At 69.9% G+C, this 450,391-nt stretch carries 433 protein-coding genes, 9 tRNA genes, 1 other RNA gene and 1 pseudogene (2 of these 444 running past the window's edge); 264 read left to right on the top strand and 180 right to left on the bottom strand.

Annotated elements, in window-relative coordinates; genetic code table 11:
* The 12 genes in view from ACEXQC_RS04030 to ACEXQC_RS03975 are tightly spaced (at most 55 nt apart) and all read left to right on the top strand, a layout consistent with a single transcriptional unit that may run on beyond the window.
* Window positions 1-584 carry the 3' portion of a nucleoside/nucleotide kinase family protein gene (locus tag ACEXQC_RS04030; RefSeq protein WP_374818654.1) on the top strand. Its footprint begins 31 nt before the window's first position, so the window shows 584 of its 615 coding nt (coding positions 32-615); its start codon lies beyond the left edge, outside the window; its stop codon occupies window positions 582-584.
* Window positions 585-621: 37 nt separating this feature from the next.
* On the top strand, window positions 622-1,605 hold the full coding sequence (gene truB / locus ACEXQC_RS04025) for a tRNA pseudouridine(55) synthase TruB (RefSeq protein ID WP_374818652.1): 984 nt from the start codon (window positions 622-624) through the stop codon (window positions 1,603-1,605).
* Complete coding sequence (locus ACEXQC_RS04020) at window positions 1,602-1,970, top strand: hypothetical protein (protein ID WP_374818649.1); 369 nt, start codon at window positions 1,602-1,604, stop codon at window positions 1,968-1,970. Before truB ends, ACEXQC_RS04020 begins: the two co-directional genes overlap by 4 nt.
* Before the next feature lie 50 nt (window positions 1,971-2,020).
* Complete coding sequence (locus ACEXQC_RS04015) at window positions 2,021-2,431, top strand: hypothetical protein (RefSeq protein ID WP_374818646.1); 411 nt, start codon at window positions 2,021-2,023, stop codon at window positions 2,429-2,431.
* Window positions 2,428-3,363, top strand: coding sequence for a bifunctional riboflavin kinase/FAD synthetase (locus ACEXQC_RS04010; protein ID WP_374818643.1), 936 nt, complete (start codon window positions 2,428-2,430; stop codon window positions 3,361-3,363). The genes ACEXQC_RS04015 and ACEXQC_RS04010 overlap by 4 nt, the downstream gene beginning before the upstream one ends.
* Before the next feature lie 24 nt (window positions 3,364-3,387).
* Window positions 3,388-4,608 (top strand): MFS transporter, encoded by a 1,221-nt coding sequence (locus tag ACEXQC_RS04005; protein ID WP_374818640.1) that lies wholly within the window; start codon window positions 3,388-3,390, stop codon window positions 4,606-4,608.
* Between the two features lie 3 nt (window positions 4,609-4,611).
* Window positions 4,612-5,628: a deoxyribose-phosphate aldolase gene (deoC, locus tag ACEXQC_RS04000; RefSeq protein WP_374818637.1), complete on the top strand. Its 1,017-nt coding sequence runs from the start codon at window positions 4,612-4,614 to the stop codon at window positions 5,626-5,628.
* A 15-nt stretch (window positions 5,629-5,643) separates the two neighbouring features.
* Window positions 5,644-7,083 carry an aldehyde dehydrogenase family protein gene (locus tag ACEXQC_RS03995; protein WP_374818634.1) on the top strand — a complete coding sequence of 480 codons (1,440 nt, stop codon included), beginning with the start codon at window positions 5,644-5,646 and terminating at the stop codon, window positions 7,081-7,083.
* Window positions 7,080-7,940, top strand: a complete 861-nt coding sequence (locus tag ACEXQC_RS03990; protein ID WP_374818631.1) for an aldehyde dehydrogenase family protein — start codon at window positions 7,080-7,082, stop codon at window positions 7,938-7,940. The genes ACEXQC_RS03995 and ACEXQC_RS03990 overlap by 4 nt, the downstream gene beginning before the upstream one ends.
* A gap of 55 nt (window positions 7,941-7,995) precedes the next feature.
* Window positions 7,996-9,516: an SDR family oxidoreductase gene (locus ACEXQC_RS03985; RefSeq protein WP_374818628.1), complete on the top strand. Its 1,521-nt coding sequence runs from the start codon at window positions 7,996-7,998 to the stop codon at window positions 9,514-9,516.
* Between the two features lie 28 nt (window positions 9,517-9,544).
* A complete protein-coding gene (locus ACEXQC_RS03980; protein ID WP_374818625.1) occupies window positions 9,545-10,129 on the top strand; it encodes a GDSL-type esterase/lipase family protein in 585 nt (194 codons plus the stop codon).
* 39 nt (window positions 10,130-10,168) lie between these two features.
* Complete coding sequence (locus tag ACEXQC_RS03975; protein ID WP_374818622.1) at window positions 10,169-11,059, top strand: dioxygenase family protein; 891 nt, start codon at window positions 10,169-10,171, stop codon at window positions 11,057-11,059.
* Here the strand turns inward: ACEXQC_RS03975 and ACEXQC_RS03970 are convergent.
* From ACEXQC_RS03970 to ACEXQC_RS03960, 3 genes are read right to left on the bottom strand one after another with little or no spacing between them, the layout of a single operon-like run.
* Window positions 11,056-12,426 carry a M20/M25/M40 family metallo-hydrolase gene (locus ACEXQC_RS03970; protein WP_374818619.1) on the bottom strand — a complete coding sequence of 457 codons (1,371 nt, stop codon included), beginning with the start codon at window positions 12,424-12,426 and terminating at the stop codon, window positions 11,056-11,058. The genes ACEXQC_RS03975 and ACEXQC_RS03970 overlap by 4 nt on opposite strands.
* 1 nt (window position 12,427) lies before the next feature.
* Window positions 12,428-13,396, bottom strand: a complete 969-nt coding sequence (locus ACEXQC_RS03965; protein ID WP_374818616.1) for a carbohydrate kinase family protein — start codon at window positions 13,394-13,396, stop codon at window positions 12,428-12,430.
* An 11-nt stretch (window positions 13,397-13,407) separates the two neighbouring features.
* On the bottom strand, window positions 13,408-13,806 hold the full coding sequence (locus tag ACEXQC_RS03960; protein ID WP_374818613.1) for a hypothetical protein: 399 nt from the start codon (window positions 13,804-13,806) through the stop codon (window positions 13,408-13,410).
* Window positions 13,807-13,845: 39 nt separating this feature from the next.
* On the opposite strand from ACEXQC_RS03960, the gene ACEXQC_RS03955 reads away from it, so the two are divergent.
* Window positions 13,846-14,181: a DUF6804 family protein gene (locus tag ACEXQC_RS03955; RefSeq protein ID WP_374818610.1), complete on the top strand. Its 336-nt coding sequence runs from the start codon at window positions 13,846-13,848 to the stop codon at window positions 14,179-14,181.
* A gap of 111 nt (window positions 14,182-14,292) precedes the next feature.
* Window positions 14,293-16,407: a DEAD/DEAH box helicase gene (locus tag ACEXQC_RS03950; RefSeq protein WP_374818608.1), complete on the top strand. Its 2,115-nt coding sequence runs from the start codon at window positions 14,293-14,295 to the stop codon at window positions 16,405-16,407.
* Window positions 16,408-16,409: 2 nt separating this feature from the next.
* On the opposite strand, the gene ACEXQC_RS03945 is transcribed toward ACEXQC_RS03950, so the two are convergent.
* A complete protein-coding gene (locus ACEXQC_RS03945) occupies window positions 16,410-18,527 on the bottom strand; it encodes a S9 family peptidase (RefSeq protein WP_374818606.1) in 2,118 nt (705 codons plus the stop codon).
* Window positions 18,528-18,549: 22 nt separating this feature from the next.
* Between ACEXQC_RS03945 and ACEXQC_RS03940 the strand changes: the two genes are divergently transcribed.
* The 6 genes from ACEXQC_RS03940 to ACEXQC_RS03915 all read left to right on the top strand — a co-directional run bounded on the left by ACEXQC_RS03940 (window position 18,550) and on the right by ACEXQC_RS03915 (window position 26,958).
* Complete coding sequence (locus ACEXQC_RS03940; RefSeq protein WP_374818603.1) at window positions 18,550-19,953, top strand: aldehyde dehydrogenase family protein; 1,404 nt, start codon at window positions 18,550-18,552, stop codon at window positions 19,951-19,953.
* 8 nt (window positions 19,954-19,961) lie between these two features.
* Window positions 19,962-21,449, top strand: a complete 1,488-nt coding sequence (locus ACEXQC_RS03935) for an aspartate ammonia-lyase (RefSeq protein ID WP_374818601.1) — start codon at window positions 19,962-19,964, stop codon at window positions 21,447-21,449.
* On the top strand, window positions 21,446-22,810 hold the full coding sequence (locus ACEXQC_RS03930) for an FAD-binding oxidoreductase (protein ID WP_374818598.1): 1,365 nt from the start codon (window positions 21,446-21,448) through the stop codon (window positions 22,808-22,810). Before ACEXQC_RS03935 ends, ACEXQC_RS03930 begins: the two co-directional genes overlap by 4 nt.
* Before the next feature lie 49 nt (window positions 22,811-22,859).
* A complete protein-coding gene (locus tag ACEXQC_RS03925) occupies window positions 22,860-24,164 on the top strand; it encodes a PrsW family glutamic-type intramembrane protease (protein ID WP_374818595.1) in 1,305 nt (434 codons plus the stop codon).
* Between the two features lie 55 nt (window positions 24,165-24,219).
* Window positions 24,220-24,594 (top strand): FKBP-type peptidyl-prolyl cis-trans isomerase, encoded by a 375-nt coding sequence (locus tag ACEXQC_RS03920; RefSeq protein ID WP_291045616.1) that lies wholly within the window; start codon window positions 24,220-24,222, stop codon window positions 24,592-24,594.
* A 114-nt stretch (window positions 24,595-24,708) separates the two neighbouring features.
* Window positions 24,709-26,958 (top strand): HelD family protein, encoded by a 2,250-nt coding sequence (locus ACEXQC_RS03915; RefSeq protein ID WP_374818591.1) that lies wholly within the window; start codon window positions 24,709-24,711, stop codon window positions 26,956-26,958.
* 28 nt (window positions 26,959-26,986) lie between these two features.
* Here ACEXQC_RS03915 and ACEXQC_RS03910 read toward each other — a convergent pair whose 3' ends face one another.
* The 3 genes from ACEXQC_RS03910 to ACEXQC_RS03900 all read right to left on the bottom strand — a co-directional run bounded on the left by ACEXQC_RS03910 (window position 26,987) and on the right by ACEXQC_RS03900 (window position 31,783).
* A complete protein-coding gene (locus ACEXQC_RS03910; RefSeq protein WP_374818588.1) occupies window positions 26,987-28,363 on the bottom strand; it encodes an MFS transporter in 1,377 nt (458 codons plus the stop codon).
* Window positions 28,360-29,430 carry an isopenicillin N synthase family dioxygenase gene (locus tag ACEXQC_RS03905; RefSeq protein WP_374818585.1) on the bottom strand — a complete coding sequence of 357 codons (1,071 nt, stop codon included), beginning with the start codon at window positions 29,428-29,430 and terminating at the stop codon, window positions 28,360-28,362. The genes ACEXQC_RS03910 and ACEXQC_RS03905 overlap by 4 nt, the downstream gene beginning before the upstream one ends.
* 139 nt (window positions 29,431-29,569) lie before the next feature.
* Window positions 29,570-31,783 (bottom strand): cell wall-binding repeat-containing protein, encoded by a 2,214-nt coding sequence (locus tag ACEXQC_RS03900; protein ID WP_374818582.1) that lies wholly within the window; start codon window positions 31,781-31,783, stop codon window positions 29,570-29,572.
* 179 nt (window positions 31,784-31,962) lie between these two features.
* Here ACEXQC_RS03900 and rpsO point away from each other — a divergent pair, with 179 nt between their 5' ends.
* The 9 genes from rpsO to ACEXQC_RS03855 all read left to right on the top strand — a co-directional run bounded on the left by rpsO (window position 31,963) and on the right by ACEXQC_RS03855 (window position 41,690).
* Window positions 31,963-32,232 (top strand): 30S ribosomal protein S15, encoded by a 270-nt coding sequence (gene rpsO / locus ACEXQC_RS03895; protein WP_374818579.1) that lies wholly within the window; start codon window positions 31,963-31,965, stop codon window positions 32,230-32,232.
* Between the two features lie 115 nt (window positions 32,233-32,347).
* Window positions 32,348-33,505, top strand: a complete 1,158-nt coding sequence (locus tag ACEXQC_RS03890) for an LLM class flavin-dependent oxidoreductase (RefSeq protein ID WP_374818576.1) — start codon at window positions 32,348-32,350, stop codon at window positions 33,503-33,505.
* Window positions 33,506-33,528: 23 nt separating this feature from the next.
* Window positions 33,529-34,161 (top strand): FMN reductase, encoded by a 633-nt coding sequence (locus tag ACEXQC_RS03885; RefSeq protein ID WP_374818573.1) that lies wholly within the window; start codon window positions 33,529-33,531, stop codon window positions 34,159-34,161.
* 26 nt (window positions 34,162-34,187) lie between these two features.
* The gene (locus tag ACEXQC_RS03880) at window positions 34,188-35,435 is read left to right on the top strand and encodes a type III polyketide synthase (protein ID WP_374818570.1); all 1,248 of its coding nucleotides are present in this window, start codon (window positions 34,188-34,190) and stop codon (window positions 35,433-35,435) included.
* Window positions 35,436-36,146 carry a methyltransferase domain-containing protein gene (locus ACEXQC_RS03875; RefSeq protein ID WP_374818568.1) on the top strand — a complete coding sequence of 237 codons (711 nt, stop codon included), beginning with the start codon at window positions 35,436-35,438 and terminating at the stop codon, window positions 36,144-36,146.
* A gap of 12 nt (window positions 36,147-36,158) precedes the next feature.
* Window positions 36,159-36,767 (top strand): hypothetical protein, encoded by a 609-nt coding sequence (locus tag ACEXQC_RS03870; RefSeq protein ID WP_374818565.1) that lies wholly within the window; start codon window positions 36,159-36,161, stop codon window positions 36,765-36,767.
* Between the two features lie 256 nt (window positions 36,768-37,023).
* Complete coding sequence (locus ACEXQC_RS03865) at window positions 37,024-39,315, top strand: polyribonucleotide nucleotidyltransferase (protein ID WP_374818562.1); 2,292 nt, start codon at window positions 37,024-37,026, stop codon at window positions 39,313-39,315.
* Between the two features lie 348 nt (window positions 39,316-39,663).
* Entirely contained in the window at window positions 39,664-41,088 is a 1,425-nt protein-coding gene (locus ACEXQC_RS03860) for a M16 family metallopeptidase (RefSeq protein WP_374818559.1), read from the top strand.
* Window positions 41,088-41,690 carry a histidine phosphatase family protein gene (locus ACEXQC_RS03855; RefSeq protein ID WP_374818557.1) on the top strand — a complete coding sequence of 201 codons (603 nt, stop codon included), beginning with the start codon at window positions 41,088-41,090 and terminating at the stop codon, window positions 41,688-41,690. The genes ACEXQC_RS03860 and ACEXQC_RS03855 overlap by 1 nt, the downstream gene beginning before the upstream one ends.
* A gap of 22 nt (window positions 41,691-41,712) precedes the next feature.
* On the opposite strand, the gene ACEXQC_RS03850 is transcribed toward ACEXQC_RS03855, so the two are convergent.
* On the bottom strand, window positions 41,713-42,192 hold the full coding sequence (locus ACEXQC_RS03850; protein ID WP_374818554.1) for a GNAT family N-acetyltransferase: 480 nt from the start codon (window positions 42,190-42,192) through the stop codon (window positions 41,713-41,715).
* Between the two features lie 76 nt (window positions 42,193-42,268).
* On the opposite strand from ACEXQC_RS03850, the gene dapB reads away from it, so the two are divergent.
* A complete protein-coding gene (gene dapB / locus ACEXQC_RS03845) occupies window positions 42,269-43,102 on the top strand; it encodes a 4-hydroxy-tetrahydrodipicolinate reductase (RefSeq protein WP_374818551.1) in 834 nt (277 codons plus the stop codon).
* Window positions 43,099-43,575 (top strand): hypothetical protein, encoded by a 477-nt coding sequence (locus ACEXQC_RS03840; RefSeq protein WP_374818548.1) that lies wholly within the window; start codon window positions 43,099-43,101, stop codon window positions 43,573-43,575. The genes dapB and ACEXQC_RS03840 overlap by 4 nt, the downstream gene beginning before the upstream one ends.
* A 3-nt stretch (window positions 43,576-43,578) precedes the next feature.
* Here ACEXQC_RS03840 and ACEXQC_RS03835 read toward each other — a convergent pair whose 3' ends face one another.
* Both ACEXQC_RS03835 and ACEXQC_RS03830 read right to left on the bottom strand, forming a co-directional pair.
* Window positions 43,579-44,466 (bottom strand): TIGR01777 family oxidoreductase, encoded by an 888-nt coding sequence (locus ACEXQC_RS03835; RefSeq protein WP_374818545.1) that lies wholly within the window; start codon window positions 44,464-44,466, stop codon window positions 43,579-43,581.
* Window positions 44,463-44,897: an OsmC family peroxiredoxin gene (locus ACEXQC_RS03830; protein WP_374818543.1), complete on the bottom strand. Its 435-nt coding sequence runs from the start codon at window positions 44,895-44,897 to the stop codon at window positions 44,463-44,465. The genes ACEXQC_RS03835 and ACEXQC_RS03830 overlap by 4 nt, the downstream gene beginning before the upstream one ends.
* Before the next feature lie 201 nt (window positions 44,898-45,098).
* Between ACEXQC_RS03830 and leuA the strand changes: the two genes are divergently transcribed.
* The 4 genes from leuA to ACEXQC_RS03810 all read left to right on the top strand — a co-directional run bounded on the left by leuA (window position 45,099) and on the right by ACEXQC_RS03810 (window position 49,295).
* A complete protein-coding gene (gene leuA / locus ACEXQC_RS03825; RefSeq protein WP_374818541.1) occupies window positions 45,099-46,865 on the top strand; it encodes a 2-isopropylmalate synthase in 1,767 nt (588 codons plus the stop codon).
* A gap of 67 nt (window positions 46,866-46,932) precedes the next feature.
* On the top strand, window positions 46,933-47,730 hold the full coding sequence (recO, locus tag ACEXQC_RS03820; protein ID WP_374818538.1) for a DNA repair protein RecO: 798 nt from the start codon (window positions 46,933-46,935) through the stop codon (window positions 47,728-47,730).
* 28 nt (window positions 47,731-47,758) lie between these two features.
* Window positions 47,759-48,595: an isoprenyl transferase gene (locus tag ACEXQC_RS03815; RefSeq protein WP_374818535.1), complete on the top strand. Its 837-nt coding sequence runs from the start codon at window positions 47,759-47,761 to the stop codon at window positions 48,593-48,595.
* Window positions 48,596-48,623: 28 nt separating this feature from the next.
* On the top strand, window positions 48,624-49,295 hold the full coding sequence (locus tag ACEXQC_RS03810; RefSeq protein WP_374818532.1) for a DsbA family oxidoreductase: 672 nt from the start codon (window positions 48,624-48,626) through the stop codon (window positions 49,293-49,295).
* 159 nt (window positions 49,296-49,454) lie between these two features.
* Here ACEXQC_RS03810 and ACEXQC_RS03805 read toward each other — a convergent pair whose 3' ends face one another.
* Window positions 49,455-49,946, bottom strand: coding sequence for an aminoacyl-tRNA deacylase (locus ACEXQC_RS03805; protein ID WP_374818529.1), 492 nt, complete (start codon window positions 49,944-49,946; stop codon window positions 49,455-49,457).
* 75 nt (window positions 49,947-50,021) lie between these two features.
* Here ACEXQC_RS03805 and dusB point away from each other — a divergent pair, with 75 nt between their 5' ends.
* The 8 genes from dusB to ACEXQC_RS03765 all read left to right on the top strand — a co-directional run bounded on the left by dusB (window position 50,022) and on the right by ACEXQC_RS03765 (window position 57,823).
* A complete protein-coding gene (gene dusB / locus ACEXQC_RS03800) occupies window positions 50,022-51,206 on the top strand; it encodes a tRNA dihydrouridine synthase DusB (protein WP_374818526.1) in 1,185 nt (394 codons plus the stop codon).
* Window positions 51,199-52,521, top strand: coding sequence for a deoxyguanosinetriphosphate triphosphohydrolase (locus ACEXQC_RS03795; RefSeq protein WP_374818523.1), 1,323 nt, complete (start codon window positions 51,199-51,201; stop codon window positions 52,519-52,521). Before dusB ends, ACEXQC_RS03795 begins: the two co-directional genes overlap by 8 nt.
* Before the next feature lie 4 nt (window positions 52,522-52,525).
* Window positions 52,526-54,532, top strand: a complete 2,007-nt coding sequence (gene dnaG / locus ACEXQC_RS03790) for a DNA primase (RefSeq protein WP_374818520.1) — start codon at window positions 52,526-52,528, stop codon at window positions 54,530-54,532.
* Between the two features lie 24 nt (window positions 54,533-54,556).
* Window positions 54,557-55,549: an ATP-binding cassette domain-containing protein gene (locus ACEXQC_RS03785; protein ID WP_374818517.1), complete on the top strand. Its 993-nt coding sequence runs from the start codon at window positions 54,557-54,559 to the stop codon at window positions 55,547-55,549.
* On the top strand, window positions 55,546-56,556 hold the full coding sequence (locus ACEXQC_RS03780; protein ID WP_374818514.1) for a D-isomer specific 2-hydroxyacid dehydrogenase family protein: 1,011 nt from the start codon (window positions 55,546-55,548) through the stop codon (window positions 56,554-56,556). The genes ACEXQC_RS03785 and ACEXQC_RS03780 overlap by 4 nt, the downstream gene beginning before the upstream one ends.
* Window positions 56,557-56,643: 87 nt before the next feature.
* Window positions 56,644-56,716 (top strand) — tRNA-Asn (locus tag ACEXQC_RS03775).
* A gap of 106 nt (window positions 56,717-56,822) precedes the next feature.
* Window positions 56,823-57,521 (top strand): AzlC family ABC transporter permease, encoded by a 699-nt coding sequence (locus ACEXQC_RS03770; RefSeq protein WP_374818511.1) that lies wholly within the window; start codon window positions 56,823-56,825, stop codon window positions 57,519-57,521.
* On the top strand, window positions 57,518-57,823 hold the full coding sequence (locus ACEXQC_RS03765) for an AzlD domain-containing protein (RefSeq protein ID WP_374818508.1): 306 nt from the start codon (window positions 57,518-57,520) through the stop codon (window positions 57,821-57,823). Before ACEXQC_RS03770 ends, ACEXQC_RS03765 begins: the two co-directional genes overlap by 4 nt.
* On the opposite strand, the gene def is transcribed toward ACEXQC_RS03765, so the two are convergent.
* Window positions 57,820-58,413, bottom strand: coding sequence for a peptide deformylase (gene def, locus ACEXQC_RS03760; protein ID WP_374818506.1), 594 nt, complete (start codon window positions 58,411-58,413; stop codon window positions 57,820-57,822). The two genes, ACEXQC_RS03765 and def, sit on opposite strands and share 4 nt — an antisense overlap.
* Window positions 58,414-58,455: 42 nt before the next feature.
* Between def and ACEXQC_RS03755 the strand changes: the two genes are divergently transcribed.
* The 3 genes from ACEXQC_RS03755 (at window position 58,456) to ACEXQC_RS03745 (ending at window position 60,815) form a co-directional block, all read left to right on the top strand.
* Window positions 58,456-59,370: a DMT family transporter gene (locus ACEXQC_RS03755; protein WP_374818504.1), complete on the top strand. Its 915-nt coding sequence runs from the start codon at window positions 58,456-58,458 to the stop codon at window positions 59,368-59,370.
* 50 nt (window positions 59,371-59,420) lie between these two features.
* Window positions 59,421-60,686 carry a glycosyltransferase gene (locus tag ACEXQC_RS03750; RefSeq protein WP_374818501.1) on the top strand — a complete coding sequence of 422 codons (1,266 nt, stop codon included), beginning with the start codon at window positions 59,421-59,423 and terminating at the stop codon, window positions 60,684-60,686.
* Between the two features lie 55 nt (window positions 60,687-60,741).
* Window positions 60,742-60,815: transfer RNA gene (locus ACEXQC_RS03745), tRNA-Ile, on the top strand.
* Here ACEXQC_RS03745 and ACEXQC_RS03740 read toward each other — a convergent pair.
* The gene (locus ACEXQC_RS03740) at window positions 60,797-61,855 is read right to left on the bottom strand and encodes an NAD(P)-dependent alcohol dehydrogenase (RefSeq protein WP_374818498.1); all 1,059 of its coding nucleotides are present in this window, start codon (window positions 61,853-61,855) and stop codon (window positions 60,797-60,799) included. The two genes, ACEXQC_RS03745 and ACEXQC_RS03740, sit on opposite strands and share 19 nt — an antisense overlap.
* A 111-nt stretch (window positions 61,856-61,966) precedes the next feature.
* Here ACEXQC_RS03740 and ACEXQC_RS03735 point away from each other — a divergent pair, with 111 nt between their 5' ends.
* Genes ACEXQC_RS03735 through ACEXQC_RS03705 form a run of 7 tightly spaced genes read left to right on the top strand, consistent with a single transcriptional unit; the run spans window position 61,967 to window position 68,518 of the window.
* Entirely contained in the window at window positions 61,967-62,554 is a 588-nt protein-coding gene (locus ACEXQC_RS03735; RefSeq protein WP_374818495.1) for a TetR/AcrR family transcriptional regulator, read from the top strand.
* Window positions 62,551-62,922: a hypothetical protein gene (locus ACEXQC_RS03730; protein WP_374818492.1), complete on the top strand. Its 372-nt coding sequence runs from the start codon at window positions 62,551-62,553 to the stop codon at window positions 62,920-62,922. The genes ACEXQC_RS03735 and ACEXQC_RS03730 overlap by 4 nt, the downstream gene beginning before the upstream one ends.
* A 5-nt stretch (window positions 62,923-62,927) precedes the next feature.
* Window positions 62,928-63,224 (top strand): DUF7882 family protein, encoded by a 297-nt coding sequence (locus ACEXQC_RS03725; protein WP_374818489.1) that lies wholly within the window; start codon window positions 62,928-62,930, stop codon window positions 63,222-63,224.
* Entirely contained in the window at window positions 63,221-63,616 is a 396-nt protein-coding gene (locus ACEXQC_RS03720) for a hypothetical protein (RefSeq protein WP_374818486.1), read from the top strand. The genes ACEXQC_RS03725 and ACEXQC_RS03720 overlap by 4 nt, the downstream gene beginning before the upstream one ends.
* Window positions 63,613-64,656, top strand: a complete 1,044-nt coding sequence (locus tag ACEXQC_RS03715) for an AAA family ATPase (RefSeq protein ID WP_374818483.1) — start codon at window positions 63,613-63,615, stop codon at window positions 64,654-64,656. The genes ACEXQC_RS03720 and ACEXQC_RS03715 overlap by 4 nt, the downstream gene beginning before the upstream one ends.
* A 29-nt stretch (window positions 64,657-64,685) precedes the next feature.
* Window positions 64,686-66,161, top strand: coding sequence for a DUF58 domain-containing protein (locus ACEXQC_RS03710; protein WP_374818481.1), 1,476 nt, complete (start codon window positions 64,686-64,688; stop codon window positions 66,159-66,161).
* Entirely contained in the window at window positions 66,158-68,518 is a 2,361-nt protein-coding gene (locus tag ACEXQC_RS03705; protein ID WP_374818479.1) for a transglutaminase TgpA family protein, read from the top strand. The genes ACEXQC_RS03710 and ACEXQC_RS03705 overlap by 4 nt, the downstream gene beginning before the upstream one ends.
* On the opposite strand, the gene ACEXQC_RS03700 is transcribed toward ACEXQC_RS03705, so the two are convergent.
* A complete protein-coding gene (locus tag ACEXQC_RS03700; protein ID WP_374818476.1) occupies window positions 68,453-69,040 on the bottom strand; it encodes a PadR family transcriptional regulator in 588 nt (195 codons plus the stop codon). The two genes, ACEXQC_RS03705 and ACEXQC_RS03700, sit on opposite strands and share 66 nt — an antisense overlap.
* A gap of 197 nt (window positions 69,041-69,237) precedes the next feature.
* On the opposite strand from ACEXQC_RS03700, the gene ACEXQC_RS03695 reads away from it, so the two are divergent.
* Window positions 69,238-69,744 carry a DUF3145 domain-containing protein gene (locus ACEXQC_RS03695; RefSeq protein WP_374818474.1) on the top strand — a complete coding sequence of 169 codons (507 nt, stop codon included), beginning with the start codon at window positions 69,238-69,240 and terminating at the stop codon, window positions 69,742-69,744.
* Window positions 69,745-69,913: 169 nt separating this feature from the next.
* Here the strand turns inward: ACEXQC_RS03695 and ACEXQC_RS03690 are convergent, their stop codons facing one another.
* From ACEXQC_RS03690 to aceE, 6 genes are all read right to left on the bottom strand, one after another.
* Window positions 69,914-71,155, bottom strand: a complete 1,242-nt coding sequence (locus ACEXQC_RS03690) for a beta-ketoacyl-[acyl-carrier-protein] synthase family protein (protein WP_374818471.1) — start codon at window positions 71,153-71,155, stop codon at window positions 69,914-69,916.
* 121 nt (window positions 71,156-71,276) lie between these two features.
* Window positions 71,277-71,525 (bottom strand): acyl carrier protein, encoded by a 249-nt coding sequence (locus ACEXQC_RS03685; RefSeq protein WP_259526901.1) that lies wholly within the window; start codon window positions 71,523-71,525, stop codon window positions 71,277-71,279.
* Between the two features lie 52 nt (window positions 71,526-71,577).
* Window positions 71,578-72,582, bottom strand: coding sequence for a beta-ketoacyl-ACP synthase III (locus tag ACEXQC_RS03680; protein ID WP_374818860.1), 1,005 nt, complete (start codon window positions 72,580-72,582; stop codon window positions 71,578-71,580).
* Window positions 72,583-72,629: 47 nt separating this feature from the next.
* Complete coding sequence (locus ACEXQC_RS03675; protein WP_374818468.1) at window positions 72,630-73,565, bottom strand: ACP S-malonyltransferase; 936 nt, start codon at window positions 73,563-73,565, stop codon at window positions 72,630-72,632.
* A gap of 94 nt (window positions 73,566-73,659) precedes the next feature.
* On the bottom strand, window positions 73,660-74,880 hold the full coding sequence (locus tag ACEXQC_RS03670) for a PucR family transcriptional regulator (protein ID WP_374818465.1): 1,221 nt from the start codon (window positions 74,878-74,880) through the stop codon (window positions 73,660-73,662).
* A gap of 42 nt (window positions 74,881-74,922) precedes the next feature.
* The gene (aceE, locus tag ACEXQC_RS03665; RefSeq protein ID WP_374818463.1) at window positions 74,923-77,649 is read right to left on the bottom strand and encodes a pyruvate dehydrogenase (acetyl-transferring), homodimeric type; all 2,727 of its coding nucleotides are present in this window, start codon (window positions 77,647-77,649) and stop codon (window positions 74,923-74,925) included.
* A 208-nt stretch (window positions 77,650-77,857) separates the two neighbouring features.
* On the opposite strand from aceE, the gene ACEXQC_RS03660 reads away from it, so the two are divergent.
* The 3 genes from ACEXQC_RS03660 to ACEXQC_RS03650 are packed head-to-tail and all read left to right on the top strand — an operon-like array spanning window position 77,858 to window position 79,915.
* Entirely contained in the window at window positions 77,858-78,331 is a 474-nt protein-coding gene (locus tag ACEXQC_RS03660; protein ID WP_374818461.1) for a peroxiredoxin, read from the top strand.
* A 52-nt stretch (window positions 78,332-78,383) separates the two neighbouring features.
* Window positions 78,384-79,022 carry a SatD family protein gene (locus tag ACEXQC_RS03655; protein WP_374818459.1) on the top strand — a complete coding sequence of 213 codons (639 nt, stop codon included), beginning with the start codon at window positions 78,384-78,386 and terminating at the stop codon, window positions 79,020-79,022.
* Window positions 79,019-79,915: a hypothetical protein gene (locus ACEXQC_RS03650; RefSeq protein WP_374818457.1), complete on the top strand. Its 897-nt coding sequence runs from the start codon at window positions 79,019-79,021 to the stop codon at window positions 79,913-79,915. Before ACEXQC_RS03655 ends, ACEXQC_RS03650 begins: the two co-directional genes overlap by 4 nt.
* A gap of 61 nt (window positions 79,916-79,976) precedes the next feature.
* Here the strand turns inward: ACEXQC_RS03650 and ACEXQC_RS03645 are convergent, their stop codons facing one another.
* Window positions 79,977-80,669, bottom strand: a complete 693-nt coding sequence (locus ACEXQC_RS03645; protein ID WP_374818455.1) for a hypothetical protein — start codon at window positions 80,667-80,669, stop codon at window positions 79,977-79,979.
* Window positions 80,670-80,715: 46 nt separating this feature from the next.
* Between ACEXQC_RS03645 and ACEXQC_RS03640 the strand changes: the two genes are divergently transcribed.
* A tRNA-Val gene (locus ACEXQC_RS03640) sits at window positions 80,716-80,788 on the top strand.
* Between the two features lie 10 nt (window positions 80,789-80,798).
* On the opposite strand, the gene ACEXQC_RS03635 is transcribed toward ACEXQC_RS03640, so the two are convergent.
* Together ACEXQC_RS03635 and ACEXQC_RS03630 are read right to left on the bottom strand one after the other, a co-directional pair.
* Window positions 80,799-81,911: a hypothetical protein gene (locus ACEXQC_RS03635; RefSeq protein WP_374818453.1), complete on the bottom strand. Its 1,113-nt coding sequence runs from the start codon at window positions 81,909-81,911 to the stop codon at window positions 80,799-80,801.
* A 68-nt stretch (window positions 81,912-81,979) separates the two neighbouring features.
* Window positions 81,980-82,270: a hypothetical protein gene (locus ACEXQC_RS03630; protein ID WP_374818451.1), complete on the bottom strand. Its 291-nt coding sequence runs from the start codon at window positions 82,268-82,270 to the stop codon at window positions 81,980-81,982.
* A gap of 202 nt (window positions 82,271-82,472) precedes the next feature.
* Between ACEXQC_RS03630 and ACEXQC_RS03625 the strand changes: the two genes are divergently transcribed.
* From ACEXQC_RS03625 to ACEXQC_RS03610, 4 genes are read left to right on the top strand one after another with little or no spacing between them, the layout of a single operon-like run.
* Entirely contained in the window at window positions 82,473-83,675 is a 1,203-nt protein-coding gene (locus tag ACEXQC_RS03625; RefSeq protein WP_374818449.1) for a glycosyltransferase family 1 protein, read from the top strand.
* Window positions 83,672-84,736 carry a glycosyltransferase gene (locus tag ACEXQC_RS03620; protein ID WP_374818447.1) on the top strand — a complete coding sequence of 355 codons (1,065 nt, stop codon included), beginning with the start codon at window positions 83,672-83,674 and terminating at the stop codon, window positions 84,734-84,736. Before ACEXQC_RS03625 ends, ACEXQC_RS03620 begins: the two co-directional genes overlap by 4 nt.
* Window positions 84,737-84,783: 47 nt before the next feature.
* The gene (locus ACEXQC_RS03615; protein WP_374818445.1) at window positions 84,784-85,842 is read left to right on the top strand and encodes a hypothetical protein; all 1,059 of its coding nucleotides are present in this window, start codon (window positions 84,784-84,786) and stop codon (window positions 85,840-85,842) included.
* The gene (locus ACEXQC_RS03610; protein ID WP_374818443.1) at window positions 85,839-86,672 is read left to right on the top strand and encodes a glycosyltransferase family 2 protein; all 834 of its coding nucleotides are present in this window, start codon (window positions 85,839-85,841) and stop codon (window positions 86,670-86,672) included. The genes ACEXQC_RS03615 and ACEXQC_RS03610 overlap by 4 nt, the downstream gene beginning before the upstream one ends.
* Window positions 86,673-86,693: 21 nt before the next feature.
* Here ACEXQC_RS03610 and ACEXQC_RS03605 read toward each other — a convergent pair whose 3' ends face one another.
* Both ACEXQC_RS03605 and ACEXQC_RS03600 read right to left on the bottom strand, forming a co-directional pair.
* Window positions 86,694-87,347, bottom strand: a complete 654-nt coding sequence (locus ACEXQC_RS03605; RefSeq protein WP_374818441.1) for a class F sortase — start codon at window positions 87,345-87,347, stop codon at window positions 86,694-86,696.
* A gap of 55 nt (window positions 87,348-87,402) precedes the next feature.
* Window positions 87,403-88,152: a CHRD domain-containing protein gene (locus tag ACEXQC_RS03600; RefSeq protein WP_374818439.1), complete on the bottom strand. Its 750-nt coding sequence runs from the start codon at window positions 88,150-88,152 to the stop codon at window positions 87,403-87,405.
* Between the two features lie 212 nt (window positions 88,153-88,364).
* Here ACEXQC_RS03600 and ACEXQC_RS03595 point away from each other — a divergent pair, with 212 nt between their 5' ends.
* Genes ACEXQC_RS03595 through ACEXQC_RS03575 form a run of 5 tightly spaced genes read left to right on the top strand, consistent with a single transcriptional unit; the run spans window position 88,365 to window position 92,241 of the window.
* Window positions 88,365-88,916, top strand: a complete 552-nt coding sequence (locus ACEXQC_RS03595; RefSeq protein WP_374818437.1) for a sigma-70 family RNA polymerase sigma factor — start codon at window positions 88,365-88,367, stop codon at window positions 88,914-88,916.
* The gene (locus ACEXQC_RS03590) at window positions 88,913-89,686 is read left to right on the top strand and encodes a hypothetical protein (RefSeq protein ID WP_374818435.1); all 774 of its coding nucleotides are present in this window, start codon (window positions 88,913-88,915) and stop codon (window positions 89,684-89,686) included. The genes ACEXQC_RS03595 and ACEXQC_RS03590 overlap by 4 nt, the downstream gene beginning before the upstream one ends.
* Window positions 89,687-89,742: 56 nt before the next feature.
* Window positions 89,743-90,618 carry an SDR family NAD(P)-dependent oxidoreductase gene (locus ACEXQC_RS03585; protein ID WP_374818433.1) on the top strand — a complete coding sequence of 292 codons (876 nt, stop codon included), beginning with the start codon at window positions 89,743-89,745 and terminating at the stop codon, window positions 90,616-90,618.
* 29 nt (window positions 90,619-90,647) lie between these two features.
* Window positions 90,648-91,463, top strand: coding sequence for a Nif3-like dinuclear metal center hexameric protein (locus tag ACEXQC_RS03580; protein WP_374818431.1), 816 nt, complete (start codon window positions 90,648-90,650; stop codon window positions 91,461-91,463).
* 40 nt (window positions 91,464-91,503) lie between these two features.
* Complete coding sequence (locus ACEXQC_RS03575; RefSeq protein ID WP_374818429.1) at window positions 91,504-92,241, top strand: zinc ribbon domain-containing protein; 738 nt, start codon at window positions 91,504-91,506, stop codon at window positions 92,239-92,241.
* A 33-nt stretch (window positions 92,242-92,274) separates the two neighbouring features.
* Here ACEXQC_RS03575 and rnpB read toward each other — a convergent pair.
* The 4 genes from rnpB to panB form a co-directional block, all read right to left on the bottom strand.
* Window positions 92,275-92,642: RNase P RNA component class A (rnpB, locus tag ACEXQC_RS03570), an RNA gene on the bottom strand.
* A 14-nt stretch (window positions 92,643-92,656) separates the two neighbouring features.
* A complete protein-coding gene (gene ppgK, locus ACEXQC_RS03565) occupies window positions 92,657-93,478 on the bottom strand; it encodes a polyphosphate--glucose phosphotransferase (RefSeq protein WP_374818427.1) in 822 nt (273 codons plus the stop codon).
* On the bottom strand, window positions 93,475-93,666 hold the full coding sequence (locus ACEXQC_RS03560; RefSeq protein ID WP_374818425.1) for an SPOR domain-containing protein: 192 nt from the start codon (window positions 93,664-93,666) through the stop codon (window positions 93,475-93,477). The genes ppgK and ACEXQC_RS03560 overlap by 4 nt, the downstream gene beginning before the upstream one ends.
* Window positions 93,667-93,706: 40 nt before the next feature.
* A complete protein-coding gene (panB, locus tag ACEXQC_RS03555) occupies window positions 93,707-94,540 on the bottom strand; it encodes a 3-methyl-2-oxobutanoate hydroxymethyltransferase (protein WP_374818423.1) in 834 nt (277 codons plus the stop codon).
* A gap of 98 nt (window positions 94,541-94,638) precedes the next feature.
* On the opposite strand from panB, the gene ACEXQC_RS03550 reads away from it, so the two are divergent.
* Window positions 94,639-96,570: an alpha/beta hydrolase gene (locus ACEXQC_RS03550; RefSeq protein ID WP_374818421.1), complete on the top strand. Its 1,932-nt coding sequence runs from the start codon at window positions 94,639-94,641 to the stop codon at window positions 96,568-96,570.
* Between the two features lie 385 nt (window positions 96,571-96,955).
* Here ACEXQC_RS03550 and ACEXQC_RS03545 read toward each other — a convergent pair whose 3' ends face one another.
* A complete protein-coding gene (locus tag ACEXQC_RS03545) occupies window positions 96,956-98,692 on the bottom strand; it encodes an NAD+ synthase (RefSeq protein WP_374818419.1) in 1,737 nt (578 codons plus the stop codon).
* 56 nt (window positions 98,693-98,748) lie between these two features.
* Between ACEXQC_RS03545 and ACEXQC_RS03540 the strand changes: the two genes are divergently transcribed.
* Both ACEXQC_RS03540 and ACEXQC_RS03535 read left to right on the top strand, forming a co-directional pair.
* Window positions 98,749-100,086: a glutamine synthetase family protein gene (locus tag ACEXQC_RS03540; protein ID WP_374818417.1), complete on the top strand. Its 1,338-nt coding sequence runs from the start codon at window positions 98,749-98,751 to the stop codon at window positions 100,084-100,086.
* Window positions 100,087-100,154: 68 nt separating this feature from the next.
* Window positions 100,155-103,148, top strand: coding sequence for a bifunctional [glutamine synthetase] adenylyltransferase/[glutamine synthetase]-adenylyl-L-tyrosine phosphorylase (locus tag ACEXQC_RS03535; protein WP_374818415.1), 2,994 nt, complete (start codon window positions 100,155-100,157; stop codon window positions 103,146-103,148).
* A 15-nt stretch (window positions 103,149-103,163) separates the two neighbouring features.
* Here the strand turns inward: ACEXQC_RS03535 and ACEXQC_RS03530 are convergent, their stop codons facing one another.
* The 4 genes from ACEXQC_RS03530 to ACEXQC_RS03515 all read right to left on the bottom strand — a co-directional run bounded on the left by ACEXQC_RS03530 (window position 103,164) and on the right by ACEXQC_RS03515 (window position 106,957).
* Window positions 103,164-103,709, bottom strand: coding sequence for a flavin reductase family protein (locus ACEXQC_RS03530; RefSeq protein ID WP_374818413.1), 546 nt, complete (start codon window positions 103,707-103,709; stop codon window positions 103,164-103,166).
* Entirely contained in the window at window positions 103,706-104,965 is a 1,260-nt protein-coding gene (locus ACEXQC_RS03525; RefSeq protein WP_374818411.1) for a styrene monooxygenase/indole monooxygenase family protein, read from the bottom strand. The genes ACEXQC_RS03530 and ACEXQC_RS03525 overlap by 4 nt, the downstream gene beginning before the upstream one ends.
* Before the next feature lie 48 nt (window positions 104,966-105,013).
* The gene (locus tag ACEXQC_RS03520) at window positions 105,014-105,790 is read right to left on the bottom strand and encodes an SDR family oxidoreductase (RefSeq protein ID WP_374818409.1); all 777 of its coding nucleotides are present in this window, start codon (window positions 105,788-105,790) and stop codon (window positions 105,014-105,016) included.
* A gap of 186 nt (window positions 105,791-105,976) precedes the next feature.
* Entirely contained in the window at window positions 105,977-106,957 is a 981-nt protein-coding gene (locus ACEXQC_RS03515; protein ID WP_374818407.1) for an AraC family transcriptional regulator, read from the bottom strand.
* A gap of 74 nt (window positions 106,958-107,031) precedes the next feature.
* Here ACEXQC_RS03515 and ACEXQC_RS03510 point away from each other — a divergent pair, with 74 nt between their 5' ends.
* Window positions 107,032-107,319, top strand: a complete 288-nt coding sequence (locus tag ACEXQC_RS03510) for a hypothetical protein (RefSeq protein ID WP_374818405.1) — start codon at window positions 107,032-107,034, stop codon at window positions 107,317-107,319.
* A gap of 35 nt (window positions 107,320-107,354) precedes the next feature.
* Here the strand turns inward: ACEXQC_RS03510 and glnA are convergent, their stop codons facing one another.
* The 3 genes from glnA to ACEXQC_RS03495 form a co-directional block, all read right to left on the bottom strand.
* A complete protein-coding gene (gene glnA / locus ACEXQC_RS03505) occupies window positions 107,355-108,779 on the bottom strand; it encodes a type I glutamate--ammonia ligase (protein ID WP_374818402.1) in 1,425 nt (474 codons plus the stop codon).
* Between the two features lie 113 nt (window positions 108,780-108,892).
* Window positions 108,893-109,303 carry an RDD family protein gene (locus ACEXQC_RS03500; RefSeq protein ID WP_374818399.1) on the bottom strand — a complete coding sequence of 137 codons (411 nt, stop codon included), beginning with the start codon at window positions 109,301-109,303 and terminating at the stop codon, window positions 108,893-108,895.
* A 10-nt stretch (window positions 109,304-109,313) separates the two neighbouring features.
* Window positions 109,314-110,027, bottom strand: a complete 714-nt coding sequence (locus tag ACEXQC_RS03495) for a DUF4191 domain-containing protein (RefSeq protein WP_374818398.1) — start codon at window positions 110,025-110,027, stop codon at window positions 109,314-109,316.
* A gap of 154 nt (window positions 110,028-110,181) precedes the next feature.
* Between ACEXQC_RS03495 and ACEXQC_RS03490 the strand changes: the two genes are divergently transcribed.
* Window positions 110,182-111,576: a hypothetical protein gene (locus ACEXQC_RS03490; protein ID WP_374818396.1), complete on the top strand. Its 1,395-nt coding sequence runs from the start codon at window positions 110,182-110,184 to the stop codon at window positions 111,574-111,576.
* Between the two features lie 26 nt (window positions 111,577-111,602).
* On the opposite strand, the gene sucB is transcribed toward ACEXQC_RS03490, so the two are convergent.
* The 3 genes from sucB to ACEXQC_RS03475 all read right to left on the bottom strand — a co-directional run bounded on the left by sucB (window position 111,603) and on the right by ACEXQC_RS03475 (window position 116,273).
* A complete protein-coding gene (sucB, locus tag ACEXQC_RS03485; protein ID WP_374818395.1) occupies window positions 111,603-113,123 on the bottom strand; it encodes a 2-oxoglutarate dehydrogenase, E2 component, dihydrolipoamide succinyltransferase in 1,521 nt (506 codons plus the stop codon).
* Window positions 113,124-113,234: 111 nt separating this feature from the next.
* A complete protein-coding gene (gene lpdA / locus ACEXQC_RS03480; RefSeq protein WP_374818392.1) occupies window positions 113,235-114,608 on the bottom strand; it encodes a dihydrolipoyl dehydrogenase in 1,374 nt (457 codons plus the stop codon).
* Between the two features lie 93 nt (window positions 114,609-114,701).
* On the bottom strand, window positions 114,702-116,273 hold the full coding sequence (locus ACEXQC_RS03475; protein WP_374818390.1) for a leucyl aminopeptidase: 1,572 nt from the start codon (window positions 116,271-116,273) through the stop codon (window positions 114,702-114,704).
* A gap of 85 nt (window positions 116,274-116,358) precedes the next feature.
* On the opposite strand from ACEXQC_RS03475, the gene ACEXQC_RS03470 reads away from it, so the two are divergent.
* From ACEXQC_RS03470 to ACEXQC_RS03445, 6 genes are all read left to right on the top strand, one after another.
* Window positions 116,359-117,294, top strand: a complete 936-nt coding sequence (locus ACEXQC_RS03470; RefSeq protein WP_374818388.1) for a proteasome assembly chaperone family protein — start codon at window positions 116,359-116,361, stop codon at window positions 117,292-117,294.
* 51 nt (window positions 117,295-117,345) lie between these two features.
* A complete protein-coding gene (locus ACEXQC_RS03465; protein WP_374818386.1) occupies window positions 117,346-118,659 on the top strand; it encodes an MFS transporter in 1,314 nt (437 codons plus the stop codon).
* Between the two features lie 201 nt (window positions 118,660-118,860).
* A complete protein-coding gene (locus ACEXQC_RS03460; protein WP_374818384.1) occupies window positions 118,861-120,180 on the top strand; it encodes an RNA polymerase sigma factor in 1,320 nt (439 codons plus the stop codon).
* A 4-nt stretch (window positions 120,181-120,184) separates the two neighbouring features.
* Entirely contained in the window at window positions 120,185-121,519 is a 1,335-nt protein-coding gene (locus tag ACEXQC_RS03455) for a MurT ligase domain-containing protein (protein ID WP_374818382.1), read from the top strand.
* Window positions 121,516-122,256 carry a type 1 glutamine amidotransferase gene (locus tag ACEXQC_RS03450; protein ID WP_374818381.1) on the top strand — a complete coding sequence of 247 codons (741 nt, stop codon included), beginning with the start codon at window positions 121,516-121,518 and terminating at the stop codon, window positions 122,254-122,256. Before ACEXQC_RS03455 ends, ACEXQC_RS03450 begins: the two co-directional genes overlap by 4 nt.
* A gap of 390 nt (window positions 122,257-122,646) precedes the next feature.
* A complete protein-coding gene (locus tag ACEXQC_RS03445) occupies window positions 122,647-122,982 on the top strand; it encodes a hypothetical protein (protein WP_374818380.1) in 336 nt (111 codons plus the stop codon).
* Between the two features lie 94 nt (window positions 122,983-123,076).
* On the opposite strand, the gene ACEXQC_RS03440 is transcribed toward ACEXQC_RS03445, so the two are convergent.
* Window positions 123,077-125,164 carry a DNA gyrase/topoisomerase IV subunit B gene (locus ACEXQC_RS03440; RefSeq protein ID WP_374818378.1) on the bottom strand — a complete coding sequence of 696 codons (2,088 nt, stop codon included), beginning with the start codon at window positions 125,162-125,164 and terminating at the stop codon, window positions 123,077-123,079.
* A 212-nt stretch (window positions 125,165-125,376) separates the two neighbouring features.
* Here ACEXQC_RS03440 and ACEXQC_RS03435 point away from each other — a divergent pair, with 212 nt between their 5' ends.
* Entirely contained in the window at window positions 125,377-125,604 is a 228-nt protein-coding gene (locus ACEXQC_RS03435; protein ID WP_374818376.1) for a DUF7455 domain-containing protein, read from the top strand.
* Window positions 125,605-125,646: 42 nt separating this feature from the next.
* On the opposite strand, the gene ACEXQC_RS03430 is transcribed toward ACEXQC_RS03435, so the two are convergent.
* Window positions 125,647-128,127: a DNA gyrase/topoisomerase IV subunit A gene (locus ACEXQC_RS03430; RefSeq protein WP_374818374.1), complete on the bottom strand. Its 2,481-nt coding sequence runs from the start codon at window positions 128,125-128,127 to the stop codon at window positions 125,647-125,649.
* A gap of 81 nt (window positions 128,128-128,208) precedes the next feature.
* Here ACEXQC_RS03430 and ACEXQC_RS03425 point away from each other — a divergent pair, with 81 nt between their 5' ends.
* Window positions 128,209-129,378 (top strand): alkaline phosphatase family protein, encoded by a 1,170-nt coding sequence (locus ACEXQC_RS03425; protein WP_374818372.1) that lies wholly within the window; start codon window positions 128,209-128,211, stop codon window positions 129,376-129,378.
* Window positions 129,379-129,432: 54 nt separating this feature from the next.
* Here the strand turns inward: ACEXQC_RS03425 and sepH are convergent, their stop codons facing one another.
* Window positions 129,433-130,596 (bottom strand): septation protein SepH, encoded by a 1,164-nt coding sequence (gene sepH / locus ACEXQC_RS03420; RefSeq protein ID WP_374818370.1) that lies wholly within the window; start codon window positions 130,594-130,596, stop codon window positions 129,433-129,435.
* A gap of 200 nt (window positions 130,597-130,796) precedes the next feature.
* On the opposite strand from sepH, the gene ACEXQC_RS03415 reads away from it, so the two are divergent.
* Window positions 130,797-131,090, top strand: a complete 294-nt coding sequence (locus ACEXQC_RS03415; protein ID WP_066038695.1) for a DUF4193 domain-containing protein — start codon at window positions 130,797-130,799, stop codon at window positions 131,088-131,090.
* 9 nt (window positions 131,091-131,099) lie between these two features.
* Here the strand turns inward: ACEXQC_RS03415 and ACEXQC_RS03410 are convergent, their stop codons facing one another.
* A complete protein-coding gene (locus tag ACEXQC_RS03410) occupies window positions 131,100-131,546 on the bottom strand; it encodes a DUF3093 domain-containing protein (RefSeq protein ID WP_374818367.1) in 447 nt (148 codons plus the stop codon).
* 39 nt (window positions 131,547-131,585) lie between these two features.
* On the opposite strand from ACEXQC_RS03410, the gene dut reads away from it, so the two are divergent.
* The 6 genes from dut to dxs all read left to right on the top strand — a co-directional run bounded on the left by dut (window position 131,586) and on the right by dxs (window position 141,073).
* Window positions 131,586-132,044 carry a dUTP diphosphatase gene (dut, locus tag ACEXQC_RS03405; protein ID WP_374818365.1) on the top strand — a complete coding sequence of 153 codons (459 nt, stop codon included), beginning with the start codon at window positions 131,586-131,588 and terminating at the stop codon, window positions 132,042-132,044.
* Complete coding sequence (locus ACEXQC_RS03400; protein WP_374818363.1) at window positions 132,041-132,790, top strand: DUF3710 domain-containing protein; 750 nt, start codon at window positions 132,041-132,043, stop codon at window positions 132,788-132,790. Before dut ends, ACEXQC_RS03400 begins: the two co-directional genes overlap by 4 nt.
* Window positions 132,790-133,539, top strand: coding sequence for a DUF3159 domain-containing protein (locus ACEXQC_RS03395; protein ID WP_374818362.1), 750 nt, complete (start codon window positions 132,790-132,792; stop codon window positions 133,537-133,539). Before ACEXQC_RS03400 ends, ACEXQC_RS03395 begins: the two co-directional genes overlap by 1 nt.
* Before the next feature lie 3 nt (window positions 133,540-133,542).
* Window positions 133,543-136,014 carry an HAD-IC family P-type ATPase gene (locus ACEXQC_RS03390; RefSeq protein ID WP_374818360.1) on the top strand — a complete coding sequence of 824 codons (2,472 nt, stop codon included), beginning with the start codon at window positions 133,543-133,545 and terminating at the stop codon, window positions 136,012-136,014.
* 141 nt (window positions 136,015-136,155) lie between these two features.
* Window positions 136,156-138,993 (top strand): aconitate hydratase, encoded by a 2,838-nt coding sequence (locus tag ACEXQC_RS03385; RefSeq protein WP_374818358.1) that lies wholly within the window; start codon window positions 136,156-136,158, stop codon window positions 138,991-138,993.
* Window positions 138,994-139,105: 112 nt separating this feature from the next.
* Window positions 139,106-141,073: a 1-deoxy-D-xylulose-5-phosphate synthase gene (gene dxs, locus ACEXQC_RS03380; protein ID WP_374818356.1), complete on the top strand. Its 1,968-nt coding sequence runs from the start codon at window positions 139,106-139,108 to the stop codon at window positions 141,071-141,073.
* Here dxs and ACEXQC_RS03375 read toward each other — a convergent pair.
* The 5 genes from ACEXQC_RS03375 to ACEXQC_RS03355 form a co-directional block, all read right to left on the bottom strand.
* Window positions 141,055-141,594, bottom strand: coding sequence for a dihydrofolate reductase family protein (locus ACEXQC_RS03375; protein ID WP_374818354.1), 540 nt, complete (start codon window positions 141,592-141,594; stop codon window positions 141,055-141,057). The two genes, dxs and ACEXQC_RS03375, sit on opposite strands and share 19 nt — an antisense overlap.
* A 65-nt stretch (window positions 141,595-141,659) precedes the next feature.
* Window positions 141,660-143,795 (bottom strand): 3-hydroxyacyl-CoA dehydrogenase NAD-binding domain-containing protein, encoded by a 2,136-nt coding sequence (locus tag ACEXQC_RS03370; protein WP_374818352.1) that lies wholly within the window; start codon window positions 143,793-143,795, stop codon window positions 141,660-141,662.
* Window positions 143,792-145,006 carry a thiolase family protein gene (locus ACEXQC_RS03365; RefSeq protein WP_374818350.1) on the bottom strand — a complete coding sequence of 405 codons (1,215 nt, stop codon included), beginning with the start codon at window positions 145,004-145,006 and terminating at the stop codon, window positions 143,792-143,794. The genes ACEXQC_RS03370 and ACEXQC_RS03365 overlap by 4 nt, the downstream gene beginning before the upstream one ends.
* Before the next feature lie 72 nt (window positions 145,007-145,078).
* Window positions 145,079-146,326 carry a ribonuclease D gene (locus tag ACEXQC_RS03360; protein ID WP_374818348.1) on the bottom strand — a complete coding sequence of 416 codons (1,248 nt, stop codon included), beginning with the start codon at window positions 146,324-146,326 and terminating at the stop codon, window positions 145,079-145,081.
* Window positions 146,319-146,915: a DUF3000 domain-containing protein gene (locus tag ACEXQC_RS03355; protein ID WP_374818347.1), complete on the bottom strand. Its 597-nt coding sequence runs from the start codon at window positions 146,913-146,915 to the stop codon at window positions 146,319-146,321. Before ACEXQC_RS03355 ends, ACEXQC_RS03360 begins: the two co-directional genes overlap by 8 nt.
* 71 nt (window positions 146,916-146,986) lie before the next feature.
* Here ACEXQC_RS03355 and ACEXQC_RS03350 point away from each other — a divergent pair, with 71 nt between their 5' ends.
* Window positions 146,987-148,171, top strand: coding sequence for an alpha/beta hydrolase family protein (locus ACEXQC_RS03350; RefSeq protein WP_374818344.1), 1,185 nt, complete (start codon window positions 146,987-146,989; stop codon window positions 148,169-148,171).
* A gap of 19 nt (window positions 148,172-148,190) precedes the next feature.
* Here the strand turns inward: ACEXQC_RS03350 and ACEXQC_RS03345 are convergent, their stop codons facing one another.
* Window positions 148,191-148,634: a SufE family protein gene (locus ACEXQC_RS03345; protein WP_374818342.1), complete on the bottom strand. Its 444-nt coding sequence runs from the start codon at window positions 148,632-148,634 to the stop codon at window positions 148,191-148,193.
* A gap of 16 nt (window positions 148,635-148,650) precedes the next feature.
* Window positions 148,651-149,550, bottom strand: coding sequence for a sulfurtransferase (locus tag ACEXQC_RS03340; protein ID WP_374818340.1), 900 nt, complete (start codon window positions 149,548-149,550; stop codon window positions 148,651-148,653).
* A gap of 104 nt (window positions 149,551-149,654) precedes the next feature.
* Here ACEXQC_RS03340 and zapE point away from each other — a divergent pair, with 104 nt between their 5' ends.
* The gene (zapE, locus tag ACEXQC_RS03335; RefSeq protein ID WP_374818338.1) at window positions 149,655-150,689 is read left to right on the top strand and encodes a cell division protein ZapE; all 1,035 of its coding nucleotides are present in this window, start codon (window positions 149,655-149,657) and stop codon (window positions 150,687-150,689) included.
* A 235-nt stretch (window positions 150,690-150,924) separates the two neighbouring features.
* Window positions 150,925-152,163 carry an ammonium transporter gene (locus ACEXQC_RS03330; protein ID WP_374818336.1) on the top strand — a complete coding sequence of 413 codons (1,239 nt, stop codon included), beginning with the start codon at window positions 150,925-150,927 and terminating at the stop codon, window positions 152,161-152,163.
* A gap of 28 nt (window positions 152,164-152,191) precedes the next feature.
* On the opposite strand, the gene ACEXQC_RS03325 is transcribed toward ACEXQC_RS03330, so the two are convergent.
* Window positions 152,192-152,980 (bottom strand): EI24 domain-containing protein, encoded by a 789-nt coding sequence (locus tag ACEXQC_RS03325; RefSeq protein WP_374818334.1) that lies wholly within the window; start codon window positions 152,978-152,980, stop codon window positions 152,192-152,194.
* Window positions 152,981-153,420: 440 nt separating this feature from the next.
* Between ACEXQC_RS03325 and ACEXQC_RS03320 the strand changes: the two genes are divergently transcribed.
* The gene (locus tag ACEXQC_RS03320; protein ID WP_374818332.1) at window positions 153,421-153,993 is read left to right on the top strand and encodes a hypothetical protein; all 573 of its coding nucleotides are present in this window, start codon (window positions 153,421-153,423) and stop codon (window positions 153,991-153,993) included.
* 65 nt (window positions 153,994-154,058) lie between these two features.
* Here ACEXQC_RS03320 and ACEXQC_RS03315 read toward each other — a convergent pair whose 3' ends face one another.
* Entirely contained in the window at window positions 154,059-155,207 is a 1,149-nt protein-coding gene (locus ACEXQC_RS03315; protein WP_374818330.1) for a hypothetical protein, read from the bottom strand.
* Window positions 155,208-155,423: 216 nt separating this feature from the next.
* Here ACEXQC_RS03315 and ACEXQC_RS03310 point away from each other — a divergent pair, with 216 nt between their 5' ends.
* A complete protein-coding gene (locus ACEXQC_RS03310; protein ID WP_374818327.1) occupies window positions 155,424-155,987 on the top strand; it encodes an Imm61 family immunity protein in 564 nt (187 codons plus the stop codon).
* Between the two features lie 143 nt (window positions 155,988-156,130).
* Here ACEXQC_RS03310 and ACEXQC_RS03305 read toward each other — a convergent pair.
* Window positions 156,131-156,203: transfer RNA gene (locus ACEXQC_RS03305), tRNA-Val, on the bottom strand.
* Between the two features lie 140 nt (window positions 156,204-156,343).
* Here ACEXQC_RS03305 and ACEXQC_RS03300 point away from each other — a divergent pair.
* The 16 genes from ACEXQC_RS03300 (at window position 156,344) to ACEXQC_RS03225 (ending at window position 169,984) form a co-directional block, all read left to right on the top strand.
* Window positions 156,344-156,415, top strand: a tRNA-Gly gene (locus ACEXQC_RS03300).
* 54 nt (window positions 156,416-156,469) lie between these two features.
* A tRNA-Cys gene (locus tag ACEXQC_RS03295) sits at window positions 156,470-156,543 on the top strand.
* 16 nt (window positions 156,544-156,559) lie between these two features.
* Window positions 156,560-156,631, top strand: a tRNA-Val gene (locus ACEXQC_RS03290).
* Window positions 156,632-156,704: 73 nt separating this feature from the next.
* Entirely contained in the window at window positions 156,705-157,202 is a 498-nt protein-coding gene (locus ACEXQC_RS03285; protein WP_374818325.1) for an alpha/beta hydrolase, read from the top strand.
* 73 nt (window positions 157,203-157,275) lie between these two features.
* A complete protein-coding gene (thrS, locus tag ACEXQC_RS03280) occupies window positions 157,276-159,258 on the top strand; it encodes a threonine--tRNA ligase (protein ID WP_374818322.1) in 1,983 nt (660 codons plus the stop codon).
* Window positions 159,258-159,812, top strand: coding sequence for an HIT family protein (locus ACEXQC_RS03275; protein ID WP_374818319.1), 555 nt, complete (start codon window positions 159,258-159,260; stop codon window positions 159,810-159,812). The genes thrS and ACEXQC_RS03275 overlap by 1 nt, the downstream gene beginning before the upstream one ends.
* A gap of 27 nt (window positions 159,813-159,839) precedes the next feature.
* On the top strand, window positions 159,840-160,739 hold the full coding sequence (gene pdxS / locus ACEXQC_RS03270) for a pyridoxal 5'-phosphate synthase lyase subunit PdxS (RefSeq protein ID WP_374818317.1): 900 nt from the start codon (window positions 159,840-159,842) through the stop codon (window positions 160,737-160,739).
* Entirely contained in the window at window positions 160,729-161,361 is a 633-nt protein-coding gene (gene pdxT, locus ACEXQC_RS03265) for a pyridoxal 5'-phosphate synthase glutaminase subunit PdxT (protein ID WP_374818315.1), read from the top strand. Before pdxS ends, pdxT begins: the two co-directional genes overlap by 11 nt.
* Window positions 161,362-161,407: 46 nt before the next feature.
* Entirely contained in the window at window positions 161,408-162,166 is a 759-nt protein-coding gene (locus tag ACEXQC_RS03260) for a YebC/PmpR family DNA-binding transcriptional regulator (protein ID WP_374818313.1), read from the top strand.
* A gap of 14 nt (window positions 162,167-162,180) precedes the next feature.
* Complete coding sequence (gene ruvC, locus ACEXQC_RS03255) at window positions 162,181-162,789, top strand: crossover junction endodeoxyribonuclease RuvC (RefSeq protein WP_374818311.1); 609 nt, start codon at window positions 162,181-162,183, stop codon at window positions 162,787-162,789.
* Window positions 162,786-163,415 (top strand): Holliday junction branch migration protein RuvA, encoded by a 630-nt coding sequence (ruvA, locus tag ACEXQC_RS03250; protein ID WP_374818308.1) that lies wholly within the window; start codon window positions 162,786-162,788, stop codon window positions 163,413-163,415. Before ruvC ends, ruvA begins: the two co-directional genes overlap by 4 nt.
* Window positions 163,412-164,449 carry a Holliday junction branch migration DNA helicase RuvB gene (gene ruvB, locus ACEXQC_RS03245; RefSeq protein ID WP_374818306.1) on the top strand — a complete coding sequence of 346 codons (1,038 nt, stop codon included), beginning with the start codon at window positions 163,412-163,414 and terminating at the stop codon, window positions 164,447-164,449. The genes ruvA and ruvB overlap by 4 nt, the downstream gene beginning before the upstream one ends.
* Window positions 164,450-164,554: 105 nt before the next feature.
* On the top strand, window positions 164,555-164,899 hold the full coding sequence (gene yajC, locus ACEXQC_RS03240) for a preprotein translocase subunit YajC (RefSeq protein ID WP_374818304.1): 345 nt from the start codon (window positions 164,555-164,557) through the stop codon (window positions 164,897-164,899).
* A 71-nt stretch (window positions 164,900-164,970) separates the two neighbouring features.
* Entirely contained in the window at window positions 164,971-166,692 is a 1,722-nt protein-coding gene (secD, locus tag ACEXQC_RS03235) for a protein translocase subunit SecD (protein ID WP_374818302.1), read from the top strand.
* Window positions 166,692-167,693, top strand: coding sequence for a protein translocase subunit SecF (secF, locus tag ACEXQC_RS03230; RefSeq protein WP_374818300.1), 1,002 nt, complete (start codon window positions 166,692-166,694; stop codon window positions 167,691-167,693). The genes secD and secF overlap by 1 nt, the downstream gene beginning before the upstream one ends.
* Before the next feature lie 35 nt (window positions 167,694-167,728).
* Complete coding sequence (locus ACEXQC_RS03225; protein ID WP_374818299.1) at window positions 167,729-169,984, top strand: RelA/SpoT family protein; 2,256 nt, start codon at window positions 167,729-167,731, stop codon at window positions 169,982-169,984.
* Here ACEXQC_RS03225 and ACEXQC_RS03220 read toward each other — a convergent pair.
* The 3 genes from ACEXQC_RS03220 to ACEXQC_RS03210 form a co-directional block, all read right to left on the bottom strand.
* A complete protein-coding gene (locus ACEXQC_RS03220; protein ID WP_374818297.1) occupies window positions 169,971-170,570 on the bottom strand; it encodes a type IV toxin-antitoxin system AbiEi family antitoxin in 600 nt (199 codons plus the stop codon). The two genes, ACEXQC_RS03225 and ACEXQC_RS03220, sit on opposite strands and share 14 nt — an antisense overlap.
* A 104-nt stretch (window positions 170,571-170,674) precedes the next feature.
* Complete coding sequence (locus tag ACEXQC_RS03215; protein WP_374818295.1) at window positions 170,675-171,904, bottom strand: DUF349 domain-containing protein; 1,230 nt, start codon at window positions 171,902-171,904, stop codon at window positions 170,675-170,677.
* A gap of 83 nt (window positions 171,905-171,987) precedes the next feature.
* Window positions 171,988-172,782: a peptidylprolyl isomerase gene (locus tag ACEXQC_RS03210; RefSeq protein ID WP_374818293.1), complete on the bottom strand. Its 795-nt coding sequence runs from the start codon at window positions 172,780-172,782 to the stop codon at window positions 171,988-171,990.
* A 72-nt stretch (window positions 172,783-172,854) separates the two neighbouring features.
* Between ACEXQC_RS03210 and ACEXQC_RS03205 the strand changes: the two genes are divergently transcribed.
* The 14 genes from ACEXQC_RS03205 to nusB all read left to right on the top strand — a co-directional run bounded on the left by ACEXQC_RS03205 (window position 172,855) and on the right by nusB (window position 185,452).
* Window positions 172,855-174,204, top strand: a complete 1,350-nt coding sequence (locus ACEXQC_RS03205; protein WP_374818291.1) for a replication-associated recombination protein A — start codon at window positions 172,855-172,857, stop codon at window positions 174,202-174,204.
* Window positions 174,205-174,397: 193 nt separating this feature from the next.
* Entirely contained in the window at window positions 174,398-175,027 is a 630-nt protein-coding gene (rpsD, locus tag ACEXQC_RS03200; RefSeq protein WP_374818289.1) for a 30S ribosomal protein S4, read from the top strand.
* A gap of 96 nt (window positions 175,028-175,123) precedes the next feature.
* On the top strand, window positions 175,124-175,480 hold the full coding sequence (locus ACEXQC_RS03195; protein ID WP_374818287.1) for a DUF948 domain-containing protein: 357 nt from the start codon (window positions 175,124-175,126) through the stop codon (window positions 175,478-175,480).
* Window positions 175,481-175,543: 63 nt separating this feature from the next.
* Window positions 175,544-175,738, top strand: coding sequence for a hypothetical protein (locus ACEXQC_RS03190; protein ID WP_374818285.1), 195 nt, complete (start codon window positions 175,544-175,546; stop codon window positions 175,736-175,738).
* 15 nt (window positions 175,739-175,753) lie between these two features.
* The gene (gene alaS / locus ACEXQC_RS03185; RefSeq protein ID WP_374818283.1) at window positions 175,754-178,435 is read left to right on the top strand and encodes an alanine--tRNA ligase; all 2,682 of its coding nucleotides are present in this window, start codon (window positions 175,754-175,756) and stop codon (window positions 178,433-178,435) included.
* A 3-nt stretch (window positions 178,436-178,438) separates the two neighbouring features.
* Complete coding sequence (gene ruvX / locus ACEXQC_RS03180) at window positions 178,439-178,933, top strand: Holliday junction resolvase RuvX (RefSeq protein WP_374818281.1); 495 nt, start codon at window positions 178,439-178,441, stop codon at window positions 178,931-178,933.
* 91 nt (window positions 178,934-179,024) lie between these two features.
* On the top strand, window positions 179,025-180,173 hold the full coding sequence (gene mltG, locus ACEXQC_RS03175) for an endolytic transglycosylase MltG (protein ID WP_374818279.1): 1,149 nt from the start codon (window positions 179,025-179,027) through the stop codon (window positions 180,171-180,173).
* An 8-nt stretch (window positions 180,174-180,181) separates the two neighbouring features.
* Window positions 180,182-181,075, top strand: coding sequence for a shikimate dehydrogenase (locus tag ACEXQC_RS03170; protein WP_374818277.1), 894 nt, complete (start codon window positions 180,182-180,184; stop codon window positions 181,073-181,075).
* Window positions 181,076-181,111: 36 nt separating this feature from the next.
* Window positions 181,112-182,311, top strand: a complete 1,200-nt coding sequence (gene aroC / locus ACEXQC_RS03165) for a chorismate synthase (protein WP_374818275.1) — start codon at window positions 181,112-181,114, stop codon at window positions 182,309-182,311.
* Window positions 182,308-182,874: a shikimate kinase gene (locus ACEXQC_RS03160; protein ID WP_374818273.1), complete on the top strand. Its 567-nt coding sequence runs from the start codon at window positions 182,308-182,310 to the stop codon at window positions 182,872-182,874. Before aroC ends, ACEXQC_RS03160 begins: the two co-directional genes overlap by 4 nt.
* Entirely contained in the window at window positions 182,871-183,953 is a 1,083-nt protein-coding gene (gene aroB, locus ACEXQC_RS03155; RefSeq protein ID WP_374818271.1) for a 3-dehydroquinate synthase, read from the top strand. Before ACEXQC_RS03160 ends, aroB begins: the two co-directional genes overlap by 4 nt.
* Window positions 183,954-183,963: 10 nt before the next feature.
* Complete coding sequence (locus ACEXQC_RS03150; RefSeq protein WP_374818269.1) at window positions 183,964-184,404, top strand: type II 3-dehydroquinate dehydratase; 441 nt, start codon at window positions 183,964-183,966, stop codon at window positions 184,402-184,404.
* A gap of 67 nt (window positions 184,405-184,471) precedes the next feature.
* Complete coding sequence (gene efp / locus ACEXQC_RS03145) at window positions 184,472-185,032, top strand: elongation factor P (protein ID WP_374818266.1); 561 nt, start codon at window positions 184,472-184,474, stop codon at window positions 185,030-185,032.
* A 9-nt stretch (window positions 185,033-185,041) separates the two neighbouring features.
* Window positions 185,042-185,452: a transcription antitermination factor NusB gene (nusB, locus tag ACEXQC_RS03140; protein ID WP_374818264.1), complete on the top strand. Its 411-nt coding sequence runs from the start codon at window positions 185,042-185,044 to the stop codon at window positions 185,450-185,452.
* A gap of 78 nt (window positions 185,453-185,530) precedes the next feature.
* On the opposite strand, the gene ACEXQC_RS03135 is transcribed toward nusB, so the two are convergent.
* The gene (locus ACEXQC_RS03135; protein WP_374818262.1) at window positions 185,531-187,492 is read right to left on the bottom strand and encodes a choice-of-anchor I family protein; all 1,962 of its coding nucleotides are present in this window, start codon (window positions 187,490-187,492) and stop codon (window positions 185,531-185,533) included.
* 221 nt (window positions 187,493-187,713) lie between these two features.
* Between ACEXQC_RS03135 and pyrR the strand changes: the two genes are divergently transcribed.
* Genes pyrR through ACEXQC_RS03065 form a run of 14 tightly spaced genes read left to right on the top strand, consistent with a single transcriptional unit; the run spans window position 187,714 to window position 204,610 of the window.
* Window positions 187,714-188,265 (top strand): bifunctional pyr operon transcriptional regulator/uracil phosphoribosyltransferase PyrR, encoded by a 552-nt coding sequence (pyrR, locus tag ACEXQC_RS03130; protein ID WP_374818260.1) that lies wholly within the window; start codon window positions 187,714-187,716, stop codon window positions 188,263-188,265.
* On the top strand, window positions 188,262-189,218 hold the full coding sequence (locus tag ACEXQC_RS03125; protein WP_374818258.1) for an aspartate carbamoyltransferase catalytic subunit: 957 nt from the start codon (window positions 188,262-188,264) through the stop codon (window positions 189,216-189,218). The genes pyrR and ACEXQC_RS03125 overlap by 4 nt, the downstream gene beginning before the upstream one ends.
* Complete coding sequence (locus ACEXQC_RS03120; protein ID WP_374818256.1) at window positions 189,215-190,552, top strand: dihydroorotase; 1,338 nt, start codon at window positions 189,215-189,217, stop codon at window positions 190,550-190,552. Before ACEXQC_RS03125 ends, ACEXQC_RS03120 begins: the two co-directional genes overlap by 4 nt.
* Complete coding sequence (locus tag ACEXQC_RS03115; RefSeq protein WP_374818254.1) at window positions 190,552-191,076, top strand: PH-like domain-containing protein; 525 nt, start codon at window positions 190,552-190,554, stop codon at window positions 191,074-191,076. The genes ACEXQC_RS03120 and ACEXQC_RS03115 overlap by 1 nt, the downstream gene beginning before the upstream one ends.
* The gene (gene carA, locus ACEXQC_RS03110) at window positions 191,076-192,242 is read left to right on the top strand and encodes a glutamine-hydrolyzing carbamoyl-phosphate synthase small subunit (RefSeq protein WP_374818857.1); all 1,167 of its coding nucleotides are present in this window, start codon (window positions 191,076-191,078) and stop codon (window positions 192,240-192,242) included. Before ACEXQC_RS03115 ends, carA begins: the two co-directional genes overlap by 1 nt.
* Window positions 192,242-195,529 carry a carbamoyl-phosphate synthase large subunit gene (gene carB / locus ACEXQC_RS03105; RefSeq protein WP_374818251.1) on the top strand — a complete coding sequence of 1,096 codons (3,288 nt, stop codon included), beginning with the start codon at window positions 192,242-192,244 and terminating at the stop codon, window positions 195,527-195,529. The genes carA and carB overlap by 1 nt, the downstream gene beginning before the upstream one ends.
* Window positions 195,526-196,374, top strand: a complete 849-nt coding sequence (pyrF, locus tag ACEXQC_RS03100) for an orotidine-5'-phosphate decarboxylase (RefSeq protein WP_374818248.1) — start codon at window positions 195,526-195,528, stop codon at window positions 196,372-196,374. Before carB ends, pyrF begins: the two co-directional genes overlap by 4 nt.
* Window positions 196,371-197,285, top strand: coding sequence for a guanylate kinase (gmk, locus tag ACEXQC_RS03095; RefSeq protein ID WP_374818245.1), 915 nt, complete (start codon window positions 196,371-196,373; stop codon window positions 197,283-197,285). Before pyrF ends, gmk begins: the two co-directional genes overlap by 4 nt.
* A gap of 5 nt (window positions 197,286-197,290) precedes the next feature.
* Window positions 197,291-197,557: a DNA-directed RNA polymerase subunit omega gene (gene rpoZ, locus ACEXQC_RS03090; RefSeq protein ID WP_374818243.1), complete on the top strand. Its 267-nt coding sequence runs from the start codon at window positions 197,291-197,293 to the stop codon at window positions 197,555-197,557.
* A 55-nt stretch (window positions 197,558-197,612) separates the two neighbouring features.
* A complete protein-coding gene (coaBC, locus tag ACEXQC_RS03085; RefSeq protein ID WP_374818241.1) occupies window positions 197,613-198,821 on the top strand; it encodes a bifunctional phosphopantothenoylcysteine decarboxylase/phosphopantothenate--cysteine ligase CoaBC in 1,209 nt (402 codons plus the stop codon).
* Window positions 198,818-200,026, top strand: coding sequence for a methionine adenosyltransferase (metK, locus tag ACEXQC_RS03080; protein ID WP_374818239.1), 1,209 nt, complete (start codon window positions 198,818-198,820; stop codon window positions 200,024-200,026). The genes coaBC and metK overlap by 4 nt, the downstream gene beginning before the upstream one ends.
* A 2-nt stretch (window positions 200,027-200,028) precedes the next feature.
* Window positions 200,029-202,113, top strand: a complete 2,085-nt coding sequence (locus ACEXQC_RS03075; protein ID WP_374818236.1) for a primosomal protein N' family DNA-binding protein — start codon at window positions 200,029-200,031, stop codon at window positions 202,111-202,113.
* Window positions 202,110-203,039 carry a methionyl-tRNA formyltransferase gene (fmt, locus tag ACEXQC_RS03070; protein WP_374818234.1) on the top strand — a complete coding sequence of 310 codons (930 nt, stop codon included), beginning with the start codon at window positions 202,110-202,112 and terminating at the stop codon, window positions 203,037-203,039. The genes ACEXQC_RS03075 and fmt overlap by 4 nt, the downstream gene beginning before the upstream one ends.
* On the top strand, window positions 203,036-204,610 hold the full coding sequence (locus tag ACEXQC_RS03065; RefSeq protein ID WP_374818232.1) for an RsmB/NOP family class I SAM-dependent RNA methyltransferase: 1,575 nt from the start codon (window positions 203,036-203,038) through the stop codon (window positions 204,608-204,610). Before fmt ends, ACEXQC_RS03065 begins: the two co-directional genes overlap by 4 nt.
* Before the next feature lie 43 nt (window positions 204,611-204,653).
* Here the strand turns inward: ACEXQC_RS03065 and ACEXQC_RS03060 are convergent, their stop codons facing one another.
* Window positions 204,654-205,112, bottom strand: a complete 459-nt coding sequence (locus ACEXQC_RS03060) for a hypothetical protein (protein WP_374818230.1) — start codon at window positions 205,110-205,112, stop codon at window positions 204,654-204,656.
* Between the two features lie 158 nt (window positions 205,113-205,270).
* Between ACEXQC_RS03060 and vapB the strand changes: the two genes are divergently transcribed.
* The 16 genes from vapB to ACEXQC_RS02980 all read left to right on the top strand — a co-directional run bounded on the left by vapB (window position 205,271) and on the right by ACEXQC_RS02980 (window position 222,372).
* Complete coding sequence (vapB, locus tag ACEXQC_RS03055; protein WP_374818228.1) at window positions 205,271-205,492, top strand: type II toxin-antitoxin system VapB family antitoxin; 222 nt, start codon at window positions 205,271-205,273, stop codon at window positions 205,490-205,492.
* Window positions 205,489-205,935, top strand: coding sequence for a PIN domain nuclease (locus ACEXQC_RS03050; protein ID WP_374818225.1), 447 nt, complete (start codon window positions 205,489-205,491; stop codon window positions 205,933-205,935). Before vapB ends, ACEXQC_RS03050 begins: the two co-directional genes overlap by 4 nt.
* Before the next feature lie 12 nt (window positions 205,936-205,947).
* Entirely contained in the window at window positions 205,948-206,211 is a 264-nt protein-coding gene (locus ACEXQC_RS03045) for a phosphoribosyl-ATP diphosphatase (protein WP_374818223.1), read from the top strand.
* A gap of 50 nt (window positions 206,212-206,261) precedes the next feature.
* Window positions 206,262-207,104 carry an ATP phosphoribosyltransferase gene (gene hisG, locus ACEXQC_RS03040; RefSeq protein WP_374818220.1) on the top strand — a complete coding sequence of 281 codons (843 nt, stop codon included), beginning with the start codon at window positions 206,262-206,264 and terminating at the stop codon, window positions 207,102-207,104.
* Window positions 207,104-207,874: an imidazole glycerol phosphate synthase subunit HisF gene (hisF, locus tag ACEXQC_RS03035; protein ID WP_374818219.1), complete on the top strand. Its 771-nt coding sequence runs from the start codon at window positions 207,104-207,106 to the stop codon at window positions 207,872-207,874. The genes hisG and hisF overlap by 1 nt, the downstream gene beginning before the upstream one ends.
* The gene (gene hisI / locus ACEXQC_RS03030) at window positions 207,871-208,236 is read left to right on the top strand and encodes a phosphoribosyl-AMP cyclohydrolase (RefSeq protein WP_374818217.1); all 366 of its coding nucleotides are present in this window, start codon (window positions 207,871-207,873) and stop codon (window positions 208,234-208,236) included. The genes hisF and hisI overlap by 4 nt, the downstream gene beginning before the upstream one ends.
* The gene (locus ACEXQC_RS03025) at window positions 208,233-209,765 is read left to right on the top strand and encodes an anthranilate synthase component I (RefSeq protein WP_374818215.1); all 1,533 of its coding nucleotides are present in this window, start codon (window positions 208,233-208,235) and stop codon (window positions 209,763-209,765) included. Before hisI ends, ACEXQC_RS03025 begins: the two co-directional genes overlap by 4 nt.
* On the top strand, window positions 209,765-210,541 hold the full coding sequence (locus ACEXQC_RS03020) for a Trp biosynthesis-associated membrane protein (protein WP_374818212.1): 777 nt from the start codon (window positions 209,765-209,767) through the stop codon (window positions 210,539-210,541). Before ACEXQC_RS03025 ends, ACEXQC_RS03020 begins: the two co-directional genes overlap by 1 nt.
* On the top strand, window positions 210,538-210,768 hold the full coding sequence (locus ACEXQC_RS03015; protein WP_374818210.1) for a DUF6704 family protein: 231 nt from the start codon (window positions 210,538-210,540) through the stop codon (window positions 210,766-210,768). The genes ACEXQC_RS03020 and ACEXQC_RS03015 overlap by 4 nt, the downstream gene beginning before the upstream one ends.
* Window positions 210,769-210,773: 5 nt before the next feature.
* Complete coding sequence (trpC, locus tag ACEXQC_RS03010; RefSeq protein WP_374818208.1) at window positions 210,774-211,547, top strand: indole-3-glycerol phosphate synthase TrpC; 774 nt, start codon at window positions 210,774-210,776, stop codon at window positions 211,545-211,547.
* Window positions 211,544-212,857, top strand: a complete 1,314-nt coding sequence (gene trpB / locus ACEXQC_RS03005) for a tryptophan synthase subunit beta (protein WP_374818206.1) — start codon at window positions 211,544-211,546, stop codon at window positions 212,855-212,857. Before trpC ends, trpB begins: the two co-directional genes overlap by 4 nt.
* Window positions 212,854-213,681, top strand: coding sequence for a tryptophan synthase subunit alpha (trpA, locus tag ACEXQC_RS03000; protein ID WP_374818204.1), 828 nt, complete (start codon window positions 212,854-212,856; stop codon window positions 213,679-213,681). Before trpB ends, trpA begins: the two co-directional genes overlap by 4 nt.
* Window positions 213,682-213,851: 170 nt before the next feature.
* Entirely contained in the window at window positions 213,852-218,429 is a 4,578-nt protein-coding gene (gene gltB / locus ACEXQC_RS02995; RefSeq protein ID WP_374818202.1) for a glutamate synthase large subunit, read from the top strand.
* Window positions 218,422-219,879, top strand: coding sequence for a glutamate synthase subunit beta (locus tag ACEXQC_RS02990; protein ID WP_374818200.1), 1,458 nt, complete (start codon window positions 218,422-218,424; stop codon window positions 219,877-219,879). The genes gltB and ACEXQC_RS02990 overlap by 8 nt, the downstream gene beginning before the upstream one ends.
* A gap of 76 nt (window positions 219,880-219,955) precedes the next feature.
* Window positions 219,956-221,398, top strand: coding sequence for a pyruvate kinase (gene pyk / locus ACEXQC_RS02985; RefSeq protein ID WP_374818198.1), 1,443 nt, complete (start codon window positions 219,956-219,958; stop codon window positions 221,396-221,398).
* A gap of 194 nt (window positions 221,399-221,592) precedes the next feature.
* Window positions 221,593-222,372, top strand: coding sequence for a hypothetical protein (locus ACEXQC_RS02980; protein ID WP_374818197.1), 780 nt, complete (start codon window positions 221,593-221,595; stop codon window positions 222,370-222,372).
* Window positions 222,373-222,381: 9 nt separating this feature from the next.
* Here ACEXQC_RS02980 and ACEXQC_RS02975 read toward each other — a convergent pair.
* Window positions 222,382-222,464: transfer RNA gene (locus ACEXQC_RS02975), tRNA-Leu, on the bottom strand.
* Between the two features lie 39 nt (window positions 222,465-222,503).
* On the opposite strand from ACEXQC_RS02975, the gene ACEXQC_RS02970 reads away from it, so the two are divergent.
* Window positions 222,504-223,109, top strand: a complete 606-nt coding sequence (locus ACEXQC_RS02970; RefSeq protein ID WP_374818195.1) for an ANTAR domain-containing response regulator — start codon at window positions 222,504-222,506, stop codon at window positions 223,107-223,109.
* 41 nt (window positions 223,110-223,150) lie between these two features.
* Here the strand turns inward: ACEXQC_RS02970 and ACEXQC_RS02965 are convergent, their stop codons facing one another.
* Entirely contained in the window at window positions 223,151-223,567 is a 417-nt protein-coding gene (locus tag ACEXQC_RS02965; protein WP_374818854.1) for a PaaI family thioesterase, read from the bottom strand.
* A gap of 99 nt (window positions 223,568-223,666) precedes the next feature.
* Here ACEXQC_RS02965 and polA point away from each other — a divergent pair, with 99 nt between their 5' ends.
* Window positions 223,667-226,336 carry a DNA polymerase I gene (gene polA / locus ACEXQC_RS02960; RefSeq protein WP_374818193.1) on the top strand — a complete coding sequence of 890 codons (2,670 nt, stop codon included), beginning with the start codon at window positions 223,667-223,669 and terminating at the stop codon, window positions 226,334-226,336.
* 56 nt (window positions 226,337-226,392) lie between these two features.
* Here polA and ACEXQC_RS02955 read toward each other — a convergent pair whose 3' ends face one another.
* From ACEXQC_RS02955 to imuA', 3 genes are read right to left on the bottom strand one after another with little or no spacing between them, the layout of a single operon-like run.
* Window positions 226,393-229,821, bottom strand: coding sequence for an error-prone DNA polymerase (locus ACEXQC_RS02955; protein ID WP_374818191.1), 3,429 nt, complete (start codon window positions 229,819-229,821; stop codon window positions 226,393-226,395).
* 42 nt (window positions 229,822-229,863) lie between these two features.
* On the bottom strand, window positions 229,864-231,492 hold the full coding sequence (locus ACEXQC_RS02950; RefSeq protein WP_374818189.1) for a DNA polymerase Y family protein: 1,629 nt from the start codon (window positions 231,490-231,492) through the stop codon (window positions 229,864-229,866).
* Window positions 231,492-232,301, bottom strand: a complete 810-nt coding sequence (gene imuA', locus ACEXQC_RS02945) for a DnaE2-dependent mutagenesis accessory factor ImuA' (protein WP_374818187.1) — start codon at window positions 232,299-232,301, stop codon at window positions 231,492-231,494. The genes ACEXQC_RS02950 and imuA' overlap by 1 nt, the downstream gene beginning before the upstream one ends.
* Before the next feature lie 178 nt (window positions 232,302-232,479).
* Between imuA' and ACEXQC_RS02940 the strand changes: the two genes are divergently transcribed.
* The 8 genes from ACEXQC_RS02940 (at window position 232,480) to ACEXQC_RS02905 (ending at window position 240,905) form a co-directional block, all read left to right on the top strand.
* Complete coding sequence (locus ACEXQC_RS02940; RefSeq protein ID WP_374818185.1) at window positions 232,480-234,165, top strand: DUF885 domain-containing protein; 1,686 nt, start codon at window positions 232,480-232,482, stop codon at window positions 234,163-234,165.
* Between the two features lie 3 nt (window positions 234,166-234,168).
* Window positions 234,169-234,900 carry a DUF4166 domain-containing protein gene (locus tag ACEXQC_RS02935; RefSeq protein WP_374818183.1) on the top strand — a complete coding sequence of 244 codons (732 nt, stop codon included), beginning with the start codon at window positions 234,169-234,171 and terminating at the stop codon, window positions 234,898-234,900.
* Complete coding sequence (locus tag ACEXQC_RS02930; protein ID WP_374818181.1) at window positions 234,897-235,907, top strand: epimerase; 1,011 nt, start codon at window positions 234,897-234,899, stop codon at window positions 235,905-235,907. The genes ACEXQC_RS02935 and ACEXQC_RS02930 overlap by 4 nt, the downstream gene beginning before the upstream one ends.
* A gap of 108 nt (window positions 235,908-236,015) precedes the next feature.
* Window positions 236,016-237,467 (top strand): 30S ribosomal protein S1, encoded by a 1,452-nt coding sequence (rpsA, locus tag ACEXQC_RS02925; RefSeq protein WP_374818179.1) that lies wholly within the window; start codon window positions 236,016-236,018, stop codon window positions 237,465-237,467.
* A gap of 115 nt (window positions 237,468-237,582) precedes the next feature.
* The gene (gene coaE / locus ACEXQC_RS02920; protein ID WP_374818177.1) at window positions 237,583-238,314 is read left to right on the top strand and encodes a dephospho-CoA kinase; all 732 of its coding nucleotides are present in this window, start codon (window positions 237,583-237,585) and stop codon (window positions 238,312-238,314) included.
* On the top strand, window positions 238,311-239,075 hold the full coding sequence (locus tag ACEXQC_RS02915; RefSeq protein ID WP_374818175.1) for a LamB/YcsF family protein: 765 nt from the start codon (window positions 238,311-238,313) through the stop codon (window positions 239,073-239,075). Before coaE ends, ACEXQC_RS02915 begins: the two co-directional genes overlap by 4 nt.
* A gap of 74 nt (window positions 239,076-239,149) precedes the next feature.
* On the top strand, window positions 239,150-239,920 hold the full coding sequence (locus tag ACEXQC_RS02910; protein ID WP_374818173.1) for a 5-oxoprolinase subunit B family protein: 771 nt from the start codon (window positions 239,150-239,152) through the stop codon (window positions 239,918-239,920).
* Window positions 239,913-240,905: a 5-oxoprolinase subunit C family protein gene (locus ACEXQC_RS02905; RefSeq protein WP_374818171.1), complete on the top strand. Its 993-nt coding sequence runs from the start codon at window positions 239,913-239,915 to the stop codon at window positions 240,903-240,905. Before ACEXQC_RS02910 ends, ACEXQC_RS02905 begins: the two co-directional genes overlap by 8 nt.
* A gap of 72 nt (window positions 240,906-240,977) precedes the next feature.
* Here the strand turns inward: ACEXQC_RS02905 and ACEXQC_RS02900 are convergent, their stop codons facing one another.
* Window positions 240,978-242,003 carry a 6-phosphofructokinase gene (locus ACEXQC_RS02900; RefSeq protein WP_374818169.1) on the bottom strand — a complete coding sequence of 342 codons (1,026 nt, stop codon included), beginning with the start codon at window positions 242,001-242,003 and terminating at the stop codon, window positions 240,978-240,980.
* Window positions 242,004-242,104: 101 nt separating this feature from the next.
* On the opposite strand from ACEXQC_RS02900, the gene uvrB reads away from it, so the two are divergent.
* A complete protein-coding gene (uvrB, locus tag ACEXQC_RS02895) occupies window positions 242,105-244,174 on the top strand; it encodes an excinuclease ABC subunit UvrB (protein ID WP_374818167.1) in 2,070 nt (689 codons plus the stop codon).
* 124 nt (window positions 244,175-244,298) lie between these two features.
* On the opposite strand, the gene ACEXQC_RS02890 is transcribed toward uvrB, so the two are convergent.
* Together ACEXQC_RS02890 and ACEXQC_RS02885 are read right to left on the bottom strand one after the other, a co-directional pair.
* The gene (locus tag ACEXQC_RS02890) at window positions 244,299-244,670 is read right to left on the bottom strand and encodes a hypothetical protein (RefSeq protein WP_374818165.1); all 372 of its coding nucleotides are present in this window, start codon (window positions 244,668-244,670) and stop codon (window positions 244,299-244,301) included.
* Between the two features lie 59 nt (window positions 244,671-244,729).
* Entirely contained in the window at window positions 244,730-245,101 is a 372-nt protein-coding gene (locus ACEXQC_RS02885; protein WP_374818163.1) for a hypothetical protein, read from the bottom strand.
* A gap of 243 nt (window positions 245,102-245,344) precedes the next feature.
* On the opposite strand from ACEXQC_RS02885, the gene uvrA reads away from it, so the two are divergent.
* Window positions 245,345-248,248, top strand: coding sequence for an excinuclease ABC subunit UvrA (gene uvrA / locus ACEXQC_RS02880; protein ID WP_374818851.1), 2,904 nt, complete (start codon window positions 245,345-245,347; stop codon window positions 248,246-248,248).
* A 54-nt stretch (window positions 248,249-248,302) separates the two neighbouring features.
* Here uvrA and ACEXQC_RS02875 read toward each other — a convergent pair whose 3' ends face one another.
* Window positions 248,303-249,547 carry an IS1096 element passenger TnpR family protein gene (locus ACEXQC_RS02875; RefSeq protein WP_374818161.1) on the bottom strand — a complete coding sequence of 415 codons (1,245 nt, stop codon included), beginning with the start codon at window positions 249,545-249,547 and terminating at the stop codon, window positions 248,303-248,305.
* Window positions 249,548-249,653: 106 nt separating this feature from the next.
* On the opposite strand from ACEXQC_RS02875, the gene uvrC reads away from it, so the two are divergent.
* From uvrC to ACEXQC_RS02825, 10 genes are all read left to right on the top strand, one after another.
* Entirely contained in the window at window positions 249,654-251,564 is a 1,911-nt protein-coding gene (gene uvrC, locus ACEXQC_RS02870) for an excinuclease ABC subunit UvrC (RefSeq protein WP_374818159.1), read from the top strand.
* Window positions 251,565-251,602: 38 nt separating this feature from the next.
* Window positions 251,603-252,481 carry an RNase adapter RapZ gene (gene rapZ / locus ACEXQC_RS02865; protein ID WP_374818157.1) on the top strand — a complete coding sequence of 293 codons (879 nt, stop codon included), beginning with the start codon at window positions 251,603-251,605 and terminating at the stop codon, window positions 252,479-252,481.
* An 80-nt stretch (window positions 252,482-252,561) separates the two neighbouring features.
* A complete protein-coding gene (gene whiA, locus ACEXQC_RS02860; protein WP_374818155.1) occupies window positions 252,562-253,539 on the top strand; it encodes a DNA-binding protein WhiA in 978 nt (325 codons plus the stop codon).
* A 133-nt stretch (window positions 253,540-253,672) separates the two neighbouring features.
* Entirely contained in the window at window positions 253,673-256,210 is a 2,538-nt protein-coding gene (locus ACEXQC_RS02855) for a helix-turn-helix domain-containing protein (RefSeq protein ID WP_374818153.1), read from the top strand.
* A 58-nt stretch (window positions 256,211-256,268) separates the two neighbouring features.
* Entirely contained in the window at window positions 256,269-256,892 is a 624-nt protein-coding gene (locus ACEXQC_RS02850) for a superoxide dismutase (RefSeq protein ID WP_374818151.1), read from the top strand.
* A 105-nt stretch (window positions 256,893-256,997) separates the two neighbouring features.
* Window positions 256,998-258,005 carry a type I glyceraldehyde-3-phosphate dehydrogenase gene (gap, locus tag ACEXQC_RS02845; protein WP_374818149.1) on the top strand — a complete coding sequence of 336 codons (1,008 nt, stop codon included), beginning with the start codon at window positions 256,998-257,000 and terminating at the stop codon, window positions 258,003-258,005.
* 142 nt (window positions 258,006-258,147) lie between these two features.
* On the top strand, window positions 258,148-259,362 hold the full coding sequence (locus ACEXQC_RS02840; protein ID WP_374818848.1) for a phosphoglycerate kinase: 1,215 nt from the start codon (window positions 258,148-258,150) through the stop codon (window positions 259,360-259,362).
* Complete coding sequence (gene tpiA / locus ACEXQC_RS02835) at window positions 259,353-260,141, top strand: triose-phosphate isomerase (protein ID WP_374818147.1); 789 nt, start codon at window positions 259,353-259,355, stop codon at window positions 260,139-260,141. Before ACEXQC_RS02840 ends, tpiA begins: the two co-directional genes overlap by 10 nt.
* Window positions 260,142-260,197: 56 nt before the next feature.
* Window positions 260,198-260,449 carry a preprotein translocase subunit SecG gene (gene secG, locus ACEXQC_RS02830; protein ID WP_374818144.1) on the top strand — a complete coding sequence of 84 codons (252 nt, stop codon included), beginning with the start codon at window positions 260,198-260,200 and terminating at the stop codon, window positions 260,447-260,449.
* Window positions 260,450-260,458: 9 nt separating this feature from the next.
* Window positions 260,459-260,821 carry an RNA polymerase-binding protein RbpA gene (locus ACEXQC_RS02825; RefSeq protein ID WP_374818142.1) on the top strand — a complete coding sequence of 121 codons (363 nt, stop codon included), beginning with the start codon at window positions 260,459-260,461 and terminating at the stop codon, window positions 260,819-260,821.
* Between the two features lie 82 nt (window positions 260,822-260,903).
* Here ACEXQC_RS02825 and pgl read toward each other — a convergent pair whose 3' ends face one another.
* Genes pgl through tkt form a run of 6 tightly spaced genes read right to left on the bottom strand, consistent with a single transcriptional unit; the run spans window position 260,904 to window position 269,038 of the window.
* Window positions 260,904-261,674 (bottom strand): 6-phosphogluconolactonase, encoded by a 771-nt coding sequence (pgl, locus tag ACEXQC_RS02820; RefSeq protein ID WP_374818140.1) that lies wholly within the window; start codon window positions 261,672-261,674, stop codon window positions 260,904-260,906.
* Window positions 261,671-262,627, bottom strand: coding sequence for a glucose-6-phosphate dehydrogenase assembly protein OpcA (locus tag ACEXQC_RS02815; protein WP_374818138.1), 957 nt, complete (start codon window positions 262,625-262,627; stop codon window positions 261,671-261,673). The genes pgl and ACEXQC_RS02815 overlap by 4 nt, the downstream gene beginning before the upstream one ends.
* Window positions 262,624-264,165, bottom strand: a complete 1,542-nt coding sequence (zwf, locus tag ACEXQC_RS02810; RefSeq protein WP_374818136.1) for a glucose-6-phosphate dehydrogenase — start codon at window positions 264,163-264,165, stop codon at window positions 262,624-262,626. The genes ACEXQC_RS02815 and zwf overlap by 4 nt, the downstream gene beginning before the upstream one ends.
* A 34-nt stretch (window positions 264,166-264,199) precedes the next feature.
* A complete protein-coding gene (locus ACEXQC_RS02805) occupies window positions 264,200-265,804 on the bottom strand; it encodes a glucose-6-phosphate isomerase (protein ID WP_374818133.1) in 1,605 nt (534 codons plus the stop codon).
* On the bottom strand, window positions 265,801-266,907 hold the full coding sequence (gene tal / locus ACEXQC_RS02800; RefSeq protein WP_374818131.1) for a transaldolase: 1,107 nt from the start codon (window positions 266,905-266,907) through the stop codon (window positions 265,801-265,803). Before tal ends, ACEXQC_RS02805 begins: the two co-directional genes overlap by 4 nt.
* A gap of 37 nt (window positions 266,908-266,944) precedes the next feature.
* Entirely contained in the window at window positions 266,945-269,038 is a 2,094-nt protein-coding gene (gene tkt, locus ACEXQC_RS02795; RefSeq protein WP_374818129.1) for a transketolase, read from the bottom strand.
* A gap of 139 nt (window positions 269,039-269,177) precedes the next feature.
* On the opposite strand from tkt, the gene ACEXQC_RS02790 reads away from it, so the two are divergent.
* The 7 genes from ACEXQC_RS02790 to ACEXQC_RS02760 all read left to right on the top strand — a co-directional run bounded on the left by ACEXQC_RS02790 (window position 269,178) and on the right by ACEXQC_RS02760 (window position 275,192).
* Window positions 269,178-270,098, top strand: a complete 921-nt coding sequence (locus ACEXQC_RS02790) for a heme o synthase (protein WP_374818127.1) — start codon at window positions 269,178-269,180, stop codon at window positions 270,096-270,098.
* An 8-nt stretch (window positions 270,099-270,106) separates the two neighbouring features.
* The gene (locus tag ACEXQC_RS02785) at window positions 270,107-271,072 is read left to right on the top strand and encodes a COX15/CtaA family protein (RefSeq protein WP_374818125.1); all 966 of its coding nucleotides are present in this window, start codon (window positions 270,107-270,109) and stop codon (window positions 271,070-271,072) included.
* Window positions 271,073-271,201: 129 nt separating this feature from the next.
* Complete coding sequence (sufB, locus tag ACEXQC_RS02780) at window positions 271,202-272,620, top strand: Fe-S cluster assembly protein SufB (protein WP_374818123.1); 1,419 nt, start codon at window positions 271,202-271,204, stop codon at window positions 272,618-272,620.
* Between the two features lie 2 nt (window positions 272,621-272,622).
* Entirely contained in the window at window positions 272,623-273,762 is a 1,140-nt protein-coding gene (gene sufD / locus ACEXQC_RS02775) for a Fe-S cluster assembly protein SufD (RefSeq protein WP_374818121.1), read from the top strand.
* Between the two features lie 3 nt (window positions 273,763-273,765).
* Entirely contained in the window at window positions 273,766-274,092 is a 327-nt protein-coding gene (locus tag ACEXQC_RS02770) for a non-heme iron oxygenase ferredoxin subunit (protein WP_374818119.1), read from the top strand.
* Between the two features lies 1 nt (window position 274,093).
* The gene (gene sufC / locus ACEXQC_RS02765) at window positions 274,094-274,858 is read left to right on the top strand and encodes a Fe-S cluster assembly ATPase SufC (protein ID WP_374818117.1); all 765 of its coding nucleotides are present in this window, start codon (window positions 274,094-274,096) and stop codon (window positions 274,856-274,858) included.
* Window positions 274,859-274,862: 4 nt separating this feature from the next.
* Window positions 274,863-275,192 (top strand): metal-sulfur cluster assembly factor, encoded by a 330-nt coding sequence (locus ACEXQC_RS02760; RefSeq protein WP_374818116.1) that lies wholly within the window; start codon window positions 274,863-274,865, stop codon window positions 275,190-275,192.
* 373 nt (window positions 275,193-275,565) lie between these two features.
* On the opposite strand, the gene ACEXQC_RS02755 is transcribed toward ACEXQC_RS02760, so the two are convergent.
* Entirely contained in the window at window positions 275,566-276,156 is a 591-nt protein-coding gene (locus tag ACEXQC_RS02755; RefSeq protein ID WP_374818114.1) for a biotin transporter BioY, read from the bottom strand.
* 125 nt (window positions 276,157-276,281) lie between these two features.
* Here ACEXQC_RS02755 and ACEXQC_RS02750 point away from each other — a divergent pair, with 125 nt between their 5' ends.
* The gene (locus ACEXQC_RS02750) at window positions 276,282-277,880 is read left to right on the top strand and encodes an ABC-F family ATP-binding cassette domain-containing protein (RefSeq protein WP_374818112.1); all 1,599 of its coding nucleotides are present in this window, start codon (window positions 276,282-276,284) and stop codon (window positions 277,878-277,880) included.
* Between the two features lie 30 nt (window positions 277,881-277,910).
* Here the strand turns inward: ACEXQC_RS02750 and ACEXQC_RS02745 are convergent, their stop codons facing one another.
* Genes ACEXQC_RS02745 through ACEXQC_RS02735 form a run of 3 tightly spaced genes read right to left on the bottom strand, consistent with a single transcriptional unit; the run spans window position 277,911 to window position 279,237 of the window.
* The gene (locus tag ACEXQC_RS02745) at window positions 277,911-278,750 is read right to left on the bottom strand and encodes an SURF1 family cytochrome oxidase biogenesis protein (RefSeq protein WP_374818110.1); all 840 of its coding nucleotides are present in this window, start codon (window positions 278,748-278,750) and stop codon (window positions 277,911-277,913) included.
* Window positions 278,747-278,953: a hypothetical protein gene (locus ACEXQC_RS02740; RefSeq protein WP_374818108.1), complete on the bottom strand. Its 207-nt coding sequence runs from the start codon at window positions 278,951-278,953 to the stop codon at window positions 278,747-278,749. Before ACEXQC_RS02740 ends, ACEXQC_RS02745 begins: the two co-directional genes overlap by 4 nt.
* A complete protein-coding gene (locus ACEXQC_RS02735) occupies window positions 278,950-279,237 on the bottom strand; it encodes a DUF3099 domain-containing protein (protein ID WP_374818106.1) in 288 nt (95 codons plus the stop codon). The genes ACEXQC_RS02740 and ACEXQC_RS02735 overlap by 4 nt, the downstream gene beginning before the upstream one ends.
* An 84-nt stretch (window positions 279,238-279,321) precedes the next feature.
* Here ACEXQC_RS02735 and fabG point away from each other — a divergent pair, with 84 nt between their 5' ends.
* On the top strand, window positions 279,322-280,041 hold the full coding sequence (gene fabG, locus ACEXQC_RS02730; RefSeq protein WP_374818104.1) for a 3-oxoacyl-ACP reductase FabG: 720 nt from the start codon (window positions 279,322-279,324) through the stop codon (window positions 280,039-280,041).
* Window positions 280,042-280,057: 16 nt separating this feature from the next.
* Here fabG and serB read toward each other — a convergent pair whose 3' ends face one another.
* Entirely contained in the window at window positions 280,058-280,693 is a 636-nt protein-coding gene (gene serB / locus ACEXQC_RS02725) for a phosphoserine phosphatase SerB (RefSeq protein ID WP_374818102.1), read from the bottom strand.
* A complete protein-coding gene (locus ACEXQC_RS02720) occupies window positions 280,690-281,934 on the bottom strand; it encodes a glucose-1-phosphate adenylyltransferase (RefSeq protein ID WP_374818100.1) in 1,245 nt (414 codons plus the stop codon). Before ACEXQC_RS02720 ends, serB begins: the two co-directional genes overlap by 4 nt.
* Before the next feature lie 47 nt (window positions 281,935-281,981).
* Between ACEXQC_RS02720 and glgA the strand changes: the two genes are divergently transcribed.
* From glgA to ACEXQC_RS02705, 3 genes are all read left to right on the top strand, one after another.
* Complete coding sequence (gene glgA / locus ACEXQC_RS02715; protein WP_374818098.1) at window positions 281,982-283,163, top strand: glycogen synthase; 1,182 nt, start codon at window positions 281,982-281,984, stop codon at window positions 283,161-283,163.
* A 172-nt stretch (window positions 283,164-283,335) separates the two neighbouring features.
* Window positions 283,336-284,118 carry an ABC transporter ATP-binding protein gene (locus ACEXQC_RS02710; protein ID WP_374818096.1) on the top strand — a complete coding sequence of 261 codons (783 nt, stop codon included), beginning with the start codon at window positions 283,336-283,338 and terminating at the stop codon, window positions 284,116-284,118.
* A gap of 75 nt (window positions 284,119-284,193) precedes the next feature.
* The gene (locus tag ACEXQC_RS02705; protein WP_374818094.1) at window positions 284,194-284,451 is read left to right on the top strand and encodes a type B 50S ribosomal protein L31; all 258 of its coding nucleotides are present in this window, start codon (window positions 284,194-284,196) and stop codon (window positions 284,449-284,451) included.
* A gap of 121 nt (window positions 284,452-284,572) precedes the next feature.
* Here ACEXQC_RS02705 and ACEXQC_RS02700 read toward each other — a convergent pair whose 3' ends face one another.
* Both ACEXQC_RS02700 and treS read right to left on the bottom strand, forming a co-directional pair.
* Window positions 284,573-285,472: an exonuclease domain-containing protein gene (locus ACEXQC_RS02700; RefSeq protein ID WP_374818092.1), complete on the bottom strand. Its 900-nt coding sequence runs from the start codon at window positions 285,470-285,472 to the stop codon at window positions 284,573-284,575.
* A gap of 3 nt (window positions 285,473-285,475) precedes the next feature.
* Window positions 285,476-287,200 carry a maltose alpha-D-glucosyltransferase gene (gene treS / locus ACEXQC_RS02695; protein WP_374818090.1) on the bottom strand — a complete coding sequence of 575 codons (1,725 nt, stop codon included), beginning with the start codon at window positions 287,198-287,200 and terminating at the stop codon, window positions 285,476-285,478.
* Between the two features lie 97 nt (window positions 287,201-287,297).
* Between treS and ACEXQC_RS02690 the strand changes: the two genes are divergently transcribed.
* Both ACEXQC_RS02690 and ACEXQC_RS02685 read left to right on the top strand, forming a co-directional pair.
* Window positions 287,298-288,239, top strand: coding sequence for an alpha/beta fold hydrolase (locus ACEXQC_RS02690; RefSeq protein WP_374818088.1), 942 nt, complete (start codon window positions 287,298-287,300; stop codon window positions 288,237-288,239).
* 10 nt (window positions 288,240-288,249) lie between these two features.
* Window positions 288,250-289,383 carry a glycosyltransferase family 4 protein gene (locus ACEXQC_RS02685; RefSeq protein WP_374818086.1) on the top strand — a complete coding sequence of 378 codons (1,134 nt, stop codon included), beginning with the start codon at window positions 288,250-288,252 and terminating at the stop codon, window positions 289,381-289,383.
* Here ACEXQC_RS02685 and ACEXQC_RS02680 read toward each other — a convergent pair.
* Window positions 289,310-289,936 (bottom strand): histidine phosphatase family protein, encoded by a 627-nt coding sequence (locus ACEXQC_RS02680; RefSeq protein WP_374818084.1) that lies wholly within the window; start codon window positions 289,934-289,936, stop codon window positions 289,310-289,312. The genes ACEXQC_RS02685 and ACEXQC_RS02680 overlap by 74 nt on opposite strands.
* Window positions 289,937-290,008: 72 nt before the next feature.
* Window positions 290,009-290,878, bottom strand: coding sequence for an NAD-dependent protein deacetylase (locus ACEXQC_RS02675; RefSeq protein ID WP_374818082.1), 870 nt, complete (start codon window positions 290,876-290,878; stop codon window positions 290,009-290,011).
* Between the two features lie 132 nt (window positions 290,879-291,010).
* On the opposite strand from ACEXQC_RS02675, the gene ACEXQC_RS02670 reads away from it, so the two are divergent.
* The 3 genes from ACEXQC_RS02670 (at window position 291,011) to ACEXQC_RS02660 (ending at window position 294,765) form a co-directional block, all read left to right on the top strand.
* Entirely contained in the window at window positions 291,011-291,823 is an 813-nt protein-coding gene (locus ACEXQC_RS02670) for a TrmH family RNA methyltransferase (RefSeq protein WP_374818080.1), read from the top strand.
* Between the two features lie 81 nt (window positions 291,824-291,904).
* Window positions 291,905-293,464 (top strand): APC family permease, encoded by a 1,560-nt coding sequence (locus tag ACEXQC_RS02665; RefSeq protein ID WP_374818078.1) that lies wholly within the window; start codon window positions 291,905-291,907, stop codon window positions 293,462-293,464.
* A gap of 50 nt (window positions 293,465-293,514) precedes the next feature.
* Window positions 293,515-294,765, top strand: a complete 1,251-nt coding sequence (locus tag ACEXQC_RS02660; RefSeq protein ID WP_374818075.1) for a D-alanyl-D-alanine carboxypeptidase family protein — start codon at window positions 293,515-293,517, stop codon at window positions 294,763-294,765.
* 10 nt (window positions 294,766-294,775) lie between these two features.
* Here the strand turns inward: ACEXQC_RS02660 and ACEXQC_RS02655 are convergent, their stop codons facing one another.
* Complete coding sequence (locus ACEXQC_RS02655) at window positions 294,776-295,564, bottom strand: SGNH/GDSL hydrolase family protein (protein WP_374818074.1); 789 nt, start codon at window positions 295,562-295,564, stop codon at window positions 294,776-294,778.
* A gap of 71 nt (window positions 295,565-295,635) precedes the next feature.
* Between ACEXQC_RS02655 and ACEXQC_RS02650 the strand changes: the two genes are divergently transcribed.
* Both ACEXQC_RS02650 and ACEXQC_RS02645 read left to right on the top strand, forming a co-directional pair.
* Entirely contained in the window at window positions 295,636-297,465 is a 1,830-nt protein-coding gene (locus ACEXQC_RS02650; RefSeq protein WP_374818072.1) for a DEAD/DEAH box helicase, read from the top strand.
* A 61-nt stretch (window positions 297,466-297,526) separates the two neighbouring features.
* Window positions 297,527-298,978, top strand: a complete 1,452-nt coding sequence (locus ACEXQC_RS02645) for a peptide MFS transporter (RefSeq protein WP_374818070.1) — start codon at window positions 297,527-297,529, stop codon at window positions 298,976-298,978.
* On the opposite strand, the gene ACEXQC_RS02640 is transcribed toward ACEXQC_RS02645, so the two are convergent.
* The 4 genes from ACEXQC_RS02640 to ACEXQC_RS02625 form a co-directional block, all read right to left on the bottom strand.
* Entirely contained in the window at window positions 298,975-299,688 is a 714-nt protein-coding gene (locus ACEXQC_RS02640) for an FAD-binding oxidoreductase (RefSeq protein ID WP_374818068.1), read from the bottom strand. The two genes, ACEXQC_RS02645 and ACEXQC_RS02640, sit on opposite strands and share 4 nt — an antisense overlap.
* A 24-nt stretch (window positions 299,689-299,712) precedes the next feature.
* On the bottom strand, window positions 299,713-300,312 hold the full coding sequence (locus tag ACEXQC_RS02635; RefSeq protein WP_374818066.1) for a sulfite oxidase-like oxidoreductase: 600 nt from the start codon (window positions 300,310-300,312) through the stop codon (window positions 299,713-299,715).
* 44 nt (window positions 300,313-300,356) lie between these two features.
* Window positions 300,357-300,857: a DUF1269 domain-containing protein gene (locus tag ACEXQC_RS02630; protein ID WP_374818064.1), complete on the bottom strand. Its 501-nt coding sequence runs from the start codon at window positions 300,855-300,857 to the stop codon at window positions 300,357-300,359.
* A gap of 100 nt (window positions 300,858-300,957) precedes the next feature.
* Window positions 300,958-301,042, bottom strand: a tRNA-Leu gene (locus ACEXQC_RS02625).
* 106 nt (window positions 301,043-301,148) lie between these two features.
* Here ACEXQC_RS02625 and ACEXQC_RS02620 point away from each other — a divergent pair.
* Genes ACEXQC_RS02620 through mshC form a run of 3 tightly spaced genes read left to right on the top strand, consistent with a single transcriptional unit; the run spans window position 301,149 to window position 304,676 of the window.
* Complete coding sequence (locus tag ACEXQC_RS02620; protein ID WP_374818062.1) at window positions 301,149-302,462, top strand: M20/M25/M40 family metallo-hydrolase; 1,314 nt, start codon at window positions 301,149-301,151, stop codon at window positions 302,460-302,462.
* Window positions 302,463-302,498: 36 nt separating this feature from the next.
* On the top strand, window positions 302,499-303,323 hold the full coding sequence (locus ACEXQC_RS02615; protein WP_374818060.1) for an undecaprenyl-diphosphate phosphatase: 825 nt from the start codon (window positions 302,499-302,501) through the stop codon (window positions 303,321-303,323).
* A gap of 57 nt (window positions 303,324-303,380) precedes the next feature.
* Window positions 303,381-304,676: a cysteine--1-D-myo-inosityl 2-amino-2-deoxy-alpha-D-glucopyranoside ligase gene (mshC, locus tag ACEXQC_RS02610; protein WP_374818058.1), complete on the top strand. Its 1,296-nt coding sequence runs from the start codon at window positions 303,381-303,383 to the stop codon at window positions 304,674-304,676.
* A 54-nt stretch (window positions 304,677-304,730) separates the two neighbouring features.
* On the opposite strand, the gene ACEXQC_RS02605 is transcribed toward mshC, so the two are convergent.
* Complete coding sequence (locus ACEXQC_RS02605) at window positions 304,731-305,684, bottom strand: PAC2 family protein (protein WP_374818056.1); 954 nt, start codon at window positions 305,682-305,684, stop codon at window positions 304,731-304,733.
* Window positions 305,685-305,774: 90 nt separating this feature from the next.
* On the opposite strand from ACEXQC_RS02605, the gene ACEXQC_RS02600 reads away from it, so the two are divergent.
* From ACEXQC_RS02600 to lnt, 10 genes are read left to right on the top strand one after another with little or no spacing between them, the layout of a single operon-like run.
* Window positions 305,775-306,476, top strand: coding sequence for an HAD family hydrolase (locus ACEXQC_RS02600; protein ID WP_374818054.1), 702 nt, complete (start codon window positions 305,775-305,777; stop codon window positions 306,474-306,476).
* Entirely contained in the window at window positions 306,473-307,498 is a 1,026-nt protein-coding gene (locus ACEXQC_RS02595; protein ID WP_374818052.1) for a tRNA (adenine-N1)-methyltransferase, read from the top strand. The genes ACEXQC_RS02600 and ACEXQC_RS02595 overlap by 4 nt, the downstream gene beginning before the upstream one ends.
* A 44-nt stretch (window positions 307,499-307,542) precedes the next feature.
* Entirely contained in the window at window positions 307,543-308,445 is a 903-nt protein-coding gene (locus ACEXQC_RS02590) for an FKBP-type peptidyl-prolyl cis-trans isomerase (RefSeq protein ID WP_374818050.1), read from the top strand.
* Window positions 308,446-308,468: 23 nt separating this feature from the next.
* Window positions 308,469-309,485: a helix-turn-helix transcriptional regulator gene (locus tag ACEXQC_RS02585; protein ID WP_374818048.1), complete on the top strand. Its 1,017-nt coding sequence runs from the start codon at window positions 308,469-308,471 to the stop codon at window positions 309,483-309,485.
* Complete coding sequence (locus ACEXQC_RS02580; RefSeq protein WP_374818046.1) at window positions 309,475-310,500, top strand: helix-turn-helix transcriptional regulator; 1,026 nt, start codon at window positions 309,475-309,477, stop codon at window positions 310,498-310,500. Before ACEXQC_RS02585 ends, ACEXQC_RS02580 begins: the two co-directional genes overlap by 11 nt.
* 9 nt (window positions 310,501-310,509) lie before the next feature.
* The gene (locus ACEXQC_RS02575; protein WP_374818044.1) at window positions 310,510-310,848 is read left to right on the top strand and encodes a hypothetical protein; all 339 of its coding nucleotides are present in this window, start codon (window positions 310,510-310,512) and stop codon (window positions 310,846-310,848) included.
* A 7-nt stretch (window positions 310,849-310,855) separates the two neighbouring features.
* Window positions 310,856-311,158 (top strand): Sec-independent protein translocase subunit TatA, encoded by a 303-nt coding sequence (gene tatA / locus ACEXQC_RS02570; RefSeq protein WP_374818042.1) that lies wholly within the window; start codon window positions 310,856-310,858, stop codon window positions 311,156-311,158.
* A gap of 6 nt (window positions 311,159-311,164) precedes the next feature.
* Window positions 311,165-311,962 (top strand): twin-arginine translocase subunit TatC, encoded by a 798-nt coding sequence (gene tatC, locus ACEXQC_RS02565; protein WP_374818040.1) that lies wholly within the window; start codon window positions 311,165-311,167, stop codon window positions 311,960-311,962.
* Window positions 311,962-314,475 (top strand): DEAD/DEAH box helicase, encoded by a 2,514-nt coding sequence (locus tag ACEXQC_RS02560; protein WP_374818038.1) that lies wholly within the window; start codon window positions 311,962-311,964, stop codon window positions 314,473-314,475. Before tatC ends, ACEXQC_RS02560 begins: the two co-directional genes overlap by 1 nt.
* Entirely contained in the window at window positions 314,472-316,121 is a 1,650-nt protein-coding gene (lnt, locus tag ACEXQC_RS02555; protein ID WP_374818036.1) for an apolipoprotein N-acyltransferase, read from the top strand. The genes ACEXQC_RS02560 and lnt overlap by 4 nt, the downstream gene beginning before the upstream one ends.
* Window positions 316,122-316,169: 48 nt before the next feature.
* Here the strand turns inward: lnt and ACEXQC_RS02550 are convergent, their stop codons facing one another.
* The 4 genes from ACEXQC_RS02550 to ACEXQC_RS02535 form a co-directional block, all read right to left on the bottom strand.
* Window positions 316,170-316,535 (bottom strand): RNA polymerase-binding protein RbpA, encoded by a 366-nt coding sequence (locus ACEXQC_RS02550; protein WP_374818034.1) that lies wholly within the window; start codon window positions 316,533-316,535, stop codon window positions 316,170-316,172.
* Window positions 316,536-316,648: 113 nt separating this feature from the next.
* Complete coding sequence (locus tag ACEXQC_RS02545; protein ID WP_374818032.1) at window positions 316,649-317,431, bottom strand: glycerophosphodiester phosphodiesterase family protein; 783 nt, start codon at window positions 317,429-317,431, stop codon at window positions 316,649-316,651.
* Window positions 317,409-318,338, bottom strand: a complete 930-nt coding sequence (locus ACEXQC_RS02540; RefSeq protein WP_374818030.1) for an SPFH domain-containing protein — start codon at window positions 318,336-318,338, stop codon at window positions 317,409-317,411. Before ACEXQC_RS02540 ends, ACEXQC_RS02545 begins: the two co-directional genes overlap by 23 nt.
* The gene (locus tag ACEXQC_RS02535) at window positions 318,335-318,835 is read right to left on the bottom strand and encodes an NfeD family protein (RefSeq protein ID WP_374818027.1); all 501 of its coding nucleotides are present in this window, start codon (window positions 318,833-318,835) and stop codon (window positions 318,335-318,337) included. Before ACEXQC_RS02535 ends, ACEXQC_RS02540 begins: the two co-directional genes overlap by 4 nt.
* Window positions 318,836-318,953: 118 nt before the next feature.
* Here ACEXQC_RS02535 and ACEXQC_RS02530 point away from each other — a divergent pair, with 118 nt between their 5' ends.
* Together ACEXQC_RS02530 and ACEXQC_RS02525 are read left to right on the top strand one after the other, a co-directional pair.
* Complete coding sequence (locus ACEXQC_RS02530; RefSeq protein ID WP_374818025.1) at window positions 318,954-319,742, top strand: SDR family oxidoreductase; 789 nt, start codon at window positions 318,954-318,956, stop codon at window positions 319,740-319,742.
* A 12-nt stretch (window positions 319,743-319,754) separates the two neighbouring features.
* The gene (locus ACEXQC_RS02525) at window positions 319,755-320,231 is read left to right on the top strand and encodes an NUDIX hydrolase (protein WP_374818022.1); all 477 of its coding nucleotides are present in this window, start codon (window positions 319,755-319,757) and stop codon (window positions 320,229-320,231) included.
* On the opposite strand, the gene ACEXQC_RS02520 is transcribed toward ACEXQC_RS02525, so the two are convergent.
* Window positions 320,228-320,833, bottom strand: coding sequence for an HdeD family acid-resistance protein (locus ACEXQC_RS02520; RefSeq protein WP_374818020.1), 606 nt, complete (start codon window positions 320,831-320,833; stop codon window positions 320,228-320,230). The genes ACEXQC_RS02525 and ACEXQC_RS02520 overlap by 4 nt on opposite strands.
* A 177-nt stretch (window positions 320,834-321,010) precedes the next feature.
* On the opposite strand from ACEXQC_RS02520, the gene ACEXQC_RS02515 reads away from it, so the two are divergent.
* The 4 genes from ACEXQC_RS02515 (at window position 321,011) to ACEXQC_RS02500 (ending at window position 325,645) form a co-directional block, all read left to right on the top strand.
* Complete coding sequence (locus ACEXQC_RS02515; RefSeq protein WP_374818018.1) at window positions 321,011-322,006, top strand: hypothetical protein; 996 nt, start codon at window positions 321,011-321,013, stop codon at window positions 322,004-322,006.
* Window positions 322,003-323,682 (top strand): hypothetical protein, encoded by a 1,680-nt coding sequence (locus ACEXQC_RS02510; RefSeq protein WP_374818016.1) that lies wholly within the window; start codon window positions 322,003-322,005, stop codon window positions 323,680-323,682. The genes ACEXQC_RS02515 and ACEXQC_RS02510 overlap by 4 nt, the downstream gene beginning before the upstream one ends.
* A 101-nt stretch (window positions 323,683-323,783) precedes the next feature.
* Window positions 323,784-324,422, top strand: coding sequence for an ABC transporter ATP-binding protein (locus ACEXQC_RS02505; RefSeq protein WP_374818014.1), 639 nt, complete (start codon window positions 323,784-323,786; stop codon window positions 324,420-324,422).
* A complete protein-coding gene (locus tag ACEXQC_RS02500) occupies window positions 324,419-325,645 on the top strand; it encodes an ABC transporter permease (RefSeq protein WP_374818012.1) in 1,227 nt (408 codons plus the stop codon). The genes ACEXQC_RS02505 and ACEXQC_RS02500 overlap by 4 nt, the downstream gene beginning before the upstream one ends.
* A 133-nt stretch (window positions 325,646-325,778) precedes the next feature.
* Here ACEXQC_RS02500 and ACEXQC_RS02495 read toward each other — a convergent pair whose 3' ends face one another.
* Window positions 325,779-326,441, bottom strand: coding sequence for a dihydrofolate reductase family protein (locus ACEXQC_RS02495; RefSeq protein ID WP_374818010.1), 663 nt, complete (start codon window positions 326,439-326,441; stop codon window positions 325,779-325,781).
* Between the two features lie 44 nt (window positions 326,442-326,485).
* Window positions 326,486-327,247 carry an SDR family NAD(P)-dependent oxidoreductase gene (locus ACEXQC_RS02490; RefSeq protein ID WP_374818008.1) on the bottom strand — a complete coding sequence of 254 codons (762 nt, stop codon included), beginning with the start codon at window positions 327,245-327,247 and terminating at the stop codon, window positions 326,486-326,488.
* A 191-nt stretch (window positions 327,248-327,438) separates the two neighbouring features.
* Here ACEXQC_RS02490 and ACEXQC_RS02485 point away from each other — a divergent pair, with 191 nt between their 5' ends.
* Genes ACEXQC_RS02485 through ACEXQC_RS02475 form a run of 3 tightly spaced genes read left to right on the top strand, consistent with a single transcriptional unit; the run spans window position 327,439 to window position 331,360 of the window.
* On the top strand, window positions 327,439-328,962 hold the full coding sequence (locus ACEXQC_RS02485; RefSeq protein WP_374818006.1) for an ATP-binding cassette domain-containing protein: 1,524 nt from the start codon (window positions 327,439-327,441) through the stop codon (window positions 328,960-328,962).
* A complete protein-coding gene (gene mmsB / locus ACEXQC_RS02480; protein ID WP_374818004.1) occupies window positions 328,949-330,178 on the top strand; it encodes a multiple monosaccharide ABC transporter permease in 1,230 nt (409 codons plus the stop codon). Before ACEXQC_RS02485 ends, mmsB begins: the two co-directional genes overlap by 14 nt.
* Before the next feature lie 51 nt (window positions 330,179-330,229).
* The gene (locus tag ACEXQC_RS02475) at window positions 330,230-331,360 is read left to right on the top strand and encodes a substrate-binding domain-containing protein (protein WP_374818002.1); all 1,131 of its coding nucleotides are present in this window, start codon (window positions 330,230-330,232) and stop codon (window positions 331,358-331,360) included.
* A 93-nt stretch (window positions 331,361-331,453) separates the two neighbouring features.
* Here the strand turns inward: ACEXQC_RS02475 and ACEXQC_RS02470 are convergent, their stop codons facing one another.
* Genes ACEXQC_RS02470 through ACEXQC_RS02455 form a run of 4 tightly spaced genes read right to left on the bottom strand, consistent with a single transcriptional unit; the run spans window position 331,454 to window position 334,084 of the window.
* Complete coding sequence (locus ACEXQC_RS02470) at window positions 331,454-331,942, bottom strand: SRPBCC family protein (RefSeq protein WP_374818000.1); 489 nt, start codon at window positions 331,940-331,942, stop codon at window positions 331,454-331,456.
* A 15-nt stretch (window positions 331,943-331,957) separates the two neighbouring features.
* Entirely contained in the window at window positions 331,958-332,479 is a 522-nt protein-coding gene (locus ACEXQC_RS02465; protein WP_374817998.1) for a hypothetical protein, read from the bottom strand.
* Window positions 332,476-333,789 carry a serine/threonine-protein kinase gene (locus ACEXQC_RS02460; protein WP_374817996.1) on the bottom strand — a complete coding sequence of 438 codons (1,314 nt, stop codon included), beginning with the start codon at window positions 333,787-333,789 and terminating at the stop codon, window positions 332,476-332,478. Before ACEXQC_RS02460 ends, ACEXQC_RS02465 begins: the two co-directional genes overlap by 4 nt.
* Window positions 333,790-333,823: 34 nt before the next feature.
* Entirely contained in the window at window positions 333,824-334,084 is a 261-nt protein-coding gene (locus ACEXQC_RS02455; RefSeq protein ID WP_374817994.1) for a DUF6458 family protein, read from the bottom strand.
* 100 nt (window positions 334,085-334,184) lie between these two features.
* Here ACEXQC_RS02455 and ACEXQC_RS02450 point away from each other — a divergent pair, with 100 nt between their 5' ends.
* Window positions 334,185-334,850: an arsenate reductase/protein-tyrosine-phosphatase family protein gene (locus ACEXQC_RS02450; protein WP_374817993.1), complete on the top strand. Its 666-nt coding sequence runs from the start codon at window positions 334,185-334,187 to the stop codon at window positions 334,848-334,850.
* A 12-nt stretch (window positions 334,851-334,862) separates the two neighbouring features.
* The gene (locus ACEXQC_RS02445; protein WP_374817991.1) at window positions 334,863-335,777 is read left to right on the top strand and encodes an FMN-binding negative transcriptional regulator; all 915 of its coding nucleotides are present in this window, start codon (window positions 334,863-334,865) and stop codon (window positions 335,775-335,777) included.
* Window positions 335,778-335,814: 37 nt separating this feature from the next.
* Here the strand turns inward: ACEXQC_RS02445 and ACEXQC_RS02440 are convergent, their stop codons facing one another.
* The 7 genes from ACEXQC_RS02440 to dhaK form a co-directional block, all read right to left on the bottom strand.
* Window positions 335,815-336,393 (bottom strand): GNAT family N-acetyltransferase, encoded by a 579-nt coding sequence (locus ACEXQC_RS02440; RefSeq protein WP_374817989.1) that lies wholly within the window; start codon window positions 336,391-336,393, stop codon window positions 335,815-335,817.
* A gap of 51 nt (window positions 336,394-336,444) precedes the next feature.
* Window positions 336,445-337,266: a DNA adenine methylase gene (locus ACEXQC_RS02435; RefSeq protein ID WP_374817987.1), complete on the bottom strand. Its 822-nt coding sequence runs from the start codon at window positions 337,264-337,266 to the stop codon at window positions 336,445-336,447.
* A complete protein-coding gene (locus ACEXQC_RS02430; protein WP_374817985.1) occupies window positions 337,263-337,634 on the bottom strand; it encodes an iron chaperone in 372 nt (123 codons plus the stop codon). The genes ACEXQC_RS02435 and ACEXQC_RS02430 overlap by 4 nt, the downstream gene beginning before the upstream one ends.
* Before the next feature lie 54 nt (window positions 337,635-337,688).
* Entirely contained in the window at window positions 337,689-338,054 is a 366-nt protein-coding gene (locus ACEXQC_RS02425) for a hypothetical protein (RefSeq protein ID WP_374817983.1), read from the bottom strand.
* Between the two features lie 78 nt (window positions 338,055-338,132).
* On the bottom strand, window positions 338,133-338,882 hold the full coding sequence (dhaM, locus tag ACEXQC_RS02420) for a dihydroxyacetone kinase phosphoryl donor subunit DhaM (RefSeq protein ID WP_374817980.1): 750 nt from the start codon (window positions 338,880-338,882) through the stop codon (window positions 338,133-338,135).
* A 2-nt stretch (window positions 338,883-338,884) separates the two neighbouring features.
* A complete protein-coding gene (gene dhaL, locus ACEXQC_RS02415; RefSeq protein WP_374817978.1) occupies window positions 338,885-339,532 on the bottom strand; it encodes a dihydroxyacetone kinase subunit DhaL in 648 nt (215 codons plus the stop codon).
* 10 nt (window positions 339,533-339,542) lie between these two features.
* Window positions 339,543-340,544: a dihydroxyacetone kinase subunit DhaK gene (gene dhaK / locus ACEXQC_RS02410; RefSeq protein ID WP_374817977.1), complete on the bottom strand. Its 1,002-nt coding sequence runs from the start codon at window positions 340,542-340,544 to the stop codon at window positions 339,543-339,545.
* Window positions 340,545-340,766: 222 nt separating this feature from the next.
* On the opposite strand from dhaK, the gene ACEXQC_RS02405 reads away from it, so the two are divergent.
* Window positions 340,767-341,486, top strand: a complete 720-nt coding sequence (locus tag ACEXQC_RS02405; protein ID WP_374818845.1) for an MIP/aquaporin family protein — start codon at window positions 340,767-340,769, stop codon at window positions 341,484-341,486.
* A 3-nt stretch (window positions 341,487-341,489) separates the two neighbouring features.
* Entirely contained in the window at window positions 341,490-343,004 is a 1,515-nt protein-coding gene (gene glpK / locus ACEXQC_RS02400; RefSeq protein WP_374817976.1) for a glycerol kinase GlpK, read from the top strand.
* Here glpK and trpD read toward each other — a convergent pair whose 3' ends face one another.
* Window positions 343,005-344,057 carry an anthranilate phosphoribosyltransferase gene (gene trpD, locus ACEXQC_RS02395; protein WP_374817974.1) on the bottom strand — a complete coding sequence of 351 codons (1,053 nt, stop codon included), beginning with the start codon at window positions 344,055-344,057 and terminating at the stop codon, window positions 343,005-343,007.
* A 142-nt stretch (window positions 344,058-344,199) separates the two neighbouring features.
* Between trpD and ctaE the strand changes: the two genes are divergently transcribed.
* From ctaE to ACEXQC_RS02370, 5 genes are all read left to right on the top strand, one after another.
* Window positions 344,200-344,790 (top strand): aa3-type cytochrome oxidase subunit III, encoded by a 591-nt coding sequence (ctaE, locus tag ACEXQC_RS02390; RefSeq protein WP_374817972.1) that lies wholly within the window; start codon window positions 344,200-344,202, stop codon window positions 344,788-344,790.
* Window positions 344,791-344,837: 47 nt separating this feature from the next.
* Window positions 344,838-345,632 (top strand): cytochrome bc1 complex diheme cytochrome c subunit, encoded by a 795-nt coding sequence (gene qcrC, locus ACEXQC_RS02385; RefSeq protein WP_374817970.1) that lies wholly within the window; start codon window positions 344,838-344,840, stop codon window positions 345,630-345,632.
* A 57-nt stretch (window positions 345,633-345,689) separates the two neighbouring features.
* Window positions 345,690-346,760 carry a cytochrome bc1 complex Rieske iron-sulfur subunit gene (qcrA, locus tag ACEXQC_RS02380; RefSeq protein WP_374817968.1) on the top strand — a complete coding sequence of 357 codons (1,071 nt, stop codon included), beginning with the start codon at window positions 345,690-345,692 and terminating at the stop codon, window positions 346,758-346,760.
* The gene (qcrB, locus tag ACEXQC_RS02375) at window positions 346,757-348,439 is read left to right on the top strand and encodes a cytochrome bc1 complex cytochrome b subunit (RefSeq protein WP_374817966.1); all 1,683 of its coding nucleotides are present in this window, start codon (window positions 346,757-346,759) and stop codon (window positions 348,437-348,439) included. The genes qcrA and qcrB overlap by 4 nt, the downstream gene beginning before the upstream one ends.
* 322 nt (window positions 348,440-348,761) lie before the next feature.
* Complete coding sequence (locus tag ACEXQC_RS02370; protein ID WP_374817964.1) at window positions 348,762-349,904, top strand: cell wall-binding repeat-containing protein; 1,143 nt, start codon at window positions 348,762-348,764, stop codon at window positions 349,902-349,904.
* A 91-nt stretch (window positions 349,905-349,995) separates the two neighbouring features.
* On the opposite strand, the gene ACEXQC_RS02365 is transcribed toward ACEXQC_RS02370, so the two are convergent.
* From ACEXQC_RS02365 to ACEXQC_RS02345, 5 genes are all read right to left on the bottom strand, one after another.
* Entirely contained in the window at window positions 349,996-350,415 is a 420-nt protein-coding gene (locus ACEXQC_RS02365; protein ID WP_374817962.1) for a cytochrome c oxidase subunit 4, read from the bottom strand.
* A 2-nt stretch (window positions 350,416-350,417) separates the two neighbouring features.
* On the bottom strand, window positions 350,418-352,157 hold the full coding sequence (gene ctaD / locus ACEXQC_RS02360) for an aa3-type cytochrome oxidase subunit I (RefSeq protein ID WP_374817961.1): 1,740 nt from the start codon (window positions 352,155-352,157) through the stop codon (window positions 350,418-350,420).
* A gap of 9 nt (window positions 352,158-352,166) precedes the next feature.
* Window positions 352,167-353,045 (bottom strand): aa3-type cytochrome oxidase subunit II, encoded by an 879-nt coding sequence (gene ctaC / locus ACEXQC_RS02355; protein ID WP_374817959.1) that lies wholly within the window; start codon window positions 353,043-353,045, stop codon window positions 352,167-352,169.
* Between the two features lie 159 nt (window positions 353,046-353,204).
* Complete coding sequence (locus tag ACEXQC_RS02350; protein WP_374817957.1) at window positions 353,205-353,585, bottom strand: HesB/IscA family protein; 381 nt, start codon at window positions 353,583-353,585, stop codon at window positions 353,205-353,207.
* Window positions 353,586-353,646: 61 nt separating this feature from the next.
* Window positions 353,647-355,104 carry a dipeptidase gene (locus tag ACEXQC_RS02345; protein WP_374817955.1) on the bottom strand — a complete coding sequence of 486 codons (1,458 nt, stop codon included), beginning with the start codon at window positions 355,102-355,104 and terminating at the stop codon, window positions 353,647-353,649.
* Between the two features lie 36 nt (window positions 355,105-355,140).
* On the opposite strand from ACEXQC_RS02345, the gene ACEXQC_RS02340 reads away from it, so the two are divergent.
* Both ACEXQC_RS02340 and ACEXQC_RS02335 read left to right on the top strand, forming a co-directional pair.
* Window positions 355,141-355,719: a DUF3043 domain-containing protein gene (locus tag ACEXQC_RS02340; protein WP_374817953.1), complete on the top strand. Its 579-nt coding sequence runs from the start codon at window positions 355,141-355,143 to the stop codon at window positions 355,717-355,719.
* Between the two features lie 78 nt (window positions 355,720-355,797).
* Entirely contained in the window at window positions 355,798-356,298 is a 501-nt protein-coding gene (locus ACEXQC_RS02335; RefSeq protein ID WP_374817951.1) for a MarR family winged helix-turn-helix transcriptional regulator, read from the top strand.
* Between the two features lie 41 nt (window positions 356,299-356,339).
* Here ACEXQC_RS02335 and ACEXQC_RS02330 read toward each other — a convergent pair whose 3' ends face one another.
* The 6 genes from ACEXQC_RS02330 to hisD all read right to left on the bottom strand — a co-directional run bounded on the left by ACEXQC_RS02330 (window position 356,340) and on the right by hisD (window position 360,563).
* Complete coding sequence (locus ACEXQC_RS02330; RefSeq protein WP_374817949.1) at window positions 356,340-356,717, bottom strand: hypothetical protein; 378 nt, start codon at window positions 356,715-356,717, stop codon at window positions 356,340-356,342.
* 138 nt (window positions 356,718-356,855) lie between these two features.
* Window positions 356,856-357,104, bottom strand: coding sequence for a hypothetical protein (locus tag ACEXQC_RS02325; protein ID WP_374817947.1), 249 nt, complete (start codon window positions 357,102-357,104; stop codon window positions 356,856-356,858).
* 129 nt (window positions 357,105-357,233) lie between these two features.
* A complete protein-coding gene (locus tag ACEXQC_RS02320; RefSeq protein WP_374817945.1) occupies window positions 357,234-358,298 on the bottom strand; it encodes a quinone-dependent dihydroorotate dehydrogenase in 1,065 nt (354 codons plus the stop codon).
* Window positions 358,295-358,771 carry a transcriptional regulator NrdR gene (gene nrdR / locus ACEXQC_RS02315; RefSeq protein ID WP_374817943.1) on the bottom strand — a complete coding sequence of 159 codons (477 nt, stop codon included), beginning with the start codon at window positions 358,769-358,771 and terminating at the stop codon, window positions 358,295-358,297. The genes ACEXQC_RS02320 and nrdR overlap by 4 nt, the downstream gene beginning before the upstream one ends.
* Window positions 358,772-358,791: 20 nt before the next feature.
* The gene (locus tag ACEXQC_RS02310) at window positions 358,792-359,214 is read right to left on the bottom strand and encodes a DUF1801 domain-containing protein (protein ID WP_374817942.1); all 423 of its coding nucleotides are present in this window, start codon (window positions 359,212-359,214) and stop codon (window positions 358,792-358,794) included.
* A gap of 32 nt (window positions 359,215-359,246) precedes the next feature.
* Window positions 359,247-360,563, bottom strand: coding sequence for a histidinol dehydrogenase (gene hisD / locus ACEXQC_RS02305; protein WP_374817940.1), 1,317 nt, complete (start codon window positions 360,561-360,563; stop codon window positions 359,247-359,249).
* Between the two features lie 97 nt (window positions 360,564-360,660).
* Here hisD and ACEXQC_RS02300 point away from each other — a divergent pair, with 97 nt between their 5' ends.
* On the top strand, window positions 360,661-361,236 hold the full coding sequence (locus ACEXQC_RS02300) for a hypothetical protein (protein WP_374817938.1): 576 nt from the start codon (window positions 360,661-360,663) through the stop codon (window positions 361,234-361,236).
* Window positions 361,237-361,241: 5 nt separating this feature from the next.
* On the opposite strand, the gene ACEXQC_RS02295 is transcribed toward ACEXQC_RS02300, so the two are convergent.
* Complete coding sequence (locus tag ACEXQC_RS02295; protein ID WP_374817936.1) at window positions 361,242-361,925, bottom strand: class I SAM-dependent DNA methyltransferase; 684 nt, start codon at window positions 361,923-361,925, stop codon at window positions 361,242-361,244.
* Complete coding sequence (gene dnaE / locus ACEXQC_RS02290; RefSeq protein ID WP_374818842.1) at window positions 361,922-365,383, bottom strand: DNA polymerase III subunit alpha; 3,462 nt, start codon at window positions 365,381-365,383, stop codon at window positions 361,922-361,924. The genes ACEXQC_RS02295 and dnaE overlap by 4 nt, the downstream gene beginning before the upstream one ends.
* 192 nt (window positions 365,384-365,575) lie before the next feature.
* Here dnaE and ACEXQC_RS02285 point away from each other — a divergent pair, with 192 nt between their 5' ends.
* The 3 genes from ACEXQC_RS02285 to ACEXQC_RS02275 are packed head-to-tail and all read left to right on the top strand — an operon-like array spanning window position 365,576 to window position 367,589.
* A complete protein-coding gene (locus ACEXQC_RS02285) occupies window positions 365,576-365,968 on the top strand; it encodes a PadR family transcriptional regulator (RefSeq protein ID WP_374817935.1) in 393 nt (130 codons plus the stop codon).
* Complete coding sequence (locus tag ACEXQC_RS02280; protein ID WP_374817933.1) at window positions 365,965-366,681, top strand: hypothetical protein; 717 nt, start codon at window positions 365,965-365,967, stop codon at window positions 366,679-366,681. Before ACEXQC_RS02285 ends, ACEXQC_RS02280 begins: the two co-directional genes overlap by 4 nt.
* Window positions 366,681-367,589: a hypothetical protein gene (locus ACEXQC_RS02275; protein ID WP_374817931.1), complete on the top strand. Its 909-nt coding sequence runs from the start codon at window positions 366,681-366,683 to the stop codon at window positions 367,587-367,589. The genes ACEXQC_RS02280 and ACEXQC_RS02275 overlap by 1 nt, the downstream gene beginning before the upstream one ends.
* Window positions 367,590-367,636: 47 nt before the next feature.
* On the opposite strand, the gene ACEXQC_RS02270 is transcribed toward ACEXQC_RS02275, so the two are convergent.
* From ACEXQC_RS02270 to ACEXQC_RS02260, 3 genes are all read right to left on the bottom strand, one after another.
* A complete protein-coding gene (locus tag ACEXQC_RS02270) occupies window positions 367,637-368,449 on the bottom strand; it encodes a DUF1206 domain-containing protein (protein WP_374817928.1) in 813 nt (270 codons plus the stop codon).
* A 15-nt stretch (window positions 368,450-368,464) separates the two neighbouring features.
* Window positions 368,465-369,199, bottom strand: a complete 735-nt coding sequence (locus ACEXQC_RS02265; RefSeq protein WP_374817926.1) for a phosphatase PAP2 family protein — start codon at window positions 369,197-369,199, stop codon at window positions 368,465-368,467.
* Between the two features lie 122 nt (window positions 369,200-369,321).
* Complete coding sequence (locus tag ACEXQC_RS02260; protein ID WP_374817924.1) at window positions 369,322-370,266, bottom strand: SDR family oxidoreductase; 945 nt, start codon at window positions 370,264-370,266, stop codon at window positions 369,322-369,324.
* Between the two features lie 109 nt (window positions 370,267-370,375).
* On the opposite strand from ACEXQC_RS02260, the gene ACEXQC_RS02255 reads away from it, so the two are divergent.
* Window positions 370,376-371,224, top strand: a complete 849-nt coding sequence (locus tag ACEXQC_RS02255) for a helix-turn-helix transcriptional regulator (protein WP_374817922.1) — start codon at window positions 370,376-370,378, stop codon at window positions 371,222-371,224.
* A 15-nt stretch (window positions 371,225-371,239) separates the two neighbouring features.
* Here ACEXQC_RS02255 and ACEXQC_RS02250 read toward each other — a convergent pair whose 3' ends face one another.
* The 6 genes from ACEXQC_RS02250 to ACEXQC_RS02225 are packed head-to-tail and all read right to left on the bottom strand — an operon-like array spanning window position 371,240 to window position 374,616.
* Complete coding sequence (locus ACEXQC_RS02250; RefSeq protein WP_374817919.1) at window positions 371,240-371,860, bottom strand: hypothetical protein; 621 nt, start codon at window positions 371,858-371,860, stop codon at window positions 371,240-371,242.
* Window positions 371,857-372,438 (bottom strand): helix-turn-helix domain-containing protein, encoded by a 582-nt coding sequence (locus ACEXQC_RS02245; protein ID WP_374817917.1) that lies wholly within the window; start codon window positions 372,436-372,438, stop codon window positions 371,857-371,859. The genes ACEXQC_RS02250 and ACEXQC_RS02245 overlap by 4 nt, the downstream gene beginning before the upstream one ends.
* Window positions 372,439-372,494: 56 nt before the next feature.
* A complete protein-coding gene (locus tag ACEXQC_RS02240) occupies window positions 372,495-372,965 on the bottom strand; it encodes a hypothetical protein (protein ID WP_374817915.1) in 471 nt (156 codons plus the stop codon).
* Window positions 372,962-373,402, bottom strand: coding sequence for a hypothetical protein (locus ACEXQC_RS02235; RefSeq protein ID WP_374817913.1), 441 nt, complete (start codon window positions 373,400-373,402; stop codon window positions 372,962-372,964). Before ACEXQC_RS02235 ends, ACEXQC_RS02240 begins: the two co-directional genes overlap by 4 nt.
* Window positions 373,399-373,929: a putative immunity protein gene (locus tag ACEXQC_RS02230; protein ID WP_374817911.1), complete on the bottom strand. Its 531-nt coding sequence runs from the start codon at window positions 373,927-373,929 to the stop codon at window positions 373,399-373,401. The genes ACEXQC_RS02235 and ACEXQC_RS02230 overlap by 4 nt, the downstream gene beginning before the upstream one ends.
* A 45-nt stretch (window positions 373,930-373,974) precedes the next feature.
* Window positions 373,975-374,616 carry a TetR/AcrR family transcriptional regulator gene (locus tag ACEXQC_RS02225; protein WP_374817909.1) on the bottom strand — a complete coding sequence of 214 codons (642 nt, stop codon included), beginning with the start codon at window positions 374,614-374,616 and terminating at the stop codon, window positions 373,975-373,977.
* Window positions 374,617-374,735: 119 nt separating this feature from the next.
* On the opposite strand from ACEXQC_RS02225, the gene ACEXQC_RS02220 reads away from it, so the two are divergent.
* On the top strand, window positions 374,736-376,241 hold the full coding sequence (locus tag ACEXQC_RS02220; protein WP_374817907.1) for an MFS transporter: 1,506 nt from the start codon (window positions 374,736-374,738) through the stop codon (window positions 376,239-376,241).
* Between the two features lie 10 nt (window positions 376,242-376,251).
* Here the strand turns inward: ACEXQC_RS02220 and ACEXQC_RS02215 are convergent, their stop codons facing one another.
* A complete protein-coding gene (locus ACEXQC_RS02215) occupies window positions 376,252-376,971 on the bottom strand; it encodes an enhanced serine sensitivity protein SseB C-terminal domain-containing protein (RefSeq protein ID WP_374817905.1) in 720 nt (239 codons plus the stop codon).
* A gap of 121 nt (window positions 376,972-377,092) precedes the next feature.
* Between ACEXQC_RS02215 and ACEXQC_RS02210 the strand changes: the two genes are divergently transcribed.
* The 4 genes from ACEXQC_RS02210 to dacB all read left to right on the top strand — a co-directional run bounded on the left by ACEXQC_RS02210 (window position 377,093) and on the right by dacB (window position 381,810).
* Entirely contained in the window at window positions 377,093-378,187 is a 1,095-nt protein-coding gene (locus ACEXQC_RS02210) for an S-(hydroxymethyl)mycothiol dehydrogenase (protein ID WP_374817903.1), read from the top strand.
* Complete coding sequence (locus ACEXQC_RS02205) at window positions 378,187-378,816, top strand: MBL fold metallo-hydrolase (RefSeq protein WP_374817901.1); 630 nt, start codon at window positions 378,187-378,189, stop codon at window positions 378,814-378,816. The genes ACEXQC_RS02210 and ACEXQC_RS02205 overlap by 1 nt, the downstream gene beginning before the upstream one ends.
* 115 nt (window positions 378,817-378,931) lie before the next feature.
* Entirely contained in the window at window positions 378,932-380,164 is a 1,233-nt protein-coding gene (locus ACEXQC_RS02200; protein WP_374817899.1) for a serine hydrolase domain-containing protein, read from the top strand.
* Window positions 380,161-381,810 carry a D-alanyl-D-alanine carboxypeptidase/D-alanyl-D-alanine endopeptidase gene (gene dacB / locus ACEXQC_RS02195; protein WP_374817897.1) on the top strand — a complete coding sequence of 550 codons (1,650 nt, stop codon included), beginning with the start codon at window positions 380,161-380,163 and terminating at the stop codon, window positions 381,808-381,810. Before ACEXQC_RS02200 ends, dacB begins: the two co-directional genes overlap by 4 nt.
* Before the next feature lie 34 nt (window positions 381,811-381,844).
* Here the strand turns inward: dacB and ACEXQC_RS02190 are convergent, their stop codons facing one another.
* Genes ACEXQC_RS02190 through ACEXQC_RS02175 form a run of 4 tightly spaced genes read right to left on the bottom strand, consistent with a single transcriptional unit; the run spans window position 381,845 to window position 386,339 of the window.
* Window positions 381,845-382,519, bottom strand: coding sequence for a response regulator transcription factor (locus tag ACEXQC_RS02190; protein WP_374817895.1), 675 nt, complete (start codon window positions 382,517-382,519; stop codon window positions 381,845-381,847).
* A complete protein-coding gene (locus ACEXQC_RS02185) occupies window positions 382,507-384,264 on the bottom strand; it encodes a sensor histidine kinase (protein WP_374817894.1) in 1,758 nt (585 codons plus the stop codon). Before ACEXQC_RS02185 ends, ACEXQC_RS02190 begins: the two co-directional genes overlap by 13 nt.
* A 48-nt stretch (window positions 384,265-384,312) precedes the next feature.
* Window positions 384,313-384,612 carry a circadian clock KaiB family protein gene (locus tag ACEXQC_RS02180; RefSeq protein ID WP_374817892.1) on the bottom strand — a complete coding sequence of 100 codons (300 nt, stop codon included), beginning with the start codon at window positions 384,610-384,612 and terminating at the stop codon, window positions 384,313-384,315.
* On the bottom strand, window positions 384,609-386,339 hold the full coding sequence (locus ACEXQC_RS02175) for a DUF7125 family protein (RefSeq protein WP_374817890.1): 1,731 nt from the start codon (window positions 386,337-386,339) through the stop codon (window positions 384,609-384,611). Before ACEXQC_RS02175 ends, ACEXQC_RS02180 begins: the two co-directional genes overlap by 4 nt.
* Before the next feature lie 224 nt (window positions 386,340-386,563).
* Here ACEXQC_RS02175 and ACEXQC_RS02170 point away from each other — a divergent pair, with 224 nt between their 5' ends.
* The gene (locus ACEXQC_RS02170; protein ID WP_374818866.1) at window positions 386,564-386,779 is read left to right on the top strand and encodes a hypothetical protein; all 216 of its coding nucleotides are present in this window, start codon (window positions 386,564-386,566) and stop codon (window positions 386,777-386,779) included.
* 137 nt (window positions 386,780-386,916) lie between these two features.
* Here the strand turns inward: ACEXQC_RS02170 and ACEXQC_RS02160 are convergent, their stop codons facing one another.
* Window positions 386,917-387,195 (bottom strand): GlsB/YeaQ/YmgE family stress response membrane protein, encoded by a 279-nt coding sequence (locus ACEXQC_RS02160; RefSeq protein WP_374817888.1) that lies wholly within the window; start codon window positions 387,193-387,195, stop codon window positions 386,917-386,919.
* A 148-nt stretch (window positions 387,196-387,343) separates the two neighbouring features.
* On the opposite strand from ACEXQC_RS02160, the gene ACEXQC_RS02155 reads away from it, so the two are divergent.
* Window positions 387,344-388,018, top strand: coding sequence for a response regulator transcription factor (locus ACEXQC_RS02155; protein WP_374817886.1), 675 nt, complete (start codon window positions 387,344-387,346; stop codon window positions 388,016-388,018).
* A gap of 25 nt (window positions 388,019-388,043) precedes the next feature.
* Here ACEXQC_RS02155 and ACEXQC_RS02150 read toward each other — a convergent pair whose 3' ends face one another.
* The 3 genes from ACEXQC_RS02150 to ACEXQC_RS02140 are packed head-to-tail and all read right to left on the bottom strand — an operon-like array spanning window position 388,044 to window position 391,462.
* Window positions 388,044-389,081 carry an LLM class flavin-dependent oxidoreductase gene (locus ACEXQC_RS02150; RefSeq protein WP_374817884.1) on the bottom strand — a complete coding sequence of 346 codons (1,038 nt, stop codon included), beginning with the start codon at window positions 389,079-389,081 and terminating at the stop codon, window positions 388,044-388,046.
* A gap of 57 nt (window positions 389,082-389,138) precedes the next feature.
* Window positions 389,139-389,462, bottom strand: coding sequence for a hypothetical protein (locus ACEXQC_RS02145; RefSeq protein WP_374817882.1), 324 nt, complete (start codon window positions 389,460-389,462; stop codon window positions 389,139-389,141).
* A gap of 41 nt (window positions 389,463-389,503) precedes the next feature.
* The gene (locus ACEXQC_RS02140) at window positions 389,504-391,462 is read right to left on the bottom strand and encodes a cell wall-binding repeat-containing protein (protein WP_374817880.1); all 1,959 of its coding nucleotides are present in this window, start codon (window positions 391,460-391,462) and stop codon (window positions 389,504-389,506) included.
* Window positions 391,463-391,664: 202 nt separating this feature from the next.
* On the opposite strand from ACEXQC_RS02140, the gene ACEXQC_RS02135 reads away from it, so the two are divergent.
* Together ACEXQC_RS02135 and ACEXQC_RS02130 are read left to right on the top strand one after the other, a co-directional pair.
* Entirely contained in the window at window positions 391,665-392,366 is a 702-nt protein-coding gene (locus ACEXQC_RS02135) for an SGNH/GDSL hydrolase family protein (RefSeq protein ID WP_374817878.1), read from the top strand.
* Between the two features lie 270 nt (window positions 392,367-392,636).
* Window positions 392,637-392,936: a hypothetical protein gene (locus ACEXQC_RS02130; protein WP_374817876.1), complete on the top strand. Its 300-nt coding sequence runs from the start codon at window positions 392,637-392,639 to the stop codon at window positions 392,934-392,936.
* Between the two features lie 13 nt (window positions 392,937-392,949).
* Here ACEXQC_RS02130 and ACEXQC_RS02125 read toward each other — a convergent pair whose 3' ends face one another.
* Window positions 392,950-393,804, bottom strand: a complete 855-nt coding sequence (locus ACEXQC_RS02125; RefSeq protein WP_374817874.1) for a helix-turn-helix domain-containing protein — start codon at window positions 393,802-393,804, stop codon at window positions 392,950-392,952.
* Between the two features lie 156 nt (window positions 393,805-393,960).
* Here ACEXQC_RS02125 and ACEXQC_RS02120 point away from each other — a divergent pair, with 156 nt between their 5' ends.
* Window positions 393,961-394,221, top strand: a complete 261-nt coding sequence (locus tag ACEXQC_RS02120; protein WP_374817871.1) for a hypothetical protein — start codon at window positions 393,961-393,963, stop codon at window positions 394,219-394,221.
* A gap of 17 nt (window positions 394,222-394,238) precedes the next feature.
* Here the strand turns inward: ACEXQC_RS02120 and ACEXQC_RS02115 are convergent, their stop codons facing one another.
* The 3 genes from ACEXQC_RS02115 to ACEXQC_RS02105 form a co-directional block, all read right to left on the bottom strand.
* Window positions 394,239-395,018, bottom strand: coding sequence for a hypothetical protein (locus tag ACEXQC_RS02115; RefSeq protein WP_374817869.1), 780 nt, complete (start codon window positions 395,016-395,018; stop codon window positions 394,239-394,241).
* 32 nt (window positions 395,019-395,050) lie between these two features.
* The gene (locus tag ACEXQC_RS02110) at window positions 395,051-395,557 is read right to left on the bottom strand and encodes a hypothetical protein (protein ID WP_374817867.1); all 507 of its coding nucleotides are present in this window, start codon (window positions 395,555-395,557) and stop codon (window positions 395,051-395,053) included.
* A gap of 61 nt (window positions 395,558-395,618) precedes the next feature.
* Window positions 395,619-396,605: a helix-turn-helix transcriptional regulator gene (locus ACEXQC_RS02105; RefSeq protein ID WP_374817865.1), complete on the bottom strand. Its 987-nt coding sequence runs from the start codon at window positions 396,603-396,605 to the stop codon at window positions 395,619-395,621.
* Window positions 396,606-396,702: 97 nt separating this feature from the next.
* Here ACEXQC_RS02105 and ACEXQC_RS02100 point away from each other — a divergent pair, with 97 nt between their 5' ends.
* Window positions 396,703-397,167, top strand: a complete 465-nt coding sequence (locus ACEXQC_RS02100) for a VOC family protein (RefSeq protein ID WP_374817863.1) — start codon at window positions 396,703-396,705, stop codon at window positions 397,165-397,167.
* Between the two features lie 36 nt (window positions 397,168-397,203).
* Here the strand turns inward: ACEXQC_RS02100 and ACEXQC_RS02095 are convergent, their stop codons facing one another.
* Both ACEXQC_RS02095 and ACEXQC_RS02090 read right to left on the bottom strand, forming a co-directional pair.
* Window positions 397,204-397,422 (bottom strand): hypothetical protein, encoded by a 219-nt coding sequence (locus ACEXQC_RS02095; RefSeq protein WP_374817861.1) that lies wholly within the window; start codon window positions 397,420-397,422, stop codon window positions 397,204-397,206.
* Entirely contained in the window at window positions 397,419-397,742 is a 324-nt protein-coding gene (locus ACEXQC_RS02090) for a DUF7882 family protein (protein ID WP_374817859.1), read from the bottom strand. Before ACEXQC_RS02090 ends, ACEXQC_RS02095 begins: the two co-directional genes overlap by 4 nt.
* 169 nt (window positions 397,743-397,911) lie before the next feature.
* Here ACEXQC_RS02090 and ACEXQC_RS02085 point away from each other — a divergent pair, with 169 nt between their 5' ends.
* The 7 genes from ACEXQC_RS02085 (at window position 397,912) to ACEXQC_RS02055 (ending at window position 402,504) form a co-directional block, all read left to right on the top strand.
* A complete protein-coding gene (locus ACEXQC_RS02085; RefSeq protein WP_374817857.1) occupies window positions 397,912-399,282 on the top strand; it encodes an APC family permease in 1,371 nt (456 codons plus the stop codon).
* A 78-nt stretch (window positions 399,283-399,360) separates the two neighbouring features.
* On the top strand, window positions 399,361-399,906 hold the full coding sequence (locus tag ACEXQC_RS02080; RefSeq protein WP_374817855.1) for a hypothetical protein: 546 nt from the start codon (window positions 399,361-399,363) through the stop codon (window positions 399,904-399,906).
* Between the two features lie 5 nt (window positions 399,907-399,911).
* Complete coding sequence (locus tag ACEXQC_RS02075; RefSeq protein WP_374817853.1) at window positions 399,912-401,060, top strand: zinc-dependent alcohol dehydrogenase; 1,149 nt, start codon at window positions 399,912-399,914, stop codon at window positions 401,058-401,060.
* An 8-nt stretch (window positions 401,061-401,068) separates the two neighbouring features.
* Window positions 401,069-401,551, top strand: a complete 483-nt coding sequence (locus ACEXQC_RS02070; protein WP_374817851.1) for a hypothetical protein — start codon at window positions 401,069-401,071, stop codon at window positions 401,549-401,551.
* A complete protein-coding gene (locus ACEXQC_RS02065) occupies window positions 401,548-401,904 on the top strand; it encodes a hypothetical protein (protein WP_374817848.1) in 357 nt (118 codons plus the stop codon). Before ACEXQC_RS02070 ends, ACEXQC_RS02065 begins: the two co-directional genes overlap by 4 nt.
* Before the next feature lie 2 nt (window positions 401,905-401,906).
* A complete protein-coding gene (locus tag ACEXQC_RS02060) occupies window positions 401,907-402,215 on the top strand; it encodes a DUF7882 family protein (RefSeq protein ID WP_374817846.1) in 309 nt (102 codons plus the stop codon).
* A gap of 10 nt (window positions 402,216-402,225) precedes the next feature.
* Entirely contained in the window at window positions 402,226-402,504 is a 279-nt protein-coding gene (locus ACEXQC_RS02055) for a hypothetical protein (RefSeq protein ID WP_374817844.1), read from the top strand.
* 30 nt (window positions 402,505-402,534) lie between these two features.
* On the opposite strand, the gene ACEXQC_RS02050 is transcribed toward ACEXQC_RS02055, so the two are convergent.
* The 5 genes and pseudogenes from ACEXQC_RS02050 to ACEXQC_RS02030 form a co-directional block, all read right to left on the bottom strand.
* Entirely contained in the window at window positions 402,535-403,350 is an 816-nt protein-coding gene (locus tag ACEXQC_RS02050) for a DUF2510 domain-containing protein (RefSeq protein WP_374817842.1), read from the bottom strand.
* Window positions 403,351-403,809: 459 nt separating this feature from the next.
* Window positions 403,810-405,510: pseudogene (locus ACEXQC_RS02045) on the bottom strand (amidase); the annotation flags it as partial.
* Window positions 405,507-406,562: an agmatine deiminase family protein gene (locus ACEXQC_RS02040; protein WP_374817840.1), complete on the bottom strand. Its 1,056-nt coding sequence runs from the start codon at window positions 406,560-406,562 to the stop codon at window positions 405,507-405,509. The pseudogene ACEXQC_RS02045 and the gene ACEXQC_RS02040, both read right to left, overlap by 4 nt.
* Window positions 406,559-407,968 carry a pyridoxal phosphate-dependent decarboxylase family protein gene (locus ACEXQC_RS02035; RefSeq protein ID WP_374817838.1) on the bottom strand — a complete coding sequence of 470 codons (1,410 nt, stop codon included), beginning with the start codon at window positions 407,966-407,968 and terminating at the stop codon, window positions 406,559-406,561. The genes ACEXQC_RS02040 and ACEXQC_RS02035 overlap by 4 nt, the downstream gene beginning before the upstream one ends.
* Window positions 407,969-408,013: 45 nt before the next feature.
* A complete protein-coding gene (locus tag ACEXQC_RS02030; protein ID WP_374817836.1) occupies window positions 408,014-409,627 on the bottom strand; it encodes an MFS transporter in 1,614 nt (537 codons plus the stop codon).
* Between the two features lie 149 nt (window positions 409,628-409,776).
* On the opposite strand from ACEXQC_RS02030, the gene ACEXQC_RS02025 reads away from it, so the two are divergent.
* Both ACEXQC_RS02025 and ACEXQC_RS02020 read left to right on the top strand, forming a co-directional pair.
* Complete coding sequence (locus ACEXQC_RS02025; RefSeq protein WP_374817834.1) at window positions 409,777-412,200, top strand: glycosyltransferase family 2 protein; 2,424 nt, start codon at window positions 409,777-409,779, stop codon at window positions 412,198-412,200.
* A complete protein-coding gene (locus ACEXQC_RS02020) occupies window positions 412,197-413,741 on the top strand; it encodes a chitinase (RefSeq protein ID WP_374817832.1) in 1,545 nt (514 codons plus the stop codon). Before ACEXQC_RS02025 ends, ACEXQC_RS02020 begins: the two co-directional genes overlap by 4 nt.
* Here ACEXQC_RS02020 and ACEXQC_RS02015 read toward each other — a convergent pair.
* The 3 genes from ACEXQC_RS02015 to ACEXQC_RS02005 all read right to left on the bottom strand — a co-directional run bounded on the left by ACEXQC_RS02015 (window position 413,708) and on the right by ACEXQC_RS02005 (window position 416,961).
* Window positions 413,708-415,909 (bottom strand): sensor histidine kinase, encoded by a 2,202-nt coding sequence (locus tag ACEXQC_RS02015; protein WP_374817830.1) that lies wholly within the window; start codon window positions 415,907-415,909, stop codon window positions 413,708-413,710. The genes ACEXQC_RS02020 and ACEXQC_RS02015 overlap by 34 nt on opposite strands.
* Window positions 415,902-416,549: a LuxR C-terminal-related transcriptional regulator gene (locus ACEXQC_RS02010; protein WP_374817828.1), complete on the bottom strand. Its 648-nt coding sequence runs from the start codon at window positions 416,547-416,549 to the stop codon at window positions 415,902-415,904. The genes ACEXQC_RS02015 and ACEXQC_RS02010 overlap by 8 nt, the downstream gene beginning before the upstream one ends.
* 127 nt (window positions 416,550-416,676) lie before the next feature.
* Window positions 416,677-416,961: a hypothetical protein gene (locus tag ACEXQC_RS02005; protein WP_374817826.1), complete on the bottom strand. Its 285-nt coding sequence runs from the start codon at window positions 416,959-416,961 to the stop codon at window positions 416,677-416,679.
* 276 nt (window positions 416,962-417,237) lie between these two features.
* Between ACEXQC_RS02005 and pgi the strand changes: the two genes are divergently transcribed.
* Window positions 417,238-418,962: a glucose-6-phosphate isomerase gene (gene pgi, locus ACEXQC_RS02000; RefSeq protein ID WP_374817824.1), complete on the top strand. Its 1,725-nt coding sequence runs from the start codon at window positions 417,238-417,240 to the stop codon at window positions 418,960-418,962.
* Window positions 418,963-418,965: 3 nt separating this feature from the next.
* Here pgi and ACEXQC_RS01995 read toward each other — a convergent pair whose 3' ends face one another.
* Both ACEXQC_RS01995 and map read right to left on the bottom strand, forming a co-directional pair.
* The gene (locus ACEXQC_RS01995) at window positions 418,966-419,988 is read right to left on the bottom strand and encodes a hypothetical protein (protein ID WP_374817822.1); all 1,023 of its coding nucleotides are present in this window, start codon (window positions 419,986-419,988) and stop codon (window positions 418,966-418,968) included.
* 97 nt (window positions 419,989-420,085) lie between these two features.
* Window positions 420,086-420,847 carry a type I methionyl aminopeptidase gene (gene map, locus ACEXQC_RS01990; RefSeq protein WP_374817821.1) on the bottom strand — a complete coding sequence of 254 codons (762 nt, stop codon included), beginning with the start codon at window positions 420,845-420,847 and terminating at the stop codon, window positions 420,086-420,088.
* A gap of 76 nt (window positions 420,848-420,923) precedes the next feature.
* Between map and ACEXQC_RS01985 the strand changes: the two genes are divergently transcribed.
* On the top strand, window positions 420,924-421,211 hold the full coding sequence (locus ACEXQC_RS01985) for a helix-turn-helix domain-containing protein (protein ID WP_445451965.1): 288 nt from the start codon (window positions 420,924-420,926) through the stop codon (window positions 421,209-421,211).
* A gap of 62 nt (window positions 421,212-421,273) precedes the next feature.
* Window positions 421,274-422,299: an NADPH:quinone reductase gene (locus ACEXQC_RS01980; protein WP_374817819.1), complete on the top strand. Its 1,026-nt coding sequence runs from the start codon at window positions 421,274-421,276 to the stop codon at window positions 422,297-422,299.
* Here the strand turns inward: ACEXQC_RS01980 and ACEXQC_RS01975 are convergent.
* The 6 genes from ACEXQC_RS01975 to ACEXQC_RS01950 all read right to left on the bottom strand — a co-directional run bounded on the left by ACEXQC_RS01975 (window position 422,286) and on the right by ACEXQC_RS01950 (window position 426,194).
* A complete protein-coding gene (locus ACEXQC_RS01975) occupies window positions 422,286-423,233 on the bottom strand; it encodes a methyltransferase (RefSeq protein WP_374817817.1) in 948 nt (315 codons plus the stop codon). The genes ACEXQC_RS01980 and ACEXQC_RS01975 overlap by 14 nt on opposite strands.
* Complete coding sequence (locus ACEXQC_RS01970) at window positions 423,230-424,273, bottom strand: alpha/beta hydrolase (RefSeq protein WP_374817815.1); 1,044 nt, start codon at window positions 424,271-424,273, stop codon at window positions 423,230-423,232. The genes ACEXQC_RS01975 and ACEXQC_RS01970 overlap by 4 nt, the downstream gene beginning before the upstream one ends.
* Before the next feature lie 22 nt (window positions 424,274-424,295).
* Window positions 424,296-424,640, bottom strand: coding sequence for a hypothetical protein (locus ACEXQC_RS01965; protein WP_374817813.1), 345 nt, complete (start codon window positions 424,638-424,640; stop codon window positions 424,296-424,298).
* A 78-nt stretch (window positions 424,641-424,718) separates the two neighbouring features.
* Window positions 424,719-425,066: a hypothetical protein gene (locus ACEXQC_RS01960; RefSeq protein WP_374817810.1), complete on the bottom strand. Its 348-nt coding sequence runs from the start codon at window positions 425,064-425,066 to the stop codon at window positions 424,719-424,721.
* Window positions 425,059-425,685, bottom strand: a complete 627-nt coding sequence (locus ACEXQC_RS01955) for an Asp23/Gls24 family envelope stress response protein (RefSeq protein ID WP_374817808.1) — start codon at window positions 425,683-425,685, stop codon at window positions 425,059-425,061. The genes ACEXQC_RS01960 and ACEXQC_RS01955 overlap by 8 nt, the downstream gene beginning before the upstream one ends.
* Window positions 425,682-426,194, bottom strand: coding sequence for an RNA polymerase sigma factor (locus ACEXQC_RS01950; protein WP_374817806.1), 513 nt, complete (start codon window positions 426,192-426,194; stop codon window positions 425,682-425,684). Before ACEXQC_RS01950 ends, ACEXQC_RS01955 begins: the two co-directional genes overlap by 4 nt.
* A gap of 267 nt (window positions 426,195-426,461) precedes the next feature.
* On the opposite strand from ACEXQC_RS01950, the gene ACEXQC_RS01945 reads away from it, so the two are divergent.
* The 4 genes from ACEXQC_RS01945 (at window position 426,462) to ACEXQC_RS01930 (ending at window position 428,658) form a co-directional block, all read left to right on the top strand.
* Entirely contained in the window at window positions 426,462-427,445 is a 984-nt protein-coding gene (locus tag ACEXQC_RS01945; RefSeq protein ID WP_374817803.1) for a helix-turn-helix transcriptional regulator, read from the top strand.
* Window positions 427,446-427,574: 129 nt separating this feature from the next.
* A complete protein-coding gene (locus ACEXQC_RS01940; protein WP_374817801.1) occupies window positions 427,575-427,991 on the top strand; it encodes an Asp23/Gls24 family envelope stress response protein in 417 nt (138 codons plus the stop codon).
* A complete protein-coding gene (locus ACEXQC_RS01935) occupies window positions 427,988-428,407 on the top strand; it encodes a hypothetical protein (protein WP_374817799.1) in 420 nt (139 codons plus the stop codon). The genes ACEXQC_RS01940 and ACEXQC_RS01935 overlap by 4 nt, the downstream gene beginning before the upstream one ends.
* A 65-nt stretch (window positions 428,408-428,472) precedes the next feature.
* Window positions 428,473-428,658, top strand: a complete 186-nt coding sequence (locus tag ACEXQC_RS01930) for a hypothetical protein (protein ID WP_374817797.1) — start codon at window positions 428,473-428,475, stop codon at window positions 428,656-428,658.
* A gap of 22 nt (window positions 428,659-428,680) precedes the next feature.
* Here the strand turns inward: ACEXQC_RS01930 and ACEXQC_RS01925 are convergent, their stop codons facing one another.
* From ACEXQC_RS01925 to ACEXQC_RS01900, 6 genes are all read right to left on the bottom strand, one after another.
* Window positions 428,681-429,163 (bottom strand): SRPBCC family protein, encoded by a 483-nt coding sequence (locus ACEXQC_RS01925; protein WP_374817795.1) that lies wholly within the window; start codon window positions 429,161-429,163, stop codon window positions 428,681-428,683.
* Between the two features lie 10 nt (window positions 429,164-429,173).
* Window positions 429,174-430,025: a pyridoxal kinase PdxY gene (pdxY, locus tag ACEXQC_RS01920; protein WP_374817793.1), complete on the bottom strand. Its 852-nt coding sequence runs from the start codon at window positions 430,023-430,025 to the stop codon at window positions 429,174-429,176.
* Window positions 430,026-430,039: 14 nt separating this feature from the next.
* Entirely contained in the window at window positions 430,040-430,390 is a 351-nt protein-coding gene (locus ACEXQC_RS01915; protein WP_374817791.1) for a DUF2200 domain-containing protein, read from the bottom strand.
* A gap of 118 nt (window positions 430,391-430,508) precedes the next feature.
* Complete coding sequence (locus ACEXQC_RS01910) at window positions 430,509-431,324, bottom strand: 2'-5' RNA ligase family protein (RefSeq protein WP_374817789.1); 816 nt, start codon at window positions 431,322-431,324, stop codon at window positions 430,509-430,511.
* Window positions 431,321-432,748, bottom strand: a complete 1,428-nt coding sequence (locus ACEXQC_RS01905; RefSeq protein WP_374817787.1) for a hypothetical protein — start codon at window positions 432,746-432,748, stop codon at window positions 431,321-431,323. Before ACEXQC_RS01905 ends, ACEXQC_RS01910 begins: the two co-directional genes overlap by 4 nt.
* Window positions 432,749-432,802: 54 nt before the next feature.
* The gene (locus ACEXQC_RS01900) at window positions 432,803-434,113 is read right to left on the bottom strand and encodes a hypothetical protein (protein ID WP_374817785.1); all 1,311 of its coding nucleotides are present in this window, start codon (window positions 434,111-434,113) and stop codon (window positions 432,803-432,805) included.
* 249 nt (window positions 434,114-434,362) lie between these two features.
* On the opposite strand from ACEXQC_RS01900, the gene ACEXQC_RS01895 reads away from it, so the two are divergent.
* Complete coding sequence (locus ACEXQC_RS01895; RefSeq protein ID WP_374817783.1) at window positions 434,363-435,007, top strand: 3'-5' exonuclease; 645 nt, start codon at window positions 434,363-434,365, stop codon at window positions 435,005-435,007.
* Window positions 435,008-435,274: 267 nt separating this feature from the next.
* Here ACEXQC_RS01895 and ACEXQC_RS01890 read toward each other — a convergent pair whose 3' ends face one another.
* Window positions 435,275-436,117: a helix-turn-helix domain-containing protein gene (locus ACEXQC_RS01890; RefSeq protein WP_374817781.1), complete on the bottom strand. Its 843-nt coding sequence runs from the start codon at window positions 436,115-436,117 to the stop codon at window positions 435,275-435,277.
* A 101-nt stretch (window positions 436,118-436,218) separates the two neighbouring features.
* On the opposite strand from ACEXQC_RS01890, the gene ACEXQC_RS01885 reads away from it, so the two are divergent.
* Entirely contained in the window at window positions 436,219-436,899 is a 681-nt protein-coding gene (locus ACEXQC_RS01885; protein ID WP_374817779.1) for an SDR family NAD(P)-dependent oxidoreductase, read from the top strand.
* A 19-nt stretch (window positions 436,900-436,918) separates the two neighbouring features.
* On the opposite strand, the gene ACEXQC_RS01880 is transcribed toward ACEXQC_RS01885, so the two are convergent.
* Window positions 436,919-438,469 (bottom strand): cryptochrome/photolyase family protein, encoded by a 1,551-nt coding sequence (locus ACEXQC_RS01880; protein WP_374817777.1) that lies wholly within the window; start codon window positions 438,467-438,469, stop codon window positions 436,919-436,921.
* A gap of 79 nt (window positions 438,470-438,548) precedes the next feature.
* On the opposite strand from ACEXQC_RS01880, the gene ACEXQC_RS01875 reads away from it, so the two are divergent.
* Window positions 438,549-439,661, top strand: a complete 1,113-nt coding sequence (locus ACEXQC_RS01875; RefSeq protein ID WP_374817775.1) for an NAD(P)/FAD-dependent oxidoreductase — start codon at window positions 438,549-438,551, stop codon at window positions 439,659-439,661.
* A 2-nt stretch (window positions 439,662-439,663) separates the two neighbouring features.
* Here the strand turns inward: ACEXQC_RS01875 and ACEXQC_RS01870 are convergent, their stop codons facing one another.
* The gene (locus ACEXQC_RS01870) at window positions 439,664-442,213 is read right to left on the bottom strand and encodes a beta-glucosidase (protein WP_374817773.1); all 2,550 of its coding nucleotides are present in this window, start codon (window positions 442,211-442,213) and stop codon (window positions 439,664-439,666) included.
* A 112-nt stretch (window positions 442,214-442,325) separates the two neighbouring features.
* Here ACEXQC_RS01870 and ACEXQC_RS01865 point away from each other — a divergent pair, with 112 nt between their 5' ends.
* Window positions 442,326-443,216 (top strand): glycosyltransferase family 2 protein, encoded by an 891-nt coding sequence (locus tag ACEXQC_RS01865; protein ID WP_374817772.1) that lies wholly within the window; start codon window positions 442,326-442,328, stop codon window positions 443,214-443,216.
* A 24-nt stretch (window positions 443,217-443,240) separates the two neighbouring features.
* On the opposite strand, the gene ACEXQC_RS01860 is transcribed toward ACEXQC_RS01865, so the two are convergent.
* Window positions 443,241-443,909: a hypothetical protein gene (locus ACEXQC_RS01860; RefSeq protein ID WP_374817770.1), complete on the bottom strand. Its 669-nt coding sequence runs from the start codon at window positions 443,907-443,909 to the stop codon at window positions 443,241-443,243.
* Window positions 443,910-443,964: 55 nt separating this feature from the next.
* Here ACEXQC_RS01860 and ACEXQC_RS01855 point away from each other — a divergent pair, with 55 nt between their 5' ends.
* Window positions 443,965-444,432, top strand: a complete 468-nt coding sequence (locus ACEXQC_RS01855) for a fluoride efflux transporter FluC (RefSeq protein WP_374817768.1) — start codon at window positions 443,965-443,967, stop codon at window positions 444,430-444,432.
* Window positions 444,429-444,809, top strand: coding sequence for a fluoride efflux transporter FluC (locus ACEXQC_RS01850; protein WP_374817766.1), 381 nt, complete (start codon window positions 444,429-444,431; stop codon window positions 444,807-444,809). Before ACEXQC_RS01855 ends, ACEXQC_RS01850 begins: the two co-directional genes overlap by 4 nt.
* An 11-nt stretch (window positions 444,810-444,820) precedes the next feature.
* Here the strand turns inward: ACEXQC_RS01850 and ACEXQC_RS01845 are convergent, their stop codons facing one another.
* From ACEXQC_RS01845 to ACEXQC_RS01810, 8 genes are all read right to left on the bottom strand, one after another.
* A complete protein-coding gene (locus ACEXQC_RS01845; protein ID WP_374817764.1) occupies window positions 444,821-445,741 on the bottom strand; it encodes an RluA family pseudouridine synthase in 921 nt (306 codons plus the stop codon).
* Window positions 445,741-446,340, bottom strand: a complete 600-nt coding sequence (gene lspA / locus ACEXQC_RS01840) for a signal peptidase II (RefSeq protein WP_374817762.1) — start codon at window positions 446,338-446,340, stop codon at window positions 445,741-445,743. The genes ACEXQC_RS01845 and lspA overlap by 1 nt, the downstream gene beginning before the upstream one ends.
* Window positions 446,330-446,986 (bottom strand): DivIVA domain-containing protein, encoded by a 657-nt coding sequence (locus ACEXQC_RS01835; RefSeq protein WP_374817759.1) that lies wholly within the window; start codon window positions 446,984-446,986, stop codon window positions 446,330-446,332. The genes lspA and ACEXQC_RS01835 overlap by 11 nt, the downstream gene beginning before the upstream one ends.
* A gap of 102 nt (window positions 446,987-447,088) precedes the next feature.
* Window positions 447,089-447,394 carry a YggT family protein gene (locus ACEXQC_RS01830; RefSeq protein ID WP_374817757.1) on the bottom strand — a complete coding sequence of 102 codons (306 nt, stop codon included), beginning with the start codon at window positions 447,392-447,394 and terminating at the stop codon, window positions 447,089-447,091.
* Window positions 447,395-447,401: 7 nt separating this feature from the next.
* Window positions 447,402-447,917 (bottom strand): cell division protein SepF, encoded by a 516-nt coding sequence (locus ACEXQC_RS01825; RefSeq protein WP_374817755.1) that lies wholly within the window; start codon window positions 447,915-447,917, stop codon window positions 447,402-447,404.
* A 39-nt stretch (window positions 447,918-447,956) separates the two neighbouring features.
* Window positions 447,957-448,628, bottom strand: a complete 672-nt coding sequence (locus ACEXQC_RS01820; RefSeq protein ID WP_374817753.1) for a YggS family pyridoxal phosphate-dependent enzyme — start codon at window positions 448,626-448,628, stop codon at window positions 447,957-447,959.
* Window positions 448,625-449,851 carry a cell division protein FtsZ gene (gene ftsZ / locus ACEXQC_RS01815; protein WP_374817750.1) on the bottom strand — a complete coding sequence of 409 codons (1,227 nt, stop codon included), beginning with the start codon at window positions 449,849-449,851 and terminating at the stop codon, window positions 448,625-448,627. Before ftsZ ends, ACEXQC_RS01820 begins: the two co-directional genes overlap by 4 nt.
* 124 nt (window positions 449,852-449,975) lie before the next feature.
* On the bottom strand, window positions 449,976-450,391 hold the 3' portion of the coding sequence (locus ACEXQC_RS01810) for a cell division protein FtsQ/DivIB (protein ID WP_374817747.1). The gene runs 745 nt beyond the window's last position; only the last 416 of its 1,161 coding nucleotides appear in the window; its start codon lies off the right edge, out of view; the stop codon is at window positions 449,976-449,978.

The following is a 450,391-nucleotide window of genomic DNA, read 5'->3' as shown; positions in this document are numbered from 1 at the left end:
TCACCGACGCTCTGACCGCAGAGATCCGCCACAACTACCGCCTCGGGCGGGTGATCGTGGCCGTCGACGGGATCGACGGCACGCGGTCGTTCGCCGACGAGCTCGGCGAGTCGTTCGTGCGGTCGGGCGTCGACACCGTGCGCGCCTCGCTCGACGACTTCCAGCGCCCGCGGGCTGCCCGGGAGGTGCGCGGAGCAGACTCGGGCGCCGGCCGCTACTTCGACCGCTTCGACACCGACACGCTCAAGCGCGTGCTGATCGAGCCGTTCCGCCTCGGCGGCAGCGCGGGGTTCCAGACCGCGGCCTTCGACGCCGAGCGCGACGCGCCGCTCGAGTCGCGCTGGCTCACCGCACCCGCCGACGCCGTGCTCGTGCTCGACGGCGCGTTCCTGCAGCGCCCTGGGCTCCGCGGCCTCTTCAACTTCACGGTCTACGTCGAGAGCCGCTGGTTCGCGCAGGGCGAGGAGGTGCGCGAGGCCGATCGGCTCTACGAGGCCGAGGCCGGGCCGCGCTTCGGCGCCCAGGCGATCATCGATCTCGCGGATCCCGAGCGTCCTCGACGGGTGTTCGCGGATTCCTGCTGAGAGTGAAGACGGCCGCACGGCTGTTAGCGTGGCAGGCGTGAAATCCCCGTCCTCCACCGCCAGCGGAATCGTGCTCGTCGACAAGCCGCAGGGGCTCACGAGCCACGACGTCGTGGCTCGCACCCGCCGCCTGGCCGGCACGCGCAAGGTCGGGCACGCGGGAACCCTCGATCCGATGGCCACGGGGCTGCTCGTGCTCGGCGTCAACAGCTCCACCCGGCTGCTCACCTACGTGGTGGGGCTCGACAAGGAGTACCTCGCCACCGTGCGACTCGGTGCGGGCACCACCACCGACGACGCCGAGGGCGAGCTGCTGCCGGCCGAGGGCGGGAGCGACACGGGCGCCATCGGCCTCGAATCCCTGACCCCCGAGGCGATCGCGGCCGCCTTCGCCACCCAGCAGGGCACGATCGTGCAGGTGCCGAGCTCCGTGAGCGCCATCAAGGTGAACGGCCAGCGCGCCTACGCGCGCGTGCGGGCCGGTGAGGACGTGGTGCTCGAGGGCCGCACGGTCACGATCTCCGAGGTCGAGCTGCTGGGTGAGGCCACACGCACCTCCGTCGACGGCCGCGACTACGTGGACGTCGACGTGCGGGTGGTCTGCTCCTCCGGCACCTACATCCGGGCCATCGCCCGCGACGTGGGAGCTCTGCTCGGTGTGGGCGGCCACCTCACGGCGTTGAAACGCACACGCATCGGCCCCTTCGCGGTGTCGGATGCCCCCACCCTGGCGGAGCTGCAGACCCGCGCCGAAGCGGGCGAGCCGCTCGAGATGCTCGACCCCGCCGCCGTGGCGAGACAGCTGTTCACCGTGCTCGACGTCGACGAGGCCGAGGCCGCCGCGCTCGGGCACGGTCAGCGGATCGAGCTGCCGGCCGCGACCCTCGAGAACGACCCCACCGGTCTGCTCGCCGCCATCACCCCGGCCGGTCGCCTGCTCGGCCTCGTGGAGGCGCGCGGCACGAGCGGCAAGAGCGTGGTCAACTTCCCGCCCGACGAGTACCAGGAGGCGACGCCGTGATCGAGTGGTTCACGATCGTGCAGGTCGTCATCGCCACCGCGGGCGGCTCGCTCGCGGTCATCCTGGGGCTCGCTGGCCGCAAGCCGAACGACCTCGTGATGGGCATCGCCGCCCTCGTGGAGCTGCTGCTCATCGTGCAGCTCGTGGTGGCCATCGCCTCTCCCGCCTTCGGCAACACCGCCTCGGGCGACGTGCTCGAGTTCTACATCTACCTCATCTCGGCGGTGCTGCTGCCGGTGGCAGGCGGCTTCTGGGCGCTCATCGAGCGCAGCAGGTGGAGCACCGTCATCCTCGGCGCGCTCTGCCTCGCCGTGGCCGTGATGGTCTACCGCATGAACGTGATCTGGTTCGTGCAGGGGGCCTGATCCCGAGCCGGGAGCCCGACCCCGCGCCGGTGCCATAAACTCGAAGAGAAATGGCCCACGACACCCTCGCTCCCGCCCAGAAGACCCGTGCCAGCGGCATCGGCCGGGTGCTCATCATCGTCTACGGCATCCTGGCCCTCGCCGCCACGGGCCGCTCGGTCTACGAGTTCATCGCCAAGTTCGACGAGGCGCCCTTCGCCTACTCGCTCTCGGCGGTGGCGGCGGTCGTCTACATCGTGGCGACGGTGGCCCTCATCGCCCCCGGCCAGGTCTGGTACCGCGTGGCCTGGATCACCATCACCTTCGAGCTCGTGGGTGTGCTCACCGTCGGCACCCTGAGCCTCTTCCTGCCCGAGCTCTTCGCGGAGGCCTCGGTGTGGTCGTGGTACGGCATGGGCTACCTGTTCGTGCCGCTCCTGCTGCCCGTGCTCGGCATGCTGTGGTTGAGGCGGTCACGATGAAGACCTACTTCGGTGTCACCGACGTCGAGGGCGACCTCGGCCCCTCGGCCGTGACGATCGGCAAGTTCGACGGCGTGCATGCCGGCCACCGCGCGGTGATCGGCGAGCTGCTGCGGGTGGCGGGCGAACGCGACCTGCGATCGGTCGTGATCACCTTCGACCGGCATCCGCTGGCCCAGCTCGACCCCGCGGCGAGGCCGAATCCGCTCGTCTCCAATGCTCAGCGACTCGAGCTGCTGGCTGCCACGGGCGTCGACGTCACGCTCTTCCTGCCCTTCGACGAGGCGCTCGCCTCCAAGACCCCGCGCGAGTTCGCCACCGAGGTGCTCCGCGACGTGTGCGGAGCCCGCGTGGTGATGGTGGGGGAGGACTTCCGCTTCGGCGCCAAGGGCGAGGGCGACATCCACATGCTGCGCGAGCTCGGCGGCGAGCTCGGCTTCGACGTCGACCTCATCCCCGACGTGCGGCCGGGCGAGGTGCGCAAGGTCTCGTCGTCGTGGATCCGCGAGCTGCTCGCCGACGGCGACGTGGAGCGAGCGGGCGAGATGCTCGGTCGCACGCCATCGGTACGCGGCGAAGTGGTGCACGGTGCCGCCCGCGGCCGCGAGCTCGGCTACCCCACGGCCAACCTCTCACCGGAGTCCGAGGGGCTCATCCCCGCCGACGGCGTCTACGCCGGCTGGCTCACCGACGGCGACACCCGCTACCCCGCCGCCATCTCGGTGGGCAGCAACCCCACCTTCGCGGGCGTGCCGCCGAAGCAGGTGGAGGCCTACGTGCTCGACGAGGAGCTCGATCTCTACGACCACATCGTCGACATCGCGTTCGTGGCCCGCATCAGGGGCCAGGTGGCGTTCGCGGGCATCGAGCCGCTCATCGCGCAGATGGACGACGACGTCGCGAAGGCGCGTGTCATCCTCGCGCAGCACTGAGCGCCCGGTGATCTCGAGGCCGCGGTGAGCGGCTCGGACGAGGGAAGCCCTCCGGCACGCCCGCTCTGGCGGGGGCGCGCCCTCGCGCTGATCGCCATCGTGATGGTGGGGCTCAACCTGCGCACCGCCGTGGCCGCGCTCTCGCCGATCTTCGACGAGATCAGCACCGACATCTCTCTCGACTCGGTGGGCATCGGGCTGCTCGGCATGCTGCCGCTCGTGTGCTTCGCCGCCGTGGGGCCCTTCGCGCCCGCCCTGCATCGGAGGTTCGGGCTCGAGCGAGTGCTCGCGGGGGCCCTCGCCGTGATGGTCGCGGGCCACCTGCTGCGCTCGGTCGGCGACTCCTTCGCCGTGCTGGCCGTGGCCAGCGCCGTGACCTTCGCGGGTATGGGCACGGCGAACGTGCTGCTGCCCCCGCTCGTCAAGACGTACTTCCCCGACCGCATCGGGCTCGTGACCTCGGTGTACGCCACGACCATGGCCATCGGCGCCACCCTGCCGCCGCTCGTGGCCGTGCAGGTCACGGACACCGCGGGCTGGCGCATCGCGGTGGGCATGTGGGCGGCGCTCGCGCTCCTCGCCCTCATCCCGATGCTCACCCTGGCGGCGCGCCCGAGGGCTGCCGCCCCCGAGGTCGAGCCGAGGACGGGTCGGCGCGGGCGGGTGTGGCGGAGCCCGTTGGCGTGGTCGCTCATGATCGTGTTCGGGCTCACGGGGTTCAACTCCTACGCGATGTTCTCGTGGCTGCCGTCGATCCTCGTGGACGTGGCCGGCGTGACCGACGTGCAGGCCGGAGCCCTGCTCTCGCTCTACTCGGTCATGGGGCTGCCGGCCTCGCTGCTCGTGCCCGTGCTGACCGTGCGGCTCAAGAGCGTGGGCGGGCTCATCGCGGCCGGAGTGCTGTGCTACCTGGGCGGAAGTCTCGGGCTGCTGCTCGCCCCCGGCACGCTCGTCTGGCTGTGGGTGGCCCTCGCGGGCGGCGGCGCGCTGTTCTTCCCGCTCGTGCTCGTGCTCATCAACCTGCGCACCCGCAGCCACGAGGGAGCCGTGGCGCTGAGCTCGTTCGTGCAGAGCTTCGGCTACGCCCTCGGCGCCACAGGGCCCCTGCTCGTGGGTGTGCTGCACGAGCTCACGGGGGAGTGGACGGCCTCTCTGCTGCTGCTCTTCGGCAGCGCCGTGGCTGTGGGGTTCGCGGGCATCGTGGTGGCCAGGCCACGGATGCTCGAGGACCAGTGGCAGAATTGATGGATGACCATTGACAGAGCGGTCAGTCCTGCCCAGCGTGCGCTGGCGGTCCTGGGCGAAGACCTCACCGAATCCACTCTCAAGCGCTACCTCGACGGCATCCCCGGTGTCGACGCCGTGGGCCTCGAGCAGCGCGCCGCCGGCCTCGGCACCCGATCCATCAAGACGACCTCGAAGGTGTGGGCGCTCGACAAGATCATCGAGCTGATCGACCTCACCACGCTCGAGGGCGCCGACACGCCCGGCAAGGTGCGGTCGCTCGTGGCGAAGGCACTGGTTCCGGATGCCTCGGACACCTCGACCCCGCGCGTGGCCGCCGTGTGCGTCTACGGCGACATGGTGCCGTACGCCGTCGAGGCCCTCGGATCGTCCCACGCCGCCGGGCGCGACTCCGGCGAGGGCCTCATCTCCGTGGCCGCCGTGGCCACGGCGTTCCCCTCGGGCCGGGCCTCGCTCGCGGTCAAGCTCGCCGACACCGCGGATGCGGTGGCCGCCGGTGCCGACGAGATCGACATGGTGATCGACCGCGGAGCCTTCCTCTCGGGCCGCTACGGTCAGGTCTTCGACGAGATCGTGGCCGTCAAGGAGGCCTGCCGGCGTGCGGATGGATCGTTCGCGCACCTCAAGGTCATCCTCGAGACGGGTGAGCTGAACACCTACGACAACGTGCGCCGCGCCTCGTGGCTCGCGATCCTCGCGGGTGGCGACTTCATCAAGACCTCCACGGGCAAGGTCGCCCCCGCGGCCACCCTCCCGGTGACGCTGCTCATGCTCGAGGTCGTGCGCGACTGGAACCGCCTCACCGGCGAGAAGATCGGCGTCAAGCCCGCGGGCGGCATCCGCTCGTCGAAAGACGCTATCAAGTACCTCGTGACGGTCGCCGAGACCGTGGGCGAGGAGTGGCTGCAGCCGCACCTGTTCCGCTTCGGAGCGTCGAGCCTGCTCAACGACGTGCTGCTGCAGCGCCAGAAGCTCTCGACCGGACACTACTCCGGCGCCGACTACGTGACGATCGACTAGGACACAGGACACCTCATGTCATTCCTCGAATACGCCCCAGCCCCCGAGTCGACGGCCATCCTCGACCTCAAGCCCGAGTACGGCCTCTTCATCGGCGGCGAGTTCACGCCGGGCAACGGCGAGACCTTCGCCACCATCTCGCCCGCCACCGAGAAGCACATCGCCCAGATCGCGCACGCCGACGCCTCCGACGTCGACCGCGCGGTCGCCGCAGCGCGCCGCGCCTACGAGAAGACCTGGTCGCGCCTGTCGGGCCGGGATCGCGGCAAGTACCTCTTCCGCATCGCCCGCCTCGTGCAGGAGCGTGCCCGCGAGCTCGCCGTGGCCGAGTCGCTCGACAACGGCAAGCCCATCAAGGAGAGCCGCGACTTCGACATCCCCACCGCGGCCGCCTGGTTCTTCTACTACGCCGGTTGGGCCGACAAGCTCGACCACGCGGGGCTCGGCGCCAACCCGCGCGCGCTCGGAGTGGCCGCTCAGGTCATCCCGTGGAACTTCCCGCTCATGATGCTCGCGTGGAAGATCGCCCCCGCGCTGGCCGCCGGTAACACCGTGGTGCTCAAGCCCGCCGAGACGACGCCGCTCACGGCGCTGCTCTTCGCCGAGATCCTGCAGCAGGCGGATCTGCCGGCCGGTGTGGTCAACATCGTCACCGGTGCGGGTGAGACGGGCCGGGCGCTCGTGAACCACCCGGACGTCAACAAGGTCGCCTTCACCGGGTCGACCGGCGTGGGCCGCGAGATCGCGCGCTCGACCGCGGGCAGCGGCAAGAAGCTCACCCTCGAGCTCGGCGGCAAAGCCGCGAACATCGTGTTCGACGACGCTCCCATCGACCAGGCGGTCGAGGGCATCGTGAACGGCATCTTCTTCAACCAGGGGCACGTGTGCTGCGCAGGTTCCCGCCTGCTCGTGCAGGAGAACGTGCACGACGACGTGGTGGAGCGGCTCAAGCAGAGGCTGTCGACGCTCCGGGTGGGCGATCCGCTCGACAAGAACACCGACGTGGGCGCCATCAACTCGGCCGCCCAGCTCGCCCGCATCCGCGAGCTCTCGCAGGTGGGGGAGGACGAGGGCGCCGAGCGCTGGAGCCCCGAGTGCGAGCTGCCCGAGAACGGCTTCTGGTTCGCGCCGACGATCTTCACGAACGTCTCGACCTCGCACCGCATCGCACGCGAGGAGATCTTCGGACCGGTGCTCTCGGTGCTGTCGTTCCGCACGCCCGCCGAGGCCATCGCCAAGGCGAACAACACCCCCTACGGCCTCTCGGCCGGCATCTGGAGCGACAAGGGCTCCCGCATCCTCGCCGTGGCCGACAAGCTGCGCGCCGGAGTGGTGTGGGCCAACACGTTCAACAAGTTCGACCCCGCCTCGCCGTTCGGCGGGTACAAGGAGTCGGGCTACGGCCGCGAGGGCGGCCGGCACGGACTCGCCGCTTACCTGAAGGGATCGAAATGACGCACATCGAGGTCGCGAAGACCTACAAGCTCTACGTCAACGGTGCGTTCCCGCGCAGCGAGTCCGGGCGGGTCTACGAGGTGACGAGCCCCAAGGGCGTGTTCCTCGCGAACGCCGCCAAGGCCTCGCGCAAGGATGCTCGCGACGCCGTCGTGGCTGCCCGGGCCGCCGTGAGCGGCTGGGCGGGCGCCACCGCCTACAACCGCGGTCAGGTGCTCTACCGCGTGGCAGAGGTGCTCGAGGGCCGACGGGCGCAGTTCGAGGACGAGATCGTGCGCCAGCAGGGTGTGTCGTCGTCGGCGGCGCGCGCCCAGGTGGAGGAGGCGATCGACCGCTGGGTCTGGTACGCCGGGTGGACCGACAAGTACCAGCAGGTCACCGGCAACGCCAACCCCGTGGCGGGGCCGTACTTCAACCTCTCGGTGCCGGAGCCCACGGGCGTCGTGGCGATCGTGGCGCCGCAGGACTCCTCGCTGCTCGGTCTCGTGAGCGTGGTGGCGCCGGCCCTCGTGGCCGGCAACACCGTGGTGGTCGTGGCGAGCGAGGCCTATCCGCTCTCGGCCATCACCCTCGGCGAGGTGCTCGCCACGAGCGACCTGCCGAAGGGTGTCGTGAACGTGCTCACCGGGTCGCCGGCCGAGATCGCGCCGTGGCTCGCGAGCCACGCCGACGTGAACGCGCTCGACCTCACGGGCGCCTCGGCGCTCGAGTGGATCGACCTCGAGATCGCGGCCGCCGAGACGCTCAAGCGCGTCGTCCACCCTGAGGACGGCCCGGATGCGGCGGCCCCCTCCCTCGACCGCATCACAGCGTTCACAGAACTCAAAACGGTCTGGCACACGAAGTCGCTGATCTGAGGCGTCGGCTGGGAGTTGAGGGCGGGAATCCTGTCTCGCTTGTAGCGTGAGTCGTATGAGTGATGGTGCGCGACTGGCGTTGGTGACGGGGGCTACGGGGTACATCGGAGGGCGGCTCGTTCCGCGCCTGCTGGAGGCCGGGTTCCGCGTGCGTGTGCTCGTGCGGAGCCCCCTCAAGCTCGACGAGGTGCCGTGGGCCGGCGACGTCGAGGTGGTCGAGGGCGACCTCGGCGACCCGGCCTCGCTCGCCGAGGCGTGCGCGGGAGTGGACGTGTTCTACTACCTCGTGCACTCGATGGGCGGTGCCAAGCACGACTTCGAGACGGTCGAACGCGAATCGGCCGAGAACGTCGCCCAGGCCGTGGCTGCGGCCGGGGTCGAGCGCATCGTCTACCTCGGCGGTCTGCACCCCGAGTCGTCCGGCTCCGACGAGCCCGTCGACGACCTCTCGCCCCACCTGCGCTCGCGCGTGGAGGTGGGCCGCATCCTCCTCGCCTCCGGGGTGCCCACCGCGGCCCTGCAGGCGGGCGTCGTGATCGGCTCCGGCTCCACCTCGTTCGAGATGATCCGGCACCTCACCGACGTGCTGCCCTACATGCCCGCCCCCAAGTGGGTGCGCAACCACATCCAGCCGATCGCCGTGCGCGACGTGCTCTACTACCTCGTCAAGTCGGCCGACCTCCCCGAGGATCTCAACCGCACCTTCGACATCGGCGGTCCCGACGTGCTGCGCTACGGCCAGATGATGAACGGCTACGCGCTCGAAGCCGGCCTCAAGCAGCGCGCCATCGCAGCCCTCCCCGTGCTCACCCCGTGGCTGGCCTCGCAGTGGGTCAACCTCGTGACCCCCATCCCGCGCGCCCTCGCCATGCCCATCATCGCGTCGCTGCAGTTCGACTGCGTCACGCACGAGCACGACATCCGCAGCTACATCCCCGACCCCGAGGGCGGGCTCACGCCCTACCGCCGCGCCGTGCGGCTCGCGCTGCAGAAGATGCAGGCCGGCGAGGTCGAGACGAGCTGGCAGGACTCGCTCGTCGACGGCGCGGTGAGCGATCCGCTGCCGAGCGACCCCGAGTGGGCGGGCCACACCGTGTTCCTCGACGTCAAGAGCCGGAGGACCAAGGCGGATCAGGCCCACCTGTGGACCGTGATCGAGGGCATCGGCGGCGAGAACGGCTGGTACTCCTTCCCGCTCGCCTGGGCCGTGCGCGGCTGGATGGACAAGATCGTGGGCGGTGTCGGCCTCCGCCGGGGACGCCGCAACGCCAACCGCCTCAACACGGGCGATGCGCTCGACTTCTGGCGGGTGGAGCAGATCGACCGCGGCGAGTTCCTGCGGCTGCGCGCCGAGATGAAGGTGCCTGGGCGCGCGTGGCTCGAGATGCGCGCACGGCCCGCCGACGACGGCTCGCCCGGCTCGATCTACGATCAGCGCGCCATCTTCTTCCCCCGCGGGCTAGGCGGTCGGCTCTACTGGTTCGCGATTCTTCCCTTCCATGGCGTGATCTTCAACGGCATGGCCAACCGCATCACCGAGACCGCCCTTGCGGCGGGCCGCGAGCAGGCCGCGTAGACTGGCCCGCACGCAGCTGGAGGTTCTGATGACCGTAGTTTCCAAGACCGTCTTCGTCGGCGACAGCCTCACCGAGGGTGGCCGCTGGCAGGAATGGTTCCCCGAGTTCGAAGCCATCAACCTGGGCAGGGGTGCCGACACCACCGAGGCGCTCCTCGAGCGCCTCGACGAGGTGGCCGAGGTGGAGCCCGACACCGTGGTGCTGCTCATCGGCACCAACGACGTGGCCAACCGCCGTGCCGTGGAGCAGGTGGTGCGCAACATCGAGACGATCCTCGTGAATCTGAGGGCCGCTCTGCCCGATGCGCGCATCCTGTTGCAGTCGGTGATGCCGCGCGGCCGGGAGTACGCCGAGTTCGTGAAGGAGATCAACCGCCACACGTGGCAGTTCGCCGCCACGGTGCGGGCGCACTACCTCGACCTGTGGCCCGCCATGGCGAAGGCCGACGGCGAGCTCAACCCGGAGTACACCGAGGATCGCCTGCACCTCAACGAGGCAGGGTACGAGGCCTGGCTCTCCGAGCTGCGGCCCGCGATCGAGCGAGTGCAGGGCCTGCCGCCCGCGAGCCGGCCCATCCGCCTGCCCGATCTCAGCGAACTGGGCAACTCGTAGCACCACCTTGGTGAGGCATCCGGACGAAGGGGTCCAACCATGGCGGGAGACCGCGATGAGGCACGGGAGAACGCGCTCCGCGAACGCCTGCTGATCGAGCAGGTGGTGCGGAGCTTCGCGGGCGCCGGCGACGAGCGGTTCCGCGTGGTGATGGAGAGCCTCGTGCGGCACCTGCTCGGCTTCGTGCGCGACGTGCGGCTGAGCCAGGCGGAGTGGGACACGGCCATCGACTTCCTCACCCGCGCCGGCCACATCACCGACGACACGCGGCAGGAGTTCATCCTGCTCTCCGACGTGCTGGGTGCCTCGATGATGACCGTGGGCGTCAACGCCCCCGCGCGCACCGACGCCACCGAGTCCACGGTGTTCGGGCCGTTCTTCGTGCAGGATGCGCCGCTCATCGAGAACGGCGACGACATCGGCACCGGCATGCCCGGCCGGCCGTGCTACGTGCGCGGCAGCGTGCGCTCCACCGACGGCTCGGCGCTGGCGGGCGCGCGCGTGGAGGTGTGGGCCGCCGACGACGACGGCTTCTACGACGTGCAGTACGAACGGGGCGAGCTGGCCGGCAGGGCCCACCTCTTCACGGACGCTTCAGGGCATTACGACTTCTGGACCGTGCAGCCCGCCGCGTACCCCATTCCGCACGACGGACCCGTCGGCGAGCTCCTGAGGGCCGCCGGTCGCGGCAACATGCGGCCGGCGCACGTGCACTTCATGGTGTCGGCACCGGGACACGAGACCCTCATCACGCACGTGTTCGTGGCCGGCGACGAGTGGCTCCTCGACGACGCGGTGTTCGGGGTGAAGCAGTCGCTCATCGTGCCGTTCGAGGAGCGTGCGCCGGGTGCGGCGCCGCGCAAGCCCGACGGCGTGGCCGTGGTGTGGAGCGAGGCGGTCTTCGACATCGTGCTCGCCTCGGCCGACTAGAGCCGCCCCAGCAGCCCCTCGAAGAAGCGGATGCCCGTGAACCAGGTGGCCACGTGCATCCTCTCGTTCTTCGCGTGCAGCGTGGCGCGCTCCTCCGCCGACATCTCGAACGGGCTGAACCGGTACACCGTGCAGCTGTGCGGGGCGAAGCGGCGCGCATCCGTCGCACCCGTCTGCACGTAGGGCGTGACGATCGCGGTGGGGTAGGCCGCCGTGATGGCGTCGGAGAGCAGCTGCCAGACCGGGCCCTCGCTCCGCGAGACCGGCGACGGCTCGTTGGCGTCCTCCACCTCGACCCGCACGAGCGGATCGCCGATGGCCCGCTCGATGTGCCGCCTCGTCGCATCCACCGAGGAACCGATGGCGATGCGCACGTTCACCACGGCCTCCGCACGTTCCGCGAGGGCGTTCGCCGCGAGCGATCCCGAGAGCTGGGTGACCGCCATGGTGGTGCGCACGATCGCGGCCGTCTCGTCGCTCAAGCGCTCGAAGGCCGCCGTGAGCAGGGGGCGGAAGAGGTGGGCTCTCGTGAACACGTAGCGCAGCGGACCGCGACCGTGCGGGCCGAGGGTGCGGATCATCTGCACCGTGACGTCGTTCATCCTGGCCCGCGCCGGGCGCGCCGAGAGCCGGGTGATGGCGCGAGCGAGCCGCGCCGTGGCGGTGACGGGCGGGGGAGTCGAGGCGTGGCCGCCGTGCTGCTCCACCGTGAGCCGGAAGTTGGTGGTGCCCTTCTCGCTCACGCCCACCACCGCGATCGGGTCGTCGACCGTGGGGAAGAGCTTCTCGACCACGGCGCCGCCCTCGTCGAGCACGAGGCCGATCCGCACCCCGCGCTGCACGAGCAGCGCCGCGGCGGCTTCGGCACCCGTGCCGTGGGTCTCCTCGTCGTGCCCGAAGAGCAGGTAGACGTCGTGCTCGGGCACCCAGCCCTCGGCGAGCCGGCGCTCCACCGCCTCGAGCACGGCCACCACGGAGCCCTTGTCGTCGAGTGTGCCGCGGCCCCAGAGCTCGCGCTCGTCTCCGTGGCCGGTCAGCACGCCGTCGAAGGGCGGATGCGTCCAGCCCTCGGCGTCGGCCGCCACCACGTCGTAGTGCGCCATGAGCACGGTCGCCGGTCCTGGGCGGCGACCGGGGAGGCGGTGGAGCAGCGTGCCGCCGGCGACGAGCTCGCGCTCGGAGGCGCCGTGCACAGCGGGGTACAGCTCCTCGACCATCGCCCGGAAGCGCTCGAAGGCCTCCTCATCGACGGTCTCGACGTCGAGCCGCGACATGGTGGGCACAGCGAGCAGGGTGCGGAAGCGGGCGAGAGCGGCCTCGTCTGAGCTGTCGGTCTTGTCGGCGCTGGCGGCCTCCTGCGGCACCACGCTACGACGCCGCCGCGACGGCCGAGGGGCGGGAGAGCTCCGGTTCGGGTCTGGCCCCCACCTTGCCCACGGCAGAGGCGGCGCTGCGCACCCCCGCCTCGGCGGCGGCGAGGAGGTCGCCCGCCGCCACCCCGCCCGTCGCGCGGAGCCCGGACACGAATCCCGCGCTGAAGGCGTCGCCCGCTCCCGTGGTGTCGACCGGAGTCAGCAGCATCGCGGGGACCCGCACGCGTTCACCCGCGCGCCGCGCGGCGAGCACGCCGTCGTGCCCGAGGGTGAGGGCCACGAGGTCGTGCTCGGTGAGCAGCGCGTCCACGATCTCGTCGGGTTCGTGGAGCCCCGTGAGCGCGCGCCCCTCGTCGAGGTTCGGGATGAGGATGTCGGCACCGGCCATGGCCGCACGAAGGCGGCCCGCACCGTGATCTTCGATGAAGCCCGCCGATCCGGGGTTCACCGACACGGTCGCGCCCGCCGCCCTGGCCTCGCGGATGAGCTCGGCGTAGCGCTCGGTGGCGCTCCCCTCGGTGTCGCTGAACACGGAGTATCCGGTGAAGTGGAGGTGGGCGCCGGGGCCGAGGAGCGCACGGTCGACGTCGTCACCGCTCGTGAGGGCGTTGGCCCCGCGCTCGGTGAGCATGGTGCGCGTGCGGTCGGCCTGCAGGATCACGACGATCGTGCCGGTGGGCCGATCCTCGTCGCCGATCAGGTGGGCGGTGACGCCGTTGCGGGCGAGGAGCGCCGTGTGGTGCTCCACATCCGCAGCCCCCACCCGGCCGAAGAAGTCGGTGGGCTCGCCCAGGTGGGCGAACCAGGCGGCCGCATTGGCGGCCGAGCCGCCCGGGCGGCGCTCGATGGTGGCGGCGGTATCGGTGTCGGGCCGGATCTCGTGCGCGGGCGTGACGATGACGTCGTCGATCACGTCACCGAACACGACCACTCCGAACCGCTCTCGGGCGAGGGGCGGGGTCATGGCTGCGGCGCTCAGTGCAGCCGTGCCTTCAGAGCCGCCACGGGGTCGGAGGCCTGCAGCACAGCGGGGCCGAATCGGAGCATCGTGATGGTGTGGGCGACCTGGTTGGCGCCCGCCGAGAGACGGGTCGCGACCGTGGCGCGCTCCCAGATGAGGATGCACTCCTGCGCGAGCTGCACGGTGAGACCGAGGGGCTGCGTGTTGCCCGACCGCACGTCGGGCAGCGAGTAGCCGCCGAGACCGGCGAGGGAGGCGTACACGTCGGCCACGTCCTTCTGAGGCAGCGGCACCGCTCCCTGACCCGCGAACACGGTGGTGAAGAGGCGCGCGGCGAGCTCCTCGGGGTCGGCGGTCCAGAGGCCCTCGGGGCCGGCGAACGGAGGATTCGAGGACGCCAAGGGATTGGTCATGCACTCAACATATCGCCCGCCGCGTAGGATTGGCGAGACATGAGCTCGCGACAGACCGCCCCGGATTTCACCCGCCCCGCCCTGGCCCCCGGCATCCTCGGCGCCATCGCGCTCGTGGCCTTCCTGGCGGTCGTCGACAGCGACTGGTTCACCATCGCGCGCTTCGTGGTGGCCATCCTCGCGCTCATCATGTGCGTGTTCGCCGGGCAGGCCAGGCAGTGGTGGTGGATCCCACCGCTCGTGGCGATCGCCGTGCTCTGGAACCCCGTGCTGCCGATCGACCTGCCGCTCGTGGGCTGGCAGATCGCCCACGTGGTCGGCGCGATCGTGTTCGTGGCCAGTGGTCTGCTCATCAAGGTGCATCGCGTAGACTGAGGCAACGACGGGCCAGCCCGCATCTCTCGCACCGACCGAGGCTCTCAGCCTTGTTGCTCCGGTGCAAAGGTCGCTCCGGGCTCCGTCTCCGCCTCACTCCCCGGGAGAACGATGTCAAGGTCCGGCAATCGCCGTACACGCAGTGCAGACAACACTGGTCTCATTCCGATCCTCGCGCGCAAGGTGCGCGAGGTCGAAGCCGCCGCCCAGCGCGGCAAGGTCGCACCCTCGAACCGCACCAAGTTCCTCGTGGTGGCGCTGCTCATGCGCGAGGAGCGCGCCGGCATCAAGGGCGACACCTCGCTGAGCGATTCCGAGCGCGCCGAGCAGCTCAAGCGACTCGACGGCATCGCGTCGATCCTCGCCCGCACCGCCGCGCGCGACACCTCGCTCATCGCCCTGCTCGAGAACGACGTGGCCGTCTCGCCCGCCGCCAGGAGCATGCGCCGGGAGTACCTCGAAGACGCCGGTTACGACGTGCCGGAGGAGGAGCCCGAGGTCATCACGCCCAAGGCCACCGTGGTGCCGCCCGAGCTCGCCGAACGCCAGGTCGTGCCGACCTCGGTGCTCTCGCGCCAGCTCGCCAACCCGTTCATGGCGCCCGACCTCACGCCCGCCCGCCCGCAGGGCGTGGGCAGGCTCAGCAACTGGGAGCTGCTCGGCCCGCTCTACCGTGCCTTCGAGTACGGAGCCGGCGGCAACGCGGCGAGCATGGAGCTGCCCGAGGCACCGACCATCGACAGGCTGTCGCCCAAGGGCCGCGAGCTCATGGTGCACCAGTCCCGCTTCCTGCAGAGCGTTCAGGCGGGGCATCGCACCTTCCTGCTCGCCGATGAGCCCGGTCTCGGCAAGACGGCGCAGTCGCTGCTCGCCGCCTCCGTGGCCGATGCGTATCCGCTGCTCGCCGTGGTGCCCAACGTCGTCAAGATGAACTGGGCCCGCGAGGTCGAGATCTGGACCCCGCACCGCCGCGCCACCGTGGTGAACGGCGACGGCGAGAACCTCGACGCGTTCGCCGACATCGTGGTGGTCAACTACGAGGTGCTCGACCGGCACCTCTCCTGGCTCGGCACCATGGGCTTCCGCGGCATGGTGGTCGACGAGGCGCACTTCATCAAGAACATGTCGTCGCTGCGCTCGCGCAACGTGCTCGCGCTGGCCGACCGCATCCGCCACACCGCTCCCGGCGGCAATCCGCTCATGATGGCGCTCACGGGCACGCCGCTCATCAACGACGTCGACGACTTCCGGGCCATCTGGCAGTTCCTCGGGTGGATCGACGGCGCCAAGCCCACACCCGTGCTCATGGAGCGGCTCGAGGAGGTGGGCCTCACGCCCGCCGACACGGGCTTCTTCGCCGAGGCGCGTGAGGCCGTGATCGACATGGGCATCGTGCGTCGGCGCAAGATCGACGTGGCCGCCGACCTTCCCGCCAAGCGTGTTGTCGACCTGCCGGTGGAGCTCGACGACGACCTCGGCCGCTCCATCCGCGAGGCCGAGCGCGAGCTCGGAGCCCGACTCGTCACGCGCTACCGGCGTCTGGTCGCCGCGCGCGCCAACGCGAGGGGCGACGAGATCGACGAGCTGCCCGACGACGACCTCATGCGCCTCGTGGCCCGCCAGGAGCTCGAGGACACGAAGGCCACGGAGGACGGCCTCAACGTCTTCACCATGGTGCGCCGCATCGGCACCGCGAAGGCCGGCCTCGCCGCCGACTACGCCGCCCAGCTGGCGCGCTCGGTGGGCAAGGTGGTGTTCTTCGCCAAGCACATCGACGTGATGGATGCGGCGGAGGAGCTGTTCGCTAAGCGCGACCTCAAGACCGTCTCCATCCGCGGAGACCAGTCGGCCACGCTGCGGCAGCGCGAGATCGACGCGTTCAACACGGATCCGGATGTCTCGGTGGCGGTGTGCTCGCTCACCGCGGCCGGCGTGGGGCTCAACCTGCAGGTGGCCTCGAACGTAGTGCTCGCCGAGCTGTCGTGGACGGCGGCGGAGCAGACCCAGGCCATCGACCGCGTGCACCGCATCGGTCAGGAGGAGCCGGTGACGGCGTGGCGGATCATCGCGGCGCAGACCATCGACACCCGCATCGCCGAGCTCATCGACTCGAAGCAGGGCCTCGCGGCCCGCGCCCTCGACGGCTCCGACGCCGAGATCGGCTCCACCGACAGCGTCCAACTAGACGCACTGGTGTCCCTCCTCCGGTCCGCCCTGGAGGGTTAGGCCTAAGCCCGACCGAGGACGTCGAGGAGCCACGCGTACTCCTCGGCTACCTCGTGCCAGCGGGCGTAGCGGCCTGAGACGCCGCCGTGGCCCGCCGTCATCTCGGTCTTGAGGAGCACGGGGGCGCCGACCTCGCGGAGGCGCGCCGTCCACTTGGCCGGCTCCACGTAGAGCACGCGGGTGTCGTTGAGGCTCGTGACCGCGAGGATGCGCGGATAGGTCCTCTCGGTGACGTTCTCGTAGGGCGAGTACGACTTCATGTAGGCGTAGACCTCTGCATCGTGCAGCGGATCGCCCCACTCGTCCCACTCGATCACCGTGAGCGGCAGCGACGGGTCGAGGATCGACGTGAGCGCATCCACGAACGGCACCTGGGCGAGGATGCCCGCGAACAGCTGCGGTGCGATGTTGGCGACCGCGCCCATGAGGAGCCCACCGGCGCTCCCACCCTGCGCCACCAGTCGATCCGGAGCCGTCAGCCCGGCGCCGATGAGGTGCTCGGCACACGCCACGAAGTCGGTGAACGTGTTGCGCTTGGTGAGCGTCTTGCCGTTCTCGTACCAGTGCCGACCGAGCTCGCCCCCGCCGCGCACGTGGGCGATGGCGAACACCACGCCGCGGTCGAGCAGCGAGAGCCTCGGCACCGAGAAGCTCGGGTCGATCGAGGCCTCGTAGGAGCCGTAGCCGTAGAGCACGAGCGGCTGCGGCTCGCCGGAGTCGAGCAGGCCCGTGCGGGCCACGATCGAGATCGGCACGCGCGTGCCGTCGGCGGCGGTGGCCCACTCGCGGCGCTGCTCGTACTCGGCGGGGTCGTAACCGCCCTGCACGGGCTGCTGCTTGAGCAGCGTGGAGACCCCCGTGGCCACGTCGTAGTCGAAGAGCGACGAGGGGGTCACGAACGAGGTGTAGCCGTAGCGGATGGTCGGCTGCTGCCACTCGGGGTTGCCCGAGGTGCCCACCGAGAAGAGCGGCTCGTCGAACTCGAGCTCGCGGAAGCCCGCGCCGTCGATGTGCTGCGCGTCGGCCGCGAGCGGCAGCACGGCCACTCGGGTGAGCCCGTCGCGGCGGTAGTCCACGGTGAGGTGGTGGGCGAAGGCGTCGACGTCCTCGAGCCGCACCTCGGGGTCATGGGCGAGCACGGTGCGCCAGCCGGCGGCATCCGATGGGCGTTCGGGGTCGACCTCGAGCAGCTCGAAGTTGAGCGCCTCGCGATTGTGCAGCACGAGCAGCCGGTCGCGGCCGCCCACCACGGCGTGCTCGACCGAGTACTCCACACCCTCCTCGCGCGGCCAGACGACCGTGAACTCGGCGTGCGGATCCGTGGTGTCGAGCAGGCGCACCTCGCTCGTGATCTTCGAGCCGACCGCGATCTCGAGGTACTTCTTGCTGCGGGTGAGACCCACCCCCACCCAGTACCGCTCGTCGGGCTCGGTGAAGACCTTCTCGTCGGCCGAGGCGTCGGAGCCGAGCTCGTGCCGCCAGATGGTGTCCGGCCGCCACGAGTGGTCGACCGTGGGGTAGTAGACGCTGGCGCCGTCGCCCGCGAAGACCGCGCCCGGGAAGGTGTCCGCCACCTCGTCGGGCAGGTCCTCACCCGTGGTGAGGTCGCGGATGCGCAGCGTGTAGCGCTCGTCTCCCACGGTGTCGACGGCGTACGCGAGCAGCCGCCCGTCGGGGCTCACGTCGAACGAGCCGAGGGAGTAGAACTCGTGGCCCTCCGACTGGGCGTTGTCGTCGAGCACGACCTCCTCGCCGGGGAGGGTCTCGCCCGGCGCCACGCGCGGGGGAGTCCAGTCGCCCTCGCCCGCGATGGGGGCGCGGCAGTGCACACCGTACTGGCTGCCCTCCGACGTGCGGGTGAAGTACCAGTGCGCGCCGTCGCGGACGGGCACCGACAGGTCGGTCTCCTGGGTGCGCGCCTTGATCTCGTCGAAGACCGACTGGCGGAGGCCGGCGAGGTGCGCCGTGGCCTGCTCCGTGTAGGCGTTCTCGGCCTCGAGGTAGGCGATGACCTCGGGGTTCTCCTTGTCGCGCAGCCACTCGAACGCGTCGATCACGGTGTCGCCGTGGTGGCTGCGTTCGAAGGGGATCCGGCGGGCTTTGGGAGCAGATTCGCGCATCCGTTCAGTTTACGATGGGGTCATGACTCTGGAGTCGATGGTCGTTCCTGGAACACCGGTGGTGCCCGTGCTGCGCGAGGGCTTCGAGCGGGGGGTCACGAGACCGCTCGCCTGGCGGCTGGCCCAGCTGAGAGCGCTCGAGCGCCTGCTCGAGGAGAACACGTCGGCCCTCGAGGACGCCCTCTTCCACGACCTCGGCAAGAACCCCACCGAGGCCAGGCTCACCGAGATCAACATCGTGCTCGGCGAGATCGCCCACACCGTGCGCCACCTGCGCACCTGGCTGCGCCCGAAGCGTGTGCCCGTGCCGCTCGCCATAGCCCCGGCATCCGCCTCGACCCTGCTCGAGCCTCTCGGTGTCGTGCTCGTGATCGCACCGTGGAACTACCCGCTGCAGCTGCTGCTCGGCCCCGTGGTGGGGGCCCTCGCCGCAGGCAACGCGGTGCTCATGAAGCCGAGCGAGCTCGCTCCCGCCACCTCGTCGCTCATCGCCGAGCTCGTGCCGCTCTACCTCGATTCCCGCGGCGTGGCCGTGGTCGAGGGCGGCGTGGAGGCCACCACCGAGCTGCTCGCCGAGCGCTTCGACCACATCTTCTACACGGGCAACGGCACCGTGGGCCGCATCGTCATGACCGCGGCGGCCAAGCACCTCACGCCCGTGACCCTCGAGCTCGGTGGCAAGTCGCCCGTCTACGTGGACGACACGGTCGACCTCGCCGCCACGGCCAGGCGCATCGCGTGGGGCAAGTTCATGAACGCCGGGCAGACCTGCGTGGCACCCGACTACCTGCTTGCCACGCGCGAGGTGGCCGAGCAGCTCACGCCCCACGTTGTCGAGGCGATCGGAGAGCTCTACGACGGCGATCCGCGCACCTCGTCGAGCTACGGCCGCATCGTGAACGACAAGCAGTTCGATCGCCTCACGGGTCTCCTGCAGGGCGAGACCGTGGTCACCGGTGGCCGGAGCGACAAGCGCACGCGCTACCTCGCGCCCACCGTGCTGAGCGGCGTCTCCCGCGACGCCCCCGTGATGCAGCAGGAGATCTTCGGCCCCGTGCTGCCGATCGTGGAGGTCGAGGGGCTCGACGACGCGATCCGGTTCATCCGCGCGGGTGAGAAGCCGCTCGGCCTCTACGCGTTCACGAACTCGAAGCAGGCCGTCAAGCGCATCCTCACCGAGACGTCCTCGGGCGCGGTGGGCATCGGAGTGCCCGTCGCGCATCTGACCGTGCCCGGCCTGCCGTTCGGTGGCGTGGGGGAGAGCGGCATGGGCAGCTACCACGGCCGCCGCAGCGTGGAGACCTTCAGCCATGAGAAGGCGGTGCTGCACAAGCGCCTCGCGCCCGACACCCTCAAGCTCGTCTACCCGCCGTTCACCGAGAAGAAGGACGGCTTCATCCGGGGTCTCCTACGCCGCCTGAGCTGAGGAGCACCATGACCGCCCCCAACACCAGCACAGCCACTCGCACCGAGATCGACAGCCTCGGATCGGCCGAGATCCCCGCCGATGCGCTCTGGGGCATCCACACCTACCGGGCGCTCGAGAACTTCCCCATCTCCCGCCGCCCCATCTCGGTCTACCCCGACCTCGTCAACGCCCTCGCCATCGTCAAGCAGGCCGCCGCGCGCGCCAACCTCGAGATCGGGGTGCTGGATGCCGAGAAGGCCGGCTGGATCGACGCCGCGTGCACCCGCATCCGCGCGGGCGAGTTCCACGACCAGTTCGTGGTGGGCGTCATCCAGGGCGGGGCGGGCACCTCCACCAACATGAACGCCAACGAGGTCATCGCCAACGTGGCCCTCGAGGCCAACGGCTACGCGCCCGGCCGCTACGACGTGCTGCATCCGCTCGACGACGTCAACCGCAGCCAGAGCACGAACGACGTGTACCCCACCGCCGTGAAGCTCGCGATGGTGTTCTCGCTCGAGCGGCTCATGGTGGAGCAGGAGCTGCTGCGCGACTCGTTCGGGCAGAAGGGCCAGGAGTTCGCCCACGTGCTCAAGGTCGGCCGCACCCAGCTGCAGGATGCCGTGCCCATGACACTCGGCCAGGAGTTCCACGGCTTCGCCACGACCCTCACCGAAGACCTCGAGCGCTTGCGCCACACCGTGCCGCTGCTCACCGAGATCAACCTCGGCGCCACGGCCATCGGCACGGGCATCACGGCCGATCCGAACTACGCCGCCACCGTGTGCAGGCACCTCCGCGACCTCACGGGCTTCGAGCACGTCACGGCCGCCGACCTCGTGGAGGCCACGAGCGACACGGGCGTGTTCATGACGCTCTCGGGCGTGCTCAAGCGCACGGCCATCAAGCTCTCGAAGATCTGCAACGACCTGCGGCTGCTCTCGAGCGGCCCGCAGGCGGGGCTCGGCGAGATCACGCTGCCGCCGCGGCAGGCGGGCTCGAGCATCATGCCGGGCAAGGTCAATCCCGTCATCCCCGAGGTGGTCAACCAGGTCGCGTTCTCGGTGGCGGGGGCGGATGTGACGGTGACCATGGCGGCCGAGGGCGGGCAGCTGCAGCTCAACGCGTTCGAGCCCGTCATCGCGCACTCGCTGCTGCAGAGCCTCGCCTGGATGACGGGCGGCTGGCGCACCCTGCGGGTCAACTGCGTCGACGGCATCACGGCCAACCTCGACCGGCTCGACACCATGGTGTCGACCTCGGTGGGCGTCGTCACGGCGCTCACGCCCTACATCGGGTACGCCGCTGCCTCGGCACTCGCCAAGACGGCGCTGCTCACGCATCGCAACATCGCCGATCTCGTGGTGGAGGCCGACCTCATGACGCGGGAGCGCGTGATGAAGCTCATCTCGCCGGCGCGGCTCTCGGGACTCGAGGCCATCACCTCGGCCATCCCGGTGATCGACGTCGAGTCCCACCCCCCTCGCGACGACGATCCTGGCTCCTCGCGGTGAGCGCTGTCGTCGACGCCCTCGTGGGGGCGCTCGGGGAGCGGGTCGTCACCGATCCCGAGACGCTGCGGCTGCTCGCGACCGACAAGTCCGGCTGGTGGTCGGAGGGCGGTGCGGTGGCGCTCGTGGAGCCCACGACCCTCGACGAGGTGCAGCAGGCCCTGCGGATCGCGCACGAGCACGGCGCCCCCGTGGTGCCGCGCGGCGCGGGCACGGGCCTCGCCGCCGGCGCGACGTCGAGCACCGGCGCCGTGGTGCTCGGTCTCGGCCGCATGGACCGCATCCTCGAGATCTCGCTCGAGGACGAGCTCGCCGTGGTCGAGGCCGGCGTGATCAACCAGCACCTCAGCGATGCCCTCGCGCCCTTCGGCTACGTCTACTCGCCCGACCCGGCCAGCAAGGCCATCTCCACGATCGGCGGCAACATCGCCACCAACGCGGGAGGGCTGCTGTGCGCGAAGTACGGTGTCACCCGCGAGGCGGTGCTCGGGCTCACGGTCGTGCTCGCCGACGGGAGCGTGCTGCGCACCGGCCGACGCACGGTCAAGGGTGTGGCCGGCTACGACCTCACGGCGCTGCTCACCGGATCCGAGGGCACGCTCGCGGTGATCGTGGAGGCGACCGTGCGCATCCGGCCGATCCCCTCCGGCATCCCCCTGACGGTGTCGGCGTTCTTCGCCGACGTCACCACGGCCGCGGCCGCGTGTGCGGCGATCACCGCGGCGAGGATCCGGCCCGCCGCCATGGAGCTCATGGATGCCGAAGCGGTGGCCGCCGTCTCGGAGTACCTCGGCCGGGCGCCGGCGCATCCGGGAGCCGCGTACGTGCTCGTGCAGACCGACGGCGCGGGGGCCTCGGCGGAGGCCGACGCCGTGCGCGCCGTGCTCTCGGAGGGCGGGGGAGAGGGGATCGAGGTCTCGCACGACGCCGCGTCGGGAGAGGCGCTGCTGGCCTTCCGGCGCAGCTTCCACCCCGCGCTCGAAGCGCGTGGAGAGGTGCTCGTCGAAGACGTGTGCGTGCCGCGCTCGGCCCTGGCCGCCATGTTCGCCGAGATCGAGCGGATCTCCCGCGAGCACGGCATCGCCATCCCCACCGTCTCGCACGCGGGCGACGGCAACCTGCACCCCAACTTCGTGCTGCCCGCGGGCTCCGTGGGTGTGCCCGACTCCGTGTGGGCCGCCGCCGACGAGCTGTTCGAGTCGTGCGTGCGGCTCGGCGGCACGCTCACAGGCGAGCACGGCGTCGGCCTGCTCAAGAAGCGGTGGCTCGAGGGGGAGCTCGGTGCGGAGGAGCTCGAGCTGCAGCGGCGCCTCAAGGCGGTCTTCGACCCTCGCGGCCTGCTCAACCCTGGCAAGGTGTACTGAGAAGTCGCCCTGCGGTACGCTGGCGCTCGACCGACAGTGAGGATTGCTCGTGACGCTCTTCGACCCGCGAACGCCGGCGCCCGGATCGGGGCAGCCCGGATCGGCACAGTCCGGATGGGGGCAGCCCGCCACCCAGGCCTCGCCTGCGGCCCGCCCGCTCCCCGAGGCGCCCGCCGGTTCCCTGCCCGCTGCTCCCGTGCTGCCCGCGCAGGGGCCCGCTCGCCGCTCCGACACCGCCACCGTGGTGCTCGCGATCATCGGGTTCATCGTGCTCGGCTTCGTGTTCCTCGCCGTGGCGGCGTACCTCGTGCTCGGGCTGGGGCCCGTGGCGTTCGTGATCTGCGGGCTGCTGGCGCTCATCCCGCTCGCCGTCGTGATCGGGGCCATCACGCTCATCGACCGGTGGGAGCCCGAGCCTCGGCCCGCCCTGTGGTTCGCGTTCCTCTGGGGTGCGGCCGCATCGGTGGCGATCGCCCTCATCGTGGACCTGGGGGTGCAGGTGGCCGTGCTCGTGGCGAGCGACGGCACCGCCACCACGAGCGAGCTGTGGGGCTCGGTCATCCAGGCCCCCGTGGTGGAGGAGGGGGCGAAGGCCGCGGGCATCCTCATCCTGCTGCTGGTCTTCCGGCGGCAGTTCGACGGTCCCGTCGACGGCCTCGTCTACGGCGCCACTGTGGCGGCCGGGTTCGCCTTCACCGAGAACATCCTCTACTTCGGGCAGTCGCTCATCGAGTCCGGCGGGGTGGGCCTCGGCTTCACGTTCGTGCTGCGCGGCATCATGTCGCCGTTCGCGCACGTCATGTTCACCGCCTGCACCGGGGTGGCCCTCGGGTTCGCGGTGCGTGGGCGCGGGTTCTGGCGGGGGGCCGTGATCTTCGTGGTCGGGCTCGTGCTCGCCATCGGGCTGCACGCGCTCTGGAACGGCTCCACGTTCCTCGTGGAGGGCATCGAGGGGTTCTTCCTGCTCTACCTCGTGGTGCAGGTGCCGCTCTTCATCATCGCGATCGTGCTCGTGGTGCAGCTGCGGAAGGCAGAGGCGAGGCTCACCAGGGCGCGATTGGCGGAGTACGCCGAGGCGGGGTGGTTCAGCGCCGCCGAGGTCGAGATGCTCGCGACCGGCGCGGGGCGGGCGCAGGCCATGCGGTTCGCGAAGAGCTTCCCCGGCGGGCAGGGGGGAGCGGCCATGAAGTCGTTCATCCGCACCGCCACGCGGCTCGCGTTCGCCCGTCAGCGCCTGCTCGCGGGGCGCGGCGGCATCGGCCACGGCTCCGTGCGGCAGGATGAGGCGCACCTGCTCGAGACGCTCCTCGCCGACCGCCGGTCGCTCGCGAGTGCGCTCCCCGCGAACGGCTGAGGCGCATCCGCCCGCCTCTTTTGCACTCGGCACCGGGGTGGGCTTGGATGGTGACATGACTGATTCCAACCTCCAGAAGCCCGAGCTCGACGCCCCAGAGGGTCCGGCCCCCACCACCCTCGAGATCGTCGACATCGTCGAGGGCGATGGCGCCGAGGCCGTTCCCGGCGGCACCGTCGAGGTGCACTACCTCGGTGTCGAGTACGACACCGGCGAGGAGTTCGACTCCTCCTGGGGCCGCGGCGAGACCATCTCGTTCCCCCTCAACGGCCTCATCGCGGGCTGGCAGGACGGCATCCCCGGCATGAAGGCCGGCGGTCGCCGCAAGCTCACCATCCCGCCGCACCTCGCCTACGGCCCCGCGGGCAGCGGCCACTTCCTGGCCGGCAAGACGCTCATCTTCGTGATCGACCTGATCTCGGTCCCGTAGCGTCCGGTTCACACCCATGCAGTTCGTCTGAACACTGGGCGTCCGTGACGCTCGACTGCGACATCCACCCGGGATCCGGCCGGTAGAATCGATAGCCGGATTCCGGGAGGTGCCGTGGCGGAGACAGAGCTCGATCGTGAGCGCGACTACGTGGCTGGGCTCTACGCCCGTCTCGATCGCCTGAAGGCGGAGGCGGAGGCGGAGCTCACGCAGGTGCGCCGCGAGAGCGTGGGCGGCAACCACCAGTCCCGCTCGGAGCGCGACGCGTTCGCGCGCGTCTACGAAGACAGGATCGCGCAGCTCCGCGAGGTCGGGGAGCGGCTCGCCTTCGGGCGGCTCGAACTGCTCGAGCCCGATCCCGGCCCCGGCGAGAGCCCCTCCACCCTGCGCTACATCGGCCGCCTCGGCCTGCGCGACGAGAACCTCGAGCCGCTGCTGCTCGACTGGCGCGCACCGCAGGCCCGTGCCTTCTACCAGGCCACGGCCGCCACCCCGCTCGGGGCCAGGGCCCGGCGCCACCTCACCACGCGCGGCCGCGACGTGGTGCGCATCGAGGACGAGGTCTTCGACAGCTCCCTGCTCGACGACGACACCACCCAGCTGCAGGGCGAGGGAGCGCTGCTCGCGGCGCTCTCCGCGCAGCGCACCGGGCAGATGCACGACATCGTCTCGACCATCCAGGCGGAGCAGGACCGTGTCATCCGCTCCGAGCTCTCGGGAGTGCTCGTGGTGCAGGGCGGGCCCGGCACCGGCAAGACCGCCGTGGCGCTGCATCGCGCCGCCTACCTGCTCTACACGCACCGCGAGCGGCTCGGCTCGAGCGGTGTGCTCGTGGTGGGCCCCAGCCGGGCCTTCCTGCAGTACATCAACGCCGTGCTGCCGAGCCTCGGTGAGACCGGCGTGGTGCTCTCGAGTCTCGGACAGCTCTACCCGGGGCACGACGTCACGGCCGAGGATCCGCCCGCCGTGGCGGCGCTCAAGGGCTCGTCCGAGATGGCGGCGCTGATCCGTCGGGCCGTGCGGTCGCGGCAGCGTGTGCCCGCGGAGTCGGTGACCCTCGAGGTCAACGGTGAGAAGCTCGAGCTGCAGCCGCAGGTCATCGCCGAGGCGATCGCCAAGGCCCGCGAATCCGGCAAGCCGTACAACGAGGGCCGGGTGGCGTTCGTGAAGTCGGTGCTCAACCAGCTCACCAAGCAGCTCGCCGACCAGCTGCGCCGGCGGGGGAGCACGGTCGACGAGGCCGACCAGGCCTACCTGCGGGAGGATCTGCGCACCGCCTACGACGTGCGGGTCGCCCTCAACACCGCGTGGATCCCGCTCACCCCCGAGAAGCTCATCGAGGATCTGTTCGCCCGCCCGCAGTGGCTCGCGTCGCTCACCGGGCACTGGTCGAAGGCCAAGCGCGACCTGCTGCGACGGGAGCGCGGTGCCGCGTTCACCCTCGCCGACATGCCGCTGCTCGACGAGGCCGCCGAGCTGCTCGGCGAGTACGACGTGGCCGACACGGCGGCCAAGCGCGCCGCCAAGGCGCAGCACAAGCGCGACCTCGAGAACGCCAAGCGCGCCATCAGCAACATGGACGTCTCGGGGCTCGTCTCGGCGGAGGACGTGGTGGCGGGCTTCGCCGAGAGCGCGGCCTCGCTCACCACGGCCGAGCGCGCCGCCTCCGACCGCAGCTGGACCTACGGGCACATCGTGGTCGACGAGGCGCAGGAGCTCTCGCCCATGCAGTGGCGCGTGCTGCTGCGCAAGTCGCCGCTGCGCTCGTTCACGATCGTGGGCGACGTGGCGCAGGCCTCCTCTGCGGCCTCCTCCACGAGCTGGGAGGCCACGCTGTCGCCACTCGTGGGTGACGCCTGGCGGCTCGAGGAGCTCACCGTCAACTACCGCACGCCGTCGCAGATCGTGGATGCGGCCGAGCGCGTGGCGCACGCCAACGGGCTCACCGTCACGAGGTCGCAGTCGGTGCGCACCACGGAGTGGCCCGTGCTGGCGCTCTCGCCGTCGACCGACGCCGAGTCGGATGAGCTGCTGCTCTCCCAGCTCTCGTCGATGAGGGCCTCGGGCGGCACCACGGCGGTCATCGCCCCCGCGGCGCTGTTCGACCACCTCTCGACGTTCCTGACGTCGTCGCTGGGGTCGACCCTCGGGGTCGGCGTGGCGGGTCTCTCGCGCCCGGTCGCACTGCTCACACCGGCCGACGCGAAGGGCCTCGAGTTCGACTCGGTGCTCGTGGTCTCGCCAGCCGGCCTGCTCGCGGAGTCGACGCGCGGCGCCTCCGCCCTCTACGTCGCGATGACGCGCCCCACCCAGCGCCTCACCCTCCTCCTGGCCCCGGGCGAGCAGCCCCCCGCCGCCCTCTGACCCGCGCCGCCCTCTGCCGCCGCCCGCCTCAGGGGCGGGGGGCCAGGGCGTCGTAGGCGCGGAAGGTGGGGACGAGGCGGAGGATGAGGGCGGCTAGGGCCACGATCACGAGGCCACCCAGGAGCGGTGGGAACCAGAGGGCCGCGAACACCGAGAGCACGCCGACGTAGAGGTCGCCCACGCGCGGGCCGCCCGCCACCACCACCGTGAAGACGCCCTGCAGGCGACCGCGCATGTTGTCGGGCACGGCCGTCTGCATCATGGTGGTGCGGAAGATGGCGCTGATCTCGTCCGCCGCGCCCGTGCCCACGAGGGCGAGCGAGGCCAGGAGGAGCGCAGGCAGGTTCGCGTCGGCGAAGTCGAGGCTCACGGGGGACGCGGATCCGGAGACCGTCGCCACGAGGATCACGACGCCGAACAGCACCACGAACACCCCGTACGCCTGCACGGCGCGGGCGATGGCCCTGCCCTGCCAGCGCACGCCGCCGAGTCGCCCCGAGAAGATGCTCGCGAGCATCGTGCCCACCGCCGACGCGGCGGTGAGGATGCCCACCGTGATGGGCCCGCCGCCCAGGATGAGCGCACCGATGGCCGGGAAGAGCACGCGCGGCTGTCCGAAGGTCATGGCCGCGATGTCGACCAGGAACTGCGCGCGGATGTTGGGGGCCTGGCGCAGGAAGGCGAAGCCCTGCTTGAGCGACGCGAGCCCCGGCCGGTGCACCTGCCCCTCGGGCAGGATCTTCGGCAGGCTCGCGATGCCCAGGAAGGCGGCCGCGAAGAGCACGACGTCGATGGAGTAGGTCCAGCCGAAGCCCACCGTGGCCACGAGCACGCCCGCGAGTGCGGGGCCGAGCGTCACCATGAGACCGATCGTGATGCCGTTGAGCGCCGCGGCGGCGGGCAGCAGCTCGCGGGGCAGGATGCGCGGGTAGATCGCGGACCGGGTGGCCTGGATGACGGTGGCGGCCACCGCATTCACCGTGGCCAGCGTGTACAGCGCCGGCACGCTGTCGGCGCCCGACCAGGCGAGAGCGGCGAGGGTGCCCGTGGAGATCCAGGCCACGATGGCCGCGAGGAGCGCGACCTTGCGGCGGTCGAACGCATCCGCGAGCATGCCGCCGTAGAGACCGGCGATGATCATGGGGAGCAGCGCGAAGAGGGCGACGCCCGAGACGGCGAGTGTGGAGTCGGTGAGGCGGTAGACGTCGAGGCCCACAGCCACGATGGTCATCTGGCTGCCGATGCCGGAGATGGCCTGGCCGGCCCAGAGGCGCGCGAAGGCGGGGCTGGCCTTGAGCGGGGTGAGGTCGGCGAAGTGGTTGCGGCGCTTCACCGGCGCCGGAGCGCCGCCGGTCGTGCCCGATCCGCCCGGCGACGTCGGTTCACCGCCATCTCCCGCGCTCACGCTCGGGAGTTCTGGGCGGCTGCGGCGGCGTTCTGCTCCACCAGGTCCGAGTGGTGGATGGCCGCCACGTCGGGGTGCGCGCGCAGGCGGCTCTTGAGCGAGTTCTCGCCGTAGGTGGTGAAGATCGGGTTGCTCGGATCGACCGTGATGCCGCGCGCATCGGCCTGCAGCTCGGCCGGCAGCGTGATGAGCGGAACCGTGGAGTCGAGCGCGGGGGCGTAGAAGAACGGGATCGAGATGCGGTCGTCACCGATCCGCGGAGAGATCACGCGGTGCACGGTGGCCTTGAGGTAGCCGTCGGTCGCCACCTCGAGCAGCTCGCCGATGTTCACCACGAAGGCGCCGTCGAGCGGGGGAGCGTCGATCCACTCGCCGTCCTTCTCCACCTGCAGGCCCGCCTTGCCCGGCTCCACGAGCAGCAGGGTGAGCACGCCGGAATCCTTGTGGGCGCCCACGCCCTGCTTGGGCTCCGGGTCGCTCTTGCCGGGGTAGCGCACGATCTTGATGAGGGTGGAGGGGCGCTCGGCGAAGGCCTCGTCGAACACGTCCTCTGCAGCGCCGAGCGAGATCGCCCAGGCGCGCAGCAGGGTGAGGGCCACACGGTTGAGCTCGTCGTACCACTCGGCCACGGTCTGCTGGAGCTCGGGGAGCGCGGCCGGCCACTGGTTCGGGCCGTCGAGCCGCATGTAGTCAGGGGTCTCGGCGGTGAGCTCCACGGGCTCGCGCTCCACGCCGATGTCGATCTGCTCGCGCCAGTCGACCTTGCCCTGGGTGAGCTCGCCGCCCACGCGGGTGTAACCGCGGAAGTGCGGGCTCTTGAGGTTCTCGATGGCGAGCTTGTCGGCCTCGGGGAGGTCGAAGAAGCGGCGAGCGGTGCCCACGACGCGCTCGATCAGCTCGTCGGGCACGCCGTGACCCACGAGGTAGAAGAAGCCGTACTCGTGTGTGGCCTCGCGCAGCTCACGGCGGAACGCGTCCGCCTCCGCGCCGCCGCGACCGAGCCGCGACAGGTCGAGCACGGGGAGGGTGTCTGCACTGAGGGTGCCGAGAGGGGTGGTGTTCGTCATGGTTCCTGGTTCCGTTCCGCGTCGTCGTACCGCGTTCCCAACGCATCACCATGATCCTCTCTTCCCGATCTCCCTCCGAATCGGTGACCCGGATGTTACGGAGGTGTCCGCGCCAGCGCCCGCGACCTCCGCCCACTCGTCATGGCGTGACGTATGCCTCGAGAGCCGTCACTGTGGCCTCGGAGACGGTGTCCGGCCCTCCGAGCACCACGATCCGGTGCGGATCGAGACGGTCGAGCTGGGCGGCGACCGCGGCGGGGATCTCGTCGCGTCGCACCAGGAGCACGGGGGAGCCGTTCACCACGGCGGCGGCGGATCCGGAGAGCGCATCGGGGAACACTGCTCCCGACGCCACGAAGACCGTGTGCACGGGTGGTGCGGAGGTGCCCGCCGTGAGCGCGGCCGACACCTCGTAGCGGTCGGCGCCCCCGATGCGGGCGCCTCCCACGGTGGCGACCACGGCATCCGAGACCGAGGCGGGCCCGCCGAGCACCACGACCTTCGCGGGAGCGAGCCGTGCCAGTTCGGCTTGCACCGCCGGGGGAACGCCATCGCGAGTCACGAGCAGCACGGGCCCGCCCTGCCTGCCCGCCACCGCCGACCCGGAGAGCGCATCGGGGAAGACCTGACCCGACGCGATGTAGGCCACGGGTGACCCTGTGGCGAAGGTCTCCCGCGACACCGCTGCCGACACCTCGTACCTGTCAGCTCCACCCAGCCGGGTCACGGTCGGCGAGAACGCTCCGAGAGCCCGTTCCACCGAGTCGTCGACGGATGCCGTTCCACCCAGGATCACGATCCGTGCGGGCTCGAGGCGTGTCAGCTCGGCCTGCACCGCGGCGGGGATGTCACCTCGACGCACAAGCAGCACGGGAGCATCCTCGACACCGGCCGCCGCGCCTCCCGAGAGCGCATCGGCGTAGGTGGCTCCCGTCGCCACGTAAGCGACATCGACGCCCGGAGGGAAGGTGCGGGCGGAGACGCTCGCCGACACCTCGAAGCGGTCGGCTCCGCCCAGTCGCTCGACACCCGGCCCCGGTACGGGGCGCTGGTAGACCCGTGGCGAGGAGTCGGGCACCTCGATGGAGGACAGACCCGCCGCTCGCGAGACGAACGTCACGGACCGGCCGGACGCCGAGATCACCGCATCCTGGCTCGGAAGCCCTCCGCCGTCCAGCGGGTCAGCGGAGACGCCGCTCACCAGTTGCGTGCGCGCGAGCATCAGGTCTCGCACGTACACCTGCGTCGAGCCCGAGCGCACGAGAGCGAGATCGGACGCCGACGACTCGAACGCCACGAACCGACCGTCACTCGACAGAGACGGACTCCCCGAGGCCCCATCACCACCAGCGCCAGTGCGCCGAGCCGCGCTCGCCAGCACAGCACCCACCCGATCGAGCCGACGCACGAGGATCTGGTACGCGTTCGCCGCGTTGGTTATGGGAATGGACGTCACATTGGTCGCGGCCGACGAGAAGGCCACGGTCGAGCCGTCCGCCGAGATCGTCGACCCCACCGAATTCCCATCCCCGCCGCCCGAACCGGACCGGTCCTGGCTCACCAGCCGCGTGCTGCCATCCGCTCGCGAGTGCACGAAGACCTGCTGGCGACCGGCGGGAAGGCGGTCCGCTACCAGGTTCTCGGCGACGGAGGTGAACGAGATCCGCTGCCCGTCCGCCGAGATCGACGGGTCGAACGACGCACCGTTGGCCAGTTCGGGTGTGGGGTAGCGCAGATAGTCCTGCAGACTCACGACAGCCGTGGACGTGCCTGGCGTAGCCGAGACGTCGGCGACGTAGACCTGAACCTCCGACGGCAGCACGCGATCCACGAGGTCGGTCGAGGTGGAGTGGAACGCCACACTCCGACCGTCCGCCGAGATCGCGGGGCTCTCGGAGCGACCGTTGCCGCTCGTCGTGCCCGTGTGATCGGCACTGAGCATCTTGGTCGTTCCGCCGCTCGCGAGGTCCCGCACATAGATCTGGGGCCGATACCCGACGACGGCCACGGTCGGATCGAGATCGGTGGCGAACGACGTGAACGCCACGAACCGACCGTCGGCGGAGATCGACGGATCGAGCGACGACCCGGATCCGGCGAGCCACGGATCGCCCGCGCGCGTGGAGACGAGGGTGACCGCGCCGGTCACGGTGTCCTTCACGTACACCTGAGGCGCGTTCCGGGGCGAGATCGGGGTGAGGCCGTAGGAGTCGGAGGAGAACGCCACGAACCGACCGTCGGCCGACACCGACGGGTCTGAGAACAACCCGTCGGCCGGCACACCTTCGGCCGAGGTACCCACGAGCTGGGTAGCGATGAGGAGAGCCGAGACGATGACAGAGAGCACGCGCATGACCGGATGATAGATGAGGCAAGCTCAGATAGCCAATGCGTACACACCGTCTCGCGGGGCATCGTTACGGGGGTGTTTCTGGTAGAGTCGTCAGGTTGCCGTGAGAACGGCCGCGGATAAAGAGAGCCGCAGCATCAGGCTGACCGGCACCGCGCAACGAGAGAAAGGGGATCCCATCTATGGCACTCGAATCAGACGTCAAGAAGGCGATCATCGACGAGTACGCTACCCACCCCGGTGACACCGGATCCCCCGAAGTGCAGGTCGCCATGCTGACCCGTCGCATCAAGGATCTCACCGAGCACCTCAAGGAGCACAAGCACGACCACCACTCGCGTCGTGGTCTGCTGCTGCTCGTGGGCCAGCGCCGCCGCCTCCTGGGCTACCTCCAGGACATCGACATCGACCGCTACCGCTCGCTCATCGAGCGCCTCGGTCTGCGTCGCTAGTTCTCAGACGTCAGGAAAGGCCGTCATCCTTCGGGATGGCGGCCTTTTCGCATCCCGGGAATAGACTGCGACGCACGGCGTTATCTATGCAAACGCATTGATCTAAGGAGTCGAGATGCAGTTCGGAATCTTCAGCGTCGGGGACATCACCACGGACCCCACGAACAACACCACCCCCACCGAGAACGAGCGCATCAAGGCCATCCTGACCATCGCGCAGAAGGCCGAGGAGGTTGGCCTCGACGTGTTCGCGCTCGGCGAGCACCACAACGAGCCCTTCGTTCCCTCCAGCCCCACCACGATGCTCGGCTACATCGCCGCCAAGACCGAGAAGCTGCTGCTCAGCACCGCGGTCACGCTCATCACCACGAACGACCCGGTGAAGATCGCCGAGGACTTCGCCATGCTCCAGCACGTCGCCGACGGCCGAGTCGACCTCACGATGGGCCGCGGCAACACCGGCCCCGTCTACCCGTGGTTCGGCAAGGACATCCGCCAGGGCATCCCGCTCGCGATCGAGAACTACGCCCTGCTCCGCCGCCTCTGGGACGAGGACGTCGTGGACTGGGAGGGTCAGTTCCGCACCCCGCTGCAGGGCTTCACGAGCACACCGCGCCCGCTCGATGGCGTCGCCCCCTTCGTGTGGCACGGCTCCATCCGCAGCCCCGAGATCGCCGAGCAGGCCGCCTACTACGGCGACGGCTTCTTCGCGAACCACATCTTCTGGCCCAAGGAGCACTTCCAGCGCCTCATCTCGTTCTACCGTCAGCGCTTCGAGCACTACGGCCACGGCACCGCCGACCAGGCCTTCGTGGGCCTCGGCGGCCAGGTCTTCATGGCCAAGAACTCGCAGGACGCGGTGAAGCAGTTCCGCCCGTACTTCGACAACGCGCCCGTCTACGGCCACGGCCCGAGCCTCGAGGACTTCACCGAGCAGACCCCGCTCACGGTGGGCAGCCCGCAGCAGGTGATCGACCGCACCCTCACGTTCCGCGAGCACTTCGGCGACTACCAGCGCCAGCTGTTCCTCATGGACCACGCCGGCCTGCCGCTCAAGACCGTGCTCGAGCAGCTCGACATGCTCGGCGAGCTCGTGGTGCCCGTGCTCCGCAAGGAGCTCGACGCCAAGCGCCCCGCCCATGTGCCGGACGGCCCCACGCACCAGTCCGAGATCGAGCGGATGGCGGCCCGCGAGGCCGCAAAGATCGTGCAGGACGCCGGCGCCCAGTCGTCGGTCGCCGCCGAAGCCGCCCGCGTGCGCCAGGGGGTCTGACCGTGGAGTCCCTGAACACTGCGGTGTCCATCAAGAGGGTCGTCGCCCTCAGCGCCGGCCTCAGCCAGCCCTCCTCCACCAGGCTGCTCGCCGACCGCCTCACCGAGGCGGCGGTGGGCGACCTGGCCGGCCGCGGCATCGAGGTCGAGGTGACCGTGATCGAGCTGCGCGACCTCGCGCACGACATCACGAACAACCTCCTCACCGGCTTCCCGAGCGCGAAGCTGCAGCAGGCCGTCGACGCCGTCACCCAGGCCGACGGGCTCATCGCCGTGACGCCGATCTTCACTGCGAGCTACAGCGGCCTGTTCAAGTCGTTCTTCGACGTGGTCGACAAGACGGCGCTGACCGGCCTCCCCGTGCTGATCGCGGCGACCGGCGGCACGCCCCGCCACTCGCTCGCGCTCGACCACGCCGTGCGTCCGCTCTTCAGCTACCTGCGAGCACCCGTGCTGCCCACGAGCGTCTTCGCCGCGTCGGAGGACTGGGGATTGGGCACCGCCGGAGACGGCTTGGCGACCCTGCCCGACCGCATCCGCCGGGCCGCCACGGAGCTCGCCGACGCCGTCGCGGTGTCGACGCGCTCGAGCGAGGTGCACGACCCGTTCGCTCTCGCCGCCGGCTTCAGCCCCGCCGGAGGCTACACAGCGCGGTAGCCATCGATCGTGCCTACAGTGGGCCTATGGCTGTGAGCGTGCGAACCATCAGGACCGCCGTTCCCCCCACGGTCATCCGGCAGCAGCGTGTGCGCGACTTGTTCGCCGCCCAGCCCGGCCTCGGCCGGCTGGGCGAGCGGCTCGTCGCCACCTCGTTCGACGCCTCCGGCATCGAGACCAGGCACACCGTCGTCACGGACTTCGCCGCGGCCACGGCCGAGCCCGACGACGCAAGCGAGCACGACAGCAACGACAGCAACGGCAGCAACGGCGAGCAGGATCACCGGTCGGAGGGCGGGGCGCCCGGCATCGGGTTCATCGACCCCGCATCCCGGGTCCTGCTGCACCCCAGCACCCGCCACCGCAACGAGCTGTACACCGTCGAGGCCGCAGCGCTCTCGGTCGAGGCGGCCCGCGCCGCCCTCGATGCTTCACCCGAGTTCGGTGCGGCCGACGTGACGCACGTCATCACCGTCTCGTGCACGGGATTCTTCTCGCCCGGCCCCGACTACGTGCTCGTGCGCCAGCTGGGCCTCGACCCCGGGGTGCAGCGCTTCCACGTGGGCTTCATGGGCTGCTACGCGGCGTTCCCGGCCCTCAAGATGGCGAAGGCCTTCTGCGAGGCGGATGCCGAGGCCGTGGTGCTCGTGGTGAGTGTCGAGCTGTGCACCCTGCACGTGCGCTCGTCGAGCGACCCCGATCAGATCGTGGCGTCATCCGTGTTCGCCGACGGCGCGGCGGCCGCGATCGTGTCGGGGCGCGAGGCACGGCCCGGAGTCGACGTCCCCGGAGCCGACCGCACCCGTGCCGTGCTCGAGCTCGACGCGTTCGCCACCACCCTCACCCCGACGGGCGAGGAGGCCATGGCCTGGACGATCGGCGACCACGGCTTCGAGATGATCCTCAGCACCTACGTGCCGAAGATCATAGACGAGCACATCACCGGCGCCCTCGAACCCCTCCTCCAGGGCACCCCCACGAGCGCCGTCGAGCGCTGGGCCATCCACCCGGGCGGGCGCAGCATCCTCGACCGCGTGCAGTCGAAGCTCGCCCTGAGCGACACCCAGCTCGAGCCCTCCCGCCAGGTGCTGCGGCAGTACGGCAACATGTCGAGCGCCACCATCCTCTTCGTGCTCGAGCGCATCCTGGCCGATGCCTCTGCCGAGCAAGGCGCGGAGGGCAGCGCCGCCCGCCGTGAGCGCGTCTGCGCCATGGCCTTCGGCCCGGGTCTCACCGTCGAGACCGGCCTCTTCACGGTGGCGGAGGCGGTCTGAGTGGTCGGCGTCCCCGATCTCAGCCGTCGCGCGGTCGACCTGCGCGAACGCATGGACGACCCCGCCGCCGATCCGGCCCTCCTGACCCGCACCTACGAGCAGTTCGCCACCGTCAACCGGCTCATCTCCGGCTGGCGCGACACCTACCGGCAGCGCATCCGCCCCCAGCTGTCGCGCGACACGCTCTCGACGCTCCTCGACGTGGGCTGCGGCGGAGGCGACATCGCCAGGGCGCTCGCGCGGTGGGCGGCCGCCGACGGCCTCCAGTTGCAGGTGGCGGCGATCGACCCGGATCCTCGTGCGCTCGACTTCGCCGAGACCGTGCCCAATCCCCACGGCGTCATCTTCCTCCGCGCCCTCAGCAGTCAGCTCGTGGAGCGGGCCCAGCGCTTCGACTTCGTGATCTCCAACCACGTGCTGCACCACCTCACGGCGCTCGAGCTCACCGACCTGCTGATCGACTGCGAGCTGCTCAGCCGCCGGCTCTCGATCCACAGCGACATCCGCCGCAGTCCGGGCGCGTACCTCGCGTTCGAGGCGCTCACGGTGGCGTTCTTCCGCGGCTCGTTCATCCGCGAGGACGGGCTCATCTCCATCCGCCGCAGCTACACCACCGCCGAGCTCGGCATCGCGGCGCGCCGGGAGTGGCAGGTGGAGTCGCAGTCGCCCTACCGCACCCTGCTCACGTACGCGGGGCCCGTCACCGACTGATTGACTGGGGGCATGAACTCCTCGCCCCGCCGCAAGCCCCTCTGGCGCTGGGAGGCGTTCCTCTTCGGCCTCGTGCTGCTGCTCGCGATCGTCGCCGGCTCGATCGTGCGGGCCGGGTGGGGCCTCATCGGGGCGTTGGTCGTGGGTGCGCTGCTCGTGGTGGCGGTCGCGGCGGCCGCACTGCTGATCGTGCCGCTCGTGCGGCCCGGCGGGCGGGACAGCGAGAACACCCTGCGATCCGTCGAGGGCGTCGAGCTCGTGCCGCTGACCTCGGGTGAGGCCGAGCAGCGCACGGTGCGGGTGCTGCAGTCCGAGCGGCGGCAGTCGGCCATCGAGGCGGCGAGGGCGAAGTCGGCCGGCGAACCGCGGGGCGTGCTGACTCCGGATGCGAGCGTCTGGCTGGGCAGGCGACTCCAGGTGGCCGTGGACCTCGTCTCCGACGGAGGCACCGTCTACCGGGTCGGCTTCGTGCCGCCCGAGCTCGAGGCGGACCTCGAAAGGCGGCTGCGGCCGCTCGCCGAGCGCGGTGCAGCGGCGCTCGTGCCCGTGCGGATCGTGGGGGAGTCGAGGCCGTTCCGGGTGGAGATCCTGCTGCCTCCCCAGATGGACACGTCCGCTTAGCGCGAGCGTTCCTCGGGTATCCGCCCTGCGGCTGGTAGGGTGAGAGGGTTGAGAGCAGGCTGGCAGGTAGCTGGTCCTCGGTGGTGGGTTTCCGGCGCACGTGGTGCACCCGGAGTTCTTCTACTGGTGGCCAGCACATACGCCCTTCGACACACACGTTCAGGGAACGGATAAATCCCTGCTATTCCGCCTGCTCCCACGCGAGGAGTCGCATGCCCACACGGGGCCGCGACGCTAAACAAAGGAGAAAGACCTCTTGGAAGGTCCTGAAATCAAATTCGCCGAAGCCGTTCTCGACAACGGCAAGTACGGCACCCGCACCGTCCGCTTCGAGACCGGCCGCCTTGCGCAGCAGGCTCAGGGCGCCGTCGCCGCGTACCTCGACGAAGACACCATGCTTCTGTCCGCCACGAGCGTGTCGAAGCACCCGAAAGACAACTTCGACTTCTTCCCGCTGACGATCGATGTCGAGGAGCGCTCCTACGCTGCCGGCAAGATCCCCGGATCGTTCTTCCGCCGCGAGGGCCGCCCCTCCACCGAGGCGATCCTGGTCTGCCGTCTGATCGACCGGCCGCTGCGCCCGTCGTTCGTCAACGGCCTCCGCAACGAGGTCCAGGTCGTCATCACCGTGCTGTCGATCGCCCCCGACGAGTTCTACGACTCGCTCGCCATCAACGCCGCCTCCGCGTCGTCGCAGATCTCCGGCATCCCGTTCTCGGGCCCGATCGGTGCGGTGCGCCTCGCGCTCATGCCCGGTTACGGCACCGAGGCCGACCAGTGGATCGCGTTCCCGAAGCACTCGCAGCTCGAGGAGGCCGTCTTCGACATCGTCGTCGCCGGTCGCGTCGTGACCGCAGCGGACGGATCGCAGGACGTCGCGATCATGATGGTCGAGGCCGAAGCCACCGAAGGTTCCTGGAACCTCATCAAGGCCGGCGCCACGAAGCCCAACGAGGCCGTCGTGGCCGAGGGCCTCGAGGCATCGAAGCCCTTCATCAAGCAGCTCGTCGAGGCTCAGGCCTCGATGGCCCAGCAGGCCAACAAGGCGGTGCGCGAGTACCCCGTGTTCCTGCCCTACACCCAGGCCGCCTACGACGCCGTCGCCGAGCTCGCCTACGACGAGCTGGTGGGCATCTACCAGGTCGCCGACAAGATCGAGCGCCAGAACGCCGACGATGCCCTCAAGGACCGCGTCAAGGCCGCCATCGCCGCGAAGGTCGACGCGGGCGAGCTCGACGCCGACATCCTGCCGACGGTCTCGGCCGCCTACAAGTCGGTCACCAAGGCCGTCGTGCGTGGTCGCATCCTCAAGGACGGCGTGCGCATCGACGGTCGTGGACTGGCCGACATCCGGCCGCTCGACGCCGAGGTCGCTGTCATCCCGCGCGTGCACGGCTCCGCCATCTTCCAGCGCGGTGAGACCCAGATCCTGGGCGTCACCACGCTGAACATGCTCAAGATGGAGCAGCAGATCGACTCGCTGAGCCCGATCACGCACAAGCGCTACCTGCACCACTACAACTTCCCGCCCTACTCGACCGGTGAGACCGGCCGTGTGGGCACCCCGAAGCGTCGCGAGATCGGGCACGGCTTCCTCGCCGAGCGCGCCCTCGTGCCGGTGCTGCCCGCGCGCGACGAGTTCCCCTACGCCATCCGTCAGGTGTCCGAGGCCCTCGGGTCGAACGGCTCCACCTCGATGGGCTCCGTCTGCGCCTCGACCCTGTCGCTGCTCAACGCCGGAGTGCCGCTGCGCGCCCCGGTCGCCGGCATCGCCATGGGCCTGGTCTCGGACGAGGTCGACGGCGAGACCCGCTACGCGGCGCTCACCGACATCCTCGGTGCAGAAGACGCGCTCGGCGACATGGACTTCAAGGTCGCAGGTACCGCCGAGTTCATCACCGCGATCCAGCTCGACACCAAGCTCGACGGCATCCCGACGTCTGTTCTGGATGGCGCCCTGAAGCAGGCGAAGGCCGCGCGCGACGCGATCCTCGCCGTGCTGAACTCGGCGATCGACGCTCCCGACGAGATGGCCCCGACCGCGCCCCGCGTCATCTCGGTGCAGATCCCCGTTGACAAGATCGGCGAGCTGATCGGCCCGAAGGGCAAGACGATCAACGCGATCCAGGACGAGACCGGCGCCGACATCTCCATCGAGGAGGACGGCACCGTGTACATCGGCGCCGTCGACGGCCCCTCGGCCGAGGCCGCGCGTGCGCAGGTCAACGCCATCGCGAACCCGCAGAACCCGGAGATCGGCGAGCAGTTCCTCGGAACCGTCGTGAAGATCGCCACGTTCGGCGCGTTCGTGTCGCTGCTCCCCGGCAAGGACGGCCTGCTGCACATCTCCGAGGTGCGCAAGCTCGCCGGTGGCAAGCGTGTTGAGAACGTCGAAGACGTGCTCGCCGTGGGCCAGAAGATCCTCGTCGAGATCACCAAGACCGACGACCGCGGCAAGCTGTCGCTGGCCCCGGTGCTGGCGGAGACGGGCGACACCGATGGCTCCAGCGCCGCCAGTGAGGGCCCGGAAGCCCCCGCAGAGGGCTAGTCACGCTGTGTTAGCTGCCGGGGGCGACGTGCTTCGCGCGCCGTCCCCGGACGGCGCCGGTCCCTGCCCGGCGCCGCGCGACATGTGAAGGGGTGGTCGCTTCGCGGCCGCCCCTTCACCTTGGGTCGTCGAGAAAGGCCTGTTGCGTGGTTCGATCCTCTGCGGCCTCTGGGTAAGGCGGATTCACATCCACTACCCAGGGAGCCGCAGTGCGGACCACGCGACAGGCCTTTTTCCTGTACCCAGGGCGGTACCGGTGCCGGGCGACGCCGCGCAGCGACGTCGAACGACACCGGCACCGCATGTCGCCCGCGCCGCAGAGGCGGCGGCGCGGTTAAACTGACACAGATGTCTAACGGTGCCGTACCTCTTCCTCTTGATGTTCCGGAACTCTCGATCGGCAGTGCTGCCGAGGGGGTGGTGAGGCGAACCGTTCTGCCGAGCGGGGTGCGGGTGCTCACGGAGCACATCCCCGGCAGCCGGAGTGCGACCATCGGGTACTGGATCGGTGCCGGATCGCGCGACGAGCTCGGTGCGGTCGACGGCATGCCTTCTCGGCACGGATCGACGCACTTCCTCGAGCACCTGCTCTTCAAGGGCACTCCCTCTCGCACGGCCCTCGACATCGCGATCGCCTTCGACTCCGTGGGTGGCGAGCACAACGCCGTCACGAGCAAGGAGTACACCTGCTACTACGCCAAGGTGCGCGACGCCGACCTCCCGATGGCCATCGACGTGCTCTCCGACATGGTGACCTCCTCCCTCCTCGATCCCGTCGAGTTCGAGAACGAGCGCGGCGTGATCCTCGAGGAGCTCGCCATGGCCGAGGACGACGCCGGCGACCTCGTGGGCGAGACGCTCTTCGAGGCCGTGCTCGCCGGGCATCCGCTCGGCCGGCCCGTGGGCGGCACCCCCGCCGCCATCCGCGCCGTGACCCGCGACGCCGTGTGGCAGCACTACGTGGCCGGCTACCGGCCGAACGACCTCATCGTCTCGGCCGCGGGCGCCGTGGACCACGATGAGATCGTGCGCTCGGTCGAAGCCTCGCTGCGTCTCTCCGGCTGGGACCTCGACATCCCCGCCGCACCGCGCCCCCGCCGATCCGTCACCCCGTGGACGGCCACGTCCGTCGCCCCCGTCACCGTGGTCACGAAGCCCACCGAGCAGGCCAGCGTGATGATCGGCATGCCCGGCATCGTGGCCGGCGACGACCGCCGCACCACCATGGCCGTGCTCAACTCCGTCTTCGGCGGCGGCATGTCGTCGCGACTGTTCCAGGAGATCCGGGAGAAGCGCGGCCTCGCCTACTCGGTCTACTCCTACGCGGCCAGCTACTCGGATGCGGGACTGTTCACGATGTACGCGGGCTGCACTCCGGGCCGCGAGGGCACCGTGGCCGAGCTCATGACCGCCGAGCTGCACCGGCTCGCCGACCACGGCATCACCGCCGACGAGCTCGCCAGGGCGCACGGCCAGCTCTCCGGCTCCGCCGCTCTCGCCCTCGAGGACAGCGACACCCGCATGTCGCGCCTCGGCCGGGCGGAGCTCACCCTCGGCGAGTTCGTGGACCTCGACGAGAGCGTGCGCCGCCTCACCGCCGTCACGCGCGACGATGTGCAGCAGCTCGCCCGCGAGCTCGTCTCCGGCCCCTCCGGCATCGCCGCGGTCGGCCCGATCGACGCGGATGCGTTCGCGCAGCTCGCCGCCGCGCACGCATCCCGAACCACCGCGCCCGGAGCCCAGGCACCCGAAGCCCAGCCGGCGGCCGTCTGATGGCCCACACCCTCTACCTCGTGCGCCACGGCGAGCAGCTCGACGCCGAGCACGGCGTGGCCGACGGCCCGCTCTCGCCGCGCGGCCAGCGCCAGGCCCGCCTCGTGGCCGACCGGCTCGGCGGAGTGCCGTTCGACAACGTGTGGCACTCCCCGCTGCAGCGCGCCGAGCAGACCGCGCACATCATGTCCGAGCACCTGCCGGCCCTCGATCCGCAGCCCAGCGCGCTGCTCTTCGACTGCGTGCCCTCCGGCTACTCGCCGCAGATGCCGCATGCCTTCGAGGCCTACTTCAACTCGGTCACCGAGGCCGAGCTCGAGGCGGGCCAGGCCCAGATGTCGGATGCGGTGGCCGAGTTCCTCACACCGGCCCGCGACACCACCCACGACCTCCTGATCACGCACAACTTCGTGATCGCGTGGTTCGTGCGCGAGGCCATGGATGCGCCAGAGTGGCGGTGGGCCGGACTCAACCAGGCCCACTGCGGTCTCACCATCATCCGCTTCAAGTCGGGGCGACAGCCCGAGCTCGTGGCCTACAACGACCTCGGGCACCTGCCCGTGGAGCTCCGCACGGGCATGAACGACCCGCAGCCCTACTGAGCGCAGCTCGCAGGGCCGCCGGTCACGCGCTCAGCGCCTTGCGGTACCACCGGGTGGCGTTGGGGTTGTCGTTGTACGGCGGCACGCTCTCGTAGCCGAGCCGGTCGTAGAGCCTGGCGGCGCCCTCGAGCGTGTGGTGGGTGTCGAGCACGAGTTCCGTGGCGCCGAATTCCCGCGCCCGACGTTCGAACTCCAGCATGAGTTCGCGTGCCCAGCCGTGGCCGCGCGCCTCGGGGGTCAGCCACACGTGCTTCACCTCGTAGCGCACCACGCTCTCACCGGGGGAGGGCAGCAGTCGCAGCCCGCCGCATCCCACGGCCGCACCCTCGTCGTCGTCCACCACGAGGAAGAGACCGTTCGTGCCCGAGTAGCCCTCGGCCGGCGGATAGCTCACCGTGTAGTCCCCGAACTCGAGCGGGAAGGCGGCGGCCCGGAACGCGAAGTAGTCGTCGAGCAGGCGGCGCTCGGTGGGGGCGGTGACGTCGCCGGGGTGGATCTGCATGCCTCAAGCCTAGAACGCCCCAGGAACAGCCCCGTGCGGGCGACCCGGCCCACGATATCGCCGGTAGATTGGGCTCATGACTACCAAGGTGGCCGTGGTCGGCGCAACGGGCAAGATGGGCCGGCTGATCTCCGGCATCGTGGAGGAGTCGCCGGAGTTCGAGCTTGTGGCCTCGCTCGACTCGCGGAGCCCGCTCGAGGAGATGCTCGCCGCCGATCTCGTGGTCGACGTGACGGTGCCGGGGGTGAGCCAGAAGGTCGTGGAGTTCGCCGTGGCGAACGGCCGTCAGGTGCTCGTGGGCACCTCGGGCTGGTCGGCGGATCGCATCCAGAGCCTCCGTCGGGCGCTCGGCGAGACGCCCCAGAGCGGTGTGCTCGTGGTGCCGAACTTCTCGCTCGGGTCGGTGCTCGCCACCATGTTCTCCTCGATGGCCGCGCGCTTCTACGACTCGATCGAGATCGTGGAGGCCCACGCCGCCACGAAGGTCGACTCGCCCTCGGGCACCGCCGTGCGCACCGCCGAGCTCATGGGCGCGGCCCGCAAGGCTCTCGGGCCGGTCTCGGCCCCGCACACCGACCAGCGAGCACGCGGCCAGCAGGTCTCGAGCATCCCCATCCACAGCCTGCGCCTCACGGGCGTGGTGGCGAAGCAGGACGTGGTGTTCGGCGGCACGGGCGAGGTGCTCACGATCTCGCACGAGACGATCGCGCCCACGGCCTACGCCGCGGGAATCGGAGTGGCGCTCAAGGCCGCCTCCGTGATGCGCGGGGTGACGGTGGGCCTCGACTCGCTGCTCGACCTCGACGGCAGTCGGGCCCGTGCGGCGGAGAGCGATGCCGTGGTGGCGGCTCCCGTGGTGCCGGAGAACGTCTCCGGCCAGGCGGCGACCGCCACGAGCGTGACCCCGTGAAGGGTCGCGTCGCCGCCCTCGTGATGGCCGTGCTGCTCGCGGTCTACATCGTGCTCGTGGGGCAGCGGGCCGTCATGTTCGTGCTCACGGGGGAGCCGATCGCCATCGTGATCGGCATCGCGCTCATCGTGCTGCCCGCCGTGGGCGCGTGGGCACTGGCTCGCGAGCTGATGTTCGGCGTGCGCACCCAGAAGCTCGTGGAGCAGCTCGATCGCGAGGGCGAACTGCCCGTGGACGACCTGCCCAAGCGAGCGAGCGGTCGCCCGCTCCGCGAGGCCGCCGACGAGGAGTTCGGCACCTACCGCGACGAGGTGGAGCGCGACGAGACGAACTGGCGCGCGTGGTTCAGGCTCGGCCTCGCCTACGACGCGTCCGGTGACCGCCGGAGGGCCAGACGCGCCCTCGTGACGGCCATGGCCCTCGAGCGCGACACGCGCAGGCTCGGCGGCGAGCCGCCCGCACCGCGCACCTGAGCTCTAGATGCGGGCGAGCGCGTCGTCGATCGTCTGGTCGGCGAACGTGAAGCCGTCCATCATGAGCTTCTGGCTCGACACGTCCTGATCCGCGAGCAGCAGATCGCGACCCGCGTCGGCCAGGGCGGCCTTGAGCGCCCACGCGGGTGCCGGCAGCCAGAACGGCCGATGCAGCTCCTCGGCCAGCTCGCGCCCCACCACGGAGGCGGCCACGGGCTCGGGCCCCACGAGGTTGACGGGACCCGCGAGCGTCGACGTGAGCAGATGACGGATGGCGGCCGCCTCGTCGCGCAGGCTCACCCAGGGCCAGATCTGCTCGCCGGAGCCCAGCGGCCCCGCGAGGCCGAGCTTGGCGAGCAGGGCGAGGGGCTTGAGCGCGCCTCCGCCCGTGCCGATCACGAGACCGGTGCGGAGGGTCACGAGCCGGGTGGCCTCGGCGGCAGGAGCCGCCGCCTTCTCCCAGGCGTCGGTGACCTTCGCCAGGAAGCCGGTGCCCACGGGCGAGGACTCGGTGAGCTTCTCGCCGGGTCGGTCGCCGTAGAAGCCCACGGCGGAACCGCTCAGGAACACCTCGGGAGGCGAGTCGGCGCGGAGGATCGCCTCGGTGAGGGTGGAGGTGGCCTGCAGCCTCGACTGCAGGATCTCCTTCTTGTACGGCAGAGTCCACGGAAGGCGCGAGATGGAGGCGCCCGAGAGGTTGATGACGGCGTCGACGCCGTCGAGGATCGAGGTCTTGAGCCAGCGCGCCTCGGGATCCCAGCTGCGTTCGGTGGCGCTCCGGGCCGGCCGCCGCACGAGGATGAGCACGGTGTGCCCCTCCGCCCGCAGCTGCGACGCGAGCTCGGTGCCGATGAAGCCGGATCCGCCGGCGATGAGGACGGTCTTGGTCATGCCAGGCTCGCTTCCAGAGTGATGGGGATGCCGGCCAGCGCGCGGGAGACCGGGCAGTCGGCCTTCGCCTCCTCGGCGATGCGCTGGAAGTCGGCCTCGTCGATGCCGGGCACGATGGCGCTCACCAGCAGGTGGCTGCCCGTGATGCCCTCGGCGGGGTCGAAGGTGACAGCGGCTGTGGTCTGCAACGACTCCGGGGGAGTGCCCGCCTTCGCGAGGGCGTTCGAGAAGGCCATCGAGAAGCACGCGGAGTGGGCGGCGCCCAGCAGCTCCTCGGGCGTCGAGACGGCTCCCGCCCCCGAGGTGCCCTCCGCACGGGCCTTCCAGTTGACGGCCATGCTCGCGGCCCCGGAGCTGTCGAGCGTCACGGTGCCCGCTCCGCTCACCAGGTCGCCGTGCCAGACGGTGGTCGATTCGCTCGTCGCAGCCATGTCGTGCCTCCTGTAGGTGGCTCAAGACTAGGGGGCTTCCCTGGATTCATCCTCGACTGCCGCGGTGCGTGGGCTAGGCTGATCCCGTGCTGTTCGGTCTGCTTCTTCTTAGCTGCCGCGACGAGTCCTAGTTCCAGGCCTCCCTCGTCGCGGAGTTCGCTGTCGGCTGACCACCACCAATTCTCACGAGGGAACGCACCGATGAAGAACAATCAGGCAGCTTCTGCCATGCCGATCCACAAGTACCGGCCCTACCACGAGCAGATCGCCGTCGATCTGCCCGACCGCACCTGGCCCACGAAGCGCATCACCGAGGCACCGCGCTGGTGCGCCGTCGACCTGCGCGACGGCAACCAGGCGCTCATCGATCCGATGAGCCCCGAGCGCAAGCGCATCATGTTCGACCTGCTCGTGCGCATGGGCTACAAGGAGATCGAGGTCGGCTTCCCGAGCGCCTCGCAGACCGACTTCGACTTCGTGCGGTCCCTCATCGAGGAGGGCGCCATTCCGGATGACGTCACCATCCAGGTGCTCACCCAGGCGCGCGAGCACCTGATCAACCGCACCTACGAGTCGATCAAGGGCGCGAAGCAGGCGATCGTGCACCTGTACAACTCCACGAGCATCCTGCAGCGCGACGTCGTGTTCCGCACCGACAAGCAGGGCATCATCGACATCGCCCTCGAGGGCGCGCGCCTGTGCCGTGCCGCCGAGAAGACCATCCCCGAGACCGACGTCTACTACGAGTACTCGCCCGAGAGCTACACGGGCACCGAGCTCGAGTTCGCGGTCGACATCGTGAACCAGGTGCTCGAGGTCTTCGAGCCGACCCCCGACCGCAAGGTCATCGTCAACCTGCCCTCGACCGTCGAGATGGCCACCCCCAACGTCTACGCCGACTCGATCGAGTGGATGGGCCGGCACATCCAGAACCGCGAGAACGTGATCATCTCGCTGCACCCGCACAACGACCGGGGCACCGCGGTGGCCGCCGCCGAGCTCGGCTACCTGGCCGGTGCCGACCGCATCGAGGGATGCCTGTTCGGCAACGGTGAGCGCACCGGCAACGTCGACCTGGTGGCGCTCGGCATCAACCTGTTCACGCAGGGCATCGACCCGCAGATCGACTTCAGCGACCTCGACGAGGTGCGCCGCACGGCCGAGTACTGCAACCAGCTCAAGGTGCACGAGCGGAGCCCCTGGGCCGGCGACCTCGTCTACACCGCGTTCAGCGGATCGCACCAGGATGCGATCAAGAAGGGCTTCGAGGCCATGGCGGCCGATGCGGCCGCTCAGGGCAAGCACGTCGACGACCTGGTCTGGGCCGTTCCCTACCTGCCGATCGATCCGAAGGATCTGGGGCGCTCCTACGAGGCCGTCATCCGCGTCAACTCGCAGTCCGGCAAGGGCGGCGTGGCCTACCTGCTGAAGACCGACCACGCGCTCGACCTGCCGCGCAAGCTGCAGATCGAGTTCTCGGGCGTCGTGCAGGCCAAGACGGATGCCGAGGGCGGCGAGGTCACGAGCGAGCAGATCTGGACCGTGTTCCAGGACGAGTACCTGCCGGCCCCTGCCGACCGCGCCGAGGAGAAGTGGGGCCGCTTCGAGCTCACCCGCACCCGCACCGCGAGCGACCTGTCGGGCTCCGTCTCGCTCGAGGTCGAGCTGCGGATCGGCGAGGAGGTCATCGAGACCGCCGCCACGGGCAACGGCCCGATCGCCGCGTTCCTCAACGTCATGAGCGCACAGGGGGTCGACGTCAAGCTCTACGACTACGTGGAGCACACGCTGAGCGCCTCGGGCGACGCGCAGGCCGCGGCCTACGTGGAGCTGCAGGTCGACGGCAACCGGCTGTGGGGAGTGGGCATCGACGGCGACATCTCGACGGCCTCGCTCAAGGCCGTGGTCTCGGCCGTCAACCGCGCCATCCGCGTGCGCGACGCCGACCGCGAGCTCGCCTCCGTCTGAGTCGTTCCGCGCTCCCGGGTGCCGCGTCGCGCGGCGCGGTGCCCGAGGGGCGGGGGATACTGGTGGGGTGCCCGTATACCGAGATGAAGCCGTCGTGCTGCGCACCCACAAGCTGGGTGAGGCCGACAGGATCGTCACGCTGCTGACCCGCCAGCACGGCAAGGTACGGGCCGTCGCGCGCGGGGTGCGGCGCACGGCCTCGAAGTTCGGCGCGCGGCTCGAGCCGTTCATGGTGGCCGACGTGCAGTTCTACGAGGGGCGCTCGCTCGACAGCATCACCCAGGCCGTGACGCTCGGCTCGTACGGGGCCGAGATCACCGCCGACTACGCGAGCTACACGGCCGCGAGCGCGATGGTGGAGACGGCGGACAAGGTCACCGAGCACGAGCCGTCGCTGCAGCAGTACCTGCTGCTCGTGGGCGCGCTGCGGTCGCTCGCCAGGCGGGAGCACGCCGTCACGGCGACCCTCGACTCCTATCTGCTGCGCTCGCTCTCGATGGCCGGCTGGTCTCCGAGCTTCCACGACTGCGCGGTCACGGGCGAAGCCGGCCCGCACTCCGCCTTCGTGGTGCAGCTCGGCGGTGTGGTGAGCGACGAGGTGGCTCCTCCCGGCACCCCCCGCCTCGATCCGGTGACCCTCGAGCTGCTCTCGGCACTCCTCACGGGTGACTGGGCGGTGGTCGACGGGGCCGCTCCCGGCGCCCGCGCACGAGCGAGCGGTATCGTGTCGGCGTACACTCAGTGGCACCTCGAACGCGGGCTGCGCTCCCTCGAGCACGTGGAGCGCACGGAGGGGCCGCCGGCGCAGCGCCTCGCTGCACACCGGCCCTCTGCACACCGTCCGCCCGCGCACCGCCCCGCCTAGAGCTGCCCCGCATCCTGAGAGAGCACCCGTGAGTCGAAGCCGCACGTCACCTCCGCCCGCCGAGCCGTTCCGGCCGCTGGACTGGACGGGGCTGCAGCCGCCCGACGTGCCCGCCGCCTCGGTGCCGAAGCACGTGGCGATCGTGATGGACGGCAACGGCCGCTGGGCGAACCAGCGCGGACTCACCCGCATCGAGGGCCACCGGGCCGGCGAGGCCGCCCTGCTCGACGTGGTGGCGGGCGCCATCCAGATCGGGGTGCAGCACGTGAGCGTCTACGCGTTCTCCACCGAGAACTGGAAGCGCTCACCGGAGGAGGTGCGCTTCCTGATGGGCTTCAACCGGGAGGTGCTGCATCGCCGTCGCGACCAGCTCAACGAGTGGGGTGTGCGCATCCGCTGGGCCGGTCGCAAGCCGCGGCTGTGGGCGAGCGTCATCACCGAACTGCAGTACGCCGAGGCCATGACCGCGCACAATCGCACCCTCACCCTCACGATGTGCGTCAACTACGGCGGGCGCACCGAGATCGCGGATGCCGTGCGCTCGATCGCGGACGACGTGGCGGCCGGCCGGCTGCGCGCCTCGGCGGTCTCGGAGAAGCTCATCCAGAAGCGCCTGTACGTGCCCGAGCTGCCCGATGTCGATCTCTTCGTGCGGAGCTCGGGGGAGCAGCGCACCTCCAACTTCCTGCCCTGGCAGTCGGCGTACGCCGAGATGGTGTTCCTCGACCGCCTGTGGCCCGACTTCAGCCGGGTGGACCTGTGGCAGGCCATCGAGCACTACGCGGGGCGCAACCGCCGCTTCGGCGGGGCGATCGACGCGCCGACGGCCGAGTCGCAGGCGGCGTCGGAGTCGGCTTCGGAATGACCGCAGGGCCTCTGGGGTTGACGTCTTCGTGAGTGATTCCATCAAGATCGACATCTGGTCAGACATCGCGTGCCCGTGGTGCTACATCGGCAAGCGCAAGCTCGAGTACGCGCTCGAGGAGTACGCGGGCACCGACGACGCGCTCGACGTGGAGGTCGAGTACCACAGCTTCGAGCTCTCGCCCGATACGCCGGTGGAGTTCGAGGGATCCACCACCGACTACCTGGCGAAGCGCAAGGGCATGCCCGTGGAGCAGGTGACCCAGATGCTCGAGCGCGTCACCGGCATCGCGTCGTCGGTGGGGCTCGACTACGACTTCGCCAAGGTGAAACACACCAACACCGTCAAGGCGCACCAGCTCATCCAGTACGCCAAGGCGCACGGCGTGCAGCTCGCCGCCAAGGAGCGACTGCTGAAGGCGTACTTCGTCGACGGCCGGCACGTGGGCCATGTCTCGGACCTCGCCGACCTCGCCGCCGAGATCGGTCTCGACCGCGACGACGTGGTGCGATCGCTCGAGGCCGACGAGTACCTCGAGGCCGTGCACGAGGACCAGCGCCAGGCGCAGGCCTACGGCATCCAGGGTGTGCCGTTCTTCGTGATCGACGGGCGCTACGGCATCTCGGGTGCCCAGGATCCGGCCGCGTTCCTGCAGGTGCTCGGCCAGGTGGCCGACGAGCGCACCGAGGTGGGCGCGTGACCGCCGAGGGCACGAGCGGGGCGGATGCCGCCCCGTTCGCGTTCACGATGGTGGGCGACGCGGGCATGAGCTGCGAGGGCGACAGCTGCACGATTCCCGCCGCGGCTGTTGTGCCAGCGGCTGTTGTGCCTGCGGCGGTCGCGGCGCCTGCGGCAGGCGTCAGCGCGGAGTGATCGGCTCCGAGATGTCGGCGACGGTGGCGCCGAGCGCCTCGGCGAGGGCATCGGCCTGCACGAACGCGCTGTGGCCGTGCGCGCCAGCGCCCATCGCCACCCGGCGGCCCGTGAAGGTCTCGTCGAGGTAGACCGGCCACGCGGTCGTGCTGCCGAGGGGCGTGATGGTGCCGCGCTCGTAGCCCGTGGCCTCGAGCGCCACATCCTGATGCGGCATCGACAGCCTGTTGACGCCCACGACGGCACGGAGCTTCGGCCAGCTGATCTGCCGATCACCCGGAATGAGGGCGAAGAGGAACTCGCCATCGTGCCGCTTCACCACGAGGCTCTTGAGCACGGCGGCGGGCTCGAGCCCGAGCAGGGCAGCGGCCTCCTCGAGCGAGTCGGCCGTCGGGCGCTCCACGATCTCCACCTCCAGCCCCAGCTGCTCGGCGTGGTGCTCTACCCGTGCGGTTCCTGTCTTGTCGCTCACAGTCATGCCCAACGCGCTCTGCATGCACAGGATTCCCGGATGCGTCCGGAGCGTCGTCCCCATCTGGGAGAATCGGTACCGATGTCCACTCCAACCCTCACCGACCAGAAGCTCGCGATCGGGCCCATCACGCTCGACGTGCCGGTGGTGCTCGCGCCCATGGCCGGCATCACCAACACCGCCTTCCGTCGGCTGTGCCGCGAGTTCGGCGCCGGCCTCTACGTGAGCGAGATGATCACGAGCCGTGCCCTCGTGGAACGCAACGAGGCCACGCTGCGCCTCATCACGCACCACCCCTCCGAGACACCGCGGTCCATCCAGCTCTACGGGGTCGACCCCGCCACCATGGCCGAGGCCGCCCGCATCCTGGTGGAGGAGGACCGCACCGACCACATCGACATGAACTTCGGCTGCCCCGTTCCCAAGGTCACGCGGAAGGGCGGTGGAGCAGCCCTGCCCTGGAAGACGGGGCTCTTCCGCGAGATCGTGGAGCGCGTCGTCGCCGCGGCGGGCGACATCCCCGTGACCGTCAAGATGCGCAAGGGAATCGACTCCGATCACCTCACCTACATCGAGGCCGCGAAGGCCGCCGAGGGGGCGGGGGTGGCCGCCATCGCGCTGCACGCCCGCACCGCGGCCGACTTCTACAGCGGCACGGCCGACTGGTCGGCCATCGCCCGGCTCAAGGAGGCCATCACGAGCGTGCCGGTGCTCGGCAACGGTGACATCTGGTCGGGAGAAGACGCACTGCGCATGGTCGACGAGACCGGGTGCGACGGAGTGGTGGTGGGCAGAGGCTGCCTCGGCCGGCCGTGGCTCTTCGGCGACCTCGCCGCCGCCTTCCGCGTGCGGGCGGGCGAGCTCTCCGAGGCCGAGGCCGCCGAGCTGCGCGCCGCCCCCTCGCTGGGAGACGCCGTGCAGACCCTTCGCCGGCACACCGAGCTGCTCGTGGAGTTCTTCGACGACGAGGGGCGCGCCTGCCGAGACATCCGCAAGCACGTGGCCTGGTACCTCAAGGGCTACCCCGCGGGGCACGAGGTGCGCGCCTCGCTCAGCACCGTGCGCTCGCTCGACGAGATGGATGAGATCCTCGCCACCCTCGACTGGTCGGAGCCCTACCCGGGGCGCGACGCCGAGGGCCCTCGCGGCCGCGCCGGCAGCCCCAAGAAGCCCGCCCTGCCCGAGAACTGGCTCGCCTCGCGCGAGCTCGAAGGGGCCGGTCGGGCCGACCTCGCCGCGGCAGAACTGGAACACAGCGGTGGCTGACGCCCTCGACCTCACCACCTACGCCCCCACCAAGGGCTACGCCGACGCCGATGCCGAGCGGCTGCTGCCCGAAGAGCACTACACCCGCCGCAGCGACTTCGCGCGCGACCGTGCGCGCATCCTGCACTCCTCGTCGCTCCGCCGGCTCGCGGCCAAGACGCAGGTGCTGAGCCCCGCTGTCGTGGCCGACTTCGCGCGCAACCGCCTCACGCACTCGCTCGAGGTGGCCCAGGTGGGGCGCGAGCTCGCCTCGAGTCTCGACCTCGATCCGGATGTGGTGGATTCGGCCTGCCTCGCGCACGATCTCGGCCACCCGCCGTTCGGGCACAACGGCGAACGCGCGCTCAACGAGTGGGCCCGCTCCATCGGCGGCTTCGAGGGCAACGCGCAGAGTCTGCGCATCCTGAGCCGGCTCGAGCCGAAGGTGCTCGGCGAGGAGGGTCGGAGCTACGGGCTCAACCTCACGCGTGCGAGCCTCGACGCGAGCTGCAAGTACCCGTGGACGGCGTCGAGCCCCGTGGAGGATCCGAGCGGCCGGCTCAAGTACGGCGTCTACGACGACGACGTGGAGGTGTTCGAGTGGCTCCGCCAGGGAGCCCCCGAGCGCACGCTGTGCGTGGAGGCGCAGGTGATGGATCTGTCGGACGACATCGCCTACTCCGTGCACGACTTCGAAGACGCCGTGCTGAACGGCTACATCGACGTGGCGAGGCTGGGTGCCCGCGTCGACCACGAGTCGCTCGTGCGGAGTGTCCATGCCTGGGCGGGCGGCGGCTTCACGCTCGACGAGCTCTCGCAGGCCTTCGAGCGCCTCGACTCGCTGCAGGTCTGGCTCTCGGAGTGGGACGACACGCGCCAGGACCACGCCCGGCTGAAGAACCTCACGAGCCAGCTCATCGGCCGCTTCGCCGGTGCAGCCACCCGCGCCACCCGCGAGGCCTACCCCACGCCGAGCATCACGCGCTTCAAGGCGAACGTGGTGGTGCCCGAGTGGGTGGCCGCCGAGATCGCCACGCTCAAGGGCATCGTCTCGGTGTTCGTGATGTCGAACGACGCCAGGCAGCCGCTCTACCAGGAGCAGCGCACCCTTCTCCTGGAACTCGCCGACGCGCTGTGGGAGTCGGGCGGCACCGGCCTCGACACGGCGTTCGCCGCCGACTGGCGGAGCGCCGACGACGACACGGCGAGGCGGCGCGTGGTGGTCGACCAGGTGGCGAGCCTCACCGACCAGACCGCGGTGCTCTGGCACGAGCGCCTGCGAGGTCCGGCGAATCCGCCGCCACTGACAGAGCCCGCCGGCCGGAACGTATCCTAGAGAGATGGCAGGTCTGATCCGCCGCAGCGACATCGACGAGGTGCGTTCGCGCATCAACATCGCCGACGTGGTGGGCGATTTCGTCACCCTCAAGAGCGCCGGCGTGGGCTCCATGAAGGGTCTCTGCCCGTTCCACGACGAGCGCTCCCCGAGCTTCCATGTGCGCCCCCAGGTGGGCTTCTACCACTGCTTCGGCTGCGGCGAGGGCGGCGACGTGTTCACCTTCCTGCAGAAGATGGACCACGTCACGTTCTCCGAGGCGGTCGAGCGCCTGGCCGGCACGATCGGCTACCAGCTGCACTACGAAGACGGCAGCGGCCCGAGCGACCAGGGCAACCGCGCGCGGCTGCTCGCCGCCAACGAGGCCGCTCGCGAGTACTTCGCCGAGCAGCTCACGGCGCCGGGGGCGGATGCGGGGCGCGCCTTTTTGGGCGAGCGCGGCTTCGACGCCCAGGCCGCCGCCCGCTTCGGTGTGGGCTATGCACCGCAGGGGTGGGACAACCTGGGCAAGCACCTCAAGGGCCGCGGCTTCACCGAGGCGGAGCTCAGCGCCGCCGGGCTGCTCAGCGCGGGCGACCGGGGGAGCTACGACCGGTTCCGCGGCCGGTTGATCTGGCCCATCCGCGACCAGACCGGCCAGACCGTGGGCTTCGGCGCCCGCCGCCTGTTCGACGACGACAAGGGCCCCAAGTACCTCAACACCCCCGAGACGCCGGTCTACCACAAGGCCCAGGTGCTCTACGGGCTCGACCTCGCCAAGCGCGACATCTCGCGCAGCCGCCAGGTCGTGGTGGTCGAGGGCTACACGGATGTGATGGCGTGTCACCTGGCCGGGGTCACCACGGCCGTCGCCACGTGCGGCACCTCGTTCGGCGTCGACCACATCAAGATCATGCGCCGTGTGCTGGCCGACGACTCGGCGGGGCTCGGCGAGGTGGTCTTCACCTTCGATCCGGATGCGGCCGGACAGAAGGCCGCCATGCGCGCCTTCAGCGAGGAGCAGCGTTTCGCGGCGCAGACCTACGTGGCCGTGGCCTCCGACGGTCTCGACCCGTGCGACCTGCGGCTCGCGAAGGGCGACGACGCCGTGCGTCGGCTCATCAAGGGCAAGCGGCCGATGTTCGAGTTCGTGATCAAGCAGAAGCTCGCGGCCTACGACCTCGAGTCGGTGGAGGGGCGGGTGGCGGCGCTCCGCGACGCGGCACCCATCGTGGCCGAGATCCGCGACCCCGCCGTGCGCCCCGGGTACGCGCGGCAGCTCGCCAAGATGCTGGGCATGGAGCTCGACGAGGTGAACGCCGCGGTCGCGCGCGGTCGCGCCCAGCAGGGTGACCGCAACGACCGTTCCGAGCGCGGCGGGCGGGGCGATCCGCGCGATCGGGCTGCGCTCCCCGTCGGCGGGCAGTCCGGCTACAGCGCGCAGGCGGGCACCGCCGGCCAGGGCGGGCAGGGCTCGCAGCAGTCCTCCCTCTCGCCGGCCTCCGATCCGCTCGTGCCGTCGCTCACGAGCCTCGCGCCGATCGAGCAGCGCCCCAGCGTCTCGCTCACCCAGCTCCCCTCCACCACGGCGGTGCGCACCGAGCGCGACGCCCTCATGGCGATGCTGCAGGCACCCGTCGCCGTCGGGCGCGATCTGCTCGTGCAAGCGAGCGTGTGCGGCTTCAGCCACCCCGCCCTCGCCGCCGTGCGCGACTCGGTGGGCCGCAACGTCGACTCCTTCGAGCGCCCCGACTGGATGACCGTCGTGCAGAACGACGTGCCAGAGGAGTACCGCTCTCTCGTGGAGCAGCTCGCGGTGGCACCCATCCCCGAGCGCCCCGAGCGCCAGGTGGAGGTCTACCTGCGCCGTATCACGACCTCGCTCATCGAACGCGACATCCTGCGCCGCAAGGAGCTGCTGCTCGGTCGCCTGCAGCGCACCGACGCGGTCGCCGAGCCAGAGGCCTACCGCGAGGTGCAGGTGCAGCTCGTGCAACTCGAGGCCGACCGACGCGCCTTCCTGGCGGAATAGAGCGAACAGCCTAGGCTCGGTCCAATGGCCGACCGATACATCCTCCACGCCTCCGATGTGACCATCGAGTACCCCGCTCACAGCGTGAGCGCGGCTCACACGGCCGTGAGGGGGGTCACGCTCACCATCGAACCGGGGGAGATCGTGGGCCTCGTGGGGTCGAGCGGATCGGGCAAGTCCACCCTCGCCCAGGTCGCCTCGGGCCAGGCCGCCGTGCGGGCGGGCAACGACGGCTCGCCGCGCATCATCGGCGGCAGCCTCGAGGTGCTCGGCTACGAGATGCGCGGGCTCAAGCGCCGCAAGCTCACCGAGTTCACGCTCGGCGTGGGGTACGTGGCGCAGGACGCCGGCTCGCGGCTCACCTCCAACATGACGGTGGCCGAGATCGTGGCCGAGCCGCTGTTCCTGCGCGACAAGCGCTTCGACCGCAAGGAGGCCGGTCTCAGGGCCGCCACCCTCGTCGACGCGCTCCTGCTGCCCGTCGGCACCATGCTCAAGCAGCCGCACGAGCTCTCGAGCGGCCAGCGCCAGCGCGTGGCCGTGGCCCGCGGGCTCATCCTCGACCCCGTGCTTCTGATCGCCGACGAGCCCACGGCGGGCGTCGACGTGTCGGTGCGCGGCGCGGTGGCGGACGTGATCGCGGGCCTGCAGCGGTCGCGCGGTGCGAGCGCGCTCATCGTGAGCCACGACCTCGAGGCGCTGCGGCGCACGGTCGATCGCATCGCGGTCATCCACGAGGGGGTCGTGGTGGGCATCGGCACCATGGACGAGGTGTTCGACGATCCGCGTCACCCCTACGTGGCGAGCCTCGCGGACGAGCTGCACGCGCACGACGAGCGGAACCCGGTCGAGGAGTACGACGAGTACGACGACGACGAGGATGATCTCGCCGACGCCGACGCCGACGCCGACGCCGACGCCGACGCCGACGCCGGTGCCGACGTCGATCACGAGGCCCGAGGCGAGGACGCCGACGGGCCCCACGACGGCCGCGAGGTCGACGGGGCACCTCGATGACCGCGCGCCCCGGTCAGCACCGCGCGGTGCTGGCCGCCGAGACCCCCGTCATCCCCGAGTCCGATCGCCCGACGCCCGGCCCCATCGCCATCCTCCCGCGGCCCGAGCCCCTCTTCGAGGAGGCCGTGCAGGCCGCCGGGGGCACCGTGGCCCCGCTCTCGCCCGAGACCCGCGGCATCGTGTGGCTCGACCAGTCCGGTGTCGAGGAGTTCACCCGCGTGCTCGATGCGCACCCGGCCGTGCAGTGGGTGCAGCTGCCGTGGGCGGGGGTCGACGCGTTCGCCGAGGTGCTCGCCCGCGACGCCGCCGCACCGCGTGAGCGACTCGTGTGGACGAGCGCCAAGGGCGCCTACGCCCAGCCCGTGGCCGAGCACGCCCTCACCCTCGTGCTGGCGCTCCTCCGCGACCTCCCCACCCGGGTGCGGGCGGGCGGCTGGGGCGCGAAGTCGGGGACCTCGCTCTACGGGCTCGACGTGGTGATCGTGGGGGCCGGAGGCATCGCCCTGGAGCTCCTGCGCCTGCTCGCACCGTTCGGCGTGCGCACCACCGTGGTGCGGCGGTCGTCCGATCCCGTGCTCGGCGCCGATCGCACCGTCACGAGCGACCGCGTGCACGAGGTGCTGCCGGGGGCCGACGTGGTCGTGGTCGCGGCGGCGCTCACCGCGGGCGGAACGCGCCGGATGTTCTCGCACCCCGAGTTCGACCTCATGCGCGAGACCGCCGTGCTCGTCAACATCGCGCGCGGCGGGCTCGTCGACACCGATGCCCTCGTCGCCGCCCTCGAGCGGGGCGACATCGCCGGTGCGGGGCTCGACGTGACCGATCCCGAACCGCTGCCCGACGGGCATCCGCTCTGGACCGCCCCCGGCGTCATCGTGACCCCCCACACCGCCGACACGCCGGAGATGACCTCCCTGCTGCTCGCCGACCGCCTTCGCCACAACGTGCGCGCCTTCCTCGTGTCGGGCGACTTCGAGGGGCGGGTCGACCCGGCCGCGGGCTACTGACACACCCCCTCCGACACCCTCGGCCGAGGCGGTGTTCGAGACGGGTCGCCGGAGGTGGTAATGTTATCGACGCTTCTTCGGCAGCATTCCTCGATAGCTCAATTGGCAGAGCAGCCGGCTGTTAACCGGCAGGTTCTTGGTTCGAGTCCAAGTCGGGGAGCGAAGGCCCCGCGGCTCCACCCGCGGGGTCTTTTTCTTTGTCCAGGCGCGTTCTCGGGCGTCCTCCGGCGTTCTGAGGGCGCGGCGATCTCTGCCATCATCGACGGATGGGCAGGCGCACGGCGGAGCAGACCACAGCCCTCCGAGCCGCTCTCAGCGTGGGCCTCGCCACCGCCGCCTACGGCATCTCGTTCGGCGCCCTGGCCACCCTCTCCGGGCTCGACGTCTGGCAGACCTGCTTCCTCAGCCTCGTCATGTTCACGGGCGGATCGCAGTTCGCCCTCATCGGCGTGCTGGCCTCGGGCGGGTTGGCCGCAGGGGGAGCGGCCATCTCGAGCGCAGCACTGCTCGGCACACGCAACGTCTTCTACTCCATCCGGATGGCGCCGATCATCGGGCCCGGCTTCTGGCGTCGCGCCGCCGCGGCCCAGCTCACGATCGACGAATCCGTCGCGGTCTCGACGGCTCAGCCGACCCTCCAGGGGCAGCGCTACGGCTTCTGGGCCACGGGCCTGCTCATCTACATCGGCTGGAACCTCACCACGCTCCTCGGCGCCCTCATCGGCGACCTGCTCGGTGACGTGAGCGCCTACGGCCTCGACGCCGCCGCGGCTGCGGCCTTCCTGGGCCTGCTGTGGCCCCGGCTCAAGGAGCGGCAGACCCAGGCCGTCGCCGTCGGTGCCGCCGTGGTGGCGACCCTGCTGACGCCCTGGCTCCTGCCCGGCCTGCCCGTGCTCGTCGCGGCCGCCGTGGCGATCGTGGTGGGCGTCACCAACCTCTTCGCGCGCAGGGAGGCGACGCCGTGACCGCGTGGCAGATCGTCATCCTCGCCTCGATCGTGTGCCTCGGTCTCAAGGCGGCCGGCTATCTCGTGCCGTCGAAGGCGTTCGAGCACCCGACTGTCGCGCGCACGGCCAACCTGCTCACGGTGGCGCTGCTGTCGGCGCTCATCGCCGTGCAGACGCTCGGCGCCGGCCAGGGCATCCAGGTGGATGCGCGAGTGCCCGCGGTCATCGTGGCGGCGGGCCTCTACGCGCTCAAGGTGCCGTTCGTGCTCGTGGTGATCGCGGCGGCCGCCACCGCCGCCCTCATCCGCGCCGTCACCTAGGCGTCGAGGTCGTCGACTCCCGGCAGCCAGGAGTTGCCCGGCTCGCCCCAGCCGCGCTTGCGCTCGATCTTCGCGGCGATCCGCTCGTACGGGCGCTCGAGGCGGTCCACGTAGAGCCGACCCTCGAGGTGGTCGAACTCGTGCTGGAAGATGCGGGCGAGCCAGCCGTGCGCCTCGATCTCGAACGGCACTCCGTCGAGGTCGGTGGCGCGGAGGATCGCCGCCTCGCCGCGCACGAGCGGGAACCGCTCGCCGGGGAACGACAGGCAGCCCTCGGAGTCGGTGTCGGGATCCGCCGGCTCGGTCGACGTGGGGGTGATGAAGAGCTGCGGGTTGATCGCCACGCCACGGTGCAGCACACCGGGGGAGAGCTCGTCCTCGTCGTCATCGGCGTACTCGGTGTAGCTGAAGACGAAGAGCCGCAGCGGCACGCCCACCTGGGGGCCGGCGAGGCCCACGCCGGGAGCGGCATCCATGGTCTCGTACATGTCGGCCACGAGGGTGCGGAGGGAGTCGTCGATCTCGAGCACGGGTTCGGCGGGGGAGTGCAGAACCGGCTCGCCGGAGATCCGAATCGGGAGAACGGCCATTCGCTAAGCCTATCCGCGACAGGTGCAGGGTACTGTCGTCGAGTGCATTCCGAACTGCTCGCCCTGAGCGACCCGATCGCTCTCGATCCGAAGCAGTTCGTGGGCATCCCGATCGCCCTCGTGGGGGCGATCTTCCTCAGTCTGGGGGCCCAGTTCCAGCACCGCGGCGTGGCCAAGGTCGAGGCCAGGACGGGCGAATCCGACAAGGGTCTCAGCGGCCGTCAGATGATGGCGCTGCTCTCGAGGCCCTCCTGGGTGCTGGGCACGCTCATGCTCGGGCTCGCCGTGGTCTTCCAGCTCACGAGCCTCGGTTTCGCCCCCATCATCGTGGTGCAGCCGCTCGGTGCCGTGGCCCTCGTGATGACGGCGGTGCTCAACTCGCGGCTCAGCAAGATGAGGCTCAATCGCAGCTCGGTCATCTCGATCGTGCTGTGCGTGGGAGGCGTGGGCCTGTTCGTGCTCGTGGCCGCGTTCACCGCGGTCGACAAGCCCGTCACCGCGGGCAACCTCATCACCATCCTCATCATCCTGGCCGTCGTGCTCGCGGTGTTCGCCACCGCGTACCTGGTGCTCGGCAAGGGCTTCAAGGCCATCGCCTACATCGTGGGCGCCGGGGTGCTCTACGGCTTCGTGGCCACGCTCGCCAAGGTGCTCATCAGCCGCCTCTTCCAGGGGCAGTTCGACGGGCTCACCGTGCTCGCCTTCCTCGGGCTGCTCGCGGCCTTCGCACTCGGCGGCTACTTCGTGCAGAACGCCTACTCGTCCGGCCCGCCGGATCTCGTGATCGCGGGGCTCACGGTCATCGATCCGCTCGTCGCCGTGGGTATCGGCATCCTCGTGCTCGGCGAGGCCTCGCAGGCGCCGTTCTGGGCCCTCATCGCGTTCCTCGCCTTCGGCGCCGTGGCCATCCTGGGCGTGTTCGGGCTCGCGCGCTACCACCCGCAGGCCAAGCGCTAAGGTAAGTTCTTCTTCGGACGACCGAATCACCCAGCAAGAGAGACGACGGTTTGACAGACTCCCACGTTCCGCATCCCCAGCCCGGCACCGATCAGGCGCCGGGAGCCACGGATCGGCCCCTGCGGATCCTCATCGGCGGAGACACCTTCTCGCCCGACGTCAACGGCTCCGCCCGTTTCGCCGAGCACCTCGCCTCCGGTCTCGCCGGTCGCGGCCACGACGTGCACGTCATCGCCCCCGCCGCCAAGCTGCCCACGGGCGCCCACGTCGAGATCTACGACGGCCAGAAGGTCACCGTGCACCGGCTCTACAGCTGGCGCTGGTACCCGCACGACTGGCTCACCTTCGCCCTGCCGTGGCGCATCAAGCAGAACAGTGCGCGCATCATCGACGAGATCAAGCCGGACGTCGTGCACTTCCAGTCGCACATCATCGTCGGCCGAGGCATGTCGACCGAAGCCGAGAAGCGCGGCATCCGCATCGTGGGCACCAACCACGTCATGCCCGAGAACATGCTGGCCTTCACGGGCATCCCCAAGTTCCTGCAGAACTGGGCCATCGGCCTGGCCTGGGCGGCCGCGCGCCGGTCGTTCAGCCGAGCGGATGCGGTGACCGCCCCCACGAGGCGCGCCGCCGACTTCTTCGAGAAGGCCACGGGCATCGGCAACGTCTACGCCATCTCGTGCGGCATCAACGTCGACAACTACGTGCCCGACTTCACGCCGCGCACCGAGAACCGGGTGCTGTTCGTGGGCCGTGTGGCCGGCGAGAAGCACATCGATGTGCTGCTGCGCGCCATCCAGCTCATGCCGGCCGACCTCGACGTGAAGCTCGAGATCGTGGGCGGCGGCGACCAGCTCAAGAACCTGCAGGCCATGGCGCAGCAGCTCGGCATCGGCGACCGCACCACGTTCACCGGCTACGTCACCGAGGAGGAGCTGCGTCGCGCGTACACACGCTCGACCGTCTTCGCCATGCCCTCGATCGCGGAACTGCAGTCGATCGCCACCATGGAGGCGCTCGCGAGCGGGCTCCCGGTGGTGGCGGCGAACGCCATGGCGCTCCCGCACCTCGTGCACGACGACGAGAACGGCTACCTCTTCGCCCCCGGCGACGCCCAGGATCTGGCCGACAAGCTCGAGCGCGTGCTGCGGCTGCCGCAGGACGAGCTCGAGGCCTACAAGCGGGAGTCGCTCTCGATCGTGGCGGCCCACGACATCCAGCGCACCCTCACCACGTTCGAGCACCTCTACCGCGGCGAGCCCGTCACCGACCCGGCGGCGCTGCCACCCGCCTCGACCACCCCGAAGCACTGACCCGCGCGCCCAGCGGGTATCGTGGTGTGCGGTCGCGCCCCGGCGCGGCCGTTTCGGGGCGGTAGCTCAGCTGGTTAGAGCAGCGGACTCATAATCCGTCGGTCATGGGTTCAAGTCCCATCCGCCCTACGCACTGCCTGCAGCTGCTGCATGTCGAGGGCGAAGCGGTAGCGGACGTCGTTCTGCTCCAGGCGGGCCAGGGCCACGTCGATGTCGCGGGCGGGGAGCACCTCGACGTCGGCCACGATGCCGTGCTCGTTGCAGAAGTCGAGCATGGACTGCGTGCCCGTGGTGCCTCCGCTGCCGGCCGAGGCGAGGCTCTTGCGTCCGACGAGGAGCGACAGCGGGTCGAACTCCAGGGAGCCGAGCGCACCGAGGGCGCACAGCGTGCCGTCGAGAGCGAGAGCCCGGATGTAGGGCGTGAGGTCGTGCGGGGCCGAGGCGGTGTCGAGGATGAGGTCGAAGCGGTTGGCCTGGGCGCTCATCGCGGCGGGGTCCTTCGACACGACCACCTCGTCGGCGCCGAGCGCCTTCGCTCCCGCCGCCTTCTCCTCCGACGTGGTGAAGAGCACGACGTGCGCGCCGAGGGCGTGGGCGAATTTGACGGCCAGGTGGCCGAGGCCCCCGAGTCCCACGACCCCGACGGCCTTCCCCGGCCCGGTGTTCCACCGCACGAGGGGCTCCCACACGGTCACACCCGCGCACATGAGGGGGGCGACTCCGGCGGGGTCCAGCTTGTCGGGCAGCGGGTAGACGAACTTCTCGTGGGCGACGTACTCACTCGCGTACGCACCCTGCGTGGTGGTGCCGTCGATGCGGTCCGTGCCGCCGTAGGTGAGGGTGGGGAACTCCTCGCAGTAGTTCTCCTGCCCCGCCCGGCACATCGAGCAGCGACCGCACGAGTCGACGATGTTGCCGACGGCCACGGGGTCCCCGATCCGGAACCGGGTCACGTCGCCGCCGATCGCGGTGACGGTGCCCACGAACTCGTGACCGGCCACGAGCGGCGTGTCGCCGGAGTGGCGGATCTCGTGCAGGTCGGAGTGGCAGACCCCGCAGAACGTCACGTCGATGGCGACGTCCGACGGCCTCAGGTCGCGGCGGGTGATCGTCTGCAGCTCCAGAGGGCCGGTGGGGTCGACGGCGACGTAGGCGGTGGTCTCGCGCATGGGGTCCTCTTCCGTGCATTCTGCTGAAACAAACCAGTTGGTTTCACTCACGGGTGACGCTACAGCCGTCGGCCAGGGGAGTCAAACCAACTGGTTTGTTACCCTGGGACGATGAAGCCAGGAGAAGCCACGCGGGAGCGCATCCTCACCGCTGCGACAGCGGAGTTCGCCGAGTTCGGGATCGCCGGCGCACGGGTCGACAGGATCGCGGCGAACGCCCGGGCGAACAAGGCCCAGCTCTACGCGTTCTTCGGCAGCAAGGAGTCGCTCTTCGAGACCGTCTTCGCCGCCTCGCTCGACGGGATCGTGAACGCGGTGCCGATCGACGCGAGCGACCTCCCGGGATACGCGGTGAGACTCTACGACGAGTACCTCGAGAACCCCTCCCTCGTGCGTCTCGCGACCTGGTCACGACTCGAACGGCGCCCCACCGGGCACCTCACGCCCGACGCCGACCGACTCGACGCCGCCAAGCTCGCCGACATCGAGAGTGCGCAGCGCGCAGGGCTAGTCGACGGGTGGTTCACCCCGTTCGAGGTGCTCACGACGGTCATCGCCATCTCGATGACCTGGTCGCCCGCGAGCACCACATTCACCGCAGCCTCGACCGACGACGAGGCCGATCACGATCGCCGCCGCGAGGTGATCAGGCGGATCGTCTCCCGGTCCTTCCCCGCGGGGGGCAGACTGGGGTCATGAGATCCGTGAAGTACGGGACGGAGACGTTCCTGACGTCCGATGCTGTGGCCGATGCGCTGCTCACCTTCGCTGCGACGCTGCGCGGGCTCGATCACGGGCATCTGCTGACGGTGCCGACGGTCGAGGCCGACGGGCACGCGGGATCGATCTCGATCGTCGTGGCCCCCGGCATCCCGATGCTCTCGCGGCCGAGCGTCTCCGAGATCGCCGATCCCGAGGCCGCCGAGCTCATCGAGCAGATGATGCAGATGACCGTCACCAAGACCGGCACGCTCCGCGCCGTTCCCGGCGGCATGGTGCCGACCACCGGGCACAACGAGCACGCCGAGCACGTCGAGCAGGCCGAGCACCCCGAACAGGACGGGTAGAGACGATGGGACGACTCCTCTACGGCCCGCAGGAGCGCGAGGTCGAGATCGACGACCGCGCTCTGGCGCACGTGCAGATCGTGATCGTGGGCAAGCTCAGGCGGGCCGAGAGCTTCACCTTCACCTGGACGGCTCCCGACGGCGAGGGCCGAGTGGCCATCTGGCTGCACCCCGCGATCCCCGTGCAGTTCCAGTTCGACCGCACGGCCACCGAGCGGATCGACGCGGCCTGGCTCAAGGCGCTCTCCGATTCGGCCGCGCGCGGCGACCTCCAGCTCAGCCAGGAGCCGAAGGCCACGTGAGCGGCGACGGCTCACCGAGGTACGACTCGCGCTTCGACCGGGCGTTCCAGCCGGGCTTCGTGGAGGCCGAACCGGCTGCGACCGGCCTCGAGGGGCTCGGCCTGGGGCAGGAGAACAGGGTGCCGGACGTGGCGGCTCCCGCACGTCGGCGACGTCTCGTCGACCGCTTCGTGGTGATCCTGTGGCTCGTCGGGGCCGCCGTGCTGGGGCTCGGTGTGGCCGGGATGCTGAGCCTCGTGCTGGGATTCGATCGCCAGTCCAGCGAAATCACACCCGACTACCTGATCCTGGTCATCATGACCCAGGTGTCGCCGTGGCTCATCGCCATCGGCCTCTCCACTCTCATCGGAACCCTGTTCCTGATCGCCTCACGCTGGGAGCGCCGTCCATGACCCCCGAACAAGCCCATTCCCCTGCCACCTCCGAGCTGCGCGAGCGGCCCCGCGGTGCTGCTCCACTGAGCCTCGAGGAGTTCCGCGAGCACACGGGGGCCATCCTCGCCAACCTCGAGCGCGTGATCGACGGCAAGACGGAGGCCGCCACCCTCGCCCTCATCGTGCTCATCGCCGAGGGCCACCTGCTCGTGGAGGATGTGCCCGGCGTCGGCAAGACCACCCTCGCCAAGGCGCTCGCCACGAGTGTGGGCTGCTCGGTGAGCCGCATCCAGTTCACCCCCGACCTGCTGCCCTCCGACGTGACGGGTGTCTCGATCTACAACCAGAGCGACCGCGCCTTCGAGTTCAAGCGCGGTGCGGTGTTCGCGAACATCGTGATCGCCGACGAGATCAACCGCGCCTCGCCGAAGACCCAGTCCGCGCTGCTCGAGTGCATGGAGGAGGGTCAGGTCTCGGTCGACGGCACCACGCATCCGCTCGAGCCGCCCTTCATCGTGGTGGCCACGCAGAACCCCATCGAGATGGAGGGCACCTACGCACTCCCCGAGGCCCAGCGCGACCGCTTCATGGCGAAGCTCTCGATGGGGTATCCGGATGCTGCCGCGGAGCTCTCGATGCTGCACCACCGCGAGACGCAGAGCCCGCTCGACAGCCTCACCGCCGTGGTCGACAAGCAGAGGCTCGCCGAGCTCATCGCCACGGCCCGCGCCATCTACGTGAGCCGCGCCGTGGAGTCGTACGTGGTGTCGATCGTGCAGGCCACGCGCACCCACCCCGAGTTCCGCCTCGGCGCGAGCCCCAGGGGCACCCTGCACCTCGTGCGCGCCGCCAAGGTGCTGGCCGCCCTGAGCGGTCGCGAGTTCGTGGTGCCCGACGACGTGAACGAACTCGTGGTGCCCGTGCTCGCCCACCGCATCGTGGCCACGCGCCGCGCGGCGGGTGATGCTCGTGGTGGTGGCAGCCAGGCCATAGCCGAGGCACTCCGAGGCATCGTGGCCGCCACGCCGGTGCCGCTCAGCCGCGCCCGCCCGGTATGAGCGGTCGGCAAGGCAGCATAGGCCAGCGAGTGACGGGCGGTCGCCCTGGCGCGAACGGTCGTCAAGGCGCGAGCGGTCGGCGGGGCGCGAGCGGTCGGCGGGGCTTCGGCAGCGTCGCCAGACCCACCGCCCGCGGCTGGGGCCTGATCGTCGCGGCGATTCTGGTCTTCGCGCTCACCCAGGTGGTGCGCCGCCAGGAGCTCGCCTACCTCGCCTGCTTCCTGCTCGCGGTGCCGCTCTTCGCTCTCGCCTGGGTCGCCTTCCGGCGTCTCTCGATCTCGGTGACCCGCCGCTTCGAACCCGAGTCTGGTGTGGTCGACCAGCGGATCACCGCAGGGCTCTACCTGCAGAACTGGGGCAGGGTGCGCACCCCGTCCGGTGTCTGGATCGAGCACGCCGAAGCACCGCTCCGCTCGTCGCGGCCCCTCGTGCTGCCCTCGCTCCCCGGCTACGCGTCGAGCACGCTCGATGCCCCGGAGCTCCACCGCGTGCAGTACCCCCTCGACACCCGCTTCCGCGGCGCGCACCGCATCGGGCCCTTCGAGGTCACCCTCACCGACCCGTTCGGGTGCGCGATGCGCCGCATGGTCTTCGGCGGATCGGATGTGGTGCTCGTCACCCCCGCCGTCTTCGAGCTCGCCAGGATCGACCTGCGGCTCGCCTCCGGTGACGGCGCCGAGCAGCTCTCGAGGCGGCTGTACGGAGCGGGGGAGCAGGACGTCATCGCGCGCAAGTACCTCGCGGGCGACTCGATCCGCCGCGTGCACTGGCCCGCCACGGCGAAGCACGGTGAGCTCATGGTGCGTCAGGACGACCAGCGCAACGACCAGGACGCCGTGATCCTGCTCGACTCCGCCTCGTTCGCAGAGGAGTCCTCGTCTGTCGGGAGCGGCGGCGCACCGTCGTCGGCCGGCGTGCGCACCGGCTCTCGCCGCAGCCGTCGGCGCGACGCTCCGGATGCGGGGTTCGAGTGGGCGGTGAGCGCCGTCGCGTCGATCGCCCTGCACCTCATGAACGAGGGCTTCGGTGTGCGGATGATCGGTGCCGGGCGAGGTTCGACCGAGGGATCGCCCACCGGACGGTCAGGGAGCTCCTCGAGTCGGGTCGCCGGCTCGAACTCGGGTCCCGCGCCGGACACGGACGAGTCGACCGTGCACACGGCCCCGTTCGGATCGCGCAGCGTGGTGCAGGCACTCGCCTGGTCACGGCCGGGCGCCCACCTCGACCCGGTGGAGTTCCGTCTCGCCGTGGAGGAGGCCGCCCTCACCTCACCGGACGCCCCGCCCGTCTTCGCGGTCGTCTCCGGTGCATCCGGGTCTGCAACGCGCATCCGCGACCTGGCGGCCATGTCCTCCCACGCCGTGGCCTTCGTGGTCGGCGACCGCCGCGATCCCGCCGTCGCCGCCGACCTGCGACGCGCAGGCTGGACCGTGGTGGAGAGCGGCCCGGACGACTCGCTGACCTCGCTGTGGAAGGCGCTCGGCGACGCGCGGGGGATCGGATGAGCGGCCTGGGCACGCTGACCACCGGCGGCACAAGCGGCACCGGCAGCCAGGCGACAGGCATCAGGGCGCGCTTCGGCCGCCGTGCCGCCGAGCGCCGGGGCGCCTGGCAGAGCACGCTCGCCGTGGCCCTCTGCCTCGGCATCGCGCTCAGCGGGCTCTCCCCGCTGCTGCAGGGCATCACCTGGTGGTTCGCGGCCATGGCCATGATCGTGGCCGTTCTCGCCGTCGCCGCCGTGCTGCGCGACCGCGGGGCCCCCGAGATCACGGTCGTGGCGGTCTCGGCCATCACCTGGGGCGCGCTCGTGATCGTGTTCTACGCCGCCGACAGCCTCTGGTTCGTGGTGCCCACCCTCGACACGCTCCGCGACATCGCGGGCGACCTGGCCGACGCCCGATTCGCGATCGCCGAGCAGGAGACCCCGGCGATCGCCGAGGGCGCCATCACCCAGCTGCTCGTCATGTCGGTGGGCCTCATCGCCATCATCACCGACGAGCTCGCGAGCGGGCTGCGCACCCCGGTGCTGGCCGGGGCCGGGCCCCTCGCCCTGCTCGTCGTGACCCCCGTGATCTACCGCGACGACCCCGACCTCGTGCTCTACCTGCTCACGGGGGCCTCGTTCCTGCTCGTCGTGTGGTGCAGCTCGCGGATCGGGCGCATCCCCCGAGGCGGTCGTGGGGGCCGCAATCCGGGGCTGGCCCTCGGCGTGGGCGCCGCGGCCCTCGCCGTCATGGTCGCCGTGCCCGCCGTGACTCCCGGCCTCACCGCGGACTCCTTCGCGAGCGGATCGGGCGACAGCTTCGCCTCCGTCTACTCCGCGGGTGTCGACCCCACCATCCAGCTCGGGCGCGATCTCCGCCGGAGCGATCCGGTGCTCTCGCTCACCTACTCCACCGATGCGGGGGAGGGCCTCTACCTCAAGATGGTCAACCTCGGCGACTTCTCCACCGACATCTGGCAGCCCGAGCGGCCTTACGAGGCCGAGCGCTACCGGTCGGGGCCGTTCGGTACCCCGCAGGGTCTCGCCGCCGAGGTGCCGATCACGCAGCAGTCCACGACGGTCTCCATCGCGGGGCTGCGCAGCGACTGGCTGCCCCTGCCCTACCCGACCGAGGAGGTGGACGACCTGCTCGGCAACTGGCTCCTGACCCCTGACACCTTCACGGTCACGAACCTCAGCGGCGACACGCGCGGCCAGAACTACCAGGTGGTGGGCCTCGACATCCAGCCCACGGCCCAGCAGCTCGCCGACGCGGGCGGCATCGTGCCCGACGGCCTCGAGTCGTTCACCGAGCTCCCGCCGGGGCTCGACCCCGTGGTGGCACAGACCGCGGCCGCGGTGACCGCTGGTGCCGCCACGAACTACGACCAGGCGGTCGCCCTGCAGGAGTACTTCCGCTCCGACCAGTTCTCCTATTCGCTCAACGCCCCGGATGCCACGGCGTACGAGGGCGGCAACGCCCAGATGATCCCGGCCTTCCTCGCCGAGAAGTCGGGCTACTGCGTGCACTTCGCCGGTGCCATGGCCGTGATGGCGCGCACCCTCGGCATCCCCTCGCGGATCGCCGTGGGCTACGCACCCGGTCAGTCCGCCGACAGCACCTCGGAGGGCGGTCGGGCCCTCTACGAGGTGTACACCGACCAGCTGCACTCGTGGCCCGAGCTCTACTTCGAGGGTGTAGGCTGGCTGCCGTTCGAGCCCACACCCGGACTCGACATCACGCCCCCCGACTACAGCCTCCCCGACTACGCGCAGTCGGATGCCGGCAACCCGGATGCGGCGGCCGACACCCCGCAGGTCGAGGCCACCGACCCGGCCGAGCAGCCCGACGCCGTGCAGGACACAGTGCCCGTGCCCACGGCCCAGCAGGCCGTGCTGAGTCAGGTGCGCAGCTGGGGCACCTTCCTCGCCGTGCTGGGCGCGCTGGCGGCCGTGGTGCTCGCCCCGCTGGCCTTCCGCCGGTGGAGGCGCCGCCGGCGCATCCGAGAGCTGGCGTCGACGGATCTGCCCGCGACGCTCGCCTGGATCGAGCTCGAGGACACCCTCGACGACCACCGCGTCGACCGCTCGGCGGGAGACACGCTCGTGGATCTGTCCGAGCGGCTCGTGGCGGACCATCTGCTGCCCGCGGAACCGCTCGAGCGGCTGCGGCGCGGCGTCGAGTGGGAGCAGTACGCGCGCCCGGGGTCGGCCGACACGGCCACCCGGTCGGGCATCGCCGACGACCTCATACAGCTCGTGGCCGCGATCGAGGCCGAGGCCACGGGGCGTGACCGCACGCTGGCGAGACTGCTACCGGTCTCGCTGCTCCGACGTCGACACCGGTCGGCGGCCCCGTCGGGGTCTCTCGTTCCGTAGCGGGCGGCGGAGGCCCTCGAGGCCACCCGGCAGCGCTCCGACCTCGTCGATCCAGCGGATGGCCGCCTCGGCCTGCAGGCGTCGGGCGAGGGCGGCGGCGGGGCCGGAGTCGTCGCCGGCATCGACGGAGTCGACCTCAGGGGATGCAGCCGTGCTCGCGTCCCACGACTCCCGGTAGCCGGCCAGCAGGGGAGCAGCGCCGTCGCCCTCCAGGCTCGTGGCGAGCAGCACCTTGAACACCATGTCGCTCCAGGCCGAGACCCCGGTGAGCGCAGGGTCCCGCAGCCAGGAGTCGGCCTCGGCCGTGCCCACGGGGGTGAGCCCGTAGAGGGGGAGTCCGTCGTCTGTCGTTCCCACGGCCTCCACGAGGCCTGCCGCGCAGAGTCGTTCGAGGGTGGAGTAGATCTGCCCCACGTTGATGACACCCACCCGATCGGTGCGTATCTCGAGCTCGGTGTGCAGCTGCAGACCGTAGGCCTCGGAGGCGGTGAGCACGGCGAGGATCCCCGCTCGAACCGACATCCGCACCGCCTTCTCCGATCGCCATCGGGGCGATCTGCAATTACTCACTGAGTATATGTCTGGGAGTTCGGGAAACGCGGGATGACACGGTTGTGATTCGCCGAGGGGCTCTGACAAGATGTGACCACAACCGCATAGCCACATCCATCCCGTTCACAGGTCGTTGGGGAAGACGTACCTCACGAATGGAGATGAAAATGGTGGCAACCAGTGCCCGCGGGGTGGTTTACGTCCACTCCGCTCCACGCGCGCTCTGCCCCCACGTTGAGTGGGCTGCAGGTCGCGCTATCGGTCGTGCGGTCAACTTCGACTGGATCGAGCAGCCCGTGCTGCGCGGTTCCCAGCGCGCCGACTTCTACTGGGAGGGCGCGCCCGGCACCGGTGCTGCCATCGCCTCCGCCCTGCGCGGCTGGGAGCACCTCCGCTACGAGGTCACCGAAGACCCGAGCGAGGGCCACGACGGCGGCCGCTGGATGCACACGCCCGACCTCGGCATCTATTACGCCCAGGTCGACTCCTCGGGCAACACCGTCATCCCCGAGGACCGCATCCGCAACGCCATGGAGCTCGCAGGCACCAACGCCCTCGACCTCCACCGCGAACTCCGCCTGGCCCTGGGCCAGGCCTGGGACGACGAACTAGAGCCCTTCCGCTACGCCTCCGACATGAGCCCCGTCGTCTACCTCCACAGAGGCGTGGGGTAGGGACGGAACGCAACAGGCCGTACTCGGTGACCCGAGGCGATACCGGTGCCGGAGGGCGCGGCGCAGCCACGTCATCCGACACCGGCATCGCATGCCGCCTGCGCCGCACAGGGGGCGGCGCAGCACAAACACAGCCACACGCCACCCTCAAGACGCAGAGGGCTGAAGCCTAAGCAGTCTTGAACGCCACCACAGCGTTGTGCCCCCCGAACCCGAACGAGTTCGAGATCGCCAGCAGGTCGCCCTCCGCCGGCAGAGCCCGCGGCTCGCGCACGACGTCGAGGGGGATGTCGGGATCCTGCTCGGTGAGGTTGATGGTGGGGGGAGCGATGCGCTCGTGCAGCGCGAGCACCGTGAAGATGGCCTCGATGGCACCCGCTCCGCCGAGGAGGTGACCGGTGGCGGCCTTCGTGGCCGACACGGGGATCTCGTGCAGGCGGTCGCCGAACACGCGCAGCAGCGCCTTGTACTCCGCGATGTCGCCCACGGGTGTGGAGGTGGCGTGCGCGTTGATGTGCGCCACATCGTCGAGCGCGTAACCGGCCGTGGCCACGGCGGCCAGCATGGCGCGCGCGGCGGCCGAGCCCTCGGGGTCGGGTGCGGTGATGTGGAACGCGTCCGAGGTGACGGCGCCGCCGAGCAGCTCGGCGTAGATCTTCGCGCCGCGGGCGAGCGCGTGCTCCTCGGTCTCGAGCACGAGGGCTGCGGCGCCCTCTCCGAGCACGAAGCCGTCACGCGTGAGGTCGTAGGGGCGGGAGGCGGTGGCCGGGTCGTCGTTGCGCTTCGAGAGCGCCTGCATCGAGGCGAAGGCGGCGATCGGCAGCGGGTGGATGGCGGCCTCGGACCCACCGGCGATGATGATGTCGGCGTAGCCGGCCTGCAGGTGCTCGTAGGCGTTGACGATCGACTCGGTGCTCGAGGCGCAGGCCGAGACCACGGTGCGCGCACCGGCGCGGGCGCCGAGCGACATCTCGATGGCGGCGGCGGGGCCGTTGGGCATGAGCATCGGCACCGTCATGGGCAGCACCCGTCGGGGGCCCTTCTCGCGCAGCGTGTCCCATGCGTCGAGCAGGGTCCACACGCCGCCGATGCCGGTGGCCCAGTCCACGCCGAAGCGCTCGGGCACCACGTCGGGGGCGCCGGCATCCTGCCAGGCCTCACGGGCGGCGATGAGCGCGAACTGGCTGCCGGGGTCGAGGCGCTTCGTCTCGATGCGCTCGAGGGCCTCTGAGGCGGGAACACGGGCCTGAGCGGCGAAGGTGACGGGGAGCTCGCGCTCCGCGACCCAGTCCTGGGTGAGCGTCGTGGCGCCGGACTCCCCTGCGAGGAGGTTCTTCCACGTCTCGGAGGCGGTGCCGCCGAGGGGGGAGGTCGTGCCGATGCCGGTGACGACGATCTTCTTGGTGCTCATGGTGAAACTTTCTGTGGGTGGTCAGTCCAGGTGCCGGATGGCGCGGTGCTCGGGGCAGTGCGGTCGGCAGGATCGGAGCTCGGGTCGCAATCCTGCCGACCCATCGCGGTGAGGGCTGGAGTCAGCCCTGGGCGGCGACGATGAAGGTGACGGCGTCGCCGACGGTCTTGAGGTTCTTGACCTCTTCGTCGGGGATCTTCACGTCGAACTTCTCCTCGGCGTTGACCACGATGGTCATCATCGAGATCGAGTCGATGTCGAGGTCGTCGGTGAAAGACTTGTCCAGCTCGACGGTGTCGGTCGCGATGCCGGTCTCGTCGTTGATGAGCTCGGCCAGTCCGGCCAGTACTTCTTCGTTGGACAATGCCATGGTTTCTCCTTGAGGGGTGTCGTGTGACCGAGACTTAGTTTAGTCAGGCGTTTCAGGGCAGAACGACGACCTGCGCGCCGAACACGAGACCGGCTCCGAAGCCGATCTGCAGGGCCAGACCACCGGACAGCTCCGGCTGCTCGGTGAGCAGACGGTGGGTGGCGAGGGGGATCGAGGCCGCCGAGGTGTTGCCCGTGGTCTCGATGTCGCGGCCGATGGCCACGGTCTCCGGCAGCTTGAGCTGCTTCGCGAACTCGTCGATGATGCGCATGTTGGCCTGGTGGGGGATGAACGCGGCGAGGTCCTCGACGGTCACGCCCGCGGCCTCGAGCGCCTGCTTCGCGACCTTCACCATCTCCCAGACGGCCCAGCGGAACACGGCCTGGCCGTTCTGCCTGAGCGTGGGCCACTCGGTCTCCTGGTCGCGGAAGCCGATGCTCGTGCCCGTCATGAAGATCTCGTCGCGCTTGGTCGCATCCGAGCCCCAGATGGTGGGGCCGATGCCCACGGAGTCGCTCGGGCCCACCACCGCGGCGCCCGCGCCGTCGCCCAGCAGGAACGAGATGGAGCGGTCGGTGGGGTCGACGTACTCGGAGAGCTTCTCGGCCCCGATCACGAGCACGTACTCGGCGAGGCCGGCGCGGATGAGCGAGTCGGCCTGGCCGATGCCGTAGGCGTAGCCGGCGCAGGCCGCGCTGATGTCGTAGGCGGCGGCCAGGGGAGCGCCGATCCGCTCGGCCACGTGCGTGGCGAGGGAGGGCGTGATGACCGGGTTGCTGATGGTGGAGACGAGGATGGCACCGATCTGGGAGGGCAGGATGCCCGCACCCTCGATGGCCTCCTTGGCGGCGGCCTCGGCGAGGTCGACGGCGAACACGTCGTGGGAGGCGCGCTTGCGCTCGGCGATGCCGGTGCGCTGCTTGATCCACTCGTCGGAGGAGTCGATGGGGCCGACGAGCTCGTCGTTGACCATCGAGATGTCGCCGCGGGCCGCGCCGATGGCGTGGATGCGGGTGAACTGGGGGCCGGTCTTCTGCTTCAGGGTGGGCTTGGTCATGGCGTGCTCCGCGAGGTCTTCCGGTGGGGTGGGGATGTCGGTGTCGCTCACGCGGCCTGGTCGATCAGGTCGAAGGCGGCGGCGAGGTCGTCTGGGGTCTTGACGGCCACGGCGGGCACGCCCTTGAGGCCGCGCTTGGCGAGACCCGTGAGCGCTCCGGCGGGTGCGACCTCGATGAGGCCCGTCACGCCTGCGGCGGCGAAGGCCTCCATGTCGAGGTCCCAGCGCACGGGGGAGGAGACCTGGCCCACGAGCAGCTCCACGAAGCGGGCGCCCGAGTCGACGAGCGAGCCGTCGCGGTTGGTCCAGATGGGGAGCGTGGGGTCGGCGGGATGCACCGAGGCGGCGACAGCCGCGAGCCGCTCGACGGCGGGGGCCATGAAGTGGGTGTGGAACGCGCCGGCCACCTGCAGCGGCACCACGCGCACTCCGCGCGGCACGCTCTCGGCGAGGCGGGCGAGGGCCTCGGGGGCGCCGGCGACCACGATCTGGCCGCCGCCGTTGTAGTTGGCGGGCAGCACACCCACCTCGTCGAACAGGGCGAGCAGCTCGGCCTGGTCTCCGCCCACCACGGCGCTCATGCCGGTGGAGGTGACGGCCGCCGCATCCGCCATGGCGCGACCGCGCTCACCGACGATGCGCATGGCGTCGCCCTTCGTGAGGATGCCGGCGCCCGCCGCCGCGGTGATCTCGCCCACCGAGTGCCCGGCGATCCCGCCCACGCGGCTGCGCCTGCCCTCCGTGCTGGAGAGGCCGCCGAAGAGCGCGTCGAGGGTGAGGATGCCGGCGGCCACGATGAGCGGCTGGGCCACCGCGGTGTCGCGGATGGTGTCGGCGTCGCTCTCGGTGCCGTGCATCACGAGGTCGACGCCCGCGAAGTCGCCGAGCTCCTCCAGCGTGTCGCGGAAGGCGGGCTCCTCGATCCAGGGGGCGAGGAAGCCGGGGGTCTGCGAGCCTTGGCCCGGGCACACGACGACGATCATTGATTCAGTCTCCCAAGAGTTCGTTCATTGCTGCTGTCGATCATGACCAAGAGATCACAGATTACATTGTCGAAAGGGCATACATCGATGCCGGTCACCGCCGCGAGCCGGGGGATTCGTGGTCGTTCATCGACCCGAGGATGAGGGCCGACTGCAGGATGAGCGCCTCGCGCGCCCCCGTGGCGTCCCAGCCGATCACCTGGGTCACGCGCTTCAGGCGGTAGCGCACGGTGTTGGGGTGCACGAAGAGCTCGCGGGCGGTTGCCTCGAGCGAGCGGCCGTTGTCGAGGTAGCACCACAGCGTGGTCATGAGCTCGGGGGACTGGTCCTGCAGCGGGCGGTAGACCCGGTTGACGAGGGTCGAGCGGGCGAGCGGATCGCCGGCGAGGGCGCGCTCGGGCAGCAGGTCGTCGGCGAGCATGGGCCTCGGCGCTCCCCGCCAGGCCTTGGCCACCGCGAAGCCCGCGAGGGCGGCCTTGGCGCTCCGAGAGGCCTCCACGAGGCTCGGCACCTCGTGGCCGAGCACGAGGTGGCCGGGGCCGAAGCCCGGCTCGAGCTTGGTGGCGATGTCGAGGAACGAGAGGGCGTCCTCCTGGGCCTCGCCCTCCTCCTCGGCACCTGTGCCGTCGAGGGGGCCGCCCGAGCCCGCGGGCTGGGCGCGCCCGATCACGAGCACGAGGCGACCGCCCTGCACCCCGATGAGCAGGTCGGCGTTCAGGTGGCGGGCGGTGCGGCGCAGCTGGTCGACGTCGAGCTGACGCGGGGTGGTGCCCACGAGCACGCTGACCTCGCCGTGCCCGTGCCAGCCGAGAGCGGCGATGCGGCTCGGCAGCTCGTCGTCGTACTCGCCCGAGAGGATCGAGTCGACCACGAGCGCCTCGAGCCGCGCATCCCAGAGGCCGCGTGCCTCCGCCGCCCTGGCGTACACGTCTGCGGCGGCGAAGGCGATCTCGCGCGAGTAGAGCAGCATCGCCTCACGGAGCGACGGATCGGCCCCCGCGACCCGTTCCTCCACGACCTCCACCACCACGCGGATGAGCTGGAGCGTCTGCTGCAGGCTCACCGAGCGGAGCAGCTCCCGCGGGGCGGAGCCGAACACGTCGGCCGCGATCCACGTGGTCGTGGTGGGGTCGTCGTACCACTGGATGAACGACTTGATGCCCGCTTGCGCCACGAGCCCGACGGCCGAACGCCGCCCTGGTGGCATGTCGCCGTACCAGGGCAGCGTGGCGTCGAGCTTCTTGATCGTGGCGGTCGACAGCTCGCCCGAGATGGTGCGCAGCCACGCGAGTGTCTGCTCCTTGGTCTTAGGCATCGATCTCAGGCATCCGCAGCCCCGCCGTCATGACGGAAGGGATCAGGCCTCTCCGCCCGCCGAACCGGAGGTGCCGGCCGTCACGTCGTACAGGCGGTACTTCTCGATCGCCCACGAGGGGGCGTTCTGGTCGACCTCGCCGCGGGCCGCGAGCTGCTCGAGCACGCGCACCACCACGGAGGGGCCGTCGATCTTGAAGTAGCGACGGGCCGCGGGGCGGGTGTCGGAGAAGCCGAAGTCGTCGGCACCGAGCGTGGCGTACTCACCGGGCACGAACTGACGGATCTGGTCCGACACCGCGTGCATGTAGTCGGTCACGGCCACGAACGGCCCTGGGGCGTCCTGCAGCTTGGTGGTGACGTACGGCACGTGGCGGTCGTCGTTCGGGTACAGGAAGTTGTGCTCCTCGGCACGGAGGCCGTCGCGGCGGAGCTCCGTCCACGAGGTGACCGACCAGACGTCGGCCGACACACCCCAGTCCTGCGCGAGCAGGTGCTGGGCCTCGAGAGCCCACGGCACCGCCACACCGGAGGAGAGGATCTGGGCCTTGGGGCCCTCGATCTCGCCCGACTTGAGCTTGTAGATGCCGCGCACGAGGCCGTCGACGTCGAGACCCTCCGGCTCAGCGGGCTGCACGTGCGGCTCGTTGTAGACCGTGAGGTAGTACATGACGTTCGGGTCGTCGTGCTCGCCGCCGTACATGCGCTCGAGACCGGCGCGCACGATGTGGTTCATCTCGTAGCCGTACGCGGGGTCGTAGGTCACGACCGCCGGGTTCGTGGCCGCGAGGAGCAGCGAGTGGCCGTCGGCGTGCTGCAGGCCCTCACCCGTGAGGGTGGTGCGGCCCGCGGTGGCTCCGATGATGAAGCCGCGCGCCATCTGGTCGCCCGCCGCCCACAGGGCATCGCCTGTGCGCTGGAAGCCGAACATCGAGTAGAACACGTAGATCGGGATGAGGGGCTCGCCCTGGGTCGAGTAGCTCGTGCCCACCGCGGTGAACGCCGCGAGGGCGCCCGCCTCGTTGATGCCCACGTGGATGATCTGGCCCTGCGGGCTCTCCTTGTAGGCCAGGAGCAGCTCCCGGTCGACGGAGGTGTAGGTCTGGCCCTTGGGGTTGTAGATCTTGTTCGACGGGAAGAAGGCGTCCATGCCGAAGGTGCGCGCCTCGTCCGGGATGATCGGCACGACGCGGTTGCCGAAGTCCTTCGCCCGGGTCAGATCCTTGAGCAGACGCACGAAGGCCATCGTGGTGGCGATCTCCTGCGTGCCCGACCCCTTCTTCAGGGTCTGGTACGACGAGTCGTCGGGCAGCGAGAACGCCGTGTGCTTCGTGCGGCGCTCGGGCAGGTACCCGCCGAGTGCGCGACGGCGCTCGTGCATGTACTGGATGGCCTCGTCGTTCTCGCCCGGGTGGTAGTAGGGCGGGAGGTAGGGGTTCTCCTCGAGCTGCGCATCCGTGACCGGGATGTGCATCTGGTCGCGGAAGGTCTTGAGGTTGTCGAGCGTCATCTTCTTCATCTGGTGGGTCGCGTTGCGGCCCTCGAACGCCGGACCGAGGCCGTAGCCCTTGACCGTGTGCGCCAGGATGACGGTGGGCTGGCCCTTGTGCTCGGTGGCGGCCTTGAACGCCGCGTACACCTTGCGGTAGTCGTGGCCACCGCGCTTGAGGTTCCAGATCTGGTCGTCGGTGTAGTCCTTGACCAGCTCGAGAGCGCGCGGGTCGCGACCGAAGAAGTTCTCGCGCACGTAGGCGCCGGACTCGGCCTTGTAGGTCTGGAAGTCGCCGTCCGGAACCGTGTTCATGAGGTTGAGCAGGGCGCCCTCGGTGTCGCGCTTGAGCAGGTCGTCCCACTCGCGGCCCCAGACGACCTTGATGACGTTCCAGCCGGCACCGCGGAAGAAGCTCTCGAGCTCCTGCACGATCTTGCCGTTGCCGCGCACGGGGCCGTCGAGACGCTGCAGGTTGCAGTTGATCACGAAGTTGAGGTTGTCGAGGCCGTCGTTGGCGGCGACCTGCAGCTGACCGCGGCTCTCCACCTCGTCCATCTCGCCGTCGCCGAGGAAGGCCCAGACCTGCTGGTCCGACGCATCCTTGATGCCGCGGTTGGTGATGTACTTGTTGAGCTGCGCCTGGTAGATCGCGTTGATCGGGCCGAGGCCCATCGAGACCGTGGGGAACTGCCAGAAGTGCGGCATGAGGCGCGGGTGCGGGTACGAGCTCAGCCCGCCGCCTGCGTGCGACTTCTCCTGGCGGAAGCCGTCGAGCTGGTGGGTGTCGAGCCGGCCCTCGAGGAAGGCGCGGGCGTAGGTGCCGGGGGAGGCGTGGCCCTGGATGAAGATCTGGTCGCCGCCGCCCGGGTGGTCCTGGCCGCGGAAGAAGTGGTTGAAGCCCACCTCGTAGAGCGCTGCGCTCGAGGCGTAGGTCGAGATGTGGCCGCCGACCGCGATGCCGGGCCGCTGCGCCCTGTGCACCGTCATGGCCGCGTTCCAGCGGATCCAGGCGCGGTACTTGCGCTCGAGCGACTCGTCGCCCGGGAACTCCGGCTCGTTCTCGGGAGCGATGGTGTTGATGTAGTCGGTCGTCGGCACCATGGGGACGTTCAGGTGCAGCTCTTTGGACCGCTTCAGCAGACTCAGCATGATGTCGCGCGCGCGGCCGTGGCCCCGGGCTTCGACGAGCGCGTCGAGGGATTCGTTCCACTCGCTGGTCTCGTCGGGATCCGAATCAGTGTGTCCGGCCGAGTAAGGGTCCTGGTCGTTGACAGTCACCGGCGACCTCTTTCTGTTGTGTACAGATCGTTACGTGGCGGGCATCCGCGCCGGGATAGTGGAGCGGAACGCCACAGACCAGCCTAGTGACTTTCTCCGGGCCCTCGGCCCTGTGCGCCACCCGTGCGGCGCTTGGAGTATCGCCCGGGCGGGTCTAGTATCGGGGACGCGTTTGCCGGAACGACGACCGGCAGTGAAAGGAAGCCTCATGGCTTTGGAGAACGACACTCTGGCCCCCGACTTCGAGCTCCCCAACCAATTCGGGGAGCGCGTTCGCCTGAGTCAGTTCCAGGGCAAGAAGCCCGTGGCCCTGGTCTTCTTCCCTCTCGCCTTCTCGGGAGTGTGCACGAGCGAGCTGTGCGCGCTCGAGGAGAACCTCTCGATGTTCAAGAACGCCAACGTCGAGCTCATCGGCATCTCGGTCGATTCCAAGGCCACGCTGCGGGCCTGGGCCGAGAAGGAGGGCTACGACTTCACGCTCGTGGCCGACTTCTGGCCGCACGGCGACGTCGCCAAGGACTACGGGGTCTTCCTCGAGGAGAAGGGCTTCGCCAATCGCGCGACCTTCCTCATCGACACCCACCGCATCATCCGCGCGAGCTTCATCACCGCTCCCGGCGAGGCCCGCTCGATCGAGGCCTATCGCGCCGCGGTCGAGGACCTCGCACCCGCCCGCGTCTGAGATATCAGCCCACAGCTAATATTCCGTCTTTATAAGCGCTAGGCTTATATTCATGGACTTACTCCAGACCGCCGTGATCGTCGACATCGTCGGATCCCGCAAGCTCGTGGACAGGCCGACCGTGCAGGCCGGCATCCTGGGCGGCTTCGACGAGGTGAACGAGCTCATCGGGCACGGCGAGCCGCTCAGGGCCACCGTGGGAGACGAGTTCCAGGCGGTGTATCCGAGCCTCGGCAGCGCGCTCGAGGCCACGCTCGCCGCGAGGCTCTCCCTGCCCGACGGGGTGGACTGCCGCTTCGGACTCGGCCTCGGTGAGGTGCAGGCCGTCGGCGAGGGCGCCACGGGTGTGATCCAGGACGGATCGGGGTGGTGGCGTGCCCGCGAGGCCATCGACGAGGCGCACGAGCGGGAGGACTCCCGCACACCGAGCCTTCGCGGCTGGCTGCGCGGCGGCCCGGACGACACCGTGCTGGAGGCCACTGTGAACGCGTACCTGCTCGCCCGCGACCACGTCGTGGGGTCGATGAACGAGAGGGCGAGGCGGCTGACCTTCGGCACGATGTGCGGTCGGCTGCAGAGCGAGCTGGCCGAGCTGGAGGGCATCTCGCAGGGTGCTGTGTCGCAGGCGCTGCGGAGATCCGGGGGCATGAACCTGCTCGCGGCGGTCGCTCAGCTCAAGGGGGCGCTGTGATCGTCGGAGCGCTGCTGCTGGTGCTGATCGGTGCGGCCGACATCGCACGGTCGACCCTCGGGCCCGGCCCTCGGCGCGGCCCGGTGGCGCTCGTCGCCGCGGTCGTGGCCGTGGTGTGGGCCGCCGTGCCGGTGCTCGCGGCGACGGGACTCGGGGTGCCGCTCGGGTGGCTGGCCGTGCCGCTCGTGCTCGCGCTGGGGTGGCTCCTCACCACGAGCGCGTCGGCCGGCCCTGGCTCCGGCCCGCGGTCGCGGTTCTCGCGGGCGAGGGCGCTGCCGGCCGTCGCGGTCGTCGTGGCCCTCGTGGCGTCGCTGTTCTGGGATCCGCTGCCCGGCGGGCCCTCGGGGTATCTGGTCGACGCGCTGGCGGCCGTGCCGATCCGGGCGCTGGCCTCCCTGCCCGTCGTCACGGTGGTGCTGGCCGTGGGGCTCGCGCTCTTCCTCGTGGAGAGCGCCAACATCGTCGTGCGGTCGGCGCTGCGGCCGGCCATGGAGGAGGTGCGGGGTGTCGACGGCGATGCGCCGCTGACGTCGGTGGGGTCGGAGGCCGGTGCAACGGCGACGGCTGCTGTTCCGGCTGCGGCGGCGCCCGTGCGCTGGTGGTCCCGTCGTCGGCGCACGGAGGCCGTCGTGTCGACGCCCGTGGTGGAGGATCTGCGAGGAGGCCGCATCATCGGGCCGCTCGAGCGGCTGCTCATCGTGGCGCTCTCGCTCGCCGGTGCGCTGCCGATCGTGGCGGGGATCCTGGCCGCCAAGGGGATCGTGCGGTTCCCCGAGATCTCGCACGACGGCCCGGGAGGGTCGAAGGCCGAGTACTTCCTGGTGGGCAGTCTCGTGAGCTGGTCGCTCGCCATCCTCTCCGCCGGGGCCCTCTGGATCTCGACCCAGAGCTGATCCGCACCGGATATAAGCGCAGGGCTGATATCCGCGCTTTATAAGCGCTGGGCTTATGTCGTCAGCCCAGCAGGCTGACGCCTCTGGCGATCACGAGGGCGAGCAGCACGAAGCCCGCCAGGGCCTCGAGGCCCATGAGCATTTTGGCGCGGTGGGTGAGCGGCATGGTGTCGGTGGGGCTGAACGCCATGGAGTTCGACAGCGAGAAGTAGAAGTAGTCCACGAAGCCCGGCAGCCAGTTGCTGCCCTTCGACGAATGGGCGGCGACCTCGGGGGAGGCGTCGTGGTCCTCGTCCTGGGGAAAGCGGAAGTCGGCGGGCGGCAGGTCGCCCCTGGGCCGCTGGGTGCGCACCACGGGGCCGCCGCGGTCGAGCTCCCAGAACAGCAGGCCGAAGCCGAGCACGTTCGTGATCCAGATCTGCAGGGCCGAGAGCAGCAGAGTCGGGCCGTCCTGCGTGTTCTGCACCAGAAGGTCGATGAGGAGCACCAGCAGCACCTGGTTGGTGGCCCCGATCAGCAGCACCAGCACGAGCCCGAGCCGTCTCGACCACGCAGTCTGCTTCACCAGGCGGTGCGGGTTGATCACGATCACGGCGCCGAGCAGCGCCACGCACACGATGATGACCCCGTACCTCACCGGCCCGAACAGGTCGTCGCGCAGCACGGCGTAGCTCACGATGATGGCGATGACCCCCACGGCGGCGGGCCACCGGTGCTCGGCCTGGGCGCGCTCGTGGCTCATGGACGTCGACACCCCCGCAGTCTAGGCCTGTATGCTTCTGGGGCGCCTCGGCGCGAGGGGGCCTTTAGCTCAGTTGGTAGAGCGCCACGTTTACACCGTGGATGTCATCGGTTCGAGCCCGGTAGGGCCCACTCATCCCGCTCAGGGGGACGACGCGATGTCGGCGACCAGGTTGACGAGGCCCAGGGCTGCGAGGCCCACGAAGATGACGAGCCAGATCCAGTGGGTCGTCTGCCGCAGGCGCTGGCCCGAGCGATGCACGCCCCGGGGTGGGCGGATGATCGCTGGCGCGGGGGCGGTGGACGGCAGCGGGCCCGCAGTCGTGGTGCCTAGGCGCTCGTCGCGCCAGCGCTGCCACTGGGCGAGCTTCTCGGTGAGCGCGGCCAGGGTTCCCCACAGCCAGGTCCAGGTGGCCGGATCCAGGGTCGCGAGTTCGCCGCGCGTGTACAGGAAGAGCCGGTCGTCGACGATCTCGATGTCGAACTCGGCCGCGCGGTCGATGAAGCGGGCCATGATGTCGGGGGTGAACAGGTAGAGGGCGTCGCTCTCGTACCCGGCCGGGCAGTACAGGGTGAAGTGCTTGTCGAAGTCTCCCTCCAGACCGAGCCGCTGCGAACGATCGAACGGAACGGGCAGGTTCGAGGCGCCGAAGAGGGAGTTGTTGCTCGTCGCATCGAGCACGATGTGCGGCAGCGTCGTGTCGAGCGCCAGCGACGCGAAGCCCCAGCGGTGCGTGGAGCGGTTCTTGCCCGACCCCGTGACGAAACGGTGGTTGCCCACCACGAGTCCGTCGTCACCGATCACCAGATCGCGACCCGAGGCATTCGAACCCACCCCGAAGATCATGCCGGGCAGCGTGACCGGCTCGACGACCGGCTCGTAGCGCAGACCGTTGGCGTGGGCGAAGCGGGCGAGTGCGAACTGGCGACGTCCGCTCCGCGCCGAGAGGGCGCCGATGGCGAAGAACACGAGGAGGAGGGGGATGCCGATGGAGGGGAGCAGCACCAGCAGCAGTCCCCTCCACCCACCCGGCCCGGGGTCGGAGACGAGATCGCCGAACCCGATGAGCGACGACCAGGTCCCGAGGAACAGGGCGCACGCCACCATCACGGCGAGCGCCGGCACCACGATCCCCGCGTAGGAGGGCCGCACCGACGCGGGCAGTCCGGCGCGGAACGCCCGCAGTTCTGCCCGATCCGCCCTCGCTGTGAGCGGTGATGTGTCGAGCGGTGTGCTCACGGGACGGCCACTCATCCGTTCAGGCTAGCGGTACGGGGTAGGGGGGTAGGGAGTACGCGGTGGGCCGTCGGCCGGGCACGGCGTTACTGCGAGGCGCCGGACTCTCCCGTGGTGGGTGCGGCGATCTCGGGGTCGACGTCGTTGAGGTACGCCTTGACGATCTGCTCCCAGTCGGTGCCGAAGACGTTGCCCTCGCCGCCGTCGAGCGTGCGCGTCGTGTAGACGGGCTCGCCCTCCTCACCCGCGGGCGACTTGATGACGAGGTGGCCGAGCAGAGTGCCGCCACGGGTGATCGCCCATTCCGGGGCACCGCCGGCGAGACGGTAGGTGCTGCCGCGGTGGGGGAGGTCGAGCTCGTCGAGTTCGAGTGCCATGGGGGTCTCCTTCGATAGTGGTGCCGGTGCTGCCCACCGTAGGCCTGTACGAGGCAGGTGGTTACCCCTCGACGGTTCCCGCTGCCGGAGCTCGACGTCTCGCGTTTCGCTGGGCGAAGTAAGGTGTGGCCCGAGCGGCCTGTCAACCCGCTTGCGCGGAATCCTTCTCGCCGTTGACTGGTTCGGGGACGAGAGGATGCCGATGAGAACAGCTGTGCCGGATCATGTCGTCGTAGGGGTCGAGTCGATACGGGTGGCGACGGTTCCGTCGTCGCACGTCTACGTGCGTCATCTCGCTCCGGCGGAGGGGTCGGACCCGGCCATCGTGCGACTGGCCGATCCGCATCCCGACGACCCGACCCGCTCCGCGGTGGAGCGCTGGTGGCCCCCGGTCATGCTCGATCCCGAGTGGGTGCGCGCGCACGCCGACGAGTTCGATGTGTTCCACCTGCAGTTCGGGTTCGACGCCCGCACCGTCGAGCAGCTGACCGAGCTCGTGGAGGCCCTCCGCGAGCACGGCAAGCCCTTCGTCTACACGGTGCACGACCTGCGCAACCCGCACCACGCGAGCCGGGAGGCGCACGACGCGCAGCTCGACGTGCTCATCCCCGCCGCCGACGCGCTGATCACCCTCACACCGGGTGCCGCCGCCGAGATCCTCGACCGCTGGGGTCGCACGGCCACCGTGCTGCCGCACCCCCACGTGGTGGACGCTCCCACGATGGAGCGCATCCGGGCCGAGCGAGCCGAACGTGCCGAGCGGGCCCAGCACGCCGAGCTGAGCAGCGAGCAGAGCACAGAGCCGAGCAACGCGCAGACGGCCGGCGGATCCGCGGTGTTCCGCGTCGGCGTGCACGTCAAGAGCCTGCGCGCGAGCGTCGATCCGCTGCCCGCCATCCAGGCCCTCGTGCGCGGTGCCGAGAGCCTCCCGGGCGCCGTGATCCAGGTCGACGGCCACACCGACGTCTTCGACACGGCGGGGCCGCGGCACGATCCCGAGCTCGCCGCGTACCTGCTCGCCGCCTCGGAGCGCGGAGACATCGAGCTGCACGTCCACGACTTCTTCACCGACGACGAGCTGTGGCGCTACCTGGCGTCGCTCGACGTCTCGGTGCTCCCGTACCGCTTCGGCACCCACTCCGGCTGGCTCGAGGCGTGCCGCGATCTCGGCACCGACGTGATCGCCCCCGACTGCGGCTACTACGCCGAGCAGGGGCCCGTGCACTCCTACCACCGCGGTGACGACGGGCTCGACGCCGAGTCGCTCATCCGCGCCCTGCACGAGGCCGCGCACCACGTCGGGGAGTCGCACGCCGCGTCGATCACCGACCGCATGTCCCAGCGCGAGCAGATCACGACAGCCCACCTCGAGCTCTACCGTGCGCTCCTGGCGGGGCGCGCATGAGGATCTGCATCATCGCGTCGAGCCGCTTCCCCGTGGCCGAGCCGTTCGCGGGCGGCCTCGAGGCCCACACCCACACCCTCGCGCGCTCTCTGCAGGCGCGCGGTCACACAGTCTCGCTGTTCGCCGCTCCCGGATCCGACCCGTCCCTCATGACGGAGGCTCTCGACGTGGAACGGTTCGAGTCGAGCGCCGAGGCCCGCGCCGACGTGGGGGCACCTCCCGAGGGCTGGATGCGCGAGCATCACGCCTATCTCGGCCTCATGATGGAGCTCGCGCGCACCGGCGCCGACCGCTTCGACGTGGTGCACAACAACAGCCTGCACCACCTGCCCGTGGCCATGGCCGAGCTGCTCGACGTGCCCATGGTCACGACGCTGCACACCCCGCCGACCGTGTGGCTCGAGTCGGCCGTGCGGTTCGCCCCCAGCACCACCTTCGCCGCCGTGAGCCGCGACACGGCCGCGCGCTGGGACGGCGTGGCGCACCCCCGCGTCATCCTCAACGGCGTCGACACCGAGCAGTGGAGCTTCGGGCCAGGTGGCTCCGACGCCGTGTGGTTCGGGCGGATCGTGCCGGAGAAGGCTCCGCACGTGGCCATCGACGCCGCGAGGCTCGCGGGGATGCGGCTGCAGCTGGCGGGCCCCGTGCACGACCCCGGCTACTTCGCGCGCGAGATCGAGCCGCGCCTCGGCGACGACATCCGCTACGTCGGCCACCTCGCCACCGAGGAGCTCGCCGCGCTCGTGGGGCGCTCGGCCGTGGCCGTGGTGACCCCGGCGTGGCCCGAGCCCTACGGGCTCGTGGCCGCCGAGGCGATGGCGTGCGGCACACCCATCGCCGCTGTGGCCGTGGGGGCTCTGCCCGAGCTCGTGACTCCTGCGAGCGGACGGCTCGCGCCGCTCGGCGATCTCGCCGCCCTCGCTGTGGCCATGCAGGAGGCGGCGCGGCTCTCCCGGCGCGAGACCCGCCGGCATGCGCTCGAGCACTGCTCGGTGGACACGATGGTGGACTCGTACGAGCGGCTCTACAGCGAGCTCTCGCTCGAGGTGTGCGCCGCGTGATCGGGTGCACAGCGTGATCGGGTGCGCTGCATGATCGGGTACACGGCGTGATCGGGTACTACGTGCACCATGTGGGGCACGGGCATCTGTCGAGGGCGCGGTCGATCGCGCACGCGCTCGGCGAGCCGGTGACGGTGCTGTCGTCGCTCCGCCGGCCCGCCGCGTGGCAGGGGGAGTGGATCGAGCTGCCGAGCGACGAGCCCGTGGCCAGTGAGACCGTCCTGGAGCCGGATGCCGGCGGCCGGTTGCACTGGGTACCGCTCGGGTACGACGGACTCCGCGGGCGGATGGCCGCGATCTCGGCGTGGATCGATCGAGCGCGGCCGGGGGCTCTCGTGTCAGACGTCTCGGTGGAGGTGACTCTCTTGGCACGGCTGCATGGCGTGCCCGTGGTGGGGGTCGTGCTCCCTGGCGACCGGGACGACGAGGCGCACCGGCTGGGCTTCGCCGTCTGCAGCGCGCTCATCGCGGCGTGGCCGCCGTCAGCCACCGGAATGGTGGAGGGCTTCGGCGCAGCCGACCTCGCCCGGCTCGAGCCCGTGGGCGCCATCTCGCAGCACGCCCCGGTCGCGGTCGATGCCGATGCCGAGCACCGGATGCGCGCCGAGTCGGAATCGCCGCCGACGAGCGGTGCGGGTCGGCGGCGGGTGGTGGTGCTCGCGGGCGGCGGGGGAGATGTGTTCGACGATGGCATGCTCGAGCGCGCTCGAGCGGAGACTCCGGGGTGGGAATGGGAGCTCATCGGCGGGCGGCACGGGCGCTGGGTCGAGGATCCGTGGCCGCTGCTGCTCGAGGCCGATGTGGTGGTGACGGCCGCGGGCCAGAACTCCCTCGCCGAGGTGGCCGCCGCACGACGGCCCGCGGTCGTCCTGCCGCAGGACCGCCCTCACGACGAACAGCGCACCACCGGGCACGTGCTCGCCTCGGCCGCCTGGCCGGCGGTCGTGCTCGACGCACTTCCCACGCAAGGATGGGCCGCCATCCTCGACGACGCCCTGGCCCAGGACACGGGCCTCTGGGCCGACTGGAACGACGGGCGCGGCGCCGAGCGGGCGGCCTCCGTCATCCGCCGTGTCGCCGGCTCACCGTCGGGAGCTCAGGAGTGACCCGCACCGCCCTCATCACGATCGTGCACGGTCGGCGCGAGCACCTGCTGCAGCAGCGCCGCGCGGTGCTGCGCTCCGTCGAGCAGCCCGACCACCACGTGATCGTCGCGATGGATGACGAGGAGCTCAGCCGCAGCGCCCTCCTGGAGCTGGAGGGTGTGCACCTCGTGCACCTCCGCAGCGCTCCCACCGAGCACGGACTCCCGCTGGCCAGGGCACGCAACCTCGGTGCCGCCACCGCACGCGCGCTCGGGGCGGAGGTGCTCGTCTTCCTCGACGTCGACTGCCTGCCGGGCGAGGCGCTCGTCGGTGCCTACCGGGAGGCGGCGGCCGCGCACGGCGGTCGCCTGCTGAGTGGGCCCGTGACCTACCTCGATCCGCCTCCGACCGGCGGCTACGACCTCACCGCACTCGCCGAGCTGGATGCACCCCACGCCGCCCGACCGGCACCAGCGGCCGGCCAGATCGAGCTGGGCGGCCCGCACGAGCTCTTCTGGTCGCTCTCGTTCGCGGTGGCCACCGCCACTTGGCTGCGTATCGGCGGCTTCTCCGAGGAGTACTCGGGCTACGGCGGAGAGGACACCGACTTCGCCTTCTGCGCGCGAGCCCGCGGGGTGGAGCTGGCGTGGATCGGATCGGCCCGCGCCTACCACCAGCACCATCCGGTGGAGCGCCCGCCGGTGTCGCACCTCGACGACATCGTGCGGAACGGCGCGGTCTTCGCGCGCCACTGGGGCAGCTGGCCCATGCTGGGCTGGCTCGAGGAGTTCGAGCGCCGCGGCCTCGTGGTGCGCACGGCGGATGGCGGGTTCGAGCGCACCAGCGCGTGATGCCCCTCGGGGTCGGACGGCTCAGACGCGGGCCGCGAAGACCACGCGGTTGTCCTCGTAATGCCCTGTCGAGTCGTCGAACAGGCCCGTGCAGGTGATGAGGCGCACCTCGTCGGCGAGCAGGGCGCCGAACACCTCGGCGGTGGGGAAGTCGTTCTTCGCGAAGTCCTCCGCGCGGTAGACCTCGTAGTCGAACACCGTGCCCGACGCATCCGTCACAGAGAAGCGATCCCCCGGCACGAGCGCTCCGAGTTCGAAGAAGACCGCCGGGCCCACCGCCGAATCCACGTGCCCCGCCAGCACGGTGGGCCCGATGCCGCCCGGCCTGCCGCCGCCCGTGAACCATCCCACGCGGGAGAAGTCGGTGGGCACCTCCATCGAGCCGTCCTCACCGATCCCGAGGTCGATGAGCTCCTCGTCGAGCCCGAGCGCGGGCACGGTGAGCCGCGCCGGAGGCTCACCCCGAGCGGGCGGCAGCGGCGCCTCCGTTGCCGCGGGGGAGCCCGCCCCGGTGGGCGGTTCGGACGGTGAGGACGTGGGAGCCGGATCGAAGGGGCGAGGACTGGACGACGTCGCGCCCGCTTCGTCGCGAGCGGATGACGCACCGTCGCTCGCGCCGGACGCCCCCGGCCCGGCGCATGCGCTCAGCAGCAGCGCACCGGCGAGCGCCGCCACCCCCGCGGCACCCCATCGGTCACGCAGGGTTCGACGCCCTTCGATCCGGCGCATCTCAGCTCTCGGTGAGGGTGCGGCGGCGACGCAGCACGCCGACGGCCACGGCCGTTCCCGCGGCGGCGAGGCCGAGCGATCCCGCGATGGCCATCAGGCCCATCGAGTCCGCGGCGCCGGTCGAGGCGGCCGTTGCACCTCCGCCGGTCTGGACGCCGCCGATCGGCACCTGGGTGAGCTGGCCGCGCACGGCACCGGCGGGGTTGGCCGCGGTGTGGGTGTCGGCGGCGAACGCCGCGGCGTCGGCCTCGAGCTGGGCGAGGGTGAAGCCCGTTCCGGTGTCGACCCCGTCCACGAGCACACCCGTGGTGAACGGCCCCTGCAGGCAGCCGGAGCTCGTGCGCGGCCCGTCGCCGATCGGTGCGGGGTTCGGGAACGCGATCCGCGGGGGGCCTGCCTTGCCCGCGGCAGCCTGGTGGATGTGCGTGGCGGTCTTCGCGGGGCTCATGTAGTCGCCCGAGATGCCGCTCACGGTGATGTCGTAGCAGATGATGTCGAGCTCGGAGTTGACCCTGAAGTCGAACGTGCCCGAGGCGCCCGCGGGTCCGGGGGTCGCGACCCCGTCGGCGTTGAGCACCTGGTCGGGCGTGGCCATCACGGTGAAGGCGCTCGTGAAGCTGCTCGGCTCCGCCACCTCGGTCTCGGCGGAGGCGGGTGCCGCGGCACCGAAGACGAGTGCTCCGCCGGCGAGGGCTGCACCCCCCAGCGCGATGAATCCGGTGCGGCGTCGAGCGGTTCTCTGAATGGACATGGCGACCTCCCTCTCGAGCGGGCCCTGTTGCCCGTTCCGAGGGGTGTACTGCGGGAGACCGCCACGCGTTCAATCGCATCCGAGAAAGTTTTCCGAGGGATAGACGCGGATCCGGCCTCCCCGCTGAACGGGGAGGCCCCCGCCGTCGTATCCCTTGGTGCCAGGGCGTCTGGCTAGGCTGAGGAGGTTCCGTGACCGCGCAGGGGAGTGTGATGACCGCCTCACCGCCGCCGTCCGACGCATCCGGGCCGCCTGATACCTCCAGCCGCTCCGCAGGGTTCGACCTCGCCGCGGAGTACGACGCCCACGGCGCAGCCCTCTTCGGTTACGCCATCAACGCCCTCCGCGACCGCCCCCTCGCGGAGGACTGCGTGCAGGAGACCTTCCTCCGTGCCTGGCGGGCGCGCGAGAGCTTCGACCCCGACCGCGGTGGCGCGCGCACCTGGCTGTTCGCCATCCAGCGCAACGTCATCCTCGACGTGCAGCGCGCCCAGCAGCGGGTGCCGCGCCTCGTGCCAGGCGATGAGGTCGAGGATGCTCCCGCCGAGACGGTCGACACCCTCGACCGCCTGGTCATCGTGGAGGCTCTCGCGAAGCTCAGCCACGAGCACCGCAGCGCCTTCGTGGCCATCCACATCGACGGCAGCACCTACGCCGAGGCCTCCGCCAGGAGCGGTGTGCCCGTCGGCACCCTCAGATCCCGCGTGTTCTACGCTCTGCGCGCCCTGCGCAGCCACATCGATGGAGAGGAGAGTCGCGCATGAACCCGACTCCCGAGCGGCGCGACGAACTCATCGCCGCGGCCGCCGCGAACGCCCTGACCGACGAGGAGCGGCGAGAACTCGACGCCGCTCGCCTCGTCGACCCGTCGATCGACCCCGAGATCGAGGAGCTCCGCGCCCTCATCGCCTCGCTCGCCGAGACCGTGCCGACGTGGGACGACTCCCTGCCCTCGGCCGCCCTCCGCGACCGGGTCACCGGCATCGCCGCCCCGCACGAGACCGCCCCGCACGAGCCTCAGCGCGAGGCCCCGCACAAGAACGCACCGCACGAGGCCCCGCACGAGGCCGCCCCTGTGGCGACCGTCACCCCCCTCCGCCGCCGCGTGCCGCTCATCGCCGCCGCGGCCGCCGCGTGTCTCGCGCTCGGCCTCGGTGTGGGCATCGGCGCCCTCGCCTCACCGGGGGAGGAGCGGATGGCCTCCGGCGCCCCCGGAGAGCTCGGAGCCCTCGAATCCGTCGACTTCCTGGGCGAACCCGATGGCGTGCGGGTCGACGGAGGCGTCGTGGCGCACACCTGGGGCACCGAGACGATCCTCGAGGTCGAGGGTCTCCCCGTGGGTGCGAGCTACTCGGTGGTCGTCGTCGACGGCGCCGGCGAGGAGCACGCCTCCGGCTCGTTCGCCGGCAGCGAGGCGGTGATCGACTGCCGCATGAACGTCTCCACGCTCCGCGGAGACGCCGCTCGCGTCGAGATCGTCGACTCCCAGGGAGCCACCGTCGCCTCCGCCGAGCTGCCAGGCGTCGAGTCCTGACCCGCCGGTGCCCGGGACGGGCGGGCGCCCAGCCGTGACCGCCTAGGGTCGAGAGCATGAGCGAGAAGCGCACGATCGTCATCACCGGAGCCAGCTCCGGCATCGGAGCCGTCACCGCGCGGCACTTCGCCGCCGAGGGCGACAGGGTCATCGTGGTGGGCCGCAACCCCGAGCGCACCCGCGAGGTCGCCGAGGGCATCGGCGCCGAGCACCTGCTCGCCGACTTCGCCTCCTTCGCCGAGGTGCGCGGTCTCGCGGCAGCCCTCCAGGAGCGCTGCGGCACGATCGACGTGCTGCTCAACAATGCCGGCGGGCTCATCTCGGAGCGCACCCGCACCGTCGACGGCCACGACGCCACCATCCAGACCAACCTGTACTCGCACTACCTCCTCACCCGCCTGCTCCTCCCCGAGCTGCACCGCGCCGCCGCCGGCACAGGCCCAGGCGCCGGGCCCGCCACACCGGGCCGCGGTCGCGTGATCACCACGTCGAGCGTCGCCAACCGGGTCGGCAAGATCGACCTCGACGATCTCGACCGCGCACACCACGCCTGGCAGGGCGGCTGGCGCGCCTACGGCACCGCCAAGCTCGCCGTCATCCTCTTCACCAAGGAGCTCGCGCGGCGCGAGGGCCCCTCGGGCATCGAGGCCTACTCGGTGCACCCGGGGGCCGTGAACACGAGCTTCGGCGCCACCTCGCGGCTCATCAGGATCGGCAACGCCCTCACCGGCAGCCGCTGGGGCATCACCGCCGAGGTGGGCGCCGCCCCCCTCATCGCCCTCGCAGCCCCCTCCGCCGTGCCCGCCGACAACGGCGCCTACTTCGACCGACTGCACGCCGACGGCCCCGTGGCGAAGCAGGCGACGGATGCGACGCTCCAGCGGGCCCTCTGGGAGCGCTCCGCCGACGCCGTCGGACTCCCCGCCGAGTAGCCCGCTGCGGTGCCGACTAGTCTGGAGGAGTGACCACGCTCTCCGAGTTCAACGCCGCCGTCGAACGGCTCTGGCCCACCGAGTTCGCGGAGTCGTGGGATGCGCCCGGTCTCGTGAGCGGTGCCCCGACCGATCCCGTGCGCCGAGTGCTCCTCGCGGTCGATGCCGTCGCCGCCACCGTCGAGCAGGCCGTGGCCGAGGAGGCCGATGTGCTGCTCGTGCACCATCCGCTGCTCCTCCGCGGTGTCACCACGATCGCCGAGACGGGCTACAAGGGCGCTCTGCTCGCCTCCCTCATCCGGGCCAGGTGCGCCCTCATCGCCGCGCACACGAACGCCGACATCGTCGACGACGGCACGTCCTCCGCCCTCGCCAAGCGCCTCGGGCTCGTGGAGCAGTCCGCGATCGAGCCGGGCGACCGTGACGGCACGGGGCTCGGCCGCGTGGGCACGTTGCCGGCGCCGACCACCCTCGGCCGCCTCGCGCTCGCCCTCGGCGAGATCCTGCCCGCCACCGCCGCGGGCGTGCGGGTCTCCGGCGACTACGACCAGGAGGTCTCCACCGTGGCGCTCTGCGGCGGCGCGGGCGACTCGCTGCTCGGCCACCCCGCCGTGCGTGCCGCCGACGTCTACATCACCTCCGACCTGCGCCACCACCCCGCCTCGGAGTCGCGCGAGCAGAGCCTGCACGCGGGCGGCCCCGCCCTCGTCGACGTCTCGCACTGGGCGAGCGAGTGGCTGTGGCTCGACGAGGCCGCCGCGGCGCTTCGCCGCGAGCTGCCCGAGGTCGAGTTCGTGGTGAGCGACCTCCGCACCGATCCCTGGGATTTCGCGGTCACGCAGTGACTGCTCTCCCCGTACGCCCCTCAGACACGAAGGACCACCGATGAAGGCTCCCGCCTCCGAGCAGCGCAAGCTGCTCGACCTCCAGGCCGCCGATAACCGCGTCGCGCAGCTGCAGCACGCCCTCCGCACCCTCCCGCAGGAGGCGCGACTGGTCGAGCTGCAGCGCGATGCGGCGGCCGCCCGCCAGGAGTGGGCCGGGGTGAACGGCGAGCTCGAGGATGCGAAGGCCGAGATCGCGAGGGTCGAGTCCGACGTCGAGACGGTCGCCGCCCGCGTCAAGCGCGACCAGGAGCGGCTGCAGGTGTCGAGCTCCGGCAAGGACATCCAGGGTCTCGAGCACGAGATCGCCTCGCTCGCCGTGCGCCGGTCGAACCTCGAGGACATCCAGCTCGCCGTGATGGAGCGCATGGAGGAGATCGAGGAGCGGCTCGCGGTGGTCGTGGCCCGTCGCGACGACATCGCCACCGAGGAGCGACTGCTCGCGGGGGCCAGGGACGAGCAGAAGACGCGGCTCGCGAACCAGCTCGCCGTGGCCGTCTCGGAGCGGTCCGCCGTGGCGGGCGGCATCCAGGATCCGGAGCTGCTGAAGCTGTACGAGCGCCAGCGCGAGCGCTACGGCGTGGGGGCGGCGCTCCTTACCCGTGGGGTGTCGCTCGGCAGCAACATGGCGCTCACCGAGTCGGATCTCGCCGCGATCCGCTCAGCGCCGGAGGACGAGGTCGTGTTCGACCCCGAGAGCAACTGCATCCTCGTGCGCACGGAGGAGTCCGGGCTCTGAGCTGCACGGACTCTGAGCTGCACCGGCTCAGAGGTGAATGGGCCGGCGATACGCCGGGTTCTGTCCGGGGCACGAGGCCCCGTGACGGCCATCTATCTAGGAGCTGCGTCGCCGCAGCCCTCGAGCGGTCTACCCGGATGCTGAGCGAGCAGCGTTAGCACATCCTGTTGACCTTGCTCCGGGCGAGGTTTACCGAGCCGACCGCGTCACCGCGGCCTCTGGTGGTCTCTTACACCACCGTTTCACCCTTACCCCGGGCCTGAGCCCGTGGCGGTCTGTTCTCTGTGGCACTGTCTCGCGGGTTGCCCCGGGTGGGTGTTACCCACCGCCCTGCTCTGTGGAGCCCGGACGTTCCTCGGCGCCGGGCCGGAGCCCGACGACGCGACCGTCTGCCGGCCCATTCACATCCGCGAGCCTACTGCAGGAACTCCGCACGCATCGTCGAGAGGCAGGCTGCGCCGAGGATGCCGGCGTTGTTGCGCAGGGTCGCGGGCACGATCTCGGTCTGCAGCTCGAGCAGGGGGAGGAAGTCCTCGAAGTGCTTCGAGACGCCGCCGCCCACGATGAAGAGGTCGGGCGAGAGCAGCATCTCCACGGTCGTGTAGTACTTCTGCAGGCGGGCGGCCCACTTCTTCCAGCTCAGGTCCTCGCGCTCCTTGGCGGAGTACGCGGCCTTGGTCTCGTAGTCGACGCCCTCGATCTCGAGGTGGCCGAGCTCCGCGTTGGGGATGAGCACACCGTCGTAGATGAGCGCCGTGCCGATGCCGGTGCCGAGCGTCGTGACGATCACGAGGCCGCCCCGCCCCTTGGCGGCGCCGTAGCGCACCTCGCCGAAGCCCGCGGCATCCGCATCGTTCACGAAGGTGATGTCGCGGCCGAGCGTCTTCTCGAAGAGCTTCTCGGCCTCGAAGCCGATCCACTTCTTCGAGACGTTCGCGGCCGACATGGTCACACCGCTCCGCACCACGGCGGGGAAGCACACGCCCACCGAGGCGTTCGCCGGGATCTCGCCGAGCGAGGCCACGAGGTCGAGCACGGTCTTGGCGATGTCGTCGGGCTCGCCGCCCTCGGGGGTGGGGATCTTCTTGCGGTCGGTGAGCAGCTCGCCCGTCGTCACGTCGACGATCGCGCCCTTGATGCCGGTGCCGCCGATGTCGATGCCGACGGCGACCGTGTGCGGCCCCGCTGCGACGTCGGAGGCGTCAGCGGCGGTCGAGGGCGTCGAGGAATCGCTCATCGACGGTCGTCCGATGCGTCGTCCTCGGCCCACTTGGCGCTGTTGGCGCGCAGTTTCTCGAGGGCGTGCCCCGCCTCCTCGGCGGTGGCGAACGGGCCGACGCGGTCGACGACGGAGGACTGGTAGCCCTTCTCGACCTCTCCGGTCGTCATGTTGTACCAGTACTGGGTCGACGGGTCGTCGCTCATCATTCCTCCGTGGATGGGGTGGTTCAAGGTCGGCGGTCGGTCAGTCGTAGCTGTGCTCGGGGCCGGGGTAGCTGCGCGCGGCGACGTCGGCGCGGAAGGCCGTGACCGCCTCGGTGAGAGAGCCGCGGAGATCCGCGTACTGCTTCACGAACTTGGGGATGCGCCCGGTCGAGAACCCGGCGAAGTCGGTCCAGACGAGCAGCTGACCGTCGACCTGCGGTCCCGCGCCCACTCCGATGCTCGGGATGCGCAGGGCGGCCGTGACACGCCCGGCCACGTCGGCGGGCACCATCTCGAGCACGACCGCGAAGGCACCGGCCTCCTCGACCGCGAGAGCGTCGGCCAGCAGGGCGGCTTCGCCCTCGCCTCGCCCCTGGATGATGTGACCGCCGAGACCGTGCTCGCTCTGCGGGGTGAAGCCGATGTGCGCCATCACGGGGATGCCGGCGTCGACGATGCGGCGGATCTTGTCGGCGCTCCGCACACCGCCCTCGAGCTTGACCGCGTGGGCCCTCGACTCCTTCATGAAGCGCACGGCCGTGTGCAGGGCCTCCTCGGCGCTGTTCTCGTAGGAGCCGAACGGCATGTCGGCCACCACGAACGCGCGCTTCACGGCCCCCGCGACACCGCGAGCGAGCGGGATGAGCTCGTCGACCGTCACGGGCACCGTGGTGTCGTAGCCGAGCACGTTGTTGCCGGCGGAATCGCCCACGAGCAGGAAGTCGATGCCCGCCTCGTCGAAGATCTGCGCCGAGAGCATGTCGTAGCTCGTGAGGCCCGTGATCAGGATCCCGTCGTCCTTCGCGGTCTGGAAGTGGCGGGTCCTGACCCGCTTGGGGGCGGGTTTCTCGGACGACGTCGTCGGCTCAGGCATGTCGACAGTCTAGTTCCGCGGTCGGGCGCGGGTTTGCGTTAGGTTGGGGGGCGCGTACCCCGAATGCGTGAATTCCAGTCCCGGATCGAGAGGGAGACGTGGGCCGTCGATCTATTGCGCAGTTCGTACTGGGCGCCACCGCAGCCGCTCTGGTGCTGGCGGGCGGTGCGACCATCGCGCCCGCTCCCGCCGCCCAGGCCGCCACGGTCGCCGAGCAGACCTGTGCCTCCGAGCTTCCCGAGAGGGCCGTCTGCGGCCTCCTCACCGTCAGCGAGAACCGCTCCGACCCGGCGTCGCGCACCATCGACCTGCCGTACGTGGTCTTCCCGGCGTCGTCGGGCACGCCGACCGCCGCGCCGCTCGTCACGATGGCCGGTGGGCCGGGGCGCTCGAGCACGGCCGTGGCCGAGACCCTGGCCGCCGACGAGCGGATCGGGGGCACGCGCGACGTCGTGGTGCTCTCCCAGCGCGGCAGCCTCGAGTCGAGCGATCCGCTGGACTGCCCGGCCGCCTCGGCCGCCTACGTCAACACCTTCACGACCGACGACCTGCCCTCGGGCGAGATGGGCGACGTCATCCTCGCCCTCAAGGACTGCGTGGCGGCGTTCGGCGAGACCGGTGCGATCAACTCGTACACGAAGGTCGCTCACGCCGACGACCTCATCGACCTGCGCCAGGCTCTCGGCTACACCGTGTGGTCGCTCTACGGCGACTCCTGGTCCACGAAGGTCATGCAGCTCGCGGCCACCCGCGACGGTGCCGCCGTCGACGCCGTCGTGCTCGACGCCTACAGCCCCATCGACCGCGATGTGAAGGGCGACGCGTACCTCGCGCTCTCCGACACCCTCACGGCGCTCTCGGCGCGCTCCGACGGCGAGTACCCGGATCTCAACGCCGATCTCACCGCGGCGGCCACGCTGTTCAGCGACGACCCCGTCGGCGGTCTCATGACCAACCCGTTCTCGGGCAGGCAGCGCTACTACTCGCTCACCGGGTCGGATGTCATCACGATCGTGCAGCAGGCGCTCTACGACCCGGGCACCGCGGCCGCCGTGCCGTACCTGCTGCAGCGGCTCGCGGCCGGCGAGCGCGATGCCATCAACCCGTTCGTGGCGCGCGTGCTCGTGCAGATGGCCGACACGAGCCTCGGCCAGTACTGGATCGAGCAGTGCAGGGACGAGCAGCCGTTCTGGTCGGTCGACCCCACCGTTCCCGCCACCGAGGAGGGTGCGGAGCCGACCGCTCTGCCCGTGCTCACCTACTTCACGGCCGCCGACGAGATCTGCGCCGCCCTCGGCCTGCCCGCGAGCCCTCCCGAGGAGCGTGCCGTCTCGGCGGTGGGTCAGCCCACGCTGATCCTCGCGAGCGACACGGATCCGCTCATCTCGGTCGGGGCCGCCCAGTCGGGCCTCGCCGCGTTCCCCAACAACCAGCTCGTGATCGTGCAGTCGAACGGTCGCGCGGGAGCCACCACCGATGCGTGCGCGCTCGACCAGCTCGGCACCTGGCTGGCCGCCCCCGGTTCGCCGGTCGAGACCACATGCACCACCTCCGTGGAGGAGTACCCGATCGTCGCGGCCGACGACGTGCACCCGACCTCGCGCTTCGACTCCGTGGTGCGGGCCATTGAGGACCGCAATGCCTTCGAGCTCACCGTGCCGCTGATCTTCGCGGTCTTCTCGGGCCTCTGGCTGCTCGGCTGGATCATCGCCCTCCTGGTGCAGGGCCTCCGCCGCGAGCCGATCGGGCTTCTCATCGCGAGCGGCATCGCGCCGGTCACGGGTGTGGCGTTCCTCGCCGCTGTGTGGCTCACCGTCACGGGCGCCCTCGGGAGCTCGCCGGGGCTCACGCTCATCGGCGTGCCGACCATCCTCCCGTGGCTCGGCATCCTGCTCGCGGTCGGCTTCCTCGGCCTCATCCCGGTCTGGCGCCTCGGCAACCGCCCCACAGCGGCCCTGGCAGCAGCCGCCACCCTGGTGTGGCTGGGGATGGGGGTCTGGTACGTGTGGATTGTGGTTTTGACTAGTTAGGCCCATTCGCAGTGCTGGATGGGTGGCATGTGCGGCTGTGTTTGTTGCCGCGCCGCCCCCTGTGCGGCGCGGGCGGCATGTTCGCGTGCGGTCGTGCGGCGCGGCCTTCGGTCGTGCCTCCCGGCCGCGCGCTCACCTTGGGTCATCGAGCACGGCCTGTTGCGTTCGCATCGCCATATGCAGCCGCAGTGCCTTTCGCGGGTTCCGTAGGCCTCATCCCCGGTCGCGGTAAGCCACACACCCATCACCACGGGTGCCGAAGTGCCCCTAGCCGCTGGCCGCGCTCACTGTACCCAAGGCGATACCGTCGCCGAGGGGCGCCGCGAAGCGACGTCACTCGACGGCGGCATCGCATGCCGCCTGCGCCGCACAGGGGGCGGCGCAGCTAAATAGCAGTAGGCCGATAGGTAATGGGCAGCCTTCTATCCCGCCCAAAAGCCGTCCGCGAGATCTTCGGTCCGATCGCGCTCTGGCGGCGCTTCCATTCGGCGCGGTCCACGAGGCCCGTGATGCGGAGCACCGTGTCGTGGTCGAAGCCGTCGGCGACGATCTCGGCGGCGCTGCGGCCACCGTTTATGTAGGCCTCGAGGATGGCGTCGAGCACGTCGTAGTCGGGCAGCGAGTCCTGATCGGTCTGGTCGGGGCGCAGCTCGGCCGAGGGCGGCTTCGAGATGGAGTTCTCGGGGATGGGCGGCACCTCGCCACGCTCGGCCGCCGCGCGGTTGCGCCACCGCGCGAGCTCCCACACGAGCATCTTCGGCACGTCCTTGAGCGGTCCGAATCCCCCCACCGCGTCGCCGTAGATGGTGGAGTAGCCCACCGCGAGCTCGCTCTTGTTGCCTGTCGTGAGCACGAGGTGCCCCTCCTGGTTCGAGAGGCCCATGAGGATCACGCCGCGCGCCCTGGCCTGCAGGTTCTCGGCGGCCACGTCGGTGAGGCCCAGCTGCGTCTCGAAGGGCAGCACGAGGTCGGCGATCGCCTCGGTGCGGTAGTGCAGCCCGATGCGCTCGGCGAGGTCGTCCGCATCCGACCGTGAGTGGTCGGAGGACCAGCGAGACGGCATCGAGACGCCGTAGACGCGGTCGGCGCCGATCGCATCCGCCGAGAGAGCGGCGCACACCGCGGAGTCGATGCCGCCGGAGAGTCCGAGCACGACCGAGCGGAAGCGGTTCTTCTCCACGTAGTCGCGGAGGGCCAGCACGAGTGCGCCCCAGATCTGCTCGAGGTCGTCGGGCAGCTCGGCGATCCCGGTGCTGAGCGAGGGCTTCTCCGCCTCCACCGGCGCATCCAGCTCCACCCGCGACACGTCGTCGGGCAGCGGAGTGTCGGTGGCCGCCTCGGGCTCGAGGTCCACCACGAGCAGGTTCTCCACGAACTGGGGCGCCCGGGCCAGGATCGCGCCGTCGGTGCCCACCACCACGCTGTCCCCGTCGAACACGAGGTCGTCCTGCCCGCCCACGAGGTTGACGTAGCCCACGATCGTGTCGGTCTCCACGGCGCGCCGGGTCACCAATGGCAGCCGAACCTCGTCCTTGTCGCGCTCGTACGGCGATCCGTTGATCACCACGAGCAGCCCGGCATCCGCGTGCAGCACCCGCCCCACGGGGCCGCCGTCTCGCCACAGGTCCTCGCAGATGATGAGCGCCACATCCACGCCCTTCAAGCGCAGCACGAGCAGCTCGTCGCCGGGGATGAAGATGCGGTACTCGTCGAACACCGAGTAGTTCGGCAGGTGGTGCTTGGCGTAGCGCGCCACCACCCTGCCGTGCTGCAGCACGCTCGCGGCGTTCTGCGCGATGGCCGTCGGGGCGTTGCTCGTGCCGATGAGGCGGGGCTCGAAGGGGCCGTCGGGATGACCGACGATCACGGGCACCTCACCGAGCCCGGCGGCCTCGAGTTCGGCCGCGAGCGAGTCGACTCGAGCGTGCGAGGCCGCGAGGAAGCTCGGCCGCAGCGCCAGATCCTCGATGGGGTAGCCCGAGAGCGCCATCTCGCCGAACGCCACCAGATCCGCGCCCTGCTCCACGGCATCACGGGTGAGGCGGAGCACGGTCGCGGCGTTGCCGTCGAGGTCTCCCAGAACGGGGTTGGTCTGGGCCAACGCTAAGCGAAGTCTCGGCATAGCCACTAGCCTAATAGGGGCATGATCCGGTGCCGGAGAGAGGGTTTGTCGCGTCGATGGATAAGCAAAGGGACTTCGTTCTCCGCACGATCGAGGAGCGGGGCATCAAGTTCGTGCGGCTGTGGTTCACAGACGTGGTGGGCACCCTGAAGTCCGTCGCCATAGCGCCCGCCGAGGTGGAGGGCGCGTTCGCCGAGGGGCTCGGCTTCGACGGCTCCGCCATCGAGGGCCTCACCCGCTCGTTCGAGGCAGACGTGCTGGCCCACCCCGACCCCACGACGTTCCAGATCCTCCCGTGGCGGGGCGAGATCGACCCCACGGCGCGCATGTTCTGCGACATCACGACGCCTGACGGCCAGCCCGCCGTCGCCGATCCGCGCAACGTGCTCAAGCGCACCCTCGCCAAGGCGGCCGACCGCGGGTTCACGTTCTACACGCACCCCGAGATCGAGTTCTACCTGCTCAAGTCGTCGCAGTACGGCCCGGAGGGCCCTGAGCCCGTCGACTCGGCCGGCTACTTCGACAACGTGCCAGGTGGCACCGCCCACGACTTCCGGCGCCGCTCGGTGCGCATGCTCGAGGATCTCGGCATCTCGGTGGAGTTCAGCCACCACGAGGCCGGCCCCGGCCAGAACGAGATCGACCTGCGCTACGCCGATGCGCTCACGACGGCCGACAACATCATGACCTTCCGCACGGTCATCAAGGAGGTCGCCATCGAGCAGGGCGTGTACGCCACGTTCATGCCGAAGCCCCTCTCCGGCCACCCCGGATCCGGTATGCACACGCACCTCTCGCTCTTCGAGGGCGACGCCAACGCGTTCTACGAGGCCGGCGCCGAGTACCAGCTGTCGAAGATCGGCCGCAACTTCATCGCGGGTCTGCTGCGCCACGCCCCCGAGATCACGGCCGTCACCAACCAGTTCGTCAACTCGTACAAGCGGCTCTGGGGCGGCGACGAGGCCCCGAGCTTCGTGTGCTGGGGCCACAACAACCGCTCGGCGCTCGTGCGCGTGCCGCTGTACAAGCCCAACAAGGGCCAGTCCTCGCGCATCGAGTACCGCGCCATCGACTCGGCGGCCAACCCGTACCTCTCGTACTCGCTGCTGCTGGCCGCGGGCCTCAAGGGCATCGAGGAGGACTACGAGCTCCCGCCCGAGGCGGAGGACAACGTGTGGAGCCTCACCGACTCCGAGCGCAAGGCGCTGGGCTACAACGCCCTGCCCGCCTCGCTCGATCGCGCGATCGGCCTCATGGAGGAGTCGGAGCTCGTGGCCGAGACCCTCGGCGAGCAGGTCTTCAACTACGTGCTGCTCAACAAGCGGCAGGAGTGGAAGGCCTACCGCGCCCAGGTCACGCCCTACGAGCTGAAGTCCAACCTCGAGATCCTCTGAGTCCTGAGCGCTCGGCCCCGCCGAGACAGCGCCCAGCGCTCGAGAGCCCACCGGCTCAGAAGGCGACGATGCCCCGCTCCACCACCACCCTCACCGATCTCGCCCGCGCCGGCTTCGCCGACCTGGGCGGGTCGGGGGAACAGTTGCGCGCTCTCGCCGAACGCGCAGGGCTCGCGCTCGACGAGCTCCTGCCGTCGTTCTCCCACGCGGCCGATCCGGATCTCGCCCTCACGGGTGTGCTGCGGATCGAGCAGCGCGCTCCCGAGATCATGCGGGCGGCCCTCGCCGAGCCGATGCTCCGGGATCGTGTCATCCGCGTCTTCGGCGCCTCCGCGGGCCTCGCCGACTTCTTCCTGCGCCATCCGGGCGAGCTGACCGCCCTCGCCGAGCCGGCCCTGCGGCTCCCGGATGCGGAGACGGCGAAACGGGTGCTGCTCGAGTCGGTCGGGGCGAGCGACGGGTTCTCCTCGCTCGTGGGGGAGGACGCCTGGATCGCCCTGCGCATCCGCTATCGCGTGCTGCTCGCGCAGGTCACCGCCTACGACCTCGAGCAGCCCAACCCCGTGGCCGGTCTCGGGCTCGTGGCGCGCAGTCTGGCGGATCTCGCGGCGGGTGCCCTCGAGGGTGCACTGGCCGTGGCGCGCAGCCAGCTCACCACGAAGGGCAACGGGCTCTGGCAGTTCCCGAGAGAGCAGGTGCAGGCCACCCGGCTCGCGATCATCGGCATGGGCAAGGCCGGAGCGGGCGAGCTCAACTACGTGAGCGACGTCGACGTGATCTTCGTGGGCGAGCCGGACGACTCGGGCGTCGTGGCCGCCAGCACGGCCATGGAGATCGCCACCCGGCTCGCGATGGTCACCATGCGCGGCATCGAAGAGGCGGGGATCGAGCCCGGCCTCTGGGAGGTCGACCCGAACCTGAGGCCGGAGGGCAAGGCGGGTGCCCTCGTGCGCTCGCTCGAGTCGCACGCCGCGTACTACGACAGGTGGGCGAAGAACTGGGAGTTCCAGGCCCTGCTCAAGGCGCGCCCGCTCGCCGGCGATCTGGCCCTCGGCGACGACTACGCCCGCATCGTGGCTCCGCAGGTGTGGTCGAGCGCCTCGCGCGAGAACTTCGTGGAGTCGGTGCAGCGCATGCGCGAGCGCGTGACGCAGCACATCAAGTCGGAGGATGTGGAGTACCAGCTCAAGCTCGGCCCCGGAGGCCTCCGCGACATCGAGTTCACCGTGCAGCTGCTGCAGCTCGTGCACGGGCAGGGCGACGAGAGCGTGCGCCAGCGGGGCACCCTCGACGCGCTCGACGCCCTCGCCGACGGCGGCTACATCGGGCGCGTGGAGGCCGTGGAGTTCAGTCAGGACTACCGCATCCTGCGCCTGCTCGAGCACCGGCTGCAGCTGCGCCAGCTGAGCCGCACGCACCTCATGCCGCGCGACGAGCCCGAGCAGCGCGTGCTGGCTCGCGGCAGCGGTCTCGCCGCGAGCGCCACGGAGCTCGTGCTGCGGTGGGACGCCATCAAGGTGCGCGTGCGCACGCTGCACGAGCGGTTGTTCTACCGGCCGCTGCTCGCGGCGGTGGCGGCGCTCTCGCACGACGAGCTCGCGCTCACGAGCTCTCAGGCCGAGGCGCGCCTCGCGGCGATCGGGTTCACCAACCCCTCTGGGGCGCTCGGCCACATCGCGGCGATGACCGCGGGAGTGTCGAGGAGGGCCTCGATCCAGCGCACCCTGCTGCCGGTCATGCTGCAGTGGTTCGCGAACGGCGCCGATCCCGACTACGGACTGCTCGCCTTCCGACGGCTCTCCGACACGCTCGGCGAGACCTACTGGTACCTGCGCATGCTGCGGGACTCCTCGGGTGCCGCTGCCCGCCTCACCCAGGTGCTCTCGGGCTCGCGGTTCGTGGGGGAGCTGCTCGAGCGCATCCCCGAGGCCGCGGCCTGGCTCGAGAACGACCACGAGCTGCGGCCCCGCTCCCGGGCGGAGCTCGACGAGGAGACGCGCGCCATCGTGGCGCGGCACGACACACCGGATGCGGCGGCCCAGGCGCTCCGCACCGTGCGTCGGCGCGAGGTGCTGCGGTTGGCGATCTCGTCGATCCTGGGGCTCTGCACGGTCGAGGAGCTCGGCACGGCCCTCACCGACATCACGACCGCCCATCTGCAGAGCACGCTCTCGAGCATCAGGCAGTGGGCGGCGCCCGCCTCGGGCGACGGGATCGAGTTCGCGGTCATCGGCATGGGTCGCTACGGCGGCGGCGAGCTCGGCTTCGGCTCGGACGCCGATGTGCTCTACGTCTACCGCCCCGTGCGGGTGGATGCGCAGACGGCCCAGTCGGTGGCGCAGTTCATCGTGAACGAGCTCAAGCGCCTCACCGAGGACCACCGGTTGCCGCTCGATCTCGACATCGACCTGCGACCCGAGGGCAAGAACGGGCCGTCTGTGCGCTCGCTCGACTCGTACGCCACCTACTACGAGCGCTGGTCGCTCACGTGGGAGGCGCAGGCGCTGCTGCGGGCGAACGGCGTGGCGGGCGACAGGGCGCTCATCGAGAGCTTCCACGCCCTCGCCGACACCGTGCGCTACCCGGCCGCGATCTCCGAGACCGAGGTGCGCGAGGTGAAGCGCATCAAGGCCAGGGTGGAGAAGGAGCGCCTGCCCCAGGGGGCCGACCCGGCGAGGCACCTCAAGCTCGGCCGCGGGTCGCTGAGCGACGTCGAGTGGTACGTGCAGCTGCTGCAGCTGCAGCACGCGGCGGCGCAGCCCGCTCTGCGCACCACGTCGACCCTCGAGGCCCTGGAGGCCGAGGAAGCCGCGGGGCTCATTGGGCACGAGGATGCCCGAAAGCTCCGGGAGGCGTGGAGGTTCGCCTCGCGCGCCCGCTCGGCGATGACCCTGTGGACCAACAAGACCTCCGACGTGCTTCCCACCGATCGCCGCCAGCTCGAGGGCGTGGCGCGCCTTCTCGAGTACCCGCCCGGCTCGGCCTCGGAGCTCGAAGACGACTACCTCGGCAAGACCCGCCGCTCCCGAGCCGTCTTCGAGCGCCTGTTCTATGGAACCTGAGCTCCGTCTGCCCCGCTAGCCGGCCGCGGCCATCGTGCCGAAGAGGCGGCGGTGGTAGAGGAGGGGGTCGGCGCTGTGCTCGGGCACGCGGGTCTCGGTGATGAGGCCGAAGGCCACGAGGTGCGTCGAGCGCTCCACGAGCTGGTCGAGGGTGCAGTCGAACGAGGCGAGCGAGTGCTCGAGCAGCGGACTGCCGTTGATGCCGTCCGTCCACGAGCCCACCAGGAACTTGTCCGATCCCTTGTGGTCAGGGTCCATGCCGGCGAACACCTGCGCCACGCGCACCTGCTCGTGCGAGAGGATGTTGACCCCGAACGCACCGCTCCTCTGGAGCACGGCGCCGAGCCAGGTGGAGCGGTTGATGCTCGCGAGGAGCGACGGCGGTTCGGCCGTGAGGCTGCAGACCGCGGTGGCGGTGATGCCCACCGGGTTGCCCTCGGCATCCCGTGTCGTGAGCACCGTGACGTGACCGGCGAGGGTCTGCATGCCGCGCTTGAACGCGTCGACGTCGATGGGGCCGGCGCCGCCTCCCCGCGCAGCCGGGCCGTGCTCGGTGCTCATGCTGCGGCCCCCGCGCGCTCGGCGACCTCGCGCACGTACCGCTCCGAGCCCTCGGGGTCGAGGAACCAGGTGGCGTAGTCGCGCGGGTCGTCGAAGCCGTTGGCGAAGCGGTGGGCGATCTCGGGGAACTGGCCGGCGGCTCCGAGCACGTTGAGCACGAAGGGGGGCGGCGGGGCCAGCAGCGCGTTCGTCCACTGCGTCACGTGCTGGGCGCCCTCCCAGTAGCGGTCGAAGGCCTCCTGCTTGAACGCGTCGTCGAACGCGCCCTCGGTGGCGGCCTCCTCGCGGATGCTCGTGAGGTAGCTCTCGGCGCACTTGCTCGCGTTGTTCGAGCCCTGGCCCGTGATGGGGTCGTTGAGCACCACCACGTCGGCGAGCCCGAGCACCGTGGCCCCGGAGGGGAGCGTGGCGATGGGCTTGCGCACGGTGGGGGCGAAACGGCCGGCGAGCACACCGTTGTCGTCGGTGAGGGTGACGTTCCGAGCGCGCTCGGCCTCCCACGGCACGAAGGTCTCGAGCACGTGCAGCGAGGTGGCCAGGTGCTCCTCGGGGGTCATGCCGGGCGTCCACAGATCCATGGGGCCACCGGGGACGGCTTCGAAGACCATGATGTCGCACCGCCCGGTCGTCGTGAGCGCGGGGAACACGAAGTACTCGCCCACACCCGGGATGAGGTTGAACGACACCGCGGAGTGCTCGGGTCGGGGTGCGAGGCCGTTGACGTAGGTGAGGGCGAGGGCGCGCTGGGGGGCCGCGTAGGGCGACTTCTCCTCGTCGCGCTCGAACAGACGGGCGATCTCGCCTTTGCCCGCGGCGATGAGCACGAGGTCGCTCTCAGCGGCGTACCGCTCGAGGTCGTCGACACCGGCGTCGTGGATCTCGAAGTGCCCGCCGCGGGCGATGAACTCGTCGATCCAGCGCGGCATCTTCACCCGCTGATCCACCGAGCGGGCCACCGCGTCGAGCCGGCCCGCCCAGTCGAGCGCCTTCGTGCCGTCGCCGGCGGGGGAGGGCACCGCGAATCCGATGCCCTCGACGGGCGGGGTGATCTCGTCCCAGAACGCGAGCCCCAGCTCGCGCTCGTACGACTGGGCGGTGTCGAACATGCACTGGCTCGACGTCACCCTGCCCTCGGCGATCTCGACGGGGGTGCGGTTGGAGACGATCGTGACGTCGTGCCCGTCGCCGAGCAGGGCGATGCCGAGCTGCAGGCCGGCCTGGCCCGCGCCGACGATGGTGAAGGTCCTGGTGCTCATGGGGTGCCTTTCGTGGAGGTGGAGAGGTGGGAGGAGCGGGAAGAGAGTTCAGGTGGCCAGGCGAGGGATGGCGGGCACGGACTGCTCCGGCCCCATGGCGGAGTACCCGCCGTCGACGGCCCAGTCGGCGCCGGTCACGAAGCCGGCCTTGGGCGAAGCCAGGAAGGCCACGACGGCCGCCACCTCGCCGGGGTCGCCGACGCGTCGGAGCAGGTGGAAGTCGGCGGCCACCGCATCCGTCTTCGCCCGATCGCCGCCGGAGAGGCGGTCCATCACGGCCGACCAGGTCCATCCGGGCGAGACGCTGTTCACGCGGATGCCGTCGGCGGCGTAGTCCATCGCCATCGAACGCGTGAGCTGCACCACCGCGGCCTTGCTCACGGGGTAGAGCCAGCGACCGGTCTGGGCGACCTTGGACGAGATGCTGCCGAAGTTCACGATGCTCCCGCCCGAGGCGGCGAGGTGGGGGCGGGCGATGCCGCCGAGGATCGCCGCACTCACGACGTTGACGTTCAGCGTGTCGAGCCAGGTGGCGCGGTCGCTCTCGGCGCCGTCGTCGCCGTAGCTGCACGCGAGGTTCACCACGGTGTCGAGGGTGCCCGTGGCCGTGAGCGCTTCGCCGACGAGAGCCTCGAGCTGCGCGTCGTCGCGGATGTCGGTCTCCACGAACCGCACGGCGTCGTGCTGAGCCGCCACCGCCTCGCCGCCGGCGCGGTCGATGTCGGCGGCCACCACGTGCGCGCCCGCCTCGGCGAACTCGGCCACCACAGCGGCGCCGATGATGGTGGCGGCACCGGTGACGATCACGGTCTTGCCTTCGAACACGGGGATCCTCTCGACGAGCGGGCCGCGGATGATGCGGTTGACCCATGGTCGTCAGGATGCGCGCCCGTGACTATCCGGAGCGGGCGCCGGCTATCCGCTTTGCGATTAAGACCGTGTGTCGGATGCGGATGCGGATGCGCATGCTGCTTTCGCGACCGCATCGCCCAGCCCGGCGCATCCGCTGCCTCAGCGCGCGAGCGAGTGCGACGGCGACTCGCCGAAGGTCTCGCGGTAGAGCACCGAGAAGCGGCCGAGGTGGAAGAACCCCCAGCGGGTGGCGATCTGCGACACCGTGGTGCGTGCGGGATCGGAGTCGAGCAGCTCGCGTCTGGCGCGCTCGAGCCGCGTGCGGCGCAGCAGCTCCATGGGGCTGATGCCGCGCTCGCGCTGGAACGCCTCCTGCAGCTGGCGCACCGAGACACCTGTCTCGTCGGCGAGCTCGGCCACCCGCCAGGCGCGTTCGGGATGGGCCTCGATGAGATCGGTGGCGCGCCGGAGGGCCCTCGTGGCCGAGGCGGGCCGCCACCCGGGGGATGCCGGCTGGTCGAGGGCGCTGTTGGCCTGGGCCGCGAGGAGCCCGCCGATGAGGAGCTGCTCGAAGTGGGCGTGGGCGAGAGGTGAGGTGAGCACGGTGTCGCCTGCCTCGATCTCGTCGCGCATGAGGTGCACGATGCGCAGCCAGCTGCGCACGGCGGGGGAGTCGAGATCGACAGAGGGGGCGAAGACCAGGGGTCGCGCCCCGTCGCGCGTGCCCGCCAGCCGTTCGACGGCCGCGCGGTCGAGATAGACGATGAGCTGCTCGCAGCCGTCCGACCAGACCATGTCGACGGCTTCGGTCGGCGAGATGAGCGAGGCGTGCCGCCGATCCGACATCACGGTGCGGTCGCCGACCTTCACGGCGGCCCGACCGGCGAGGGGGATCTGCACGAGGTAGAAGTCGTCGAGCCGCCCGGGTGTGATGCGCACCTCGTCGCCGTACCGCAGGTAGTTGAGCCCCACGTCGCCCACCCTGGCGCCGTTCAGCACGGTGTCGAGCCGACCCCTGGGGTTGCTCACGGTGAGGGTGTGCGGGCAGAACACGCGCGCCACCTCGTCCCGGGCCTCGGCGAGATCCGGGGTCTGGAAGAGATTGTGGTGCTTCAGCGGCGTGTTCATCGTTGACGCCATGCATACACGATGGAGGCCACATGCTTCAAGCGAAAATCAGGCGAGTGTCGGTTGCGAGGCGTAGCGTTGTATACATGATCATGACCCCGACCGAGCGACTGCTCGCCATCCAGCGCATGCAGCGCGCGGGCACGGCGCTGCTCGTGGCCGGCGGGCTCGTGCTGCTCGGCGGTCTGTGGCTCCTCACCACGACGCCTGCAGGGCCGCTCGGCGGCATCGCCCTAGCTGTCGCCCTCATCGGCGCGGGGGTCGACCGTCGGCTCACCGCCCGCACGCGGCGCCAGCGCTTCGACATCGAGCTCGAGTACGAGCTGCTGTCGCGGCCCTCGACCTCCACCAACGAAAGATCCGCACGAGCCTGAGCCCGTGCGGATCCGTCGTGTTCAGCGGTTCGTGACTACACGCCGTAGTAGAGCTCGAACTCGAAGGGGTGCGGTCGCTGGGCGATCGGCTTGATCTCGTTCTCGCGCTTGTACGAGATCCAGGTCTCGATCAGGTCGGGAGTGAAGACGTTGCCCTTGAGCAGGAACTCGTGGTCGGCCTCGAGCGCCTCGAGTGCGGCGTCGAGCGTGGCGGGGACCTGGGGGATGTTCTTGGCCTCCTCGGGGGGAAGCTCGTACAGGTCCTTGTCCACGGGCTCGTGCGGCTCGATGCGGTTCTGGATGCCGTCGAGGCCCGCCATGAGCTGGGCGGCGAACGCGAGGTACGGGTTGCCCGAGGCGTCGGGCGCACGGAACTCGATGCGCTTGGCCTTGGGGTTCGTGCCCGTGATCGGGATACGGATCGACGCCGAGCGGTTTCCGGCCGAGTAGACCAGGTTGACGGGAGCCTCGAAGCCGGGCACCAGACGGTGGTACGAGTTCACCGTGGGGTTGGTGAACGCGAGCACGGCGGGAGCGTGCTTGAGCAGGCCACCGATGTACCACCGAGCGAGGTCGCTGAGTCCGCCGTAGCCGGCCTCGTCGTAGAAGAGCGGCTTGCCGTCGCTCCAGAGCGACTGGTGGGTGTGCATGCCCGAGCCGTTGTCGCCGAAGAGGGGCTTCGGCATGAACGTGGCGGTCTTGCCCCACAGGTTGGCGGTGTTCTTGACGATGTACTTGAACTTCAGGATGTCGTCGGCCGCGTGCACCATGGTGTCGAAGCGGTAGTTGATCTCGCCCTGGCCTGCGGTGCCGACCTCGTGGTGGGCGCGCTCGAGGATGAGACCGGAGTCGATGAGCTTGAGCGAGATGTCGTCGCGCAGATCGGCGTGCTGGTCGACCGGGCTGACGGGGAAGTAGCCGCCCTTGTACGGGGTCTTGTTGCCGAGGTTGCCGCCCTCTTCGACGCGGCCGGTGTTCCAGGCCGCCTCGTCGGAGTCGACGGAGTAGAAGCTGGAGTTCTGCTTCACCTCGTAGCGCACGTCGTCGAAGATGTAGAACTCGGCCTCGGGGGCGAAGAACGCGGTGTCGGCGATGCCGGTCGACGCGAGGTACTTCTCGGCCTTCTTGGCCACCTGGCGCGGGTCGCGGGAGTAGATCTCGCCGTTGCGCGGGTTGTAGATGTCGAACACCAGGATGAGGGTGCGCTCGACCCGGAAGGGATCGACGTAAGCCGTGGAGACATCGGGGATGAGCTGCATGTCCGACTCGTGGATCGAGGCGAAGCCGCGGATCGACGAGCCATCGAAGAGCTGCCCGACGGCGAAGAACTCTTCGTCGACCGTGGACGCGGGAATGTTGAAGTGCTGCTGCACACCGGGGAGGTCGGTGAAGCGGATATCAAGGAACTTGACGTCGGTGTCCTTGATGAACTTGAGCACCTCGGAAGAATCACTGAACATGTGAAGGATCTCCAATGGCTTGGAACTGGAAAAAACTACAAAGATGTAGCCACAGGCAAGGGTATCGGTAGGCCATTACCCTGCGGTGTCGTCGTTGTTTCGGGCGTGTTACGTCAGCGCCTGACGAGCACCGTGCCGGAGAAGACGTCGTGCAGGCCGCGCTGATCGGAATCCCAGATCACCGCGGGGATGACGAGCATGAGCAGGAGGGTGCGCACGATCGGTCGCCACCAGCCCGCATAGCCGCCGTCCAGTCTCACGACACGCAGTCCGAGCAGCAGATGACCGAGCCCGCCGCCGAGGGTCACCATGAGCACGACCTGCTCGATGAAGAAGATCGCGGTGGAGGCCCAGGTGCTCTCGTAGAAGAACGCGAAGTAGATCACGTAGCAGAAGGCGAAGTCGATCAGCAGGGCGAGGATGCGGCGCCCGGGGCGGGCGATCGAGCCGTGGCCCTCGCGCTTCAGCCCGAGACGCTCGCCCGGCCACTCGCTCGGGGCGGCGCCGCCTGAGGTGGTGGTCACTCCGCGGTGCTCAGCGGCCGCGCTGCGGGCGCATGCGCATCGGGTCGATGCCCTTGGGGATGGGCAGCGGCGACGAGGAGAGCGAGGTGAGCCGGTTCGAGACCGCGAGCACCTCGGGCTTGGTGAGGGAGGGCTTGAGGCGGGCCATCTTGGCCGCGACCCGGTGGAGCGGAACGGCGTCGGGGTCGGGGCCGACGTGGAGGAAGGTCACGGGCACGTTCGGGAGGATGCGGAGCACCTTGCGACGCTCGTCTTCGAGCATCTTGGTGGTGCGGGAGCGCGGGCCCTCGCCGATGAGCACGACACCGCCGCGGCCCACGGCACGGTAGACCGCGTCCTGCGACTTGCCGTTGACGGCGATGGGCATCTCGCTGCCCGTCCAGCTGCGCTTGAGCGAGCTGCGGAGCACGGCGCCGACGGCACCCGGCTGGCCCTCGATCTGCTTGTAGGCGGCGCGTTCGGCGCGGCGGCCGAGGATGATGAGCGCGGCGAGCAGGCCGGCGAGCACGCCCGCGAGGATCCACATCACGAGAGCGAAGACGTTGTCGCGCGAGAAGATCAGCGCGAGCGCGACTCCCGCCAGCACGGGGAGGGCGAAGCCCAGTGCCATGATCCAGACCGCGTTCTTGTCGTAGCGGCGGGTCATCTTGAAGACCTGCCACATCTGCTTGATGCGGCCCGGTTCTTTGGGCTTCTTCGGAGTGGAGTCGGTCTTGCGTGCCATGAGTCCAAGGATACTTCGTCGACTCCCCGTGTGATGCCACGTGTTCGCGGCGGGCGTGAGTGGCCTCTCCTGCACAGCGGTGCTTCGGTGCGAGGTTCTCCCCGGTTCCCGGCCGCGTGCTGCGGTGACGGATGGGGGCAGGGAAGGTTGTGGCATGTTCCGTGCCCGCCCTGCTCTCTCCGCCGGCGTGGCCGGCTATCGATTCACCGAGGTGCTGTCGGTGGGGGAGCGCGCGAACGTGTTCGTCGCGGTGGCTGCGTCCGGGGACGTGCCCGGCGACGGCTACGGCCACAGTCACGGCGGAGCTCAGCACGGCAGCGACCGCGTCGTGGTGAAGGTGCGGATCGGTGCGCCCGTGTCGTCGCCGGTCGCTCGCCATCCGGTGTTCGAGTCGGCCGACCACCTGCCGGAGGCCGAGGTGCTGGCCGCGCGGCCCATCTCGGCCATGCCGCGGCTGATCGGCGTCGTGCACGACGACACGGGTGGGGCGGCCATCGTGATGAGCCGGTGCCCGGGCCGGCCTCTCGGGGCATCGGATGGCGTCGAGTCGGAGTCCTCGGAAGGGCGCGTCCTGCGCGAGGTGGAGGCGGCGATCGGTCAGCTGCACGCGGCCGGGTACGCCCACGGCGGCCTCGACCCCGGTGCCGTGCTGGTGGAGGGCGGCCGCCTCAGCGCGCTCGTCGGCTTCAGCCGCGCGTCCGCAGAAGGCGCCCCCACCTTCGACGATGCCCGTGCCGCCGACCTCCGTTGGCTCGCCCACCTGGTGTCCTCCGATGGGCACGCGTTCTCGGATGGGGAGGAACGTGTGGGCGTCGGGAGTGTCTGGCAGACGGAATGGGAGTGGAGGGAGCCGACAGCGGTGACGAGCGGCTCGGGCGAGGAGCCGCGGGTCGCGGAGACGGTGGAGCCTGCGCTGGCCGCGGTCGCCGAGATGGTCCGGGCGTTGAGGGGGTATCCCGTTCGAGGATGGTCGCGCGTGTCACCCCGACGCCGCCGGCTCTTCCTCCTGGGAGGCGTCCTGGCGGTTCTGCTCGCAGTGCTCGGAGCGATCGCACTCGCCCCCGCCGGTGTCCCCGTAGACAGTGCATCGGAAGGCACCACTGCGCCCACCCATCTCAGCGACCCCGCCGAGGAGCCCCTTAATGCACAGAGCACTCCCGTCCCTCGTGCTTCCGGCCATGCGGGGGCTGTGCGGGGGGACGATCCTGTTGCCGCGACTCTGGCTCTTCTGCGGCTGAGGGAGGGGTGCTTCGCCGGGGACGATCCTGGGTGCTTCGACGGGGTGGACCAGTGGGGATCGGCTGCCATGGAGGCGGATCTGGCGGAGTTCCGGGCCGCCGATGGGGAACGACGGGGCAGGGACGCGTATTCGGGCGCATCCTCCGTTGTTGTCGTGCAGCGCGTGGGAGATTTCGCTCTGATGGAGGTGGCGGGTGGTCTCGCCGAACCAGGGTCATCCGGGGCGGGGGAGACGGCAGCGGCCCCGCTCCTCGTGGTGAGGGGCGGGGCCGGCTGGAGAGTGCGGTCGTACGGGGTGGTGGGCCCGTGAGACCGTCGCTGAGGGCGGAAGGGGACCTAGATGCCCAGGTCGCCCTCGAAGTCGCCGTCTTCGAGGCGGTTCTTCACGGCGGAGAGGAAGCGCGCGGCATCCGCCCCGTCGACGATGCGGTGGTCGTAGCTGAGCGCCAGGTAGACGATCGAGCGCACGGCGATCGCGTCGGCGCCGTCGACGGTCACGACCGTGGGCTCCTTCGTGACGATTCCGGTGCCGAGGATGGCGACCTGCGGCAGGAACACCAGCGGGGTGTCGAACAGCGCGCCGCGCGACCCCGTGTTGGTGAGCGTGAAGGTGCCGCCGGACAGCTCGTCGGGCTTCAGCTTGTTGTCGCGCGTGCGGGCGGCGAGGTCGGCGATCTGGGCCGCGAAGCCCGCGATGTCGAGGTCGCCGGCGTTCTTCACCACGGGGGTGAGGAGGCCGCGCTCGGTGTCGACCGCGATGCTGATGCCCTCGTGGTCGGGGTAGACGATCGACTCGCCGTCGACCGTGGCGTTGATGACCGGGTAGGCCTTCAGCGCCTCGGTGGCCGCCAGCGCGAAGAACGGCAGGAACGAGAGCTTCGTGCCGGTCTTCTCGAGGAAGCGGTCCTTCACGGCGGTGCGGAACGAGGCGACCTTCGTGACGTCGACCTTCACCACGGTCGTCAGCTGAGCCGACGCCTGCATGGAGGCCACGGCACGCTCGGCCACGACCTTGCGGAGACGCGACATCGGCTGCGTGGTGCCGCGGAGCTCGGAGACCTCGAGCGGTGCCCGCTTGGCGGGGGCTGCTGCCGACGCTGCCGGCGCGGACGCCTCGGCGGCCTTGTCGGCGGCGGCGAGCACGTCTTCCTTGCGGATGCGGCCCCCCACACCGGAGCCGGTGACGGTCGAGAGGTCGATGCCTCGGTCGTGGGCGAGCTTGCGCACGAGCGGGGTGACGTAGCCGGCGTTCGAACCGGAAGCGGCGGCCGCGGGAGCAGCAGCAGCGGGTGCCGGGGCGGCTGCAGCAGGAGCGGCGGCGGCCGGAGCCGGAGCAGCAGGTGCCGGAGCAGCGGCGGGCGCGGCAGCCGGAGGTGCGGCGGCAGGCACCGGAGCGGCAGCGGGAGCCGGAGCAGCGGCGGCGGGCGCCTCCTGCACGGGCTCGGGAGCCTCGGCCGGCGTCTCCTCGGCGGGGGCTGGCGCCTCCACCGACGGGATCACGGCCTCCTCGGGCTTCTCCTCGGACGGAGCCTCGGGTGCGGCCTCGGCGGCGGGGGCCGGAGCCTCAGCAGCGGGGGCCTCCTCGGCCGGCGCCTCGGGAGCAGCGGAGCCACCGCCCGATCCGTCGCCGATCTTCACCAGTGCGGTGCCGACCTCGACCGTCTCGTCCTCCTGCACGAGGATCTCCTCGATCACACCCGCCACAGGCGAGGGGATCTCGGTGTCGACCTTGTCGGTGGACACCTCGAGCAGGGGCTCGTCGACCTCGACACGATCGCCGACGTTCTTGAGCCACCGGGTGACCGTTCCTTCGGTGACACTCTCTCCGAGTGCGGGAAGGTTGACGGATTCGCTCATGACCTTTGTCTCCTTTTGGAACCGTTCGAATTCAAGCCTAGTGGGCCGGACCTTGTGCTGCTCGGTCCGCCCGGGAGCACGTTGTGCGAGTTCCCGGGCGGAGGTGTCCGATCAGATGGCGTGCAGCGGCTTCCCGGCCAGGGCCAGGTGAGCTTCGCCGAGTGCTTCGTTCTGCGTGGGGTGGGCGTGCACGAGCGAGGCCACGTCTTCGGGGTAGGCCTCCCAGTTCACGATCAGCTGGCCCTCGCCGATCAGTTCGCCCACGCGGGCGCCGATCATGTGGATGCCGATGACGGGGCCGTCGTTCACACGCACGACCTTCACCGATCCGGAGGTGCCGATGATGTGGCTCTTGCCGTTGCCGGCGAGGTTGTAGTCGTACGACGAGATCTTGTCGGCGCCGTACTTCTCCGCGGCCTTGGCCTCGGTGAGGCCCACGGAGGCTACCTCTGGGTCGGAGTAGGTGACCTTCGGGATGTTGACGTCCTCGACGACCTGCGGCTTGAGGCCCGCGATCTCCTCGGCCACGAAGATGCCCTGCTGGAAGCCGCGGTGCGCGAGCTGCAGGCCGGGAACGATGTCGCCGACGGCGTAGACGCCGGGAACGCTCGTCTGCAGACGGTCGTCGGTGATCACGAAGCCGCGGTCGATGGTGACGCCCGCCTCCTCGAAGCCGAGCCCCTGGGTGGCCGGGCCGCGGCCGACGGCCACGAGCAGCAGCTCGCCCTCGAAGGTCTTGCCGTCTTCGAGCGAGACCACCACGCCGTCGTCGTTCTGGGTGACGCCCGAGAAGCGGGTGCCGAGGTTGAAGGCGATGCCGCGCTTGCGGAACGCACGCTCGAACTGCTTCGAGATGGACTCCTCCTCGTTGGGCACGAGGTGGGGGAGCGCTTCGATGATGGTGACCTCGGAGCCGAACGACTTCCACACGCTCGCGAACTCGACGCCGATGACGCCGCCGCCGAGGATGATGACCTTCTTGGGGATGAAGTCGAGCGCGAGGGCCTGCTCGGAGGTGATGACGCGCCCGCCGATCTCGAGGCCGGGGAGGGTGCGCGAGTACGAGCCCGTGGCGAGCACGATGTTCTTGCCCGTGATGGTGTCGTCGCCGACCTGCACGGTCGTGGGCGAGGTGAGTCGACCCTCACCGGCGATGGTGGTGATCTTGCGCGCCTTCACGAGCCCCTCGAGGCCCTTGTACTTGGAGGCGACGATGCTCTCGCGGTAGGCCGTGACCGCCGCGATGTCGACGCCCTCGAACGTGGTCTTCACGCCGTACTTCTCGGATTCGCGCGACACGTCGGCCACCTCTGCGGAGTGCAGGAGGGCCTTGGTCGGGATGCAGCCACGGTGGAGGCACGTGCCGCCGACCTTGTCCTTCTCGATCATCGCCACGGAGAATCCCAGCTGGCTTGCGCGCAGTGCGGCTGCGTAACCGCCGCTGCCACCGCCGAGAACAACAAGGTCAAAGTTCTGGTCCGACACCTATGCAACTCCCTCGTGCGTCCGGATCCGTGCAGCGTCAGTGCGACGTGCACCGGAGTTCGGGCGAGATATTTTTTCGCCCCTGTGAGCTTACTACGCGCGAGTGAAGGACTCGGCAAGCCTGAGCAGAGTGCGCACGGTCACACCGGTCGGGCCCTTGACGGTGTAGCCGTAGCCGCCGTCCTTGTTCTGGGCGGGGCCGGCGATGTCGAGGTGCACCCACGGGATCCGCTCTCCGTCGGGGCGGGTGCCCACGAACTCCTGCAGGAAGACGCCGGCCACGAGCATGCCGCCCGCCGGGTTGCCCGGCTTGACGTTGGCGATGTCGGCGATGTCGGAGGCGAGCATCGACCGCATCTCGGCGGGCAGCGGCATGGGCCAGACCGACTCGTCGGCCTCCCCGGCGGCGGCGAGCACCTGCTGCACGAGGTCGTCGTCGCCCATGGCGGCGACGTAGCGGTTGCCGAGCGCCACGACCGCGGCGCCCGTGAGGGTCGCCACGTCGACGATCGCGTCGGGCTGGTCGGCGCTCGCGGCCACGAGGCCGTCGGCCATCACGAGCCGACCCTCCGCATCCGTGTTGAGCACCTCGACGGTGCGCCCGCCCTTGATGGTGAGCACGTCACCGGGGCGGATGGCGTCTCCGGAGGGCATGTTCTCGGCGAGGCACAGCCACGCGGTCACGCGCACGGGCAGCGCGAGGCGGGCGGCGGCGAGCAGCGCGGCGAGCACGGTCGCGGCCCCGGCCATGTCGTACTTCATGCCGATCATCGAGACCGGGGGCTTGAGCGAGAGCCCGCCCGTGTCGAAGGTGATGCCCTTGCCCACGAGGGCGAGGTGCTTGGCGGCGCCGGCGGGGGAGTAGTCCACCTTCACGAGGCGGGGAGGCCGCGTCGATCCCTGGCCGACCCCGGCGATGCCGCCGAAGCCCTCCGCCACGAGCTGCTGCTCGTTCCAGACGGTCACCTCGATGGGCTGCCCGGCGGTGAGCTCCTCCACCCGGTCGGCGAAGACGGAGGGGTAGAGGTCGAGCGCGGGGATGTTGACGAGGTCGCGCACGAGCGCCACGGCGTCGACGGAGGCGAGGGCCCGCTCGAGCGACTCCGCGGCCTCCGCGGGGTCGAGGTCGGCGAGGATCGCGATCGATCGCGCACCGGGAGCGTCCTGCTCGGCAACGGCAACGGCAGCGGCGTCGGTGTCGGTGGTGCCGGCGGCGTCGCCGGCCTCGGCCTTGTCCGCGGCGGTCCCCACCCCGCGGTAGTCCGTGTAGTCGTAGGAGCCGATCCCCGCACCCTCGGCCACCGCCACGAGGTCGGCGGCGGTCGCGATGCCGAACGACAGCACCACGTCGTCCTTGGCCGAGGTGCGTCGCCCGGCCACTCCGCCCGCGTACCGCAGAACGGCCTCGTCAGGCGTGTCGGTGCCGAGGCCCACCACGGCGATGCTCGCGGCAGGGAGACCGGCAGGCGCGGGCAGCCGCACGAACTCGTCCTTCTTGCCCGTGAAGCCGATCGCCGTCAGCGAGGCGGCGACGGTCGACGCCACCTCGTCCGACGCACCGCGCACCACGAGGCCGTCGGGCCCCTTCGCCGCCGCGAGCACCACCACCTCGGTGTCGGTGGTGGGCTGGGAGGAGGAGCGGGTCGAGAGGGAGGCCGAAGTCATCCCGCCATCGTATTCCCGCTCGCTGTTCGCTCTCGGCATGCCGGAGCGGCCGGGGGCCAGGAGGTGCCCGGTTTAGACTCGAGGCATGGAGCAACCGAGCGGGCTGTACGACATCGTCGCCGAGAGCGGCCTCGTTCCCGAGGGCCTCGATCTCGTCGCCGCCCTCACCGGTTTCACGGATGCCGGCGGTGCCGTCTCCCAGTTCGGCGAGTACCTCCTCGACACGCTCGACAACCGCGTGGTGGCCGAGTTCGATGCCGACGTGCTGCTCGACTACCGTGCCCGCCGCCCCATCATCACCTTCGACCACGACCACCTGAGCGACTACGAGCCGCAGACGCTTCGCCTCTACCTCATGAGCGACGAGCTCGGCAACCGCTTCCTCTTCCTCAACGGCTTCGAGCCCGACTTCCAGTGGGAGCGCTTCACCCGCGCGGTGATCGAGCTCGTGCAGGCCTTCAAGGTCAAGACCACCACGTGGGTGCACGCCATCCCCATGCCCGTGCCGCACACCCGCCCGCTCAACGTCACGGTGAGCGGCAACCGCATCGAGCTCATCGACGCCCTCTCGGTGTGGCGCCCCACCACCCAGGCGCCGGCCAACGCCCTGCACCTCGTGGAGTACCGCCTGCAGGAGATCGGTCACCCCGTGACGGGCTTCGTCATCCTGGTGCCGCACTACCTGGCCGACACCGAGTACCCGGCCACCGCCCTCGTGGCCGTCGAGAGCGTGAGCGCCGCCACGGGCCTCATCTTCCCCACCGACCAGTTGCGCGAAGAGGGGCGGGTGTTCGTCTCGAAGATCGACGAGCAGGTCGACTCCAACGCCGAGCTGGCCCGCCTGGTCACGACGCTCGAGGAGCGCCACGACACCTACATGGAGGGCACGAGCCTCCGCTCGCCCCTCACCGACGTCGACGGCGAGCTGCCCTCGGCCGACGAGATCGCCGACGAGCTGCAGCGCTTCCTCGCGGGCAACCGCTCGGGCGACGACCTCGGCCCGTCGTCACCCGGCCGCTAGCGCACTCCCCGCGCACGAGCGGCCGCGTGGAGCGGGCGTAGACTCCCAGCGATGAACTCGCGACGCGCCTGGCTGGTCTTCGCCGTGGGCGTCTTCGCCTACATGGCGGGCGTGCTCCAGCGCTCCACGCTGGGCGTCGCAGGGGTCTCCGCCGCCGAGCGGTTCGACACCACGGCCGCCCTGCTCTCGGCCCTCGCCGTGCTGCAGCTCGCGGTCTACGCGGCTCTGCAGATCCCGTTCGGCCTGCTCATCGACCGCGTGGGCCCGAAGCTCCTCATCTGCACGGGATCGGCCGTCATGGTCGCCGGCCAGCTCGTGGTGGCCTTCGCCCCCTCCATCGAGCCCGCCATCCTCGGCCGCATGCTCGTGGGCGCGGGCGACGCGGCCATCTTCATCTCCCTCATCCGGCTCATCAACTCGTGGTTCGACGGCCGCACCGTGCCCCTGCTGTCGCAGTGGACCGGCAACGTGGGCGCGATCGGCCAGATCCTCTCGGCGGTGCCGTTCGCGTGGCTGCTGCACGAGCAGGGCTGGACCCCGGCGTTCGCGGCGGCCGCCTCGGTCTCGTTCGTGGGCTTCGTGCTCACCGTGGCCCTGCTCGCCGACCGCCCGGCCGGAGCGCCCGAGATGCGGGCGGCCTCCATCCGGGATGCGCTGCGGGGTCTCGGTCAGACGGTGCGCCGGCCGGGCACCCAGCTCGGCTTCTGGTCGCACTACGTCACGCAGTCCTCCGGCACCGTGTTCGCGCTCTTCTGGGGCTTCCCCTTCATGGTGTCGGCCCTCGGCATCCCGGAGACGACCGCGTCGATCCTGCTCGTGACCATCGTGGTGACGGGCCTCATCGCGGGCCCCATCCTCGGCATCCTCACCGCGCGCTACCCGTTCCGCCGCTCCAACCTCGTGCTCGGCGTCACGGCACTGCTCGGGCTCGTCTGGGCAGCTGTGCTGCTCTGGCCGGGCGTGCCGCCCACCTGGCTCATCGTGGTGCTCGTCATCACCATGGGCGCGGGCGGTCCGGGATCGCTCATCGGCTTCGACTTCGCCCGCTCGTTCAACCCGATCCGCTCGCTGGGCTCGGCGAACGGCATCGTGAACGTCGGCGGGTTCCTCGCGAGCTTCGTGACCATGTTCCTCGTGGGGGTCATCCTCGACGCCCAGCTCTCGGCGGGGTGGAGCGACTCCCTCTACGACCTCGACTCGTTCCGGCTGGCCTTCTCGGTGCAGTACCTCGTGATCGGCTTCGGAGTGGTCATGCTGCTCGCGGCCCGCCGCCGTACGAGGCGCAAACTCGAGGAGGACGAGGGAATATCCGTGGGCCCCATCTGGGTTGCACTGTATCGAGCGTGGAGGCGCCGGGGGGCGTGATCGGCGGAAGGGCTGTTCTTTCCGTGCAATAATTGGTATTGAAGACCCGTTCCTGTGTACGGATGCAGTCGTTGTTCAGGCTGCAGCTCTCCGGCACTTGACATGGGTCTTAGTACTGTCCAAAAACATCTTCACGCGGTCGGCGCTCACGCTCGGAGACATCGTCTCCGCTACCGCCCTCGTGGCATGAAAGGTGAACTAATGGCCACCCCCAAGACCGCAGACACCCTCGATCAGGCAACGGCGCCCGACGAGGTCGAGTCGCCCGCCGCCCGCCCCGCCGCCAAGCGCGCTCCCGCCAAGAAGGCGGCCGCGAAGGCACCTGCGAAGGCCGCTCCCAAGGCGAAGGCCGCTCCCAAGCGCGCCACCAAGGCGAAGTCGGATGACGAGGAAGACGCCGAGCCCGGCGACGAGGTCGAGGTCGAGGTCGTCGCAGACGACGTGGAGACCCCGACCGACGACACGGTCGCTGATGGCGACGCCGCCGAGGAGGGTGAAGACGGCACCACCAAGGCGCCGGCCGCCGCCGTGGCCCTGCCCACCGGCGCCCTCGTGCTCTCGCTCGTCGACGACGAGGATGACGTGCCCGTCTACTCGAGCACCATCACCGGCGCGACCGCCGACCCCGTCAAGGACTACCTGAAGCAGATCGGTAAGGTCGCCCTGCTGAACGCGGCCGAAGAGGTCGAGCTCGCCATGCGCATCGAGGCCGGTCTCTTCGCCGAGGACAAGCTGGCGAACACCGACAACCTGAGCCCCTCCGCCAAGCGCGAGCTGCAGTGGGTCGCCAAGGACGGCCAGCGCGCCAAGAGCCACCTGCTCGGCGCCAACCTGCGTCTCGTCGTCTCGCTCGCCAAGCGCTACACCGGTCGAGGCATGCAGTTCCTCGACCTCATCCAGGAGGGCAACCTGGGCCTCATCCGTGCGGTCGAGAAGTTCGACTACACCAAGGGCTTCAAGTTCTCCACCTACGCCACCTGGTGGATCCGTCAGGCCATCACGCGTGCCATGGCCGACCAGGCGCGCACCATCCGCATCCCGGTGCACATGGTCGAGGTCATCAACAAGCTCGCCCGCGTGCAGCGCCAGATGCTGCAGGATCTCGGTCGCGAGCCCACGCCTGAGGAGCTCTCGCGCGAGCTCGACATGACGCCCGAGAAGGTCGTCGAGGTGCAGAAGTACGGCCGCGAGCCCATCTCGCTGCACACGCCCCTCGGTGAGGACGGCGACAGCGAGTTCGGTGACCTGATCGAGGACACCGAGGCCGTCGTCCCCGCCGACGCCGTGGGCTTCACGATGCTGCAGAAGCAGCTGGAGTCGCTGCTCGACTCGCTCTCCGAGCGCGAGGCGGGTGTCATCCGCATGCGCTTCGGCCTCGGCGACGGCATGCCGAAGACGCTCGACCAAATCGGCGACACCTTCGGGGTCACGCGCGAGCGCATCCGTCAGATCGAGTCGAAGACCATGGCGAAGCTCCGCCACCCCTCCCGATCGCAGTCGCTGCGCGACTACCTCGAGTAGGCCGATGTCTCTCCGCACCCCGGCGGCCGTGCTCGTAGGGCGCGCCGTCCGTGTGGCCGCGCGCCTCCGTGGCGGCGGCTCGGCCATTCCGGGCAACATCGCCCTCAAGATCGACCCCGGGTTCCTCGAGCGCACGATCGCCCGCATCCCGCACGGGGTCGTGGCGGTCTCGGGATCGAACGGCAAGTCGACCACCACCAACATGCTCTCGGCCATCATCCGGGCGCACGGCCTCAAGGTCTTCACGAACCCCTCTGGCGGCAACCTGCCGCAGGGCATCGCCTCGGCGCTGCTCTCCGGGGTCTCGGTCGGCGGCCGGGTGGATTCGGACATCGCGATCCTCGAGATCGACGAGGGCTACGGCACGCGCCTCGCCGAGCTGCTGAAGCCGCGCACGGTGCTGCTGCTCAACATCCAGATCGACCAGCTCAACCGCTACCACGAGCCCGACCGGGTGGCGACGATGCTCGGCCGCGTGGCCGCCGCGTCGACCGACGGGCTCATCCTCAACCGCGAGGACAACTTCCTCGTCGACATGGATGCGCGGATCCCTGCCCGCTCCGGTCGCGCCGTGAGCTTCTTCGGCGGGGTGCCGAGCCTCGTGGACGACGCGAGCCACGGTGTGGCCTCGGCCGATCGCTTCGACGAGGCCACCTCGGCGCCCGGGTCCAGAGCCGCCGCCGTGGAGGTCGTGGCCCTCAACGGTGCCAGGGCCACCCTCGCGATCGCTCCGTGGGACGCCGATCCGCTCACCGAGGGCGGCTCGCCCGTCACCCGGACCGAGATCGAGGTGCGACTCCCCGCCCGCGGCATGCACTACGCACTCGATGCAGCGGGTGCCGCGGCCACCGCGCGCAGCGTGCTCGGCGACCGTTTCCGCCCCGAGCTCGTCTCGCAGGCGCTCGACACGCTCGAGACCGTCTACGGTCGCGGCGAACTGCTCGAGGTCGACGGTGAGCAGATCGAGATCATCATGATGAAGAACCCGGCGAGCCTGCAGCTCAACCTCGACTCGCTCGAGGCGGCCCCCGAGCAGGTCTTCCTCGCGGTCGACGAGGGCACGCCCGACCCGTCGTGGATCTACGACATCGACTTCTCCGCACTCGACCACGTCGACGGCATCACCGGATCGAAGGCGTGGCAGTTCGCCGTGCGCTTCGGCTACCTCGGCATCCCCGTGGGAGAGGTCGACCTCGATGTGCGCCGGGCGCTCAAGGCGTTCCTGGCCCGTCCGAAGCCCGCCACCGGACACAAGGTGATGATCCTGAACTACGAGCAGATGATGCTGATCCGCAAGATCCTCGGCTTCAAGGAGCTCGAGGGCGGGGGAGCGGCATGAGCGGCTCGCTGAAGATCCTGCACCTGTTCCCCCGGCTGCTCGGCCTCAACGGCGAGAGCGGCAACGTCGACATCCTGCGGCTGCGGTCGGAGTGGCGCGGACTTCCCGTCGAGGTCACTCGCTACGACGGAGGCAGCACGAGCGCGTTCGGCGACGCCGACCTCGTGTTCATCGGCAGCGGACCGACCTCGGCGCAGCTCATCGCGCATCCGCTCGTGCTCGAGGTGGCGTCGGAGCTCCGTGAGCTCGCCACTGACGGCCGACCGTTCCTCGCCATCGGAGCGGGCTTCCAGCTGCTCGGGCAGACCATCGCGCTCGAGGGCGGCGAGGTGCTCGAGGGCGCCGGCGTCTTCCCCGTGGCCACGCGTCACGGCGGCACGCGCGTGGTGGGCGACTTCGTGGTGGAATCGCCGCGGCTCGGCACGGTCGTGGGCTTCGAGAACCGCGGATCGTTCGTCGACGTGGGCCCGCACGGCACACTCGGCCGCGTGGTCTACGGCCGCGGCAACACCGAGACGCCCTTCGAGGAGGGCTTCTGGGAGGACAACCTCCTCGGCACCCACATGCACGGCCCCATCCTCGCCAACAACCCGGGCCTCGCCGACTCCCTCCTCGACACGGCCCGCACCCGCCGAGGCCTCAACTACACAGACCCGGCCCCAGAAGCCCTCCGCACAATCGACGACCGAGCCCGAGAAGCCCGCGGCACCATAGCCGCAACCCCCCTCTCCGAATAGCAACGGGGGTCCCTCCGCCGCCTCCGCCCGCTATCTCTGGTCACGAGGCATCTTGGTCGACCCAGAAGCACCTCGGTGCTCGCTACGGGCTTTAGTACGGCATCGGTCTCCACCAGGTGAGGACAAAGTACTCACGGAACATCCGGCTGGAACGCATCTATGTTCCTTGGTATGTCACAAACCAGAAATCGGTCCACGAGGCCAGCGAGGCGTTCACTGCTCACAGCTTTGGCGATCATGACAGTCGCTTCGGCTTGGATACCTGCCACGACCGCTGCGGTCGCGGCACCGAACTGCACGGTGCCCGAGCCACCCCCGGCTTGCACTGGCCCGCACTCGCCGTCTCCTATCCCACCGCCGGCGCCCCTCACTGCACCTGCAATAACACCGTTGCCCGATGCTGTCAACAACTTTTACGTCAAGGTGAAGGGCGTCGATCCGGAACTGCTGAGTAAATATGCCGACGATGCGCTTACGCCGTACCGTGCTTCGATCAGTTGCACAAACGGGTACTTCGTGACACGGCAGATGAAGGCGTCCGCATGGCGCAACTCCTCTGATCCGAGATTTCGCGCTTCCCTGGAAGTGACTTTCGTCAGCTCCCCGGGAGCCGCAGCTGGCCGGTGCTTCGTGACCACGTGGGACAACACGGCGTTGCGGCTCACCCGCGCTGAAGTGGGTGACCCCGGCTCTGTCATCAATTCGTTCTGGGTCAGCTTCTCGTGACGCCGCGTAAGGTGGCGCATTGCGGGATGTTCGCGTCCGGACGCTGACCAGGCCGCGAATTCAACCTGGTTCGATTGTGGACGAACCAGACTCCTTACACGTCTATGCGTTCGCGGGAGAGGTTGTCGGAGCCCGCGATGATGAACTCCTTGCGGGGGGCCACCTCGTCGCCCATGAGGAGCTCGAACATGCGCTCGGCCGCAGCCGCGTCGGAGACATTGACGCGGCGCAGGGTTCGGTAGCGCTTGTCCATCGTGGTGGAGGCCAGCTGGTCGGCATCCATCTCGCCGAGGCCCTTGTAGCGCTGGATCGGATCCTTGTAGCGCCGGTTCGACTTCTTGAGCGCGGCCAGCACCGCCGTGAGTTCCGCCTCGGAGTAGGTGTACATCGTCTCGTTCGGCTTCGAGCCCGCGTTGATCGCCACCACACGATGCAGCGGCGGCACCGCGGCGTAGACCCGCCCATCTTCGATCAGCGGGCGCATGTAGCGGAAGAAGAGCGTGAGCAGCAGGGTGCGGATGTGCGCCCCGTCGACGTCGGCGTCGCTCATGAGGATGATCTTGCCGTAGCGGGCCGAGGGCAGATCGAACGAGCGGCCCGAGCCGGCACCGATCACCTGGATGATCGACGCGCACTCGGTGTTCGAGAGCATGTCGGCGATCGACGCCTTCTGCACGTTGAGGATCTTGCCGCGGATGGGCAGGAGCGCCTGGAACTCGCTGTTGCGCGCCAGCTTCGCCGTGCCGAGGGCCGAGTCGCCCTCCACGATGAAGAGCTCGCTGTTGGCCACGTCGGATGAGCGGCAGTCCACGAGCTTCGCCGGCAGCGACGACGACTCGAGCGCGTTCTTGCGCCGCTGCGTCTCCTTGTGGGCGCGCGCGGAGATGCGCGACTTCATCTCGGCCACGACCTTGTCGAGCACGAGCGCCGATTGCGTCTTGTCATCGCGCTTCGGCGAGGCGAAGCGCTCCTTGAGGCCCTTCGTGACCACCTGGGAGACGATGTTCCGCACCGCGGGGGTGCCGAGCACCTCCTTGGTCTGCCCCTCGAACTGCGGCTCGGGGATGCGCACGGTGAGCACCGCGGTGAGCCCGGCGAGCACGTCGTCCTTCTCGAGCTTGTCGTTGCCCACCTTGAGCCGCCTGGCGTTCGCCTCGACGGTCTGCCGCAGGAACTTGAGCAGGCCGGCCTCGAAGCCCGCCTGATGCGTTCCTCCCTTGGGGGTGGAGATGATGTTCACGAAGCTGCGGAACGTGGTGTCGTAGCCGATGCCCCAGCGCAGCGCCAGATCGACCGCGCACTCGCGGGTGAGCTCGGTGGGGATCATGGCCCCCGCGTCGGTGAGCACGGGAACCGTCTCGGTGAACGTGCCCGTGCCCTCGATGCGCCAGACGTCGGTGACGGCGCCGTCGGCCGCGAGGTGCTCGACGAACTCCGAGATGCCGCCGTCGAAGCGGAACGAGTCGGAGCGGGGCTCCTCCCCGCGCTCGTCGTCGATCGAGATCGTGAGGCCGGGCACGAGGAACGCGGTCTGCCGCGCTCGCACCAGCAGGTCGTCGGTCTGGAACTCGGCACCGCGGGTGAAGATCTGCCGATCGGCCCAGTACCGCACGCGCGTGCCGGTGACGTTCCTGCCGACCTTGCCGACCACACGCAGCTCGCTCTGCTTCTCGAACGGCGTGAACGGCGCATCCGGGCTCGGCTCGCCGCCCTTGTCGTCGAAGATGCCCGGCTCGCCGCGGTGGAACGACATCGCCCAGGTCTTGCCGCCGCGGTCGACCTCCACATCGAGCCGCTCCGAGAGCGCGTTGACCACGGAGGCGCCCACACCGTGCAGACCACCGGAGGCCGCGTACGACCCGGAACCGAACTTGCCGCCCGCGTGGAGCTTGGTGAAGACCACCTCGACACCGGAGAGCCCCGTCTTCGGCTCGATGTCGACGGGGATGCCTCGAGCCGTGTCGCGCACGGCCACGCTGCCGTCGGCGTGCAGCACGATGCCGATCTCGGTGCCGTGGCCGCCGAGCGCCTCGTCGACGGAGTTGTCGATGATCTCCCACAGGCAGTGCATGAGACCGCGCGAGTCGGTCGAGCCGATGTACATGCCCGGCCGCTTGCGAACCGCCTCGAGTCCCTCGAGCACCGAGAGGTGCCTGGCAGAGTAGTCGGACGGTGAGGCCACCGGTTCTCCTTAGAAGATCGTGCAGGGGCAGGATGCCGCGCCCCAGTCCACAAGGCTAACCGCTGGTGCCGACACCCCAGGTGCGCGACACCCTCGCCCCGCCTCCACTACGCGCAGAGCGAAACACTGCCGTTTGTGGATCGACGTGCAGGGAACAGTGCTTGGATGGCACTACCAATCAGTGAATGCCCGAGTCGCTAGAGGAGCAGACCATGCAGTCAGTCGCCGCAGAGACCACCGCTTCCGATCACGAGAATGCCTACCAGCTCTCCGCAGCCGACCGCTGCGACAGCTGCGGCGCCCAGGCCTACGTGCGAGTCGACATGCCCTCCGGAGGAGAGCTGCTGTTCTGCGCCCACCACGGTCGCAAGTACCAGGAGAAGCTCTCCCAGATCGCCACCGGCTGGCACGACGAGTCGGCCAAGCTGCTCAAGGACTAGCCTCCCGAGCACAGCTGCTCCGACCGTCGCACCGCAGCCGGGCTACACCGCCCGGCGAGCCGCTCCTACGGACGCCACGACGCCGCTCAGACCCACCCCGGACGCATCGCGCCGGGCTGCCGCTTCGGGAAGGGTCCGGGCGGCGCCGTCGTTTCCGACAGCGAGGGCGGGAGCAGGGCCGGCCCAGGCCACCGAGAGCACGTCTTCGCCCTTGAGGAAGCGGTGGGCCCGCACGCCGCTCGTGGCGCGCCCCTTGGGCGGGAACTCGGTGAAGTCCGAGACCTTGCCGGTGCCGAGATCCGTTCCCGCGAGGGCTGTGGTGCTCGCGGCGATCGTGACCACCACGGCGTCGCCCGTGTCGGGCACCGAGCCGAACCAGATCACCGAGGCGCCCGCGGCCAGGTTGATGCCCGACATGCCGCCAGCGGCCACACCCTGGGGCCGCACACTCGCCTGGAAAAAGCGCAGCAGCTGCGCATCCGAGGTGATGAACACGAGCTCGTCGTCGTCGGAGTGCTGGGCCACGCCCACCACGGAGTCGCCCGGCTTGAGGGCGATGACCTCGAAGTCGGGCCGCGCCGGATAGGCGCCGGGCGCCACGCGCTTCACGATGCCCTGCGCGGTGCCGATCGAGATCGGCACGGGGGAGTCGAGCGACACGAGGCCCACGACCTTCTCGCGCTTGCCGTCGAGGGCCAGGTACTCGCCCGCCCTGACTCCCGCGCCGAGCTGCACGGAGTTCGCGGGCACGGCGGGGAGATCGAGCACGGGCATGCGGATGAGGCGACCGGTGTCGGTGATGGCCCCGATCTCGGAGCGCCGGGTGGTGGCCACCTCGCTGCGGATCGCGTCGTGCTTGCTGCGGCGGGTGACCGCCACGGGCGCCGTGAGGCCATCGGCACGCGGCTCGTCGCTCTCCTCGCGATCGACCCGCACGACCCGCCCTGTGGTGCTGAGGTAGACGGTGCAGGGCGCGTCCGCGACCTCGAGCACGGGCTGAGCCCGCTTCGAGGCCCCCGCCACGGAGGGCTTGGCCTCGGTGAGCAGGGTGCGGCGAGGCGTGCCGTACTTCTCGGCCACCTCGTCGAGCTCGTCGGAGACGGCCTTGCGGATGAGGGCCGGATTACCGAGCAGAGCCTCGAGCTGGGCGATCTCCTCGCGCAGCTTGTCGCGCTCGGCCTCGAGCTCGATGCGGGAGAACCGCGTGAGCCGGCGCAGTCGCAGCTCGAGGATGTAGTCGGCCTGCAGCACACTCAGCTCGAACACGTCGATGAGTCTCACGCGGGCCTGCTCGGTGTCGTCGCTCGCCCGGATGACCTGGATGACCTCGTCGATGTCGAGGATCGCGATGAGCAGGCCCTCGACCAGGTGCAGCCGCTCACGGCGCCGCGCCAGACGGAAGGCCGTGCGCCTCGTGACCACCTCGATGCGGTGGTTGACGTAGACCACGAGCAGGTCGCGGAGGCCGAGGGTGTGCGGGCCGCCGTCGACGAGGGCGACGTTGTTGATGCTGAAGCCGTCTTCGAGGGGTGTGAGCTTGTAGAGCTGCTCGAGCACGGCCTCGGGATCGAATCCCGTCTTGATGCCGATCACGAGCCGCAGGCCGTGGGTGCGGTCGGTGAGGTCGGTGACGTCGCTGATGCCCTGGATCTTCTTGGCGTTGACGCCGTCCTTGATCTTGGCGATCACCTTCTCCGGGCCCACTAGGTAGGGGAGCTCGGTCACCACGAGGCCGGTCTTGCGCGGGCCGAGCGTCTCGACCGACACCCTGGCGCGCGTCTTGAACGCGCCGCGGCCCGTCTCGTAGGCGTCGCGGATGCCGGCGAGCCCCACGATGGTGCCGCCGCCCGGCAGGTCGGGCCCGGGGATGAAGGTCATCAGGTCGTCGAGCGAGGCATCCGGATGCTCGATGAGGTAGCGGGCGCCCGCCACGACCTCGATGAGGTTGTGCGGGGCCATGTTGGTGGCCATGCCCACGGCGATGCCGCTCGCACCGTTGACGAGCAGGTTGGGGATGGCGGAGGGCAGCACGTCGGGCTGCGTGAGCTGGTTGTCGTAGTTCGGCACGAAGTCGACGACGTCCTCGTCGAGCTGGTCGACCATGAGCAGGGCCACCGCGTCGAGTCGCGCCTCGGTGTACCTGGCCGCGGCGGGGCCGTCGTCCGGGGAGCCGAAGTTGCCGTGGCCGTCGATGAGGGGGATGCGCATCGTCCACGACTGGGCGAGCCGCACGAGGGCGTCGTAGATCGCGGTGTCGCCGTGCGGGTGCAGCTTGCCCATCACCTCGCCCACCACGCGGGCGCTCTTGACGTGGCCCTTGTCGGGCCGGAGCCCCATGTCGCTCATCATGTACAGGATGCGTCGCTGCACGGGCTTGAGGCCGTCGCGGGCGTCGGGCAGGGCCCTGGAGTAGATGACCGAGTAGGCGTACTCGAGGAACGAGTCCTGCATCTCCGTCGAGACGTCGACATCGAGGATCTTCTCGACGCTCGTTCCGGGGGGATCGTTCGCTGCTCTCGTCATTCCTGCATTTCTCGTGGAGCGCCTCGCGCACCCGTGGTGAGAGGGGTGGCGGGCAGGGGGTCGTGTGCCAGAATTGGCCGAATGTCCACCATGCTACCGACGCGGCAGGCCACGGAGACGACGCTCGCCGACGTGTTGCCCAGTTGCGTGCGGTCGCTCGAGGGCGGCGACGACGTGCTGGGGCTCCCGGCGGCCGACCGCATCGTGGTGGTGCTCGTCGACGGACTCGGATCCGCGGCCCTCCGCGCCAGGGCCGGCCACGCGCGCGCCATGGCATCCGGACTCTCCAAGCGCACCACGATCGTGAGCGGATTCCCCACCACCACAGCGGCGGCCCTCGCGTCGCTCACGACCGGTGCGAGGCCGGGGCAGCACGGCATCGTGGGTTACACGGCCCTCGTGCCCGGGGCGGGCGCAGGGGAGGGGGCGGAGGCCGATGCCGTGCTCAACCAGCTCTCCGGGTGGTCGGATGCCATGCCGCCCGCCACCTGGCAGCGCCTCCCCACCATCTTCGAGCAGCTCGGGGCCTCCGGCATCCCGAGCAGCACCATCGGGCCGGCGAAGTACGCCGACTCCGGCCTCACCCACGCCATCCTGCGCGGCGCCGACTACGTGGCGGCCGGCAGCATCGCCGAGCGCTTCGCCGCCGCCCGTGAGCTCTTCGACCGCGGCGGCCGACGGCTCGTCTACCTCTACGTCCCCGAGCTCGACCAGCTCGCCCACGCCCGCGGGTGGGAGTCCGACCGGTGGCTCGCCACGCTCGAGGCGCTCGACGCCGAGTACTCCCGGTTCGTCTCGCGCCTCGGCCGCCGGGAGGGCCTGCTGCTCACCGCCGACCACGGGATCGTCGACGTGCCCGCCACGGGCCACGTGCTCTTCGGAGAGGTGCCAGAGCTCGTGCAGGGGGTGCGCCACGTCGCGGGGGATCCGCGGTGCGTGCAGCTGCACCTCGCTGCCGACGCGACGCCGGAGGAGCGCACACGGCTCGCCGAGGCCTGGCGCGCCCGCGAGGGCACCAGGGCGTGGATCGCCACGCGCGAGGAGGCGATCGAGGCGGGCTGGTTCGGCGAGGTCGACCCCGAGGTGCTGCCGAGGATCGGCGACGTGATCGTGGCCGCACGCAAGCTCGTGGCCTACTACGACGGTCGTGACGGGGATGTCACAGGCCGGTCGATGATCGGCCAGCACGGCTCGCTCACGAGCGAGGAGACGCTCGTGCCGCTGCTCCGCGCGGGAGCCTTCGCGCTCTAGGCGGGCCCGGCGCAGGAACGCGCGGCCCGACGGGTCAGCCGGCGAGCGGCTCGATCAGGCGGGGTCGTCCTCGCTGCGGGCTCCGAAGACGATCTCGTCCCAGCTCGGCATCGAGGCGCGCTGGCGCCTCGACGACGCCGACTTCTGGGCGGGCGCGGCTGTCGGCTCGTCCGAGGTGAACCCGAGTTCGGCCTCGAGCCCCTCGAGCGGGGTGTCCGGCACGTCCACGACGGCTCTCGGCCCCCCGAAGGCCGGGTGCACGCCGGCGGCGGACTGCCGCTCGTCGTGCTCGCGGGCCTGCTCGATCTCCGGAGCCTCGGGCTCGAACACGGCCGACTCGCGCTCGCCACGGCGGCGACGGAGAGCCTCGAGCAGATCGGCGGTCTGGTTGTGGTCGGTCGCCTCACCGGTCTCTGGAGCGCGCTTGATGGCGAAGCCGTCGTAGGGGCGGCCCTGATCCTTGCGCGCACCCGGCGATGCCGCGGGCGCGGAGTGCAGGGGAGAAGCGGATGCCTCGGAGGTGGGCTCCTCCTCCGTGGAGGGGGCGGCCACGCGCTCGAGCGGCGCGAACGCTCCGCTGTCGAAGCGGCCGTCGGAGGTGTCTCCCGCTTCGCCCGTGGTCGACACGGCACGGAGGCGGGGGATGAGACCCTCGCTCAATTCACCGTGACGCGAGAGCGTGGTGGCCTCGTTGTTGAGAGGAGTCAGCACGTGGCGCTTGGGATCGAACTGCCAGCGCGCGTCGTGCTCGATCTCGCGGGAGCTGAAGGTGAGCTTGACGATCCAGCCGGACTCGTCCTTCCAGCTCGCCCACCGCACGTCCTGGGCGGCGAGGCCCTCGAGGCGCTCGTCGAGGGCGTCGCCGAAGGTCGACAGCGGCTCCTCACCGAGCGGGTCGGCGGGGGAGGTGGGCTGCACGGGTACGCGCAGAGCGGAATCCACCATGAACTGGCGCTCCGCGAGCACGGGGCCCTCGAAGCGCTCGATGTACTCCACAGACGCTCCCGTGAGCTCGGCCACCTCGAAGGCGGAGAGCCCGGCCCGCACGTGGGTCTGGATCTCGCGCGGCGAGACCTTCTTCCCGCCCTCCACGGCGGCGATGCCCTGACGGATGCGCGACTGCAGCACCTCGTCGATGGCGATCCGATACCGCTCACCGCCGTCGCTCGAGACGATCAGCGCCCCGTTCTCGACTCCGACAACCGTCAAATCCTGCATGGTGAAAGGCCTCCAAGGGTCGCGTTCGCTGTCAGGATGCCACGGACGACGGGCTGGAACGGGGAATGTTCCGGGCGTGCCGCAAGTTGAAGGCGGCGTGAGTAGTCAATGCTCACTCGACGGTTTGCTATTCGAGCCCGATTGATGCAAACTAACGCCGCCGATTTGGTTATTGGGCTGTTTTTAAGAAGTGGATGGGCATGGCGACTGATTACGACGCACCGCGCAAGACCGATGACGACTCGGATTCGATCGAAGCGCTGAAGGAGCGGGTGCCGGACAAGATGTCCGGCGTCGTAGACGTCGATGACGCCGACAACCCCGGTGGCTTCGAGCTGCCGGGAGCCGACCTCTCCGACCTCGACCTCGATGTCGTCGTCCTGCCCCCGCAGGCCGACGAGTTCACGTGTGTGAGCTGCTTCCTGGTGAAGCACCGCTCGCAGATCGACCACGAGGAGAAGCTCGGGGCCATCTGCGTGGAGTGCGCCTCCTAGCGCCTCCCGCTACAGCTGCTTGAGCGCCTCGATGAGATCGCCGGGCCGCCGGGTCGACACCAACCAGTACGGTGTCGGATCCTGCGGGTCGGCGATTCCCATTTTCACGACCGGCCCCACCCATCCCCTGATGCACAGGAACGCCCTCGCATCGAGCCTCGGACCCCGCTCGGCGGTGGCCTCCTCGCCGGTGAACGCCCGGCACTCGCCCACGAGCGCCTTCGGGATCGACGCCCGCCCCACCCGCACGCCGCTGCCGGCCACCTCGATCACGGGGGCGAGGCCCACGAGCAGAGCGAGCACTCCCGCGTAGAGCACGAGGCCCACCACGAGGCCCACGAGCAGCCCGGGGACATCGGGCAGGGGGGCGAAGACGATCATGCTCGCCGGCACCACGAGGGCGGTGGAGGCGAGGACCCAGAGCGAGGGAGTGAGTCTCTCCCGATAGTGCGACATGCCTCTATTCGATCATCCTTTCTGCACTAGCCTCGACTGGTGACTTCTCCCATCGAGATCCTGATCTCCGCCGAGAACGTGCCCGTCTACGCGCATCCGGGCGATGCGGGAGCCGATCTGCGCTCCGCCGAAGCCCTCACGCTCGCCCCGGGCGAGCGGCGCCTCGTGGGCACGGGCGTGGCGATCGCTCTGCCCGACGGCCACGCCGGCTTCGTGGTGCCGCGCAGCGGTCTGGCCGCCAAGCACGGCATCACCGTGGTCAATTCGCCCGGCACCATCGACGCAGGCTACCGCGGCGAGATCAAGGTGATCCTTCTCAACACCGACAGCAAGGTGCCGTACGATATCGCCGTCGGCGACAGAATCGCGCAACTGATCGTGATGCCGGTCACCCGAGCCGTGTTCGTGCCGGTCCAGACGCTCCCCGGGAGCGACAGGGGCGAAGGCGGATTCGGATCCACCGGATACTCGTCGCCCACGAACGGAAACAAGTCATGACCGACAACGAGCCCGACGCCCCCCAGCCCGACTCCACCGAGCCCGACGCGTCCACGCCCGACGCGAACGAGGACGACGCCGCATCCTCCGACCTCGAGGTCGAGACCGCTCAGGCCGACGACCTCGCCCTCGGCGGCGATGTCGAGGTCGAGGACCGCGACGCGAAGAGCGCTCCCGCCGACCGCGCCACCGACGGCCCCTTCGACGCAGCCGAGGCCAACCCGGCCCGCCCGTACGTCGACCTCGGCGGCCTCAAGATCCTGCCCCGCGAGGGTCTCCACCTCCGCCTCGAGGTGGAGGAGGGCACCAACCGCGTCGTGGCGGTCGGTCTCGACTACGCGAAGTCGACCCTGCAGGTGCAGGCCTTCGCAGCCCCGCGCACCACGGGCCTCTGGCACGAGATCCGCGAGCAGATCGGCGACCAGATCCTCAAGCAGGGCGGCCAGAGCACCATGCAGAACGGGCCCTTCGGCCCCGAGCTCGTGGCCGGCGTGCCCGCCACCGCACCCGACGGCACCCAGGGCCTCAGGGTCGCCCGCTTCATCGGGGTCGACGGCCCCCGCTGGCTGCTGCGCGGGGTCATCGCCGGCGAGGCCATCCAGAACCCCGCCGCCCGCACCGCCGTGGAGGAGCTGTTCCGCAGCGTGGTGGTCGTGCGCGGCTCGCAGCCCATGCCGCCCCGCGACCTCATCCCGCTCACCATCCCCAAGACCGCCGCAGGCGGAGCGCAGGCCGCCACGACCTGATGTCCAGTCACGACGACGACCAGGCGCCCGACGTCTCCACGCAGAAGCCGCAGAGCTTCCACGACGCCTTCGCCCAGGCCGCCCGCAACGCCGGCATCGGCGAGGTCGCCCCGGGGGAGACCCCCACGGGCGCCTCGCTGCTGCGGGCCATCGGCGGGGTGCGCGGTCTCGTGGAGTCGATCCTGCCCGGCCTCGGCTTCCTCGTGCTCTACACGTTCACGAAGAACCTGACCCTCGCGGTCATCGCGCCGATCGCCGTCTCGGTGGTGTTCGTGGTGGCACGACTGATCGGGCGGAGCGCCGTGATGCCCGCCATCGCCGGGCTGCTCGGCGTGGGCATCTCGGCCGCGCTAGCCCTCTTCACCGGTCGCGCCGAGGACAACTTCCTGCTCGGCATCGGCATCAACGTCGTGTGCCTGGCGGTGATGCTGATCTCGATCATCGCGCGGCGACCGCTCATCGGCGTGATCGTGAGCCTCCTGGCCAACGATCCGGGTGGCTACCGTCGCGATCGCGCGAAGGGCCGCGTGGTGCTCGTGGCCACCTGGTGCTGGGTGGGGCTGTTCTCCATCCGCCTCCTCGCCGAGCTGCCGCTCTACTTCGCCGGGCAGACTGAGCTCCTCGGCTCCGTCAAGCTCATCCTCGGTGTGCCGTTCTACGCCGTGGTGCTCTGGGTGACCTGGCTGCTCGTGCGCACGGCGTACTCGAAGCCCGCAGCAGCCGCCACCACCCCTCCCGCGGCCGGCTGAGAGGTGGGCGACGCGGGGCTGACGGACGACGAGGTCGCCCAGCGCATCGCAGCAGGTCAGGTCAACACCGCCGACCGCTCCACCTCGCGCTCCGTCGGCAGCATCCTGCGCGAGAACATCGTCACCTTCTTCAACGGCATCCTCACGGTGTGCTTCGTGGCCGTGCTCCTGCTCGGCGACCTGGGTGACGGGCTGTTCTTCGGCATCGTGGTGGCCAACGCGGCCATCGGCATCGTGCAGGAGCTCCGCGCCAAGGCGAGCCTCGAGCGCCTGGCCCTGCTCGCCGCCCCCGAGACCGCCGTGCGCCGAGCCGGCCGCACGGTCGTGCTGGCACCCGAGCGCGTGGTGCTCGGCGACCTCATGCTGCTGCGACCCGGCGACCAGATCACGGCCGACGCCAGGCTCGGCCCCGTGGCCGACCTGCTCATCGACGAGTCGATGCTCACGGGGGAGTCCGAGCCCGTCGCCAAGAGCGCGGGGGACGCGGTGCTCTCCGGATCGTTCGTGGTCTCGGGCACCGCCGAGGCGACCGTGACGGCGGTGGGGGCCGACTCCTACGCGAACACCCTCACCCGGGAGATCCGCAAGCACAGCCTCGTGCACTCCGAGCTGCGCGCCGCCACCACGCGCATCCTCGTCTACCTCACCTGGCTGCTGCTGCCGGTGATCGTGATCGTGCTGATCGGCCGCGTGTTCACCTACGGGGCCGACGACCTGGGCGACCTGGCGGCCGTACCCGTGGAGACCTGGAAGCAGGCGGGGCTCGACGCCGTGGCGAGCGTGGTGGGCATGATCCCCGAGGGGCTCGTGCTGCTCACGAGTCTCGCGTTCGGGGTGGCGGTCATCCAGCTCGGGCGGCAGAAGGTGCTCGTGCAGGAGCTCGCGGCCGTGGAGGTGCTGGCCCGCGTCGACGTGCTGTGCCTCGACAAGACGGGCACGCTCACCACGGGCGAGATAGGTTTCGAGCGCCTCGTGACCCTCGACGAGTCGCTGCCGAGCGGCGCGGTCGACGACGTGCTCGGGGCGGTGGCGCACGATGTGGCGGCCAACCAGACCGCTCTCGCCCTGCGGCCGCACTTCGCCGAACCCGGGGGAGCTGGCGCAGCAGGAGGTGCAGCTTCGGCCGGACCGGCGGCGGCCCGACCGGCGGCAGAAGGCACGGCGACGGTGCTCGAACGCCTGCCCTTCAGCTCGCGGCGGGCGTTCAGCGCCCTCACCGTGCGCCGACAGACCACCGCGGATGCGGCGCCACTCGATCAGACCTGGCTGCTCGGAGCCCCCGAGCGCATCCTGGCCGCCCACCCCGACGCCCTCGCCGAGGCTCAGCGCATCGCGCAGCTCGGCCGCCGCACCCTCGCCCTGGCCCGCGCCGAGGGATCCCTCGCCGACTACGCCGACCTGCCTCCCGGCACAGCCCTCGGAGCGGGCGTGAGCCCCGCGGCCATCGCCGTCTTCCACGAGGCCGTGCGCCCCGATGCCAGGCCCACACTCGACTTCTTCGCCGAGCAGGACGTGCGCGTGGTGGTGCTCTCGGGCGACAACCCGGTGACCGTCGGCAGGATCGCGGGGGAGCTGGGGCTCGATCCGCGGGCCGTCGACGCCGGCACCCTGGAGACCGACGACGCCCTCGGCGCAGCCCTCCGCGGCACGAGCGTGTTCGGGAGGGTCGCGCCCGAGCAGAAGCGCCGCGTGGTGCACGCCCTGCAGGCCGAGGGCCGCACGGTCGCGATGACGGGCGACGGCGTCAACGATGCGATGGCCATCAAGGATGCCGACCTCGGCATCGCGATGGGCAACGCGACCCCCGCCACGAGAGCCGTCTCCCGCATCGTGCTGCTCGAGGGCCGCTTCGACCGCCTGCCGACCGTGCTCTCGTACGCGAGGCGCGTGATCGCCAACGTCGAGCGGGTCTCGAACCTCTTCCTCGCCAAGACCGTCTACGGCATCGTGCTCGCCCTCGTCTCGGCCGTGCTGCTCTGGAAGTTCCCGTTCCTCCCTCGGCAGATGACGCTCGTCTCGACGCTCGCCATCGGCATCCCCTCGTTCTTCCTCGCCCTTGCACCCAACAGCCGGCGCTACCGGCCCGGCGTGCTCAAGCGCGTGCTCGCCTTCTCCGTGCCCACGGGCCTCATCGCCTCCGTCGCCGTGGTGGCCGCCTTCGCCGTGCTGCAGCAGCGGGTGCCGCTCGCCGAGGCGAGGAGCCTTACCACCATCGCGCTCTTCATCGTCTCGCTCTGGGTGGTCTCCGTGCTCGCCCGCCCGCTCACGTCGTGGCGGCTCGTGCTCGTCGTCGCGGCCGCCGTGGTGTTCGCGCTCTCGTTCGTGGTGCCGCCCGCGCGCGACTTCTTCCAGCTCGAGCTCGGCGATCCGGTTGGGCTCGCCATCGCGGTCGCCGCCGGTGCCCTCGGAGCCGTGGGGGTGGAGCTCTGGTACCGCATCGCGCGTCGTCGCCAGCTGGTGTTCGATCGGGAGTGATGGTGCTATATTTATCTTGACGTCAAGATAAATTCAAACAGGCGTGAACGGCGGCGACGGGGCGGTCTTAGGTTGCCCTTGCTAGCCATTCACCCCACTCGCGACCCAAGATTGTCGTGAGTCAGCGAAGGTGAGGTCGACGTGTCGGCAGTCAACAGTTTCGGATCGAAAGACACTCTGAACGTCGGAGACAAGTCTTACGAAGTCTTCAGGATCGACAAGGTCCCCGGCCACGAGAAGCTCCCGTTCAGCCTCAAGGTGCTGCTCGAGAACCTGCTCCGCACCGAAGACGGTGCGAACATCACGAGCGAGCACATCAACGCCCTCGGCACCTGGGTGCCCACGGCGGAGCCCGACACCGAGATCCAGTTCACCCCCGCGCGTGTGGTGATGCAGGACTTCACCGGTGTGCCCTGCATCGTCGACCTCGCCACCATGCGCGAGGCCGTCTCCACCCTGGGTGGCGACCCCACCAAGATCAACCCGCTCGCCCCCGCCGAGCTCGTGATCGACCACTCGGTCATCGCCGACCTGTTCGGCACCGAGAACGCGCTCGAGCGCAACGTCGAGATCGAGTACGAGCGCAACGGTGAGCGCTACCAGTTCCTGCGCTGGGGCCAGACGGCCTTCGACGACTTCAAGGTCGTGCCGCCGGGAACCGGCATCGTGCACCAGGTCAACATCGAGTACCTGGCCCGCGTCACCTACACCCGTGAGGTGAAGGACTCGTTCGGCAACGTCGTCAACCGCGCCTACCCCGACACGTGTGTGGGCACCGACTCGCACACCACCATGGTCAACGGCCTCGGCGTGCTCGGCTGGGGCGTCGGTGGCATCGAGGCCGAGGCGGCCATGCTCGGCCAGCCCGTCTCCATGCTCATCCCCAAGGTCGTCGGCTTCAAGCTCAACGGCTCCATCCCCGCCGGTGTCACGGCGACGGATGTGGTGCTCACCATCACCGAGATGGTGCGCAAGCACGGAGTGGTCGGCAAGTTCGTGGAGTTCTACGGAGAGGGCGTCGGCCAGGTGCCGCTCGCCAACCGCGCCACCATCGGCAACATGAGCCCCGAGTTCGGCTCCACCGCCGCCATGTTCCCCATCGACGACGTGACCCTCGACTACCTGCGCCTCACGGGCCGCAGCGACGAGCAGGTCGCCCTCGTGGAGGCCTACTCGAAGCTGCAGAAGCTCTGGCACAACCCGGATGAGGAGCCCGCCTTCAGCGAGTACCTCGAGCTCGACCTCTCCACCGTGGTGCCCTCGATCTCGGGCCCCAAGCGTCCTCAGGACCGCGTGGAGCTGTCGGTCGCCAAGCCGACGTTCATCCGCGACCTCGAGAACTACGCCAACAGCGACCACGACATCTCGAAGGTCGACGCCTCGCTCGAGGGCACCTTCCCGGCCTCCGACCCCATCGGCTTCACCGCCGAAGACGACGGAGACGACCACGAGTACTCGCACACCCACGTGAGCCACGCCCCCGAGGCGTACTCGAAGCCCACGAAGGTGACCACCGCATCCGGTGACAAGTACACCCTCGACCACGGGGCCGTCGCGGTCGCCGCGATCACGTCGTGCACCAACACCTCCAACCCGAGCGTCATGCTCGCGGCGGGGCTCCTGGCGCGCAACGCCAACAAGCTCGGGCTCAAGGCCAAGCCGTGGGTCAAGACCACGCTGGCTCCCGGCTCCAAGGTCGTCACCGACTACTACGAGAAGGCCGGCCTCACGGGCGACCTCGAGGCCCTCGGCTTCTACACCGTGGGCTACGGCTGCACGGTCTGCATCGGCAACACCGGCCCCCTCATCGAGGAGGTCAGCGCCGCCATCAACGACAACGACCTCGCCGTGACCGCCGTGCTCTCGGGCAACCGCAACTTCGAGGGTCGCATCTCGCCCGACGTCAAGATGAACTACCTCGCGTCGCCGCCGCTCGTCATCGCCTACGCGCTTGCCGGGTCGATGAACTTCGACTTCGAGACGGATGCGCTGGGGCAGGACACCGAGGGCAACGACGTGTTCCTCCGCGACATCTGGCCCGACTCCGCCGAGGTGCAGTCGACGATCGACACCTCGATCAACACGGGCATGTTCACCCACCAGTACTCGAGCGTCTTCGAGGGCGACGAGCGCTGGCGTTCGCTTCCCACGCCGACCGGCCCCACCTTCGAGTGGGACGCCGAGTCCACCTACGTGCGCAAGCCCCCGTACTTCGACGGCATGACGATCGAGACCACCCCGGTCTCCGACATCGCCGGCGCCCGGGTGCTCGCCAAGCTCGGCGACTCGGTCACCACCGACCACATCTCGCCCGCCGGCAACATCAAGGCCGACAGCCCCGCAGGCAAGTACCTCGACGAGCACGGCGTGGCCCGCAAGGACTACAACTCCTACGGATCGCGCCGCGGCAACCACGAGATCATGATCCGCGGCACCTTCGCCAACATCCGTCTGAAGAACCAGCTGCTCGACGGCGTGGAGGGCGGGTACACCCGCGACTTCACCAAGCCCGACGCGCCGCAGTCGTTCATCTACGACGCTAGCGAGAACTACCAGGCCGCCGGCACCCCGCTCGTGATCTTCGGGGGCAAGGAGTACGGCTCCGGCTCGTCGCGCGACTGGGCTGCCAAGGGCACCTCGCTGCTCGGTGTGAAGGCCGTGATCGTGGAGAGCTTCGAGCGCATCCACCGCTCGAACCTCATCGGCATGGGCGTCGTGCCCCTGCAGTTCCCGGCCGGTGAGAGCTGGGCGTCGCTCGGGCTCGACGGCACCGAGGTCGTGTCGATCTCGGGCATCGAGGAGCTCAACGAGGGCCGTACGCCCAAGACCGTGCACGTCGTCGCCGCGCCGAGCGAGCACTCGCCCGCCGGCAAGGAGACGGTCGAGTTCGACGCCGTGGTGCGCATCGACACCCCTGGCGAGGCGGACTACTACCGCAACGGCGGCATTCTGCAGTACGTGCTGCGCAGCCTGGTCTGACGCACCCGATCGACACTCACCCCGAACGGTGGGGGCGCATCGCGCCCTCACCGTTCGCTCATTCTGCACGGCGTAGACTGCGACGACAGCACGTCATGGGAAGGTGGAACATATGAGTCTGCTCCAAGGGATCAATGGACCCCGTGACCTCGATGCCCTCTCCGCTGAGGAGCTCGAAGTCCTCGCCGCCGAGGTGCGTGCCTTCCTCGTGGCCGAGGTCTCGAAGACCGGCGGCCACCTCGGCCCCAACCTGGGTGTCGTCGAGACCACGATCGCCATCCACCGGGTGTTCGACTCCCCGCGCGACGCGATCGTGTTCGACACCGGGCACCAGTCCTACGTGCACAAGCTCCTGACGGGGCGTCAGGACTTCTCCCGGCTCCGGCAGTCCGGAGGGCTGGCCGGCTACCCGCAGCGCTCCGAGAGCCCGCACGACGTCGTGGAGTCCTCGCACGCCTCGAGCTCGCTCTCGTGGGCCGACGGCATCTCCCGCGCCTTCGAGATGACGGGCCAGAACGATCGGCACGTCGTGGCGGTGGTGGGCGACGGCGCCCTCACGGGCGGCATGACGTGGGAGGCGCTCAACAACATCAGCGACGACAACTCCCGCAACCTCGTGATCGTCGTCAACGACAACGGCCGCTCCTATGCGCCCACGATCGGCGGCATGGCCCGCTACCTCAACACCGTGCGCACCAAGAAGGGCTACCACGACCTGCATCAGTCGAGCCGCAAGCTCTTCGATCGCCTCGGTGCTCCCGCTCGCGCCCTGTACCGCGGTGCCCGCGGAGGTCTTCACGGCTTCCTGAGCCGCATGACCAACAACACCTCGCTCTACGCGAACCTCGACATCAAGTACCTCGGCCCCATCGACGGTCACGACCTCGTGGCCATGGAGGAGACCCTCCGGCAGGCCAAGGAGTACGCAGCTCCCGTGATCGTGCACGCGATCACCGAGAAGGGTCGCGGCTACGGGCCCGCCCTCACCGACATCGCCGACCAGTTCCACGCCGTCGGCCAGATCGACCCCGAGACGGGCGAGTCGCTCTCGGCACCCTCCGGAGCGCCGTCGTGGACGAGCGTCTTCGCCGACGAGATCGTGAAGCAGGCCGAGAACGACCACACGATCGTGGGCATCACGGCGGCCATGCTGCGCCCCACCGGGCTGCACAAGTTCGCCGAGCGCTTCCCGCAGCGCGTCTTCGACGTGGGGATCGCCGAGCAGCACGCGGTCACGAGCGCCGCCGGCCTCGCCTTCGGTGGCCTCCACCCCGTCGTGGCGCTCTACGCCACCTTCGTGAACCGTGCCTTCGACCAGGTGCTCATGGATGTGGCCCTGCACCAGGCCGGGGTCACGTTCGTGCTCGATCGCGCCGGTGTCACCGGGCCCGACGGGCCGAGCCACCACGGCATGTGGGATCTGGCGCTGCTGCAGATCGTCCCGCGCATCCGCCTCGCCGCCCCGCGCGACGCTGAGCGCCTCCGCGAGGAGCTCGCCGAGGCCGTGCGGGTGAACGACGCCCCCACCGTCATCCGGTTCCCCAAGGGCACCGTGAGCGACGAGATCCCGGCCCTCCGCCGCACGGGCGACGGCGTCGACGTGCTGTGGGAGCGAGCGGGAGACGACGAGCGCGGAGACGTGCTCATCGTGGCCGTCGGCACCATGGCCACGATCGCCCTCGAGGTGGCGGCTCTGCTCGACGAGCAGGGGATCGGCGTCACCGTGGTCGACCCGCGCTGGGTCGTGCCCGTGCCGTTCTCCGTGGTCGAGCTCGCGGATGCGCACCGGCTCGTCATCACCATCGAGGACGGCGTGCGCGTGGCCGGCATCGGCACGCGCGTGCGGCAGGATCTGCGCGACGCCGGGGTCGACACCGCGGTGACCGAGCTGGGGCTGCCCGACGAGTTCCTCGACCACGCGAGCCGCGACGAGATCCTGCGCAAGGTGGGGCTCACGCCGGCGCACATCGCCGACGACATCGTGGCCCAGGTGCGCGGCGTCAAGATCCCGATCGCCCGCCCGCTCGACCAGAAGCCCGCCTCCACCGACACGGGCCCCTTTCAGCGCGTGATGCGGTAGACCGAGGTCACAGCTCCGCTCGGCAGCGCCTCGCTGCTCACGAGCTCGAGCGCCTGGGCACCGTTCTTCACCGGCACCAGCGGGGTACCTCCACCGAGCACCACAGGCATCGTGGTGAGCACCATCTCGTCGAGCAGGCCGGCGTCGGCGACCTGCGCGGCCACTTCTCCTCCGCCCACGATCCAGATGTTGCGCCCACCGGCCGCCCGCACCCACTCCGCGTGCAGGTCGCGCACGTCGCCCTGGGCGAAGCGGATGTCCCCGCCCTCGATCACCGGCAGGCTCCGCCGCGTGAGCACCCAGGCCGTCTGCTCCGAGTAGGCCCACTCGTGCCCCTCGGCCAGCACGAACTCGTACGTGGCCGACCCCATCACCACCACGCCCACCTGGGCGATGAACGCCTCGTACGCCTCGGTGAACTCCTCGAACCCGAAGGCGAGCAGCCACTCGAGCCCGCCCTCCCTGTCGGCGATGAACCCATCCACACTGGCGGCCACGTAGTACTGCGTCTTCGTCGTCATGCCCCGAGCATACGAATGCCCGCCGACACCGGTCGACGGGCACTCGCTCGAGCTCTATCAGGGGGTCAGTCGACGCCCTTGATCTCGGGGGTGTGGAAGGTGCCGCCGAAGGCGCGCTCGGAGGCTCCCACACGGTCGAGGTAGGGGGTGAGGCCGCCCATCTGGAACGGGTAGCCGGCGCCGAGGATGAGGCAGAGGTCGATGTCCTCCGCCGCGTGCACCACGTCGTCCTCCAGCATGCGGTGCACCTCGTCGGCCAGGCCGTCCTCGACCCGGCGGCGGATCTCCTCCTCCGTCATGGGAGAGGTGCCACCGGCGACGATCTTCACGGCCTTCTTGTCGAAGCCCTTGATCTTGCCCTTGTCGTCGCGATCGAAGATCCTGCCGTGTTCCGCGAGAGCGTGCAGGTTGGCACTCTCGAAGAAGCGGTCGGGGAACGCGGCGTGGTGCGTGTCGAGCACGTGCGCGCCGACCTTGAGCCCCACGAGCTCGAGCAGCTCGAACGGCGTCATCGGCAGGCCGAACGTGTCGAGCGCGCGGTTCATGACCTCGAACGGCGTTCCGGTGTCGACAGCGTGCATGGCCTCGCCGAGCACCTTGGCGAGGATGCGGTTGACCACGAACCCGGGGGTGTCGCGCGTGATGACGGCGTTCTTCTTGAGGTTCTTCGCCACGACCATCGCGGTCGAGAGGGTCGCCTCGTCGGTCGCCGGTGTGTTGACGACCTCGATGAGCGGCATGACGGCCACCGGGTTGAAGAAGTGGAACCCCACGAGCCGCTCGGGGTGGGCGAGCTTCGCACCGATCTGCTCGACCGAGAGCGACGACGTGTTCGTGGCGAGCACCGCGGTCTCGGAGACGTGCTTCTCGATCTCGGCGAAGACGTCCTGCTTCACACCGAGCTCCTCGAAGACCGCCTCGATGACCCAGTCGGCGTCGGCGAAGTCGGCCTTGTCCGTGGTGCCCGAGATGAGCGCGTTGAGGCGGTTCGACTCGTCGTGCGAGACGCGGCCCTTCGAGACCAGCGTGGCGATCTCGCCGCGGATGTACTCGAGGCCCTTGTCGACGCGCGCCTGATCGAGGTCGGTGATGACCACGGGCACCTGCAGTCGGCGCACGAACAGCAGGGCGAACTGCGAGGCCATGAGCCCGGCACCGATGATGCCGACCTTCGTGACCGGCTTGGCGAGCGCCTTGTCGGGAGCACCGGCGGGCTTCTTGGCCCGCTTCTGCACGAGGTCGAAGGCGTAGATGCTGGCGCGGAACTGGTCGCCGGCGATGAGGTCGGCGAGAGCCTCGTCCTCGCGGGCGAAGCCCTCCTCCGGCGTGCCCGACTTGGCGGCCTTCAGCAGGTCGAGAGCGCGGTACGGCGACTTGGCGACCGTGCCGATGCGGCTCTCGAGCATCTTGCGGGCGATGCCGACGGCGGCATCCCACTTGACCAGTCGCTCGACCTTGCCCGGCTCGTTCGGCCGCTTGACCTTGATGGTGCCGGAGAGCACCCCGTCGGCCCACTTGAGCGAATCCTCGAGGTAGCTCGCGGAGGAGAACAGGGCGTCGGCCATGCCGAGCTCGAGCACCTCGTTCGCCTTGAGCGTGCGGTTGTTCTTGAGCGGGTTCTCGATGACCACCTTGAGGGCGTTCTCGATGCCGATGAGGTTCGGCAGCAGGTACGCGCCACCCCAGCCGGGGATGATGCCGAGGAAGACCTCGGGCAGCGCCACGGCCGCGGCCGACGCGTCGATGGTGCGGTAGTCGGCGGCCAGGGCCACCTCCACACCGCCGCCGAGCGCGAGCCCGTTGATGAAGGCGAAGGTCGGCACGCCGATCTGCTTCATGGTGCCGAAGGCGTAGTGCCCGAGCTGGCCCATCTTCTTGGCGGCGTCGCGGCTCGGCACGTCGCCCACGCGACTGAGATCCGCACCGGCGGCCAGGATGTACGGCTTGCCCGTGACGGCCACGGCGTGGATCTCACCGGCGGCCGCGCGGGCCTTGAGACCCTCGAGCGTCTTCTGGTACTCGAGCAGGCTGAGCGGCCCGAGCGTGGACGGCCTCGTGTGGTCGCGGCCGTTGTCGAGCGTGATGAGCGCGAGCGTCTTGCCGCTCGCGAGCGGCACGTCGCGCACGTAGGAGTGCGTCACCACCTCGTCGGCGGAGAGCGCCTCGAGGTCGGAGAAGTCGATCTGGGAGTAGTCGGTCATCGCGCAGCCTTCCGGGTCGCCTTCTTGTTCCAGTGCGGGTTCTCCCAGATGACGGTTCCGCCCTGGCCGAGACCCACGCACATGGCGGTGAGGCCGTAGCGCACCTCGGGGTGCTCCTCGAACTGGCGGGCGAGCTGGATCATGAGCCGCACGCCGGAGGAGGCGAGCGGGTGACCGATGGCGATGGCGCCGCCGTACTCGTTGACCCTCGCGTCGTCGTCGTCGATGCCGAAGTGGTCGAGGAACGAGAGCACCTGCACCGCGAACGCCTCGTTGAGCTCGAACAGCCCGATGTCGTCGATCGAGAGGCCCGCCTTGCGGAGCGCCTTCTCGGTGGAGGGCACAGGTCCGATGCCCATGATCTCGGGCTCGACGCCCGCGAAGGCGAACGAGACGAGCTTCATCTTGACCGAGAGGCCGAGCTCCTTGGCCGTGTCGGCACTGGCGAGCAGCGACACGGTGGCGCCGTCGTTGAGACCGGAGGAGTTGCCCGCCGTCACGCGGCCGTGCGGCCGGAACGGGGTGCGGAGGCCCGCGAGGCCCTCCATCGTGGTCTCGGGTCGGGGCGCCTCGTCACGCGTGGCGAGCCCCCAGCCGCCTGCACTCCGCACCGCGACGGGCACGAGGTCGGGCTGGATCTTGCCCGCTTCGTAGGCGGCGGCGACCTTCTGCTGGCTGCGCAGGGCGTAGCGGTCGGAGCGCTCCTTCGTGAGCTGCGGGAAGCGGTCGTGGATGCGCTCGGCCGTGTTGCCCATGTTGAGCGCTTCACCGCTCACCAGCCGCTCCGCGAGGAAGCGGGGGTTGGGGTCGGCGTTGAACCCCATGGGGTGACGCCCCATGTGCTCGACCCCGCCCGCGATCACGAGGTCGTAGGCGCCGAACGCGATGCCCCCGGCGAGCGTAGTGACGCTCGTCATGGCGCCCGCGCACATGCGGTCGATGGCGAAGCCGGGAACCGACTGCGGCAGCCCGGCGAGCAGCGCCGTGGTGCGGCCGAGGGTGAGACCCTGATCGCCCTGCTGCGTGGTCGCGGCGATCGCCACGTCGTCGATGCGGTCCTTCGGCACGGCGGGATTGCGCTCGAGCAGCCCCGTCATGGCCTTCACGACCAGGTCGTCGGCTCTCGTCTGCCAGTACATGCCCTTCTCGCCCGCGCGCCCGAACGGGGTGCGCATTCCATCGACGAAAACGACTTCAGATCTTTCGGCCACTATGCCTCCTGGGATTGGATCGGATTCGATCCTAGAAGAGGCCCCTGACCGCAAGGAATCGTTTGATTCTTCCTACGACTCGTCGATCGGCGGTGTCTCGCCGCTTTGGTGGGCTTCTACAAAGGCTTGCAGGATCGGCTGTGCAGTCAGGTCAATCTGCCACGGCCTGGCGCCCAGCTCCGCCAGCTCGGCGGAGACCGCCTCGAGGGTCAGCGGATCGAGCTCCCTCCACGCCAGCCGGCGCAGGAAGTCGGGGGTCAGCAGGTTCTCGAGGGGGATGGACCGCTCCTCGGAGACGGCCGTGAGGGCGGCTCGCGCGTTCTTGAGGCGCACGTCGGCCTCGGGATTGCGATCGGCCCAGCTGCGCGGGGGAGGCAGCGTGTCGGTCGCACGGCGGTGAACGGGGATCTCGGTGGTCGTGAGGGCACGCTCGATGGCCGCCCACCAGCGGTCGATCTCGCTGCGGCTCGCCCGCCCCGAGAACTGCTTGAGGGCGGCGAGCTCGCGACGGGAGCTGGGGAGCGCCCTGGCGGCGACCATGAGCGAGGCATCCGGAACCAGGCGCCCCGGTGCCGTGTCGGTGGCCCGCGCGAGCTCGTCGCGGGCGAGCCACAGCTCGCGGGCCGCGGCGAGATGCCGATCGGGGCGCAGGGCGCTGATGCCCGTGAGCCGGCGCCACGGCTCGGCGAGCGGCGCCTTCTCCTCCTTCGCCACCACGGCGGCGAACTCCTGCTCGGCGATCTCGAGCTTGCCCTGCTCCTCGAGGAGCTTCACCATGGCGTCCCGCAGGTCGATGAGCAGTTCGACGTCGAGGGCCGCGTACTCGAGCCAGGAGGGCGGAAGGGGCCTCGTGGACCAGTCGGCCGCCGAGTGCTCCTTGGCGAGGTGGATGCCGAGCAGATCCTCCACCACCGAGCCGAGGCCCACGCGCGGGATGCCGAGCAGGCGGGCGCCCAGCTCGGTGTCGAACACGCGCACCGGATCGAGGCCCACCTCGCGGAGACAGGCCAGATCCTGGCTCGCCGCGTGCAGCACCCACTCCACGTCGCCGATGACCGACTGCAGGGGAGCGAACTCGCCGATGGCCGGCGGGTCGAACAGGAAGCTGCCCGCACCGCGGCGGTAGAGCTGGATGAGGTAGGCGCGCTGCGAGTAGCGGAAACCGCTGGCCCGCTCGGCGTCGACCGCCACGGGGCCCTCGCCCGCCGCGATGGCCTCGACGGCCTCGTGGAACTCGTCGACCGTCGTGATGACGGTGCGCGCGGTGGGCGCTGCAGGGATCGATGCCTCTGGGGTGGTGCTCTCGTCTTCTTCAGTCACGTCGCGCTCGCCTGGTCTGCAGCATCGTCACGCCATCGACGACGGGTGGCAGACCGGCCAGCATGCAGAGGAGTTCACTCCAGCCCTCGACGTGGGACTGGAGGTTGTGGTCTGTGGGGGTCCAGGAGGCGCGGAGCTCGATCTGAGCCCCGTCGCCCTGACTGGACAGCTCGCCGAAACCGGTGGAGATGATCTTCGTGGCGGTGCCGGATGCGTTCGTGTAATTGGCGCCACGCGCATCCAGCGCATCGACGAGCCAAGACCATGCTACGTCGGCCAGGAACGGATCGAGCCCGATCTCGGTCTCGAGCGGCGCCTGGGCGAAGCACACCACCCGGAACTCGCCGCCCCAGGCCTCCGGTCGCTCCGCGTCGTGGAGCAGGATGAACCGGCCCGTGCCGAGCTCGGAGTCCGCGCCGTGCCGAGCCGGATTCACATCGGCCGCGAGGGCCACCGAGTGCGGCGCCAGCTTGGCCGGGGCCGGTATCTCGTGCACCACGAGCTCCTCGCGCGTGTCGGCTCGCCGCAGCGAGTCGAGAGCCGCACCGAATGCCGCTGGAACATCCGTGGTGAAGGGGGAATCGGACACGTCTGCAGACTAGAGTTCTTTACGTTCCGCGCGCCGAAGGCACGCCGGATGCACCGCGAAGGATGGTCGCCGTGAAGCCACAGCATGCCGGGTCAGCCCACGTGCCCGTCTGGGCCGTCGTGGCGATCGCCTCGGGCACCGCGGCAGCCCTCACCGCTCTCGCCGGAGCCGTGGCCACCGCCCGCATGTCGAAGGCCATCGTGACCCCCTCGGTCCCCGTCGACGACGTGACCGTGCTGGGCTACGACGAGCGGGCAGGTGAGGTCTCGCTCTCCGTGACCGCCGACTCCATCCTCCCGGGCTCCTACAGCCTGCGGTTCTCGGGCGACTCGGGGCACGCGAGGCTCGGCGAGGTGCTCTCGGTCTCGGACGGCGTGGTGCGGCGCACGGTCACGTCGGTCGACTACGGGGATCTCGGGCGCGCCAGGGCGGGCAGGATCAGCGGGTGGTTCTTCATCCATCCGCGTGAGCTCGACGTGCCGGTCGAGGAGGTGGAGGTGTTCACGCCCGTGGGGCCCGCTCCCGCCTGGTTCGTGCCGGCCGAGCTCTCATCCCAGCCGACCCGTTCGCGCTGGGTCATCCAAGTGCACGGCAGGGGAGTGCGCCGCGGCGAGACCATCCGCGCCATCCCCGTCTTCCGGGCCGCGGGCTACAGTTCGCTGCACATCTCGTACCGCAACGACGGAGAGGCCCCGCGCTCGCGCGACGGCAAGTACGCGCTCGGCGACACCGAGTGGCAGGATCTCGACGCGGCCATCACCTACGCCGTCGACCACGGCGCGGAGGACATCGTGCTCATGGGCTGGTCGATGGGAGGTGCCATCGCGCTCCAGGCCATGGGCCGTGCGGTGCACCGCGACCGCGTGCGGGCGATCGTGCTCGAATCCCCGGCCGTCGACTGGCAGGACGTGCTGCGCTACCACGGCAAGGCCAGGCACGTGCCCGAGCTCATCGGCGACGCGGCCTTCGCCACCATCACGCACCGCTGGGGAGGTGTGGTGACGGGGCAGGACGAGCCCCTCGACCTCGATCGTCTCGACTTCGTGAAGCGCTCGGACGAGGTGCAGGTGCCCGTGCTCATCCTGCACAGCGACGACGACGGCTACGTGCCCTCCACGGGCTCGCGTCGCCTCGCCGAGGCACGGCCCGACCTCGTGACCCTCGTGCCGTTCTCGGTGGCGCGGCACACCAAGCTCTGGAACTACGACCGTCGCACCTGGAACACGGCGATCGCCGCCTTCCTCGAGCGGCTCTGATCCCGAGCGGATCCAGCCGTCAGATCCTCGCGCGCACCTGCCGCTTGGTGCGGCCGAGCAGCGCCGTCATGCCCCGGATGCGCAGCGGCGACACCGCGGCGGTGAGGCCCAGCGTGTTCGGGAAGTCGTCCGGGATGCCGAGCACCTCGTCGACGGTGAGGCCGTCGATGCCCTGCACGAGGATCGACGCGAAGCCGCGCGTCGTGGGCGCCTCCTTGGGTGCCGTGGCGAACAGGTGCACGTGGCCGTCGTCGACCTCCACGAAGATGAAGACGGGCGACTGGCACTCCTCGACCCGTTCGAAGAGGTCGGGATGCTCCGCGTAGCGCGCGGGCAGCTCGGGCAGCTCGTTCGCGAACTCCAGGAGCATCTCGAGCCGCTCGCGCTGCTCGAGGGCGAGGAAGTCGTCTCGGATGCCGGAGAGGGACTCGGGCAGGGTCTCGGTGGGGTTCGACTCGGTCATCCCCTCCAGTATCGCCCTACTTAGACGGGGCGGTGCCAGGCTCGGTGCCCGTGGCGATCGGTACGCGCACGGCGCTGCCCCACTCGGTCCACGATCCGTCGTAGTTCTTGACGTCGTCGAAGCCGAGCAGGTGGGTGAGCACGAACCAGGTGTGGCTCGACCGCTCGCCGATGCGGCAGTACGCGATCACGGGCTCACCCTCGGTGAGTCCCGCACCCTCCCGGTAGACCGCGTCGAGCTCGGCGACCGGTCGGAACGTGCCGTCCTCGGCCGCGGCCTTGGCCCACGGCACGTTGGCGGCGGTGGGGATGTGGCCGGCCCGCAGCGCACCCTCCTCGGGGTAGGCGGGTGCCGTGGTGCGCTCACCGCTGTACTCCTCGGGCGAGCGCACGTCGACGAGCGGGCGGCCGAGGTGCGCGAGCACGTCGTCCTTGAACGCGCGGATCTCCTCGTCGTGCCGCTCGACCACGGGGTACTCGACGGCAGCGGGTGCCGGGCGGGCGGTCGTGATCGGGCGCCCCTCGGCGATCCACTTGTCGCGCCCGCCATCGAGCAGCCGCACGTCCTCGTGACCGAAGAGCGTGAAGACCCAGAGCGCGTAGGCGGCCCACCAGTTGCTCTTGTCGCCGTAGATCACCACGGTCGAGTCGCGCGAGATGCCCTTGCCGCCCAGGAGGGCCGCGAAGGCCGCGCCGTCGATGTAGTCGCGCTGCACCGGGTCGTTGAGGTCGGTGTGCCAGTCGATCTTGACGGAGCCGGGGATGTGGCCGGTCTCGTAGAGCAGCACGTCCTCATCCGACTCCACCACCACGAGGCCCTCGGTGCCGAGGTGGGCCTCGAGCCAGTCGCCGCTCACGAGCCGCTCGGGGTGGGCGTAACCGGCGAACTTCTCCGCGGGATCGATCTCGACTGTCATCTCTCTACCTCCAGTTAGGGTGGAACCACCCCAGACGAATCTAAGTCTTCCCGGCGGCCCCTCGCACACGGCGGGTCGCACTCCGACACACAGGATGCCCCCAGATGACCGATGAGCGGCAGGCCGTCGCCCCGCGCCTCACAGAGCGCACCCCTTCGATGTCGGGGGAGGAGCTCGCCAAGACCCTCACGCCGCCGCGCCAGTTCGACACCGCGTCGTTCGACAGCTACCGCCCCGACCGCGACTACCCGTCCCAGGGCGAGACGCTGGCCAAGATCCGCGCGTTCGCCGAGGGCTGGAAGCCCGCCAAGGCCGGTGGCTTCTTCAGCCGGGGCAAGAAGACGCCCGCGGCGAAGCCCGGCATCTACCTCGACGGCGGCTTCGGCGTGGGCAAGACCCACCTCCTGGCCGCGCTCTGGCACGCGGCCCCCGGCCCCAAGTACTTCGGCACGTTCATCGAGTACACCGCGCTCATCGGCGCGCTCGGCTACGCCAACGCCGTGCAGCTCTTCGCGGGAGCCGCGTTCATCGCCATCGACGAGTTCGAACTCGACGACCCGGGCGACACCATGCTCATGACCCGCTTCCTGGGCGAGCTCGTGGCCAAGGGCACGCGTCTCGCGGCCACCTCGAACACCCCGCCGAACGCCCTGGGCGAGGGCCGGTTCGCGGCCGCCGACTTCCTGCGCGAGATCCAGGCCATCGCCGACCGCTTCGACATCGTGCGGATCGACGGCCTCGACTTCCGGCGCCGCGACCTCGAGGGCCACGCCGTGGCGTTCGAGAGCGATGCCGCGCTCGAGGCGGCCGTCGAGTCGCGGCTCGCGGCGGGGGAGTCGATCACCTCCGACGACTTCCGAACTCTCGTGGAGCACCTCGGCAGCATCCACCCCTCGCGCTACGTCAAGCTCATCGAGGGTGTCGACGTGATCGCACTGGCCGACGTCGCGCCCTTCGGCAACCAGACGGATGCGCTGCGCTTCGTGGCCTTCGTCGACCGCGTCTACGACGCCCAGATCCGCGTGCTCGCCTCCGGAACGCCGCTCGACGGCGTGTTCGTGGGCGACATGATGGAGGGGGGCTACCGCAAGAAGTACCTGCGCGCCGTCTCCCGCCTCATCGCATCCGCCTCGCTCTGACGATCGGCAACACCCGGGGGTCATCTCCCGTCGGATTCTCCGCGCCACGAAACACGATGTTTACATAGGCCCCGAGTGCGTAACACGGCGTACACACAGCACGTCGCCCCGCGAAACCTCCCTTCGGCAGACTTCCCTTGCCTGTAATTGCGCCATCGGTCTCGTGCCAGCCGTCAGCAGCAGAGCAATTCCGGAAGCACCCGCCGGCACGATAGAGAGAGGTAACCGTTTCAACATGGAAGAAGTAACCACCAACCTGAACTCGCTGTGGCTCATGGTCGCAGCGGCACTGGTTCTCGTGATGACACCCGGCGTCGCCTTCTTCTACGGGGGCATGGTCAAGGCGAAGAGCGTCGTCAGCATGATGATGATGAGCTTCGGTGCCATGGGCCTCGTCGGCGTGCTCTGGGTGATCTACGGCTACGGGATGGTCTTCGGCACCCCGGCCATCCCCGGCATCGTGGGCAACCCCTTCGACGGCTCGATCGGCCTCGGCAGCCTCCTCGGCATCGGTGAGGGCGGCGCCATGGAGCCCGATCTCGCCGGCCTCTCGTTCGCGGGCTTCCAGGCCACGTTCGCCATCATCACCGTGGCCCTCATCTCCGGCGCCATCGCCGACCGCGCCAAGTTCGGGGCGTGGATGATCTTCGCGGCCGTCTGGGTCACCGTGGTCTACTTCCCCGTCGCCTTCATGGTCTTCAACCTCGCCGAGGGCTGGGCTCCCGTCTGGGGCGTCAACGACTTCGCCGGTGGAACCGCGGTGCACATCAACGCCGGTGCCGCCGCTCTCGCCCTGGCGCTCGTGCTCGGCAAGCGCGTCGGCTTCCAGAAGGGCATCCAGAAGCCCCACAACGTTCCGCTGACGCTGCTCGGCGCCTCGCTGCTGTGGTTCGGCTGGTTCGGCTTCAACGCCGGTTCCGAGGCCGCCGTCGACGGTGTCGCCGCGATCGCCTGGATCAACACCCTCGCCGCTCCCGCCGCCGCCATCCTCGGCTGGCTCATCGTCGAGAAGATCAAGGACGGCAAGCCCACGTCGATCGGTGCCGCCTCCGGTGCCGTGGCCGGCCTCGTGGCCATCACCCCCGCCTGCAACATCCTGACCCCGGGGTGGGCCATCGTGCTCGGCATCCTCGCCGGCGCCGTCTGCGCCCTGGCGATCGAGCTCAAGTTCAAGCTCGGCTTCGACGACTCGCTCGACGTGGTGGGCATCCACCTCGTGGGCGGCCTGCTCGGAACGCTCTACATCGGCATCTTCGGCGCCGGCATCGGCCTGCTCGACACCGGTTCGTTCGAGCAGCTCTGGAAGCAGTTCGCCGCCGCCTTCGTGGTCCTCATCTACTCGTTCGTGATGGCCTTCGTGATCGGCTGGATCATCCAGAAGACCATCGGCTTCCGCATCAAGAACGAGGACGAGGTCGCGGGCGTCGACACGGTCGTGCACGGCGAAGAGGGCTACGCCATCGTCAACGACTGACCCTCTGCACCACAGCGTCGGCGGGGCGTCATCCTTCGGGGTGGCGCCCCGCTGTCGTGCTCCCGGGGAGCATCTGCCTTGCGGCCAGGCTCTCCCTAGCGAGCATCGTGGCGCCCACCACGGCGGCGGGCATCACGAAGACGGCGCCGAGGGGCACGAGGAAGAGCAGGTAGACCGCCACGCCGAAGCCGAGGGTGCGCACGCGGCGGTCGCCGAGGGCGCGCCGCCTGTCGCGCAGCGACTGCGCTCGGGCGTCGAAGGCGAACCCCGTGAGCTCGAGCGAGAGCACCCAGCCACCGAAGAGGGCGGCGAGCACGGCGGAGAGCACGGTGCCCACCACGGGCACGAGGCCCACCACGAACAGTCCGAGGGCGATCAGAAGGCTCAGCGCGATGAGGCGCACGGCCGTGCCGATGCCCTTGAGCAGCAGCCGCCAGAAGCCACCGGAGGGGTCGTCGGGTGCGTCGCCGAGCCGCTGCTCGGTGTGCCGCCAGATGCGCTCGTAGAACGCGTCTCCCACCGCGAGGGTGATGGCGGTGAAGGTGAACACCACGAGGAGCACTCCGGCCGCCACGAGGGCGAGAGCAGCCGACACCCGGGTCGCGGAGCGCCACGGCTCCTCCCAGTCGTCGGCGAACGGGGTGGCCCAGTCGGCGATGGCGGGGGAGTTGATCGCGAGCACCACGAGGCCGGCCGTGTAGACGGCCGCCACGATGAGGGCGGGGATGGCCCCCAGCAGCATGAGGCGCGGATCGGTCAACCAGGATCGCAGGCCCCGACCGAGAAGGCCCACGCCGCCGAAGAACTCTCGGATCATGACGTGAGCGTAACGTCATCTGATGGGCGATACCGGACTCGAACCGATGACCTCTTCCGTGTGAACTCCAGGCACGCGCATGTGCGGGGAGCGTGCAGGTCGTAGGAAGCCCGCAATTGCTCGCATCGCGTCGATCCTGGTCGGAGTGAATCCACTGCACGTCACTGGATTTCTCCACGCCTCGGGGGTTTTTCGTGGGTGCGTGCGTTCACTGGGTCACCGGAAAACTTCCTGCTGCCCACTCTCCAGCATTGCTTCGCTGATACCGAAGTCAGTGGCGATCTGTGTGATGGTGACGCCGCCCCGGCGACGTCTTGCGACTGGAATCGGCGACACCGACATCGCCTTCGTTGCCATCTGCTGTGCGCTTCATCGCGCGCGTGAGCCGCCTCGCACCGCCTGACACCCTCCGCATACTCTCGACCTCCCGATAATGTCGAATGATGATCGTATTCGGAGAGAATCCATCCCCGGAGCAACTCGGGCGACTCGAGGCATTCCTCACACACCTCGACGAGCCCCAGTCGACAGTCGCCCGCGGCATGGTGCACGCCGGTGCCGAGATCGTCATCTTCTGGGGTCCCGAGCAGATGGATGTCTGGCGCCTGGAGCTCGCGCACGGACCGGTCATTGTGAGGTTCGGAATCGAGCGCGGGTTCTCGTACGGGATCGAGATGGATCATCCGGGGCTGCGCGATCGTCTGCCGAGCAACGGGCTCACGCCTTTCATCGTCGTCTGGATGGTGTGGGCCTCACGGACAGGCACGCTGGCGCGCCAGTTCGACCCTGCTGCCCCAGGCATCGAAGCGGACTTCGACGCCTGGCCGCTCGTTGTCGAGTGGCTGCGAAACGTCGCGCGCGGACCTGACTTCACGGCGATCGACGACCTGCGAGATCTGATGAATGATCTCCGCGGTGGTGGGTACCGGATGTCCCACCCCATCCCGGAAGCTCAACGAACCGCCGCGGTGGTGAAGATCCTCAAGAAGGGACGTGGCGGCGCGTTGGGCTAATGGGACTCGGTGGCTGACCTTCGGGATCGAGGATTTCCCGGCGTGACAGCAAACCCGACGCCAACCTAGCGTCGACGCACTCCGAGCGCCGTGTTCGTCGCATCCTGATAGTCGCCGAGCTGGGTCGTGATGGTCACGGGGATGTCGCGTGCCCGCGCCTGCGCGGCCAGAATCTTCACCAGTCGAACGGTCTCGGTGAGCGGCAGCACCGAATCGGGGGTGAGTGTGATCGCTTCCGGACGCCGACCCGCATCTGGCGGACCGGGCATCGCATCTCGCGTGGCCCCGCGCGAAGTGGTCGCAGCATCCCCCGCCGCAACGACGATGCACAACCAGATCACGCCGATGCCCGTTCCGCGACTGAAGCGGTGTGCTACCGCTTCGCCCCAATCCCAAGCCGGACGATTGTACGTGGTGCCGATCTCCATCCGCCGATCCAATACGGCAACGGTCACGATCTGCGACCAGCGCACCGTGGGCCGCGACTCGAGCGATACTCCATCATCCGAAACCACGACCAGGCATCCGGTGAGCGCGCCGAATGTCGCACGGGCCTTCGACGACGACCAGCGCGCGGTGATCGCGAAGACCGTCCCCACGACAGCAGCGACGACTCCCGGCACGATGAAGCCCAGATCTATGGCTCGAGTCAGACCCACGACGCCCAACACGACACCAAGCATCGCGACGACGAGAGAGAGCCCGAAGCGTCGCCGTGCCCGACCGATCAACGCTGTGGCGTAGTCGACGTCGTAGCGGAACTCGGCGGCGGCAGTCGTGTCGGCGATTCGGTCGTCGAGTTCCGACACCTCCTCGGGGAGTTGCAGCCGACCCTGCTCGTGAGCCCGAATGAGCCCTTCGTACGCCTCACCCGCGAGAACGTGAACCGGTTGCCGGGCCCAAGTGCTGCTCGCGGTCGTTGGCGCGACGATCGCGTAGGCGACTCGGTCGGCGGGAACGACCCAGACGTCGATCGCCACATTCCCTCGCCCGCGCGTGGGCGGAAGTGGAAGGAACTCTTCGGGCCGTTGCGACTCGAACCGGCGGCGCAGATCGTCGACCACCGAGTCATCCGCTAGGAGGAAGCTGGTCGCGAACGGCCGAATCGCGCTTCCCGTTTCGGTCCGGGTGAACCGTTCGTTCTTGCCCTTCCAGGGACGATGGCGGAACTCCGTCGGGCGAGCCTTCATCGCGGTCACGAGTGGGGATGCCACGGGCTCATTGTCTCCTCGATGTAAAGCCATGTATCGCTCGCTAAGTGCGTGGTGTTAGCGTACCCGCGTCGCCATACCGAGTCCGATATGGCTAATGGCACACCGATTCGGGGGGCGCTTTTGGCGAGACAGCGTGTCGCTCCTGCGACCAGCGGGTGCGACTGGTGCCGCGCATGGGGCACCGAGCCCAAGTCGGTCGGATCGAGTGTGCGGCTGATGAACACCATCTACCGCTGCGGCAAGTGCGGCAGCTACTGGCTGGCGGGCACAAACCAGCCGCGCCTCTTGACCGAGGGCGAACTCATTGCGTGGCTCGACGAACCTCAGGTCCCGACCGCATCGCACGTCGCGATCGCTGCCCACCCACTCCTCACGTCGCAGGGTTGGCATTCACTGAGTCACTACGGCAAAGGCGGCCTCTACATCGTCGACGCCGGAGGCGGCATTCGCTTTTTGATCACGAGAAAGCTCGAGCGCTTCGAGCTTCGAGCGGCCGACGAGAGGATTCTGGCCTATTGGATGCCTGCACCGGCCGCGAAGCGGTTTGTCATCATGCGAGTGGGCGAAGCTCTCCGTGACCTGCGCGGTGTGGATCCTCTCCCGCAACCCGAACGTCTTGCCGAGGGGTTTCGCACCTCGGTCATGGATGACGGGGTCACGCTCTCGTCCCCCGAAAAGCTGATTGTCGTCGTCCCGGAAGCGGATGCGGGCTCGCTCGTTCTCTTCTCGCACTTCGTCGATCTGCCGATCGACGAAGTGATCGCGAGATACCTCGCCTGACCCGGATAGGCCTGACCCGGATAGGCCTGACCCGGATAGGCCTGACCCGGATAGCGGCGTGGGCGCACCGGCGTCGCGTCGAAGAACGGGCCGGGGCGCTCTCATGGCCCGGGGAATCCGTGACTCTTGGAGGCACTAATAGGTGGGCGATACCGGACTCGAACCGATGACCTCTTCCGTGTGAAGGAAGCGCGCTACCAACTGCGCCAATCGCCCGTGGACAGTTACCGATAGTAGCGGATGATCGGAGCCCGCTCGTACACAGAGGGCCGCGACACGCCTCGACCGGCAGGATTTGGCAATCGCCGGAAGTGTCGGCTAATGTCTAATCCGCACGCAGAAATGCGGGTGGAAATGCGGATGTGGCGCAGTGGTAGCGCACAACCTTGCCAAGGTTGGGGTCGCGAGTTCGAATCTCGTCATCCGCTCGAGTGAAGTTACTCGTTCGAAAGAGCCCGTGCGGTTCGATCGAGCACTATCTGGGTGGCGTGGCCGAGAGGCGAGGCAGCGGCCTGCAAAGCCGTCCACACGGGTTCAAATCCCGTCGCCACCTCCACTCGCAGTCACGACCTGGGCGATTGGCGCAGCGGTAGCGCGCTTCCCTGACACGGAAGAGGTCACTGGTTCGATCCCAGTATCGCCCACAGGTGAAGAAGGCCCCCGAGAATGATTCGGGGGCCTTTTTCGGTCCCGCCCGCACGAGGAAGGTGTTCAGTGATGGTTGCTTCTGCCGAAGAGGGGAACGGACCCGCCGTCGTGCTGGTCGCCGAGCGCGGCGAGGGCATCGGCCCGCTCGCCGCTCTCGCGCACTCGGTCGCCCAGGAGGACTTCCGTGTGGTGCGGATCGCCGCCGAGACCGTGCAGGAGGTCGTGGAGGTGCTCGACGAGCTCCAGGTGGCCGACGCGTGGATCGGCGGTCACGGCTTCGGCGGCACGATCGCCCGCGGTGTGGCGCTCGAGCACCACGACCGAGTGAACGGCGTGATCCTGCTCGGAGTCGAATCGGCGGCGACCGAGCTCGCCGAGGGCATCCCCGTGCTCGTCATCCAGGCGAGCCTCGACGAGGTGAACCCGCCCGCCCGTGGTGACGCACTGCAGGCGGCCGCTCCCGGTCTCGTGAGCGTGGTCGCGGTCGAGGGCGCCGACCACCGGTTCCCCACGACGCACGCGGGCGAGACCTCGTGGGCCATCGAGGACTACCTCGACTGGGACTGACCTCGACTGGGACTGACCTAAACCGCCGGTAGGATCGAGGGGTTCTCTTCGACGTAGGCAGGAGCCCTCACCCGTGGCAACAGGATTCGATCTCTTCACCGACCGGGCCATCGTGGCCATGCGGGTCAACGGCGAACTGAAAGACCTCGCGGCCACGGTGACCGACTCCGACACCGTCGAAGCGGTCGAGATCTCGAGCCCGGACGGCCTCGCCATCCTGCGCCACTCCGCGGCCCACGTGGCCGCCCAGGCCGTGCAGTCGATCAACCCCGAGGCCAAGCTCGGCATCGGCCCGCCCGTCACCGACGGCTTCTACTACGACTTCGACGTGGCCGAGCCGTTCACGCCGGAGGATCTGAAGGCCATCGAGAAGGCCATGGAGCGCATCGTCCGCCAGGGCCAGCGCTTCGTGCGCCGCGTCGTCACCGAAGACGAGGCGCGCACCGAGCTCGCCGACGAGCCGTACAAGCTCGAGCTCATCGGCCTCAAGGGCGGCTCGGCCGAGGGCGACGACGCCATGGGTGCTGACAACGAGTCCGTGGAGGTCGGCGGCGCCGAGCTCACCATCTACGACAACGTCGATCCGAAGACCGGCGAGACCGTGTGGAAAGACCTCTGCCGAGGCCCGCACCTGCCGAGCACCCGCCAGATCGGCAACGGCTTCGCGCTCACCCGCCTCGCCGCCGCCTACTGGCGCGGATCCGAGAAGAACAAGCAGCTGCAGCGCGTCTACGGCACCGCCTGGCCCACGAAAGACGAGCTGCGCGCCTACCAGTCGCGCCTCGAGGAGGCCGCGAAGCGCGACCACCGCAAGCTCGGCAACGAGCTCGACCTGTTCTCGTTCCCGGACGAGATCGGATCGGGACTTGCGGTCTTCCACCCGAAGGGCGGCATCATCCGCTCCGAAATCGAGGACTACCTGCGCCGGCAGCTCATCGCCAACGAGTACGAGCTCGTCAACACCCCGCACATCACCAAGAAGCACCTCTTCGAGACCAGCCAGCACCTCACCTGGTACAAGGACGGCATGTTCCCGCCCATGCACCTCGACGAGGAGACCGACGCCGAGGGCAACATCACGCGTCAGGGCCAGGACTACTACCTGAAGCCCATGAACTGCCCCATGCACAACCTGATCTTCCGGGCCAGGGGCCGCAGCTACCGCGAGCTGCCGCTGCGCCTCGCCGAGTTCGGCACCGTGTACCGCTACGAGAAGAGCGGCACCCTCTCCGGCCTCACCCGCGTGCGCGGCCTCACGCAGGACGACGCGCACATCTACGTGACGCCCGACCAGGTGAAGGACGAGCTCGCGCGCCAGCTCGACTTCGTGCTCGAGACGCTCCGCGGCTACGGTCTCGACGACTTCTACCTCGAGCTCAGCACCAAGGACCCCGAGAAGTACGTGGGCGCCGACGAGCTGTGGGACGAGGCCACGGAGACCCTCCGCCAGGTGGCGGTCGACTCCGGGCTCGAGCTCGTGCCCGACCCGGGCGGAGCCGCCTTCTACGGCCCCAAGATCTCGGTGCAGGCGCGCGACGCGATCGGCCGCACCTGGCAGCTCTCCACCGTGCAGCTCGACTTCAACCAGCCCGAGCTGTTCGAGCTCGAGTACACAGCCCCCGACGGCACGAGGCAGCAGCCCGTCATGATCCACCGCGCGCTGCTCGGCTCGATCGAGCGCTTCTTCGCCATCCTGCTCGAGCACTACGCCGGCGCCTTCCCGGTGTGGCTCGCGCCCACCCAGGTCGTGGCCATCCCGATCTCCGACGAGCACGCCGACTACCTCGCCGAGGTGGTGCGCCGGCTCAAGAAGCGCGGCATCCGCGCCGAGCTCGACGACACCTCTGACCGCATGCAGAAGAAGATCCGCACCCACACCAAGAACAAGGTGCCGATCCTGCTCATCGCGGGCGCCGACGACACCGCGGCCGGCTCGGTGAGCTTCCGTTTCCGCGACGGCTCGCAGGAGAACGGCGTGGCGGTCGACGAGGCCGTCGAGCGCATCGTGGCGAGCGTCGTCTCGCACCAGCAGGTCACCACCCAGGGCCAGCTCTGATGGATCGGCCCGTCGAGGACTCCGCCGACTTCGCGGGCGTCCCCGACGAGTTCGAGCGGCTCTGGACGCCGCACCGCATGGTGTACATCCAGGGCGGCGAGCAGCCGCACATCGACGAGTGCCCGTTCTGCCGGGCTCCGTCGCTGAGCGACGAGGAGGCGCTCATCGTGGCCCGCGGCACGCACGCCTACGTGCTGCTCAACCTCTTCCCGTACAACTCCGGCCACCTGCTCGTGTGCCCGTACCGTCATGTTGCGACATACGACCTGGCCACCGAGGAGGAAGTCGCGGAGATCGCGAGCCTCACCCAGACCGCCATGCGCGTGCTCACCGAGATCTCCCGCTGCGACGGGTTCAACATCGGCATGAATCAGGGCCGCGTGGCGGGTGCAGGGGTGGCGGGGCACCTGCATCAGCACATCGTGCCGCGCTGGATGAGCGACTCCAACTTCTTCCCGATCATCGCCCGCACCAAGGCGCTTCCCCAGCTCCTGGGAGACGTGCGCGCCGGCATCCAGAAGGCCTGGCCCACCGGCCCGGCAGACGCGCAGTAGGATTCACCTGTTTTTCGAAAGGACATGATGAGCGAGAGCACAACCCACGAGTTCGGGTCCAGCCGCGTCAAGCGCGGACTGGCGGAGATGCTGAAGGGCGGGGTGATCATGGACGTGGTGACCGCCGAGCAGGCGCGCATCGCCGAAGACGCCGGTGCGGTGGCCGTGATGGCCCTCGAGCGCGTGCCCGCCGACATCCGTTCGCAGGGCGGCGTGGCCCGCATGAGCGACCCCGACCTCATCGAGGCCATCATCGCCGAGGTCTCCATCCCCGTCATGGCGAAGGCCCGCATCGGGCACTTCGTCGAGGCCCAGGTGCTGCAGGCTCTCAACGTCGACTACATCGACGAGTCCGAGGTGCTGAGCCCGGCCGACTACGTCAACCACATCGACAAGTGGGACTTCACCATCCCCTTCGTCTGCGGTGCCACCAACCTCGGCGAGGCGCTCCGTCGCATCAACGAGGGCGCGGCCATGATCCGCTCGAAGGGCGAGGCCGGCACGGGCGACGTCTCCGAGGCCACGAAGCACATCCGCACCATCAAGCAGGAGATCGCGCGTCTCAGCTCGATGTCGAAAGACGAGCTGTACGTGGCGGCCAAGGAGCTGCAGGCGCCATACGACCTCGTGGTCGAGGTGGCCGAGACCGGCAAGCTGCCCGTCGTGCTCTTCACCGCGGGCGGCGTGGCCACCCCGGCCGATGCCGCCATGATGATGCAGCTCGGTGCCGACGGCGTGTTCGTGGGCTCGGGCATCTTCAAGTCGGGCAACCCCGAGAAGCGTGCGGCCGCCGTGGTCAAGGCCACGACCTTCTTCGACGACCCGTCGGTGATCGCGGAGGTCTCGCGCGGTCTCGGCGAGGCCATGGTGGGCATCAACGTCGCCGACGTGCCCGCACCGCACCGCCTCGCCGAGCGTGGCTGGTAGTGCGGGCACGAGCACGCGCGCGTCCGGGCAGCCTGTCGGAGTTCTCGCCCTGCAGGGCGACTTCCGCGAGCACGTCGCCGTGCTCACGCGGCTCGGCGCCGATGTGGTGACGGTCAGACGGCCCGAGGAGGCGCTGGCCGTCTCGGGCCTCGTCATCCCCGGTGGCGAGTCGAGCGTGATCGACAAGCTCTCGCGCACGTTCGGCGTGGCCGAGGCCGTGCAGCAGCGCATCGCCGAGGGCATGCCGGTCTACGGCACCTGCGCGGGGCTCATCATGCTCGCCGACCGCCTCGTCGACGGCATCCGCGGCCAGCAGAGCTTCGGCGGTCTCGACGTGGCCGTGCGCCGCAATGCCTTCGGGGCGCAGACCGAGTCGTTCGAGGCCGACCTCGACGTGCCGGTGCTCGGCGGGCAGCCGATGCACGCCGTGTTCATCCGGGCACCCGTGGTGGCCGAGCTGGGGGAGAAGGCCACGGCCCTCGCCCGGCTCGACGACGGCACCGTGGTGGCGGTCGAGCAGGGCAACCTCATCGGCACCTCGTTCCACCCCGAGATGACCGCCGACTACCGCTTCCACCAGTACTTCCTCGACCGGGTCTCGGCGCGGGCCTCCGGCCGCTGAGCACGCCGTCGCGTAGACTCGTCCCTGATTCCTGAAGGAGATTTTCGTGTCCGGACACTCTAAATGGGCGACCACCAAGCACAAGAAGGCGATCATCGACTCGCGCCGTGCCAAGTCGTTCGCCAAGCTGATCAAGAACATCGAGGTGGCCGCGAAGATCGGCGGCGCCGACATGGCCGGCAACCCCACGCTCGTGGACGCGGTGCAGAAGGCCAAGAAGACCTCGGTGCCGAACGACAACATCGACCGCGCCATCAAGCGCGGCGCCGGTCTCACCGGTGAGTCGATCGAGTACACGACGATCATCTACGAGGCCTACGGCCCGAACGGCATCGCCCTGCTGGTGGAGTGCCTCACCGACAACAAGAACCGTGCGGCCGCCGACGTGCGCACGGCCATGACCCGCAACGGCGGCACCATGGCCGACCCGGGCAGCGTGGCCTACAACTTCAACCGCAAGGGCGTCATCACCGTGGCTCACGCCGACGGACTGTCCGAGGACGACGTGCTGCTCGCCGTGCTCGACGCGGGCGCCGAGGAGGTCACCGATCGCGCGGAGTCGTTCGAGATCGTCACCGATCCCTCGCACATGGTCGCCACGCGCACGGCTCTGCAGGAGGCGGGGATCGACTACGACTCCGCCGACGTGGAGTTCGTGGCGAGCCTGCAGGTGGAGGCCGACGCCGAGACCGCCCGCAAGGTCTTCAAGCTCATCGACGCGCTCGAGGACTCCGACGACGTGCAGAACGTCTACACCAACCTCGACGTCACGGCCGAGGTGCAGGCCGAACTCGAGAACGACTGAGCGGGGGAGGCCCGATGCGGGTGCTGGGCATCGATCCCGGCCTGACCCGCTGCGGTGTGGGCATCGTCGACGTCACCGCCACCCGCACGGCCACGCTCGTGCACGTGTCGGTCATCCAGACGCCGCCCGACATGCCGCTCGCCGAGCGACTGCTCATCGTCTCCACGGGCATCGAGGCGGCGATCGAGGAGTTCCTCCCGCACAGCGTGGCGGTGGAGCGGGTGTTCGCGCAGCACAACGTGCGCACCGTCATGGGCACCGCGCAGGTGAGCGGCATCGCGCTGCTCGCCGCCGCCAGGCGATCCCTTCCGGTGGGGCTGCACACGCCCTCCGAGGTCAAGGCCGCCATCACGGGCTACGGGCAGGCCGACAAGAAGCAGGTGGGCACCATGGTGGCGAAGGTGCTCAGGCTCGAGAGCATCCCCAAGCCCGCGGATGCGGCCGACGCCCTCGCGCTGGCGATCTGCCACGCGTGGCGCGTGCCGCTCGGCACCTCGGCGGCCGGGGCGAAGCCTTCGGGGGCCACACCTGGCACCTCGGGGCTGACCGCTGCCCAGCAGGCGTGGCGCGCCGCGGAGCAAGGGACGGCCAGGCGCTCGGCGGCGCATAGGCTGGCCCGATGATCAGTGCGCTCCGCGGAACCGTCCTCTCCGTGGCAGGCGGAACCGCCGTGATCGACGTCGGGGGAGTGGGCTTCGCCGTGGCCGTCACCGCCAGGCACGCACTCGTGCTGCGGGTCGGCAGCGATACCACGGTGCTCACCTCGCTCATCGTGCGGGAGGACAGCCTCTCGCTCTACGGCTTCCCCGATCAGGACTCGCTCGAGATCTTCACGCTGCTCACCGGCGTCACGGGCGTGGGCCCGAAGTCGGCGCTCGGTGTGCTCTCCGAGCTCGCTCCCTCCGACGTGGCCCTCGCGGTGGCCAGGGAGGACGACGCGGCCTTCCGCAAGGTCTCCGGCATCGGCCCGAAGACCGCCAAGCTCATCGTGCTGCAGCTCACGGGCAAGGTCCTGGCGCACCAGGGCGGCACCGCGGCGCCCAGTGCTCCGGATGCGCCGCCTCCGCACGTGCGCGGCAACGTGGAGCGCGCCCTCGTGGGCCTCGGCTGGCCAGAGCGCAACGCGTCGTCCGCTGTGGAGGAGGCCCTTGACACCGCCTCGCCCGAGGACGCCGCCAACGTGCAGAGCCTGCTCCGGCTCGCACTCGCGCTGCTCGGGCCGGCGCCCAAGACGGGTGACTCCCGATGACCCCGGCGTTCCAGGACGACAGCCCGGTGAGCCCGGAGGTCGAGTCCGACTCCGAGGTCGCCTTCGAGGGGGCGCTGCGGCCCAAGTCGCTCGGCGAGTTCGTGGGTCAGCGGAAGGTCAGGGGGCAGCTGCAGCTGCTGCTCGACGCCGCCGCGATGCAGAACCGCACCCCCGACCACATCCTGCTCGCCGGCCCTCCCGGCCTCGGCAAGACCACCCTCGCCATGATCGTGGCGTACGAGAGCGGAAGGCCGCTCCGACTCACGAGCGGTCCGGCCATCCAGCACGCGGGAGACCTCGCCGCCGTGCTCTCGTCGCTCGTGCCCGGCGAGGTGCTCTTCATCGACGAGATCCACCGCATGGCGCGCTCGGCCGAGGAGATGCTCTACCTCGCCATGGAGGACTTCCGCATCGACATCATGGTGGGCAAGGGTGCCGGGGCCACGAGCATCCCGCTCGACCTCGCCCCCTTCACCCTCGTGGGCGCCACGACGCGCGCCGGCCTGCTGCCGAATCCGCTGCGCGACCGCTTCGGGTTCACGGCGCACCTCGAGTTCTACGAGACGGCCGAGCTCGTGCGCGTGCTGCACCGCGCCGCCGACATGCTCTCGGTCGAGATCGGCGAGGAGTCGCTCGGCGAGATCGCCTCGCGCTCGCGAGGCACGCCGCGCATCGCGAACCGCCTGCTCCGCCGCGTGCGCGACTACGCCCTCGTGACGGGCACCGGTGCCACGCTCGAGGCCGTGAGGGCGGCCCTGCTGCTCTACGACGTCGACGAGCTCGGTCTCGACAGGCTCGACCGTGCCGTCATGGGCATCATCCTCGAGCGATTCGACGGGGGGCCCGTGGGGCTCAACACGCTCGCGGTCTCCGTGGGCGAGGAGGCGGAGACCATCGAGGCGGTCGTCGAACCCTTCCTCGTGCGCATCGGGCTGCTCACCCGAACCCCGCGCGGACGGGTGGCCACGAAGGCCGGCTGGGCCCACTTCGGAATGGCCCGCCGCGCGGACGTGCTGTTCGGCGATGACCTATAATTCAATCTGGTCCACAGGAGTCACCCCTAGGATGAACTCCGACCACCTCCCCTCACCCCTCTGGAAGGCCCCTGCTTCATGGAATTCGATGCGTTGACAATCATCATGCTGGCCGTTCTGGCCGTGCTGGTGATCTTCATGTTCCGCAACAGCCGCAAGCGTCAGGCCCAGGCCCGTGAGCTGCAGGACCAGGTGGCCGTGGGTGCCGAGGTGATGACCAACTTCGGTCTCTACGGCACCATCCTCGAGATGGACGAGGAGGAGAACCAGGTGCTCCTCGAGACCACCCCGGGCACCGTCCTCAAGGTGCACCGCCAGACGGTCACCCGCGTGGTCTCGCCCTCCCCGATCGCTCCCTCACAGGAGGTCATCGACCACTCCGACGACGCGGAGCCGAAGCTCGACATCTCCAAGCCCGCCGACCCGTCCGACAAGAAGGGCGACGAGTAACCTTCTCGTCCCCCCACCATCCACGCTCTCCGCGACGAGGCACGAGCGGTACAGAAAGCTGAGTAACCGAGGTGGCACAATCTACCGCCGTCAAAAAGGCGTGGAAGACGCTTGTCTGGCTAGCCGTGATCTTCGCGGTCCTGATCGGAACGATCGCAGGTGGTGCGCTCTGGAGTGACGCCACATGGACCCCGAAGCTCGCCCTCGACCTCGAGGGCGGCACGCAGATCATCCTGACCCCGCAGCTCGAGTCGGGTGACGAGGTCTCGGCCGAGCAGCTCGACCAGGCCGTGGCGATCATCCGCCAGCGCGTCGACGCCAGTGGTGTCTCCGAGGCCGAGGTCACCACGCAGGGCGCCCGCAACGTCATCGTCTCCATCCCGGGCCAGCCCGACCAGGAGACGCTCGACCGCATCGAGTCGTCGGCCAAGCTCGACTTCCGCCCGGTGCTGCTCGCCGGCGTCTCCACTCCCTCCGCCACGACGTCGAGTCCTGGCGCCACGCCAGACCCGGCACTGTCGACCACACCGACGGCCAGCCCCACCAACGCGAGCGACCTCGCCTGGGTGACCCCGGCGCTGCAGGCCCAGTTCGACAGCTTCGACTGCAACTCGGCCGAGGCCGACGACGCGGGCCAGGCTCCGGCCGACCAGCCCCTCGTGACGTGCGACGACAACGGCGTGAAGTACCTCCTCGGCCCGGTCGAGATCGAGGGCTCCGACATCGCCGATGCCACGAGCGGTGTGGGCACCACGCAGAACGGCGCCTCCACGGGCAGCTGGGTGGTCGACCTCACGTTCAACGACGAGGGCACGCAGAAGTTCGCCGACGTCACCACGCGCCTCTTCGGGCTCACGGGTGTGCAGAACCAGTTCGCCATCGTGCTCGACGGCCGGGTCATCACGGCCCCCACCACGGGCGGCGCGTTCACCGACGGCCGGGCGCAGATCTCCGGATCGTTCACCCAGGACTCCGCGAAGGCCCTCGCCGACCAGCTCAAGTTCGGTGCGCTGCCCATCGGCTTCAACACGGAGTCGTCCGAGCGCATCTCGGCCACGCTGGGCTCGACCCAGCTGCTGTCCGGCCTTATCGCGGGTGCGATCGGCCTGATCCTCGTGATCATCTACTCGCTCATCCAGTACCGGGCACTCGGCACGGTCACGATCGCCTCGCTCGTCGTGGCCTTCGCCATGACCTACCTCCTCGTGACCCTGATGTCCTGGCGCATCGACTTCCGGCTCTCGCTCGCGGGTGTGGCCGGTCTGATCGTGGCGATCGGTATCACCGCCGACTCGTTCATCGTCTACTTCGAACGAATACGAGACGAACTGCGAGACGGCAAGGCCCTCACCTCTTCGGTGCAGGCAGGATGGCGTCGTGCACTCCGCACGATCACCGCCTCCGACGCCGTGAACTTCCTCGCCGCCGCCGTGCTCTACGTGCTCGCGATCGGCAACGTGCGAGGCTTCGCCTTCACGCTCGGTCTCACCACGATCGTCGACATCATCGTGGTCATCATGTTCACGCACCCGCTCGTCACCCTCCTGGCCGAGCGCCCATTCTTCCGCGACGGTCACAAGCTGAGCGGTCTCGACCCTCGTGCTCTCGGCGCGGTCTACCGGGGTCGTGCGCAGTTCCGCGAGCCCACGGCCGCCATCAAGGCCGACAAGAAGGGCTCGTCGACCCGCGAGGCCGTCAAACGGCAGACGATCGCCGAGCGCAAGGCCGCCGAGCTCGACGGGCCTCGAACCACCTCGACACCCACGAAGACCGATGAGGGGAAGAACTCCTGATGGCCAGCTTCTCCCAATTCGGAAACGACCTCTACACCGGCAAGCGATCGGTCGAGTTCATCGGCCGCCGCAAGCTCTGGTACCTCATCTCGGCCGTGCTCGTGCTCATCGCGATCGTGGGCCCGTTCGTGCGCGGCGGGTTCGAGTTCGGCATCGAGTTCCGCGGTGGATCCGAGTTCACCGTCTCGCAGGTCTCCACCCTCGACCAGACGCTCGCGAGCGACGTCATCGAGGAGGTCGCTCCCGGCGGTGCGGCGCGTGTGAGCACGATCGGCCAGGACGCCGTGCGCGTGCAGACCGACGAGCTCGACGACGCAACGGCCACCGAGGTGCAGGAGGCTCTCGCCACCGCCTACGACGTGCCGGCTTCGGATGTGACGGTGTCGTTCATCGGCGCCACGTGGGGTGCCGACATCACCGCGCAGGCCATCCGCGGCCTCGTGATCTTCCTCGTGCTCGTGGCCATCTTCATGGCCATCTACTTCCGCACCTGGAAGATGGCGGCGGCAGCCCTCGTGGCGCTGGTGCACGACCTCGTCATCACTGCGGGCGTCTTCGGCATCACGGGGCTCGAGATCACCCCCGCCGCGGTGATCGGACTGCTCACGATCCTCGGCTACTCGCTCTACGACACCGTCGTGGTGTTCGACAAGATCCGCGAGAACACGACGAACCTCGGGGAGGGCGGCACGCGGACCTTCGCGGAGACGGTCAACCTCGCGGTGAACCAGACCCTCGTGCGCTCCATCAACACCTCGGTGGTGGCCGCTCTGCCCGTGGCGTCGATCCTCATCATCGGATCGTTCGTGCTCGGTGCGTCGACCCTGCGCGACATCTCGCTCGCGCTGCTCATCGGCATGATCGTGGGCACGTACTCCACGATCTTCGTGGCGGCTCCGCTCTATGTGCAGTTCCGCCAGGGCGAGGCCAAGATCAAGCGGCACGACGCCGCGGTGCTCAAGGACCGCGAGCGCGCCGCGAAGGCCTCGGTCTCGGCGTAGTCGGCGGTGGGGGATAATCGTGGTGGAGGCCTGAGATGACGGAACCCACCACGACGTCCACCGCCACACTCCGGCGACTGGTCCCGCGTCTGTTCTCGCGGGCGCAGCCGGCCGGTGCGGTCGACACCCTGATCAAGACCGTGCGGGCCAACCACCCGAAGGCCGACCTCACGGTGCTCGAGCGCGCGTACGCCGCCGCCGAGCGCGCCCACGACGGGCAGAAGCGCCGCAGCGGCGAGCCGTACATCACGCATCCCGTGGCCGTGGCGCAGATCCTCGCCGAGCTCGGGCTCGGCTCGAAGGCCGTCGCGGCAGCCCTGCTGCACGACACGGTCGAGGACACCGAGTACTCGCTCGACATGCTGCGCCACGACTTCGGCGACGAGGTGGCGATGCTCGTCGACGGCGTCACGAAGCTCGACAAGGTCAAGTACGGCGACAGCGCGCAGGCCGAGACGGTGCGCAAGATGATCGTGGCGATGTCGCGCGACATCCGCGTGCTCATCATCAAGCTCTGCGACCGCCTGCACAACGCGCGCACCTGGGGCTTCGTGCCGGCCGAGTCCGCGCAGCGGAAGGCCAAGGAGACCCTCGAGATCTACGCGCCGCTCGCACACCGGCTGGGCATCCAGTCGATCAAGTGGGAGCTCGAGGACCTCTCGTTCGCCGTGCTCTACCCCAAGCTCTACGTCGAGATCGAGAACCTCGTGCGCCAACGCACTCCGCAGCGCGAGGAGTACGTGCAGGCGGTCATCGATGCGGTGAACGACGACCTCAAGTCGGGCAAGATCCGCGGCAAGGTGGCCGGTCGGCCCAAGCAGTACTACTCGATCTACCAGAAGATGATCGTGCGCGGCCGCGAGTTCGACGAGATCTACGACCTCGTGGGCATCCGCGTGCTCGTCAACACCGTGCGCGACTGCTACGCCGTGCTGGGTTCGATCCACGCCAGGTGGAACCCGATCCCCGGGCGGTTCAAGGACTACATCGCCACGCCCAAGTTCAACCTGTACCAGTCACTGCACACCACGGTGATCGGGCCGGGCGGTCGCCCCGTCGAGATCCAGATCCGCACCAACGAGATGCACCAGCGCGCCGAGTTCGGCGTGGCGGCGCACTGGAAGTACAAGGAGCGCGTGAACGGCGGCAAGGCCACGCCCGCTCCCGCCGCTTCCTCCGACACCGACATGGCGTGGCTCGCCCGAATCTCGGACTGGCAGGCCGAGACGGTCGACCCCGGCGAGTTCCTCGACTCGCTGCGCTTCGAGATCGGCGCCAAAGAGGTCTACGTGTTCACCCCGAAGGGCAAGGTCGTGGGCCTGCCCGCGGGCGCGACCCCCGTGGACTTCGCGTACGCCGTGCACACCGAGGTGGGCCATCGCACGATGGGCGCGAAGGTCAACGGCCGGCTCGTGCCGCTCGACTCCACCTTGGGCTCTGGCGACGTGGTGGAGGTCTTCACCTCCAAGAACCCCGATTCGGGGCCGTCGCAGGACTGGCTCAGCTTCGTGCAGAGCCCGAGGGCGCGCAACAAGATCCGCCAATGGTTCACCAAGGAGCGCCGCGACGAGGCCATCGAGCAGGGCCGCGACGCCATCGCGCGGGCCATGCGCAAGCAGAACCTGCCGCTGCAGAAGCTCATGAACCAGGACTCGATCGCGGATGTGGCCTCGCAGCTGCACTACGACAACGTCTCCGGTCTCTACGCGGCCATCGGCGAGGGTCACATCTCGACCCAGTCGGTGATCGAGAAGGTGCTCGCGTCGCTGCAGACCGAGGTCGAGAGCGAGGACTCGGATCTCGACGTGTTCGTGGGCAACCGCCCGCGGGTCACCCACAGCGACTCCGGCGTGCTCGTGCGCGGCGCCCCCGACATCCTCGTGAAGCTCGCCAAGTGCTGCACGCCCGTGCCCGGCGACGACATCGTGGGCTTCGTGACCCGCGGCTCCGGCGTCTCGGTGCACCAGTCGGACTGCCACAACGTGGCGTCTCTGCTCAACGAGCCGGAGCGCATGATCGACGTGGAGTGGGCGCCCTCGTCGAAGAGCCTCTTCCTCGTGCAGATCCAGGTGGAGGCGCTCGACCGCTCCGGCCTGCTGAGCGATGTCACACGGGTGCTCTCGGAGCACCACGTCAACATCCTGAGCGCCTCGGTGAGCACCTCGACCGACCGGCTCGCCATCAGCCGCTTCGTGTTCGAGATGGGCGACACCACCCACCTCGACCGCGTGCTCAACGCCGTGCGCCGCATCGACGCCGTCTACGACGTCTACCGCGTCACCGGCGGCTGACACAGGCCTCCCGGTACCGCTCGAGCGTCGGCAGCTGCTGCAGCGAGCGGAGGCGGTCGAGCGCCCGGTGCTTGTGCGGCAGGTGCGGAGTACAGCCGAGCCTCCGGATGGCGTCGTCGGGCGTGGCCTCGGCCGCCAGCAGCAGGGTCGACACCGCCATGGCCGCCGCACGGTCGAAGACGGCCTCCCAGCGCACGAGGTCCAGAGCCGTGCGCTCGGGGCCCGTGGTCGTGAGCCCGCCGATCCCGACGCACTCGGCCTCGCCGACTCTCACCTGGCGCACCACGTGCTCCGCCGCGCGCTGATAGCCGATGCGTCTCGTGGAGGGCACGCACAGCTGCAGCGGCAACGAGAACTGCGGATCCGCCCCCAGCAGCCAGGCGGCCGACCGCCGTTCCAGCACGAGGCCCGGTGGCACGAGGTGCGCGATCGTGGCCGCTCGGAGCGCGGGCGTCTCGCGCACGTCGAGGGGGAGGAACGCGTCTCCGAGCCGGCGCACGGCACCGTCGAGCCGAGCGGCGGCGAGTTCCACGGCGGGGAGGGAGCGTGCATCGAGCACGAACGGCAGGGCGGGGGGAGGGGGCATGAACGAAGGATGCCGGCCGCGACGTGCGCGGCCGGCATCCGGCGGTCATCTGTGGAGAACGCGAGGCAGTGTGCGGTCTGTGCACAGCCTCCCGTGATCAGGCGCTAGCCGAGGGCGTCGAGCCAGACCTTCCTGGCGTCGAGCGCTTCCTGCAGCTCCTTGACCTTGCGGGTGTCGCCCGCGGTCTTCGCGTCGTCGATCTCGCGCTGGAGCTTCTCGATCGCCCCGGTGAGCTGCGAGGCCAGGCCTTCCGACCGCGCCTTCTTCTCGGGGTTGTTGCGCTGCCAGTGGTCCTCGTCGAGCTTGCGCACGGCGGCCTCCACCTTGCGCAGGCGATCCTCGACCGGCTTCACCTGGTCGCGGGGGACCTTGCCGATCTCGTCCCAGCGCCGCTGGATCGAGGTGAGGGCCTCACGGGCCTTCGTGCGGTCGGTCTCGGTGAGCAGGGGCTCCGCCTCGTCGAGCAGCGCGAGCTTCTGCGTGAGGTTCTCGCCGAACTCGCCCTCGTCGCGCGCGACGACCTCGCTGCGGGCCGAGTAGAGCACGTCGCCGGCGGCCTTGAACCTGTCCCAGAGCGCGTCGTCGTACTTCTTGCCTGCTCGCCCGGTGGCCTTCCACTCCGTGAGCAGGTCGCGGTAGGCGGTGATGCCGTCGCTGCCGCGGGACTCGAGAGCCTCCGCGCGCTCCACGAGTGCCTGCTTGCGCGTGCGAGCGTCGCGGTGCACCTGGTCGAGCTCGGAGAAGAACGCCTTGCGCTGGGTCTCGAGCGAGGTGCGGGCCTCGCGGAAGCGCTTCCACAGCTCCTGGGCCTCCGAGCGCGGGATGCGCGGGCCGTCCTGCTGGTGCTTCTGCCAGCGGCCGAACAGCTCGTCGATCTTCGACGTCACCGTCTTCCACTGCGCCTTCGCGGGATCGTGCCCCGCGAGGGCCTCGATCTCGACCACGATCTCGGTGCGGTCGACGATGGCCTGCGCCACCTCGGCCTGCGCCTCCGCCGACTGCTTCTCGGTGATCTCCGACACGGTGGAGGAGAGGGCCTCGAGGCGTGTCCTGAGCGCGGCGAGGTCGCCGACGGCGTTGGCCGACTCCACCGCGGCGCTGATCGACTTGAGGGCCTTCGCGATGTCGGCGGCGGGAGCACCGCGCTTGGCACGCTGCTCGAGCAGGGTCACCTGACCGGCGAGGTCGGTGAACTTGCGCTCGAAGTAGGCGAGCGCCTCCTCCGTCGTGCCATCGGGGTACTGACCGACGAGTCGCTCACCCTCGGCCTCACGGACGTAGACGGAGCCGTCGTCGTCGACTCGACCCCACGGTTGCTGTTCACTAACGGTCACGGAGTCATTCCTGTCGACGATGTCTGGAGCACGGGCACCAGCCTATTGCACGGCGTGGCGGGCTTTCGAGTGCGGCCCTGCCGCTACTGCACGGTCACGCTCTCGATGACGGCGGGAGCGGCGGGCTTGCCGTCGGCCGCGCCGTCGGCGGTGCCCTGGTCGATCACGCCGGTCGTGAGAGCGTCGAGGCCACTCGTGACGGTGCCGAGCACGGTGTAGCCGCCCGCTGCATCCGAGGGGATGGTCGAGTCGTCGTAGACGATGAAGAACTGGCTGCCCATGCTGCTGCCGTTGCCGCCCTGGCGGGCCATGGCGAGGGTTCCTGCCGGGTAGAGGTCGTCGGCGGGAGCGTTCTCGACGGGGCCGTAGTTGTATCCGGGGCCACCCGTGCCCGTGCCGGTCGGGTCGCCGCACTGCAGCACGAAGATGCCGCTCGTGGTGAGGCGGTGGCAGCTCGTGTCGGTGAAGAAGTCGGACTGCGCCTGCGTCACGAAGGCGGAGACGGCCTGGGGTGCCGCTGCCCCGTCGAGCTCGATGCCGAGGGGCACGCCATCGATGGTCATCGTGCCCGTCCAGGTGCGGTCCTCCGCGACGGTGGAGGGCGGCACGTCGCCGGTGTTCTCACCCTCCGCGGCGGCGGGATCGGTGGCGCCGGGGGTCGGTGTGGAGGACGCCACGGGAGCGCCGGGGCCTCCGCTGAAGTAGAAGATCTGCGCAGCCGTGACACCGGCGATCAGCAGCACGACCATGACGGCCGCGATGATGTTGTCGCGAGTGCGACGCCCGATCCGCTCGGAATGCGCCTGCTGACGTGCCTGGTAGTCCCGCAGCCGCGTGCGCGCCTCACGAGCGGCGCGATCCTGGTTCTTCGGTGCCACGGGTCCTCCTGATGTGCTCTGCCGACTGCCGGTACGCCGGGCCGTGTCGGCCCATCACAGTACCCTAGACGTATGGCTCATCAGCAACCGGGACTCCACTCCGGGGCAGTCCCGCTCGCTGTCCGCATGCGACCACGCAGTCTCGACGAGGTGGCCGGTCAGAAGCACCTCCTGCGGCCCGGTTCCCCGCTCGTCAACCTCGCCTCCGACACCGGGGGAGCGAGCGGATCGGTCTCCGTCATCCTCTGGGGCCCGCCAGGCACGGGCAAGACCACGCTGGCCCAGGCCATCGCCCATTCCTCTGGCCGCAAGTTCGTGGAGCTCTCGGCCGTCACCGCCGGTGTCAAAGACGTGAGGCAGGTCATGGAGGAGGCGTTCCGCAACCGCGACCTCTACGGCCTCTCCACCGTGCTCTTCCTCGACGAGATCCACCGCTTCACCAAGGCGCAGCAGGACGCCCTCCTGCCCGGCGTCGAGAACGGCTGGGTCATCCTCGTAGCCGCCACCACCGAGAACCCGTCGTTCTCGGTGATCTCGCCACTGCTCTCGCGCTCCCTCCTGCTCACGCTCGAGCAGCTCACCGACGATGACCTCGGCGTGCTCATCGACAGGGCGGTCACGGATGCGCGCGGCCTGAACGACAGGGTCGCCCTCGACCCCGAGGCGCGCGCCGCCATCATCCGCATGGCGTCGGGTGATGCCCGCCGTGCCCTCACCGCCCTCGAGGCCTCCGCGGCCACGGCCCGCGCGGGGGTCGCCGAAGACGACGCCGACGAGGTGCCGCTCATCACGGGGGCGATCCTCGAGCAGTCAGTCGACCGCGCGCTGCTCCGTTACGACCGCAACGGCGACGAACACTACGACGTCATCAGCGCCTTCATCAAGTCGGTGCGCGGCTCCGACGTCGACGCCTCGCTGCACTACCTGGCGCGCATGTTCGAGGCGGGGGAGGATCCGCGGTTCATCTGCCGTCGCGTCATCATCCTCGCGTCGGAAGACATTGGGATCGCCGATCCGCAGGCGCTGCCGATCGCCGTCGCCGCCGCGGAGGCCGTGCAGATGATCGGCATGCCCGAAGGGCGCATCCCGCTCGCCGAAGCTGTCGTCTACCTGGCCACCGCACCCAAATCGAACGCCTCCTACATGGGCATCAATGCCGCCATCGCCGACGTGAAGGCGGGCAACTTCGGCCGCGTGCCCAAGCACCTGCGCGATGCCCACTACGCCGGCGCCAAGCGGCTCGGCCACGGCAAGGGCTACAAGTACCCGCACGACAGCGACGTGGGAGTGGTGAGGCAGCAGTACCTGCCCGATGAACTGGCGGGCACGACCTACTACACCCCAACCGACCACGGGCACGAGCGGGAGGTCTCGGCGCGACTGCAGAAACTCCGCGACATCACGCGGGGAACGCCTGGATGAGGGCATCCGCTGTGCTAATCTTGCATTCGCCTAATCAGCGTCACTTCGGAGCGGCTGCCGATCGACCTTGATGACGGGATCGTGTTCTTTAGCCGAACCGCCCGGCGACATCCCTCTTACTTGGAATCCTGTGGATTCACACGCGCGCTCCGGCGCGCATCCATCTTGTAAGAACTTCTACGAAAGGACGTAAGTGGCTACCAAGTCGCGTACGCGCAGCAAGACCCGCCTCTCGCGGGCACTCGGCATCCCCCTCACCCCGAAGGCGGCCAAGTACCTCGAGAAGCGCCCATACGCTCCCGGTGAGCACGGCCGCACCAAGCGCAAGCAGGACAGCGACTACGCTGTGCGTCTGCGCGAGAAGCAGCGCCTGCGTGCCCAGTACGGCATCCGCGAGAAGCAGCTGAAGATCGCCTTCGAAGAGGCCCGCAAGGCGAAGGGTCTGACCGGTGAGAACCTGGTCGAGCTCCTCGAGATGCGCCTCGACGCCCTGATCCTCCGCGCCGGCTTCGCCCGCACCACCGCCCAGGCCCGTCAGATGGTCGTGCACCGTCACATCCTGGTCGACGGCCAGCTGGTCGACCGTCCCTCCTTCCGCGTGAAGCCGGGCCAGACCATCCACGTCAAGACCCGCTCCGAGGGCACCGAGCCGTTCCAGGTCGCCGCTGCCGGTGGTCACATCGACCTCCTGCCGAAGACCCCCGGCTACCTCTCGGTCGAGCTCGACAAGCTGCAGGCACGCCTCGAGCGTCGCCCCAAGCGCGCCGAGGTCCCCGTGACCTGCGAAGTGCAGCTCGTGGTGGAGTACTACGCCGCCCGCTAACACCGGACACGGCATACTGGAGAGCGGGTCACCCACGGGTGGCCCGCTTTCTGCATCATCGGCCTCCGATACTCGACGACCTGAAGGGCTCCCACAATGACTGGTGGAGACATCGCCGGCCTCATCGCAGCGGGCGTGTTCGCCGTGCTCGTGGGCCTCATCGCCATCCCTCTCATCAAGCTCGGGGGAGTGTTCGACCAGACCCGCGACTCGATCAAGGACGTGAGCGACGGCATCACGCCGATCCTCGCCGAGTCCACCGTGACCGTGCAGGAGGCGAACCGGCAGCTCGCGCGGGTCGACACCATCACGAAGAACGTGGAGGAGGTCACCGGCAACGTCTCGTCGCTCGTGGCGCTCTTCGCCGCCTCCGTGGGCGGCCCGCTCATCAAGCTCGCCGGCTTCAGCGCCGCCGTGCGCACAGCTCTCATCGGCCTCCGCCCCAAGGGCTGACAGACCCATCGCGGCTAAGCTGGCCTGAGGCTTTCCGCACCCCACTCGCACGAGGAGAACGACATGAAGAAGATCCTGTGGCTGATCGCCGGCATCGGCCTCGGCTTCCTGGCCGCCCACCAGTTCAACCAGACGAAGAGCGGCAAGCAGTTCTTTAAGGACCTCGACCAGCGCACGAAGGAGTTCGGCGACTCGCTCGTCGACGGCTACCGCGAGCGCGAGGCCGAGCTCCGCGCCGCCATCTCCGACGCCAAGTAGGGGCGACTCCACTCAATGCAGACCGCTGACATCCGCTCCCGCTGGCTGACCTTCTTCGGCGATCGGGGGCACACCGTCGTGCCCTCCGCGTCGCTCGTCTCCGACGACCCGTCGCTGCTCTTCACCGTGGCCGGCATGGTGCCGTTCATCCCGTACCTCTCGGGCCTCGTGCCCGCGCCGTACCCGCGCGCCACGAGCGTGCAGAAGTGCATCCGCACCCTCGACATCGAAGAGGTCGGCAAGACCACGAGGCACGGCACGTTCTTCCAGATGAACGGCAACTTCTCGTTCGGCGACTACTTCAAGGAAGGCGCCATCGGGTACGCCTGGGAGCTGCTCACCACGCCGGAGTCCGATGGCGGACTCGGAATGGCGGAGCGCGACCTGTGGGTCACCGTCTACGAGGACGACGACGAGGCGATCGACATCTGGAAGCGCGTGGCCGGGGTGCCCGACTCCCGCATCCAGCGCTTCGGCAAAGAGGACAACTACTGGTCCACCGGGCAGCCGGGCCCCGCCGGCCCGTGCTCCGAGATCTACTTCGACCGCGGCCCGGCCTACGGCCTCGAGGGCGGCCCCGCCGCCGACGAGAACCGGTACATCGAGATCTGGAACCTCGTGTTCATGCAGTACCTGCGTGGCGAGGGCACCTCGAAGACCGAGTTCGAGATCCTGGGCGAGCTTCCCCGCAAGAACATCGACACGGGCATGGGCCTCGAGCGCGTGGCGTTCCTCAAGCAGGGTGTCGAGAATCTCTACGAGATCGACCAGGTGCGCCCCGTGCTCGATCGGGCCGCCGAGATCTCCGGTCGTCGCTACGGCGCCGACCACGACGACGACGTGCGGATGCGTGTGGTCGCCGACCACGTGCGGAGCGCCCTCATGCTCATGAGCGACGGCGTGACGCCCTCCAACGAGGGTCGCGGCTACATCCTCCGCCGACTGCTCCGCCGCACGGTGCGCTCGATGCGCCTGCTCGGGGTCGACACCGCCACCATGCCCGAGCTCCTCACGGCCTCGCGCGACGCCATGAAGGCCGCCTACCCCGAGGTCGAGGCCGACTACGCCCGCATCTCGCGCGGCGCCTACGCCGAGGAGGAATCGTTCCTCCGCACCCTCACCGGTGGCACGGCCATCCTCGACCTCGCCGTGGCGACGCTCAAGGATGACTCCGCGAAGGCGGAGACCGCGGCTCAGCTGCCCGGTGACACCGCCTTCCTGCTGCACGACACCTACGGGTTCCCCATCGACCTCACGCTCGAGATCGCCGAGGAGTCGGGCATCACGGTCGACCGGGTGGCCTTCGAGTCGCTCATGGCCGAGCAGAAGCAGCGCGCCAAGGCCGATGCGAAGGCGAAGAAGCTCGGCATCACCGACCTCACCGTCTACAGCCAGTTCCGCGCCCTCGGCGAGACGGTCTTCCGCGGCTACGACGAGCTCGAGGCCGAGGCCTCCGTGCTCGGCCTCATCCTCGACGGCGTCTCGGTCACGAGCGCCGTGGCGGGCGAGCAGGTGGAGGTGATCGTGGCCGAGACCGCGCTCTACGCCGAGTCAGGCGGCCAGGAGGCCGACGCGGGGACGATCGTGGGCGACGGCTTCGAGCTCACCGTGCTCGACGTGCAGAAGCCCGTCAAGGGGCTCATCAGCCACCGCGCCGAGGTCACGAGCGGGCAGATCGCCGTGGGCGACACGGCTCGCACCGTGGTGGACCGCGACTGGCGCCGGGGGGCCACCCAGGCGCACTCGGCCACCCACCTCATCCACGCCGCGCTCCGTGAGACCCTCGGAGACGAGGCTCACCAGGCCGGTTCGTACAACAAGGCCGGCTACATGCGGCTCGACTTCTCGTGGAACCAGCCGCTCTCGGCCGAGACCCGCACCGAGATCGAGGAGAAGGCGAACATCGCCATCCGCTCGGATCTCGAGGTCGTGACGCGCGAACTGCCCATCGACGAGGCGCGCTCGATGGGCGCGATGGCGCTCTTCGGCGAGAAGTACGGCGACGTCGTGCGCATGGTCGACATCGGCGGCCCCTGGTCACGCGAGCTGTGCGCGGGCACCCATGTGGCCTCGAGTGCGCAGATCGGCATGATCAACCTGCAGGGGGAGTCGTCGATCGGATCGACGAACCGCCGTGTCGAGGCGCTCGTGGGTCTCGAGGCGTTCCGGGAGTTCGCCGCCGAGCGCGCCCTCGTCTCGCAGCTCACCTCCTCGCTCAAGGCGCCGCGCGACGAGCTCGCCGCGCGCATCGCCGATCTGAGCGCCAACCTCAAGGCGGCGGAGAAGCGCATCGCGGCCTTCGAGGCCGGCGCCCTCGCCACACGCATCCCCGCCCTCGCGGCCACGGCACGCCCTGCCGGCTCCACCACCCTGGTGGCCGAGCACGTGGGTGAGCTGCGCTCCGCCGACGAGCTGCGGCAGCTCGCCACGGGAGTGCGGGAGGCGCTGACCACCTCGGGCACCGACTCTGCCGTGGTGGCTCTCGCCGCCGTGGCCGGTGGCAAGCCCGTGGTGATCGTGGCCACGACCCCCGCCGCCAGGGCCGCAGGCGCCAAGGCCGGCGCACTGGCCAAACTCGCCTCCGGTGTTCTCGGTGGCGGTGGCGGCGGCAAGGACGACCTCGCCCAGGGCGGCGGCACCGACACGCAGGCGATCGGCGCGGCCCTCGAGGCCGTCTCGAACGCGGTCGCCGGGTAGCGCATGCGAGTGGGCGTGCGGATCGGCATCGATGTGGGCAAGGCCCGCATCGGTGTGGCGCGCACCGACCTGCACGGCATGCTGGCGACGCCGGTGGAGACCGTGCCGCGAGCCGACGACGGCTCTGACCTGCGCCGGATCCGCGCGATCGCGGAGGAGCTCGACGCGTTCGAGTACGTGGTGGGGCTCCCGCTCGCGATGAGCGGCGGCGAGACCGCCTCGACGCAGGACGCGAAGGGCTTCGCGGCCCGCCTCGCCGACGACGAGGCCGCATCCGACGGCGCCGGCCGGCCCGTGCGCATGATCGATGAGCGCTTGAGCACGGTCTCCGCGCAGGCCGCCCTGCACCGCAGCGGTCGCAACACCCGCACCTCGCGCCCCGTGATCGATCAGGTTGCCGCGGTTATACTCGTGCAGCATGCCCTAGACAGTGAGCGAGCCTCGGGGAAACCCCCGGGTATCCTCCTCCACCCGAGTCAAGGAAAAGGCAGTGACTGACCGACAGCCACCAGAAGACCACCCGTTCGCCGAGTTCTTCCGAGAGCCGGAGAAGCCGCAGGGTGCGCCCCGATCCCGCAGAGACGCGCGGATGGCGGACGCCTCACGGGCACCACAGGTTGCGGGAGGCGGTCGGCGAGGAGGCCGGGTCGCCGGCGGCGGAGCGGGCGGGCCCGCCAGGAAGCCGAGGCGCTGGATCGGCGGTCTCATCTTCACCATCGTGGCGGTGGGACTGCTCGTGGGGGGCGGTGTGTACGTCTGGAACACCTTCGGCTCGCAGATCGAATCCGTCCTCGCCGGCAGCGAGGTCGAGGACTACGAGGGGGCGGGCACCGGAGAGGTGATGTTCGTCATCAACTCGGGCGACGGCGGCGAGACCATCGGCGACAACCTGGCCGCTGCCGGTGTCGTGAAGAGCTCCTCCGCCTTCTACCAGGAGCTGCTCGGCACGAGCCCCGAGCCCGTGTTCAACCCCGGCACCTTCAAGCTCGCGGAGCAGATGAGCGCGCGCTCGGCTCTCGACGCGCTGCTCGACCCTGCGAACAAGGTCGACAACACCGTCACGATCCCCGAGGGATCGAGCGCCGCGGGCATCTACCAGGAGCTGGCCGACGTCACCGGGCTGCCGATCGAGCAGTTCCAGGCGGTGGGCGCCAACTACACCGCGCTCGGTGTGCCCGCCGAGGCTCCGAGCATCGAGGGCTTCCTGTTCCCCGCCACCTACACGTTCGAGCCGGGGGACACCCCCGAGTCGATGATCAAGACCATGGTCGACCGCACCTTCCAGTCGCTCGACGCGGCAGGGGTGGCCCCGGAGAACCGACTGCGCGTGCTCTCGTTCGCGGCGCTCATCCAGAAGGAGGCGGGCAGCGTCGAGGACATGGCGAAGGTCGCCCGTGTTTTCCAGAACCGCCTCGACGCGGGCTGGAACATGGAGTCCGACGCCACGATCGCCTACGGAGCCGGCCACAGCCGCGTGGAGACCACGCAGGCCGAGCGCGAGGATCCGTCGAACATCTGGAACACCTACCTGTATCCAGGGCTGCCGGCCGGCCCCATCGCCAACCCCGGTGACGACGCCATCAACGCGGCGCTCAACCCGGCCCCCGGCCCGTGGTACTTCTTCGTGACCGTCGACCTCGACACCGGTGAGACCGTGTTCTCCGAGACCGTCGAGGAGCACGACGCCGCGGTGGTGCGACTGCAGGAGTGGTGGGCGGCGCACCCCGAGATCGAGTAGGCGAGCGGATGACGGACCCCGCGGCATCCTTCTCGCCGGCGTCCTGCGCGTCGGGAGCGCAGCGTCTCGCGGTGCTCGGGTCGCCCATCGGGCACTCGAGGTCACCGCTGCTGCACCGCACGGCGTACAGCGCGCTCGGGCTGCCGTGGCGGTACGACGCCGTGGAGGTCGCCTCGGAGGAGCTGGCGGCGTTCGTGGCCGGGCTCGACGACGGCTGGCGCGGGCTCTCGCTCACGATGCCGCTCAAGGAGACGGTCATCCCACTGCTCGACGAGGTGGATGCGGTGGCCACGGCCACCGGGGCGGTGAACACCGTGCTGGTCGAGCATTCGGGCGGTGCGCGACGGCTGAGCGGCTTCAACACCGACGTCTACGGCATCACGGAGGCCCTGCGCAGGGCGGGGGTGGAGCGGTCGACGCACGCACTCGTGGTGGGCGGGGGAGCGACAGCCCGATCGGCCGTGGTGGCCGCCGCGCAGCTCGGCGCCGAGCACGTCGACATCGTGCTGCGCACCCCGTCGAAGGCGGCCGACGTGGTGGAGTCCGCACGAGCCGCGGGTCTCACCTCGACGGTGCTGGCTCTCACCGATCCTGCCGTGGCCACTCTCGAGCCCGACCTCACCATCAGCACCCTGCCGGGCGGAGTGGGCGCAGGTGCCTTCTTCGAGGGCGTAGCCGCGGCATCCTCCTCAACCCTCCTCGACGTGGCCTACCACCCGTGGCCCAGCGAACTCGCGGCCGTCTGGTCGTCGGGAGGCGGCACACCCGTCTCCGGCCTGTCCATGCTCGCCCACCAGGCCGTCGCCCAAATCCGCATCTTCACCAACGCCGACCCCCTCCTCCCCCTAGCCAACGAGGACTCCATCACCGCCGAGCTGCTCGCGGCGGTGGGTTCGGACTGACGGGGAGCGTTCCACGACTGTGGGAAGATCTTAACTATGCTCCGTTGGCTCACCGCCGGCGAGTCCCACGGTCAAGAACTCATCGCGATCGTCGAAGGACTCCCCTCCGGCATCCCCGTCTCCCTCTCCGATCTGCGAGCCGATCTGGCCCGCCGCAAGCTCGGCTACGGTCGTGGTGCGCGCATGAAGTTCGAGCAGGACGAGCTCGCGATGTCGGGCGGCGTCGTGCACGGCCGCACCCTCGGCAGCCCCGTGGCGGTGCGCATCGGCAACACGGAGTGGCCGAAGTGGACCGAGGTCATGGGTGTCGAGGCTCCGGAGGAGGAACTCCCCGGGAGGGGCCGCAGCGCCCCCCTCACGCGCCCGCGCCCCGGCCACGCCGACCTCGTGGGCATGCAGAAGTACGACTTCGACGAGGCGCGCCCCATCCTCGAGCGTGCCAGCGCCCGTGAGACGGCGGCGCGAGTGGCGCTCGGCGCCATCGCCCGCAGGTTCCTCGGCGAGCTCGGCATCACCCTCGTGAGCCACACCCTCGCGATCGGCCCTGTGCGGGTGCCCGAGGGCAGCCCGCTGCCCGTGCCCACCGACGTCGATGCACTCGACGCCGATCCGGTGCGCTGCTGGGACGCCGCCACGAGCGCGCTCATGGTGGCCGAGATCGACGACGCCCGCAAGGAGGGCGACACCCTCGGCGGTGTCGTCGAGGTGCTCGCCTACGGCCTGCCGCCCGGGCTCGGATCGCACGTGCACTGGGACCGCCGGCTCGACTCGCAGCTCGCGGCCGCCCTCATGGGCATCCAGGCCATCAAGGGCGTGGAGGTGGGCGACGGCTTCGAGACCACCCGCCGCCGCGGTTCGGCCGCGCACGACGAGCTGTACCGCGAGGGTGACGAGATCACCCGCTCCACCGATCGTGCCGGGGGCACCGAGGGCGGCATGTCGACCGGCACCGTGCTGCGGGTGCGCGCTGGCATGAAGCCCATCGCCACCGTGCCGCACGCGCTGCACACCATCGACGTCGCCACGGGGGAGGACGCCGCAGCGCACCACCAGCGCTCCGACGTCTGCGCCGTTCCGGCGTCCGGCGTGGTCGCCGAGGCGATGACGGCACTCGTGCTCGCCAACGCGGTGCTCGAGAAGTTCGGCGGCGATTCGGTGGGGGAGACCCGGCGCAACCTCGAGTCGTACCTCGCCGCCATCCCCGAGGCGCTCCGCACCGGCATCGCGCGCGCATGACGGTCGTGCTGATCGGCCCTCCCGCCGCAGGCAAGACCCGCATCGGCAAGCGCGTGGCGCGGCTGCTCGGCGTGCCCTTCGTCGACACCGACAAGCTCATCGTCGCCTCCCACGGCCCGATCCCGGAGATCTTCGCCACGCACGGCGAGGGGCACTTCCGGGCGCTCGAACGGGCAGAGGTGGTGAAGGCGCTCGGCACCGACGCCGTGGTGTCGTTCGGCGGCGGCGCCGTGCTCGATCCCGACACGAGGCGTGACATCGCCGAGCTCCCCGTGGTGCTTCTCACGGTGCAGCCGCACGCGGTCGAGTCCCGGCTCGGCAACGGCAAGCGACCGCTCGTGCCCGACCTCGCCTCGTGGCTCGCGCTCCACGAGAAGCGCCGCGAGCTCTACGAGAGCCTCGCCGATCACGTCGCCGACACGAGCGACCGCCCCACCGACCAGATCGCCGCCGAGCTCGCCGAGTGGGCCCGCGGGCGCCTCAGCACCAGCACATCCGCCTCGCCATCCGCATCCGCCTCCGCCTCCGCCTCACCATCCGCTTCCCGGGAGACCGCATCATGACCGACGTCACCACCATCCCCGTGACGGGTGTCGACGCCTACGACGTGATCGTGGGCCGCGGCATCCTCGACCGCGTGGCCGAGGGTCTCGCGCCGAGCGTGCAGAAGGTGCTCATCGTGCACCCGCCCACCCTCGGAGCCAGGGCGGCCGCGCTCCGCGAGTCGCTGCTCGGCCTCGGGCGGTTCGACGTGCTGCTCGCCGAGATCCCGGATGCCGAGGCGGGCAAGCGCGTGGAGGTCGCGTCGTTCTGCTGGCAGGTCATGGGGCAGGCCGACTTCACCCGCACCGATGCCGTGATCGGCTTCGGCGGCGGCGCTGTGACCGACCTGGCCGGCTTCGTGGCTGCCACCTGGCTGCGCGGCGTCACGCTCGTGCAGGCGCCCACCACGCTCCTCGGCATGGTGGATGCGGCCGTGGGCGGCAAGACGGGCATCAACACCAACGAGGGCAAGAACCTCGTGGGTGCCTTCTACGCTCCGAGCCTCGTGGTGGCCGACCTCGATCAGCTCGAGGGTCTGCCGCGCAACGAGATCCTGGCCGGCTTCGGCGAGGTCGTGAAGTGCGGCTTCATCGCCGAGCCCGAGATCCTCGACATCATCGAGGCCGACCTGGAGCGGGCGACCGATCCCTCGACCGAGGAGTTCCGGCGGATCGTCGAGCTCTCGATCGCCGTCAAGGCGAGGGTCGTCTCGAGCGACTTCAAGGAGGCGGGCCTCCGCGAGATCCTCAACTACGGGCACACCCTCGGCCACGCCATCGAGCACGCCGAGCGCTACCAGTGGCGGCACGGGGCCGCGGTGGCCGTGGGCATGATGTTCGCGGCCGAGCTCGGTCGGCTCACCGGTTCGCTCTCGGACGAGGTGGTCGACAGGCACCGGCGCATTCTGACCTCGCTCACCCTGCCCACCGAGTACCCGGCCGGTCGCTGGCCCACCCTGCTCGCCACGATGCAGCGCGACAAGAAGGCCCGCGGCAGCATGCTGCGGTTCATCGTGCTCGACGAGCTCGCCCGGCCGACGGTGCTGCAGGGTCCCGACTCCTCGATGCTCTTCACCGCCTACCAAGAGATCGCGTCCTAGGGAGAATCCGATGTCATCCGTCCTCGTCCTGAACGGCCCCAATCTCGGCCGGCTCGGCAGTCGCGAGCCCGACGTCTACGGCTCGCAGGATCTCGGGGCGCTCGAGGCCCTCCTGGTCGAGCAGGCCGCGGGGCGCGTCGAGATCGACGTGCGGCAGACCAACGACGAGGCCGAGCTCATCTCGTGGCTCTACGAGGCCGTCGACACCTCGACCCCCGTCATCCTCAACCCCGCCGCGTTCACGCACTACTCCTACGGGCTGCGCGACGCGGCGGCGCTCGTGACCAAGGCGGGAGTGCCCCTCATCGAGGTGCACATCTCCAACCCGCACGCCCGCGAGACCTTCCGGCACACGAGCGTGATCTCCGGCGTCGCCACCGGGGTCATCGCGGGCTTCGGGTTCGGCTCGTACCGCCTGGCGCTGGTGGCTCTCCTCTCGCCCGAAGGCTGAACCGCTACACTCGTGCAGGACCGATCAGCCGGTCACCCCACATACTTCGAAACGGATCACCTCTTTCATGGCTTCAACGAACGACATCAAGAACGGCACCGTGCTCGACATCGACGGTCAGCTCTGGAACGTCATCGAGTTCCAGCACGTCAAGCCGGGCAAGGGCGGCGCGTTCGTGCGCACCAAGATCAAGAACGTGCGCACCGGCAAGCTCGTCGACCGCACCTTCAACGCGGGCGCCAAGATCGAGACGGCCAATGTCGACCGTCGCGACTTCCAGTACCTGTACAAGGACGGCGACGACTTCGTCTTCATGGACACCACCGACTACGACCAGATCACCATCCCCGGTGCCATCGTGGGCGAGTCGTCGAACTTCCTGCTCGAGCAGCAGATGGCCACGATCGCGCTCACCGACGGCGAGCCGCTCTACGTGGAGCTCCCGGCCTCCGTCGTGCTCGAGATCACCTACACCGAGCCGGGCCTCCAGGGCGACCGCTCGACCGGCGGCACGAAGAACGCGACCGTCGAGACCGGCTACGAGATCCAGGTGCCCCTGTTCCTCGAGATCGGCACCAAGGTCAAGGTCGACACCCGCACGGGTGACTACCTCGGCCGCGTCAACTAGGGCGAGTCGTTGAGCTCACGCACGAAGGCGCGCAAGCGCGCCCTCGACATCCTCTTTGCCGCCGACGTGCGGCAGATCCCCATTGCCGAGTCGCTCGCCGCCGAGGCGGGCCGCGCGGCCGGGGAGCCCGACCGGCAGACCTCGTGGCTCTACGCCCGTGAGATCGTCGACGGCGTGGTCGATCACTTCTCCGAGATCGACGAGACGATCGAGACGTACGCGCAGGGCTGGACCATCGCGCGCATGCCCACGATCGATCGTGCCCTGCTGCGTATCGCCATCTGGGAGATCCTCTACAACGACGAGGTGCCCTCGGGTGTGGCCATCGATGAGGCCGTAGAGGCCGCGAAGACGCTCTCGACCGACGACTCGGCCGGTTTCGTCAACGGCGTGCTCGCTAGAGTCGCCCAGCAGGTGTAGTTCAGTTCTGAAACGCGAACGTCCCGCCCACCGAACCCCATGAGGGCTGGTGGGCGGGACGTTCGCGTTTCCGAACCGCTACGCGGTGCGGCGGCGGCGGGTGAAGGCCAGGGTGGCGATGCCCGCTGTGAAGAGGGCTGCTACTGCGGCCACGCCCGGGAGGGGATCGGCGCCCGTGGAGGCCAGGGAGCCGTCGGCGCCCGGCTTCGAGGTGGGCGGCGCCGGCGCGATCGCGGTCGACGTGGGCGACGGCACACCGGTGGGCGTGGGAGTCGGCTCAGCGGTGGGGGTCGGCTCCACGGTGGGCGTGGGCGTCGGCGTGATCACGGGCTCCTCGGCGACCTCGATGCCGAAGGCGGTGGTGGTGCCCGAGACCTCATTGCCGACGAGCAGCATGGGCTCACCGGTGGGGGAGTCGGCGGCCGACACGAAGTCGAGGCCCTCGGGGCCGAGGTCACCGGAGGCCGAGAGGGCCTCGGTGGACTCGGAGGGGTCGATCACCGAGAAGTCGCGGTTGTTGACGTAGGTCACGAACGAGGCGTCGGTCGGGTCGGTGATGTCGTAGACGATCACGCCGCCCACGCGCTCGAAGCCGATGAACGCGTACGTGCGCTCGTCGATCGTGCCGAGGGCGAGACCCTCGGGCTCAGGGCCCTTGTCGTCGCTGCGGTTGTCGAAGGCGACGTCGGTGTGGCTCGAGTTGAACACGCCCTCTGGCAGCGCCTCCGCCGTGATCTGCTCGAAGTCCGAGCCGGAGTCGAAGACCTGGGTGCCGTCGGCCGACCAGATCGAGAACGACCGCGAGCCGTAGGAGTAGAGCTCCGAGTAGCAGCCGGCGGTCTCGTCGAGGCCGTTCGCGGTGGTGATGTTGAGGCGGCCGAGCTGCTCGTCGGTCACGAAAGACTCGAGCGAAGCGCACACCGGTGCGAGTCCGTCGTCACCGAGGTCCTTGACGCGCGCGACCTCGGAGAAGCCCTCCCAGTCGCGGCTGTCGCCCTCGTTGGCCGAGACCACGTAGGTCTCGCCGTCGGCGTCGAAGCTGCCGATGGCATCCGGCTGGTAGAAGCCCTGCACGGGCCAGGTCGTGATGTTCACCGCGTCGTCGCGATCCGAGGCGTCCATGGCGATGACCGAGTGGTCCTGCGTGCCGAGGGCGTTGACCGCGGCGATGGTCGCCGAGGCGATGTCGATGACGCCGATGGCGTTGGCCTCCTGGATGGAGACGTAGGCGGTGAGTCCGTCGGGGGAGACCGTGATGTACTCGGGCTCGAGGTTCTCCGACACGGGGGAGGCGGATCCGTCGATGCCGCCGTAGATGCGCACACCCTCGGGCAGCGTCATGGTGCCGCCGGCCTCGAAGGCGCTGAAGTCGGCCGTGCGCACGGCCGCCTGAAGCGGGGCGGTGAGGGTGGAGGGGATCGCGATGACCGAGATCGTGCCCTCGGGGTCGACCGAGTAGTCCTCGGCCGGCTCGCCCTCGTTCGCCACGAGGGCGGTGGTGCCGTCGGGCGAGAACGTCACCATGTCCGGGAGCGCACCGGCGCGCACGGCGCCGAGCGCGGTGCCGGTGCCTGCGGCGTCGAAGAACACGACCCAGCCGTCGTCGGTCTTGGGGTCGTTCTCCACGGCGAGGGCCACGAGACCGTCGGCGCGCACGGCCACGGAGTTGGCGACCGCCTCGGCGGGGATGACGGAGCCGTCGGCGGCGACGACGCCGGCCGTGGCGAGATCGAAGAGGTACTCGGGCGCCGTGGCGTCGGAGTAGTCGAGCACCTGGGCGACACCGGCCTGGGCGTTCACCACGAAGGCGCGGTCGGTGCCCGCGTGGAACTGCACGATCTCGGCGGCGCTCTCATCGAACACACCCGTCTCGTAGCCGGAGAGGGGGCTCAGGGCGAGGCGGGCATCCTCGGCGCTGAACGAGATGGGGTCGGCCACGGGGGCGGCCTGCGCCACGGCGGCGGCGCCGAAAGCGGCTCCGGCCAGCAGGGCGGCACCGGCGCACGTGCTGAGCACGGCGAGGGTGGGACGTCGGGGCATGGTTCTCCTCAGATCGAAGGGGGGATGGCATCCAGCCGACTACACGCAGGTGAACGGCCCGTGGCGCCCGGATGTCCCGGCCGTGAACGCGGCACCTGAACGCGGCCTGCGTCGCAGACGCCGACGAGACGGCGCGGCTCCCCTCGGCTGGTAGAGTCGAGGACGTAAGACATGGACATCCTTTAAAGGCCGTACGAGAGACGGGAAAGGAGGTCGGCTGCGTGAAGCGCACAGTGCTGCAGCAGGCTGACATAGCCCGGGCGTTGACTCGGATCTCCCACGAGATCCTGGAGTCCAACCGGGGAGCCGACGATCTGGTGCTTCTCGGCATCCCCACGAGGGGTGTCGTGCTCGCTCAGCGGATCGGCGCCGAGATCGGCCGCATAGAGCCCTCGGCTGCGAGCCCCGCCGATCTCGTCGGCTCGCTCGACATCACGATGTACCGCGACGACCTCGCACGTCACCCCACGCGCACCCCCGCCCCCACCCAGGTGCCCCGCCGCGGCATCGACGGCGCCACCGTGGTGCTCGTCGACGACGTGCTCTACTCGGGCCGCACCATCCGCGCCGCCCTCGACGCGCTCAACGCCCTCGGCCGCCCCCGCGCCGTGCGACTCGCGGTGCTCGTGGACCGCGGCCACCGCGAGCTGCCCATCCGTGCCGACTTCGTGGGCAAGAACCTGCCGAGCTCCCGGGAGGAGCGCATCAACGTGCGCCTCGACGAGATCGACGGCGCCGACGACGTGAGCATCGAAGGGGGCGCGAGCGCATGAGGCACCTGCTCTCGACGAAGGACCTGTCGCGCGACGACGCCATCCGCATCCTCGACGTGGCCGAGGACATGGCCGACGTGCAGACGCGCGAGGTGAAGAAGCTCCCCACCCTGCGCGGCAAGACGGTCGTGAACCTCTTCTTCGAGGACTCAACCCGCACCCGCATCTCGTTCGAGGCGGCCGCCAAGCGGCTCTCGGCCGACGTCATCACCTTCTCCGCCAAGGGCTCGAGCGTGTCGAAGGGCGAGAGCCTCAAGGACACGGCGCAGACCCTCGCCGCCATGGGGGCCGACGGCGTCGTCATCCGCCACCACGCCTCCGGCGCCCCGCAGGTGCTCGCGCAGAGCGACTGGATCGACGCCGGCGTGGTGAACGCGGGCGACGGCACGCACGAGCACCCCACCCAGGCCCTGCTCGACGCCTTCACCATGCGGCGGCGCCTGCACCCCGGTGCGAGCCGGGGCCGGGACCTCGACGGCGTGCGCGTGGTGATCGTGGGAGACATCCTGCACTCGCGTGTGGCCCGCTCGAACCTGTGGCTGCTGCGCACGCTCGGCGCCGAGGTGACCTTCGTGGCCCCCGCCACACTCGTGCCCTTCGGGGTCGACGCGTGGCCCGCCGCGGTGAGCTTCGACCTCGACGAGACGCTCCGCGGCGCGCGACCCGACGTGCTCATGATGCTGCGCATCCAGAGCGAGCGCATGAACGCCGCCTACTTCCCGAACGCCCGCGAGTACGCCCGCCAGTGGGGCCTCGACGACGAGCGGATGGCGGCCCTCGGCCCGGATACGATGGTGATGCACCCCGGACCGATGAACCGCGGCCTCGAGATCTCGGCCGCCGCGGCCGATTCCGCGCAGTCGACCGTGCTCGAACAGGTCGCGAACGGGGTGTCCATCCGAATGGCAGTGCTCTACCTCCTGCTGTCCGGCGAACGAGAGGCACTGCAGTGAACCACGGAGCCCGGGAGACCCGGTACCTGCTGAAGGGCGCGCAGCTGCCGGACGGCCGGATCGCCGACGTGGCCGTGGAGAACGGCCGCATCGTCTCGACCGCCACGGGCACCGCCCCCGCCGCCGACACCGTGGTGGTCGACGCCGACGGCCTCGTGGCCCTGCCCGGCCTCGTCGACCTGCACACGCACCTCCGCGAGCCCGGTTTCGAGCAGAGCGAGACGGTGCTCACGGGAACCCGCGCCGCCGCCGCGGGCGGTTTCACGGCGGTCTTCGCCATGGCCAACACCCAGCCGGTGGCCGACACCGCGGGCGTGGTGGAGCAGGTGCAGGCCCTCGGGCGCGCCGCCGGCTACGCCACCGTGCGCCCCATCGGCGCCGTGACCGTGGGGCTCGCCGGGGAGCGGCTCAGCGAGATCGGCGCGATGGCCCAGTCGCGCGCCGGTGTGCGGGTGTTCTCCGACGACGGCAAGTGCGTGCACGACTCGCTGCTCATGCGCCGCGCGCTCGAGTACGTCAAGACCTTCGACGGCGTCATCGCGCAGCACGCGCAGGATCCGCGGCTCACCGAGAACGCGCAGATGAACGAGGGCGCGCTGAGCTCCGAGCTCGGCCTCAAGGGCTGGCCCGCCGTGGCGGAGGAGTCGATCATCGCCCGCGACGTGCTGCTCGCCGAGCACGTGGGCGCCCGGCTGCACATCTGCCACCTCTCCACCGCCGGATCGGTCGACGTGGTGCGCTGGGCGAAGGCCCGCGGCATCGCCGTGACCGCCGAGGCCACCCCGCACCACCTGCTGCTCACCGAGGAGCTCATCCGCAGCTACGACGCTCGCTACAAGGTGAACCCGCCGCTCCGTCGCGACGAGGACGTGCAGGCGCTCCGCGAGGGCGTGGCCGACGGCACCATCGACATCGTCGCGACCGACCACGCCCCGCACCCGCGCGAGGCGAAGGAGAGCGAGTGGGATGCGGCCGCGTTCGGCATGGTGGGGCTCGAGAGCGCCCTGCCCGTGGTGCAGACGGCCCTCGTCGACACCGGACTGCTCGACTGGGCGGATGTCGCCCGCGTGCTCTCCACCGCTCCCGCGCGGATCGGCCGGCTCGACGACCACAGCCACGGCTTCGAGGTCGGCGCCCCCGCCAACATCACGCTCGTCGACCCCTCGGCGAGCAGCGTGTTCTCCCTCGACCGCCTGCACGGGCGGAGCGTCAACACCCCTTACGAGGGCGTGACGCTCTCGGGGTCCGTGCGCTGGACCTTCCTCCACGGCTACGCCACCCTCCGCGACGGCGAGCTGGCTCCCGTCGACGAGACGGCGGGAGGCGGGTTCTGATGGACACCAGGATCCTCTGGGGCGCGATCGCCATCACGTTCGGCCTGCTCGTGCTGCTCTCGATGGTGCTCGCCTGGCGCGGCAGGAAGAGGCGCCAGGCCGCCTTCGTGAACCCCGCAGGCGGCTCTCCGGCCGAGCGCGGTGCCGAGCTCGTGCAGAGCGCCGTGCTCTACGTGGCCACCACGCTCGCGGGGCAGCCGCTCGAGCGGCTCACCATCCCCGGCCTCGCGTTCCGCGGCCGCGGCACGGCCTCGGTGTTCGGCACGGGCGTGGCGATCGCCATCCCCGGCGAGCCGGAGACCTTCATCCCCGCGGCGCGCATCCGCTCGATCGGCACCTCCACCTGGGCCATCGACCGCGCCGTCGAGACCGGGGGCCTCGTGCGCCTGGACTGGACCTACGACTCCACCACCGGCCCCGTCGACGTCGAGAGCTACCTCCGCGCGACCCGACTGGGCGACACGACCACACTGATCGACGCCACCAACTCGATCATCCCGCAACAGGAAGGACCCTCGTCGTGATCACCACCGACCCCGCCGTACTCGTGCTGGAAGACGGACGACGCTACGAGGGGCGTGCCTACGGCACGCGCGGCCGCACCCTCGGAGAGGCCGTCTTCGCCACCGGCATGACGGGCTACCAGGAGACCCTCACGGATCCCTCCTACGCCGGCCAGATCGTGCTGCAGACGGCTCCGCACATCGGCAACACCGGAGTCAACGACACCGACAAGGAGTCGTCGAAGATCTGGGTCGCCGGCTACGTCGTGCGCGACCCCTCGCGCGTCGTCTCCAACTTCCGCGCCCAGCGCTCCCTCGACGACGACCTCGTGGCCGACGGCGTGGTGGGCATCTCGGGCATCGACACCCGTGCCGTCACGCGCCACCTGCGCTCGCTCGGCGCCATGCGCGCGGGCATCTTCTCGGGCGCCGACTACGAGCTCAACCCCACCGAGCAGCTCAACGCCGTGCGCGCCGGGGCCGGCATGGCGGGGCAGAAGCTCTCGACCGTGGTCTCGACCGCCGAGCGCTACCAGGTGGCGGCCGTCGGCGAGCGCATCGGCTCCGTGGCGGTGCTCGACCTCGGTGTGAAGACCTCGACCCTCAACTACCTCGCCGAGCGCGGCTTCGACGTGGAGGTGCTGCCCGAGTCGGTCACGGCCGACGAGGTGCGGGCCCTCGCGCCCGACTCGCTGTTCTACTCCAACGGTCCTGGCGACCCAGAGGCCTCCGAGACCCACGTGGAGCTGCTGCAGGAGCTGCTGCGCGACGGTGTGCCGTACTTCGGCATCTGCTTCGGCAACCAGCTGCTCGGCCGCGCCCTGGGCTTCGGCACCTACAAGCTGCCCTTCGGCCACCGCGGCATCAACCAGCCCGTGCTCGACAAGCTCACGGGCCGGGTCGAGATCACGAGCCAGAACCACGGCTTCGCGGTCGACGCGCCCCGCGAGGGCATCGTGGATTCTCCCGCCGGCTTCGGCCGCGTGGAGGTGAGCCACGTGAGCCTCAACGACGACGTGGTGGAGGGCATCCGCTGCCTCGACCTCGACGCCTTCTCCGTGCAGTACCACCCCGAGGCCGCCGCAGGCCCGCACGACTCCATGTACCTGTTCGACCGGTTCCGCGAGATGATCCTCGCCAAGAAGAGCACCGCGACCGCTGCCCTCTCTGAAGGAGACGACCAGTAATGCCCAAGAGAGACGACATCAAGAGTGTTCTCGTCATCGGCTCCGGCCCGATCGTGATCGGTCAGGCCGTGGAGTTCGACTACTCGGGAACGCAGGCCTGCCGCGTGCTCCGCGAGGAGGGCGTGCGCGTCATCCTCGTGAACTCCAACCCGGCCACGATCATGACCGACCCCGACTTCGCCGATGCCACCTACGTGGAGCCCATCACCTGGCAGGTCATCGAGTCGATCATCGCCAAGGAGAAGCCGGATGCGATCCTGCCCACCCTGGGCGGTCAGACCGCGCTCAACGCCGCCATCCAGCTGCACGAGCACGGCATCCTCGAGAAGTACGACGTCGAGCTCATCGGCGCGAACTTCGAGGCGATCAACAAGGGCGAGGACCGCCAGATCTTCAAGCAGCTCGTGCTCGACTGCGGCGCCGACGTGGCCCGCTCCTACATCGCGCACACGGTGGAGGAGGCCGTCGGCTACGCCGAGGACCTCGGCTACCCGCTCGTGGTACGCCCCTCGTTCACCATGGGCGGGCTCGGCTCGGGCTTCGCCTACGACGAGAACGAGCTCCGCCGCATCGTGGGCGACGGGCTGCACCAGAGCCCCACCACCGAGGTGCTCCTCGAGGAGTCGATCCTCGGCTGGAAGGAGTACGAGCTCGAGCTCATGCGCGACACGGCCGACAACACGGTCGTGGTCTGCTCCATCGAGAACGTCGACCCCGTGGGTGTGCACACGGGCGACTCCATCACGGTGGCACCGGCGCTCACGCTGACCGACCGCGAGTACCAGAAGCTCCGCGACATCGGCATCGACATCATCCGCGCCGTGGGCGTCGACACGGGCGGCTGCAACATCCAGTTCGCCGTCGACCCGTCGAACGGCCGCATCATCGTGATCGAGATGAACCCGCGCGTCTCCCGCTCGAGCGCTCTCGCCTCCAAGGCCACGGGCTTCCCGATCGCCAAGATCGCGGCGAAGCTCGCCATCGGCTACCGGCTCGACGAGATCCCGAACGACATCACCAAGGTGACCCCCGCATCCTTCGAGCCGACGCTCGACTACGTCGTGGTGAAGGTGCCCCGCTTCGCGTTCGAGAAGTTCCCGGCCGCCGACCCGACCCTCACCACCACCATGAAGTCGGTGGGCGAGGCCATGGCGATCGGCCGCAACTACTCGCAGGCGCTGCAGAAAGCGCTGCGCTCGCTCGAGAAGCGCGGATCCTCGTTCCACTGGGAGGGCGAGCCCGGCGACAAGGATGAGCTGCTCGCCATCGCCGCCGTGCCCACCGACGGCCGCATCATCACGGTGCAGCAGGCCCTGCGTGCAGGCGCCACCACCGAGGAGGTCTTCGAGGCCACCAAGATCGACCCGTGGTTCATCGACCAGATCGTGCTCATCAACGAGGTCGCCGACGCCATCGCCGCGTCGGAGAACGCCGACCACGCCATGTTCACCCTCGCCAAGCAGCACGGCTTCTCGGATGCCCAGATCGCCACCCTGCGCGGCTTCGGCGAGAAGGAGGTGCGCGAGGTGCGGCACATCCTCGGCATCCGCCCCGTCTACAAGACCGTCGACACGTGCGCGGGGGAGTTCCCGGCGCTCACGCCGTACCACTACTCGAGCTACGACCTCGAGACCGAGATCACGCCGTCGGACCGCCGCAAGGTCGTCATCCTCGGCTCTGGCCCCAACCGCATCGGGCAGGGCGTGGAGTTCGACTACTCGTGCGTTCACGCCTCGTACGCGCTCTCGGCCGCCGGCTTCGAGACCATCATGATCAACTGCAACCCCGAGACGGTCTCCACCGATTACGACACGAGCGACCGGCTCTACTTCGAGCCGCTCACGCTCGAGGACGTGCTCGAGGTCATCCACGCCGAGCAGCAGTCGGGTGAGCTCGTGGGCGTCGTCGTGCAGCTCGGCGGCCAGACCGCGCTCGGGCTCGCGAAGGGCCTCGAGGAGGCGGGCGTGCCCATCCTCGGCACCACCCCGTCGGCGATCGACCTCGCCGAGGAGCGGGGCCTGTTCTCCGGCATCCTCGACGCCGCCGGGCTGCTCGCCCCGAAGAACGGCACGGCCACCGACTACGAGTCGGCCGTGGCGGTGGCCGAGGAGATCGGCTTCCCCGTGCTCGTGCGCCCCTCCTACGTGCTGGGCGGCCGCGGCATGGAGATCGTCTACGACAGCCCCTCGCTCGCGGACTACTTCGAGCGGATCGCCGGCCAGGGCATGGTGGGCCAGTCCAACCCGCTGCTCGTCGACCGCTTCCTCGACGACGCGATCGAGATCGACGTCGACGCGCTCTACGACGGTCACGAGCTCTACATCGGCGGCATCATGGAGCACCTCGAGGAGGCCGGCATCCACTCCGGCGACTCGAGCTGCTCGCTGCCGCCCGTGACGCTCGGTCGCGACCAGATCGACCGCGTGCGCGAGGCGACCCTCCTCATCGCCCAGGGCATCGGCGTGCAGGGGCTGCTCAACGTGCAGTTCGCCATCGGCGCCGGCATCCTCTACGTGCTCGAGGCCAACCCGCGCGCCTCCCGCACGGTGCCCTTCGTCTCGAAGGCCCTCGGCATCCCGCTCGCCAAGGCGGCCTCGCGGCTCATGGTGGGCGCCACGATCGCCTCGCTCAAGGAGGAGGGCATGCTGCCGGCACAGGACGGCTCTGTCGTGCCGCTCGACTCTCCCGTGGCCGTCAAGGAGGCCGTGCTGCCGTTCAAGCGGTTCCGCACCAAGGAGGGTCTCATCGTCGACTCGGTGCTCGGCCCGGAGATGCGCTCCACGGGCGAGGTCATGGGCATCGACCGCGACTTCCCGCGCGCGTTCGCCAAGAGCCAGGAGGCCGCGTACGGCGGCATGCCCACCTCGGGCACGGTGTTCGTCTCGGTCTCGGATCGCGACAAGCGCGCCATCGTGCTGCCCGTGCTGCGCCTGCAGCAGCTCGGCTTCGAGATCCTGGCCACGGGCGGCACCGCCGAGGTGCTCAACCGCAACGGCATCCACGCCCGCATCGTGGCGAAGTACTCGGAGGGCCGTGAGGATCAGGGCGAGACCATCGTCGACCTCATCAACGACGGCAAGGTCGACATGGTGATCAACACGCCGAGCGGTCGTTCGGCGCGAGTGGACGGCTACGAGATCCGCGCCGCCGCAGTGGCGGCCGACAAGCCGCTGTTCACCACGATCGCGCAGCTCGGAGCAGCGGTCGCGTCGTTCGACGCCCTCAAGGACGGCTTCGAGGTGACCTCGCTTCAGGAGTACGCCCTGGCCAGGAGCGCGCGCGGATGACCGCGTTCGGATCGCGGCTCGACGCCGTGTTCGGCACGCACGGCCATCTGTGCGTGGGCATCGATCCGCACCCGTACCTCCTCGGGGAGTGGGCGCTGCCCACCGATGCCGCCGGGGCGCGATCGTTCGGTCTCGCGGTGGTCGAGGCGGTCGCCGCCTCGGGGCGGGCCGGCATCGTGAAGCCGCAGGTGGCGTTCTTCGAGGCCTACGGATCGGCGGGGTTCCAGGCGCTCGAGGACGTGCTCGCCGCGGCCCGTGCGGCGGGACTGCTCGTGATCGGCGACGCCAAGCGCGGCGACATCGGCTCCACGAACGACGGCTACGCGGCCGCGTGGCTGACGCCGGGATCGCCGCTCGAGGTCGACGCCCTCACGGTGACGGCGTTCACCGGGGTGGGCGCACTCTCGGGGCTCTTCGAGTCGGCCTCCTCGGCCGACAAGGGCGTGTTCGTGCTGAGCGCGACCTCCAACCCGGAGTCGCGCGCCCTGCAGACGGCCCGCACGAGCGCAGGGGCGAGCGTCTCCCGCCTCGTGGCGGACGAGGTGGCCGCCGCCAACACCGACCGCACACGCCTCGGCGACTTCGGTCTCGTGCTCGGCGCCACCAAGCGGCTCGACGACTACGGCTTCGGCGCCGACACCCTGCGCGATCTGTCGACCACCCCGGTGCTCGCACCGGGCTTCGGCTTCCAGGGGGCCGAGTACTCGGCTCTGCCGCACGTCTTCGGGCCCCTCGCCCCGGACGTGGTGGTGAGCGTCTCACGCTCGCTGCTGCAGCACGGTGCGGCGGGCCTCGCCGACGCCATCCGCGCCGATGCCGACTCCCTCGCGGAGGTGATCGCGTGAACCCGCCCGAGGTCGACCGCGCCGCGGCCTCCCGCGCCGCCGTCGCCGCCCGCCGGGCGCGTGCCGCCGTCAAGCGCGCCGTCTCCGAGCGCCGCCTGAGCGCCGTGGCCGTGCTCGACAACGCCCTCCGCAGCACCGAGAGCGTCGAGGCCACCATGCGGGTGCGCGATCTGCTGCAGAGCATCCCCGGTCTCGGCCCCGTGCGTGTGGAACGCGTCATGGAGCGCCTCGAGATCGCCCCCACCAAGAAGCTCGCCGGCCTCGGCGTGCACCAGCAGGAGCGTCTGCGGGAGTACCTCGAGCAGCGCGCACCCCAGGTGGAGCGCCCGGGCGAGACCCGGCTCGTGGTGCTCGCCGGGCCCACGGCCGTGGGCAAGGGCACGGTCTCGACCTACATCAGGGAGAACTACCCCGAGGTCTGCCTCTCCGTCTCGGCCACCACGAGGGCCCCCCGCCCCGGCGAGGTCGACGGCGTGAGCTACTACTTCCTCGACGACGAGCACTTCGACAGCATGGTCGAGAACGGCGAGTTCCTCGAGTGGGCCGTGGTGCACAACCGCTCGCGCTACGGCACACCCCGGCCGCCCATCGACGAGGCGCTGGCCTCCGGGCGCAGCGTGCTGCTCGAGATCGACATCCAGGGCGCCCGCCAGGTGAAGGCGGCCATGCCGGAGGCCGTGCTGGTGTTCCTCCTGCCTCCCACCTGGGACGAACTTGTGCGCAGGCTCATCGGCCGCGGCACCGAATCGCTCGAGGAGCAGGAGCGCAGACTCACCACCGCGAAGGTCGAACTGGCGGCCCAGGACGAGTTCGATCACCGTGTCGTGAACAGCGATGTCGAGGCCGCCGCGGCGGAGGTCGTAGAATTGATGCAGATTCGGAAGGCAACTGACCTTCGCAGCAAGGAGTGAACACAATGCCCACCAACAAGCTCGGCATCATCGACCCGCCCATCGACGAACTTCTCTCGAAGGTCGACTCGAAGTACGCGCTCGTCATCTTCGCGTCGAAGCGCGCCCGCCAGATCAACGACTACTACGCCGACCTCCACGAGGGAAGCCTGTTCGACAACGTCGGTCCGCTCGTCGACTCCACCATCGACGACAAGCCCCTCTCCGTCGCCATGCACGAGATCAACGAGGACAAGCTCACCGTCAAGCCCGCCGCTCCGATCGCCGAGTAGCGTCCGCTTCTCAGCGATCCCGCAGCACACCGCAGCACATCACCAGGGAGCGCGCGTGAACGTCGTCGTCGGGATCACGGGTGGCATCGCGGCCTACAAGGCCGTGAACGTCATCCGTGGTCTCGTTCTGGCGGGTCACGACGTGCACGTGGTGGCCACCGAGAACGCATTGCGTTTCGTGGGTCGCCCCACGCTCGAGGCGCTCTCCCGCAACACGGTCAACACCGATCTCTACGAGGCGGTCGCCGAGGTGCGGCACGTGGCCATCGGCCAGGCCGCAGACCTCATCGTCATCGCGCCCGCCACCGCGAACACCATCGCCAAGCTCGCCCACGGCCTCGCCGACGACCTGCTCGGCAACACCGTGCTCGCGAGCACCGCGCCCGTGGTCATCGCCCCCGCGATGCACACCGAGATGTGGCACAACGCCGCCACGGCCGCCAACGTCGAGACGCTGCGCTCGCGCGGCGTGCACCTCGTGGGGCCCGTGAGCGGGCAGCTCACCGGCAAGGACTCCGGGGTGGGGCGCATGGCCGAGCCCGACGACATCGTCGCGGCAGCGCTGGCCGTCGCGGCCTCCGCGGGGCGTCGGGACTTCGAGGGGCTGCGCGTGCTCGTGACCGCGGGCGGCACCCGGGAACCGCTCGACCCCGTGCGCTTCATCGGCAACCGCTCGAGCGGTCGCCAGGGCGTGGCGATCGCCGCCGCCGCCAGAGACCGCGGGGCATCCGTCACCCTCATCGCCGCGCACCTCGAGATCGAGCCGCCCTCGGGGGTCGAGGTCATCCGCGTCGAGACCACGGCGGAGCTGCTCGACGCCACCTCGGCGGCCTCGCCCTCGCACGACCTCACCGTCATGGCCGCGGCCGTGGCCGACTACCGGCCGATCGACGTGGCCGACGGCAAGATCAAGAAGGCCTCCACGGGGGAGCGGCTCACCCTCGAGCTCGTACAGAACCCCGACATCCTCGCCACCATCTCGGCCGTTCCCCGTTCGGGCCGGCTCATCGTCGGCTTCGCCGCCGAGACCGCGACGACACCGGCGGAGCTCGTCGAGCTCGGTCGGGCGAAGATCGCCAGGAAGGGCTGCGACTACCTCGTGCTCAACTCGGTGGGCTGGACCACGGGGTTCGCCACGGAGCACAACAGCGTCACGGTGCTCGGCGCCTCCGGCGATATAGTGCTGGAGGCATCCGGCAGCAAAACGTCGGTGGCTGATGACATCCTCGGAGTGTTCGCCGCCGCCCTAACAGGAGCACCATGACCTCTCTTCGTCTCTTCACCTCCGAGTCCGTCACCGAGGGCCACCCCGACAAGATCTGCGACCAGATCTCGGACAGCATCCTCGACGCGCTCCTCACGGTCGACCCGCACTCGCGCGTGGCCGTCGAGACGCTCGTGACCACGGGGCTCGTGCACGTGGCCGGAGAGGTCACGACGAAGGGCTACGTGGAGATCCCCGCCATCGTGCGGGAGAAGATCACCTCCATCGGCTACACCTCCTCCGACGTCTGGTTCGACGGCCGCTCGTGCGGCGTCTCGGTGTCGATCGGCGGGCAGTCGCCCGACATCGCCCAGGGCGTCGACAACGCGTTCGAGACCCGTGAGGGCACCTCCACCGACGCCATCGACAGGCAGGGTGCGGGCGACCAGGGCATCATGTTCGGCTACGCCACCACCGAGACGCCGCAGCTCATGCCGCTGCCCATCTGGCTCGCGCACCGCCTCTCCGAGCGTCTAGCCGCCGTGCGCAAGGAGGGCCTGCTCGACTACCTGCGGCCCGACGGCAAGACCCAGGTCACCATCGGCTACGACGGCGTCGTCCCCAAGACGGTCGACACGGTGGTGCTCTCCACCCAGCACTCGCCGAAGATCGGGCTCGACGAGCTGCGGGCCGACGTGGAGCGCGTCGTCATCCGCCCCGTGCTCGAGGCCGCCGAGGAGGGCGGGCTGAAACTCGACCACTCGGGTGTGCGCATCCTCATCAACCCCACCGGTGTCTTCGAGATCGGCGGGCCGCAGGGCGACGCCGGGCTCACGGGCCGCAAGATCATCGTCGACACCTACGGCGGCGCGTCCCGTCACGGGGGCGGCGCCTTCAGCGGCAAGGACCCGTCGAAGGTCGACCGCTCGGCCGCCTATGCCATGCGCTGGGTCGCCAAGAACGCGGTGGCCGCGGGGCTCGCCTCCCGGCTCGAGGTGCAGATCGCCTACGCCATCGGCAAGGCGGCACCCGTGGGCTTCTACGTGGAGTCGTTCGGCACCGGCGTCGTCTCCGACGAGGTCATCACGGCTGCCCTCCGCGACGTGTTCGACCTCCGGCCCGCCGCCATCATCGAGGACCTCGACCTGCTGCGACCGATCTACGCCAAGACGGCCGCCTACGGCCACTTCGGCCGGGAGCTGCCCGAATTCACCTGGGAGCGCCTCGACCGGGTCGAGGAGATCCGCACCGCCGCAGGCCTCTAGCCGTGCCGGCCGCTCTCGCCGAGGCCCTGGTGCCTCACGAGCGGGTGCGGGTGGCCCGGGTGATGCTCGAGTCGCCGCTGCCGCAGCTCGACCGACTGTTCGACTACCGGGTCCCTCCGGCGCTGGCCGACGTGGCGCAGCCCGGTGTGCGGGTGAAGGTGCCGCTGCGCTCTGCGGGGCGGAGTGCGCGCGGGTTCATCATCGCGCTCGACGACCACGCCTCGTACAAGGGTGCTCTGAGCGAGATCGACGAGGTGGTGTCGGCTGTCCCCGTGCTCACACCCGAGGTGTGGGCGCTGGCTCGGCGGTTGGCCGATCGCGCGGCGGGCAACGCGTGCGACATCGTGCGGCTCGCCGTGCCGCCTCGGTTCGTGCGGGTGGAGAAGGCGTTCGTGGCGCGGCAGGCGGCTGCGGCTGCGGCTGCGGCTGCGGCTGATGATGCTGGCGATGCTGCTGCTGTGTCGGGGGACGACGCGTCGGCTGCGTCCACGCCTGCCGTCGAGCTCACGGGCTACTCCGCCTCAGATGCCGCCCACCTCGCCGAGCCGGGTGCACGGAGCGCCATCGCCGCCATCGCGACCGTCGCCGTGCTCTCGGAGGAGGTCACGGTCGGTCACTGGGCCCTCACGGTCGCCGAGCTGGCAAGAGCGGTGCACGCGGCGGGGGAGTCGGTGATCGTGGCGCTGCCCGACTACCGCGACCAGGAGGAGGTGGAGGCGGCCCTCGCGCACCTCGGCGTGGTCGAGGTGGTGCGTCTCGACGCCCGCCAGGCGCGCCCGGATCGCTACGCCCACTTCCTCACGGCCCTCGACGGCCGACCGCACGTGGTGGTCGGCAACCGCTCGAGCATCTACGCCCCCGTCTCGCGGCTCGGCCAGATCGTGGTGTGGGACGACGGCGACTCCCTGCAGAGCGAGCCGCTCGCCCCCTACGTGCACGTGCGTGACGCCGCCCTCGTGCGCCAGGAGCAGTCGGGTGCACGGCTCGCCTTCGTCTCGCACTCCCGGAGCACCGAGGTGGAGCGGCTCGTGGAGCTCGGGTTCCTGCACCAGGTGGCGCCCACGCCGCGCTACCTCCCGCGGGTGGTGCCCACGGCCGAGCAGGACGACGCCGACGCACCGCAGAACGCCGCCCGCATCCCCTCGGCCGCGTGGGCGGTCGCGCGCAAGGGGCTCGAGCAGGGGCCCGTGCTCGTGCAGGTGGCGCGCCCGGGGTACGCCCCCGTGCTGGCCTGCACCACGTGCCGGGCTCCGGCATCCTGCACCGTCTGCGGCGGGCCCCTGCGCGTGGCGGGAGCGCGCGAGCGGCCCTCGTGCAGCCTGTGCGGGGCGATCGCGGCCAACTGGTCGTGCTCGCACTGCCACGGCACCACGTTCCGCTTCTCCACCATCGGTGCCGGTCGCACGGCCGATGAGCTGGGACGAGCGTTCCCCGGCACACGCGTGATCGTGTCGGACGGCGAGCACCCCGTGCTGACCGTCGACTCCCGGCCGGCGCTCGTGGTGGCCACGAGGGGTGCCGAGCCGCGCGCCACCGGTGGCTACCGGGCGGTGCTGCTGCTCGACGGGCCGCGCATGCTGGCCAGGGAGTCGCTGCGGGTCGCCGAGGACTGCCTGCGCTGGTGGTCCAATGCCATCGCGCTCTCGGCGCCCAGGGCCACGAGCGTTCTCGTGGGGGTCGGGGGAGACCTCGCCCGCAGCCTCGCCACCTGGCAGCAGGAGCACGTCACCGCCTCCGAGCTCGCCGACCGGCGCGCACTGCGCTTCCCTCCCGCCGTGCGTCTCGCGACCGTCACGGGCACCGTCGACGAGGTCGCCACGTGCCTCGCCGAGCTGCGTGCACTCCTCACGGAGGAGGAATGGGCGAAGATGGATACCCTCGGCCCGGTGCCGGAGGAGGAGGGGACCGTGCGGGCGATCGTGCGGTTCGACTACGCGATCGGTGGTTCCGTCGCTCGCCACCTCCGCGCTCTCGTGGTCAAGAACGCCACCACCCGCCGCTCGAAGGCCGGTGGCCGCACAGGCGGCTACCGCCCGCCACCGCCGACGCTCCGCGTGAGGCTCGACGATTCGGAGATCATGGAATGAGACTCGTGTTCGCGGGCACCCCCGCCGTGGCGGTGCCGAGCCTTCAGGCGCTGGCCGCCGTTCATGACGTGGCCGCCGTCATCACGCGGGTCGACGCCCCGCTCGGTCGCAAGCGCGTGCTCACGCCGTCGCCCGTCGCCGATGCGGCCACCTCGCTCGATCTCCCCGTCATCAAGGCCAATCGGCTCGACGACGAGGTGACCGCGGCGGTCGCCGCCCTGTCCGCCGATCTCGGCGTGATCGTGGCCTACGGAGGTCTCGTGCGCGAGCCTCTGCTCTCCACGCCCCGGCTCGGCTGGATCAACCTGCACTTCTCCCTGCTGCCGCGCTGGCGCGGTGCCGCACCCGTGCAGCGCTCGATCATCGCCGGTGACGCCGAGTCGGGGGCGACGGTGTTCCAGCTCGTGCCCGATCTCGATGCGGGGGCCGTCTGGAGCATGACCCGCACCCCCATCGGCGGCAACGAGACGGCGGGCAACCTGCTCTCCCGCCTCGCCGAGTCGGGAGCCTCGCAGCTCGTGCAGACGGTCGCCGGTATCGCCGACGGCTCGCTCACGGCTGTGGAGCAGAGCGGCTCCGTCGAGACCGGCGAGGTCACGCTCGCTCCCAAGCTCATGCTCGAGGATGCGCATCTCGACTTCGGGGAGTCGCTCGACGTGGTGTACCGGCGGCTCCGCGGGGTGACCCCCGAGCCGGGAGCCTTCGCCGAGTTCGACGGAGTGCGCGTCAAGGTGCTCGACGCCGTTCCCGCCCGGGATGAGCGGAGACCCGCTCCCGGCGAGGTCGTCGCCGCGGGGCGGCGGGTGCTCGTGGGAACCGCCACCGACCCGCTGGAACTGCTGCGAGTGCACCCCGCAGGCAAGAAGCCGATGCCGGCCGCCGACTGGTGGCGCGGCTCAGGAGTCGAGAGGATGACCGCACGATGAGCCCCCACAACCGAGGCCCCCACGACACCCCCGGCCGCGCGAACGGCGGGCGGTCGAACGAGAGCCGCGCGAACAGTGGGCGGTCGAACGAGAGCCGACCCGGTGGTGGGCGATCCGGCGAGGGCGGCGATCGTCGCCGCGGACTCGATCGGCGCAAGCCCGCCACCCCCTCGGATCGACCGAGCCCGGTGCAGCCCGCCAGGCGCATCGCCCTCGAGGTCATCACGGCGGTGCGGGTCGACGACGCGTACGCCAACCTCCTGCTGCCCTCCAAGATCGCGGCGGCGGGCCTCGACACCGCCGATGCCGGTCTCGCCACCGAGCTCACTTACGGCACCCTCCGCCTCCGCGGCTACTACGACCGCGTGATCGAGCTCGCCTCCGGCCGGCCCGTGGCCGAGATCGACGGCAGCGTGCTCGACGTGCTCGAGCTCGGCTGCCACCAGCTGCTCTCGATGCGCGTGGCCACGCACGCCGCCGTGAACGAGTCGGTCGAGCTCGCCCGCCAGGTGGCCTCCCGCTCGGCGACCGGCTTCGTCAACGGCGTGCTCCGCGCCATCACCCGCACCCCGGCCACCGAGTGGCTCGACCGGGTGATGGAGGCCGCCGTGGACGACGACGATCGACTGGCCGCCGCCTCCTCCCACCCTGCGTGGATCATCCGCGCGTTCCGCCGCTCGCTCCTCGCCGACGGTGTGCCCGCCGAGGAGGTGCCGTTCCAGCTCGACGAGCTGCTCGAGGCCGACAACACCCCCGCCCAGCTCAGCCTCACGGCGCTCCCGGGGCTCGTGGACCGCGACGACGTCGGCGACGGCACCGTGCCCTCCCCGCTCTCGCCGGTCGGCCTGCTCGCACCGAGCGGTGACCCCACGAGCATCCCCGCCGTGCACGACGGCACGGCCCGCGTGCAGGACGAGGGCTCCCAGTTGGCCGCCCTCGCCCTCAGCCGCGCCCTGCCGATCGTGGAGGGCGAGCGCTGGCTCGACCTGTGCGCCGGCCCTGGCGGCAAGACGGCGCTGCTCGCCGCCGAAGCGCGCCTCGGCGGTGCAACGGTCGTGGCGAACGAGCCCGTGCCCGCTCGCGCCGGCCTGGTGCGTCGCGCCGTGGCCGCCCTCCCCGAACCGCCGGTGGTCTGGGAGCGCGACGGCACGACCGTGGGCGACGACGACCCCGCGTCCTTCGACCGCATCCTGGTCGACGCCCCGTGCACCGGACTCGGAGCGCTCCGTCGGCGGCCCGAGGCGCGCTGGCGCAAGGCGCCGAGCGATGTCGCCGATCTCGCGTCGCTGCAGCAGCGGCTCGTCGACTCCGCCATCGCGGCCCTCAAGCCAGGGGGAGTGCTCGCCTACGTCACGTGCTCTCCGCATGTCGGTGAGACCAGGGGGCAGGTGCAGGGGATCCTGCGACGCTGGCCGGAGGCCGTGGAGCAGCTCGACGCCCAGGCCGTGCTGCGCGAGATCACCCACGACGCGATCGAGCTCGGCGCCCCCGACCCCGCCGCCCAGCTCTGGCCGCACCGCAACTCCACCGACGCGATGTTCATAGCCCTCTTCCGCAAGCTCCCCGCCTGACACCCCTCTCACGACGGCGGCACCCCCGCCCGTGGTAGCGGCCTCACAGCGTCACCACGCCCAGTGAGTGGCAGAGGTACTGCGCCCTGAGGGCGACGGCTCCGCGGGGGAAGTGCGCGGCCAGGCGATCCACGACGCCCCGCTCGCCCACTGTGAGACGGCGGCCCCCGATCCTCTCCCACACCACCACGACCCCCTTCGCATCGATCGTGCCGCTCACCTCGCCGGCGAGCTCCGCCAGGGTGCGCACCTCGCCGTCATCGAGCGGGTCGCCGAGCCGGAAGCCCTCGGCGGGCAGCAGCAGCGGCATCACCCGCTGCCGCGCATCGAGGAACATGAGCAACACCTGATCGCGGATCGCCGCCCCCACGAGGTCGCCCACCGCTCTCGCCAACTGGGCCGTGCTCGCGATGGGCACCGACAGATCCGTCTCCGCCGCCTCCGCCTCCGCAAGGTCTCGGCCTGGAACCTGGTGCTTCGTCTGAGCTGATGTCTGAGTCATGCCACGACCCTCCACCCCACCCCGCCACTCACCGCACCGCCGCCCGAGATCTGTGGAGGACCGACCTCCCACCATGCCTTGTGCAGGAGTCGCCGATCTCCTCACCATCTCCGCATGGGCTGTGATATCGTCCGATACCGACCGCGGAAGGAATCCTCATGACCGACATCCTCATCCGAGACGTGCCCGAGAGCGTGGTGGCCGAGATCGATCTGCAGGCGGGGAGACTCGGCCTCTCGCGTGTCGAGTTCATCCGCCGGCAGCTGGTGCGCGAGGCCTCGAGATCCCATCAGACAGTCGAGGCCGCCGACATACTCGCCTCCACGGCGAGGTTCGCAGGACTCCTCGACGAGCAGCTCATGGAAGACGCCTGGCGGTGACGGCGTGGCTCATCGACAAGTCGGCACTCGCGAGGCTCGGCGTCAGCCGAGATCCCACGGCCTGGGCAGACCGCATCGAACGCGGGCTGGTGCGGATCTGCTCCGTGACAAGGCTCGAACTGGGCTACTCGGCGCGATCGGCAGACGAACTCCAGGAGACCCTCTCCACCCCACCCGTCTCCGCCCTGCTGATCGAGCACTCCACGCCCGCGATCGAGGAGCGTGCCGTGCAGGTGCAGCGCCTGCTCGCCGAGCGCGGCATGCACCGCGCCCCCTCGATCGCCGACATCCTCCTCGCCGCGACGGCCGAGGCGCACGGGCTCGTGGTGCTGCACGTCGACAAGGACTTCGAGCTGATCGCCCGGGTCACCGGCCAGGCGGTGGAGCGCCTCGAGACGGTGGAGCGCCCCGAGACGGTGGACGGGGTGGGGGCGGGTGACTAGTAGCCTTGGGGGGTGAAGACTTTCGACGAGCTGTTCCTCGAGCTCTCCGCCAAGGCCGCCGAGCGCCCGGAGGGTTCCGGCACCGTGCGCGAGCTCGATGCGGGGGTGCACTTCATCGGCAAGAAGATCGTCGAGGAGGCCGCCGAGGTGTGGATGGCCGCCGAGTACGAGACCGACGAGAACACGGCCGAGGAGATCTCGCAGCTGCTCTACCACCTCCAGGTGCTGATGCTGGCGAAGGGTCTCACCCCCGCCGACGTCTACCGACATCTGTGACGACGAGCACCCGCAGAACCCCGAACGTCCTCCTCTCACGAAAGACCCCCATGCTCAAGATCGCGGTGCCCAACAAGGGCTCCCTCTCCGAAACCGCCGCGCAGATGCTCTCCGAGGCCGGCTACCAGGGCCGACGCGAGGGCTCGCGCGAACTGATCGTGCTCGACCCCCGCAACGACGTCGAGTTCTTCTACCTGCGCCCGCGCGACATCGCCACCTACGTGGGCTCGGGCGCCCTCGACATCGGCATCACCGGCCGTGACCTGCTGCTCGACTCCGGCTCCACCGCCGCCGAGACCGCGCCCCTCGACTTCGGCGACTCCACCTTCCGCTTCGCCCGCCCCGTCGGCAGCCCGCTCGAGATAGAGAGCCTGCAGGGGGCGAGGGTGGCCACGAGCTACCCCGGCCTGGTCGGCGACTTCCTCAAGGCCCGCGGCATCACCACGACCCTCGTCACACTCGACGGCGCCGTCGAGTCGGCTGTGCGCCTCGGTGTGGCGGATGCCGTCGCCGACGTCGTGAGCACGGGCTCCACCCTGCGTGCGGCCGGCCTCGAGATCTTCGGCCCCGTCATCCTCGAGTCGACCGCCGTGCTCATCTCCTCGGGCACCGAGCACCCGGGTGCCTCCACGCTGCTCCGCCGCCTCCAGGGTGTGCTCGTCGCCCGGCAGTACGTGCTCATGGACTACGACGTGCCCGTCACCCACCTCGACGAGGCCTGCGCGCTCACCCCCGGCATCGAGAGCCCCACCATCTCCCCGCTGCACGACCCGGAGTGGGTGGCCGTGCGCTCGATGGTGCCGCGCCGCGACACCAACCAGGTCATGGACGCGCTCTACGAGGTGGGTGCCAGGGCGATCCTGGTCAGCCCGATCCACGCCGCGAGGATCTGATGCCCCTCGCCGTGCGCGTCATCCCCTGCCTCGACGTGGCCGCGGGCCGCGTGGTGAAGGGCGTGAACTTCCAGAACCTCCAAGACGCCGGTGACCCGGTTGAGCTCGCCCGGCTGTACTCCGAGCAGGGCGCCGACGAGATCACCTTCCTCGACGTCACCGCCACGGTGGATGCGCGCGACACGATGTACGAGGTCGTGCGCCAGACCGCCGAGCAGGTCTTCATCCCGCTCACGGTCGGCGGCGGCGTGCGTTCCGCCGAGGACGTGGCCAGGCTGCTCGCCCACGGAGCCGACAAGGTGGGCGTCAACAGCGCTGCTATCGCCCGGCCCGAGCTCGTGGGCGACATCGCCGACCGCTTCGGCGCCCAGGTGCTCGTGCTCTCGCTCGACGTCAAGCGCACGAGCGAACCCGGCCGCACGAGCTCGGGCTTCGTCGTCACGACCCACGGCGGCCGCCGCGAGACGGAGCTCGACGCCCTCGAGTGGGCCCGCGAGGCCGTGGAGCGGGGAGCGGGCGAGCTGCTCGTCAACTCGATCGACGCCGATGGCACGAAAGACGGCTTCGACCTCGAGCTGGTCGCGCTCATGCGCGAGGCCAGCAGCGTGCCCGTGATCGCCTCGGGCGGCGCCGGCCGGGTCGAGCACTTCGCCGCCGCCGTGCGCGCGGGTGCCGACGCCGTGCTGGCCGCGAGCGTGTTCCACCGCCGTGAGATGACGGTCGGCGACGTGAAGGACGAACTGAGACGGGAAGGGGTGGTCGTTCGATGACCGAGCCCGCTGCACCAGACATCGACGCCGTGCTCGAGCGCGCCGCCTTCGACGACAAGGGCCTCCTGCCCGCCATCATCCAGCAGTGGGACACCAAGGAGGTGCTCATGCTCGGCTACATGGACGAGGAGGCCCTCCGCCGCACCCTCACCGAGGGCAGGGTGACCTTCTGGTCGCGCTCACGCCAGGAGTACTGGCGGAAGGGCGACACGTCCGGCCACGCCCAGTTCGTGAAGGGCGCAGCCCTCGACTGCGACGCCGACACCCTGCTCGTGCAGGTCGACCAGATCGGTGTGGCCTGCCACACGGGCGCCCGCCGCTGCTTCGACGTCGACCCGCTCGAGCCCACGGTGCTGCCATGACCTCCACGTCGACGGCCTCCACCACGCGCGCCGAGTTCGACCGACTGCGCGAGGGCCACCGCGTCATCCCGGTCATCCGCGAGCTCTTCGCCGACGGCGAGACACCCCTCGGCATCTACCGCAAGCTCGCCGACGGCAGGCCGGGCACGTTCCTCCTCGAATCCGCGGAGCAGGGCGGCATCTGGTCGCGCTTCTCCTTCATCGGCGTCTCGAGCTTCGGCCTGCTCACCGAAGAAGGGGATCGCGCGCACTGGCTCGACCTCGGCCTCCCCGCCGACCGCGCCTTCCCCGCGGGCCTGCCCGAGGGTCCACTCGACGCCGTGAGCGCGCTCTACGACCAGTGGCGCACCCCCACCGTGCCCACGCATCCGCCCCTCACCGGCGGGCTCGTGGGGTTCATCGGCTGGGAGTCGGTGCGCCAGCTCGAGCGCCTGCCGAACCGCCCTCCCGCCGACTACCGCGTGCCGAGCCAGGGTCTCTCGTTCGCCTCCGAGGTCGTCGTGGTCGACCACAGCTACGGCACGGTGCAGCTCGTCGTCAACGTGCTCGCCGACGGCGACGAGCCGGCCGATCTGCTGTGGGAGGGCGCCCAGGCGAGCCTCGACCGCCTGCAGTCCGCTCTCGCCGCCCCCTCCGAGGCGTGGCTGGCGACCGCCGACTTCGGCCTCGCGACGGTTCCGGATGCGCGCACCGAGCGAGCCGACTTCCTCGCCGCCATCGAGGTGGCCAAGGAGCACATCCGCGAAGGCGACATCTTCCAGGTGGTCATCTCGCAGCGCTTCGAGCTCGAGAGCATCGCGCATCCGCTCGACGTCTACCGGGTTCTCCGCACCCTCAACCCGAGCCCGTACATGTACCTGCTCACGCTCGTCGACACCGACGGCACGCCCTACCAGATCGTCGGATCGAGCCCCGAGGCGCTCGTGAAGGTCGAGAAGGGCCGGGCCCACACGCATCCGATCGCGGGCTCCAAGCCCCGAGGCACCACCCCGCAGCACGATCTCGAGCTCGAGCACGAGCTGCTGGGCGACCAGAAGGAGAAGGCGGAGCACCTCATGCTCGTCGATCTCGCCCGCAACGACCTGCTGAAGGTCTGCGAGGCGGATTCGGTGGAGGTGACGGAGTTCATGCGGGTGGAGCGGTTCAGCCACATCATGCACATCGTCTCGTCGGTCGAGGGGCTGCTGCGCGACGGCGTCGACGCGATCGACGTCTTCCGCGCCACCTTCCCGGCCGGCACGCTGTCCGGGGCACCCAAGCCGCGCGCGCTCGAGATCATCGACGAGCTGGAGCCTGCGCAGCGCGGCGTGTACGGGGGAGTGGTGGGGTACTTCGGCTTCGGCGGCGACGCCGACCTCGCCATCGCCATCCGCACCGCCACCATCCGCGACGGCATCGCCCGGGTGCAGGCCGGCGGCGGTCTCGTGGCCGACTCCGACCCCGCGAGCGAGTTCGAGGAGTCGCAGAACAAGGCGGCCGCGCCTCTCAGGGCCGTCGCCGTCGCCAACGCCATGACGCGGGTGCGCTGATGGCCGACGGCCGCCGCCTCAAGCTGCTCAGCATCCTCGCGGTGCTGCTGCTCTCGGCGTTCGCGTTCCTGGCCTGGTCGCAGTCGTGGGGCACCCTCGTGCTGCTGGCGGCCGACACGACCTCCGAGCGTGTGCTCGACGTGCCCGGCTCGGTCGCCGCCCCCGCACTCTCCGCCCTCGCCCTCGCGGGCCTCGCCCTCGCGGGTGCGCTCGCGATCGCCGGTCCCCTCGTGCGCATCGTGCTGGGCGCCCTCGAGGTGCTGCTCGGTGCGAGCGTGCTCTGGTCGGGCATCGGCGCGCTCACCGATCCGGTGGGTGCGGGCGCCGCCGTCGTCACCACGACCACCGGGGTGGCGGGCACCTCGTCGGTGCGCTCCCTCGTGGAGGCGGGTGACTCGACCCCCTGGCCCGTCGTCACGATCGTGCTCGGTGCCCTCATGGTGCTCGTCGGCCTCGTCGTGATCGCCACCGTGCGCCGTTGGCCGGATGCCGGCCGCAAGTACCGGACCGCGACCTTCGAGAGCGCGGACGGTCGGCAGAGCGGCGACCTGACCGACTTCTTCGACGCGGACGCGGACGATGACAATGACTCGTTCACCGGCACCGACGACCAGACGGCGGCCGACGTCGACAAGGGCGCCCGCGCCCGCGACGCGGCCGTCGACAACTGGGACGACCTCACCCGCGGCGCAGACCCCACCGCTGGCCCGGCACGGCCGAACACCCCGGTAGACTTGACCTCGAACGACGACCACAGGACAGGAAGAGATCGATGAGCCACGAAGAGGACGAAATGGGCGAGGGCCACTCCCTCGCTGCCTGGGTAGGCGTGATCGTGTCGCTCGTCGGCATCGCGATCGGCACCGTAGCCTTCTTCTTCGCCATCGAGTGGGTCGTCTGGGCCGCTGCCGGCCTCACCCTCTTCGGTTTCGTGCTCGGCTTCATCCTCTCTCGGGCCGGTTACGGCGTGAACGGCACGAAGACGCTCGCGAAGGAGCACTGACCCCAGTGCTCGCCGATCTCGTAGCCGGAGCGCTCGAGGATGCGACCGCGCGACGCGCTCTCCGGAGCCTCGCCGACGTGGAGAAGGCCGCCCTCGAGCAGACCCCGGCGCTCGACGCCCTCGCTCTGCTCGCGCCCGCCGACCGCGTGAAGATCATCGCCGAGGTCAAGCGCGCTAGCCCGTCCCGCGGCGCCCTCGCCGAGATCCCCGACCCGGCCGAGCTCGCTGCGAGCTACGCCGAGGGCGGGGCCTCCGCCATCAGCGTGCTCACCGAGGGCCGCAAGTTCAAGGGCACCCTGGCCGACCTCGAGGCCGTGCGCGCACGCGTCGACGTGCCCGTGCTCCGCAAGGACTTCATCGCCGAGGAGTACCAGGTGCTCGAGGCCCGCGCCTCGGGAGCCGACCTCGTGCTGCTCATCGTGGCCGCGCTCGACCAGCCGACCCTCGAGCGCCTGCACGGCTTCATCCGCTCGCTCGGCATGACCCCGCTGGTGGAGACCCACGACGCCGTCGAGGTCTCCCGTGCCGTCGATCTCGGGGCGGAGCTCATCGGCGTCAACGCCCGAGACCTCAGCACGTTCGAGCTCGACTCCGACCTCTTCGGCCGCCTGGCCGACCGCATTCCGCACGGCACCGTCAAGGTGGCCGAATCCGCCGTCAAGAACGCAGCCGATGTGGCGCACTACCGCGCCGCAGGTGCCGACGTCGTGCTCGTGGGCGAAGCCCTCGTCACGCACGGCGACCCGGTGACGACACTGAAGGAGTTCCTCTCCATATGACCGACACCACAGACACCACCGACATCACGGACACGTTCGAGACCGTCGCCGACCTCCCCTCCGACGCACCTGTGCTCGCCGCCGACGCCCCCGCGGAGTCGCTGCGCGCCCAGGCCGGCCCGTTCTTCGGCGAGTTCGGCGGCCGCTTCATGCCCGAGTCGCTCATCGCGGCCCTCGACGAGCTCGACGCCGCCTACCAGGTCGCCAAGAACGATCCGGAGTTCGCCCGCGAGCTCTCCGAGCTCGGCCGCACCTACACCGGCCGGCCGTCCATCCTCACCGAGGTGCCCCGCTTCGCCCGCCACGCCGGCGGTGCCCGCATCATCCTCAAGCGCGAAGACCTCAACCACACGGGCTCGCACAAGATCAACAACGTGCTCGGCCAGGCCCTGCTCGCCAAGCGGATCGGCAAGCGCCGACTCATCGCCGAGACCGGTGCCGGCCAGCACGGTGTGGCCACCGCCACCGCCGCTGCCCTCTTCGGCATGGAGTGCGTCGTCTACATGGGCGAGGTCGACACCGAGCGGCAGGCCCTCAACGTGGCCCGCATGCGCCTGCTCGGCGCCGAGGTCATCCCCGTCTCGAGCGGCACGCGCACCCTCAAGGACGCCCTCAACGAGGCGTTCCGCGACTGGGTGGCCAACGTGGAGACCACCCACTACCTGCTCGGCACGGTGGCGGGCCCCCACCCGTTCCCGGCCATGGTGCGCGACTTCGTGAAGATCATCGGCGAGGAGGCGCGCCAGCAGGTGCTCGACCTCACCGGGGCGCTCCCGGATGCCGTCACCGCGTGCGTCGGCGGTGGCTCCAACGCCATCGGCATCTTCCACGCCTTCCTCGACGACCCCGACGTGAAGCTCTTCGGCTACGAGGCCGCAGGCCGCGGCATCGACACCCTCGAGCACTCCGCCACCATCACCAAGGGCCGCCCCGGTGTGCTGCACGGATCGCGCAGCTTCATGCTGCAGGACGAGGACGGCCAGACCCTCGACTCGCACTCCATCTCGGCCGGTCTCGACTACCCGGGCGTCGGCCCTGAGCACGCGTGGCTCTCGTCGATCGGGCGCGCCACCTACCTCCCCATCACCGACGACGAGGCCATGGCCGCGTTCCGACTGCTCTGCACGACCGAGGGCATCATCCCGGCCATCGAATCGGCGCACGCCCTCGCGGGCACCCTCGCCCTCGGCCGCGAGCTCGGCCCCGACGCCACCATCCTGGTGTCTCTCTCCGGGCGCGGTGACAAAGACGTGGAGACCGCAGGCCGGTACTTCGACGTGCTCGACGAGCAGGGGAACGCCAAGGTATGACCACCGAGACCACCACGACGTCCTCGGCGCCGGTCGCTCCTGTGAGCCCCGTCGGCACCACCATCGCGCGGGCCAACGCCGACCGGGCGGGCGCCCTCGTGGGCTACCTCCCCGTGGGGTTCCCCACGCTCGACGCGAGCATCGATGCGGCGGTGGCCCTCGTGGAGAACGGCGTCGACGTGCTCGAGCTCGGCCTGCCCTACTCCGACCCGGTCATGGACGGCCCGGTCATCCAGGCCGCCACCGTGCAGGCCCTCGCGCAGGGCACGCGACTGCACCACGCCTTCACCGCCGTCGAGCGCATCCGTGCGCGCGTCGATGCCCCGGTGCTCGTCATGACGTACTGGAACCCCGTGCTGCAGTACGGCATCGACCGCTTCGCCGACGACCTCGTCTCCGCGGGTGGCGCCGGTCTCATCACGCCAGACCTCACGGTCGACTCGGGTGCCGAGTGGCTCGCCACGAGCGACCGCACGGGGCTCGACCGGGTCTTCCTCGCCGCACCCACCTCCACCGACGAGCGGCTCAAGCTCGCGGTCGAGGCGAGCCGCGGCTTCGTCTACACCGTCTCGACCATGGGCATCACCGGCGCCCGCGCCGATCTCGACAAAGCGGCCCGCACGCTCGTCACCCGGCTCCGCGAGCAGGGTGCCGAGAGCCTCGCCGTGGGCATCGGGATCTCGACGGCCGAGCAGATCGCCGAGATCCTCGCCTACGCCGACGGCGCCATCGTGGGCTCCGCTCTCGTGAAGGCCCTCGCCGACGGGGGAGTACCCGCCGTCGCGCGACTGGCCGCGGCTCTCTCGGCGGGCACCTCCCGCTGAAGCCCCGCATGAGGGCGAGCAGCCACCGCTGAGGTAGGATCGATCGACCCGAGCGCCACAAGTGAATTCGGAGCGATCCTCAGCCCGCGCAGATCTCCCGCAGGCATCCTTGACATCAATGGGCCATCGTCGTCCCAGTTCCCTAAGAATCACGTAGAGGACGGTTCTCTATGGCCGATCAGCCCACCTTCAGTTTCAGTGCGGTTCCCGCAGCTCAAGGCCTGTACGACCCCACCTCCGAGAAGGATGCCTGCGGTCTGGCCATGGTGGCCACGCTCCGCGGCACCGCCGGTCACGACATCATCGACACGGCCCTCGGCGCCCTGCGCAACCTCGAGCACCGCGGTGCCATCGGCTCCGATGCGGGCACCGGCGACGGCGCCGGCATCCTCACCCAGATCCCGGACGAGTTCCTCCGCGCCGTCGCTCCCGTCGAGCTGCCCCCCGTGGGCCGGTACGCGGTCGGCAACGCGTTCCTGCCGCTCGATGCGGCGGAGCGGCAGGAGGTCATGGACCGCATCAGCGACCTCGCCGAGCAGGAGGATCTGCGGATCCTCGGCTGGCGCGAGGTGCCCACGCGCCCCGAGGAGCTCGGTCGCCTCGCGCGGGATGCGATGCCCGCCATCTTCCAGCTCTACGTGCAGTCGGTGCGCACCGGCGCATCCGGTGCCACCCTCTCGGGGCTCGACCTCGACCGGCAGACCTGGCGGCTGCGCAAGCGCGCCGAGCTCGAGCACGAGGTGTACTTCATGTCGCTCTCGTGCCGCACCGTGACCTACAAGGGCATGGTGACCACGCTCCAGCTCGAGCCGTTCTACCCCGACCTCTCCGACGAGCGCTTCGCCTCGAAGCTCGCGCTCGTGCACTCCCGCTACTCCACGAACACGTTCCCGTCGTGGCCTCTCGCCCAGCCGCTCCGCATGATGGCGCACAACGGCGAGATCAACACCGTGCAGGGCAACCGCAACTGGATGCGCGCGCGCCAGTCCCAGCTCGAGTCCGAGCTGCTCGGCGACCTCTCGCCGCTGTACCCGATCGTCACGCCCGGGCTCAGCGACTCCGGCTCGTTCGACGAGGTCGTGGAGCTGCTCACGCTCGCCGGCCGCTCGCTGCCGCACGCCATCATGATGATGGTGCCCGAGGCCTGGGAGAACCAGAAGGACTTCGACGAGGCCCGCCGCGCCTTCTACGAATACCACTCCATGCTCATGGAGCCGTGGGACGGCCCCGCCGCGCTCATCTTCACCGACGGCACGCTCGCAGGCGCCACCCTCGACCGCAACGGGCTCCGCCCCGGCCGCTACCTCATCACCGACGACGGCCTCGTGGTGCTCGCGAGCGAGATCGGCGTGTTCCCCGAGGTCGACCCCTCGCGCGTGGTGCGGAAGGGCCGCATCCGCCCGGGCAAGATGTTCCTCGTCGACACCGCGGCAGGCCGCCTCATCGAGGACGACGAGATCAAGGCCGAGCTCGCAGCGGCCGAGCCCTACGCGTCGTGGCTCGACGAGGGCCGCATCAACCTGCGCGACCTCCCCGAGCGTGAGCACATCGTGCACACCCCCGCCTCGGTCACGAGGCGTCAGCGCACGTTCGGCTACACCGAGGAGGAGGTGCGCATCCTGCTCACCCCCATGGCGAAGAACGGCGCGGAGCCGCTCGGTGCCATGGGCTCCGACACCCCCATCGCGGTGCTCTCCGAGCGCCCGCGACTGCTCTTCGACTACTTCACGCAGCAGTTCGCCCAGGTCACCAACCCGCCGCTCGACTCGATCCGCGAGGAGGTCGTCACGAGCCTGCGCCTCGGTCTCGGCCCCGAGCGCAACCTGCTGGCCGCCTCTCCCGAGCACACCCGCCAGGTGGTGCTCGACTTCCCGGTGATCGACAACGACGAGCTCGCGAAGATCCAGCACATCGACCCCGTCTCGGGCAGCCGTCTCACCACGACGCTGCGCGGCCTGTACCGGGTCGACGAGGGTCCCAAGGCCATGCAGAACCGCATCGCCGCGATGTGCCGCGAGGCCGACGAGGCGATCGAGGCGGGAGCGGAGTTCCTCGTGCTCTCCGACCGCGACTCGAACAAGGATCTGGCGCCCATCCCGTCGCTGCTCCTGCTCGCGGGAGTGCACCACCACCTCATCCGCAGGCAGACCCGCATGAAGGTGGGTCTGATCGTGGAGGCCGGCGACGTGCGCGAGGTGCACCACGTCGCGCTGCTGATCGGCTACGGTGCCTCCGCCGTCAACCCGTACCTCGCCATGGAGACGGTCGAGAACCTCGTGCGCTCCGGCGTGATCGCGGGAGTGACCCCCGAGAAGGCCGTGAAGAACGTCATCAAGGCGCTCGGCAAGGGCGTGCTCAAGATCATGTCGAAGATGGGCATCTCCACGGTGTCCTCCTACGCCGGGGCGCAGACCTTCGAGGCCGTGGGGCTCGCTCCCGCGTTCGTCGACGAGTACTTCACCGGCACCTCCTCCAAGCTCGGCGGCGTCGGCATCGACGTGATTGCCGCGGAGAGCGCCTCGCGTCACCGCCTCGCCTACCCGGAGGACGGCGCGATCACCGCGCACGAGCCCCTGGCCGTGGGCGGCGAGTACCAGTGGCGCCGCGAGGGACCGCCGCACCTCTTCAACCCCGACACGGTGTTCCGCCTGCAGCACGCCACGCGCGCCCGCCGCTACGACATCTTCCGCGAGTACACCAAGCTCGTCGACGACCAGTCCGCCAACCTCATGACGCTGCGCGGCATGTTCAAGCTGCGCGAGGGTGTGCGCCCCGCCGTGCCGCTCGACGAGGTCGAGTCGGTCGAGTCGATCGTCAAGCGGTTCTCCACCGGCGCGATGAGCTACGGCTCCATCTCGCAGGAGGCGCACGAGACGCTCGCGATCGCCATGAACCGGCTCGGCGGCAAGTCGAACACCGGTGAGGGCGGGGAGGACGTCGATCGTCTGCTCGACCCCGAGCGCCGCAGCGCCATCAAGCAGGTCGCCTCGGGGCGGTTCGGCGTGACGAGCATGTACCTCACGCACGCCACCGACATCCAGATCAAGATGGCGCAGGGCGCGAAGCCAGGCGAGGGCGGTCAGCTGCCGCCCACGAAGGTCTACCCGTGGGTGGCCCGCACGCGCCACGCGACCGCGGGCGTCGGACTCATCTCGCCGCCGCCGCACCACGACATCTACTCCATCGAAGACCTCAAGCAGCTCATCTTCGACCTCAAGCGCGCCAACCCCGAGGCCCGCGTGCACGTCAAGCTCGTGAGCCAGAACGGCATCGGAGCGGTCGCCGCAGGCGTCACGAAGGCTCTCGCCGACGTGGTGCTCGTCTCGGGCCACGACGGCGGAACGGGCGCGAGCCCGCTCAACTCGCTCAAGCACGCCGGCACGCCGTGGGAGATCGGCCTCGCCGAGACCCAGCAGACGCTCATGCTCAACGGCATGCGCGACCGCGTGGTGGTGCAGGTCGACGGTCAGATGAAGACCGGTCGCGACGTCATCGTCGGTGCCCTGCTGGGGGCTGAGGAGTTCGGCTTCGCCACCGCGCCGCTCGTGGTGGAGGGCTGCATCCTCATGCGCGTCTGCCACCTCGACACCTGCCCGGTGGGCGTCGCCACCCAGAACCCCGAGCTGCGCGCCCGCTTCACCGGCAAGCCCGAGTTCGTGGTGAACTTCTTCGAGTTCCTGGCGCAGGAGGTGCGCGAGTACCTCGCCGAGCTCGGCTTCCGCTCGCTCGAGGAGGCCATCGGCCACAACGAGCTGCTCGACGTGGACACCGCGGTCGACCACTGGAAGGCCGACGGTCTCGACCTCAGCCCCGTGCTCGTGGGCCCCGACTTCGCCGACGACGAGCCGCGCGCCAACCGCCGCCAGCAGCACCACGAGCTCGCCGAGCACTTCGACAACCGCCTCATCCACGAGGCGGGCGCAGCGCTCGACCACGCGGAGCCCGTGGCCATCACGCTGCCCATCCGCAACACCGAGCGCGCCGTGGGCACCATGCTCGGCCACGAGGTCACGAAGCGGCACGGCGAGCAGGGGCTGCCCGACGGCACCATCCAGGTCACGCTCCTCGGATCCGCGGGCCAGTCGCTCGGTGCGTTCCTGCCAGGCGGCATCACCCTGCGCCTCGAGGGCGACTCGAACGACTACGTCGGCAAGGGTCTCTCCGGCGGCCAGATCATCCTGCGCCCCGACCGCCGGTCGGTCTTCCCGGCCGAGCGCAACGTGATCGCGGGCAACGTGATCGGCTACGGCGCCACGCGCGGCAGCATGTTCCTCCGCGGCATCGTGGGGGAGCGGTTCCTCGTGCGCAACTCCGGCGCCACCGCCGTGGTCGAGGGAGTGGGAGACCACGCCCTCGAGTACATGACGGGTGGCCTCGCGGTCATCCTCGGTGCCACGGGCCGCAACCTCGGCGCCGGCATGTCGGGAGGCACCGCCTACATCCACGACCTCCACCCGGAGAGCGTGAACGCCGATTCGCTCGCGACGGGCGAGCTGCAGCTGCTGCCGCTCGGCGGTGCCGACGTCGAGATCGTCCGCGATCTGCTGACGCGCCACGAGGCCGAGACCGGGTCGACGCTCGCGGCCAGGATGCTCGCCGATTTCGACACGACCATCGCCGCTTTCACGAAGGTGCTGCCCCGCGACTACGCGGCCGTGCTGGCCACCAGGCAGGAAGCGGTCGAAGAAGGACTCGACCCCGACGGCGACGTCGTCTGGGGCCGTATTTTGGAGGTGACAGGTGGCTGATCCCAAGGGCTTCCTCAAGATTCAGGATCGCGAACTCCCCGCCCGCCGGCCGGTGTCCGTTCGGCTGATGGACTGGAAAGAGGTCTACGAGCAGGGCGACGCGGCCACGACGCGCCGTCAGGCGGGGCGCTGCATGGACTGCGGCATCCCGTTCTGCCACCACGGCTGCCCTCTCGGCAACCTGATCCCGGAGTGGAACGACCTCACCTGGCGCGACGAGGGCAGGCAGGCCATCGAGCGCCTGCACGCCACGAACAACTTCCCGGAGTTCACCGGGCGGCTGTGCCCGGCCCCGTGCGAGGCATCGTGCGTGCTCGGCATCAACCAGCCGCCCGTCACGATCAAGCAGGTCGAGGTCTCGATCATCGACCAGGCCTTCGCCAACGGCTGGGTGCAGCCGCACCCGCCCGAGCGGCTCACCGGCAAGACCATCGCCGTCGTGGGCTCCGGCCCCGCCGGTCTCGCCGCCGCCCAGCAGCTCACCCGTGCCGGCCACACCGTGGCCGTCTACGAGCGCGACGACCGCATCGGCGGCCTCCTGCGCTACGGCATCCCGGACTTCAAGATGGAGAAGAAGCACCTCGAGTCGCGCCTCACGCAGATGATGGCTGAGGGCACGCGCTTCCGCGCCGGCATCGAGATCGGTGTCGACATCTCGTGGGACGACCTGCGGGCCCGCTACGACGCCGTGATCGTGTGCACCGGATCGACCGTCCCGCGCGACCTCGCCATCCCCGGCCGCGACCTCGACGGCGTGCACTTCGCCATGGAGTACCTCGTGCAGCAGAACAAGGCGGGGGCGGGCGACGACCTGCTCGGCCAGATCACGGCCGAGGGCAAGCACGTCGTCGTCCTCGGCGGCGGCGACACGGGAGCCGACTGCATCGGAACGGCCCACCGCCAGGGCGCCCTCTCGGTCACCAACCTCGCCATCGGCATCCAGCCGCCCGCCGAGCGACCCGAGCACCAGCCGTGGCCCATGTTCCCCACCCTGTTCGAGGTCTCGAGCGCCCACGAGGAGGGCGGAGAGCGCAAGTTCCTCGCCTCGACCGTGGAGTTCCTGCACAACGACTCGGGCGAGGTGCGCGCCATCCGCGTGGCCGAGACCGAGTACCTCGACGGCCGGCGCGTGCCGAAGGCAGGCACCGAGCACGAGATCCAGGCCGACCTGGTGCTGCTCGCCCTCGGCTTCACGGGTGCGGAGGCCGACCAGCTCGACGGCCAGCTCGGCACCCGGTTCGACCAGCGCGGCAACCTCGAGCGCGACGGCGACTACCAGACCACCGCCCCCGGCGTCTTCGTGGCCGGTGACGCCGGCCGCGGCCAGTCGCTCATCGTGTGGGCCATCGCCGAGGGCCGCGCGGCGGCCTCCGCCGTGGACCGCTACCTCGAGGGCACCACCGACCTTCCGTTCCCCGTGCGGCCCACCGACCGGGCAATCTCGGTCTGATAGCCTCCCTGCGAACCGCTCTCCACATCCATCACCCCCATGCGCTCCTGCGCAGAACTCGGAGAAGTACCCACTGATGAGACGCGCGAAAATCGTCGCCACACTCGGGCCCGCCACCTCTAGCTACGACACCATCAGAGCCATCATCGATGCCGGCGTCGACGTCGCTCGCATGAACCTCAGCCACGGCAGCTACGACGTCCACGAGGCCGTCTACCGCAACGTGCGCCAGGCCGCAGACGACTCCGGCCGCGCCGTGGCCGTGCTCGTCGACCTGCAGGGTCCGAAGATCCGTCTCGGCAAGTTCGAGAACGGGCCGTACGACCTCGCCGAGGGCGACATCTTCAAGATCACCATCGAGGACATCGTCGGCAACAAGGAGATCTCCTCCACCACCTACAAGGGCCTGCCCGACGACGTGGCACCCGGCGACCCCCTGCTCATCGACGACGGCAAGGTGGGCCTCCGCGTCATCGAGACCGACGGCACCGTCGTGACCACCCGCGTCGAGGTCCCCGGCGCCGTCTCGAACAACAAGGGCATCAACCTGCCCGGCGTGGCCGTGAACGTGCCCGCCATGAGCGAGAAGGACATCGCCGACCTGCGCTGGGGCCTCAAGCTCGGCGCCGACTACATCGCGCTGTCGTTCGTGCGCAACGCGGAGGACGTTGACGACGTGCACCGCATCATGGACGAGGAGGGCCGCCGTGTGCCCGTCATCGCCAAGATCGAGAAGCCGCAGGCCGTCGACAACCTCGAGGAGATCATCGACGCGTTCGACGGCATCATGGTCGCCCGTGGCGACCTCGGTGTCGAGCTCCCGCTCGAGGCCGTGCCGATCGTGCAGAAGCGTGCCGTGGAGCTCTCCCGCCGCATGGCCAAGCCCGTCATCGTGGCCACCCAGGTGCTCGAGTCGATGATCTCGTCGCCGCGCCCCACGCGCGCCGAGGCATCCGACTGCGCCAACGCGGTGCTCGACGGCGCCGACGCGGTCATGCTCTCCGGTGAGACCAGCGTGGGCGAGTTCCCCGTCATCACCGTGCAGACCATGGCGCGCATCATCGAGTCCACCGAAGACCACGGGCTCGAGCGCATCCCCGCGCTCGGCACCAAGCCCCGCACCCAGGGCGGCGCGGTCACCCTCGCGGCCGCCGAGGTGGGCGACTTCGTGGGCGCCAAGTTCCTCTGCGTCTTCACCGAGTCCGGTGACTCCGTGCGTCGCATGACGCGACTGCGGTCGAGCATCCCCATCCTCGGGTTCACGCCCGAGCCCGGCATCCGCAACCGCATGGCGCTCAGCTGGGGCGTGCGGTCGTACCTCGTGGACCGCGTCAAGCACACCGACGAGCTCATGGTGCAGGTCGACGACATCCTGCTCGGCAACGGCCGCGCGTCGCTCGGCGACAAGGTCATCGTGATCTCCGGATCCCCTCCCGGAACCGCGGGCAGCACCAACGACATGCGCATCCACGTGGTCGGCTCGGCGCACAACCCGCTCTCACCGGGGCTGTTCGACTAGGCGGTCTTCACTGACTACACGGGTTTTTTCGTCACTGGCGGGATGACCCTCAGGTTTCGGCCAGGATTCGATCAAGGTTCGATCGGTTCCTGGCCGAAGTCTGTTCCGGCGCGGATGCCGACTGCTAGATTTCGGATGCTTCAGCACCCCTGGAGGCCTCTGGTCCTCGCGACCCGGAACGAAAGATCACCGCCATGTCCCGTCAGCGTCTCGCTCTGCGCACCCTCAGCATCGGTACCGCCCTCGCCGCGGGCATCGCGCTCTCCGGCTGCTCCACGATCATGCCCCTCTTCGGCATCGCCCCCACCCCGGCCGGCCAGAAGGCCGACGTCGTGAGCGAGAACGGCGAGACCACCGCGGTCGTCGAGCCTGAGCTGCAGTTCGCCTCCGTCTTCACCGACATGGGCTCCGTGCACCCCACGGTCGACATCGCCGAGCAGCTCGAGCTCACGCTCGACGTCTGGACCGAGCAGAAGACGCACGACTGGACGCCGATGGCCGACAAGCGCTTCTCGTTCGTGATCGGCGTCTACGACAACAGCGTTCCCGCCGAGGCACCCTTCGACCAGAAGCGCCGCGTCTACATGTCGAACCTCACGGTCACGGCGAAGACCACCACGACCTCGGGCCTCGTCGAGGTGCCCTTCACCCTCAACACCGACCCGCTGAAGGTCACCCTCGACCCCGAGGCGCTCCGCTCGGAGCAGGGCCTCGGTCTGCTCATCACGTCGCCGAAGGGCGGCTTCCAGCTCGAGTCGCAGCAGATCGGCGTGCTCGCGGAGGACACCGAGGGCCTCATGCTCGACTTCGCCATGCAGGTGTCGTACGAGACCAGCCCTCTGGCGAACACCTACACGACCCAGGTGATCCACCAGTACGTGCCCGTGGCGATCTTCTCGGAGACGGAGTCGAAGGCGAGCACCGAGGTGACGCCGACTCCCACCGTGACGCCCACGCCCATTCCCCGCGGCTGACGCGATCGGTACCGGTGGTGGGACTCGAACCCACATGCCCTCACGGACAGCGCATTTTGAGTGCGCCGCGTCTGCCATTCCGCCACACCGGCCTGCTACGAGCGAGCACAAGAATACCGTAGGGTTGAAACGTGACTGACCAAGAACAGACGACTCCCGTGCCGCGGCGCGTAGTGGTGGCCGAAGACGAATCCCTGATCCGCCTCGACATCGTCGAGATCCTCCGGGACAACGGCTTCGACGTCGTGGGTGAGGCGGGAGACGGTGAGACGGCTGTCGCGCTGGCCACGGAGCTGCGCCCCGACCTCGTCATCATGGACGTCAAGATGCCCCAGCTCGACGGCATCTCGGCGGCCGAGCGCCTCTCGAAGGACCACATCGCCCCCGTCGTGCTGCTCACCGCCTTCAGCCAGAAGGAGCTCGTGGAGCGCGCCACCGAAGCCGGTGCCCTCGCCTACGTCGTGAAGCCGTTCACCCCCAACGACCTGCTGCCCGCGATCGAGATCGCCCTCTCGCGCTACGCCCAGATCATCACGCTCGAGTCCGAGGTGGCCGACCTCGTCGAGCGATTTGAGACCCGCAAGCTCGTCGACCGCGCCAAGGGCCTGCTCAACGAGAAGATGGGCCTCACCGAGCCCGAAGCGTTCCGCTGGATCCAGAAGGCCTCGATGGATCGCCGGCTCACCATGCACGATGTGGCGCAGGCCATCATCGAGCAGCTCAGCCCCAAGAAGTAGGCGCCCCGCCCGAGAAGCAGGCAGCCCCGCCCGAGAGGCGGCTAGCTCTTCTCGAAGACCTGGTCCGGCCGTCGGTCCTTGATGATGTTCGTGATGCGGACCGTCGAGAGCCGGCGGCCGTTCTCGTCGTCGATCTCGATCTGGTGCGTCGCGAGGCTCCTGCCGAGGTGGATCGCGGTGCAGGTGCCGATGACCCAGCCCTTCGTGGCCGACGCGGAGTGGCTGGCGTTGATCTCGATGCCCATCGCCACCCGGCCCGCCCCCGCGTGCATGTTCGCGGCGGTGGAGCCGAGGCTCTCGGCGAGCACCACGTAGGCGCCGCCGTGCACGAGACCGAGCGGCTGCGTGTTGCCCTCGACGGGCATGCGGGCCACGGCGCGCTCGGCGGAGAGCTCGAGGAACTCGATGCCCATGCGCTCGGCGAGGGTGCCGATCCCGCGGTAGCCGAACACGGCCATGACGTCGAGAGGGCTCTGTTCGCCGGCGGTGGAGTCGTTCGTCATCGGTGTGCGTCCCTGTCTCGGATGGCTGTCGGAGGCCGTGTGTAGGCTGAAGGTGTGCCGGAAAAAGATCAGCCTACCCTCCTCGTCATCGACGGTCATTCCCTAGCGTTCCGGGCCTTCTACGCCCTCCCGGTCGACAGCTTCCAGACCAGGGACGGCCAGCACACCAACGCCATCCACGGCTTCATCGCCATGATGATCAACCTCCTCAAGGCCGAGAAGCCCACCCACCTCGCGGTGGCGTTCGACATCTCGCGGTTCTCCTTCCGCACGCGCGAGTACCCGGAGTACAAGGGCACCCGCGGCGAGACGCCGCCCGAGTTCATCGGCCAGATCCCGCTGCTGCAGGAGGCGCTGCACGCGCTCGGCATCACCACGATCGAGAAAGAGGACTACGAGGCCGACGACATCCTCGCCACCCTCGCGGCCCAGGGCACCGAGCAGGGCTACCGGGTGCTCGTGGTCTCGGGAGACCGGGATGCCATCCAGCTCGTCAACGACAAGGTGACGCTGCTCTACCCGTCCCGCCAGGGTGTCTCCGACCTCACGCGCTACGACCAGGCGAAGGTCTTCGACCGCTACGGCATCCGGCCGGAGCAGTACCCCGAGATCGCCGCCCTCGTGGGCGAGACGAGCGACAACCTGCCCGGCATCCCGAAGGTGGGTGAGAAGACCGCCGTCAAGTGGCTCAACCAGTTCGGCTCGCTCGACGCCATCCTCGAGCACCGCGACGAGATCCCCGGTGTCGTGGGCAACAACCTGCGCGAGTTCGCCGACAACGCCATCCGCAACCGCAAGCTCAACCGGCTGCTCACCGATGTCGAGCTCCCGGTGGGGCCCGCCGATCTGCTCCGCAAGCCGGCCGACGAGCAGCAGGTGCGCGACGTGTTCGCGCGGCTGGAGTTCCGCACCCTGCTCGACAGGGTGCTCAAGCTCGAGGGCATCGGGGGCGACTCCGAGGTGGGTCAGGCCGCTGCCGCCGAGGCCGCGGCCAAGGCCGAGAAGGCGCCCACACCCGTCACGCTGCTCGACGAGGAGCTCGCCGCGTGGCTCGCCCGCCAGAAAGACCCTGTGGCGGTGCAGATCGAGACGCTCGACAACTATCCGATCGCCTTCGGTCTCGCCACGCGCCACGAGGCGGTGTTCCTGCCGTGGACGGCGTCGAGCCGCGACTACGCACCTCTCGAGGCGTGGCTCGCCGGGCCGTCGCCCAAGATCCTGTTCGACGCCAAGAAGCAGATCAAGTCGCTCGCGGCCGCGGGGCTGCCCGTCTCAGGGCTCGCGTTCGATCCCGTGATCGCGGCCTGGCTGCTCAAGCCGGAGTCGAGCGCGGACCGCTCGCTCGCCCAGCTCGTCGACCGTCACCTGCTCGAGACGCTGCCCACGCCCGATCCGAATCAGCTCGTGCCCGACAGCGACTCGGTCACCGGCCCCGCCGAGGAGGCCTGGTACGCCCTCCGCGTGGCCGATGCCCTCGGAGTGCTGCTGGATGAGCGCACGCTGCGGGTGCTCACCGAGATCGAGCTGCCCACGCTCATGGTGCTCGCACAGATGGAGCTCACGGGGGTCACCGTGAGCCACTCCGAGCTGCTCGCACTCTCGACCGAGCTGGGGGAGTCGGCGGCCTCGATCGCCACCTCGGCCTTCGAGATCATCGGGCGGGAGGTCAACCTCGGGTCGCCCAAGCAGATCCAGGAGGTGCTGTTCGACCAGCTCGACATGCCGAAGACCCGCGCCACGAAGACGGGCTACTCCACAGATGCCGGGGCGCTGGCCGACCTGCAGGCCTCGAACCCGCACCCGTTCCTCGGCCTCCTGCTCGCCCACCGCGACGCCACGAAGCTGCGGCAGATCATCGAGTCCGTCGACAAGGCGATCGCTCAGGATGGCCGGGTGCACACCACGTACGTGCAGACGGGCTCCTCCACGGGTCGCATCTCGTCGACAGACCCCAACCTGCAGAACATCCCGGTGCGCACCGAGGAGGGTCGTCGCATCCGCGCCGCCGTGCAGGTCGGATCGGGCTTCGAGACGCTGCTGACCGCCGACTACTCGCAGATCGAGATGCGCATCATGGCGCACCTCTCGGGCGACGCCGGGCTCATCGAGGCGTTCCATTCCGGGGAGGACCTGCACCGCTTCGTGGGGGCGCGGATCTTCTCGGTCGATCCGGCCGACGTCACCTCCTCCATGCGCACCAAGGTGAAGGCCATGTCGTACGGCCTCGCCTACGGGCTCTCGGCGTTCGGGCTGTCGAAGCAGCTGCGCATCGAGACCGTCGAGGCCAAGCAGCTCATGACCGACTACTTCGAGCGCTTCGGTGGGGTGCGCGATTATCTCCGCAACGTGGTCGTGCAGGCCAAGGCCGACGGCTACACCGAGACCATGTTCGGCCGTCGCCGCCCCTTCGCCAACCTCAACAGCTCCAACCGGGTGCTGCGTGACAACGACGAGCGGGCCGCGCTCAACGCGCCCATCCAGGGCACCGCCGCCGACATCATCAAGATCGCCATGGTCAACATCGCGGCCGATCTCGCGGAGCAGTCGCTGGCCTCGAAGATGCTCCTGCAGGTGCACGACGAACTCGTGTTCGACGTGGCGCCGGGGGAGTGGGAGGCTCTCTCGGCCGTGGTGACGCACCGCATGTCGACGGCGGCTTCGCTCTCGGTGCCGCTCGAGGTGCAGGTGGGACGCGGCCAGAACTGGAACGAGGCCGCGCACTAGCGCTGGCACTGGTGCTGGCACCGGCACTGGCACTGGCACCGGCACTGGCACGGAGGTCATCGGAAGTCGCGCGAGTTCGTCTTGGCGGTCAGCACGAGCGGCTCGAAGCGATCGGCCACGAGGTTCGTGATGCCCTCCTTCGAGCGCTCGAGCAGGCCGCGCACGATCAGTGCGGGCGATTCCCTCGCCACGCGGCGGTACCTCGTCCACACCCCCACCCCGCAGATCACGTTGAGAAGCCCCGTCTCGTCCTCGATGTTCATGAACGTGATGCCGCTCGCCGTGGCCGGCCGCTGCCGGTGCGTGACCACCCCGCCCACCTCGATCCGCCGCCCGGTCTCGGCGGTCGCGAGGTCGGCCACCGAGAGCGCCCCTCGCCGCCGCAGCTCCTCGCGTGCGTGCTGCAGCGGATGGCCCTCGGGTGAGATGCCGGTGGCCCACAGGTCGTAGACCACCTGCTCCTCGGCCGAGAGCATCGGCAGCAGCGGCGGCTGCACCGAGACGAAGGTGCCAGGCAGGTACTCCGCCCGCTCCTGGGCGGCGTTGCCGGCCTCCCACAGCGCCTCACGTTTGGTGAGGCCGAAGGCCTCGAAGGCTCCGGCCGTGGCGAGGGCCTCGAGCTGCGGTGTGGTGAGACCCACCCGCCGGGAGAGGTCGGCCATGCTGAGGTAGGGGCCGTGCTGCTCGCGCTCGGCAACGATGCGACCCGCCAGGGCTGCGCCGATGGAGGTGACCTCCGCGAGCCCGAGCCGCACGGCGAGATCGCCGTCGCGCCGGTGCTCGGCCGAGCGATCGGGCTGCGAGCGGTCGAACACGGGGGTCACGGGCGGCGGCTCGTGCAGACACGACTCGAGGCCGGTCTCCACCCGCGGCACCACCCCGCCGGAGCCGCCCTCGGCGAGCAGCAGCGGTTCGAGGCCGGCAGCCGCCCCCGAGCGCAGGATGTCGGGCCGCCGCACCTCCACGCCGTGCCGCCTGGCATCGGCCGTGAGGGTCTGGGGCGAGTAGAAGCCCATCGGCTGCGCCCGCAGCAGGGCGGCCAGGAAGGCCGCGGGGTAGTGCAGCTTGAACCACGAGCTCGCGTACACGAGCAACGCGAAGCTCGTGGAGTGGCTCTCGGCGAAACCGAAGTTCGCGAAGGCCTCGATCTTGCGGTAGATCAGATCGGCGTCGTCGCCCACGATCCCGTTGCCCGCCATGCCGCGGTAGAGCTTCTCCCGCAGTGACGAGATCTTCTCCAGCCCCCGCTTCGAGCCCATCGCCCGGCGCAGCAGGTCGGCGTCTTCGGCGGAGCAGTCGCCCACGGCCATCGCCATCTGCATCAGCTGCTCCTGGAACAGCGGCACCCCGAGGGTGCGCTCGAGCACCGGCTCGAGCTTCGGATGCAGGTAGGTCACCTCCTCGAGGCCCAGCTTGCGCCGGATGTAGGGGTGCACGGCACCGCCCTGGATGGGACCTGGCCTGATGAGGGCGATCTCGACCACGAGGTCGTAGAACCGTCGCGGCTGCAGCCGGGGCAGCGTTCCCATCTGCGCCCTGGACTCCACCTGGAACACGCCGATCGAATCGGCGCGGCAGAGCATGTCGTAGACGCCCTCCTCCTCCTGGGGGATGCTCTCGAGCGTCCACGTCGTGCCCGTGGACTCCCGCACGAGGTCGATCGTGTACTGCAGCGCCGAGAGCATCCCGAGGCCGAGCAGGTCGAACTTCACGAGCCCCATCCAGGCGCAGTCGTCCTTGTCCCACTGCAGCACCGTGCGGTTCTCCATCCGCGCGTTCTCGATGGGGCAGACCTCACCCACCGGGCGGTCGGTCAGCACCATGCCGCCGGAGTGGATGCCGAGGTGCCGGGGGAACTTGAGCACCTGCTCGGCGAGCCCCACCACCTCAGGGGGGATGTCGTGATCGGCGCTCTCCACCACGCCGCCCCAGCGCTCGATCTGCTTCGACCAGGCATCCTGCTGCCCGGGGCTGTGCCCGAGCGCCTTCGCCATGTCGCGCACCGCGAACTTGGGTCGGTAGGTGATGACGTTCGCCACCTGGGCCGCGTTCCGCCTGCCGTACTTCTCGTAGACGTACTGGATGATCTCCTCCCGGCGATCCGAGTCGAAGTCGACGTCGATGTCGGGCTCCTCGTCGCGCATGCTCGAGAGGAAGCGCTCGAACGGCAGCTGCCTGGCGATCGCGTCGACGGCCGTGATGCCGAGCAGGTAGCAGACCGCCGAGTTGGCGGCCGAGCCCCGCCCCTGGCACAGGATGCCGCGGCTGCGGGCCTCGCGCACGATGTCGTAGACGATCAGGAAGTAGCCGGGGAACTGCTTCAGCTCGATCACCCCGAGCTCCTTCTCGATGCGCGCCAGGTCGTCGGCGCTCGCCCGCGGGTACTTCGAGGGCACGGCGTCGAGCACGAGCGTGCGCAGCCAGGACATGGGGGTGTGCCCCTCCGGCACCTCCTGCCGCGGCAGGTTGGGCTTGGCCGTGCGCAGCCGGAACGACAGGTCGTCGGCCACCTCGACCGTGCGCTCCACGGCGCCGGGGTAGCGCCCGAAGCGGGCGGTCATCTCGGCTCCCGAGCGCAGATGCAGGTGGGGGGATGCGGGGAGCCAGCCGTCGAGCTCATCGAGGCTGCGTCTCGCCCGCACCGCGGCGAGGGCCTGCGCGAGCCTGTGCTGCCCCGGAGCCGCGTAGTGCACGTTGCCCGTGGCGACCGTGGCGAGCCCCCGCCTGTCGGCGATCGCGGCCAGCACGTCGTTGCGACCGCTGTCGAGCGGTTCGCCTCGATCGGAGAGCTCCACGAGCACGTTGTCGCGACCGAACAGCGCCACGAGCCTGTCGACCTCGGCGAGGGCGCCGTCTTCTCCCGCGTCGTCGAGGGCCTGGCGCACCTGCCCCTTCCTGCACCCCGTGAGCACGGCCCAGTGTCCGTCCGCGTGAGCCGCGAGCTCCTCGAGGTCGTAGAGCGGGCGGCCCTTCTCCGCCCCCGGCGCGAGCTGGGCCGAGGTGATCGCCCCTGCCAGCCGGTGGTAGCCCTCCTGCCGTCTGGCCAGCACGAGCAGGTGCGAGCCCTCCGGATCGGGCACACCGTTCTGCGGCGCCCCCAGATCGAGCGAGAGCTCGGCGCCGAACACCGTGGCGAGCTCGTGCTTCTCGGCCGCCTCCGCGAAGCGCACGATGCCGTAGAGGCCGTCGTGATCGGTGATCGCGAGGGCGTGCAGGCGCAGCCTCGTCGCCTCCTCGATGAGCTCCTCCGGGGAGGACGCTCCGTCGAGGAAGCTGAAGTTCGAGTGCGCGTGCAGCTCGGCGTAGGGCACGACGGGGCCGGGCTCCCTCTCGACAGGTGGGAGCTCTCCCGGGTCGTAGGGCAGCCGCTTAGTCGACCAGGCCGGGCTGTCCCCGCCGTCGGAGGGCGGTGATCCAGGTCGCCGACGGTCCGAGAGCGCGCTCTCGAGCTCCGACCACGGCACGGGCGGATTGTTGAACCCCATCAGCTCGTCTCCCTGCTCCGCACGCAGCACGCGCGGCGCGACTCAGTCATAGCGGGCCTCCGCACGCCAGCGGTGGTTCTCGAGGGCGAGCAGCCACGCACCCCCCGCGGCATCCACCACCTGGAAGCGGTCGATGCGGCGGTGGGCCGCTTCGTCCCACCAGTGCTCCTCGGTGGGCCACGGGCCCGCCCAGGCCGTGAGGGGCTTGAGGTCGTGCAGTGCCCCCGTCTCGGAGAAGAACGCCGGAGCCGCCGAGAGCTCGCCCCGCTCGGTGACGTCGACGGGCTCGCCCTCCGCCGTCGCCACCTGCACGGCCCAGGGGTGCTCGAACACCGTGGTGGGCAGGGGGGCCGGCAGACTCCCCGGCCAGGGCGCCGTAGATCGCACCTCGGCCGGGCGGTCGCCCCAGGGCGAGAGCAGCACCCGCTCGCGGGGCGCCCGGCCGCCACCGATCGAGGCGGTCAGCACACCCTCGTGGCCCACCATGCTCTGCAGGCGCGCCATGCCGCTGTGCACCCGCTCGTCCGATCCGCTGCCCCAGAGCCCGGTCTCGTGCTTCGAGCTGCCGTCGACCGTCTCGGCGATCACCCGCACCCGGCTGATGCCGGATTCGAGCGCCGCCTCGATGGCGTCGCCGCCCTGCAGCTGCCAGCGCACCCTGTCGACCACATCGGAGGAGCTGAACCAGCGCGGATGCAGCCAGCTCCGCTCGCGCACCTGCCCCCGCTCGCTCGTGAGCTCCACCCGGATGGCCGTGCACACGAGCCGCGCCTCGGAGAGCCTCTGCACGAAGAGGTCGGCAGCGGCCCTGATGCCGAAGGTCACCTGGTCGATGCGGTCGAGCGGCGGTTCGAACTCGCTCACGCTCTCGCGCACCTCGGGCGGGATGCGCGGCACCACCGGCTGCCCGTCGCGGCCGGAGGCCTTGAGGTGCGCTCTCGCCCCCTCGTCGCCGAAGCGGCTCTGCACGTCTTCATCCGGCAGCCGGGCGAACTCGCCGAGGGTGTGGATGCCGAGCCGCCCGAGCAGGGGCACGAGCTCGTTCGTGCCGAGGAGGCTCCCCAGCACCCCCACGGGCAGGGGGGAGAGGAAGGCGGCGGACCCGCCGGGCGGCACGATGCGCACGAGCTCCCTGCCGGGGAGGCGGGCCGCGTGGTCGGCCGCGAAGACACCGTCGGCGATGCCGATCCGCGCATCCGTCACCCCTATCTCGGCGAGCCGGGCGAGGAAGGCGATCGCCGCGCTCTCCTCGTCTCCGTAGTAACGGGCAGGGCCGCGCGACCTCAGGGCGCACGTGCCGGGCCGCATCACCTGCACTCCCGGGCTCAGCTCCTCGAGCGCCACGATGATGGGCTCGAAGGCGCGATTGACCACAGCGGGGTCGTGGTCGAACACGCGCAGCCTCGGCGAACGGGCCTGCGCCTCCCTGAGCCGCAGGCCCCTCCGCACCCCATCGGCCCTCGCCGCCGCCGAGCAGGCATAGACGAGACCCTTCTCGATCACGGCCAGATGCTCGTCGGCCGCGAGCACCGCATCCTCCGCCACCCCCTCGGCCCTGGCCATCGCCACCACCGGCCAGTCGGGGCACCACACCACCATGCTCCGCACGGGCGTGCCCCGAGCGGAGAGACCCCGCCCGGCCCCGCCGCGCGCCGGCCCACCGCGCGCCATCAGCTCGCCACCTCGTGCAGGATGCGCGGACGACCGCCACCGGCCACAGGCTGCACCCCCGAGGGAGCCCCGGAGGGCGCCCCTGAGCGCACAGCAGACGGCACAGCAGACGGTGCCGACGGTGCCGCAGGGGCCCCGAACTCGCTCACGGGCCGGAACAGCTCGTCGCGATCCGGCAGCCACAGCCGAGCACGCCGCGGCCGCCCCATGCCGCCCCTGGCCGTGGCCGTCACGGTCGCCTGCCGCCCCGCGAGGTAGCCGTGACCCGCGCCGATGCCCGCCCAGCGGCTCTCGGTGATGCGCAGCGTCGCCTCGCTCTGCGGCCAGTCACCGAGCACGATGAGCAGCGCCTCCCGCTGCCTGATGCGCGCCTGCAGCCTCGCCACCGCGGAATCCGGAACCCGTTTCGGCGGTCGCGTGACCACCACCCCCACCACGTCGGCCATCGCCGCCGTGATCGTGAGCCACTCCTCACCCGGGTCGGGAACGAGCGCGAGCCGCTCGAGGTCGATGCCGAAGCCCGCCGCCGCCTCGAGCCCGAAGTCGGGCATGCCCACAACTCCGCACCACACGCCGTCGGCCGACGGCCCCGCCATGAGCGCCATCACGAGCGCCGTGGACCGCTCCACGGAGTACGCAGACCCCGCCCGCAGCGACCCGCCAGGCAGCAGCTGCTCGAGGGCCGGGTGCGTGCGCACGCTGCGACTGTCGAGCTTCGTGGCCTGCATCTGCTGGATGCGCGAGCGCAGCGCACTGATCTCGTCGCCCGCCGGAGCGGGGGAGGAGATCGAGAGCGCGGCATCCGTCATGCCCTCATGTTCGAATATATGTTCGAATAAGTCAATCGGAGCGGCGAGCCTGTGGAGAGCCCGTCCGTCGGCTGTGGAGAACACCGCGCCTACGACCGAGCAGGCGGCCGGGCAGGCGGCCGGGCAGGCGGCCTGGCCACCCCCGACCGATGTCGGCGGCGTGGCATAGGGTCGGAAGATGAGCAGTTCGACACTACGTCCAGAGACCGACATCGATCGCATCGCCGAGCGCTGGGTCGACACCCTCGTCGAGCTCGAACCCGTGCTCGGTACGTACATCGGCCGCACCGAGGTCGACGATCGGTTCGGCGACCTCTCGCCCGAGGGCCACGAGCAGAAGGTCGCCGCCACCCGCGCCGCTCTCGCCGAGCTCGCCGCCGCCACTCCGGCCGACGAGGTCGACGAGGTCACGAAGGCCGATCTCGGCAGCCAGCTCGAGCTCTCGCTGCAGAGCGCCGAGGCCGGTCTCGAGCGGCGCGATCTCAACGTCATCGACTCGCCCAGCCAGCACATCCGCGAGGTCTTCGACCTCATGCCCACCGCCACCGAGCACGACTGGTCGGTCGTCGCCAAGCGCCTCTCGGCGGTCGAGGAGGCCGTCGACGGCTACATCCTCACCCTCAGGCAGGGCATCCGCGAGGGTGTCACGCCCGCGCGCCGCCAGGTCGCCGAGGTGCTCCAGCAGAGCCGAGGCAACTCGGGGCCCGAGAGCTTCTTCCGCTCGTTCGCCGAGAGCGCTGCCCCCGCAGGGGGAGGCGAGCTCCCCGCCTCTCTGCGCGCCGATCTCGAGCGCGCGGCGGGCACGGCCTCCGAGGCCTACTCCAAGCTCGCCCAGTTCCTCGAGAACGAGCTCGCCCCCGTCGCCACCGAGCAGGATGCCGTGGGCCGAGATGTCTACGCCCTCCAGTCGCGCCGCTTCCTCGGCGCCACGATCGATCTCGACGAGACCTACGAGTGGGGCATCGAGGAGCTCGGCCGCATGGTGCGCGAGCAGGAGGCCATCGCGGGGGAGATCGTGCCGGGCGCCTCCGTGTACGAGGCCATCGCCTTCCTCGACAGGGACGAGTCGCGCAAGCTGCACGGCACCGACGCCCTGCAGGCGTGGATGCAGGCCACGAGCGACAGGGCTGTGGCCGAGCTCGGCGCCACCCACTTCGACATCCCAGAGGAGATCCGCGCCCTCGAGTGCATGATCGCGCCCACCCACGAGGGCGGCATCTACTACACCGGCCCCACAGACGACTTCTCCCGCCCCGGCCGCATGTGGTGGTCGGTGCCAGAGGGCGTCACGGAGTTCGACACCTGGCGCGAGCTCACCACCGTCTACCACGAGGGTGTTCCCGGCCACCACCTGCAGATCGGCCAGGCCGTCTACAACCGCGCCACGCTCAACACCTGGCGCCGTCAGCTCGCGGGCACGAGCGGCCACGCCGAGGGCTGGGCCCTCTACGCCGAGCGGCTCATGGAGGAGCTCGGCTACCTCGACGACCCGGCAGACCGCCTCGGCATGCTCGACGGGCAGCGGATGCGTGCTGCCCGCGTGGTGCTCGACATCGGCGTGCACCTGCAGAAGCCGCGCCTCGACGGCGCCGGCGTGTGGGATGCGGAGTACGCGCTCGACTTCATGCGCCAGAACGTCAACATGGACGACGCGTTCATCCGCTTCGAGGTCAACCGCTACCTGGGCTGGCCGGGTCAGGCCCCCTCCTACAAGGTCGGCCAGCGCATCTGGGAAGAGCTGCGCGACGAGACCCGCGCCCGCGAGAAGGAGGCCTTCTCCTCGAAGGAGTTCCACCGTCGCGCCCTCGACCTCGGCGGCGTCGGTCTCGACACCCTCCGCACCGCTCTCCTCGGAGGCGAGTAGCCCATGGCCGCTCGCCCCGACGTCCGACCCGACTCCCGCACCCCTCGGCGCTCCCGCTCGCCGTACGAGCTGACGGCAGGGTCGGCGCTCGACGATCTGCATCCCGCGCTGCGGCGCTACTTCGAGGCCATCCCGTTCGGCAGCCGCGGCTACGGCAGCGGGGTGTTCGAGGTCGTCGGCACCCCGCGCCTCTGGCTGCGACCCGTGCTCGCCCTGTTCGCCCCGAAGGGCGTGCTGTTCCCCGTGTGGGAGAAGAACGTGCCGTTCACCATCGTGAACGCACCCCTCATCGACCGCGATGGCCGCACAGCCGTGGTGGCCGTCCGCCGATTCCACTTCGGCGGTGGGGTGCGCACCATGATCGACGCGATCACCGCCGACGGCATCGGCCCCGCCGGCCTCGTCGACCACCTCGGGTCGAGTCGCCGGTTCCGCATCCGACTCGGCATCCGGGTCATGCGCGGCGAGCTGCACCTCGAGTCGAACGCGCTCGAGATCCGCATCGGAACGCGGTACCTGAGAGTGCCGTCGGCCATCTCGCCGAGCATCCACCTCGTCGAGCGCTTCGACGACCACGCCGATGGGGGAGACCCGCACGCCGCACCCGCCGCTGTGGAGGGCGCTCAGCGCGTCTCGGTCACGATCTCGGCCCCCATCCTCGGGCGGCTCTACGAGTACACCGGGTCGTTCCGCTACGAGATCCGCGCGGAACCCGATCCGGTGCAGGGCACGTGACGGCAGAGGGATCACCGCGCGCGTACCGAGTCGTCGTCGCCGGGGCCTCCGGCTTCATCGGCGCCCGAATCGTGCAGGCGTTCCGCGACGAGGGGGCCGAGGTCGCTCTCATCGGCCGCACCGGCCCCGACGCCCGCTGGGGCGATGCGGCCGCCATCGCAGCCCTCGTCGACGGCGCCGATCTGCTCATCAACCTCGCAGGCAAGAGCGTGAACTGCCGCTACACCGCCGAGAACCGCGCCGAGATCTTCCGCTCCCGCCTCGAGACCACCCGCGCCCTGCACGCCGCGGTGTCGGGGGCCGCGCATCCGCCAGCCCTCTGGATCAACTCCTCCACCGCCACCATCTACCGGCACGCCGACGACCGCCCCATGACGGAATCGACGGGCGAGATCGGCGAGGGCTTCTCCGTGAACGTCGCCACGAGCTGGGAGGAGGAGTTCTTCCGCGGAACCCTGCCCGCCACACGACGCGTGGCCCTGCGCATGGCCATCGTGCTGGGTGACGGCAGCGCACTCGCCCCCATCCGCGCCCTCGCCCGCGCGGGCCTCGGCGGCCCCCAGTTCGACGGCCACTGGCCCTCCACCCGGGCAGGCCGCGCCACGGGCACGTTCCACCGCTACCGCCCGACCTCGAAGGGCGGCAGGCAGAGGTTCAGCTGGGTGCACCTCGACGACGTGGTCGGCATCATCCGCTTCCTCGTCGCCCATCCCGAGATCGAGGGCCCCGTCAACGCGTCGGCCCCGAATCCCACCGACAACCGCACGTTCATGGCCTCGGTGCGCCGCGCCGTCGGAGCGCGCTTCGGCCTGCCGACCTGGCGCTGGATGCTCGAGCTCGGCTCGTTCGCGATCCGCACCGAGACCGAGCTCGTGCTGAAGAGCCGCTGGGTCGTGCCCGAGCGACTCGAGGCCGCCGGCTACCGCTTCCTCTTCCGTCACCACGACGACGCCCTGGCCGCGATCGTCCGACCAGACCGGTTGCCGTCCGCCCACCGACGCCCCTAGAATAGAGTGTCACTTTTGTGACTTTTCATCCGCTCGCCTGTCGCGGAGAACCACCATCGCACCACCCGCGACCGGCCTGATTCATGTCCACAACGGAGCAACCACTACATGACAATCGCAACGACCGAAAAGGCAACCAAGCAGGTCGCCATCAATGACATCGGATCTGCTGAAGACTTCCTCGCCGCGGTCGAAAAGACTCTGAAATTCTTCAACGACGGAGACCTCATCGAGGGCATCGTCGTGAAGATCGACCGCGACGAGGTCCTCCTCGACGTCGGTTACAAGACGGAGGGCGTCATCCCTTCGCGAGAACTCTCCATCAAGCACGATGTCGACCCCACCGAGGTCGTCCAGGTCGGCGACAGCGTCGAGGCCCTCGTCCTCCAGAAGGAAGACAAAGAAGGCCGCCTCATCCTCTCCAAGAAGCGCGCTCAGTACGAGCGTGCATGGGGTGACGTCGAGAAGATCAAGGACGCCGACGGCGTGGTGACCGGTTCGGTCATCGAGGTCGTCAAGGGTGGACTCATCGTCGACATCGGCCTCCGTGGCTTCCTCCCGGCCTCGCTCATCGAGCTCCGCCGCGTGCGCGACCTCACCCCGTACCTGGGTCAGGAGATCGAGGCCAAGATCCTCGAGCTCGACAAGAACCGCAACAACGTGGTCCTGTCGCGCCGTGCCCTGCTCGAGCAGACGCAGTCCGAGAGCCGCACCACGTTCCTCAACAACCTCCAGAAGGGGCAGGTCCGCAAGGGCGTCGTCTCGTCGATCGTCAACTTCGGTGCGTTCGTCGACCTGGGCGGCGTCGACGGCCTCGTCCACGTCTCCGAGCTCTCCTGGAAGCACATCGAGCACGCCTCCGAGGTCGTCGAGGTCGGCCAGGAGGTCACCGTCGAGATCCTCGAGGTCGACCTCGACCGCGAGCGCGTGTCGCTCTCGCTCAAGGCCACCCAGGAAGACCCATGGCAGGTGTTCGCCCGTACCCACGCCATCGGCCAGGTCGCGCCCGGAAAGGTCACCAAGCTGGTGCCGTTCGGTGCATTCGTCCGCGTCGCCGAGGGCATCGAGGGTCTGGTGCACATCTCCGAGCTCTCCGGCAAGCACGTCGAGCTCGCCGAGCAGGTCGTGTCGGTCGGCGACGAGGTCTTCGTCAAGGTCATCGACATCGACCTCGAGCGTCGCCGCATCAGCCTCTCGCTGAAGCAGGCGAACGACGGCGTCGACCCCGAGGGCACCGAGTTCGACCCGGCTCTCTACGGAATGCTCACCGAGTACGACGACCAGGGCAACTACAAGTACCCCGAGGGCTTCGACCCGGAGACCAACGAGTGGAAAGAGGGCTTCGACACCCAGCGCGAGGCATGGGAGCTGCAGTACGCAGAGGCCCAGGCTCGCTGGGAGGCTCACAAGAAGCAGGTCGCCACGTCGAACGCCGAGGCGCTCAACAGCGACGTCCCCTCCGCGAACAACTCGTTCTCGAGCGAGTCGACCGGCGCGGGCACCCTCGCCGACGACGAGACCCTCGCGGCACTCCGCGAGAAGCTCAGCTCCAACAACTGATCACCCGACGCCGGCTCCTGAAGCCGCTGTCGTTCGAACAACCGGAAGGCCGTCCCTCGGGGCGGCCTTCCGGCCGTTGACCGGTGAGGATGGACCGCCCCGCTAGGCTGGGCGCGTGTACGTGATCGGACTCACCGGAGGAATCGCCGCGGGCAAGTCGACGGTGAGCAAGCGTCTCGCCGAGCTCGGGGCCGTCACCATCGACGCCGATCAGCTCGCGCGGGAGGCCGTCGCACCGGGATCCGCCGGGCTCGATGCCATCCGCTCCCGGTTCGGCGATGACGTCATCGCCGCCGACGGCAGCCTCGACCGGCCCGCGCTCGGCGCCATCGTGTTCGCAGACGAGACGGCGCGCCTCGATCTCAACGGGATCACGCATCCGGCCGTCATCGAGCTGTTCGCCGAGAGGCTGCGATCCATCGCCGCCGCCTCACCTGAGGCCATCGTGGTCTACGACGTGCCCCTCATGGTGGAGACGGGTGGCCGGCGCGGTGGCGTCTTCGAGTTCGTCATCGTGGTCGAGGCTCCCGAGGAGCAGCGGCTCGCCCGGCTCATCGAGCTCAGGGGGATGGATCCGGCCGAGGCCGCCCGGCGCATCGCCTCGCAGGCGAGCGACTCCGAGCGGCGCGCGATCGCCGACGTCGTGATCGACTCCGGCGGCACCCTCGACGAGACGATCGACCAGGTTGATGCGGCCTGGGAGCAGGTGCGCGGATGGGCGGATGCGAAGCATGCGGCCGCCGAGTCTGGCCCCACCGAGGCAGGTGGCGGCGCGGCAGGTAGCGGCGCGGCAGGTGGTGCTGAGACGGGCACCGCCGACGCGACCCGCGAGACCGGCGCACCATGACCTCAATCGACCTCAACGCCGACCTGGGGGAGTCGTTCGGCGCGTGGCGGCTCGGCGACGACCGGGCGCTGCTCGAGATCGTCACGAGCGCCAACATCGCATGCGGATTCCACGCCGGCGACCCCACCACCCTGCTCGAGACCGCCCGACTCGCGGCCGCCCGCCGCATCGGCATCGGCGCCCAGGTCTCCTACCCCGACCTCCGCGGCTTCGGCCGTCGTGACCTCGACCTGCCGGCCGCCGACCTGCTCGCCGACGTCATCTACCAGATCGGCGCTCTGCAGGGCATCGCCACCGCGGCGGGCACCCGCGTGCTCCACGTCAAACCGCACGGTGCCCTCTACAACCGGGTGGTGCACGACGAGGTGCAGGCCGCGGCCGTCGTGGATGCGGTCATCGCCATCGACCCGAGCCTCGCCATCGTGGGGCTGCCCGACTCCGAGATCGGGCGACTCGCCGAGGCCGAGGGCCTGCGCTTCGTGCCCGAGGCCTTCGCCGACCGTGCCTACCGCGCCGACGGCACGCTCGTGCCGCGCACCGAGCCGGGAGCGGTGCTGCACGACCCCGTCGAGATCGCCGAGCGGATGCGCCGGTTGGCCGACGAGGGCGTCGTCACGGCGATCGACGGCACCGACATCGCCCTCTCGGCGGAGACCATCTGCGTGCACGGCGACACCCCGGACGCCGTGGGGATCGCGCGAGCCGTGCGCGCCGAGCTCGAGGCGGCGGGCCTCACGATCGCGCCCTTCACCGCACGCTGACCTGCGCCGACGCCCCGATGAACGCGCCCCCGATGAACCCGCGCCCGGTGATCCCGCGACCGGTAAAACTCGCTGTGGACTCCCGCCCGATGGGGGAGTCGGCGCTCCTGCTCCAGCTCCCGGATGCGCCGACCACGCTCGACACCTACCGCCGACTGCGGGCGGCGGCTCCGCCGTGGGTGGTCGAGCTCGTCCCCGCGGCGACCACCGTGCTCCTGGTCTTCGACCGCTCCCGCATCGCCCCGAAGGCCGTCCGAGCCTGGCTCGACCATGCGCTCGATCCCGAGGCATCGAACACGTCCGATCACGCCGCCCTCCACGACCTCGCGTCCACCCAGACCAGCCCCGCGGATCCCACCACCCCACCCGGAACTGCGCCCATCCGCGTTCGCACTTCGGATCCCACCACCCCACTCGGGACAGCGCCCACCCGCATTCGCGCTTCGGATCCCATCACTCCACTGGTGACGAGGGTCGAGATCCGGGTGCGGTACGACGGGCCCGATCTGGAGGAGGTGGCCCGCCTCTCCGGCCTCAGCGTCGACGAGGTGATCGCCGCCCACACCCGCAGCACCTGGTCCGCCGCCTTCATCGGGTTCGCGCCCGGTTTCGCCTACCTGACCGGCGACGATCGCCGCCTCGACGTGCCGCGCCGCAGCACACCCCGGCCCGCGGTGCCCGCCGGCTCGGTGGCTCTCGCCGCGGGCTACTGCGGCATCTACCCGCGGGAGTCCCCTGGCGGCTGGCACCTCATCGGCACCACCGACGCCGTGCTGTGGGATGCCTCCCGCGAGCAGCCCGCCCTCCTCGCCCCCGGCACCGAGGTGAGGTTCGTCCGTGAGTGAGACCGACGCCACCGGAGGCGTTCCCGCCTTCGAGGTGCTCGCCACGGGCCCGCTGGCTCTGCTCCAGGATCGCGGCCGACCCGGCTTCGCGCACCTCGGCGTGACCGCATCCGGAGCCGCCGACCGCACCTCCTACGCCGCCGCGAACCGGCTCGTGGGCAATCGAGCGGGGGCCGCCGCGATCGAGGCGGTCTTCGGCGGGCTCGAGCTGCGGGTGCTCTGCACGGCGCTCGTCGCGGTGACGGGAGCTCCCACCACCGTCACCGTCCGCCGCCCCTCGTGCGATCGGTTCGGAATGCCGAGCTCCGCCGCCGAGGCGCACTCGGGGGTGTTCCGGACACTGTCCGATCACGCCTTCACGGTCTTCGCCGGTGACGTCGTCTCCCTCGACCCACCCGAGGCTGGCCTCCGCAGCTACGTCGCCGTGCGCGGCGGCATCGCGGCGCAACCGGTGCTCGACAGCCGCTCCTCCGACGTGCTGAGTGGACTCGGGCCCCCACCCCTCGCCGCGGGCGACCTCATCGTGCTCGGCACCGACCAGGCCGCCGCCCATGCCTCGGTCTCCTGGCCGGCCGCCGACTTCGCGCGCACGGCCTGGGGTCTCGACCGCCCCGCGATCCGCCCGCCCGCCACCGTGCTGCGCATCCTCAGGGGCCCGCGCGACGACTGGTTCGGTGACCCGGGCTGGTCAGCACTGCTCGACACGACGTGGACCACGAGCACCGACTCCAACCGCGTCGGCGTGCGCCTCGACGCGGTGACCCGCATCGACCGCCTGCCGCAGCACGGCGGCGAGCTCCCGAGCGAGGGCATGGTGGCGGGTGCCGTGCAGGTGCCGCCGAGCGGCCGGCCCGTCGTCTTCCTGCGCGACCACCCCGTGACCGGCGGCTACCCCGTGATCGGCGTGCTCACCGAGGCGAGCATCGACCGGGCGGCCCAGCTGCGACCCGGCGACCCCGTGCGTTTCGTCGCGAGTGACCGGTAAGTACAGAAATGCGAGGGACCGACCCCATATAGGGCGTCGGTCCCTCGCATTTCTGTACTTACTCGGGGCGGATCAGCCGAACAGCATCGCCGCTTCGTCGTAGCGATGCTGCGGCACGGTCTTGAGCTTGCCGAGAGCGTCCTCGAAGCCGACCGTGATGATGTCGGTGCCCCGGAGCGCGACCATGCGGCCCCACGACGCGTCCTGCACGATGTCGGACGCCGCCATGCCGAGGCGCGTGGCCAGCACGCGGTCGTAGGCCGTGGGCACGCCGCCGCGCTGGATGTGGCCGAGGGTGGTGGCCCTGGTCTCGATGCCCGTGAGGTCTTCGATCATCGGCGCGAGCCGCTCGCCGATGCCGCCGAGGCGGGGGCGGCCGAAGGCGTCGAGGCCGCGCTCGGAGTGCGCGTCGTCGGCGTGGTCGGGCGTGAAGCCCTCCGCCACCACCACGAGAGGCGCGCGGCCGCGATCGGCGGCGCTCCGCACCCACTCCGCGACCTGCTCCATGCTCGTCTTCTGCTCGGGGATGAGGATGGCGTGGGCGCCGGCGGCCATGCCGGAGTGCAGCGCGATCCAGCCGACGTGCCGCCCCATGACCTCGGCCACCATGCAGCGGCTGTGCGAGTCGCCCGTGGTGCGCAGGCGGTCCATGGCCTCGGTGGCGATCTCGACCGCGGTGTCGAAGCCGAACGTGTAGTCGGTGGCGTCGAGGTCGTTGTCGACCGTCTTGGGCACACCCACGATCTTGAGCCCCGCATCCGTGAGCCGCTTCGCCGCCGCGAGGGTGCCCTCGCCGCCGATGGCCATGATGGCGTCGATGCCGTTGGCGTCGAGCATCTCCTGGATGCGCTCGGGGCCGCCGTTGCCCTCGAACGGGTTGGTGCGCGAGGTGCCGAGGATGGTGCCGCCCTGCTTGCCGATGCCGCGCACGTCGCCGCGCTCGAGCGAACGGAAGTCGCCGTTCACGACGCCGCGCCACCCGTCTTTGAAGCCGACGAACTCCTGGCCGTTGATCTCGGTGCCCTTCAGCACGGCACCGCGGATGACCGCGTTGAGGCCGGGGCAGTCGCCGCCTGAGGTGAGGATTCCGATTCGCATGGTGATGTCTGCCTCTGGTGTGGTCGAAGAGGGGAGCGCTCCGCATGACGCTGTGAGCGAGCACCGACGCTGGTGTCGGTGGCCCTCCCTAAACTTATTGCATGGAACCGACCCGCTCCGTCCACCCCTTCGAGGTCATCAGCGAATACACCCCCAGTGGCGACCAGCCGGCCGCGATCGCCGAGTTGGCGGGCCGCATCAACGCGGGTGAGACCGATGTGGTGCTGCTCGGTGCCACGGGTACGGGCAAGTCGGCCACCACGGCCTGGCTCATCGAGCAGGTGCAGCGGCCCACGCTCGTGCTCGCGCACAACAAGACCCTGGCGGCGCAGCTGGCGAACGAGTTCCGCGAGCTCATGCCCAACAACGCGGTCGAGTACTTCGTCTCGTACTACGACTACTATCAGCCCGAGGCCTACGTGCCTCAGACAGACACCTTCATCGAGAAGGACTCGTCGATCAACGAGGAGGTCGAGCGGCTCCGTCACTCCACCACCAACTCGCTGCTCTCCCGGCGCGACGTGATCGTGGTCTCCACCGTCTCCTGCATCTACGGCCTCGGTGCCCCCGTGCAGTACCTCAACGCCATGATGGCGCTGCAGGTGGGGCAGCGGATCGATCGGGACAAGCTCATCCGCAAGTTCGTCTCGATGCAGTACCAGCGCAACGACGTCGACTTCTCGCGGGGCAATTTCCGCGTGCGCGGCGACACCATCGAGATCATCCCGATGTACGAGGAGCTCGCCATCCGCATCGAGATGTTCGGCGACGAGATCGAGGGGCTCTACACGCTGCACCCGCTCACGGGAGACGTGGTCAAGAAGCTCGACAGCGTCTCGGTGTTCCCCGGTTCGCACTACGTGGCCGACACCACGGTCATGCACCGGGCGATCGAGACCATCCAGACCGAGCTGCACGACAGGCTCACCGAGCTCGAGCGCGAGGGCAAGCTGCTCGAGGCGCAGCGACTCCGCATGCGCACCACCTTCGACCTCGAGATGATGCAGCAGATCGGCTTCTGCTCGGGCATCGAGAACTACTCGCGGCACATCGACGCGAGGGCACCGGGGGAGGCCCCGCACTGCCTGCTCGACTACTTCCCCGACGACTTCCTGGTGGTCATCGACGAGTCGCACGTCACCGTGCCGCAGATCGGCGCCATGTACGAGGGCGACTCGTCGCGCAAGCGCACCCTGGTCGACCACGGGTTCCGGCTGCCGAGCGCGCTCGACAACCGACCGCTCAAGTGGAACGAGTTCAAGGAGCGCGTGGGTCAGACCGTCTACCTCTCGGCCACCCCCGGTCGCTACGAGATGGGCATCGCGGATGGCGTGGTGGAGCAGATCATCCGCCCCACGGGGCTGATCGACCCGGTCCTCATCATCAAGCCGTCGAAGGGTCAGATCGACGACCTGCTCGAGGAGATCCGCATCAGGGCCGAGCGCAACGAGCGCGTGCTCGTCACGACCCTCACCAAGAAGATGGCCGAGGAGCTCACCGACTACTTCACCGAGGCCGGGGTGCGCGTGCGCTACCTGCACGCGGATGTCGACACGCTGCGCCGGGTCGAGCTGCTCACCGAGCTGCGCATGGGCGTCTACGACGTGCTCGTTGGCATCAACCTGCTGCGTGAGGGCCTCGACCTGCCCGAGGTCTCGCTCGTGGCGATCCTCGACGCCGACAAGGAGGGCTTCCTGCGGTCGTCGACCTCGCTCATCCAGACCATCGGCCGCGCGGCCCGCAACGTCTCGGGCGAGGTGCACCTCTACGCCGACAAGATGACCGACTCGATGCGACTGGCCATCGACGAGACCGACCGCCGGCGCGAGAAGCAGGTGGCCTACAACACCCTGCACGGCATCGACCCGCAGCCGCTCCGCAAGAAGATCGCCGACATCACCGAGGCGCTGGCACGCGAGGGCGCCGACACCGCGGCGCTGCTGAGCGACCGCTCGGGCCGGGGCAAGAAGAGCCCCACCCCAGGGCTCCGCCGCCAGGGCATCGCCGCGCAGGGCGCCAACGACCTCGAGGCCATCATCGCCGACCTCAACGCCCAGATGCTCGAAGCCGCCGCCGAGCTCAAGTTCGAGCTCGCGGGCCGCCTGCGCGACGAGGTGGCCGACCTCAAGCGCGAGCTCCGCCAGATGGAGAAGGCGGGCCACATCAGCTGATCCGATTGGTGTCTTCCCCGGCACAGCCGGAGATCGTCCAGGCGCACACGACAACCGTCGTACCCATCACAAGGTCGAAAGCTCGCGGTACGAGCCTCGACCTGAATCGGCTCTTCTCACCACCTCAGAAACCGCTCATCTTCAGGAGGATCAGCGTGTCGACGATGATCGTCGCGACTGCAGCCACACCAAGGCAGAGCGCGATGCGAGATCGTACGATGCCGGTTCCGGAGAAGCTCGCGATCGAGCACACGATCGCATCACTCCCCGAGCAGTAAGCACTAGGCGCCGCCACGATCCAGACCACTAATGTGGTCATCCAGATTTCGAGGTAAGTCCCCGGTGAATCGACACGCACTGATCCCCAGACCGCCAACGCCGCGACGATGATCGCAAGAAGGATAGCGACTGCGGCCAGCCTCAGCGCGAATAATGACAATCGTTCGCCGGCGGAGGCATCGAGCTCAGGTGAAAGGCCTCGAACCATTCCGACCACATCGTCCTCCCCAGCGCCGTATGATGCTCAAGTTGATATTCGCAACGCTCGAGATCGCTTCACAAGAGGACTGTTGACGCGGTCGTCGCAACGACCGAAGCGACGGCAACGACTACGAAGAGCACGACAATACCTCCGTCGAGGATCAATGCTGCAACTGCGGCCACCTGGCGAGTCGCCCGAGCCAGGGAAGCGATGGCCAATCCGGCGCTGACGAAGGCGAGAACCAGGGCCAGGATGCCTATGAGCGGACCAAAGTAGAGGGAGAATCCGGCGATCGGCTGGAGGCCGGGGGAGACTATCCAATCGAGGCCCCCGTCCACGGACGCGGAGATGAGACTGAGTCCGAAGATCAAAGGTGGTGCAGTCAGGCATCCGGCCACGGCGGCTATGAGCAACGCGCAGATGCCGAGCCCACGCTTCACCGGCACTCGGAATTCTCCGGCCAGGACAAAACGAACGTTCCTGCACGGGCGTGAAGGAGCCTTTGCGGTGCGAGTGTCATATTTATGAGTATATGTCACCTTCGGCAAATCGCATAAATCGGACATATTGCCACATCTCTACCGCGGTCGGCCCGATGTGCGGGTCCATCGGCGCCATCGCGCAGGATGCCGCCGTGAGCGTAATGGCGGGCCGGTGTCGGTGGGTCGACATAGACTTTCGAGGTGTCGATTACGAGCGTTGAATCCCTTGATATCTCCCCGGTGAAGCCCTTCCAGGCCAGCGGAAAACTGAGCGTCCACGGCGCCAGGGTGCACAACCTCAAAGACGTCGACATCGAGATCCCGCGCGACTCGCTCGTGGTGTTCACGGGCCTCTCCGGCTCGGGCAAGTCGAGCCTCGCGTTCGACACGATCTTCGCCGAGGGTCAGCGCCGCTATGTCGAGAGCTTGAGCGCCTACGCGCGCCAGTTCCTCGGCCAGGTCGACCGTCCAGACGTCGACTTCATCGAGGGCCTCAGTCCCGCGGTGTCGATCGACCAGAAGTCGACCAACCGCAACCCACGCTCCACCGTGGGCACCATCACCGAGATCTACGACTACATGCGTCTGCTCTGGGCGCGCATCGGTGTTGCCCACTGCCCCGTCTGCGGCGAGAAGATCTCGGCGCAGACCGTGCAGCAGATCGCCGACCAGCTCATGGAGCTCGACGGCGGCATCCGCTACCAGATCCTCAGCCCCGTCGTCTCGCAGAAGAAGGGCGAGTTCGTCGACCTCTTCAAGGAGCTCTCGGCCGGTGGCTACTCGCGGGCGATCGTCGACGGCGACATGATCCAGCTCAACGAGCCGCCCAAGCTCAAGAAGCAGTTCAAGCACGACATCTCCGTGGTGATCGACCGGCTCGTGGCGGGCCCCGAGATCCTCGGCCGCCTCACTGACTCGCTCGAGACCGCGCTCCGCCTCACCGACGGCCTCGTGCAGATCAACTTCGTCGACGAGAACGGGCCCGAGGCCTGGAAGACCTTCTCCGAGAAGCTCTCCTGCCCCAACCAGCACCCGATCCAGCTCACCGAGATCGAGCCGCGCACCTTCTCGTTCAACGCCCCCTTCGGTGCCTGCCCCGAGTGCTCCGGCCTCGGCACACGCATGTCGGTGGATGAGGATCTGCTGCTCGGAGACGAAGACCTCAGCATCAACGACGGCGTCATCATCCCGTGGACCACACAGGGCAAGGGCCTCTACCAGTACTACGAGAAGCTGCTCGACGGCCTCGCCCGCGACCTCAAGTTCTCGCTCAACACGCCGTGGAAGAAGCTGACCCCCGAGGTGCGCGAGGCGATCCTCCGCGGCGACAACTTCGAGGTGAAGGTCAAGTGGAAGAACCGCTACGGCCGCGAGATGAGCTACACCTCGGGGTTCGAGGGCGTCATGCCCTACATCGAGCGCCAGTTCCTGCAGGCCGACTCGGATTCGCAGCGCGTGCGCTGGAGCGAGTACCTGCGCGAGGTGCCGTGCCCCGTGTGCGACGGCAAGCGGTTGAAGCCCGAGGTGCTCGCCGTCACGGTCAACGAGCACAGCATCGCCGACGTCGCATCGCTCAGCCTCATCGAGGCGCAGCGCTTCATGGGCACCCTCACCCTCACCGACCGCGAGGCCATGATCGGCGCGCAGGTTCTGCGCGAGATCAAGGCACGCCTCGACTTCCTCATCGAGGTCGGTCTCAGCTACCTCGATCTCGCCCGTGCGGCCGGGTCGCTCTCGGGCGGCGAGGCGCAGCGCATCCGTCTCGCCACGCAGATCGGATCGGGTCTCACGGGTGTGCTCTACGTGCTCGACGAGCCGTCGATCGGTCTGCACCAGCGCGACAACCGCCGCCTCATCGACACACTCGTGAAGCTCAAGAGCCTCGGCAACACCCTCATCGTGGTGGAGCACGACGAAGACACCATCCGCATGGCCGACTGGATCGTCGACATCGGCCCCGGCGCCGGGGTCAACGGCGGCACCGTGGTGCACTCGGGCCTCTACGACGACCTGCTGGCCAATACCGACTCGCTCACGGGCGACTACCTCTCTGGCCGCAAGTCGATCGAGCTCCCCAAGAAGCGCCGCCCCATCGACCGCAAGCGCATGGTGACCGTGCAGGGCGCGGAGGCCAACAACCTCAAGGGTGTGACCGTCGACTTCCCGCTCGGCGTGCTCACGGCCGTCACGGGTGTGAGCGGATCGGGCAAGTCGAGCCTCGTCAACGACATCCTCTACCGGGTGCTCGCCAACAAGCTCAACGGCGCCCGCAAGCTGCCGGCCAAGCACAAGCGCGTGATCGGCCTCGAGAACCTCGACAAGGTCGTGCACGTCGACCAGAACCCCATCGGCCGCACCCCGCGCTCCAACCCGGCCACCTACACGGGAGTCTTCGACCGCATCCGCAACCTCTTCGCCGAGACGGCCGAGGCGAAGGCCCGTGGCTACCTCGCCGGCCGGTTCTCGTTCAACGTCAAGGGCGGCCGCTGCGAGGCGTGCTCGGGTGACGGCACCATCAAGATCGAGATGAACTTCCTGCCCGACGTCTACGTGGCGTGCGAGGTCTGCGGCGGGGCGCGCTACAACCGCGACACTCTGAGCATCCACTACAAGGGCAAGAACATCGCCGAGGTGCTCGACATGCCGATCTCCGAGGCGGCCGACTTCTTCGAGCCCATCTCGGCCATCCACCGCTTCCTCAAGACCCTCGTCGAGGTCGGCCTCGGCTACGTGCGCCTCGGCCAGAGCGCCACCACGCTCTCCGGCGGCGAGGCCCAGCGGGTCAAGCTCGCCACCGAGCTGCAGCGCCGCTCGAACGGCCGCAGCGTCTATGTGCTCGACGAGCCGACCACGGGTCTGCACTTCGAAGACGTGCGCAAGCTCCTGCTCGTGCTCAACGGTCTCGTCGACAAGGGCAACACCGTGATCGTGATCGAACACAACCTCGACGTCATCAAGTCGGCCGACTGGCTGATCGACCTCGGTCCGGAGGGCGGATCGGGCGGTGGCACGATCATCGGCACCGGCACCCCCGAGAAGCTCGCCACCATCGAGGCGAGCCACACGGGGTCGTTCCTCCGCGAGATCCTCCCGCCCCCGAAGAAGCGCTAGCTCCTCCATGGGGCGCTAGCCCCTTCAACGGAGCGCTAGCGCCCCAGCGAGGCGCTAGCGCAGACGCAGCGGAGCGAGCAGACCGTCCGCCTCCGCGGCGTCGATCTCCGGCGAGGAGTCGACGCAGCGGGGGAGCCGGGCGTCGCTGCCCTCGAGCAGCCCGTCGAGGCGCACGACCACGCGGGCCGGCCCCTCGTCGTACTCGTAGACGAGCTCGTCGCCGAGCCCGAACAGCAGCTCGCCGATCTCCACCTCGTCCTCCTCGCCCTCGGGGTCCGGGGTGAAGCGGTGGGGTGCGGAGTCGGTCCAGTCGAGCGAGAGCTGGATGGCCAGGTGGAGCTCCCCGAGATCCGCGCCGGCCTCGAGCTCGAGCCGACGCCACACGGCGGGCTCGCTGTCGGCCACGGAGACCTTGAGCTGCAGCACGGTGCCCTCAGGATGCGGGTTGAGCGACTCGGTGAGCCCGTACTCCTCGGCCAGATCGAGCACGGCGTCGGCGAGAGCGGGGCGGAGCCCCTCGGGCGCCACGAGACGGCCGCCGTCCGACGGTCCGCCGTCCGTGCCCACGATCCCGTCCCGGCTGAGCCCCGCGATGATCCCGTCCGTGAGCGGCGAGGCCAGCGCCACATCCTGCTCCGACGCCGCAGCGTCCTCATCGAGCAGCGCCAGGATCTCGTCGTGACCCACGCCGGGGAGCAGCGTCGGGGCTGTCGCCACGCACAGCACGCCCAGCACCCGCTCGATCACGAGAGCGCCGATCGGCCGCTCGGGATCCAGCTCGGAGAACGCCTCGCGCAGTCGCTCGAGCAGCCCGTCCTCCCCGCGCAGCCCGGCCGGGAGCGCCGCGAGAGCCTCCCGCGCCGCGGCCTCGGGAACGTCGTCGACCTCGTCGAGTGCATCGATCAGATCGAGCAGCAGCCCCCCGCCGTCGTCGCTCGCCTCGGCCAGGATCTCGTAGCTCGCGTCGATCTCGGAGTCGGCGGGCGCCCAGGCACCCGTCTCCACCACGAAGTCGAGGTAGTGCTCGAGGATGTCGACGAGGTGCGGCTGCATGGGGGAGAGCTCGGGATCCGCGTCGATGGCGGCCAGAAGGGTGCGCAGCACCGGCACCGTGGGAGTGCGGAGAGCGCCGGAGGAGACGCTGAACAGCTCCGCCAGCAGGGCCTTCGCGTCGTCGGAGGCGAGGTGCTCGTGATCGGTCGAGGCGGCGTGCCTGCCGAACCACGTGCCGAAGCGGATGAGGAGCGCCGTCGTGGCGGACCCCGACGAGCGGTTCCGATCGTTCCGTGTGCTGCCCATCGCGCATCCTCCACTCGTACCCACCGGGCGCTCGGCCATCGCGCTCCCGAGGATCGATCCTAGGCCGACACCGATGTCGGTGACGGATGGGAGAATCGTAGGTGACATGGCAGACACAGTGAGCTACCGCCCCAAGGCGGGTGAGATCCCCACCCAGCCCGGGGTGTACCGCTTCAAAGACGCGAACGGCCGCGTGCTCTACGTGGGCAAGGCCAAGAACCTCCGTGCGCGGCTCAGCAACTACTTCGCACCCCTCCGCAGCCTGCACGAACGCACGAGGCGCATGGTCACGAGCGCGGCCGGCGTGGAGTGGACGGTGGTGGCGACCGACATCGAGTCGCTGCAGCTCGAGTACACCTGGATCAAGGAGTTCGAGCCGCCGTTCAACGTCAAGTTCCGAGACGACAAGACCTATCCGTTCCTCGCGGTCACGCTCGCCGACGAGGCGCCCCGCGTCATGGTCACGCGCAACCACAAGGTGCGCGGAGCCCGCTACTTCGGGCCCTATCCCAAGATCTGGGCCGTGCGCGACACGATCGATCTCATGATCAAGGCGTTCCCCATCCGCACGTGCTCCGACTCGAGCTACAAGCACGCCATGCAGACGGGCCGGCCCTGCTTCCCCGGCCAGATCGGTCGCTGCGGCGGCCCGTGCTCCGGCAAGGTCACGATCGCCGAGCACCGCGAGATCGTCGACGACTTCGTGGCGTTCATGGCCGGGGGAGACAAGCGCTTCGTCACCGCCGCCACCAAGAGCATGAAGCAGGCCGCCGAGCGGCAGGACTACGAGGCGGCGGCCAAGTACCGCGACCAGCTGCAGGCGCTCGAGGCCGTGCTCGCCAAGAGCGCCGTGGTGCTCCGTGACCGCGTCGATGCCGACCTGTTCGGCATCGAGCACGACGAGCTGGCCGCGAGCGTGCAGCAGTTCATCGTGCGCGGCGGCCGCATCCGCGGTGAACGGTCGTGGACGGTCGACAAGGAGCTCGACCTCGACACGGCCGAGCTCGTCGACTCGATCCTGCAGTCGGCCTACGAGGGCGGGCAGGAGCCGCCCAAGGAGATCATCGTGCCGGCGCTCCCCGACGACCACGACGAGCTCGAGACCTGGCTCACCGAGCGGCGCTCGGCCCTCGGCAGCAAGGGCAGGGTGCAGCTGCACACGGCCCAGCGGGGGGAGAAGGCGGCGCTCATGTCGACCGCCACCATGAACGCCAAGAACAACCTCATGCTCTACAAGACCCGCCGCTCCTCCGACTTCGTGGCCCGCTCGCAGGCCCTCACCGACATCCAGGAGGCGCTCGGCATGACAGACGCGCCGCTGCGCATGGAGTGCTACGACGTCTCGCACCTCGCGGGCACCAACATCGTGGCCTCCATGGTGGTGTTCGAAGACGGTCTGGCCCGGAAAGACCAGTACCGCCGCTTCTCGATCGCCGACTCGACCGACGACACGGAGTCGATCTACCAGGTCATCACCCGCCGCCTCGCCTACCTCAAGCCCGACGAGAACGCGGTTCAGGATGCCGAGACGCAGATCTTCAGCGACGGCGAGGCGCCGGTCGAGCCCACCGCGCGCAAGAAGTTCTCCTACCCGCCCAACCTGCTCATCGTCGACGGCGGCCAGCCCCAGGTCAACGCCGCCGCGAAGGCGCTCGAGGAGTCCGGTGTGCAGGGCATCTTCCTGGCCGGCATCGCCAAGCGGCTCGAGGAGGTGTGGCTGCCCGAGAGCGACTACCCCGTCATCCTCCCGCGCGGCAGCGAGGCGCTGTTCATGATCCAGCGCCTCCGCGACGAGGCGCACCGCTTCGCGATCACGCACCAGCGCTCGAGGCGCAAGCGCGACATCACGTCGGTGCTCTCCGAGATCCCGGGGCTCGGGCCGTCGCGTGTGAAGGAGCTGCTCAAGCACTTCGGATCGGTGACCCAGCTCAAGACGGCCGAGCCCGCGGCCATCGCCGAGGTCAAGGGCATCGGTCCCCAGCTCGCGACGACCATCCACGAGACCCTGTCCCGGTAGGCTGGATGCACATCCCCCACCCCGAGCGAGAGCGCACGATGGCACCCGACACCCCGCAGCAGCAGGAAGTGCTGATCGTCACGGGCATGTCCGGGGCCGGTCGGTCCACGGTCGCCAACGCCCTCGAAGACCTCGGGTGGTACGTGGTCGACAACCTCCCGCCGCAGATGCTGCGCCCGCTCGTCGACCTGGCCGAGCACGCCGGGTCCACCCTTCCGCGCATCGCCGCGGTCGTCGACGTGCGCGGCCGCGACTTCTTCGGCGATCTGCAGGAGATCATCCACGCCCTGCGCAGCGGCACCCAGCTGCGCGTGGTGTTCCTCGAGGCCACCGATCAGGCCCTCGTGCGCCGCTTCGAGCAGGTGCGCCGACCGCATCCGCTGCAGGGCAACGGCACGCTGCTCGACGGCATCGGTGCCGAGCGGAGCAGGCTCAGCCCCATCCGCGAGTCGAGCGACATCATCATCGACACCTCCGACCTCAACATCCACCAGCTCGCCACCACGGTGCAGGAGCGGTTCTCGCACGCCGACGCCGCCGGTGTGCAGGTCACGGTCATGAGCTTCGGCTTCAAGTACGGCGCGCCCACCGATGCCGACGGCATCGCCGACGCGCGCTTCCTCCCCAATCCGTTTTGGGTGCCCGAGCTCCGCTCGCACTCCGGGCTCGACTCCGAGGTCTCCGAGTACGTGCTCGGTCAGCCGGGGGCGCGCGACTTCGTCGACGCCTACGCGAAGGCACTCGAGCCCGTTCTCGCCGGCTACCAGCGCGAGAACAAGCGCCACGCCACCATCGCGATCGGCTGCACGGGCGGCAAGCACCGCTCTGTCGCCATCGCCAGGGAGCTGGCCGACCACATCGCCACCTTCCCCGGCGTCGTGGTCAACGTGAAGCACCGCGACCTCGGTCGTGAATGACGCGTTCTGAGAACACGCACCGCCCGCACCGGAACGAGCAGTCCACCGGTACACGAACACAGAAGTAGAAGAAGGTTTCCTTGGCCCTGACAGCCGACGTCAAAGACGAGCTGGCCCGCGTCGCGGTCAGCAAGACCACCGTGCGGGCCGCCGAGCTCGCCACCGTGCTGCGCTTCGCGGGCGGTCTGCACCTCATCTCCTCCCGCATCGCCATCGAGGCGGAGGTCGACACGCTCGACATCGTCAAGCGCGTGCTGCGCGACCTCGTGGAGCTCTACGGGGTGAAGGGCGACGTGTCGCTCATCGCCCCCTCCGGTGGTCGCCGCGAGGGCACCTACCTCGTGCGCGTGCTCGACGGGGGAGAGACCCTCGCCCGCCAGACGGGGCTGCTGGATGCGCGCCGCCGCCCCATCCGCGGACTCCCGAACCGGCTCACCACGGGCACGAGGGAGGATCTCGCCGCGGTCTGGCGGGGCGCCTTCCTCGCGAGCGGATCGCTCACCGACCCCGGCCGATCCGCCGCGCTCGAGATCACCTGCCCCGGAAACGAGGCCGCCATGGCGCTCGTGGGCGCCGCGTCCCGCCTGGGCATCTCCACGAAGGCCCGCGAGGTGCGGGGCGTCCACCGCGTGGTCATCCGCGACGGCGAGGCCATCGCCGCCATGCTCTCGGTCATGGGTGCCGCCGAGACGGTCAAGAAGTGGGAGGAGATGCGGCAGCGCCGCGAAGTGCGCGCCACCGCCAACCGCCTCGTCAACTTCGACGACGCCAACCTGCGCCGCTCCGCCCAGGCCGCCGTCGCCGCGTGCGCGCGAGTGGAGCGGGCCATGGAGATCCTCGGCCCCGACATCCCCGACCACCTCAAGTACGCCGGCGAGCTGCGCCTCGCCCACCGCGACTCGAGCCTCGACGAGCTCGGCCACCACGCCGACCCGCCCATGACGAAAGACGCGATCGCGGGCCGCATCCGCCGCCTCCTCGCCATGGCCGACAAGCTCGCCGCCGACCAGGGCATCCCGGGCACCGAGGCCAACCTCCCGCCCGACCTCGACGACTGAGACTGACCATCCGCCCGCGGACTGGCACACCTCCCCGGTTTCGCGGTAGAAATGACCCCACGTCGAAGCGACCGGGGGGCCGTCGCCCGACGTCGTAGACGAGGCGGCCGTGTCGGCCCATGGATGGGGCATCGTGAGATCACGCGAGCGGGAGATCACCCGGGCGTCGCTCGCGCGCGGCACCGGTGTGATCGTGCTCGGCGGGCAGGGGAGCGGTCGCACGCACTTCGTGCAGAGCATCCTGGTCGAGCTCGACGAGGATCTGCGGGGGCGGATCTGGGTGGGCTCCGAGATCCACCTCCTCGATGCCGACCGGGCGTCCCGCCTCGCCGGCAGCATCGAGGCGAAGGCCCTCGTGCCCTTCGCCACGGCCTCCGACCGCTACCCCCTGCCCGCCCCGCTCGCCCGGCTGTGCCGCGTCGGCTCCCTCCTGCTGCTCGAGCTCCCCGCCCTCACCACCTCCGAGACCCTCACCGTCATCGAGAGCACCCTCGGCGGACCCCTCGACGCCGCGTCGGTACCCGCCTTCCTCCCGCGGCGGAGCGGTGGCGACCTGCTCGTGGTGACCGAGGCCGTGCGGGAAGCCGTCTCCTCCGGAGCGCTCGTCCAGAGCGACGGGGTCTGGCGGCTCGAGCACGAGCTCCCTCCGCGCGAGGGCTTCCGACGGTTCGTGCACTCGCGCACGCCGTTGGCGCTGCCGATCGATGCCACCGACGAGCTCATCCTCGACGTGCTCGGCCTCGTGCCCGACGTCAGCCAGCCGATCGCCCGTGACATCCTCGCCGCAGCCCAGGTCGAACCGGGTGAAACCCCCGCCGGGTCGGATGACGTGCCCGAGCGCCTCGAACGGCTGGAGAGCCTGGGGGTCATCGAGGCACGCTCCGCAGACGGGGCCCTCCGTCTGCGCATCCGGGACCCAGCTCTCGAGCTCATGCTCCCTCAGACGCTGGGGCTCCTCAGGAGGACCCGCCTCACCGAGAGGATCGTCGACGTGCTCGGCTGCCGGGATCCGCTCACGCTGAGCGGTTCCGAGTTGGCCACGCTCACCAGGTACGCCCTCACCCTCGGTCGCAGCGTCGATCCCGGAGCCCTCACCCGGGTCGCCATCGCCGCTCTCCAGGCCTCCCGCTCGGAGCTCGCGCTCCAGCTGGCCAAGGCCGCAGAGGCGCACGGAGGCGGGTTCGACTCGCAGATCGTGCTCGCGGCGGCGGAGTCGCAGCTGGGGCGATCCTCCGACGCGGTGGCGAGGCTCGCGGCGCTCCGCTCCGACGTGCACGGCGATCCCGTCCGCGACGCCGCACTGGCCGTGGTCTCCGAGCTCATCGACGCCCGCTCCAGCGATCCGGAGTTCGGATGGCACCTCGCATCGGGTGCGGCGAGCCGCGTCAGGGGGATCGATCTCATCGCGACCCTCCAACTGCAGACCACACGAGACGACATCATCCCGATGCTCGACGACGATCCGGACCGTATCCGGGCGATCCTCGAGGCCGAGCGACTCGTCCAGGAGGCCTCGGATCTCCTGCACGTGGGCGATCTCGCCGGAGTGCATCGACTTCTCGACCTCGGGGAGTCCATCCTCACCGCGGCTCGCGCGGACACCTTCGGGGTGCGTCTCCGGCGCGCGATGGCCACCTCGATCGACGGGTCGATGGACGAGGGGATCGCGGTCGGGGCGGAGCTGCGGGCTCGCGCCACGGCCGCGGGCCGAAGCGACCAGTACGCCATGGCGTCGTGGATGCACGGGCAGCAGCTCCTCTACTCCGGGAGGTCGGTCGCCGCCATCCAGGCGCTCACATCGGCCCTCCGGGTGATGGAACGGATCGGGATGGAGCGGGTGGCGACGCCGGTGAGGACGGAGCTCTCGATCGCTCTGGCGCAAGCGGGAGCCCCGCAGTCGGCGTCGGACGTGCTGCACTCGGTTCCCCTGGAACCCGGAGGCGAAGCCCTCGGCGCCAGCGTCGCTCTTCAGGCCACCGGCTGGATCCACGCCTCGGCAGGGCGTCCCGACGAGGCCGTGGCCGCCTTCCTCTCCGCCGCCGACCAGCAGATCGCTCTGGGACATCCGGTGCTCGCCGTCTACGCCTGCAACGAGGCCGCGAGGGCAGGCGGTGCCCGTGAGGCGCTGCAGCTGCTCGACAGCGCGGTTCCGCACCTCCAGGGAGCCAACCCCCGGCTCGTCCTGCAGCAGATCCGGGTTCTCTCCCGGTGGGAGGCCTCGCAGGAGGGTTCCGATCCGGTTGGGTTGGCCGACGACTTCGAATCGCTGGGCGATGCGCTCGCCACGGGCGGCGTGCACCTGAACGCGGCCGAGTGCTACTCCAAGGCCGCCGAGCTGCGGGAGTCCCACGGGCAGGGGAGAGCCGCCACCTCGGCGAGACGCAAGGCGAACGAGCAGCTCGAGATCTGCGGCGTCGCGACCTCACCGTTCATCGTGCGGGGGAGCACCACGACCCTCTCGCGACGCGAGCGGGAGATCGCGGACGGTGCAGCGAGCGGTCGGTCGAACCGGGAGATCGCGGAGGAGCTCGTGCTCTCGGTGCGCACGGTGGAGACGCATCTGCAGCGGATCTACCAGAAGCTCGGGGTGCGCAGCCGCTCCGAATTGGCTGATGCTCTCGCCAGCATTTCGTCCGAGGCCACCCGCTCGAGCCCCGGCGCAATAGACTGATCAGGTCACTCACAGCCGCCTCTCAACGACCGGCGGCCACATCACGAGGAGAACATCAATGGCCGAGTACACCCTTCCGGACCTGCCCTACGACTACGCCGCTCTCGAGCCCCACATCTCGGGCACGATCATGCAGCTCCACCACGACAAGCACCACGCCACCTACGTCGCCGGCGCCAACACCGCCCTCGCTTCGCTCGCCGCCGCCCGCGAATCCGGCGACCTCGGCAACGTCAACAAGCTCGAGAAGGACCTCGCCTTCAACCTCGGCGGCCACGTCAACCACACCGTCTTCTGGACCAACCTCACCCCCGACACCCAGACCCCCGAAGGCGAGCTCAAAGCCGCCATCGACGACGCGTTCGGCTCGTTCGAGAAGTTCCAGGCCCACTTCACCGCCGTCGCCCTCGGCGTGCAGGGATCCGGCTGGGCCGTGCTCGGCTACGACTCCATCGGCGGCAACCTCACCGTCTTCCAGCTCTTCGACCAGCAGTCCAACGTGCCCCTCGGCGTCGTCCCCCTCTTCATGCTCGACGTCTGGGAGCACGCCTACTACCTCGACTACCTCAACGTGCGCGCCGACTACATCAAGGCCGTCTGGAACATCGCCAACTGGTCCAACGTCGCAGAACGCCTCACCGCCGCCCGCACCAAGACCGAAGGCCTGCTGGTACTGTCATAGCCATACGGGATGACGGGGTCCGAGCGTGACGCCGGGCCCCGGCCTCACTCTCCACGGCTTCCCACCACACCTGCCCGAACCGGGCCTCAGCAACAGGAGCAATCTGTGTCTGTAAAGATCGGAATCAACGGTTTCGGCCGCATCGGTCGCAACTTCTTCCGCGCCGCCCTCGCCAAGGGCAGCGACCTCGAGATCGTCGCCGTCAACGACCTCACCGACAACAAGGCGCTCGCGCACCTGCTCAAGTACGACTCGATCACGGGCCGACTCGACGCCAAGGTCGAGCTCGACGGCGACAAGATCGTCGTCAACGGCAAGCCCATCATCGTGCTCGCCGAGCGCAACCCCGCCGACCTCCCCTGGGGCGAGCTGGGCGTCGACATCGTCATCGAGTCGACCGGCCGCTTCACCAAGAGCGACGACGCCAAGCTGCACATCGCGGCCGGCGCCAAGAAGGTCATCGTCTCCGCGCCCGCCACGGGCAGCGACGTCGCCACGCTCGTGCTCGGCGTCAACGAGGGCACCTACGACCCCGCCATCCACGACGTCATCTCCAACGCCTCGTGCACCACGAACTGCCTCGCGCCGCTCGCCAAGGTGCTGCTCGACAACTTCGGCATCGAGCGCGGTCTCATGACCACGGTCCACGCCTACACCGCCGACCAGAACCTGCAGGACGGCCCGCACAGCGACCTGCGTCGTGCCCGCGCCGCCGCCGCGAACATCATCCCGACCTCCACCGGTGCCGCCAAGGCTCTCGGCCTGGTCATCCCGGAGCTCGTCGGCAAGCTCGACGGCTACGCCCTGCGCGTTCCGGTGCCGACCGGTTCGATCACCGACCTCACCGTCGAGCTGACCAACCCGGCCACGGTCGAGCAGATCAACGAGGCGTACAAGAACGCCGCAGAGGGCGACCTCAAGGGCATCCTCAGCTACACCGAGGACCCGATCGTCTCGAGCGACATCGTCTCCGACCCGCACTCCTCGATCTTCGACGCCGGCCTCACCAAGGTCATCGGCAACCAGGTCAAGGTCGCGTCGTGGTACGACAACGAGTGGGGCTACTCCAACCGCCTCGTCGACGTCACCGAGTACGTCGCCGACCGCCTGTAGCAGGTCTCCGAGAGCCGGCGGTGACGGGATGACCGTCGCCGCCGGCTTTCTCACGAACACCACGAACACTCTGAACACCACGAACACCCGGAACACGCAGAACACCTCGAACACCCTGAACACCTCGAACGAAGGCGACCACGTGACGCTCCGCACTCTCGACTCACTCGGATCCCTCGCCGGCAAGCGCGTCATCGTGCGGTGCGACCTCAACGTCCCGGTCAAGGACGGGGTCATCACCGACGACGGACGCGTGCGCGCGAGCCTCCCCACTCTCAACCGCCTGCTAGACGCGGGTGCCAAGGTCGTCGTGGTCAGCCACCTCGGCCGCCCCGACGGCGCCCCCGAGGCGAAGTACAGCCTCGAGCCCGTCTCCGCCCGCCTCGGCGAGCTGCTCGGCAAGCCCGTGGCCTTCGCGCACGACACCGTGGGCGACGAGGCCCAGGCGGCGGTCGCCGCACTTGGCGACGGCGAGATCGCCCTGCTCGAGAACCTGCGGTTCAACCCGGGCGAGACGAGCAAGGACGAGGCGGAGCGTCACGCCTTCGCCGAGCAGCTCGCCGCGTTCGGTGACGCCTTCGTCTCCGACGGCTTCGGCGTGGTGCATCGCAAGCAGGCGAGCGTCTACGACCTCGCCGAGCTGCTGCCGAGCGCGGCCGGTCTGCTCATCCAGACCGAGCTCGAGGTGCTCGACAGGCTCACCGAGAACCCCGAGCGGCCCTACACGGTCGTGCTCGGTGGATCGAAGGTCTCCGACAAGCTCGGTGTCATCGGCCACCTCCTTCCGCGGGTCAACACCCTCCTGGTCGGCGGCGGCATGCTCTTCACCTTCCTCAAGGCCCAGGGCCACGAGGTGGGTGCGAGCCTCCTCGAGGCGGACCAGCTCGACACCGTGAAGGGCTACCTGGCCAAGGCCGAGGAGCTCGGCGTCACGATCGTGCTGCCCACCGACGTCGTGGTCGCCTCGAAGTTCGGTGCCGACGCCGAGGTGGCTGTCACGGCCGCCGACGCCATCGAGCAGACGCCGTTCGGCGCCTCGGGCCTCGGTCTCGACATCGGTCCCGACACGGCGAAAGCGTTCGCCGAGATCATCGCGTCGTCGAAGACGGTCTTCTGGAACGGCCCCATGGGCGTGTTCGAGCTCGAGCCCTTCGCCGCCGGCACGAAAGCGGTGGCGCAAGCGCTCACCGAGGTCGACGGTCTGGGAGTGGTCGGTGGTGGCGACTCGGCCGCCGCCGTGCGCGCCCTCGGCTTCGACGATGACCAGTTCGGTCACATTTCAACCGGAGGCGGTGCCAGTCTCGAGTTCCTCGAGGGCAAGCGCCTCCCTGGCCTGGAGGTCCTCGGATGGTCCTGAATCGCACACCCCTCATCGCCGGCAACTGGAAGATGAACCTCGATCACCTGCAGTCGATCGCGTTCGTCCAGAAGCTCGCCTGGTCCCTCGAAGACGCGAAGCACGACTTCGCCTCCGTCGAGGTCGCCATCTTCCCGCCGTTCACCGACCTGCGCTCCGTGCAGACGCTCGTGGCGGCCGACAAGCTCTCGATCGCCTACGGCGGTCAGGATGTCTCGGCGCACGACTCCGGTGCCTACACCGGTGAGATCTCGGGCCAGTTCCTCTCGCAGCTCGACGCCAAGTACGTCATCATCGGCCACTCCGAGCGACGCACCCTGCACGCCGAGACCGACGAGGTCGTGGCCGCGAAGGTTAAGGCCGCCGTCAAGCACGGCCTCGTGCCCGTCATCTGCGTGGGCGAGACCGCCGAAGACCTCGAGAAGCACGGCCAGAGCGCCGTCCCCGTCGCGCAGCTGAAGGTCGCCCTCGAGGGCCTCAAGCCCGATGCCGACGTCGTCGTGGCCTACGAGCCCGTCTGGGCCATCGGCTCCGGCCAGGCCGCCACACCCGAGCAGGCCGAGACCGTCGGTGCTGCACTCCGTGCCGTGGTCGCCGAGAGCCTGAGCGCCGACGCCGCTGCCGCCACCCGCATCCTCTACGGAGGTTCGGTGAAGTCGGGCAACATCGCCGGCTTCATGCGCGAGCCCAACGTCGACGGTGCGCTCGTGGGCGGTGCGAGCCTCGACATCGCGGAGTTCGCCGCGATCGTGCGCTATCAGAAGCACGTCGGAGTGTAGACTGACCTCTGGTCTTCGGGGGAGCGGTCGCTCTCACCGGCATGTGAAAGGCAAGCGTGGAAATCCTTCAGGTCGTCCTCCAGGTGGTTCTCGGTATCACGAGCCTTCTCCTGACCCTTCTCATCCTTCTGCACAAGGGTCGTGGTGGCGGGCTCTCCGACATGTTCGGGGGCGGCGTCACGTCGAACCTCGGTGCGTCGGGTGTCGCTGAGCGCAACCTCAACCGCATCACCGTCATCCTGGGGCTGATCTGGGTGTCGAGCATCGTCATCCTCGGTCTCATCACGAAGTTCGACACGAGTCTGTAGGGGGTCACCATGGCATCAGGAGGCAGCGCGATCCGAGGATCGCGAGTGGGCGCAGGCCCCATGGGGGAGCAGGACCGCGGCTTCCACGCGGAGCGCATCCAGGTCTCGTACTGGGATGCACTCGGCAATGAGACCGTGCGCTACTTCGCGGCCAACCTGCCCGACGACGAGATCCCCGAGACCATCGACTGCCCCACCTCTGGGCTGCCGGCCGGTCGCGACAAGGAGAACCCGCCGTCGGTCGCCAAGCTCGAGCCGTACAAGACGCACCTCGCCTACGTGAAGGAGCGCCGCACCGAGAAGGAGGCGGAGCAGCTTCTCGAAGACGCTCTGCAGCAGCTCCGCGAACGCCGCGGCACCGCAGCCTCCTAGGCCGCACCGCCGCGATACGCGAAAGGGAGGGCCTCACGATGACGTGAGGCCCTCCCTTTCGTTCGTGCGGACGCACCCGCTCCTAGTAGGAGGGGGCGATGAGGGATTCGGGCACCTCGGCGGCGGCCTCGCTGTCGACGAAGAAGACAGTGCGCTTGCGGCCCTGGGCTCCCGCCACGGGCACCTCGTCGGTGCTGGCTCCCGCGAGGGCGAGGCCGATGGCCGAGGCCTTGTCGGCGCCCGCGAGCACCATCCAGATGCGGTCGGCCGACTGGATGACAGGAAGCGTGAGGCTCAACCGCAGCGGGGGAGGCTTCGGTGAGTTGCGCACGGGCACGACCGTCGCATCCGTGATGCGGATCTCGTCGTGCCCGGGGAAGAGCGACGCGATGTGCCCGTCAGGGCCCACACCGAGGAACATGATGTCGAACCGCGGGTACTCCGCTCCCTCAGGCGCGGCGGCCGCGAGCTCACGGGCGTAGACCCGAGCGGCCTCGTCGAGGTCGTCGATCTCGTCGGAGGCCGGGTACGCGTGCACACGCGCCGGGTCGACCGGGATGTGGTCGAGCAGCGCCTCCTGCGCCTGCAGGTCGTTGCGGTCGGGGTCGCCCTTCGGCACGAACCGCTCGTCACCCCACCAGAAGTTGATGCGCGACCAGTCGATGGTCTGCGACGCCGACGACGAGCGGATGGCGGCGAGCACCGCACCGCCCATCGTGCCGCCCGTCAGCACGATGTTGGCCTCGTCGAACTCATCGAGGATGTCGATGACCTTCGTGATGAAGCGGGCGGCGACGGAACCGGCCAGCGATTCCTTGTCGGGGTGGACGAGCACACGGCGATCGGTGGTCATGCGGGGTTCGCCTCCAGGAGTTCTGCGAGGCCCTGCGTGATGACCTCGCCGTACAGGTCGTCGGGGTCGAGCCGACGCAGCTCCTCGGCCAGGCAGTCGCGCAAGTTGCGGCGGGGGAGGGCCAGCTCGTGAGTCGGCTGGTTCGGCTGGCTGAGGGTGGCCACGTTGGGCACCTCGCGCACGAGCTCGATGGGGCCGTGCTCGCGCGTGAGCGTGACACCGTGGATGCCGCTCGAGCCGTTGGCCCTCGCGAGCAGCCCGTACTTGACGGGCACCTGCAGCTGGTGCCGCAGCCAGGCGGCGAGCAGCAGAGTGGACGGCGAGTCGGACGCACCGGAGACCTCGATGGCCGTCACGGGCTCGTAGGGCGGCTGGTCGAGCACCGCGGCGAGCTGGGCCCGCCACAGTGTGAGGCGCGTCCAGGCGAAGTCGGTGTCGCCCGGTGCGTACGTCTTGGCTCTGGCGAGCAGCGCCTCGTAGGGATTGCGCTGGTTCGACGAGTCGGTGATCCGACGGGTGGCGATGCGCCCCAGGTCGGAGTTCGAGATGTCATCGGGCGCTGCGCCGGGCCACCAGACGACGACAGGCGCATCCGACAGGAGCAGGCCCGTCACGAGCCCCTCCTGGTCGCTCGCGGCCGCACCGTAGGCGCGCAGCACGATGACCTCGCTCGCGCCGGCGTCGCCGCCCACGCGGATCTGCGCGTCGAGACGCGCACCCCGGCCGGTGCTGAGGCCGTCGTTCTCCTGGTCGGTGGAGACCACGATCACGCGCATGGGGTGCTCGCGGGAGGCATCGTTGGCCGCCTCGATGGCGTCCTCCTCCTCCCCGAGCGAGGTCACGATCACGAGGGTGAGCACGCGGCCGAGAGCCACGGCACCGCCCTCTTCACGGATCTTGACGAGCGATTTCGAGATCTTGCTCGTCGTGGTGTCAGGCAGATCGACGATCACGGGCGTCTCCAGGTTCTTCCGTCGCGGGCGAGCAGTTCATCGGCAGAGCTGGGCCCCCAGGTTCCGGGGCGGTACTGCTCGGGTTGGCCCTGCGTCGTCCAGAACTCCTCGATGGGGTCGAGGATCTTCCACGAGAGCTCGACCTCCTTCTGACGCGGGAACAGGGGCGGGTCGCCGAGCAGCACATCGAGGATGAGCCGCTCGTAGGCCTCGGGGCTGGCTTCGGTGAAGGCGTGACCGTAGCCGAAGTCCATCGTGACGTCGCGCACCTGCACACCCGCGCCGGGGACCTTCGATCCGAAGCGGATCGTGACCCCCTCGTCGGGCTGCACGCGGATGACGAGGGCGTTCTGCCCGAGCGACGAGGTCTGGCTCTCGGCGAAGAGGTACTGCGGAGCACGCTTGAAGACCACGGCGATCTCGGTGACGCGACGCCCGAGGCGCTTGCCCGCACGCAGGTAGAACGGCACCCCAGACCAGCGTCGGGTGGCGATGTCGAGCCGCACGGCCGCGTAGGTCTCGGTGGTGGACTGCGGGTTCATGCCGTCCTCCTCGAGGAAGCCGAGCACCTTCTCGCCGCCCTGCCAGCCACCGGAGTACTGACCGCGGGCGGTCACGGTGCTGAGATCCTCGGGGAGGCTCACCGCGGCGAGCACCTTCTCCTTCTCGGCCCGCAGGTCGGCGGCGTCGAACGAGATCGGCTCCTCCATGGCGGTCAGAGCGAGCAGCTGCAGCAGGTGGTTCTGGATGACGTCGCGCGCAGCACCGATGCCGTCGTAGTAGCCGGCCCGGCCGCCCACCCCGATGTCCTCGGCCATGGTGATCTGCACGTGGTCGACGTAGTTGGCGTTCCAGATGGGCTCGTAGAGCTGGTTGGCGAAGCGGAGCGCCAGGATGTTCTGGACGGTCTCCTTGCCGAGGTAGTGGTCGATGCGGAACACCGAGTCGGGCGGGAAGACCGACTCGACCACGTCGTTGAGCTCGATCGCGGTCGTCAGGTCGCTGCCGAACGGCTTCTCGATGACGACGCGTCGCCAGCGGCCCTCCTGCTGATCGGCGAGGCCCGAGCGCCGGAGCTGCTCGGTGACGAGCGGGAACGCCTTCGGCGGGATCGAGAGGTAGAAGGCGTAGTTGCCCATCGTGCCGCGGTCGCGGTCGAGCTCGTCGATCGTGGTCTTGAGCTGCTCGAACGCCGTGTCGTCGTCGAACTCGCCCGAGACGAAGCGGATGCCCTCGGAGAGCTGGCGCCACACGTCCTCGTCGAACGGGGTGCGCGAGTGCTCCTTGACGGAGTCGTGCACGACGCGCTCGAAGTCCTGGTCCTCCCAGTCGCGTCGGGCGAAGCCGACGAGCGAGAAGCCGGGCGGCAGCAGGCCGCGGCTGGCCAGGTCGTAGACGGCCGGCATGAGCTTCTTGCGCGACAGGTCGCCGGTGACACCGAAGATCACGAGGCCGGAGGGCCCCGCGATCCGGTTCAATCGGCGATCCGTGGGGAGCCGGAGCGGGTTGTACTCCGGTGTGATCTCAACGGGAGGCATGGAACTCCTTGGTGTCGTACGGGTCGACGGACCGTCAGCGCAGGGCGCTGATCAGCGAGGGGACATCGGCGGTGGCGTCGGTCAGATTCAATCGGAGCACGGGGCGACCGTGCTCGGCGAGCACAGCAGCATCCCCGGCCGCCTGGGCCTGGATGAGCTGGCCGAAGGTGAAGGGGCGATCGGGGATCTCGAGATCGTGGTCGGTGTCGGCCGTGATCTGCAGGAACACCCCGACGGACGGCCCGCCCTTGTGGTATTGGCCGGTCGAGTGCAGGAAGCGCGGACCCCAGCCGAACGTGACCGGGCGACCGGACCGCCGGGCGAGGGAGTCGCGGAGCTCTTCCAGCTGCGGCAGCTGCAGGCGGTCGACGTACGCCATGACAGCGACGTAGCCGTTCTCCGGCAGCTGCGCGAGCAGCGCATCCACCGAGCCGGTGAGTGTGCCGGCGGCGGTGAGGCCCTCCGGCGTGCCGCGCACCTCGATGCCGCCCTCCACGAAGGCAGGCGCCGCCGTCTCGGGTCGGGCGTCGAGAAGACCGCGAGCGGCCTGCTTGGCCGATTCGACGTCGGGCTGGTCGAACGGATCGATGCCGAGCAGGCGCCCGGCCACCGCGACGGCGTACTGCCACGTGAGCAGGAGGGCGCCGAGGGATCCGCTGACGAGGATCTCGCCGGGGTGCCGCTCGCGCAGGTGGTGCTCGCCCGCGTTCGCCACGAGGCGCACGATCTGCACGTCGGGCAGGCCCGCCGTGATCTCGGGCGCATCCACGTCGAGGACCACCGGGAGGAGGCCCTTGCCGTCTTTGCCCGTCGACTCGGCGATGAGCTGCTCGGCCCAGTCGGCGAAGCCCACGATGTGGGTGCCGTCGGCCACGATGCCCGTCTTGTCGCGCAGCGGCGACGTGCCGGCCAGTGCGGCCCCGAGGATGAGCCCGTTGTTGTCGGGGCCGTCCTCGGCGAGGTTGAGCGAGCTCGCCTCCGCCTCGTCGAGCAGTTCACCGATGTCGGCACCGGCGAGCCCGGACGGCACGAGACCGAACGCGGTGAGCGCCGAGTAGCGCCCGCCCACGTCGGGGTCGGCCAGGAAGGTGCGGTAACCGGCCTCGGTGGCCAGTTGCTCCAGCGGCGAGCCGGGATCGGTGACGATCACGATGCGCGTGGCGGGATCGATGCCCGCCGCGCGGAAGGCGCTCTCGTAGGCGCGTCGCTGGCTGTCGGTCTCGAGCGTGCCGCCCGACTTCGACGAGGCCACGAGCACGGTGCTCTCGAGGCGGTCGGCGAGAGCGGCGCGGATCTGCTCGGGCGAGGTGGAGTCGAGGATCGTGAGCTCCACCCCCGCCGTCTTCGTGATGACCTCGGGGGCGAGCGAGGATCCGCCCATCCCCGCGAGCACCACGTGGTCGACGCCCGCCGCGAGGAACTCCTCGCGGAGCGCCGCCACCTCGGCGACGAGGGGGCGCGAGACGGCGACCGCCTCGACCCACCCCAGTCGCTTCGAGGCCTCCGGCTCGGCCGCCTCGCCCCAGAGGGACGGATTCTCGGCGGTGATGCCGGAGGCCACCAGGTCGGCCACGAGCTGGGGGACGTGAGCCCCCACAGCCGTCTTGGCGTCGCCGGAGACGTGGAGGGAAACGGTCACTCGCCGGCCTTCAGGGCGGCGGTCACCGTCTCGAGGAGCTCGTTCCAGGAGATGATGAACTTCTCCACGCCCTCCTTCTCGAGCAGCTCGGTGACCTCGGCGTACGAGATGCCGAGAGCGCCGATGGCGTCGAGCACCTTGTTGGCCTCGGCGTAGCTGCCGGCGATCGTGTCGCCCTCGACCACACCGTGGTCGGCGAGGGCGTCGAGCGTCTTCTCCGGCATGGTGTTGACCACGCTGGGGGCCGCGAGGCCCACGACGTAGGTGGTGTCGGGAACGCTCGGGTCCTTGACACCGGTGGAGGCCCACAGCGGGCGCTGCGTGTTGGCGCCGGCCTCGAGCAGCACGAGGGCGCGCTCGGTGGCGAAGGCCTGGGTCCACACCTCGTAGGCGAGCTGGGCGTTGGCGACGCCGGCCTTGCTCTTGAGGGCGAGGGCCTCGTCGGTGCCGATGTCGGTGAGGCGCTTGTCGATCTCGGTGTCGACGCGCGACACGAAGAACGAGGCGACCGAGTGGATCTTCGACAGGTCGTGGCCCGCCTCCTTGGCCTTCTCGAGGCCGGCGAGGTAGGCGTTGATGACGTCGCGGTAGCGCTCGAGCGAGAAGATGAGCGTGACGTTGACCGAGATGCCGGCACCGATGGTCTCGGTGATGGCCTCGAGGCCCTCGACGGTCGCCGGGATCTTGATGAGCACGTTCTCGCGGTCGACCTTCTCGAACAGGGCCTTGGCCTGCTCGATGGTGCCCTGCGCGTCGTGGGCGAGGCCCGGCTCGACCTCGATCGAGACGCGGCCGTCGAAGCCCTTGGTCTCGTCGTAGATCGGCTTGAAGATGTCGCAGCCGGCGGCCACGTCGTCCGTGGTGATCTCGAACACGGCGGTGGTCACGTCGGTGCCCGCCTTGGCCAGCACCGAGACCTGCTCGCTGTACGACTCGCCCTTGGAGAGGGCCGCCGCGAAGATCGTGGGGTTGGTGGTGACGCCGACGACGTTCTTCTCGGCGATGAGCTTCTGCAGCCCGCCGCTCGAGATGCGCTCGCGCGACAGGTCGTCGAGCCAGATGCTGACGCCGACGTCGGAGAGCTTCTGCGTGGATTCGGTCATGTTTTTCTCCTAGGAAGTTGTGTGGGTGCCGGAGGCGCTAGAGCGCGGCCAGCGACGTCTTGGCGGCCTCGACGGCGGCCTCGGTGGTGATGCCGAACTCGCGGAACAGCGTCTTGTAGTCGGCCGAGGCACCGAAGTGCTCGATCGAGACGATGCGCCCGGCGTCGCCGACGTAGTGGCGCCAGCCGAGACCGATGCCGGCCTCGATCGACACGCGGGCCTTGACGGCCGCGGGGAGCACGTGCTCCTTGTACTCGTCAGGCTGCTCCTCGAACCACTCGAGCGAGGGCGCGGAGACGACGCGGGCGTTGATGCCCTCGCCCTTCAGGATCTCGCGCGCTTCGACAGCGAGGTGCACCTCGGAGCCGGTCGCGATGAAGATGACATCCGGCGTGCCGTTCGGTGCCTCGGCGAGCACGTAAGCGCCCTTCGAGACGTTCGAGGCGGAGGCGAAGACCTCACCGGAGGCCTCCCCGTCGCCGCGCTCGTAGGTGGGGATGTTCTGGCGGGTCAGCGCGATGCCGGCCGGGTTGTGGCGACGGCCGAGGATGGTGAGCCAGGCGTGGCCCACCTCGCTCGCGTCGGCCGGGCGCACCACGTCGAGGCCGGGAATCGCACGGAGCGACCACAGCTGCTCGACGGGCTGGTGCGTGGGGCCGTCTTCGCCGAGCGCCACGGAGTCGTGGGTCCAGACGAACACCGAGGGCACCTTCATGAGCGCGGCCAGACGCACCGCGGGGCGCATGTAGTCGCTGAAGATGAGGAAGGTGCCGCCGAACGGGCGGGTCTTGCCGTGCAGCACGATGCCGTTGAGGATCGAGCCCATGGCGTGCTCGCGGATGCCGAAGTGCAGCACGCGGCCGTAGGGGTTTCCCGTCCACTCGTGGGTCGAGTGCTCGGCAGGCACGAACGACGCGGCCGACTCGATCGTGGTGTTGTTCGACTCGGCGAGGTCGGCGGAGCCGCCCCAGAACTCGGGCAGCACGGGGGCGAGGGCGTTGATGACCTTGCCGGAGGCGGCGCGGGTCGAGACGTCCTTGCCCGCTTCGAACACCGGGAGGTTGTCGGCGAGGCCCTCGGGCAGCTCACCGGCCTCGAGGCGGTCGAGCAGCTGCTTCTTCTCGGGGTTGGCGGCGGCCCAGGCGTCGAAGCCCTTCTGCCACTCGGCGCGCTCCTCGGATCCCTTGGCGATCGCGCCGCGGGTGTGCTCGATGACCTCGTCGGCCACCACGAAGGTCTGCTCGGGGTCGGCACCCAGGACCTCCTTGAGGCCCTTCAGCTCGTCGGCACCCAGGGCGGATCCGTGGATCTTGCCGCTGTTCTGCTTCTTGGGCGACGGCCAGCCGATGATCGTCTTGAGGATGATGAGGGAGGGCTTCGACGTCTCGGCCTTCGCCGCCTCGATGGCCTCGTAGAGGGCGTGCACGTCTTCGACGTACTGGCCCGTCTTCTTCCAGTCGACCACCTGCACGTGCCAGTGGTAGGCCTCGTAGCGGGCCTTCACGTCTTCGGTGAAGGCGATGTTCGTGTCGTCCTCGATCGAGATCTGGTTCGAGTCGTAGATCGCGATGAGGTTGCCGAGCTGCTGGTGGCCGGCGAGCGAGGAGGCCTCGCTCGTCACGCCCTCCTGCATGTCGCCGTCGCCGGCGATCACGTAGGTGTGGTGGTCGAACGGGCTCGTGCCGGGAGCGGCATCCGGGTCGAACAGACCGCGCTCGAAGCGCTGCGCGTAGGCGAAGCCCACAGAGGAGGCGAGACCCTGGCCGAGCGGGCCCGTGGTGATCTCGACACCGTCGGTGTGGCCGTATTCGGGGTGGCCGGGCGTCAGCGATCCCCAGGTGCGGAGCGCCTTGAGGTCGTCGAGCTCGAGGCCGTAGCCGCCGAGGTAGAGCTGGATGTACTGGGTGAGCGAGGAGTGGCCTACCGAGAGGATGAACCGGTCACGGCCGAGCCAGTGCTGGTCCTTCGGATCCTTCCGCATGACCTTCTGGAAGAGCAGGTACGCCGCGGGGGCGAGGCTGATCGCCGTTCCCGGGTGGCCGTTGCCCACCTTCTCGACGGCGTCGGCCGCAAGGATCTTGGCGGTCGTGACCGCCTGGTCGTCAATGGGTTCCCATTGGAGTGAAGCCACGAGGTGTTGGACCCTTCTCGATTGCGGTCCCCCAAATGTGGAACCGTTCCATCACTCAGCATATCGGGGGCGACCGAGCCGACCGCCGCGATCGAATAGACTTCTCGCGGGGATTCCTATGGGCATGTAATGAGGAGTAATGGACGTAGCGGTTGACGGCCGGGTCGAGAATCGACGCATCAGCCCGATGGAAAAGGTCAAGGCGTACATCGCTCTGACCAAACCGCGGGTGATCGAGCTCCTCCTGGTGACCACCGTTCCGGTCATGATCCTCGCGCAGCAGGGCATCCCGAACCTCTGGCTGGTGTTCGCCACCCTCATCGGCGGTGCGCTCTCCGCCGGCAGCGCCGGAGCCTTCAACTGCTACTTCGACCGCGACATCGACCGAGTGATGGACCGCACCTCGAAGCGTCCGCTCGTCACGGGTGTTCTCTCGGACCGCGAGGCGCTCGTCTTCGCCTGGGCCATGGGCATCGTCTCGATCGGCTGGCTCGCGGTCTTCACCAACCTGCTCGCGGCCTCGCTGTCGCTCGTCGCGATCCTCATCTACGTGCTGCTCTACACGCTCGTGCTCAAGCGCCGCACGCCGCAGAACATCGTCTGGGGCGGCACGGCGGGCTGCATGCCCGTGCTCATCGGCTGGGCGGCCGTCACGAACTCCCTCTCGTGGGAGGCGCTCATCCTCTTCGGCATCATCTTCCTCTGGACGCCGCCGCACTACTGGCCGCTCTCGATGAAGTACCGCGCCGACTACAAGACCGCGGGCGTGCCCATGCTGGCCGTCGTGCGCGGCCGCGTGGTGGTGGGGCTGCAGATCGTGCTCTACGCCTGGGCCATGGTGGCGTGCTCGCTCCTGCTCATCCCCGTGGGCCACATGGGCCTCGTCTACTCGGCCACCGCGGTGGCCGCGGGAGCCTGGTTCCTCTACGAGTCGCACCGGCTCTACAGCCGGTCCATCCGCGACCTCGCGATCAAGCCGATGCGCGTGTTCCACGGCTCGATCACCTACCTCACCCTCATCTTCCTCGCGGTGGCCATCGACCCGCTGCTGCCGTTCTAGGAGCGCTCGTGAAGACCCCTCTCGGCTGGCTCGCCGACCGCATCACCCTCACCCCTCGCGCACTCCGCTGGGGCACGACCGCCGCGCTCGTCGTGAGCATCCTCATCATCATCACCGGCGGTGTCGTGCGCGTCACGGGCTCCGGTCTCGGCTGCCCCACCTGGCCGGCGTGCGAAGACGGATCGCTCACCACCACACCCGAGCTCGGCATCCACGGCTTCATCGAGTTCGCCAACCGCGCGCTCACGGGCGTGCTCATCGCCGCGGTGGGCTGGGCCATCGTGGCCGCGCGGCTGCAGAGGCCGCGCGAGCGCAGCATGACGCGGCTCGCCTGGTCGCAGTTCTGGCTCGTGGTCGCCAATGCGATCGCCGGGGGAGTCACGGTGCTCACCGAGCTCAACCCCTGGGTCGTGGCCATGCACTTCATCATGGCCATCGCGCTCCTGACCACCACCACTCTCACCTGGCACCGCGCCCACCGCGCGCAGGGCGACGAGGCGGTCTTCCCGCGGCCCGTCGGCATCCTGGCCTGGGTGCTCGTGGTCTCGACCGCCGTGCTCATCGTCGTGGGCACGCTCGTGACGGGCACCGGCCCGCACGCGGGCGACTCGGCCGACGTGCCGCGCATGGCCTTCGTGTGGGAGCACGTCACGATCGCCCACGGCGTGCTCGGCACGCTCGTGCTCGTGCTCGGCATCGCGCTCTACGTGCTCGTGTCCCGCGTTCCCGGTGCCGCTCTGGCCCGGCGCCGTGCCCTCACCTTCGTGATCGTCGTGGTGGTCCAGGCACTCCTGGGTGTCGCTCAGGCGCTCACGGGGCTGCCGGAGTGGATGGTGGTGCTGCACCTGCTCGGCTCGGCCCTCGTCTGGGTCGGCGTGCTCCGGGTTCTGCTTGATGTGCATCCGCACCTCTGGGCCCCCAGGGCTCAGAGCGTGTATACAATGAAATCTCAGGAACCCGCTCTTAACGCGTAGTCCCTCCCGACACACAATCCGCCCAGAGTCCCTGTTCGGCAGATAGTTCGATGCGACGATGGAATGTCGGAGACCTCGGTGCGGTTGCACCGCACAAGAGGTTGTCAGCAGTAAGAAATGGAGTCAGTCATGTCAGACGTACTGATCGACCGACCGGAACTCGAGAACCTCGGCGTCTATGAATTCGGCTGGTCCGATTCGGACACGGCGGGTGCCACCGCGAAGCGGGGCATCAACGAGGGAGTCGTCGAGAACATCTCCGCTCTCAAGAACGAACCGGAGTGGATGCTGAAGACGCGCCTCAAGGCCCTTCAGATCTTCGGTCGCAAGCCCATGCCCACGTGGGGTGCAGACCTCTCGGGCATCGACTTCGACAACATCAAGTACTTCGTGCGATCCACGGAGAAGCAGGCCCAGACCTGGGAGGACCTGCCGGACGACATCAAGAACACGTACGAGCGGCTCGGCATCCCCGAGGCGGAGCGTCAGCGCCTCGTCTCCGGTGTGGCCGCGCAGTACGAGTCCGAGGTGGTCTACCACCAGATCCGCGAAGACCTCGAGGCCCAGGGCGTCATCTTCATGGACACCGACACGGCGCTCCGCGAGCACCCCGAGTTCTTCACCGAGTACTTCGGCACCGTCATCCCCTCGGGCGACAACAAGTTCGCAGCTCTCAACACCGCCGTGTGGTCGGGCGGATCGTTCGTCTACGTGCCGCCCGGCGTGCACGTCGAGATCCCGCTGCAGGCCTACTTCCGCATCAACACGGAGAACATGGGTCAGTTCGAGCGCACGCTGATCATCGCCGACGAGGGCTCGTACGTGCACTACATCGAGGGCTGCACGGCCCCGATCTACAAGAGCGACTCCTTGCACTCGGCCGTGGTCGAGATCATCGTCAAGAAGAACGCCCGTGTGCGCTACACGACCATCCAGAACTGGTCGAACAACGTCTACAACCTCGTCACCAAGCGTGCCATCGCGCACGAGGGCGCGACGATGGAGTGGATCGACGGAAACATCGGTTCCAAGGTCACCATGAAGTACCCGTCGATCTACCTGGTGGGCGAGCGCGCCAAGGGCGAGACGCTCTCCGTGGCCTTCGCAGGCCCCGGCCAGCACCAGGACGCCGGCGCGAAGATGGTGCACATGGCTCCGTACACGCAGTCGTCGATCGTCTCCAAGTCGATCGCCCGCGGCGGCGGTCGAGCCGGGTACCGAGGTGAGATCCGCATGTCGGAGAACGCGCACCACTCGGCCAACACGGTTCGCTGCGACGCCCTGCTGGTCGACACCATCTCGCGCTCCGACACCTACCCGGCCATCGACATCCGGGTCGACGACGTGCAGCTCGGTCACGAGGCCACGGTCTCGAGGGTCTCCGAGGAGCAGCTCTTCTACCTCATGTCGCGCGGCCTCCCCGAGGACGAGGCGATGGCCATGATCGTGCGCGGCTTCATCGAGCCGATCGCCCGGGAGCTGCCGATGGAGTACGCGCTCGAACTCAACAAGCTCATCGAGATGGGCATGGAAGGATCCGTAGGCTGAACATGGCCCTCGCCTCACCCGCATTCGTTCCCGTCCAGACCAGGTCGGAGCGCCCGGCGTCCACCTCGGTCGCCGACTTCCCCGACGTCACCGGCCTCGAGTTCGAGTGGAAGTTCATTCCGCTCGCCGCCGTCAAGCACCTCACCGAGGGGCCGCTCGACGGTTCGCCGACGGCGTTCACCTACTCCGAGTCGGTGGGCACCGCGGTGAACTGGGTCGACCCGTCGTCGCCGCTCGTCGGCTCCGCGGGCATTCCCGAGGACCGCGCCGCCGCCAACGCCTGGTCGTCGGTGGAGAAGGTGCTGCACATCGAGGTCTCGGGTGAGGAGTCGGCCGAGCTCGTGGTGCGCCGCGACCGGTTCGGGTCCGAGGCACGTGCCGCCCATGTGGTGATCGAGGCGAAGCCGAACAGCAAGGGCGTCGTCATCCTCGAGCAGCACGGGTCGGCGAACCTCGTGGAGAACGTCGAGATCGTGGTGGGCGACAACGCTCAGCTCACGGTCGTGACCGTGCAGGAGTGGGACGACTCGGCGCTGCACCTGTCCTCGCACTTCGCGCGAGTGGGTCGGGATGCGAACCTGCGCCACGTCGTCGTGTCGCTCGGCGGCTCGATCGTGCGTGTCAACCCGTCGGTGCACCTCGTGGAGACCGGGGGATCGATCGACTCGTTCGGCCTCTACTTCGCCGACGCGGGCCAGTACTTCGAGCAGCGCCCGTACATCGACCACGTGGCCGCCAACACCCGCAGCCGTGTCAACTACAAGGGCGCACTGCAGGGCAAGGGCGCGCATACGGTCTGGGTGGGCGACGTGCTGATCGGCCCGCACGCCGACGGCACCGACAGCTACGAGCAGAACCGCAACCTCGTGCTCTCCGAGGGCACGCGCGCCGACAGTATCCCGAACCTCGAGATCGAGACCGGCAACATCCAGGGAGCGGGCCACGCCTCCTCCACGGGTCGGTTCGACGACGAGCAGCTGTTCTACCTGCAGTCGCGCGGCATCTCCGAGGAGGAGGCGCGTCGCCTCGTGGTGCGCGGCTTCCTCGCCGAGATCATCAACGAGATCGGCTCGCCCGCCCTCGAGGAGCGGCTCACCGCCGCCGTCGAGGTCGAGCTGCTCGCCGCCCAGGCAGCGGAGTAGCGCATGGCCGAGAAGGTGTGCGCGTTCGAGGACGTGCCGGTCAACCAGGCGCTCCGCGTCATGGTGGGCGGCGTCGCGATCGCTCTCGTCAAAGACAGCGCGGGGGAGTGCCACGCCATCGGCGACACCTGCACGCACGGCGACATCTCGCTGGCCGAGGGTTTCGTCGAAGACGACACGCTCGAGTGCTGGGCGCACGGCTCCAAGTTCTCGCTCGAGACCGGGAAGCCTCTGACGCTCCCGGCCTACGAGCCCGTCCCCGTGTTCTCGATCGAGATCATCGATGGGGACATCTACATCGACCCGACCGTGACGAAAGTGATTGATTAGCATGTCTGTTCTCAAGATCGAAGACCTCCAGGTGAGCGTCGAGACCGAGCAGGGGACCAAGCAGATCCTGCGCGGCGTCGACCTCACGATCGGCGAGGGCGAGACCCACGCCATCATGGGCCCCAACGGCTCGGGCAAGTCCACGCTCGCCTACGCGATCGCCGGGCACCCCAAGTACCACGTCGAGGGCGGCTCCGTGACGCTCGACGGCGAGGAGATGCTCGACAAGACCGTCGACGAGCGCGCTCGCGCCGGCCTCTTCCTCGCCATGCAGTACCCGGTCGAGATCCCCGGTGTGTCGGTGTCGAACTTCCTGCGCACGGCCAAGACCGCGCTTGACGGCCAGGCACCGCCCATCCGCACCTGGATCAAGGATCTCGACTCCTCCATGACGGCACTCCGCATGGACCGCACGTTCCGGGAGCGCAACGTCAACGAGGGGTTCTCGGGCGGCGAGAAGAAGCGCCACGAGATCCTGCAGCTCGAGCTGCTCAAGCCCAAGTTCGCGGTGCTCGACGAGACCGACTCCGGGCTCGACGTGGATGCGCTCAAGATCGTCTCCGAGGGTGTCAACCGCGCGAAGGCCACCACGGGCCTCGGCGTGCTGCTCATCACGCACTACAACCGCATCCTGCGCTACGTGAAGCCCGACTTCGTGCACGTGTTCGTGGCCGGTCGTGTGGCGGAGCAGGGCGGGCCCGAGCTCGCCGTGCGCCTCGAGAACGAGGGCTACGATCGCTTTCTCACCGGCGCGATCGTAGAATAACGGAATGGTCACAACCCTCGCACCCCAGCGCTTCGACGAGATCGAGGAAGCGCTCAAAGACGTGATGGACCCGGAGCTCGGCGTGAACATCGTCGACCTCGGTCTCATCTACGACCTCGGCTGGGACGACGAGCAGGATGCTCTCGTCATCAGCATGACCCTGACATCGGCCGGCTGCCCCCTCACCGACGTGCTCGAGGAGCAGACGGCGGAGGCGCTCGACGGCGTGGTGGAGCAGTTCCGCATCAACTGGGTGTGGATGCCGCCGTGGGGCCCCGACAAGATCACCGACGACGGTCGCGACATGATGCGAGCCCTCGGCTTCTCCATCTGACGCCCCGCCCACGCGGACTTCACCACACGTCGCCGCAACCGCCTCCCCTTGGAGCCCGGTTGCGGCGACGTTTGTCGTTATCCGTCCACAGGAGACTTCTCCACGGTACGTCCGGCGATCCCGTTGTCTACAGATCGCGATGCGCTGCGCCTTGAGGGGCAACGGGGCGCCAGGCTGGCCGCATGTGGTCGTCCACCGCTACTACCCGGTGGTCGGCCTCCCACCACCTCGCGGCGCAGCCGACTCTGTGGAGGGGGCGGCAGCGCCGGTGCGGGCTGGTGTCGGCGTCATCAGCGTGGATAACGACGAACGTCGCGGCGACCGAGCTCCTGGGGGAGTCGGTCGCCGCGACGTGTGGTGAAGTCCGCGGGGGCTAGTGCTTGGGGCGGGAGGTGAGCTTCCAGGCGAGGGGGATGATGCCTGCGGCGAGGAGGGCCTTGATGACGCCGCCGAGGATGAAGGGGTAGAGACCTGCCTGCAGGGTCTCGTCGAGGTTCAAGCCGAGCGAGGCGGCGAGCCAGGGGAGGCCGATCGCGAAAGTGATGAGAGTGCCGGCCGAGAACGAGGCGAAGGCACCGAGAACGCGGCGGTCCCAGTTGCGCTGGGCGAGCCAGCCGGTGAGGCCGGCGGCGAGGATGAAGCCGATGATGTAGCCACCGGTCGGGCCCGCCACGACCTGCAGCCCTGCGCTCGCATCGCTGAACCACGGCACGCCTGCGATGCCGACGACCGCGTAGACCACCATGGCGAGAACGCCGCGAAGCGCGCCGAGGGTGGAACCGACGAGCAGCACGGCGAGGGTCTGCCCCGTGATCGGCACGGGCCACAGCGGGATGGCGACCTGAGCGAGGAGCCCGACGAAGGCGGCTCCGCCGACCACGAGCAGCGCGTCGGAGACGAGGCTGCGGGCGACGAGCCTGTCGGCCAGGGTGGGGCGGGCGAGAGCCGGCGTGAGGGCGGACATGCGTCTCCTTCTGAGACTGGCTGTGAGCGAACGGCGGTCAGCCGGCCCAGTCTCTCGAAATATACTAGAAGACGTCCCCCCACCCCCCGCGTTGTGGCAACGCAACGAAAGAATTGGATTTCTCTGTGCTCAGCGTTACAGACCTGGCGATCCGGGTCGGCGCACGAACCCTCATGGAGGACGTGTCGTTCCGAGTCGGTCCGGGCGACAAGGTCGGCCTCGTGGGCCGCAACGGCGCGGGGAAGACCACGCTCACCAAGGTGCTCGCGGGCGACCAGCAGCCCGCCGCCGGCACCGTCAACCGCAGCGGTGAGCTCGGCTACCTGCCCCAGGATCCCCGCTCGGGCGACCCCGAGGAGCTCGCTCGCACGCGCATCCTGAACGCCCGCGGTCTGGGCTCCCTGCTCGAGGGGATGACCGAGTCGTCGATGGCCATGGCGAGCGACGACCCCAAGGTCAGCGCTGCCGCCATGAAGAAGTACGGCAACCTCACCGAGCGCTTCGACGCACTCGGTGGCTACGCCGCCGAAGCCGAGGCCGCATCGATCGCGAGCAACCTGAGCCTGCCCGACCGCATCCTCGACCAGCCGCTCAAGACGCTCTCCGGTGGTCAGCGCCGCCGCATCGAGCTCGCGCGCATCCTCTTCTCCGACGCCGAGACGCTCATCCTCGACGAGCCCACGAACCACCTCGACGCCGACTCGGTGGTGTGGCTGCGCGAGTTCCTCAAGAACTACAACGGCGGCTTCATCGTGATCAGCCACGACATCGAGCTCGTGGGTGAGACCGTCAACCGTGTCTTCTACCTCGACGCCAACCGCCAGGTCATCGACGTCTACAACATGAACTGGCGCAACTACCTTCGCCAGCGCGCCGCCGACGAGGAGCGCCGCAAGAAGGAGCGCGTCAACGTGGAGAAGAAGGCCGGCCAGCTGCAGATGCAGGCCGCCCGCTTCGGTGCGAAGGCCTCGAAGGCCGCCGCCGCCCACCAGATGGTGGCCCGCGCCGAGAAGATGCTGAGCGGCCTCGAGGAGGTGCGCGAGGTGGATCGTGTGGCCAAGCTGCGCTTCCCCACCCCCGCCGCCTGCGGTCGCACACCGCTCATGGCCTCCAACCTCTCGAAGAGCTACGGATCGCTCGAGATCTTCACGGCCGTCGACCTCGCGATCGACCGCGGTTCGAAGGTCGTCATCCTGGGCCTCAACGGCGCGGGCAAGACCACGCTGCTGCGCATCCTCGGCGGGGCGGACACGCCCGACACCGGCCAGATCGAGCCCGGCCACGGCCTGCGCATCGGCTACTACGCCCAGGAGCACGAGACCATCGACGTCAACCGCACCGTGCTGCAGAACATGGTGTCGGCGTCGCCCAACCTCACCGAGACCGAGGCGCGCCGTGTGCTCGGCTCGTTCCTCTTCACGGGAGACGACGGGCACAAGCCCGCCGGCGTGCTCTCGGGTGGAGAGAAGACCCGACTCGCCCTCGCGATGATCGTGGTCTCCGGCGCCAACGTGCTGCTGCTCGACGAGCCCACCAACAACCTCGACCCGGCCAGCCGCGAGGAGATCCTCGACGCGCTCGCCCACTACGAGGGTGCCGTGGTGCTCGTGAGCCACGACGAGGGCGCCGTCGAGGCGCTCAATCCCGAGCGTGTTCTGATCCTGCCCGACGGGGTCGAGGACCACTGGAACAAGGACTACGCCGACCTGATCAGCCTCGCGTAGAGCCGCAGCAGGTCGGAGAACCGCAGCGGATCACCGCTTGTCGAGGATCTCGTCCTCGACATCGGCATCCGTCTTGCGGGCGGCCCGCTTGCGCTCCCGCTCCGCCTCGCGCTCCTGCTCCTCGGGATCGTCGGCGTTCAGCCGTCGGAACTCCTGCCGGATGATGTAGCCGAGCCCCACGAAGCCGAGCACCCCGAAGCAGAACCACTGGAACGTGTACGAGAGGTGCGCCCCCTCATCGGGCTGCGGCTTCGGCATGGCCATCGGCCGCTCGGCGGGGGCGGGATCCTCGCTGGCCATCAGTCCGTAGGCACCCGTGTAGGTCGGCAGGTCGAGCTCGTCGGCGATCACCGGCAGCTCGATGGTGCCGATCTGGCCGTCGCCGAGCCCACCCATCGAAGCGAGGGCCGGTTCGCCCGCCTTGAGGCGCACGACGACCGAAACGGTGCCGGAAGGGGGCGCCGGGACCGCATCCGGAGCGTTCTGCCGCTCACCGGTGGGCACCCAGCCGCGATCGACCACGAACACGTCGCCGTTCTCGAGCTGCAGGGGCACGAGCACGTCGAACCCCACGTCGCCGCCGAGCGGACGGTTGCGCACGAGCAGCTGCTCGTCGGTGAGGTAGCGGCCCGTCATGGAGACGGTGAGCCACTCATCCGCCTCGTCGTAGGAGTCGAGTTCGGGGAGCACATCGGCGAGCGGAGTCGGGGAGGCGTCGAAGTTGCCGGCCACCCGGTTGATCTCGGCGACGGCCTCGTCGCGCCGCGCCAGCTGCCAGAGGGCGAGGAGCACGCACACGAGAGCGAACACGAGCGTGAGCGCGAGGTAGCCGGCCCAGCGTCGACTGAGCAGGAAACGCCAGCCCATCATGCCGGGACGACCTCGAGAGGGAAGTCACGCGCCGCGAGGAACTCGCGCAGGTACTCCTCGTGCTCGTCGCAGGCCAACCAGACCTTGCGCCGATCCTCCGTGTGGATCTTGGGGTTGCGCCACTCGATGCGCCACCGCCCCTGCTCGCGGCAGCCGGCCCTCGAGCACTCGGAGACCGAGGGCTCGAGCCCCAGCGAGATCACGTGCGGGGCTCCTCGGAACCGGGCACGGGCCGATAGACCTCGATCGAGGTGGGCTGCTCGTGCCGCTGCATCGTGGAGGTGCCGACGTTGCCGAGCACGACCGCGAAGTAGGGGAGGAGGATGGCGCCGGCGGCGGCGACCACGAGCCACCAGCCCTGAACGAACAGCATGAGCACCAGACAGACGATGCGGATCGACATCATGAGCAGATATTTGTTCATGCGCTTCCGACGCTCGTCATCGGGTGACGAGGGGAGGCTGGTGACCGATTGGCTGCTCTTCATGGTGTACCCCCTAGCCTACGCTCGCTTTCCTGCTCCTAAGCTGGTATTCGATCATCCGACGCCCAGCAGTGAGGACCACTTTCCGTGACCAGCTCCACCACCCCCCGTACCGTTCTCATCACCGGGGGCAACCGCGGCATCGGCTTCGCGATCGCCGAGGAGTTCGTGGCCCAGGGCCACCGCGTCGCCGTGACGGCGCGATCAGGAAAGGGCCCGGAGGGAACGCTCACCGTCATCGCCGACGTCACCGACGGCGCCTCCATCGACGCCGCGTTCACCGAGGTGGAGAAGGAGCTCGGCCCCGTCGAGGTCGTGGTCGCGAACGCGGGCATCACGCGCGACATGCTCATGATGCGCATGTCGGAGGACGACTTCACGAGCGTGATCGACACCAACCTCACGGGCGCGTTCCGCGTGGTGAAGCGCGCGTCGAAGGGCATGCTCAAGGCGCGCTTCGGCCGCATCGTGCTCATCTCGAGCGTGGTGGGGCTCTACGGATCCGCCGGCCAGGTCAACTACAGCGCCTCGAAGAGCGCGCTCGTGGGACTCGCCCGCTCCGTCTCGCGCGAACTGGGCGCCCGCGGCATCACCGCGAACGTGGTGGCCCCCGGCTTCATCGAGACCGACATGACCGCCGAGCTGCCCGAGGCGCAGCAGGCCGAGTACAAGAAGAGCATCCCCGCCGGGCGCTACGGATCCGCCGGCGAGGTGGCCAAGGCCGTGGCGTGGCTCGCGGGCGACGACGCCGCCTACATCACCGGCGCGGTCATCCCCGTCGACGGCGGCCTCGGCATGGGCCACTAGCCGCAGCCACCAGCTGCTACCCGCGGAGGCCCACCAGGGGGAGCAGCTGGCTCAGGTCGCGCACGTCCATCACGAGGTCGGCGTTCTCGCGCACGAGGGGCCGCGCGGCGAACGCCACCGAGAGGCCGGCAACCTCCATCATGCGCAGGTCGTTCGCTCCGTCGCCCACGGCCACGGTGCGGGAGAGCGGGATGCCGAGGCCCTCGGCCCACTCGATGAGCGCATCCGCTTTGCTCTGCGGGTCGATGATGGGGCCGGAGACGGTGCCCGTGAGCCGACCGTCGGCCACGCCGAGCCGGTTGGCCCGCCAGTGGTCGAGACCGAGCTCGGAGGCGAGCGGATCGAGCACCTCGTGGAAGCCACCCGACACGACGGCGACGGCACCGCCCGCGGCGTGCACCGCCTCGATCATGGTGGGCACACCGTCTGTGACCCTGATCTCGGCACGCACCTCGTCGAAGCTCGACTCCGGCAGCCCTTCGAGCAGTTCGACCCGCGCGGCGAGGCTCTGCGCGAAGTCGAGCTCACCGCGCATGGCGCGCTCGGTGATGCCGGCCACTTCGGCGTGGCAGCCGGCCAGGTCTCCCAGCATCTCGATCACCTCGTTCTCGATGAGGGTGGAATCGACATCGAGGATGATGAGAAGACTCATGGGACTACGCGAACTCCCTTGCCTACGACGGTGATGCCGGAGTCGGTGACCGTGAACCCGCGCTCACGATCGCGCTCCGCATCCACACCCACCTGGGCGCCGGCCGCCACGATCACGTTCTTGTCCAGGATAGCCCGCCGCACCACGGCGTCCGGCTCGATGTGCACGCGGTCGAAGAGCACGGACTGCTGCACGAGAGCACCGGAGTCGACCGTGGTCCAAGGGCCCAGCACGCTGCCCTCGACGCGGGCGCCGGAGATGAGGCAGCCGAGCGACACGATCGACTCGACCGTGACGCCGGGGTTGCCCTTGCTGTCGCGCACGAACTTGGCCGGCGGCGAGTTGAGCTGCTGGGTGTAGATCGGCCACTTCTCGTTGTAGAGGTTGAAGACCGGGAGGGCCGAGATGAGGTCCTGGTGGGCGTCGTAGAACGAGTCGATGGTTCCCACGTCGCGCCAGTAGTAGCGGTCGCGGTCGGTCGATCCCGGCACCTCGTTGCGGTTGAGGTCGTAGACGGCGGCGTTGCCGGCGGCCACGAAGGCGGGGATGATGTCGCCTCCCATGTCGTGGCTCGAACCGGGCAGCTCGCCGTCGTGGATGACGGCGTCGATGAGCTGGTCGGCGTCGAAGATGTAGTTGCCCATCGAGGCGAGCACCTCGCCGGGGGAGTCGGCGAGGCCCGTGGCGTCTGTGGGCTTCTCGAGGAACTCGCTGATGATCGTCGGGTCGTCCGGATCGGTCTGGATGACGCCGAACTGGTCGCTGAGCTCGATCGGCTGGCGGATGGCCGCGACGGTCGCGCCCTTGCCCGAGTCGATGTGCGCCTGGATCATCTGACCGAAGTCCATGCGGTAGACGTGGTCGGCGCCGACCACCACCACGATGTCGGGCTTCTCGTCGCGGATGAGGTTGAGCGACTGCAGGATGGCGTCGGCCGACCCGCTGAACCAGCGCTTGCCGAGCCGCTGCTGAGCGGGCACGGAGGCGATGTACGAGTTGAGCAGCCCGTCGAGGTGCCAGGTCTGCGAGACGTGGCGGTCGAGGGAGTGCGACTTGTACTGCGTGAGCACGACGATCTGCCGCATGCCCGAGTTGACGAGGTTCGAGAGAGCGAAGTCGATGAGACGGTAGCCGCCGCCGAACGGCACTCCGGGCTTCGCTCGGTCGGCCGTGAGGGGCATGAGCCGCTTGCCTTCGCCCCCGGCCAGGACGATGCCGAAGATCTTCTTTGATGCTGCCATACCCCCACCATAATGAGGTTTCGGCCGGGTGGTACTACCGTTCAACTATGCGAGTCGACGTGATTTCCCGAGAGTATCCGCCCGAGGTCTACGGAGGTGCCGGCGTGCACGTCGCCGAACTGGTGAAGGGTCTGCGGGTTCATCTCGACGTGGCCGTGCGCTGCTTCGGGGCCCCGCGCGAGGAGGAGGGCGTCTTCGCCTACGGTGTTCCCGCCGAGCTCAGTGGGGCCAATCCGAGCCTCACCACGCTCGGTGTCGACCTGCAGATCGCCGAGGCCGTCGCCGGCACCTCGCTCGTGCACTCGCACACCTGGTACGCCAACGCCGCCGGCCGCCTGGCCTCGCTGCTGCACGGCGTGCCCCACGTGGTGACGGCGCACTCGCTCGAGCCGCTGCGCCCCTGGAAGGCCGAGCAGCTGGGCGGTGGCTACCGCATCTCGTCGCTCATCGAGAAGGATGCGTTCGAGTCGGCCGACAAGGTGATCGCGGTGAGCAACGGCATGGCCCGCGACATCCTGCGCTCGTACCCCGCGCTCGACGAGTCGAAGCTCGTGACGGTCTACAACGGCATCGATCTCGAGAAGTGGGCGCCGACTCACGACGCCTCGGTGCTCGAGCGTCTCGGCATCGACGCCGACCGGCCGACGGTGGTGTTCGTGGGGCGGATCACCCGGCAGAAGGGCCTGCCGTACCTGCTGCGCGCGATCGCGCTGCTGCCCGAGGACGTGCAGGTCGTGCTGTGCGCGGGCGCGCCCGACACGCCCGCGATCCTCGAGGAGGTCTCGAGCGCCGTGCGCACGCTACAGGAGACGCGCGGCGGCATCGTCTGGATCGAGGAGATCCTGCCGCAGAAGCAGCTCGCCGCGGTGCTCACGGCCGCGACCGTGTTCGTGTGCCCCTCGGTCTACGAGCCCCTCGGCATCGTGAACCTCGAGGCCATGGCGTGCGGGCTGCCCGTGGTGGGCACCGCGACGGGCGGCATCCCGGAGGTCGTCGACGACGGCGTGACCGGCCTGCTCGTGCCCATCGACCAGCTGCAGGACGGCACGGGCACCCCCACAGACCCCGACCGCTTCGTGGCGGACCTGGCACGCGCCCTCACCGAGATCGTCTCCGACCCCGAACGAGCAGCCCGCCTAGGCGCCGCAGGCAGAGCCCGAGCAGAAGCAGAATTCAGCTGGACGGCGATAGCAGCCCAGACAGCAGACATCTACCGCGCGCTGATCTAACCGAAAACCACGCAACAGGCCGTACTCGACGACCCAGGGCTGTACGGACGCCGCGAAGCGACGGCCGCACAGCATGTCGCCTGCGCCGCAGGAGCGGCGGCGCAGCAGTCAGCACACTCCGCACAGCATGTCGCCCGCGCCGCAGAGGCGGCGGCGCGGATAAGCTAACAACATGCCCACAGTGCTCGATCTCGAAGACGTTTCGGTTGTCCGCGATGGGAATCCCATCCTCAGTGGCGTGAACTGGCGGGTCGACGGCGATCAGCGCTGGGTCGTGCTCGGCCCGAACGGTGCGGGCAAGACCACGCTGCTGCAGATCGCGGCCGCCATGAGCCACCCCTCGGGCGGAACCGTGCAGGTGCTCGAGGGCACCCTGGGCCAGGTAGACCTGTTCGAGCTGCGGCCGCGCGTGGGCTTCGCCTCGAGCGCCATGGCGCGCCGTTTCCCGGCCAACGAGACCGTGCTCAACGTGGTGCTCACCGCCGCCTACTCGGTGACGGGGCGCTGGAACGAGGACTACGAGGACATCGACCTGCGTCGTGCCCAGCGCGTGCTCGTGGAGTGGAAGCTCGACCACCTCGCGGAGCGGCTCTTCGGCTCGCTCAGCGACGGCGAGCAGAAGCGTGTGCAGATCGCCCGTTCGGTGATGACCGACCCCGAGCTGCTGCTACTCGACGAGCCGGCCGCGAGCCTCGACCTGGGTGCCCGCGAGGAGCTGCTGCAGCTGCTCGGCGGCTACGCCTCGGCCCCTGAGGCTCCCGCGATCGTGATGGTCACCCACCACGTGGAGGAGATCCCGAAGGGCTTCACGCACGCCCTGCTGCTCGGCCACGACGGCATCGTGGCGGCGGGCGCGCTCGGCGAGGTGCTGACCGCCGAGAACCTCGAGACCACGTTCGGTCTGCCGATCGCCCTCACCGAGGCCGACGGGCGCTACAGCGCTCGCGCGGTCTGACCGATATCTGCTAAACTCTCTAGCTGGCCGTCTGGCCCTAGATCTCATCCCTCGCTGTGACACAAGGACTCCACTATGAAGACTGACACCCACCCCAAGTACGAAGCTGTTGTCTTCCGCGACCTCGCATCGGGCGCCACCTTCCTCACCCGTTCGACCGTCGGCTCCGCCAAGACGATCGAGTGGGAGGACGGCAACACCTACCCGGTCATCGACGTCGAGATCTCGTCGGAGTCGCACCCCTTCTACACGGGCAAGCAGCGCATCCTCGACTCGGCCGGTCGCGTCGAGAAGTTCAACAACCGCTACAAGGGCTTCGGCGGCTCCAAGTAGCCCACGCTGGTCGGCGGAGCACCTGCACCGCTCCGCACCCACAGCACGAGAACCCCGTCGGCTTCGGCCGGCGGGGTTCTTCGTCGTTGCGGGGCCCAGCATCATCGCCGAGTCGTGGGACTCAGGCGCGCGGGGGGACCTCGGGCCAGCCGCGGCGCGCGGTGAAGAGCGGATCGCGGACGCGACGCATGTAGTCCTCGAACGAGTCGCACTGCGCGTCGTGCCAGGCGTGCTGCGCGTCGTGGAGCTCGGCGAGGGGGAGGTCGAGCTCGGCGGGGAACGCCGACGCGAGGGCCTGGGCCACCCGGCCCGCGGCGATGGCGTCGGCGCCGGCGTCGTGCGCGTCGGTGAGCGACACCCCGTAGTGGCCCGATGAGGCCTCGAGCGTGCGCTTGCCCTTGCGGTAGCGGTCGAGCTGCTTGTCGATGACGAGCGGATCGATCACGGGGGAGGGGGCGACGAGGGGGAGCACCCCGTGCCGCCGTGACTCGTGGTGCAGCAGCGTGAGGTCGTAGGGGGCGTTGTAGACCACGAGCGCGTAGCCGTCGTCGAGCGCACGACGCAGTTCGGTGACGATCTCGGCGATGACCTCGGCAGACGATCGGCCCTCGGCGCGGGCACGAGCGGTGGTGATGCCGTGCACCGCCGTGGCCTGCTCGGGGATCTCGACCCCCGGATCGGCCAGCCAGTCGTGGCGCTGGATCGGCTCACCCGCGGCATCGAGGCGAGAAATGTTGGCGGTGACCACACGGCTCGTCTCCACGTCGATTCCCGTGGTCTCGAGGTCGAAGACGACGAGACGGTCGGCCCAGGCCGGCCGCGGGCGCGGCGCGGGCTCGGCAGGAACCTCGGCGACAGCAGGAGAGGCCTGCACCGCCGGGACCGCCGGGATCTCCGGGGCTGCGGTGGGAGCGGCAAACGGCGCTGCCGCCGCCTGCTCCACCACGAGCTCCGCATCGACCAGGTCGAACAGCGGCACCTCGACGAAGACGTCGGAGCGGGAGGTCTCGGCTTTCGGCACTCGTCAGCGCCCCTGTTCTTGCTCGGTTCTCTGGCCGACGTGCAGCCAGTAGAAGGCTTGGGTTCCGAAAGTGAGCGTAACCCTCCCCTCGTCGTCGAAAGAGGGGAACTCGCCGTGACCGAACAGATCGAACAGGCGACGACCGGCGAACTCCGGCGCCACGATGGTGGCCGACACCGGGTTGTGCGAGAACGAGAACACGCACAGCACGTCTTCGGGCCCGTCGCCCAGGTAGTCCTTCGACCCCTCGTAGGAGCGCACGAAGGCGAGCACGGACTCGTGGTCGCTCGAGAGCACCTGCATGGTGCCGATGCCGAACACGGGGTGGGCCTTCCGCACGTGGATGACGTTGCGCACCCAGTGCAGCAGCGAACGCGACTGGGCGAGCTGCGACTCCACGTTGACGAGGTTGTAGTTGTAGACGAGCGACTGCACCACGGGAAGGTAGAGCTTGCCTGGATCGGCCGTGGAGAACCCGGCGTTGCGGTCGGGAGTCCACTGCATCGGCGTGCGCGAGGAGTCGCGGTCGGCGAGCCAGATGTTGTCTCCCATGCCGATCTCGTCGCCGTAGTACAGGAACGGCGAGCCGGGCAGCGAGAACAGCAGTGCGTGGGCGAGCTCGAGCTCGGCACGCGAGTTGTCGAGCAGGGGCGCGAGGCGGCGGCGGATGCCGATGTTCGAGCGCATGCGCGGGTCGTAGGCGTACCAGCCGTACATGGCCTGCCTGTACTCCTCCGAGACCATCTCGAGCGTCAGCTCGTCGTGGTTGCGCAGGAACACACCCCAGGCGGCGCCCTTCGGGATGTCGAGCGTCTCGGAGAGCACGCGGATGAGCTCGTCGGCCCGCTGCGAGCGGAGCGAGTAGAAGATGCGGGGCATGACGGGGAAGTCGAAGGCCATGTGGCACTCCGGCTCCTCCTCGGTGCCGAAGAACGCGGCGACCTCGCGCGGCCACTGGTTGGCCTCGGCCACGAGCATGCGCCCGGGGTACTCGTTGTCGACCATCTCGCGCAGGCGCACGATGTACTCGTGCGTCTTGGGCTCGCCCTCGCCGTTGCCCTCCTCGGACTCGAAGAGGTAGGGGATGGCGTCGAGCCGCAGGCCGTCGACCCCCATGTCGAGCCAGAACCGGCAGACATCGAAGATGGCCTCCTGCACGGCCGGGTTCTCGAAGTTGAGGTCGGGCTGGTGGGAGAAGAAGCGGTGCCAGAAGAACTGCCGGCGCACGGGGTCGAAAGTCCAGTTCGACTCCTCCGTGTCGACGAAGATGATGCGGATGCCCTCGTACTTCTCGTCGTCATCGCTCCACACGTAGAAGTCGCCGTACGGGCCCTCGGGGTCGGCGCGCGACTGCTGGAACCACTCGTGCTGGTCGGACGTGTGGTTGAGCGGGAAGTCCATGATGATGCGCATGTTGCGCTCGTGGGCCTTCGTGACGAGCTCGCGGAACTCCTCCACCGTGCCGTAGTCGGGCAGCACGGCCGTGAAGTCGGAGACGTCGTACCCGCCGTCGCGGAGCGGCGACTGGAAGAAGGGCGGCAGCCACAACGCATCGATGCCGAGCCACTGCAGGTAGTCGAGCTTCGAGATGAGACCGGCGATGTCACCGAATCCGTCGCCGTTGGAGTCGACGAACGAGCGGATCATCACCTCGTAGAACACCGAGCGGCGATACCACTCCGGATCGAGGGAGAGGCCCGGAGACTGGATGGGTGCGGTGAAGCTCACAGGTGTCCTTTCGGAGTACGGAAGACCGGCCGGGCCGTTCCACGCACCACGCTAGTCCAAACAACCGACACCGCCAGCGCCGCCTATGCTGGTCGGGATGACCGTCGCCTCGCCCTACGCCCGCGCCCTCGCCCGCATGCCCGTCTCCACCCGGGTGCACACCCTGCTCGGCAGCAGCACGCACGTGTGGGAGTACGGGGCCGCCGGCCAGACCGAGGAGGCGCGCCGCGAGGCCACCACGGCTCTCGTGGTGGTGCACGGCTTCCGCGGAGACCACCACGGCCTCGAGCCCGTGATCGCCCAGCTCGACGAGCCCGGCACCCGCATCGTGGCGCCCGACCTTCCCGGCTTCGGCGAGTCGACACCGCTCGCGGCGACCCACGACGTCGAGGGCTACGCGGCCTGGACCAAGGCGCTCGTGGCGAGCGTGCGCGCCGAGTCGCCCGCGGCCCGCATCGTGGTGATCGGCCACTCCTTCGGCTCCATCGTGGTCTCGGCGGCCCTTGCGGGCGAGGGCGACGGGGGCACGCTCGAGGCCGACGACGTGGTGCTCATCAACCCCATCGCCGCCCCCGCTCTCGCCGGCCCGCGCGGGGTCATGACGCGCCTCGCGATCGTCTACTACCAGTTCTCGGCGGCCGTGCCGGAGAAGCTCGGCTTCGCCATCCTGCGGAGCGGCCTCGTGGTGCAGATCATGAGCAGCACCATGGCCAAGACGAAGGACAAGAGCCTCCGCCGCTGGATCCACGACCAGCACCACCGCTACTTCTCGGCCTTCGCCACCCGCAGCGTCGTGCTCGACGCCTTCCGCGCCTCGGTGAGCCACGACGTGAGCGAGTACGCCGCGCGCATCACAGCCCCCACGCTCATGATCGCGGCCGACAAGGACGACATCACGCCCGTGGCCGCCCAGTACGACGTGCAGAACACCATCCCCAGCGCCGAGCTCGTGGTGATCGAGGGGGTCGGCCACCTCATCCACTACGAGCGCCCCGTGGAGGCGGCCGACGCCATCCGCTCGTTCCTCGCGCGATCGTGAGCGCCCGCTCGTGAAGCTCGTCTTCGACTGCCGCTACACCCGCCTCGGCCGGCACGACGGCATCAGCCGCTACACGGCCGGTGTGGTCGGCGCTCTGCAGAAGCTCGTGCAGGCCGGTGACCCCGCCGTGGCGGGTCTCGACATCACGATGCTCATCAGCGACGAGCGCCAGCTCGAGATGCTGCCCGACCTGCCCTGGGTGAAGGCCTCGGGCCCCACGAGCGTGCTCGAGCCGATCGTCTCGCTGCAGGTCAACCGGCTCGCCCCCGACGTCGTGATCAGCCCCATGCAGACCATGGGCACGTTCCGCCGCCGCTACCGCCTGGCGCTCACCGTGCACGACCTCATCTACTACTCGAACCCCACGCCTCCCCGCGACCTGCCCGCGTTCGTGCGCGTGCTCTGGCGGCTGTACCACAAGGCCTGGTGGCCGCAGCGCCTGCTGCTCAATCGAGCGGATGCGATCGTGACGGTCTCCGAGACCACGCGTGGGCTCATCGAGAGCCATCGACTCACCACGAAACCGGTCATCGTGGCGCGGAACGCCGCGGACCTGCCTCCCGCCGAGGTGGCGCAGGCGGCCTCCGCAGACGACGCCGTGCGGGCGAGGTCCGCGGCGCGCTCGCTCGTGTACATGGGCTCGTTCATGCCGTACAAGAACGTGGAGACCCTCGTGCGGGCCGTCGGCGAGCTGCCCGGCTACACGCTGCACCTCGTGAGCAAGGTCTCCGACGCCGACAGGGAGCGCCTGCAGGCCATCGACCCTGAGGCCCAGCTCGTGTTCCACGACGGCGTGAGCGACGAGGAGTACTCCGAGCTGCTCCAGCACGCCACGGCCCTCGTGACGGCCTCGCTCGACGAGGGCTTCGGCATCCCGCTCGTGGAGGCCATGGGGCACGGCACACCCGTGGTCGTGAGCGAGATCGGCGTGTTCCACGAGATCGGGGGAGAGGCGGCCCTCTACGCGCCCGCGCGCGATGCGGCAGCCTTCGCCGCGCGCATCCGGCTACTCGAGGATCCGGTGGAGTGGCAGCGGCGCTCGAGGGCCTCGCGCACGCAGGCCGAGACGTTCAGCTGGGACGCGTCAGCTCGAGTGCTAGCGGAGCTCGCGTTCGGATCGTCGGGTCGATCGCCGCGCCGTTGAACTCGAGGATCGAGACCTCACCGGCCTCGATCACGAAGTCGTGCGCCGAGCCGTTGGGGATGGCGTGGGCCTTCTCCGGCAGCTTCTTCTCGGTGACGTAGCGGAGGAGCGACGCGATCACGCCACCGTGCGAGACCACGATGAGCGACTCGCCGGGGTGCTCCTCGGCGAGGGCCTCGAGGGCGGGCAGCACGCGCTTGACGACGTCCGAGCGCCGCTCCCGGCCGGGGACGGGTGCCAGCGGATCCGGGAAGCGCTCGGCGATGCCCACGGCATCGAGCCCCTCCACCTCGCCGTAGCTGCGCTCCTGGAGCGCACCGACGATCTCGGGGGCCGGCAGCCCGAGCTGCCGGGCGATGATCTCGGCGGTCTCGCGCGCCCGGCTCAGCGGGCTGGCCACGATGCCGTCCCACCGCCGACCGGCGAGCTGCTCGGCGGCCTCGCGGGCCTGCTCGCGCCCGGTCTCGTTGAGCGGCACATCCGTCGTGCCCTGGATGCGCTTCTGGAAGTTCCAGTCGGTCTGGCCATGGCGCACGAACGTGAAGGTAGTCATCACCGCCAGTCTAAAGCGAGAGGCGGCCGCAGGCTCGGGCAGAGACTCAGCGCAGCGGCTCAGCGGAACAGATCAGGGCAGCAGGCGTGCGGCTAGTGCGCCGAGCGTCTCGGCGGCCCCGGCGTCGATCTTCACGGTGGCGCGGTTGTCGCCCTTCGTGGCGCCGCGGTTGACGATCACGATGGGGAGCTTGCGGCGCCTGGCCTGCTCGAGCAGGCGGATGCCGGAGTTGACCACGAGCGAGGAGCCCGCGATGACCATGGCGTCGGAGGTGCCCACCATCGAGGAGGCCTCTGCGAACTTCTCGGTGGGGATGAACTCCCCGAAGAACACCACGTCGGGCTTGAGCACACCGCCGCACACGGTGCAGGCGGGCACCTCGAAGGCCTCCCACTCGCCCACGTCGGCGTCGCCGTCCGGCGCCATGCGCACGAGCTCGGGCTCGCCGAGCCCCGGGTTGGCACTGCTGATGCGATCGGCGATGCTCGCCCTGGCGAAGGTCTGGCCGCACTGCAGGCAGTTGACCCTGTCCATCGAGCCGTGCAGGTCGACGAGGTGGCGGGTGCCGGCGCGGGCGTGCAGACCGTCGACGTTCTGGGTGACGACACCCGTCACCACACCCGCATCCTCGAGCTCGGCGAGGATGCGGTGGGTGCGGTTGGGTCGTGCCGCGTCGAACATGCGCCAGCCGAGGTGGCTGCCCGCCCAGTAGCGCTTGCGGAACGACGCGCTCGCGAGGAACTGGTCGAAGGTCATCGGGTTTCGCTGCGGAGCTCCCTCGCCCCGGTAGTCGGGGATTCCGGAGTCGGTGCTGACGCCGGCGCCCGTGAGCACCACGACGCGCTTGCCCGCGAGCACCTCGGCGGCGCGGTCGACGGCCGCCGCCACCGCGGGATCGGTGGATGCGGTCGCCTCGGGAGAGGAAGAGACGAGCGGAACCATGGGACCTCCTCGCCGATGGATTGCATCGGCCTCCACCGAGTCTAAACAGCGAAGTTTTCCGGAATGTTTCCGTGCTGGCAGAGTGGGGGGTGAATCCGCTCGTCCCGCGCCCCTCAGATCGGTCCCACTCCCGTGCCCCTCGTCCCCATCGACTCCCTCGACCGGCCGGAGCTCGCCGACTACGCCAACCTCACCGATGTGGCGCTCCGGCGCATCCTGGAGCCCGAGGGCGGGCTCTACCTCGCCGAGTCGAGCAAGGTCATCGAGCGCGCCGTGGCCGCGGGTCACCGGCCGCGCTCGGTGCTGCTGCAGGAGAAGTGGCTGCCGGATCTCGAGTGGCTCGTCGAGCGGTTCCCCGAGGTGCCCGTCTTCGTGGCCGACGACTCCCTGCTGGAGCAGCTCACGGGGTTCGCGATGCACCGCGGCGCACTCGCCTCGATGCACCGGCCGGAGCTGCCCGACCCACGCGAGCTGCTGCGCGACGCCCGCACCGTGGTGGTGCTCGAGGACATCGTGGACCACACCAACGTGGGCGCCGCCTTCCGCTCGGCGGCCGGGCTGGGGGCGGATGCGGTGCTCATCACGCCGAGGTGCGCCGATCCGCTCTACCGCCGCAGCGTGCGCGTGAGCATGGGCACGGTGCTCCAGGTGCCCTGGACACGCATCGGGGAGTGGAGCGAGGCGGCGCCGATGCTGCACGAGGCGGGCTTCACCATCGCCGCCCTCGCGCTCGGTGACGACTCCGTTCCGCTGCCCGAGTTCACGGCGGCGCTGCCCGAGCGAGTGGCGATCGTGCTGGGCACCGAGGGCGACGGCCTGAGCCGCCGCGCGCTGGCCGCGGCCGACGTGCGCATCGAGATCCCGATGCTGCACGGAGTCGACTCCCTCAACGTGGCCTCGGCCAGCGCCGTGGCTCTCTACGCCCTCCGGTTCGCGACGCGCTGAGCACGAGGTGGGCACCTCCTACTCCCGGTCGGGCCGCGGAGCCCCTATGCTTCCTCCTACTTGAACCCGAGGGAGACCTGAATGTCCGACAAGAGAGCAGCGCCCGCCGTCGTGCCGCCGCCCACCGGAGGCAAGGGCCTCGCCGCAGGCACACTCGGGCTGTTCGGCTCGACCGTGATCGGTCTCGCCTCCACGGCGCCGGTCTACTCGCTCGCGGCGACCGTGGGCTTCGTGGTGCTGGCCGTGGGGGCCCAAGCGCCCATCGCCATGATCCTCGCGTTCATCCCGATGTTCCTCACCGCTTCGGCCTATCGCGAGCTCAACCGCGCGGTGCCCGACTGCGGCACGGCGTTCACCTGGGTCACCAAGGCCTTCGGGCCGCGCACCGGCTGGCTGGCCGGCTGGGGAGTGGCGGTGGCCGGCATCATCGTGCTCGCCAACCTCGCCCAGATCGGCAGCAAGTACCTGTGGCTGCTCACCAACAACCCCGATCTCTACGACAACGTGGTGCTCGTGACCGCCACGGGTGTGGTCTTCATCGCCCTCATGACGTTCATCAGTGTGCGCGGCCTCGAGATCGGCGAGCGGCTGCAGAACATCCTGCTGGCCGTGCAGTACCTCGCGCTCGTGCTGTTCGTGATCCTGGCGCTCTGGAGCGTCTTCACCGGCACAGCCCCAGAGGGCTCCACGACCCCGCAGCTCGACTGGTTCAACCCGTTCGCGTTCACCTCGCTCTCGGGCTTCACCGAGGCGATCCTGCTGTGCCTCTTCATCTACTGGGGGTGGGACACGTGTCTCGCGCTCAACGAGGAGACGAAGGACCCGAAGCGCACCCCCGGTCGCGCCGCCGTGCTCTCCACCGTCATCCTGCTCGTCACCTACGTCTCCGTCACGGTGGCGGCGATGGCCTTCGCGGGTCTCGGCACCTCGGGCATCGGTCTCGGCAACGAGGGCAACTCCGAAGACGTGTTCTTCGCCCTGAAGGATGCGGTGTTCGGCCCGTGGGCGTGGCTGCTCGTCATCGCGGTGTGCGTGTCGGCCATCTCGTCGACGCAGACCACCATTCTGCCGACGGCCCGCGGCACCCTCGCCATGTCGACCTACAAGGCGCTGCCCGAGGCCTTCGGCCGCATCAACCCCAAGTTCCGCACGCCGCGCTTCGCGACGATCTTCATGAGCATCGTGGCGATCGTGTTCTACGTGGGCATGACCCTCGTGAGCGAGAACATCCTGGCCGACACGATCCTCTCGATCGGTCTGGCCATCGCGTTCTACTACGCGCTCACGAGCTTCGCGTGCATCTGGTTCTTCCGGAAGGAGATCTTCACCAATGCGCGTGACTTCTTCTTCAAGGGCCTGTTCCCGCTCATCGGTGGGCTCATGCTCACCGCGGCGTTCGTGCAGTCGGCCATCGACATGTACAACCCCGACTACGGCTACACGGTGATCTTCGGCATCGGCGGCGTGTTCGTGGTGGGTGTCGGTTCGCTCGCCCTCGGTGTGGTGATCATGATCGTCTGGTCGTTCTTCCCGCGCGCGAAGCCGTTCTTCCGAGGCGAGAGCCTCAACCGCGAGACCGCCGTGCTCGTGCCGGAGGACGACCAGCTCGTGCCGCGTTCCGTCGACGGCGGCTTGATGTAGCGGGTGCGCCGCGCATCATCCGCTCATCCTGCGCTGGTTAGGATGAGCGGATGAGCCCTGCCAGCCCTGCCGTGTACCGGCGTCGGCGGATCGTGGTGGGCACCGCCCTGCTCCTGCTGGCGCTCCTCCTCACCTACCTGCCCGTCGCCCTCCTGGCCCCCGTGCCCGCGGCGACCGCGACCGCAGCCGAGCCTGCCGCCGTGACGACCGCCGCGACCTCGCTCGCCGTGCCCGGACAGGGATCGAGCGCCATCGGCATCGTGAACGGCGGGGAGTCGAGGATGCTCGGCCAGAGCGGCAGCACCGATCCTGTTCCGATCGCGAGCATCACGAAGGTCGTCACGGCCCTCGTGGTGCTCGACGCGAAGCCGATCGCCGAGGGCGAGGAGGGCCCGGAGCTCACCATGACGGCGGCCGACGAGGCGCTGCTGCAGGCCACGATCGCCGAGAACGGCTCGTGGGCCTCCGTGTACCCCGGCCAGGTGCTCACCGAGCGCGAGGTCATCGAGATCATGATGCTCGAGTCGGCCAACAACTACGCCTTCACGCTCACGAACTGGGCGTTCGGCGACACGGCTTCCTACCTGGCCGCGGCGACCGCCTGGCTGGCGGAGCACGGGCTCACGGGGACCTCGGTGGTCGATCCCTCCGGACTCAGCCCCGACTCGCGCAGCACGACGGCCGACCTGCTCACGCTGGCGGGGCTCGCCCTCGCCGAGCCCACACTGAGCGGCATCGTGGGCACCTCCGCCCTCGAGCTGCCCCAGCTCGGAGCCGTCGAGAACTCGAACACGCTCATCGGCACCGCGGGCATCGACGGGGTGAAGACGGGCACGACCGACGAGGCGGGCTTCTGCCTGCTGTTCTCGGCGGACTACGTGGTGGACGGGCAGACCCTGCAGCTCGCCGGGGTGGTGCTCGGGGGCGCCGACACGGCCTCGCTGCAGGCCTCGGTGCTCGCGCTGCTGCAGAGCGCCGAGAGCGGCTTCCAGACCGTGCAGGTGGTGGCCGCGGGAGACGTGCTGGGCAGCTACTCCACCGACTGGGGGTCGCAGGCCGACGTGGTGGCCTCCGAATCGGTGTCGACGACCGTGTGGTCGGCGACGAGCATCACGGGTGAGGTCGAGCTGGAGCAGGTCGACAGCGCCGCAGAGGGCGACGAGGTGGGCACCGCTCGGTACACCGTGGAGGGGCTGACCCTCGGCAGCGGCGAGGTCACCGTTCCCGTCACGCTGACGGACGCGCTCGAAGGACCCGACGTGGGCTGGCGGCTCGCGAACCCGGGTCGCCTCTTCGGCTGAACCGGCCCCGTCAGTCCTTCGGCGCGTAGATCGGCTCGGCCAGCGGTCGCTTCGGCAGCACGCCGTCGCCGCTCGAGCGGTGGGTGATGCGGCGCAGCACCCACGGCATGAGGTGCACGCGCGCCCACACGAGGTCCTCGTTGCGGGCGCGTCGCCAGCTCGCGCGGGGGAGCGGCTCGGGAACCCCGGCCACGAGGTCGTTGTCGACGTTGAGCGAGCGCAGCACGAGCCTGGCGACCTCGTGGTGGCCGAGCGCGTTGAGGTGCAGCCTGTCGAGCGACCACATCCTGGTGTCCTGGATCTCCTTGAGCCCCCACTGGTCGGCCACCACGCAGTCGTAGCGGTCGGCGATCACCCGCAGGTGCTCGTTGTAGATGGCGACGCGCCCGCGGATGCCCTTGAACACCGGGGTGAAGCCCGTGTCGACTCCCGTGAAGATCACGACGGTCGCGTCGTCTCGACGCAGCCGGCGGATGCCGACCTCGAAGCGGGCGGCGAGATCGTCGGGATCGGTGCCGGGGCGGATGACGTCGTTGCCCCCGGCGGAGATGCTGATGAGGTCGGGCTTGAGCTCGAGTGCCGGCTCGATCTGCTCGTCGAGGATCTGCTGCAGCAGGCGGCCGCGGATGGCGAGGTTCGCGTACGAGAAGCCGCCGTCCGAGGTCAGAGCGAGCACCTCGGCCACACGATCCGCCCAGCCGCGGTTGCCGCCCTGCGAGTGCGCCTCTGGATCGCCGAGACCCTCCGTGAACGAGTCTCCGAGGGCGACGTAGCGGCGCCAGGGGTGGGGCTGGGTCATGGGCGTGCGTTCCTTTCCGAACGCCTCCCAGGGTAAGCCCGTGTCATCCGTGCGGGGTATCCTCGAACATCGTGACCACTCTCCCGCACTTCGAACCGGCCCCCGGTACGAGTGCAGCGGGGCAGCTGTCGCCCTCCTTCCCCGCCCGTGCCCCGTGGGGCACCGCGGGCCGCCTGAGGGCGTGGCAGGAGGAGGCGCTCACCGCCTACTTCGAGCACGAGCCGCGCGACTTCCTGGCCGCCGCCACGCCCGGTGCAGGCAAGACCACGTTCGCCCTGCGCCTCGCCTCCGAGCTGCTGCACCGCCGCACCGTCGACCGCGTGATCGTGGTGGCCCCCACCGAGCACCTCAAGCGGCAGTGGGCCGATGCGGCCGACCGCGCCGGTGTGCGCCTCAACCCTGGGTTCAAGAACAGCGAGTCCCGCTTCGGCCGGCACTTCCACGGGGTGGCCCTCACCTACGCGCAGGTGGCCGCCCGGCCGCTCCTGCACCGCGAGCTCACCGAGGGCGCCAACACCCTCGTGATCCTCGACGAGGTGCACCACGGCGGCGACGCGCTCAGCTGGGGCGACGCCGTGCGCGAGGCGTTCGAGCCCGCCACCCGCCGGCTCTCGCTCACCGGAACACCGTTCCGCTCCGACACCTCGCCCATCCCCTTCGTGGAGTACGCGCCCGACGAGCACGGCATCCGCGTCTCGAAGAGCGACTACAGCTACGGATACGGCCGCGCACTCAAGGACGGCGTGGTGCGGCCCGTGCTCTTCATGGTCTACGCCGGGCACATGCGCTGGCGCACCAAGGTGGGCGACGAGATGGAGGCCAGGCTCGGCGAGGGCAATACCAAGGACATCACCTCCCAGGCCTGGCGCACGGCACTCGACCCGGCGGGCGACTGGATCCCGCAGGTGCTCGGTGCCGCCGACAAGCGGCTCTCCGAGGTGCGTCAGGCCATTCCGGATGCCGGTGGCCTCGTGATCGCCACCGACCAGACCGTGGCGCGCGCCTACGCGGCCATCCTCGAATCCCTCACGGGCGAGAGCGTGACCGTGGTGCTGTCGGACGAGAAGGAGGCCTCCGACCGCATCGACCAGTACTCGAAGGGCACGACCAGGTGGATGGTGGCCGTGCGCATGGTGTCGGAGGGCGTGGACGTGCCGCGGCTCGCCGTGGGGGTGTACGCCACGAGCGCCTCGACGCCGCTGTTCTTCGCGCAGGCGATCGGCCGCTTCGTGCGCGCCAGGCGGCGCGGCGAGACGGCCTCGGTGTTCCTGCCGAACGTGCCCTCGCTCATGGCGCTGGCCGAGAAGCTCGAGCTCGAGCGCGACCACGCCCTCGACAAGCGCGACGACGGGTCGAACCCCGAGGGCGACTTCTACAACCCCGAAGACGCCATGGTGGCCGCGGCGAACCGCGAGGAGAAGGCCTCCGAGAGCCTGCTGGAGGAGTACAGCTTCCAGGCCATCGGCTCGGAGGCCACCTTCGACCGCGTGGTCTACGACGGCGGCGAGTTCGGCTTCCAGGCCGTCGTGGGCAGCGAGGAGGAGCTCGACTTCCTGGGGCTGCCTGGCCTCCTCGAGCCCGATCAGGTGAAGGATCTGCTGCAGCACCGCCAGGCGCGCCAGCAGAAGCACGCCAAGGCGAACGGGACCACTGGTCCGAAGGAGGACACTCCCGACCAGGGAGGCGTGCCCGCCCCGCTCTACCGCACGCTCAAGGAGCAGCGCAGTCTGCTCAACTCGCTCGTGGGCATCTGGTCGAAGACCTCGAACGAGCCGCACGGGCTCATCCACGCCGAGCTCCGCCGCATCTGCGGAGGCCCTGCGGTGGCGCAGGCGAGTGTGACCCAGCTGCAGTCCCGCATCGTGACCGTGCGCAAGTGGATGAGCACCGCGGGCCGCTGAACCCCGAAGGTGGGGTGGCTGCCTGCACGTTCCGGGGAGTGCGGCGTGGCACGATGGCGGCATGACGACTGAGAGCACGAAGGAGCGCACCTTCTTCGGTCAGCCCTTCTCGCTGGTGCACGTGTTCGGCGTGGAGATGTGGGAGCGGTTCTCGTTCTACGGCATGCAGGGCATCCTGCTGCTCTACATGTTCTACAGCGCCACCGAGGGCGGTCTCGGCATCCCCAAGCCCGTCGCGGTGAGCATCATCGGCGCCTACGGCGGCTCGGTCTACCTCGCGACCATTCTGGGCGGCTGGATCGCGGACCGACTGGCGGGCTCTGAGCGCACCCTCTTCGTGAGCGCGATCGTGGTGATGGCCGGCCACCTCGCCCTCGCGCTGCTGCCGGGCTTCGTGGGTCTCGGCACCGGCCTCGTGCTCATCGCCCTGGGATCGGGGGGAGTCAAGGCGACCGCGACCTCCGTGGTGGGCACCCTCTACAGCGAGCAGGACGTGCGCCGCGACGCGGGCTTCTCGATCTTCTACCTCGGCATCAACCTCGGCGCGTTCCTCGGCCCCATCCTCACGGGCCTGCTGCAGACCTCCGCCGGGTTCCACTGGGGCTTCGGCGTCGCCGCCGTCGGCATGGCGATCGGACTCGTTCAGTACTCGTTCGGGCGTCGCTCGCTGCCGGCGCGGGCGAAGGAGGTGCCGAACCCGCTGCCCCCCGCACGCCGACTGACGATGGGTCTCATCGCGGTGGCGGCGATCGCACTCGTGATCGGGCTCATCCTCGCGGGAGTGCTGACGGCCGACAACTCGGCCGACGCCGTGGTGATCGTGACCCTCGCGGCGGCGATCGCGCTGTTCGCCGTCATCCTGACCAGCAAGAAGCTCTCGACCATCGAGCGCAAGCGCGTGATCTCCTTCATCCCCATGTTCATCACGAGCGTGGCCTTCTGGTCGCTGTACCAGCAGCAGTTCACCGTCGTGACCATCTACGCCAACGACCGCTTGAACCTCGACCTCTTCGGCTGGACCATGCCGGTGGCGTGGGTGCAGTCGATCAATCCGATCTTCATCATCATCCTCTCCGGGGTGTTCGCCGCCATCTGGACGAGATGGGGGGCGAAGCAGCCCGCGACGCCCTACAAGTTCGCGACCGCGGCGATCGTGATGGGCATCGCGTTCCTGCTGTTCATCCCGTTCTCGGGAACGGGGCAGAACGGCACGCCGCTCATCGCGCTCATCGGCATCCTCTTCGTCTTCACGATCGCCGAGCTGCTGCTCTCGCCCGTAGGCCTCTCGCTCTCCACCAAGCTCGCTCCTCAGGCGTTCCAGACGCAGATGGTGGCCCTGTTCTTCCTCTCCGTCGCTCTCGGCACGGCGCTCTCGGGTGTGCTGGCCGGCTTCTACGACGAGACGAACGAGCCGCCCTACTTCGGCATCTCCGGCGCCGTGGCGATCGCGGTGGGCGTGGCTCTGATCGCGATCACACCGTGGGTGCGCAAGCTCATGATGGGCGTGCGCTAGCCGCCGAAGCGCTCCGTGCGCACCGACTGCGGGTCGGCTCCTGCGGCCACGAGGGCGTTGGAGGCGAGCTCCACGAACGGGGTGGGGCCGCAGATGTAGGTCGACGCGTTCTCGACCCCCGCCGCCCACGTGGTGACCCGGGCGGCGTCGATGCGGCCGAGAGCGCCCTGCCAGCCCGCGGGGGCGTGGCGGGTGTACTGGATGTCGACCTGCGCAGCCGTCGCCGCGGCCAGCTCGGCGAGCTCGTCGCGGTAGTAGACGAACTCGGGGGAGCGCACCGAGTAGAGCAGGTGCACAGGCGCCGTGCTGCCGGCCTCCACGTGGGTGCGCAGGATCGACATGAGGGGTGCGATGCCCGAGCCGCCACCGATCAGCCGGAGCGGTTCTGGCTGTGCGGCCGGTCGCCACACGAACCAGCCGCCGAGCGGACCCACGACCTCGAGCTGGTCGCCCACCGAGACACCCCGCACGAGGTAGGGGGAGACCTCGCCGTCGGCCATGAGCTCGACGCTCACGGCCACCACCGGGTCGCCGGCCGCCGACGAGAGCGAGTACGAACGCGCCGCCTGGTAGCCGTCGGGAGCGGTGAGGCGGATGTCGATGTGCTGGCCTGCGAGAGCCCCGGTCCACTCCGGGATGCGCAGCATGAGGGTGCGCGCCGTCGGGGTCTCCTCACGAATGCCGACGACGTCGGCGATGGCCCACTTCACGCTCGCCCTCGCTGGATCGAGCGATCATTCATACGAGTAGCGCTGCTCTTTCCACGGGTCGCCGTAGGCGTGGTAGCCGTTGACCTCCCAGAAGCCGAGCTCGTCCGAGTCGTGCAGCGTGAGGCCCGTGATCCACTTGGCGCTCTTCCAGAAGTACAGGTGCGGCACGAGCAGCCGGGCGGGGCCACCGTGCTCGGGGTCGAGCGGCTCGCCGCCGAACTCGAAGGCCACCCAGGCCTTGCCGTCGAGCAGATCCTCGAGGGGCACGTTGGTGGTGTAGCCGCCGTACGAGTGCGCCATGGTGTACCCGGCATCCGTCTCCACGTCCTCGAAGAGGGTGTCGAGCGAGACGCCGCGCCACGTGGTGTCGAACTTCGACCAGCGGGTGACGCAGTGGATGTCGGTGTCGACGGTCTCGACGGGCAGCGCCCGGAACTCGTCCCACGACCAGCGCTTCACGTCACCGGACTCGTTGGTGATGGAGAACGACCACTCACCGGCATGGATGTTGGGGGTCGGCCCGGCGGAGAGCACCGGGAAGTCCTTCGTCTCGTACTGCCCTGGCGGCAGCTTGGGATCGGCCTCGCGTGCTCTGCCGAAGAATCCCGGAGTGATGATTCCCATGTGCTCTCCTCCTGACCGACTGCGGTGCGTCAAGCCTACGCGGCTCAGACCGCGGGCTTCTCCGACAGATCGTGGATGAGCGCCTGCTCGTCCTCGACCGACAGCGACGTCTTGATGATCGTGCCGTTGAACGGCGCGAGCGCCGCAGCGAACTTGTCCTCGGTGATCTTGGTCGTGTAGATCACGACGGCCGACTTGCCCGCGCTCACGGAGTCCCTCACCTGGGCGCGGAACTCGCTGTTGAGGCCGGTCTTGTCGATGCCGGCGAACAGCGCGCCCATGAGACCGCCGAAGACGAGCCCCACGAAGGGCACGAGGAAGAGGATGCCGATGAGGGTGCCGAAGAGGGCTCCGCCCGCGGCGCCGAGGCCGATGTTGCCGACAGCGCCCGGGTGGTCGACGTGGGTCTTGCCGTCTTCGTCGACCTTGACGAGGGCGAGGCCGGCGAGCTGCACGATGAGGTCTCCGTCGAGCTCCTGGACCTTCTCGTAGGCGCCTTCCGCATCCTTCTCGGTGTCGAAGGCGATGACGATGAGATCTGCCATGGGGGTCTTCCTTTCGCTTTTTTTCTGAGCGTAGGGGATAGCCGTTAACGACAGAAGACCCGGTCGTGTGACCGGGTCTTCGTTACTGTCTCAACCAGTGTGTCCGAGGGGGGACTTGAACCCCCACGCCCTATACGGGCACTAGCACCTCAAGCTAGCGCGTCTGCCATTTCCGCCACCCGGACGAGTGTCTGGCCTGTCGATCGCTCGACCAGCCAAGAGAAGACGATAGCACGGATCGCGAGGGCGGAATTCCACTGCCGTTCCAGGGGGCCGGGTAGCGTGTCCGTCATGATGTCCACACCTCCGAACGACGGCCTCGACCTCACGGCGCGGATCGCCCGCGACCTCATCCGCTTCGACACCTCGAACTTCGGGGAGGGGCGCTCGAACGGCGAGACGGATGCCGCAGAGTACCTCGCGGCGCACCTCGAGCGGCTGGGGCTGCAGGTGCAGAGCTTCGAGGCGGAGCCGGGGCGCACGAGCATCGTCACCCGTGTGCCGGGCCGCGACCCGTCGAAGCCCGCCCTCGTGGTGCACGGCCACACCGACGTCGTGCCCGCCATCGCCGAGGACTGGTCGGTCGATCCGTTCGGCGGCGAGGTCAAGGACGGCATGCTGTGGGGCCGCGGTGCGGTGGACATGAAGAACATGGACGCCATGATGATCTCCGCGCTCGATCGCATCCTCGGCTCGGGGCGGCAGCCCGCCCGCGACCTCGTGATCGCGTTCTTCGCCGACGAGGAGGCCGGGGGAGTGCTGGGCTCGGGCTACCTCGTGCGCGAGCACCCCGAGCTCTTCGAGGGCGCCTCCGAGGCCATCAGCGAGGTGGGCGGCTACTCCATCGATCTCGACGGCAAGCGCGCGTACCTCGTGCAGACCGGGGAGAAGGCGCTCATCTGGATGAAGCTCATCGCGCGCGGCACGGCCGGTCACGGTTCGCAGATCAACACCGACAACGCCGTCACGCGCCTCGCCCGTGCCGTGGCCGCGATCGGCAGTCGTGAGTGGCCGCTGCACCTCACCGCCACCACCCGCCAGCTGCTCGACCGGGTGGCCGACATCCTCGGCAAGGATGCGCAGCAGGTGAGCGCCGACGAGATCGCGATCGCCACGGGCACCGCCTCGCGCTTCATCTCGGCCACCCTGCGCACCACGGCGAACCCCACGGGGCTCACGGCCGGCTACAAGCACAACGTCGTGCCCGACCGCGCCGAGGCGATGATCGACGTGCGTGTGCTGCCCGGCCACGAGGAGGAGGTGCTCGCCGAGATCCGCGCGATCGTGGGCGACGACATCGAGATCGCCATCACCCACCAGGACATCGGCCTCGAGACCACGTTCGACGGCGAGCTCGTGGAGGCCATGACCGCCACCCTGCAGAAGCACGACCCAGGCGCCGAGGTGCTGCCCTACCTGCTCTCGGGCGGCACCGACAACAAGGCGCTGAGCCTGCTCGGCATCCGCGGTTTCGGGTTCGCGCCCCTGCAGCTGCCGCCCGCCCTCGACTTCCCGGCCCTGTTCCACGGGGTCGACGAGCGGGTGCCGCTCGAGGCGCTATCGTTTGGCACAGACGTTCTGACCGATCTGCTGCTGGAGTACTGACCGCAGCCCCCTCCTCTTCTTCTGCTCAAGGGAGCCATGGACTTTCTCAACGCGATCATCCTCGGCCTGGTGCAGGGCCTCACGGAGTTCCTGCCGATCTCCTCGAGCGCGCACCTGCGCATCGTCGGCGAGCTGCTGCCAGGGGCCGCCGACCCCGGCGCCGCCTTCACCGCCATCACGCAGCTCGGCACCGAGACGGCTGTGGTGGTGTTCTTCTGGCGCGACATCGTGCGGATCATCTCGCGCTGGGCGAAGTCGCTCGTGGGCAAGGTGCCGAGGGGCGATCCTGATGCGCGGATGGGCTGGCTCATCATCCTGGGCTCGCTGCCCATCGTGGTGCTCGGTGTGCTCTTCCAGAACCAGATCGAGACGACCCTCCGGTCGCTCTGGATCGTGGCCTTCATGCTCATCCTGTTCGGCGTGCTGCTCGGCATCGCCGACTACGTGGGTGCGAAGCAGCGGCGGCTGAAGGACCTCACGGTGCCGCACGGCATCGTCTTCGGGCTCGCGCAGGCCCTCGCTCTCATCCCGGGCGTCTCGCGCTCGGGCGGCACCATCACGGCGGGGCTCTTCATGGGCTACGAGCGGCGCGCCGCCGCCCGCTACTCGTTCCTGCTCGCGATTCCGGCCGTGTTCGGCAGCGGATTCTTCCAGCTCGCGAAGAGCCTGGGCGAGGAGAACTACTACGGGCCGCTCGAGACCGGCATCGCCACCCTCGTGGCGTTCGTGGTGGGGCTCGTCGTGATCGCCTTCTTCATGAGCTACATCTCGAAGCGCTCGTTCCTGCCCTTCGTGATCTACCGGATCGCGCTCGGCGGCGTGCTCATCGTGCTGCTCTCCACGGGCGTGCTCGCGGCGTAGTCGGCCGGGGCGGGGGCGTCGCGATCCGGGGTGCTGCCTGTCGTCTAGGCTTGATCAGTGCGATCCTGGCCCCGACCCGACATCCCCGCTCTGCCCGGCCGTGGAGCCGCCGCCCGGCTCCACGACGACTCGAGCGGTCGCTTCCTCGAGTCCGCGTCGGCCGGCTCTCCCGCCACGCTGTACGTCTGCGGCATCACGCCCTACGACGCCACCCACATCGGGCACGCGGCCACCTACCTCGCCTTCGACACCCTCGTGCGGGTGTGGCTCGACGCTGGGCTCGAGGTGTCGTACACGCAGAACGTCACCGACGTCGACGACCCGCTGCTCGAGCGCGCCACCGCCACGGGTGTGGACTGGCGTGAGCTCGCCGCGAGCCAGGTCGAGCTCTTCCGCACCGACATGGAGGCGCTCAGGGTGAGCCCTCCCGATGCCTACGTGGGCGTGACCGAGACGATCGACGAGATCGCGGCCGCCGTGGCGCGGCTCGCGGATCGCGGCTTCGCCTACCGGGTGCCGACTCCGGATGCCGTGCGGGACGGCGACGCGGACTGGTACTTCGACAACGCGGCGGCCGAGGCGGCCACCCCGTGGACCCTCGGATCGGAGAGCGGCCTCGACGAGGCGACCATGGGCCGGCTGTTCGCCGAGCGCGGGGGAGACCCCGAGCGCCCAGGCAAGCGCTCACCGCTCGACCCGCTGCTCTGGAGGGTCGAGCGCGAGGGTGAGCCGGCCTGGGACGTCGACGTGCTCGGCCGCGGCAGGCCCGGCTGGCACATCGAGTGCTCGGTGATCGCCCGCGAGACGCTGGGCGACACCATCTGCGTACAGGGCGGCGGTGGAGACCTCGTCTTCCCGCACCACGAGTTCAGCGCGGCCCACGCGACAGCCCTCACGGGCGAGCGGTTCGCCCGGGTGAATGCGCATGGTGGGCTCGTGGCGTTCGACGGCGAGAAGATGTCGAAGTCGCTCGGCAACCTCGTGCTCGTCTCTCAGCTGCGCGCGGCGGGCATAGAGCCGGCCGCCATCCGTCTCGCCATCCTCGGACACCCCTACCGCGACGACTGGGAGTGGCTGCGCGGCGACGAGCTGCTCGCCACCGCGCGCCTCGAGCGCTGGCGCGCGGGAGCCGCCCGCCTCGTGCCGCTCGACGTGGAGGTCGACCCCGCCGACGACGACGACGCGGCTCTCGCGCTGCTCGACGCCGTGCGGGCGCGCCTGCACGACGACCTCGACACGCCGGGTGCGCTCGCCCTCGTCGACGACTGGTTCGACGGCGCCCACACGGCCTCGTCGACCGAGCTCGTGACGCGGCTCGTCGACGCACTGCTCGGCATCCGCCTCACGGCGTGAGGGCGTGACCGCCTCACCGTGTGACGGCGCGGCCGCCTGACGTGTGACCGACCGCTAGTCGCGCCGCCAGGGCTCGTCGGGGCGGCCGTCCCCACCGGCGCGGCCGTCTCGACCGTCTCCGCGCTTGCGCAGGTACTGCTCGAATTCCTGGGCGATCGCCTCGCCGCTGGCCTCGGGGGAGTCGACCGTGTCGCGCGCCTGCTCGAGCTGCTGGATGTACGCCGCCATGTCCTCGTCGTCGCCCGCGAGCGCGTCGATGCCCGATTCCCAGGCCGTGGACTCGTCGGCGAGCTCGCCGCGGTCGATGTCGACGCCGATGAGCTCCTCCACCTTCTCCACGAGGGCGAGGGTGGCCTTGGGCGAGGGGGCGTTGTGCACGTAGTGCGGCACGGAGGCCCAGACGGAGACCGTCGGCACCCCCAGCTGCTCGGCGGCGTCGGCGATGACGCTCAGGATGCCCACGGGGCCCTCGTAGGTGCTGCGCTCGATCTCGAGCTCGCTGCGCACCACGGGGTTCTCGCTCGTGCAGAAGATCGAGATCGGGCGGGTGTGCGGCACGTCGGCGAGCATCGCGCCGAGCAGCACGATGCCGCTGATGTCCTCCGCCACGACCGTCGACATGATCTCGGCCGTGAAGGTCTGCCAGTTGCGCGACGGCTCGGAGCCGATGAGGAGGTAGACCCGACCGGCCGCGTCTGCGGCCTCGGACTCGGTCCCGGACTGCGCCTCCGCCGTGACGTCGGTGGGCAGCGCGGCATCGTCGCCATCGGGGCCGAACACGGTGGCGCCCGGCCAGATGAGCACGCGCCGCCCCTCCTCGTCGACCGTGACGGTGGGGCGGTTGAACTGGAAGTCGAAGTACTCCTCGGCCTCGACCTCGGCGATGGGCGTCACGTCGAGCTGCTCCCTGAGCAGCTTGAGCGCACCGGTCGCGGCCTCGCCCGCATCGTTCCAGCCCTCGAACGCGACGAGGAGGAGCCTGCCGCGGAGGAATCCGTTGTCTGACACCGTGATGGGTACCTCACTGCCTTCCGGGACCACCGCACGGTGCGGTTGCCATCAGTCAAGGATAGGCGGCGCACCGTAGACTTGTCGCCCGTGACCGAAACCCACCCCGCCCCCGTCCCCTCCGCCGTGCTCTGGGACATGGACGGCACCATCGTCGACACCGAGCCCTACTGGATGCTCGCGCAGGAACGACTGGTCGCCTCCTACGGCGGGCAGTGGACGCATGAGGCGGCGATGACCCTCGTGGGATCCGGGCTCGACCGCTCCGCCGCCATCCTGCAGGAGTTCGGCGTCGACATGCCGGGCGACGAGATCATCCAGCTGCTCTCGACGCAGGTGATGGAGCAGATCAGCGAGCGCGCACCGTGGCGCCCCGGCGCGGTCGAGCTGCTGAGCGCTCTGCACGACGCGGGTGTGCCCCAGGCCCTCGTGACGATGTCGATCGGCCGCATGGCGAAGCACGTGGCCGAGCTGCTGCCGTTCGCGCCGTTCGGTGCCGTCATCTCGGCCGACGAGGTCACCCACAGCAAGCCGCATCCCGAGCCCTACCTGCTCGGGGCCGCCGCCCTCGGCATCGACATCGCGCACGCCGTGGCGATCGAGGACTCGGTCACCGGGGTCACCTCGGCCGTCGCCTCCGGAGCCGCCGTGATCGGCGTGGAGCACCTGCTCGCCCTCGACGACTCGGGGGCGCACGTCATCTGGCCCACCCTCGACGGCCGCGGCATCGAGGATCTCTCCGCCGTGCTCCGCGACGTGCGTGCCGGTGTGGACGACGAGGTGCGCGCATGAGCGGCGCCCACTACAGCGGCCCCTTCCGCGAGGGCGACCGCGTGCAGCTGACCGGGCCGAAGAACAAGCTCAACAGCATCACGCTCGAGTCGGGCAAGGTCTTCCACACCCACCGCGGCTTCATCGACCACGACACCCTGATCGGTCTGCCGGACGGCTCCGTCGTGGCGAACTCGGTGGGCGTCGAGCACCTCGCGCTGCGCCCGCTGCTCACCGACTTCGTGATGTCGATGCCGCGCGGCGCCGCGATCATCTACCCCAAGGACGCCGCGCAGATCCTGGCCCAGGCCGACGTCTTCCCCGGCGCGACCGTGGTGGAGGCGGGTGTCGGCTCCGGCGCCCTCTCGCTGTGGCTTCTGCGGGCGATCGGCCCTGAGGGTCGACTGTCGAGCTTCGAGCGACGCGACGAGTTCGCCGACGTGGCGCGCGCCAACGTGGCTGCGTACTTCGGCGGAGTGCCCGAGGGGTGGACGGTGACCGTGGGTGACCTCGTGGAGGCGCTGCCCGAGACCCACGAGGCGCATTCCGTCGATCGCGTCGTGCTCGACATGCTCGCGCCGTGGGAGTGCATCACCGCGGTGGCCGAGGCGCTCAAGCCCGGCGGGATCGTGCTCTGCTACGTGGCCACCGTCACGCAGCTCTCGCGCGTGGTCGAGGCCATCCGCGACACCGGTCTGTTCACCAACCCGGTGCCGAACGAGACGATGGTGCGCGGCTGGCACGTGGAGGGTCTCGCCGTGCGCCCGGACCACCGGATGATCGGGCACACCGGCTTCCTCGTCTCCGCCCGCCGCCTCGCGCCGGGGGCCGTGCTGCCCGAGCTCAAGCGCCGTGCCTCGAAGAGCGACTTCTCCGACGAGGACATGGAGGCCTGGACGCCAGGAGCGCTCGGCGAACGGGGCATCAGCGCCAAGAGCCTCCGCAAACGAGTGCGCGCCGCCACAGCCACCGCCGACGCTGCCCTGGCCAGAGAAGCGCGCGGCGAGACGGGCGAAGCTCCCGCCGCCGATGAAATAGGATAGGTCCGCACTGAGCCACGGCTCGTCGAACCCAGAAAAGAGGATCCGTGCGCAAGTCTCTCGCGCTCACCCTGTCGGCAGGCCTCCTGGTCGCACTCGCAGGCTGCAGCGGCGCACCCGCCGCACCCGACTGCTCGAAGGTCACCCCCTCCGGTGACGCGAGCTCGATCGTGACGGCGACCGGCGAGGCGGGCGCCGACCCCCAGGCCTCGTTCCCCTTCCCCCTCACGGTCGACGAGGCACAGAGCTCGGTGCTCATCGAGGGCGAGGGCGACCCCATCGGCATCGGCGGAACCATCGCCGGCTCCTACACGATCTACGACGGCGAGTCGGGTCAGCCCGCCGGCGCCACCCAGGCCACCGCGCTCGTCGTCTCCGACGGGCTCCCGGAGGGTCTCCGCGACGCACTCCTCTGCAGCACGAGCGGTCAGCGCACCGTCGTGGTGCTGCCGAACGACGAGGCCAGCCAGATCGTCGACGGGGCCCCCGGCTCGATCGTCATGGTCTTCGACGTCTCGGCCGCCTTCCCGCAGGCCGCCGATGGCGCCGACCAGCCCGCGACCTCCGGCTTCCCCGGCGTCGTGCACGCACCCGACGGCCGCCCCGGCATCACCATCGGGGCGCAGACCGCGCCCGAGGAGGCCAAGAGCGCCCTGCTCAAGAAGGGCGACGGCGCCGAGGTGGCCGAGGGCGACACCGTGGTGGTGCAGTCCACCGCCGTCTCGTACAGCACCCGCGCCGTCACCTCCTCCACGTGGGAGGACGGATCGCCCGCGGTCTGGACCATGAGCGACGACGAAGCGGCGGCCTCGGCCAGCCAGCCCGCGGGCATCTCGGAGTTCCTCGTGGGCCAGAAGGTCGGCTCCGAGGTCATCGTGGTGATCCCCGACGGCAGCGGATCGGCCACCGCCTACGTCGTCGACATCGTGGGCGTCCTGCCCGCGAGCTAGACGGAGCGGCCTAGGATTCAGTCGTGCCCTCCGAGAACCGCGCCACCCCGCCCGTGGCCGTGGAGGAACGGCTGTTCAGCCTCGTGCTCGCCCTGCTCGCCACCGAGTCAGGTCTCACGAAGAACGAGATCCTCTCGACGGTGCAGGGCTACCGGCAGCGGTTCGAGCAGCACGGCGACAACGCGAGCCTCGAGCGGCAGTTCGAGCGCGACAAAGACGACATCCGCGAGCTCGGAGTGCCCCTCGAGACCCTCGAGTCGCCCGGCGACCCCGGCAACAACCAGTCCATGCGCTACCGCATCCCGCGCACGGCCTACGAGCTGCCCGCCGACATCGCGTTCTCGCCGGCCGAGACCACGCTGCTCAACCTCGCCGCCATGGCCTGGCGCGAGGGATCGCTCTCCCGAGAGTCGAGAAGAGCGCTCCTGAAGCTGCGCTCGATCGGCGCGGAGACGACCGAGCCCGTGCTCGGCTACGCCCCGCGCATCCGCACTCGGGACGCCGCCTTCGGTCCGCTCTCGGATGCGCTCGCCAGAGGGGCGACCGCCACCTTCCTCTACCTCAAGCCGGGGGATGCGGCCGCACGCCTCCGCACGGTGCAGCCGCTCGCCCTCGTGCAGCACCAGGGCCGCTGGCACCTCAAGGCCATCGACCAGGGGGTCGGCGAGCCGCGCACGTTCCTGCTCTCCCGCATCTCCGGCCCCGTGAAGCTAGGCAGGCACTCCGTCCCCCTGGCCCCCGGCACCTACGCCGCCGACGCCCTCGCCGAGCTCGACGCCCTGTGGGAGGCGAACGTCGCCGAGATCGAGGTGACGCCGGCCACGGATGCGGCGGTGCGGCTCGGTCGACGCCGCGGCGCCTCGACCACGGGCGACGTGGTGCGGCTGCACTTCACCGATGCCGCCCTGCTCGCCGACGAGCTCGCCGGTTTCGGCCCCGAGGTGCTCGTGCGCTCGCCCGCGCACCTCGTCGATGCCGTGAAAGCGCGACTGCAGCTCGCGATCACCGCCCACGAGGGGAGCGCGACCGATGGCCGCTGACCGACCGGCCCGAGGCCAGGGCGCCGGCCGCGAGCCCGCCGCCGAGCCGCTCGCCTTCGCCCAGGACCGCCTCACCTTCCTCCTCGCCCTCGTTCCCTACCTGCTCGATGCCGGGCGGGTCACGGTGGCCGAGGCGGCGGCGCACTTCCAGGTGACCGAGAAGCAGATCCGGGATGCGGTGTCGCTCATCGCCGTCTCCGGCGTGCCCGGCGAGACCACCCAGTACCAGCACGGCGACCTCTTCGACATCTCGTGGGACGCCCTCGACGAGCACGACGAGATCGTGATCACCCACCAGGTGGCGCTCGACGACTCGCCCCGCTTCTCCGCCAGGGAGGCCGCGGCGCTCATCGCCGGTCTGCAGTACCTCCAGTCGCTGCCCGAGAACGTCGACAGCGGGGTCTACTCGTCGCTCATGGACAAGCTCGCGCGCGGCGCCTCGGAGAGCCCCAGCCAGGTGGCGATCGCCTCGAGCGACGCCACCGGATCCCTCGCCGAGGTGCGCGACGCACTCGCCAGGGGAGTGCGGCTGGAGTTCGACTACCTCTCGTCGCGTGGCTCCGCGGAGCGCCGTGAGGTCGATCCGCTGCGCATCGACTCGGACGACGAGAACTGGTACCTGCGCGCCTGGGACCACCTGCGCCAGGCCGTCCGCACCTTCCGACTCGACCGCATGACCGGCATCGCCGTCACGGATCGGCCGGTCGACACCGAGCACGGCGACCTCACCCTCGGCGACAGTCTGTTCCAGGGGGGAGACGACGATCTCGTGGTGACCATCGACGTCGATCCCGACGCCGTCGCCCTGCTGGGCGAGTTCATGGCCGGTGTCGACCCGCGTCAGCTCGAACCCGTCGGCGGCAGGGTGCGTGCGCGCATCAGGGTGGCGCACCTCAACGGCCTCACGAGGCTCGCGGCCTCCCGCCCCTCTGCGGTCACGGTGGTCGATCCTCCGGAGGCGCGAGCCGCCGTGGTCGACTGGGCCGCGAGGGCCCTCGCCAGATACCCGGTCTAGGCTGGGTTCATGGAGTGGTGGGCGTGGCTGATCATCTGGACCGTCCTGGTGCTGGGTCTCCTCGGCATGCTCGCCGGCCTAGGCTACCGCCTCTTCAAGAAGTTCACCGCCACCCTGCGCGAGCTCGAGGAGCTCGGCGACAAGATCGCCCGGCTCACCGAGAACGTCGAGGAGCTCGCCGCCGAGCATCCCGACCGGGCGATCGCCCTCGGCTACCAGGAGGTGTCGCGACGACACGATCTTCTGAAGGAGCGCAGAGCTCACGTGCGGGAGGCACGCAGAGAAGCCAGACTCGCCCGAGGTAAGCTGTTGATCAACCCGGCAACGATTCCGACGCTAAGGAAGTAGATCTCATATGGCTAACCTCACCGGCTGGCACCTGATCATCGTCCTGGTCGTCATCCTGCTCCTCTTCGGTGCGACCCGCCTCCCGGCGCTCTCGAAGAGCCTCGGTCAGTCGCTTCGCATCTTCCGCAACGAGACCAAGGCGATGAAAGACGAGAGCGCCGCCGAGAAGGCCGCCGAGGCCAACGCAGCCGCTGCTGCCGCCGCTCCGACGCCGCTTCCGTACCAGGCCGAGAGCCAGACCCCGGCGACGGGTGCCGCTCCGGCCCCGGCCCCTCATCCGGGGAGCACCTCGGACACCCCGAAGTCGTAGGGCCGCATGGCCCCCAAGTCACAGCGGCAGCAGCGCCCGCGTGACGGTCGGATGTCGCTCGGCGCGCACCTGATCGAGTTGCGCAAGCGGCTCACCATCGCCGCCATCGCCATCGTCGCCGCAGCCATCGGCGGCTTCGCCATCTCGGACTTCGTGCTCGCCGCCATGATCCAGCCGATCGCGGAGCTCGCGGCCGAGCAGAACCGCGATGCGAGCCTCAACTTCACCGACGTCTCGTCCGCGTTCGACCTGCGCATCCAGATCGCCCTCACGGTGGGCATCGTCGTGTCGTCGCCGGTGTGGCTCTACCAGCTCTGGGCCTTCGTGATGCCCGGCCTCAAGAAGAGCGAGAAGCGCTACGCGATCGGCTTCGTGGCCGCCGCCGTGCCGCTCTTCCTCTCCGGCTGCGCCGCCGGGTGGTTCGTGCTGCCGCACATGGTCGAGCTCCTCACGGGCTTCGCGCCCGAGGGCACCACAGCGCTCCTCACCGCCCGCTCCTACTTCGACTTCGTGCTCAAGCTCGTGCTCGTGATCGGCGTGGCCTTCGTGTTGCCGGTGTTCCTCGTGCTGCTCAACTTCGCCGGGGTGCTCCCGGCCGCGGACATCCTGAGGTCGTGGCGCATCGCCATCCTCGCCGTCACCCTCTTCACGGCCATCGCCACACCCGCCGCCGATGTGATGTCGATGTTCCTGCTCGCCATCCCCATGATCGGTCTGTACTTCCTGGCGGCCGGCATCGCGGCGCTGCACGACCGCCGTGCGGCACGCCTCGCCTCCCGCCTCGACCTCGAGCTGGCCGTCTGATGGCCGTGCGCGACACGGACGCCGTGCTGAGCCCCGCCGAGCGGTTCGCGGCCAGCCGCACGAGGGCAGGGCACCCCCAGGTCGAGATCTTCCGCAGCGCGCAGGCGTTCGACCTCGATCCCTTCCAGATCGAGGCGGCCGGTGCCCTCGAAGACGGCAGGAGCGTGCTCGTGGCCGCCCCCACGGGAGCGGGCAAGACCGTGGTGGCGGAGTTCGCGGTGCACCTCGCCATGCAGTCGGTGCGCGACAAGGTGTTCTACACGGCCCCCATGAAGGCGCTCTCGAACCAGAAGTTCAACGAGTTCGTGGCCGAGTACGGTCCGGATGAGGTGGGGCTGCTCACGGGCGACACCAACGTCAACGCCGACGCCCGCATCGTGGTGATGACCACCGAGGTGCTGCGCAACATGCTCTACGCCGACTCCGACCTGCTGAGGAACCTGCGCTTCGTGGTGATGGACGAGGTGCACTACCTCGCCGACCGGTTCCGCGGGGCGGTGTGGGAGGAGGTCATCATCCACCTGCCGCAGACGGTCAAGCTCGTCTCGCTCTCGGCCACCGTGTCGAACGCCGAGGAGTTCGGCGACTGGCTGCAGGCCGTGCGCGGCGACACCGAGGTGATCGTCTCGGAGGAGCGGCCCGTGCCGCTCGACCAGCACGCTCTCGTGAAGACCAAGCTCATCGACCTGTTCGACTCCACGGGGCGCGCCGCCACCAACCGGGTGAACCCCGAGCTCGCCCAGCTCGTGCGCGGCGGGGCCTCGCTCGGGGCCGACCGCAACCGCGCCGGCTACAGCGCCGGCCGGGGCGGCCGCGGCGGGGGAGGCGGAGGCCGAGGGGGCGGCAGGAGCGGCGGGCGCGGCGGGTACCACCGCGGCGGCCACCAGAGCTTCGAGCGCATGGACCGCCCCGACGTGGTGGCGCTGCTCGACGAGCACCGCCTGCTGCCCGCCATCTTCTTCGTGTTCAGCCGTGTGGGCTGCGACCAGGCAGTCAAGCAGGTGCTGCGTGCCGGGGTGCGCCTCACGACGACCGAGGAGCGCGACGAGATCCGCCGCATCGTCGACGAGCGGTGCCGCACCCTGCTCGACGAGGATCTCGCGGTGCTCGGCTACTGGGAGTGGACGGAGGGGCTCCAGCGCGGAGTCGCCGCCCACCACGCCGGCATGCTGCCCGCCTTCAAGGAGGTCGTGGAGGAGCTCTACCAGAAGAAGCTCGTCAAGGTCGTCTTCGCCACCGAGACGCTCGCGCTCGGCATCAACATGCCCGCCCGCACGGTGGTGCTCGAGAAGCTCGAGAAGTTCAACGGCGAAGCCAGGGTGCCCATCACGGCGGGGGAGTACACGCAGCTCACCGGGCGGGCGGGCCGCCGCGGCATCGACGTGGAGGGCCACTCCGTCATCCAGTGGCGGGAGGGTCTCGATCCGCAGGAGGTCGCCTCGCTCGCCTCGCGGCGCACCTACCCGCTCAACTCGAGCTTCCGCCCCACCTACAACATGGCGGTCAACCTCATCGACCAGTTCGGCCGCTCGAGGGCCCGCGAGATCCTCGAGTCGTCGTTCGCCCAGTTCCAGGCCGACCGCGCCGTGGTCGACCTGGCCCGCAAGGTGCGGCAGCAGGAGGACTCGCTCGCGGGCTTCGAGACCGCCATGACGTGCCACCTCGGCGACTTCCGCGAGTACGCGAAGATCCGTCGCGAGCTCACCGACCTCGAGCGCTCGGGCGCCGGCAAGGCCGACACGCTCTCCCGCGGCGACCGCGAGAAGCGCCAGCGGCACATCGCGTCGCTCCGCAAGCAGCTGCGCTCGCACCCCGTGCACGGCTGCAAGGATCGCGAGTCGCACGCCCGGTGGGCGGAGCGCTGGTTCACCCTCAAGCGCGAGACGGATCGGCTCACCCAGCAGATCCAGACCCGCACCAATGTGATCGCCAAGGTCTTCGACCGTGTCACCGACGTGCTCCTCGGCCTGGACTACCTCAAGAACGACGAGCACGGCGTGACGGGGCTCACACCCCAGGGCCACACCCTCAAGCGCATCTACGGTGAGCGCGACCTGCTGGTGGCGGAGTGCATCCGTCGGAAGGTCTGGCACGAGCTGGATGCGGCCTCGCTCGCCGCCATCGCGTGCTCGCTCGTCTACGAGCCCCGGCGTGACGACAGTGACGGCCCCGAGCGGTTCCTGCCTCGCGGTGCCTTCCGAGCGGCTCTCGACGAGACCCAGACGCTCTGGGCCTCGATCGACGACGTCGAGCGCGACCACCGGCTCCCCGGCAGCAACCCGGTCTCCACGGGGCTGGCCACCGCGATGCACCGCTGGGCCCGAGGCGCCGGCCTCGACGAGGTGCTCGACCTCGCCGACATGGCCGCCGGTGACTTCGTGCGCTGGTCGAAGCAGACCATCGACCTGCTCGACCAGCTGCAGGGCACGCCAGACGCCCACCTCGCCTCCACCGCCCGCTCCGCCATCGACGCCGTGCGCCGTGGCATCGTCGCGTACTCCTCCGTGGCATGAGCGGCCTCGACCTCGCCCGCAAGGGGCTCAGGAGCAACCGATCCGCGGCCGGAGCCGACCGTCTCGCTCTCACCCCGGAAGTGCCGACCTCCGAGCCGTTCGTGCGCCCCGTGCTGCCGCTCTGGCTGGCCCTCGTGGCCGCGGTGGGTGCCGGCATCGCCTTCGACGCGGGCTTCCCCGACAAGGGCTGGTGGCCGCTCACCCTCCTCGGCACGGGGATCGTGCTGGTCTCGCTGATCGGCCGCCGCTGGGGCGGAGCCCTGCTCGTGGGCCTCGTGGCGGGAGCCTCGTTCTGGGGCACCCACATCTTCTGGCTGACCCTCTACCTCGGCCCGCTGCCGTGGATCGGGCTCACGGGCTTCGAGGCCGTCTACTTCGCCCTCGGCGCCCTCCTCATCGCCCTCGTCTACCGCCGGGCCGACCGCACCTGGCCCACCCGCGCGGGGCGCCTCGTCATCCTGCCGCTCGTGGTGGCCGGGCTGTGGACGCTCCGCGAGGGACTCAACGCGATCTTCCCCTACGGCGGCTTCTCGTGGGGTCGCGTGGCCATGTCGCAGTCCGAGAGCCCCTACACCGACCTCGTGGCGTGGGTCGGCATGTCCGGGCTGAGCTTCGTGCTGGTCTGGCTCGTCGCCTTCCTCATCCAGCTCGTGCGCGAGAACGGGCTGCCGGCCACCACCCGGGTGCTGACCGCCGGCATCGCCGTGGCCGCCACCCTCGCAGTTCCCGCCTGGCCCACCGCCACGGAGGGCACCTCGCGCATCGCCGCGGTGCAGGGCAACTCGGATGCGGGACTGCTCGCGGTGAATGCACCGGGCGACATCCTGAGCGACCACGTCTCCGCCACCCTCCCGCTCGCCTCCGAGAAGGACCTCGACATGGTGGTGTGGCCGGAGAACGCCTCCGACCTCGACCCGGCACGATCCTCCCTCGCCGCCGAGACCCTCGACGAGGTGAGCACCCTGCTCGGCGACATCCCGATCGTGGCGGGCACCATCCAGGCGAGGGGAGACGAAGTCTTCAACACCTCGCTGCTCTGGCAGAACGGCGGCATCGCCGACTACTACGACAAGCGGCACCCCGTGCCGTTCGCCGAGTGGATGCCCAACCGGGAGTTCTTCCGCCCGTTCGCACCCGACCTCATCGACATGGTGAGCCGCGACTACAGCTTCGGGAGCACCGACCTGACCTTCGACATCGACGGGATCATCGCGGGCATCTCCATCTGCTTCGACATCACCGACGACGCCGTCATGAGGGCCATGTCGGCCGAGGGCGCCCAGGTGGTGCTCGCGCAGACCAACAACGCCGACTTCGGCCAGACCGACGAGAACCTGCAGCAGCTCGCGATCGCCCGGCTGCGCGCGGTGGAGTTCGGCCGCTCGGTCGTGAACATCTCGACCGTGGGCACGAGCGAGATCATCGCACCCGACGGCTCGAGGATCACCGGCATCCCGGCCTACGAACCGGGCACCATGGTGGCCGACGTACCGCTGGCGACCGTGCAGACCCCCGCGGCGGTGCTGGGCTTCCAGATCGAGTGGCTCGTGGCCGGATTCGGCCTCATCGGGCTCGCGGTCGCGCTCACCTCGCGGGGCACGACGACGAAAGCGCCGCCCCGCCCGAAGGCGGAACGACGCTCATGATCTGCCGCGCCGGACGATAGCCGGGCAGGCATGCAGCCGGATCGGCGGCTATGCGCCGATCTTGTGCGTGCCGCGACGGGCACGCAGGTAGGTCAGCCGCTCCTCGAGCAGCTCCTCGAGCTCGGCGCGTGTGCGCCGCTCGAGCAGCATGTCCCAGTGGCTGCGCGGCGTCTTGGCGTCGGCGTGGTCGACGGTCATGGGCTCTGAGCCCACCATCAACGTCGCCTCCTGGCTGCAGAACTTGCACTCCCAGGTCTCCGGCGCCTCGGCCTCGGCCGAGAACACCATCTCGGTGTCACGGCCGCACGTGGCGCACCGGTACGCGTACGTGGTTCGGGGTGAAAAAACCACGCCCTCTTCGCTCTGCAGGCTCTGTGCGCCCAAGCGCATTCCTCGCAAGCTGCGATCTGCCATTGTGTGGTCTCCTCTCGCGTTGCTTCCAACGTTATAAACCGTCGAAGACGTGCAATCCTTTCCGATCCGTGCTATTGCCAGTGGTCTCCCAGCGAACACCGCGCCAGACCCAGTTAGGGGGGTGAGCGCACGAGCTGAAGCATGAGGTCGACACGATCGGTCACGATGCCGTCGACACCGTTCGCGAGCAGGCGCTCGGCCTCCTCGGGGTCGTTGATCGTCCACACGTGCACCTCGACGCCGGCCGCGTGCAGTCGGCGGATGGTGCGGGGAGTGGTGGCGCGGAGGCGCCAGATGCGCTGCGGGATCTGCACCGCGTCGACCCGCCGCAGCAGCAGGCGGGCGAGGGGCACGAGCCCGAGCTTCACGGCGATCAGCGCGGGCACGAACTCGCCGGCCGAGCCGGACGCGGCCACGCGGCCCTCGAGGAGGTCGACGGCGGCCCGGCGCCTGGCTGTGGAGAACGAGGTGAGGAGCACGCGGTCGGCGGCGCCTGCGGCGAGGATGGCCGCCGCGGCCGGAGCCGACGCATCCGCCGCCTTGATGTCGATGTTGAAGCGCGTCTCCGGATGCGCCGCGAGCACCTCGGCGAGGGTCTCGAACCGCTCGCCACCACCCAGATCGATCGCCCGGAGCTCCGCCAGGGTGAGATCGGCGATGCGGTCGGTGCGGCCGGCCACGCGGTCGAGCGTGGGGTCGTGGGCCGCCACGGCGATGCCGTCGGCCGTGGCGTTCACATCCGTCTCGATGTACGCGGCTCCCGCCTCGATGGCCTTCGCGAAGGCGGCGAGGGTGTTCTCCGGCACGCCCTGCGCGAGCCCTCGGTGCGCGAGGATGCGCGGTCGCGCCGGCGCGAACCAGGGGGAACGCGGTTCAGAACTTCGGCGGCGTGCCACTCTCGCCCGCCTTCGGCTCGCCCCGCTCGGCGAACGCCTGACCGATGCCCTTCAGCGCCTCGGTGAGCTCGCTCGGGATGACCCAGAGCTTGTTGGCCGAGCCCTCCGCGAGCTTCGGCAGGGTCTGCAGGTACTGGTAGGCGAGCAGCATGTTGTCGGGCTCGCCCTTGTGGATGGCGCTGAACACCGTGGTGATGGCCTCGGCCTCACCTTGCGCGCGGAGCACCTGGGCCTGGGCGTCGCCCTCGGCGCGCAGGATCTCACCCTGCCGGTGGCCCTCGGCCTCGAGGATCGCGGACTGCTTGGTGCCCTCGGCGGTGAGGATGACGGCGCGGCGCTCACGCTCGGCGCGCATCTGCTTCTCCATCGAGTCCTGGATCGAGGCGGGCGGGTCGATGGCCTTGAGCTCCACCCGGCCCACGCGGATGCCCCACTTGCCGGTGGCCTCGTCGAGCACGATGCGCAGCTGGCCGTTGATCTCGTCGCGGCTCGTGAGAGCCTCCTCGAGGTTCAGACCACCGACGACGTTGCGGAGGGTCGTGGTGGCGAGCTGCTCGACCGCGCCGAGGTAGTTGGCGATCTCGTAGGTCGCCGCACGCGCATCCGTCACCTGGAAGAAGACCACGGTGTCGATGGAGACCACGAGGTTGTCCTCGGTGATGACGGGCTGAGGTGGGAACGAGACGACCTGCTCGCGCAGGTCGATGAGCGGCCGCAGCCTGTCGATGAACGGCACGAGGATGTTGAGGCCGGGCATGAGCGTCTTGTGGTAGCGGCCGAGCCGCTCCACCACGCCGGCCCTGGCCTGCGGGATGATGCGCACGGAGCGCGCCACCACCACGAGCACGAAGATGACGATGATGGCCACGACGATGACCGTGAGCACCTGGCCTACGGTGTCGTTCATGATGCTGACTCCTTCGTGATGTCTGGCCCACCGTGCTCGGCGGGGACCACGACGGCGGTGGCCCCGTCGATGGCGGTGACGAGCACGCGCTCGCCCCTTCGCAGATCGCGGCGCTCGGTGTGCGGGGAGACCCTGGCGGTCCAGGTGTCGCCGTTCGAGAGCTTGACGTGGCCGGCGGTCGTGGTGACCTCGTCGACCACGAGGCCCTCGAGCCCCAGCAGGGCGTCGACATTGCTGAGGGCCGGATCGCTGCCGCGCTTCAGAGCCCGCAGCAGGGGCGGACGGATGGTGAGGATGAGCAGCAGCGACAGCACCGCCGCCACGACGACCTGCACGTACCAGGGCGCACCCACCGCGCCCGCGATGAGACCGCCGAGGCTGCCGATGGCGATCATGAGGAACGTGAACTCGAGAGTCAGCATCTCGATGACGACGAACAGGAGGATGAGGCCGAGCCACAGGATCCAGGCGTAGGAGTCGAGGAATTCGATCATCATCGGTCTCCTCTCGCATTCGATCGGCCTCCTTCGACGCTAGCAGGGTTCCGCGTCGGGCTGATGGAGCAACGGCTACTTGGTAGTCTCGGGGGGTCGTTCCAGCCACGAGGAGTTCTCTGTGTCCACTGCACCCACCACCGGCCCTCTCGCTCCCGGCTCGCTCGCCGGCAAGCGCGCCCTCGTCACCGGTTCCTCGCGCGGCATCGGAGCCGACACCGCGGCGTACCTGGCCGGGGCAGGCGCCTCGGTGGTCATCAACTACCGCAACAAGGCCGCACGGGCCGAGAAGCTCGCGACCTCCCTCCGCGAGGCGGGTGGCACGGCCATCGTGGTGGGCGCCGACCTCACCGACGACGAGTCGGTGGCCGCGATGTTCGACACCATCCAGGCCGAGCTCGACGGTCTCGACATCCTCGTCATGAACGCCTCGGGCGGCATGGAGAGCGGCATGGCCGAGGACTACGCCATGCAGCTCAACCGCGACGCGCAGGTGGGAGTGCTCACCTCGGCGCTGCCGCTGCTCGCCCCCGGATCGCGAGTGGTGTTCGTCACGAGCCACCAGGCGCACTTCATCAACACCACGCCCACCATGGCCGAGTACGAGCCCGTGGCGCACTCGAAGCGCGCCGGGGAAGACGCCCTCCGCGCCCTGATCCCGCGGCTCGAGGAGGCGGGGGTCGAGTTCGTGGTGGTCTCGGGCGACATGATCGAGGGCACCATCACGGCCACCCTGCTCGAGCGCGCCAACCCCGGGGCCATCGGTGCCCGCAAGGAGGCCGCCGGCCGGCTGTACAACGTGAGCGAGTTCGCCGCCGAGGTGGCGTCGGCCGTGGTCGACCCCATTCCCGCCGGTCACACGCGGTACGTGGGCGACGTCTCCGACTTCGCGCCGATCCCCGGCGAGTAGGGCTGTCGCGTCGTGAGCGGTGAAGCGGATGCCGCCACGTCGGCCGATGCCGTCATCCTGAAATCGAGGGTTCTTCTGCTCGACCGCACCGGGGCCGCGCTGCTGTTCTTCACGCGCGCCGATGTGCCGGCGAACCCCACCAGGTGGCTGACGCCGGGAGGGCACCTCGATCCGGGCGAGGACCACCTCACCGCCGCCGTGCGGGAGCTCTTCGAGGAGACCGGTCTGTCGGTGGCGCCTCGCGAGCTCGGCTCGCCGTTCTGGGCGCGCGACTTCACGGCCGAGCCGGCGCCCGGGGTCGTGCGCGACTACCACGAGGAGTACTACCTGCTGCGGGTGGACCGGTTCGATCCGATCGACACGCACTGGACCGATGACGAGCGCGTCGACGTTCTCGAGTGGCGCTGGTGGAGTCCCGTCGAGCTGCGCGACACCGCCGACTCCGTCGAGCCGGCCGACCTCGTGGAGCTCCTGGAGCGTTCGCTCTAGAGCGTCTTGGCCTTGGGGGCGCGGCCCAGCATGATCGCTGTGACGGCCGAGAAGATCCCCGTGACGATCAGCATGATGCCCGTGAACAGCACGAGGATGCCGATCGACTCGAGCGGCAGGAAGATCACGGTGATCCCGGCGACGACCGAGATGACGCCGAGGATGGTGCCGAACCACTGCGAGCTGTCCTTCGCGGTCTCGATGACGGCGAGCACACCCTCGAGCACCCAGGAGAAGCCGATCACGAAGGCGAGGGCCACGAGCGCCACGACCTCGTTGCGGATGGCGACGATGCCGGCCACGATCAGCAGCACGCCGAGGATGATGTTGAGCGCGCGCATGCCGCCGGAGACCGACTTGTTGACGATGCCGCTGACGACCCGCACGAGTCCGATGATCCAGAAGTAGATCGCGAAGAACAGGGCGATGGTGAAGACGATCGCGTCGGGGTTGTTGACCGAGAGCACGAGCACCACGATGCCGAGCACGAGCGAGAGTATCGCGCGGATCCAGAGGCCCGCCTTGAGCCAGCGCGAGGCGGCGGCGGTGATGTCGCCCTCGAAGAGCCAGAAGCCGGACGGGTTGATCGTGGGTGTGGTCATGGTGTTCCCCCTTGGAGTCGCCGCGCGGCGAGGTGATCTGTCGGTGACAATCTAGCGGTTCGGCAAGAGCCCGGTGGGAATCCGCCTGGAGAGGCTTGCGGAGCATCCCGGTGTCGGCGGTGACGTCTATGTTTAACGAGCAATCGTCACCTTCGGGGGTGCGGGCAGGAAGCAGGCATGTCGACATCATCGTTCCGGATCGCCGTGGTCGCGATCCCTCTGGCCGTTCTCGTGCTGGTCTCCGGGTGCGCGGGCGCCGACTCGCCACCCGGCGGGGGAGTGACGCCCTCGAGGCAGCCGAGCCCGCTCGAACCGTACTGGGAAGTGCTCTACGGAGCGGCCTCTCCGGAGGCCCAGGCGGAGAAGGACGCGGCCATCCAGAACGCGGTCGCGGCGTGCATGAAGGAGGAGGGGTTCGACTACTCGCCCGATGTGGCACCCGAAGGCACTTTCTTCGCCGTCGACGACGCGGCCGTGCCATGGGGGAGCGAGGAGTTCGCCACGACCTATGGGTACGGGGTGTCGACGGATGCCTACGCCGACATGGCCGGGGGAGACGACTACGTCGATCCGAACGCGGAGTACGTGGCGTCGTTGAGCGAGGGGGAGCAGACCGCCTACAGCGATGCGCTGTGGGGCGCCCCGCAGTTCGAGGAGGGCGGCGATCCCGACGACGTGTCGGTCGACTACTCCGCCGAATACGACTGGAGGAAGGGCGGCTGCATGGGCGCCGCCCAGCACGAGTTCGGCTCGGAGATGGCAGCCGACGACCCTGAGTTCTCGTCGCTCATCGAGGGGATGGAGGCGATCTACGAGGAGGTGCAGTCCTCTCCGGCCGTCACTTCGGCGGAGCGCCAGTGGTCGGACTGCCTGGCCTCGGCCGGATTCCCCGGGTACGAGGGCAAAGACGACCCGATGCACGACTTCACCGAGCGATTCGGGGCTCTGCATCCGGCGGTCGAGGAGGGCTCTGCAGCGCCCACCCCCGATCCGGAGGCGCTCGAGGCGCTGCAGCAGGAGGAGATCGCCACGGCCACCGCCGACTTCGCGTGCAGCGAGTCGTCGGAATACACCGCCACGCTGGAGGCCGAGCAACTGCGTCTGGAGCAGGCCTTCGTCGACGAGCACCGGGAGCAGCTCGACGCCCTCTCAGCGCGGTACGGAGCCGAGTGAGCGCGCCATCCGCCCGCCGCCGAGCCCGCCGCTGGGCGCGGTGGCGCCGCGGGCCCCGACTCGTCGCCCTCATCACGGCGGTGGCGGTGCTCGCGCTCGTGGCAGGGGTGGCTCTCAGCCGCTTCGTGGTGTCGCCCGCCGAGCTCGCCGCAGCCGCGCGGCCGCCTGCCGCGGGCCCGGTGACCGCTCCCGTCGAGGAGCGCGTCATCCAGAGCACCGTCACGAGCCGGGCCGACGTCACCTACGCCGATGCCGTCGACGTGGAGGTCGACAGCACGGGTCTCACCGGGCCGGCCGTCGTGACCGGGCGGGTGCCCGAGGTGGGCAGCACGCTCGAGGCAGGATCCGTGGCTCTCGAGGTGGCGGGGCGCCCGCTCATCGTGCTGCCCGGTGAGCTGCCGGCCTACCGGGCGCTGCGCAGTGGACTATCGGGGCCCGACGTGCTGCAGCTGAAGGCGGCGCTGGGCTCGCTGGGGCTCGATCCCGGCGATACCGCCTCAGCCGACTTCGACGCCGCCACGGCGTCGGCGCTCGACGAGCTCTACCGCCGGGTGGGCTACAGCTCACCAGGGGCGGGAGCCGAGAGCGCGGAGCGTCTCGACGCGGCGAGGTCTGCGGTGCGCAGCGCCGAGGCGGCCCTCGAGCAGGCCGGTGCCGCGGTGAGCGCCGCAGCCGCCGGTCCCTCGATCGCCCAACGGGTGGAGGCCGACAACCAGGTGCGCGAGGCGCAGCGCGCCCTCGAGGCGGCGACCGCCGAGGGATCCACGGCCGACGGCCTCGGGATCGCGAGCCTTCAGGATGCCCTGGCGCTCGCGCTCGCCCGGCGCGACGACCTGCTCCAGCCCCCACCGCTCGGAGCCGAGCGGGCCGGGCTCGCTTCTGCGGAGGGGCAGCTCGCCGATGCCAGGGCCGCTCTCGCTCGCGCCGAGGAGGAGGCCCTCACCACGCTGCCCGCCTCGGAGGTGGTCTACCTGAGCTCGCTGCCACGGCGCGTCGACTCGGTCGCGGCCGAGCGGGGGAGCGTCACGAGGGGTGCTGCCCTGTCGGTGTCGGGCGCCGAGCTCGTGCTCGAGGGGTCGGCGGCGGCCGCCGATGCCGCTCTGCTCAGCGTCGGGGCGACTGCCACCTTCGAGGGGGCCGATGGGGTCGAGCACACCGCCACCGTCGCAGCGGTCACGGCCCGGGGGAGCGGTGACGGGGGAGCAGGCGACTCCTCCGGAGCCGGTGGCGGGTCGGGCGGAGGTGGAACCAGCGGGAGCGGATCGGGCGGAGGAGGATCCGGAGGCGGCGGATCGGGCGGCGGCAGTGGCGGTTCCGGAAGCGGATCGGAGCGGCGATTCGACGTGACCCTCACCCCGAGCGGATTGACCCCGCAGGAGGTCGAGTCTCTGAAGGGCAGCAACGTGCGTGTCTCGATCCCGGTCGAATCGACGGAGGGAGCGGTGCTCGCCGTTCCCGTCGCCGCCCTGACCGCGGGGCCGGGCGGAGAGGCGCGCATCGAGCTCCTCGAAGGGACACCGCCCATGTCATCCGGCGATCCCATGCCAGCGTCGGATGGATCGGCGAGCAGCGTTCTCGTGGAGGTCACGACCGGGCTGTCGGCGGGCGGCTACGTCGAGATCCGGTCCGAGGATCCGCGGGTGCGGGCCGGTGCTCGAGTGGTGGTGGGCAGGTGACCGCGATGATCCAGCACTCGCCGACTGCCGCCGTGGTGGCAGCGTCTCCACCTCTGGTGGAACTGCGTGGGGTCACCCGGAGCTTTGCGGGAGCCGGGTCGGTGACGGCGCTGTCCGGCGTCGACCTGGCTCTCGGCGCCGGGGACTACCTGGCGATCACCGGGCCCTCCGGCGCGGGCAAGTCGACGGTCCTCAACATCCTGGGGCTGCTGGACCGGCCGACGACGGGGGAGTACCTCATCGACGGCGTGCCGACCGCGGCGCTCGGCGACGCCGAGCGATCGCGGTTGCGAGGATCGAGCATCGGATTCGTGTTCCAGTCGTTCCATCTGCTCGCGTCGCGCACCGTGCTCGAGAACGTGCTGCTCGCGTTCGTCTACGGCGGCGTGCCGCGCGCCGAACGCCTCGAGCGGGCCCGTGAGGCACTCGCACGGGTGGGTCTCGACCACCGTCTCGACTTCGCCCCGGCGACGCTCTCCGGGGGCGAGCGGCAGAGGGTCGCGATCGCGCGGGCGGTCTGCACGAGCCCGCGCCTGCTCCTCGCCGACGAGCCCACGGGCAACCTCGATCGGCGCAACGCCGAGGGCGTGCTCACGTTGTTCGACGAACTCCACGCCGACGGCCTCACGATCGTCACCATTACGCACGACCCCCACGTGGCCGCCCGAGCCCACCGCCGCGCCACCCTCGCAGACGGCACCCTCACCCACCCCGCTCCACCTCCGGCTGGCGCGCCATGAGGCGCGCCGGGTTCGATGTGCGGGATCTGGCGGCGGAGGTGCTCAGCGGCATCGGGGCGAAGCCACTGCGGCTGGTGGCCGGGCTCGTGGGCACGGTCGTGGGGATCGGAGCGCTCGTGCTGACCGTCGGGCTGGGGGAGACGGCCGGGGGACAGGTCGCCTCGCGCTTCGACTCGGTGGCCGCGCGCTACGTGGAGGTGACCCCGCAGACCGCGGAGGACGCGAGCGGTGGCCAGCGCGCCACCACGACGCTGCCCGACGACGCGGTCGACCGTGTGCGACGGCTCGCCGGCGTCCAGGCTGCCGCCGCACTGGCGCCGGTCCCTTCCGACGGGCTGAGGGTGAGCGCCGTGCCCGTGCACGATCCCACGGCACCGGCGACGACACCACCGGCCATCCGGGCGGCGTCGGGCGACCTGATCGATGCGATCGGGGGACAGGTGCTCGAGGGCCGGTCGTTCGACTCCGGCCACGAGAGCCGCGGCGACAGGGTGGTGCTCCTGGGGCAGGCGGCGGCCGAGGACCTCGGCATCGACCGCCTCGACTCGCAGCCCTCGGTGTTCCTGGGGGAACGGGCGTACACGGTCATCGGGATCCTGGGGGAGTCGGCGACCCACGGCGAGCTCGCCTCCTCGGCCGTCATCCCCCTGAGCACCGCCCGCCGCGACTTCACAGGAGTCGTCGCCGACACGCTCGCGCTGCACATCGCGGCGGGCGCCTCGGAACTCGTCGCTCATCAGGCTCCGATTGCGCTGGCGCCCAATGAAACCGACGTCTACTCAGTGTCGCGAGCACCGTCGACGACGCAGCTGCAGTCGGACGTCGACGACGACGTCGGCCTGGTCTTCCTCGTGGTCGGTCTCATCACCCTGCTGGCGGGTGGCCTGGGCATCGCCAACATCACCACGCTGAGCGTCTCCGAGCGCACGGGAGAGATCGGCCTGCGTCGAGCCCTCGGAGCCACCCGTCGGCAGATCGCCGTGCAGTTCATCGCCGAGACGGTGCTGGTCGGGCTGCTCGGCGGTGTCATCGGTGTGGCGCTCGCGATCTTCGCCATCGTCGCCGTCGCAGCGATCCGCGGCTGGACGCCGATCCTGGATCTGCCGCTGTCATTCGCGTGTGCAGCACTCGGCGGCGCGGTCGGTCTCGTGGCCGGCGCCTACCCGGCCGCCAAGGCCGCCAGAACCGAGCCCGCAGACGCCCTCAGAGCAACCCCCACCTGACCCGGACCCGGCCCGGACCCGACCGCCGGCAGCCCCTTCCGGATTCTGGAGAGTGCGCTGATAATGCACATTATGTCAACAAGTGGATCCGAGACCCCTCCCGCCCAGGCGCACACGGCTCCGGCGGGGCGGCTCAGCGGGCAGTGCGGGTCATGACGTGGTGGACGACTCCCGAGGGCGACGCCGTCGTCTCGATGGCGAACCGATCCTCGAGGCCTTCGAGGCCGTCCCACAGCCGCACACCGCGGCCGAGCACGATCGGCACCACCACGATGTGCAGGTGGTCCACGAGATCGGCGGCCAGGAAATCGCGCACGACCGTAGGCCCTCCGCCGAGACGCACGTCCTTGCCGTCGGCGAGCTCCGTCGCCAGCGCCAGCGCGTCGACGGGCGGCAGATCCCGGAACAGGAACGTCGTCTCCCCCACCTCGAGATCCGGTCGCCCATGATGCGTCAGCACCACGACCGGCGAATGGAACGGAGGCTCCTCACCCCACCACCCCCGCCACGACTCGTCCTCCCACGGGCCCTCCTGCGGGCCGAACTTGCCGCGCCCCATGATCTCCGCGCCGATGTTCCGGTTCGTCGCCTGGGCGAACGCGTCGTCGATGCCATCCTCCCCCTCGCCGACCGCCTCGGACCCGTGCCCCGTCATCTCCACGAAGGACCGGGTGGGGAAGAACCACTGCATCAAGCGATGCTGGGCGTGCCCGAAGGGGGCCTCGAAGGTGCGCCCCTCCCCCGAGCCGAAGCCGTCGAGGGAGATGGCCAGATTGTGCACTCGAAGCCGCGTCATGGTCCGACGTTAGCGCATGTGAACGCCGTCCACATAGCGGGAGGCTACTTCGCGGCCGTGTACCCGCCATCCGCGAGGATCGTCTGCGCCGTGATCGCCCGCGACTCGGGCATCGAGAGGAACACCACGACCTCCGCGATGTCCTCGGGTTCCATGAGCCGGCGCTGCGGCGTCTGCGAGATCCAGGCCTCCATGGTGGAGGGATCCGCCGATCCGACGTCCTTCAGCAGCTCCGTGTTCGTGTAGCCGGGGGCGACCGCGTTGACGCGCACACCCTGCGGCGCCCACTCCACGGCGAGCGTGCGCGTGAGCGCGGCGATGCCCGCCTTGGTGGCGTCGTAGCCGACGTGGATCTCGGGGCGCGTGGCGGAGAACGCCGCGATCGACGAGATGTTCACGATCGTTCCCTCGGTCTTGAACAGCTCGGGGGCGAACTCGCGGCAGGCGTAGAAGGTGCCGGAGAGGTTGAGGTCCACGACCTTCTTCCACTGCTCGTCAGGGTGGTCGACGGTCGCGCCGCTCAATGACATGCCCGCGCAGTTGACCAGGTGGTCGACGCGACCGAACCGCTCGACGGTGGCACCCACGAGCGCGGCCACAGCGGACGAGTCCGTCACGTCGACCTCGAGCCCCACGGCCTCGGCTCCCGTCTCCCCCGCGATCTCGGCGGCGGTCGACTCGGCGGCACCGAGCCGCAGGTCGGCGATCACGACGGAGATGCCGCGCTTGGCGAAGGCGGTGGCGATGGCCCGCCCGATCCCTCCAGCGGCTCCCGTGATGACAGCGGTTCTCGTGGTTTCCGACATGGATCCTCCTTGACCTGTTGAGCGTAGATGTACAGCCAACACCGGTTCTACCCCCCGGGCAAGGGTCATATGACTCCTGGGAGCAGGCATTTGACATAGTGGCAAGATCGCTGTTCAGTGGTACTGTCCAAATTACAGCTGTGCTTATCAGCAAGGAAAGTAAGGCAATGGGGCCCCAGAACCTGTTAGAGATGCGCGGCATCACCAAGGACTTCAACGGCGTGAAGGCGCTCGACGATGTGTCGATCGACCTCCGCCCGCACGAGGTGCTCGCCATCTGCGGCGAGAACGGTGCAGGCAAGTCCACCCTCATGAAGGTGCTGAGCGGCGTCTACGGCCACGGCTCGTACACCGGCGACATCCTCCTCGAGGGCGAGGTCATCGAGATGGCCGGCATCGCCCAGAGCGAGCGGCACGGCATCGTCATCATCCACCAGGAGCTCGCGCTCACCGACACCATGTCGATCGCCGAGAACATCTACCTCGGCAACGAGGTCAGGGGCCGCTTCGGCCTCATCGACTGGGACGAGACCCGCCGCAGGGCCGCCGAGCTGCTCGCGATGGTGGGCCTCCGCGAGAACCCCTCCACTCCCGTCTCCGAGCTCGGCGTGGGCAAGCAGCAGCTCGTCGAGATCGCGAAGGCCTTCAGCAAGGACGTGCGCATCCTCATCCTCGACGAGCCCACTTCGGCGCTCACCGAGGAGGAGTCGGAGCACCTGCTCGGGCTTGTCGCCGACCTCAAGGAACGCGGTATCGCGTCGATCATCATCAGCCACAAGCTCAACGAGATCGAGCGGATCGCGGATCGCGTGACGGTCATCCGCGACGGCACCGTGGTCGAGACGCTCCCCCGCGACGAGATCACCCAGCCCAGGATCATCCGCGGCATGGTCGGTCGCGACATCAACCACCTCTTCCCCGAGCGCATCGCCAAGACCGTGGGCGACGAGGTCTTCCGCATCGACTCCTGGACCGTGCAGGACGCCTCGGACCCCGACCGGGTGCGGGTGCGGGATGCGAACCTCGTGGCTCGCGCCGGCGAGATCGTGGGCATCTGCGGGCTCATGGGCGCCGGCCGCACCGAACTGGCGCTCAGCGTGTTCGGGCGCTCGTACGGCTCCGGCTTCTCCGGCCACGTGCTCATCGACGGCGAGCGTCGCGACGTGTCGACCGTGAGCAAGGCCATCAAGGCCGGGATCGCCTACGTCACCGAGGACCGCAAGAACCTCGGCCTGCACCTCGACGACGACATCGTGCAGAACGTCGCCCTCCCGAGCCTCCCCCGCATGAAGAAGCGCGGCTTCGTGGACGAGGACGCCGAGATCGCCGCCGCCACCTCCTACAAGGAGTCGATGCGCATCAAGACCCCCTCGATCTTCGTGCCGGTCGGCCAGCTCTCCGGCGGCAACCAGCAGAAGGTCGTGCTGAGCAGGTGGATCTTCACCGATCCGCGCGTGCTCATCCTCGACGAGCCCACCCGCGGCATCGACGTGGGCGCCAAGTTCGAGATCTACACGATCATCCAGGAGCTCGCGGCGAGCGGCAAAGCCATCGTCTTCATCTCCTCGGAGCTGCCTGAGCTCCTGGGGATCTGCGACCGCATCGTGGCCATGCACGAGGGCGAGATCACCGGTGAACTGCCCATCGAGCAGGCCACGCCCGAAAAACTCATGGAACTCATGACACTCGAGAGGACCCCCGATGTCGACCGCTGACACCAAGCGACCCGCACCCGAGCGCGGCCGCGCACCGGGAGGCACCACCACCCTGCTCCCCCGGATCGCCCGGTTCCTGAACCGCTACAGCATGGCCGTCGCGCTCATCATCGTGGTCGTCGTCTTCACGATCACGACCGACGGCATCCTGGTGCGCGACCAGAACCTGTCGAACCTCGTGGTGCAGAACGGCTACATCCTCATCCTCGCCATCGGCATGGTGATGGTGATCATCGGCGGTCACATCGACCTCTCGGTCGGCTCCATCGCCGGGTTCGCCGGCGCCGCCGCGGCCATCCTCATGGTGACGTACGAGGTGGAGTGGTGGATCGCGCTGCTCCTCAGTCTGCTGGTCGGGGCCCTCGCCGGAGCCTTCCAGGGCTTCTGGGTGGCCTACGCCAAGGTGCCCTCCTTCATCGTGACGCTTGCCGGCATGCTCATCTTCCGCGGCCTCACCATCGCCCTCATCGGCGCGAGGAACATCGGCAACCTCCCCGAGCCCTTCGTCTTCCTCGGTGCCGGGTACGTGAGCACGGGCACCTCAGAAGGACCCGACCTGCTGACGCTCGGCATCGGTGTGCTCATCGTGCTCGGGATCGTCGGCTGGCAGGTGCTCGCCAGGCGTCGCACGGTGCAGCACGGTGAGAAGCCCGGCAACCTGCTCCTGTTCATCGCCGGTCTCGTGGTCGTCTCCGCCGCCATCCTGTGGCTGAGCTACTCGCTCGCGAACTTCCGCGGCCTGCCCGTCGTTCTCATCATCCTGATCGTGCTGGGCATCGGCTACACGATCCTCATGACCAGGACCGTTCTCGGGCGCCACATCTACGCCGTGGGCAGCAACCGCCAGACCGCTCAGCTCTCGGGTGTGAAGGACAAGCGGATCGACTTCTTCCTGTTCGTCAACATGGGTGTGCTCGCCGCCCTGGCCGGCGTGATCATCACGGCACGACTCAACCTCGCCACCTCGGGTGGAGGCACCGGCCTCGAACTCGAGGCGATCGCAGCGGCCTTCGTGGGCGGCGCCGCCGTCACCGGTGGTGTCGGCTCCATCGCCGGAGCCCTCGTGGGTGGCCTCACCATCGGCATCATCAACAACGGCATGTCGATCATGAGCCTCGGTACGCAGTGGCAGCAGACGGTGCTCGGCGTCGTCGTGCTCCTCTTCGTGGCCTTCGACATCTGGAACAAGGGCCGCCGCTCGCGTCGCGCGGTCTGACCTGCAGCTCACACTCCCACCCAGCACCATTCAGCAGAAGGACACAGGAACATGCCAATCAGACCAGTCAGCAAAGGAGCGACCAGGCGCAGGATCCTGGGGATCGCCGTCACAGCAGCAGTCGCCGTGGGGCTCACCGCGTGCAGCGGCGGCGACGGCGGAGGTGCCGGAGGCGGCACCGTGGGCATCCTCATGCCCGGCGTGCAGAGCGTGCGCTGGCAGATCGAGGCCGAGGAGATGACCAAGGGCTTCGAGGAGCGCGGCTACGAGACCGCGGTGCAGTTCGCCAACGACGACGCGCCCACCCAGGTCGAGCAGATGGAGAACATGATCACGCAGGGCGTCGAGGCCCTGATCGTGGTGGCCGTCGACGTGCAGTCGCTCGGCGGGCCGCTCGCCGACGCGCAGGCCTCCGACATCCCGATCCTGTCGTACACCCGTCTGCTCAGCGACACCGAGGCCGTGGACTACTACACGACCTTCGACTACAAGGCCTACGGTGCCGCGAGCGGCAAGTCGATCCTCTTCGCCCTCGGTGTGGAGGATGCCGAAGGCAACCCCACCGGCGAGAAGGGGCCGTTCAACATCGAGATCGTCAACGGCAGCCCCACCGACTCCGTGGCCTACGACATGTGGGCCGGCTACGAGGAGACTCTGCAGCCGTATGTGGATGAGGGTGTGCTGCAGATCCCCTCGGGTCAGACCACCTTCGACCAGTCCTCCACCCTCAACTGGACCGGCGAGGGCGCGCAGAGCCGCATGGAGAACATCGTCACGTCGACCTACTCGGGCGGCACCACGCTCGACGCCGTCTGGGTGCCCTTCGATGGCATGACCCGCGGTGTCATCGCGGCGCTCAAGTCCTCCGGCATCGAGCCGGGCACCCCCGAGTGGCCCATCCTCCCCGGTGGCGACGGCGAAGTCGACTCCATCAAGTCCATCCTCGCCGACGAGCAGTACTCCTCCGCCTGGATCGACGTCATCACCCTCTCGCAGGGTGCGGTGGAGATCGTCTCCGATGTGCTCGACGGCGGCGAGTGGCCCGAGCCCGACACCCAGACCGACAACGGCACCAAGGAGGTGCCCACGAAGCTCTCCCCCGTGGTGAACGTCACGAAGGACAACGTGCAGGAGGTCCTCGTGGACAGCGGCTTCTACACGGCCCAGGAGCTCGGCCTGTAAACAGACGGAGAGCCGTCTGAAGAGATCCGGATATGCCCATCCTCGCCCCGTCATGGGGTGGGGATGGGCATCTTCCGTTCTGCGGCGCGGTGCTCAGGCCTCTGTGTCGGTGGTCGACTCGGCGTCGACGGACTTGAGGGTGACGTAGGAGTGGCCGGAGGGGCCGCCCGTCTTCTCCACGTGGGCCTTGAACTCGTCGAGGGCTGCGCGCACCACCCTGTCATCGGCACCGATGAGCGCTGCCGCCCGCTCGGCGGCCGATCCGGGCGACCAGTCGATGGTGAGCGAGACGGATGTGCTGAGGTCGCTCACCGCCTGGAAGTCGGCGTGCCCCGTGAACGACACGTCACCCGTGATGGTGCGCCAGGCGACGCGCTCCTCGGGCAGCTGCTCCGTGATCTCGAGGTCGAACTCGCGCGTGATCCGCCCGATGCCGATCGTCCAGTGGCTGTAGAAGTCGGTCGATCCCGTGACCGAGCGCACCCCCGCGAGGAATTCCGGGAACGATCCGACGTCGATCCACTGCTGGTAGACAGCGGCGATCGGCACGTCGATCGTCACGTGGTGTTCTGCTGCAGCCATTCCCGGTTCCCCCGACTAGTCCTTGTTCTTCTTGTCTTTGCCGCTGTTGCCCGGGCTGCCGTCTTCGTTGCCGTTGCCGTTGTTGCCTGGGCCGCCGTCGTCCTCGTCCTCCGCGTCGTCGCCGTCCTCCTCGCCCGGCGCCGGGGCACCCGGATCGGTGGCCGGAGGATCGACCACCGGCTCCTCGGTCTCGGCCGGGGCGGTCTCCGTGGGCACCGTCTCGGCGGGCGCCGGCTCGGTGACGGGTTGCAGATCGGCGCGCACGGTGTCGATCGACTGCTGGATGGATGCGGCCCTCGCGGTCGACACGTCGCCGTCGGCCGAGGCCTGCTGCAACTGCGCCTGCAGGGAGTCGAGGGTGGCCAGCGCTGCGGCGGTGTCGCCTGCAGCGGCCTGCTCGGCGGCGGTCACGATGGTCGACTGCATGAGGCTGCTCGTGCCCGCCGCGATGTCGGACTCGGCGGGGGCGCAGCCGCTCAGCGCCACGACCGCAGACAGGACTAGCGCGGAGACGGCACCGCGACGTGTCGCCCTCATCGCTGCACCGAATCGAGGAGCTCTTGCATGTGGGTGCCTAGCGGATCGTCGAGCGCGGGCAGGGTGGGTGTGTTCGAGGGGTCGGATGACGCGCCGAGCTGCCAGAGCAGGATGCCCACGACGGCGGCCACCACCACGAGGGCCACGACCAGCACGATGATCTGCCACCGCTGCACGCGCGAACGGCTGCGGGCGGGGGCTTCGTGCTCGGAGGCCTGCGGGAGGAGAGGGGTGGTGGTCGGCGCGTGCAGCGCCTCGGTGGTCTGCGGGAACGCCGGGGCGAACGCCTCGGTCGCCTGCGTGCGCGCCGGGGCGAATGCCTCGGTCGCCTGCGTGCGCGCCGGGGCGAATGCCTCGGTCGCCTGCGTGGTGCTCCGCGGCATGACCTTCGTCGCCTCGGGGGCAGAAGCCTCGGGGGCGAGGACCTCGGCCGCCTCGGTGGCATCGGGGTCGAGGGCCCCGGTCGCCTCCTCGGGCGCCGCGAGGCGGCCGGCCGCCAGCACGACATCGAGGGCGCTCGGCCGCTCCGAGGGCTCCCTCGCGGTCATCGCCGTGAGCAGCGACCGCCAGCCGTAGCCGAACTCCGCCGGCACGAGCGGATCGCTCGTGAGGCGTGCGAGAGCGGCTTCGTGGGTGCCGGCCTGCGGGAAGGCCCGCTTGGCGGTGAGCGCCTCCATGAGCACGAGCCCGAGGGCGTAGATATCGGAGGCCGGAGCGGGATCCGATCCGCGGACCTGCTCGGGGCTGAGGTAGGCGGCCGTGCCGATGAGCGTTCCCGGCGTCGTGAGCCTCGTCGAATCGATGAGGTGCGCGATGCCGAAGTCCGCGAGCTTCGCTCGGTACTCCTCCCCCGGCACGTGCGAACTCCGCAGCAGCACGTTCGACGGCTTGATGTCGCGGTGCACGATCCCGGCCTGATGCACCACGTGCAGGGCCTCCGCGAGATCGCGCGCCATGGTCGCCACATCGGCGGGGTCGAGGGGGCCGCCGGCCACCCGCTCGGTGAGGGTGGGACCGTCGACGAACTCCATGACGAGGTAGCTCGGCCTCGCGGGGTCGACCGGCGCCACCTGGGCGTCGTAGAGCGTGACGAGGGCGGGGTGGTTCAAGCCGGCGAGCAGCCGCGTCTCCGACGTCGTGCGCGCCGCATCGGCGGCGGAGTCGCGAAAGAGCTTGACGGCGACCGTGCGGCCCAGCGTCTCGTCACGGGCGCGGTACACCACACCCATGCCGCCGGCGCCGATCCGGGACTCCAACTGGTAGCGGCCGTCGAGCAGCTCACCGGTGTCGGGCGAGCTCTCAGGGCGCACGGCGGGGATCGTCACGTTCCAGACCGGCCGGCGCTCAGACCAGGGGGTCGTTGCTGTCGCGCGTGCTGCGGGTGACCTGCTCGCCGCTCGCGGGGTCGACGGCGGTGCGGGTGGTGGCCGTGGTCTGACGACGACGCAGCATGAACACGAGGCTGATGAGGAAGACGATGACGCCCGCGCCGATGAGGATGTAGCCGATGAGGGCGAGGTTGATGACCCCGCCGAGGTCCACGTTCACCGCGAACGCCAGGATGGCTCCGATGACGATCAGCGCGATGCCGGTACCGATACCCATGATTGCTCCCTCAGAAATGCGCGCGACGAAGTGCCGTGCAGGAACCTGCCTACCATGATTAGGTCAATAGTGATTGAGTCACCACGATTGGACGGTCGCCATGACGGAGCTGAGACGCCGAGCGGAGTTCTTCGCTGCGCTAGGTGACCAGCACCGCCTGCAGATCGTCGACCTCCTCACTCTCGGAGACCTCTCCTCGTCCGAGATCGAGGCGCTCCTCGAGCTGAGGTCCAATCTCGTCGCCCACCACCTGCGCGTGCTCGAGACGGCCGGGATCGTCTCGCGCACCCGCTCCGAGCTCGACAGGCGCCGCACCTACATCGGTCTCAACGCCGAGGTCTTCGGCACCCTCACCCCCGCGGTCGTCGCGACTCCCCCGCGGGTGGTGTTCGTCTGCACCGCGAACTCCGCGCGCTCGCAGCTCGCCGAGGCGATCTGGCGCGACGCGAGCCGGGTGCCCGTCGCGTCCGCCGGCGTGAGCCCCGGCCCCGCCGTCAATCCGGGTGCCGTGGCGGCAGCGGCGCGCCACGGCCTCACGATCGACGGCGACCGCGCGCCCCGCTACGTGGACCAGGTGCTCGAGGAGCGCGACCTCGTGGTCACGGTCTGCGACGGCGCGCACGAGCAGATGCACGGCCGCGACGACCTGCACTGGTCCATCCCCGACCCGGCGCGGAGCGACACCCCCGAGGCGTTCGAGAAGGCGTTCACCCTCATCACCCGGCGTGTGCAGGTGCTCCTCCGCCGCTTCCGCACCGCCCAGTAGAAGGGGCCCACGATGAGATCGAACGCCGACTACGCGCTGCACGACGTCGCGCGCCTCAAGGAGCTCATCCGGGAGCACCCGTGGGCCACCATCGTGAGCCACGTGCCCGGCCGCGGACTCGTGGCCTCGCACTACCCGGTGATCCTCGAACACGACGACGACCCCGAGGCCATCGTGCTCGTGAGCCACGTCGGCCGACCGGACGAGCGGCTGCACGAGCTCGGTGCGCACGAGATCCTCGTCGTCATCCAGGGCCCTCACGGTTACATCTCGCCCGGCTGGTACGAGCACTCCCCCGCCGTGCCCACCTGGAACTTCGTGAGTGCGCACCTGCACGGCACCCCCGAGATCCTGGGCGACGAGGAGAACCTCCTGGTGCTCGATCGCCTCGTCGAGCACTTCGAGCGCGACCAGCCGAATCCGTTCCTGCTGCACCGGAGCGCCGAGAACACCGCCTACGCCGAGCGGATCGTGCACGGCACCGTGGGCTTCCGACTGCGGGTCGCGCGCGTCGAGGCCAAGGAGAAGCTCAGCCAGGACAAGCCCGCCGAGGTCGTCTCCCGCGTCATCGCCGCCCTCCGCCGCCCTGGCCCCTACGCCTCCCCCGCCCTCGCCACCCGCATGGAGGGTGTGGCAAGGGGGGTTGCAGGGGCGGAGCGGAGTCGTATCGTCGGGGACATGGGCATTCAGAGTGGTAACGACGACGACACCGTGAAGAAGGATATGAGCTACAGCCCCGGGAGCGGGCGCGAGACGGAGGAGGCGCAGGCCGATCCGCGCAGCTCCGCACACCTCGACGACCCCGAGGTCGACAGCTCCGCGGTCATCTCGGTGCCCGGAGAAGGCGGGCCGGACGACGTGGGCGAGATCGACGTCGACCAGGAGGCGATCCGCACGCAGATCGCGGAGCGCGCCAAGCAGGTCTGAATCCGGCCGGCGGCGCGAGCCGCTCCGGTTGGCGCGCCTACGTCGCAGGCGCTTCGAGCCTCATGATCACGCGAGGGAAGCCGTTGAGCACCGATTCCGTGTCGGACACCTTCGTGAAGCCGGCCTTCTCGAAGAGGCTCCTCGTACCGACGTACGCCATGGTGAGGTCGACCTTCTCGCCCGCGTTGTCGACCGGGTAGCCCTCCACGGCGGGGGCGCCCTGGGCGAAGGCGAACTCCACCGCGCCGGCGACGAGGGCGCGCGAGATGCCCGAGCCCCGATGGCCGGGGCGCACCCGCACGCACCAGAGCGACCACACATCGCGGTCGTCGACGTGCGGGATCCTCCGGTTGCGGGCGAAGGTGGTGTCGGCCCGCGGATGGATCGCCGCCCACCCCACCACGTCGTCGCCGTCGTAGGCGAGCACCCCGGGCGGCGGCCGCTCCTCCACGAGCTGCTGCACCCGTGCGCCGCGCGCCAGGCCACGCAGCGCCTGGTTCTCCTTCGACGGGATGCGATAGCTCAGGCACCAGCACACGTTCGCGTCGGCGCGCTTCGGTCCGACCATCGTCTGCACATCGGCGAAGACCGTCGCGGGGCGCACCTCGATCACCATGACGACACCCTGCCACCGCCGGAGTGAGTGGGCAATGCGTGGTCCGAGCGGTCAGCGGTCGGTCGCCTCGCGGGCGAGAGCGCGCTTGAGGTTGCCGCTCCCCCACAGCTCGTCGTGCACCGGCGTGAGCCCCGCGAGGTCCGCGGGGGCCACGGCGAAGCCGCCCCTGGCAGTGATGGCACCGACGAGACTCCGCACCTCGCGGTCAGCAGCGGGGCCCCGCGTCGGATCGCCGCCGTCGCCGTCCTCCGCCTGAGCGATCAGGGTGTCGAGGTACACGAGGTCCTCGTCCTGCACCCGCGGCAGCAGGGCGAAGGGCGACGCCCGCACGAGAGTAACGTCCGACCGCGCCAGCAGCGCCGAGAGTGCCCGCAGGTTCGCCTCGTCGAACACCACCGCATCCCGCCCGGGCAGGGCACTGTCGACGGCACGAGGAGGCCGGCCGCGCGCATCCGGTGCCGCAGCCCCGCGGAGGTAGCAGAAGCGAGCGGCCCGCTCCAGAGGGGAGCCGCTCCCCTGCCCTCGCACGGCCAGGAACTGCGCGTCGGAGTGGCCCTCGACGAACGAGCGCACCGCCCCGATCAGGGCTTCCGGATCGTCGCGCACCACCTCCCAGGTCGTGACGATGTCGTCGACCGTGCTCGCCAGGGTGACCGACACCTCGGGGAGCCGCTGCAGCACCGCCAGCGCCGTCGCCCCGCCGTCGAGGTACGGCTCCACGAAGCCACGCAGTCCCTCGGGAGCGATCTCCGCCACCAGGCGGGCGCGTCGGCGTGCGGCCACGGTGTCGAAGTACGGCGGATCGATGCGCCGGCTGGCCCGATCGCCGCTGCGACCGCGACGGGGACCGCCGCTGCGACCGCGTCCCGTCACCGGCGCGACGCGATCCGCTTCGTCCTCAGCGCGGTGACGACGCGCGTGATGAGCTCGGTCGGCAGCGGCTTCGCGAGCGAGAACTTGAGTGTGTCCTGGCCGGAGCGGTAAGGAGCGACCAGCTTCTCCAGCCGAGTGTCGTCGTCGAAGGAGTGCACGCCGTAGAGCGCGAGGTGCGCCTTCCACCCCGCGAAGAACGTGAGGTTCTTGCCGCCGTAGGCGTACGTCGGCATGCCGTAGCTGATCGACTCCGTCGCATCGGGCAGCGCCTCGAGCAGGAGAGCTCGGAGCTGCTCGAGCGCCGAACCCACCTCGGGCGGGAACGATGCGATGTACTCCTCGACGGTCTCGAATGTCGGATCGGCCACGATGCCACCTCTCTCAGGGGCCCGGGCCGGTCGGCAGGGGCCGTGAACGCTGGGTCAGGCCCCCGGGCCGTCGAAGTACGAGACGTTGACGTCGTTGCGGTCGCGTGCGGCCTCGGCGCGCTCCTGGCGCAGTCGCTCGGAGCGCTCCTGGCGCTCGCGGAGCACCTCGGGGTCGACCTCCACGCGGCGCACGGTCACGCCACCCTTGGTGGGCGGGCTCGTCGCCGCTTTCTTGGCCGCCCGCGGGGCGGATCCGGCGGATGCCGCCGAGGCGGCCCGAGTCGCGGACTGCGCGGGGAACTGGCCGGACCCCGGGCACCGCTGACCGTGACGGTCGTCGTGCTGGAGGATCGTCTGGGAGACGAGGCCGACGGGCACCGACTTCCCGCACGTCGGGCATTTCGTTGCGCTGCTTGCCATGGTGTCTGTGATCCTCTCGATCCCCGGTGTCGTGGTGCGATTCCCCAACTCATCATTTTCGCACGGAATCCGGTGCGCTCACTCCTCGCCGAACCCCGTCTCGACGAGATCGGCCAACGCGTCGACTGCTGCACGGCCGTCGGGGTCGGCGCTCGCGAGCTCCACGGTGCTCCCCTTGGTGAGTCCGAGGGCCATGATCCCGAGCAGGCTCCGCGCATCCCTGCCATTGACCGTGACCTTCGAATCGAAGGTGCCCGCGAGCTTCACGAACTCGGCGGCGGGACGTGCGTGCAGGCCGTCGCGATTCACGATCGAGACGGAGCGGGAGTAGCCGGCCGCAGTCGCCGGGGCGGGAACGGCCGGATCGGCGGACGCTCCACCATCACGGGAGACCGCGCCGCTCTCGGCGGGTGCACCGTCACCGGTCTCCCCACCGCCGTTCGCCGTCTCGCCCGCGGCCACGACCTCGTCGAGGGACGCTCCCGATTCCGCCGCGACCGCCGCGGCCACGCCGCCTTCCACGAGCGGCGCATCGACGATGCGCACGCGCTCGCGCACGTCGTCGTCGAGGAAGTCGAGTGCCGTCTCGGCGGTCAGGATGGCGGATCCGAGATCGCAGAACACCGCGACGCCCGCACCGGAATCGGCCGCACCGATGGCCTGGGAGACCTTCTCGAAGCTCGTTCCGATGCCGCCCTCGTCGGTGCCTCCGGCCGCCACGAGTGTGCTGCCCTCCGCCATCTGCGCCGCGAGCTCCACGAGCCCCTCGGCGATCTTGGAGCTGTGCGAGACGAAGACGATCCCGACCTTGCCGGAGGTGCCGCTCATCGTCACTCCCCCGCGGCGTCGGCGGCCGCGTCGGCCGCGGCGCGGAGCAGGAGCGACGACGACTGCGCACCGGGGTCGCGGTGCCCGATCGCCCGGTCGCCGAGGTAGCTCGCGCGACCCTTGCGGGCCACGAGCGGCTCGGTGGCCACGGCGCCCTGCTCGGCGGCGGTCGCGGCGGCCTCGAGGATGGCGCGCTCGGCGAGCCCCTCCGCCTGGGCTGCCGCAGCGGCCTCCACGGCGGGTGTCCACGCGTCGATCATCGTCTTGTCGCCGGATTCGGCCTTGCCGCGCAGCACCACGCCGTCGCGCGCCGCGGTGAGGAGGGCCACCACGGCGGCGCCGTCGAGCTCCTTCGCCTGGCCCACGGCACCGGCCGCCTTGAGGTAGGCCGTGCCGAGCAGGGGCCCTGAGGCGCCGCCCACGGTGGAGATGAGCGTCGTCGCCACCATCTTCAGCGCGTCGCCGGGCGAGGAGTCAGCCGGCAGGTCGTCGAGCTTGGCGAGCACGGCGGTGAAGCCGCGGTCGAGGTTCTCGCCGTGGTCTCCGTCGCCGATCTCGCGATCGAGGGTGATGAGCTCACCGCGGTGCTCCGCGATCACGGCGGCGCTCCGCCTGATCCAGTCGGTCGTCCAGTCGATGCCCAGTGTCATCCGCGAAACCCTACCGTCCCCAGCGCAGAGCGGCCGTCTGCACGGGCGCATCCCACAGCTCGGTGAGCTCGTCGTCGAGCTTGAGCACCGAGATCGAGACACCCTGCATCTCGAGCGAGGTCACGAAGTTGCCCACGAGGCTCCTCGTGACCTCGATTCCCTGGGCGGCGAGCACCTCCGCCGCGTGCCGGAACACGATGTAGAGCTCCACCTGGGGCGTGCCTCCCATGCCGTTGACGAGCAGCAGCACCTTGTCGCCCGAGGCGAACGGCAGATCCTCCAGCACCGGCCCGAGCAGGCGGTCCACGATCTCGTCGGCGGGGGCCAGCTTGATGCGCTCGCGACCCGGCTCGCCGTGGATGCCGATGCCGATCTCGATCTCGTCGTCGGCGAGCGTGAAGCTCGGCTCCCCCGCGTGCGGCACGACGCACGGCGTGAGGGCCACACCCATCGTGCGCACCTGCGCGTTGACCTTCTCCGCCACGGCGGCCACCGCGTCGAGCGCGTCGCCGCGCTCGGCGGCGGCTCCGGCGATCTTCTCCACCAGCACCGTGCCGGCCACGCCGCGGCGGCCCGCGGTGTAGAGCGAGTCCTTCACCGCCACGTCGTCGTCGATCACGACCGTGCGCACCTCCACGCCGTCGGCGGCGGCCAGATCCGCAGCGGTCTCGAAGTTGAGCACGTCGCCCGTGTAGTTCTTCACGATGTGCAGCACGCCCGCCCCGGAGTCCACGGCCTTCGTGGCGGCGAGGATGGGGTCGGGGGTGGGCGAGGTGAACACGGGGCCGGGAACCGCGGCATCGAGCATGCCGTAGCCCACGAAGCCGCCGTGCAGGGGTTCGTGCCCGCTGCCACCGCCAGAGACGATGCCGACCTTGCCTGCCACCGGCGCATCTTTGCGGGCGATGTAGATCGGGTCGTGCGAGACGGTCACGATGTCGCCGTGGGCGGCTTCGAAGCCGGCCACCGCCTCGTCGACCACGTTCTTCGGATCGTTGATGAGCTTCTTCATTGACCTGTCCCTTCGATCGAGCGTTCGTCGCTCGCGACGGGTGCCCGTGCCGGGCCATCCGGTGCAAATCTACGCCGTTTCGTCGTATACCTGGCAAGACGCTGGGGATATTGTGAAGTACCGATCACCTCGGTGGCCGCATTCGGTGGCCGTACAGTGCGAAGGAAGGTCAACGTGGACAATCTCGGTATCGATTTCCTCTCGGAACTCGTGGGCACGGCGATGCTGGTGCTCCTGGGCTGCGGCGTCGTGGCGAATGTGGCGCTCGTGCGCACCAAGGGCTTCAACGGCGGATTCCTGATGGTGACCATCGGCTGGGGCCTCGCGGTCTTCTCCGGCGTGATCGTCTCCTACGCCTCAGGCGCCCACCTCAACCCTGCGGTCACCCTCGGTCTCGTCGCCAACGGTGCGGAGACCTTCGGATCGGAGGCCACCGCCGTCGAGGTGAACGCCCTCTCGGTCATCGCCTACATCGGTGCGCAGCTCATCGGTGCGATCATCGGTGCGGTGCTCGTGTGGCTGGCCTACAAGCAGCACTTCGACGAGGAGCCGGAGGCGGCCAACAAGCTCGGCGTGTTCTCCACCGGCCCCGCGATCCGCTCGTACGGCTGGAACCTCGTCACGGAGATCGTGGGCACGTTCGTGCTCGTGTTCGTGGTGATCGGCTTCGGTCGTCAGGGAGACGGCGGCGGTCTCGCGGCCCTCGGTGCTCTGCCCGTGGCGCTGCTCGTGATCGCGATCGGTGCATCCCTCGGTGGCCCCACCGGCTACGCCATCAACCCTGCCCGTGACCTCGGACCCCGCATCGCTCACGCTCTGCTCCCGATCAAGGGCAAGGGCACGTCCGACTGGTCCTACTCGTGGGTGCCGATCGTGGGCCCCATCATCGGTGGCGTGCTCGCCGGTCTCGCGGCCATCCCGCTGCTGCCGATCCTCACCTGATCCATGTCCGACTACATCATCGCGATCGACCAGGGCACGACGAGCACGAGGGCGATCGTCTTCGATCACTCCGGCTCGATCGTGTCGACCGGCCAGCTCGAGCACACGCAGATCCTCCCGAGGGCGGGATGGGTCGAGCACGATCCCAAGGAGATCTGGGACAACACGCGCGAGGTCATCGGTCAGGCCCTCTCGAAGGCCAACATCACGCGTCACAACGTGAAGGCCGTGGGCATCACCAACCAGCGGGAGACCGCGGTGGTGTGGGACAGGAACACCGGCGAGGCCGTCTACAACGCCATCGTGTGGCAGGACACCCGCACGCAGGAGATCGTGGACAGGTTCTCCGCCGACGGAGGCGCCGAACGGTTCAAGGACATCGTGGGCCTCCCCCTCTCCACCTACTTCTCGGGCACCAAGATCGTCTGGATCCTGGAGAACGTGGAGGGCGCCAGGGAGAGGGCGGAGGCCGGCGACCTGCTGTTCGGCACCACCGACAGCTGGGTGCTCTGGAACCTCACGGGCGGGGTCGACGGCGGTGTGCACGTCACGGATGTCACGAACGCCTCGCGCACGCTCTTCATGGATCTCGAGACGCTCGAGTGGCGCGACGACATCCTCGAGGTCTTCGGCGTGCCCAAGTCGATGCTGCCCGAGATCCGGTCGTCCTCCGAGGTCTACGGCACCGTGCACACCTCCTCGCTGCTCCGCGAGGTGCCCGTGGCGGGCATCCTCGGCGACCAGCAGGCCGCCACCTTCGGCCAGGCGGCGTTCGACGCCGGCGAGGCCAAGAACACCTACGGCACCGGCAACTTCCTCATCTTCAACACGGGCACCGAGATCGTGAAGTCGAAGAACGGGCTGCTCACGACCCTCGGCTACAAGCTGGGTGACGACGCCCCGCATTACGCGCTCGAGGGCTCGATCGCCGTCACCGGGTCGCTCGTGCAGTGGCTGCGCGACAACCTGGGGCTCATCGCCTCGGCACCCGAGATCGAAGCGCTCGCGAAGACGGTGGACGACAACGGCGGCGCCTACTTCGTGCCCGCGTTCTCCGGCCTCTTCGCGCCGTACTGGAGAGCGGATGCGCGGGGCGCCCTCGTGGGCCTCACCCGCTACGTGAACAAGGGCCACATCGCCCGTGCGGCACTGGAGGCCACGGCGTTCCAGACCAAGGAGGTGCTCGAGGCCGTCAACGCCGACTCCGGAGTGCCCCTCACGGAGCTCAAGGTCGACGGCGGCATGATCGCCAACACCCTGCTCATGCAGTTCCAGGCCGACATCCTCGACGTGCCGGTCATCCGCCCGGTCGTGGCGGAGACGACCGCGCTGGGCGCTGCCTACGCTGCTGGCCTGGCGGTGGGCTACTGGGCCGACCTCGACGAGCTGCGGGCCAACTGGCAGGAGGACTCCCGCTGGGAGCCCTCCATGGAGCATGCCGAGCGCGACCGCCTCTACCGCAACTGGAAGAAGGCCGTCACCAAAACCCTCGACTGGGTCGACGCCGACGTCGACTGATCAGCGGTTGGTGGCGGTGATCCAGTCTTCCAGCTTCGCCGCTGCCGCCCCTGAGTCGATGGCGGCCTCGGCCACCGCCATCTTCTCGCGCAGGCGATCCACGATGCCCCGGTCCACCTCGGTGGGGTCGGTGGCGAGGGCGAAGGCCACGAGGCCCGCCGCGGCGTTGAGCAGCACCATGTCGCGCACGGGGCCGTGCTCGCCGGAGACCACGCGGCGCACCACCTCGGCGTTGTAGGCGGCGTCGGCGCCCTTCAGGTCCTCGATGTCGGCGCGCTTGAGGCCGAGGTCCCGGGGGTCGAGGTCGTGCTCCTTCACGGAGCCGCGGGAGACCTCCCAGATGTGGCTGTGGCCCGTGGTGGTGAGCTCGTCGAGCCCGTCGTCGCCCCGGAACACCAGCGCAGTCGCCCCGCGGGTCTGGAACACGCCCACGATGAGCGGCACCCTGTCGAGGTGCGCGACCCCCACCGCCGACGCCTCGGCGCGGGCCGGATTGCAGAGCGGGCCCAGGAAGTTGAAGACCGTGGGGACTCCGAGCTCGCCGCGCACGACGGCGGCGTTCTTGAACCCGGGGTGGAACTTCGAGGCGAACGCGAACGAGATGCCCGTCTCGAGCAGCACCTCCGCCACCCGCTGCGGCTCGATGTCGATGTCGATCCCGAGCGAGCGCATCACGTCCGATGACCCGGAGAGCGAGCTCGCCGCCTTGTTGCCGTGCTTGAGCACGGGCACCCCGCTCGCGGCGGCCACGATCGAGGCCATGGTCGAGACGTTGACGGTGCCGAAGCGATCGCCTCCCGTGCCCACGATGTCGAGCACGAACGGATCGACGTCGATGGGCAGAGCGTGCTCGAGGATCGCATCCCTGAAGCCCACGATCTCGTCGACGGTCTCGCCCTTGGCTCTCAGCGCCACCAGGAAACCTGCCAGCTGAGCTTCAGTCACCTCCCCTAGCATCACCTTGTTCATGGCCCAGCTGGCCTCCGAGATCGAGAGATCGGATCCGGTCAGCAGGTGGGAGATCATCCCGGGCCAGGAACGTGTTTCAGCCATACGGACGATCCTATGGGGCGTCGCCCGGGCGGGACACGCCGATGCAGCCGCCCGAGCGCGCCCCTTTGCAAAACCAGGCTGGGAAATCGGTCATAATGGAACAGTGACGAGCAGCTCATTGACCCAGACTCAGAGTGCCCCCATGGTCCAGCGCCCCAACATCGTGGCGGTGGGAACCATCGTGTGGCTCGGCAGCGAGGTCATGTTCTTCGCGGGCCTCTTCGCCATCTACTTCACCCTGCGGAGCACCAACCCGGGAGCGTGGGCCGAGCAGGCCTCCATCCTCAACGTGCCGTTCGCGCTCGTCAACACGATCATCCTGGTGATCTCCTCCTTCTGGTGCCAGTTCGCCGTGTTCGCCGCCGAGCGCGGCCAGGCCAAGCGCACGAGCTGGAAGCCCAAGGACTGGGGCGTCACCGAGTGGTTGTTCCTCACCTACGCCTTCGGCGCCATCTTCGTCAGCGGCCAGGTGCTCGAGTACGCGACCCTCGTCTCCGAGGGGGTCATGTTCAACAGCGACGCCTACGGATCGGCCTTCTACCTCACCACCGGTTTCCACGCCCTGCACGTCACCGGCGGCCTCATCGCCATGCTCCTCATGCTCGGCCGCGTGTTCGCGGTCAAGAACTTCGGTCACAAGGAAGCGACCTCGATCATCGTGGTGTCGTACTACTGGCACTTCGTCGACGTGGTCTGGATCGGCCTGTTCCTCGTGATCTACGTGCTGAAATAACGCACACCGGCCCGATCCACCCGATGCACCGAAAGAGAGTAGAGAGCATGGCCCGCACGAGCAGGAAAGCAGGCAGACGCCACCCCCTGGCGACCGTCGTGCTGATTGCGATCGGCCTTGTCGTCACCGGCGGTGGCTACGCGGCGTTCAGCAGCACCACCACCGCATCCGCCGACACCGAGGTCACCAGCCAGGCGGTGATCGACGAGGGCGAGAAGCTCTTCGCCGCGAACTGCGCCACCTGCCACGGCATGAGCCTCGAGGGCACGCCTGACGGCCCCTCCCTGATCGGTGTCGGATCAGCATCCGTCAACTTCCAGGTCGGCACCGGTCGTATGCCGATGGCGATGCAGGGCCCGCAGGCCATGCAGAAGCCCACGCAGTTCAACGACGAGCAGACGGCGGCCCTCGCGGCCTACGTCGCCTCCATCTCCCCCGGCCCCGCCATCCCCGACGAGAGCCTCCTGCAGGGCGACGGCGACGCCGCCCACGGTGGCGAGCTGTTCCGCATCAACTGCGCCATGTGCCACAACGTCGCCGGCGCCGGCGGTGCGCTCACCGAGGGCAAGTACGCCCCCGAGCTCACCGGCGTGCTCGCCACGCACATCTACGAGGCCATGCTCACGGGCCCGCAGAACATGCCTGTCTTCAACGACGACAACCTGTCGCCGGAAGACAAGCGCGACATCATCACGTACCTCAAGTACATCGAGGACAACCCGTCCCCCGGAGGCTACGAGCTCGGTTCGCTCGGCCCGGTGGCGGAGGGCCTCTTCGTCTGGATCTTCGGACTCGGCGCGATCATCGGCCTCATGGTCTGGCTGACCGCGAAGTCGAACTAGCCGCGGCCGACGTGAACACAGGCACAGCACACAACAGCAAGCTCGAAAGGGAGAACAATGGCACATGACGAGGTGAGCGGTCACGATACTGCCGCTTCCGATTCGTCGGCCGTCGAGACGAGTCGAGCTGCTTCGACCAGCACCGCGGTCATTGCTTCCGATGTGGTGAACCCGGGCGAGCCGCCCCACCGCAAGCGCGTCACGGATCTCGACCCCAAGAAGGCCAAGCACGCGCAGCGCACGGTCTACACCCTGTTCTACCTGTCGATCGCGGGGAGCATCTTCGCTCTCGCGGCCTACATGGCGTTCCCGATGGAAGACGGAGACATCGCGTCGATCCGTCTGAACAACCTGTTCATCGGTCTAGGCTCCGCCCTCGCGCTGTTCGGGATCGGTCTCGGTGCCGTGCACTGGGGCAAGGCGCTCATGGCCGACAAGGAGGGCGTCGACGAGCGCCACCCGATCCGCGGCACCCAGGCCACTCGTGACCGTGCCGTCGAGATCTTCCACGAGGCCGACCAGGAGTCAGGCTTCGGGCGTCGCACGCTCATCCGCAACAGCCTCATCGGCGCCATCGTGGCCTTCCCGCTGCCCGGCCTCGTGCTCTTCCGCGGATGGGCCCCTCAAGACGAGGACCCCATCGAGCTGCTGAGCCACACCATGTGGAAGAAGGGCTCGCGCCTCACGCTCGACCCCTCAGGCATCCCCGTCAAGGCGTCGGATGTGACGATCGGCTCGGTCTTCCACATCATCCCCGAGGGCCTCAACGAGCGCGAGGACCTGCTCGAGCAGAAGGCCAAGGCGGCCGTGCTGCTCATGCGCCTCAACCCCGAGGACCTCAACCCGAGCGCGGGTCGCGAGGACTGGGCCTACGACGGCATCGTGGCCTACTCGAAGATCTGCACGCACGTGGGCTGCCCGGTGGCGCTCTACGAGCAGCAGACGCACCACCTGCTCTGCCCGTGCCACCAGTCGACGTTCGACGTGACGAAGGAGTGCGAGGTCATCTTCGGACCGGCCAAGCGCGCACTCCCCCAGCTCCCGATCGAGGTGGACTCCGAGGGCTACCTCGTGGCTCGCAGTGACTTCAACGAGCCTGTCGGCCCTAGCTTCTGGGAGCGTTCATGACCAGCACGATCGACAGGACCGACTCGCAGGGCGACGCCCGTGCGAAGCCGAAGAGCGGTGGACTGACCGCAGCCGCGTCGAACTACATCGAGGACCGCACGAGCATCTCGGCCGTGGTCAAGGAGTTCGGTCGCAAGATCTTCCCCGACCACTGGTCGTTCATGCTCGGTGAGGTGGCGCTCTACAGCTTCGTCGTCATCATCCTCTCCGGTACGTTCCTCACGTTCTTCTTCCAGGCCTCCATGGTCGAGACGCACTACGACGGTGCGTTCGTGCCCATGAAGGGCGTCGAGATGTCGGCGGCCATGGAGTCGGCGCTGCACATCTCGTTCGATGTGCGCGGCGGCCTGCTGGTGCGGCAGATCCACCACTGGGCGGCGCTGCTGTTCATCGCGGCCATCGGCCTGCACATGCTGCGCGTGTTCTTCACGGGAGCGTTCCGCAAGCCGCGCGAACTCAACTGGGTCATCGGCTTCCTGCTCTTCATCCTGGCGATGGCCGAGGGCTTCACCGGCTACTCGCTGCCCGACGACCTGCTCTCGGGCAACGGCCTCCGCATCATCGACGGTCTGACGAAGGGCATCCCCTTCATCGGCACGTGGACGTCGTTCCTCCTCTTCGGAGGCGAGTTCCCGGGCACGGCGATCGTGGGGCGTCTGTACACGCTGCACATCCTGCTGCTGCCGGCGATCCTCGTGGCGTTCATCGCGCTGCACCTCGTGTTCGTGATCGTGCACAAGCACACGCAGTACGCCGGTGCCGGTCGCACGAACAACAACGTCGTGGGCTACCCGATCCTCCCCGTGTACGCGGCGAAGGCCGGTGGATTCTTCTTCCTGGTGTTCGGCGTCATCGCCCTCATGGCCGCGTTCTTCACGATCAACCCGATCTGGAACTACGGGCCGTACGACCCCTCACCGGTGTCGGCGGGTACGCAGCCCGACTGGTACATCGGCTTCGCCGACGGCGCCCTGCGGTTGATCCCGCCGGGGTTGGAGTTCGTGTGGCTCGACCACACGTGGTCGTTCAACATCATCATCCCGGTCATCGCCATGCTGGCGCTGCTCGGTGGTGTCGCGGCCTACCCGTTCATCGAGGCCTGGGTCACCGGCGACAAGCGCGAGCACCACATCCTGGACCGCCCGCGCAACGCCCCCACCCGCACCGCGATCGGCGCCTTCGGTGTCACCTTCTACGCCGGCCTCTGGGCCGCGGCGTCGTCGGACATCATGGCCACGCACTTCCAGCTGTCGATCGAGGGCGTCATCCATGCCATCCAGGCGTGGGTCGTGATCGGGCCGTTCATCGCCTACTTCGTCACGAAGCGCATCTGCATCGCGCTCATGAAGAAGGATCGCGAGATCGTGCTGCACGGCTTCGAGTCCGGCCGCATCGTGCGACTGCCCGGTGGCGAGTACATCGAGGTGCACGAGCAGGTCGACGACTACGAGCGCTGGCGTCTCGTGGACTACGAATCGTACGAGCCGATCATGATCCGCCCCAACTCCAAGGGTCAGATCACCGGTCTCATGCGCTTCCGCTCCGCGGTCTCGCACTGGTTCTTCGAAGACAGGATCTCCCCCGCCCAGCAGCAGGAGCTCGACGCGGGCCACGGCGCGCACGGCACCCACGGCGACGGCACCGACCACTCCCTGGAGCAGGGCCCGGGCCTCAAGTAGCCCACCCCGCTCCCCCAGAGGGCCCGCACACCCCGGTGTGCGGGCCCTCCGTCGTCCCGGCGTGAGTACCAACTGCTCATAACTCCGCGCCTGCAAACGGCCGCACTCTGTTCATGGACCATTCCCCGATCAGAGAGCCAGACCCATGAATCACACCCGACCCGCGCGGACGAGACGCCGCACAACCCTTCTCGCATCCACCACCCTCGCCGCAGTAGCACTGACCACGGCGATCGCTGCTCCGTCAGCCGCCTCCACTGTGCAGAGCTCTGGCCCCGGCCTCATGATGTGCCCGCCACAGATCACGAAGATCAATACCCCCATGGCCTTCGAGGTGCTGGACGGCGAGCAGGGTGCCGGCTACGACGCCACCATCTCGGCGGGCGCGCTTCCCGATGGTCTGGCCCTGGTTCCTCGAGACCACCTGAGCCCCAGGATCGTCGGGGCACCCACAAAGGTGGGGAGCTTCTCCTTCACCATGTCCTTCAGCCAGTCGGACGGCGGAGCGGGCGTCAAGAGCTGCGTGATGGACATCGTGCCCACCGGCTCCATCGTCGAGCGCATCCATGGTGAGGACCGCTACGACGTCGCCGCCAACGTGGCCCAGCAGGTGGCCCCTGGTACGGCGCCTGTGGTCTATGTGGCCAGTGGCGAGAACTACTCCGATGCCCTCAGCGCATCCGCCATCGCGGCTCAGCGCAATGCCCCTCTCGTTCTGGCCACGTCCACCGGTCTCCCGAACTACGTGTACAACGTGGTCAACGGCTTCGAACCGGCCAACATCGTGGTGGTGGGAGGAGAGGCATCCTTGAAGCCGGAGCTCGTCCGCCAGCTCGAGAACATGAGCAACAACGCTACTGTCACCCGCATCGGCGGCGCCGACCGGTTCGCCGTCTCGCGAGCGCTCATCACTCATCCCCAGTTCGGGGCCATGCCCTCGACCAGCATCTACGTGGCGAGTGGCCTGAAGTTCCCCGACGCACTCAGCGCGAGCCCCGCGGCCGCGAAGATCAAGACACCGGTCCTGCTCGTCAACGGAGAAGCGACCGTCCTGACGACCGACGAGAAGGCACTCCTGACATCCCGCGGGGTCACCACCACCACGGTCTTCGGAGGGGAGGACACGCTCTCCGCCGGTGTGGCCGCCGATCTCAAGACAGTCACCGGCAGCCTCACTCGCATCGAGGGCGATGATCGATTCATCGTGTCCGCGAACATCGCTGCGGCGAACCACACCAGCCCTGTCGATACGATCTACTTCGCGACCGGTGCGAACTATCCGGATGCGCTGGCTGGCGGAGTCCTCGCGGGTGTCAAGGGCGCGCCGATCCTGCTGGTGCGCAAGAACTGCGTGGCAGATGAAGTCGCCGTTCAGGTACGCGCACTCAAGCCGAACCACATCGTCCTTCTGGGCGGACCGGCCAGCCTCGACGCCAACCTCGAGAACCTCCCCCGCTGCTCGTAGCACTCCCCCGCGAGGGCTCAGACGAGCCCGGTACAAGACAAGAAAGGCCCCGCACCTGAGTGCGGGGCCTTTCGTTGGTCTTGGGGGTGGGTCAGCGGGCGAAGTAGCCGCGGTAGTACTCGTAGACCCAGCCGACTACGGCTACCAAGGTGATGGCTCCGGCGATGAAGCAGAGCCAGAAGCCGACCGCGAGGCCCAGCATGAGCATGGCTCCACCACCCGCGAGGATGATCGGCCACCAGCTCCACGGGCTGTAGAAGCCCATCTCGGGGTCGCCGTCGTCGATGTTGGAGTCGAGGCGGTCCTCGGGCAGCTCACCGCCCTGAGACTTGTGCACGCGCCCCAGGTAGAACGCGAGGAACGCCGAGAGGATGGCCGCGAGGCCGATCCCCACCGTTCCGACCCACTCCACCTGGCCGTCGAAGTAGATCAACGACCAGACCGTGTAGGCCGCGGCGGCCAGGAGCATGAAGAAGAACAGGATCCAGAAGAGATTGGTGTTGGCTCTCATGGTTACTTGACCTTGCCTTGCGAGACGTCGTAGGTGGGGGCGTCGGGCGCATCCTTCGCCGGTCCGACGCCGACGGGGATGCCGGCCTCGGGGTGGTTGAGGTCGAACGCCGGCGACTCCGAGCGGATGCGCGGGATCGAGGTGAAGTTGTGGCGCGGGGGCGGGCACGAGGTGGCCCACTCGAGCGAGCGACCGTAGCCCCACGGGTCGTTCACCGTGACCTTGGGCGCCTTGCGGGCCGTGATGTACACGTTCAGGAAGAACGGGATCATCGAGGCCGCGAGCACGAACGCGCCGATCGTGGAGAGCTGGTTCATCCACTCGAAGCCCTCTTCAGGCTGGTACGTGGCGTATCGACGAGGCATGCCGATGACACCGAGCCAGTGCTGGATGAGGAACGTGGTGTGGAAGCCGATGAACAGCAGCCAGAAGTGCCAGTAGCCGAGACGCTCGTTGAGCATCTTGCCCGTCCACTTCGGCCACCAGAAGTAGAAGCCGGAGAACATAGCGAACACCACGGTGCCGAACACCACGTAGTGGAAGTGCGCCACCACGAAGTACGTGTCGGAGACGTGGAAGTCGAGCGGCGGCGACGCGAGAATGACACCGGTCAGTCCACCGAAGGTGAACGTGATGAGGAAGCCGATGGCCCAGATCATGGGCGTCTCGAACGTGACGGAGCCCCGCCACATGGTGCCGATCCAGTTGAAGATCTTCACACCCGTCGGCACCGCGATGAGCATCGTCATGAGCGCGAAGAACGGCAGCAGCACCGATCCGGTGACGTACATGTGGTGCGCCCACACCGTGACCGACAGGGCCGCGATCGAGATCGTGGCGTAGATCAGCGTCTTGTAGCCGAAGATCGGCTTGCGACTGAAGACAGGGAACACCTCGGAGACGATGCCGAAGAACGGCAGCGCGATGATGTAGACCTCCGGATGCCCGAAGAACCAGAACAGGTGCTGCCAGAGCAGCACACCACCGTTGGCCGCGTCGTAGATGTGCGCCCCGAAGACTCTGTCCGCACCGAGCGCGAAGAGCGCGGCGGCGAGCACCGGGAAGGCCATGAGCACGAGGATCGAGGTCACGAGGATGTTCCAGGTGAAGATCGGCATGCGGAACATGGTCATGCCGGGAGCACGCAGCGTGATGATCGTCGTGATGAAGTTGACCGCACCCAGGATGGTGCCGAAGCCCGAGAGCCCCAGCCCGAAGACCCAGAGGTTTCCACCATCACCTGGTGTGAATGTCGTCGACGACAGTGGCGCATAGGCGAACCATCCGAACGAGGCCGCACCCTGAGGGGTGAGGAAGCCCGAGACGGCGATCATCGATCCGAAGAGGAACAGCCAGAACGCGAAGGCGTTGAGTCGCGGGAACGCGACATCCGGAGCACCGATCTGCAGCGGCATGAGCGCGTTGGCGAAGCCCGCGAACAGCGGCGTCGCGAACATCAGCAGCATGATCGTGCCGTGCATGGTGAAGAGCTGGTTGTACTGGTCCTTCGTCTGCAGCAGCTCGAGACCGGGCTCGAACAGCTGCGCACGGATGACCAGGGCCATCACTCCGCCGAGGCAGAAGAAGATGAACGACGAGATCAGGTACATGTACCCGATGGTCTTGTGGTCGGTGGAGGTGATCCACTTGACCAGGATGTTGCCCTTGCGGCCCACGGTCTTCGACGGAGTGGGAAGGGGGGCCGGTGATGCGGCCGGCGTGACGTCGACGGTTGCAGTCATCTCGCGTTCCTACTCTTCTTCTTCGCTGTGTGCGGGCGTACCGATGCCCGGCAGGTTCTGGTTGCGGTCGTACTCGTGGCCCAGCTGGCCCTCCTGGCCTGCGGCGCGGAGGGAGTCGATGTAGGAGTCGTACTCCTGCTGGGAGACCACCTTGACGTTGAACAGCATCATGGAGTGGTACTCGCCGCAGAGTTCGGCGCACTTGCCGGTGAAGGTGCCCTCGCGCTCCGGAGTGACGTACATGTAGTTCGTCTTGCCGGGCAGCATGTCCTTCTTGTAGAGAAAGTCGATGACCCAGAAGGAGTGGATGACGTCTCGCGACTCGAGCTGCACCTCGACGGTCTTGCCGACGGGCAGGTAGAGCGTGGGGATCTCGGACTCGACGAGGTTGCCGTTGGCGTCGTCGGGGTCTTCCTGACCCTGCACACCGGCGGAGTAGACGTCTTCGTCGACGTAGTTGAAGTCCCACGCCCACTGCTTGCCGAACACCTGGATGGTGACCTCGGGGTCGTCGTACGCGGCCTCGATGGCGTCCTGATCACGAGCGGTGAAGGCGAAGAAGCCGAGCACGAGGATGAGGGGCACGATCGTGTAGAAGATCTCGATCGGCATGTTGTAGCGCAGCTGCGCCGGCAGACCGGTCTGGCCCTTGCGGCGGCGGTAGACCACGATCGCCCAGATGGTGAGAGCCCAGGTGATCACACCCACGATGAGCAGGACGATCCACGACGTGACCCAGAGTCCGATGACCCGGTCGACGTTGTTCGTGGTGCCCGGCTCGGTGGGGAGCCAGCCCTGGAGCTGCTCCTGCGAGCACCCCGCGAGGACAACGGACAGTGCGACTGCGAGAGGGATCGCAGCCCATCGGAGACGTCGGTTAGAGCGCACCACAGACCTTTCGGGAAGCTACACCACAGTGTATTTGACCTTCTCCTAGCCTACTCTGTCGATTTCCCCGCGGACGCCACAGGCGCACCGGATCGGCCTGTGGTACGCACGCAGAAAGGGCCGCCCCGATGCGGGACGGCCCTTCTCACGATGCGCTTCCTAGTGGAAGGAATCACCGCACGCGCAGCTGCCGCCGGCGTTCGGGTTGTCGATGGTGAAGCCCTGCTTCTGGATGGTGTCTTCGAAGTCGATCGTGGCGCCCTCGAGGTAGGGGACGCTCATCTTGTCGACGATGACCTCCACGCCGTCGTAGTCGACCACGTTGTCACCGTCGAGCATGCGCTCGTCGAAGTAGAGCTGGTAGATGAGGCCGGAGCAGCCGCCCGGCTGCACGGCCACACGCAGGCGCAGGTCGTCGCGACCCTCCTGCTCGAGGAGGTTCTTGACCTTCGTGCCCGCGGCCGGGGTGATGCCGACCTTGTGGGCGGGAGCCTCGAGGACCGTCTCGGTCTCGGTGGCTGTCAGCGTTGAGTCGCTCATGTTCACTCCATTCGCTTCGGAAGTATGGGGGAAGTCTAACTCCGGCAACCTGCGGGTCGGATCAGTTATTCCCGGTGCGGTCGTTCAGGCGCAGCAGCATGAGGGCCTCGGTGCCGATGGCCCTGTGGAAGACGCCGAGGTGCAGCGATTCGTTGGGACTGTGCGCGCGCGTGTGCGGATCCTCGACACCCGTGACCAGAATCTGCGCCTCGGGGAACACCCGCACGAGATCGGCGATGAACGGGATGGAGCCGCCGATGCCGGCTTCGACGGGCTCGGCGCCCCACGCGTCGCGCATCGCATCCTTCGCCGCCGTCACCGCCCAGCCGGACGTGTCGACGAGGAAGGGGCTCCCGGTGTCGACGTCGTCGAACGCGACCTGCGCGCCGAACGGCGCGTGCGCGCGCACATGGGCCTCGAGGGCCTTGTAGGCCTCCTGCGGGTCCTGACCGGGGGCGATCCTGGCGCTCACGCGGAGTGCCACGCTCGGGATGAGCGTATTGGAGGCGTTGGCCACCGACGGCGCGTCGATGCCGGTGACCGTGATGGCGGGCTGGGCCCAGAGCCGCGACAGCACGGATCCGGTGCCGATGGGCGTGACCCCCTCGAGCAGACCGGCCTCACTCCGCAGCCTCTCGTCGGAGTACTCCGGCGTCTCGACGGCGCGCGAGGTGAGGCCCTCGACGGCGACGGAACCGTGCTCGTCGTGGAATGATGCGGCCAGCCGGAACGCCGCGAGCATCGCATCAGGCACCGCCCCCCCGAACATGCCGGAGTGGGAGGCGTGCGCGAGAGTGGAGACCGTGAGCCGGAACGTGACGTTGCCGCGCAGGCTGATGGTGAGCGACGGCGTCTCGGTGTTCCAGTTGTCGGAGTCGGCCACCACGATGACGTCGGCCGCGAGCTTCTGGCGGTGCGTCTCGAGGAAGTCGGCGAACGAGCGGGAGCCGAACTCCTCCTCGCCCTCGATGAAGAGCACGAGACCGAGATCGAAGTCGTCTCCCAGCACGGCTCGGAGGGCGCGGACCGCGGCGAGGTGCGAGATGACGCCCGCCTTGTCGTCTGCAGCACCCCGGCCGTAGAGGCGGTCGCCCCGCACGGTGGGTTCGAACGGCGGCGACTCCCAGTCGACCTCCTGCCCTGGGGGCTGCACGTCGTGGTGCGCGTAGAGGAGGATCGTGGGCCGGCCGTTGGTGGCCGGGCGTGTGGCGAGCACCGCGGGCTGGCCCTTCTCCCCCGTCTCGGTGGAGGCCTGCAGGATCTCGACGGTCTCGAAGACCCCCGTCTCGCGGGCGAGCCCGGCGACCGCTTCTGCGCTCGTGGCGACATGGGCCGGATCGAAGGCGCTCCACGACACCGAGGGGATGCGCACGAGGCCGCTCAGCTCGGCGATGCTCGCGGGCAGGCCGAGACGCACCTCCTCGGCCAGCCGCGCCTCCTGGGCGAGCCGCGCCTCGGGAGTGCCGGCGGGGACGTCGTCGCCTACCTGGGAGAACTGGGAGCCACTGCTGTCTGTCATGCAGGTAATCTTAAGAGACCGACGAACGAGGACACCGTGGCGAAGAAGACGAGCACCCCGCAGACCATCATCGACGCGCCTGTGGAGGAGTCGCCGACGACCGGCAAGGGTCGTGCGACTCCCACCCGCAAGGAGCGCGAGGCGGCGAACGCCCGCCCGCTCGTGCCGACCGACCGCAAAGAGGCGAGTCGCGACTTCAAGCGCAAGCAGCAGGAGGCGCGCGACAAGGCGCGCATCGGCATGGCCAACGGCGACGACCGCTACCTCCCCGCACGTGACAAGGGCGCCCAGCGCCGGTACGTGCGCGACTACATCGACGCCCGGTTCAACATCGGCGAGTTCCTCATCCCGATCATGTTCGTCGTGATCCTGCTCACCCTCGTGCCCGCACCCGAGGTGCAGTCGGGCGTGATGCTCGGCCTCTACGCCTTCGTGCTGATCGTCATCGGCGACTGCGTGCTGCTCGGGTTCCTGCTGCTCAAGAAGCTGCGCGAGAAGTTCGGCGCCGACAACATCGAGCGCGGCACCCGCTGGTACGCCACGATGCGCGCGCTGCAGTTCCGCCGCCTGCGGCTGCCGAAGCCCCAGGTCAAGCGCGGGCAGTACCCGAGCTGATCCGTCGGGGTCGGTTGCTCGTGCGCGTCGAGAGCGGTTCCGCTCGTCCCGGGGTAGCGTTCTCCAGGGATGAACCGGATGAACGAGGAAAGACGCACGGCCTGGCTGATGAGCGACGACACCGCTGCAACGGATGACGCCGTCAGAGTGCTCGCGACGCTCAGCGACCTGAGGCTCTCCGAAGCGAAGCTCCTGCGGCGGCTCACCGAGCAGTCGGGGCTCAAGGAGAACGACCTGGCGGCCATGCGCCTGCTCCGCGACTCCGCGAAGGGCGATCGGCCCATCGGTCCGAAGGATCTGGCCAACCGGCTCGGCATCACGAGCGCCTCGGTGACCGTGCTCCTCGATCGCCTCGAGAAGCGCGGGCTCGCTGCCAGGACCCCGAATCCGGAGGACCGGAGGGGTCTGCGCCTCAGCGTGACGGAGGAGGGCCTGAACGTGGTCGCCTCGCACGACGACCCCGAGCTGGTGAGCGGAGTCTTCGCAGCCCTCGGGGCCGACGACGCTCAGCTGCTCGAGAGGTTCTTCCGCGACTTGGCCGCCGCCGCGGAGACCATCGATCCCTCAGACCGTCGATAGAGCGACCGGTCTAGCGCCCGTCTCGCGGACGGCGACGCGCATCAGACGGTCGGGAGGGCGTCGGGCGCGGTGGGAACCTGGTTCAGAGCGTGCAGCGCCTCGAGCGACCTGAGCTCGAGGTAGGCGCACAGGTCGGCCGCGACGGCGAGCTCCTCGGACAGCTCCCGCAACCCGGCGACACCGAGAGCGAAGTACGTGTCGCGAGGGCCGAAGATGACGTGCCAGGTGGGGCTGCCGGGGGCCGTGGGCTCGAGGTGCACCTCGGTGGTGGCATTGCGCAGGCGCACCACGACGAGACCGGTGTCCTCCCCCGGATCCCCATCGTGCATGAGCACATCGACGACGCCCTCGATCGGCTTTCCCGGCGACACGAATTCGGCCGCCCACTTCTCGAGGGTCTCCTTGGTGCGAAACGGCATGACCGCCCCTTTCTGGCAGGGTCCCCAGAACCCGATCCATCGAACACCGCACTCGTCGATGCGATGTCTTCCAGAAGTCTAGGGATCGGCGACCCCGCAGGTGGAGCCTTGACAGGAATTGCTCGGACGAGTATGGATTCAGTCGGTGAAGTCGAGGTCGTAGAACTCCCACGGCAGCTCCCCGTCCACGCCGTCGTCACCGACGGGAGCGGGCGGGATGGTCTCGAACCTGACCGAGGTCGAGGAGGTGATGAGCACCTTCGTGCGGGTGTCCGTGACCGAGGCGAGCTGCACGAAGTCGCCGCCGTGCCTGACGGCCGCGAGGATGTCGCACGCCGCGCGATCGGCGGCGGGGCCGTCGAGGATGTAGTCTCGCTCGTTCAGCACGAGCCGTCGTAGTGTCATGGCTGTCCAGTGCTGGTGGGGAGAGCCCTCACTGTACGCCCGCCGCTCGGCTCCGCACGAGGGTTGCTTCTCGGGCCCCCGACCCCCATCATGGTGTGCTCTCGCGACGACTCAGCCGGCCGGGCGACGCAAGCGGGCGAGCCCACGATTGATACTGCGAGCCCAGAACGGGCCGCGGTAGAGGAAGGCCGTGTAGCCCTGCACGAGGGTGGCACCGGCGTCGAGTCTCTGCTGCACGTCGGCCGCGGTGTCGACACCGCCCACCGAGATGACGCACAGGTCTGCAGGCACGACGCTGCGGATGAGGGCGAGCACGGCGAGAGAGCGAGCGGCGAGCGGGGCCCCGGAGAGACCGCCGGCCCCTGCGGCCTCGACGAGTGAGGGGTCGGAGGCGAGGTCGGCGCGGGAGAGGGTTGTGTTGGTGGCGATGATGCCGTCGAGCCGCAGCTCGACCACGAGCCGGGCGATGTCGCGCACGTCGTCATCGGCCAGGTCCGGGGCGATCTTGACCAGCAGCGGGGTCGATCCCGCCTGTGCCTTGACGGCCTCGAGCAGTGGAGCGAGCCGGTCGAGCTCCTGGAGCCCGCGGAGGCCCGGGGTGTTGGGCGAGCTGACGTTCACCACGAGGTAGTCGGCGAGCGGGGCGAGGGCGCGGGCGCTCTGCAGGTAGTCGTCGATGGCGTTCTCGACCTCGACCACTCGGCTCTTTCCGATGTTGACGCCGATGACGGGGCGCGGATGACGGTGCGAGCGCACCCGGGCCAGGCGGAGCGACGCGCCAGCCGCTCCCCCGTTGTTGAAGCCCATGCGGTTGATGACCGCGCGGTCGGCGACGAGGCGGAACAGGCGGGGGCGGGGATTGCCCGGCTGGGCGCGCGCGGTGATGGTGCCGACCTCCACGTGGCCGAAGCCGAGCGCTCCGAAACCGCGGATGCCCTTGGCATCCTTGTCGAACCCCGCGGCGAGGCCGAAGGGGGTCGGGAAGCGGAGGCCGAGCGTGCGGACAGAGAGGTCGACCTCGGTGGAGCCGACCCTGGGCGACGTGAAGCGGGCGAACGGTCGCTCGAGCCGGAGCCTCGGGATGGCCTCGATCACGGAGAAGGCCAGGTGGTGCGCCCGCTCGGGATCCATCCTCGACAGCACGTGCCGGAAGAGGAGGTCGTAGGCGCCCGTCACTCGGCGGGAGTGTCGTCGTGGGCCTGCTCGTGCTCCACGCGCAGGAGGGTGATGGCGCTCTCGAAGTCGTCGAGCGAGTCGAAGGCCTGGTAGACGCTCGCGAACCGCAGGTACGCCACCTCGTCGAGCTCGCGGAGGGGCTGCAGGATGGCGAGACCGATGTCGTTCGCGTCGATCTGGGCCGCCCCGGAGAGTCGCACCGTCTCCTCCACCCGCTGCGCGAGCACGGCGAGGTCGCTGTCGGTGACCGGCCGGCCCTGGCAGGCCTTGCGCACTCCGCTCACGATCTTCTCGCGGCTGAACGGCTCCACCACGCCCGAGCGCTTGATCACGCTGAGGCTCGCGGTCTCGGTGGTGCTGAAACGGCGACCGCAGTCGGGGCACTGGCGGCGTCGGCGGATGGCGAGGCCGTCGTCGGTGGTGCGGGAGTCGACGACGCGGGAATCCGGGTAGCGGCAGTAAGGGCAGTACATGGCAGGTCAAGAGTACCGGCTCAGTGCCCTGCCGTGTCGTCGGCCGCCCGCATATATGCCGCCCGCACGATCGCGCTCAGCACGTCGAGGTCGACGGCGTCGAGCCGCTTCACGTAGAGGCAGCCCTTGCCTGTCGTGTGCGGCCCGAGCTGCTCGAGCAGCGGGTCGGGTGGGCCGTAGTCGTTGTGCACTCCATAGAGCGTGAGTGCCGCCTTGCGGGGCGAGAAGCCCACCGTGAACCAGTCGTGGGTGCCCGCGGAGTTCGTGTAGGGGGATGACCCGAAACCGACGATGGACGGACCCCACATCCGTGCCTCGTGACCGGTGAGCTCGGTGAGCAGCTCTCGCAGCCGGTGACCCTGCTCGCGGCGGCGCGGGTCGGCGACGGCGTCGAGGAACCCTGTGACGTCGGCGTCGGTGGAGCGGGTGGAGTTCTCGCGCATGACGGGATGGTAGCCGACGTGGGAGGGCGGCGTCAGGTGGCGGGCGGGGTGAAGCGGGCGGTGACGGCGTCGCCGTGGGCCGGGAGGTTCTCGGCGGCGGAGAGCGCCACGATGCGGGAGGCGACGGCCTCGAGCGCGGGGCGGTCGTAGCGCACGATCTGCTGGGGGCGGAGGAAGGTGTAGGCGCCGAGGCCCGAGGAGAAGCGGGACTGCCCGCCCGTGGGCAGCACGTGGTTGGAGCCCGCGAGGTAGTCGCCGAGGCTCACGGGCGAGTAGGCGCCCACGAAGACGGCGCCGGCGTTGGTGAGGAGGGCGAGCGTGGCATCCGCATCCCTCGTCTGGATCTCGAGGTGCTCGGGGCCGTAGACGTTGCTCACCGCGGCGGCCTGCTCGATCGTGTCGACGAGCACGATGGCCGACTGGGGGCCGTCGAGGGCGATCGCCACGCGTTCGGCGTGCTTGGTGTTCGAGGCGACCCGCTCGAGGGCCGCGATCACGTTCTGGGCGAGGGCGAGCGAGTCGGTGACGAGCACGGCGGCGGCGAGCTCATCGTGCTCGGCCTGGCTCACGAGGTCGGCGGCCACGAACTCGGGGTCGGCGCTCTCGTCGGCGATCACGAGGATCTCGGTGGGGCCGGCCTCGGAATCGATGCCCACGACGCCGCGCACGAGTCGCTTGGCGGCCGCCACGAAGACGTTGCCGGGGCCCGTGATGACCTGCACGGGGTCGAGGCCGATCTCCTCCACGCCGTAGGCGAGGGCGCCCACCGCGCCCGCTCCCCCGATGGCGTAGACCTCGGTGACACCGAGGAGGCCGGCGGCGCCGAGGATGGTGGGGTGCACACGACCGCCGAACTCCTTCTGCGGAGGGGAGGCGATGGCGAGCGATCCGACACCCGCGAGCTGAGCGGGCACCACGTTCATGACGACGCTCGACGGGTAGACGGCCTTGCCGCCTGGCACGTAGAGGCCGACGCGCTCGACGGGCTGCCAACGCTGCTCGACCACGGCGCCCTCGGCGAGGGTGGTGGTGCGCGCCGGGGGGATCTGCGCGGCGGTGGCCTTGCGAACCCGCACGATGGCTTCGTCGAGGGCCTCGCGCACGGCGGGGTCGAGGCCCGCGACGGCCTCGTCGATGTGCGACTGCGGTACGCGCACGTGCTCGGGTGCCACGCCGTCGAAGCGCTCGGACTGCTCGCGGAGGGCGACGAGCCCGTCTCGGCGCACGGCCTCGATGAGGGCGGTGGCCGCCTCGGTGGCGACCGACACGTCGGTGTCGGGGCGCGGGACGAGGGTGGCGAGTTCGAAGCGGCTGGGCGTCTGGCCGCGCAGGTCGATGGTCTTGATCATGGCCGTTCCAGCCTACCCAGTCCGGTCCCTCCCGCCCGTCCCGCCCGTCGCCTCAATCCCTCCGCGACCTCCCTCTCGGCGCCGGTAGGGTTCGACCGTGAGCGCGATCGAGAAGCACGACGACCCGGCACGGGTGCTGGCGACGATCGAGAGCGGGGCTCGCGAGATCGTTCTGCCGCTGCTCGACTCGGGCTTCACCGTGAAGGAGGCCTGGGGTCCTGTGCAGATGGCGGTGGCGAGCCTGCTGCTCGAACGCGACGGCACCGAGGTGCTCTTCGACGCCGAGCGCGGCCTGACTGGCGTGTACCTGACGCACGCAGGTCGCCGCACCTGGCTGTCGATCGCGATCTACGCGTGGGCATGCAGCCCGGCGCCGGATGCTCGGGTGCGCGTTCCCGGCTTCGTGCCCTGGTCGCTCATCGCGGCGCACTCCTGGGGCACCCGCGGATTCCGCGACCTCGGGCAGGAGCAGACGCGCACATACGGGGTCCCCGCGATCGAGTGGCTGCCCCAGGCCGACGCGGGCCTGCTCGACACGATCGAGCACGAGCTGAGTTCCCGCTCCACCGCCCGCTCGACACCGAAGGACGAGGACCCCGACACCACCGCGGCCCGTCTGGCTGCCCGCTACGAACAGGCCGTCGCCCGCTACCTGGGCGACGCGCAGCCGTAGGAGGGTCAGCGCGCGGGGCGGGTGGCCAGGAGGGACGCCTGCGCCAGTCGCTCCGACGGGCGCGGCTCGCGGTCGAGCACGGTGTCGATCGCGAATCCGGCCTCGACGAGGGCAGCCGCCACTCCGGCGGTGTCGTGCAGGTAGGCGCTGAGCTCGACGTCGTGGCCGTACGGGCGGGCGATCCACCGCTCCCCCGCCCCTCGCTGGAAACCGACGAGCACGGACCCGCCCGGTCTGAGCACCCGCGCGAACTCGGAGTACACCGCGGGCAGCCCCTCGGGCGCCGTGTGGATGATCGAGTACCAGGCGAGCACCCCGTCGACCTCGTCGTCGCCGACCGGCAGTTCAGCGAGCTCGCCCTCCACGAAGACGACCTCCGGATGCGCCCGGCGCGCAACGGCGAGCATTCCCGGGGACAGATCGACGCCCCGGATGGTGAGCGAGTCATCCAACCCGGCCAGGTGCGCGACCATGCGCCCGGCTCCGCAGCCCGCATCGAGCACGCTGTCGCCGCCTCGCTCCCGGATCGACTCCACGAAGCGCCGCACCATCGCGAGGTCGAGATCCGACTCGTACCCCGTGTCGGGCAGCAGGCGGGCGTAGGACTCGGCGACGGTGTCGTAGGCCGCCCTCTCGACGTCGAGCGAACCCGACCGCGACCGCCCGTCCGCCTCGCCCACCACGATCACACGAGGCAGTTGGGGCCCAGGAGGGACTTGAGTTCGCCGTAGAGGTCTGCCGTGACCTGCACGGGGAACGGGATCTCGAAGACGCGCACGTTGTCGCTCTTCACGAGCTTGAGCCGCACCTCGGTGTCGCCCGCGTGCCGGATGAGCACGTCGTTGAGCGCCTGCACGGTGTCGGTGGTCGCCTTGTACTCGGCCAGCGAGATCTGGAGCGGGCCCGAGGAGCCCACCTGCCCGAGATCCGGCTGGAACAGGCTGAACGCGTGCAGGTTCATGCCGTCGTCGCGCAGCGACACCCGGCCGCGCACCACCACGATGGAGTCGTTCGTGAGCGCCGGACCGAACTCCTGGTACGTCTTGCCCATGAACATCGCGGTGATCTCGCCGTTGAAGTCCTCGACCGTGATCATGCCGTACTGGTTGCCCGAGTTCTTGGCCACGCGGTGCTGCACACTCGTGATGAGCCCCGCCACCGTGACCTGATCGCCGTCCTGCGTGTGCTCGCTCTCGAGCAGATCCAGGATCGACGTCGACGCCACCTTCGCGAGCGGGATCTCGAGACCCGCGAGCGGATGATCCGACACGTAGAGGCCGAGCATGTCGCGCTCGAAGGCGAGCTTGTCGCGCTTCGCCCACTCGGGGCGCACCGGGATGTCGTGCACCTCCTCCGGCGCATCCCACAGCGAGTCGAAGTCGAAGCCCACCTGCCCGTTGGCCTCGTTGCGCTTCTGCGACACCGCGTTGTCGATGAGGCCCTCGTGCACCTCGATGAGTGCGCGCCTGGTGGATCCGAGCGAGTCGAACGCGCCGGCCTTGATGAGCGACTCGATGGTGCGCTTGTTGGTGGCGCCGAGCGGGATCTTCTTGAGGAAGTCGCCGAACGAGGTGAACGCGCCCTTCTCCTCGCGCGCCGTCTTGATGAGCTCCACGACGTTCATGCCGACGTTTCGCACAGCACCCAGACCGAAGCGGATGTCGGTGCCGACGGCGGTGAAGAATCCGATCGACTCGTTGACATCGGGCGGCAGCACCTTGATGCCCATACGACGGCACTCGCTCAGGTAGAGCGCCATCTTGTCCTTCGAGTCGCCGACGCTCGTGAGGAGCGCCGCCATGTACTCGGCCGGGTAGTGCGCCTTGAGGTAGGCGGTCCAGTACGAGATGACGCCGTAGGCCGCCGAGTGCGCCTTGTTGAAGGCGTAGTCGGAGAAGGGCAGCAGGATGTCCCACAGCGTCTTGACGGCGGCCTCGGAGTAGCCGTTGTCGTGCATGCCCTTCGAGAAGCCCTCGTACTGCTTGTCGAGCTCGCTCTTCTTCTTCTTTCCCATCGCGCGACGCAGCAGGTCAGCCTGTGCGAGCGTGAAGCCGGCGAGCTTCTGCGCGATCGACATCACCTGCTCCTGGTACACGATGAGGCCGTAGGTCTGGCCGAGCACCTCGAGCAGGGGCTCGGCGAGCTCGGGGTGGATGGGCGTGATCGGCTGGATGCCGTTCTTGCGGAGCGCGTAGTTGGTGTGCGAATCCGCGCCCATGGGGCCAGGGCGGTAGAGGGCGAGCACAGCCGAGATGTCTTCGAAGTTGTCGGGCTTCATGAGCCGGAGGAGGCCGCGCATCGGCCCGCCGTCGAGCTGGAAGACGCCGAGCGTGTCGCCGCGGGCGAGCAGGTCGTAGGAGGGCTTGTCGTCGAGCTCGAGGGTCTCGAGCACCAGATCCTCACCCCGGTTGGCGCGGATGTTGTCGAGCGCGTCGTCGATGATGGTGAGGTTGCGGAGCCCCAGGAAGTCCATCTTGATGAGACCGAGCGACTCGGCCGCCGGGTAGTCGAACTGCGTGACGATCTGGCCGTCCTGCTCCCGCTTCATGATCGGGATGATGTCGATGAGCGGGTCGCTCGACATGATGACGCCGGCCGCGTGCACACCCCACTGCCGCTTGAGGTTCTCGATGCCGAGCGCGGTGTCGAAGACCGTGCGGGCCTCGGGATCCGACTCGATGACCGTGCGGATGTCGACGGCCTCCTTGAACCGCGGGTGGGTCTTGTCGAAGATGCCGCTGAGCGGGATGTCCTTGCCCATGATGGGCGGCGGCATGGCCTTCGTGAGCTTCTCGCCCATGCTGAAGGGGAAGCCGAGCACCCGGCCGGAGTCCTTGAGCGCCTGCTTGGCCTTGATGGTGCCGTAGGTCACGATCTGTGCCACACGCTCGTCGCCGTACTTCTCGGTGACGTACTTGATGACCTCGCCGCGGCGCCGGTCGTCGAAGTCGACGTCGAAGTCGGGCATGCTCACGCGGTCGGGGTTGAGGAACCGCTCGAAGATGAGGCCGTGCACGAGCGGGTCGAGGTCGGTGATCTTCATGGCGTACGCGGCCATCGATCCCGCACCGGAGCCACGGCCGGGGCCCACCCGGATGCCGTTGCGCTTCGACCAGTTGATGAAGTCGGCGACCACCAGGAAGTAGCCCGGGAAGCCCATCTGCTGGATGACGCCCACCTCGTAGTCGGCGCGCTCGCGCACCTCGCGGGTGACTCCGTTCGGGTAGCGCTCCTTGAGCCCCGCCTCGACCTCCTTCTCGAACCAGGTGGCCTCGGTCTCGCCCTCGGGCACCGGATAGCGGGGCATGTAGTTGGCCTTGGTGTCGAAGGCCACCTCGCATCGCTCGGCGATGAGGAGGGTGTTGTCGCACGCCTCGGGGTAGTCGCGGAAGAGCTGGCGCATCTCGGCGGCGCTCTTGAGGTAGAACTCGTCGGCGTCGAACTTGAAGCGGTTCGGATCGCTCAGCGTCGAACCCGACTGCACGCAGAGCAGTGCGGCGTGGCTCGTGGCGTCGTGGGCGTGCGTGTAGTGCAGGTCGTTGGTGGCGACGAGCGGCAGGTCGAGCTGCTTGGCGAGGCGCAGCAGGTCGGTCATGATGCGGCGCTCGATGTCGAGACCGTGGTCCATGATCTCGCAGAAGAAGTTCTCTTTGCCGAAGATGTCGCGGAAGTCACTCGCCGCCTTGACGGCCTCGTCGTACTGGCCGAGCCGGAGCCTCGTCTGGATCTCACCGCTCGGGCATCCGGTGGTGGCGATGAGGCCCTTGCCGTACTGGCTCAGCAGCTCGCGATCCATGCGGGGCTTGAAGTAGTAGCCCTCGATGCTGGCCTTGCTGCTGAGCCGGAAGAGGTTGTGCATGCCCCCGGTGTTCTCGGAGAGCAGCGTCATGTGCGTGTACGCGCCGGCGCCCGAGACGTCGTCTCCCCCGCCGTTGCCCCAGCGGATGCGGGTCTTGTCGGTGCGGTGCGTGCCTGGGGTGAGGTAGGCCTCGGTGCCGATGATGGGCTTGATGCCGGCCTCCGTGGCGGTCTTCCAGAAGTCGAAGGCGCCGAAGACGTTGCCGTGGTCGGTGACGGCGACGGCCGGCATGCCCTGCTCGACCGCGGCCTCGATGAGGGGTTTGACCCGGGCCGCGCCGTCGAGCATCGAGTATTCGCTGTGCACGTGCAGGTGCACGAAGGAGTCGTTCGAGGGCACTGATTCTCCGGCTGTCTCGGCGTGGGTACCAAGTCTAAACGCCGAGCCCCCACCCCCCACCGGCGTGTCGCCGCATCCGCTATTCTGATATTTATTCATTAAACGCTTGCCATTGGGAAGATAGCTTCTTGTAGTCGGCTCATGGCTAAACGGCGACCGGGACGACTGTTCCCCCTGGAGTTCGACATCCTGGAGTGCGGGCTCGTTCTGCAGCTCCGAGACGGCACCTTCTACGGTTTCGCGCTGGCTCGCGAGCTGGCGGATCGCGACGGTGCGGGACTGACGGCGCACGGCACGCTGTACAAGGCTCTGAGCCGCATGAAGGACTCGGGTCTCCTTGCGGCCGACTGGGAAGACGCGGACTCGGCCGAGGTCGAGAATCGACCTCGACGCCGTCTGTACCGCGTGACAGGTGAAGGTGAGCTCGCGCTTCGCGCGGAACGTGCCCTCCTCGCCGCGGAACGACTTGCGGTCGGAAGAGGTGCTGCTTCGCCTGGGCTCACTCCGAGACCGGCGGGAGCGGTGACGACATGACGGTGATGCGTTCCCCGGAGTTCCGGCGTGCCAGCCGACGCGTGCTGCGCTGGGCTCGCTGGTACACCCGCGGGCTCGACACCGACATCGCAGGTGAGAGGCTCGAACAGCTCGCCTCCGACCTGCACGACCACGCGATCTGGGCGGAGGACGCCGGACTGAGCGCGGCGGAAGCGACGCGCGCCATGACGAGGCGAGGTCTCCGCGGCGCCGTGGACGACGTGAGCTGGCGCCGCGATCAGCTCCGTCGCAGGACGGGAGCCCTCAGCGCGGCGAACTCGAAGCGGCGCGGAACGGCGATGCTCCTGGCTGTCGGATCCATGGGACTTGTGCTGATCTCATCGGGATCGGCGGCTCTCATCAAGGCGACCAGGTTCTACGTGATCCAAGACGACGAGGCCATCGCCGCACCACTTGTCTTCCTGGCGATCTCCCTGGCGGTCGCAGCGGGCGGGATGCTGCTGCTTGTTCCATCGCGGACCCGCTTTCTGGGCGCCGGCGCCCTCGGGGCCTCCGCAGCCTTCATCGTCCAGAACTCGTTCGACACTCTGCTCTACAGCAGCGCGCTCGTGAATCAGGTGATGTACCTCGACCCGGTCTGGCCGCTTCCCAAGTACGTACTCATCGGGGCCCTGATGATGTATTTCGCCGCTGCTGCGCTCTGGTGGTCCCCCACTCGCGTCAGCTCCAACCTCACCGAGGAGGCCCGCTGATGCGGAAGAAGATCGCTGTCGCTGCCTGTGCTCTCGCCGGCGTCGCCGTGCTTGTTTCGGGAGCGTTGATCGGCGCTGGGATGCTCACCGCCGCGAGCGCCCAGTCGCAGGGAGCACCGGTGCCCGTCACCGTCCTCGACGACGGTTCGGTGCCCGTGGAGGAGCAGACACCCTCCCCAGTGGTGTCGAACCTGCCTGCTGCGATGATCGCGGGCTTGCCCGAGTACTCGGCCGAGCATGATCGCGAAACGTACATACGGGTGCAGACGTGGATCAAGATCTGCATGGGTGAACAGGCCGGCCACAGCTACTCGTTCGAGCCGGCACCCGCCGAGGGAGACGTCACCGGGCTCGTCTCGACGGGATTCATCCCGTTCCCTGCGGAGTTCGATCAGCACGAGCAGATCGCCTTGTACGGCGAGGCCGACAATCTTCTCCCGGCATACGACTGGAACCGAGGTGGCTGCTACGGCGAAGCACTCCACAAAGCCGGCCTCCTCGATGGGGGCGTGTCCACCTTCTCCGAATCCGAGCTGGCCCGCATTGCCGACGTCTACGAGTCGATGGCTTACCCACCCGCTGAGACATCAGGAGGACGTGGCGCTCCGGGGGACTCCGTGGACGCAACGGTGTTCGCCACCATCGATGCGGCGATCACGACCTGCATGGCAGAACACGGGATCGACCACTCCCACATGCCGGCTTCGAACCCCGACGGGTCGGTGTCGCTTCGGAACGGCTCCTTCTCGTGGGAACCGATCAGTGGCGAGCGGACTGAATCGTTCTACGACGACGCGCTCGTCACCCTCTTCGGTCAGCCCCAGGCTGTCGATGCCCCCTACGACTGGTCTGAAGGCGGCTGCTACGGAGAAGCGATTCATGAGGCGGGAATCGCGGGCGCCGAGTAACCGGATCCGCTGCAGGAGAGCAGTGACCACCCTCAGCTGGCCCCCGGTCAGAGGCGGGCGTAGCGGGCTCTGGCGAAGGTGTAGATGCCGTAGGCGATGAGGCCGAGGCCCACCGCCACGAGGATCACGACGCCGAACGGGAGCTCGGCGAGCGACTTGAGGGCGCCGTCGAGACCGGTGGCGCTCTCGGGGTCGACCGTGACGGCGGCGACCACGAAGAGGATGCCGACCACGACCACCGCGATGCCCTTCGCCACGTAGCCCACGATGCCGAGGGTGCGCACGGCCTTGCCTTTCGTGCCCGAGGGGATGCTGAGATCCTCCTCGAACTTCTTGGTGACGCCCTTGAAGATGAAGTAGCCGCCGACACCCACCGCGATCAGGCCGACGAGGCCGAGCAGGAGCGGACCGCCGGGGAGGGACAGGACGTTCGCGCTGGCCTGCTGCGTGGAGTCGCTGTTGCTCGTCGACCCGCCCTGCGCGAACGTGAGTGCCGTGACACCCAGCGCGATGTAGGCGATCGCCTTGGCCACCGAGATCAGGCTGCGCACCCAGCGCTTGTCGGACGAGGATCCGAGACCCAGCACGGCCTGCACGATGAGCCAGAGCCCGAGGGCGAACAGGCCGATGACGACCACCCACAGCAGCACGGCCCCGGCCGGGAGCTTCGAGATCTCGGACATGGCGCCCGACTGGTCGCTGCTCTCGCCGCCGTCGTTGAAGGCGACGCGGATGGCGAGGAAGCCCAGCAGGAGGTGCACGAGGCCGCTCGCGGCGAATCCGACTCTGGCGAGCACGGTGAGGGCCTTGCTGTTGCCTGCGGAGCGGGCTGCGCTCTTCGTCTTGGCTCGGGTGCTCATGGGGGCCTTTCGGGCTCAGGGGCGGGAGGGGGTGAGATGCACCGTTCGGCGCACGTCGATGGCGATGATGGCGCCGAGGATGACCATCGAGAGCGCGATCGAGGCTGTCGTGTCGCTGATCCAGTGGTAGCCGAGGTAGAGGCGGCTGACGATCTGCGCCGCGATCGACACGACGGCGAAGGCGAACGCGGCGACCGTGAACCACGTGCGCTGGATGCGGCTCGCGAGCAGGTACGCGGTGATGAGCAGGAAGTCGGAGGTGCCGAGCACGTGGCCGGAGGGGAAGGAGAAGGAATGGTCCGGGCCGAACAGCATCTGCCCCACGGGCGGGCGCGGATGCTGCACGAGCGGCGCGAGCAGCAGCGCGAGGGCGACCCCGGTGACCATGCCGCAGGCGAGCAGGATCGGGCGCCACAGATGGCGGGCGGCGATGATCCAGACGATGAGCACGACGAGGATGATGACCGGGAGCGCCACGGGCCCGAACGCCACGGCCAGGACGATCATGAAGGTCGTGACGGTGCTGTCGACCCTCGCGTTGAACCACGCCTCCACGGGGGCGTCGAGGCGCTCGAAGCCCGACTGGGTCACGACCCCCGTGAGCACCACGACGAAGAGCACCGCTCCGACCGCGATGAGGGTGCCCGCGGTGATGGTGAGGCGGCGGCGCGCTGTGCGGTCGAGGTAGCGCTCCTCGACGAGGAACTTCTCGCGCCAGGTGGAGAGGCGGCCGGGGGCGGCGACGGTCACGGCAGGTCGACCCCTCTCGGCACGGTGAGCGGACCGCACCGGCCCCTGACCTGCCTACCATGATTGGGTCAACAGCGATTGAGCGACCGCGGCCGAGACCGCGACCGCGACCGCGACCGGACTCAGGCGACGGGGAACGGCGACCTGGTCAGCTCCTCGGAGATCGCCCAGATGCGGGCGGCGTCCTCAGGGCTGCGCAGGCGGGAGTAGAGCTTCTGCTCGGCGGGGCCGCCGCCGAGGTGACCGGGGCCGCGGGGGCCGTAGAACGCTCCCCCGCGCGCGTCGGGCGAGGTGGCGGCCAGGAGCGCGGGGAGCGCCGCGGTCTCGGGTGTGCCGACGAGGAGACCGCGGGCGGAGAGCCAGCGGATCATCCGCACTCCCGTCGTATCCGCATCCCGGCCCAGTTCCGGACGGGCCGCGAGCAGGCTCGTGGGCGCGACACCCGGGTGCGAGAGGGTGCTCGTGATGCCCCACCCGTGCTGCTCGCTCTGCCGCTGGAGCTCGAGGGCGAAGAGACCCATCGCGATCTTCGACTGGCTGTAGGCGCGCATGCCGTCGTAGCGGCGCTCCCAGTTGAGGTCGTCCCAGTTGATGGCCCCCTGGTTCGCCGAGACGCTCAGCTGCGAGGTGACGCGGGCGCTGCCCGCCCTGAGCAGCGGCAGGAGGTGCGAGACCAGGGCGACGTGGCCGAGGTGGTTGGTGCCGAACTGCGACTCGAAGCCGTCGGCGGTGATCTGACGCTCCGGAGGGGTCATGACGCCGGCGTTGTTGATGAGCAGGTGGATGGGCTCGGCCTCGCGGCGCAGGGTCTCCCCGAGGGCCGCGACGGAGTCGAGGCTGGCCAGGTCGAGCTCCCTGAGCTCGACGACGGCCGCGGGGGCGGCCTCGCGGATGCGGGCTCGTGCCGCCTCCCCCTTGCGGGTGCTGCGCACGGGCAGCAGCACGGTGGCACCGGCCTGAGCGAGGCGGGTGGCGATGCGAAGGCCGATGCCGTCGCTGCCTCCGGTGACGACCGCGCGGGTTGCGGTGAGGTCGGGGATGGGGATGTCGGTCGGTGTGCGTGGCATGGGGGCTCCTTGGTTGAGGCGGTGGTCCGACTCTCGCCGACGCGCCGCCCGCCATCCAGGACTCGTCAGGTCACTGTTGCCGGGAGCCCCTGGGCGGTACAAACGGAACATGACGATCGACAGAACGGGACTCGCGGGGTACCTGCTGCACCGGCGCGAGACGCTGCAGCCGGAGGATGTGGGGCTCCCCCGCGGTCGGCGTCGGCGCACGACCGGGCTCCGCCGCGAGGAGGTCGCCGTGCTGTGCCATATGTCGACCGACTACTACGCACGGCTCGAACGCGGCACGGGGCCGCAGCCGTCGGAGCAGATGGTGGCCTCGATCGCGCAGGGGCTGCACCTCTCGGTCGACGAGCGCGACCACCTGTTCCGGCTCGCCGGCCACCACCCGCCCACGCGCGGCGCTCTGAGCGACCACGTGGGCCCCGGACTGCTGCGCATCCTGGACCGCCTGCAGGACACGCCGGCGGAGATCACGACCGAGCTCGGCGAGACCCTTCGGCAGACGCCGCTCGGTGTGGCGCTCACGGGGGTGACGACCGAGTTCTCGGGGCCGTTCCGGAGCATCGGGTACCGGTGGTTCGTGGATCCGTCGAGCCGTGGGCTGTATGCGCCGTCGGAGCACGAGTTCCTCTCGCGGCTCTGGGTGTCGGGCCTGCGGGAGGTGTCGACGCGGCGCGGGCCGGACTCGCGGGGCGCCCACTACGTGCAGGAGCTGCTGGAGGTGAGTGCCGAGTTCCGGGAGCTGTGGAAGCGGCAGGACGTGGGGGTGCGCCCGAGCGAGACGAAGCACTTCATGCACCCCGAGCTCGGCGAGCTCGAGCTCTCGTGCCAGAACCTCGTGGACCCGGCCTCGTCGCACGTGCTCCTGGTCTACACGGCCCCGCCGGGCACCCCCTCCCACGACAAGCTCCAGCTCCTCGCCGTGCTCGGCGCCCACCCCTTCCCCACCCCCTGACGCGGCCTGCTCCGCTCACTCGAATGTGGGCGGCGGCGGCACGGGTGGTGCGCGGAACGATGAGGACAGGATCGACTCGACCAGCTCGAACAGCCGTGGGCTGAACTCATCGCCCGGATAGAACTCTGCGTAGAGCGTCTCAGCGTGCTCGACTGTATCGATTCCGGTCGCGTGCAGAAGAACTGCCAAGTCCTCGGCCTCACGCAGGTATCTCTTCTCCGCCGCGAAGAGCTTCATTGCGAGGAGCGTCTCGGCTGAGGCGATCTGTATCACCACGTCGTCGCGGTCGTAGACGGTTCGCCACTCCGCTGAGCGCCCGTAGCCGTGCGGCACGAACTGCGCAGCACTGTCATTGACCCAGTCCTGTGGCCATCCGCGGGTTGCCGCGATCTTCTCGGCGGCTGCGATGATCACCTCCGGCGGAGTCAACGGGCCGTCCACGTCACGAGTCGCTCGACGACCCGCGTCGAGCATGAGAGCGATCGCGGCTCCGCCCACGATCTGCAGTCTCGCTCGATGGCCGTCTGTACGCAGCGATACCACCAGATCTCGGAGTCCGTCGATGATCTCCTCGCGGGTCAGAGTGATCTTCCGGGGATGAGACGGTTGCCGGGGGTCGCTGCTCGAAGCGCTCATGCCGCGGAGAGTTCACCCTCTTCGATCAGGATGCCCCTGCGCCGCAGCGGCTCGGGGACCCGATCCTCATTCGCTCGGAGCGCCAGCGCAAAGCTGGTTCGCTGTGGCTCCCACGGCTGATCTCGTCGACCTCGACGGTTCACGATCCAGTCGGGAAGGGGCGCTCCGGCCTGCTGCAGCCGCCATTCGGCCAAGCCTGCGATCGCATCGTCCCACCTGGTGCCGGTACGACCTGGCTCCTCGACCGTCAGCAGAAGTCGATCCACAGCGGAGACCGCGGCCAGGTCGTTCGCCAGCTGGAGGAAGGTCCTGTATGCGGCCGGCGAATCGCCGGTGCCCTCCGTCTCGGCGATTCCCTCGATCGTCTCGGCCGCCGATACGCGCCCGTCTGTCTTGACCGGTACGAACCGAATCCCGAGAGCCGTGGCGATCTTCGCGGCGGTCGCCGTGGTCGGGTCTCTGAGACCTCGCTCGATGGCCGAGAGATTGCCTGCACCGACTCCGGAGGTGGAGGCGACAGATCTCAAGGAGATCCCGGCGTTCTCCCTCGCTCTCCGCAGTGACGATGCGATTCCCACGACAGTCCCTTCGTTTTCTAATACGATAACACTTCGCGCCTATGATTGACCATATCTCAGTTCCGCTCCGTGGTGGCGGTCTCGAGGGCGTGCTGGAGGCGGGCGTCTACGTGGAGGGTGATGCGGCCGTCGGGGGTGGTGGATGACACGCGGCTCACGATGCCGTCGCGGGAGAAGTGCACGTCGGGCGAGATGACTCCCCCGGGCACGAGGCCGTCGCCCACGATCTGCACGGTGTAGGCGACGAGCTGCTGCACCGCTCCGATGGTCTCGGGGCCCGTGATGGGGAGCGCCACGAGCATGTGCCGGTGGGGCACGGTGAAGAGCGTGCCCCACGGAGCCGATCCGAGCACCGCGGGCAGGTTCGCCGCCTTCGACGCGGTGAACAGCGAGTCGCCGACGATCACCTCGATGCCCGGGAACGGCTCGAAGCGTCGGTCGACGGGCTCCGCGTCGGTGTTGAGCTGGCCGAACGCGTAGAGCTCGTCGAGGCCGAGCGCGAGGGTCCCGACGTTGGCGTCGGTCACGAGCACGACCGTGGTGGGAAGTCGAGGCAGAGCACCGAGATGATGCCCTCGGAGAACGGCCGCGCGTAGTCGAAGGTGGGCTGGCCGGGGGCACTCTCCACAGCGCTCAGGAGGCGGGTGCGCACCTGCTGCCGCAGCTGCTCGGGCGAGAGCTCGCCCGGCGCGCGGGAGTCGTCGCCCGCGAGGAGGGAGTCGAGGTGGGCGGCCACGATCTGCTCGGCGGCGGAGATCGGCACGTCCTCGGTCTTGGCGAAGACGTTGAAGAGCGGATAGCGCTGCGTGTCGGCACCCACGAGCACCACGTCCTGGGGTTGCGGCCCGTGCAGCACGGTGGTCTCGACGCCGCGCTCCGCGAGGATGCGGCGGGCGGTCGACGTGACCCATTCGAACCGGTCCGCGGGCTGGGGGTCGCCGCCTCGCCGCTTGAAGAACCTCATGAGCTCCGCCTCTGCAGGTCGCGGATGATGGAGCCGAGCACACCGGAGGCGAGGAGGCCTGAACCCAAGGGGCCCGACTGGTCCTCGCCGAGGGGTGGGAGTCGGCGAAGAGCGGCCGCGGCGGGCGCGTCGAGGTGGGCGAGCTGCCAGGCGACCTCGTCGTCGGTTGCCGTCGGCCGATCCGGAGCCGCGAGCCCGGCGGCCTTGGCGGCGTAGGCGGCGGCTCCGAGGGCGTGCGCACCCATGTGCGCCACACCGGAGGCCTGCCCCGCCGCTCGCGCCGCGGCGATCGCTGCGGGGGACGTGACGGACTGCGCCGCGCGACCGGCCTCGAAGCGGCGGCGGATCTGCCCGGCGGCGTCGAGCTCGCCGCGCGCGAAGGCCCGCGTGCGGTCGATCGCATCCCGCGGCCTCCCGTCATCCGGAGCCTCGCTCTCGAAGAGAGGCAGAACGCGTTCGACGCAGTCGGCGGCCCACACCGCCACGAGACGTCGGTCGGCGTCGCTCAGCGACTGCGGGGAGGCCATGCCAGCATCCTCACACATCGCCCGGAGCGAGCACAGGCCGAAGGGTCAGGGGCGAGGGGGCGCGAGGCCCACGGCCGGGAGGACGACGCCGTCGATGATGGAGAGGAAGTAGGCGCGGTCGGCCGGGCGCTGCGTCACGAGCAGACGGTAGGCGGTCATCGAGGGGGCGACCATGGCGATCGTCGCCACGTCGCAGTCGGCCGAGATCTCGCCCCGATCGATGGCGCGCTGGAACAGCCGGCGGTTGACCTCGGCGCGCGGCTCGACGATGGCCGAGTTGATGGCCTCCGCGAGCTCAGGAGACCGCGAGATCACCGAGATCAGCCCGCCCATGACCCGCAGCTTGCGATCGGCGTCCTCCACGGCGGCCGGCTTGACCATCGCCACGAGATCGCCGCGGAGCGTGCCCGTGTCGGGCAGGTTGTCGAGGTCGAGACCCTTGGACTTCATGCACGCCACCGCGTCGACGACGAGCTCGCCCTTCGACGGCCAGCGCCGGTAGAGCGTGGCCTTGCCCGCCTTGGCGCGGCCCGCGACCATCTCCATGGTCATGCCGTCATAGCCCACCTCGGCGAGCACCTCGATGGCGGCGTCGAGGATGTCGGCGTCGCGGGAGTGGTCGCGGCGCCGACCGAGGCGAGCGGCTGGTGCCTGGGGGTCCGGAGCGGTCGTGAGGTCGAGCGGCATCGTCGCGGCTCCTCCTTGGGGTCGGATCGATCGGGCGGTGGGCGAGCCCGATTCTTTCATGAGAAGTTTACAGAACTCATGGTATCCGAAACTAGCCGGTTCCGTATATAGTCCTTCTCATGCCTGAACTCCCCGACCGCGCGCCCTCGTCACGGCGCTGGCTCACGCTCACCACCGTCGCCCTCGCTCAACTCATGGTCGTGCTCGACGCGACCGTCGTGAACATCGCCCTCCCCTCCGCCCAGGCCGACCTCGGCTTCTCCGACGGCGACCGGCAGTGGATCGTGACCGCCTACTCCCTCGCCTTCGGCAGCCTGCTGCTGCTCGGCGGCCGGCTCTCCGACCTCATGGGTCGCAAGCGCGCCTTCATCATCGGCCTCATCGGCTTCGCCGCCGCCAGCGCCCTGGGCGGTGCCGCAGACTCGTTCGGCCTGCTCGTGGCGGCCCGCGCCCTGCAGGGCGTGTTCGGCGCGCTGCTCGCCCCCACCGCGCTCGCCGTGCTCACCACGACGTTCACCATCCCCAAGGAGCGGGCGCGCGCGTTCGGCATCTTCGGGGCGATCGCCGGAGCCGGTGGAGCCGTGGGCCTGCTGCTCGGCGGACTGCTCACCGAGAGCTTCAGCTGGCGCTGGAACCTCTACATCAACGTCGTGATCGCGATCATCGCCATCATCGGCGCCATCATCTTCGTGTCGACGCCGAAGCGCGAGGGCGCCAGGCCGAAGCTCGACCTGCCGGGCACCGTGCTCGTCTCCGGTGCGCTCTTCGCGCTCGTCTACGGGTTCTCGAGCGCCGAGACGAACGGCTGGGACTCCCCGCTCACGTGGGGGATGCTCGCCGGGAGCATCGTGCTGCTCGTGGCCTTCGTGCTCTGGCAGCGCCGCGCGGCGCATCCGCTGCTGCCCCTCGCGATCGTGCTCGACCGCAACCGCGGGGCCGCCTACATCTCGGTGCTCATCGCTGGGGCGGGGATGTTCGGCATCTTCCTCTTCGTGACGTACTACCTGCAGACGACCCTCGGGTACTCGCCCATCCAGACGGGGCTCGCGTTCCTGCCGATGATCCTGCTGCTCATCCTCGCCGCCCAGCTCGGCACGAACATCTTCGTGCCCCGGTTCGGCCCGAAGGCCGTGGTGCCCGTCGGCATGGCACTGGGCGCGCTCGGCATGGCGTACCTCACGCACCTCGACGTGGGCGCGGTGTACATCACCGACGTGATGCCGCCGCTCATGATCCTGGGCCTCGCGATGGGCACCATCATGCCCGCGTCGATCCAGACCGCGACCCTCGGCGTCGACCGCCGGTTCGCCGGCGTGGCCTCGGCCATGGTGAACACGAGCCAGCAGGTCGGTGGGTCGATCGGCACGGCACTGCTCAACACCCTCGCCGCCACGGCCGCGGCCAACTACGTGGCGTCGCACCTCCCGGCGGACGCGACGGTGGCCGCCGAGGCCGCCGTGCACAGCTACGCCACGGCGTACTGGTGGGGTGCCGGGTTCTTCGCGGTGGGAGCCGTGATCGCGGCGCTGCTGTTCCGGCGGAAGGGCGACGGGGTGACCGTGGGCACGGCGCTTCCGGATGCCGAGAAGACCGAGCCGGCCGCGGATCCGGTGCTCGGTCACTGAGCCCGGTAGATCACCGAGACCGGTAGAAGGGTTTCACAGAACTCAGCAGGTGCCTGGCTCCCGGCTCGACGAACATCACGTCGATCGGGCTGCTGAGCGAGTAGGTGGTGAGGGCCTGGCCGAGCTCGGTGCTGACGGTCTCGCGCAGGGTGGGGCCGCCGACGAGCACGAGCAGGTAGCTCTCGTCGACGGAACCCTCCTGAGGCGTGACCTTCCAGCCCAGCGTGGCTGAGACGACCTCCGGGTGGCGGGCGAACAGCGCGGCCAGCGCCTCGGTCATGCCGGGCGGCACTCGGGCCGGCTCGCCCACGAGCACCTCGGTGTTCTGCTTCACCACGCGCGGGGTGAGGGTGGCCGCTCCGTCGAGCAGCTGCCCGATCTCCCCCGGCAGGAACTGCTTGCCGTGCGCGGAGTGCGGGTTGAGCACGAAAGTGGCCCCGCGCGTCATCTCCCAGAGGGCGCGGCACGGCAGCGCCAGGAACCGGCGCTCGAAGCCGGGCACCGCGTCGAGCGTCTCGCGGAGGCGCTCCTCCGAGCTGTAGAACGGCTGCACCGATGTGCCGCCGGGGCCGAGCAGGTCGGCGAGGTTCACCGTGCGGTCGTCGGAGGCGGTGCCCGGCACGATGACCGTGCTCTCGAGCAGCGCCTCGAGGAAGGCGGGGGCGGCCGTCTGCTCCTTGGCGGCGGCGGCGAGCAGCGTCTCGATGTCGGGATGCGCGGGGTCGGTCATCCCCCGAGCGTATCCGGCACCGGCTCTCGCGGCGGGCCCGACGAGGGACCTCCGGGGCAGGGACCGCCCGGGTAGGGTGAAACCGATCCGAACACCCTGCACCACGCCCGAAGGAGTGCCCATGCCCACCACCGTGACCGGCGTCATCGCCCGAGCCAAGGGCGCCCCCGTGGAGCTCACGAGCATCGTCATCCCCGATCCCGGGCCGGGCGAGGCCGTGGTCGACATCGAGACCTGCGGGGTCTGCCACACCGACTTCCACTACCGCGAGGGCGGCATCAGCGACGACTTCCCCTTCCTGCTCGGCCACGAGGCCGCGGGCAGGGTGAGCGCGATCGGCGAGGGCGTCACGAACGTGGCCGTCGGCGACTTCGTGGTGCTCAACTGGCGGGCCGTGTGCGGCGAGTGCCGTGCCTGCGTGCGCGCCGAGCCGTGGTACTGCTTCAACACCTTCAACGCCACCCAGAAGATGACGCTCGAGGACGGCACCGAGCTCAGCCCGGCGCTCGGCATCGGCGCGTTCGCCGAGAAGACCCTCGTGCACGCCAAGCAGTGCACGAAGGTCGATCCGGCTGCCGATGCGGCCGCCGTGGGCCTGCTCGGCTGCGGCATCATGGCGGGCCTCGGCGCGGCGATGAACACCGGCAACGTGGGTCGGGGCGACTCGGTCGCGGTGATCGGATGCGGCGGTGTCGGCACGGCCGCCATCGTGGGCGCGCAGCTGGCGGGAGCGAGCACGATCATCGCCATCGACCGCGACCCCAAGAAGCTCGTGGCGGCGGAGAAGCTCGGCGCGACGCACGTGATCGACTCGAGCGGGCTCGACGAGGGCGGCGTGGTGGCGGCGGTGCAGGAGCTCACCGACTCGTTCGGGGCGGATGTCGTGATCGACGCGGTCGGCCGGCCCGAGACCTGGCGCCAGGCGTTCTACGCGCGGGACCTCGCGGGCACGGTCGTGCTCGTGGGGGTGCCGACACCCGACATGATGCTGTCGATCCCGCTGCTCGACGTGTTCGGCCGGGGCGGATCGCTCAAGTCGAGCTGGTACGGCGACTGCCTGCCCGAGCGCGACTTCCCCATGCTCACCGACCTGTTCCTGCAGGGCCGGCTGCCGCTCGACGAGTTCGTGACCGAGCGGATCGGCATCCGCGACATCGAGGGGGCCTTCTCCCGCATGGCGGGCGGCGACGTGCTGCGTTCGGTGGTGGTGCTCTGATGGGCGCGCGCATCGACCAGCTCGTGACGAGCGGCACCTTCAGCCTCGACGGCGGCACCTGGGACGTCGACAACAACGTGTGGATCGTGGGGGACGACGCCGAGTGCGTGGTCATCGATGCCGCCCACGACGCCTCCGCCATCCTCGCGGCCGTGGGCGACCGGACGCTCAAGGCCATCCTGCTCACGCACGCCCACGACGACCACATCGACGCCGTCGCCGAGGTGCAGGCGGCGACGGGTGCACCCGTGCACCTCCACGCCGACGACCGGATGCTCTGGGACGCGGTCTACCCCACCACCGCACCGAGCGCCGGCCTGGTCGACGGGCAGGTCATCGAGGTCGCGGGGGTCTCCCTCGAGGTGCTGCACACCCCTGGCCACTCCCCCGGCGCGGTCTGCTTCCACGCCGCAGCGCTCGGCACGGTCTTCACGGGCGACACCCTCTTCCAGGGTGGCCCGGGCGCCACCGGTCGCTCGTACAGCGACTTCCCCACCATCATCGACTCGATCACGGCAAAGCTCCTCAGCCTCCCCGCCGACACGGTCGTGCGCACGGGCCACGGCGACTCCACCACCGTCGCCGCCGAGTCGCCCCACCTCGAGGAGTGGGTGGCCCGCGGCCACTGACCACTAGGGGGACCCAGGTCTATTGTCGCGGGCTCGGGGGTGCGGCAGCCTGGGGCGGGGCTCGGTTCGACGTGCCCCGGGCGGCCCGTGCGGTGGTCGCGGGAACGAGGGGACGATGACGAGCGAGCACTCTCGGGGACGGGTGGAGCGCCGAAGGGCGGGGCGGCGCACAGGGGTGGCCGCCGTCGCTGCGATGGGGCTGCTGCTCGGCGGGTGCGCCGGCGCGACGAGCGGGGGCGCACCCGCCTCGAGCAGCACGGGCGCGGGCAGCGGTGGATCGGGGGCGGGCGTGACGCGGTCGGCCGCGCCCGAGGGCGAGCTGCCCGAGGCGCTGCAGGCCGAGCTGCAGAGGGCACTCGACACCGTGATGGCGGAGTACGACGTGCCAGGAGCCGTCGCGGGAGTGTGGGTGCCAGGCGAAGGGTCGTGGACCACTGCCGCGGGGCTCGCCGACGTGGAGGGCGACGTGGCCGTGACCACCGAGATGACCTGGCCCATCCGGAGCATCACGAAGTCGTACACCGTGACCCTGCTGCTGCAGCTCGCCGACGAGGGTGCGCTGAGCCTCGACGACACGATCGACCAGTACGTCGACGGCATCACGAACGGTGACGAGATCACCCTGCTCGAACTCGCGAACATGTCGAGCGGCAACGCCGACTACGTGAACGACGCGTTCATCGTGGACTGGCAGGCCGATCCCGGGAAGGTCTTCACCCTCGCCGAGCTCAACAGCTACGTGGTCGATCAGCCGGCCAAGTTCGCCCCTGGCACCGACCATGTCTACACGAACGCCAACACGAACCTGCTGGGCGGGGTGATCGAGGAGGTCACCGGGCAGCCGTACGCCGAGGTGCTCGAGGAGCGCATCCTCGGTCCCCTCGGGCAGACCGGCACCACGTACATCACCGACATCGACGACTGGGCCGGCCCGCACCCCACGGGCTACATGTCGAGAGACGGCGTGCAGGTGGGACAGGACGAGAACCCCTCGATCCTCGGAGCCGCCGGCTCGCTCTTCTCGACGCTCGACGACGGCCGGGTGTGGGCCGAGACGCTCGGCTCCGGCGCCCTGCTCGACCCCGAGACGCAGGAGCTGCGGAAGGTCGGCCACGAGATCCCGACACCGCCCTACGACCAGTACGCGGTGGGCATGGGCGAGACCGACGGATGGTGGGGCCACAACGGCGAGGGCATCGGCTTCACCGCCGCGACCTTCCACGACCCTGAGACAGGAGCGAGCATCGTGGTGTACATGAACGAATCGGATGCGCCCGACGGTTCGCATCCGGCCGACCAGGCCTTCCGCGCCCTCGCCGACGCACTCGCGAACGGAGCGGGCGCATGAGCGGGCGCACGAGCGGCTCCGGCCCGAAGCGCCTCGCGAGCATCGGCAGCACGGCCGTCGCGGCCGCGGCCGCCGCCGCGCTCCTGGCCGGCTGCACGGGCGGCACTGCCGAGGTCGCCGCCACGAGCTCGCCCGGTGCCGGCGCGGGCCTCACCGCCGTGCCCGGCCTGCCGGAGGCGGCTCTCGAGGTCATGAACCAGCCCCAGTACGCGAGCGGTCGCTGGTCGATCTCGGTCGAGGATCTCGACACCGGGGAGACGCTCATCGACCTCGACGGCGACAAGCTCGCCGAGCCCGGATCGTTCGTGAAGACCTACAGCGCCGGCGCCGCGTGGGTGAAATGGGGGCCGGACCACACGATCACGACCCCCGTGAAGCAGTCGGGCAGCGTGGCGGGCGGCACCCTCACGGGCGACCTCATCCTCGTGGGCCAGGGCGACCTCACGATGGGCGGGCGCACGAAGGCCGACGGCACCGTCGATTTCGCGAACCTCGACCACAACGACGCCAACCCCCTGCCGGGTGCCACCCTGACCCCGGAGGATCCGCTCGCCGGGCTCGACGAGCTCGCCGCACAGGTGAAGGCGTCGGGCATCAGCGCCGTGAACGGCGACGTGGTGGTCGACGATCGCCTGTTCACGGGCGAACTGCAGGACAAGCCGGTCACCCCGACCGTGATCAACCAGAACCTGCTCGACGTGCTGATCACCCCGGGAGCCGCCGGAGAGCCCGCCACCGCGGCGCTCACCCCCGCCGTCGCCCCCTGGACCCTCGACAACCAGGTCATGACCGTCGCCGCGGGCGAGGAGTCCGGCATCGCCGCGCCGAAGCCCTCCCCGACCGACCCGAACACCCTTGTGATCACCGGCACCATCGCCGAGGGCGACGACCCCTCGCTCAAGGTCTACGAGCTGGAGGACACGGCCACCTTCGCCCGCACGGCGCTGATCGAGGCGCTCGGTCGGGCCGGGGTCACCGTGACGGCGGACGCCGTGGCCGAGAACCCCGCCGACACCCTGCCCGACTCGGCAGCTGTCACGGCCCTGCCCGCGGTCGCCGAGCTGGAGTCGCTGCCGCTCTCCGAGGAGGTGACCTACGTCATGAAGGTCAGCTACAACCGAGGGGCGCAGACCCTGATGTGCCGTCTCTCGGCGGAGGCCGGCGAGCCGGACTGCGGCCCGGCCGCGGGTATGGCCATGGGTCTCGCCGGTGAGATCTGGGCCGACGCGGGGCTCGACACCCTCGGCGCCTCGCTCATCGACGGATCGGGGCTCGAGGGCAACTACATCACCCCGCAGAACGCCGTCGAGATCCAGAGCATCATGGCCGCGCGCCCCGATGCCGAGGCCTGGCGCGACACCCTGCCCATCCTGGGTGTGGACGGATCGCTCGCCGCGGTGCAGCCGGACAGCCCGGCGGCCGGCAAGGTCTTCGCCAAGACCGGCACACTCCTCGGCTCCGACTCGTTCAACGGCCGCCTGCGGCTCAGCACGAAGACACTCGGCGGAGTCATGGAGACCGAGGGCGGCCGCTACCTCGCGTTCACGATCATCGTGAACCAGGGCTTCACCTCGGGCATGGCCGGCGTGCTCCAGGCCAACGACGACGTGGGGGCGGTCGCCGCCGCCATCCAGCAGGCCTACTGAGACGGACTAGGAGCCGACGCGATCGCCCGCGAGTTCATCGGGGCGATGTGCTCGTGGCCCCCGCGTCGGCCAGGTAGCGGATGACGGCGAGCACGCGGCGGTGGTCGTCGGCCGCGACCGGCAGCCCGAACGTGTCGTAGATCTTCGAGGTGTGCTGCACGATCGCCTTCTCGGAGGTGCCGAGGCGCGCGGCGATGTGGGCGTTGCTGCGACCCTCCGCCATGAGTCCGAGCACCTCGAGCTGGCGGGGAGTGAGGTCGCCGACCGGCCCGCTGGACTTGCTGGCCCGGGAGACGAGCACCGCCACCACGTCGGGGTCGAGGGCGGTGCCTCCTGCCTGCACGCGCCTGAGGTCGGCCGTGAAGGTGCGCACATCGGCGATGCGCTGCTTGAGCAGGTAGCCGACTCCCCCGTCGCGCTGCTCGAGCAGCTCGGTCGCGTAGCGGCGCTGCACGTGCTGCGAGAGCACCATGACCGCGACACCCGGATGGGCCCGGCGGATGCGCAGGGCCGCGAGCAGGCCCTCGTCGGTGTGCGTGGGCGGCATCCGGATGTCGGTGATCACGAGATCCGGCACGAGGCGCGCCACCTCGAGCTCGAGCTCCACCGCGGTGCCGACGGCCGCCACCACCTCGAAGCCGTCGTTCTCCAGCAGGTGCACCACTCCCTCGCGGAGCAGCACCTCGTCTTCACCGATCACGACTCGCATGGCAGCTCCACTCTCACGTCGGTTCCCGCGCCCACGGGCGAGATCAGGTCGAACGATCCGCCGAGCGCATCCACCCGGTCGGCGATGCCCTTGAGGCCCGATCCGTTCTCGAGGTGCGCTCCGCCTCGCCCGTCGTCGCGCACACGGAGACGCAGCACAGCACCCGCCCTGGTGAGCTCCACACCCACCGAGTGGGCGCCGGAGTGCTTCACCGCGTTGGTGAGCGCCTCGGCCACGATGAGGTACGCCGACTGGGCCGTGGCGGGGCCGAGGGTCCTGTCGTCGACGTCGCTCACGAGCGTGGCCGGGATGTCGAGCCGGTCGACCAGATCCTCCGCGGCGGCCGTGAGCCCCCGCTCCACGAGGGCTGACGGCTGCACGGCGTGCACGAGTCGACGCAGATCGGCCGCCGCGGCATCGATGCGCCGCCTGAGGTCGGTCGTGGCCGCCGCCGTGGCGGGGTGGGCGTCGTCGGAGTTCGCGATCTGCTGGGCCTCGAGCGCGAGCAGCACGAGCTGCACCTGCAGGCCGTCGTGCAGGTCGCGCGCGATGCGGGTGCGCTCTCGGTCGGCGGCCTCCACGATGCGGATGCGGGAGAGCTGCAGCGCCTCGTTGCTGGCCACGAGGGCGGCGGTGAGCCGTTCGCGGTCGAGCGCGATCGCGAGCACGCGGCCCGCGTGGCGCACGGCTTCGGGGTCGGTGAGCATGCGCCCGTCGTAGCTGATGGCCCCGACGAGCCGCGACCCCACGTGCACCGTCTGCCAGAGGCGAGGCGCGATCTGGTCGCGCTCGGTCACCTCGAGGCCGTCCTCGTCGAGGTACGCCTGCCGATCCTCCGACCAGTAGGCCACCCGCAGCGACTCGTCTCCGAGGGAACGGGCGAGTGCCCGCCCCACAGCCGCCTTGCTCGAGTCGCCGAAGCTCAACCAGGCGCTCAGGGCATCCGCCTCCGTCGTCTGCGTGAAACCGCCCCGCAGCACTCCCCACAGGAAGGCCACGGGGATGCCGGCCAGCACGGCCAGCTGCACCAGGCCGATGAGCGCCCCGTCGGCTCCGAGTGCGGTCAGCAGGTTCGCCGAGACGGGGATGAGCACGACCGTGAGGATGCCGTACAGGTAGAGAGGGAGGAGCACACGGAGGTTCTCCGGGTCGGCAGAACGCAGGCGCCCGATGAGGAAGACGACGGTCGCGGCCATCACGGCGAGTCCGGCGGCGGCCTGCACGACGACCGCGACGAGACGGAGGTCGGTCTGCTCGGGCGGCAGGAGGTAGAGCGGTGCCTGCAGCACCAGGGCGACGCCGAACGCGCCGACCACCGTGATCACCGAGAGACGCCCCCTGAGCCGACCGGAGGGGAACGCGTGCAGCAGATGCACCGTGACGGCGAGGGGGAACGTGGCGAACACCGCGCTCAGCTCGACGAGCACGGGCAGGCCGAGATTGCCGGCGCCGGCGATGAACACCGCGATCGCCCCCGTGAGCAGAATGCCCCCGGCTCCGCTCAAGGGGCGCCGCCACCAGGCGATGATGCCCGCGGCGGTCCAGATGGAGTACACCGCGGTGAAGGCGGCCGGGATCCAGAACGGCACCGGGGCGCTCGCCCCCACGGCGAGCTGCAGCCCGCCGAGGGTGACCGCGAAGGCCGCGAGCAGCAGCAGGGCCGGCCGCAGGGAGTCGGTGCGCACCACACGCACCCGAGCCGCGCCGGGCGGCGGATCGGGCAGTGGCTGCAGGGGGCGGATCACGTCGTCAGGTCACCTCGGCCCGAGCCTAGGGGCCGCGCCGTTGCCTGTTCAATGGACCTGGGTCCCGATCAGCAGCCTGACCTCGTCGAGTTCGCGGAGATCCCCCACGACGGTGGTCGTGCGCTCGCCCGTCTCCACGATCAGCGCGGGCGTGAGGAACGCACGGAACCTCAGGGCGTAGTCGGGCTGTACGAGCACGTCGACGACCCGGGAGCTCGCAGCATCGGCGAGGCCCTCGCCGATCAGGGTCTCGAGGTTGGCGCGCGCCGACCTCGACGCCGCGGTCTCACCCGCCACCAGCAGTGTCAGTACGACCGACCGCACGGCTGCGGTCGCAGCCTCACTCACTCCGCGTCCTCCCCGTCTGCGCTCCCCGTCTGCCTGGCGGCCACCCGCGCCTCCAACGCCGTGGCGGTGCGCTCGAGCGCCCCGTCGCGGGTGGATCGGAGCCGCTCCAGATCACGGCGTCGCAGCTCGACCTCGTTGCTGAGGCCCGAGATGCGCCCATCGAGCTCGGCCATCGAGGCGAGGATCTCGGCCTCACTGCGCTCGTACTCCACGGCGCGCACCCAGGCCGCGGTGCGGTCGAGCTCCTCCTTCTGCACCCGAGCCGAACCCAGCAGAACGTCTCCGTCGGAGACGTAGGCGGGCCGCAGCTCGACTCCCGAGGTCGTGATCACGAGCTCGCGCACCTGGTTGGTGTGCGCGGTGGCGCGGGACTTCACGATGGTCAGCGCGCGATTGCGTTCACCGCCGTTCGCTATGTAGGTGAGGTGGATCCAGTTGTCGGCGATCGTCGAGATGTTGCTCTTGGTGGCCTCCTCGTCGAGCGATGCGGCGCCGTTCAGCAACGAGGTGAGCAGCACCGTGACAGTGCGGCGGCTGAGGCTCGTGAGCAGATAGGCGAGCGCCTCGTCGGCGAACGGATGCCCGGATCCGGTGAGCGCCGAAACCGGATCGATCACGACCGCTGTGGCATCCAGATCCTGGGTGGCGCGGATGATGCGCAGAGCGGACTCCTCGGGAGTGCTGCCGGTCGCCGACTCCACCAGGATGCGCAGGGCACCGCTCGCGAGCGGCTCCTGGAACGAGTACCCAACGCTCCGGGTGTGCAGCTCGAGCTGAGCGCGCACCTCGTCGAAGCTCACGTAGAGCACACGACCACCACCCTCTACGACGGCGATCGAGAAGGCGGCCGCCAACGTGCTCTTCGAGGTACCGGGGGCGCCGGAGAGCAGCGTCCTCGACCCGACCAGGTAACCGCCGCCCAGCAGGGGGTCGAGTTCGGCGACACCGGTGGGCATCCGGTCATCGGTGCGGGCGGCACCGCCTTCCCCCACTGCTCCGGGCGCATCGTCGGCGACGACGAGCACCTCGATCCCGTCGCCCGTGATCACGACGGGCACGAGATGCCCGATGTGCCCCGCGCCTCGGTACTTCGACACCTGGAGTGTGCGGGAGACCGTGTTGCCGATGCGGACCCTGTCCAGCATGAGCACGCAGTCGGTCTGGAAGTCGAGGATCTCGGCGCGCATCCGACCTCGCGCGTGGTCGATGCCCGACTTCGCCGTGATGATCACGGTCACACCCTGGTTCCTGGCCCAGTTGGTGAGGCGGAGCAGTTCGCGGCGCTCATCCTCCTCCCGCAGCAGCAGCGACAGCAGTGCGTCGAGCCCGTCGAGCAGCACGATCGTGGCACCGGATGCCTCGGTCACGGCGAGCAGGGTGGCGATGAGACCCTGCAGGTCGAACTGCCCTGAGATGTGCAGCTCGGCGGGCACCCCACTCTCGAGCACGATCAAGTCGTCGTCCGGGAACCCGGCGGCCCCCCACGAGAAGCCTGCTACATCCTCGAGCACACTCTCAGCGGTCTGCTCGAACGTCACGAAGACCGCTCGCTCGCCCTCCTTCACCCGGTGGGCGAGGGTCTGCAGCCCGAGGATCGTCTTGCCGGCTCCCGCCGCCCCGAAGACGCTGATCACCCGCCCCCGCGGCAGACCGCCGCCGGTGAGGGCGTCGAGTCCCGCGATGCCGGTCGGCAGAACCGCCCGTGCTTCTGTCTGAGTTCGCGCCATGTGGTCCACAGCCACCCCTTCGCCGATGTCGTCACGCCCCCAGAGCGCCCGGTGCAGAGATCCTATCGACAGCAGGTCTCGGGCAGATCACCGAGCTCCTCGCCTCCGGGGCGGTCGCTGATCCGCTGTGGCCGAACGACACCCCGAACTACGGCACGCTCCACCAGCGATTCGTCGAGTTCGGTGGAGTCTCGTGCCGCTGGGGTGTGCCGCAGTCCGACAACGTGCACATCTATTCCTGCGCTCCGGCTACGGCCCAGCAGGCGGCGCTGCTCGAGTCGGAGCTGACCCAGGAGGGCTTCACGAGCGAACCCCGCGCCGACGGTCTCGTCTACGTCGCTCCTTACAACCCCGGCACCTTCATCCTCGTCACCGCGGACGCCGTCTTCGAGACGAACGGAACCGAACGCTTCGACGAGCTGCTCCCCTACCGCCCTTGACAGTCGGCGACGTGGGCACGCGGTCGTGGACGCCGTCGGCACCCAGCTCCTCCTCGACGACCGCGAGGTCGATCGAGAGGAGCAGGGTGTCGGCGGCGCTGCGTGTCTTCACCGTGGTGCCTGCATGCATCGAGGGGTCAGCGGCGCACGGAGCGGCGGCCGGAGACCTGGGTCCAGATGATGAGCACGATCACGGCGCCGATGATGGAGCCGATGATGCCGGCCGGCTGGAAGAAGCCGTCCATCGGGTCGCGCTGGAAGATCAGGAACCCGAGGAACCCGCCCACGAACGAGCCGACGATGCCGAGCACGATGGTCATGAGGATGGAGAGGTTCTGCTTGCCGGGCACGAGGAGGCGGGCGACCGCTCCCGCGATGATGCCGATGACGATGAGGCTGATGATGAGACCGAGCATGGGGGGCTCCTTCGTTGGTGTCGGGTGCACACCGTGTGCACCTCGCAGCTGACCGGAGTCGGCTGTTCTCAGCGAACCAGGAAGAGGGGGGTACCGGATCACCCCTAGGGGTGGTCTTCACTCCCCGCCCCCGGTGTAGCGTCGGATCATGAGCGCAACGACAGGCGGCGGACCCATCCGAGTGGCACTGGTCGACGACTACGACGTGGTGCTGGCGGGTCTCGCCCACATGTTCGATCGCTACCGCGACCGGGTGCTCGTGTGCGAGATCGACGCGAACGCCACCCTCCACGACGAGGTCGACATCGTGCTGTACGACTCCTTCGCCCAGCCGGAGTCCGACCATCTGGAGCTCGGGGCGCTCGTGCGGAACCCCAGGGCGAGCCGGGTCGTCATGTACACCTGGAACTTCCACCCCGAGCTCGTGGAGAGCGCGCGGGAGCAGGGCATCCACGGGTACCTCTCGAAGACCCTCCCGGCGCGGGACCTCGTGGCCGCCCTCGAGTCGGTGCACGCGGGCGAGCGGATCATCAGCGAACCGCCGCCCCGACGCGCGGGCAGCGCTCTGGGGCTCGACTGGCCGGGTCGGCACGAGGGGCTGACGGATCGGGAGTCCGAGATCTTGGCCCTCATCACGCAGGGCAAGAGCAATGCCGAGGTGGCGACGCTCACCTATCTGAGCCCGAACACGGTCAAGACGTACATCCGGAGCATCTACCGCAAGATCGACGTCGACAGCCGCACGCAGGCGGTGCTGTGGGGCGTGGCGCACGGGTTCACACCCGACCACCACCGCATCGACCACTGGCTGGGCGGCCCGTGACGACCGCCCAGCACTGTCTGGGTCTCTAGCGCCAGCCGAGCGCCGGTGCCACGTCGGTGAGGATCGACTCGATCACGTGGGCGTTGTACTCGACGCCGAGCTGGTTGGGCACGGTGAGCAGCAGGGTGTCGGCCTCGGCGATCGCCTCGTCGGCGGCGAGCTGCTCGATGAGCCGCTCGGGCTCGTCGGCGTAGCTGCGACCGAAGATGGCGCGCATGCTCGCGTCGATGTTGCCGATCTGGTCCTTGCGCTCTCCCGTGCCGCCGAAGTAGGCCCGGTCGAGATCGTTCGTGATGGCGAAGATGCTGCGGCTCACCGACACACGTGGCTGGTGGGCGTGGCCCGCCTCGCTCCATGCCTCGCGGAACTCGCGGATCTGCGCGGCCTGCTGCACGTGGAAGGGCTCACCCGACTCATCCATCTTGAGCGTGGAGGACTGCAGGTTCATGCCGAGCTCGGCCGCCCAGCGGGCCGTGGCGTTCGAGGCGGCGCCCCACCAGATGCGGTCGCGGAGGCCCTCCGAGTGCGGCTCGATGCGGAGCAGCCCAGGCGGGTTGGGGAACATGGGGCGCGGGTTCGGCTCGGCGAAGCCCTCGCCCTTCAGCACCTCGAGGAGCACCTTGGTGTGCTCGCGGGCGAGATCCGCGTCGTCCTGGCCCTCGGCGGGGCGGTAGCCGAAGTAGCGCCAGCCCTCGATGACCTGCTCGGGTGAACCACGGCTGATGCCCAGCTGCAGCCTGCCGCCGGAGATGAGGTCGGCGGAGCCCGCATCCTCGGCCATGTAGAGGGGGTTCTCGTAGCGCATGTCGATCACGCCCGTGCCGATCTCGATCGTCGAGGTGCGGGCGCCGACCGCCGCGAGCAGCGGGAACGGGGAGGCGAGCTGCCTGGCGAAGTGGTGCACGCGGAAGTAGGCGCCGTCGGCACCGAGCTCCTCCGCGGCCACGGCCAGGTCGATGGACTGGAGCAGGTTCTCGCCCGCCGAGCGGGTCTTCGACTGCGGAGACGGCGTCCAGTGCCCGAAGGAGAGGAAGCCGATGTTCTTGCGATTCGTAGCGGTCACGGGAGGTGCAACGCTGCAGGGCGGAGTCGCATTCCATGCGTGCTCATGCACCCGGTCTCAGGCCGTGAGCACCAGGGCGATCATCACCACGAACACGATCGCGAAGCCGAGCATGCCGTACCGGAGCACCCGGCTCCACAGGCGGCGAGGGAAGACGAAGGGCAGCACGACGGCGAGCACGAAGCCCGCCATGATGGCGAGGAAGGCACCGAAGAGCAGTCCGTAGCCGTGCTGATCGCTCGCCGTGCCGAAGCGGCTGCTGAGCGAGACCCACGCCGAGAAGAGGAACAGGATGCCGGCGGCGGAGGCGGCGAGCCCGGCGACCACCCGCACGGCGATCGCCCCCGCAGTCGCACGGGGCCCTGGCTGCGACGTCGTCATGCGGCCACTCTAGGCGCTCGCCCCCGCCCAGCCTGCGAAGATCAGGCGCAGACGTACAACGAGTCGACCGCCGCCGACACACTGCTGGTGCCTCCCAGGATCACGACCTCGGAGGCCCCGAGCGCCACGATGTCGGTGAGCACGTCGAGCGACACGCACTCCCCCGTGACGAGGTACAGCGGTGCGTGCTGCAGCCCCGCTCGGGCGCCGATGGTCAGACCATCGGGGAAGGTGCGGCCCGTCGCGAGGTACACGGTGTCGGCCGACGTGAAGGAGCCCCGATTGAGTGCCACAGCTGCGGCATAGCGATCGGCGCCCGCGTATCTGGTCACCGCGATCCCTGCCCCCAGCGACCCGGCGACCCCTGCAGACACGGAGGCCTCACCCCCGACGACCGTCACCGCACGCGCGCCGAGTGAAGCCAGGGCGGACCGTGTGGCGGCATCGGCGGACGAGGCGCTGCCATGCGTGAGCAGCACCGGAGCACCCACGGAACCGGCTGCGGCACCCGCCGACAGCGCGTCGGGATAGGTGCTGCCTGTCACGACGAACGCTGTCTGGGCACCGTCGGGGAACGCGTGGGCCATCACGGCGCGGGAGACCTCGTAGCGGTCGGCCCCGCCCAGACGGATCGTGGGCGCGATCTTCTCGAGCTCTCGCATGACCGGTGCGCCGACACTGGCGGGCCCACCGACCACCACGATCGACGTGGGGTGGAGACGGGCGATCTCCGCCCGCACCGGGGCGAGGAGCCGGTCGGTGGGGGTGAGCAGAAGCGCCGCGCCACCGACAGCGGCCGCCGGTCCGGCGGACAGCGCATCCGCGAACTTCTCCCCGGCTGCCACGTACACGACGCGCGCGCCGACAGCCGCGTCCGTGAACTGAGCCTGCGAGTTCGCGACCGCGACGGCGTACCGGTCCGCTCCCGCCAGGCGCGACGTGTCGACACCGGGGAGGGTCACGACGGCGGACGACCGGCCGGCTCGTCCAGGCAGTGTTCCAGGGGCCGACGCATCCTGGACCACCGAGATGGTGTGGCCGACGTCCGACAGGGCGACCGGGTAGTCGAGCACTCCTTCGATCGCGGCGTCGCGGTCGGAACTCCACCAGCGCACGCGGTTCACCGTCGGGGCGGGGTTCCATGTGGCAGGCGTGAAGCTCAGCGTCGAACCGGGTGTCGCTGTTCCGGTGAGAGCAGATTCGGTGACCTGCTTCATGCCGGCGACCGTGATCGACAGGCAACCCGTGGCTGCCGGGGCGTTCCCGGGATAGGCGTACTCGGGCTGAATCCACGGGCAGACGGTGTAGTCCCCCGGGCCGTAGATGGGGATCGTCACGTCGAAACCCTTCACTCCCTGCAGACCGGGCCGGGCGGCTCGGACGTCGGGCCGATCGAGGCTCGCAGACCCCGGGTACACCCACGAATCGGAGTAGCCGGAATCGGTGTTCATGGAGGAGACGTTGAACGACATCCTGTTCGACGTCGTGGCCCAGGTGTCGGCGACCCAGCCTCGAATCCGGAGTGCCGGTGCACCGCCGGCCGATTCCAGAGTGAGCGATTCCGAGACGCCGGACAGGGTCTCGGCATCGACCTGCACGGAACGGCACCCGATGACCTCCGCGTAGGTGCGGGCACAGAAACGGTAGGTGCCGGCCTCGCCCGGATACCCGAGGTTCATCCTGAAGCCGTGGTTCGGACCGGCTTGCGGATAGGCGGCTGCCACATCGGGGCGGGAAAGGCCCACCTGGTTCGAGATGGAGGACCACCAGGTGGCCTTGCCATCGGGGCGCAGGACCTGCCACGAACCCGAATCCGGTGGTGTGACCTTGGTGGGCTCCTGCGAGTAGAAGGACCAGCCGGTAGCCACGACGCCTTCCTCCGGAACGAACACGAGTGAGTCCAGCGACCCTCGCATGAGGCCCACCGTGGAGATGGGCTCGAAGGGCACGGTATCGGCGCGGGCGGGCACCGCGCCCACCTGCACGAGTCCGAAAGTCACGATGACGGCCGCTAGAGCAGCGATGGAACGGCGCACTGGAATTCCCCCTTGCCCCGGGTCTCGTGTTCAGAGGAACGACGACGGGGTCGCCTCAGTATGCCTCACCCGTCGATTACACCCTCACCTTCCACCCCGCCGCCTGAGGAAGGACTGCCGCTCTCAACTCCTATCGGTGGGGGTGGGCCGTGGATACAGTGGCAGCGTGAAGCGCAGTGGAGCGGTGTCCCTCGTCGTCGCGGCGGCGTGTGCCTGCCTGCTGCTCGGAGGGGGTGCCGCCTCCGCTCTCGCAGTCGGAGGGCCGCCCGCCGGCGGGTCTCCCGAGGGTGAGAGCTACGTGGCTCTCGGCGACTCCTACTCCGCGGGCTTCGGGCTCACGCCCTTCAGCGAGGTGCCGGCCTCCGGCTGCTTCCAGGCGCTCGAGAACTACCCGCACCTCGTGGCCGCCGAGCTGGGGCTCGAGCTCGAGGACCGCACGTGCAGCGGGGCCGTGACCGCGAACATCCGCGACACCCCGCAGGTCACCATCACCCAGGCCGGCACGGCTCCCGTGCAGTCGGCCTCCCTGAGCGCCGACACCGACGTGGTGACCGTGACGATCGGTGGCAACGACCTCGGGTTCTCGACGGTCGCCGAGACCTGCGTGGCCGAGAGCGCCACGGGACCGCTCGTGCTCGACGTGCTCGGCGTGGGACTTGCGAACTGCAAGGACTACTACGCGCCCGTGGTCGACGGCGTCGAGGTCGACCGACTGAAGTACCTGCTCGACACCACCGTCGCCCCGGCGCTCGACGAGACCTTCGCCCTCATCGAGGAGAAGGCACCGAACGCGAAGGTCTTCGTGATCGGCTACCCCGCCATCACCCCGGATCTCGCCGAGGTGCCCGCGGGGGGCTGCTACTCGTAGCCGCTCGGCACGGGTGCGAACCCGTTCGAGCCGCCGTTCCCCGAGAACTCGTTCCCGTTCACCGAGATCGACACCCTCTACCTGCACGGCACAGAGGCGCGCCTCGACGCGGCCATCGGCCAGGCCGCCGCCCAGAACGGAGCGACCTACATCTCGACCCTCCCGCTCACTCAGGGCAACACGGCGTGCGCTCCCGAGGGCGAGGCGTTCATAAACGGGATCACCCTGAGCACGACGGGCGGCACCCCGACTCCCGACCCCGACCTCTTCGTGGCGCTCGGTGCACTGCACCCCAACGAGCAGGGGGTCGCGTTCCTCACGGAGCAGGTGTCGCGGGCGATCTCCGAGGCCTACGCGCTCGATGAGGTGGGCGATCCCGAGCCGAGCGCGACGCCGACGCCGACGCCGGTCCCGGCTGGTTCGACTCCTTCTCCATCCCCCTCGCTAGCGGCAACCGGCACGGACGCCGTTGCTGCAGGCGTCGGAGCAGCGGCGGCGCTCCTCGCGCTCCTCGCAGGGCTCGCCCTCGCACTGACCCTGCGCCACCCACACCGCCGCGCGCTCGGCTGATCCGCAGAGCTTCTCAGAGCGCCGGCCACCCGACGAGCGGGCCTCGGAGCGGCCGTCCGGTGAACTCGGTATCCCGGAGTCGTGTGAAGAGTTCGTGCACGCGGGTTCCCTCCACCACGGGCATGACCACGATGAAGAAGCCCCCCGGTACGTCGAGAACCTGCCAGGGCACCTCGACCAGCTCCCCGCTGATGCTCACCGGCACGGTTCCATTCGCGAACGTCGTGGCGGAATGCTCGGCCCAGAGCTGACGGAAGAGGGGATTCTCGGTCGAGAGCGTGCCGACGATCTCGCGCAGGCGTGGGTTGTCCGGATCGCCGTAATAGCGGAGAGCTGCCACGGCTCGCCGGGCACCCTCGATGATCTGCTCGTTGTCAGGAGCGATCTTGGCGACTTCGAAGTTCGCGATGACGAGGTTGCCGCCGTACAGCTGCAGGCCGGGGCACATCAGGTCGGCCATCTCGTTGATGGCCACGATGTCCTGGTTGCTGTCGAAGACGTAGGCCGGCACCTCACGCCACCGCTCGAGCAGCGTCAAGACGGTCTCACCGATGGGCTGGGGGGCACCTCGATCGACCGGGTCTGCGGGAACGGGCCGGGCGAGTCGCACGAAATAGGACCGCTCGTCGACACCGAGCCTGAGAGCTCGCGCAAGGCTCGAGATGACCTGGTCGGACATCTGGTGGCCGCGTCCCTGTTCGATGCGCACGTAGTATTCCAGGCTGATTCCCGCCAACCCGGCGAGCTCGTCTCGCTTCAACCCCGGAACCCGGCGGTTGCCCGTCTGGGGGAGGCCGACCGCAGTGGGGCTGAGCTGAGCCCGTCGGGATCTCAGGAAGTGCGTCAGTTCGGTCGTTCGTGAGAGCACGGCAGTCCCTTTACCGGAAAGAGGAGTAGTTCCTCGAATCTATCCGATCAAGACCGTTCACCCGGTCGGCAGAAGTCCGCGATCGGGGGTCGGGAGGGGTAGGGTCCGGAGGAGTCACAAGCGATGCGGAGGCCGGTTATGGGCAGCGACTACAAGATGAGCCAGACCGAACTCGACGAGTTCGCCATCCACGACCGGCGCACGGGTGCCCTCGAGGCCACGATCGCCCAGCAGCCCGACGGCGCATGGTCGACCCGCATCCCCGCCGATGCCGACTCCGCGGAGGGGGCCGAGCCCGCTCTCGAGGACAAGCCCCGCCCCCAGGCCGCCTTCGACGCCTTCATCGCGAGCAAAGAACCCACCGCAGAGCAGGGCGACGCCGAGCAGCAGGCGGGCCAGCAGAGCGACGCCGAGTAGCGCTCAGGCCGCTCGCGTCAGCGCACCACCTCGAGCAGCGCGCGGCTGCGGTCGAGGTAGTCGCGGAACGGCTGCTCGTTCTCCGGGCGGTCCTGGGCGAAATCGCTCGTGCTGTAGTCGGCGAGGGCTCGCGCTGAGTCGATGTCCAACTCCGATCCGGACTCGGCGAACCACGCGTCGTACCCGGGCAGCTCACCTCGCGCCCGCAGATCCGAGAGCACGGCCGCATCGCAGAAGCCCTGCGCCCAGTTCGACCGGTCGGCGTCGGTGACCCACAGGCCGCGGAGAAGACCGGCGAGGCGAAGCATCGCGATGTCGCGCTCCACCCCCTCCTGCTCGAGCCAGACCGCGTAATCGGCGACCGCCTGCCACTGCTCGCCGATGCCCACCCCGCCGCCGGCGCTGGATCCGCTGCCGCCGCCCTCGGTCTCGCGACTGGGGAACGCGATGCTGAGGGCGCGCTGCCTGCGATCCTCCGCGAGCCCCTTCGAGGCGCAGTTCAGGGCCAGCGGGTGGCTCCAGAAGTCCCGTTCCTGTTCCGCCGACCACGACTCGGCCCCCTCGACCGACGGCTCGTCCTCCGGGCCGCCCTCCCGGTCGAGGCAGCCGATGAAGCTGCTCGACCCGAGCGCCGCCTGCACACCCGTGGCCGGGGCCATGACGCGGATCACGACGATCGTCGCGATGACGGCGATCACCACGATGCCCACGAGCACGATGATCAGCGTCCGTCGCCTGCGCCGCGCCCCCGAGGGCGTCGCACTCGGCGTGGGGGGAGAGGTGGTGGAGGAGGTCATGAGTCGAAGCAGGTGCGAGGGGCGACCGCCCGTCAGGCGGCGGTGACCCAGCGGCCGTTGTCGAGGGTGTCGGGCTTGGCAGGGGCGGCGTGCAGGGCGTGGAAGCCGCGGGTCGAGGTGATGGAGGCGGCTGCTGCGGCCTGCTCGAGCTTGCCGGCGAAGGTCGTCCAGTAATCGAGGCCCTGAGGCAGCCCGAAGTACTCCCTCACCGACGTCACGACCACCTCGGTGCCGCCTCCGGCGGGTCGCACCTCGATGACGATGTCGTCGGCCGCGACGTAGTTGAAGGCCCACACCCCTGGTCGGAGCTCCTTCGCCTTGCGCTTGGGCAGACCCTCGATGAGCGACTGCGCGGTGGCGGGATCGGTGCCGAGCACGATCGACCGGCTGAACTCGCCGAGCATCTTCGGCAGGGCTGCGGCCTTGTTGTCGGCCGCGACCGTGCGGATCTTGCGCCTTGACCAGCCGCGGAGGGCCGCCATACCGACGATGGCGACGACGACGGCGATGGCGATGAGGGCGAGAAGAGTGCTGTCCATACCGCCACTCTGCCAACAGGACGAGCAGTCGACAATGGGGACAACTCCCCACCGGTGCCGTTCAGTCGGCCCGCGCGCCGCTTGCCGTGGCCGCGTTGCGCGCCGCCAGGAGCGCGAACGCCCGCGTGAGCTCGGGCGGGCCCTCGACCTCGATGTCGGTGTCGAAGCGGTTGAGCAGGGCCGCGAGAGCCACCCACGACCACGCGCCGACCTCGAGGCCCGAGCGCTCGGGTCCGAGATCCTCCACGATGCCGTCGCCCACGAACGGCACGACCTCGTGGGCAGGCCTGCCGAGCACGACCCGGCCCACGCACGGCCAGCGGTCGTCGCCCGTCGCCCCCTTGAAGCGACCCGACACGAAGGCGCCCACGTCGCCGCCGGGGATCTCGCGCGGGGCGAACCGGAGCCCCGTGGGCGACCGCGGCGTGAGGCGATCGAGCCTGAACAGGCGCCAGTCGTGGCGCTCGAGATCCCAGGCCACGAGGTACCAGCGGCCGCTCACGGTCACGAGGTGGTGCGGCTCGACCTTGCGCGGCTCCCCCGCGTACTCGAAGCGCAGCACCTCGCGATTGCGGGTGGCGGCGGAGACGGCGAGGAGCACCTCGGACGATACCGGATCGCCGGAGGAACCAGGCGCGCCGGGCTGCTGCGGCAGCTGCGGCCGCTGCGGCAGCGCCGTGAACTCGAGGGTGTCGAGCCGGGCGCGGAGCCGGGACGGCATGACCTGCCGCACCGTCGTGAGCGCGCGGAGAGCCGCCTCCTCGATCCCCACACCCGAGACGCTCGCCGCCCGCAGCGCGACCGCGAGGGCGACCACCTGATCGTCGTCGAACAGCAGGGGCGGCAGCTCGGCTCCCGCATCGAGGCGATAGCCGCCATCCGGCCCCATGGTGGCGCGGATGCTGTACCCCATCTCGCGCAGCCGATCCACATCCCGCCGCACGGTGCGGTGGCTGATGCCGAGCCGCTCCGCGAGCACACCTCCCGGCCAGTCGCGGCGCGTCTGCAGCAGCGAGAGCAGCGTCAGCAGCCTGGAGGTCGTCGTCATTCTCCGAGAGTAGCCCGAGTGGAGGACCGAAACCGTCCTACACGACTGGGAGTGTGGAGGCATCGGGAAGACGCCCGATCACCTCGAAGGAGCAGTCATGAGCATCACGACCACCACCCACCTCAACTTCCGCGGCGACGCCCGCTCGGCGCTCGAGTTCTACGCCTCCGTGTTCGGCGGCAAGGCCACCATCGCGACCTACGGCGACTTCGGCATGCCGGCGGAGGCGCCTGGCGCCGATCGCGTGGTCTTCGGCCAGGTGCAGACCGACGGCGGCTTCCGCGTGATGGCGTACGACATCCCCGGCCAGGCGGTGGGATCGCAGCCCGAGGGCGCGCGCGCCGAGGGATCCACCCGTCGCGAGAACGGCGTCACCCTCACCACGAGCCCGTTCTTCGTCTCGGTGCGCGGCGACAGCCTGACCGAGGTGGAGGGCTACTGGCAGTCCCTCTCGGCCGGGGCGTCGATCGTGGAGCCCCTCGCCGCCTCGGCGTGGAGCCCGGGCTTCGGGATGCTCACCGACCGCTTCGGGGTGACCTGGATCCTCGACGTGGCGGCCTGAGAACCGGCGCGACGGCCGAGAACGGCCCGCGCCGCGTCACTCCACGTCGGGGTCGTCGATGCCCACCAGGGAGATCGCGACACCCGGCGTGAGCAGGAGTCGCGCGGCGCGGCTGCGGCCCTCGCCGTGGTTCACGGTGAGCCAGGCGGGCTCGGGCGAGACGAGGCCGGCGTCGATCTCGGCCTGCACCTCGTCGATGTGGCGGTTGCCGATCGAGTAGTCCCGGCCGTCGTAGCAGATGTTGACGCGCTTCACTCCTGGACCTCCTGGGCCGTCGTGTGGTCCGGTTCGGGGAGCAGCATGAGACCCTGCGCGGAGTTGGCGCTCTGCATGAGCGCGTCGACCCAGGCCCGGTTGATGGAGGGCGACCGGCCGCCGTAGAACTTGAACGTGATGGGGATCGTGGGGTGCAGCCAGATGCTCGTGCGGCCGTCACCCGAGGCGTTGTCGTCTTTCCAGGCGAAGAAGAACGCCTCGCTGCGGCGCAGCTTCGCGCCGATCACCAGCTGCAGGTGAGCGAGGGTGCGATCCTCGAAATCGACCGTCATCGTGGAGTCGTACGTCAGTTTTCCCATGTGTTCCGCCTTCGTCAGTCGGGGTTCAGCATGTCAGGTCCGGAGGAGTCCGCCAACCCGCGGCCGCGTGATAGAGGGTGGGCGGCGCGATGTCCACCCCCTCGCTGACCTCGGAGACCCCGCCGTAGGTTCACCTCCAGCGTGCCCCACCGGAGCACCGAGAACCGAGATGAGGCGCGTCGTGCTCGACACCGACCCGAAAGCCGGTACGGGCACCCCCGCAGACGCCGGCGAGACCAGGCTCAAGCGGCGCATCACAGGCCCCCTGCTCTTCCTGTTCATTCTGGGAGACGTGCTCGGGGCCGGGATCTACGCCCTCATGGGCGTGCTCTCCGGCGAGGTCGGCGGGGCGCTCTGGGCACCGCTCGCCGCAGCCCTCGTGCTCGCCCTCCTCACCGCGGGCTCCTACGCCGAGCTCGTCACGAAGTACCCGAAGGCGGGAGGCGCGGCCATCTTCGCGCAGCGCGCGTTCAAGCCGCCGATCATCTCGTTCCTCGTGGGCTTCAGCATGCTGGCCGCCGGCGTCATCAGCGCCGCCGGGCTCGCCCTCGCGTTCGCGGGCGAGTACCTGCAGACCTTCATCGACGTGCCGCCGATCGTGACCGCCATGGTGTTCCTCGTGCTCGTGGCGGCGCTCAACGCCCGCGGCATCAGCGAGTCGCTGAAGAGCAACGTCGTGATGACCGTCATCGAGGTCTCCGGACTCGTGATCGTGGTCGTCGCCGTGGCGGCGATGCTCGGCGGCGGGGGCGGCGACGTCTCCCGCGTGACCGAGTTCCCGGCCGGCACCTCGCCCGGGCTCGCCGTGCTCGGCGGCGCCATCATCGCGTACTACTCCTTCGTGGGCTTCGAGACCTCCGCCAACGTGGCCGAGGAGATCCGCGACCCCTCGCGCGTCTACCCGAAGGCCCTCATCGGCGCCCTCGTGACCGCGGGCGTCGTGTACGTGCTCGTGGGTCTCGCCTCGGCCATCGCGCTGCCCGCCGCCGACCTCACCGACTCCTCCGGCCCGCTGCTCGCCGTCGTGGCCGCGACGGGCTTCCCGGTGCCGGGCTGGCTGTTCAGCCTCATCGCCCTCGTGGCCGTGGCCAACGGCGCGCTGCTCACGATGATCATGACGAGCCGGGTCACCTACGGCATGGCCGAGCAGGGCCTGCTCCCCTCGGCGCTCGGCCGGGTGCTCCCCCGCCGCCGCACCCCGTGGGTGGCCATCGTCGCCACCACGGTCATCGCCATGCTCCTCACGCTCGTGGGCGACCTCGCCACGCTCGCCTCGGCCGTGGTGCTGCTGCTGCTCTTCGTGTTCATCAGCACCAACATCGCCGTGCTCGTGCTGCGCCGCGACCGCGTGGAGCACAAGCACTTCAGGGTCTGGAGCTTCGTGCCCGTGCTCGGTGTGCTCTCGTGCGTGCTGCTGCTCACCCAGCAGGAGCCCGTGGTCTGGATCTTCGGGGGCGGCTTCCTCGCCCTGGGCGTCGTGCTCTACCTCGTGCACCGCCTCACCGCTCGCCGCTCCGCCCCCACAGACTCCGCGTCATAAGTCAAGGGACTCGCCCTTCCGCTCAGCCGGCCGAGAGTGAGAGTCGTCCCCCGATCGACACACAGAACAGGATTCACCATGTCGGAACGCAACACGCTGGTCCGCTCGCTCCACGACCTCGGCCTCGCCGCCTGGTTCGGTGGCACCCTCATGGGCGCCGTGGGCCTCAACGGCGCCAGCTCCGAGGCCAAGGACCCGACCGAGCGCCTGCGGCTCTCCTCGCTCGGCTGGGCGAAGTGGGCTCCCGTGCAGCTCGTGGCGATCGTGACCCACGGCATCGGCGGCGTCGGCCTCATCCTCGGCAACAAGGGCCGTCTGGCCGCCCAGGGCGAGGCGCGCACCAACACCACCGTCAAGCTCGTGGTCACCGGCGCCGCCGCAGCGGCGAGCCTGTACTCGGGCATTCTCGGCACCACCATCGGCAAGCACGCGGCCGAGGGCGCCGAGGGCGTCACCGAGCCCGGTGCGAAGGCCTCCAAGGCCCTCGCCGCCGCGCAGAGCAAGCAGCGCGTCATGCAGTGGGTGCTCCCGATCCTCACCGGCACGCTCCTCGTGCTCGCCGCCCAGCAGGGCGAGCAGCAGCGCCCGGTCGCCGGCTTCCTGCACAAGATCACCGGAAAGTAGCCGCCATGCAGGCGATGGTCTACCGGGGCCCGTATCGGATCCGCGTCGAGGAGAAGGACATCCCTCGGATCGAGCACCCGAACGACGCGATCATCCGGGTCACCCAGGCCGCCATCTGCGGCTCAGACCTTCACCTGTACCACGGCATGATGCCGGACACCCGGGTGGGCACCACCTTCGGGCACGAGTTCATCGGAGTCGTGCACGAGGTGGGCCCCTCGGTGGAGAGCCTGTCGGTGGGCGACCGCGTGATGGTTCCCTTCAACATCTACTGCGGTTCGTGCTACTTCTGCGCCAGAGGGCTCTTCTCGAACTGCCACAACGTCAACCCGAACGCCACGGCGGTGGGTGGCATCTACGGCTACTCGCACACGAGCGGAGGCTACGACGGCGGCCAGGCCGAGTACGTGCGCGTGCCGTTCGCCGACGTCGGGCCCTCCGTCATCCCCGACTGGCTCGACGACGAAGACGCCCTGCTCATGACGGATGCGCTGGCCACCGGATACTTCGGCGCGCAGCTCGGCGACATCCACGAGGGCGACACCGTCGTGGTGTTCGGGGCGGGCCCCGTGGGCCTGTACGCCGCCAAGTCGGCCTGGTTCATGGGTGCCGGGCGCGTGATCGTGATCGACCAGCTCGAGGATCGGCTCGCCAAGGCCCGCGAGTTCGCGCACGCCGAGACCTACAACTACACCGAGCACGACGACATCGTGGTGACCATGAAGCGCGCCACCGACTACCTCGGTGCCGACGTCGTGATCGACGCGGTCGGTGCCGAGGCCGACGGCAACCTGCTGCAGCACGTCGCCGCCACCAAGCTCAAGCTGCAGGGCGGCTCCCCCATCGCGCTCAACTGGGCCATCGACTCGGTGCGGAAGGGCGGCACCGTCTCGGTGATGGGCGCCTACGGCCCCCTCTTCAGCGCCGTGAAGTTCGGCGACGCCATGAACAAGGGGCTGACGCTGCGCATGAACCAGGCGCCGGCCAAGAGGCAGTGGCCGCGGCTGCTCGAGCACATCAGGAACGGCCACCTCAAGCCGAACGACATCGTGACCCACCGCATCCCGCTCGAGCACATCGCGGAGGGCTACCACCTGTTCTCGCGCAAGCTCGACGGCTGCATCAAGACGATCATCACGACCGACGCCGCCTAGGAGTGGACATGCATCAGCCCTACATCGCGAACAAGGCTGCGCGCCTCGAGACGAGCGACGAGCTGCGCGCCCGCATCCCCGGCTGGGGTGTCGATCTCGACCCCGCCGACCGCCCCTCGTTCCCGCGCGAGCGCTTCTCGCCCGAGACCACGGGGGCGCACTGGGAGTTCCCCGACCGGCAGCCGGAGCTCGAGCAGCGGGAGCGCTCGATCGAGCACGCCATGCTCACCCCGGTGTTCGGCACCGTCGCTCCGCTGAAGGGCGTCTCCGGAGCGATCCGCCGCTACGCCTACCGCTACAGCGAGGCGACGGCGGCCCACTGGCTGCTGCTCATGGCCGGCGACAGGGTCGACTCCGTGCGGAGCCAAGTGACCTCTCCCGGCCCTCTGCGGCGGGGCGATCCGCTGCTCCTCGCCGCCCCCGTGGTGCTGGCCGGGTGGGCTGCCGTGCTGCTCGGGCGCCGGATCGCGCGCGCTAGGGTCGGGGTATGAAGCGGATAACCTACAGCGGCGGCTCCATCGTGACGGGCAACGCCATCACCTCGGCGCTTCTCGCGTACACCACCTCGGTGGTCGACGCGGAGCACAGTGTCACCGTCGACATCACGGTGCTCGAGGAGAACGGTGAGACCTCCGTGCACACGTTCCTGCTCGGCGCGGCCAGCCAGTTCGACGTGGCCGACGTGGGCGGCATCTCCGCCGAGGAGGAGGAGCGACGCTTCCCCGTGCCCGAGATGCCGCAAGTGGGCATCGTGGGTGTCACCGAGACGAACGGCGACGCCGAGCAGACGGCCGAGGACTTCAACAGAATGATCGACGAGCTCGATGAAGGGAAGAATTTCTGAGCATGGGCAAGTTCATCTACGGCACCCCGGCGATCTCCGTCGACTTCGACGACCGGGTGCTGGCCCACCTCAAGGTCGTCATCCTCTCGAAGGTGCGGAGAGGTGAGAGCTTCACCTTCTCGTGGGAGTACACCGTGGCCTCCGGGAGCGGTCACAGCTCGATCTGGATCAACCCCGCCATCCCGCTGCAGTTCGACTTCGTGGGCAGCCGCGAGCCGAGGCTCAACCGGGTCTGGGTGGAGGAGCTCGTGCGGCTGGCAAACTCCCCTGCCGGTCTCCGAGTCATTCCCGAACCACCGGAAGCGGCATAGCGTGGCCTCCATGCAGCGCATCACCATCACCGTGAGCGACACGCCCCATCCGCTCGCTCAGGACCAGGACATCGGCCACATCGAAGCGGCGGCCCTCGCGGCTGTGCGCGGAGGCGGCGACATCGTGAAGGTCACGCTCTACGGCAACCGTGAGCTCGCCATCCTCGTCTCGCCCGGCGTGCCGATCACGTTCGAGGTGGCCGAAGTCGAAGAGGAGCCCCGCGACGACGGCGATCTCGACCACCCGTTCGACCCCTACTCGGAGTTCGACGACGAGTACCCCATGTGAGGTCGTGCCCGGGGGTGACCCCGGGCGGGCTCACAGGCCCGGACGTCGTTCCGGCACGATCAGCACGCGGCGGGACAGACGCGACACCGCCAGCAGCACCACCCCGAGCAGCGCCAGAATGATCCCACCCACGATGAGGCCGATCCCCAGGGCACCTGCGAGGTAGTCGTCGGGGTCGGGAGAGCCGAGCGTGAGCAGCAGCACCCCGGCGAGGAGTCCGAGCGCTCCGAGCGCCAGGACCGACCAGACCGTGACGAGGTAGATGCGGAACGACCTCGCTCCGTGGAAGCTCGGCCGGATGCCGGTGGCGGTCGCCACGTACTCGGCCCAGCGGGCACCCGTCCACCACCGCGTGACGCGAGGCGCGATGGGGTACCACCCGGCTCCCGGCGCCTCCTGCTCACCGGGCAGCGGGCGCACCGCATCGATCACGGTGGGCTCACCGCCCGGCGTGGGGATGCCGCGCACCCTCGCGCCCTGGATGCCGATCGCGATCCACAGCGCCGCGAGCAGGAGGGTGGCGATGCCGTTCGGCGAGACGTAGCTCGTGACGGCTCCGATGGCGAACTGCAGACCGGAGAGCGCGAGCCAGATGCCGCCGAAGGCGAAGGAGATCGCCGGCTGCTCGGTGGTGGCCCAGTCGATGCCGGGTGCGCCGTTCTTCACGCGCATGCCCGTCCAGTGCGCGCCGTCCCACCAGCGGAGCTGACCGGTCGGAGTGGGGTACCAGCCGGCGACGATCACCTTCGCGGGCACGTCGGACTCGTGCGGCGTCCACTGCGTGCCGTCCCACCAGCGCAGTCGTCCCGGTGTTCCTGCGTCGTACCAACCCGGTGCAGCGCTCATGGCCGATCCCCTCCCCTGACGGTGTTGCCCTGCCGACCCTAACGCGGTTCAGGCGTCTCCGAACCACCGACCGTCGCGGTGCGCGAGGCGATCTGATCTCGCGATCAGGTGCACGAGGTTCGAGATCGCGCCGTGGGCCCGGCCGTGGTCGAGGGAGGTGAGGAACTCCTCCACTTCTCGTTCGGGGGCGAGCAGCACGGTGTCGAGGTACACGTCGATCTCATCGGGGCTCAGCTCGGTCTCGGCGAGTTGGAACGGGTCGTGCAGGGCCGCGAAGAGCAGGAGGTACCGGTGGTCGTCGGAGCGCAGCACCTCGAGGTGGCGCTCGGTGATCGGGACGATGCAGCGCCTGTCCATGTGGCCGCTCGCCACGAGCATGTCGAGCTCGAGCGTGTCACCCGACCTCCGGACGAACGACGAGAACCGGTTGCGCTTGTCGACTTCGATGACGTCGGTCTTGGGGGTGCGGGGCGGGGGGTCGCGGCGGGGGTGGAGGCGTTCGAGGGCGGCGGCCAGCCGGAGGAGGAGGGTGTCGGAGTAGGCGGGGCCCGCGAGGGTGAGGCCGATGGGCATGCCGATGTCGACCATCGTGCCCATGGGCACCGTGACGGTGGGGATGCCGAGGTGGCGGAGGGCGAGGTTGCCGTTCGCCACCCACACGCCGTTCCGCCAGCCGGCATCGGCGGAGGCGGGCACCACGTCCATGTCGGCCGGCCCCACATCGGCCACGGCCGGGAACAGCACCGCGTCGAGCCCGAGGTCGTCCATCCACTCCTCGAGGTCGAGGCGGCGGGTCTCCTCGAGGCCCCGCACACCGTCGGCGAGCTCGGGGATGTCGGTGAAGGCGGCGTAGGGATGCGCGCGCACCTCGTCGGGGTACGTGGCGATGTCGTCGTCGAACCCGTCGTAGCGGTCGGGCAGGGCGCCCTCGGGGTGCGTGAAGATGCGGCTGCCATCGACCCCTGTGAGGTCGGGGAGCAGCGGATCGGCGTTGGCACGCAGGAAGTCGTCCCACGCCCAGGCCGAGAGGTCCACGATCTCGCGCCGCAGGTACTCGGGTGAGACCAGGCCGCGGGTGGCGAGGGTGGGGGCGCCCGCCCTGTCGCCCTCGTAGCGACTGACCACCGGGAAGTCCACCTCCACCACCGTGGCGCCCGCACGCTCGAGGGCACGGCGGGCGTCGGCGAAGAGCTCGAGCGAGCTCGGCCTCGGCTCGACCCTGCGACCGGTCGGGCCCCCGATGCCGGTGCCCGTTCCCGCCTGCTCATCGGTGCCCAGGTACATGCGGGGCACCCCGAGCCGGCGCCCGGCGAGCACACCGCGCGCCTCGTCGTCCGAGGAGGGGGCGAGGGCCGGATACGACTCGGGGCGCACGGCGGAGGCCGCCGGGAGGGGCAGCCACGGCTGCGACCTCCAGAAGTCCCCCCGGGTGTCGGCGTCGTCGTGCACCACCACGTCGAGCACCTCGAGCAGGTCGGCCATGCTGCGGGTGTGCGGCACCACCACGTCCATGGTGGGCACGAGCGGCCAGTTGCCGCGGACCGAGATGACACCCCGGGAGGGTGTGTAGGCGCAGAGGGCATTGTTCGAGGCGGGTGCGCGACCGCTCGACCAGGTCTCCTCGGCGAGCCCGAAGGCGGCGAACGACGCGGCCGTTGCGGTACCCGATCCGTTGGACGAGCCCGACCCGAACGCCGAGGTGAGGTAGTCGGCACTGTACGGGCTCTCCGCACGACCGTAGAGCCCGCGCTGCATGCCGCCGTTGGCCATGGGCGGCATGTTCGTGAGGCCGAGGCAGATGGCGCCGGAGGCCCGCAGGCGCTCGATCGTGAACGCGTCGCGCATCGCCGTGAGCTCGGCGAAGGCCGGACTGCCGGCGGCGGCGGTGAGGCCCCGCACGAGGTAGCTGTCCTTCGCGGTGTAGGGGATGCCCTCGAGCGGGCCGGCCACGAGGCCCGCAGCCCGTCGTGCATCCGAGGCCCTGGCCTCATCGAGAGCCGCCGGGTTGAGCACCACCACCGAGTTCAGCCGGGGGCCGCCGCGGTCGTAGCGCTCGAGGCGCTCGAGGTAGGCCTGCACGAGCTGCACGCTCGTGGTGCGACCGCTCTCGAGCGCCGCCCTCAGCTCGGAGAGGGAGGCCTCCACCACGTCGACGCTCATGACGCCGCGCCCACCTCTGGCAGGTGGGCGGCGGGCTGCTGCTGGGTGATGCAGTGGATGCCGCCGCCGCGCGCGAAGATCTCCCGCGCCTCCACGGTCACGACCTCTCGGCCGGGATAGACGGAGGCGAGGATGTCGGCGGCCCGCGCATCCGCCACCTCGTCGCCGAAGCCGCACGCTATGACCCCGCCGTTCAGCACGTAGTGGTTCACGTAGCTGTAGTCCACGAACCCGTGCTCGTCGCGGAGCGTGGCGGGGGCAGGAAGGTCGATGATCTCGAAGGCCCGGCCCGCCGCATCCGTCTGCCCTTCGAGCTCCGAGCGGATGCGCTTCACGGCCTCGTGGTCGGGGTGGTCCGGCGAGGGCTGGGCGTGCAGCAGCAGCCGGCCGGGCGAGGGGATGGCGGCCACGATGTCGACGTGGCCGTTGGTGCCGAAGTCGTCGTAGTCGCGCGTGAGGCCGCGCGGCAGCCACACGGCCTGGGTCGCACCGAGCGTGCGGAGCATCTCGGCCTCCACCCTCCGCCTGTCGGTGAAGGGATTGCGCCGGGGGTCGAGCTGCACGGTCTCGGTGAGCAGCACGGTGCCCTCGCCGTCGACGTGGATGCCGCCGCCCTCGTTGACGAGCAGCGAGTCGACGAGCTCGGCACCCACGAGCTCGGCCACGATCCGGCCGTGCTCGGCCGAGCGCCGCCACTCGGCCCACGCGGGCGCGCCCCAGCCGTTGAAGATCCAGTCCACGGCGCCCAGCACCCCTGGCCGCTCGGGGTCGAGCACGAAGGTGGGGCCGGAGTCACGCATCCAGAACTCGTCGACGGGCACCTCGTGCAGCTCGATCGCGCCATCGAGCATGCTCCTGGCCCTGGCCGCCTCGGTGGGGTCGACGAGCATCGAGACCGGTTCGAAGGCGGCTACGGCGTTGGCCACGGCCGCCCAAGCGGCATAACCGGCCTCCGCCTCTGCGCCGGCCGTGCCGAGGGTCTCGCCCTCGCGCGGGAAGGTCATCCAGGTGCGCTCGTGAGGCGCGCCCTCGGCGGGCATCGTCCAGCTCATGGCTGCTCCCCTGTCATCGTGTCGAGGATCATCACCAGATCGTCGAGGGTCGTGCGCGGGTTGAGGATGGCGAAGCGCGCGTTGGGCCGGCCGTGGTGGGCGCTCGGCGTCACGAACGCGACCTGCTGGTCGAGCAGCCTCGTCGACCAGGCGCTGTAGTCGGCCTTCTCCCAGCCCACGCGCTCGAAGACCACCACGGAGAGCTGCGGGGGCCGCACGAGCTTGAACTCGGGCCGCTCGTCGATGATAGCGGCGATGCGACCGGTGAGGTCGAGCGACTCGGTGATGGCGTCGCGGTAGACGGCGGCCCCGTAGCTCGCGAGCGAGAACCACAGCGGCAAGCCGCGCGGGCGCCTCGTGAGGTGCGCGGCGAAGTCGGAGGGGCTCCAGTCGCCGGCCTCGGTGAGGGTGTCGAGGTAGTCGGCGTGCTGGGTGTGCGCGCGCCGGCCGAGCTCGGGATCGCGGTAGAGCAGGGCGCACGCGTCGAAGGGGGCGAAGAGCCACTTGTGCGGATCGACGACAAGCGAATCCGCCCTCTCGACACCCTGGAACCGCGGGCGCGCCGTGGGCGAGAGCATGGCCGAGAGCCCGTACGCGCCGTCGACATGGAACCAGACGCCGTGCCGGCCCGCCGCCTCGGCGATGCCGGCGAGGTCGTCGACGATGCCGAAGTTGGTGGTTCCCGCGGTGGCCACCACGGCGAAGACGCTGTAGCCGTGCTCGGCGAGGGCCTCCTCCACGGCGGGGCCGCGCAGCACGCCGTCGGCGTCGACGGGAACCGCCACGATCTCGACGTCCATCACACGCGCGGCAGAGGCGATGGAGGAGTGCGCCTCGGCGCTGCAGACCACCCGCCAGCGGTCGGGAGCAGGCCGCCCCTCCTCGAGGGCGGTGGCCCTCGCCGTCTCGCGCGCGGCCACGAGGGCCGAGAGGTTGCCGAGCGTTCCGCCCTGCACGAACACGCCACCGGCCCCTACCGGCAGACCGAACTCGTGCGCGAGCCAGCGCAGCACCTCGTTCTCGGCGTGCACGGCCCCCGCGCCCTCGAGCCACGACCCGCCGTAGAGCGCACTGGCCGACACCACCACGTCGAAGGCGGCGGCCGCCTTGGACGGCGCGCTCGGGATGAAGGAGAGGTACCGCGGGTCGTCTGTCGTGATGCAGGCTGGCGCGAGGATGTGCTCGAAGATCGAGAGCGCCTTCGCTCCCCCGATGCCGTGCTCGGTGATGGTGGGGCCGGCTAGACGACTCAGCTCGGCGGGCGACTGCGGCTTGTCGAGCGGCGTGTTCTCGGTGAGCAGCCGCTGCCGCGAGTAGTCGAGCACACGATCCACGATCTCGCGGTTCTCCGGCGTCACCTCGTGCATGCGCGCGGGGAAAGGTGCGGGGAATGGTTCAGTTGTCATCAGGACCTCCGAATCCCTCACAGTACCTACAGGCAGGCGCACGCATCATGCATCCGCTGGCCGGATCGTGCGTCTCGGCTGCTCGTCGCGCAGGTCGCTCGCGGCGTAGCGCTCACGGAGGGCCGCCTCTGCGGTGCGGGAGGGGAGGCCGAACCAGACCACCACGGCACCCAGGAGGATCGCCACGGCTCCCACGAGGTACGCCGCGAGCGATCCGGCCACGAGGCTCTGCCTGGCGGCCTCGAGGATCTGCTGCTCGAGCTCGGGGTGCTGAGCGGCCACCCGCGCCGCCGAGGCGAACGACGACTGCAGGGCGGCGGTGACCTCGGCGCTCACCTCGCCCGCCTCCTGGCTCTCGGCGATGCTCCGGGCGAACGAGGCGGCGAAGCCCCCGGCGAGCACGGCACCGAGGAGCGCCTGCATGATGGAGCCGCCCAGATCGTTCTGCAGGTCGGAGGTCGCGGAGGCCATGCCCACCCGCCGCACGGGGGTGCTGCTCGTGAGAGATCGCGAGGAGGCGGTGATGATGAAGGCGGCCCCTGCGCCGATGAGCAGGTAGCCGAGGCCGATGAGCGCGTACGGTGTGCCCTCGCGCCAGCCGAGCATCGAGAGGAACGCGCCGGCCACGAGCGCGTAGCCGAGCAGCATGGTGGTGCGCGATCCGCGCCTGGCGAGGAGGCCGGCCGAGAGCGGAGCCACCGCGAGCAGCCCCACCGCGGCGGGCACCACGGCGGCCCCCGCGTCGAGCGGCGTGTAGCCGAGCACGTTCTGCATGAACTGCTCCCCCACGAACATCGCCCCGATGAGCGAGCCGAACGCGATGGTGCCCGCGAGCGCCGGCACCCAGAACAGCCGCCGCCTCGCCACCTGGAGGTCGAAGAGGGGGAAGCTGGCGGTGGCCTGCCGGCGCAGGAAGAGCGCGATGACCACCACCGCCGCCCCGAGCAGCACGGCGCCCACGACGCCCGTGCCCGGTGCCAGCACCACGCCGGTGCCGATGACCAGGGCCGCGACCCCCACCACCGAGAGCACCCCGCCGGGATGATCGACCGGATCGGCGGACTCCCCCACGTGCGAGGGCACGACGGCGACGATGAGGAGCACCGCCACGATCGCCACGGGAACGCTCAGGAGGAACGCCGCGTTCCAGGTGGAGACCGCGAGCACCGCGCCCGCCACGACGCCTCCGGCCACGATGGCCATGCCGCCGATGCTCGCCCAGAGCGCGATCGCCCGCGTGCGCCCCGGCCCCTCGGCCCAGAGCGCCGTGATGAGCGAGAGCGTGGTGGGGTAGGCCATGCCCGCGGCCAGCCCGGTGAACACACGCGCGCCGATGAGCACCTCGATGCTCGGAGCCGTCGCCGAGACGGCACTCGCCACCACCGTGAGCAGCAGGCCGAGCACGAGCAGCTGCTTGCGCCCGTACCTGTCGGCGATGGCGCCGAAGTAGAGCACCGACATGGCGAGGCCGAGACCCGTGCCGAGGCCCACCAGATCGAGCTGCGTCTGCGAGGCCGTGAAGCTCACGCCGATGTCGGGGAGCGCCACCCCCGCGGCGGCGAAGTTGATGTTGCAGACCACGGCGGCCAGGAGGAGCGCCGTGAGCACGAGCCCCGGTCGTCGCGGGGCCGCCGGGTGCGACGCGGAGGCGGCGGTCACGGTGCTGAGGCTCCTCGAGGCTGGGCGGCGGATGGCGGGTCGGCGGATGCGCCGGGTGGCTGTGCCAGGTCACGCTATCGCACGAGAACCACCAGAATCAGGGGTCGGAAGCCCCTCGCAGCGGCCCGGCCCGACGACACACTGTGAGGATGCCCCGTACCCGGACCACCCGCAGGGACGACCGCCCGCACGGCACCGACAGGCACCAGCGCGCCACCGACAGGCGCCAGCACGGCACCGAGAGGGATGCGACACCGCAGCCCGCCCTGCACGCCGTGCCCTCGGCGGTGCGGATCGCGCGCGCCCGCATCGCCCCCGCCCTGTGCGTGCTGCTCTGGCTCTTCTACCTCGTGACGGTCGTCGTGGCCCTCGCGCGCGGCGACGCCCTGGCCGACGCCACCCAGCTCGTCACCACGATCCTGTTCCTCGTGTCGGTGACGCTCCTCACGTTCTCCGCGAGCATGTACCTGCTGGCGCGCTCGGGAGCGCTGCCCCGGTTCGCGGCCCACCGGAGGGCCAGGCGCATCCAGCTCGACGAGCAGGTGTCGCTGCGGGGCGAAGCCCACGGCACGCCCCGGCTGATCGCGCTGCTCCCCTCGCGGTCGGAGGATCCGGAGCTCGTGCGCATGTCGCTGTGGTCGGTGGCGCTGCAGGAGTTCCCCGACATCCGGGTGGTGCTGCTGCTCGACGACGACCCCCACCCCACCGATCCCGCCGATCGGGAGTCCCTCGACCGCAGCAGGATGCTCGGCGCCGAGATCGCGGCCGAGCTCGAACCCGCGCGTGCCCGCGTCGCGGCCGCCCAGGAGATGCTGCTCCGCGACCGGCCGACCGCCGCCCTCGCCACCGAGACCGTGATGCGGGAGCACGCCGCCGCTGCGCAGTGGCTGCGAGCGCGGGCCGACGCCGTGCAGCCCGAGACGCACGTGCAGGCGTTCTTCGCCGATCAGGTGCTGCGCGGCCTCGCGGCGAACCTCGACACCACGGCGACCGCTCTGCACGACGCGCTCGAGAACGACGAGACGCCGCTCTCGCTCGCGAGGGCCCAGCAGGTGCTGCAGCGGCTCGTGAACATCTTCACCGCCGAGCTCGGCACCTTCGAGCGCAAGCGGTACAGCTCGCTCTCGCACGCGCCGAACAAGGCGATGAACCTCAACAGCTACCTCGGTCTGCTCGGCGGGCGCTGGCGCGAGCAGCCCGACGGGCGCGGTCTCGCGCTCGTGCGGATCGACGACGAGAGCGCCGGCCAGACCGCCAGCCAGAGCGCCGACGCGCCCGGCACGATCATCGACGCCCCCGACTGCGAGTTTGTGCTCACCCTCGACGCCGACTCGATGCTGCTCCCCGAGTACTGCCTGCGCCTCGTGCACGAGCTCGACCAGCCCGGGAACAGTCGGGTCGCCGTGGCCCAGACCCCGTACTCCGCCTACCGCGGCGCCCCCACGAGGGTCGAGCGCCTCGCCGGTGCCACGACCGACCTGCAGCACATCGTGCACCAGGGATTCTCGGCCTTCGGCGCCACCTACTGGGTGGGGGCGAACGCCGTGCTCCGCCGGAGCGCGCTCGAGGACATCCGTCGCGAGACCGAGGAGGACGGTGTGCGGATCGTGCGGTTCATCTCGGACCGCACCGTGATCGAGGACACCGAGTCGACGATCGACATCGCCGCCCACGGCTGGTCGCTGCTCAACTACCCCGAACGCCTCAGCTACAGCGCCACCCCTCCCGACTTCGGGACCCTCGTCATCCAGCGCCGCCGGTGGGCCGACGGCGGCCTGCTCATCCTGCCCCGGCTGCACGATCTCGTGGTCGCCCGTCGCCGCGGCGGCGACCCGATGCCGCTCGCGCAGCTGCTGCTGCGCGCCAACTACCTCGGCTCGATCGCCTGGGTCACCCTGGGGCTGCTCGCTGTGCTCACGCTCAACCCCCTCGGCGGTCAGCTCATCACGGTGCAGCTGCTGCTCATCGCCACCCCGTACTTCGTGGAGATGGCCTCCGACCTCGAGTACCTCGGCTACCGGCGTCGCGATGTGTTCGGCATCTACGGTCTGAACCTGCTGCTGCTGCCCGTCAACCTCGCGGGCAGCCTCGCCTCGGTGGGGCAGGCGCTCACCGGGCGCAAGGGCCGCTTCGTGCGCACACCCAAGGTGAGCACTCGCACCCCTGCTCCCGCCCTCGCCGTGCTGGCCCCGCTCGTGATCGTGGCGGGAGCCGCCGCGGTCGCGGTGCGCGCCGGCCTCGTCGGGGACTGGGGCACGACGGTGTTCGCCGCCTTCACCGCCGCCGCGGCGGCCTGGGGCATCACGCGCCTCGTGGGCCTGCGGCACGCTCTCGGCGACCTGTGGTTCGGCTGGCTCAACTGGATCTGGGTCGATGCCCCGCCCGCACCGGCGCCTGCGCCGTCGACCGCTCCGCGCTGGTCGCTCGTGGTCGACGAGGGACTGCTGCCCACGGCCGCCACGAGGGAGAGGCGGCGACGCCGGGTGCCCAAGCCCGTGCGCGCACCCGCATCCGCATCCGCGATGTCGGCCGAGTCGGCCGGTTCGTCCGAGTCGGTCGGGGCCCTCCGATGAGCCCCCTGAGGGCCCGCGCCACGTCGCGGTTCGCCGGCCGCCGGTTGTCGTTCGGCCGCCTCGCGCTCAGCCTCGCCGCCCTCGTGCTCGTCCCCGCCTCGGTGGCGGCCGTCACCGTGCTGCCAGGGCTGCCGCCCGCGGTCGACGGCGCACCACTCGCCGACCGGTGGTTCGCGGCCTACTACGACGTCACGCTCGAATCGGGCGAGCAGCTCGCCAGGAGTCCCCTCGGCGAGGCCGACGGTGCCGTCCTCGCCTTCGTGGTGGCCGCAGACGACGACGACTGCACCCCCACCTGGGGCAAGGCGTACAGCCTCGACGACGCGGCGACGACCTTCCAGCTCGACAGGCGGATCGAGCGGATGCAGCGCGCGGGCCGATCGCTGGCCGTCTCGTTCGGCGGGGCCATCAACACCGAGCTCGCCACCGCCTGCTCCGACGCGGACGAGCTCACGGAGGCCTACCGCACGGTGATGGACAGGTACGGGATCGACGTGATGGATCTCGACATCGAGGGCGAGATGCTCACCGACACCGCAGCCACCGCACGGCGGGCCGAGGCGGTCGCGCGTCTGCAGGCCGAACGCCGGGAGGCCGGCGGATCCCTCGACGTCTGGCTCACGCTGCCCGTGGCCACCTCGGGTCTCACCGAGGAGGGGCTGGCCCAGGTCGAGGCGATGCTCGACGGGGGTGTCGAGCTCGCCGGCGTGAACGTCATGACCATGAACTACGGCACCGACGGCACGATCGCGCCGCAGTCGACCCTGAGCGCCGACGCCCTGGAGTCCACGGCCGTGCAGCTCGACGCCGTCTGGCGCGCTCGCGGCCTGTCGCTGCCGGACGGCGGGGTGTGGGCACTTCTCGGAGCCACGCCCATGATCGGGCAGAACGACGTGAGGGGCGAGCGCTTCAGCATCGACGACGCCGTGGCGCTCAACACCTTCGCCACCGAGCACGGCGTGACGAGGATGTCGATGTGGTCGCTCAACCGAGACCGCACGTGCGGCAGCAACTACCCCAACCTCCGCACCGTCGCGACGTCCTGCAGCGGTGTGGAGCAGGAGGGTGAGAGCTTCGCGACGCTCCTCGCCGAGGGCTACGAGGGGACCCCCTCCGGCCGACCGCTCGTGGAGGTGGATGCCGAGCTCATGGCCGACGATCCCGAGACGAGCCCGTTCCCCGTCTGGTCGTCGACCACCTACTACTCGGCGGGCGTCATGGTGGTGTGGAACGGCGGGGTGTACGTCTCCAAGTGGTGGAACGAGGACGGCGCGACCCCGGACGATCCGACCCTCGACAGCGCGGGATCCGCGTGGACCTACCTCGGGCCCGTGCTGCCGACCGACGAGCCGTTCGCCCTGCCCACGCTCGAGGAGGGCACCTACCCCGACTGGTCGGAGACGACGCTCTACGACCAGGGCGACCGTGTGCTCTACGAGGGCACCGGCTACGAGGCGCGGTGGTGGTCGCAGGGCAAGAACCCCGAGCGCTCGGTGCTCGACCGCGACTACTCGCCGTGGAAGCTCATCACCGATCCCTGAGCGGGCGATGCGGCCTGGTGCACCTGGCGACCGTCGATCGAGAGACTCACGAGCGCCTCCCGGCCGGGTGGCAGCAGTCGGCCCACCGCCCGGCTCTCCGCCGTCGCGATCTCCGAGACGAGCCACGTGAGGATCGGGTCGATGTGTCGGTCGTCGATGGCTCCCCCGCTGTCGTCGAGCAGCAGCACGTCGACGCCGCGGCCCCTCGCGGCGGCCACGGCGGAGCTGAGGGGCTCGCGGGCGAGGGAACCGGCGCGCAGGCCGTCGCGCAGCTCGCCCTCGCAGCTCGCGTACTCGCGCCGCTCGGCCTCGGAGGGCTCCCGACCTTCTCCGATGCGGGCGAGCAGCGGCACGGCCGTGCGGGCGAGCTCGGCGACCCGCGAGGTGAGCTCGGTGCGGGCCGCGAGGGTCCAGCTCTCGCGTTCGGTCGAGGCCACGGCGTCGAGGTGCAGCGCGGCGATTCGGCGCTGCATGCGCTCGACCACCACGAGGAGCGCCACCGCGAGGCCCACGAGCACCACGGGCCGCACCGAGAGCTGCAGGATCTGGCCCGACGACGCCCCCGAGAGCATCCCGGTGGTCACGAGCACCGCCACGATCACGACCATTCCGATGAGCGCCACCACGATGCGGCCGCGCAGGGCGATGGCCACGAATAGGAACGCGAACGCCACCGCGAACCACAGGGTGCCGTACGAGAACGTCATGTCGAACGAGAAGCGGGCGGCGGCGGCCCCCGCCACGAGGCCGCCGCAGACGAGGGCCACCACCGCGGCGGTGCGGCGACGGCCGGGCACCCGGGAGGGCGACTGGCGCAGGATCTCGGCGGCGAGCAGGGCGGTGGCGAACATGGCGAGCTGCACGGGCCAGGATCGGGGCTCTGCGATCGCGGCGAGCAGCGCGCACACCGCTTGCGTGAGCACGTAGACGACGGCGATCGCCACGAACCCCACGCGGAGCGACTCCTGCTCGATCGCCGTGGCGACGGCGGCGGGGCGCGTCGCCCGGCTGTGCAGTCGCACGACGGCACCCCGGCCCGGCGCGGAGTCGATCTCGGCGCGACCTCCCTCGACGCGCTCCATGCGCCCCACGATGCTCTGCCTGATGCCGAGCCGGTCGTCGGCGATCCCGGCCGGATCGAAGCCGGGCCCGTCGTCGGCGATCTCCACCCGGATCCCGTCGTCGGTCTGCGTCAGCACGACCCCGCGCGAGGCGCCTGGTGCGTGCCGCACGCTGTTGCGGAGCGCTTGCCTCGTGGCGCCCACGAAGGCCTCGTGCACGGCCGCACTCGGTCGGGGGCCGCCCGGCGTGGTCTCGTCGCGCAGGGCGAAGGCGGCATCGTGCAGGCGGGCCTCCTCCGCGATGGCGGCATGCAGGGCTGCGGGTTCGAGCGACTGCTCGTCGGTGAGCCTCGTGACCATGGCGGCCGCCTTCTGCGCCTGGTCGGCCAACCGGGCGCGCGGGATCGGCAGTCCGGAGGCGGCGAGCGAGAGGGTCGCGAGCACTTCGTCGTGCACGAGCGCCGAGGCCCTCGTGCGGGCCGTGAGCCGCCCCCGTGCGGCGGACTCGCGCGCCGCTGCGGCCGTGGTGGAGGCTGCGGCGGCATCCAGCCCCCTGCCCACCAGGAGGATGTGGCCGCCGATCACGCAGATCACCGCCCCCGTGAGCAGTGCCTGCAGGTCGTTGACCACACCGACGAGGTCGAGACCACCGAAGAGCGAGCGGTACACGAGGCCGGCCGCGGCCCCCGCGGCGACCGTGACCCAGGCGAGCGAGCGACCGCCGGCCACGAGCGCGGCGGCGGCCGCGGCCCCCGTGGCCGAGAGGGTCCACGGGATGCGGTCGATCCCCTCGGCGGGCACCGCGAACGGGAACGTGACGAGGGTGAGCCAGTACGCCACGACGGCGATGAGCGCGAGGGATCCGAGCACCGCATCCGTGACGATCCTGGCGAGCAGACCGGCGAGCAGGGTGGCACTCGCGGCGAACCAGCTGAGGGACACCGTCCAGAGCGGGTAGTCGGGCTGCCCGCCGCGCGCCACGAAGGTGATGTGCACGGCGACCACGAGCAGCATGAGCAGCGCGGCGTCGACCACGAGGATGCGCCTGACCGACCGCTCCGCGGTGCCGATGCCCGCGCCCGTGCCGGCCCCTCTGCTGTCAGTCACGACGGGGCGCCTGCACGTAGCCGTCCTCGATGCCCCGCTGGTACAGCTCGACCTTCGTGGCCGCCGGGCGGCCGAGCTGGAAGTACACCGAGCGGATGCGGCGGAGGTGGTCGTTGACGGTGTTCTCCGAGATGAACAGCTGCGCCGCCACCTCCCTGGCACCGAGCCCGGAGGCGTAGAGCCCGAGCACCTCGCGCTCGCGTGCCGTGAGCGGTGCCCCCGCGAGCAGCGGATCGGTGTCGAGCGCCGACGCCCACTCGGTGGTCGGCACCGGTTCGCCCGCGGCGGCCGTGAGCAGGGCCTGCACGAGCGCCTCGGTGGGGGTCGACTTGCGCACGATGCCGAGCACCTCGGCGCGCGACGCGGCCCGCACCAGGAAGGGATCCTCTCCCGAGGTGAGCACGAGCACGTCGGCACCCCACTGGCGGAGGCGACGCACGTTCTCACCTGGATCGGTGCCGTCGCGCAGGCTCAGGTCGAGCAGCACGAGATCGGCATCGCGCAGGCGCCGCACGAGCTCGTCGACCGTGGCGGCGTGGCGGGCGAACTCGAGGCCGTCCGTGGCCTCGACGAGGTTCTGCACGGCCATCGCCACGAGCTCGTGATCGTCGACGACCGCGATGCGACTCGCGCCCCTCATGCGCTCTCCCCTCCGCGCCGCGCACTCCGGGCGGAGGGCGGATCCAGCGCCAGAATAGCGGTAGACGCGCGAGAGCCGCCCGACCCAGGAGGGGCGGACGGCTCTCGGTGTGCTGCGAGGCGACGGGTCAGTCGTCGCGGTTGCCGCGGTTGCCGGTTCCGGCCTTCGCGATGCCGCGGCTGATGATGTAGGCGGCGGTCACGACGGCGACGTACTGCCATGCGGTGGCGGCACCGAAGCCCTGGCCGTCATCGCCGTTGTCGGTCACCGCTGCGGCGATGAGGATGGCGGCCGAGACGATGAGCCAGATGTAGAACTCACTGGTCTTGAAGGCCGACTTGGTCTCGGTCACGACTCGCTGGACGACGTTGGTGGGGGTGCGGGTGGATGCACCCTGGGTGGTGTTCGACATGGGTGGTGTCTCCTTGGCTGATGGGCGGAGATGTTCCGCCGCTGAAGCTGTCGAGCGCTGCACGCCTGGGTCTGGGGCGCGACGACAATGGGGCTTCTGATCACGAAGGTAGTTCGGCGGATTCCGGGGCGCGATGGGGTTGCGACCTGCCGCGCATCGTGCCATTCGCGAGGCCGCAGCGCGAGGCCCCCACCCCGGGCCGCCGGGGCGGTAGGTTCGAACGAGACGAGCATCCCCGTGCATCCGGATGCCCCGCACGAGCCCTCAGGAGACCCCATGACCGAATCGGCGCCCATCGACCCGACCTCGACCCCCGCCTGGAAGGAGCTCGAGGCCATCGCCTCCGGGTTCACCCCCGACCTGCGCGGCTGGTTCGCCGCCGACGCGGACCGCGCGGAGACCTACACCTTCCAGGCCGCCGACCTCACCGTCGACCTCTCGAAGAACCTGCTCACCCCGGAGATCCTCACCCACCTGCTCGAGCTCGCCGAGGCCACGGGTGTGGCCGAGCGCTACCGGGCCATGATCGCGGGCGAGCACATCAACGTCACCGAGGACAGGGCCGTGCTGCACACCGCCCTCCGCCGCCCCGCCCCCGGCAGCGCGGGTGCCGCCGCCCTCGACCCGGCATCCGGCTTCGTGGTCGACGGCGCCGACATCGACGCCGAAGTGCACGCGACGCTCGACAAGGTCTTCGCCTTCGCCGACCGCGTGCGCGACGGTTCGTGGACCGGTGTCACGGGCAAGCGGATCGAGACCGTCGTGAACATCGGCATCGGCGGGTCCGACCTCGGCCCCGTCATGGTCTACGAGGCCCTCAAGCCCTACATCCAGGCCGGGCTCGAGTGCCGCTTCGTCTCCAACATCGACCCGTCCGACATCTACGAGAAGACCGCGGGCCTCGATCCGGAGACCACTCTCTTCATCGTCGCCTCCAAGACCTTCGGCACGCTCGAGACGCTCACCAACGCGCGCCTCGCACGGCAGTGGCTCTGGCGCGAACTCGCCGCTTCCGGTGCGATCGCGGACTCCGACGACGAGCGCACCGGCGCCGTCGCCAAGCACTTCGTGGCCGTCTCGACCGCCCTCGACAAGGTCGCGGCCTTCGGCATCGACCCCGAGAACGCGTTCGGCTTCTGGGACTGGGTGGGCGGCCGCTACTCGGTCGACTCGGCCATCGGCACCTCGGTGGCGATCGCCATCGGGCCCGACGGGTTCCGCGAGCTCCTCGCCGGGTTCCACGCCCTCGACGAGCACATGCGCACCACACCGCTCGAGCGCAACGTGCCCGTGCTCATGGGCCTGCTCAATGTCTGGTACTCGAACTTCCTGGGCGCCCAGAGTCACGCCGTGCTGCCCTACGCGCAGTACCTTCACCGCTTCCCCGCCTACCTGCAGCAGCTCACCATGGAGTCGAACGGCAAGAGCGTGCGCTGGGACGGCTCCCCCGTGACGACGGAGACCGGTGAGATCTTCTGGGGCGAGCCCGGCACGAACGGGCAGCACGCCTTCTACCAGCTCATCCACCAGGGCACGCGCCTCATCCCCGCCGACTTCATCGCGGTGGCCAACCCGGCGCATCCGCTGCGCGACGCCTCGGCGGACGACGTGGATGTGCACTCGCTCTTCCTCGCCAACTTCTTCGCCCAGACCAAGGCTCTCGCCTTCGGCAAGACGGCCGACGAGGTGCGGGCGGAGGGCACGGCCGAGGCCGTGGTGCCCGCTCGCGTGTTCAGCGGCAACCGGCCCACGACGTCGATCCTCGCGCCCGCTCTGACCCCGAGCGTGGTGGGTCAGCTGATCGCGCTCTACGAGCACATCGTGTTCACCGAGGGCACCATCTGGGGCATCGATTCGTTCGACCAGTGGGGTGTGGAGCTCGGCAAGCAGCTCGCGCTGCAGGTCGCCCCGGCGGTCGAGGGGGATGCGGCGGCGCTCGAGGCGCAGGACTCCTCCACGCGGTCGCTCATCGCCAAGTACCTCGAGCTGAGGGCGGAGTAGGGCTCAGTCGATCACGCAGGCGACGCCGCTCTGCGCCTCGGGCGAGAAGAAGTCGATGGGCGAGATGGTCCACCACTGCGGTGCGTCGTCGCAGAGCTGGCGGGTGGTCACGTCGGAGGCAGCGATGAACTGCGCCGTGCCGAACGGGTCGGGCACGAACACGCCGCCCGAGCCCTGCAGCAGCACGAAGCCGGGCTCGGGCTCCCCGCCGTTGATCGAGATCAGCTCGAGGGGTGCGAAGCGGATCGGCTGCGTCACGATGTTGAGGCCGAAGAGGGCGATGAACCCCATGATGCCGGCGAACGCCAGCCGCGTGACCGACTTCGTGCGCGGTGAGCGGATGGCGGTCGAGCGGTCGTTCCACTCCGTCGCGACCGCCGCGAAGACCTTGGGCTCGGGAGCGGGATCGAGGGCGGTCTCGGCGGGCGTGATGGGCAGCGGATCCGTCGAGACCAGCCGCAGCATCGCCCGACCCTCGGCCCACAGCGCGCGGAGCTCCGAGTCGAGCGGGGCCAGTGGCGAGGCCAGGGTGGTGCGGATGCTCGACGCGTCGACGAGCGGCGGCGGCTTCTTGCGCCCGCTGAGCACGATCACGCCGATCACCACGAACACCACTAGCAATCCGGCGAGCAGCAGCCACGACGCCGTGTTGAAGAGCACGGCGCCGAGCAGCAGCAGCACGAACGAACCCACGATGCGTGTCCAGAAGTTGTACTCCCGATCGAACACGAGCGGCATCGCCGCCACCATCACACCGAGGATGATGTAGACGGCGAGATTGAGCAGCACCACCACGAGCAGGCCGCCGAAGGTGAGGTTCTGCGCCACCGCCACCGCGAGCCCCACGTCGCCCCGCACCTGCACGAACAGGTTGATGGTGATCACGAGCGCACCGATGAGCGGCAGCCGCGTGAGCGAGTGCTTCACGAACGTGGCCCGCACGTCGGCGTGCGTCTGCGCCTCCGCGGCGAGATCCCGCGCCGGCCGAACTCGCGCCCCCCTGGTCGTCGCTGACCCTTCCCCCATGGTGCTCCCCCTTGCTCGTGGCTCCACGGTAGGGCAGAACGGCGCCTCCCCGCGATCAGGCCGGAGCGATCGAGCGGGCGCGATCGACCGGACGCGATCAGGCCGTCAGCACGACCGGTCCGTCGTCGGTCACCGCGAGGGTGTGCTCGGTGTGAGCGGCCCTGCTGCCGTCGGCCGAGCGCACGGTCCAGCCGTCGGCGTCCATGCGGATGCGCGCGGTGCCCGTTGCCCACCACGGTTCGAGGGCGAACACCATGCCGGGCCGAAGGCGGTAGCCGCGCCCCGGCCTGCCGTCGTTGCAGATGAAGAGGTCGCCGTGCATGGTGCGCCCCACACCGTGGCCGCCGAACTCGTGGTTCACCGGGTAGCCGTGGGCGGCCGCGACCGCGCCGATGGCCGCGGAGATGTCACCCACGCGGTTGCCGGGCACCGAGGCGGCGATGCCCGCGGCGAGGGCCTCCCGCGTGGAGCGGATGAGCACCTCGTCGGCGGGGTCAGGCCGACCGGCGATCACGGTGACCGCGGCATCCGCCACCCATCCGTCGACCGAGACGGCGAAGTCGAGGCTCAGCACGTCGCCGTCCTCGAGCGCGTAGTCGTGCGGCAGCCCGTGCTGGGCGGCGTCGTTGACCGAGAGGCAGATGACGTTCCGGAAGGGGCCGTTGCCGAACGAGGGTGCGTAGTCCCAGTAGCAGGAGACGGCACCGCGCCGGGCCACGGCCTCCCTGGCGGCGTGCTCGATCTCGAGCAGGTTGACGCCGACGGCGACCATCGACGACAGGGCGGCCAGGGTGTCGCGCACGAACGCGCCGGCCGGCCGCATCCGCTCGATCTCGGCAGGGGTGTGGATCTCGATCATGCTGGTATGATAATACCGTAAAGCGGTATGAAAATACCGTAACCCTGTCGCCCGTCACTCCCCCAGGAGGTCAGCCATGATGGTCCGCGCTCCACTCACGCCCGAGCAGCTCGAGGCCGGTCGTCGCCTCGGCGAGACCCTGCGCCGCGCCAGGGGCATCCGGTCGCTCGCCGATGTGGCCGGCGACGCGGGCATCTCTCCCGAGACCCTCCGCAAGATCGAGACCGGTCGACTGCCCAGCCCGGCCTTCGGTGTGGTGGCCGCCCTGGCCAGGGCTCTCTCGCTGTCGCTCGACGACCTCGCGCGGGAGTGGTCGGGCGCCGCCGCGCCCACCGGGGCGGCCTCTGCCGCCCGCAGCGCCTGAGACTCGCCGGCACATCCGGTCGGCCGGACATATCGCGGGCGGTTCGGGCGTTGGATGGAGGCATGAGAGCGATCGTGTATTCCGAGAACGGCCCATCCGATGTCCTGCAGCTCGTGGAGCGGCCCGTGCCCGAGCCCGCGGAGGGCGAGGTGCGGGTGCGCATCGTCGTCTCCGCCGTCAACCCCACCGACTGGAAGAACCGGGCGGGCGGCGGCACGAGCCTGCCCGACGCCGGCGAGCAGACCCCGAACCAGGACGGCGCGGGAGTGGTCGACGCCGTCGGCCCCGGTGTCACCGCGGTGGCGCCCGGCGACCGGGTGTGGCTCTTCCTCTCCGCCTACCAGCGGCCGGGAGGCACGGCCCAGGAGTTCACCACCGTGCCCGTGGAGCGCGTCGTCGTGCTGCCCGAGGGGGTCTCGTTCGACACGGGAGCTTCGCTGGGTGTTCCGGCCATGACGGCTCACCGCGCGCTGACGGTGCACGACGGCGGCCCACAGCGCCTCTCCCCCAGTGCGCTCGAGGGCTTCACCGTGCTCGTGGCCGGCGGGGCGGGTGCCGTGGGTCACGCCGCCATCCAGCTCGCCCACTGGGCGGGGGGCACGGTCATCACCACGGTCTCGTCGAGCTCCAAGGCGGCGCTCGCCGCCTCGGCCGGTGCCGACGTGATCGTGAACTACCGCGAGGAGGATGCCGCCGCCCGCATCCGCGAGGCCGCGCCCGACGGCGTCGACATCGTGGTGGAGGTCTCCCCCGCCGGCAACGCCGAGCTCAACGCGGCCGTGCTCGCGAACCACGGCACCGTGGCGGTCTACGCCAACAACGGCGGCGACCAGATGACGCTCGACGTGCGCTCGCACTTCGCGCTCAACGTGCGCTACCAGTTCCTGCTGCTCTACACGGTGGGTGCCGAGGCTCTCTCGGCTGCGGCGGAGGACATCACCGCGGCCCTCGCCGACGGCGCCCTCCCCGTGGGCGAGGAGTCGGGACTCCCCCTCCTCCGCTTCCCGCTCGCCGAGACGGCCGCGGCGCACGACGCCGTCGAACAGTCCGCCACCGGCAAGATCCTCATCGACGTCACCCCGCAGTAGCCTCCCGCTGCTCCGGCACCCGCGGGATCCAGCAGCGCACGGCTCGGCGGTAGGCCGTGAAGGCCGGGCCGAAGCGCTGCTGGAGGTCGGCCTCCTCGTGGGGGCGGATGGCGAGGTTCCACACGAGCGATCCCGCGACCGCGTAGGCCACCACGAGCCAGGAGCCGAGCAGCAGCCCCACGGCCGCTCCCTGCACGATGCCGGCCACGGCCATCGGATTGCGCACCCACCGGTAGGGGCCGGCCACCACGAGGCGGGCCGCCGTGGCCGAGGGCAGCGGTGTGCCGCCCCCGATCGTGGACATCACGACCGCCGACCACACGCCGAGCCCGCTCGCGAGAACGAGCAGCACCGCCCCGAGCACGAGGAGTGCGGTCTCCACCGGGCGGGCCGGCCCCGGCGGGAGGTGGATGCCCACACCCCACCGCTCCTCGAGCCAGACGATCCCGAGCGGGATGACGACGAGGAACAGCCCCCAGAACACGACGATCTGCGCGAACGTGCCCGCCACGTGCTCCGCCACCGGGCGACCGCCGCGAGCGGCGCGGAAGGCGAAGGGGCCCCGCACGGCCCACTTGGTGGGGATGCGCCCCAGCACGATCGCGGTGACCGCGAGCAGCGACCCAGCCGCGGCGACCGCCATGATCAGCACTCCCCAGCCCGCCTCCGTGGTGACCGTCGCGTAGACCGCGAGGGCCACGGCGACCAGCACGGTCCAGCCCGAGGCCACGACAGCGGCCGCCCGCACGCCCGACGCGGCGATCGCGGAGCCGAGCACGAAGAGCGGGATGTCGAACGCGGCCACGATCACGGGATCGAGCCCACCCAGGGTGGCCTCCCGCACCGCGGGCCAGGCGAAGACGGCGACCCACCAGGCGGCCCCGCCCAGGGCCTGCACGGCGAAGTACGCCCGGCCGAGGAGCGAGGGCGTCATCCGGTGGCCGTGACCTCGTCGAGGAACGCGATCGTGGAGGTGAAGGCGGTCTGCGCATCCGCGTAGTCGAGGTGGAACTGGTACTCGTGGGGCAGCTCCGGCTCGTGGTCGGTGGGGTAGAACACGGGCGTGACCGCGACTCCGAGCCCCTCGAGCTTCTCGGTGAGGGGCTCCGACTGCGTCGCGGTGAGCGGATCGCCGTTGCCGCCCGAGATCCAGGTGCGCGGGAACGCGGCGGTCACGTAGTCGAGGGTCGACATCTGCTGGCCACCGGGGGTGTCGACCCAGTCCCGCTCGCCGAGGTACGACCAGAGCGCCACCCGGAAGCCCCAGCCGCCGACCCCGGGGGCGTTCGGGATGCCGGAGACGTCGTAGATGCCGCAGTTGAGCACCACGGCGGCCAGTTGCTCGGGCGCGAGCGCGGGCTGCACCCCCACGAGCCCGGCGTAGTCGCTGTTCGTCGTGAGAACCGCGAGCTGGCTGGCGAGGTTCGCCCCCGCGGAGTCGCCCGCGAGCACGATGCGGGAGGGGTCGATGCGGTACGTCGCGGCATTCTCCACGAGGAAGGCGAGCGCGTCGTTGAGGTCGCGGAGCGCCACGGGATAGCTCTGCTCGGGCGCGATGGGGTAGTTCAGCGACACCGTCGTGTAGCCCTCGGCGGCGATCTTCCGCACGTACGGCCGCACCTGGCTCTTGTCGCCCGAGATCCAGGCCCCTCCGTGGATCCAGACCACGGTGGGGAGCGCGTCCGTGCCGGTGCTCGGGCTGAACACGTCGAGGGTGGTGCTCGATCCGTCGGCCGGCGTGCCGCCGTAGGGCACGTCGAGTGTCTCGTCGATCCCGCCGTCGGGAGCGTACGGCTCCATCTCGGAGACCGTGGTGCGGGCCCCCTGCTCGAACAGGGCGCGGATGAGCATGGCCGCCGGCCACGGACTCACCACGGAGGCGACGACCCCCGCCACGACCACCACGGCCAGAGAGGCGAGCACGACCCGCACGGGGCGGCGGTACCAGGGGCGGCGGCTGGACTGAGGCGTCACGCGTCGACCATACCGGCCGTCGTCAGTCGACCGACAGGGCCTCGTCGTGGTCGACCGACTTCTCCTGCAGGAACTGGCAGAGCGAGGCGGCCACCCCGAGCTCGGCCGCCATGCCCTGCAGCTCGGCGGGCGAGAGGTCGTAGGCGCCCCTCGGCGCCCCGATGGTCACGATCCACTTGGGGTCGTCGAGGCTCGCGGGCTGCATCACGATCTCCGTCGCGGAGTTGCGGAGCGGCACCACCACGAGGCCCGTGTCGGCACCGCCGTCGCCGTCCTGGATGAGCACGGTGATGAGTCCACCGCCCTCACGGGTGGTGCGGAACTCCTCGAGCCACGCTTCCAGGGTCTGCTTGCTGCGGAACGGCATTCCCCGATGGTACCGGTCGTTCTCCGCCACTCCGGCCCGCGGCGTCATATCCCGGTAGTGCCGCGTGGAGGGCCTTCGTTAATCGGCCATCCGCTCGATCTGCAGCACCTTGACGGCGATGGCCGCACGGGCGCGACCGTCGTCGATCAGGCGGCTGCGGATGAGAGCCGCCACAGCGCGCAGCGTCTCGGGCGTGGGGCGACCCGCGGTGGTCGAGAGGTGCACCGTCACGGTGGTGCGGCCGTCACCGTCGATGCCGCTCTCGCTCTCGATGTCGAGCAGCAGGTCGGGGTCGGGGAGGTCGAGGGTCGACGCGATCGCCTGGGCGGCGGCGTCGACGAGAGGCGAGGTGCGGAAGACGGCGCCCACGCCGTCGACGGCACGGATGGCGGCGGTCAGCTCGCGCGCGAGGGTCTCGTCAGTCATCCGAGCGCCTCCGGTAGACGTCGTCGAACGTGATGTCGATGCGTTCGACGACGAGTTCGGTGTGGGTGGCGAGCGCCGCGCTCGTCGCCGCGCGCAGCGCCTCGGCGAGCTCGTCCATCGGGTGGCCGAACTCGGCGGCCGCCGTGATCGAGACGGTCACCGGCGCGCCCGGTGTGGCGAGCTCGCCCTCGAACTCGGTGCGACTCACGAGCACGTGCGGGAGGGCGTCCGCCACTCCGCGGATGAGGCCGCGCACAGCGGCCTCGGTGATCGAGAGCACGGTGTCCGCATCCGGATCCGCGATCGGGATGTCGCGGCCGGGCCGGATCTCGTCCCTGATCGCCGTGAGCAGTCCTTCGATCCAGGCGTCGTCCCGGCCGGGATCCTCGGCGGCCTCCCGTTCGAGCGCGTCCCAGGAGAGCAGATGCAGGTGCTCCATGGCCTCGAGGGCGAGCAGGCACCCCGGCGATGCCTCGATGCTCGGGTCGCGGGGCGTGCGACCGCTCGCGAGGTAGTCGGCGAGTTCGTCGAGGGTGTGGCCGTCGAGATCATCGGGCGCGGCCGGATCGGGCCGCGAGTCCGGGTCGGGCCGGGCGGTCGGATCGAACGGAGTCGTCATCGCCAGGCCTCCATCTCGTGCATCAGGAACGCGCGGGACCGGGCCAGGAGCCCTCGCACGGTGGAGACGGGGATCTCGAGCGCGTCGGCGATCTCCTGGTAGCTGTAGCCGGCGGTCTCCCGCAACAGCCAACACCGTCGCTGGTCGACAGGCAATCGCCCGAGGGCCACTCCCAGGGCGTCGAGCTGCAGCCGTCGTTCGACCACCGCCTCCGGAGCCCCGTGGGAGGGAGCCGCCGGTTCCCAGTCGTCGATGTCGTCGTGCGGCTTTCGCGCCCGGATGCGATCGACCGCGCGGTTGCTCACGATCCTCAGCAGCCAGCTGCGGAGCCGTGCGGGATCCTCGAGCTCGGGCAGGTGCCGCCAGGCGCGGATGAACGCCTCCTGCACCACGTCGTCGGATTCCAGGTCGGAGGCGAGGAGCTTGGCGGCGACCACCCGCATGAGCGGGCCGTGCCGGTGGGCCAGGATGCCGAACGCCACGACGTCGCCGTCGGCGGCTCGCCCCACGAGTGCGGCGTCCGAGGCGTCGCGGAGCGGGGCAGGTGCGTCGATGTCGATGACCGTCTCCTTCCGCTCCCGGCGATGCCCTCGCAGCGCTCATCGACCTGCCTAGCACCCCCTCGACGGCGCCGCTGGGCGAGTGGCCGCAGAACGAATCGGGCGGCGGGGGATCCGATCGCGGCATCGGCGACGAATCCATCGTCGACGCTTTCGTGACGTTTCCGCGGTCGATGCCGTCCTAAGTACGGCCCTACTACGCATCAAGGACACGTCATGCACTACTCCGATCACCCCGCACCGGACCCCTCCGCCCTGCGCTTCGAGCGCACCGGCAGCGATCCGCGCGAAGCCGCGCAGGTCTACCAGGAGGCCTTCACGGGGGTGGGCTTCACCGTGACACCCGGCCCAGACGACTTCTCGTACCGGTACGCCTCGATCGGCGACGAGCGGCTCACCCTCCGCACCTCGGCGTGCTCGGGAGCCGTGGAGGGCGAGGTGCCGCACCTGCGGCAGTACGTGGTGAGCTGGTTCCGCCTCGGCGGCGGCCGGCTCGACCTGCGGAGCCTCACGCGGCACGGCAGGCTCTCCGAGCCGTTCCTGTTCCCGGCGGAGCAGCGGTTCGGTCTGTCGTTCGAGGCGCACAAGCAGAACTTCATCCACTTCGGTCAGACCTTCCTCGAAGACGTGGCGACCGAGACGCACGCGGGCCCGCGGCAGGCGGTGGCGTTCGACCTCGAGGCCGATCCCGACCCCGGATTGCTGGCCGTGTGGCGCGCCTCGGTGAGTCAGGCGACCTCCTCCCTCGTGCACTCGGCCTCCGGTGCGCTCGTGCGGCTCAACGCTCAGCTGCAGCTCGCCCGCACCCTCCTGCGGCTCTTCTCGTGGAGGGCGCTCGATGTGCCCTCGGTGTTCCGCGAGGCGCCCATGGCGAAGGCCAGGGTGGCGCTGGAGTTCCTGCAGCACCACGCCCACGAGCCCATCACACCCGCGGATGCGGCCCTCGCGGCCGGCCTGCACACGAGGAGCCTGCAGCAGGCCACCCGTCGGCACCTCGGACTGTCGCCCTCGCTCTACCTGCGCAACGTGCGGCTCGACCGCGTGCACGACGAGCTGCGATCCGCCGACCCGTGCTCCACGACCGTCGCCCTGGTGGCGCGGGACTGGGGCTTCGGGAACCTCGGCCGCTTCTCGTCGACCTACAGCGCCCGCTTCGGCGAGAAGCCGCACCAGACCCTCCGGTTGACCCGCGGAGTCTGAGAACCACCTGGAGAGTCGTGCCGGGGTCTCGGGGGCGACCGTCCTACTGACGTGACCGCATCGCACGCGGCACCGCCGCCCGACACCCCGGAGCGGTGCCCACGGAAAGATCCGACAAGGAGAGAAACCATGAGCAACCCCACCCCCGCCCCCGCGCACGCCACCCCGTCCCTCGGCCGCAACACCATCGCCGACGGCGTGGTCGAGAAGGTCGCGGGCATCGCCGCCCGCGAGGTCTCCGGCGTGCACGACCTCGGCGGCGGAGCAGCCCGCGCCATCGGCGCCATCCGCAACGCCATCAACGCCCAGGACCGCGGCCAGGGCGTCTCGGTCGAGGTCGGCGAGCGCCAGGTCGCCGTCGACATCGTGCTCGTCGCCGAGTACCCCGTGTCGCTGCAGAAGCTCGCCGACGGCGTGCGCGACAGCGTGACCGAGGCCATCTCGACCGTGGTCGGCATGGAGGTCACCGAGGTCAACGTCACGGTCTCCGACATGCACATCCCCTCCGACGACGAGGACGCCGACACCGAGAGCCGCGTGCAGTGACCCGCGCGCCGTCCAGACCGCAGTGGCTCCGCAGCACGCGTCCCCGCACGGTGTGGGCGGCGTTCCTCACGTCGCTGGTCGTGTGCCTGCTCGTCGTGTTCGGCGTGCTGCTGCCGGTGCTCGGCCTCATCGCGGCCGCCGACGGCAGCACGGCCGGCGCTCTGGACGTGCCGGTCGGGCAGATCGTGCTCGCGATCCTCATCGGGTACGTGCTCGCCCTCGTGCTGCTCGTGCTCGCCGTGCGTGTGCGCCGGGGTGCCGTGGCGTGGGTGCTCGGGGTCGCGGCCGTCATCTCGACGCTGCTCGTCTCCGTCTGGCCGATCGTCGTCACCGCGATCGCCGGCGCCGACCAGGCGCGCGACGTCATCCCGACCATCCAGCAGATCATCGGCCAGGTCACCGGATCGGGATCCTGACCCGGCTCGCGCCCCGCAGCACCCGCTCCCCCCTCCCCGACCCACCCCCTACGAAAGGTCCACCCATGCGCAACAAGACCCTCCTCCTCGTCGGAGTCGCGTTCCTCGCCTACGTGCTCGGCAGCCGCGCCGCCAAGGGCAAGCCCACCGAGACCGTCGGCCACCAGGTGGTGCGGCTCTGGAACGACCCCAAGGCCAGGAAGGCCCGCCACAAGTCGCGCAAGAAGGCCGCCAAGAAGACCTGGAAGTAGCCCTTCTCGGGGGTGCTGCGCGCTAGCCTCGCGCTACGTGCGCCAGCACCACCGGGTCTTCGCAGCCCTCGGCGAAGCCGCGGATGCGGCGGTCGATGTCGCACTGCAGCACGAGGGCGCCGATGCGCTCGGCGAGCGGCGCGAGCCACGCCGGCTGGCACGTGAAGCTGTAGCGCCACACCGCGAGAGTGCTCTCGGGGTCGCCGTCGACGGGGCTGAACCGCCATCCGCCGGCCAGACGCTCGAAGAACCACGATCCCTTCGTCATCTTCATGCCCACGTTCGACGGCGGGTTGTACGAGACGTACTCGCTCACCATGCGCAGCCCGAAGCGCTGCACCGTGAACGTGCGCACGCCCTTCGCGGGCACCTCGGCACCCCCGAGCAGCTGCTGGCGACGGATGAACGGATCCCAGCGCAACCGCACCTCACCCGTCGTCTGCGACACCGCGAAGGCCACGTCGGCGCTCACGGGCACGACGCAGCGGGATTCGACGACTCGCATCGGCCGCTGCTCAGCGCACGCGCTCGGCGGTGAACTGCAGGCGCGGGTGGGCGTAGAACTCCTGCGCCTCGATGAGCTGCAGTTCGCGCTCGCCCGAGCGGTACGTGGTCTCGATGAGGTCGAACACGCTCGACGCCGTGCGCTCGAGGGCCACGGAGGCCTCGCCGGTCTCGCGGTAGTGGGCCGTGAAGAGCGCGGCCGTGACGTCGCCGGATCCGTTGGCCTTGAACGGCATGTACGGGGTGCGCACGATCCACGCGCCCGCGTCGTCGACCACGAGCATCTCGATGGTCTCCGGGTCGCGATCCGGTCGCTCCACACTCGTGACGAGCACGGTCGACGGGCCCATCGCGCGCGCCAGATCCGCCGACTCGAGGGTCGACTCGAGGGTGTCGGGCTCGGTGCCGGTGAGGTAGCCGAGCTCGAACTGGTTGGGGGTGATGATGTCGGCGACGGGCACCACGCGGTCGCGCAGCAGCACCGGGATCTCCGGGGCCACGAAGCAGCCCGACTTGGCGTTGCCCATCACGGGGTCGCACGCGTAGACCGCGGAGGGGTTGGCCTCCTTGACGCGCCGCACCGTGTCGACGATGACGTCGCCGATGCCCACGCCGCCCTGGTAGCCCGAGAGCACCACGTCGATGCGGGGGAAGACACCGCGCTCCTCGATGCCGAGGATGACGTCGCGCACGTCGTCGGGTGAGATCAGTGGCCCGCGCCAGGCGCCGTAGCCCGTGTGGTTCGAGAAGTTCACCGTGTAGACGGGCAGCACCTCCGCCCCGATGCGCTGGAGCGGGAACACGGCGGCGGAGTTGCCGACGTGCCCGTAGGCGACGGCGGACTGGATCGAGAGGATCTTCACCCCCTCATTCTCGCTCAGCCGCGGAGGATGGAGGTCATCTTCTTGCCTTTCGCCACCTCGTCGACGAGCTTGTCGAGGTAGCGGATGCGCTGCATGAGCGGATCCTCGATCTCCTCCACGCGGATGCCGCAGATGACACCCGTGATGAGCGAGGCGTCGGGGTTCCAGGCGGGGGACTCGGCGAAGAAGCGCTCCATGTCGACCTCGTCGGCGAGCACCTTCGCGAGGCCGGCGTCGTCGTAGCCCGTGAGCCATTCGATGACCTGGTCGACCTCGGCCTTGGTGTGCCCCTTGCGCTCGGCCTTCGCCACGTAGTGCGGGTAGATGCTGGCGAAGCTCGTCGAGAAGATCCTGTGTGCTGGCATGCGCGTACCTCCTCCGCTCACGGTAGCGCCCGGGCCCGCGCCAGCGCGACAGTCACTCGCGCAGGAGGCGGCAGTCAGCCGCGCAGGAGGCGGTGGTCAGTCGCGCAGTAGGCGGGAGTCAGCCGCGCAGGAGGTCGGTGACGGTAGCGGTGGCGGCGTCCCAGTGGCGGAGCGTCGTGGCGGTGGCGGTGGCGGCGTCCCAGTGGCGGAGCGTCGTGGCGGTGGCGGTGTCGGAGTCCCAGTGGCGCGCCGCGGTGGCGGTGGCGTCGCCCTCGTCTGCGTTGGAGTCGGCGTCGGCGCCTGCGGGGGCTGCGTCGAGGAGGGTGAGGGCCTGCGGGAGGGTCTCGAGGCGCAGGCGGCGGGCGAGGGTCACGTGCGGGGTCCACTCGCCGGGGCGGGTGTGCGGTGCGTCGTCGCCGGGCCCCACGAGGGAGTGGATCGCCGCGTGCAGCCGCAGCAGCCCCGCGGAGGGCACCACCGAGCGCGCCAGCACCCGCCGATCCCCCGCACCGAACAGCAGCGGCGCCCCGAGCGCGACCGCGAGCGGCAGCACGAGCGCCCCCGCCCCCGCCCCCGCCCGCGAGTGAGCCGCCGAATCCGACTGAGCATCCGCCAGCTGTCCGGCCATGAGGCTCGCCTCCGACTGCGCCTCCGCCAGGCGTCCGGCCACGAGGGCCGCCCCCGCCCGCGACTCCGCCAGCCGTCCCTCCACGAGGCCCGCCTCCGCCCGCGCCTCGGCCAGTCGTGCGGCCAGGTGCTGCGCCTCGAGGCCCGGGCCGGCCTCGCGCACGAGGAGCGTGATGTGCGGGCGGTTGCTCGGCGCCGTGTGCGCGGCGAGGCTCGAGAGCCCGGCCGCGGCGAGCGCCGCCCACTCGCTCCGGATGCGCGCCTCGGTCGCCTCGTCGAGCAGCAGCTCCAGACTCACCACCGTCACGCCGCGCCCCCATCCGAGCCACCGGTGATCTCGGGCGGCAGGATGCGCCAGCCCCCGAAGAGGATGAGCTGCTCGGCGTCTGCCCTCTTGGCGCGCTGCACACGCACGAAGGCGAGCGCAGAGGCCACCACGAGGGCGACACCCACCGCGAGCACCGCCACCCCCACGCCCACGGGCGCGACGTCCGGTTCGGTGAAGACGAAGATCGAGCCGAGCCCCACGAGCAGTCCGAGCGTGCAGCCCACGAAGGCCGAGGCGCTGAGCAGGCGCCTCGCGGGCTCCCCCCACGCGAGCAGCAGAGGGCCGGGCAGGCCGCGTCGGCGCTCGCCCTCGTCCTTGGACTCCCACCACGAGCGGCCCAGACGACGCCTCGAGCGCACGTCGGCGTCGGCGCTGGCGCACCAGGCGAGGTAGAACATGAGGGCGAGCAGTCCGCCGCCCCCGAAGAGCAGGCCGATGAGCTCGTCGTCGACCGAGCCCAGAACATCCTCGAGCAGCTGCTCCTGCACCACCGCGATCGTGAGCACCACGAGGGCGGCGACGATCGCGAGCACCATGAGCGCGAGGAACACCGGCCGTAGCCGCCGCGCGAGGCGCCCGGAGTCGCGGAGCATCCCCAGGGCCACCTTGTCGTCGGCCGCCCACGCGTTCTGCAGCGCGACGGCCTCCTCGGCGGTGAGATATCCCTCAGGGTGCGCCAGCTCCCCCGAGCCCACCCCATCGAACCCCACCCCACGGCCCGAGCCCTCGCGGGGCCCACCCTCACCGCGCTGGCCCCCACGGTCCGTACCGCCGCCGCCGTCCGGCCTCATCGCCGTGGGCGCAGTTGCGGCGCCTGCGCCGGTGCCAGTACCGGTGCCGGTGCCGAGCTCCTCGAGCAGCGTCGCCCGGCTCACGCGCGACCGCCCACCTCCCTCGGTGAGCGACACGGCGACCGAACGCTGCCTCTCGGTCAGCGCCACACCGTCGACGGTGTCTCCCGCCGCGCCCGCGCTCGCACCCGAGCCGGCAGCGGGTGGCACCTCGAGGGGCAGTTCGGACACGAAGCGGCGGAGGTCGGCGAGTCCCGCGGCGTCGAGTCCCTTCATGGGCTGCCCCGCCACGAGCACACGCACCGAGGGCCCTTCGGTGGAGACGAACCGGTAGATGAGATAGGCGGCCCCACCTGTCGAGACCGTGCGCCAGGCCTCGGTGATGGTGTCGAGGGGCACCTCGCGACCGCGCAATCGCGCGACCCGCGCATCCGGATCCCACTCGACCGCGCCGTACGCGATCCCCACGCCCGCCACGATCCCTCCGACGAACACCGCCCAGGTCAGCAGGAAGCCGAGCACCCAGCTGACCGACCCCAGGCCGAGCGCCTCGAAGCCGGCCGCCGGGAACGCTGCAAGCGCGAGACCGAGGAACCCGGTCAGCACGAGCATAAGCGGAAGGCTGCGGAGTGCGGGATTCCCGCCGATCCTGATCATCGTCTCTCCTTATCCGTTCGCGCCGAAGACGATCTCCACGTCGTCGCCCTCGGCGGTGATGCCGGCGGAGACGAAGAAGGTGTCGTCGTAGCGTGCGCCGTCGGATCCCGTGTACTCCGCCACCCCCGGCGTGCTCCTCATGCGCAGGGTGGGTTCGGTGGGCGATCCGTCGACGTACTCGGTCTGCGCCGCGCCGAGGAAGTCGATCTCGGGTGGCAGCGTGATGCGCAGACCGGTCGACTCCCTGGCCAGGTAGCCGAGCTCGGCGGGGCACTGCTCAGGCATGGCGGCGCCGGCCTCGACGCACTCGTCGAGGTGCTCGGCGAGTGCCTCGGTGACGGTGTCGACGAGCTCGGCGGTCGGGTCGAACCAGAGCTGGATGGAGGTGGGGTCGGCACCCGCCGGATCGGGGACCGACTCGGTGGCGTCGTCGGTGACGAGGAGGTACTCGCTGCCGGCCGAGAGGTAGGTGCGGGTGGGGGCCGCGAGCTGGTACTCGCCCGGGTAGACGAGGGTCACGACCTGCTCGGCACCCTCCACCTCAGGGCCGCTGAGGGTGATCGGCTCACCGCCGAGCGTGGCGGGGCCGGCGCTCGGGACGTTCGACTCCACCACGACGGGCACGACCAGCGGATCGATGACGCTCCACCGCGTGAACCCCAGGAACGCGTCGTCCTGCCGCTCCGCCCGGAGCGCGGCGCTCCCCCGGTCGTCGCCCACGAGGTACTCGACGAGCACGGTCGCCGTGCCGCCCACGGGCACATCGGCGCTCTCGCCGAACGCGAGCTCCACGTCGGTCACCCGGAATCGCTCGAGCGAGCTCCCGAGCACCCCATCACTCACGAGCGCCGCCCCGACCCGCACACCCCCACCCGCACCCGCACCCGCACCCGCAGGATCCCCACCGCCGTCATCGCTGCCGCCAGCATCCCCGCCGCCATCGTTCCCGTCGTCGCCACCGCCGGCATCCCCACCGCTGGCATCCCCGCCGCCATCGTTCCCGTCGTCGCCACCGCCGGCATCCCCGCCGCTGCCGCCCCCGGCGTCGCCGTCCGTGCCATCGACCCACTGCGCCGGGTCGACCACGGCGTTCGCGCCCGTCGCGTCGCGCGCCTCCAGGAGGGCCACATACTCCCGCACCGCGTGGTCGGGCCCCTGCGCCGTGCGCGCCACCGACCACGCGATGAGCGCCACCACCCCCAGCACGAGCAGCGACACCCCGATCACGATCACCCGCACCCGTGCGCGCCCGCGCCCCCGCCCGGCGCCCTCGACCCCGCCACCCGTGCGGCCGTCCGTGACGGCGGATGCCTCGCTCATCAGAACCCCCTCCCTCCATCATGGCCGCATGCCCACCGACCGGCGAGGGGGACAACTCCCCATCGGCGCAGTGTCGGCCGCCTGTCTCGCCGGTAGCGGCCACGTGACGGCCGAATGGCGCCCCGGTGACGGCCAAGTTGCGCCCCAGTGGCGCCCCGGTGACGGCCAAGTGGCGCCCCAGTGGCGCCCCGGTGTCGGTGGCCGCGCCTAGCGTCAGTCGCGCACCGGTTCGAGAGGAGACGAGCAGCAGTGAGCACCCGCGGCTTCGCCACCATCGACTTCGAGACGAGCGGCCTCGCCCCCTCCCACGGGGCCAGAGCCCTCGAGATCGCGGTGGTGCACTCCGACCCCGACGGCGTCGTCACCGGCCGGTGGGACACCCTCATCGCGGGTGACGGATCGGTGGGCCGCACCGACATCCACCGCATCTCCCGGGCCACGCTCGCCCACGCGCCCGCCTTCGGCGACATCGCCCCCGAGCTGCTGCAGCTGCTCAGCGGTCGGGTGATCGTGGCGCACAACGCGGGCTTCGACCTGCGCTTCCTCGAGGCCGAGCTCGACCGCGCCGGCTACCGCTTCGAGCGGCCTCCCGTGTCGCTCTGCACGGCGCGACTCGCCCGCACCTACCTGCCCGGCATGAGGCGCTCGCTCGCGCGGCTCTGCGAGGTCTTCGGCATCGAGCTGGAGGGCGCCCACCGCGCCTCGGTCGACGCGCTCGCCACCGCGCAGCTGCTCGAGTGCTACCTCGCGAGCGCCGCCGACCGCACCCTCTTCACCGAGCACCTCGACCGCGCATCCCGCACCCCATTCGCGCCCCTCCCCACCCGAGGAGTCCCCTGGCACCCCCGCGAGCTCGCCACCCCCCACTCCTCCTGGCCGGCCTTCACCCCCTGACCCGTCCCGCCCCACCCCGCGACCCGGCCCGTCTCACCCCGTGAGCCAGGCACGGCCGCTCACTCGCGCGCGCCATCCGCCAGGCGCACCTCCTGACCCGGGCCACCCTCACCCGTGACCCAGACCCGGCCGCTCTCGCGCGCGCCATCCGCCAGGCCCCGTGACCTGGCCTGCCCTCACCCCGTGACCCAGGCCCGGCCGCTCACTCGCGCGCGTCATCCGCCCCCGGAGTGCGGGGCGGCGCGGGCGCGGTCCGCCTGCAGCGCCTCAGGCGGGCGACGTCGTGAGCGACTGCAGACCCATCACGCGCAGCAGGTCGAGCTTCTGCTCATCCTCCCCGCCCGGCACCACCGTGTAGACCACCACCCGCAGGTCGCCCCCGGGCACCGTGAGCACATCGCAGTCGACCGTGATGGGCCCCACAGGCGTGCGCGTCACGGTCTTGCGGCTCGACCGGTGCTCCGCCACGCGCGCCTCCGCCCACCGCCGCTCGAACTCGGGCGACGACGCCCTCAGCCGCGCCACGAGCTGCGCGAGCGCCCCATCGCGCGGGTACCGCCCCACCGCGGCCCGCAGATCCGCCGCCAGATCGCTCGCGAACTCCTCCTCGTGCCGCGCGTCGAACTCCACGCCGTCGTGCCCCGTGGTGAAGTGCCTCCACACGAGATTGCGCTCGATCCCCGTCACCGTGGACCAGTCCCCCGTGAGCGCCGCCCACAGCGGGTTCCACAGCAAGATGTCGTGGGTCGCCGTGAACACCGCGAGCGGCACGTCTCCGAGCCGATCGACGATCCGCTGCACCCCGGGTGTGATGTGCCGCGGCACCATGCCGTCCGACGGCACGGCCACCCCGGCCGCCCGGAACAGGTGGTCGCGCTCCGCCTCGGTCAACCGCAGCGCCAGGGCGAGCGCGCCGAGCAGCTGCGCCGAAGGATGCGTGGCCCTGCCCTGCTCGAGGCGCACGATGTAGTCGACGCTCACCCCGGCGAGCGCGGCCAGCTCCTCGCGCCGCAACCCGGTCGTGCGGCGCCCGGCCCCCGCGGGCAGTCCCACCTCGGCGGGCCGCACACGTTCGCGCCAGGATCGCAGCACGGTCGCGAATTCGCTCATGCCCCCATCCTGCTCCCGCAAGGTGCCGGCAGGGTGGTACTCCCGGTCCCCCTGTCGAGCAGGACCTGGGGCCGTCCCTCCAGGGGGCGCACAGTGGAGCCATGACAACGACACTCATCACCGGGGCCAACAAGAGCCTCGGACTCGAGACCACCCGCCGCCTCCTCGAGGCCGGCCACACCGTCTACGCCGGCATGCGCGACACCGCGAACGGCGACGCGGCCCGCGCCCTCGGCGCCCACGTCGTGCAGCTCGACGTCACCGACCAGTCGAGCGTCGACGCCGCCCTGGGCTCCCTGCCCGAGCTCGACGTGCTCGTCAACAACGCGGGCATCCTGGGCACCTCGTTCGGGGTCGACGACCTCACGGCCGAGGCCATGCAGTCCGTACTCGACACCAACGTGCTCGGCATCGTGCGGGTGACGCAAGCGGCGCTCCCGCTGCTGCGTGCCTCGTCGGCGCCCGTCGTGGTGAACGTGGCCTCCGGTGTGGGCTGGCCGCGGTTCCTCAGCACGGAGGGCCACGACGAGTTCCCCGTGCCCGCCGTGCCCTACGCCGCCTCGAAGGCCGCCGTGATCGCACTCACCGTGCAGTACGCCAAGAACCTGCCGGCGTTCCGCATCAACGTGAGCGACCCCGGCTACACCTCCACCGACTTCAACCACCACAGCGGCCACCAGACCATCACCGAGGGAACGGATGCCACCGTGGCGCTCGCCCTCGTCGGCCCCGACGGCCCCACCGGCGAGTTCCACAACCGCCACGGCCGCATCGAGTACTGATCCGGACGAGCGGACGCCGTCACCAGCGCTCGCGGTGCCGCTCCTGGTCGACCACGGCCTCCCGGTCGGCCAGGCGGCGGAGCCCCGCGAGCGGCTGCGCCATGCGGTGATTGCCCCTGAGGCGCGGCTCCACCCGGTCGAGAAAAGCCCAGTACCCCGCGGTGAAGGGGCACGCGTTCTCGCCCAGCCGCACCGTGGGGTCGAAGACGCATCCCGAGCAGTAGTCCGACATCCGCTTGATGTAGGCGCCGCCCGAGGCGTAGGGCTTCGTGGCCACGATGCCGCCGTCGGCGTGCTGCGACATGCCGATCACGTTCGCGGGCATCACCCAGGGCGTGCCGTCGACGAACATGTCCACGAACCAGTCGTTGAGCTCCACCGGGTCGTAGCCGTGCTGCAGCGCCCAGTTGCCGAGCACCATGAGGCGCTGGATGTGGTGTGCCCACCCGTGCCGCCGCATGCCGTCGATCGTCTCGCGCAGGCAGTTCGACTCGATCGCCGAGGCGTCGAGCTCGCGGAACGCCGCCGGCAGCGGGGTGTGGGCGGCGAGCGCGTTGCTGTCGGTGGGGTACGACTCGCCCAGGCGCCAATAGAGGTGCCACACGTAGTCGCGCCAGCCGGCGATCTGCCGCACGAAGCCCTCCACGCTCGAGAGCGGTGCGTTGCCGGCGTGGTACTCAGCCGCGACCGTCTCGATCGCGTGCACGGGGTCGAGCAGCCCGAGGTTCATGGGGGCGCTCAGCAGGGAGTGCGCCATGGTCCAGTCGCCGCCGAGCATCGCATCCTCGAACGGTCCGAAGTCGTTCAGCCGGCTCTCCACGAAGTCGGCGAGTGCGAGCTCGGCCTCCTCGGGGGTCGCGGCGAAGCGGCGCGGCCCGTCGTCGCCCACGAGCTGCACATGGCCGTCGCGCTGCCAGCGGTCGAGATCGGCGCGCACCTCGTCGTCGATCTCATCCTCCACGGGCCACCACGGATCCGGCAGCCCCAGCCCTGCCGCGTTCTTCGGCGGCGGGTTGCGGTTGTCGTGGTCGTAGTTGAAGCGTCCGCCCTCGGGCTGGTCGCCGCGCATGAGCGTGCCGGTGCGCTCGCGCACGGTGCGGTAGAAGTCCTCCATCAGGAGCCGCTTGCCCGCGCGGGAGTCCGCCCAGCGGGCGAATTCCTCCTCGCTCGTCACGAAGCCGCGACTCGGCAGCACCTCGATGCCGCGCCGGCGCACGAAGCGCCTCGCGGCCCAGGATGTGGGATCGATGACCTCGAGGTCGGTGCGGCCCTCGATGGCGTCGTCGTAGCGGTCCACGCGGTGGTACTCCCCGCGGTCGCCGAGCGCCGCCGCCCTGTGCCGCATGGCCGAGAGCAGCAGGTGCGCCTTCGCGCGGTGCATCGGCCGCCTCCCGAACACGGAGCGGGCCTCCACGATCATCATCGGCCCGCCGTCGTCGAACAGCGGCCCGAGCTGCCCGGCGAACACCCACCGCGTCCGCGACCCCCCACCCGTGGCAGGCGCGGATGCGGAGGGGGACGCGGACGGGGAACCTTGCGCTTCCGGCTGCGCATCGTGGTGCGGTGTCACGCCCTCACCCTAGACACCCTCCGCCTCGATGCACACAGAACGCGGGCGGGTCGCAGACGGGCAGGGCCAGGATGGACCCATGAGCACCCCTTCGGACGCCACCACCGCCACCCCCAGCCCCGCTGAGGAGCCCTCCGAGTCGGAGGGCGGGGTGCTCGTGGTGGGGGCGGGCATCGCGGGCCTGGCGTGCGCGCTCGCGCTGCGGGAGGCCGGAGTGCCGGTGCGAGTGGTCGACAGGGGCCGGCGCCCGGGCGGCCGCATGTCGGGGCGCACCCTGCACGGGCGCGCCGTCGACCTCGGCGCCTCGTACTTCACCGTGCCCGACGGCTCGGGCTTCGCGCAGGTCGTCGACGGCTGGCAGCACCGAGGCCTGGCCCACCCCTGGACCGACACCTTCTCCGTCCTCCCCGCCCCCGAGCCCACCGCTCCCGCCACGGCCGAGACCAAGACCGGCCCGATGCGCTACGCCGCGGCGGCAGGCCTCCGCTCCCTCGTGGAAGACCTCGCCACCCCCGCCCACGCAGCTGGCGCCACCCTCGATCTCTCCCGTGACATCACCCGAGTCCACCCCGACGGCACCGTCGAACCCGCCCCCGAGCCGGCTGGCGCGGGCGGCGATGGGCCCTACGACGTCGTGGTGCTCGCGATGCCCGAGCCCCAGGCCGCGCGGCTGCTCGAGCCGGGGTCACCCGCGGCGGCCGGGCTCGACGTGGAGGCGTGGGAGCCCGCACTCGCGATCGCCCTGGGCTTCGCCGAGCGCGCCTGGCCGGCCGACCTGCACGGCGCCTTCGTGGACGGTTCGCCCATCGTCACCTTCCTCGCCGACGACGGCGACCGCCGCGGCGACGGCGCCCCCGTGCTCGTCGCCCACACCACAGCAGCCTTCGCCGCGCAGCACCTCGACACCCCCGACGCCGCGATCCCCGCCGTCACCGCCGAGGTCGTCGCCCTCTTGGGTCTCGCGCCAGACATCGCCCCCACGTGGGCGCACGCCCACCGGTGGACCTTCGCACGCGCCACCTCCACGCATCCCGAGCCCTACCTGCTCGAGGGCCGCATCGCGGTGTGCGGCGACGCCTGGGGCGGCCGTTCCTCGGTCTCCACCGCGTGGGCCTCAGGCGACGCCCTCGGCCGAGCCCTCGCAGCCAGGCTCCGCGATGCCCCTGGCGGCGACTCCAGCGCTTCCGCCTGAGCTCAGGGGCGGCGGCCCCACCCCGCGAGGCGGTTCACGATGCGCAGCAGGCGGCGAGCGCCGCGGCGACCCACGACCCCGTTGCTGATGGTCGGCAGCATCCGGAACGTGAACTGCGACACCACGTCGGCCGCCACCGCATCCACCGCAGCTCCCGCGGGCGCCCCGAGCGCCGCCACGGCCTGACTCGTCATGAAGCGCTGCAGGATGCGTCCGGCGCGGGTCTGCTGCATGTCCCGGATGGCCGTGTCGAGCGTGAACACGCCGGGCTCGGCCGCCAGGCTCGCAGGCAGCGCGCGCCCCAGCAGCACGGCGAAGTCCGCTGCCGGGAACCCGGTCGCCCGCGACGGCACCCGATACGCCGCGGGAACCGCATCCCCCGCGCCCACGGCATCATCAGCATCCGCTACGCGATCCGCATCCGCATCCGCATCGAGCTCGAGGGTCTCGCGCCACAGGATGTCCCGCGACGACCGGCCAGCGCGCACCTCGAAGCGGCCGGGCTCGAGCACCCACCCGTGCACCGCAGGATCCCACACCGTGAACGCCCGCCGCCCGAGCCGGATGACGACCCGCTCGCTCTCCCCGGGCTCGAGCGACACCTTCGCGAACCCCCGCAGCTCCTGCTCGGGCCGGAACAGCGTCGACTCCTCGTCGTGCACATACACCTGCACCACCTCGGATCCGGCCCGCTCCCCCGTGTTCGTCACGACGAGCCGCAGCTCCACCGCCAGATCATCCGCAGCATCCCCCGCGACCACCACCTCGCGCTCGGACCACTCGAACGTCGTGTACGACAGCCCGTGCCCGAACGGCACAGCCACAGGCTCCCCCGCACTGTCGAAGTAGCGGTAACCGACGTACAGACTCTCCCGGTACTCGCTCGTGGCGGGCCCGTCGCGCAGCTGCGACACCGGATGGTCGTCGTACCGCTCGGGGAAGGTCTCGGCCAGACGCCCACCGGGCTCCACCGCCCCGAGCAGCACATCGGTCATCGCGCTGCCCGCGGCCTGCCCGCCCAGGTAGCCCTCCACCACGGCCGGCATCGAGGCCAGCCACGGCAGCTCCACGGGCGATCCGTTCTGCAGCACCACGACCGTGCGCGGATTCGCGGCGAGCACCGCCTCGACCAGCCGGTCGTGCGCTTCCGGCAGACGCAGGTGCTCGCGGTCGACGCCCTCGGTCTCGAACGTCTCGGGCAGCCCCACGACCACCACCGCCACATCCGCGGTCGAGGCGATGCGCACGGCCTCGGCGATCTGGGCGGGGGTCGAGGGGTCGTGCTGCCGTTCGTAGCCGGCGGCGTAGGTGACGGAGTCGGCGCCCACCGTCTCCGTGAGCGCCTCGAGCAGGGTGTCGACACGGGTCGGCACCACGTGCGAGCTCCCCGCCCCCTGGTAGCGCGGCTCCTCGGCCATCGCCCCGATGAGCGCGATGCGGCTGCCCACGGCGATGGGCAGCACACCGTCGTTCTTCAGCAGCACGGTGCCCGCCGCCGCCACGCGCCGCGCCAGCAGGTGGTGCAGCTCGAGCTGCCGCTCATCCAGCTGCCGAGCAGCCAGCAGCGCCTCCCCCGACTCGTCGACGTCGGCCGGCTCGTCGACGCTGTCCGAGGATGAGGAATCCGACGCCTCCGCGCCGTCGCCCTCCTGCTCCGAGGGGTGCGCCACGAGCGCCTCGGCCCCGCCGTATCGCGCCACGAGCGCCAGGATCCGCGCCACCGACGCATCCAGCGCCGCCCGAGGCAGCACGCCGGAACGCAGAGCCCGCAGCACGTACCGGTCATCGCGCCGCCCGAGCCCCGGCATGGCCAGATCGTTGCCGGCGGGCACCGAGACCGTGCGATCCCACGCCGCCCCCCAGTCCGAGATCACCAGCCCCCCGTATCCCCACTCCTCGCGCAGGATCGAGTTCAGCAGCCACCCGTTCTCGGTGCAGTGCAGCCCGTTCAGCCGGTTGTACGCCGCCATCACCGTGGCCGGTCGCGATCCGATCACGATGGGCTCGAATCCCGCGAGGTACAGCTCGCGCAGCGCCCGCTCGTCGACCACGGCGTCGACCCCGTACCGCCGCTGCTCGGTGTTGTTGGCGGCGAAGTGCTTGACGGAGGCGCCCACCCCGGTGCTCTGCACCCCCTCCACCCACGCGGCCCCGATGCGCGACGACAGGTGCGGATCCTCCGAGAAGTACTCGAAGTTGCGACCCCCCACGGGCGTGCGCTTGAGGTTGACCCCAGGCCCGAGCAGCACCCCGATGCCGTGCGAGCGCGCCTCGAGCCCGAGCGCCTCCCCCACCTGCCGCACCAGAGCGGGGTCCCACGTGGAGCCGAGCGTCGACGCGGTGGGAAAGCACGTGGCCGGGTGCGAGTCGAACATCGACAACCCGGAGCCGTTCTGCGGACGCCGCACCCCGTGCGGTCCGTCGCCCACACGCACGGCGGGGATGCCGAGGCGCTCGATCGCGGTCGTGGTCCAGGCGTCGGCACCCGCGGTGAGCGCCACCTTCTCGGCATCGGTGAGCCGGGCGAGCAGCGCGGCAGGAGTCGTGTCCATCTGCATCATGCTAAAGCGACCGGAGCGGATCGGCTCTCCACCGTCGACGCTCCGCTGTCTTCCCGGGTGGCTCTGCAAGACTGGGCGCACCACTCGAGAGAAGGACGACGCCGTGACCGACAGCGCCCCCAAGCCCACTGCGATCCTCCCCACGGTCTCGATCGTGATCCCCGCCTACAACGAGGAGGCCGGAATCCGGCACTGCCTCGTGGCCGCGATCGAGCAGACCGTGCCGGCCCACGAGATCATCGTGGTCGACAACAAGTCGACGGACGGCACGGCCGCCGCGGTCGAGGCGATGCAGGTGGCGTTCCCGGAGTCGAACATCCGCCTCATCCACCAGAACGAGGAGCAGGGGATCACCCCCACCAGGAACGCGGGCTTCGACGCGGCCACCGGCACGGTCATCGGCCGCATCGACGCCGACACGGCGCTCTCGGCCAACTGGGTCGAGCAGGTGCAGCGCGCGTTCGCCTCGGGCGAGTTCGTGGCGGCGAGCGGATCGGTCGAGTACTACGACATGCCCATGCGCTCGTTCGGCCACCACGCCGACGACACGGTGCGCAAGATCCAGGTCAAGCTCGCGGGCAAGTACGTGTTCCTCTTCGGCACCAACATGGCCATCACCAACGAGGCCTGGAAAGCCGTGCGCGGCGACGTCTGCGCCGACCGCGAGGATCTGATGCACGAGGACCTCGACCTCGCCGTGCACCTCGCCCTCAGGGGCTTCAAGATCGGCTACGTCTCGGCCATGACCGTCGGCATGTCGGCCCGCCGGCTCGACTCGGCCCCCCGCGACTACCTGTACTACGTGGAGCGCTTCAAGCGCACCTACGAGGCCCACGGCATCCGGGATCTGCGCCTGCTCGCGCCCATGGCGGTGTTCCTCGGCGTCTACCCCGCCCTGCACGTGCAGCGCCGCCTGCTCGAGCACCGCACGGCCCAGACCTGGGGCGGCCGCCCCCGAGCGGTCGACCCGGCAGGCTCCGCCAGCGCCGAGTAGCCGCAGCGCCCCTCGCGTGCTGCGTCAGATGCGTGGAGGTGGGAGCTGCCCGGAGACGGGGTAGGTGGGGTGCACGGTGGCGGCCGGCGAGGCGGATTCGGACGCGGCGCGCCAGCGGTCGATCTTCGCCCTGCGGCGTCGTCTCGAGAGGGTGAAGGCGACGACGGGCAGCCCGAGCACGAGCAGCCAGTAGACCACGATGCCCGTGACCCACAGCGCCTCCGCGAAGGCGAGCCCGCCCTCTGCGCTCTGCAGACTCTCCTCGGTCACCGGCTCAACGCTGCCCACGGGCCCGTGCTGCACGGCGCGCGGCGGGTCGTCGAGCACCACGAGGAACGACAGCTCGGCGGGGTGGTCGGAGGAGGGCGGGAAACCCCAGTACTCGTCGCCGTAGGCCGTGATGGTCTCTTCAGCCCTCCCGTCGGAGGCCGGCACGACGACGCTGTAGATGCCGCTCGTCTTCGGCAGCCCCGAGCTCGTCTCCACGTCGGTGAGCGTTCCCGTGACCACGACGTTGCGCCCCACGGCGTCGACCTGCCCGGCCACCACCTCGGCCGCGGCATCCTTCAGCCCACCCAGGATGCCGAGCATCACCACCCCGGGCAGCAGCACGAGCACGAACAGCACCCAGAACGGCCACCCGGGCCTCGGCAGGCGCTGCGGCTGCGGCTGCATCGGAATCGTGGGCTGCATGCCCCTCACGCTATCCCTCCGCCGACCTCCGAGCGATCTGGACTAGATTCTGACGGTGAGCGATGCACTCGAACGCAACGAACCCCTCGACTCCGACGAGGGCGCCGCATCCGGATCCCGCCTCCTCGGCCGCCAGGTGCTGCTCGTCATGGCGGGAGGAGTCGTCGGCACGGCTCTCAGGGTGCTGGTGAACTCCGCCATCCCAGACCTCGACGGCGTCGCGTTCGGGATCTTCGTGATCAACCTGATCGGCGCCTTCGCCCTCGGTCTGCTGCTCGAGGTGCTCGCCAGGAGGGGCTCGGACACCGGGCGCCGCCGGCAGCTGCGGCTGCTCGTGGGCACCGGGGTCATCGGCGGCTTCACCACCTACAGCGCCCTCGCCACCGACAGCTCGCTCCTGCTCGACTCCGACCGGGTGCTCGCCGCCGCCGCCTACGCGCTCGGCACGGTCGTGCTCGGCGCGATAGCCGCCCTCGCCGGCATCCTCCTCGGCCGCCTCGTCCCCGAGGGCGCCGACTCGTGACCCCCCTGCTCTTCGCCCTCACGATCCTCGCCGGCGGCCTCGGTGCCGGCCTCCGCTTCGTGGTCGACTCCCTCGTGCGCACCCGCACGGGCACCGCGTTCCCGTGGGGCACCATGGTGGTCAACGTGAGCGGATCGCTCGTGCTCGGCCTGCTCACGGGCCTCGCCTCGTCGGTGGCACCGGATGCCCCGTGGCTCACCGTGCTGGGCGTCGGGCTGATGGGCGGCTACACCACGTTCAGCACCGCCACCGTCGAGTCGGTGCGGCTGCTGCTGGCCCGCCGCCCGGCCGCTTCGGCGCTCAACGGCGTCGGCATGCTGCTGCTCTGCACCGCGGCGGCCTACCTCGGCCTCATCGTGGGCGCCGCCATCGGCTGAGCCTAAGTCGGTCAGTCGTTCCGCACCACGTCGAGCGCGTGCTGCAGGTCGGCCGGGTAGTGGCTCTCGAACAGCACGTACTCCCGTGTCTCGGGGTGCACGAAGCCGAGCCGCATGGCGTGCAGCCACTGCCGCCCGAGCCCCAGCCGGGCCGAGAGCGCCGGGTCGGCGCCGTACATCGTGTCGCCGCAGCACGGATGCCGCTGCGCCGCCATGTGCACGCGGATCTGATGCGTGCGCCCCGTCTCGAGGTGCACCTCGAGCAGCGTGGCCGCCCGGTACGCCTCGAGCGTCTCGTAGTGCGTCACCGAGGGCTTGCCGCCCGCCGTCACCGCGAACTTCCAGTCGGATCGCGGATGCCGCCCGATGGGCGCGTCGATCGTGCCGGCGAACGGATCGGGGTGGCCCTGCACGAGCGTGTGGTAGATCTTGTCGACCTCGCGGTCGTGGAAGAGCCGCTTGAGCCAGGTGTAGGCCTCCTCGCTCTTCGCCACGACCATGAGTCCGCTCGTGCCCGCATCCAGCCGGTGCACGATGCCCGCACGCTCGGCGGCTCCGCTCGTGGCGATGCGGTAGCCCGCACCGGCGAGGGCGCCGAGCACGGTCGGTCCGTCCCAGCCCACCGAGGGGTGCGCCGCCACGCCCACGGGCTTGTCGATCACGATGATGCTGTCGTCGTCGTAGACGACCTCGAGCTCGGGCACCACGACGGCCACGATGCGCGGCTCCTCCTTGGGTGCCCACTCCACCGAGAGCCAGGTGTCGCGGCGCAGCTTGTCGGACTTGCCCACCGTGCGGCCGTCCACGCTCACGCCTCCCGCGTCGACGACCTCGGCGGCGAAGGTGCGCGAGAAGCCGAGCAGCTTGGCGATGCCGGCGTCGACGCGCGAGCCGTCGAGCCCATCGGGGACGGGCAGGGTGCGGGATTCCATCAGGCCCTGTCGCTCTTCTCGTCGACGACAGGGGCGTCGCTCGTCGAGACGTCGTCAGACTCGGAGTCGTCGTTCGTCGCGCGTTCGTTCACCGCTCGCCGGCCGTCGAGACCGATGCCCCGGATGGTGAGGATGATGAAGAGCACCATCGCCGAGGTGATCGACACGTCGGCGAGGTTGAAGATGGCCGGCAGCACCGGGATGGTGATGAAGTCGATCACGTGGCCCACACCGAAGCCCGGCTCGCGGAACAATCGGTCGAGCAGGTTGCCGATCGTGCCGCCGAGGAGCAGTCCGAAGACCCAGGCCCAGGCGTAGGAGCGGATGCGGCGGGAGAACCAGATGATGAAGGCCGTCACCACGGCCGCGAGGATCGAGAAGATCCAGGTGTAGGCGTTTCCGATCGAGAAGGCCGCACCGGGGTTCTTCACGAACTGAAATTGGATGAGGGTCCCCAGCACGGGGACGACCTCACCCAATTCGAGATGTGCGACGACCAGGAGCTTCGAGACCTGATCGAAGGCGATCGACGCTGCTGCGACGATCGCCAGGACGATCAGGACCCGAGGGCGGCCCTTCGAGGTGTTCTCAGCCTCCAAAGCCGCTGAAGCTCGACGACGGGCTCTTGTCGCCGTCGACGCTCGACGAGGTCAGATCCTTGAGCTGATCCTCGATGTAGCTCTTGAGGCCCGAGCGGTAGTCCTTCTCGAAGGTGCGCAGCTCGTCGATGCGGTGCTCGATGCCGGCCTTCTCCTGGTTGAGGCGGGCCAGCTCGTTGCGCTGCTTGGTCTCGGCCTCGGCCACGATGCGTGCGGCGGTGGCGTGACCCTCGGCGATGAGGGAGTCGCGCTTCTCGGCGCCTTCCTTGACGTGCTCGTCGTGCAGACGACGGGCCAGCTGCAGGAGGTTGGTGGTGGAGCCGGTCTCGTCGTCGACGTCGCTCGAGGAGCTCGCCACGGGGGCCGGGGCCACAGGAGCGGCGGCGACGGGGGCCGGAACGGCCTCGACGGGAGCGGCGACCGGAGCAGGAGCCTCGACCTTCTCGTCGGCCTTCTCCACGGGAGCTGCCGAGACGGGGGCGCCGGAGCCGAGCTGAGCCTTGAGCTCCTCGTTCTCCTGCGTCAGACGGCGGAGCTCGACCACGACCTCGTCGAGGAAGTCGTCCACCTCGTCCTGGTCGTAGCCCTCGCGGAACTTGGTCTGAGAAAATCTCTTGTTAACAACATCTTCCGGAGTTAACGCCATGGTCTTCCACCCTTAGTGCTTCGACAGTCAGTGATAGTGCAAGCAGTGATAGTGCGTGCAGTGATAATGCGTTGCTAACCGTAGCAACATTCCATGGGAAGGTCACGCCAGGCGCAGGAAGCCCGCCACCGACATGCCGATGATCACGAGGAGCATCGTGATGCTCCACCCGAAGTCGAGCGCCACGGCGCCCACTCGGAGCGGCGGGATGATGCGCCGGAAGAACCTGATGGGCGGATCGGTGACCGTGTAGGCCACCTCCGCCAGCACCAGTACTGGTCCGGCCGGGCGCCAGTCACGGCGCACGGTCCGGACGAGGTCGAGGATGAATCGACCCCACATCAGGAAGAAGTACAGCAGCAGAGCGAAATAGACGACGGTCGCGATGATCGAGACGAGGGAACCCACCCCGTAATTATGACTGAACGAAGAAGGAGGATTCTGCGCGAGCCTGTGAGCCGTCGTCTCCGGAGACCGAGACGTGCGAGGGCGAGAGCAGGAACACCTTGCTGGTGACGCGCTCGATCTTGCCGTAGAGGCCCTGCGAGAGGCCGCCGGCGAAGTCGATCAGGCGGCGCGCATCGGCATCCGTCATCTGCGACAGGTTGATGATGACCGGGATGCCGTCGCGGAAGTTCTCGGCGATCACCTGGGCGTCTTTGTACTGCTTCGGGTGGACGGTGAGGATCTCGTTCATTTCAGCAGGTGCCACATTCTTGGGAGCGGTGTGCGCGGACTTGCGGAGCGGGGTGACCGGCGCGCGGCCGGCCTGCGGCTGCGACTGCGGGGCGACGGCCTGCGGGGCCTGGTGCGGGTGGGGCACAGGGGCCACGGGGGACGACTGCGGAGCTCGCTCGGCGGGGGTCTCGTATTCGAGCTCCTCGTCGGCGAGGCCGAGGTACACCATGGTCTTGCGGAGTGGGTTGGCCATCAGAACCTCCGGTTGCGGTTACTTTTCCTAACCGCAAGATTAAACGCGCGGTGGCCGGTTTCCCGTGATTGCGGTACCGATGCGCAGGTGTGTCGCGCCCTCGGCGATGGCCTCGCGGTAGTCGTTCGACATGCCTGCCGAGATGGCGGTGGCGCTCGGCAGCACCGACCGCACGACGTCGCTCGAGGCCCGGAGCCGCACGAACGCCGCTCGCGGCTCCTCGTCGAGGGGGGCCACGGCCATGACTCCGAGAAGCCTGAGACCTTCCGCGGCGGCGGCGCGCTCGGCGAGCCGCTCCACCTCGTCGGGGTGCACTCCCCCGCGCGACGGGTCGTCTGTGAGGTTGACCTGCAGGAAGACGTCGAGCGGCGAGCCGTCGGAGGCGAGCCTGTCGACGAGCTCCGGCCGGTCGACGGAGTGCACGGCGGTGGCGTACTCGCGGGCCTGTCGCGCCTTCTTCGTCTGCAGCTGACCGACGAAGTGCCAGGCCGGAGCGAGGTCGGCGAGCTCGACCGCCTTCTCGCGCGCCTCCTGGTGGCGGTTCTCGCCGAAGTCGCGGATGCCGAGCTCGTGCAGCTCCCGGATGAGCGAGACCGGGTGGAACTTCGTCACCGCGATGAGGGTGATCCCCTCGGGATCGCGACCGGCCGAGCGGGCCGCCTCGGCGATGCCGGAGACGACCTGCTCGACGCGGTCTGCGAGTTCGCTCACTTCAAGAAGTCGGGGACGTCCAGGTCGGCGTCGTCGTCTTCGGAGGCCGGGTCGAGGGCGACGCCGCCGGCGAGTCCGAGGTCGCTCGTGTGAGCGCCTCCTGCCCACGACTGCGTCTGCGGCTTGGGGGCCTCGGCGGTGTCGTCGGCGGGCAGCTCGCGACGCGACGAGGCGGCGGGCGCTCCTCCGCGACCGAACGGGTCGGACTCCTCGGCCGCGGCGGCGAAGCTCGCGCGGCGGCTGTCGGGAGCGGCGACCGGGGTGTTGGCGTTCGGCTCTCCGCCGTCGAAGCCCGCGGCGATCACGGTGACGCGCACCTCGTCGCCGAGGGTGTCGTCGATGACGGCACCGAAGATGATGTTCGCCTCCGGGTGCACCGAGTCCTGCACGAGCTTGGCCGCGTCGTTGATCTCGAAGATGCCGAGGTTCGATCCGCCCTGGATGGAGAGCAGCACGCCGTGCGCACCGTCGATCGAGGCCTCGAGCAGCGGGCTGGCCACGGCGAGCTCGGCCGCCTTGATGGCGCGATCCGCACCGCGCGAGGATCCGATGCCCATGAGGGCGGATCCTGCCCCCTGCATGACCGACTTGACGTCGGCGAAGTCGAGGTTGATGAGGCCGGGGGTGGTGATGAGGTCGGTGATGCCCTGCACACCGGCGAGGAGCACCTGGTCGGCCGTGGAGAAGGCCTCGAGCATGCTGATGCCGCGGTCGCTGATCTCGAGCAGCCGGTCGTTCGGCACCACGATGAGGGTGTCGACCTCGTTCTTGAGGGTGGCGACGCCGTCTTCGGCCTGGGCCGCACGGCGCTTGCCCTCGAAGCCGAAGGGCTTCGTGACGACACCGATGGTGAGCGCGCCGATCGACTTCGCGATGCGGGCCACCACGGGGGCGCCACCGGTACCGGTTCCGCCGCCCTCGCCCGCGGTCACGAAGACCATGTCGGCGCCCGCGAGCGCCTCCTCGATCTCCTCCGCGTGATCCTCGGCGGCACGGCGGCCGACCTCGGGATCGGCACCGGCGCCGAGTCCGCGGGTGATCTCGCGACCGACGTCGAGCTTGACGTCGGCGTCGCTCATCAGGAGCGCCTGCGCATCCGTGTTGATGGCGATGAACTCGACCCCGCGGAGCCCGAGCTCGATCATGCGGTTGACGGCGTTGACGCCGCCGCCGCCGATGCCGACGACCTTGATCACGGCGAGGTAGTTCTGGTTCGATGTCACGTGCGGCCTCCGCTGGAACCTTAAAGTTCGGGTTGAAAGTTAAAGTTATTCCGAGTATGTATTTCCTGAATTGAAGGTACGGGAGTGAGCCCCGGCAGGCCGGGAGAAACTCCGCGTGTCGCGATCAGCGGACCACGGGGCTCTGCGGACTCGACACGTCGTACTGCACAGGGGCGTTCGGATCCTGGGTGGCGATGAGCCTCGTGAGCAGCCGGGCCTTGAGCTCGCTCTCCTCCTCGCTCCCCCACACCACGCTCTGGCCGACGCCGGCGAACACGAAGGTCACGCTGTCCGGAGTCGTTCCGCTGATGCGGTCGATCGAGGCGAGCAGGTCGTCGGGCAGCGACATCAGCACGGCCGCCGCCGCCTCGAAGCCGGGGCTGCCGATCTGCGTGCCGGTGAGATCCATCAGGGGGAACCCGGTGATGCGATCCGGCCACTGCTGCACCGTCACGCCCGCGGCGTCGATGAGGTCGAATCCCGTGGCGGTCTGCACCTGGGCCACCGGGCGGCGCTCCACCACGCGCACGGCGAGGGTGT

It is taken from the genome of Herbiconiux liukaitaii, from assembly GCF_041927495.1.
Classification (GTDB): domain Bacteria; phylum Actinomycetota; class Actinomycetes; order Actinomycetales; family Microbacteriaceae; genus Herbiconiux; species Herbiconiux liukaitaii.
Note: the sequence above shows the minus strand (reverse complement) of the source record. Positions and strands in the feature narration are given on the sequence as shown.

Bases quoted from the DNA above. Each gene is read 5' to 3' on its own strand.
- def (WP_374818506.1), bottom strand. From the start codon at position 58,413: ATGGCCGTTCTCCCGATTCGGATCTCCGGCGAGCCGGTTCTGCACTCC.
- ACEXQC_RS03685 (WP_259526901.1), bottom strand. From the start codon at position 71,525: ATGGCATTGTCCAACGAAGAAGTACTGGCCGGACTGGCCGAGCTCATC.
- ACEXQC_RS03830 (WP_374818543.1), bottom strand. From the start codon at position 44,897: ATGGCTGCGACGAGCGAATCGACCACCGTCTGGCACGGCGACCTGGTG.
- fmt (WP_374818234.1), top strand. From the start codon at position 202,110: ATGAGACTCGTGTTCGCGGGCACCCCCGCCGTGGCGGTGCCGAGCCTT.
- ACEXQC_RS02630 (WP_374818064.1), bottom strand. From the start codon at position 300,857: ATGGCAGATCTCATCGTCATCGCCTTCGACACCGAGAAGGATGCGGAA.
- ACEXQC_RS03960 (WP_374818613.1), bottom strand. From the start codon at position 13,806: ATGACCAATCCCTTGGCGTCCTCGAATCCTCCGTTCGCCGGCCCCGAG.
- ACEXQC_RS02950 (WP_374818189.1), bottom strand. From the start codon at position 231,492: ATGGCGCGCGGTGGGCCGGCGCGCGGCGGGGCCGGGCGGGGTCTCTCC.
- ACEXQC_RS02190 (WP_374817895.1), bottom strand. From the start codon at position 382,519: ATGCGAGTCGTGATCGGTGAAGACGAGGTGCTGCTCCGCGAGGGAGTG.
- ACEXQC_RS01825 (WP_374817755.1), bottom strand. From the start codon at position 447,917: ATGGCCAACCCACTCCGCAAGACCATGGTGTACCTCGGCCTCGCCGAC.
- ACEXQC_RS02475 (WP_374818002.1), top strand. From the start codon at position 330,230: ATGCCAATCAGACCAGTCAGCAAAGGAGCGACCAGGCGCAGGATCCTG.
- ACEXQC_RS03955 (WP_374818610.1), top strand. From the start codon at position 13,846: ATGAGCTCGCGACAGACCGCCCCGGATTTCACCCGCCCCGCCCTGGCC.
- ACEXQC_RS02620 (WP_374818062.1), top strand. From the start codon at position 301,149: ATGATGTCCACACCTCCGAACGACGGCCTCGACCTCACGGCGCGGATC.
- ACEXQC_RS02645 (WP_374818070.1), top strand. From the start codon at position 297,527: ATGACGACTGAGAGCACGAAGGAGCGCACCTTCTTCGGTCAGCCCTTC.
- ACEXQC_RS02155 (WP_374817886.1), top strand. From the start codon at position 387,344: ATGAGCGCAACGACAGGCGGCGGACCCATCCGAGTGGCACTGGTCGAC.
- ACEXQC_RS02915 (WP_374818175.1), top strand. From the start codon at position 238,311: ATGACCTCAATCGACCTCAACGCCGACCTGGGGGAGTCGTTCGGCGCG.
- ACEXQC_RS02690 (WP_374818088.1), top strand. From the start codon at position 287,298: ATGACCGTCGCCTCGCCCTACGCCCGCGCCCTCGCCCGCATGCCCGTC.
- ACEXQC_RS01915 (WP_374817791.1), bottom strand. From the start codon at position 430,390: ATGCCAGCACACAGGATCTTCTCGACGAGCTTCGCCAGCATCTACCCG.
- ACEXQC_RS03450 (WP_374818381.1), top strand. From the start codon at position 121,516: ATGAGCGGCTCGCTGAAGATCCTGCACCTGTTCCCCCGGCTGCTCGGC.
- ACEXQC_RS02635 (WP_374818066.1), bottom strand. From the start codon at position 300,312: ATGGGAATCATCACTCCGGGATTCTTCGGCAGAGCACGCGAGGCCGAT.
- ACEXQC_RS02270 (WP_374817928.1), bottom strand. From the start codon at position 368,449: ATGAGCACCCGAGCCAAGACGAAGAGCGCAGCCCGCTCCGCAGGCAAC.
- ACEXQC_RS04010 (WP_374818643.1), top strand. From the start codon at position 2,428: ATGAAGACCTACTTCGGTGTCACCGACGTCGAGGGCGACCTCGGCCCC.
- panB (WP_374818423.1), bottom strand. From the start codon at position 94,540: ATGCCTGAGCCGACGACGTCGTCCGAGAAACCCGCCCCCAAGCGGGTC.
- sufC (WP_374818117.1), top strand. From the start codon at position 274,094: ATGTCTGTTCTCAAGATCGAAGACCTCCAGGTGAGCGTCGAGACCGAG.
- dhaL (WP_374817978.1), bottom strand. From the start codon at position 339,532: ATGACACTGGGCATCGACTGGACGACCGACTGGATCAGGCGGAGCGCC.
- ACEXQC_RS02075 (WP_374817853.1), top strand. From the start codon at position 399,912: ATGCAGGCGATGGTCTACCGGGGCCCGTATCGGATCCGCGTCGAGGAG.
- gltB (WP_374818202.1), top strand. From the start codon at position 213,852: ATGGCCGATCAGCCCACCTTCAGTTTCAGTGCGGTTCCCGCAGCTCAA.
- ACEXQC_RS03435 (WP_374818376.1), top strand. From the start codon at position 125,377: ATGCAGTCAGTCGCCGCAGAGACCACCGCTTCCGATCACGAGAATGCC.
- ACEXQC_RS03150 (WP_374818269.1), top strand. From the start codon at position 183,964: ATGTCATCCGTCCTCGTCCTGAACGGCCCCAATCTCGGCCGGCTCGGC.
- ACEXQC_RS03600 (WP_374818439.1), bottom strand. From the start codon at position 88,152: ATGTCCATTCAGAGAACCGCTCGACGCCGCACCGGATTCATCGCGCTG.
- ACEXQC_RS02550 (WP_374818034.1), bottom strand. From the start codon at position 316,535: ATGGCAGATCGCAGCTTGCGAGGAATGCGCTTGGGCGCACAGAGCCTG.
- ACEXQC_RS02100 (WP_374817863.1), top strand. From the start codon at position 396,703: ATGAGCATCACGACCACCACCCACCTCAACTTCCGCGGCGACGCCCGC.
- ruvC (WP_374818311.1), top strand. From the start codon at position 162,181: ATGCGGGTGCTGGGCATCGATCCCGGCCTGACCCGCTGCGGTGTGGGC.
- alaS (WP_374818283.1), top strand. From the start codon at position 175,754: ATGCAGACCGCTGACATCCGCTCCCGCTGGCTGACCTTCTTCGGCGAT.
- ACEXQC_RS03545 (WP_374818419.1), bottom strand. From the start codon at position 98,692: ATGCCGAGACTTCGCTTAGCGTTGGCCCAGACCAACCCCGTTCTGGGA.
- ACEXQC_RS03220 (WP_374818297.1), bottom strand. From the start codon at position 170,570: ATGCCCCCTCCCCCCGCCCTGCCGTTCGTGCTCGATGCACGCTCCCTC.
- ACEXQC_RS02365 (WP_374817962.1), bottom strand. From the start codon at position 350,415: ATGAGAGCCAACACCAATCTCTTCTGGATCCTGTTCTTCTTCATGCTC.
- ACEXQC_RS02575 (WP_374818044.1), top strand. From the start codon at position 310,510: ATGGAGTGGTGGGCGTGGCTGATCATCTGGACCGTCCTGGTGCTGGGT.
- ACEXQC_RS02465 (WP_374817998.1), bottom strand. From the start codon at position 332,479: ATGAGGGCGACACGTCGCGGTGCCGTCTCCGCGCTAGTCCTGTCTGCG.
- ACEXQC_RS01985 (WP_445451965.1), top strand. From the start codon at position 420,924: ATGATGGTCCGCGCTCCACTCACGCCCGAGCAGCTCGAGGCCGGTCGT.
- ACEXQC_RS03735 (WP_374818495.1), top strand. From the start codon at position 61,967: ATGAAGCCAGGAGAAGCCACGCGGGAGCGCATCCTCACCGCTGCGACA.
- ACEXQC_RS01995 (WP_374817822.1), bottom strand. From the start codon at position 419,988: ATGGGGGAAGGGTCAGCGACGACCAGGGGGGCGCGAGTTCGGCCGGCG.
- ACEXQC_RS02040 (WP_374817840.1), bottom strand. From the start codon at position 406,562: ATGAGCTGGACGATGCCCGCCGAGGGCGCGCCTCACGAGCGCACCTGG.
- ACEXQC_RS02280 (WP_374817933.1), top strand. From the start codon at position 365,965: ATGACGGTGATGCGTTCCCCGGAGTTCCGGCGTGCCAGCCGACGCGTG.
- ACEXQC_RS02615 (WP_374818060.1), top strand. From the start codon at position 302,499: ATGGACTTTCTCAACGCGATCATCCTCGGCCTGGTGCAGGGCCTCACG.
- ACEXQC_RS02285 (WP_374817935.1), top strand. From the start codon at position 365,576: ATGGCTAAACGGCGACCGGGACGACTGTTCCCCCTGGAGTTCGACATC.
- ACEXQC_RS03705 (WP_374818479.1), top strand. From the start codon at position 66,158: ATGAGCGGCCTGGGCACGCTGACCACCGGCGGCACAAGCGGCACCGGC.
- ACEXQC_RS01870 (WP_374817773.1), bottom strand. From the start codon at position 442,213: ATGGACACGACTCCTGCCGCGCTGCTCGCCCGGCTCACCGATGCCGAG.
- deoC (WP_374818637.1), top strand. From the start codon at position 4,612: ATGACCATTGACAGAGCGGTCAGTCCTGCCCAGCGTGCGCTGGCGGTC.
- ACEXQC_RS02660 (WP_374818075.1), top strand. From the start codon at position 293,515: ATGAGCCCTGCCAGCCCTGCCGTGTACCGGCGTCGGCGGATCGTGGTG.
- ACEXQC_RS02450 (WP_374817993.1), top strand. From the start codon at position 334,185: ATGACGGAGCTGAGACGCCGAGCGGAGTTCTTCGCTGCGCTAGGTGAC.
- ACEXQC_RS02175 (WP_374817890.1), bottom strand. From the start codon at position 386,339: ATGGCGCGAACTCAGACAGAAGCACGGGCGGTTCTGCCGACCGGCATC.
- ACEXQC_RS03460 (WP_374818384.1), top strand. From the start codon at position 118,861: ATGGCCACCCCCAAGACCGCAGACACCCTCGATCAGGCAACGGCGCCC.
- ACEXQC_RS01860 (WP_374817770.1), bottom strand. From the start codon at position 443,909: ATGCAGCCCACGATTCCGATGCAGCCGCAGCCGCAGCGCCTGCCGAGG.
- map (WP_374817821.1), bottom strand. From the start codon at position 420,847: ATGATCGAGATCCACACCCCTGCCGAGATCGAGCGGATGCGGCCGGCC.
- glpK (WP_374817976.1), top strand. From the start codon at position 341,490: ATGTCCGACTACATCATCGCGATCGACCAGGGCACGACGAGCACGAGG.
- aroC (WP_374818275.1), top strand. From the start codon at position 181,112: ATGCTCCGTTGGCTCACCGCCGGCGAGTCCCACGGTCAAGAACTCATC.
- ACEXQC_RS03490 (WP_374818396.1), top strand. From the start codon at position 110,182: ATGTTCCGTGCCCGCCCTGCTCTCTCCGCCGGCGTGGCCGGCTATCGA.
- glgA (WP_374818098.1), top strand. From the start codon at position 281,982: ATGCGAGTCGACGTGATTTCCCGAGAGTATCCGCCCGAGGTCTACGGA.
- ACEXQC_RS03855 (WP_374818557.1), top strand. From the start codon at position 41,088: ATGGCCCACACCCTCTACCTCGTGCGCCACGGCGAGCAGCTCGACGCC.
- ACEXQC_RS01905 (WP_374817787.1), bottom strand. From the start codon at position 432,748: ATGCTCGTGCTGACCGGGTTCCTCGGTCTCGCGCTTGCAGCGTTCCCG.
- ACEXQC_RS03805 (WP_374818529.1), bottom strand. From the start codon at position 49,946: ATGACTGTGAGCGACAAGACAGGAACCGCACGGGTAGAGCACCACGCC.
- ACEXQC_RS03995 (WP_374818634.1), top strand. From the start codon at position 5,644: ATGTCATTCCTCGAATACGCCCCAGCCCCCGAGTCGACGGCCATCCTC.
- ACEXQC_RS02120 (WP_374817871.1), top strand. From the start codon at position 393,961: ATGAGCCAGACCGAACTCGACGAGTTCGCCATCCACGACCGGCGCACG.
- ACEXQC_RS02065 (WP_374817848.1), top strand. From the start codon at position 401,548: ATGAAGCGGATAACCTACAGCGGCGGCTCCATCGTGACGGGCAACGCC.
- ACEXQC_RS03015 (WP_374818210.1), top strand. From the start codon at position 210,538: ATGAGCCACGAAGAGGACGAAATGGGCGAGGGCCACTCCCTCGCTGCC.
- ACEXQC_RS03965 (WP_374818616.1), bottom strand. From the start codon at position 13,396: ATGACCCCGCCCCTCGCCCGAGAGCGGTTCGGAGTGGTCGTGTTCGGT.
- ACEXQC_RS03530 (WP_374818413.1), bottom strand. From the start codon at position 103,709: ATGAGCACCGAGCACGGCCCGGCTGCGCGGGGAGGCGGCGCCGGCCCC.
- ACEXQC_RS03160 (WP_374818273.1), top strand. From the start codon at position 182,308: ATGACGGTCGTGCTGATCGGCCCTCCCGCCGCAGGCAAGACCCGCATC.
- sucB (WP_374818395.1), bottom strand. From the start codon at position 113,123: ATGAGCGAATCCGTCAACCTTCCCGCACTCGGAGAGAGTGTCACCGAA.
- ACEXQC_RS03510 (WP_374818405.1), top strand. From the start codon at position 107,032: ATGATCATGACCCCGACCGAGCGACTGCTCGCCATCCAGCGCATGCAG.
- ACEXQC_RS02350 (WP_374817957.1), bottom strand. From the start codon at position 353,585: ATGAGCGACTCAACGCTGACAGCCACCGAGACCGAGACGGTCCTCGAG.
- carB (WP_374818251.1), top strand. From the start codon at position 192,242: ATGCCCAAGAGAGACGACATCAAGAGTGTTCTCGTCATCGGCTCCGGC.
- ACEXQC_RS02060 (WP_374817846.1), top strand. From the start codon at position 401,907: ATGGGCAAGTTCATCTACGGCACCCCGGCGATCTCCGTCGACTTCGAC.
- ACEXQC_RS02025 (WP_374817834.1), top strand. From the start codon at position 409,777: ATGCCCCGTACCCGGACCACCCGCAGGGACGACCGCCCGCACGGCACC.
- ACEXQC_RS02760 (WP_374818116.1), top strand. From the start codon at position 274,863: ATGGTCACAACCCTCGCACCCCAGCGCTTCGACGAGATCGAGGAAGCG.
- rpoZ (WP_374818243.1), top strand. From the start codon at position 197,291: ATGCCCACCAACAAGCTCGGCATCATCGACCCGCCCATCGACGAACTT.
- ACEXQC_RS02540 (WP_374818030.1), bottom strand. From the start codon at position 318,338: ATGAACGACACCGTAGGCCAGGTGCTCACGGTCATCGTCGTGGCCATC.
- ACEXQC_RS02790 (WP_374818127.1), top strand. From the start codon at position 269,178: ATGGACGTAGCGGTTGACGGCCGGGTCGAGAATCGACGCATCAGCCCG.
- ACEXQC_RS02965 (WP_374818854.1), bottom strand. From the start codon at position 223,567: ATGGCCGTGTTCGGCTACCGCGGGATCGGCACCCTCGCCGAGCGCATG.
- ACEXQC_RS02055 (WP_374817844.1), top strand. From the start codon at position 402,226: ATGCAGCGCATCACCATCACCGTGAGCGACACGCCCCATCCGCTCGCT.
- ACEXQC_RS03330 (WP_374818336.1), top strand. From the start codon at position 150,925: ATGGAAGAAGTAACCACCAACCTGAACTCGCTGTGGCTCATGGTCGCA.
- dhaM (WP_374817980.1), bottom strand. From the start codon at position 338,882: ATGAGCGGCACCTCCGGCAAGGTCGGGATCGTCTTCGTCTCGCACAGC.
- ACEXQC_RS01890 (WP_374817781.1), bottom strand. From the start codon at position 436,117: ATGAGCGAATTCGCGACCGTGCTGCGATCCTGGCGCGAACGTGTGCGG.
- ACEXQC_RS03940 (WP_374818603.1), top strand. From the start codon at position 18,550: ATGACTCTGGAGTCGATGGTCGTTCCTGGAACACCGGTGGTGCCCGTG.
- ACEXQC_RS03430 (WP_374818374.1), bottom strand. From the start codon at position 128,127: ATGACGAGAGCAGCGAACGATCCCCCCGGAACGAGCGTCGAGAAGATC.
- ACEXQC_RS01945 (WP_374817803.1), top strand. From the start codon at position 426,462: ATGCACTACTCCGATCACCCCGCACCGGACCCCTCCGCCCTGCGCTTC.
- ACEXQC_RS03060 (WP_374818230.1), bottom strand. From the start codon at position 205,112: ATGACTCAGACATCAGCTCAGACGAAGCACCAGGTTCCAGGCCGAGAC.
- ACEXQC_RS01885 (WP_374817779.1), top strand. From the start codon at position 436,219: ATGACAACGACACTCATCACCGGGGCCAACAAGAGCCTCGGACTCGAG.
- ACEXQC_RS02090 (WP_374817859.1), bottom strand. From the start codon at position 397,742: ATGGGAAAACTGACGTACGACTCCACGATGACGGTCGATTTCGAGGAT.
- ACEXQC_RS01975 (WP_374817817.1), bottom strand. From the start codon at position 423,233: ATGACGCCCTCGCTCCTCGGCCGGGCGTACTTCGCCGTGCAGGCCCTG.
- sufB (WP_374818123.1), top strand. From the start codon at position 271,202: ATGTCAGACGTACTGATCGACCGACCGGAACTCGAGAACCTCGGCGTC.
- ACEXQC_RS02940 (WP_374818185.1), top strand. From the start codon at position 232,480: ATGAGCAGTTCGACACTACGTCCAGAGACCGACATCGATCGCATCGCC.
- ACEXQC_RS02980 (WP_374818197.1), top strand. From the start codon at position 221,593: ATGTCCCGTCAGCGTCTCGCTCTGCGCACCCTCAGCATCGGTACCGCC.
- ACEXQC_RS02580 (WP_374818046.1), top strand. From the start codon at position 309,475: ATGGCCGCTGACCGACCGGCCCGAGGCCAGGGCGCCGGCCGCGAGCCC.
- dnaE (WP_374818842.1), bottom strand. From the start codon at position 365,383: ATGCTCGACGGCGCGGCCCGGGTCAAACCCCTCATCGAGGCCGCGGTC.
- ACEXQC_RS03985 (WP_374818628.1), top strand. From the start codon at position 7,996: ATGAGTGATGGTGCGCGACTGGCGTTGGTGACGGGGGCTACGGGGTAC.
- ACEXQC_RS02275 (WP_374817931.1), top strand. From the start codon at position 366,681: ATGCGGAAGAAGATCGCTGTCGCTGCCTGTGCTCTCGCCGGCGTCGCC.
- ACEXQC_RS02345 (WP_374817955.1), bottom strand. From the start codon at position 355,104: ATGACAGACAGCAGTGGCTCCCAGTTCTCCCAGGTAGGCGACGACGTC.
- ACEXQC_RS03020 (WP_374818212.1), top strand. From the start codon at position 209,765: ATGGCCGACGGCCGCCGCCTCAAGCTGCTCAGCATCCTCGCGGTGCTG.
- vapB (WP_374818228.1), top strand. From the start codon at position 205,271: ATGACCGACATCCTCATCCGAGACGTGCCCGAGAGCGTGGTGGCCGAG.
- rpsO (WP_374818579.1), top strand. From the start codon at position 31,963: ATGGCACTCGAATCAGACGTCAAGAAGGCGATCATCGACGAGTACGCT.
- ACEXQC_RS03455 (WP_374818382.1), top strand. From the start codon at position 120,185: ATGTCTCTCCGCACCCCGGCGGCCGTGCTCGTAGGGCGCGCCGTCCGT.
- nrdR (WP_374817943.1), bottom strand. From the start codon at position 358,771: ATGTACTGCCCTTACTGCCGCTACCCGGATTCCCGCGTCGTCGACTCC.
- ACEXQC_RS02085 (WP_374817857.1), top strand. From the start codon at position 397,912: ATGAGGCGCGTCGTGCTCGACACCGACCCGAAAGCCGGTACGGGCACC.
- ACEXQC_RS02710 (WP_374818096.1), top strand. From the start codon at position 283,336: ATGCCCACAGTGCTCGATCTCGAAGACGTTTCGGTTGTCCGCGATGGG.
- ACEXQC_RS03625 (WP_374818449.1), top strand. From the start codon at position 82,473: ATGAGAACAGCTGTGCCGGATCATGTCGTCGTAGGGGTCGAGTCGATA.
- ACEXQC_RS02675 (WP_374818082.1), bottom strand. From the start codon at position 290,878: ATGGTTCCGCTCGTCTCTTCCTCTCCCGAGGCGACCGCATCCACCGAT.
- tatA (WP_374818042.1), top strand. From the start codon at position 310,856: ATGGCTAACCTCACCGGCTGGCACCTGATCATCGTCCTGGTCGTCATC.
- ACEXQC_RS02250 (WP_374817919.1), bottom strand. From the start codon at position 371,860: ATGAGCGCTTCGAGCAGCGACCCCCGGCAACCGTCTCATCCCCGGAAG.
- ACEXQC_RS02665 (WP_374818078.1), top strand. From the start codon at position 291,905: ATGTCCGACAAGAGAGCAGCGCCCGCCGTCGTGCCGCCGCCCACCGGA.
- ACEXQC_RS02935 (WP_374818183.1), top strand. From the start codon at position 234,169: ATGGCCGCTCGCCCCGACGTCCGACCCGACTCCCGCACCCCTCGGCGC.
- ACEXQC_RS02205 (WP_374817901.1), top strand. From the start codon at position 378,187: ATGGGCGCGCGCATCGACCAGCTCGTGACGAGCGGCACCTTCAGCCTC.
- pdxS (WP_374818317.1), top strand. From the start codon at position 159,840: ATGAGCGAGAGCACAACCCACGAGTTCGGGTCCAGCCGCGTCAAGCGC.
- ACEXQC_RS03950 (WP_374818608.1), top strand. From the start codon at position 14,293: ATGTCAAGGTCCGGCAATCGCCGTACACGCAGTGCAGACAACACTGGT.
- ACEXQC_RS03575 (WP_374818429.1), top strand. From the start codon at position 91,504: ATGAAGGCTCCCGCCTCCGAGCAGCGCAAGCTGCTCGACCTCCAGGCC.
- ACEXQC_RS03285 (WP_374818325.1), top strand. From the start codon at position 156,705: ATGGTTGCTTCTGCCGAAGAGGGGAACGGACCCGCCGTCGTGCTGGTC.
- ACEXQC_RS03495 (WP_374818398.1), bottom strand. From the start codon at position 110,027: ATGGCACGCAAGACCGACTCCACTCCGAAGAAGCCCAAAGAACCGGGC.
- zwf (WP_374818136.1), bottom strand. From the start codon at position 264,165: ATGCCTCCCGTTGAGATCACACCGGAGTACAACCCGCTCCGGCTCCCC.
- ACEXQC_RS03595 (WP_374818437.1), top strand. From the start codon at position 88,365: ATGACCGCCTCACCGCCGCCGTCCGACGCATCCGGGCCGCCTGATACC.
- ACEXQC_RS02215 (WP_374817905.1), bottom strand. From the start codon at position 376,971: ATGACCGACCCCGCGCATCCCGACATCGAGACGCTGCTCGCCGCCGCC.
- ACEXQC_RS03620 (WP_374818447.1), top strand. From the start codon at position 83,672: ATGAGGATCTGCATCATCGCGTCGAGCCGCTTCCCCGTGGCCGAGCCG.
- ACEXQC_RS03195 (WP_374818287.1), top strand. From the start codon at position 175,124: ATGACTGGTGGAGACATCGCCGGCCTCATCGCAGCGGGCGTGTTCGCC.
- ACEXQC_RS02735 (WP_374818106.1), bottom strand. From the start codon at position 279,237: ATGAAGAGCAGCCAATCGGTCACCAGCCTCCCCTCGTCACCCGATGAC.
- ACEXQC_RS03630 (WP_374818451.1), bottom strand. From the start codon at position 82,270: ATGGCACTCGAACTCGACGAGCTCGACCTCCCCCACCGCGGCAGCACC.
- ACEXQC_RS01980 (WP_374817819.1), top strand. From the start codon at position 421,274: ATGAGAGCGATCGTGTATTCCGAGAACGGCCCATCCGATGTCCTGCAG.
- dnaG (WP_374818520.1), top strand. From the start codon at position 52,526: ATGGCAGGTCTGATCCGCCGCAGCGACATCGACGAGGTGCGTTCGCGC.
- ACEXQC_RS03730 (WP_374818492.1), top strand. From the start codon at position 62,551: ATGAGATCCGTGAAGTACGGGACGGAGACGTTCCTGACGTCCGATGCT.
- sufD (WP_374818121.1), top strand. From the start codon at position 272,623: ATGGCCCTCGCCTCACCCGCATTCGTTCCCGTCCAGACCAGGTCGGAG.
- ACEXQC_RS01845 (WP_374817764.1), bottom strand. From the start codon at position 445,741: ATGGAATCCCGCACCCTGCCCGTCCCCGATGGGCTCGACGGCTCGCGC.
- ACEXQC_RS03880 (WP_374818570.1), top strand. From the start codon at position 34,188: ATGGCTGTGAGCGTGCGAACCATCAGGACCGCCGTTCCCCCCACGGTC.
- ACEXQC_RS03935 (WP_374818601.1), top strand. From the start codon at position 19,962: ATGACCGCCCCCAACACCAGCACAGCCACTCGCACCGAGATCGACAGC.
- ACEXQC_RS03475 (WP_374818390.1), bottom strand. From the start codon at position 116,273: ATGACTTCGGCCTCCCTCTCGACCCGCTCCTCCTCCCAGCCCACCACC.
- ACEXQC_RS03205 (WP_374818291.1), top strand. From the start codon at position 172,855: ATGGCTCATCAGCAACCGGGACTCCACTCCGGGGCAGTCCCGCTCGCT.
- glnA (WP_374818402.1), bottom strand. From the start codon at position 108,779: ATGTTCAGTGATTCTTCCGAGGTGCTCAAGTTCATCAAGGACACCGAC.
- ACEXQC_RS02680 (WP_374818084.1), bottom strand. From the start codon at position 289,936: ATGACTACCTTCACGTTCGTGCGCCATGGCCAGACCGACTGGAACTTC.
- ACEXQC_RS02825 (WP_374818142.1), top strand. From the start codon at position 260,459: ATGGCATCAGGAGGCAGCGCGATCCGAGGATCGCGAGTGGGCGCAGGC.
- lnt (WP_374818036.1), top strand. From the start codon at position 314,472: ATGAGCGGCCTCGACCTCGCCCGCAAGGGGCTCAGGAGCAACCGATCC.
- ACEXQC_RS03025 (WP_374818215.1), top strand. From the start codon at position 208,233: ATGACCTCCACGTCGACGGCCTCCACCACGCGCGCCGAGTTCGACCGA.
- ACEXQC_RS02490 (WP_374818008.1), bottom strand. From the start codon at position 327,247: ATGTCGGAAACCACGAGAACCGCTGTCATCACGGGAGCCGCTGGAGGG.
- ACEXQC_RS03560 (WP_374818425.1), bottom strand. From the start codon at position 93,666: ATGAGCGACGACCCGTCGACCCAGTACTGGTACAACATGACGACCGGA.
- ACEXQC_RS02850 (WP_374818151.1), top strand. From the start codon at position 256,269: ATGGCCGAGTACACCCTTCCGGACCTGCCCTACGACTACGCCGCTCTC.
- ACEXQC_RS03690 (WP_374818471.1), bottom strand. From the start codon at position 71,155: ATGAGCACCAAGAAGATCGTCGTCACCGGCATCGGCACGACCTCCCCC.
- dacB (WP_374817897.1), top strand. From the start codon at position 380,161: ATGAGCGGGCGCACGAGCGGCTCCGGCCCGAAGCGCCTCGCGAGCATC.
- dxs (WP_374818356.1), top strand. From the start codon at position 139,106: ATGAGTCTGCTCCAAGGGATCAATGGACCCCGTGACCTCGATGCCCTC.
- ACEXQC_RS03945 (WP_374818606.1), bottom strand. From the start codon at position 18,527: ATGCGCGAATCTGCTCCCAAAGCCCGCCGGATCCCCTTCGAACGCAGC.
- tal (WP_374818131.1), bottom strand. From the start codon at position 266,907: ATGACCGAATCCACGCAGAAGCTCTCCGACGTCGGCGTCAGCATCTGG.
- ACEXQC_RS03740 (WP_374818498.1), bottom strand. From the start codon at position 61,855: ATGCGCGAGACCACCGCCTACGTCGCCGTCGACCCCACCGGCCCTCTG.
- ACEXQC_RS03770 (WP_374818511.1), top strand. From the start codon at position 56,823: ATGGGCAGGCGCACGGCGGAGCAGACCACAGCCCTCCGAGCCGCTCTC.
- ACEXQC_RS01835 (WP_374817759.1), bottom strand. From the start codon at position 446,986: ATGGCGTTAACTCCGGAAGATGTTGTTAACAAGAGATTTTCTCAGACC.
- ACEXQC_RS03325 (WP_374818334.1), bottom strand. From the start codon at position 152,980: ATGATCCGAGAGTTCTTCGGCGGCGTGGGCCTTCTCGGTCGGGGCCTG.
- ACEXQC_RS02310 (WP_374817942.1), bottom strand. From the start codon at position 359,214: ATGCGCGAGAACTCCACCCGCTCCACCGACGCCGACGTCACAGGGTTC.
- mltG (WP_374818279.1), top strand. From the start codon at position 179,025: ATGGCGGACGCCTCACGGGCACCACAGGTTGCGGGAGGCGGTCGGCGA.
- ACEXQC_RS01900 (WP_374817785.1), bottom strand. From the start codon at position 434,113: ATGAGCGAGGCATCCGCCGTCACGGACGGCCGCACGGGTGGCGGGGTC.
- trpA (WP_374818204.1), top strand. From the start codon at position 212,854: ATGACCACCGAGACCACCACGACGTCCTCGGCGCCGGTCGCTCCTGTG.
- pyrF (WP_374818248.1), top strand. From the start codon at position 195,526: ATGACCGCGTTCGGATCGCGGCTCGACGCCGTGTTCGGCACGCACGGC.
- hisD (WP_374817940.1), bottom strand. From the start codon at position 360,563: ATGATCAAGACCATCGACCTGCGCGGCCAGACGCCCAGCCGCTTCGAA.
- ACEXQC_RS02495 (WP_374818010.1), bottom strand. From the start codon at position 326,441: ATGACGCGGCTTCGAGTGCACAATCTGGCCATCTCCCTCGACGGCTTC.
- mmsB (WP_374818004.1), top strand. From the start codon at position 328,949: ATGTCGACCGCTGACACCAAGCGACCCGCACCCGAGCGCGGCCGCGCA.
- sepH (WP_374818370.1), bottom strand. From the start codon at position 130,596: ATGCAGGATTTGACGGTTGTCGGAGTCGAGAACGGGGCGCTGATCGTC.
- ACEXQC_RS03410 (WP_374818367.1), bottom strand. From the start codon at position 131,546: ATGTCGCACTATCGGGAGAGACTCACTCCCTCGCTCTGGGTCCTCGCC.
- ACEXQC_RS01930 (WP_374817797.1), top strand. From the start codon at position 428,473: ATGCGCAACAAGACCCTCCTCCTCGTCGGAGTCGCGTTCCTCGCCTAC.
- ACEXQC_RS02010 (WP_374817828.1), bottom strand. From the start codon at position 416,549: ATGAGGGGCGCGAGTCGCATCGCGGTCGTCGACGATCACGAGCTCGTG.
- secF (WP_374818300.1), top strand. From the start codon at position 166,692: ATGGCCAGCTTCTCCCAATTCGGAAACGACCTCTACACCGGCAAGCGA.
- hisF (WP_374818219.1), top strand. From the start codon at position 207,104: ATGCCCCTCGCCGTGCGCGTCATCCCCTGCCTCGACGTGGCCGCGGGC.
- ACEXQC_RS02425 (WP_374817983.1), bottom strand. From the start codon at position 338,054: ATGGCAAGCAGCGCAACGAAATGCCCGACGTGCGGGAAGTCGGTGCCC.
- pyk (WP_374818198.1), top strand. From the start codon at position 219,956: ATGAGACGCGCGAAAATCGTCGCCACACTCGGGCCCGCCACCTCTAGC.
- ACEXQC_RS03310 (WP_374818327.1), top strand. From the start codon at position 155,424: ATGAACACCATCTACCGCTGCGGCAAGTGCGGCAGCTACTGGCTGGCG.
- ACEXQC_RS03470 (WP_374818388.1), top strand. From the start codon at position 116,359: ATGGAGCAACCGAGCGGGCTGTACGACATCGTCGCCGAGAGCGGCCTC.
- ACEXQC_RS02370 (WP_374817964.1), top strand. From the start codon at position 348,762: ATGGCCTTCGAGGTGCTGGACGGCGAGCAGGGTGCCGGCTACGACGCC.
- qcrB (WP_374817966.1), top strand. From the start codon at position 346,757: ATGACCAGCACGATCGACAGGACCGACTCGCAGGGCGACGCCCGTGCG.
- ACEXQC_RS02225 (WP_374817909.1), bottom strand. From the start codon at position 374,616: ATGCCGCTCGACCTCACGACCGCTCCGGACCCCCAGGCACCAGCCGCT.
- ACEXQC_RS03135 (WP_374818262.1), bottom strand. From the start codon at position 187,492: ATGCCCCGACGTCCCACCCTCGCCGTGCTCAGCACGTGCGCCGGTGCC.
- ruvX (WP_374818281.1), top strand. From the start codon at position 178,439: ATGCGAGTGGGCGTGCGGATCGGCATCGATGTGGGCAAGGCCCGCATC.
- ACEXQC_RS03370 (WP_374818352.1), bottom strand. From the start codon at position 143,795: ATGACCGACTACTCCCAGATCGACTTCTCCGACCTCGAGGCGCTCTCC.
- ACEXQC_RS03975 (WP_374818622.1), top strand. From the start codon at position 10,169: ATGGCGGGAGACCGCGATGAGGCACGGGAGAACGCGCTCCGCGAACGC.
- pgi (WP_374817824.1), top strand. From the start codon at position 417,238: ATGACCGAATCGGCGCCCATCGACCCGACCTCGACCCCCGCCTGGAAG.
- ACEXQC_RS02210 (WP_374817903.1), top strand. From the start codon at position 377,093: ATGCCCACCACCGTGACCGGCGTCATCGCCCGAGCCAAGGGCGCCCCC.
- ACEXQC_RS03465 (WP_374818386.1), top strand. From the start codon at position 117,346: ATGAACTCGCGACGCGCCTGGCTGGTCTTCGCCGTGGGCGTCTTCGCC.
- ACEXQC_RS03425 (WP_374818372.1), top strand. From the start codon at position 128,209: ATGTCCACCATGCTACCGACGCGGCAGGCCACGGAGACGACGCTCGCC.
- ACEXQC_RS01955 (WP_374817808.1), bottom strand. From the start codon at position 425,685: ATGACGACTCCGTTCGATCCGACCGCCCGGCCCGACCCGGACTCGCGG.
- ACEXQC_RS02070 (WP_374817851.1), top strand. From the start codon at position 401,069: ATGCATCAGCCCTACATCGCGAACAAGGCTGCGCGCCTCGAGACGAGC.
- ACEXQC_RS03980 (WP_374818625.1), top strand. From the start codon at position 9,545: ATGACCGTAGTTTCCAAGACCGTCTTCGTCGGCGACAGCCTCACCGAG.
- ctaE (WP_374817972.1), top strand. From the start codon at position 344,200: ATGGTCCAGCGCCCCAACATCGTGGCGGTGGGAACCATCGTGTGGCTC.
- ACEXQC_RS02515 (WP_374818018.1), top strand. From the start codon at position 321,011: ATGTCGACATCATCGTTCCGGATCGCCGTGGTCGCGATCCCTCTGGCC.
- ACEXQC_RS01965 (WP_374817813.1), bottom strand. From the start codon at position 424,640: ATGCCGTTCCGCAGCAAGCAGACCCTGGAAGCGTGGCTCGAGGAGTTC.
- ACEXQC_RS03835 (WP_374818545.1), bottom strand. From the start codon at position 44,466: ATGACCAAGACCGTCCTCATCGCCGGCGGATCCGGCTTCATCGGCACC.
- ACEXQC_RS02405 (WP_374818845.1), top strand. From the start codon at position 340,767: ATGCTGGTGCTCCTGGGCTGCGGCGTCGTGGCGAATGTGGCGCTCGTG.
- pgl (WP_374818140.1), bottom strand. From the start codon at position 261,674: ATGACCACCGATCGCCGTGTGCTCGTCCACCCCGACAAGGAATCGCTG.
- ACEXQC_RS03540 (WP_374818417.1), top strand. From the start codon at position 98,749: ATGGATAAGCAAAGGGACTTCGTTCTCCGCACGATCGAGGAGCGGGGC.
- ACEXQC_RS03780 (WP_374818514.1), top strand. From the start codon at position 55,546: ATGACCGCGCGCCCCGGTCAGCACCGCGCGGTGCTGGCCGCCGAGACC.
- ACEXQC_RS02455 (WP_374817994.1), bottom strand. From the start codon at position 334,084: ATGGGTATCGGTACCGGCATCGCGCTGATCGTCATCGGAGCCATCCTG.
- ACEXQC_RS02595 (WP_374818052.1), top strand. From the start codon at position 306,473: ATGAGCGGCGCCCACTACAGCGGCCCCTTCCGCGAGGGCGACCGCGTG.
- ACEXQC_RS02770 (WP_374818119.1), top strand. From the start codon at position 273,766: ATGGCCGAGAAGGTGTGCGCGTTCGAGGACGTGCCGGTCAACCAGGCG.
- ACEXQC_RS03170 (WP_374818277.1), top strand. From the start codon at position 180,182: ATGACGGACCCCGCGGCATCCTTCTCGCCGGCGTCCTGCGCGTCGGGA.
- ACEXQC_RS03990 (WP_374818631.1), top strand. From the start codon at position 7,080: ATGACGCACATCGAGGTCGCGAAGACCTACAAGCTCTACGTCAACGGT.
- ACEXQC_RS04015 (WP_374818646.1), top strand. From the start codon at position 2,021: ATGGCCCACGACACCCTCGCTCCCGCCCAGAAGACCCGTGCCAGCGGC.
- ACEXQC_RS03525 (WP_374818411.1), bottom strand. From the start codon at position 104,965: ATGAGCACCAGGACCTTCACCATCGTCGGCGCGGGCCAGGCCGGCCTG.
- ACEXQC_RS02020 (WP_374817832.1), top strand. From the start codon at position 412,197: ATGAGCCCCCTGAGGGCCCGCGCCACGTCGCGGTTCGCCGGCCGCCGG.
- ACEXQC_RS03700 (WP_374818476.1), bottom strand. From the start codon at position 69,040: ATGTCGGTTCGAGCGGGGATCCTCGCCGTGCTCACCGCCTCCGAGGCC.
- ACEXQC_RS03725 (WP_374818489.1), top strand. From the start codon at position 62,928: ATGGGACGACTCCTCTACGGCCCGCAGGAGCGCGAGGTCGAGATCGAC.
- ACEXQC_RS03715 (WP_374818483.1), top strand. From the start codon at position 63,613: ATGACCCCCGAACAAGCCCATTCCCCTGCCACCTCCGAGCTGCGCGAG.
- ACEXQC_RS01925 (WP_374817795.1), bottom strand. From the start codon at position 429,163: ATGCGAGTCGTCGAATCCCGCTGCGTCGTGCCCGTGAGCGCCGACGTG.
- hisI (WP_374818217.1), top strand. From the start codon at position 207,871: ATGACCGAGCCCGCTGCACCAGACATCGACGCCGTGCTCGAGCGCGCC.
- ctaD (WP_374817961.1), bottom strand. From the start codon at position 352,157: ATGACTGCAACCGTCGACGTCACGCCGGCCGCATCACCGGCCCCCCTT.
- ACEXQC_RS03395 (WP_374818362.1), top strand. From the start codon at position 132,790: ATGTCCAGTCACGACGACGACCAGGCGCCCGACGTCTCCACGCAGAAG.
- ACEXQC_RS02900 (WP_374818169.1), bottom strand. From the start codon at position 242,003: ATGCGAATCGGAATCCTCACCTCAGGCGGCGACTGCCCCGGCCTCAAC.
- serB (WP_374818102.1), bottom strand. From the start codon at position 280,693: ATGAGTCTTCTCATCATCCTCGATGTCGATTCCACCCTCATCGAGAAC.
- ACEXQC_RS02755 (WP_374818114.1), bottom strand. From the start codon at position 276,156: ATGTCCGCCCTCACGCCGGCTCTCGCCCGCCCCACCCTGGCCGACAGG.
- imuA' (WP_374818187.1), bottom strand. From the start codon at position 232,301: ATGACGGATGCCGCGCTCTCGATCTCCTCCCCCGCTCCGGCGGGCGAC.
- uvrC (WP_374818159.1), top strand. From the start codon at position 249,654: ATGGCAGACACAGTGAGCTACCGCCCCAAGGCGGGTGAGATCCCCACC.
- uvrB (WP_374818167.1), top strand. From the start codon at position 242,105: ATGGAACCGACCCGCTCCGTCCACCCCTTCGAGGTCATCAGCGAATAC.
- ACEXQC_RS02260 (WP_374817924.1), bottom strand. From the start codon at position 370,266: ATGCCACGCACACCGACCGACATCCCCATCCCCGACCTCACCGCAACC.
- ACEXQC_RS02235 (WP_374817913.1), bottom strand. From the start codon at position 373,402: ATGAGGTTCTTCAAGCGGCGAGGCGGCGACCCCCAGCCCGCGGACCGG.
- ACEXQC_RS03400 (WP_374818363.1), top strand. From the start codon at position 132,041: ATGACCGACAACGAGCCCGACGCCCCCCAGCCCGACTCCACCGAGCCC.
- ACEXQC_RS02955 (WP_374818191.1), bottom strand. From the start codon at position 229,821: ATGGGGTTCAACAATCCGCCCGTGCCGTGGTCGGAGCTCGAGAGCGCG.
- ACEXQC_RS03695 (WP_374818474.1), top strand. From the start codon at position 69,238: ATGGTGGCAACCAGTGCCCGCGGGGTGGTTTACGTCCACTCCGCTCCA.
- ACEXQC_RS02705 (WP_374818094.1), top strand. From the start codon at position 284,194: ATGAAGACTGACACCCACCCCAAGTACGAAGCTGTTGTCTTCCGCGAC.
- ACEXQC_RS01875 (WP_374817775.1), top strand. From the start codon at position 438,549: ATGAGCACCCCTTCGGACGCCACCACCGCCACCCCCAGCCCCGCTGAG.
- ACEXQC_RS03905 (WP_374818585.1), bottom strand. From the start codon at position 29,430: ATGACGAACACCACCCCTCTCGGCACCCTCAGTGCAGACACCCTCCCC.
- ACEXQC_RS02335 (WP_374817951.1), top strand. From the start codon at position 355,798: ATGAACGAGGAAAGACGCACGGCCTGGCTGATGAGCGACGACACCGCT.
- dapB (WP_374818551.1), top strand. From the start codon at position 42,269: ATGACTACCAAGGTGGCCGTGGTCGGCGCAACGGGCAAGATGGGCCGG.
- aroB (WP_374818271.1), top strand. From the start codon at position 182,871: ATGACCGACGTCACCACCATCCCCGTGACGGGTGTCGACGCCTACGAC.
- ACEXQC_RS02485 (WP_374818006.1), top strand. From the start codon at position 327,439: ATGCGCGGCATCACCAAGGACTTCAACGGCGTGAAGGCGCTCGACGAT.
- rapZ (WP_374818157.1), top strand. From the start codon at position 251,603: ATGGCACCCGACACCCCGCAGCAGCAGGAAGTGCTGATCGTCACGGGC.
- ACEXQC_RS02655 (WP_374818074.1), bottom strand. From the start codon at position 295,564: ATGACCCAGCCCCACCCCTGGCGCCGCTACGTCGCCCTCGGAGACTCG.
- ACEXQC_RS02535 (WP_374818027.1), bottom strand. From the start codon at position 318,835: ATGATGATCGAATTCCTCGACTCCTACGCCTGGATCCTGTGGCTCGGC.
- hisG (WP_374818220.1), top strand. From the start codon at position 206,262: ATGCTCAAGATCGCGGTGCCCAACAAGGGCTCCCTCTCCGAAACCGCC.
- ACEXQC_RS03320 (WP_374818332.1), top strand. From the start codon at position 153,421: ATGATGATCGTATTCGGAGAGAATCCATCCCCGGAGCAACTCGGGCGA.
- ACEXQC_RS02330 (WP_374817949.1), bottom strand. From the start codon at position 356,717: ATGCCGTTTCGCACCAAGGAGACCCTCGAGAAGTGGGCGGCCGAATTC.
- metK (WP_374818239.1), top strand. From the start codon at position 198,818: ATGACCTCTCTTCGTCTCTTCACCTCCGAGTCCGTCACCGAGGGCCAC.
- ACEXQC_RS03415 (WP_066038695.1), top strand. From the start codon at position 130,797: ATGGCGACTGATTACGACGCACCGCGCAAGACCGATGACGACTCGGAT.
- ACEXQC_RS02220 (WP_374817907.1), top strand. From the start codon at position 374,736: ATGCCTGAACTCCCCGACCGCGCGCCCTCGTCACGGCGCTGGCTCACG.
- ACEXQC_RS02445 (WP_374817991.1), top strand. From the start codon at position 334,863: ATGAGATCGAACGCCGACTACGCGCTGCACGACGTCGCGCGCCTCAAG.
- ACEXQC_RS02255 (WP_374817922.1), top strand. From the start codon at position 370,376: ATGACGATCGACAGAACGGGACTCGCGGGGTACCTGCTGCACCGGCGC.
- ACEXQC_RS03860 (WP_374818559.1), top strand. From the start codon at position 39,664: ATGTCTAACGGTGCCGTACCTCTTCCTCTTGATGTTCCGGAACTCTCG.
- ACEXQC_RS02160 (WP_374817888.1), bottom strand. From the start codon at position 387,195: ATGCTCGGTCTCATCATCAGCCTCATCGTCATCGGCATCATCGCGGGA.
- ACEXQC_RS03655 (WP_374818459.1), top strand. From the start codon at position 78,384: ATGGACTTACTCCAGACCGCCGTGATCGTCGACATCGTCGGATCCCGC.
- dhaK (WP_374817977.1), bottom strand. From the start codon at position 340,544: ATGAAGAAGCTCATCAACGATCCGAAGAACGTGGTCGACGAGGCGGTG.
- ACEXQC_RS01940 (WP_374817801.1), top strand. From the start codon at position 427,575: ATGAGCAACCCCACCCCCGCCCCCGCGCACGCCACCCCGTCCCTCGGC.
- ACEXQC_RS03535 (WP_374818415.1), top strand. From the start codon at position 100,155: ATGCCCCGCTCCACCACCACCCTCACCGATCTCGCCCGCGCCGGCTTC.
- ACEXQC_RS02500 (WP_374818012.1), top strand. From the start codon at position 324,419: ATGAGGCGCGCCGGGTTCGATGTGCGGGATCTGGCGGCGGAGGTGCTC.
- ACEXQC_RS02005 (WP_374817826.1), bottom strand. From the start codon at position 416,961: ATGTCGAACACCACCCAGGGTGCATCCACCCGCACCCCCACCAACGTC.
- qcrC (WP_374817970.1), top strand. From the start codon at position 344,838: ATGGCCCGCACGAGCAGGAAAGCAGGCAGACGCCACCCCCTGGCGACC.
- rpsA (WP_374818179.1), top strand. From the start codon at position 236,016: ATGACAATCGCAACGACCGAAAAGGCAACCAAGCAGGTCGCCATCAAT.
- ACEXQC_RS03125 (WP_374818258.1), top strand. From the start codon at position 188,262: ATGAGGCACCTGCTCTCGACGAAGGACCTGTCGCGCGACGACGCCATC.
- ACEXQC_RS03890 (WP_374818576.1), top strand. From the start codon at position 32,348: ATGCAGTTCGGAATCTTCAGCGTCGGGGACATCACCACGGACCCCACG.
- zapE (WP_374818338.1), top strand. From the start codon at position 149,655: ATGACCGATGAGCGGCAGGCCGTCGCCCCGCGCCTCACAGAGCGCACC.
- ACEXQC_RS03670 (WP_374818465.1), bottom strand. From the start codon at position 74,880: ATGCCTAAGACCAAGGAGCAGACACTCGCGTGGCTGCGCACCATCTCG.
- efp (WP_374818266.1), top strand. From the start codon at position 184,472: ATGGCTTCAACGAACGACATCAAGAACGGCACCGTGCTCGACATCGAC.
- trpB (WP_374818206.1), top strand. From the start codon at position 211,544: ATGACCGACACCACAGACACCACCGACATCACGGACACGTTCGAGACC.
- ACEXQC_RS03870 (WP_374818565.1), top strand. From the start codon at position 36,159: ATGAACTCCTCGCCCCGCCGCAAGCCCCTCTGGCGCTGGGAGGCGTTC.
- trpD (WP_374817974.1), bottom strand. From the start codon at position 344,057: ATGGCTGAAACACGTTCCTGGCCCGGGATGATCTCCCACCTGCTGACC.
- ACEXQC_RS03660 (WP_374818461.1), top strand. From the start codon at position 77,858: ATGGCTTTGGAGAACGACACTCTGGCCCCCGACTTCGAGCTCCCCAAC.
- ACEXQC_RS03190 (WP_374818285.1), top strand. From the start codon at position 175,544: ATGAAGAAGATCCTGTGGCTGATCGCCGGCATCGGCCTCGGCTTCCTG.
- ACEXQC_RS02115 (WP_374817869.1), bottom strand. From the start codon at position 395,018: ATGACCTCCTCCACCACCTCTCCCCCCACGCCGAGTGCGACGCCCTCG.
- ACEXQC_RS03635 (WP_374818453.1), bottom strand. From the start codon at position 81,911: ATGAGTGGCCGTCCCGTGAGCACACCGCTCGACACATCACCGCTCACA.
- ACEXQC_RS03590 (WP_374818435.1), top strand. From the start codon at position 88,913: ATGAACCCGACTCCCGAGCGGCGCGACGAACTCATCGCCGCGGCCGCC.
- ACEXQC_RS03675 (WP_374818468.1), bottom strand. From the start codon at position 73,565: ATGATCGTCGTCGTGTGCCCGGGCCAAGGCTCGCAGACCCCCGGCTTC.
- tpiA (WP_374818147.1), top strand. From the start codon at position 259,353: ATGGTCCTGAATCGCACACCCCTCATCGCCGGCAACTGGAAGATGAAC.
- tatC (WP_374818040.1), top strand. From the start codon at position 311,165: ATGGCCCCCAAGTCACAGCGGCAGCAGCGCCCGCGTGACGGTCGGATG.
- ruvA (WP_374818308.1), top strand. From the start codon at position 162,786: ATGATCAGTGCGCTCCGCGGAACCGTCCTCTCCGTGGCAGGCGGAACC.
- ACEXQC_RS02230 (WP_374817911.1), bottom strand. From the start codon at position 373,929: ATGGCCTCCCCGCAGTCGCTGAGCGACGCCGACCGACGTCTCGTGGCG.
- leuA (WP_374818541.1), top strand. From the start codon at position 45,099: ATGAAGAACAATCAGGCAGCTTCTGCCATGCCGATCCACAAGTACCGG.
- ACEXQC_RS02745 (WP_374818110.1), bottom strand. From the start codon at position 278,750: ATGATGGGCTGGCGTTTCCTGCTCAGTCGACGCTGGGCCGGCTACCTC.
- ACEXQC_RS03275 (WP_374818319.1), top strand. From the start codon at position 159,258: ATGGATCGGCCCGTCGAGGACTCCGCCGACTTCGCGGGCGTCCCCGAC.
- ppgK (WP_374818427.1), bottom strand. From the start codon at position 93,478: ATGAGCGATTCCTCGACGCCCTCGACCGCCGCTGACGCCTCCGACGTC.
- ACEXQC_RS02470 (WP_374818000.1), bottom strand. From the start codon at position 331,942: ATGGCTGCAGCAGAACACCACGTGACGATCGACGTGCCGATCGCCGCT.
- ACEXQC_RS02110 (WP_374817867.1), bottom strand. From the start codon at position 395,557: ATGGACAGCACTCTTCTCGCCCTCATCGCCATCGCCGTCGTCGTCGCC.
- ACEXQC_RS02080 (WP_374817855.1), top strand. From the start codon at position 399,361: ATGTCGGAACGCAACACGCTGGTCCGCTCGCTCCACGACCTCGGCCTC.
- ACEXQC_RS02050 (WP_374817842.1), bottom strand. From the start codon at position 403,350: ATGAGCGCTGCACCGGGTTGGTACGACGCAGGAACACCGGGACGACTG.
- ACEXQC_RS03345 (WP_374818342.1), bottom strand. From the start codon at position 148,634: ATGACCGAGTCGAACCCCACCGAGACCCTGCCCGAGTCCCTCTCCGGC.
- ACEXQC_RS01960 (WP_374817810.1), bottom strand. From the start codon at position 425,066: ATGACTGACGAGACCCTCGCGCGCGAGCTGACCGCCGCCATCCGTGCC.
- ACEXQC_RS03340 (WP_374818340.1), bottom strand. From the start codon at position 149,550: ATGACAGTCGAGATCGATCCCGCGGAGAAGTTCGCCGGTTACGCCCAC.
- dusB (WP_374818526.1), top strand. From the start codon at position 50,022: ATGTCCACTCCAACCCTCACCGACCAGAAGCTCGCGATCGGGCCCATC.
- ACEXQC_RS02560 (WP_374818038.1), top strand. From the start codon at position 311,962: ATGGCCGTGCGCGACACGGACGCCGTGCTGAGCCCCGCCGAGCGGTTC.
- ACEXQC_RS03785 (WP_374818517.1), top strand. From the start codon at position 54,557: ATGGCCGACCGATACATCCTCCACGCCTCCGATGTGACCATCGAGTAC.
- ACEXQC_RS02520 (WP_374818020.1), bottom strand. From the start codon at position 320,833: ATGACCACACCCACGATCAACCCGTCCGGCTTCTGGCTCTTCGAGGGC.
- ACEXQC_RS02200 (WP_374817899.1), top strand. From the start codon at position 378,932: ATGACGAGCGAGCACTCTCGGGGACGGGTGGAGCGCCGAAGGGCGGGG.
- ACEXQC_RS03680 (WP_374818860.1), bottom strand. From the start codon at position 72,582: ATGACCAAGCCCACCCTGAAGCAGAAGACCGGCCCCCAGTTCACCCGC.
- ACEXQC_RS02035 (WP_374817838.1), bottom strand. From the start codon at position 407,968: ATGACAACTGAACCATTCCCCGCACCTTTCCCCGCGCGCATGCACGAG.
- ACEXQC_RS03375 (WP_374818354.1), bottom strand. From the start codon at position 141,594: ATGACGACGAAGACGCAGTACTACGTGGCCGCCAGTGTGGATGGGTTC.
- ruvB (WP_374818306.1), top strand. From the start codon at position 163,412: ATGACCCCGGCGTTCCAGGACGACAGCCCGGTGAGCCCGGAGGTCGAG.
- ACEXQC_RS02440 (WP_374817989.1), bottom strand. From the start codon at position 336,393: ATGGTGATCGAGGTGCGCCCCGCGACGGTCTTCGCCGATGTGCAGACG.
- ACEXQC_RS03920 (WP_291045616.1), top strand. From the start codon at position 24,220: ATGACTGATTCCAACCTCCAGAAGCCCGAGCTCGACGCCCCAGAGGGT.
- ACEXQC_RS03585 (WP_374818433.1), top strand. From the start codon at position 89,743: ATGAGCGAGAAGCGCACGATCGTCATCACCGGAGCCAGCTCCGGCATC.
- yajC (WP_374818304.1), top strand. From the start codon at position 164,555: ATGCTGGCCGTTCTGGCCGTGCTGGTGATCTTCATGTTCCGCAACAGC.
- ACEXQC_RS03850 (WP_374818554.1), bottom strand. From the start codon at position 42,192: ATGCAGATCCACCCCGGCGACGTCACCGCCCCCACCGAGCGCCGCCTG.
- ACEXQC_RS02875 (WP_374818161.1), bottom strand. From the start codon at position 249,547: ATGGGCAGCACACGGAACGATCGGAACCGCTCGTCGGGGTCCGCCACG.
- ACEXQC_RS03115 (WP_374818254.1), top strand. From the start codon at position 190,552: ATGGACACCAGGATCCTCTGGGGCGCGATCGCCATCACGTTCGGCCTG.
- ACEXQC_RS02720 (WP_374818100.1), bottom strand. From the start codon at position 281,934: ATGGCAGCATCAAAGAAGATCTTCGGCATCGTCCTGGCCGGGGGCGAA.
- ACEXQC_RS03225 (WP_374818299.1), top strand. From the start codon at position 167,729: ATGACGGAACCCACCACGACGTCCACCGCCACACTCCGGCGACTGGTC.
- ACEXQC_RS03065 (WP_374818232.1), top strand. From the start codon at position 203,036: ATGAGCCCCCACAACCGAGGCCCCCACGACACCCCCGGCCGCGCGAAC.
- ACEXQC_RS03900 (WP_374818582.1), bottom strand. From the start codon at position 31,783: ATGCGCGTGCTCTCTGTCATCGTCTCGGCTCTCCTCATCGCTACCCAG.
- ACEXQC_RS02145 (WP_374817882.1), bottom strand. From the start codon at position 389,462: ATGACGACGTCGCAGCCAGGGCCCCGTGCGACTGCGGGGGCGATCGCC.
- ACEXQC_RS02105 (WP_374817865.1), bottom strand. From the start codon at position 396,605: ATGACGACGACCTCCAGGCTGCTGACGCTGCTCTCGCTGCTGCAGACG.
- ACEXQC_RS03515 (WP_374818407.1), bottom strand. From the start codon at position 106,957: ATGGCGTCAACGATGAACACGCCGCTGAAGCACCACAATCTCTTCCAG.
- qcrA (WP_374817968.1), top strand. From the start codon at position 345,690: ATGGCACATGACGAGGTGAGCGGTCACGATACTGCCGCTTCCGATTCG.